Here is a 442,556-nt window from a genome sequence, read left to right on the forward strand (position 1 = left end):
TCCTGGGTGAGGTCGCCCGCGGCGATGGCGTCGGCCAGCGCCACGGCGCGCGCCAGCGGGCGGGTGATGGAGCGCACCAGCAGGGCGGACAGGAGAATGCCGGCGCACAGCAGTGCCAGCGTCGCGCCGCCAGCCGCCAGGTAGGCGCGCTGGCGCTGCTGGCGCGCCTGCGCGGCCATGGCGTCGCGCTGCTGCTCCTGCAGGCCGACCAGTTCGCCCAACATGCCGATGTAGGCACTGGTGGTCGGGCGCAGGCGCTGCTGCACCAGCGCCAGCGCGGCCTGGGTATTGCCGGCCTCGCGCTCGCGGAAGATGCCCATGGCCACCTCGCGGAACTGCTCGCGGTTGGCCGCCAGGCGCTGCACCAGGGCGCGCTCCTGCGGTTCGCTGGCGCTGTCTTCGATCTGCTTTTGCAGGCCGTTGATCTGCTGGCTGTTCTGGCGGCTGAGCAGCGCCATCTCCTCGACCAGGTGGCGCTCAGTCGAAGTGGCGCTGACCAGGAAGCGCTCGGTGCTCAGCTCGGTCAGCGACTTCCACTGCATGGTGGTGCCGATACGCGCATCGGCGGCCTCGATGGCCTGGCGCGAGCGGGCGTCGATGTGCTCGACATACACCAGCACCGCCACGCCCAGCGCCAGCATCATGGCCAGCGCCCCCAGCACCACGCCCCACAGCTTGCGCGCCACCGACAGGTTGTTCCAGATCACTGCAGTCTCCTTGGTTATCGTGCCCGCCAGGCAGGCAGCGGCGGGCGGCTCATTTTTGGAAACAGTTTTTTACCAACCTCCGGCGCAAGCGCGAAATCCGCGGCCAATTCCCGCAGGCAACGCCCGATGGGGGTTGCGCATCAGGCCGAACCGCGACAGTACGGTGGCGGTCCGGCAAGGCACTGTTCGCTGCTGTCAAAGGCGACGCATGGATCGCCATGCCCCCGCCGGGAACATGACGCCCAGTTATGGGCAAAATACCGATGCAACCCTTTATTTGAAAGGACCTTCAGCTATTGAAAAAATAGCATCCGACGGCTGTTTTTCGAGGCCTATCACGGCTGCGACAATCCGTTGATTCGCGGGCAGGCACCCAGCCCCGACAGATTCGGCCCACGACAAGCCCATGCCTGGCACGCGCCCCACCCTGCACACGCACTACGACAACCTGAAGGTGGCCCGCGATGCGCCGCCGGAGATCATCCGTGCAGCCTACAAGGTGCTGGCGCAGCGCTGTCATCCAGACAAGTGGGCCGACGCTGGCGAGGCCACGCAGGCCATGCAGACCCTGGGTGAATCGCAGGCGGTGCTGCTGGACCCGCAGCGGCGTGCCGAGCACGACGCCTGGATCGCGCAGCAGGAGCAGCTGCACCAGGCATGGGCCGCCATCTGGTCCATGCCGACGGTCAAGCCGTCCAGCCCGGCCGGGGACGCCAGCTCACAGACGGCACCGGCCCGACCGGACGCCGGAAGCGCGCCGGCCGCCGCACCCGCGCCGCCCGATCGCACTGCGCCAGCCGCCGCCGAAATTCCGGCGCCGCTGCCCACGGCCAGCGCCACGCTGCCCGGGAATGGGCCAGCGCTGCAGCCACCGCCGGCAGCGGACCTGAAGGGCGACTGCCCTCCGTCCATCGAACCCGCCCGACCCATGGTGCATGCCGGTGGCCCCGCGGCTCCGGTCCCGTCCGCCGTGCTGGCACTTGCCGGTGTGTTTTTGGCACCGGCAGCACCGGATGACGCGGCGCCATGCGACGGCGCCCCGGCCCGCCCGGAAGATGTGCCCGCGCCCGCTTCTGCCCCAGAGATCCTGCCCGAACCCGCAGCCGCGCTTCCAGCCCCCGCAGCGTTGACCGCAACCGCACCGTCAGCTCCGACAGTCGCCCCGGTCAACACTGCAGCACCGACGATGGAGCCTGTCGCCCATTCTCGAATTAGCGCCAGCCCGCCACCGCTGCACGTCTGGCAGCCTGAGGCGCTCATGGCGTCGCGACCGCCACCACCGCCGCCGCAGCCCGCTTGGCGCCGGCGCGGCTTCCGTCCCGAGGCGGTGCTGGCGCTGCTGGTGGGCCTGATCGTCCTGGGCTCGCAGTGGTTGGGCGGCAGGCCCGAAGCCGACGCGCCCGCGGCAACGCCCACGCCGCCCCTCGACGTACACGACCTGACCCGCCCGCTGCCGGCGCCGATCCAGGCGGCCGGCTATCCCCAGGTGGCCGTGGCCCATCCGGATGCGCGCGTCATCGTCGCCAGCCCCGGCTTCGCTGCCTGGCGCCAGCAGCAGGGCCGCACGCGGCAGGCCGAGATCGCGCGCATCCTGCGCCAGGGCTCGCCCGGTGAGGTCATCGCGTTGCTGCACGAATACAAGCGCCAGCTCAGCGATCCCTGAGCGGCCTTTGCCGTACCTGCGTCCCGGTCCCTGTCCGGGTACCGCAAGGCGCGGCCCGCAACCCCTGGTGAACTGGCGAGCCATCGCCACCCGCGATGGCTGCCTGCCGCCATTGGCAGGCAAAACCCATCTGGTCGCGATGGCAAAACCGCCCGCGTGCGGCAAAATCGCGCCACCCATCTTTGATCGCGAATCCTTCAGCCAGCCGCCCCGCATGAAATCCGAACGCAGCTTCGCCCGCCGCATCGACCTCACGTCGCTGCAGCTGTTCGTCGCCGTGTGCGAGACCGGCAGCATCGGCCGCGCGGCGCAGCAGGAGTTCATCGCCGCCTCGGCCGTCAGCAAGCGCCTGGCCGACCTGGAGGGCGCCATGGGCACGCCGCTGGTGTACCGCCACAGCCGCGGCGTGGCGCCGACGCCGGCCGGCGAGAGCCTGTTGCACCACGCGCGCAACGTGCTGCTGGGGCTGGAGCGCATGCACGGCGAGCTGTCCGAGTACGCCGGCGGCGTGCGCGGCCATGTGCGCATGCACGCCAACATCTCGGCCATCGTGCAGTTCCTGCCCGAGGACCTGGGCGCGTTCGCCCGCGCGCACAGCCAGATCAAGATCGACCTGCACGAGCGCCTGTCGCCCGAGGTGCTGGCCGCCGTGCACGAAGGCGCGGCCGACCTGGGGCTGTGCCAGGCGCCCGCCGCGGGTCTGGCCGAAGGCCTGCAGTGCCGGCCCTACCGCAGCGACGAATTGGTGCTGGTCGTGCCACAGGGCCATGTGCTTCAAGGGCGTGCAGCTATCAAATTTGAAGACATCCTGGACTGCGACATCGTCGGCCTGCACGCCGGCAGCTCTATCAGCCTGGCGATGCGCGCCGCCGCGGCGCAGGCCGGGCGGCCGCTGCGCCAGCGCATCCAGGTCACCGGCCTGGACGCCATGTGCCGCATGATCGACAACGGCCTGGGCGTGGGCCTGCTGCCGGCGCGCGCCTTCGCGCTGATGCAAGGGCTGGGCCGGCTGGCCACGGTGGCGCTGGACGAGCCCTGGGCGCGGCGCACGCTGGTGCTGGTGGCGCGCGACTTCGCCGCGCTGCCGGCCAGCGCCCGGCTGCTGGCAGAGCACCTGGCGCCGCAGGCAGGCGCACCGCCGGAACGGGTGGCTGCGCCTTCGCGGGCGGCGCGCCCGCAGCCCGGCGCCGTCGCTGTCTGAAGCAGACTGCCGCCCGATCCGGCCCTTTCCCCTCACCATTCCACCCACGAGACGAGACCACCATGGGACGCACCCTGTACGACAAGATCTTCGACGAGCACGTCGTCCACACCGAGGAGGACGGCACCGCCACCCTCTACATCGACCGCCACCTGGTGCACGAGGTCACCAGCCCACAGGCCTTCGAGGGCCTGCGCGAGGCCGGCCGCAAGGTCTGGCGCACCAGCTCCATCGTCGCCACCGCCGACCACAACACGCCCACCACCGGCTGGGAGCTGGGCTACGACGGCATCGCCGACCCGATCAGCCGCGAGCAGATCGTCACCCTGGACAAGAACATCGCCGAGCACGGCGCCGCCGCGTTCTTCCCCTTCATGAGCCGGCGCCAGGGCATCGTGCACGTCATCGGTCCTGAGAACGGCGCCACGCTGCCCGGCATGACGGTGGTCTGCGGCGACAGCCATACCAGCACGCACGGCGCGTTCGGCGCGCTGGCCCACGGCATCGGCACCTCGGAGGTCGAGCACGTCATGGCCACCCAGACGCTGCTGGCCAAGAAAGCCAAGAACATGCTGGTGCGCGTGGACGGCAGGACTGCGCCGGGCATCACCGCCAAGGACATCGTGCTGGCCATCATCGGCAAGATCGGCACCGCCGGCGGCACCGGCTACACCATCGAGTTCGCCGGCCAGGCGATCCGTCAGCTTTCCATGGAAGGGCGCATGACGGTGTGCAACATGGCCATCGAGGCCGGTGCGCGCGCCGGGCTGGTGGCGGTCGATGACAAGACCATCGACTACCTGCGCGGCCGCCCGATGTCGCCCACCGGCGTCGAGTGGGACCAGGCGGCGGCCTACTGGAAGACGCTGCACTCCGACCCGGACGCCAAATTCGACGCCGTGGTCGAGCTGCGCGCGGAGGACATCGTGCCGCAGGTGACCTGGGGCACCAGCCCCGAGATGGTGCTGGGCGTGGACGCGCGCGTGCCGGACCCCGACAAGGAAAAGGACGCCACGAAGCGCGGCGCCATGGAACGCGCGCTGACCTACATGAACCTGCAACCCGGCAAGCCGATCCAGGACATCTTCGTGGACAAGGTATTCATCGGCAGCTGCACCAACAGCCGCATCGAGGACATGCGCGAGGCCGCCGCGGTGGTGAAAAAACTCGGCCAGAAGGTCGCGAAGAACGTCAAGCAGGCCATGGTCGTGCCCGGCTCGGGCCTGGTCAAGGAGCAGGCGGAGGCCGAGGGGCTGGACCAGGTGTTCAAGGCCGCGGGCTTCGAGTGGCGCGAGCCCGGCTGCTCGATGTGCCTGGCGATGAACGCCGACCGGCTGGAGCCGGGCGAGCGCTGCGCCTCGACCAGCAACCGCAACTTCGAAGGCCGCCAGGGCGCGGGCGGGCGCACGCACCTGGTCAGCCCGGCCATGGCCGCGGCCGCCGCCATCCACGGGCACTTCGTGGACATCCGCCAGTTCGCCTGATGACCTCATTCAACCACCGGAGCAGCACCATGACCAAGCCCCTTCACCTTGCCCTGCTGTGCGCCGCCCTGGGCGCCGGCCTTGCCGGCTGCAGCACCTGGACCGCCTTCAAGCAGGACGCCCGCGACGTCGGCCAGTCGGCCGGGCGCGGCGTCGAGCGCGCCGGCCAAGCCACCGGCCGCGGGCTGGAGAAGGCCGGCGAAGCCACCGGCCGCGGCATCGAAAAGGCCGGCGAGAAGATCCAGGAAATCTCCAAGTAATTCCCGAAGCACAGCGCCATGCAGCAATTCACCCTCCACCGCGGCCTCGTCGCCCCCATGGACCGCGAGAACGTCGACACCGACGCCATCATCCCCAAGCAGTTCCTGAAGTCGATCAAAAAGACCGGCTTCGGCCCGAACCTGTTCGACGAGTGGCGCTACCTGGACCAGCCGGGCCAGCCCGGCGTGCCGGAAGACCAGCGCAAGCCCAACCCGGACTTCGTGCTGAACCAGCCGCGTTATGCCGGCGCCAGCATCCTGCTGGCGCGGCAGAACTTCGGCTGCGGCTCCAGCCGCGAGCACGCCCCCTGGGCGCTGGCGCAGTACGGCTTCCGCGCCATCCTGGCGCCCAGCTTCGCCGACATCTTCTTCAACAACTGCTTCAAGAACGGCCTGCTGCCCATCGTGCTGCCTGAGGCCACCATCGACCGGCTGTTTGGCGAGGTCTTCGCCTTCCCCGGCTACGAGCTGACCATCGACCTGGAGCGCCAGGTGGTCGTGCTGCCGCAGGGCGAGGAGATCGCCTTCGACGTGAACCCGTTCCGCAAGTACTGCCTGCTCGGCGGCTACGACGACATCGGCCTGACGCTGCGCCACAAGGACCGGATCCAGGCCTTCGAGGCCGAGCGCCTGGCTACCAAGCCCTGGCTGGCGCACACCATGGCGCCCTGAGCGCAATTTCAAGCCAAAACAGCCTCTAGCCCTTTGAATCAAAGGGCCTCCAGCTATCAATAAGGGAGTAAATCAAGCATGAAGATCGCAGTCTTGCCGGGTGACGGCATCGGCCCCGAGATCGTCGCCGAGGCCGTCAAGGTGCTGGGCGCGCTGGACCTGCAGTTCGAGATGGAATCCGCCCCGGTGGGCGGCGCCGCCTACGCCGCGGCCGGCCACCCGCTGCCCGAGTCCACGCTGAAGATCGCGCGCGAAGCCGACGCCATCCTGTTCGGCGCCGTGGGCGACTGGAAATACGACACTTTGGCCCGCGCACTGCGCCCCGAGCAGGCGATCCTGGGCCTGCGCAAGGCCCTGGGCCTGTTCGCCAACTTCCGCCCGGCGATCTGCTACGAGCAGCTGGTCGATGCCAGCAGCCTCAAGCCCGAGCTGGTCGCCGGCCTGGACATCCTGATCATCCGCGAGCTGACAGGCGACATCTACTTCGGCCAGCCGCGCGGGCGGCGCACCGCCGAGGACGGGCACTTCCCCGGCGCCGAGGAAGCCTTCGACACCATGCGCTACTCGCGCCCGGAGATCGAGCGCATCGCCCGCGTGGCGTTCGAGGCGGCGCGCAAGCGCTCCAAGCGCGTCACCAGCGTGGACAAGGCCAACGTGCTGGAGACCTTCCAGCTGTGGAAGGACGTGGTCACCCAGGTGCACCAGGAATACCCCGACGTGCAGCTGGACCACATGTACGTGGACAACGCCGCCATGCAACTGGTGAAAGCGCCGAAGTCGTTCGACGTGATCGTCACCGGCAACATGTTCGGCGACATCCTGTCGGACGAGGCGTCGATGCTGACGGGCTCCATCGGCATGCTGCCCTCGGCGTCGCTGAACGACAAGAAGCAGGGCCTGTACGAGCCCAGCCACGGCAGCGCCCCCGACATCGCCGGCAAGGGCGTGGCCAACCCGCTGGCCACCATCCTGTCGGCCGCCATGATGCTGCGCTTCTCGCTGAACCAGCCCGAGGCGGCCGACCGCATCGAGGCCGCCGTCAAGGCCGTGCTGGCGCAGGGCTTGCGCACGCCGGACATCCACAGCGCCGGCACCACCAAGGTCGGCACGGCGCAGATGGGCGACGCGGTGGTCAACGCGCTGCGCTGACGGCACGTTGAGCCCGGGGCCGGGTCTTTGTGCCCGGCCGCTGGCTTTCCTTTCCTTAGAATGTTGCGCATGGCTGCCGCCCGATTCCGCTTCCCTTTCCACCCTGCCCCCGCCGGCCGGGTGCCGGGCGTGCCGTGCCTTCCTCTTCTCTCCGCTTCCACCAAAACCACGACCATTAAGGGCTGATCCAGCTCCGGCATCGTCGTGCGCCCTCCCTGGCCAGACGAGCCGGGGCCGAAGAAAAGCAGCCGCCGGTCGCGTGACCCCTGTTTTTTCACTTCACTTCGAAAAGGGCATTTCCCATGAGCAAGCAACTGGTAGGCCTCGTCGGCTGGCGCGGCATGGTCGGCTCGGTCCTGATGGACCGCATGCAGGCCGAGGGCGACTTCGAGCTGATCGAGCCGGTCTTCTTCTCCACTTCCAACGCTGGCGGCCAGGCCCCGGCCATGGCGCGCACGCACACCCAGCTGAAGGACGCGAACGACGTCGCCGAGCTGGCGAAGTGCGACATCGTCATCACCTGCCAGGGCGGCGACTACACCAAGGAGGTGTTCCCCAAGCTGCGCGCCAGCGGCTGGCAGGGCCACTGGATCGACGCCGCCAGCGCGCTGCGCATGGAAGATGACGCGGTCATCGTGCTCGACCCAGTGAACGACGGGCTGATCCGCAAGAAGCTGGCCGCCGGCGGCAGGAACTGGATCGGCGGCAACTGCACCAACTCCATCCTGCTGATGGGCCTGGCCGGGCTGTTCAAGGCCGACGTGGTCGAGTGGGTCAGCTCCATGACCTACCAGGCGGCATCCGGCGGCGGCGCGAACCACATGCGCGAGCTGCTCAAGGGCATGGGCGTGATCCACGGCGCCGTGCAGGACGCGCTGGCCACGCCGGCGTCGGCCATCCTGGAGATCGACCGCCAGGTCGCCAGCACCATCCGCGAGGACGTGCCGACCGAATTCTTCGGCGCGCCGCTGGCCGGCGGGCTGATCCCGTGGATCGACTCGCAGCTGGACAACGGCCAGTCCAAGGAAGAGTGGAAGGGCCAGGCCGAGGTCAACAAGATCCTGGGCACCGGCGCCACCATCCCCGTGGACGGCCTGTGCGTGCGCATCGGCGCCATGCGCTGCCACTCGCTGGCGCTCACCCTCAAGCTCAAGAGCGACCTGCCGCTGTCCGAGATCGAAGCACTGATCCAGGGCGGCAACCCCTGGGTCAAGTTCGTTGCCAACGAGCGCGCGCTCACCGTGAAGGAATTGACGCCCGCCTCCATCACCGGTGGCCTGCAGGTCGGCGTGGGCCGCGTGCGCAAGCTGAACATGGGGCCGGAGTACGTCTCGGCCTTCGTCATCGGCGACCAGCTGCTGTGGGGCGCGGCCGAGCCGCTGCGCCGCATGCTGCGCATCCTGCTGGCGGCCTGACGCCCCAGCCGCCCGGCGCCACCGCGCCGGGCGCAGGCGTTGCCCCAGGCCAACACGGCAGGGGCTTTTAGGCACCGCAGCGCGGCCCGGGTTAGCCCGGCGCCGCGTCGGCTTGTCAGTGCAAACCGTTACTGCTATGGTGCTTTTGGCACTTTTTTGCGTCTGCCGCCTCTGGCTGGCGTCACTCCTGCCAGCCTCAATTACAAGACCACGCCAATCCTGGCTTTTCCTACTGCTTCAGTCGCACCCATGCATCGCTGGAATCGTCTCGCTCTGGCCTCTGCGGCCGTCCTGTCCGCAAGCCTGTATGCCACGGATGCCAGCGCACTCGCGCTCGGGCGGCTGAACATCCAGTCGGCCCTGGGCGAGCCTCTGCGGGCCGAGATCGACCTGCCCCAGATCACACCGGCCGAGGCCGAGTCGCTGCGCGTGGGGCTGGCCAGCCCCGACGTGTTCCGCTCGCAGGGCGCCGAATATTCCTCCACCGCGCACAGCGTGCAGATGCAGCTGCAGCGGCGCGCCGACGGCAGCATGGTGCTGCGCCTGAGCAGCCCGCGCCCGATCAACGATCCGTTCGTCGACTTGGTGGTCGATGCCAACTGGAATGCCGGCCGCGTGGTGCGCAGCTACACCCTGCTGCTCGATCCGCCGGCGCTGCGCCGCCCACCGGTGGCCGTCGCCGCCGCGCCGCAAACCCAAGCTACACCGGCGCCGCGCAGCGAGCCGCCGGCGGCTGCCCCGGCACGCGCGCCCATTGCGCCGCGTGCCCGGCCAGCGCCGGCCGTGCGCGCAGCCGAAGCCCAGCCCGCCACGCGTGGTGAGGTCACCGTGCGCAGCGGCGACACCGCCGGGCGCATCGCCGCCGCCAACCGCCCCGGCGGCGTGTCGCTGGACCAGATGCTGGTGGCCATGATGCGGGCCAATCCCGAAGCCTTCATCCAGGGCAACGTCAACCGGCTGCGCGCCGGCAGCGTGCTGCAGTTGCCCGACGCCGCCGAAGCCCAGGCCACGCCCGCCGCCGAGGCACGGCGCATCGTCGCCGCGCAAAGCCGCGACTTCAACGAATTTCGCCGCCGCATGGCCGAGTCGGCGCCGGCCACGCAGCAGGCCGCCGCCGACCGCTCGGCCAGCGGCAAGGTGCAGACCCAGGTCGAGGACCGCAAGGCCTCGGCCACGCGCCCCGACCAGCTCACCCTGTCCAAGGGCAGCATCAGCGCCAGCGCCGCCGACGAACAGCTGGCGCGCGGTCGCCAGTCCGGCGAGGACGCGGCGCGCATGGCCGAGCTGTCGCGCAACATTTCCGAGCTGAATCAGCTGGGCGCTGGCGCGGCGGCTCCGACCGGCACGCCGGCAGCAGCGCCGGCTGCCGCTCCTGGCACGCTCGCCGTGCCGGCGCCGGCCGGTGTTCCGGCAACACCCGACGCTGCCGCTCCCACCTCCGGTGATGCGCCTGCAACGTCCGCGCCCGCGGCCCCCACCCCCGCCTCCGCGCAGCCGCCTGCCGCACGTCCCAAGCCCGCCACGCCGCCAGCGCCGATGGACATCGAAGAGCCCAGTTTCTTCGACGCACTGACCGGCGACCCGCTGCTAGCCGGTGGCGCGCTGGCCCTGGTGCTGGCACTGATCGGCTATGGCAGCTGGCGCGTGGTGCAGCGCCGCCGCGAGCAAAACGCCGCCGACAGCTCGTTCATGGAAACCCGCCGCCCACCGGACTCCTTCTTCGGTGTCAGCGGCGGCCAGCGCGTGGACACCGCCGGCAGCGAGCTGACCACGGGCAGCTCGTCCATGCACTACTCGCCCAGCCAGCTGGATGCCGGCGACGTGGACCCAGTGGCCGAGGCCGACGTGTACCTGGCCTACGGTCGCGACCTGCAGGCCGAGGAAATCCTCAAGGAAGCCCAGCGCCACCAACCCGAACGCGTGTCCATCCCGGCCAAGCTGGCCGAGATCTACGCCAAGCGCCAGGACCGCCGGGCGTTGGAGGCCAGCGCCAACGACGTGTTGCGCATGACCGGCGGGCGCGGCCCCGAGTGGGCGCGCGTGGCCGAGCTGGGCCGCACGCTGGACCCCGCCAATCCTTTGTACCAGCCCGGCACCAGCCCTGTCGCCCCGGCCGGCGCCGCCGGACTGGCCGGTGCAGTCGCCGGCGTGGCCGCGGCCGGCGCCGCAACTGCAGCGGACGCTGCCAGCGCCGCAGCGGAGCCGGAACCGTCCAAGCTGCCCGATCTGGACCTGGACCTGGATTTCGACCTGGATCTGCAGGAAGCGCCCCCTGCACCGGCAGCCCCTGGCGCCTTCGCCGCGGCCGCCGCTGCGGCCCAGGGCCAAACGGCGCCAGACAGGGAACCGCTGCCTGCCGCCATACCGCCCGCACCCGCCGCGCCATCCGCGGGCGCAGAGCCCGACACCATGCCCGGCCTGGACTTCGCGCTGGGCGACCTGGACCTACCCGGTGGCGCGTGGGAGGCGTCCCACCTGCCGCAGGCCGCCGTGCCGACCCAGCCGCCGGTGCCGGAGGTGGACCTGCCCACCGAACCTTCGCCCTTCGACCTGGAGGATGCAGGGCTGACCTTCGAGGAGTCGGCGCCCGCCCCGCTTACAGCGGACGAACCGCGCCCCTCGGCACCGGCGCCGCTCGAGTTCGATCTGGGCGACCTGAGCCTGGATCTGGGCGACAGCGGCCGCTCCGGCACGGCCACCTCGGCCACGGTAACTGACGAACTGGCCGACACCGCCCTGGTGCCCGATGACGCCCTGCCCGACGACCCGCTGGCCACAAAGCTGGCGCTGGCCGAGGAATTCGACGCCATCGGCGACAGCGAAGGCGCGCGTGCCCTGGTCGAGGAAGTCATCGCCGAGGCATCGGGCGACGTGCGCTCGCGCGCCCAGCGCCTGCTGGCCAAGCTGGGCTGATGCCAGCCACGACGCGGCGCCGCCCACCCCGGGGGGAGCGGCGATGAGGATGGCCCTGGGCGTGAGTTACAACGGCCAGGCCTACCAAGGCTGGCAGAGCCAGCCGAGCGGCAACACCGTGCAGGACCGGCTGGAGGCGGCGCTGGAACGCTTTGCCACCCAGCCGGTACACACCCTGTGCGCCGGGCGCACCGATGCCGGCGTGCACGGCCTGATGCAGGTAGCGCACTTCGACACGCCGCTGGCACGCACGCCGTTTTCCTGGGTGCGCGGCACCAACACCTTTTTGCCGCCGGACATCGCCGTGCAGTGGGCGCACCCGGTGCCCGATGCCTTCCACGCCCGCGCCTGCGCCACCGGCAGGCGCTATGCCTATGTGCTGCTGCAGTCCAGCGTGCGCCCCAGCGTGGACGCCGGGCGCGTCGGCTGGGTCTTCCGCCCGCTGGACGAGGCCGCCATGCGTGCGGCCGTGCAGCACCTGCTGGGCGAGCATGACTTCAGCTCGTTCCGCGCCGCCGGCTGCCAGGCGCGCACGCCCGTCAAGACGCTGCGGCGCATTGACATCTCGCGCCGCGGCCCGCCCGAAGGCTCCGGCACGGCGCTGCACGGCGTCACGCCCTGCTACTGGCGCTTCGAGTTCGAGGGCGACGCCTTCCTGCACCACATGATCCGCAACATCATGGGCTGCATCGTCGCCATCGGCCAGGGCCTGCAGGCGCCGGACTGGATGCGCCAGGTGCTGGCGGCGCGCTCGCGCGATGCCGCGGCGCCCACGTTCTCGCCCGATGGCCTGTATTTCCTGGGCCCGCAGTACGACCCGCAGTGGGGGCTGCCCGCGCACGCGGCTGCTTATGATTGGCTGCCATGAGCAGCCCGACTCCGCCAGCCCCCGACACCCCTCTTCCCGCCCCCCGCACCCGCATCAAGGTCTGTGGTCTGACGCGCGAGCAGGACGTGGACGCCGCGGTGGCGCTGGGCGCCGATGCCATCGGCTTCGTGCTGTACGCCAAAAGCCCGCGCGCGGTGAGCGCCGCGCGCGCCGCGCAGCTGGCCGCGCGGCTGCCGCCGTTCGTCACACCGGTGCTGTTGTTCGTGAATGCGCCCGCTACCGAAGTGATAGCTGCCTGCGCAAGCGTGGCGGGGGCTATGGCCCAATTTCATGGCGACGAGACACCCGAGGACTGCTGGCGCGCCAGCGACGGCGGCCGCATCCCCTTCGTGCGCGCCGCGCGCATCCCCCTGGGGCCGGCGGGTGCGGCGTTCGACCTCGTAGAATACGCCCGGCAACATTCGCACGCCCGCGCCATCTTGCTCGACGCCCTGGTCGGGGGGTATGGCGGAGGCGGACAGGCATTCCATTGGTCACTCCTTCCTCCCGCCGTCGACTGTCACCTCGTTTTGTCTGGTGGACTCACGCCTGCAAACGTGACCGATGGCATTGCGCAGGTCCGGCCGCGCTGCAAGACGCTCGCGGTTGACGTCAGCTCCGGCGTCGAAGCCACGGGGCCCGATGGGGCACCCCTGAGAGGCATCAAGGACGCCGGCAAGATCCAACGCTTCGTCGCCGCCGTGCGCGCGGCCGATGCGGCACCTGTTCCTTCTTCCTAAATGTCTGCATACACCCAACCCGATGCCTCGGGCCATTTCGGCCCCTATGGCGGCAGCTTCGTCAGCGAGACGCTGACCCACGCCATCGACGAACTGCGCGCCGCCTACGCGCGCTACCAGAACGACCCCGAGTTTCAGGCCGAATTCCGCTACGAGCTGGCGCACTACGTGGGCCGACCCTCGCCCGTGTACCACGCCGCGCGCACCAGCCGTGAGCTGGGCGGCGCGCAGATCTATCTGAAGCGCGAGGACCTGAACCACACCGGCGCGCACAAGATCAACAACGTGATCGGCCAGGCCATGCTGGCCCGGCGCATGGGCAAGCCGCGCATCATCGCCGAGACCGGCGCCGGCCAGCACGGCGTGGCCACCGCCACCATCTGCGCGCGCTACGGCCTGGAGTGCGTGGTCTACATGGGCGCCGAGGACGTGCGCCGCCAGAGCCCCAACGTCTACCGCATGAAGCTGCTCGGCGCCACGGTGGTGCCGGTGGACTCGGGCAGCCGCACCCTGAAGGACGCGCTGAACGAGGCCATGCGCGACTGGGTGGCCAACGTGGACCACACCTTCTACATCATCGGCACCGTGGCCGGCCCGCACCCCTATCCCATGATGGTGCGCGACTTCCAGAGCGTGATCGGCCAGGAATGCCTGGCGCAGATGCCGGCCATGCTCGCCAGCCAAGGCAGCGCCGCCGAACAGCCCGACGTGGTCGTGGCCTGCGTGGGCGGCGGCAGCAACGCCATGGGCATCTTCCACCCCTACATCCCCCATGCCGGCACGCGCCTGATCGGCGTGGAGGCGGCGGGCGAAGGCCTGGACAGCGGCAAGCACTCGGCCAGCCTGCAGCGCGGCTCCTCGGGCGTGCTGCACGGCAACCGCACGTTCATCCTGCAGGACGAGAACGGGCAGATCACCGAGACGCACAGCATCAGCGCCGGGCTGGACTACCCCGGGGTCGGCCCCGAGCACGCCTGGCTGCAGGACATCCGGCGCGCCGAGTACGTCGGCATCACCGACGCCGAGGCGCTGGTCGCCTTCCACCACCTGTGCCGCACCGAAGGCATCATCCCGGCGCTGGAATCCAGCCACGCCTTCGCCTACGCCATGAAGCTGGCGCCGTCCATGAAACCCGAACAGTCGATCCTGGTGAACCTGTCCGGGCGTGGCGACAAGGACATCGGCACCGTAGCCGACCTGTCGGGTGTGGATTTCTATGACCGCCCCAGCATGCGCGGCCTCACCGTGAAGGGAGGCAAGGAATGACGCGCATCGCCACGACCTTCGCCGAACTGCAGGCCGCCGGCCGCACGGCGCTGATCCCCTACGTCACGGCCGGCTTTCCCTTCGCCGACATCACCCCCGCGCTGATGCACGGCATGGTCGAGGCGGGTGTCGACGTGATCGAGCTGGGCGTGCCCTTCTCCGACCCGATGGCCGACGGCCCCGTCATACAAAAGGCAGGTGAGAAGGCCCTGGCCATGGGCATCGGCATGGCGCAGGTGCTGGAGATGGTGCGTACCTTCCGCCAGCGCAACCAGACCACGCCGGTGGTGCTGATGGGCTATGCCAACCCGCTGGAGCGCTACGAGCAGCGCCATGGCAAGGGCAGCTTCGCGCGCGACGCGCAAGCTGCTGGCGTCGATGGCCTGCTGATCGTGGACTACCCGCCCGAGGAGTGCGTGGAGTTCGCCGCCGAGCTGCGCGCGCATGGCATCGACCTGATCTTTCTGCTGGCGCCCACCTCCACGCCCGAGCGCATGCAGCAGGTGGCGCGGGTGGCCAGCGGCTATGTCTACTATGTATCGCTCAAGGGCGTGACCGGCTCGGGCGCGCTCGACACCGACGCGGTGGCAGCCATGCTGCCGCGCATCCGCGAGCACGTCACAATCCCGGTCGGCGTGGGCTTCGGCATCCGCGACGCGGCCACCGCCCAGGCCATCGGCCGGGTGGCGGACGCGGTGGTCATCGGCAGCCGCATCATCCAGCTGCTCGACGGCCAGCCGCACGAGCGCGTGGTCGGCGTCACCGTGGACTTCCTGCGCCAGGTCCGCAAGGCGCTGGATTCGGGGGCAACCCCCTGAGCCGCTGCGCGGCTTCCCCCTTCTCTGGCGCGCACTTCGTGCGCTGGGAAAGGGGACGACGCCGGCGGCCTGGCGAAGCCAGATCCACGGCGTCCGCTGGCACAGGCCGCGCCAGATTTGAGGCTGCGTGCATACGCGCAGCACAGCCTACACAGTAAGAGGAACCGTATGTCCTGGCTCGAAAAACTCCTGCCCTCCAAGATCCAGCAGACCGACCCGGCCGAGCGCCGGCAGATGCCCGAGGGGCTGTGGATCAAGTGCCCCAGCTGCGAGACGGTGCTCTACAAGAACGACTTGGAGGCCAACCAGAACGTCTGCCCGAAGTGCGGCCACCACCACCGCATCGGCGCGCGTGCGCGGCTGAACGCCTTCCTGGACGGAGAAGGCCGCTACGAGATCGGCCAAGAAGTGCTGCCCGTCGATGCACTCAAGTTCAAGGACAGCCGCAAGTATCCCGAGCGCCTGAAGGAGGCGCTGGAGAACACCGGCGAGACCGATGCGCTGGTGGTCATGGGCGGCTCGGTCAAGAGCATCAACTTGGTCGCCGCCTGCTTCGAGTTCGACTTCATGGGCGGCTCGATGGGCAGCGTGGTAGGCGAGCGCTTCGTGCGCGGCGTGGAGACCGCCATCGAGCAAAAAGTGCCCTTCCTGTGCTTCACCGCCACCGGCGGTGCGCGCATGCAGGAAGGCCTGCTGTCGCTGATGCAGATGGCCAAGACCAACGCCGCGCTCACGCGCCTGGCCAAGAAGAGCCTGCCCTACATCAGCGTGCTGACCGACCCGACCATGGGCGGCGTGTCCGCCGGTTTTGCCTTCGTCGGCGACATCGTCATCGCCGAGCCCAAGGCGCTGATCGGTTTCGCCGGCCCGCGCGTCATCGAATCCACCGTGCGCGTCACCCTGCCCGAGGGCTTCCAGCGCGCCGAGTTTTTGCAGACCAAGGGCGCGGTGGACATGATCGTCGACCGGCGCGAGCTGCGCGACACCGTGGCGCGCAGCCTGGCGATGCTGCAGCGCCTGCCGGCAGACGCGGTGGCCTGAGCTTCACATCCATTTAAAATTAATAGCACGAGACCCTTGTTCCACAAGGCCCTCGTGCCTTTTTGGCGTCAAAACGCTGTGCCACGCAGCTAGTGCAGCACACCCGCCTGCAGGTGCCCGACCACGATGCCCAGCACCTGCAGCAGCACCAGCAGCACCAGCGGCGACAGGTCGATGCCGCCCAGCAGCGGCAGCACCCGGCGGATCGGCGCCAGCAGCGGCTCGCACAGCCGGCCGATCACGTCCGCGATCGGCGAGCGCGTCTGCACCCACGACAGCACCGCATACACGATCACCAGCCCCATCAGGCCCGAGACGGCCACGCGCAGCGTGCCGAACAGCGCCATCCATGGCACCCACGCCAGGCTGACCAGCCCGCCCAGCAGCAACGCCAGCAGCAGGTATTGCGCCAGCTTCAGCAGCAGCGCAGCGGCCAGGCTGGCCAGATCCCAGCGGCCGGCGGCTGGCACCGCCTTGCGCAGCGGCAGCACGATCCAGTCGCTCAGGGCGAACACCAGCCGCCCGACCGGGTTGGAGAACGGCACGCGCTGCGCCTGCATGTACAGCCGCAGCAGACAGGCGCCGGCCAGCAGGCCGCTCGCCACGTCAAGAAGAAAGGTCAGGATCTGCAGCAGCATGGTGGTGGGTGTAAAAAGCCAGGGGAACCGGCGTGGGATGATAGCCACGCCGATTGCGAGAGCGCTCCATGTCCCCGCCCCTGACCCTGACCCACCTGCCGCTGTTTCCACTGTCCACCGTGCTGTACCCCGGCGGCCTGCTGGACCTGCGCGTGTTCGAGGTACGCTACCTGGACATGGTGCGCAAGTGCCAAGCCGCCGGCGCGCCGTTCGGCGTGGTGGCACTGGCGCAGGGCCACGAGGTGCGCCGCGCCGGCGCGCCCGAGGAGCAACTGCACGAAGTGGGCACGCTGGCCACCATCGCCCAGCTGCAATCGCCCCAGGCCGGGCTGATCACCCTGCGCTGTCAGGGCATGCAGCGCTTTCGCATCACAGCGCGCCAGCGCCTGCCGCATGGTCTGTGGATGGCGGACGTGCAGGTGCTGGCGGCCGATGCGGCGGTGTCCGTGCCCGCCGATCTGCGGCATACCGCCACGGCGCTGCAGCAGCTGCTGGAGTCACTGCACGCCCAGGCCGAACCCGAGCGCGCGCTGCCGCAGGCCAGCGCGGCGCTGCTAGCCGACTGCGGCTGGGTAGCCAATCGCTGGTGTGAGCTGCTGCCCCTGCCGCTGGAGCTGCGCCAGCGCCTAATGGCGCTGGACAACCCGCTGGTACGTCTGGAGCTGGTGGGCGACGTGCTGGAACGCATGAACATCCTGCGTTGACGCCGCCCTGCCGGCCCTGGTGGCGGCGCGCACCCTAAAATCCCCCGTTTGCGTCCGGCGCGCGGCCAGTCCTCGCTGTCGGCGCGGCCCTTTTTCCTTCCCGCGTTTGCCAGCCCTATGCCTTCCGACCAGCCCAGCCCCGTTGCCCTCCCGCCCGTGGATGAAAACCAGCTCATCGCCGAGCGCCGCGAGAAACTCAAGGAGCTGCGCGAGCGCCAGGCACGCGGGGCCGGCGTGGCCTTCCCCAACGACTTCAAACCGGCACACCGCGCCGCGGCGCTGCAGACCGTGCACGGCGCACTGGACGCCGAGGCGCTGGAGGCTCAGGCCGTCAGCGTGAGCGTGGCCGGCCGCATGATGCTCAAGCGCGTCATGGGCAAGGCCAGCTTTGCCACCATCCAGGACGGATCGCTGGGCGAGACCGGCGGCCGCATCCAGCTCTACGTCACGCGTGACGCGCTGGGCGAGGAGCAGTACGCCGACTTCAAGCGCTGGGACCTGGGCGACATCCTGGGCGCCGAGGGCACGCTGATGAAGACCAAGACCGGCGAGCTGTCGGTCAAGGTCACCCGCCTGCGCCTGCTGACCAAGAACCTGCGGCCCATGCCGGACAAGTTCCACGGCGTGGCCGACCAGGAGGTGAAGTACCGCCAGCGCTACGTCGACCTGATGACCGACGAAGCCGCGCGCCGGCGCTTCGTGGCGCGCAGCCAGGCCATCAGTGGCATCCGCGCGTTTATGGTCGAGCACGACTTCCTGGAAGTCGAGACGCCCATGCTGCACCCGATCCCCGGCGGCGCCAACGCCCGGCCCTTCGTGACGCACCACAACGCGCTGGACCAGGAGATGTTCCTGCGCATCGCGCCCGAGCTGTACCTGAAGCGCCTGGTGGTGGGCGGCTTCGAGCGGGTGTTCGAGATCAACCGCAACTTCCGCAACGAAGGCATCTCGGTGCGCCACAACCCCGAGTTCACGATGATGGAGTTCTACGCGGCCTACTGGAACTACCGTGACCTGATGGACTTCACCGAACAGCTGGTGCGCGACGCCGCCGTAAAGGCCGCCGGCACGCTGCAGCTGTCTTATGGCGGGCGAGCGGTGGACCTGGAGCAGCCTTTTGCGCGCATGACCATCCGCGAGGCCATCCACGCGCACACCGAGGCCGGCGCGCATGTGGACGACGCAGCCTGGCTGATCAGTGCCCTGAAGAAACTCGGCATGACCGAGGAGAAGAACCGCCTGTCCGGCCGCACCCTGGCCGGCCTGCAGGTGCTGTATTTCGAGGAAGCGGTGGAGGACAAGCTGTGGCAGCCGACCTTCATCATGGAGCACCCGACCGAGATCTCGCCGCTGGCGCGCGCCAACGACGCCCGCCCCGAGGTGACCGAGCGCTTCGAGCTCTACATCACCGGCCGCGAGATGGCCAACGGTTTTTCCGAGCTGAACGACGCCGAGGACCAGGTGGCGCGCTTCCAGGCGCAGGTGGATGCCAAGGACAGCGGCGACGACGAGGCGATGTTCTTCGACCACGACTTCGTGCGCGCACTGGAGTACGGCCTGCCGCCCACCGGCGGCTGCGGCATCGGCATCGACCGGCTGATGATGCTGCTCACCGACAGCGCCAGCATCCGCGACGTGATCCTGTTCCCGGCGCTGCGCCGCGAACACTGAAGCCACGGGCCGCAAGCGATCCAGCGCATGACCGAGGGCCTGTTTGGCACCCTGTCCGCCACCACGCTGCATGAGCCTTTCAGCGTGCTGCTGGTCGAGGACGATGCCGCGCTGCGCGGCGTGCTGGCCGCGCAGCTGCAGCACGCCGGCGCGAGCGAGGTGCTGCAGGCTGCCAACGCCGACGCGGCGCTGCAGCTGTTCCGCCTGCGCCGGCCCGACCTGGTGCTGCTGGACATCTGCCTGCCCGGCAGCCAGGACGGCTACTGGGTGGCGCAGCGCCTGCGCGAGGCCGAGCCCGGCGGCTGGACGCCGATCATCTTCCTGTCCGGCTTAGGCGGCGACCTGGACGTGTGGCGTGGCATCGAGGCCGGCGGCGACGACTACCTGACCAAGCCGGTCACCGCGACGGTGCTGGTGGCCAAGCTGCGCGCCATGCGCCGCCTGCGCGACATGCGCCGGCGCCTGGTGCAGCTGACCGAGGAGCTGCACCTGGCGAACCAGAAGCTCAACGAGATGGTCGAGGTGGACCCGCTCACCGGGCTGGTCAACCGGCGCGGCTTCGACCGCATGCTGCACGCCGAGATACTGGCGGCGCGGCGCGACGGCGCGCCGCTGACGTTGATGCTATGCGATCTGGACCACTTCAAGCGCTACAACGACACGCTCGGCCACGTGCAAGGCGACGAATGCCTGCGCACCGTGGGCCGGGTGCTGCACGAGGTCTGCGTGCGTCCGCGCGACGTGGCCGCACGCTACGGCGGCGAGGAGTTCGCGCTGATCCTGCCGAGCACTCCGCGCTCGGGCGCGATGACGTTCGCGCGCGCCCTGGGCCGGCTGCTCAAGGCGCGCACCATCACCCATCCGGACTCGCCACTGGGCCAGGTACTGACGCTCTCGGGCGGCATCACCACCTGCGTGCCCGACGACAGCACCAGCGCCGAGAGCATGCTGATGCGTGCCGACGAGGCGCTGTATGCCGCCAAGGCGCAGGGCCGCGACCGCTTCTTCAGCTTCGAGATGCAGATGGACACCGTCGAGCAGCGCCAGCTGTGACCGACCAACGCTCTGCCCGCGCCGGCGCCAGGCCGGCCCCGTTTTCCGACACCGCATGCAAACCCGCCTGAAAGCCTATCTTCCCCTCTGGACGCACGACTGGCTCGACGTGATCCTGCCGCTGCTGCAGATCGTGTTGATCCTGCTGGTGACCCTGCTGCTGCTGCGCCTGATGCAGCGCGTGATCCGGCGCGCCAGCGACCACTACCAGTTTCCGCACGAGCTGCTGAAACCCATACGCGCCGTGGGGCGCTGGCTGCTGGTGGGCAGCGCCGGCCTGCTGATCCTAGAGCGCCTGGGCGTGTCCGCCAGCGTGCTGTGGACGGCCTTCACGGGCTTTGCCACCGTGGGCGCGGTGGCGTTCTTCGCCGCCTGGAGCGTGCTGTCCAACCTGTTTTGCGCGCTGCTCATCGTCAGCGTCGGGCCGTACCGGCTGGGCGACCACATCGAACTGGTGGACAGCGGCGATAAGCCCGGCGTGCTGGGCCGGGTGGTGGACATCAATTTGCTCTACACCACGCTGGAGGACGCCACCGCGCCCGAGCCCGGCACGCTGCTGCAGATCCCGAATTCGCTGATCTTCCAGCGCGTGCTGCGCCGCTGGCGCGCCGGCACACCGGTGCCGGCCGAGCGGCTGGTGCCACTGGCGCCGCCATTGGCGGAAAATGGCGCACCTGCAAAGGCAATCGCACCTGCTGCCGCCGCCGTAGCAGCGCCACCCCGCCCTGCCGGCGCTTGAAATTTGCGCGATATCAAGTCCATCCGCAGTAACCCTGTTGTCAGCCCCCTGTGGAACATTAAGCTGGCGGCCTGTCCGGCAGGCCCATACTGATGGGCCTGCCCAGTTTCTGCATGTCAAAATTTTTTCTGAACAAGGTTAAGAGAGAGACACCATGACCACAGCCTTCCGCCTGCATTCCGTCGTTGCCGCCCTGGGGCTGGCCGGCGCCGCCCTGCTGCTGCCCGCGCACGCGCAGATCAAGATCGCCATGGTCATCCCGACCACCGGCCCGCTGACGCAGTACGGCGACATGGTCAAGGAAGGCGCGACCACCGCCGTCGAGATGGCCAACGCCGCCGGCGGCATCAACGGCAAGAAGATCGAGCTGGTGCCGGTGGACGACGCCTGCGAACCCAAGCAGGGCCCGGTGGCCGCCAACCGCGTGGTCAACGGCAAGATCGGCTACGTGGTGGGCCCGGTGTGCTCGGGTGCCTCCATCGCCGCCGCGCCGATCTACAACAACGAAGGTGTGGTGGTCGTGACGCCCTCGGCCACCTCGCCCGCGCTGACCGACGGCAAGAACTTCCACTTCATCTTCCGCACCATCGGCCGCGACGACCAGCAGGGCCCCGCCGCCGCCAAGTTCATCGCCGAGAAGATCAAGCCCAAGAAGGTCGCCATCCTGCACGACAAGCAGTCCTATGGCCAGGGCATCGCCGCCTCGGTGCAGGCCGACCTGAAGAAGGCTGGCATCCCGGTGGCGCTGTTCGAGGGCATCAACGCCGGCGACAGCGATTACTCGGCCGTCATCACCAAACTCAAAAGCGCCGGCGTGGACTTTGTCTACTACGGCGGCTACCACCCCGAGATGGGCCTGCTGCTGCGCCAGGCCAACGAGCAGGGCCTCAAAGTCCGCATGATGGGCCCCGAGGGTGTGGGCAACCCCGAGGTGAACGCCATCGCCGGCCCGGCCGTCGAGGGCATGCTGGTGACGCTGCCGGCCGACTTCTCGGCCAACCCGAAGAACGCCGCCGTGGTCAAGGCCTTCACGGACAAGAAGCGCAACGCCTCGGGCGCCTTCCAGCTGACGTCCTTCGCCGCCACCCAGGCCATCCTGGACGGCATCAAGGCCGTGGGCGACAACCCCGCCAAGGTGGCCGATCACCTGCACAAGGCCACCGTGGAGACGGTGCTGGGCCCCATTAGCTGGAACAAGCAGGGTGACCTGAACTCGTTCGACTTCCAGGTCTTCGAGTGGCACAAGGACGGCAGCAAGACACCCGCCGCCAAGTAAGCCCGCTTTCTCCCCTTGCACACCGGTGCGTGCCCCTGGCGGGCGCCCACCGGTGTGCTGCCATCCGGGCTCCGGTAGCGCCACCTTTGCGCCGCCACGGCCCTTTTTTCGATTGTGAGGAGGCGGCGCACCCATGTCCGATCTCTTGCCCCAACTGCTACAGCAGCTCTTCAACGGCCTGTCCCTGGGCGCCATCTACGCCCTGATCGCCATCGGCTACACCATGGTCTACGGCATCATCGGGATGATCAACTTCGCCCACGGCGAGGTGTACATGATCGGCGCCTACATCGGCCTGGTCACGCTCTCGGCCATCGGCGTGCAAAGCGGCCTGCCGGTGTGGGCCATCATTGCCATCATGCTGATCGTCTCGGTGGTCATCACCGGGGTGTACGGCTTCGTGGTCGAGCAGGTGGCGTACAAGCCGCTGCGCGGCAGCCCCCGGCTGGTGGCGCTGATCTCGGCCATCGGCATGTCGATCTTCCTGCAGAACTGGGTGGCGCTGGGCCAAGGCGCGCGCGACATGGCCGTGCCCTCGCTGATCCCCGGCGCCTTCCGCTTCGGCCTGGGCGCCGAGGGCGGCTTCGAGGTCTATGTGCCCTACTCGCGCATCCTGATCATCGTCGTGGCGGTGGCGCTGATGGCGCTGCTCACGGTGTACATCAAGCACTCGCGCATGGGCCGCGCCTCGCGCGCCTGCTCGCAGGACATGCACATGGCCAACCTGCTGGGCATCGACACCAACCGGGTGATCTCCTTCACCTTCATCCTGGGCGCCGTGCTGGCGGCCGTGGGCGGGGTGCTGATCGCGCTGGCGGTGGGCAAGCTCAACCCGTTCATCGGCTTCATCGCCGGCATCAAGGCCTTCACCGCCGCGGTGCTGGGCGGCATCGGCAGCATTCCGGGCGCGATGCTGGGCGGCGTGATCCTGGGCGTGGCCGAAACCTTCGCCGCCGCCTACATCTCGTCGGAATACAAGGACATCGTGGCCTTCGGCCTGCTGGTGCTGATCCTGCTATTCCGCCCCACCGGCCTGCTGGGCAAACCTGAAGTGGAGAAAGTGTGATGAGCGCCGCCGCCACCCTGCCGCGCGGCGCAGCTGCCGCCGCCGTGCCGTTTTCCATCCACCTGCGCCATGCCTTCGTGTCCGCGTTCCTCGCGGCCATCGTGGTGCTGCCGATCTTCACCCTACACCTGGAGCGCGCCGGCGTGCGCACCATCATCGTGCCCGAGTGGCGCACGCTGCTGTGGGGCTGCCTGGCGGTGTTCGTGGTGCAGTTGCTGCGCCCGATGCTGCTGCCGCGCCTGCCGCGCCTGGCCCTGCCGCGCATCCCGCAGGTGGCCCCCAGCCACCACCGGGTGCTGCTGCTGGCCGCGCTGATGATCGCCGTCATCTGGCCGTTTTTCGCCGGCCGCAACGCGGTGGACATTGCCACCCTGGCGATGATCTACGTGATGCTCGGCCTGGGCCTGAACGTCGTGGTCGGCTTCGCCGGCCTGCTCGACCTGGGCTTCGTCGGCTTCTACGCCGTGGGCGCCTACACCTTCGCGTTGCTGCACCACTGGACCGGCTGGAGCTTCTGGCAGGCGCTGCCGCTGGCCGGGGCATGTTCCGCGCTGTTCGGCTTCGTGCTGGGCTTTCCGGTGTTGCGCCTGCGCGGCGACTACCTGGCCATCGTGACCCTGGGCTTCGGCGAGATCATCCGCCTGCTGCTGGTCAACCTCACGGACTGGACGGGCGGGCCGGACGGCATCTCGGGGCTCCCGAAGCCCAGCGTGTTCGGGCTGGAGATGGCGCGCAGCCCCAGCACCGAGGGCGGCACCACCTTCCACCAGTTCTTCGGGCTGGAGTTCAACTCCATGCACATGGTGATCTTCCTGTACCTGATGGCGCTGCTGCTGGCCATGGTGACGCTGTTCATCAGCAACCGGCTGATCCGCATGCCCATCGGCCGTGCCTGGGAGGCGCTGCGCGAGGACGAGATCGCCTGCCGCTCGCTGGGCCTGAACCCGATGAAGATCAAGCTCTCGGCCTTCACGCTGGGCGCCATGTTCGCGGGCTTCGGCGGCGCGTTTTTCGCGGCGCGCCAAGGCATCGTCAACCCTGAGTCGTTCACCTTCATCGAGTCCGCGCTGATCCTGGCCATCGTCGTGCTGGGCGGCATGGGCTCGCAGCTCGGGGTGATCATCGCCGCCATCCTGCTCACGGTGCTGCCCGAGGTGGCACGCGAGTTCTCCGAGTACCGCATGCTGATCTTCGGCCTGGTCATGATCGTCATGATGATCTGGCGCCCACAGGGCCTGCTGCCCATGAAGCGCCACCACGTGGAGGTGCCGGCATGAGCAGCAGCACCCCCATGACCGCAACCCGCATCGCCGCCACGGCGGCCGGCAGCGCCGCGCCCATCCTGCAGGTGGATGGCCTGTGCATGCGCTTCGGCGGCCTGCTGGCGGTGGACCACGTCGGCTTCGACGTGGCGCCGCAGGAGATCTTCGCCATCATCGGCCCGAACGGCGCCGGCAAGACCACGGTGTTCAACTGCATCAGCGGCTTCTACCAGCCCAGCGAGGGCCAGATCCTGCTGGGCGGCGCCAGCATCGCCGGGCACAGCAGCCACCAGGTCGCCAACCAGGGCGTGGTCCGCACCTTCCAGAACGTGCGCCTGTTCAAGGCCATGACGGCGCTGGAGAACCTGCTGGTGGCCCAGCACCGCCAGTCGCGCGCGCCGCTGCTGGCCGGCATCTTCAACACCACCAGCTACCGCAAAAGCGAGGCCGACAAGATCGAGCGCGCCCTGAAGTGGCTGGACATCATGGGCCTGCGCGAGTTCGCCAACCGCGAGGCCGGCAACTTGGCCTACGGGCACCAAAGGCGCCTGGAGATCGCCCGCTGCATGATCACCGGCCCGCGCCTGCTGATGCTGGACGAGCCCGCCGCCGGCCTGAACCCGCAGGAGAAAAAAGACCTGCAGCAGCTCATCGACCAGCTGCGCCGCGAGCACGGCGTGACGGTGCTGCTGATCGAGCACGACATGGGCCTGGTGATGGGCGTGTCCGAGCGCATCCTGGTCATGGAATACGGCAAGCCCATCGCGCTGGGCGTGCCCGAGGCCATCCGCAACGACGAACGGGTCATCAAGGCCTACCTGGGAGAGGCTTGATGACGGCCCCGACGATCCATACGACCGCCACCACGCCCATGCTGCAGGTGCAGGGCCTGTTCACCCACTACGGCGCCATCTGTGCCGTGGACAACGCCAGCCTGCACGTGAACCAGGGGGAAATCGTCTCGCTGATCGGCTCCAACGGCGCGGGCAAGACCTCGCTCTTGATGACCCTATGCGGCACGCCGCGCGCCAGCGGCGGCAGCGTGCTGTTCGAGGGCGAGGACATCACCCTGGCGCCCACGCACTTGATCATGCGCAAGGGCATCGCCGTCTCGCCCGAGGGGCGGCGCGTGTTCCCGCAGCTCACCGTGGTCGAGAACCTGAAGATGGGCGGGTTCTTCCTGGACAAGGACGAGATCGAGGCGGGTATGGAGCACGTCTTCCACCTGTTCCCGCGCCTGAAGGACCGGTCCAGCCAGCGCGCCGGCACCATGAGCGGCGGCGAGCAGCAGATGCTGGCCATCGGCCGCGCCCTGATGAGCCGCCCGCGCCTGCTGCTGCTGGACGAGCCCACGCTGGGTCTGGCGCCGCTGATCATTGCGCAGATCTTCGAGATCATTCAGGCGATCCGCGCCGAGGGCGTCACGGTGTTCCTGGTCGAGCAGAACGCCAACCGGGCGCTGGCCATTGCCGACCGCGGGTATGTTCTGGAGAACGGGCGGGTGGTGCTGCACGACACCGGCACGGCGCTGCTGGCCAATGCGGAAGTGAGAAAAGCCTACCTGGGAGGTTGAGTCCGAACCTGCGGACACCCTTGCCGGAATTGTGTGTGCCGACGGGCATGGCGATCGTCCGCCATGCCCATCGGCACGGTGTGGCCCAGCTGCTGCGGCCCACAGGCGCAGCAGGCCGACGCGGCGAAATGTAAGCGCCGATCGGCAAATGTCGCGCACCGGAGGCAGAAACAGCCCCTGACTAACCCCGATGACCCGGGCACCGCTGTCCGTGCACCGGCACATCATCGCACTTGGCGGATTCGCCGGCCGCCTGTCCCTTGTCGCCTGGAACTCTGCATTTTTCATAAGCCTGGCTGTGTGCCTGTGAAGGCGCCATCAACGGGCTGGGCGGTGACCTGAACAAGTTCGGCGCGGCAGTCAGCCCCGTCGCCCCTGGTTCAGGGCCCCATGACTTCGGCCGGTACTGCGCCGTCGCATGGCCAGACCCCCAGAAAACCCGCGAATGATAAATTTAGATACATTTTTTCTCGCTTGAGCCTTGGCCCTCTGCGCCGGCACTTCTGGATAAGCACCTGTTTCCTTCCAAAAAATTAACTGTGCTGCGACGTATCACTTATTCAGGGGCAGTCATCCGCCTCGTTTGATTTTCCACTGCGCATTGTTTTCGCCCACAGCCACCGTCGCTGGGCAGAAGCGGTGCGCTTGTTGCCGTTCCTCTACAAGGCAACCGCCCGAACTAGTTCAAAAGGACGATGTTCCAGGCCTTCCCGCACTTGAACAATAATTCTTCAGGTCAACCCTGAATTAATCGATTTTGTTGGACAGCGCATGCGGGACTTGACACGAAGCAAAATCCCGATAGCGCTCCACAAAAATGGTGAATTTTCAACAGGAGCTGCAATGGAGACAAAATCAACCACCCACGCATGGGTCGTGCTTGCCACGGCCGCGCTGATGCATGCGGTCGCTTTCGCCAAGGCCACCCCCGAAGAGATCGACAAGCTAGGAAAGTCCCTGACCTGCATGGGCGCTGACAAGGCGGGGACCGCCAGCGGTGTCCCCGAGTACACGGGCAAATGGCTGGGTACGCCGCCTGGCATCCAGTACACCCCCCACGCAGGCCAGCACCCTGTCGATCCCTATGCAGTCGAAACCGCGCTTTTCGCCATCACCGCGGAAAACATGTCCAAATATGCCAAATATCTGACGGAAGGTCAGAAGGCCATGTTTGCCCGATATCCGGCGACTTTCCGTATTCCCCTTTATCCGGGACACCGAGATTTCCGGTACCCCGATTTCGTTTGTGCCTCCGTAAAAACCAACGCCCAAAATGCCGTCGTCGGCGCGGATGGCATGAGCGTTGAAAATGCGGTCAAAGGGGGCATCCCGTTTCCCTTTCCCAAGAGCGGGATCGAGCTGGCATTCAACAACCTCATTCCCTTTCGCGCTTTCACCGAACACACGCTGCGTGACAACGCCTACGTCATGCAAAACGGATCGATCGTTTTCGGCCGCGCAGAAAACCGCGGCATGAGCATGGTGAATGCCCCGGATGTGGCGGGCAAGCCGCTGGAGGGCACCATGGCCCGGGGAATGAACATGGTGAAACTACCGGAACGCGAAAAAGGCGGTGTCACGGTCAGCATGGAACCCCTCAATTTCTCCAAGGACAAACGACTGGGCTGGAGCTATGACCCCGGCACCAGGCGCGTGCGCCAAATTCCGGAATACGGCTTCGACCAACCCATGGGAGGTGGTGTAGGCGCCAAGATGACCATCGATTCCGACCGGCTCTTCAATGGCTCACCCGAGCGCTATAACTGGAAAATCCTAGGCAAGAAGGAATTATTTATTCCAGCCAATGCATACAAGATTCACGAAAATACGGTCAAATATGCCGACCTGCTCAAGCCCGAACACGCCAACCCCGATTACATGCGCTATGAACTGCGTCGCGTGTGGGTGCTAGAGGCAAGCTTGAAGGAAGGTTACCGCCATCTCTACGGCAAGCGTATGCTGTTTATCGACGAAGACACCGGCCATGCCGTGATGTCCGATCTCTATGATACCCGGGGCCAACTGTGGCAGCATGCGCTGGTCAATTATTATTATGCATTTGATACCAATGGGTGGCACTCTGGCACAAGCTTCTACTATGACCTCAATGCCGGAGGGTATGTCGCCTACAACTTGTTCCAAGAGCGCCCCAAAGGACCCGTGCTGAACAAGGGCGACCTCAACCCCTCCATGTTCACGCCCGAGGCCGCGCGCAATACGGGCACCTGACCGACCTGTTTTTCTGATTCAACCATGGCCTGGAAAAAATTCTTTGGGGGATTTTCCATTCAAAACCCTCCCCAAGGCTCCAACGAAATTTATTTGCATGCATAAAATCTCAAAATTGGGAAAGAAAGCCCTCATTGCCGCAGCCGCGCTGGTTTTGACCGCAGGTGCTGCCTCCGCCCAGTCGGCACCCGCCAGCCCCTCGAACGCTCCAGAACTCGACAAGCTGATTCGCGAGGCCATGCTGTATGCCTATCCTTACCAGGAATTCATGAAAATGCGTCATGAAGCCCTGGAGGTGAAGGATTCGGCCACAGCCACCACGCTCAACCACTTCCGCCATGCCCGCCACCTTGCGACTCCGCAGGATCGCTGGGCCAACGCCCCCATCCGGGATACGTTCTATTCAACCGGCTGGCTGGATGTGGGCCATGCCCCGGTGGTGCTCTCCGTTCCCGAGACCCAGGGCCGCTATTACGTGGTGGCCATGATCGGCGCAGACCTGAACACGTTCGCTTATGTGGGCAGCCGCCTTGGGGGAACGTCGGCGCGCAAGATCGCCGTGGTGGGTCCGCAATGGAACGGGGCCGTTCCCCAGGCGGACCAGATCGTGCGCGCTCCAACGCGCGACGTGTACCTCAATCTGCGCGTGCTGGTGCGAGACGAGGCCGACCTGCCAGCGGCGCATGCGGTGCAGGACGGTTTTCAGATCCAGGGCGCTTCGCCCCAGGCCCAGGACGGTCCGCGCATCCTGCCCCGCCCCCAGGACTGGGGCCGGTTTGTGGACGTGGTCAATGAGTCCCTGGTGCGCAATCCGCCGCCGGGATCGGAGCAAACCTTGCTGCAGCGGTTTGCCCAGGTGGGCATTTGCGGCCAAAGCTGTTCCTGGGACCGGCTGCCACCGGCCGTGCAGCAGCGCTGGCTGGCGCTGGCGCCGGAAATTGAGAAAACCGAACTCAAGTCACGGCTGAATGCCGAGCGCAAGTCGGCGGCCTCACAGCGGCGCAACGGCTGGCTGCCCTACCGCCTGCCGGACGGCTTCGGCACCGACTACCTGACGCGCGCGGCATCCGCCGCCATGGCGGGCGGCATTCTGGGCCTGGAAGCTGCGGAAGCCACCTATTTCTTCGGCAGCGTAGACGGCAACAACCAAGCCCTGGGCAATGGCAACCGCTATCGCCTCAGACTGCCCCAAGGCCGGCTGCCTGCCGATGCTTTCTGGTCCATTGCGCTGTACGAGTTTGTGGAAAACGGCCGCCAGTTCCTGTTGGACAACCCCCTACATCGCTACGCCATCACCGATCGCACCCCCGGGCTGACCTTCAATGCAGACGGCAGCCTGGAGATCTGGCTGCAGCCCCAGGATCCAGGGGCCGACAAACGGGCCAACTGGCTGCCTACGCCCGCCAAGAACCGGTTCCTTCTGGTGGCCCGCGCCTACCAGCCCTGGCCGGAAATGTTGGACCCCAGCTGGGTGATGGAGCCGGTCGAGTTGATCCAGCCCGACTGAGGCTGAAGGCCCTCACCGCACCCGGCCTGTCCGTGCAGACAGGCCGGTGTGGAGCGGATACGCCCAAGCCACGCGGACGCGTGTCCTCAAGGCAGCAAATCCAGCGCATGCATGTAGGCCGGCTGCACCATCAAGTCGTCCCATGCCTGCGGGACGGTTTCAGGCAGCAGTGCTAGCCGTCGCTGCTCGCTGGCCTCACTCGGCTGCCAGCGTCCCGCACCGCGCGCCGTGTCCAGCCCCTCGATCAGCCCATCCACCGCCCGGCCCTCGCCCAAGCTCTGGTTGCACAGCAGCACCAGATCGCACCCGGCGTTCAAGGCCGCCACCGCCGCGTCGGTATAGCTGACCACCTGCCCGTTCAGCCGGCGTGCGCCTTCCATGCTCAGGTCGTCGCTGAAGATGGCGCCGTCGAAGCGCAGGCGGCCGCGCAGGATGTCCTGCAGCCACTTGCTCGAAAACCCCGCCGGGCGCTGGTCGACTTTCGGGTAGATGACATGCGCCGGCATGACGCTGGTCAGCACGCTGGACAGCCAGCCGTACGGCGCGGCATCGTCGTGCAGGATGGCCGTCAGGCCGCGCCGGTCCACCGGCACCTCGGTGTGCGAATCGGCCGCCACGTACCCGTGCCCGGGAAAGTGCTTGCCGCAGTTGGCCATGCCGGCTTGCAGCAGGCCGTGCATCAGCGCGCGCGACAGCATGGCCACCACACGCGGGTCGTGGTGGAAGGCGCGGTCGCCGATGACGCTGCTGCGGGACGCCCCGCTTATCCCTTCCTCGTCGCGCCAGTCCAGGTCCAGCACGGGCGTGAAGGAAAAGTCCACGCCGCAGGCGCGCAGCTCGCTGGCCAGCACGTAGCCGGCCGCCGTGGCGGCGTCCATGGCGCGCAGGGCGCCGCTGCCCTGGCGCTGCTTCACTCCCATGCCGTCGTCCATCCATAGCTCGCCGAAGGCCCGCATCGGCGGCAGCTGGGTGAAGCCATCGGTGCGGAAGCGCTGCACGCGCCCGCCTTCGTGGTCCACGCAGATCAGCAGGTCATCGCGCACGGCCTTGATAGCGGCGCACAGCTCCAGCAACTGCACACGGTGCTGCCAGTTGCGCGCGAACAGGATCACGCCGCCGACCAGCGGGTGCGCCAAGCGGCGGTGGTCGTCCTGCGATAGGCTAGTGCCGGCCACGTCAATGATCAGGGGGGCATGTGCGGTCATATTGCTTCTTGCTCTCAATTATGTAGCTCTAGGCCCTTGAAATATATGGGCCGCGGCCGGTTTTGGCATGAAATCCTGCAGGGGCGACGCGCGCCATGTGGCATCCGAGCGTTGTCGGTGCGCTGCCCGGACCTGCGGGATTGTGCAGGCTTTGTAGGTGCCTGCCTGACTTGGATACGCGGCATCGGCCCTGGCAGGTGGCGCGGGCGGCGACGTAACCTGCAGTTGTCGCACAGGCTTCCATCGCAGTGCGCATCCCATCCACTCACAACACCCAAAGGAATTTTTATGAACACCGACCAGATCAAGGGCGCCGCCAAGGAAGTTGCCGGCAAGGTGCAGCAAAAGACCGGCGAGGTCATCAACAGCCCAGAGCAGCAGGCCAAGGGCGCTGCCCGCCAGGTGGAAGGCAACGTGCAGAAGAATTACGGCGATGCCAAGGAAAACATCAAGGACGCGACACGCTGACGCGCCTTGGTGGCCCGGTAGGTGAATGAAGGCTGACGCCCCCATTTCCTGCTGGACCATTGCAGTCTGCAAAGCCCCGCTGCCCACTGGCAGCGGGGCTTTGTCGTTGCTGGCTGCACGTGGAGCAAGTGGGCCGCGGTCAGGTGTGCTCGACCACGCAGAAGGTGGCGGCGTAGTCAGTCTCGTCGCTGACGCTCAGGTGACAGCGCAGGCCGCGTGCGGCGAACCACTCGGCCAGCGCGCCGTGCAGCACGATGGTCGGCTGGCCGCTGTCCAGGTTGGCGACTTCGCAGTCGCGCCAGGTCATGGGCATGTGCAGCCCCAGGCCGATGGCCTTGCTAAAGGCCTCCTTGGCGGAAAAGCGCGTGGCCAGGTAGCGCACGCCGCGCTCGGGCCAGCGGGCACTGCGCGCGCGCCAAGTGGCCAGTTCAGCGTCGGACAACACGCGCTCAGCGAAACGGTCGCCGTGGCGCGACAGGCTGTCGCGGATGCGGCGCACGTCACAGATGTCGTTGCCAATGCCGTAGATCATGGTTTCATAGCCAAATCGGTGCTTGGCCCATATGCATCAATGGCTGCCAGCTATTGAATCAGGAGCGCTGCGCCATGCCGGCGTCGATGCAGTGCTGGTAGGCCAGCACGGCGCCGGCGTAGCCCAGCTCCAGGGCGTCGGCCATGAAGGCGTGGCCGATGGAGACCTCCAGCAGCCCCGGCACGCGGGCGACGAAAGCCGCCAAGTTGTCTTGGTTCAGGTCGTGCCCGGCGTTCACGCCCAAGCCGGCGTCCAGGGCGGCCTGCGCAGCTGCCGTGTAGCGCGCCAGTTGCGCCTCCTGCTCGGGGGTGCCCCAGGCGGCGGCATAGGGCTCGGTATAAAGCTCGACGCGGTCGGCGCCCACGTCGCGCGCGGCCTGCATCTGCTCAGGAATCGGGTCCATGAACAAGCTGACGCGCACGCCCAAGCTATGGCACTCGGCGATGAGCGGCGCCAGGCGCGCGGCGTCCTGCGGGAACGTCCAGCCGTGGTCGCTGGTGAACTGGTCTTCGCTGTCGGGCACGAAGGTGGCCTGGGCCGGGCGCACGGCGCGGATGAAGTCCATCAGGTTCTGCGTCGGGTTGCCCTCGATGTTGTATTCGCGGCCCGGCCAGTCGGCGGCGAGCAACTGCGCCAGCTCGTACACGTCGTGCGCGCGCACGTGCCGGCCGTCGGGGCGCGGGTGCACGGTGATGCCTTGGGCGCCGGCCTGCAGGCACAGCTGCGCGGCGCGGGTCACGCTGGGGATGCCCAGGTGGCGCGTGTTGCGCACCAGGGCGACCTTGTTGACGTTGACGGACAGGGCGGTGCGCGGGTGGGCAGAGGCAGCGGCGGCGGTCATAGGTTTTGCAGGTCCATCATCAGCTGGCGGGTGCGCAGCAGCGGGGCGCCGCAATGGTATTGCAGCAGCGCGCGCAGCTGGCCCTTGAGTTCGGCGGCCACCGGGGCGCTGGCACGCAGCACGGCGGGGTACGGCCCTTCGGGCGTGGCGTCGCCCGCCTCCAGCGCCTGCCGCAACTGCTGCCACTGTGCGCCGGTCAGGGTGCTGCGCTCGGCAGCGCCGGCGGCGCGCAGGCCGCCCTCGGCCACCAGGGTGTAGGGCGCCTGGGGCTGCAGCGGTGCCAGCGTGGCGGTCTCCTGGTCCAGCGCGGGCAGCAGGCCGACGGCACGCAGCAGAAGCAGCTCGAAGGCGCGCAGCACCGGCTCCAGCGCGTCGGCCTGCACGCCGCCGCCCAGCACGCGCACCACGCCGGCGTACAGGTCGAACAACGCGGCGTGCGGGTCCTCCCGCGCCAACAGGCGCATCAGGAGCTCGTTCAGGTACAGCCCGGCCAGCAGCGCGTCACCCGCGGGCATGACATGGCCGCCAGCCCACTCGGCGCCGCGCAGCGGGTGGATGTCGCCCTGCCCCCTCGTGACGCCGTAGGCCACGCGCAGCGGCTGCAGGGGCAGCAGCACCGGGCGGAAGTTCGAGGTCGGCTTCTTCGCGCCGCGCGCGACCAGCGCCACCCGGCCGTGGTGGCGTGTGAACGCCTCCAGGATCAGACTGGACTCGCTCCAGTCGTAGCTGTGCAGGATGTAGGCAGGCTCGTCAGAGATGCGGCGGGTGGCCATGACGCTATGGTATCAATAGCTGGAAGCCTGGGTGGAATATGGGCTTGAGGCCGATTTGGCTGATATTTTTAAGAAGGCAGCCGATGGAGATGTGTGGCGCTGGCGCAGCGCCCTCACCCCTGCCCTCTCCCCACGGGGAGAGGGAGTAAGAGCGGCATTGCCGGCGTCGCCTGGTTGCTCCCTCTCGCGCAGGGAGGAAGAGGGTTGGAGTGAAGGTGCAGGGCCGGCCGCAGCGGGTCACTCGTAGCCAAAGGAGCGCACGCGCGCCTCGTCGTCCGCCCAGCCCGAGCGCACCTTGACCCAGATTTCCAGGAACACCTTGGCGTCCAGCAGCCTCTCCAGCTCTTGGCGCGCCTCGGTGCTGATGCGCTTCAGGCGCTCGCCGCCCTCGCCGATGACCATGGCCTTGTGCCCGTCGCGCTCGACGACGATGGTCGCGGCGATGCGCATGAAGCGCTTGTGGTGCTTGCTCGGCTCCTCGTCGAACTTATCGATGACCACCGTGGAGGTATAGGGCAGCTCGTCACCGGTGAAGCGGAACAGCTTCTCGCGCACCGTCTCGCTGGCCAGGAATTTCTCGCTGCGGTCGGTCAGCTCATCCGGCGCATACCACCAAGGCTGCTCGGGCAGGTACTTCTCGACGATGCCGAACAGGCGCTCGATGTCGCCCTTGTTCTTGGCCGACATGGGCACGAACTCGGCGAACGGGTGGCGCTCCTGCATGCCTTTCAGCCAGGGGGCCAGCTCGGCGCGGCGGTGCACGGTGTCCAGCTTGTTGGCCACCAGCAGGGTCGGGATGCCGGGCTTGAACAGCGACAGCACCTTGGCGTCGGCCAGCGTGAAGTTGCCGGCCTCGACGACGAACAGAATCAGGTCCACGTCACCGATAGCGCCCATCACCGTCTTGTTCAGCGACTTGTTCAGCGCCGTGCTGTGCCGCGTCTGAAAGCCCGGCGTGTCGACGAAGACGAACTGGGTGGCGCCGCGCGTGCGGATGCCGGTAATGCGATGGCGCGTGGTCTGCGCCTTGCGCGAGGTGATGCTGATCTTCTGTCCGACCAGCGCGTTCATCAGCGTGGACTTGCCGACGTTGGGCTTGCCGACGATGGCGATCACGCCGCAGCGCTGCGGGCCCTGTGCACCCGCCTCGGGTGTGGCAGGGGCAACGGCGCTGGCCGGTGTCAGGGCCGCGCCGCCGGGGCGCGCGGCGGCCAGCATGGCTTCCAGGTCGTTTTGCGGCTGGGCCGGCGCGGGTTGCTGGCTTGCAGCTTCTTTTTTGCTAGCAGTCATGCCTTGTGGGTTCCGTGGTTCAGTTGCGCCAGCATGGCGGCGGCGGCGGCCTGCTCGGCGGCGCGACGCGAGGCGCCCTTGCCCTGCGCCTGCAGGCCCTTCTCGGCCACCGCGCATTCGACGTGGAACACCTGGGTGTGCGCGGCGCCGGTGGTCTGCACGACACGGTACAGGGGCAGCTGCATGCGCCGGCCCTGCAACCACTCCTGCAGCGCGGTCTTGGCGTCCTTGGCCTCGGCCTGCAGCCGGGCGCTCAGCTCCACGCCCTCGTACAGCCGGTGCACCAGCGCCTGGGCAACCTCGTAGCCGGCATCCAAGTACACGGCGCCGATCAGCGCTTCCAGCGCGTCGGCAAGGATGGATGGCCGCTCGCGCCCGCCCGAGCGCGCCTCGCCCTCGCCCAGACGCAGCACTGCGGAGAGCTGCAGCCGCACGGCGATGGGGTGCAGCGACTCCTGGCGCACCAGGTGCGCGCGCACGCGCGACAGCTCACCCTCGGGCAGGGTGCGCAGGCGCGTGAACAGCAGGCTGGAAACGGCCAGGTTCAGTACTGAATCGCCGAGGAACTCGAGGCGCTCGTTGTGCTCGGCGCTGTAGCTGCGGTGGGTGACGGCGCGCAGCAGCAGCGCGGGCTGGGCAAAGGGGTGCTGCAGGCGCTGCTGCAGCGCGAGCAAGGCGGGGGACAGGGTCGAGGACAAGGCGGAGGTGGCGAGAAGGAAGAGAAGGGTCAGCGGGCGGCGTCTTCGAAGCGGTACACCAGGTAGGCCGGGCCGGCCAGGTGGATCTCGCGCGAGTAGCTGTAGGCGACGACGATCTTGTCGTTTTCCTTGCCGATATCCAGGTCCTTGCCGGAGATCGAGGTGATGTCGTCGATGGAGGCGGCGCGGTCGAACGAAGCGCGGATCTCGGGCACCGTGCTGCCTTCGCGCGCGGCCTTGATTGCGGCCTTCTTGATGGCGTAGTACTCGATGAAGATGGGCACCGACCTGCCGCCCACGGCGAAGGCGGCCACGGCAAGCACGCCGATGAGGACCACGCCGATGAACGTCAGGCCACGCTGGCGCGCGCGGGCGGTGGTGCGGTTGCGGTGCTGCTGCATCGTCATGCGCTGAAGTCCCCTCTTGGTCTGTTGTCGTGGTGCGTCACGTGCGCCGGCCCGCGCTGCCCGCTGCGGGTCAGTTGAACGAGCCGATGCGCTTGAAGTCGCCGAAGTTCATCCACACGAAAAAGGCGCGGCCGACGATGTTCTCATCGGGCACGAAGCCCCAGTAGCGTGAATCGAGGGAATTATCCCGGTTGTCGCCCATCATGAAGTAGTGCCCTTCAGGCACTTTGCAGGTCACGCCTTCGACGCTGTAGCGGCAGCCGTCGCGGCCCTGAAAGTTGCTTGCGCCCTGCACGAAGGCTGGCACCTGCGGGTTGATGATGGCCCGGTGCGTCTTCTCGCCCAGGCGCTCCTCGATCTGCTGGAAGTAGCGCATCGCGTCGCGGTCGAAGTAGTCCGGCAGGCTGGTGGTGGGCACCGGCTGGCCGTTGATGGTGAGGCGCTTGTTCAGGTAGGCCACCTCGTCGCCCGGCAGGCCGACCACGCGCTTGATGTAGTCCATGCTGGGCTGCGGCGGGTAGCGAAAGACCATCACGTCGCCGCGCTGCACGGGTGTTCCTTCGGTGATCTTCTTGTTGATGACCGGCAGGCGCAGCCCATAGGTGAACTTGTTCACCAGGATCAGGTCGCCGACTAGCAACGTCGGGATCATCGAGCCCGAGGGGATCTTGAACGGCTCGAACAGGAACGAGCGCAGCAGGAACACGATGGCGATCACCGGGAACAGCCCGGCCGTCCAGTCTAGCCACCAGGGCTGCATCAGGATGCGGCCCTTGGCCTCGTGGATGTCACCGTCCACCTTCTGGATGCCCATGCGGTCGAGTTCTGCGCGGCGCTGCACGGCGGCCGCTTCCAGCGCCTGGGCGGCGCGCCGGCGCCGGGGCAGGAACATCAGCCGCTCGGCCAGCCAGTAGCCGCCGGTGACCACCGTGGCCAGGAACAACAGCAGCGCGAAGTTGCCTTCGATGGCGCCGGTGTACCAGGCAGCCACGTAGCCGACGAAGGCCGCCAGGATGGCGGCCGTGATGTATTGCATGGCGTGCATGGGTGTCGCGTTCTTCTTTCTGGCCTGCGGGGCCGCTGGGGCGTGTCGGGGCGCGGGGGTGGCGCGCGTGGCCGGTCAGTCCTCGACCTGCAGGATGGCCAGGAAGGCCTCCTGCGGCACCTCGACCGAGCCGATCTGCTTCATGCGCTTCTTGCCAGCCTTCTGCTTTTCCAGCAGCTTGCGCTTGCGCGTGATGTCGCCGCCATAGCACTTGGCCAGCACGTTCTTGCGCAGCGCCTTGATGGTCTCGCGGGCGATGATGTTGGCGCCGATGGCGGCCTGGATGGCCACGTCGAACTGCTGACGGCTGATGATCTCGCGCATCTTGGCGGCCACCGCGCGGCCGCGGTACTGCGCCTGGGTGCGGTGCACGATGATGGACAGCGCGTCCACTTTCTCGCCGTTGAGCAGGATGTCCACCTTGACCACGTCAGAGGCGCGGTACTCCTTGAACTCGTAGTCCATCGAGGCGTAGCCACGGCTGACGGACTTCAGCTTGTCGAAGAAGTCCAGCACGATCTCGCCCAGCGGCATCTCGTAGGTCAGCATGACCTGGCGGCCGTGGTACTGCATGTTCATCTGCACACCGCGCTTTTGGTTGGCCAGCGTCATCACCGGGCCGACGTAGTCCTGCGGCATGTACAGGTGCACCACCACGATGGGCTCGCGCACTTCCTGGATCTTGCCCTGCTCGGGCATCTTCGACGGGTTCTCGACCTGCAGCACCTCGCCGTCACCGCGCACCACCTCGTACACCACGCTGGGCGCGGTGGTGATCAGGTCCATGTCGAACTCGCGCTCCAGGCGCTCCTGCACGATCTCCATGTGCAGCAGGCCCAGGAAACCGCAGCGAAAGCCGAAGCCCAGCGCCTGGCTGACTTCGGGCTCGTAGTGCAGCGAAGCGTCGTTGAGCTGGAGCTTTTCCAGCGCGTCGCGCAGCGCGTCGTACTGGTTGGCCTCGGTCGGGTAAAGCCCCGCGAAGACCTGCGGCTGGATTTCCTTGAAGCCGGGCAGCGCCTTGTCGGCCGGGCCGGCGTTGTTGGGCAGCTTCTTTTCCAGCGTGATCGTGTCGCCGACCTTGGCGGCTTTGAGCTCCTTGATGCCGGCGATGATGTAGCCCACCTCGCCTGCCCTGAGCGCCTCGCGCGACAGCTGCGACGGGGTGAAGACGCCCAGGTTGTTGGCATCGTAGGCGGCGCCGCTGGCCATCATCTTGAAGCGCTCGCCTTTTTTCAGCTCGCCGTCGACCACGCGCACGAGCATGACCACGCCGACATAGCTGTCGAACCAGCTGTCGATGATCATGGCGCGCAGCGGCGCCTGCGGATTGCCGCGCGGCGCGGGGACCTTGGCGACGATCTGCTCGAGCACATCGTCGATGCCCATGCCGGTCTTGGCGCTGATGGGAATGGCTTCGCTGGCGTCGATGCCGATCACGTCCTCGACCTCGGCCTTGGCGGTCTCCGGGTCGGCCTGCGGCAGATCCATCTTGTTGAGCACCGGCAGCACTTCCACGCCCAGGTCCAGCGCGGTGTAGCAGTTGGCCACGGTCTGCGCCTCCACGCCCTGTGAGGCATCGACCACCAGCAGCGCGCCTTCGCAGGCAGACAGCGAACGGGACACCTCATAGGAAAAATCGACGTGACCGGGGGTGTCGATCAGGTTCAGGTTGTAGACCTGCCCGTCCTTGGCCGTGTACTGCAGCGCAGCGGTCTGCGCCTTGATGGTGATGCCGCGCTCGCGCTCGATGTCCATCGAGTCCAGCACCTGCGCTTCCATGTCGCGCTCGGCCAGGCCGCCGCAGCGCTGGATGATGCGGTCGGCGAGCGTGGACTTGCCGTGGTCAATGTGCGCAATGATCGAGAAGTTTCGGATGTGGTTCATCAACGGCTAACGACAAGAGGGAAATTGTTGGCGCCACGGCGGCCGCGGCCATGAAAAAAGGGCGCATCGGCTATAGCGACGCGCCCTGAACCAACAATCTTGGGCAACTGCGATGGTTGGAGCTTCATTGTAGGCAAAAACACCTGCAACCCAGGCCAGGGTGCGTCGCCCCGCAAGGCCGGCGCGCGCGTCGGGCGCCATGGCCGGCCGGGAGCGCCGCGCCGCGGCATGCAGGCCTGCAGGCCCGTTCACATGCGCCGCGTGGCTGCCAGCCGGGGCCGGGCATTCTAGCAAACCGGCCCCACGCGGGCCCGGGCCGGCACGGGACGGCCGATCAGCGCGCCGGGCGGATCAGTGCGTACTGCGCCCACTCACCGCGGCGCACCAGCACGCTGACGGGCTTGGACTTGTCGGCCTTGGCCACGGCCGATTCGAAGTCCTTCAGGGTACGGATCTCGACATTCGCCAGCGCCACGATCACGTCGTCGGCGCGCAGGCCGGCGCGCGCTGCGGCGTCGTTGGCCGAAACCACGCGCACCCCGCCCTTGATCTTCAGCTCCTTCTCCTGCGCCGGCGTCAGCTCGGCCACCACCAGACCCAGCTGCTGCGCCGAGGAGGTCGGCTGGCTGCCGCTCTTGCCCTGGCCGTCCGGCGCCTTGGCCACAGCCTTCTCGTCGGGCTCGACCTCGGCGATGGTCACCGTCAGGTCGCGCGCTGCGCCGCGGCGGAACACCGTGATGGTGGCCTTGGTGCCCGGCTTGGTGTTGCCCACCAGGCGCGGCAGGTCGGCCACTTTGTCCACCGCCTTGCCGTCGTAGCGGGTGATGATGTCGCCGGCCTCGATGCCGGCCTTCTCGGCCGGCGAACCGGGCTCGACGCCACGCACCAGCGCACCCTGCGCCTTGCCCAGGCCGATGGACTCGGCCACGTCGCGCGACACGCCCTCGATCTGCACGCCGATGCGCCCGCGCGTGACGCGACCGGTGGCACGCAACTGGTCGCTCACGCGGATCGCCTCGTCGATGGGAATGGCGAACGAGATGCCCATGAAGCCGCCCGAGCGCGAGTAGATCTGGCTGTTGATGCCCACCACCTCGCCGCGCATGTTGATCAGCGGGCCGCCCGAGTTGCCGGGGTTGATGGCCACGTCGGTCTGGATGAACGGCAGGTAGTCGCCCGTGTCGCGCTGCTTGGCGCTGACGATGCCGGCGGTGACGGTGTTGTCCAGCCCGAACGGCGAGCCGATGGCCATGACCCACTCGCCGGCCTTCAGGCGGCTGACGTCGCCCACCTTCACGGCCGGCAGGCCAGTGGCGTCGATTTTGACCACGGCCACGTCGGTGCGCTTGTCCGAGCCGATGATCTTGGCCTTGAACTCGCGCTTATCGGTCAGGGTGACGATGACCTCGTCGGCGCCCTCGACCACATGCGCGTTGGTCATGACGAATCCGTCGCTGCTCAGGATGAAGCCCGAGCCGACACCGCGCGGCTGCTCCTGCGGTTGCTGGGGTGCCTGCTGCGGCCCCTGCTGGCGCGGGATGTTGGGCACCGGCAGGCCGAAGCGGCGGAAGAACTCGAGCATGTCCTCGTCCATGCCGCCCATGGACGGGCGGGCGCTGACGCGCTCGGTGGTGCGGATGTTGACCACCGAAGGGCCGACCTGCTCAACCAGCTCGGTGAAATCCGGCAGCCCGCGCACCAGCGGCGCGTTCTGGGCATGGGCGGGCACGGCCAAGGACAGCAGCGCGGCGCCGCCAGACAGGCTCAGGGCAACGGCAACGGCGCTGGCCGACAGGCGGTGGCGCAGGGTGCGAGGGGAATCAGACATGGAAGAGAAAGCCTTTCCGGACTGTATGGGACAGGAGGGATGGCGCTGTGGCCATGCACCGGAATTTTGAAGTCGGCAGGTGCTTTTGGTTCCCACTCCCGTGCAGGCGCAGGCTGCTCTGGCATGTCGGACCGTGCCGCGAGGCACGCCGCGGGGCGTCAGCGTTCGCGCCCGGCGAAGTTGGCGTTGCGCAGGAAGCCGGCCGGCATCTGCAGTGCGTTGGTGCTGTTGCCCAGTTGCCGATGCGCCGCCAGCAGTTCGTCCAGGCGCGGGTCGCGGATCATGACCTGCTGCTGGGGCTGGGCGCCGGGGGCCGTGCCCGTCACGCCGGTGGCCACGAAAACCTGCCCATCGGCCGGCGCCACCACCACCGGGGCATTCGACGCCAGCTGCGCCCCAGCCGCCGCGCTGCCGGACAGGCCGGTGTAGGCGTTCCAGCCCAGCACCGCCACGGCTGCCAGAGAAGCAAAGCCGGCCGCCATCTTCCAGCGCATGACCTCGACGTTAGCCGCAGGGTCGCGCGCCTGCGGCGCCTGCACGTCCACCGGCGGCGCCACCTGTTGCAGGCTGCCGGGCAGCAGGCGCGCCGGCGCACCTTCGCGCTCGATCTGCCCGCGCAGCCGCGCCAGCAGCGCGCCGTCGGCATGGTTGCCCTGCGGCTGGCCGTGGCGCAGTGTCTCGCCGATCACCTGGTAGGCGTGCCAGCAGTCGCGCCCGTCCGCGGACGCGGCAAAGTCCAGCGCGCGCACAAGGTCCTGCCCGCGCAACTCGCCATCGGCCAGCGCCGACAGCTGCTCGCGCCCGTTCATCCACATGTCCTGGTCCGTCATGGCTTCATCCGCCTTCATGTCCAACGCCTGCGACCCATGGCCGCCCTTTTCCCGCTACCAGCGCTTGCCTGAACGCTTGTCGAGCAGCGGCTTGACCCGCGCCGAAATCGCCTCGCGCGCCCGGAAGATACGCGAGCGCACGGTGCCGATGGGACAGTCCATGGCGGTGGCGATCTCGTCATAGCTCAGGCCCTCGATCTCCCGCAGCGTGACGGCTTGGCGCAGCTCTTCGGGCAGTGCCGCCATCGCGTCGTTCACGGCAGCCGCAATTTCCTGGGCGGCCAGCACGGTCTCCGGGGTCTCGTCGCTGCTTAGTTCGCGATCGAGCACGGAAGTTTCATCGTCTTCGTCGCTGCCGGCGCCGCGCAGCGCGCTTTCGGTGATGACCGGGTCGCGCCGCATGTCTACCAGCGCCTTCTTGGCGGTGTTGACGGCGATGCGGTACAGCCAAGTGTAGAACTGCGCGTCGCCGCGAAACTGGTGCAGTGCGCGCCAGGCACGCAAAAACGTTTCCTGGGTAATGTCGGGCACCAGGTCCACGTCGCGCACCATGCGTGCCACCAGCCGCTCGACGCGGCGCTGGTACTTGATGACCAGCAGCTCGTAGGCGCGCAGGTCGCCCGCCACGGCGCGCTCGACCAGCTGCAGATCGGAGTCGGCAGCAGGGCTGGCGGGAGCGGCGGGCGCAGAGGTCATGTCGATGGAGGCGTGGGCGATGGCCCGGGATCTGGCGCCATAAAGGCGCGGGAATATAACGCCCGGCGTAGGGACAGCCAGGCGTCGGGGCTGGTAGCGGCACCCTGGCGCAGCCACAGCCAGCGCGTGCCGCACGGCTGAAGTCGCACGCTCAGCAGCAGGGCCGATTGCAGGTCCAGGGCGACACGCGGCGGCTGGGTCAGTGGCTGGGGCGGGGTGCCGGCCGTGGCCGGCTCCAGGCTCCATGCAGCGCCATCCCAGGCCAGCAGGCCGGCCGGCAGCTCGCGCCACCAGCGCCATGCCAGCAGCGCGCATGCAGTCCAGCCGGACAATCCTGCCGCGACCCAGGCGGTCCGGTGCATCTGCCCGGCGCCCAGAACCAGCCACCAGATGACGGCCGCCAGGCCGCTTCCTGCCAGCACCAGCAGCGCCAGACCCAGCCCGGCCGTGCGGCCGAAGGCATGGCGTGCAGACGGAGGCAGCAGGTGCGCGCGCATGAGGCAGGGCCCGTGGCCGGCGCGGCCGCGGCCTCAGGCCGGGCCCGCAGCGCGCTCGCGCGCGCCGACGTCACACACGCTGGAAGACCAGCGTGCCGTTGGTGCCGCCGAAGCCGAAGTTGTTCTTCAGCGCGACGTCGATCTTCAGGTCGCGTGCCTCATTGGCGCAATAGTCCAGATCGCACTCCGGGTCCTGCTCAAAGATGTTGATGGTCGGCGGGGCCTTCTGGTAGTGCAGCGCCAGCACCGTGAACACGCTCTCGATGCCGCCGGCTCCGCCCAGCAGGTGGCCGGTCATGGATTTCGTCGAGCTGACCACCATGCTCTTCGCATGCTCGCCCAGCGCCGCCTTGATGGCGTTGGTCTCGTTCAGGTCGCCGAGCGGGGTCGAGGTGCCGTGGGCGTTCAGGTACTGCACCTGATCGGCGTTCACGCCGGCGTTCTTGAGCGCCGCCAGCATGGCGCGGCGCGGGCCGTCCATGTTGGGCGCGGTCATGTGGCCAGCGTCGGCGCTCATGCCGTAGCCCGTGATCTCGGCGTAGATTTTCGCGCCGCGCGCCTTGGCGTGCTCGTACTCTTCGAGCACCAGCACGCCGGCGCCCTCGCCCAGCACGAAGCCGTCACGGTCCTTGTCCCAGGGGCGCGAGGCCGTGGCCGGGTCGTCGTTGCGGGTGGACAGCGCGCGCATCGCGGCAAAGCCGCCGACGCCCAGCGGCGAGACAGTGGCCTCGGTGCCGCCGGCGACGATCACGTCGGCGTCGCCGTACTCGATCTTGCGCGCGGCCTCGCCGATGCAGTGCAGGCCGGTGGTGCAGGCCGTGACCACCGACAGGTTCGGTCCCTTGAAACCGAAACGCATCGAGACATGCCCGGCCACCATGTTGATGATGGACGCCGGCACGAAGAACGGCGTGATGCGGCGCGGGCCGCGCGCGGCCAGTTCGGCGTGGGTGTTCTCGATGAGCGGCAGACCGCCGATGCCGGAGCCGATGATGCAGCCGATGCGCGTGGCCAGTTCCTCATCCAGCGCGTCGCCGGTGGGCAGGCCCGCGTCCTGCACGGCCTCCTGCGCGGCGGCGATGCCGTAGTGGATGAAGGTGTCCATCGTGCGCGCATCCTTGGCGCTCAGATAGGCATCCAGGTTGAAGCCCTTGACCTCGCCGGCAATCTTGCAGGCGAAGTTCGACGCGTCGAACCGGGTGATGAGGTCGATGCCGGACTTGCCGGCGAGGATGTTGGCCCAGGCGTCGGCCACCGTGTTGCCCACGGGGGAGACGCAACCCAGGCCGGTCACGACGACGCGACGACGGCTCATGCGTTGAAACCTTGTAGCTGTGCGAATGCGGCAGCCGCCGCTTCATGGTGGCCGGTGCGCCACCGGGCTGCGTGAGCCCCGGTGTGCGGCGGGCCGGGCTGCCCGACAGGCGCGGGCGCTGGGCGTGTCAGCCCTTTTGGTGGTTGACGGCGTAGTCGATGGCGTTTTGCACCGTGGTGATCTTCTCGGCGTCCTCGTCCGGAATCTCGATGCCGAACTCGTCTTCCAGAGCCATCACCAGCTCCACCGTGTCCAGCGAGTCGGCACCCAGATCGGCGACGAACGCCTTCTCGTTGGTGACCTGGGACTCTTCAACGCCGAGTTGTTCGGCAATGATCTTTTTGACACGTGCTTCGATATCGCTCATGGTTTCCCTCTGGGGGTTGTGAAAATGAATCCGCGATTCTAGCCGCTTCGGGTGCAGGCACCCAGGGCGGTTGGCCGCGCGGGAAAACCGGCCAACGCCCTTCAATTACATGTACATGCCGCCATTGACGTGCAACTCCTGGCCCGTCACGTAGCCGGCTCCGTCCGAGGCGAGGTAGGCCACGGCGTGCGCGATGTCCTCCGGGCGGCCCAGGTCGCCCAGTGCGATCTGCGCGCGCAGCGCCTGCTTTTGCTCCTCGGGCAGCACGGCGGTCATGTCGGTGGCGATGAAGCCGGGCGCCACGCAGTTCACAGTGATGCCACGGCTGCCCAGCTCGCGCGCCAGCGCGCGGGTCATGCCGGCGACGCCCGCCTTGGCGGCGGCGTAGTTGGCTTGGCCGGGGTTGCCCGAGGCACCGACCACGCTGGTGATGCTGATGATGCGGCCGAAGCGCTGCTTCATCATCGGCCGGATGGCGGCTCGGCTCATGCGGAACACCGCCTTCAGGTTGGTGTCGACCACCGCGTCCCAGTCTTCGTCCTTAAGGCGCATGGCGAGCATGTCGCGCGTGATGCCGGCGTTGTTGACCAGCACGTGCAGGCCGCCGTCCTGTTTGACGATCTCGTTCACCAGCGCATCGACGGCGGCGCCGTCGGTCACGTCCAGCCGAACGCCGCGCCCGCCGTGCGCCGCCAGCGCAGCGCCGATGCGCGCGGCGCCGTCGTCGGAGGTGGCGGTGCCGATCACGCGCAGCCCGCGCGCGGCCAGCTCGGCGGCGATCGCCGCACCAATGCCGCGCGTGGCGCCGGTGACGAGGGCGACGCGGGGGGAATTCACAGGGCTCTCACTCATGCCAGCAGTTCCTGGGTATCGGCCAGCGTGGCCGGGTCGTACAGCGATGCGCCGACCAGCTCGGGGTCGATGCGCTTGGTCATGCCGGCCAGGGCCTTGCCCGGGCCGCACTCGACGATGTGGGTGACGCCGAAGCGCTCCTTCAGCGCACGCACGCACTCGACCCAGCGCACCGGCTGCCAGGCCTGGCGCACGAGCGCGTCGCGGATGGCGTCTGGCATGTCCTGCACGGCCACGTCGACGTTGTTCAGCACCGGGATCGTGGGCGCGGCCAGGGCCACGCCGGCCAGCGCCGCCTGCAGCTTCTCGGCCGCGGGGCGCATCAGGCTGGAGTGGAACGGCGCCGACACCGGCAGTGGCAGCGCACGCTTGGCGCCCAGGCCCTTGAGCACCTCGCAGGCCTTGTCCACGCCGGCCTTGGTGCCGGCGATGACGGTCTGGCCAGGGTCGTTGAAGTTCACGGCCTCGGCGACCTCTGGGTTACCAGCGCCGAAGCTGGCCTGCGCCTGGGCGCAGCCGGCGACGACCTGGTCGGCGCTCAAGCCGAGGATGGCGGCCATGGCGCCGGCGCCCACCGGCACAGCTTCCTGCATGGCGGCGGCGCGCAGGCGCACCAGCGGCGCGGCCTGGGCCAGCGTCAGCACGCCCGAGGCGACCAGCGCCGAATACTCGCCCAGCGAGTGGCCGGCCAGTGCGGCGGGCAGCGCGCCGCCCTCGGCGCGCCAGGCACGCCAGGCAGCCACGCCGGCCACCAGCATCACCGGCTGGGTGTTGGTGGTCAGCGCCAGCGCCTCCTTGGGGCCGGCGGCAATCAGCGCGCCGACATCCTCATGCAGCGCGTCGCTGGCCTCGGCCAGCGTCTCGCGCACGGCCGGGTGGTCGCCCCAGGCGTCCAGCATGCCCACCGACTGCGAGCCCTGGCCTGGAAATACGAATGCAAAGGTCTTTGCCATGAATCCACTGAGATTTGAAAGAAAAAGGCATTCATCCCTTGTTCTGCAAGGGCATGTAGCTACATTTTCAGGAGCACCGCACCCCAGGTGAAGCCCCCGCCCACGCCTTCCAGCAGCACGTTCTGGCCGCGCTGGACCTGGCCCGCGCGCACCGCGTGGTCCAGCGCCAGCGGGATGGATGCGGCCGAGGTGTTGCCGTGCTGGTCCACGGTGACCACCACCTTGTCCATGGGCAGCTTCAGCTTGCGCGCCGTGCTTTGCATGATGCGGATGTTGGCCTGGTGCGGGATCAGCCAGTCGATGTCAGACTCCTGCATGCCGGCCTTGTCCAGGGTGGCGCGGGCGGCTTTTTCCAGCACGCCCACGGCCAGCTTGAACACCGCCTGTCCGTCCATGGTCAGCAGAGGGCTGCCCAGCACCTCGCCGCCATAGACGTGGCCGGGCACGCACAGGATGCCGACGTGGCTGCCATCGGCGTGCAGGTCGCTGGCCAGGATGCCGGGCTCGTCGGACGCCTGCAGCACCACGGCGCCGGCGCCGTCGCCGAACAGCACGCAGGTCGTGCGGTCCTGGAAGTTCAGGATGCGGCTGAAGACCTCGGCGCCGACCACCAGCGCGCGCGTCGCCGTGCCGGCGCGGATCATCGCGTCGGCCACGGTGAGCGCATAGACAAAGCCGCTGCACACCGCCTGCAAGTCGAACGCCGGGCAGCCGGCCACGCCCAGCTTGTGCTGCAGGATGCAGGCGGTGGAGGGAAACACCATGTCCGGCGTGGACGTGGCGACGATGATCAGGTCGATGTCGGCGGCCTGGCAGCCGGCGGCCTCCAGGGCGCGCTGCGACGCCTCCAGCGCCAGGTCGCTGGCCGACTGCTCGCGCTCGGCGAAGTGGCGCGCGCGGATGCCGGTGCGCTCGACGATCCACTCGTCGGAAGTCTCGATGCCCTGCCCGGCCAGTTGGGCCACCAGGTCATCGTTGCTCACTCGGCGCGCAGGCAGGCAGCTGCCCGTGCCGACAATGCGGGAATAGCGTGTCATCAAAGGGGGGCCGAGGCGGCGCCGGGGGCGGTAAGGGATGCGTCGGCGGTGGCCAGCAGCGGCGCCGCGTGGGCGACCCGTGCGCGCACGCGCTCGAGCAGGTTGTTGCGGGCCGCATCATACGCGCGGGTGAGCGCCTGCTCGAACGCCAGCGCGTCGGCCGAGCCATGGCTCTTGAACACCAGCCCACGCAGGCCCAGCAGCGCCGCGCCGTTGTAGCGGCGGTGGTCCATGCGACGCTTGAGAGCCGAGAGCACGGGATACGCCACCACGGCAGCAGCCTTGGTCAGCAGGTTGCGCGAGAACTCTTCCTTCAGGAAGCCGCCAATCATCGACGCCAGGCCCTCGATGGTCTTGAGCGCGACGTTGCCGACGAAGCCGTCGCAGACCACGATGTCGGCCGTGCCCTTGAAGATGTCGTTGCCCTCGACGTTGCCGACGAAGTTCAGATCGCCCGAGGCCGCGGCGGTGCGCAGCAACTCACCGGCGCGCTTGATCTCTTCGCTGCCCTTGATGGCCTCCTCGCCGATGTTCAGCAGGCCGACGCTGGGCTGCGGGTCGTCGTTCAGCACCGACACCAGCGCCGAGCCCATGACGGCGAACTGCAGCAGGTGCTCGGCCGTGCAGTCCACGTTGGCGCCCAGGTCCAGCACCGTGGTGGCGCCGCCGCGGGCATTGGGGATCTGCGTGGCGATCGCCGGGCGGTCGATGCCGTCCAGCGTCTTGAGCAGGTAGCGCGCGATGGCCATCAGCGCGCCGGTGTTACCGGCCGACACCGCCGCCTGTGCGCGCCCGTCCTTGACCTGGGCGATGGCCACGCGCATGGATGAGTCGCGCTTCTTGCGCAGCGCCACCTCGACGGCGTCGTCCATGGCCACCACCTCGGTGGCCGGCACATGCTGCGCGCGCGGGTGCACCAGCGCCTGCAGCCTTTCGGGCTGGCCGACCAGCAGCAGCTGCGCCTCGGGGTGGGCATCCAGGAACTGGCGGCACGCAACGAGCGTGACGTCGGGGCCGTGGTCGCCCCCCATGCAGTCAACAGCCAGTGTGATCATCGGCAATCAGGCAAAGCCGCTCAGGCGCGGCCGGATGAAAAAGGACCGCCATTGTGGCAGCCAGAAACGACAAAGCCCGCGGCTACGAACGTCGTAGGCGCGGGCCTGCAAGTGGACGCGGGCGGCACGCCCCGCGCCGGGAGCGTCAGGCTTCGGACTTGGCCTTGACCACCTGACGGCCACGGTAGAAACCGTTGGGGCTGATGTGGTGGCGCAGGTGCGTCTCGCCGGTGGTCGGCTCGACGGCGATGCCCGGCACATTCAGGGCGTTGTGCGAACGGTGCATGCCGCGCTTGGAGGGGGACTTCTTGTTTTGCTGAACAGCCATGATCGGCTCCTGGGTCTGAAAGGGGTGGAAAGAAAGAACGCGATCAGCCCATTGAGACACGAGGGTTTCGCGCGAAGCCCGCAATTATAGCCCACCTGCCGCGCCGCGGCAGCGCGCTCACTTCTGCGGCGGCTCCTTGCGCAGCCCGACCAGCGCGGCAAAGGGATTGGGCGCGGCCTCGTTGGCAGCCTCGAAATCGTCGTCGCTGGAGGCCATGGGTATGTCCACCGGGCACTCATCATGGCGCGGCACCAGGGGCAGGGCCAGGATCAGTTCGTCCTCGATCAGCTCGCGCAGATTGAACTCGCGGCTCAGGGCCAGCAAATCCTCATCGCTTTCATCGTCCAGCGCCTCGGCCGTGGCCTCGTCGGCGACGAAGCGGAAGTCGCGCTCGACCTGCACCGGCACGTCCACCGGCTGCAGGCAGCGCTGGCAGGTCAGCGGCAACGTGGCCTCGGCCTTCAGGTGCAGCCAAACCTGGCCGGCCATCCCGTGCGTGGTGCGGATGGCACCATCGGCGCTCCAGTCCACGCGCAGATCCGGATGCAGGCCGCGTGCCTCCTCGGCCAGTCGCTTGTAGCGCAGCAGGGTGTCATGACCGGACAGGTGACCGCCGGCCTGTGCGAAGGCCTTGACGTCCAGCCGGTCGGGAGAGTGTTCCTTGGTCATACCTGGCAGTGTAAGAGAATCGAACCATGCTTCAAGCGCCTTTCCCGACCCCTGCCCTGTCTCGCCAGCTGGTGCTGGCCTCCACCTCGCGCTACCGGCGCGAACTGCTGCAGCGCCTGCAGTTGCCCTTCGATATCGAATCGCCCGACGTGGATGAAACCCCCTTGCCTGGCGAGGCGCCTGCGCCGTTGGCGCAGCGCCTGGCGCTGGCCAAGGCGCACGCGGTGGCGCTGCGCCACCCGAACGCGCTGGTCATCGGCTCTGACCAGGTCGCCGACTTGGCCGGCGAGCCGCTGGGCAAGCCGGGCGGGCACGAGCGCGCGGTGGCGCAGCTGCAGCGCATGCGCGGTCAGTCCGTGGTGTTCCAGACCGCCGTGGCCGTGGTGTGCCTGGAGTCCGGCTTCGCGCAGGCCGAGCTGGCGCAGGTGCGGGTGCGTTTCCGCGACCTGCACGACGACGAGATCGAGCGCTACCTGCGCGCCGAGCAGCCGTATGACTGCGCCGGCAGCGCCAAGAGCGAAGGCTTGGGCATCGCACTGCTGGACGCCATCGACAGCGACGACCCCACGGCGCTGATCGGCCTGCCGCTGATCCGCACCTGCCGCCTGCTGCGCGCTGCCGGCGCGCGCCTGCCATGAGCGGCGCCAAACCCGCACCCGGCACGCTGTACCTGGTGCCGGGGCCGCTGGACTTCGGCTGCGACGCGCAGGTGCCGCTGGACGACGTGCTGCCCGCCGGCACGCTGCGCCGCGCTGCCGCGCTCCGCCACTGGATCTGCGAGAACGCGCGCAGCCTGCGCGCTTACCTGAAGCGCGTCGACGCGCTGCACCCGCTGGCACTGCCGCTGCAGCAACTGCAGGTGGCCGAACTGCCGCGCCAGGCGCACAAGAAGGGCGACCACCCGGGCAGCGGCGGCGCGTTCGACGCTAGCGCGCTGCTGGCGCCGCTGCTGGCCGGGCACGACATGGGCTTGGCGAGCGAGGCCGGCATGCCGGCCATCGCCGATCCCGGCAGTTCGGTGGTGCGCGCCGCGCACGACGCCGGCGCGCGCGTGGTGCCGCTGGTCGGGCCGGTGTCGCTGCTGTTGGCGCTGGCGGCCAGCGGGCTGAATGGGCAGGAGTTCGCTTTCGTCGGCTACTTGCCGCAGGACGCGGCGGTACGGGGGCAGCGCATCCGCGAACTGGAGGCGCTGGCGCTGCGCCAGGGTCAGAGCCAGCTGTTCATCGAAACGCCGTACCGCAACCCGGCGCTGTGGCAGGCGTTGCTGCAGCAGCTCAAGCCCGACACCCGGCTGGTACTGGCGCAAGGCCTGACCCTGGCGGACGGCCAAGTGCGTTCGCTGAACGTGCGGCAGTGGCGCGCGCTGGGCGCCGCGGCGGCACCGGACAACCGCACGCCGGTGGTGTTCGCCCTGGGGCGCTGAAACGCGGCGAGTGGCAGCCGGCATGCACGGCAGCCGTGTCCGGAAAACAAAAAACCGCAGCCAAGGCTGCGGTTTTTTCCTTCCGTGGCCGCACGAGACGCGGTTGCGCCTCGCCGCCAGGCCGACGTCAGATCTTGACGCTGTTCATGTACTGGTTGAACGGGAACTCGGAGAAGCGGTTCCACAGGATCTGGTCGCGCTGGAAGGCGCGCATGTCCTGGTGGATCTTCTTGAACTCGGGCGACTTGGCCTCGTGCTCGGCAAAGACTTCCATGCAGGCCTTGAAGCCGGCATCGTTCACCGCCTTGGGGAACGCCTTGAGCTGGGTGCCGCTGGCCACCAGGCGCTTCAGGGCCTGCGGGTTCAGTGCCATGTACTTGGCCGTGCCGTCAGCGGCAGCCACTGCCGCGGCCGCCTTGACGATGGCCTTGTTCTCGGGCGAGAGTTTGTCGAACGCCTTGTTGTTGATGAAGAACTCCAGGTCGGCGCCGCCTTCCCACCAGCCCGGGTAGTAGTAGTACTTGGCGACCTTGTTGAAGCCCAGCTTCTCGTCGTCGTACGGGCCGACGAACTCGACCGCGTCCAGCGTGCCCTTTTCCAACGCCTGGTACAGGTCACCGGCGGGCAGGTTCTGCGCCACCACGCCCAGCTTGGCCATGCCTTCGCCGAACACGCCGCCGCCCATGCGCATCTTCAGGCCCTTCAGGTCCTCGACGCCCTTGATCTCCTTGCGGTACCAGCCACCCATCTGGGTGGTGGTGTTCAGTGCGCTCAAGGTCTGGAAGTTGTACTTCGAGAAGAAATCGTTGAGCAGCTTGCGGCCGTTGCCGTAGTCCTTCCAGGCCATGTTCTGCAGCGCTGTCAGGCCGAAGGGCACGGCGCAGCTGAAGGCGAAGACAGGATCCTTGCCGGTGAAGTAGTACGCGGCGGACAGGGCCATCTCGATGGTGTCCTTCTCCAGGGCGTCTACCACGCCGAAGGCGGGCATCAGCTCGCCGGCGGCGTGCACCGACACCTCGAACTTGCCGCCCGAGAGTTCCTTGACGGTCTCGGCGAACTTCACGCCCGTGCCGAAGATGGTGTCCAGGGACTTGGGGAAGCTGGCGGCCATGCGCCAGCGCACTGCCGCCTGGGCGTGCACGGCAGGCGCCACGCCAGCGGCCAGCACGCCGGCGATGCCGGCCTGCTTGATGATTGAACGACGATCCATGGACTTGTCTCTCCGGTTGGTTGGTGACGAAAACAGGATGGCAGCCCGCATGGGGGCCTGGTGGGCAATCATGCCGTGCTGCGCAATCGTAAATTCTAGAAACAGCGCCTGCGACAGCAGTTACGTGTTTCCCCTCGAACGTGGGGCCGCCGCATCACCCGGCGTCACGCCGCCGCGCGCCTGGCACCGGCCTGCGCCTGCTCGCCGAAGCGCGCGCGCACCGAGCGTTCGATGCCCGAGGCATCCAGCCCCAGCTGTGCCAGCAGCCGCGCCGGGTCGCCATGCTCGGTGAACACGTCGGGCACGCCCAGCTGCAGCACCGGCAGCACCACGCCGGCGGCGTTCAGCGCCTCGCACACGGCGCTACCGGCGCCGCCCAGGATGGCGCCCTCCTCCACCGTCACGATGGCCTCGTGCGTGGCGGCGATGCGCAGCAGCAGCTCGGTGTCCAGGGGCTTGGCCCAGCGCATGTTGGCCACTGTCGCATCCAGCCGCTCGCCGGCCTCCAGCGCCGGGTACAGCAGCGTGCCGAAGGCCAGGATGGCGATGCGCGCGCCCTCGCGGCGCACCTCGCCGCGGCCGTAGGGCAGGCCCTCCAGGCTGGCCAGCGGCACCGCGCCGACGCCGGCGCCGCGCGGGTAGCGCACGGCCACCGGGTGGTCCTGCTCGAAGGCGGTAGTGAGCAGCTGGCGGCACTCGCGCTCGTCGGCCGGGCAGGCCAGCGCCATGTTCGGGATGCAGCGCACGAACGGGATGTCGTACACCCCGGCGTGCGTCGCGCCATCGGCGCCGACGATGCCGGCGCGGTCCAGCGCGAAGACCACCGGCAGGTTCTGCAGCGCCACGTCGTGGATCAGCTGGTCGTAGGCGCGCTGCAGGAAGGTGGAGTAGATGGCGACCACCGGCTTGACGCCCTCGCAGGCCATGCCGGCGGCGAAGGTTACCGCGTGCTGCTCGGCGATGCCGACATCGTAGTAGCGGCCGGGGAAGCGCCGCTCGAACTCGACCATGCCCGAGCCCTCGCGCATCGCCGGGGTGATGCCTACCAGCCGCTGGTCCTTGGCGGCCATGTCGCACAGCCACTGGCCGAAGACCTGGGTGAAGGTCTGCTTCGGGGGCGTGGCCGGCTTGACCAGGCCGATCTTTGGGTCGAACTTGCCCGGGCCGTGGTAGGCCACCGGGTCAGCCTCGGCCAGCTTGTAGCCCTGGCCCTTCTTGGTCACCACATGCAGGAACTGTGGGCCCTTGAGCTCCTTGATGTTCTCCAGCGTGGGGATGAGCGAATCCAGGTCGTGCCCGTCGATGGGGCCGATGTAGTTGAAGCCGAACTGCTCGAACATGGTGGCCGGCACCACCATGCCCTTGGCCTGCTGCTCCAGGCGCTTGGCCAGTTCCAGCAGCGGCGGCACGTTCTTGAGCACGTTCTTGCCGACGTCGCGGGCGCGGGTGTAGACGTTGCCGCTCATCAGCTGTGCCAGATAGCGGTTCAGTGCGCCCACCGGCGGGCTGATGCTCATGTCGTTGTCGTTCAGGATCACCAGCAGGTTGGCATCCGCCACGCCGGCGTTGTTCAGCGCCTCGAAGGCCATGCCGGCGGTCATCGCGCCGTCGCCGATGATGGCCACGCAGTGGCGCTCCACGCCCTGCTGGCGCGCGGCCAGCGCCATGCCCAGCGCGGCCGAGATGCTGGTGGACGAGTGCGCCGTGCCGAAGGTGTCGTAGTCGCTCTCGCTGCGCTGCGGAAAGCCCGACAGGCCGCCGAGCTGGCGCAGGCTGGCCATGCGGTCCTTGCGGCCGGTGAGGATCTTGTGCGGGTAGGTCTGGTGGCCCACGTCCCAGACCAGCCGGTCCTCGGGCGTGTTGAACACCGCGTGCAGAGCGATGGTCAGCTCCACCGTGCCCAGGTTGGACGACAGGTGCCCGCCGGTCTGGGACACGCTGTGCAGCACGAAGGCGCGCAGCTCGTCGGCCAGGCCTTTCAACTCGGCGCGCGAGAGACGGCGCAGGTCGGCCGGGTCATGGATGCGATCGAGCAGCGGATGGGTCGTGGTGGACATAGCTATGTTTTATATAGCACAAGGCCATTGAAAGACAAGGGCCTGCGTGCGTTTTGGCTCCAGATGCGCGGGCCGGGCGCCTTGGAGGCGGGTTGCAGTGGGTGAGTGTCAGTGCGTGCGCCGCACCACCATGTCGGCCAGCGCCGCCAGCGCGCGCGTGTCGGCCAAGCCGCTGGCGGCCAGATGTGCATGCGCCTGCGCCAGCAGCGCATCGGCATGCGCGCGCGCGCCTTCCAGGCCCAGCAGCGAGACGTAGGTCGGCTTGTCCTGCGCCGCATCCTTGCCGGCGGTCTTGCCCAGCGTGGCCGAGTCCTGGGTCACGTCCAGCACATCGTCGACCACCTGGAAGGCCAGGCCGATGGCCGCGCCGTAGCGCGCCAGCGCCTGCAGGGCGGCGTCGTCGCATGCGCCGCAGGCCGCGCCCATCTCGACACTGGCCTGCAGCAGCGCGCCGGTCTTCAGCGCATGCATGCGGCGCAGCGCCGCCTCGTTCATGGGCTTGCCGACATGCGCCAGGTCGATGGCCTGGCCGCCGGCCATGCCCTGGCTGCCGGCGGCGCGCGCCAGCAGCCGGCACAGCCGGGCCTGGGTGGCGCAGTCCACGCCGTCGTCGGGCGTGAGCAGCTCGAAGGCCAGCGCCTGCAGCGCGTCGCCGGCCAGCAGCGCCTGGGCCTCGCCGAACTGCACGTGCACCGTCGGCTTGCCGCGGCGCAGCACGTCGTTGTCCATGCACGGCATGTCGTCGTGCACCAGCGAGTAGGCATGGATCAGCTCCACCGCGCAGGCTGCGCGCAGCGCAGCGCCTGGCTGTCCGCCCACGGCCTCGCAGGCCGCCAGCACCAGCAGCGGGCGCAGCCGCTTGCCGCCGCCCTGCACGGCATAGCGCATGGCCTCGCCCAGCCCGTCGGGCGCGTCGATGCCCAGGAAGCGCTCCAGCGCCGCCTCGACACGCGCCAGCCGGTCGACCAGCCAGACGCCCAGGTCGAAGTCATGCGCCACAGCCGCGCCGGCCAGCGCACTCATGCCTCGTTCCACGGCTGCAGCGCGCCGTCGTCCAGCACCTTGATCTGCTCCTGCACTGCCTCCAGGCGCGCACGGCAGAACTGCAGCAGTTGCGCGCCGCGCTGGTAGCCGGCCAGCATCTGGTCCAGCGGCATCTGCCCGGACTCGATGCGCGCGACGAGCTGTTCGAGCTCCTGCAGCGCGGCCTCGTAGCTGGCGGGTTCCGGGGGCGGGGTGGAAGCGGCGGGGGCCTTGGGCATGGCGGATCGGAGGGTGGCGCCGGGCGCGCAAGTGGAAACCGGGCATTTTAGGACGCGCCCTGCTCCGGCCGTGCCGCGCATGGCCGGGAGCCGGCCCGATACACGTACCCATCCCACGGAAATAACCCCACCAACTACAATCCCATTCCGTCACAAGACCGGCTATGGAGCGTTGCCCAGGGCCGGTTTCTTTTTTCCCGGGCGCCCGTGCGCGCCTGCCTCTCCCTGTGGGGAGTCTTTAGGTCAGGTCACCCATGTCTGATTTAAGTCTTCAACTGCAGCAGGCCACGAGCCAACTTCCCGTCTCCAGCTATTTCGACCCGGCGCTGCTGCAGCGCGAGCAGGAATTGCTGTTTGGCGCCGGCCCGCGCTACGTCGGCCACCAGCTCGCCGTACCCGAGCCGGGCGACTACCACGCGCTGGCGCAGGAGCAGCAGGGCCGCGCCCTGGTGCGCAACGCGCAGGGCGGTATCGAGCTGATCTCCAACGTCTGCCGGCACCGCCAGGCCATCATGCTCCATGGCCGCGGCAACCTGCGCAGCCAGGGCAAGGGCCACGCCGGCGGCAACATCGTCTGCCCGATCCACCGCTGGACGTATTCGCCCGAGGGCACGCTGCTGGGCGCGCCGCACTTCTCGCACGACCCCTGCCTGAACCTGAAGCAGTACGGCCTGCGCGAGTGGAACGGCTTGCTGTTCGAGGACAACGGCCGCGACATCGCCGCCGACCTGGCCGGCATGGGCCCGGCGCACGACCTGTCGTTCGACGGCTACGCCCTGGACCATGTCGAGCTGCACGAGTGCCGCTACAACTGGAAGACCTTCATCGAGGTCTATCTGGAGGACTACCACGTCGGGCCGTTCCATCCCGGCTTGGGCAACTTCGTGACCTGCGACGACCTGCGCTGGGAATTCGGGCGCGAGTTCTCCGTGCAGACCGTCGGTGTGGCGCCAACGTTTGCCAAGCCCGGCTCGGATGTCTACCGGCAGTGGCACGAGGTGCTGCTGCGCTACCAAGGTGGCGAATACCCGAAGCGCGGCGCAATCTGGCTGACCTACTACCCGCACATCATGGTCGAGTGGTACCCGCACGTGCTCACCGTCTCGACGCTGATACCGCAGGGCGTGGACCGGACGCTGAACATGGTCGAGTTCTACTACCCCGAGGAGATCGTGGCCTTCGAGCGCGAGTTCGTCGAGGCGCAGCGCGCCGCCTACATGGAGACCGCCATCGAGGACGACGAGATCGCCGAGCGCATGGACGCTGGCCGCCGCGCCCTGCTGGCGCGGGGCGACAACGAGGTCGGCCCCTACCAGAGCCCGATGGAGGACGGCATGCAGCACTTCCACGAGTGGTACCGCGCGCGCATGGGCCAGGCGCTGACGCAGGGCTGAACGGCCGTTTTTTGCTCATGAAATAGTAGCTGCAAGCCCTTTGTTCATCAGGGCTTGCGGCTTTTTTCATTCCAAAACCTGAATTTTCACGCCCATGCAAGCGTTGTGGATGGTCCTGGCCGCGTTCCTGTTCGCCAGCATGGGGGTGTGCGTGAAGATCGCCTCGCAGTGGTTTTCCGCCTTCGAGATGGTGTTCTACCGGGGACTGATCGGCATGGCGCTGCTGGCGCTGCTGGCGCGCCACCAGGGCGCGCGCCTGGGCACGCGCTACCCTGGCATGCACGCCTGGCGCAGCCTGGTCGGCGTCATCTCGCTGGGCGCCTGGTTCTATGCCATCGGCTACTTGCCGCTGGCTTCGGCCACCACGCTGAACTACATGAGCAGCGTGTGGATCGCCGCCTTCGTCATGGGCGGTGCGCTGCTGCAGTGGCGGCCCTCGCCCGAGCAGCCGCGCCCGCCGCTGCAGGTGCCGCTGGTGCTGACGGTGCTGGCCGGCTTTGCCGGCGTGCTGCTGATGCTGCGCCCCAGCGTCGGCCAGGGCCAGGGTTTTGCCGGCACGGTGGGGCTGCTGTCGGGCTTTTGCGCGGCCATGGCGTATATGCAGGTCTCGGCGCTGGCGCGCCTGGGCGAGCCCGAGGCGCGCACGGTGTTCTATTTCGCGCTCGGCTCGGCGGCGGCCGGCGGGCTGGCGGCCGTGGTGACGGGCTTCTCACCCTGGCCGGGCTGGCCAGCGCTGTGGCTGCTGCCGCTGGGCCTGCTGGCCGCGGGCGGCCAGCTGTGCATGACGCTGGCGTACTCCCGCGCGCGCACGCCGCGCGCCACGCTGGTGGCGGCCAGCCTGCAGTACTGCGGCATCATCTTCGCCAGCCTGTACGGCGTGCTGGTGTTCGGCGACGAGCTGCCGCTCATCGCTTGGGGCGGCATGGCGCTGATCGTCGCCAGCGGCATCGCCGCCACGCTGCTGCGCGCAAGCCGCGGCGTGACCGCGCACGAATAGAGCCCGCGGCAGATGCGGCGGGCACCGACGCGCAGGCACCGGCGCGGCGGCCACAATCGGCCTTCCTCTGTCCACTCACCGCCGTGCCATGCCCTCCTACACCCTGCTGATTTCCGTGCCCCAACTGCAGCAACTGCTGGACAGCTCCCAGCGGTTGATGGTGTTCGACTGCAGTTTCGATCTGGCCGCACCCTCGCACGGCCTGGCGCTGTACCAGGAGGAGCACATCCCCGGCGCCGTGCACGCCGACCTGGACCTGAACCTGAGCGCGCGCCATGGCGTGCCCGGCCCCGGCGGCATGCTGGTGGCGGGGGCGGCCGATTCGCCGTGCTCCGGCGGGCGCCACCCCCTGCCCAACCGCGAGCGCTTCGCCATGTGGCTGTCGGCCATCGGTTTCGCCAACGACATGCAGGCGGTGGTGTACGACCGCAACCAGAACATGTTCTGCGGCCGCCTGTGGTGGATGCTCAAATGGATGGGCCACGATGCCGTGGCCGTGCTGGACGGCGGCCTGCCCGCCTGGAAGGCAGCCGGCGGCGCGCTGGCGCAGGGCGACGAGCCGGCGCACTTCCAGACCAACTTCGAGATCCGCGAGCCGCTGCGCCAGCTGGTCGATGCCGACCTCGTCTGGCAGCGCCTGCACAGCAGCGGCCAGACCGTCATCGACGCCCGCGCCGCGCCCCGCTACCGGGGCGAGGTCGAGCCACTGGACCCGGTGGCCGGGCACATCCCCGGTGCGCTGAACCGCCCGTTCACGCAGAACCTGGCCGAGGACGGCCGCTTCAAGTCGCCCGAGCAACTGCGCGCCGAGTTCGACCAGCTGCTGGCCGGCCGCGCGCCGGATGGCGTGGTGCACCAGTGCGGCAGCGGTGTCAGCGCCCTGCCCAACCTGCTGGCCATGGAGGTCGCCGGCTATCCGCCCGCCGCGCTGTACGCCGGCAGCTGGAGCGACTGGTGCAGCGACCCGGCGCGGCCGGTCGAGCGCGGCGGCTGAAACGGGTATTGCCCCCTCTCCCGCCCTGCGGGAGAGGGCTGGGGTGAGGGTAAGCGCACTGCACATCGGCGCAGCGCCTGGACTGTCCCCTCACCCCTGCCCTCTCCCCCACGGGGGAGAGGGAGTCAAGACGTGAAACGCGCGAGCGGCTGGCGCAAGCCCCCGCCTCACATCGGCGTGATCGAAATCGCCCGCGTGTTCAGGCACGCCTCGACCGCCTCCGGCCCGCCCTCGGAGCCGTAGCCCGAGTCCTTCAGTCCGCCGAACGGCAGCTCGGCGCTGGGCGTGGCCGGCTGGTTGACCCACAGCATGCCGACCTCGACCTGGTGCGCCAGCGCGTGCGCGTCCTTCAGCGAACGGGTAAAGGCGTACGCCGCCAGGCCGTACGGCAGGCGGTTGGCCTCGGCGATGGCGTCCGCCAGGTCGGTGAAGCCGCGCACCGCCGCCACCGGGCCGAAGGGCTCTTCGTTGAAGATGCGCGCCGACAGCGGCACATCGTCCAGCACCGTGGGCGCGAAGAAGTGGCCGGCGCCGCCGCCCAGCGTCTCGCCGCCGGTGACGACCCGCGCGCCCTGCTGGCGCGCGTCGCCCAGGAAGTCCTGCATCGCCGTCACGCGGCGCGCGTTGGCCAGCGGGCCCATGCGCGTGCCGTCCTGCAGGCCGTCGCCCACCTGCAGCCCTTCGGCGTGGCGCGTGAGCGCGGCGACGAACTCGGCGCGCACGCTCTCGTGCACCAGAAAGCGCGTCGGCGCGATGCACACTTGGCCGGCGTTGCGGAACTTGGCGCCGGCCGTGGCCTTCACGGCCAGCTGCACGTCGGCGTCCTGGCAGACGATGACCGGCGCGTGCCCGCCCAGCTCCATGGTCACGCGCTTCATGTGCGCGCCGGCCAGCGCCGCCAGCTGCTTGCCGACCACCGTCGAGCCGGTGAAGGTCACCTTCTTCACCACCGGGTGCGGGATCAGGTAGCCGGAGATCTCGGCCGGGTCGCCATACACCAGATTGACCACGCCGGCCGGCAGGCCCGCGTCAGCCAGAGCGCGCACCAGCTCGGCCGGGCTGGCCGGCGTTTCCTCCGGCGCCTTGACGATCAGCGCGCAGCCCGCCGCCAGCGCCGCTCCCAACTTGCGCACCACCTGGTTGATGGGGAAGTTCCAGGGCGTGAACGCCGCTACCACGCCCACCGGGTCCTTCAGCACCAGCTGCTGCACCGCCGGGTTGCGCGCCGGCACGATGCGGCCATAGACGCGCTGGCCCTCGTCGGCGAACCATTCCAGGATGTCGGCAGCGGCCGCCGCCTCGCCGCGCGCCTCGACCACCGGCTTGCCCTGCTCCTGCGTCAGGATGGTGCCGATGGCGTCGGCGCGCTCGCGCATCAGGGCGGCGGCGCGGCGCATGATGCGCGCGCGCTCCACCGCGGCCATGGCGCGCCAGGTCTCGAAGCCCTTTTGCGCCGCCGCCAGGGCGCGGTCCAGGTCGGCGGTGCCGGCGCGGGCCACCGTCCCGATTTGCTGTCCGGTGGCCGGGTTGTGCACCGCCAGCGTGCGGCCGCTGGCGGCGTCCTGCCACTGGCCGTCGATGAACAGGCGGGTATCGGGATAGGTCATGCGGAAATCTCCTGGAAATAAAAGAAGAGGCACAGGAAAGGAAATAAGGCAGCCAGGCCACGCCGGAGCCGTTTGCGGCCGGGCCGCTTAGGGCAGCAAGCCCAGTGTGCCGCAGGGCTGGTGCCCCGCGCTGCTTCGGGGGAGACAAGAAAGGTCTCCGCTCGCGCGGGGCAACCCCTCCAGCTCAGTGTCGGTCGTGGTGGCAGCGAGGCCTATCCCCGCTCGCGCGGGGCAACCTTGCCCAGCTCGATCTTGCGGGCGTTGTTCTCGGGCCTATCCCCGCTCGCGCGGGGCAACCCTCGGGCCATGCATCACGCCGGTCCGCTCGTGCGGCCTATCCCCGCTCGCGCGGGGCAACCGGAACTTGGTGTTCATGGGTCAGGTTTCCTCGGGGCCTATCCCCGCTCGCGCGGGGCAACCGCCGGCAGCTGCGGCGCTGACGGGCGCGGCTTGGGCCTATCCCCGCTCGCGCGGGGCAACCGAGGCTGGGCTGGCGCCGGTGGGCGAGGCGTAGGGCCTATCCCCGCTCGCGCGGGGCAACCTGGCCCGCTGCGCATCGGCGCGGGCGCCCTCGGGGCCTATCCCCGCTCGCGCGGGGCAACCGGATAGGCGCGCTGGTTGAAGGTACTGCGGTCGGGCCTATCCCCGCTCGCGCGGGGCAACCTTCCTCGTCGCGCAGGCCGTTGAGCTTTTGCAGGGCCTATCCCCGCTCGCGCGGGGCAACCGCCGCCGCCATCGCGCTGCATGTGCAGGCGTGCGGCCTATCCCCGCTCGCGCGGGGCAACCGGCATGGTGATGCTGGGCAGCCGCACGTCGAAGGGCCTATCCCCGCTCGCGCGGGGCAACCGCGTGCTGCAGCCACTGGCGCAGGCTCAGCGGGGGCCTATCCCCGCTCGCGCGGGGCAACCCTGGAGGGCGAGGGCAAATCCGACGTGGCGAAGGGCCTATCCCCGCTCGCGCGGGGCAACCGGCTTGCCGTCGCGGCTGAACATGGCGATCTGGGGCCTATCCCCGCTCGCGCGGGGCAACCTGCTTGCGCCGCTGCTCGATCCAGGACAGCTGCGGCCTATCCCCGCTCGCGCGGGGCAACCCGGCCTATCCTGCCGGCCATGCCGTCACCATCGGGCCTATCCCCGCTCGCGCGGGGCAACCTGCGCCACGGCGGCCGGACGGCTGCGGTCGCGGGGCCTATCCCCGCTCGCGCGGGGCAACCGAGTGGTCGGACATTGGCAAGGCGGGCATTGCGGGCCTATCCCCGCTCGCGCGGGGCAACCTAGGTGAGGGAGCCGGTGGCTTTGGCCTGGGTGGGCCTATCCCCGCTCGCGCGGGGCAACCCCCACGGTGCTGGCGATGTTGCCCACCATGCCGGGCCTATCCCCGCTCGCGCGGGGCAACCTCCAGCACCAGGGCGCAGGTCTGGGAATGGCGGGGCCTATCCCCGCTCGCGCGGGGCAACCTGCTGATGGCCCCGGCACTGCCGGGGAGGGGGGGGCCTATCCCCGCTCGCGCGGGGCAACCGAAGACTGCAGCCCGCAGCGCGCGCAGATTGACGGCCTATCCCCGCTCGCGCGGGGCAACCAGCTTTCCTCCGGTGTAGGTGCGGGCAGCGAAGGGCCTATCCCCGCTCGCGCGGGGCAACCCAGACCTGCGCGCTCTCTAGCTTCCTTCATTCGGGCCTATCCCCGCTCGCGCGGGGCAACCATAGCAGCATCTCGCCGCGTGGCCTGCGCTGTGGGCCTATCCCCGCTCGCGCGGGGCAACCCATGTCGTCGCCATAGGCGTGCAGGTCGTGCAGGGCCTATCCCCGCTCGCGCGGGGCAACCGGCAAATACCCAAATGGAATGGCGCCAACTGGGGGCCTATCCCCGCTCGCGCGGGGCAACCACGCCTTCGTCGGTCGGCGTGTACGTCGTCTTGGGCCTATCCCCGCTCGCGCGGGGCAACCGGACTGGGGCATGCGGCCCGGGCATTGCGGTAGGGCCTATCCCCGCTCGCGCGGGGCAACCCCTAAGGAGTAGAAGGGGCCGCGGGTGTTTGCGGGCCTATCCCCGCTCGCGCGGGGCAACCTACCTGGCCCGCGTCAAGGGCTCGCACCACCAGGGCCTATCCCCGCTCGCGCGGGGCAACCAGACGGGGCGAGCGGGCGCATCAGTAGTCCACCGGCCTATCCCCGCTCGCGCGGGGCAACCAAGCCCTCGAGCAAATGCAGGTCGTTGAAGTCGGGCCTATCCCCGCTCGCGCGGGGCAACCACCGTGGTCATGGACGTGAAGGCCTGGGCGCTGGGCCTATCCCCGCTCGCGCGGGGCAACCGAGGGCGCAGCGCTGGCCAAGCTGGCCGGCCTGGGCCTATCCCCGCTCGCGCGGGGCAACCGGCCGCTCATTCTCGACCTCGTGCCCTACCGGCGGCCTATCCCCGCTCGCGCGGGGCAACCGTAGCGCAGGCGCTGGTCGATCAGGCTTGCCAGGGCCTATCCCCGCTCGCGCGGGGCAACCCTGATGCGGCGGGGCGCGAGTGGGTGGACCTGGGGCCTATCCCCGCTCGCGCGGGGCAACCCCGTACACGCGCACGCTGGTGGCGCCGGTCAGGGGCCTATCCCCGCTCGCGCGGGGCAACCAAGCCGCGCATGAGGGCGTCGGTCAGCGACTGGGGCCTATCCCCGCTCGCGCGGGGCAACCTGCCAGCCGGACTTCAGCTCATAAAACGCGCCGGGCCTATCCCCGCTCGCGCGGGGCAACCTCTCGCACTTAACTCTTTGCCCTGAAAGAGAAAAGCAGGAAAGTGATGTTGAATTTTAAAGAGCGTCCAACACAATCGTTCAACGGCGCACGATCCACATACCGTCTGCTTCCACCAACTCGCGTGGGGGTTCGCCCAGATGGGCCACGCCTACGCCGCCTGTGGCGTTGACATCGCGCCAGACCATGACCGCACTGCCTTGTCGCTCATGGCCGTACCAGTCGGACAGCACCTGCCAGACGCGCTCGCGCACCCCGGGATTCATGCGGGGCGATACAAAGATGTTGGGTGCCACCTCCAACATGACCGACGACAGAAAGCCGTGGAACCGGCCCGGCATGTCACGAATCACGATCATCGCCAGCGCCATGGCTCTCCTCGTCTACACGCAGCACCTGCTTGATGCGATCGATCATGGCTCCAATCACCTGCTGCTTGCGGAACACGGAGGCGGCTTCGCGTCGTACCAAACGATCGATGGTGTCGTCTGATTGCTGGGCCCGCTTGGCGGCAGTGAATGCAATCTGCAATGTCACCGTGTCACGAAACAGGTCGGCAATGTCCAGTACGAACGATTGCCCTGAGTCTTCATGGATGAAGCCCAGCGGCGGCAGCGCGGCCACGGATTGCACGGCGATGGCGGCCGCTGCCTGCACCGCCGTGGCGGCGTGGTTGATGGCCTGGTTGGCAATGTCTGCGGCGTTGGGATTAGCGCGGTCATAGTGCCGTCCCTCCCATTCGATGCCGTGCTTTTGCGCCATCAGGCGGTAGATGGTCTTGACCCTCGCGCCCTCGATGCCGCGCAAGGTGTCCAGATCGCGGTGGGGCAGGACTTCGCCCAAGCGCAAGGCATACATATGGCGCGCCACGCTGATGCGCCGACGCGGGCTGCCCCACAGCTCGGCCTGACGGCGGGCAACGTCGGAGCGGTCAGGCAGCAAGGGCGGCGCGGTATAGCTGCGCACGCCGTCCTCGCCCACCGCCGCCAGCAGCGTGCCATGGCGCGCCAACAGGCGCAGCGCGTCGTGTGTCACGCTGCTGCCCGGCCCCAGCAAGATCATGGACACCGCCTGATGCGGAATCTGGTCGATGCCCGGCGTCAGGCTGTCCTTGCCCCGCATGAAGTGCAGGCAACCCTCCACCACGCACAGCTCGCCACGCGAAAGCCACAGCAAGCCGTGGCGGTCTGCGTGCGGAATGCGGGCCTTCTCCAGCCCTAGCCGGCCCTTGAGCATGGTGCTGCCCTTCAGCCGGCAGGCTGCAGCAGCAGCATGCCGAAGCCGAAAGATCGGTGGCGCCCCACGCCGCGCGCAAGCAGGTGCGCGAAAGCCGTCGTATCTGCTACGCGCAACCGGCCCGTCAAAACGGCATCCGGCCCCTCGATGGCCTTGCCCTTGCGCTCTTGGCCGGTCTGGGCCTGTGTGCGGCGCAGCACCTTGCTGCGAGCAAAGGCGCTGAGCCGAACGTCCAGCAGCTCCACCGCACCCTGCCAAGGCTGGCGCTCGGCGTCCTGCGGTGCGCTCAGATGCTGTCGCAGCCACCCGGCATAGACGGCCTCCCGCTGCAGCGGCGCTCCTTGCGGTCCACCTGCCTGGGCAACGGCGAGCAAGAACGCATCTTGCTCGCCCTTGGCACCGCGCACCGCGGGCCGCACGCGAACATCGAAGTTCAGCTCATGACCTGGCGCCCACTGGTTGGGAAATGGCCGCAGACGGTAGCCCTGGCGGCCATCGGCCAGACACAGCCCCAGGGCCTGAGCCGCCAGCGGATCGGCACTGGCGACATGGGCTTCGAATGCCTGAGCGTCCAGCCCGGTGTAGGCCAGCAGGCCACGGTGCTCGTCCAGGTATCGAAATGGCTGTGGTGCGTGTGTGCCCAGCGCCGCGCGCAGCAGGCCATGCAGCGCATCGCCCAAGTCTGTGCTTTGGCGCGCGTGGCGTGCCTGGTGCCGCGCCATCCAGGCCGCCAGCAGCCGGGCATCGGGCTGCAGGTGCAGCAGATGCAGTTGCGGTGTTGTGCTCATGCGTTGTGCTCCACTGCGCGCAAGGGCGCCTCACGGACCGGACGCCAGCCCCCATGCACGCCGCTGATCCAGTTGCGCTCGTCGCAGACATCCAGCAGGCGGTCGCCTGCCTGGGAGCCCTCCCCGTCGGGCCATTGGGCGCGCCAGTCCTGGTCAGGCTGCACGCTAGCCTGCAACACCATGGCAGCCCGCAAGGCGCCGTGTATGTCCGCAGCTTCGACCCAACCTGCCACCAGCCGGCCTGAAGGCAGGCAGGGTTTACGGCCAATGAACAGAGGGCGTGCCGGGCGATCTAGCGCTGCGGCAATTTCGTCCAGCGTGGGCGCCTGCTCTGCCGGCTCCAGGCGCAGCACCACCCAGGCGCGCAGGTCTGCGTGGTAGTCGCGGTAGCGCAGGTGTGGGCCGGCATAAGTGCCTGCGCCACCGGCCCGGGCTTCGGGTGTGCCCCAGGTCGTCCATGCCCTGTCGTCCTTGCCGAGCTGTGCCGTCTGAAAATCCTGAATGCGCCGCGCACCCGGCTGCAGGACGCAGCCCATGCGCAGACGCTCCTGCAGGCGGTTGTGACAGGCGCCCTGGCCGCGATCCCAGCCCAGCGCGTTGGCAATCAGGCCCGTCACCATGGACAGCGCCGGAAAGTCCCGGATGACGCCCAGGTTGTCGATGGCCTCGCCGCCGAATGCGATCAGGGGCGAGGCCAGTTGAAGTACCAGATGACGCGCCACATCAGGCCTCCACGCTGGCCTGTACCACGGCGCCTTGTGCCCAGGCGGCCAGCGCCTGCAGGCTCAGGCGCTGCGCGCCTGGGATCTGCACATCGTCCACCGCCAGATAGCGCCGCGCCAGCGGTGCGCCATACGCGGCGTCCAGCTTCGCGATCTCGTCTCCCAGGCGCTGCACGGTGGCCTGCCGCAGGGCTGGCTGGCGCAGCGACAGGGCATTGTGGAAGGCGCCCGCCAGGCTGCGCGGCTGCCAGTCGCCTGCCTCCACCAGCATGAACTTGGCCCACTCGAACGGCGCGGTGGAGCCGCGCTTGGCGCCAGGGCTTACCGTGGCGATCAGGTGCAGCAGGCTTTGCACCACACGGCCGGCCAGCTCGCGCTGGGCCGGCGTGGCGCTGGCCCAGTCCTTGATGTGGACGCCCTCCAGGTTGGCAACCAGCTGGGGCACGTCCACCACCACGTAGCCGTAGTACAGGCCGCTGGCCAGTTCGGTATCGAAGATGCCGGCCGAGCCTGCCTCGCCCGCTTCGCGCAGCAGGTCATCGACCACGGTGAAATAGTCGTTTTCCACCTGCGCCTCGTGCACGGTGAAGGCGTGGGCGACATAGACGGCGGCGTCCCGGCTGGCCAGCACGTCGGAAGTCACCATGCGGCCGAACAGGGCTGACTCCAGGCCACTGCCCAGGCGCAGGGCCTCGATGTTTTTCTTTTCTTCCTTCAAGAAGGCCGCGATGGCCGCCTTCAGCGCCTTTTCTTCCGTGTGCTCGCTGGCCAACGCGGCGCAGCGCTGCACCAAATACTCGATTTCCGCGTAACCGAGCAACACCGCCTGCCCGGTTTCCAGGGCTTCCTGGCCCTTGAGGTCCTTGGCCTTGTCCAGCAGCCCGGCGGCGCGCAACCCCTCCACCGCGATCTGCGCAAGGGACTCATCCACGCCGGCCTTCATCAGCCGATCCTTGATGAGGCGCGGCGTCTCGCGCGAGCGCACGGCCATGGGCACGTCCAGGCGGCTCAAGGCGAATGCGTCATCCGCCACACGCCAATGCCGCTTCAGGCATTGCGACGACACGCGCGTGCGGATGGCATCGCCGTAAGGCAGGCGCTTGGCCAGCCCCGCGTCATCACGGTTGAGCAAGGTGGCGGAGTAGTTGTGCAGGGTATGAATCTGCAGAAAGCGCGGCAGGGTCATGAGGGCTCCTGAAAGACGGTGAAAAAGAAAAAAGGGTGTGCAAGACAAAAATTTGATAGCAGACGGTCCTTTGCCGACAAGGGCTCAGGCGGTTTTTTCCTTGCGGTTCAGCGCAGAGAAGTAGTGGCCCGCCAGACGTAGGCGGATGTCTTCGGCCTGCGCCTGTGCATCGCGCTCGGCACTGCCCTCCTTGAGCACCAAAGCGCCCAGTTCGTGCCAGTTGGGCCGCACGCCCTTGCTGGCCAGCAGACGCAACACACGCGGTAGCAACTGGGTGAAGGCGTCTCCCCGAGCAGTCAGCATCTTGCTGACGCGGGACTCGGCCACACTCGCACGCGCCAGCTGCTCGCCCAGCCGCCCCTGGCCGTCATGCCCGGCCAGGGCAATGCCATGCGCCACCAGCGCCCAGCGTTGCCAAGTGGCAGTGCGCCAGGTTTCAGGCTGCAGCCCGGCCGACAGCAAGGCCCGCGCCAGCGCGGCGATTTCGTGGGGCCGCAGGGGCTCGTCGGGGCTCAAGCGCGCCAGCGCGGCACGCTCCCCTGGGTCGGCCCGCTCCACGTAGCTGGCCAGGGCGTTGAACGGGTTGAGCGTCACAGCAGGGGCAGCTGCTGGCTGGAGGTGGCCGGCGCCGGGTGGGCTTGTGCTGGCGTCTGCGCGGGAAGCGGATGGATCGGACAAGGCAAATCTCCTTCGGGAGCGGATGGACGGGAGTTTTTTTGTGCGGCGTAGTGGCTTGCCAGCTCCGACAAGGCGCCCTTGCCGCTGCGCAATCCACCGTGGAAGCGCGCCAGCGCACTGGCGCGCGCCTTGTAGCGCTGCATGCCGCTGCGCGGGCCGGCGTCAAAGGACTGGAGCAACACCGCTTCGGCGCGCTGTGCCAGTCCCAGCAGCCACTGCACATACACCACGTCCTGCTGCTCGCCCTCGGCTTCGGCGTGCTGGGTCAGATCGCTGAAAAAGCGGCTGTCTTCCTGGGCTTCAAAGGGTTGCGCGAATCGGCTGGCACGGACACTGATGGTGTCATTGCCATTGACGCTCTCACCATTGGCGAACAGTACAGCCAGCGCGCTCCACAGCAGCTTGCGCATGTCGCCGATTGCCTGGATATGTTTTTGCGCCAGTGCAGCCACCAGTGGACGCTGTGCGTTGTCCATCAGCAGTCGGCGCAGCTTGGGCGAGACGGGAACGCGCCGTTCATGGAAGCCTTCCGTCTTGCCCTGTCCACGCACGGCGGCTCTGGCGAGCACCTCCAGGCGCGCGTCGGAAGCCCAGCCGTTGAGGCGCCACGCGGCACCATGGGCAAAACGCTCACCGGCCAGCAGTTCCGTCATGAGCTTGTAGTCGAACCCGGCGGCAGACACTGTGAGCGCCTTCGCCTTGGCCTTTTCAACCGGCGTCCAGGCGTCGCCCGTGACACCGTTGCTGTCCTTGGCAGCAACGCGGGTGGTTTTGCTGCCGGCAGCGTGGGCCTGTATTTTTCCGTGCGGGGCTACAAGACGCACGCGCCGGCAAATTTCGATGTAGAACGGATCGAGCGATGACAGCGCCAACGACTCGGCGCCTGACCACGGCAGCAGCCACAACAAGGCATGGCCATCCTCGTATGCAAAGCTGTGATCACCAGCAATTCGCTCGCGCTGCGTCAGCAGGACATGCACGTCACTGCGCCAGCGCTGCCCCCAGGCGCCCACCTGTGCCACGCCCACGCCAGGGCGGTTGGCAAAGCCGCCATTCATGCGCGAGATGCCATAGTTGCCCGCGCCCAAAAAACCTTCCTGCGTCTGCAAGCTGAGTAAGGCAAACAGCCAGTCTTCAGGCTGGGCCTGGCGCATGCGCGCCGCCTTGAGATCGTGGTTTTTGGATGTCACCAGCATGTCCATCGCATCAGGCGTGGTCAGCAGGTTGCTCCACTTGGCTGGCACCTCATTGGGTACTGGCGGCTGCAGCAAAGCCGGCCGGTCCGCAGGCGCCACCAGGCACCAAGGCGCTCCATCCGCATCGTCGGGCGTCAGCGCCAGCAAGGCGGCACGCCACTGCCCGGCCTCCTGCCATGGCGCTTCCTGCCCCGCCCGGTGCAGCGCCAAGGCGCCCAGCTGCACCAGGAAGGCATGCCAGGGATGGCGCTGGTGCGCCCGCAGCGCAGGAAAGTCGCGCACCTGGTCGGCTGCCATCGCCGCCAGCAGTTCGGGCAGGCTGGTGGTCTGCAGCGCCCCATCACCAGTGCCGCGCCAGCGGATCAACGGCGCATCCAGCACGTTCCACTGCAGTGCATCGCAGACAGGTGTTTCAAGCATTGTGTTGGCCATGGGTGGAACCATCCTTTGCAGGTGCAGTATGTTTTTGATAGCTGGATGCCATTGATTTACAAGGGCTGAAGGCACTTTTCATTGCTTTTCTTGAGCCAGACGTTCGACACCGAAGCGACCATAGCGATAGCACTGGCTCCCCAGCATGAAGGTGAATCCCGGCTGATCCGCCAGTGCCTGCACCTGGCTGGGCTGCACATCGTCTGCCAGACCGTGTGGCAGCAGGTGATGACGCAGTGCCAGCTGCTGCACCGGCTGACCGAACGGCCCGGCAGGCGCATCGTCAAAGACCACCAGCCGATCAGCCGCGCCCAGCCGGGTGCCGATGCCCTGGGCGTTGTCAGGAAAGAACTGCTCGCCAAACTCCTGGTCGAACGCCAGCGCATGCAGCTTGGCCATGGTGGCGCTGGCGTTGCGCAGCCCATCGCACTCCTGGCCAAAGCGCACCCAGTCCTGGCCAAGTTCCTGCGCCACTGCATCCAGGGCCTCGCCGTGCGTGGCCTGCTCCACCAGCGCCCGGTTGTCCGCGGGGATGCAGCGCGTGGGCGCGGCATCGATCAGGCGGCGCGTGGCCTCCAGGCCGCGCAGGTCGAGATAAACACCCGCCAGGGGTTGCCCCCGCATGCGGATGGGCCCCAGTCCGTGGCGCTGGCGCTGCAGCAGGGCGGACAGGTCATGGCCCGGCGGTGTCAGCACCCAGGCGCGCGCCTGCGCGAAACCCTGCGGCCGACTGCCTCGCGTATGCCGGTGCAGACGCCCCAGGCGCTGCAGCAGCACGTCCATCGGGCACAGGTCGGTGATGAGCAGGTCGGCGTCGATATCCAGGCTTTGCTCCAGGGTCTGCGTGCCGATCACCACCAACCCCGCGTTCACTGGGCGATCCGGGCGCTGCTTGCCGATCTGCGCCTGTACCTGAGCGTCCAGCAATGGCCGATCCTGGCGGCTGAAACGGCTGTGGTGCAGCGTGCTGACGCCGGCCACCTTGAACAGACAGTCCAGGCCTTGCGCCGCTGCCAGTGTCTCCACGGCCTGCAGTGTGGCAACCGCCGCCGGCACGGTATTGCGCACCACCAGCACGCAAGCTCCCTGGCTTGCGGCCTCGACCGCCAGGCTGGCGATGCGCTCGGGCTCATCGATGGCGTCAAGCGTTTGCCAGTGCACGGTTTTCTGCTGCGGGTTGCCCTGCACCGCCATCAGCTGCGCACCCTGGGCGCTGCGGTGGCTGATCGCCGGGTAGTCCAGCGCTTGCGCTTGCGCCAGGCTGGGCGGCGTTTCAGGCCTGCGCGCACCGATGGACAGATACCGGGTGCGCGCCACGGCGCCCAGCGTAGCCGACAGCAGCAGCGCCTGCCCGCCACAGGCCACATGGGCCTGCAGCAGATGCTCTGTCAGACGGCCCATGTAGGCGTCGGAAGCATGCACCTCGTCCACTACCAGCAGACTGCGCGCCAGCAGTGCCTGGCGCAGATGCGCATGCTTGAGCTGCAACGAGGCCAGCAGGGCCTGATCCACCGTGCCGACGGCGATAGGTGCAGCCAGGTACCGCTTGGGCGTTTCCGCTGCCCAACGTCTTTCGGCGTCTTCGTCCTGGGGCAAGTCGTGCCACAGCACCTGGAAGCCGGGCAGCGGTTGATATCCCTGGTTATCCGCCGCCGCATACCCCGGCAGGGCGCGCACCGCCACCGGCGGCTGATCCTTCCAGGCACGGCGCACGAATTGCAGCACGCGTTCGTACAGCTGGGTGGCTGCCACACGGGTGGGCAGCGCAAAGTACAGCGCATCCACCTGTCCGGCACGCCACAGATGCAGGAAGCGCCACAGTGCTGCCTCGGTTTTGCCACTGCCGGTTTCCGCCTCCAGCACCACGACCGGGCCCAGATGGTCATCGGCCATGGCCGCCTGCATCGGACGCGGCGCGGGCACGCCGAATACATGGGCAAAACCGTCATGCGTGGCGTGCGTGCGCAGCTGTACATCGCCCTGCCAGACACCGATGGCCTGCAACGCATGCCGGGCGCGGGCTGGCGCTGTGCCGGCTCTTACCTCATCTGGCTGGGAAAAAGGAAAAAAGCCGGGCCGGGTATCCGAGCCCAGCCAGTCCGCCAGCTGTACCAGGCCAGTGAACAGATGTGCGAAAGCGGCTGTTTCCGGCAGCTCGCCGGCGCCGGCAGCGAACGCCCGTGGAAACTGTTGCTGGATGGCCTCGCCCATCGCTGCCACGGCATGCGCCGGGTCGTAGAGCAGCTGTCCGGCATGCTCGACGGGCTTCCAGAGAGAGGCGCCGCCTTCGGGCTGCACGGGACGGCCATGGTGGCTGATGCTGGCGTGCAGCAGAGGCAGCCAGGCCTCGCCCCAGCTATTAAATGCCTCCAGCGGCAGCCCCTCCAGAATGCGCTGGGGCCAATGCATTCCCTGCCGCGCATCCTCGATCAAGCCCCAGCCCTGAGGGCCATGGCCCGTGGCCGGGGCCAGCCACCCCTTGGGCTTTTCCTGAGCATCAGTCCAGAACCGTCCCTGAAACCCGGCATTGGCCTTGCCGATGTCGTGCAAATAGGCCAGCACCGTCAGTCTGGCCTTGTCCACGTCGTGCAAAGGGCGCCCCGCCGAACGGGCAAGAGATCGATCGATGGCTGGAATCCGCAGCAACTCCGCCATGACGGAAGCTACATCCGTCATGTGGTCGAGCAGACTGTGGTGCCGCGTTATCGGGCCGGTACGGTCGAGCTTGCCCCAGGGAAAAACCTGCATGACGTCTTCATAAGTAAATTTACTGACGCAGAGGTTACTCAAAAAACTTTTGTTTACTTAAAAAGACGGAAGCACCGTCAATTTCTGGAATTGGTTTTTCAGGAAACTGGTGCTGCCAGTAGCGCCCTTGCCGTTCACGCTGGCAGGCCGCGCGCCCGCTGCCCGACTCCCACTGTGCCGCGCCGCACTGCGGCGATGCCAACAGCGTGATGCCACGCGCGTGGTAGCGCGCCGTCACCTCGGGCGCCGGGTGGCCGAACGGGTTGCGGTAGCCCGACTGCACCAGCGCCAGTGCCGGCCGCACGGCGTCGAGGAAGGCCTCGCTGGACGAGGTCTTGCTGCCGTGGTGCGGCACCAGCAGCACGTCGGCGGCCAGCGGCGCGCCGGCGTCCACCAGGGCCTGTTCCTGCGGCCGCTCGATGTCGCCCACCAGCAGCGCGGTGCGTCCCTCGGGGCTGGCGATGCGCAGCACGCAGCTGCGCGCGTTGGGCCGCGCCGCCTGGCCGCTGGCGGGCGCGGGGCCGGGCGGCGGGTGCAGCACGCTGAATTCCACGCCGTCCCACTGCCAGTGCTGGCCGGCGGCGCAGGGCTGGACCGGCACGCCCAGCGGCTCGCGCCCGGCGTCGATGGAGCCGAGCACGCGCATCTGCGGGTGTTGTGCCAGCACCGCGGCGGCGCCGCCGGTGTGATCGCTGTCGCCGTGGCTCAGCACCAGCAGGTCCGGCCGCTCGCCCAGGGCGCGCAGCAGCGGCACCAGCACCCGGTCGCCGGCGTCGCTGCCGGGCGCGAAGCGCGGGCCGGCGTCGTACAGCAGGCTGTGGCGCGCGGTGCGCACCAGCACCGCCTGGCCTTGGCCGACATCGGCCGCCAGCAGGTCGAACTGCCCCGGCGCCGGCCGCGCCGGCTGCCACAGCAGCGCCGGCAGCAGCAGCGGCAGGCCCAGCGCCCGCACGCCCCAGGGCAGGCGCAGCACCAGCAGCAACCCGCCCGCCACGGCAACCAGCCCCACCGGCAGCGGCGCCAGCGGCAGTTCGATCTGCGCCAGCGGCCACGCCGCCAGCCACTGCAGCCACGCGCCCAGCAGCTGCACGCACCCGGCCGCCGCCTGCCACAGCGGCGGCCACAGCATGCCGGCCAGCGCCAGCGGGGTGACCAGCAACGTGGTCCACGGGATCGCCACCAGATTGGCCACCAGGCCGACCAGCGACACTTGGCCGAATAGCAGCAGCGTCAGCGGGGCCAGCGCCACCGTCACCACCGCCTGTTCGCGCAATAACAAGAGAAATCGGCCTCCGGCCCTTTTATTCAAAGGGCCTGCAGCTCTCATATCCGTAGCAAACAGGATGCCCACGGCGACGAAGCTGAGCCAAAAACCCGCCTGCAGCAGCGCCCACGGGTCGGCCAGCAGCACCGCCGCGCAGGCCAGCAGCCAGACCTGGGGCCACGGCCAGTGCCGGTCCGACAGGCGCAGGAGCGCCACCGCGGCCAGCATCAGCACCGTGCGCTGCGCCGGCACGCCCCAGCCGCTGAAGGCCGCATAGCCGCCGGCCAGCAGCACTCCGCCGACCAGCGCCGCGCCAGGCGCGGGCCACCACAGGCACAGGCGCGCGCTGCGCCGCCACAGCCAGGCCAGCGCGGCGGCCGCCAGCCAGGCGAACAGGGTGATGTGCAGGCCCGAGATGCTCATCAGGTGCGCCACGCCAGTGGCGCGGAAGATGTCCCAGTCGGCGCGGTCGATGGCGCGCTGGTCGCCGGTGACCAGCGCTGCCACCACACCCGCGGCGCGGCGCTGCGGGGGGCTGGCGTCGGCATCGGCCAGGCGCGCGGTGATGGCATCGCGCACGCGCTGGCGCAGCTGCTGCAGCGGGTAGTGCCAGGTGGCGGCCAGGCGCTCGGGCGGTGTGTCGGCGCGGCCGGCGCGCACGTAGCCGGTGGCCTGCACGCCCTGCTCCCACAGCCACAGCTCGTAGTCGAAGCCATGCGGGTTGCGCGCGCCGTGGGGGGTTTTCAGGCGCAGCGTCAGGCGCCAGCGCTCGCCGGCGCGCAGGGGCGGCGGGGCGGTGGCGGCGTCCGCCTCGCCCCAGCGGCCGGTGGCGTACCACGACAGGTCCAGCAGCGGCGGCAGGCGCACCGGCCGGTCCTGCAGCGTGGCCGATTCCACCGCCAGGCGCAGGCGCACGGCGTCCTCGCGCGGCTGCGGCATGGTGGCGACGATGCCGGTCACGCGCAGGTCACGGCCTTCCAGCGCGGGATCCAGCGCATCGGCCAAAAACGCGCCAGCGCGCAGCCCGCACAACGCGCCGACCAGCAGCGCCGCGCCCAGCGCCACCAGCCCCAGGCGCAGGGCCGCGAACCGGCCGGCGCAGCGCACGACTCCCATGCCCAGCAACAAGCCGCCTGTCAGCGCCAGCGCGGCGTACGCCCAAGCCGGCCACAGCGCGGCCTGCTGCAGCTGCAGCGCCGTGCCCAGCGGCACGCCCAGCAGCGCTGCCGTGCCCGGCCAGCGTGCAGGGGCACTGACACGACGGATGGCCGGGGCAGTGCCAGCAATGGGCGGCGCGGGGGAGGCGTCCATGCGCGCATGCTAGGGCCTGCGCGGCTGTGCAACACTCGTCATCACGCCGGCGCCGCACCGCCCGTGACGCGTTTTGCCGTGATGACGGAACGGCGGCGCCTTGCCAAGCGCCCTTTGCGCTGCAATCGGCCTGCACGCTGGCCGGCCACCTTTTTCCCCCACCTGAAAGTCAGTCCGCCATGAGCATCTACGACAAGCTGTCCGCCCTGGACATCACCCTGCCCCCGGTGGCCACGCCCGCCGCCTCCTATGTGCCCTACGTGCAAAGCGGCAACCTGCTGTTCCTGAGCGGCCACATCGCGCGCCGCGACGGCAAGCCCTGGGCGGCGCAGCTCGGGCGCGACATGACCACCAAGGAAGGCCAGGCGGCGGCCCGCGCCGTGGCCATCGACCTGCTGGGCACGCTGCACGCTGCCACCGGCGACCTGCACCGCGTCAAGCGCATCGTCAAGCTGATGAGCCTGGTGAACTCCACCGCCGACTACACCGAGCAGCACCTGGTGACCAACGGCGCCAGCGAGCTGCTGGGCGAGGTCTTCGGCGACGCCGGCCGGCACGCGCGCAGCGCCTTCGGCGTGGCGCAGATCCCGCTGGGCGCGTGCGTGGAGATCGAACTGATCGCCGAGCTGGCCTGACGGCAGCGCCGCGCACCGCGCAGGAAAAAGGGACGCTTTAGCGTCCCTCGTTGTTTTGAGCGCGCGCGGCCGTCAGAAGGTGATGACCTTGTCGGCCGCGGCGATCCACTCGCCCAGCTCGGGCAGGGTGCCGATGGCCACGCCGTCGATCAGCGGCAGATCGGCCAGGCCGCGCGCCAGCGCGCAGGTGCGGCACAGGCGCAGCGTGGCGCCGGCGGCGACCAGCTCCTCGACCAGCGCCTGCAGGCCGTTGCCGGCGCCGTCCTGCTGGTGCGGCAGCGCGGCCACGGTGGCGTCGGACATCAGGAACACGCGCACGCTGGCCATGTCCTCGCGCGCAGCCAGGGTGTTGGCCACGCGCAGGCCCGACAGGCAACGCTCGCTGCCGTGCGCGGCGGCGTGGATGATGACGACGATGTGTTGTGCTTGTGCGGGCATGGCGGCGTGACTCCGGTTCAGCGGCGGATCAGGTAGCGGATGGTCGGGCCGTCCTGCTCGATCGCCAGCACCTCGTAGCCGTGGTTCTTCGCGTCCAGCGGGATGTTGTTGATCGACTGCGGGCAGTCGGAGATGACCTCCAGGATATCGCCTGGCGCCAGCTGCGGCAGCGCCTCCAGCGTGGCGACGGCGGGGTACGGGCAGGGTTCGCCCATCATGTCCAGGCGGTGCGTGGGCACCCAGGTATCAACGGTAGTCGGCATGGCAGATCCTTGGCAATGGCGGGATGGACATCAGGCTGTGGCGGCCACCGGGGCGGCAGGCGCCTGCCCGCGGCCGCGCTGGCGGCGAAAGAAGTGGCGCTCCCACGCCAGCACCAGTGCCAGCGCCAGCGCCAGCAGCGCATAGGTGACCAGCAGCCCGCCCTGCGGGCCGAACACCTGCAGCAGGTTCACCTTGTCGTAGTTCACGGCAATGGCCGGCGCCAGGTCGTCCCAGACCAGCGCCAGCAGCGTCGAGCCGATGACGTTGCCCAGCCCGACCCACCAGTAGTGCACCTGGCCCTCGACGGCGCGGTACATCCAGCCGGTCTCGCAGCCGCCGGCCAGCACGATGCCGAAACCGAACAGCAGCCCGCCGATCACCGCATTGGGCCCGGCCCAGAAGATCTTCTGCTCCAGCCCCAGCTGCGCGTAGCCGTACACGCCGATGGCGCTCACGGCCATGCCGATGAGGATGGCCTTGGCCATCTGCGTGCGGCCGGTCAGCCACAGGTCGCGGAACGCCGAGGTGAAGCACACCTGCGCACGCTCGATGATCAGGCCAAAGGCCAGGCCGAACAGCGCGGCGAAGCCCAGCTTGGGTCTATCCAGCACCAGCGCCAGCGCCCAGGCCGCGAACGCCCCGAACAGCAGCATGCCGACGCGAAAGCGCCGCTGCGCCTGCTGCTGGCGCTGCTGCAGCGGGCGCGGCGCGCTCACTTTCTCCAACCTGACGGGAATGCGGAACATCGGCCACATGCTGACCTTGGCACCGGCCAGCGATCCGATGGCGGTGGCGATGGCGAAGAACCAGGCATGCAGCGAGAACTGTGGGATGCCGGTGAAGAACGCCGCCAGATTGCAGCCCATGGCCAGGCGCGCGCCGAAGCCGGCGATGATGCCGCCGACCAGTGCCTGCGCGATGCGAATGCGGTGCTGCGGCGTGCGCAGCTTGACGTTGTTGGCCCACAGCGCCGCCGACAGGCAGCCGGCGAACATGCCGAGGATCATCACGCCGTCGACGCGCGTCAGCGGCGTGCCCTGCATGCCGATCAGCTGGAAGTAGCCCCAGCCGGACAGGTCCACGCCCAGGAACTGCAGCACGTGCCCGCCCCAGCGGGTGAATTCGCCGGTCACGGCCCAGAAGGTGCCGGTCAGGCCGAAGTAGTACGCCGAAAGCACGCCGGCCGCGATGACGGCAGGCACGGGCGACCAGAAGCGCACCAGGTACTGGTGGCGGAAGTCTTGCCAGGTTTGCATGGGAGAAAGGGAGGATGGGCCGCAGCACGTGCGAGCGATGGCGGCGCAGCGCGTGGCCGCGTGCCGCAGGGGCGATTGTGCCTGTGCGCCGGCAGCAGCGCCCACGGGCCGCCCCGGCAGTGTCACGTGCCACGGATCGCGGCGCCCAGGGCACGGCGCGCAGGGCACAGCGGCCGGCGCGTGCGCCCCGGCCTGCAAGGTGGGATCAGAAGCTTTCCCAGTCGTCGCCCGCCGCGGGCGGGCGCGCGGCCCGGGCCGGCGCGGCAGCGGGCAGCGCCGGCGGCGTGGAGCGGCCTGGCCGGGCAACGGCCGTGCGCGGCGCAGAGGCGGCCACCGGCATGGGTGATGGGGCCGCCCGACCGGCAGACGCGGCAGCAGCACTGCCGCCCTGCCGGATGGACGCGGACGCGGCTGCCGGACCGGTGGCCGTCAGTGTGGCCGCAAGGGCGCTGACTCCGTCCACCTGGAACGTGCCCACCACCTGCGCCAGCTGCTGCGCCTGCTCACGCAGGCTTTGCGCGGCGGCGGCGCTTTGCTCGACCAGGGCGGCGTTTTGCTGCGTCATCTGGTCCAGCTGGCCCACCGCCTGGTTGACCTGCGATACGCCGGCGCTCTGCTCGGCGGCGGCAGTAGTGATCTCGCCGATCATGTCGGCCACGCGCTGCACCGACTGCACGATCTCGTCCATGGTGCCGCCGGCCTCGCGCACCAGGCGCGCGCCGTCGTCCACGCCCTGCACCGAGGTGTCGATCAGCGCCTTGATCTCGCGTGCCGCCTGGGCGCTGCGTTGCGCCAGGCCGCGCACCTCGCCGGCGACCACCGCGAAGCCCCGGCCGGCGTCGCCGGCGCGCGCTGCCTCCACCGCCGCGTTCAGCGCCAGGATGTTGGTCTGGAAGGCAATGGAGTCGATCACGCCGACGATCTCGGCGATGCGCTGGCTGCTGGACTGGATGCCCTGCATGGTGGCGACCACCTGGCCGACCACCGCGCCGCCGCGTTCGGCCACCGTGCGCGCGCCGCCGGCCAGCTGGCTGGCCTGCGCGGCGCTGCCGGCGCTCTGGGCGATGGTGCCGGTGAACTGCTCCATCGCGGCCGCGGTCTGCTGCAGGTTGCTGGAGGCGCTCTCGGTGCGCGCCGACAGGTCCTGGTTGCCGGCGGCGATCTGGCTGCTGGCGGTGGCGATGCTGTCGGTGCTGCGCCGCACCTGTTGCACCATGCCGGCCAGCGCCGCGCGCATGGCCTCCAGCGACGCCAACAGCGCCCCGAATTCGTCGCCGCGCGCCTCGCCCTGCTGCGTCTGGGCGCGCAGATCACCCTGGGCGATGCGCGCGGCCACCTGGTTGGCCTGCGCCAGCGGGCGCTGAATGCTGCGGATCAGGAAGAACGCCCCGGCGACGATGGCCAGCAGCAGCGCCGCCACCGCCACGCCGGCCAGGCGCACCGTGTCCAGCCGGGTGGCCGACATCGCCTCCTGGCGCTGGCGCGCGGTCTGCTCGAACTGCTGCACCAGCTGCTCCAGCGTGGCCAAGTAGGCGGTCACCGCGGGGGTCAGCGACTGCACCGCCAGCCGCGCCGCGCCTTCATAGTCGCTGTCGTCACGCAGGCGGCGGGCCTGGGCGCGCAGCTCGGTCATGGTCTTGCGGGCGCTGGCCACGCGCGCCATCTGCGCGCGTTCGGCCTCGGTCAGGTCAAGCGCCTCCAGCTCTTTTTGCATCTGGCTGATGCGCGCGCTGGTGGCGGCCAGGTCGTCCTGGAAGGCTCGCTCGACCTCTATCTCACTGCTCAGCACCAGCGCCAGGGTGCGCGCGGCGTTCAGCTCCGTCAGCGACTTCCAGCGCGTGACCAGCTGCTGGCGCTGGGCGCTGCCCTGCAGCACCACATCGGCCTCGGCCTGGGCGCGCGCCGAGCGCAGCGCCGACACCCCCACCACCGCCACCAGGGCTACCACGATGGCGGCCACGGCGAGCCAGAGCTTGTGCGACAGACGCAGGGATTTCATGGAAGAGGCCAGAAGTCGTGAGAAACGGAAATGCTACCAAATGCATTCCTGCGCACTCCTGACGCGGCCACGACGGCTGCGCGGCACCGGCACCGACATCTAAAAAATCCAGGCTTTCAGGCCCTTAACCCATATGGACAAAGGGCATTCAGCTCCTGATTCAGGAGCGACCAGGCATCACTCCACCCGCACCACATCGGCCACCTTGAAGCCGAAGTCGGCGGCCTTGCCCTTCCTGCCACGCGCGGCGCGGGCGTTGTTCAGCGAGCGGATCTCGAGTTGCTCGTCGCGCGCCTTGCCGCCGCGCCCGGTGCCAGTGAAGCGCACGCTGCGCGTGTACGCCGCCGCGCCGGCCAGCTGGTCCTTGTCCTCCAGGTCCAGCAGCAGCAGGCCACGCCCGCCCTTTTCCATGAATTTCAGCTCGGCGATCTCGAACGTCAGCAGCCGCCCAGCCACCGACGCGCAGCAGACGTGCGTGGCGTTGGCCAGCGGCTGGCTGGCGCTGGTGAAGGCGGCGTGCGACGGGCGGCACAGCGTCTCGCCCGCGGCCAGGGCGACGAACGCCTTGCCGCCGCGGTTGCGCCCGGTCATGTGCTCCACGGTGCTGATGAAGCCGTAGCCGCCCGAGCCCGCCAGCACCAGCGCCGCCTGCGACGGCCCGGCGAAGTAATGCACCGGCTGCGTGCCCGCCTCCAGCTCGATCAGCGTGGTGATCGGCTGGCCGTCGCCACGCCCGCCCGGCAGGCTGGCCACGGCCACCGAGTACACCCGGCCATTGCTGCCGAAGACGATCAGCGTGTCCACCGAGCGGCACTCGAACGCGCCGTACAGGCTGTCGCCGGCCTTGACGGTGAAGGTTGTCGCCTCGTGCCCGTGACCCTGGCGCGCACGCACCCAGCCCTTGTTCGACACGATCACGGTGACCGGTTCGTCGGGCACGCGCACCTCGGCCACGGCGCGGCGCTCCTCCTGGATCAGCGTGCGGCGCGCGTCCTGGAACTGCTTCGCGTCCGCCTCGATCTCGCGCACCATCAGCCGGCGCAGCGACGCCGGATTGCCCAGGATGTCCTCGAGCTTGCCCTGCTCGTCGCGCAGGTCTTTCAACTCCTGCTCGATCTTGATGGCTTCCAGCCGCGCCAGTTGGCGCAGGCGGATCTCCAGGATGTCCTCGGCCTGCCGCTCTGCCAGGGCAAAGCGCTCGATCAGCGCCGCCTTCGGCTCGTCGGCGTTGCGGATGATGGCGATGACCTCGTCGATGTTCAGCAGCACGATCTGCCGGCCTTCGAGGATGTGGATGCGCTCCAGCACCTTGGCCAGGCGGTGCTGGCTGCGCCGGGTGATGGTCTGCTGGCGGAAGGCGATCCACTCGTCCAGCATCTGGCGCATCGATTTCTGCACCGGCCGGCCGTCCAGCCCGACCATGGTCAGATTGATGGGCGCCGACGTTTCCAGGCTGGTGTGCGCCAGCAGCGCCGTGGTCAGCTCTCCTTGGGCGATCTTCGACGTCTTGGGCTCGATGACGATGCGCACCGGCGCGTCCTTGCTCGACTCGTCGCGCACGCCGTCCAGCAGCGCCAGCAGCGTGCCCTTGAGCTGCACCTGCTCGGCGCTCAGGGCCTTCTTGCCGGCCTTGACCTTGGGGTTGGTCAGCTCCTCGATCTCCTCCAAGACTTTTTGCGCCGACACGCCGGGCGGCAGCTCGGTTACCACCATCTGCCACTGGCCGCGGGCGAGTTCCTCGATCTTCCAGCGCGCGCGCACCTTCAGGCTGCCGCGGCCGGTGCGGTAGGCCGCCTGGATCTCGGCCGCACTGCTGATGATCTGCCCGCCGCCGGGGTAGTCCGGGCCAGGGATGAGCTGGAACAAAACCTCATCGGCCAGCTTCGGGTTCTTGACCAGCGCCACGCAGGCGTCGGCCACCTCGCGCAGGTTGTGGCTGGGGATCTCGGTGGCCAGGCCCACGGCGATGCCGCTGGCGCCGTTGAGCAGCGCGAACGGCAGCCGCGCCGGCAACTGGCGCGGCTCCAGCGTCGAGCCGTCGTAGTTGGGCACGAAGTCCACCGTGCCCATGTCGATCTCGTCGAGCAGCAGGCTCGTGATGCGCGCCAGCCGCGCCTCGGTGTAGCGCATGGCGGCGGCGCCGTCGCCGTCGCGGCTGCCGAAGTTGCCCTGGCCGTCGATCAGCGGGTAGCGCTGCGAAAAATCCTGCGCCAGTCGCACCAGCGCGTCGTAGGCCGACTGGTCGCCGTGCGGGTGAAAGCGGCCCAGCACGTCGCCCACCACGCGGGCGCTTTTCACCGGCTTGGCGGCGGTGTTGCGGTTCGGGCCGCTCCACCCCAGGCCCATCTCGCCCATGGCGTAGAGGATGCGCCGCTGCACCGGCTTCATGCCGTCGCACACGTCGGGCAGCGCCCGGCCCTTGACGACGGACAGGGCGTATTCGAGGTAGGCGCGCTGGGCGTAGCCGGCGAGCGAATCATCGGCCGGCGCGGAGGCGGCCGGGTCCAGAACGGGTTCTTCGGTCATGCTATTGAAAATATAGCTGAATGCCTGCAAATTTAAAGGGCTGCAGGCCGATACAGCTTGAAAACAGTGGGGCCGCGAGCGAAGGCGGCGTCAGATGTCCACGTCGACGGCGTCGCCGTGCAGCTCCATCAGCTCGCGCCGCGAGCCGGCCTCGCCCTTGCCCATCAGGCGCGTCATCAGGGCGGCTGTGGCCTCGTAGCCGGCCACGCCGAGCTGCACCGGCAGCAGGCGCCGGGTATCGGGGTTCAGCGTGGTTTCCCACAGCTGCTCGGCGTTCATCTCGCCCAGGCCCTTGAAGCGGCTGATCTGGCACTTCTCGCGCGCCACGCCGTCCTTGACAGCCTTGTCCAGGATGGCGGAAAGCTCCGCCTCGTCCAGCGCATAGACCTTGGCCGCGGGCTTCTTGCCGCGCGCGGGGATGTCCACGCGGAACAGGGGCGGACGCGCCACGTAGATGTGCCCGGCCTCGATCAGCCGGGGGAAGTGCCGGAAGAACAGGGTCAGCAGCAGCACCTGGATGTGCGAGCCGTCCACGTCCGCGTCCGACAGGATGCAGATCTTGCCGTAGCGCAGCCCGGACAGGTCGGGCGCGTCCTGCGGACCGTGCGGGTCCACGCCGATGGCGACCGAAATGTCGTGCACCTCGGTGTTGGCGAACAGCCGGTCGCGCTCCACTTCCCAGGTGTTGAGCACCTTGCCGCGCAGCGGCAGGATGGCCTGGGTTTCCTTGTCGCGGCCCATCTTGGCGCTGCCGCCGGCCGAGTCGCCCTCGACCAGGAAGACCTCGTTGTAGGCGATGTCGCGGCTTTCGCAGTCGGTGAGCTTGCCGGGCAGCACGGCCACGCCAGAGCCCTTTTTCTTCTCGACCTTTTGACCGGCGCGCTGGCGCGTCTGCGCTGCCTTGATGGCGAGTTCGGCCAGCTTCTTGCCGTAGTCCACATGTTGGTGCAACCACAGTTCGAGCGCCGGGCGCACGAAGCTGGAGACCAGCCGCACGGCGTCGCGCGAGTTCAGCCGCTCCTTGATCTGGCCCTGGAACTGCGGGTCCAGCACCTTGGCCGACAGCACGTAGCTGGCGCGTGCGAACACGTCCTCGGGCATCAGCTTGACGCCCTTCGGTAAAAGCCCATGCAGTTCGATGAAGCCCTTGACGGCCTGGAACAGCCCGTCGCGCAGGCCGCTGTCGTGCGTGCCGCCGGCACTGGTCGGGATCAGGTTGACGTAGCTCTCGCGCACGCTGGCGCCTTCTTCGGTGAAGGCTACGGCCCAGGCCGCGCCCTCGCCCTCGGCGAAGCTGTCGTGGCCGGCGTCGGCGTAGCCCGCGCCCTCGAACAGCGGGATGACCGGGTCCACCGGCAGCGTCTGCTGCAGATAGTCGCGCAGGCCGCCCTTGTACTGCCAGGTTGTGCTCTCGCGCGTCTTCTCGTTGAACAGCGTGACGGCGACGCCCGGCATCAGCACCGCCTTGCTGCGCAGCAGGTGCGTGAGCTCGTTCATGGGCAGGTGGCTGGACTCGAAGTATTTCGCGTCGGGCCAGGCGCGCACGGTGGTGCCCTGCTTGCGCTCCCCGCCGGCCAGCGGGCGCACCGTCAGCGGCTCGATCACATCGCCGCCGGCGAACACTAGGTGCGCCACCTGGCCTTCGCGGTGCGTGGACACCTCCATGCGCGTGGACAGCGCGTTGGTCACCGACACGCCCACGCCGTGCAGGCCGCCGGAGAAGCTGTAGGCGCCGCCCTTGCCCTTGTCGAACTTGCCGCCGGCGTGCAGCCTGGTGAAGACCAGCTCGACCACCGGCGCCTTTTCCTCGGGATGCAGGCCGAAGGGGATGCCGCGGCCGTCGTCCTCGACGCTGACCGAGCCGTCCAGGTGCAGCGTGACGCGGATCTTCTTGCCGTAGCCCGCCAGCGCCTCGTCGGCGGCGTTGTCCAGCACCTCCTGGATGATGTGCAGCGGGTTGTCGGTGCGGGTGTACATGCCCGGGCGCTGCTTGACGGGCTCCAGGCCCTTGAGGACGCGGATCGAGCGCTCGCCGTAGTCGTTGGCGGGGGGAGTGTTGGGTGCTTTGCTGGCCATGGCGGCGGATTGTAATTACTGGGATTGCGTACAGTATTTTGCGCTTTTTCAGGCGCCGGGCGATGCTTGCGGGTTTTCGCTACATTTGCGCGATGTCCTCCTTACCCACCCCGCCGGCGCGCCTGTCCATGCTGCAGGTGCTGGCCTGCGGCGCCGCTGTCGTCACCCTGTCCATGGGCATCCGCCACGGCTTCGGCCTGTGGCTGCAGCCAATTACGCAGGACATGGGCTGGACGCGGCAGACCTTCGCGCTGGCCATGGCCATCCAGAACCTGTCGTGGGGTCTGTTCGGCATTTTCGGCGGCATGGTGGCGGACCGCTTCGGCGCCTTCCGCGTGCTGGTGGGCGGGGCGATTCTGTACGCTGGCGGGCTGGCCGGCATGGCGCTGTCGCCCACGCCGGGGCTGTTCGCGCTGACCACCGGCGTGGTCATCGGCGCGGCGCAGGCGGGCACCACCTACGCCATCATCTACGGCGTGCTGGGGCGGCAGATCGCGGCCGAGCGGCGCTCGTGGGCCATGGGCGTGGCGGCGGCAGCGGGCTCGTTCGGGCAGTTTCTGATGGTGCCGCTGGAGGGGCAGCTGATCGCGGCCCTTGGCTGGCAGCAGGCGCTGCTGGTGCTAGGGGCCATGGCGCTGCTCATCATCCCGCTGGCATACGGCCTGCGCGAGCCGGGTTTCTCTGCCGGCGCCGTGCCCGCGCCGCGCTCGCAGAGCCTGGGCGAGGCGATGGTGGAGGCGCTGCGCTACAAGAGTTTCGTGCTGCTGACGCTCGGCTACTTCGTTTGCGGCTTCCAAGTGGTGTTCATCGGCGTGCACATGCCCAGCTACCTGAAGGACCACGGCCTGTCGCCGCAGGTGGCCAGCTTCGCGCTGGCGCTGATCGGACTGTTCAACGTCTTCGGCACCTACGCCGCCGGGGTGCTGGGCCAACGCATCCCCAAGCGCACCATCCTGGTGTTCATCTACTGGGCGCGGGCGGTGGTCATCACGGTGTTCCTGCTGGTGCCGCTGTCGCCGGCGTCGGTATATGTCTTCTCTGCCGTGATGGGCGCGCTGTGGCTGTCCACCGTGCCGCCGACCAACGCCACGGTAGCGCAGATCTTCGGCGTGCAGCATCTGTCCATGCTCAGCGGCTTCGTGTTCTTCAGCCACCAGATCGGCAGCTTCCTGGGCGTGTGGCTGGGCGGCTACCTGTACGACCGCACCGGCAGCTACGACATCGTGTGGTGGCTGGCCATCGTCCTGGGCGTGCTGGCCGGACTGGTCAATTTGCCGGTGCGCGAGGCCGCCATCGTGCGCGCGCCTGCCGCGGCGGCAGCGGCATGAGCGCCACGGCTACGCCGCTGCTGCGCTGGGCTTGGCGCGCGCTGGTGCTGGCCGCGCTGCTGGCGGTGTTTGCCTGGTACCTGCAACCCGACTTCATGCTCACGCTGGCCGACCAGCTGTGGAGCTGCTTATAGAAAGACCTGCATTTTCATGACCGCCATCTCTGCCCCTGCCGCGCTGGAAACACCTTCGGACTGGATCGTGCGCTGGGCACACCTGGTGCCTGCCGGCGGCGCGGTGCTGGACGTGGCCTGCGGCGGCGGCCGACACCTGCGCTGGTTTCATGAAAGAAATCACCCGGTAGCCGGCGTGGATAAATCTCCGATAGCTATTGAAGATATAGCAAAGGGCGGCACTTTCATCGAGGCCGATATCGAGGCCGGCCCCTGGCCGCTGGTTGGCCGGCGCTTCGCCGCCGTGGTGGTCACCAAGTACCTGTGGCGCCCGCTGCTGCCGACGCTGGTGGACAGCGTGGCACCCGGCGGCGTGCTGCTGTACGAGACCTTCGCCCAGGGCAACGAGACCGTGGGCTCGCCGCGCAACCCGGACTTCCTGCTGGCGCCGGGCGAGCTGCTGCGTGCGTGCGAAGACCTGCGCGTGGTGGCCTACGAGGACGGCTTCCTGGACGGGCCCGCACGCTTCGTGCAGCGCATCGCGGCGGCGCGTCCGCCGCAGGGCATGGCCGGGCCGCTGCGCCTGCCGCTCGCTAGTTAGAATGCCTTTTTCCCATTCTTCCGGTTCAAGCGCGTCCATGAACTCTTCCAGCGCCCCCCTCACGGGCAGCATCGTCGCCCTCGTCACGCCCATGCAGGACGACGGCAGTGTGGACTACCCTGCCCTGCGCCGCCTGATCGACTGGCACATCCAAGAAGGCACGGACTGCATCGGCGTCGTCGGCACCACGGGCGAGTCGCCCACGGTGAATGTCGAGGAGCACCGCGAGATCATCCGGGTGTCCGTGGAGCAGGCCGCCGGCCGCGTGCCGATCATGGCCGGCTGCGGCGCCAACTCCACGCACGAGGCCATCGCCCTGGCACGCTACGCCAAGCAGGTGGGCGCGGACAGCCAGCTGCAGGTCGTGCCCTACTACAACAAGCCGACGCAGGAAGGCCAGTACCGGCACTTCAAGGCGATCGCGGAAGCCGTCGGCGACCTGCCGATGGTGCTGTACAACGTGCCCGGGCGCTCGGTGGCGGACATGCAGCACGAGACCGTGCTGCGTCTGGCGCAGGTGCCGGGCATCGTCGGCATCAAGGAGGCCACGGGCGACATCGCGCGCGCGCAGTGGCTGATCCGCGACCTGCCCGAGGGCTTTGCCGTGTACTCCGGCGACGACCCCACCGCCGTGGCGCTGATGCTGTGCGGCGGCCACGGCAACATCAGCGTGACGGCCAACGTCGCCCCGCGCCTGATGCACGAACTGTGCGTGGCAGCCATCGCCGGCGACCGCCGCACGGCCATGGACATCCAGTTCCAGCTGATGCCGCTGCACAAGCATCTGTTCGTCGAGGCCAACCCGATCCCCGTGAAGTGGGCGGTGGCCCGCATGGGCCTGTGCGGCGGCGCCATGCGCCTGCCCATGACGCCCCTGACGCAGGCCAACGAGGCCGTCGTGGAAGGCGCGCTGCGCGCCGCCGGCCTGCTGGCCTGACGCTTCGTTGACCGCGTCCCTTCGTTTTCGCGCCCCACTTATCGATCGACGAGGAATCTTCTCGTGAACCCTAGCACCCGCATCGGCCTGATTGGCCTTGCCCTGAGCCTGTCGGCCTGCTCCGTCCTGGAGAACGACAAGATCGACTACAAGAGCGCCACCAAGGGCGCGACGCTGGAAGTGCCACCGGACCTGACGCAGCTGTCGCGCGACACGCGCTACACCGTGCCCGGCGGCGTGGTCTCGGCGGCGGCCTTCGAAGCCGGCCGGGCACAGCAGCCCAGCCACGCCACCGGTGCCGCGCCCAAGGCCATCGGCGACGTGCGCATCGAGCGCGACGGCAACCAGCGCTGGCTGGTGGTGGCACGCCCGGCCGACCAGCTGTGGGAGCCGGTGCGCGACTTCTGGCTGGAAAGCGGCTTCGTGTACACGCTGGAAAACCGTGATCTGGGCCTGCTGGAAACCGACTGGGCGGAAAACCGCGCCAAGCTGCCGCAGGACATCATCCGCTCGACCATCGGCAAGGTCTTCGACTCGCTGTACTCGACCGGCGAGCGCGACAAGTTCCGCACGCGCCTGGAGCGCCGCGCCGACGGCGGCACCGAGATCTACGTCAGCCACCGCGGCATGATCGAGGTCTTCAGCAATTCGCAGAAGGACCAGACTGTCTGGCAGCCGCGCCCGGCCGACCCCGAGCTGGAAACCGAGTTCCTGCGCCGCATGATGGTCAAGCTGGGCGTGTCCGAGGAGCAGTCGCGCGCCGCGGCGGCCGCCCCGGTGCCGGTGACGCCCTCGGCCCGCATCACCCAGGTGGGCGGCGCGCCGGCGGTGCAGATCGCCGAGCCCTTCGACCGCGCCTGGCGCCGCGTCGGCGTGGCGCTGGACCGCACCGGCTTCACCGTGGAAGACCGCGACCGCAGCCAGGGCGTGTACTTCGTGCGCTATGTCGAGCCCAATGCCGACAAGCAGGACAAGAAGGGCTTCTTCGGCAAACTGTTCAGCCGCGGCAAGGACGCGGCGCCGCCGGTCAAGTACCGCATCGTGGTGCGCAGCGAAGGCGAGCTGAGCACCGTCTCGGTGCTGAACGCCGCCGGCGCGCCGGAGTCCTCGGCCACCGCCGAGCGCATCGTGCGCGTGATCGCCGACGACCTGAAGTAACTTGCTGCGCTTTCGCAACCTGGCCAGCGGCAGCGGCGGCAACGCCACGCTGATCGAGGGTGGCGAGGGTGGCAGCACCGCCCGCCGCCTGCTGATGGACTGCGGCCTGAGCCTGCGCCAGATCGACCTGCGCCTGGCGGCGGCGGGCACCAGCGCCGCCGGGCTGCACGCGGTGTTCATCACCCATGAGCATTCCGACCACACCGGTTGCGTGCTGAAGCTGGCGCTGCGCGAGCGCCTGCCGGTGTGGATGAGCGAGGGCACCTGGCAGGCCATGGGCGCGCCCGACCTGGATGGGCTGCTGCGCATCGCCCGCGCCGGCGAGGCCATCGACCTGGGCGGGCTGCAGGCCCTGCCCTTCGCCGTGCCGCACGACGCACGCGAGCCGCTGCACCTGCGCTGCAGCGACGGCGCCAGCCACATCGGCCTGCTGACCGACCTGGGCCATGCGCCCGATGAGGTGCTGGCGCACCTGCAGGGCTGCACCGCGCTGCTGCTGGAGACCAACCACGACAGCGACCTGCTGCATGGCGGCGGCTATCCGGTGTTCCTCAAGCGGCGCATCGCCGGGCCGTTGGGCCATCTGCCCAACGACGCCAGCGCGGCACTGCTGCACAGTGTCTGCCACCCCGGCCTGCGCCACGTGGCGGCGGCACACCTGAGCGCGCGCAACAACCAGCCGCAGCTGGCCCAGGCCGCGCTGGCCGGCGCGCTGGGCTGCGCCGCGCAGGACATCATCGTCGCCGACCAGCGCGCCGGCACGCCCTGGATCGAGGCCAGCCGCGGGCTCTGGCACTGAAACCCGCCCGGAAGGCAAGCGGCGCGCCAGCACATTCCCCAGGCAACAAAAAACCCCGTCCGCCAGGCGGTACGGGGTTGTTCCAGCGAGCCGCGCGGCAGTGGAGCCGCGCAGCCAGCGCAACGGCCTTACTTGTTGGCGTCCTTGTTGGCTTCCGAAGCCGAGCTGGCAGCGGACGCGGCAGCGTCGGCAGCTGCCTTGGCGGCGTCGGCCGAATCGGCAGCGGCGTCGGCAGACGAAGCTGCTGCAGCGGCGTCAGCAGGGGCCGGCGCGGGGGCAGGTGCCGGCTCGGGAGCGGGCACGGGCACCACAACCGGAGCAGGAGCCGGAGCCGGCTCTTCCTTCTTGCCGCAGGCGGCAAGGGCGGCAGCGGCGATCAAGGCAGCCAGGACGACGGAATTCTTCATGTCAGTTTCCTAATGATGACGAAGCTAGTTATGAAACACCGGACCTCAGCGCCTTGCAGCAATCGGCTCGGCATGGGGCGCTCTGGACACCCCTGGTAAATACCAGCCAACGATTATAGGAACGATTCGTCAATACAGAGTTACACGAAGTTTGCTGTTGACATGGCGCTACAGCCCCAGCACCGTCGCCGGGAAAGCCGGGCTGCTTCTGGACTGCAGCCACTCGTCCAGCGCCTCGCGCAGCGCCAGCCGGCGCACCGGCTGAGCGTCGCAGACACCGCTGCTGCGCACCGGATCATGGCGCTGCAGCACCCAGGCCGGAGACCACAGCGCACTGGGCAGCGCCAGTGGATCGCGCGTCGTTGCCCGGCGGCAGGTGATGAGGTGGTCCCACTGCCGGCGCCACTGGACGAAGCGCGGCTGGCGCCGCACCAGATCGTCGAAATCCACCGCCAGCAAGGTGAAGCGCCGCCCGGTACGGGCCCAGTCGTGCAGCGACTGCACCACCTCACGTTCGCCCAGCGGCCAGTCGGCGAAGCTGGCATCGGCCAGCAGCAGTTCGCCCCAGCCCTGCCCGGCCGCCGTGGCCAGTGCGGCGCGCACGCACTGGCGAAAGGCGTCGCGCCCGGTGAAGGGTCCGTCAGGCAATCCAGGCGGTTCAGTGGTCATTGCCGATTTGCTCAATCGCCGGCGCGCGCATGCGCCCAGCCGGCGTCGCACCAGGTGGCCAGCAGTTCCAGCGCGTCGTCGCTGGCGCGTGCCAGTTCGCGCGGGCCCAGGGTGCGCGTGTCCGCCAGTTGGCGCATCAGCGCCGCGTCGCGCCCGCTGGCGCGAAAGCTCTCGCCGTTGATGAAGACATGCTGCTCGTCGTACAGCATGCGCGTGCGCCGGTCCAGCACCACCTGCTCCATCAGCGTGCCGACGGGCGCGGGCTCGAACCAGACGCTGGGCTTGGGCTCGGTCAGCGCCTCGCCCAGCGCGCATTCCAGCGCCCCGCCCTGCGCCAGCGCGCGCTGCACCGCCTGGCGCGCGAAGTCCTGCAGCTGGGCCGGGATGGCACCGGGATTGGGCACCGCAGGCTGCTTCGGGTCGCGGTAGATGGGCGCGCCGTCCTCGTCACCCGCGGCATCGGCCAGGCGCAGCAGGACCTCGTGCGCCAGGCCAGCACGGTCCGGCGAGCGAAAGCCGATGGAATAGGTCATGCACTCGCCCTCGGCGACACCGTCGTGCGCCCAGCGCGGCGGCAGGTACAGCAGGTCGCCCGGCTCCAGCACGTATTCCTCTTCCGGTTCGAAGTTTGCCAGGATCTTCAGCGGCAGCCCGTCCACCAGCGTGGCGTCGCGCTGGCGGCCGATGCGCCAGCGCCGCCGGCCCTGTGCCTGCAGCAGGAACACGTCGTAGCTGTCGAAGTGCGGCCCGACGCCGCCGCCGTCGCTGGCATAGCTGATCATCAGGTCGTCCAGCCGCGCCTGCGGCACGAAGGCGAACTGCTGCATCAGCGCATGCGTGGCGTCGTCGTGCAGGTCCACGCCCTGCACCAGCACCGTCCATTCGCGCGCGCTCAAGGCGGGAATGGCACGGCGCGGCACCGGACCGTGGCGCAGCAGCCAGCGGCCGTCGCGGTGCTGGATCAGGCGCGATTCGACATCCTCGCTGCCGGCCAGCTGCAGCAGCGCGGCGCGTCCGATGGGCGGGCGGAAATCGGCAATCGCCTGGCGCACCAGCAGCGGCTTCTTGTGCCAGTGGCGGCGCATGAACTGCGCGGCGCTCAGGCCGCCCAGCAGGGCAAGGGGTTGTTCTGTATCCATGACAGGCGAAGGCCCGGCAACCGGGCAGTAGGAGGGACGGGATTTGCGACAATTCTCGTATGGAAATCAACGAACACTGCGTGGTGGCGCTGACCTGGGTGCTGCAGGACACCCTGGGCGAGGAATTGGACGTGCTGGACGACCCCGTGGAGTTTCTGGTGGGCGGCGACGACCTGCTGGAACGCATCGAGCAGGCTCTGCAGGGGCATGAAGCGGGCGCCGAGCTGTCGCTCCACCTGGAGCCCGAGGACGCCTTCGGCGACTATGACGGGCAGCTGCTGTTCCTGGAGCCGCGTGCATTGTTTCCGCAGGAACTGGAAGAAGGCATGAGTTTCGAGGGCACCGCCCTGCCCGAGGGCGCCAGCAGCGGAATGCCGCGCGATGCGCTGTACACCGTGGCGCAGATCTACCCGGACCATGTGGTGCTGGATGCCAACCACCCGATGGCCGGCATCGCGTTGCGGCTGCGCCTGAAGGTGCACGCCGTCAGGGAGCCGACCGAAGAGGAGGCCAAGCGTCGCTCGGCCGGCACGGGTTTTTTCCGCATCCAGCCCCAGGCGCCAGGCAGCGGCCTGCTGCACTGACGGCCCCAGGGCCGGGCGCGGCGTGGATCAGATGCGCGAGATCTGGCCGGCGTACAGGCGTACGCGGTCGCCGGTGCGCAGGTCGCCCGGGTTGGGCACCTCGAAGACACGCTGGCCGCCACGGTCCAGCTGGATGGTGATGCGGTAGCCTTCGTAGCTGGTGCGGTCGTTGTTGCGCCCTTCAATGGCATTGCCTGCCACCGCGCCGCCGACAGCACCAATGGCCGTGGCGGCCGTGCGCCCGCCGCCGCTGCCGATCTGGTTGCCCAGCACGCCGCCCACCACGGCGCCCAGCACCGCGCCAGCGCCGCTGGTGCGGTTGCGTGCGTGCATGCCCTCGATATAGGAAACCGTGCCGTACTCGGTCACGCGGTCGTCGTAGGTGGGCGCGGTCTGCACCGGCTGGCCGGAGTAGTAAGGCCGGTCGGAATAGCGCGGCGCCTCGGCACAGGCGGCCAGCGATCCGGCCAGGACGATGGCGCTGCCCAAAGCGGCAAGACGGGAATAGTGGCGCATGACTTCACTCCTTGGGGTGGATGAAAAACGGAATGGAAAAACCAGAGCGCAGGCCTGCCCGCGCTGCCGGTACCGATTGCAGCAGCGCCGGCACGTGGGCCGGGCCGGGCAAGCGCGACGCAGGACGTAGTGAGGGCGTGGCAAAGGGTGTCAGCAAAGGCCGACAGGAAGGCCGGGAGCGAAAAGACCGGTCAATTGCGCCCGGTGGAGCCGTAGCCGCCCGCGCCGCGCGTGCTGCCGGCGCTGAACTCCTGCACCACGCGCAGCCGTGCCTGCACCACCGGCACCACCACCAGCTGCGCCAGGCGCTCCATCGGCTGCAGCGTGTAGGCGGCGGTGCCGCGGTTCCAGGCGCTGACCATCAGCTGGCCCTGGTAGTCGCTGTCGATCAGCCCCACCAGGTTGCCCAGCACCAGGCCGTGTTTGTGCCCCAGGCCGGAGCGCGGCAGGATCATGGCGGCGTAGCCGGGGTCGTCCAGGTGGATGGCCATGCCGGTGGGCACCAGTTCGCAGGCGCCCGGGGCCAGGGTCAGGGGCGCTTCCAGACAGGCGCGCAGGTCCAGGCCGGCGCTGCCGGGGGTGGCGTAGGCGGGCAGCTGCTCGTTCAGCCGCGGATCGAGAATCTTGACGTCGAGGTTCATGCGGCGCGAGTGTGCCGCAGGCGCTGCGCGATTTCGGCAACCAATTGATGCGCCAGCGCCGCCTTGGAGGCGCGCGGCAGCTCCTGGTGGCCTTGCGCGTCGATCAGCAGCAGCGCGTTGTCGTCCTGGCCGAACGTGGCCGGGCCGATGTTGCCCACCAGCAGCGGCACGCCCTTGCGCTGGCGCTTGGCGCTGGCGTGCGCCAGCAGGTCATCGCTCTCGGCGGCGAAGCCCACGCAATACAGCTGGCCGCTGCGCGCCTGCGCCGAGGCGGCCATGCGCGCCAGGATGTCCGGGTTCTCGACGAAGTCCAGCGCCGGCACCTGGCCGCTGCCGTCCTTCTTGATCTTGTGCTGCGCGCTGTGCGCCGGACGCCAGTCGGCGACGGCCGCCGTTGCTATGAAAACAGTAGTTTGAGACGCATATGCCTCCACGGCTTCGAGCATGTTTTGTGCCGAAACCACGTCGATGCGGTGCACGCCACGCGGCGTCGGAAGGTGCACCGGCCCGGCGACCAGCGTGACCTCGGCGCCGGCCGCGCGCGCGGCGCGGGCGATGGCGAAACCCATCTTGCCCGACGACAGGTTGGTGATGCCGCGCACCGGGTCGATGGCCTCGAAGGTCGGGCCGGCGGTGACCAGCACGTGTTCGCCGGCCAGCAACTTGGGGCGGAAGAACGCCGCCAGCTCCTCCAGGATTTCCGCCGCCTCCAGCATGCGGCCGTCGCCGGTCTCGCCACAGGCCTGGTCGCCATGGCCCACGCCCAGCACCGTGGCGCCGTCCGCCTGCACCTGCACCAGGTTGCGCTGCGTCGCCGGGTGCGCCCACATCTCGCGGTTCATGGCCGGGGCCAGCAGCAGCGGCACGCGCCCGATGGGTCGCGCCAGGCACAGCAGGCTCAGCAGCTCGTCGGCCCGGCCCTGCACCAGCCGCGCGATGAAGTCCGCGCTGCAGGGGGCGATCAGCACCGCGTCGCCCCCCCGCGACAGGTTGATGTGCGGCATGTTGTTGGCCTCGCGCGCATCCCACTGCGAGCCGTACACCGGCCGGCCGGACAGTGCCTGCATGGTGACCGGCGTGATGAACTGCTCGGCCGCCTCGGTCATGACCACTTGGACGCTGGCCCCGGCGCGGGCCAGCAACCGCACCAGCTCGGCCGATTTGTAGCAGGCGACGCCGCCCGACAGTCCCAGAACGATGTGTTTGCCGGCAAGGATGTGCATGGCGCGCGATTCTGGCAGACGGGCCGCCCCTGGCTGGCCGGCCGGCGCGGGCGATGCCGATACAATCGCCATTTCCCACCTCCATCACGGCATGACCAAATTCGTCTTCGTCACGGGCGGTGTGGTGTCTTCCCTGGGCAAGGGAATCGCCTCCGCCTCCCTTGCCGCGATCCTCGAATCGCGCGGTCTCAAGGTCACCCTCATCAAGCTCGACCCGTACATCAACGTGGACCCGGGCACCATGTCCCCCTTCCAGCACGGCGAGGTCTTCGTCACCGACGACGGCGCCGAGACCGACCTGGACCTGGGGCACTACGAGCGCTTCATCGAAACCCGGATGAAGCAGGCCAACAACTTCACCACCGGCCGCATCTACCAGAGCGTGCTGGAAAAAGAGCGCCGCGGCGACTACCTCGGCAAGACGGTGCAGGTCATCCCGCACGTCACCAACGAGATCCAGGAATACATCAAGCGCGGCGCCGGCATCGGCACGCCGGACGCGGTGGACGTCGCGATCTGCGAGATCGGCGGCACCGTGGGCGACATCGAGTCGCTGCCCTTTCTGGAGGCCGTGCGCCAGCTGTCACTCAAACTGGGCCCGAACAACTCGGCCTTCGTGCACCTGACCTACCTGCCCTGGATCGAGACCGCCGGCGAGCTGAAGACCAAGCCCACCCAGCACACGGTGCAGGAGCTGCGCAAGATCGGCATCCAGCCCGACGCGCTGCTGTGCCGCGCGCAAAAGGCCGTGCCCAACGAGGAGCGCGCCAAGATCTCGCTGTTCACCAACGTGCCCGAGTGGGGCGTGATCAGCATGTGGGACGTGGACACCATCTACAAGGTGCCGCGCATGCTGCACGAGCAGGGCCTGGACGGCCTGATCTGCGACAAGCTGCGCGTGCACACGCCGCCGGCCAACCTCAAGCGCTGGGACGACCTGGTGCACGAGTGCGAGCACCCGCAGGGCGAGGTGCGCATCGCCATGGTCGGCAAGTACGCCGAGCTGTCGGACGCCTACAAGTCGGTCAACGAGGCGCTCAAGCACGCCGGCATGCAAAGCCACGTGCGCGTGAAGATCGCACACCTGGACTCCGAAGCCATCACCGACGACAACGTGGCCGCGCAGCTGGGCGCGTACGACGCCATCCTGGTGCCGGGCGGCTTCGGCTCGCGCGGCGTCGAGGGCAAGATCAGCACCGCGCGCTATGCCCGCGAGCACAAGGTGCCCTACCTGGGCATCTGCCTGGGCATGCAGGTGGCGACCATCGAGTACGCGCGCCACGTGGCCGATCTGGCCGGCGCCAACTCCACCGAGTTCGACCCGGCCAGCCCGCACCCGGTCATCGCCCTGATCACCGAGTGGAAGAACGAGGACGGCCGCCTGATGACGCGCAGCGAGAACTCGGATTTGGGCGGCACCATGCGCCTGGGCGCGCAGACCTCCAACGTGCAGCCGGGCACACTGGCGCACCGCATCTACGGCGACACCGTGACCGAGCGCCACCGCCACCGCTACGAGGCCAACGTGCAGTACCTGGAGCGGTTGCGCAAGGCCGGCCTGGTGATCTCGGCGCAGACCCAGCGCGAGCAGCTGACCGAGATCGTCGAGCTGCCGCAGGACGTGCACCCTTGGTACATGGGCGTGCAGTTCCACCCCGAGTTCAAGTCCACGCCGTGGAGCGGCCACCCGCTGTTCAACGACTTCATCCAGGCCGCGGTGCAGCACCATCGCCAGGCCAGCGGCTACCAGGGCCAGGCCGCCGCCGCGCCCGCCGCCGGCGCCTGAACGCGCACGTACAAGGAACCCTTGCCATGCAACTGTGCGGCTTTCCCGTCGGCCTGGAGCACCCTTTCTTCCTGATCGCCGGCCCCTGCGTGGTCGAATCCGAGCAGCTGCAGCTGGACGTGGCCGGCCAGCTGCAGGAGATCACGCGGGCGCTCGGCATCCCGTTCATCTTCAAGAGCAGTTTCGACAAGGCCAATCGCAGCTCGGGCAGCAGCTTTCGCGGCCCGGGCATGGAGCGCGGCTTGGAGATCCTGGCGAAGGTGAAACGCGAGTTGGGCGTACCGGTGCTGACCGACGTGCACACCGAGGCTGAGGTGCCGCACGTGGCCGCCGTGGTCGACGTGCTGCAGACCCCGGCCTTCCTATGCCGCCAGACCGACTTCATCCGCGCCGTGGCCCAGTCGGGCAAGCCGGTGAACATCAAGAAGGGCCAGTTCCTGGCGCCGGGCGACATGAAGAACGTCATCGACAAGGCCCGCGCCGCCGCGCGCGAGGCGGGCCTGCCCGAGGACAACTTCATGGCCTGCGAGCGCGGCGCCAGCTTCGGCTACAACAACCTGGTCAGCGACATGCGCAGCTTGGCCATCATGCGGGAGACCGGCGCGCCGGTGGTGTATGACGCCACGCACAGCGTGCAGCTGCCGGGCGGCCAAGGCACCAGCAGCGGCGGCATGCGCGAGATGGTGCCGGTCCTGTCCCGTGCCGCCGTGGCCGTGGGCGTGGCCGGGCTGTTCATGGAAACCCACCCGGACCCGTGCAACGCCCTGTCCGACGGGCCCAACGCCGTGCCCCTGAAGCACATGCGGGCGCTGCTGGAGACGCTGGTGGCGCTGGACCAGGTGACCAAGCGCCACGGCTTCCTGGAAAACGCCTTCGACGCCTAAAGCCTTCCTTTCCCGACCATCCATCACCAGAGAGACAAACGCCATGCCCAGCGGATACCTGATCGTCGATGCCCGCGTCACCAACCCGCAGCAGTACGAGGAATACAAGAAGTGGTCCACCGCCGCGATGCAGGCGCACGGCGCCGAGATCTGCGTGCGCGGCGGCGCCATCGAGCCGGTGGAGGGTGACTGGGCCCCCGAGCGCATCGTCATCGCAAAGTTTCCCAGCCTGGAGGCCGCCAAGGCCTTCTATCACTCGCCCGAGTACGGCCGCGCGCGCGCCGCGCGCGAGGGTGCAGCCATCATGCGCATGGTCTGCGTCGAAGGCCTTTGAGGCCTGCGCGCCACTTCTTTTCTGATAGCAGAATCCCGGTGACTGGCTTGGGCCAGGGCCGTTTTTTTCGCCTGATCCAGACTTCCCCTGGCCTGGGCTTCCACCTTTAGCTTGAGGATCACCATGAGTGCCATCGTTGACATCGTAGGCCGCGAAGTGCTGGACAGCCGCGGCAACCCCACCGTCGAGTGCGACGTGCTGCTGGAGAGTGGCGTGATGGGCCGCGCCGCCGTGCCCAGCGGCGCCTCCACCGGCTCGCGCGAGGCCATCGAACTGCGCGACGGCGACAAGGGCCGCTACCTGGGCAAGGGCGTGCTCAAGGCCGTCGAGCACATCAACACCGAGATCAGCGAGGCCGTGCTGGGCCTGGACGCCTCCGAGCAGGCCTTCCTGGACAAGACCCTGATCGACCTGGACGGCACCGACAACAAATCCCGCCTGGGCGCCAACGCCATGCTGGCGGTGTCGATGGCCGTGGCGCGCGCCGCGGCCGAGGAAGCCGGCCTGCCGCTGTACCGCTACTTCGGCGGCATGGGCGGCTGCCAGCTGCCGGTGCCGATGATGAACGTCATCAACGGCGGCGCGCACGCCAACAACAGCCTGGACCTGCAGGAATTCATGATCGTGCCGGTGGGCGCGCCCAGCTTCCGCGAGGCGCTGCGCTGGGGCGCCGAGGTGTTCCACGCCCTGAAGAAGATCCTGCACGACCGCGGCATCAGCACCGCCGTGGGCGACGAGGGCGGCTTCGCCCCGAGCGTGGAGAACCACGAGGCCGCCATCCAGCTGATCCTGCAGGCCATCGAGGCCGCCGGCTACACGGCCGGCGAGCAGATTGCCCTGGCGCTGGACTGCGCCGCCAGCGAGTTCTACCACGACGGCCAGTACGTGCTGGCTGGCGAAGGCGGCCTGAAGCTGTCGGCCCAGCAGTGGACCGACATGCTGGCCACGTGGTGCGACAAGTACCCGATCATCAGCATCGAGGACGGCATGGCCGAGGGCGACTGGGACGGCTGGAAGGTGCTGACCGAGCGCCTGGGCCAGAACGTGCAGCTGGTGGGCGACGACCTGTTCGTGACCAACACCAAGATCCTGAAGGAAGGCATCGACAAGCACATCGCCAACTCGATCCTGATCAAGATCAACCAGATCGGCACCCTGACCGAGACCTTCGCCGCCATCGAGATGGCCAAGCGCGCCGGATACACCGCCGTGATCTCGCACCGCTCGGGCGAGACCGAGGACAACACCATCGCCGACATCGCCGTCGGCCTGAACGCCGGCCAGATCAAGACCGGCTCGCTGTCGCGCTCGGACCGCATGGCCAAGTACAACCAGCTGCTGCGCATCGAGGAAGACCTGGGCGACGTGGCCGAGTACCCCGGCCGCGCAGCCTTCTACAACCTGCGCTGACCGCGCGGTTGCCGCCCTGCCCGCCCACCTGCTGCTGCCGCTGACCCGCCATGGGCACCCGCACCGTCGCCCTTCTGCTCGTATTGCTGCTGGTGGGCCTGCACGCCCAACTGTGGACCGGGCGCGGCAGCATCGGGCAGGTGCGCGAGATGCGCCAGCAGCTGACCGACCAGCAGGCGGCCAATGCCCGTGCGCGCCTGGCCAACGAGCGTCTGGCGGCCGAGGTGCAGGACCTGCGCGAAGGCCTGGACATGGTCGAGGAGCGCGCCCGCACCGAGCTGGGCATGGTGCGCCAGGGTGAGATCTACGTGCAGGTCACACCCGGGCGGCGCTGACCGCCGCGCCACTCCCAAAAAGATAGCTGCAGACCCTTATGGAATAAGGGCTTGCGGCCTATTTGACCCTTATTGCATGCCGGGCGGTACCGGCGGCTGCTTGTCGGCCTCGGTGAACAGCTGCACCGCGTCCACCGGGTCGAAGTGGTACTGGCGACCGCAGAAGTCGCAGCCCACTTCCACATCGCCGCGCTCTTCCAGGATGGACTGCACCTCGTCGCGGCCCAGGCTGCGCAGCATGGCACCCACGCGCTCGCGCGAACAGGTGCAGGAAAAGCGTGGGCCGTCGGCGCCCTGGCGCGGCTCGAAACGCAGCAGTTTCTCTTCCCAGAACAGGCGATGCAGGATGGTGTGCACATCCAGGGTGAGCAGCTCCTCGCGCGTCAGGCTGGCGGCCAGGGTGGCGATGCGGCGGTAGTCCTCGTCGTGCTGCTCGCGCAGCGCATCGGCGTCGCCGGCGGTGCCGCCGCGCGCCAGGTTGGTCTCGCCCTGCACCGGCATGCGCTGGATCAGCAGGCCGGCGGCCACCTCGCCGTTGGCGGCCAGCACCAGCGTGGCGTCCAGCTGCTCGGACTGGCGCATGTACTGCATCAGCACATCCGACAGCTGCGGCAGCTTCTCGCCATGCACGTCGTTCAACGGCACCACGCCCTGGTAGGGCTGCTGGCCGGGCAGGCGGTCCTGCGGATCGAGCGTAATGGCGCAGCGCCCGCCGCCGGCCACGTTCACCAGCTCGGGCAGGCGCGCGCCTTCAGGCACCTCGCCGTGCAGCGTGGCGGTGGCGCGCAGCCCCAGGCTGGAGCGCACCTCGGCCACGGCCAGCTTGACCGGGCCGTCGCCGAAGACCTGCAGGATGAGCGCGCCGTTGAACTTGATGTGCGACTGCATCAGCACGCCGGCGGCGGCCATCTCGCCCAGCAGCTCGGCCACCGGCAGCGGGTAGGCGCCGGTCTCGCTGTTGCCGGCACGCCGCGCCAGCAACTCGACCCAGGCACCCGTCAGGCGCACGATGGCACCGCGCACGGGCAGGCCGTCAAAGAGGAATTTGTGCAGTTCGGACACGGAAGGGAATCACTTTCAAGGAGGTCGCGGCAGGCGGCGTCGGGCCGTCAGCCGATCTTGCGCAGGCCGCTCTGGAAGCGCCGCGCGTTGTCCACGTAATGCCGCGCACTCGCGCGCACGGCCTCGACCTGTTCGGGCGTCAGGGCGCGCACCACGCGCGCCGGGCTGCCCAGGATCATCGAGCCGTCGGGGAATTCCTTGCCCTCGGTGACCAGCGCGCCCGCGCCCACCAGGCAGTTGCGGCCGATGCGCGCGCCGTTCAAGACCACCGCGCCGATGCCGATGAGCGAGCCGTCGCCGATGCTGCAGCCGTGCAGCATGACCTGGTGGCCGATGGTCACCCCGGCGCCGATGACCAGCGGCTGGCCGTGGTCGGCGTGCAGCACGCTGGCGTCCTGCACGTTGCTGCCGGCGCCGATGGTGATGTGCTCGGTGTCGCCGCGCACCACCGCGCCGAACCAGACGCTGGCGTCCTGCCCCAGCGTCACCGCGCCGATGACCTGCGCGCTGTCGGCCACCCAGGCGCCCTCGCCCACCTGCGGCGCCTTGCCGTCCAGTTCGTAGATGGCCATGCTGTCCTGCCTTTCATCGTGTGTCTGCCGGGAAAAATACAATTGTAGGGATGGAGCTTCGCCACCGCGCCCTGCATGTCCTGCAACTCACCGATCCCGAAGAAAAAGCGGCCCAGGCCCTTGATCTGCATGGGCATGCAGCTACTATTTCTATAGCTGAAAACACGATTCTCGAACCCACCGCGCCGCTGCCCGGCTGCCCCGCGCGGCCCGAGCTGCGCCACCACACCGCCGTGGCCCGGCGCTCGCCGGCAACGGCCGCCGGCCGCGCGGTGCTGATCCACGCCATCGCCCACATCGAGTTCAACGCCATCAACCTGGCGCTGGACGCCCTCTGGCGCTTTCCCGGCATGCCGCGGCGCTTTTATCTGGACTGGCTGCAGGTGGCGGGCGAGGAGGCGCGGCACTTCCAGATGCTGCGCACGCACCTGCGTAGCCAGCTGGGCCACGACTACGGCGACTTTCCCGCGCACCAGGGGCTGTGGAGCATGTGCGAGAAGACCGCGCACGACATCGTCGCGCGCATGGCGCTGGTGCCGCGCACGCTGGAGGCGCGCGGACTGGACGCGACGCCGCTGATCCAGCACAAGCTGCGCAGCGTGGGCGCGCCGGACGCGCTGGCGGCGGTGCGCATCCTGGACGTGATCCTGCGCGAAGAGGTCGGGCACGTGGCCATCGGCAACCACTGGTACCGCTGGCTGTGCGAGCGCGACGGCCTGGAGCCGGTGGCGCACTACGCGCTGCTGGTGCAGCGCCACGAGGCGCCGCGCGCCAAACCGCCGCTGAACACCGCCGCGCGCCGCGCCGCCGGCTTCAGCCAGGCCGAGCTGGACTGGCTAGAGCACGGCTGACGCCGATGGCTGGGCACGCGCCGGCCTCCCTACAATGCCCGCAGCCTGTCCCTGCCGCTCGTTTGCCCCTCACCCATGCAGCCTTCGTCTCCCACCGCCCACGTCGTCGATACCGGCGCCATGATCGCGCGCCAGGCCATCGTGAACGGCCAGCAGGCGGTCGTCGGCTACGAGCTGTTCAACCGCTCGCGCACGCACCACACGGCGGCCAGCGACGTGGTCATGGTCTTCACCGCGCTGTCGCACGCGGGTTCCGACGAGCTGGTGGGCAACCTGCTGCTGTTCGTCAACTGCACGCACGAAAGCCTGGCCGGCGGCCACCTCGACCTGGTCCAACCCGACAAGGTGGTGCTGGAGGTGCCGCCCCTGGGCCACGCCGCCGCCGACGAGGTGCAGGCGCGCCTGCCCATGCTGCAGGCTCTGCGCGCGCGCGGCTTCAACCTGGCCTTCGATCATTCGGTGCTGCAGTCGGCCTACGCGCCCTGGCTGCCGCTGGCGGACTACATCAAGCTGGACCTGTCGGTGCTGGCCCGCGACCAGCTGGCGGTGCTGGTGGGCTATGCCGGGCGCAACAGCCATGCCGAGCTGATCGCCGAGAAGATCGAGTCCGCGCAGCAGTACGACATGGTCTCGTCGCTGGGCGTACAGCTGTTCCAGGGCTACTGGTTCGCGCGCCCGACCCTGGTGCGTGCACGGGTGCTGGCGCCGTCGCAGGCGACCACCATGCAGCTGCTGAACGCCGTGCGCAGCCGCGCCGACGTGGACGCCATCGAGGAGGTCCTGAAGCGCGACGCCAGCCTGTCGTTCAACCTGCTGCGCCTGATCAATGCCGCCGGGCTGGGCATGGCACGCGAGGTGACCTCGCTGCGCCAGGCGGTCATGCTGCTGGGCGCACGCAAGCTGTTCCGCTGGGCGGCGCTGCTGCTGACCGCCGTGCGCAACAGCAGCACCCCGCCGGCGCTGGGCCAGACCGCCGTGGTGCGCGCACGGCTGATGGAATTGCTGGCGCGCCAGCTGCAAGCCCCTGAGGACGGCGACGAGGCTTTCGTCATCGGCCTGTTTTCCATGCTCGACCAGATGCTCGGCCTGCCCCTGGCCGAAGCCGTGGCGCTGCTGAACCTGCCCCTTCCCGTCACCGACGCGCTGCTGCTGCGCCAGGGCCCGCTGGGCCGGCTGCTGGCGCTGGCCGAAGCCTGCGAGCACGGCGACGCCGAGGCCTTCAACCGCCTGGCCGCCAGCCTGGCGCTGGACCAGGCGCGCGTCAACGCCGCCCATCTGCAGGCGCTGGCCTGGGCCGACGCTGTCTCGCCCTGACGCCGCACCTTTTCCCTCTCTTGATTCCCATGACCGACACCCAGCCCGAAACCGCCGCCCCCGCAGGCGCCGACGCCAGCAACCTGGTCGTTCTCGCGCGCCAGGCCATCCTGGACGAGCAGCGCGCGGTGTTCGGCTATGAGCTGTTCGACCGCTCCACCAGCGGCAGTCCGCACACCGCCGCCAGCGATGCGGCGCTGCTGTTCAACGCCCTGTCCTATGCCGGCACCGAGGCGCTGGGGGGCAACAAGACGGTGTTCATCAACTGCACGCACGAAAGCCTGGCCGGCCCGCACCTGGAGTTGATCCACCCCGAGAAGGTGGTGCTGGAAGTGCCCATCCTGGACGCCAGCGCCACGCCCGAGCAGATCGCGCAGCAGCTGCCGGTGCTGCAGCAGCTGCGCACGCTGGGCTTTCGCATCGCCTTCAGCCAGGATGTGCTGCGCCGCGCCTATGCGTCCTGGCTGCCGCTGGCGTCGTTCGTCAAGCTGGACCTGCAGGCCTTCCGCCCCGAACTGACCGAGCCGCTGGTGAAGTTCGCCCAGGCCCACAGCCAAGCCCGGCTGGTGGCCGAGAAGGTCGAGACCGCCGAGCAGCACGAACGCGTGGCGGCGCTGGGCGTGAAGCTGTTCCAGGGCTACTGGTTCGCGCGGCCCGCGCTGGTGCAGGCGCAGACCATCCGCCCGGCGCAGGCGACCATCCTGCAGCTGATCGACATGGTGCGCAAACACGCCGATGTGGCACAGATCGAGCAGTTGCTCAAGCGTGACCCGACGCTGTCGTTCAACCTGCTGCGCTTCATCAACTCGTCGGGCTTCGGGCTGTCGGTGGAGATCACCTCGTTCCGCCACGCGGTGATGATCCTGGGGCTGAAAAAGCTGTTCCGCTGGGCGGCGCTGCTGCTGACCACCTCGCGCGGCAGCGGCTCGCCGCCGGCCGTGGGCCAGACTGCGGTGGTGCGCGGGCGGCTGATGGAGCTGCTGGCGGCCGAGCTGCTGCCGCCCGAGGAGTGCGATAACGCTTTCGTCGTCGGCGTTTTCTCCATGCTCGACAGCATGCTGGGCGTGCCTCTGGCGGCCGCGCTGGAGACGGTGGCACTGCCGCAGACGGTGGTGGACGCCCTGTTGCACGGCCAGGGCGTGTTCGCGCCCTTCCTGGAGCTCACGCGGGCCTGCGAGAGTGGCGACGACGAAGCCTTCGCGCGTGCCGCGCAGGCGCTGCACCTGTCCAACCACCAGGTGAACTGGGCACACCTGCAGGCCCTGGCCTGGGCGGAGACGCTGGAGTCGGGGCAATAGGCCGCTGCGGCCGCTTCGCAGTCAGCCGCGCGGATGGTGCTGCGCGTGCAGCGCCTTCAGGCGCTCGCGCGCCACGTGGGTGTAGATGGTGGTGGTGGAGATGTCGGCGTGGCCCAGCAGCAGCTGCACCACGCGCAGGTCGGCGCCGTGGTTCAGCAAATGCGTGGCGAACGCATGGCGCAGGGTGTGCGGCGACAGCGGCGCGGTGATGCCGGCGCCTTGCGCGTGCTTCTTCACGATCTGCCAGAACATCACCCGGCTCATGCCCGCGCCGCGCCGGGTGACGAACAGGTCGTCGCTGTGGCGCATGCCCAGGATGTCGCGGCGCGCGTCCTGCAGGTAGCGCTCCAGCCACTGCCGCGCCTCGTCGCCGAAGGGCACCAAGCGCTCGCGCGCGCCCTTGCCCATGACGCGCACCACGCCTTCGGCCAGGCTGGCGTGGAGGGTCTTGAGCGCCACCAGCTCGCTCACGCGCAGGCCGCTGGCGTACATCAGCTCCAGCATGGCGCGGTCGCGCAGGCCCAGCGGCGTGCCCGTGTCGGGCGCGCGCAGCAGCGCTTCGACCTGCGCCTGGGTCAGCGTCTGCGGCACGCGCAGCGCCTGGCGCGCGGCCAGCAGGCGCACCGTGGGGTCGTCGTGCACCAGCCGCTCGCGCAGCGCCCAGGCGTAGAAGCGCCGGAAGACCGTCAGGCGCCGGTTGGCGGTGGCCGCGCGCGTGCCGGCATGGCGATGCGCCAGGTAGCCCTGCAGCTCGTCCTCGCCCAGCCGCAGCAGATCGCTGCCTTGCCCCGTCAGCCATTGCGCCAGCGCCGTCATGTCGCCGCGGTAGGCCTGCAGCGTCAGGCGCGCCAGGCCGTCCTGCAGCCACAGGGTGTCGATGAACTGGTCGATGAGGGCCTGGTCGGGCGCGGACAGAGGTGAGGAGTCGGCGGTCATGCAAGAAAATACCCGGCGCGGGCGGCCGGCAGGGGCCGCAACCAGTGAAAACCCTGCTGGGTCTTGGCCACGTGGCGACAACGGTCAGCGTCCGGCCGCGCTATTCTGCCCGGCCACCACAACATCCAGACACACAGGAGAACTTCTACATGCGCTGGTTTCGCAATTTCGGCCTGGGGCTGGGCCTCGGCGCCGCCCTCCTCGCAACCTCGGGCGCCCAGGCGCAGCAGTTCGTCAACGTGTTGACGGGTGGCCAGAGCGGCGTGTACTACCCGCTGGGCGTGGCGCTGTCGCAGGTCTATGCCAAATCCATTCCGAACGTGCGCGCCACGGCGCAGGTCACCAAGGCCTCGGCCGAGAACCTGAACCTGCTGCAGGCCGGCCGCGGCGAGCTGGGTTTCACCCTGGGGGACGCCCTGTCGGATGCCTGGAAGGGCGACGCCGATGCCGGCTTTCCCAAGAAGCTGGACAAGCTGCGCGGCATCGCCGGCATCTACAGCAACTACATCCAGATCGTCGCCAACGCTGATTCGGGCATCAAGACGCTGGCCGACCTGAAGGGCAAGCGCGTGTCGGTGGGCGCCGCGCGCTCGGGCACGGAGCTGAATGCGCGCGCCGTCTTCAAGGCCGCCGGCTTCGACTACAAGGACCTGGGCAAGGTCGAATACCTGCCCTTTGGTGAATCGGTCGAGCTGATCAAGAACCGCCAGCTCGACGCCACGCTGCAGTCCGCCGGCCTGGGCGTGGCGTCCATCCGCGACCTGGCCACGTCGGTCAAGATCATCGTCGTGCCGGTGCCGGCCGAGACCGTGGCCAAGGTCGGCGACGCCGCCTACCAGCCGGCCACCATCCCCGCCAACACCTACGGCGGCCAGACCGCCGACGTGCCTACCGCGGCCATCCCCAACTTCCTGGTCACGCATTCCGGCGTGTCCGACGAGCTGGCCTACCAGATGACCAAGCAGCTGTACGAGCACCTGGACACGCTGCACTCGGCGCACAACGCCGCCAAGGCCATCCAGCGCGACAAGGCGATCCAGGGCATGCCGGTGCCGCTGCACCCGGGCGCCGAGCGCTACTATAAGGAAGTGGGCCTGCTGAAGTAAGCCCTCCTGCACCCGAGGCGGCCCCCACAAGGGGCCGTTTTCGTTGCCGCCACCAGCGAGAAACTCCATGACCGATACCCCTACCGCCAGCCCCACCAGCGGCCTGCGCGGCGCCATCTTCGCGGTGGCCATCGCCTTTTCCTGCTACCAGATCTGGATGGCGGCGTTCCACCCGCTGTCCAGCCAGGTGATCCGCGCCATCCACGTCGGCTTCGTGCTGCTGATGATCTTCATCATCCATCCGCCGCTGCAGCGCGCGGGCGCGGGCGCGGCGCGCTTCGGCCGGGTGCTGGGCTGGGCACTGGGCCTGACCGGCTTCGTCTTCAGCCTGTACCACTGGGTGTTCGAGGCCGACCTGACGGCGCGCGCCGGCGAGCTGGTGCCGCTGGACTGGGTCATCGGCGTGACCCTGGTGGCGCTGGTGTTCGAGGCCGCGCGGCGCGCCATGGGCTGGGGTCTGCCGCTGATCTGCGGCATCTTCCTGCTGTATGGCCTGTTCGGCCAATACCTGCCGGGCATGCTGGCGCACCGCGGCTTCGGGCTGGACCAGATCGTCAGCACGCTGGCCTTCGGCACCGAGGGCATCTACGGCACACCGACCTATGTGTCGGCCACCTACATCTTCCTGTTCATCCTGTTCGGCGCGTTCCTGGAGCAGGCCGGGATGATCAACCTGTTCAACGACTTCGCCCTGGGCACCGTGGGGCACACCCGCGGCGGGCCGGCGAAGGTGTCGGTCATCTCCTCGGCGCTGATGGGCACCATCAACGGCTCGGGCGTGGCCAACGTCGTCACCACCGGCCAGTTCACCATCCCGCTGATGAAACGCTTCGGCTACAGCCCGGCATTCGCCGGCGGCGTCGAGGCCACGGCCAGCATGGGCGGGCAGATCATGCCGCCGGTGATGGGCGCGGTGGCCTTCATCATGGCCGAGACCATCAACGTGCCGTACGTGGACATCGTTCAGGCGGCGTTGATCCCGGCCATCCTGTACTTCTTCACCGCCTTCTGGATGGTGCACCTGGAGGCCGGGCGCAAGGGCCTGCTGGGCCTGCCCAAGGACGAGTGCCCCGACCCCTGGGTAGCGGTGCGCCAACGCTGGTACCTGCTGCTGCCGCTCGCCGGCCTGGTGGCGCTGCTGTTTTCCGGCTACACGCCGATGTTCTCGGGCACCGTGGGCCTGGCGCTCACCGTGGTGCTGATCTTCGGCGCGGCCGTGGCCAGCGGCGTGCAGGGCACGGCCCTGCGCGCGCTGTTCTGGGTGCTGCTGGGCTTCGCCTGCGCCGGCTTCTTCTACTTCGGCGTGGGCACCTTCATCGTGGTCACGCTGCTGCTGGTGGCGCTGACCTACATCCGCCACACCGGCGGCGACGCGCGCCGCCTGGCGCTGGCGGCGCTGGCCGACGGCGCGCGCCACGCGCTGCCGGTGGCGATCGCCTGCGCGCTGGTCGGCGTGATCATCGGCATCATCAACCTGACCGGCGTGGCCGCCGAACTGGGCGGGCGCATCATCCTCGTCGGCGAGAAAAGCTTGTTCCTGGCGCTGGTGCTGACCATGCTGACCTGCCTGGTGCTGGGCATGGGCATTCCGACCATCCCCAACTACATCATCACCAGCTCGCTGGCCGCGCCGGTGCTGCTGCAGCTGGGCGTGCCGCTGATCGTCTCGCACATGTTCGTCTTCTACTTCGGCATCATGGCCGACCTGACGCCGCCGGTGGCCCTGGCCGCCTTCGCCGCGGCGCCCATCGCGCGCGAGAGCGGGCTGAAGATAGGGCTGCAGGCGGTGCGCATCGCCGTCGCCGGCTTCGTCGTGCCCTACATGGCGGTGTACAGCCCGGCGCTGATGCTGCAGGGCGGCGGCTGGTTGGCCACCGCGTGGGTGGTGTTCAAGGCGCTGGTGGCGGTGGCCATGTGGGGCGCCGGCGCCATCGGCTTCCTGCTGGGGCCGCTCAACTGGCTGGAGCGCTGCATCGCCGTGGCCGCCGCCAGCTTGCTGGTAGTGGCGCTGCCGCTGACCGACGAGGTCGGCATCGTCGCCGTAGGGCTGTTCCTGCTGTGGCACGTGCAGCGCACGCGCCGGCGCGCGGTGCCGGCGGGGGCCTGATGCCGCTGGCGGGCATCTGCCTGGCGCTGGCCGCCGCGGCGGCCCCGGCGGCGCCGGTATTCGTCCCGGCCAGCCATTTCACCCTGGCCTGGACGCACTCCATCGAAAAGGTGCGCTGGGAGGAAGACTACGCCGTGCTGCCCGGCCCGCCGCCCATGCTGCAGGCGCTGGCGGCGCGCGTGCGCGGCTCGGCCGCGGGCATGGAGCCGCCGCCGGATGCGCGCCTGGAAGGCGGCTGGTACCACTACCAGCCGGCTGCGGCCCTGCCGGACGCGCTGCGCCTGACCCGCTCGGAGTTCACCGCCGACTTCACGCTGTGCGTACAGGGCGATTGCCGCCCCATGGGGCACTGGCTGCCCTCGGACAATGGCATCACCCTGCTGTCGGCCTGCGCGCCACCGGCAGGCGGCGGCGCCCCGCCCTGAACGTTCCATGACCTACGCGCAACTGCTGGCGCCGGATTTCCTGCTGATCCTGTGCGGCTACCTGGTCTGCCGCTACACCCCCCTGAACCGCAGCGTCTGGCAGCCGGTGGAGGGCCTGGTGTACTACCTGCTCTTTCCGGTGCTGCTGTTCCAGTCCATCGTCAAGAGCCCCATCGACGTGGGCGAGGCCGCCGGCCTGGTCGGCGCCGGCGTGGGCACCACGCTGTGCGGCGTGGCCCTGGCCTACAGCCTGCCGCACCTGCCCTGGCTGGGCCCGCGCATCGACCGGCGCGACCACGCCGCCGCGGCCCAGGTCGCGTTCCGCTTCAACTCCTTCATCGTGCTGGCCCTGGCCGAGCGCCTGGGCGGCGCGCCGGGCCTGCTGATGCTGGCCGTGCTCATCGGCGTGTGCGTGCCGCTGGTCAACGTTGCCGCCGTCTGGCCGATGGCGCGCGGCGGCGAGCTGGGCTTCGCGCGCGAGCTGCTGCGCAACCCGCTGATCATTGCCACCGCCACCGGCCTGGCGGCCAACCTGCTGGGCCTGCGCATCCCGGCGTGGCTGGAGCCGGCGGTGGGCCGCATCGGCGCGGCCTCGCTGGCGCTGGGGCTGATGGCTGCGGGGGCCGGCATGCAGTTCGGGCTGCTGGCGCACGGCAAGCTGCTGTCGGCCTCGGTGCTGTGCATACGGCATGTGGCCATGCCGCTAATCGCCTGGGCCTTCGCCCGGGCGTTGCGGCTCGATGGCGTGCAGACCTCGGTACTGATGGCCTTTTGCGGCGTCTCGACCGCGTCGAGCTGCTATGTGCTGGCCACGCGCATGGGCCACAACGGCGCCTACGTGGCGGGGCTGGTGACGCTGTCCACGGTACTGGGGGTGGCGAGCCTGACCTTCGCCCTGGGCGTACTGCGCTGACGCTACTTTATTGATAGCTTATAGCCCTTACACCCAAAGGGCTGGAGCCTCTTTTCATTCAAATTTCCTGTGCCAGGGCCCAGGCCACGTGCTCGCGCACCAGGGCGCTGGCGTCGCCGGCGCGCGTGGCCAGCGCGGCGCGCAGGGCCTGGACCTCGCCGGCCTCGCGCGCGCCGCGCAGCGCGTTGCCCAGCGCCACGGCGATGTTGCGCAGCCAGCGCTCGTGGCCGATGCGGCGGATCGGCCCGCCCTCGGTCATGCGCAGGAACGTGGCCTCGTCCCAGGCGAACAGCTCGACCAGCTGCGCGCCCACCAGGCCGCGGCGCGGGTCGAAGTCGGGCAGGCTGCTGGCCTGGGCGTACTTGTTCCAGGGGCACACCAGCTGGCAGTCGTCGCAGCCGTAGATGCGGTTGCCCAGCAGCGGGCGCAGCTCCAGCGGAATCGGCCCGCCGTGCTCGATGGTCAGGTAGGAGATGCAGCGGCGCGCGTCGATGCGGTGGGGCGCGATGATGGCCTGCGTCGGGCAGATGTCGATGCAGGCCTGGCAGCTGCCGCAGTGCGCGGTGACGGGCTCGGTGACTTCCAGCGGCATGTCGACGTAGATCTCGCCCAGGAAGAACATCGAGCCGGCCTCGCGCGACAGCACCAGGGTGTGCTTGCCGCGCCAGCCCTGGCCGCTGCGGCTGGCCAGCTCGGCCTCCAGTACCGGCGCCGAGTCGGTGAACACGCGGTGACCGAACGGGCCCACGGCCTCGGCGATGCGCTCGCTCAGCTTCTGCAGGCGCGCGCGCAGCACCTTGTGGTAGTCGCGGCCGCGGGCATAGACCGAGACGATGGCCTCGCCGGGCCGCTGCAGGCGCTGCCACTCGACGGCCTGCCAGCCGGGTGGCGTATCCCGCGGCAGGTAGTCCATGCGCGCGGTGATGACGCTCACCGTGCCGGGCACGAGTTCCGCCGGGCGCGCGCGCTTCGTGCCGTGCGCGGCCATATAGTGCATCTCGCCATGGAACCCTTGGGCCAGCCACTGCATCAGACCGGCCTCGGCGCTGGACAGGTCGACGCCGGCCACGCCGATTTGGGAAAATCCCAGTTCGCGTGCCCACCGCCTGACCTGAGGAACGAGTTGACTGCTGCCGATCACCATCCAGCCGAAATTGTAGGAAGCCCGCAGCAGCCCCCGCTGCTGACGCGGTCGCTGACCTGGAACAGCGAGGACGACACCCAGCGCTTCGCGGCGGCGCTGGCACGCCAGCCGGCGCTGCGCGACTCGTTCTTCATCACGCTGCACGGCGACCTGGGCGCGGGCAAGACCACGCTGGTGCGCCACCTGCTGCGCGCGCTGGGCGTGGCCGGGCGCATCAAGAGCCCGACCTACGCAGTGGTCGAGCCGCACCAGGCGCCCGGCCTGGACATCTGGCATTTCGACTTCTACCGCTTCAGCGATCCGCGCGAGTGGGAGGACGCGGGCTTTCGCGACATCTTCGCCAGCCCGGGACTGAAGCTGGCCGAATGGCCGCAGCAGGCCGGCCGCGCCCTGCCCGCGCCCGACCTTGCCATCTGGCTGCATGCCGACGATGATGCACGCCGGCAGGTGCGGCTCGCCGCCCACACGCCCCGCGGACGCGACACGCTGCAGCACCTGGCGCCCTGCCTGCCCGACACGCCATGAGCCACGCCACTCCCTCTTCCTCTACCTCTTCCCCCCTGCTCCAGCCGGCTGCCAGCCGCCGCGCCGTGCTGCGCGCCGGCAGCATCGTGCTGCTGCTGGGCGCGCAGCAGATCGCGCGCGGCGCCAGCATCGTGGCGGTGCGGGTGTGGCCGGCGCAAGACTATTCGCGCGTGACCATCGAGTCCGACCGCAAGCTGGTCGCGCGCCAGTTCTTCGTCGCCACGCCGCCGCGCCTGGCGGTGGACATCGAGGGCATCGAGCTCGACCCGTCGCTGCGCGAGCTGGTGGCCAAGGTGCAGCCCGACGACCCGAACATCGCCGGCATCCGCGTCGGCCAGAACGCGCCGAACGTGGTGCGGCTGGTGGTGGACCTGAAGCAAGCCGCGCTGCCGCAGGTCTTCTCGCTGGCGCCGGTGGCCGCCTACCGGCACCGGCTGGTGTTCGACCTGTACCCGGAAAAGGCGGTGGACCCGCTGGAGACGCTGATCGCCGACCGCCTGGGCAGCACGCCGCCGGCGGCTACCGCGCCGGGCGTGGCCCCGCCGATGCCGGTGGCGCAGACGCCGCTGGCGACCGACCCGCTGGCCGAACTCATCGCGCGCCAGAGCGCGCGTGGCGAGCCGCCGCCCCAGGGCATGCCGCTGCCCCTGCCGGCGCCGCCGGTGGCGGTCGCCGCCGCCCCTGGGGCGCCTGCCGCGGTCTCGCCGCAGGCGCCTTCCACTATCACTCCCGCCAAACGCCGTCCTGGCGCGGCCGCCGTGGCACGCGCCACCGACCGGATGATCATCGTCGCCCTGGACCCCGGGCACGGCGGCGAGGACCCCGGCGCCATCGGCCCCAGCGGCACACGCGAGAAGGACGTGGTGCTGAAGGTGGCGCACCTGCTGCGCGACCGCATCAACGCCACCACCATCGGCGGCAACCCCATGCGGGCATTCCTGACGCGCGACGACGACTATTTCGTGCCGCTGGCCACGCGCGTGCAGAAAGCGCGGCGCGTGCAGGCCGACCTGTTCGTGTCCATCCATGCCGATGCCTTCACCAACCCGGCGGCGCGCGGCGCCAGCGTGTTCGCGCTGAGCGAGAGCGGCGCCTCCAGCTCGGCCGCGCGCTGGCTAGCGAACAAGGAAAACCAGGCCGACCTGATCGGCGGCGTGAACGTCGCGGCGCAGGACCGGCACGTGCAGCGCGTGCTGCTGGACATGAGCACCACCGCGCAGATCAACGACAGCCTGAAGCTGGGCAGCGTGCTGCTGGGCGAGATCGGCGGCATGGCTAGGCTGCACAAGCCGCGCGTCGAGCAGGCCGGCTTTGCCGTGCTCAAGGCGCCGGACATCCCCAGTGTGCTGGTGGAGACGGCCTTTATCAGCAACCCCGAGGAAGAAGCGCGGCTGCGCTCGGTCGTCTATCAGGAGCAGTTGGCCGACGCGCTGATGCGCGGCATCACCCGATACTTCGCCAAGAATCCGCCGCTGGCACGCAACCGCACCGTGTGACGCGGGCCCTGCCGGCGGCTTCACCAGGAGACGCACCATGGCCCTGCCCCACGCCCACTCCTCCGAGGTCGTCAGCGTCCGCCCGCTGGGCGCGCTGCTGGCGCAGACCCAGTCCCACGCCATCATCAAGGCCCAGCAGCTGGAGGTCATTCGCGTGGTGCTGCGTGCGGGCGAACCCATGCGCCAGCACGATACCCCGGGCGAGATCACCGTGCAGTGCCTAGAGGGCGAGGTCGAGTTCCAGGTCGGCGGCGCCACGCACCGGCTGCGCGATGGGGATTTCCTGCACCTGCGCGCCCGCGCTCCGCATGCACTGCTGGCCGTGAACGATGCCTCGCTGCTGGTGACGATCTGCCTGCAGCCGGGCTGACGACAGGCGCGCCCTGCAACGCTCCTACAGCACCCCACAGGGCGTGCCTACAACATTGGCGTGACACGCGGGCATAGTGAAGACACCTAGCCGGGAGCAGAAATCCCTGCCTCGGCATGCAGGCCGCCAGGCCGTTTCTTCACAAGGAGCCCATCATGAACTATCGCCATCTTCTGTGTGCCGCCGCCAGCGCCGCTGCGCTGGGGCTGGTCGGCTGCTCAAGCAACCCCACCAACGCCCAGGTCGGCACCGGCGTCGGCGCCGTGGCAGGTGGCCTGGTGGGCAGTGCCGTGGGTGGCACTGCCGCAACCGTGATCGGCGCCGGCGCAGGCGCACTGGTCGGCCATGAGGTGGGCGAGGACCGCGACCGCCGCCAGGGCCGGCGTTGACCGCCCAGCACTGATTGCTCAGTGAAAACCGCTGAAGGCCCTTGCAATGCAAGGGCCTTCAGCTATTTAAACAGTAGCAGACGACTGCTTGCGCTCGGCGCGCCAGGCACCAAAGATGGCCAGCAGGCCGGGCACCAGGATCATGGCCCAGATGATCTTGTCCAGGTGCCGCTGCACCCAGGCCAGGTTGCCGAAGAAGTAGCCGGCGGTGCAGATGCCCAGCACCCACAGCACGGCGCCAGCCACGTTGTAGGCGGTGAAGGCGCTGCGGCGCATGTCGGCCACGCCGGCCACGAACGGGGCGAAGGTGCGGATGAAGGGCATGAAGCGCGCCAGCACGATGGTGATGCCGCCATAGCGCTCATAGAACGCATGTGCCTGGTCGAAGGCGCGGCGGTTGAACCAGCGCGAGTTCTCCCACTGGAACACCTTCGGCCCCAGGTGCCGCCCGATCAGGTAGTTGCACTGGTCGCCCAGGATGGCCGCCGCCAGCAGCAACGCGCAGGCCAGCGGAAAGTGCATCAGCCCGGCGCCGCTGAGCGCACCCACGACGAACAGCAGCGAATCCCCCGGCAGGAACGGCATGACCACTATCCCCGTCTCGACGAAGACGATGACGAACAGCAGGGCATAGACCCAGGGGCCGTAGTGCAGCACGAAAGCTTCGAGGTGCTTGTCCACGTGCAGGATGAAATCGATTAGGAACGACAGGGCTTCCACAAATACCTCGGACGGACACGGCGCGGCGCACCGGCGTGGCACGCATCGAAGCGCCGTACTGTAGCGCCGTGAACGCGCAGGGCCGACGGGCAACGCTGCATAGAATGATCCGGGTGCCATCTTCCGCCAACCCGACCCTTCCCGCTGCCGCCCGCCCCATCCGCGAACTGCCTGACGAACTGATCAGCCAGATCGCCGCGGGCGAGGTGGTCGAGCGCCCCGCCTCCGCCGTGCGCGAGCTGCTGGACAACGCCCTGGACGCCGGCGCGCGCCAGATCACCGTGCGCCTGCTGGCTGGCGGCGTGCGGTTGCTGAGCGTCGAGGACGACGGCGCCGGCATCGCCCAGGACCAGCTGGCGCTGGCGCTGCGGCGTCACGCCACCAGCAAGATCGCCAGCCTGGACGAGCTGGAGTCGGTGCTGACCATGGGCTTTCGCGGCGAGGCGCTGGCGGCCATCGCCTCGGTGTCCGAGCTCAGCCTGCTGTCACGCCCCGCCGGCCAAGCCAGCGCCTTCCTGCTGGACGCGCGCAGCGGCGAATTGCGCCCGGCGGCGCGCAGCCCGGGCACCACGGTCGAGATCAAGGAGCTGTTTTTCGCCACCCCGGCGCGGCGCAAGTTCCTGAAAAGCGACGCCACCGAGCTGGCGCATTGCGTGCAAGCCGTGCGCCGCCATGCGCTGGTGCGGCCGGACGTGGGATTCGCCCTCTGGCACGAGGGCCGCCTGGTCGAGCAGTGGCGCCCTACCTGGAGCGGCCCGGCCGCCGGCACGCACGATGCCGCCTGGCGCGAGGCCCTGGGGCAGCGTCTGGCCGACGTGCTGGGCGAGGACTTCGTGCTCCAGGCCGTGCCGGTGCATCGGCGTGTGGGCAGCGTGGTCGTCACCGGCTGGGCGGGCCTGCCCGACGCCGCGCGCAGCCGCGCCGACCAGCAGTACTGCTACGTGAACGGCCGCTTCGTGCGCGACCGGGTGCTGGCGCATGCCACGCGCAGCGCCTACGAGGACCTGCTGCACGGCCAGCGCCAGCCGGTATATGCGCTGTACCTGGAGCTGGACCCGCAACGCGTGGACGTGAACGTGCACCCGACCAAGATCGAGGTGCGCTTTCGCGACAGCCGCGAGGTGCACCAGGCAGTGCGCCATGCGCTGGACGATGCGCTGGCTGCCCCGCGCGCGCAGGCGCTGGCCGAGCCTGACGCGGCCACGCCCCGGCCGGGATCGGCCTCCAGCCTTCCTGTTTTTGAAGAAAAACACGCTCCAGCCCTTTATTTACAAAGGCAGTCAGCTATCAATTTTGCAGCCCCACAGCCAGGCCATCGAGTGGCGGATCTGGCGGCCCTGTGGGGTGCGCCCAGCGCACAGGCAGAGCCCGCACCAGGTCCGGCTCCCACGTCTGGCACGCCGCCCGGGCCCGCGCAGGACGATGCCGCCGTCTGGCCCCTGGGCCGCGCTCTGGCGCAGGTGCATGGCGTGTACATCCTGGCGGAGAACGCCCACGGCCTGGTGCTGGTGGACATGCACGCGGCGCACGAGCGCATCGTCTACGAGCGCCTGAAATCCCAGGCCGACCAGGGCGAGCGCGTGGCCAGCCAGCCGCTGCTGATTCCCGCCACCTTCGCCGCCACGCCGCTGGAGGTGGCCACGGCCGAGGGCTGCACCGACGCGCTGGCCGCCCTGGGGCTGGAGGTCACGCCGTTTTCCGCGCGCACGCTGGCGGTGCGCGCCGTGCCACTGGCGCTGGCGCAGGGCAACGCGGTGGAGCTGGCGCGCAGCGTGCTGGCCGAGCTGGCCGCGCACGACGCCAGCAGCGTGCTGCAGCGCGCCCGCAACGAGATCCTGGCGACCATGGCCTGCCATGGCGCGGTGCGCGCGCACCGCCGCCTGACGCTGGAGGAGATGAACGCGCTGCTGCGGCAGATGGAGGTCACCGAGCGCTCGGACCAGTGCAACCACGGCCGGCCGACCTGGCGCCAGCTGTCCATGAAGGAGCTGGACGCGCTGTTCCTGCGCGGCCGCTGATCCACCGCGTCGCACGCCGGCATCCGAACTATGCCGGGCCCGATGGCAGGCATTGCCATGCGCGGGAGCCGGCATGCAGGTACGGGCGCACCACAATGAGGCAAAAAAGCTGCAGGAAAGTGCGAATTTTGGTGCGCGCCAAGTCAACCATGCATGACACCATGTCGTTTTGGCATAATCATGCGCTGCACCATCCCAGGGTTGCGCTCTTTCCCCTCCTTTCGCAGAAAGTCTCCTAGTCTTATGAAGCACCAGTCCGTGGGCCAGTTTCTCGAGTACGTCGCCCAGCGCAACCCCGGTCAGCCCGAATTCCTGCAAGCCGTCACCGAGGTGATGGAAAGCCTGTGGCCCTTCATCGAGAAGCACCCGCGCTACGCCGATCACGGCCTGCTGGAGCGCCTGGTCGAGCCCGAGCGCGTCATCAGCTTCCGCGTCAGCTGGTTCGACGACCACGGCCAGGTGCACGTCAACCGCGGCTACCGTATCCAGCACAGCATGGCCATCGGCCCGTACAAGGGCGGCCTGCGCTTCCACCCGTCGGTGACGCTGTCGGTGCTGAAATTCCTGGCTTTCGAGCAGACGTTCAAGAACGCGCTGACCACGCTGCCCATGGGCGGCGGCAAGGGTGGCTCGGACTTCGACCCCAAGGGCAAGAGCCCGACGGAAGTCATGCGCTTTTGCCAGGCCTTCGTTACCGAGCTGTTCCGCCATGTCGGCCCCGACACCGACGTGCCGGCCGGTGACATTGGCGTGGGCGGACGCGAGGTCGGCTTCATGGCCGGCATGTACAAGAAGCTGGCCAACACGGCGGCGGGCGTCTTCACCGGCAAGGGCCTGGCGTTCGGCGGCTCGCTGATCCGCCCGGAGGCCACCGGCTACGGCACGGTGTACTTCGCCGAGGAGATGCTCAAGACCCGCGGACGCTCGTTCGACGGCCTGCGCGTGTCGGTGTCCGGCTCGGGCAACGTGGCGCAGTACGCGGTCGAGAAGGCCATGCAGCAGGGTGCCAAGGTCATCACCGTGTCGGATTCCAGCGGCACCATCATCGACGAAGAAGGCTTCACCCCCGAGAAGCTGGCCATCCTGATGGACGTGAAGAACCACCACTATGGCCGCGTGAGCGACTATGCCGAGCGCACCGGTGTGCGCTTCGAGGCTGGCGTGCGCCCGTGGCACGTGCCGGTGGACGTGGCCCTGCCCTGCGCCACGCAGAACGAGCTGGACGAAAGCGATGCCCGCACCCTGATCGCCAACGGCGTGCTGTGCGTGGCCGAGGGCGCCAACATGCCCTCGACCAACGAGGCGGCCAAGGTGTTCGAGCAGGCCGGCGTGCTGTATGCGCCCGGCAAGGCCAGCAATGCCGGCGGCGTGGCCACCTCGGGCCTGGAGATGAGCCAGAACTCGGCCCGCCTGAGCTGGACACGCGACGAGGTCGACGCCCGCCTGCTGGGCATCATGCGCGGCATCCACGGCGCCTGCCTGGAGCATGGCCGGCGCGACGATGGCCGCGTGAGCTACATCGACGGCGCCAACATCGCCGGCTTCGCTAAGGTGGCCGACGCCATGCTGGCGCAGGGCGTGGTCTGATTCTGGCGTGACCGGTGCGGGGCCGGCCAAGGCTGTCTCCGCACCTTTTCACTTCCCTGCTCATGGCCGCCGGCCCGCCCTCGTGGCGTGCTGGCGGCCGTGGTGTTTCCGGTGTGCCGAGATGGTCAACCCGCCAGGGTCAGCATATGGCGCCAGGGCAGGCTGTCGTCCAGCGGGTCGTAGTGCGCGACCAGCACGATGCGCTCGGTCCAGGGCGATGCGTCGGCCAGCCGCTGCAGCGCCGCGCACAGGTAGCGAACGGCGCCGCGGTCCAGCGCCGCCACTGGCTCATCGATGAGCGTCAGCGCGGCGCCACTGGCCAGCGCCGCCGCGAGCAGCACCTTGCGCTGGCTGCCGGTGGACAGCTGGTGCATGTCCTTGTCTAGATGCGGGGCCAACGCGAAACCGTCGACGTGCCGCCGCCATTCGTCCTCGCGCCAACGCGGCTGCTGCCCTGCCAGCGCGGCAGTCCAGGCGCGCGGTGTCAACGCTGCCGGCCAGGGCGCGCGCGGATCGCGCCAGAACACCTGTTGGCCCCAGCCAGCGCTGCCCCAGGCGGCGCCCGCCAGGGACAGCTGTCCGGCATCGGGCGACAACTCACCTGCCAGCAGGCGCAGCAGGCTGGTCTTGCCGGCGCCATCGCCGCCCAGCACCAGGCTCAGGCCCGCGGGAACGGTCAGCGTGCAGCGCTGCACAATCCAGCGCTCACCCACCTGCAGCGCCACGTTGCTCAGGCACAGCATGGGGCCCATGTCTTCTGTCCCTACTACGTCAACAAGAGAATCGTTCATGGCCCTGCATTTTCTGGATTTCGACTACAGCGAGGACGAGGAAGGCCTCGCCACCTGGGACGCCATGGCCAGCGTGACGGCCGAGCGCCTGGCGGATCTGCAATCGGAGATCGACGAGGTGCTGGCCTGGGCCTGCCAGGCTTTTGGCGACCGGATGGGGCCGCAGGAGGAAGGCGGCCTGTGGCAGTACGACCTGCAGTGCGAGCAGGAAGGACAGGCACTGACCGAGCTGCCTGCCGATCCGGCGACGGGCCGCGTGCGCTGGCCGGCCCGCCTGGAGCGTCAGGACCGCATCACGCTGAGTCTGTCGCTGAGCGGCGAACGCGCCTTCGCCGAAGCGTTCGCGGCGCGTTTCGGCGCACCCCATGAATCGTGACCACCCGGACGCGCGGACTGCCGCTGTCGGCGAGCGGCTACTGCAGCGGCTCCTTGACGGCCTCGGGCAGCAGCAGCGGCAACACGGTGATGCCTTCTTCCAGTAGCTGTGCGGCTTCCTGCGGCGTGGCCTGGCCGCGGATGCCGCGCTCCTCGGTCTCGCCATGGTGCATGCGCCGTGCCTCCGCGGCGAAGCGCGTGCCGACATCCTCGGTCTGCGCGACGACACGGCGCGCGAACAGCAACCATGCGGCCTGCAGCGCCCGCGCTGGCGCATCCAGCGGCATGCTCCCCTCCTGCGCATGAGGTGTGGCGGCAGTCGCAGGCTCATCCCCGGGGGCTGCGGGGCTGCGGGACTCGCCGGCAGCTTCTGCGCTTCGCAAATTCAGCCGCGGCGCGCTCAATACCTTGCGCACACCCGCGTCGCCGCACAGCGGGCACTGCACCAAGCCGCGCACGAGTTGATCCTGGAAGTCGGCTTCGCTGGCGAACCAGCCTTCGAATCCATGGTCATGGGTGCAGCGCAGGTCGAGCACCTTCATGCCGTGCCTCGTCCGCCTCAGGCGTCCTCGTCCTCTTCGGCCACCCGCGTGCCCTTGCGGCGCACCAGGTAGCGATAAACGAAGCCGGGAAAGGCCAGGGTGATGAAGAGCGCCGCAGTGACGGCGTAGAACTCCCAGCCTTGGGGGGCGATCTGGCCGGCACGCTTTTCGATCAGCAGTGCCAGCGCTCCCACCAGGAAGTACAGCAGGATCAGCTCCAGCAGCCGCACGCCGAAGGGCTTGGCACTGCGGGCGACCGGGCCCACGACGAGCCAGCGATCGTTAAGAAATGGCAGGTTGGCGGCAGCGAAGGCCGCCAGGATCACCAGCCAGATGGCCGCGTTCTGGGTCATGGGGCTGATTACCGGATGGCGCTGCCCAGGCTCAGGTCGCCAGGGCGCGCACGATGGCGTCGGCGCACAGCGCCATCAGCCCGCCGGGCAGCACGCCCAGCACCAGCACCAGGGCGCCATTGAAGGTCAGCACCACGCGCACCTGCAGCGGCGCGGTGACGCGCGTGGCCGTGAGCGGCTGGTCGAAGTACATCACCTTGACCACGCGCAGGTAGTAGAAGGCGCCGATCAGCGACATCATCACCGCGAACACCGCCAGCGCGATGTGCAGGCCTTCGCCCGAAGCCACCAGGGCCTGCAGCACCGACAGCTTGGCGTAGAACCCCACCAGCGGCGGAATGCCGGCCAGCGAGAACATGCACACCGCCATCACGCCGGCATACAGCGGGCTGCGCTGGTTCAGGCCGGCGAAGTCGGCGATCTCCTCGCTCTCGAAGCCCTCGCGCGCCAGCAGCAGGATCACGCCCATGGTCGCCAGGAAGGTCAGCACGTAGGTCACGATGTAGAACATCGCCGAGCTGTAGGCGTTCTCGACGGCGGCGGCGTCCACGTTGCCGTGCACCACGCCCGACATCAGGCCGAGCATGACGAAACCCATCTGGCCGATGGTCGAGTAGGCCAGCATGCGCTTCAGGTTGGTCTGCACGATACCGGCCAGGTTGCCCACCAGCAGCGAGCCGATGGCCAGCACCGCCAGCATCTGTTGCCAGTCGATGGCCAGGGGCAGCAGGCCGTCCACCAGCAGGCGGATGATGATGGCGAAGGCCGCCAGCTCGGGCGCTGTGCCCAGGAACACCGTGACCACCGACGGCGCGCCCTGGTACACGTCCGGCACCCACATGTGGAACGGCACGGCGCCCAGCTTGAATGCCAGCCCGGCGACGATGAACACCAGGCCGAAGACCAGCACCTGGTGGCGGATCTGCCCGGCGTTGATGGCCTTGAAGACCTGGCCGATGTCCAGCGAGCCGGTGGCGCCGTAGATCATGGACATGCCGTACAGCAGGAAGCCGCTGGCCATGGCGCCGAGCACGAAGTACTTCATGGCCGCCTCGGTCGACTGCGCGTGATCACGACGCAGCGCCACCAGGGCGTAGCTGGACAGGGTCAGCAGCTCCAGGCCCAGGTACAGCACCAGGAAGTTGTTGCCCGAGATCATCACGAACATGCCCAGCAGCGCCAGCATGCTCAGCGTGAACAGCTCGCCGCCGCGCAGCATGTCGCGGTCGGCGGCGTACGGGCGGCCATAGACCAGGGTGACCAGCACGGCCAAGGTGGAGAAGCACTTGAGCCAGTTGCCCATGGCGTCGCTGACCACCATGTTGCCCCAGCCGTAGAAGGTGTTGCCGCTACTGGCGTAGAACGCCTGCAGCACGGCCACCACGGCCAGGGTCAGCAAGGTCAGCACGTAAGTGGCGGTGCGCTGGGGGCTTTTCACGCCCAGGTCCACCAGGGCGATCACGCAGGCCATGACCAGCAGCACGAGCTCGGGGTAGATCGCCAGCCAGCTGATGTTGTCAATCATCGGTAGTCTCTCGGTTCAGTCTGGTCAGGGAAGCTTGGGTTTCGCCACGTGCTGCAGCAACTGGGCGACGGACGGGTCCATCGCGTCGGTGAAGGGCTTGGGATACAGGCCCATGTACAGCACGGCAATGGCCAGCAGCGACAGCACCAGGAATTCGCGGGCATTGATGTCGCGCAGCTGGCGCACGTTGTCGTTGGTCACCGCGCCCAAGTACACGCGCTTGTACATCCACAGCGAGTAGCTGGCGCCCAGGATCAGCGCCACAGCCGCGCCCAGGCCCACCCAGAAGTTGAACTGCACGCCGGCGATGATGACCATCCACTCGCCCACGAAGCCGGCCGTGCCCGGCAGACCGCAGTTGGCCATGAAGAACAGCAACGCGAAGGCAGCGAACTTGGGCATGGTGTTGACGACGCCGCCATAGGCCGCGATCTCGCGCGAATGCACGCGGTCGTACAGCACGCCGATGCACAGGAACATGGCGCCGGAGACAAAGCCGTGGGCGATCATCTGCGCCAGGCCGCCCGATACCCCCATGGGGTTGAAGACGAAGAAGCCCAGCGTCACGAAGCCCATGTGCGCCACGGACGAATAGGCCACCAGCTTCTTCATGTCCTTCTGCACGATGGCCACCAGGCCGACGTAGATCACCGCCACCAGCGACAGGGTGATCATCAGCCAGGCCCATTCATGCGCTGCGTCCGGCGCGATCGGCATGGAGAAGCGCAGGAAGCCGTAAGCACCCAGCTTCAGCATGATGGCCGCCAGCACTGCCGAACCGCCCGTGGGGGCCTCGACGTGCACGTCGGGCAGCCAGGTGTGCACCGGCCACATCGGCACCTTCACCGCGAAGGCCGCGAACAGCGCGAAGAACAGCAGCGTCTGCGCCTGCGCCGTCAGCGGCAGGGTGTGCCAAGTCAGGATGTCGAAGCTGCCGCCGGCCTGGTTGTACAGGTAGATGAAGGCCACCAGCGTGAGCAGGGAACCCATCAGCGTGTACAGGAAGAACTTGAAGGCGGCGTAGATGCGGTTCGGGCCGCCCCAGATGCCGATGATCAGGTACATCGGGATCAGCGTGGCCTCGAAGAACACGTAGAACAGCATGCCGTCCAGCGCGGCGAACACGCCGATCATCAAACCCGACAGGATCAGGAACGCGCCCATGTACTGGTTCACGCGCTCGGTGATCGACTGCCACGACGAGATCACCACGATCACCGTGATGAACGCCGTCAGGGGCACGAACCACAGCGAGATGCCGTCCAGCCCCAGGTGGTAGAAGATGTTGAAGCGCTCGATCCAGACCGCCTTCTCGACGAACTGCATGGCGGCGCTCGTCGTGTCGAACTGGCTCATGAGCGGCAGCGTCACCACCAGCCCGATCAGCGAACCGACCAAGGCAATCCAGCGCACCGCCTGCGCCTGGCTCTCGCGTCCCAGCAGCAACATCAGGGTGCCAAAGGCGATCGGCACCCAGATGGCAAGACTCAACAGTCCCATTTTTCTTCTTCTCCCCGTCTTACTTGTTGAGCCACACGAAGTAGGTCATGAGGGCAAAGATGCCCAGCAGCATGTACAGCGCGTAGTGGTAGAGGTAGCCGGACTGCAGCAGGCGCAGCACACCGCCTAGGCGCGCCATCAGCTTCCACGAGCCGTTGACCACCGCGCCGTCGATCAGCGCCTGGTCGCCGCCCTTCCAGAAGGCGATGCCCAGACCGCGTGCGCCGCGCGCAACGATGTTCTCGTTGATCCAGTCCAGGTAGTACTTGTTGTCCAGCAGGGTGTACACCGGCTGGAAGGCGCGCTTGATGGCCGCCGGTAGCGCCGGGTTGATCATGTACATGTAGTAGGACAGCGCCACGCCAGCCACTGCCAGCCAGAACGGCAGCGTCATCAGGCCATGCACGGCCATGGCCATCGGGCCGTGGAAGGCCTCGGCGATGGCCGCCATGGCCGGGTGACGCGCGGCGTCGACGAAGATCACGTCCTTGAAGAAGTCGCCGAACAGCATCGGCTGAATCGCCATGAAGCCCACGATCACCGAGGGGATGGCCAGCAGGATCAGCGGCAGCGTCACCACCCAGGGCGATTCGTGCGGATGATGCGCATCATGGCCGTGTCCATGACCGTGGTCGTCGTGGTGCGCATCCGGGTTCTGGTCGTAGCGCTCCTTGCCGTGGAACACCAGGAAGTACATGCGGAACGAGTAGAACGCGGTCACGAACACGCCCGCCATGACGGCGAAGTGTGCGAAGCCGGCCGCCGGCAGGTTGCTGTGGTGCACCGCCTCGATGATGTTTTCCTTGGAGTAGAAGCCGGAGAACAGCGGCGTGCCGATCAGGGCCAGCGAGCCCAGCAGCGAGGTGATCCAGGTAATCGGCATGTACTTGCGCACGCCGCCCATCCAGCGGATGTCCTGGTTGTGGTGCATGCCGATGATGACCGAGCCGGCGCCGAGGAACAGCAGCGCCTTGAAGAATGCGTGCGTCATCAGGTGGAACACCGCCACCGAATAGGCCGATGCGCCCAGCGCCACCGTCATGTAGCCCAGCTGCGACAGCGTGGAGTACGCCACCACACGCTTGATGTCGTTCTGGATGATGCCCAGGAAGCCCATGAACAGCGCGGTGATGGCGCCGATCACCAGGATGAAGTTCAGCGCGGTGTCCGACAGCTCGAACAGCGGCGACATGCGCGAGACCATGAAGATGCCGGCCGTCACCATGGTGGCGGCGTGGATCAGCGCGGAGATCGGCGTCGGGCCTTCCATCGAGTCGGGCAGCCAGACGTGCAGCGGGAACTGGGCCGACTTGCCCATGGCGCCGATGAACAGGCAGATGCAGATCACGGTGATCAGCAGCCAGTCGGTGCCGGGGAAGCCGATGCCGGCCAGATCGCCGCGCTTGGCGAAAATCTCGGCGTAGTCGAACGTGCCGGCATAGGCCGCGATCAGTCCGATGCCGAGGATGAAGCCGAAGTCACCCACGCGGTTGACCAGGAAGGCCTTCATGTTGGCGAAGGTGGCCGAGGGCTTGTTGTACCAGAAGCCGATCAGCAGGTACGACACCAGGCCCACCGCCTCCCAGCCGAAGAAGAGCTGCAGCAGGTTGTTGCTCATGACCAGCATGAGCATCGAGAAGGTGAACAGCGAGATGTAGGAGAAGAAACGGTTGTAGCCCGGGTCTTCTTCCATGTAGCCGATGGTGTAGATGTGCACCATCAGCGACACGAAGGTCACCACGCACATCATCATCGCCGTCAGGCTGTCGATGAGGAAACCCACCTCCATCTTCAGGCCGCCGACGACCATCCAGGTGTAGATGGTCTCGTTCAGGCGGGCACCGTCCAGTGCCACGCTCTTGAGGGTGAGCGCCGACAGCACGAAGGCGATGAACACGCCCAGGATGGTCAGGGTGTGCGACACGCCGCGGCCGATGCGGTTGCCGCCGAAGGCCGTGCCGAAGATGCCCGCCAGCAGCGAGCCGGCCAGCGGCGCCAGCGGCACCGCCAGCAGGGTCGAAACGGAAAGGGTTTGACTCATTGTGGAGAACCTTGCAAGTGGCGGGAGCGCCTCAGCCCTTGAGGGTGTTGAGGTCTTCCGCGTCGATGCTCGAGCGGTTGCGGAACAGCAGCACCAGGATGGCCAGACCGATGGCCGCCTCGGCCGCGGCCACCGTCAGGATGAAGAACACGAACACCTGCCCGTGCATGTCGCCCAGGTAGCTGGAGAACGCCACGAAGTTCATGTTCACGGCCAGCAGCATCAGCTCAATGGCCATGAGCAGCACGATGAGGTTCTTGCGGTTCAGAAAGATGCCCACCACGGCCAGCGCGAACAGCAGCGCGCCCAGTGACAGGTAGTGGCCCAGGGTGGGGGTCATTGCTTGTTCTCCTCGACGGCCACTTCGGCCTGCGGCACCGGTCTGCGCGTGGGCGCCATGTTCACCATGACCATGCGGTCGCTGGCACGCACGCGGATCTGGTCGGCCGGGTCCAGCGCCTTGGAATCCTTGCGCTGGCGCAGGGTCAGGGCGATGGCGGCGATCATCGCCACCAGCAGGATCACGGCGGCGATCTCCACGGGCAGCAGGTACTGCGTGTACAGCAGCTGGCCCAAGGCCTGCGTGTTCGAGTACGGCAACGCCTGGCCGGCCGCATCGACCAGCTCGCCGGCGGCGCGCGGCTCGCCCGTGCCGCTGAAGCCGGTCATCAGCACCGCCGCCATCTCCAGCGCGATCAGCGCGCCGATCAGCGCGGCCAGCGGGAAGTGGCGCCAGAAACTGCGTTTCGCGGTCTCGATGCGGATATCCAGCATCATCACCACGAACAGGAACAGCACCATCACCGCGCCCAGGTACACCAGCACCAGCACAATGGCCAAGAACTCGGCCTTGAGCAGCAGCCACAGCCCGGAAGCCTGCGAGAACGCCAGGATCAGGTGCAGGACGGCGTGCACGGGGTTGCGCGCCGTGATCACCCGGACGGCCGCATACAGCAGCACGACCGAGAACAGGTAGAAGAAGCCGGTTTGGACGTCCATGAATCGGGTCTTTTCAAAGGTTCAGGGGCAACGGGAAGGTCGCCCGGGTCACCGGTACTTGGCGTCCGCGGCCTTGGCGGCGGCGATCTGCGGCTCGTAGCGGTCGCCGACGGCCAACAGCATGTCCTTGGTGTAGTACAGGTCGCCGCGCTTTTCGCCGTGGTACTCGAGGATCTGCGTCTCGACGATCGAGTCCACCGGGCAGCTCTCCTCGCAGAAACCGCAGAAGATGCACTTAGTCAGATCGATGTCGTAGCGCGTGGTGCGACGCGAGCCGTCAGCACGGATGTCGGACTCGATGGTGATAGCCAGCGCCGGGCACACCGCTTCGCACAGCTTGCAGGCGATGCAGCGTTCCTCGCCGTTGTCATAGCGGCGCAGCGCGTGCAGGCCACGGAAGCGCGGCGACAGCGGGGTCTTTTCTTCGGGGAACTGGACGGTGACCTTGCGCGCGAACGCATAGCGGCCCGTCAGGGCCATGCCCTTGGCCAGTTCCCAGAGCATGAAGCTCTTGAAGAAGTCCTTGATGGAGAAGGTGGAAGGAGCAGCAACAGCAGCCACGGGTGCCCCCTGTTAATTCCAGATGTTCCAGGGCGACAGCAACCAGCCGCCCACGAGGATCAGCCACACGAGGGTGACCGGGATGAAGATCTTCCAGCCCAGGCGCATGATCTGGTCATAGCGAAAGCGCGGGAAGGTGGCACGGATCCAGATGAAGCAGGACACGACCATGAAGGTCTTGATGCCGAGCCAGATCCAGCCAGGGATGAAGGCCAGGAACGAGAACGGAGGCAGCCAGCCGCCCAGGAACATGAGCACCGCCAGGATGGACACCAGCCACATCGCGGCGTACTCGGCCAGGAAGAAGATGGCGAAACCCATGCCCGAGTACTCGACCATATGGCCGGCGACGATCTCGGCCTCGCCCTCCACCACGTCGAATGGGTGGCGGTTGGTCTCGGCCACACCGGACACCAGGTAGACGATGAAGATGGGCAGCAGCGGCAGCCAGTTCCAGGACAGGAAGTTCAGGCCCATGCCGGCCATCATTCCGCGCTCCTGCACGGCGACGATCTGCGTCAGGTTCATGCTGCCCGAGACCATGATCACCACCAGGAAGCAAAAGCCCATGGCGATCTCGTAGCTGACCATCTGCGCCGAGGCGCGCAACGCGCCCAGGAAGGCGTACTTCGAGTTCGACGCCCAGCCGGCGATGATCACGCCGTAGACCTCGATGGAGGCGATGGCGATGACCAGCAGCAGGCCGGCGTTGATGTTGGCCAGCGCCATGTCCGGCCCGAACGGGATCACCACCCAGGCGGCCAGCGCCGGCATGATGGCCATGACCGGGCCCAGGTAAAACAGTCCCTTGGCCGCGGCCGTGGGCTGAATCAGCTCCTTGGTCAGTAGCTTGAGTGCGTCGGCGATCGGCTGCAGCAGGCCGAACGGGCCCACGCGGTTCGGGCCCATGCGCACCTGCATGAAGCCCAGGAACTTGCGCTCCCACAGCGTCAGGTAGGCCACGGCGCCCAGCAGCGGCAGCAGCACGGCGACGATCTTCAACAGGATCCACAGCACCGGCCAGGCAGCGCCGCTCCACCAGTCGGCTGCGACCAGGTTCTGGCCGCCGTTGTACAGCGTGTCGATCATGCGGTGGCTCCCTCGCCACGCGCAGCGCGCGCATCGGCGGTCAGTTGCAGCGACGGTGCACGGCGCACTAGGCTGTCGAGCTGGTAGATGCTGGCGACCACAGGCTCGTCCACCCCACCGGCTGCCACAGCCGCCGCCGGCACGCCGGTGCGATTGCTCAGGCGCTCCGCCGGCAGTTGCGCCAGCGCTCCGGCCGCCTGGCCGGTGGCGGCCGCGAGCACGTCCTGCGACGTCTCGTAGGCAACGCCCTCGATGCCCATCAGGTTGGCCAGCACGCGCAGCACCTTCCAGCCCGGACGGGTCTCGCCCAACGGACGGGCCGCGGCATGGAAGCTCTGCACCCGGCCTTCGGCGTTGACGAAGGTCCCGGAGGTCTCGGTGAACGGCGCGATCGGCAGCAGCACATCGCTGAATTCCATGTTCGCCTTGAACGGGCTGAGCGTGACCACCATGTCCACGCCCGCCAACGCCTGGGCGGCGGCGGCACCTGACGCAGAGTCGAGCACCGGCTCGGTGTTTAGCAGCAGCGCCGCCTTCAGGCCACCCTGCAGCATCTGGCCGGCATGCAGGCCCTGCTGCTGCGGCTGTGCGCCGACGAACTGCGCCCCCACGGTGTTGGCCGCCTCGGTCAGGTAGCCGACTTGTGCGCCGGTCTGCTCGCCCAGCCACTGGGCCAATGCCAGCAGTTGCGACGCCTGCGCATGGTGCGCCGCGCCATTGCCCAGCAGGATGGCCTTGCGCTCGCCGCCCAGCAGCAGGCTGGCGACGGCGCGGGCATCGTCATTGGCTTCTACACCCGCCACCGGCGCGGCCACGCCACGCTCGGCGGCGACGGCTGCAGCCACGCTGGCCAACTGGTCGGCCCAGCCGGATGCCGGCGCCAGCAGCGTGTGCGCCACCGGCATGGCCCAATCGTACGCTACCGAATTGATAGCTGCAACCGCAGCACCTGTGCGGACGGACTGGCGAATTCGCTGTGCAAACAGCGGATGGTCCTTGCGCAGGTTGGAGCCCACGACCAGCACCGACTGCAGGTTGCTCAGGGCGGCGATGGGCATGCCCAGCCAGCGCACGCCGTCGGCCGGCGTGAAGTCGGCATGGCGCAGGCGGTGGTCGATGTTGTCGCTGCCCAGGCCGCGCACCAGCCGACCGGCCAGGTACAGCTCTTCCAGCGTGCTGTGCGGGCTGACCAGCGCGCCGATGGCGTCGGCGCCGTGGTCTTTCTTGACGCACTGCAGGCCGTTGGCCACGTATTCCAGCGCGGTCTGCCAGTCCACTTCCTGCCACTGGCCGCCCTGCTTGAGCATGGGGCGTGTCAGGCGTTCCTCGCCGTTCAGCGCCTCGTACGAGAAGCGGTCACGGTCGGCCAGCCAGCACTCGTTGACCTCTTCGTTCTCGAAGGGCACGACACGCATCACGCGGTGGTTCTTCACCTGCACGATCAGGTTGGCGCCCGTGGAGTCGTGCGGGCTGACGGACTTGCGACGCGACAGCTCCCAGGTGCGGGCGCTGTAGCGGAACGGCTTGCTGGTCAGCGCGCCCACCGGGCACAGGTCGATGACGTTGCCCGACAGCTCGGAGTCAACGGTGTCGCCGACCACGGTGGTGATCTCCGCGTGCTCGCCGCGGTTGACCATGCCGAGCTCCATGATGCCGGCGATCTCCTGGCCGAAGCGCACGCAGCGGGTGCAATGGATGCAGCGCGTCATCTCCTCCATGGAAATCAGCGGGCCCACGTCCTTGTGCGGCACCACGCGCTTTTCCTCGCCGTAGCGCGAGCTGCTGGCGCCGTAGCCCACCGCCAAGTCCTGCAACTGGCACTCGCCGCCCTGGTCGCAGATCGGGCAATCCAGCGGGTGGTTGATGAGCAGGAACTCCATCACCGACTGCTGCGCCTTGATGGCCTTGTCGCTCTTGGTGCGCACGACCATGCCCTGCGTCACCGGGGTGGCGCAGGCCGGCAGCGCCTTGGGCGCCTTTTCCACTTCCACCAGGCACATGCGGCAGTTGGCGGCGATGGAGAGCTTCTTGTGGTAGCAAAAATGCGGAATGTAGGTGCCGGCCTTGTCGGCGGCATGCATGACCATGCTGCCCTCGGCGACCTCGACCTTCTTGCCGTCCAGTTCAATTTCAACCATATGCGTGTGGCCCCCTGTCAGGCGGCTGCGGCCTGCCGGGTGGCGGCCTCGATCTTGGCGACGAACTCGTGCCGGAAATGCTGGAGCATGGCGCGCACCGGCATGGCGGCGGCATCACCCAAGGCGCAGATGGTGCGGCCCATGATGTTGAAAGCCACCGAGTCGAGCAGCTCGATGTCCTCGGTGCGGCCCTGGCCGTGCTGGATGCGGTCGACCACGCGCCACAGCCAGCCGGTGCCCTCGCGGCACGGTGTGCACTGCCCGCAGGACTCGTGCATGTAGAAGTACGACAGGCGCAGCAGCGACTCGACCATGTCGCGCGAGTCGTCCATGACGATGACCGCGCCCGAGCCCAGCATCGAGCCGGCCTTGGCGATCGAGTCGTAGTCCAGCGTGCAGGCCATCATGATGTCGGCCGGCAGCACCGGCGACGACGAGCCGCCCGGAATCACCGCCTTGAGCTGGCGCCCCTTGCGCACCCCGCCCGCCAGTTCCAGCAGCTTGGGGAACGGAGTGCCCATGGGCACCTCGTAGTTGCCGGGCCGCTCGACGTCGCCCGAGACCGAGAAGATCTTGGTGCCGCCGTTGTTCGGCTTGCCGCACTCGAGATACGCCTGCCCGCCGTGGCGGATGATCCACGGCACCGCGGCGAAGGTCTCGGTGTTGTTGATGGTCGTCGGCTTGCCGTACAGGCCGAAGCTGGCCGGGAACGGCGGCTTGAAGCGCGGCTGGCCCTTCTTGCCCTCCAGCGACTCGAGCAGCGCGGTTTCCTCGCCGCAGATGTAGGCGCCGAAGCCGTGGTGCGCGTGCAGCTGGAAGCTGAAGGAGCTGCCCAGGATGTTGTCGCCCAGGTAACCGGCGGCGCGGGCTTCCTCCAGCGCGGCCTCGAAGCGCTCGTAGACCTGGAAGATCTCGCCGTGGATGTAGTTGTAGCCCAGGCTGATGCCCATGGCGTACGCCGCGATCGCCATCCCTTCGATGACGATGTGCGGGTTGTACATGAGGATGTCGCGGTCCTTGCAGGTGCCCGGCTCGCCCTCGTCCGAGTTGCACACCAGGTGCTTCTGGCCCGGGAACTGGCGCGGCATGAAGCTCCACTTCAGCCCGGTCGGAAAGCCCGCACCGCCGCGGCCGCGCAGGCCGGATTCCTTGACGGTGGCGATCACCTGGTCCTGCGTCAGGCCTTCTCCGCCATCCACGCCCAGGATCTTGCGCAGCGCGGCATAGCCGCCGCGCGCCTCGTAGTCCTTCAGGCCCCAGTTGCGGCCGTCCAGGCCGGCGTAGATCTGCGGCTCGATGTGGCGATCATGGAAGCAGGTCTCCACGCCCGTGGCCTGGAACTGCGCCAGGATGCTGTTGGCTGCGGCGTTGTTCATGCCCGACCCTCCGCGGCGCGCAGGCCGTCCACCAGCTGGTCCAGCTTGTCGTCTTCCATGAAGCTGCACATGTTGCGGTCGTTGACCAGCATCACCGGCGCGTCGGCGCAGGCGCCCAGACACTCGCATTGCTGCAGCGTGAACAGGCCATCGGGCGTGGTCTCGCCCATCTTGATGCCGAGCTTGGCCTCGAGATGATGCAGCGCGTCCTGGCCGCGGCGCAGCTGGCATGGCAGGTTGGTGCACACCGCCAGCTTGTACTTGCCCACCGGCTGCTGGTTGTACATGTTGTAGAACGTCGTGACCTCGCGCACGGCGATCTCGGGCATCTCCAGGTACTCGGCGATCTCCGCCTCGGCCGCCTGGGTGATGTGGCCCTGCTCCTGCTGCACGATGGCCAGGCAGGCCATGACGGCCGACTGCTTCTGCTCGGCCGGGTACTTCGCCACCTCGCGGGCGAAACGCTCTCGGGTTGCTTCGGTGATCATCGGTCGATCTCTCCAAACACGATATCCAGCGTGCCGATGATGGCCACGGCATCGGCCAGCATATGCCCGCGCGCCAGCTCGTCGAGCGTGGCCAGGTGCGCGAAGCCGGGGGCGCGGATCTTCAGGCGGTAGGGCTTGTTGGCACCGTCGCTGATCATGTAGATGCCGAACTCCCCCTTGGGATGCTCGACGGCGGCATAGGCCTCGCCCTCGGGCACGCGGAAGCCCTCGGTGAAAAGCTTGAAGTGGTGGATCAGGTCCTCCATGCCGCTCTTCATGTTCTCGCGCGGCGGCGGGGCGATCTTGTGGTTGTCCACGATCACCGGGCCGGGGTTGGCGCGCAGCCACTGCACGCACTGCTGGATGATGCGGTTGGACTGGCGCATCTCGGCCACGCGCACCAGGTAGCGGTCGTAGCTGTCGCCCGTCACGCCCACCGGGATGTCGAAGTCCATGCGGTCATAGACCTCGTAGGGCTGCGTCTTGCGCAGGTCCCAGGCGATGCCCGAGCCGCGCAGCATCGGGCCGGTCATGCCCAGGTTCAGGGCGCGCTCGGGCGCGACCACGCCGATGCCCACGGTGCGCTGCTTCCAGATGCGGTTGTCGGTCAGCAGCGTCTCGTACTCGTCCACGCACTTCGGGAAGCGCTGCGTGAAGTCCTCGATGAAGTCCAGCAGCGAGCCCTGGCGGTTGCGGTTGCGCTCGGCGATGGCGCGCGCGTTGCGCACCTTGCTGGCTTGGTACTGCGGCATGCTGTCGGGCAGGTCGCGGTACACGCCGCCCGGACGGAAGTAGGCTGCGTGCATGCGAGCGCCCGAGACCGCCTCGTACATGTCGAACAGGTCCTCGCGCTCGCGGAACGTGTAGACCAGGATGGTCGAGCTGCCGCAGTCGTTGCCGTGCGAGCCCAGCCACATCAGGTGGTTCATGATGCGCGTGATCTCGGAGAACATCACGCGGATGTACTGCGCGCGCAGCGGCACCTCGATGCCCAGCATCTTCTCGATGGCCAGGCAGTAGGCATGCTCGTTGCACATCATCGACACGTAGTCCAGCCGGTCCATGTAGGGCAGCGACTGGATGTAGGTCTTGTGCTCGGCGAGCTTTTCGGTGGCGCGGTGCAGCAGGCCGATATGCGGGTCTGCGCGCTGCACGACCTCGCCGTCGAGCTCCAGCACCAGGCGCAGCACGCCGTGCGCGGCCGGGTGCTGCGGACCGAAGTTCAGGGAGTAGTTCTTGATTTCAGCCATGGGTGGGTCACCTGGGCGCGGCGGCGCTTTTAGTGCAGGCCTCCGTAGTTGTCCTCGCGGATGATGCGCGGGGTGACTTCGCGTGGCTCGATGGTCACGGGCTCGTAGACCACGCGGCGCAGCTCGGTGTCGTAGCGCATCTCGACGTGGCCCGACAGCGGGAAGTCCTTGCGGAACGGGTGACCGATGAAGCCGTAGTCGGTCAGAATGCGGCGCAGGTCGTCGTGGCCTTCGAAGACGATGCCGAACAGGTCGAACGCCTCGCGCTCGAACCAGTTGGCCGCGTTCCACAGGCCGTTGACCGAGGCGATGACGGGAAAGTCGTCGTCCAGGCAGAACACCTTGACGCGCACGCGCTGGTTCAGCGATACCGACAGCAGGTGTGTGACCACGGCGTAGCGCGCGCCTTCCACCCCCACGTTGCCGTAGGCGGAATAGTCCACGCCGCACAGGTCGATCAGTTGCTCGAAGCGGCAGCCCGGCGCATCGCGCAGGGTCTGCATGGCGGCCAGGTACTCGGCGGCGGACACCACGGCCGTCACCTCGCCCAGAGCCACGGTGACGGAGCGCGCACGCTCGCCCAGCGCCGCGGCGACGGTGTCGCGCAGCTGCTCGGGCGTGGCGGGAATGGCCGGCAGCGCGGCGGAAGAAGGAGGAATGCTCATCGTGGGGCCTCGCTCACGCACGCGCGATGGTGTTGGTGCGGCGGATCTTCTGCTGCAGCTGGATGATCCCGTAGATCAGCGCCTCGGCCGTGGGCGGGCAGCCCGGCACGTAGACGTCCACCGGCACGATGCGGTCGCAGCCGCGCACCACCGAATAGCTGTAGTGGTAGTAGCCGCCGCCGTTGGCGCACGAACCCATGGAGATGACCCAGCGCGGCTCGGCCATCTGGTCGTACACCTTGCGCAGCGCCGGCGCCATCTTGTTGCACAGCGTGCCGGCGACGATCATCAGGTCGGACTGGCGCGGGCTGGCGCGGAACACCTCGGCGCCGAAACGGCCGATGTCGTAGCGCGCCGCGGCAGCGTGCATCATCTCGACCGCGCAGCAAGCCAGGCCGAAGGTCATCGGCCACAGCGATCCGGTCTTGGCCCAGTTCACCACCGAGTCGTAGCTCGTGGTGATGAAGCCTTCCTTCATCACACCTTCAATCATCGTGGTATTCCTTGTGCGGCGGCGTGGCCGCTCATTCCCAGTTCAGCGCGCCCTTTTTCCACTCGTAGGCAAAGCCCACGACCAGGATGGCCAGGAAGATCAGCACGGCAACGAACCCGGTCATGCCGACTTCCTGCAGGCTCACGGCCCACGGAAACAGGAAGGCGATCTCCAGGTCGAACAGGATGAACAGGATGGCCACGAGGTAGTAGCGCACGTCGAACTTCATGCGCGCATCCTCGAAAGCCTCGAATCCGCATTCATACGGGGAATTCTTGGCGGCGTCCGGACGATTCGGACCCAGGACATAGCCCAGCAGCAGGGGCACGACGCCAATGGCGGCTCCCACCAGAATGAACAGGAGGACCGGGAGATACTGATCGAGATTCATGTGGGACCTGCTCAGCGTTGAAAAGCCGCCCTGCCCTGGTCGCTTCGCGACACCGGACGGGCGGCCTTTACGTGATTGGTGCCGTCGGCGAGACTCGAACTCGCACAGCTTTCGCCACTACCCCCTCAAGATAGCGTGTCTACCAATTTCACCACGACGGCTGTCTTGTTATTGCGTCTGTCTAAGCCATTCGGCGTACGCCGGACGGATATCCAGACAGACCGCGATTCTAACCCGGAAAAACCCTGTCACAGGTCGGGCACTGGTTATTTACCCGAGCCTTGCGCCAAGTCATTTCGTCGGGATTTGCGCGGCGCCCTGCGCCGGCTCGGCAGCCGGTGCAGGCACGTCGGCCGGCGCCTCGGACTGCGGCGCAGTCAGCGCTGGCGCGGCAGGCACGGCCGCTGCCGGGGCCTCCAGCACGCTGCCGACGCTGGGCGCACGCTGGTTGCCCAGGTAGGCCAGCGCCAGCGTCGCCAGGAAGAACACCGTGGCCAGCACCGCCGTGGTGCGCGACAGGAAGTTGGCGCTGCCACTGGCGCCGAACAGGCTGCCCGAGCTGCCGCCGCCGAAGGCCGCGCCCATGTCGGCGCCCTTGCCATGCTGGATGAGGATCAGGCCGATCATGGCCAGGGCGGCGAGCATCTGCACCGCCAGAATCACGTTCACCAATGCACTCATGTGTCTTCAACTCCTGAATTAGTAGCAGCAGGCCGTTATTCGGCGGTCGCTGCCGCGATGATTTGCAGAAAATCCTGGGCCTTGAGCGCGGCCCCGCCGACCAGGCCGCCGTCGATGTCCGGCTGCGCCAGCAGCTCGGCGGCATTGGCCGCGTTCATGCTGCCGCCGTACAGCAGCAGCATGCGCTGGGCCTGCGGCGTGGCCGCAGCCAGCTGCGCGCGCAGCACGGCATGCACTTCCTGCGCCTGCGCCGGGCTGGCCGTGCGGCCCGTACCAATGGCCCAAACAGGCTCGTAGGCGACGACGATCTCGCTGATGCAGTGGCCGTTGGCCTGCACCACGGCTGCCAGCTGGCGGCGCACCACGTCCATGGTCTGGCCGGACTCGCGTTCGGCCAGGCTCTCGCCCACGCAGACGATGGGCGTGATGCCCGCGGCCAGCGCCTTGCGCGCCTTCTCGGCCACCGCGGCGTCGCTTTCGCCGTGGTACTGGCGGCGCTCGGAATGCCCCACCAGCACATAGCGCGCGCCAAAGTCGCGCAGCATGGCCGCCGAGACCTCGCCGGTATAGGCGCCGACGTCGTGCTGCGACACGTCCTGCGCCGCCAGGGCGATGGACGTGCCGCTGGTCAGCGCCTGCACCTGCGCCAGATACGGCGCCGGCACGGCGACCGCCACGCCGCAGCCGGGCGCCTGCTCCTGCAGGCCCGCGCGCAGCGCCTGCAGCAGCGCCTCGTTCACCGCCAAGCCGCCATTCATCTTCCAGTTGCCTGCAATCAGCTTGCCTCGCGTCATCACCCCTCCCAGGTCAGAACGATCTTGCCCACGTGCCGACCGGACTCCATCAGCGCATGGGCCTGCGCCGCCTCGGCGGCGGCAAAGGTCTTGTGTATCACCGGACGGATGCGGCCGTCCTCAAGCAGCGGCCAGACCTCGCGGTGCAGCGCCTGGGCGATGGCGGCCTTGAATGCCACCGGGCGCGGGCGCAGTGTCGAGCCGGTCACCGTCAGGCGCTTTCTCAGCACCGCGCTAGCGTCGATGGCGGCGCGGGTGCCGCCCTGCACGGCGATGATGACGATGCGCCCGTCCTCGGCCAGGCAAGCGATCTCGCGCGCCACATAGTCGCCGGCGACCATGTCCAGCACCACGTCGGCACCCCGGCCGTCCGTCAGGCGCAGCACCTCGGCACTGAAATCCTGCTCGCGGTAGTTGATGGCGTGATGCGCGCCCAGCTCCAGGCATGCGGCGCACTTGTCGTCAGAACCTGCCGTGGCGATCACGGTGGCGCCACGCGCGCGTGCCAGCTGGATCGCCGTCACGCCGATGCCGCTGCTGCCGCCCTGCACCAGCAGCACCTCGCCGGCCTGCAGCCGGCCGCGGTCGAAGACGTTGCTCCAGACGGTGAAGAAGGTCTCGGGCAGCGACGCCGCCTCGATGTCGGACAGGCCGGCCGGCACCGGCAGGCACTGCGCCACCGGCGCCACGCACCAAGGCGCATAACCGCCGCCAGCGACCAGCGCACACACTCGGTCGCCGACACGCAGACCGGCCTGCGCCAGCGCCGCGGCGTCGCCGCCCTCGATCACGCCCGCCACTTCCAGCCCCGGCAGGTCCGACACACCCGGCGGGGGCGCGTAGTGGCCCTTGCGCTGCAGCACGTCGGGGCGGTTCACCCCGCTGGCCGACACGCGGATCAACAGCTCGCCCGCACCGGGCTGGGGGCGCGGCCGCGTCCCCAGGCGCAGGCCCTCGGGCGCGCCGAAGGCCATGATTTCCACGGCCTGCATGGTGGTATCGCTCATTGCAAAATCAGCATCAAAACGGCCGCCAGCCCTTTATTTCAAAGGGCCAGCAGCTCTGCTTTCGATAGCAATCAGGCGTCGTGGCCGCCGGGCAGGTCACCACCCTGGCCACGGCCGGCGTCACCGACTTGACCATTGCCATTGCCACCGCGGTAGCCGCCTTCGCGACGCTCGCCGTAGCCACCCTCGCGGCGGCCACCGTCACGGCGCTCGCCACGGTCGCCGCGCTCGGAGCGCTCGCCACGCTCAGAGCGTTCCATGCCGGCCGGACGCTCGGTCAGCGCCTTGAGGGACAGCTTGACGCGGCCCTTCTCGTCGGTCTCCAGCACCTTCACGCGCACCACCTGGCCTTCTTGCAGGTAGTCGCCCACGTTCTCCACGCGCTCGTGGGCGATCTGGCTGATGTGCAGCAGGCCGTCCTTGCCGGGCAGCAGGTTGATCAGCGCGCCGAAGTCCAACACCTTGGTGACCGGGCCTTCATAGATCTTGCCCACCTCGACCTCGGCCGTGATCTCCTCGATGCGGCGCTTGGCCTCGTCGGCCTTGGCCGAATCGTTGGAGGCGATGGTGATGGTGCCGTCTTCCTCGATGTTGATCTGGCAGCCGGTCTCGTCGGTCAACGCGCGGATGGTGGCGCCGCCCTTGCCGATCACGTCGCGGATCTTCTCGGGGTTGATCTTCATCGTGAAGAGCTTGGGCGCGAAGCTGGAGATCTCGGTGCGCGCCTCGCCCATGGACTCCTGCATCTTGCCCAGGATGTGCATGCGCGCTTCCTTGGCCTGGGCCAAGGCGACTTCCATGATCTCGCGCGTGATGCCCTGGATCTTGATGTCCATCTGCAGCGCGGTGATGCCGGCGGTGGTGCCGGCGACCTTGAAGTCCATGTCGCCCAGGTGGTCCTCGTCGCCCAGGATGTCGGTCAGCACGGCGAAGCGGTTGCCATCCTTGATCAGGCCCATGGCGATGCCGGCCACGTGCGCCTTCATGGGCACGCCGGCGTCCATCAGCGACAGGCAGCCGCCGCAGACCGAAGCCATCGACGACGAGCCGTTGGATTCGGTGATCTCCGAGACCACGCGGATGGTGTAGGGGAACTCGTCCTTCGCGGGCAGCGCGGCGATCAGCGCGCGCTTGGCCAGGCGGCCGTGGCCGACCTCGCGGCGCTTGGTCGAGCCCATGCGACCGACTTCGCCGGTGGCGAAGGGAGGCATGTTGTAGTGGAACAGGAAGCGGTCCTCGAACTCGCCGGCCAGCGCGTCGATGCGCTGCGCGTCGCGCTCGGTGCCCAAGGTCGTCACCACCAGCGCCTGCGTCTCGCCGCGCGTGAACAGCGCCGAGCCGTGTGTACGCGGCAAGAGCGACGTGCGGATCTCGATCGGGCGCACGGTGCGCGTGTCGCGCCCGTCGATGCGCGGCTCGCCGGCGAGGATCTGGCCGCGCACGATCTGCGCCTCCAGGTCGAACAGCATGGATTCGACGCGCGTGGAATCGAACTCGGCGCCCTCGTCCTTCAGGCTTTGCAGCACCGCTGCCGATGCCTCGCGCAGCGCCTGGGTGCGGCCCTGCTTGCTGCGGATCTGGTAGGCGGCGCGCAGCTTGTCCTCGGCCAGACCCTTCACCTTGGCCAGGAAAGCCTCGTCCTGCGCCGGCGCCTTCCAGTCCCACACCGGCTTGCCGGCCTCGCGCACCAGCTCGTGGATGGCGTTGATGGCGACGCGGCCCTGCTCGTGGCCGAAGACCACGGCGCCCAGCATCACATCCTCGGGCAGTTGCTCGGCTTCGGACTCGACCATCAGCACGGCAGCTTCGGTGCCGGCCACGACCAGGTCCAGCTGCGAGTTCTTGCGCGCGGTCTGGCCCGGGTTGAGCACGTACTGGCCGTTCACGTAGCCCACGCGGGCGGCGCCGATCGGGCCGCTGAACGGGATGCCGGAGATCGACAGCGCGGCGCTGACGGCGATCATGGCTGCGATGTCGGCGTCCACTTCGGGGTTCAGCGAGATGGTGTGGATGACCACGTGCACCTCGTTGTAGAAGCCCTCGGGGAACAGCGGGCGGATCGGGCGGTCGATCAGGCGGCTGGTGAGCGTCTCCAGCTCGGAGGACTTGGCCTCGCGCTTGAAGAAGCTGCCCGGGATCTTGCCGGCGGCGTAGGTCTTCTCGATGTAGTCCACCGTCAGCGGGAAGAAGTCCTGGCCGGGTTTGGCATTCTTGCTGGCGACCACGGTGGCCAGCACCACGGTGTCGTCGATGTTGACGAGGACGGCGCCAGAGGCCTGGCGCGCGATCTCACCGGTTTCCATGGTGACGGTGTGCTCACCCCATTGGAAGGTCTTGGTGACTTTGTTGAAGATGCTCATGGCGATGGCTCCTTGCTCATTCGTTGATAGCTGGACACGCTTGTCCAGCAAGGGCTTGCGCGCTGTTCCATGCAGAAACACGATGCCATTCCAGTGGCGTTGGCGGCGCCTGCCAGCGCCCCTGGAATGACACAGCTTCGCTTCTGCCGAAAGCCGCGCATGGAAAAAACAAAAGCGCCTGACCAGGCAAAGCCCACCCAGGCGCTCTCGTTGCGGTGCGGCTGCGCGAATTACTTGCGCAGGCCCAGCTTGGCGATCAGGGCCGTGTAGCGGTCGGCGTCCTTGGCCTTGAGGTAGTCCAGCAGCTTGCGGCGGCGGCTGACCATGCGCAGCAGGCCGCGGCGACCGTGGTGGTCCTTGGCATGCTGCTTGAAGTGGGGGGTCAGCTCATTGATGCGCGCCGTGAGCAGGGCGACCTGCACTTCGGGGCTGCCGGTATCGTTGGCAGCGCGCTGGTTGGCCTTGACGACTTCGGCCTTGACGGAGGATGCGATCATGAAAATTTCCTGGTGCGGCCCGGGCGGGACATGGCAGTGGAAGCGGACTCCGACAACCTGACCCTGGGCCTGATGGTGACTTGCGCCGGCCACTGGAAAGGCCGCCGGCGTGCGTCTTGCAGGATGCAAAACCATTCGATTATATCGCCAGGGCATTTCCCACGATATCGGCGTGCTCCCTGTTGCGGCGCTGCAGGCAGACCGCCCATCATCGCGAACAATTCAAGCATCGATCCCACCATGTCCCTGTCACCTCGCTCCTGCCTGCGCTTGCTGGCCTTCGCTGCCACGCTTGGCCTAGGCGCCAGCCTCACCACGCCAGCCCTGGCCGCCAAGGCATCCGCAGTGAAGAAAACCAAGATGGTCAAGGTCAAGCATCAGCAGAACAATTCGCAGGAAAGCAGCGCAGAGCGCGACCGCCGCCTGTACCGCGAGTGCCGAGGCCGGCCGAATGCCGGCGCCTGCCTGGGCTACACACAGCGTTGAGAAATCGGCCCGGCTTCATCGGAAGCACTAAAAAACTGCGCTAGAATTCGCCTCGTTGTCGCAGAGCACGCCGCCCAGCAAGGACGTAACAGCAAAACGACAATTTTTGAAAAGAGCATGAAAATATCGTGCTACAATTCAAAGCTTAGCGGCTGTAGCTCAGCTGGATAGAGTACTTGGCTACGAACCAAGGGGTCGTGGGTTCGATTCCTGCCAGCCGCACCAAACGTCAAGCCCTGAGTCCGAAAGGATTCAGGGCTTTTTCGTTTCCTGCCTGATTGGCCATCCAGCACACAACACGGCACCATGTGGGCATGAGCAAAGCCTTCACCCGCGAAAACGACGCCCCCGAGGACGAGGACGACAGCCCTACCCCGGCAGCCGCCCTGCCTGCCGGCGGCAAGAACTACATCACACCGCAAGGCTACGCGCGCCTGCGCGCCGAACTGCTGCAACTCATCGATGAGGAGCGGCCCAAGGTCGTGGACATCGTGCACTGGGCCGCCAGCAATGGCGACCGCTCGGAAAACGGCGACTACCTGTATGGCAAGAAGCGCCTGCGCGAGATCGACCGGCGCATCCGCTTCCTGACACGGCGCCTGGAAATCGCCGAGGTGGTGGACGCATCGGCGCACGCCGGCAGCGACCAGGTCTTCTTCGGCGCCACCGTCACCTATGCCGAGGACACGGGCGATGAGCGCACCGTGACCATCATGGGCATCGACGAAGCGGACAACGCACAGCAGCAGATCAGTTGGATCTCGCCGGTGGCACGCGCCTTGCTGAAAAGCCGCGAGGGCGACGAAGTGTCGCTGATGACGCCTGCCGGCCTGCGCACGCTGGAGGTGCTGCACGTATGCTACCCCGAGCCCCCGAATCAGGATTGACTGGCGTCCCGTCAGGCGGCGTGCGGCAGCACGCGCCACACGCGCACTACCGACGGCGCGCGGCGCAGGTTGCGCAGCACCGCCTCGACGTGCGACAGGTCGCGCACGGCGACCACGAAGCGCAGCTCCGTCGTCGCCATGGCGTCGTCCATGTCCATGCGCACGATGTCGGCCTCGGAATTGCTCAGCTCCGATGCGATGCGCGCCAGCACACCCTTGCCGTTGTTCACCGTCACCGTGATGCCGGCGTCGAATAGCCGCGCCGGCTCGTCCGCCCAGTCCACGGCAATGAAGCGCTCGGCGTCCTTGCGCTGCAGGCGCTGGGCCACGCCGCATTGCGCGTGGTGCACCACCAGGCCCTCGCCACGCCCCAGGTAGCCGACCACCGGATCGCCCGGCACCGGGCGGCAGCAGGTAGCGTACTGCACCGGCGCCGACTCGCTGCCGTCCACCGTGATGGCGCCCTGCGACAGGTTTTCGTGCCCCGCATAGCGCTCGCGGCTGAGCAGCACCGCGTCCGGACGCTGACCGCCCTCGGCGAGCAGGCCCGCCAGCCGCTTGGCGACGATGCCGGCGATGCGCCGGCCCAGGCCGATGTCGGTCAGCAGCTCGGTCTGCGAACGGCTGCCTGTGGCATGCAGCAGCCGGTCCCACAGCGCCGACTGCTCCTGCGCGTCTGGCAGCTGCTGAATGCCCTCGGCGCGCAGCGCCTGGGCCAGCAGCTTCTCGCCCAGGCCGGCCGATTCGGCCTGCACCAGACTCTTGAGGTAATGCCGGATCTTGGAGCGTGCGCGCGCCGTGCGCACGAAGCCCAGCCACGCCGGATTGGGCCTGGCGCCCTGCGCGGTCATCACTTCCACCACATCGCCGTTGCGCAGCTCGGTGCGCAGCGGCACCTGCTCGTTGTTGATGCGCGCGCCCACGGTGCGGTCGCCCACGTCGCTGTGGATGGCGTAGGCGAAGTCCACCACCGTCGCGCCGCGTGGCAGCGCCAGGATCTGGCTGCGCGGCGTGAAGACATAGACCGCATCCGGGAACAGGTCGACCTTGACATGGTCCCAGAACTCGGCCGCGTCGCGCGTCTCGTTCTGGATGTCCAGCAGCGACTGCAGCCACTGCGTGTCCATGGGTTCGGCCGATTCCCCGACCTCGCCGGATGCCGCACGCGCCCTGTACAACCAGTGCGCCGCCACCCCGGCCTCGGCGACGATGTGCATCTCCTCGGTGCGGATCTGGAACTCGACGTTCAGGCCGGCCGGGCCCACCAGCGTCGTGTGCAGCGACTGGTAGCCGTTGAGCTTGGCGATGGCGATGTGGTCCTTGAACCGGCCTGGCACCGGCTTGAACGCCTGGTGCAGCACGCCCAAGGCGGTGTAGCAGTCCAGCACCGATGCCACCACCACGCGAAAGCCGTACAGGTCGATGACCTGGGCGAAGCTCAGGTGCTGCTCGGTCATCTTCTGGTAAATCGCGTACAGCGTCTTCTCACGCCCGGACACGCGCGCCGGCAGGCCCATGCGCACGAAGGCCGCATCCACATCGGACTGCATCTTCTGCACGCTGTCGCGACTGCGATTGCGGCTGCGCGCCACGGCCTTGGACAGCGTCTCGTAGCGCCACGGATGCAGGTGGCGGAACGACAGGTCCTGCAACTCGCGGTAGGTCTGGTTCAGACCCAGGCGGTGGGCGATCGGCGCATAGACTTCCAGCGTCTCCGACGAAATGCGGCGCCACTTGGAGCGCGGCATGTCCGACAGCGTGCGCATGTTGTGCGTGCGGTCGGCCAGCTTGATGAGGATGACGCGCACGTCGCGCGCCATCGCCAGCAGCATCTTGCGAAACGACTCGGCCTGGTTTTCCTCGCGCGTGTTGAACTGCAGCTTGTCCAGCTTGGTCAGTCCGTCCACCAGCTCCGCCACCGGCGTGCCGAAGCGCTCGACCAGGTCGGACTTGGTGATGCCGCAGTCCTCCATCGCATCGTGCAGCAGCGCCGCGCACAGCGCCTGCGCATCCAGCTTCCAGCTAGCGCACAGCGCAGCGACGGCGATGGGATGGGTAATGTAGGGCTCGCCGCTGCTGCGCAACTGGCCCAGGTGCGCCTGGTCGGCGTAGCGATAGGCCAGCCGGACCTGTTCGGCCTCGGCCTCGGTCAGATAGTCGAGCTTTTCCAGCAGTGCGGCAAAGCTGGCAGCGGCCGCATTGCTGGCGGCAACGGCCGCATCCACGGGCTTTGCCGCGGTGACTGCCTGAGCATTGGAGGAAGGAAAAGCCATAGCCCGTCAACTATAGCGCCGTAAAAAATCGTGCGCAGCGCCATGGTCACGGGCACGCAAAAAACGAAAGCACCGGCCAGCGGTGCTTTGGTGGGAAACGGGACAGAGCCGGGCAGTGTTCAGCCCGGCACCTTCTTCAGCATTTCCAGGCCGACCTTGCCGGCGGCAATTTCACGCAGCGCGGTCACAGCCGGCTTGTTGCGGCTGTCGATGCGCGGCGTGTGGCCCTGGCTGAGCATGCGGGCACGGTAGGTGGCGGCCAGCACGAGCTGAAAACGGTTGGGGACCTGCTCCAGGCAGTCTTCCACGGTGATGCGGGCCATGGTGTTTCTCCAGGGAAATGGGCGCGAAGGCGATCAGGGGATGTTGAGCGAGGCGAAGGTGTCGGCCCGGGCACGGCGTTGGGCGATGTACTTGAGCCGCTGGGCGTGGACGATGGTTTTTAGGTCGAAAAGCGCCCGCTCGAAAACTTCGTTGATTATAACGAAGTCGAATTTATCGGCCTGCGCCATCTCCTGCGCGGCATTGGCCAGGCGCATCTCGATCACGTCGCTGGCGTCCTCGCCGCGGCGCTCCAGGCGCGAGCGCAGCTCGTCCCAGCTCGGCGGCAGGATGAACACCAACACCGCCTCGGCGAAGGCCTGCTTGATCTGCAGCGCGCCCTGGTAGTCGATCTCCAGCACCACATCGCCGCCCTGGGCGATGCGCTCCTCGATGGCACGGCGCGAGGTGCCGTAGCGGCGCCCGTGCACGTTGGCCCACTCGACGAAGCCGTTGGCCGCGACCAGCGCATCGAATTCCTGCTCGGAGGCGAAGAAGTACTCGCGGCCGTGGCGCTCCTGGCCACGCGGCGCGCGCGTGGTGTGCGAAACCGACGGCTGGACATGCGAGTCGACTTCCATCAGTGCCTTGACCAGGCTGGATTTGCCGGCCCCGCTGGGCGCCGAGACTACAAAAAGATTTCCGGGATAGTCCATATATGGTGCCGGGTTCTAGCTATCAAAACAGGATCATTCGAGGTTTTGCACCTGCTCGCGCATTTGCTCGATCAGCACCTTCATGTCCACGCCGATGCGCGTGAGCTCCATGGTCGCCGACTTCGAGCCGAGGGTATTGGCCTCGCGGTGCAGCTCCTGGATCAGGAAGTCCAGGCGCTTGCCGACCTCGCCGCCCTGGTCCAGCAGCCGCGCGATTTCTTCCACGTGTGCCGCCAGTCGCGTCAGCTCCTCGGCCACGTCGATGCGGATGGCGAACGCCGTGGCCTCGCTCAGGGCGCGCTCCTGCGCGGCCTCGGGCACGGCCGCGCCCTCGGCCAGCTGCATCGCCTCGCGCCAGCGTTCCATGAAGCGCTGGCGCTGCTGCTCGACCAGCGCCGGGATCAGCGGCGCGGCCTGCTGCGCCAGGGTGCGTAGGCCCTGCAGCCGCTCGTGCAGCGTGGCCACCAGGCGCGCGCCCTCGCGCTCGCGCGCGGCGCGCAGCTCCTGCAGCGCCTGGCGCGCCAGCTCCAGCAGCTGCGGGCCCAGGTCCTGCTGCTGCGCGCTGCCACTGGCGGCCAGGCGCAGCGCATCGGCCACCGACAGCGGCGCCGCCTGCGGCAGATGGACACGCACCGCGTCCTGCACCTGCGCCAGGCGCTGCAGCAGCGCCTCGGGCGGCTGCGCCAGGCCGGCGCCATCGGCCTGATCGACATAGGCGCGCAGCTCGACCTTGCCGCGCTTCAAGCCGGCGGTGAGCAGGGCGCGCAGCGCCGGCTCATGCGCGCGCAGCTCGTCGGACAGGCGCAGGGTGAGGTCCAGGAAACGGCTGTTGACCGAGCGCAGTTCCAGGCCCAGCCGGCGCGCGCCGGTGGGGGCCGCGGCCATGGCGCCAGGCACCTCGCACTGGGCGCTGGCGTAGCCGGTCATGCTGTAGACTGCCATGGGACTTTTTATTGGGTGGTGGCTGGTGAACCGGCGATTATCCGGCGTTTGCGCCGCCGCCTCGTGTTCATCGCTCCAGCCCCATGTCAAAAGCCAAACCCGCTCCCCTGCCCCCCGGCACCCTCATCGGTGGCTACCGCGTGGCGCGCAGGCTGGCCGCCGGCGGTTTCGGCGTCGTCTATCTGGCGCTGGACAGCGAAGGCCAGCAGGTGGCCATCAAGGAATACATCCCGGCCTCGCTGGCCACGCGCGAAGCCGGCGAGCTGCTGCCCAGGGTGCCGCCCGAAAAGCTCTCGCTGTACCGTCTGGGCCTCAAGAGCTTCTTCGAGGAAGGCCGCTCGCTGGCGCAGATCTCGCACGCCTCGGTGGTCAGCGTGCTGAACTTCTTCCGCGAGAACGAGACCGTGTACATGGTGATGAACTACCTGGAGGGCGCCACCCTGCAGGACTTCATCGTCACCGCGCGCGACCAGAAGGCGCAGAAGGTGTTCCGCGAGTCCACCATCCGCTCGCTGTTCGACGAGGTGCTGCGCGGTCTGCGCATCGTGCACCAGCACAAGATGCTGCACCTGGACATCAAGCCGGCCAACGTCTTCATCACCGACGACGACAAGGCCGTGCTCATCGACTTCGGCGCCGCGCGCGAGGTGCTGTCCAAGGAGGGCAACTTCATCCGCCCGATGTACACCCCCGGCTTCGCCGCGCCCGAGATGTACCGCCGCGACGGGCAGCTTGGCCCGTGGACCGATATCTACGCCATCGGCGCCTGCATCTACGCCTGCATGCAGGGCTTTCCGCCACCCGAGGCGCCGCAGCGCCAGGAAAAGGACCGCCTGACCGGCGCCCTGGCCAAGCTGCGCGGCATCTACTCGGACAACCTGATCGAGATCGTCGAGTGGTGCATGGCGCTGGACCCGCTGACGCGCCCGCAGTCGGTGTTCGCGCTGCAAAAGGAGCTCTCGCGCGAGGGCGAGCGCCGCTACACCCAGCTGAGCCTGGCCGAGAAGATGCGCCTACAGCTCGACACCCTGGTGTCCGACACGAGGAAAAGCCTGCACAAGGCCAGCGAGGCCACGGGCGTCGTCGGACGGCCCAAATGAAGTTCTCCGTCTTCCAGATCAGCCGCCGCGGCGGGCGCGAGAAGAATGAGGACCGCATGGGCTATTGCTACACGCGCCAGGCCTGCCTGTTTGTGCTGGCCGACGGCATGGGCGGGCATCCGCAGGGCGAGGTGGCCGCGCAGATCGCCATCCAGGGCGTATCCAGCCTGTTCCAGGCCCAGGCCCGGCCGGCGCTGGCCAGCGTCGAGGATTTCCTGCCCGCCGCGCTGCAGGCGGCGCACGAGCAGATCCTGCGCTACAGCGCCCAGCACGCCCTGCTGGACGCGCCGCGCACCACCCTGGTCATCGCCGTGGTGCAGGACGGCTGCGCGCGCTGGGTGCACTGCGGCGATTCGCGCCTGTACCTGGTGCGTGGCGGCGAGGTGCTGCAGCGCACGCGCGACCATTCCTACCTGGAGCTGCGCAACGCCGCCATTCCCGGCATCGAGCACGTAAACCGCAACGTGCTGTTCACCTGCCTGGGCTCTCCCGCCAAGCCGCTGTTCGACATCTCGGCGCCCGTGCCGCTGCAGCAGGGCGACCGGCTGCTGCTGTGCTCGGACGGACTGTGGAGCGCGCTGGACGAGGCCACCATCGCCCGCCAGCTGTCGCACCTGCCGGTATCGCAGGCAGTGCCCGAGCTGGTCGAGGACGCGCTGCGCCGCGCCGGCGCCGCCAGCGACAACGTCACCGCCGTGGCCATGGAATGGGAGACGCCCGACGCCTTCCAGTCGACCCAGGGCATCTCCACCGAGGATTTCGGTGTCGAACATTTCGCCTCCACCATCCAGCACGAGCCGCTGGACGGCTGGGCCGACGACCTGGACGACGCCGCCATCGAGCGCTCGATCGCCGAGATCAATGCGGCCATCCGGCGGTCCGCGAAGAAATGATGGACCTCCCCCTGAGGCGCCGTGCGCCCGAGGCGGAACGCTGCCATGTCCCCGAAGCGCTGCGCCGCATGGCGGCTGCAGGCGCAGCGGCGGCTGATTGAAGGCGCACCTGGATGAGCACGATGTCGCCACGTCTGCGGCTTGAAAGGATTTCTGGAATGACATGGGAACGCAGCGGCCAGCGCGCCGCCCACCAGTTGCGCCCGGTGCGCCTGACGCGCGGCTACACCCTGCACGCCGAGGGCTCGGTGCTGGTCGAGTTCGGCCAGACGCGGGTGCTGTGCACGGCCTCGGTCGAGGAAAAAGTGCCGCCGCACCGGCGCGGCAGCGGCGGCGGCTGGGTGACGGCCGAATACGGCATGCTGCCGCGCGCCACGCACCGGCGCAGCGACCGCGAGGCCGCGCGCGGCAAGCAAAGCGGGCGCACGCAGGAAATCCAGCGCCTGATCGGGCGCAGCCTGCGCGCGGTGTTCGACCTGCAGGCGCTGGGGGAGCGCACCATCCACCTGGACTGCGACGTGCTGCAGGCCGACGGCGGCACGCGCACCGCGGCCATCACCGGCGCCTGGGTGGCGGCGCACGACGCCGTCACCCACCTGCAGACGACAGGCAAGCTGACCGTCTCGCCGTTGACCGGCGCGGTGGCGGCGGTGTCGGTGGGCATGGTGCAGGGCACGCCGCTGCTGGACCTGGACTACGCCGAGGACGTGCAATGCGACACCGACATGAATGTGGTGATGACCGGCGCCGGACACTACGTCGAGGTGCAGGGCACAGCCGAAGGGGCGGCGTTCTCGCGCCGCGAGCTGGACGCGCTGCTGGCGCTGGCCGAGGGCGGCATCGCCGAGCTGATCGCGCTGCAGCGCCTCGCGCTATCAACAACATAGCTGAAGGCCCTTTCTTTATAAGGGCTCGAGGTATTTTTTATTCAAAAAATCAGTTTTTCTCCCATGCAACTGGTCTTGGCCTCCAACAACCGCGGCAAGCTCGCCGAACTGCAGCAGATGTTCGCCCCGCTGGGTGTGCAGCTCATCGCCCAGGGTGAGCTGGGCGTGGGCGAGGCCGAGGAGCCGTTCGACACCTTCGTCGAGAACGCGCTGGCCAAAGCGCGCTTCGCCGCCGCCCACACCGGCCTGCCGGCGCTGGCCGACGACGCCGGCCTGTGCGTGCATGCCTTCGGCGGCCAGCCCGGTGTGCAGACTGCCCACTACGCCACGCGCTTCGGCTACGACAAGGGCGACGCCAACAACGTGCGTGCGCTGCTCGAGCAGATGCAGGGCGTCGATGACCGGCGTGCCGCCATGGTCAGCACTCTGGTGGCGGTGCGCAGCCCGGGCGACCCCGAGCCGCTGATCGCTGTGGGCCGCGTGGCCGGCGAGATCGCGCGCGCGCCACGCGGCGACGGCGGCTTCGGCTTTGACCCGGTGATGCTGCTGCCCGAGCTCGGCCGCACTTTTGCCGAGCTGCCCGCCGAGGAGAAGAACGCCCTGAGCCATCGCGGCCGCGCCTCGCGCCAGATGCTGGAGCTGATGCGCGAGCGCTGGCTCTGACCATCAAAAAAGTGAGCTGCAAGCCCATATGAAACATGGGCTGGAGCCCGAAAACACCCCCAATCTCCCAACGGCCGCATGCCTGCCCTGCCCCCGATCCATCCCGCGCCCGAGGCCGCCGCACCGGCGCGCGACGCGCTGCACTACCTGCGCCCCGGCCTGCTGCAGCTGACCAGCCTGCCGCCGCTGTCGCTGTACGTGCACATCCCGTGGTGCCTGCGCAAGTGCCCGTACTGCGACTTCAATTCGCACGAGGCGCGCGGCGGTGTCGAGCAGCTGCCGCACGCGCGCTACCTGGACGCGCTGGTGGCCGACCTGGAGGCGGCGCTGCCCCTGATCTGGGGCCGCACCGTGCACAGCGTCTTCATCGGCGGCGGCACGCCCAGCCTGCTGCCGCCCGAGGACGTCGACCGGCTGCTGGCCGCCCTGCGCGCGCGCCTGCCGCTGGAGCCGGGCTGCGAGATCACGCTGGAGGCCAACCCCGGCACTTTCGAGCGCGAGCGCTTTGCCGCCTACCGCAGCGCCGGCGTCACCCGCCTGTCTATCGGCGTGCAGAGCTTCAACGACACGCACCTGGCCGCGCTGGGCCGCGTGCACGACCGCGCCCAGGCGCTGGCCGCGGTGCAGGAGGCGGCCGGCGCCTTCGACACCTTCAACCTGGACCTGATGTACGCCCTGCCCGGCCAGACGCTGGCGCAGCTGCGCCAGGACGTGGCCACGGCGCTGGCGTTCGCACCGCCGCACCTGTCGGTGTACCACCTGACGATCGAGCCCAACACCTTCTTCGCCAAGCACCCGCCCGCCGGGCTGCCCGAGGACGACGACGCCTACGCCATGCTGGACGCGATCACCGAGGCCACCGCCGGCGCCGGCATGCAGCGCTACGAAGTCTCGGCCTACGCCCGTCCCGGCCACGCCTGCGTGCACAACCGCAACTACTGGCAGTTCGGCGACTATCTGGGCATCGGCGCCGGCGCGCACAGCAAGCTCAGCTTCGCGCACCGCATCGTGCGCCAGGTGCGCTTTCGCGACCCGCAGCGCTACATGGCGCAGGCCCTGGCCGGCCAGGCCATCGCCCAGGACGAGGATGTGCGTCGCGCCGACCTGCCGTTCGAGTTCATGCTGAACGCGCTGCGCCTGAAGGAAGGCTTCGCGCTGGCCGACTTCAGCGCGCGCACCGGCCTGGCCGTCACCGCCATCGCGCGCGGCTTGCAGCAGGCCGAGGCGCAGGGGTTGATCGAGCGCGACATGGAACAGGTGCGCCCGACGGAGCGCGGCTTCGACTTCCTGAGCGACCTGCAGGCGCTGTTCCTGCCCGACTGATCCGGGCGGCGCCGCGCCAGGCCATGGCCGTCTGCACGCCCTGGCCGGCGCCCGCGCGGCGCATCAGCCGCAGCGCGCAGCGGTCACCTTGCCGCCGGCATCCAGCTGCAGGTTCAGACGCTCGGCGTTGAATTCCAGCGTTGCCGGCTGGTCCGGCCGCAGCGTGCGCGCCATGCGCGCGCCGGCACGCACGCGCGCCTGCTCGACCACCTTGGCGGTGGCGCTCTGGCCCACCGCCCACTGGGCCGCCTGGGCATTGCAGGTGCCGCCCTTGGGCGCCGTGCTGGCGCCGATCGGTGGCGGCGCGGCCGGCGCTGTGCTGCCACCCCCCGGCAGGCCGATCGACGAGCACCCGGCCAGCGCCACCAGCGCCGCGCCACCCATCAGCTGCATCCAACGCATACCCATGTCTGACATCCTTTGCCTGGTTTGAATCGAGAGGAAGAAAGAAAGAAGGCCAGCACCATAAGCGCGCAGCCGCGCCTGCGCAGTGACCAGCGGTAACCGGGCCAGGCTCCAGCGCCGCCGGTCAGTCGGCCTGCCGTGCGGCGGCCGCGGCGTCCAGCCCCAGCGCGCGCACCCGGGCCGCCGCGGCGTTGGCCTCGGCCGCCGAGGCGAAGGGGCCGACGCGCACACGCTGCAGCCGGCGGCCATCGGCGGCCGTCACGGTGCGCAGCGTCGAGGGCAGGCTCTGCGCCAGCAGCCGCGCGTGCGCGCGGCGGGCGTTGGCGTCCTCGGCGAACAGGCCAACGTTGACGTACAGCCGGCGCGAATCGGACAGCGGCGCTTCCGGCGCAGCGGCCGGCGGCGCGCTGCGCCGGACCTTGGCGACCGGTCTGGCAGGCGCACTGGGCACAGGTGGGGTGCTTGCGACGCTGGCCGGCGGCGTGGATGGCGATCTGGTGGGCGCCGGCACGGCTGCCTCCGGTTCGCCAGTGGTGCTGGCGAGCGTGGAAACCACCGCCGGCGGCGTGGCCGGATCTTGTGCCACCGATGCTGGCGCGGTGCCAGGCTGCGCGGGCGCTGCGGCCGGCGACTCGGGCGGCTGCGGTTCACTGGCTGCGGCGGCCGGCACCGGTGCGGACTGCGGTATCCGTGCGCTCTCGCCGCCAGAGGGGTCGGGCGCCTGCGCGCCGGGCGCCGCTTCGGGCGGCTGGGCGTCCGGCGCTGGCACGGAAATGTGAGCTGCCTGCTCCGCCACGGTCGGTTGCCGTGCCATGGCCTGCCCGGGCAGCGCCTGCCCTGCCGCCAGCCACCACAGCGCCATGGCCGACAACAGCGCGGCTGCGGCCAGCGCCAGCGCCACCGACGCCAGCCAGGGCAGCGACGGCGCGCGCCGCTCCAGCTGCATTAATGCCCCGCGGATGGTGGGCGCCGCAGCCACTGCAGCGCTGATGCGCTGGCGCAGCTGGCCGTGCAGCAGCGCATCGCCATACAGCCCGGGCAGCGCGTACACCAGCAGCGCGCAGGCCAAGGCCAAGCCGGCCAGCACGGCGGTCGGCAGCGCACTGCCCAGCCGCACCAGCGCCGCCAGCCCCAGCCCCAGCGCCGTCACCCCGGCCAGGTACACCGCCAGCGGCACCCACAGGCGCCGAAACACCATCCAGCCCAGCGTGCACAGTGCGGCTGCCCAGTTCCAGCCCGGCAGCATGCGCTCGGTGGCATCGAAACGCTCGAAAGCCGCCAGATAGTGACCCGTGTTGATGCGCCCCAAAGCAGCGCGATACAGTGCCTCGCCCAGGTGCGCCGGCGCCGCCGGCGTGAGGGCGGCGTCGGGCACGGGGAGCAGGGGAACGGTGCTCATGCGGGGCATTCTGGCATGCAGTTTCCGGGGCGCGCCGGCGCTGTGGCGTGTCCGCCGCACACCGGCCGAGCGCCATGGGAAACGCCGCCCAGAGCCGCCACGCTGGCGAAAAACAAAAAGGCCAGTCCCGAAGAACTGGCCTGAGTGCTTGGTCGACCTGGTAGGGCGTGCTGGGCTCGAACCAGCGACCAAGGGATTATGAGTCCCCTGCTCTGACCAACTGAGCTAACGCCCCCGAGGTACCGCGCGAGCGGCGGGCGCCATTGTAGGGGCTCAGCGGCGGTGGCTCAGGGCGTTGGAGACCAGCTTGGAGGTGATGTCCACGATCTGGATCATGCGGTCGTAGGCCATGCGCGTCGGCCCGATCACGCCCAGCGTGCCGACCACCTGGCCGTCCACCTCGTAGGGCGCGCTGACCACCGACAGCTCCTCGAACGGCACCACCTGGCTCTCGCCGCCGATGAAGATGCGTACGCCCTCGGCGCGGCTGGAGATGTCCAGCAGCCGCAGGATCTGCGTCTTCTGCTCGAACAGCTCGAAGGCGCGGCGCAGGTGGTCCATGTCGCTGGAAAAGTCGCTCACCGACAGCAGGTTGCGCTCGCCGGAGAACACCACCTCCTCCTGCGACTGACTCAGGGCCTCGGTGCCGGCGTTTACCGCCGCCTGCATCAAGGTGGCCACCTCGCCGCGCAGCTGCTCGACCTCGCCCTTCAGGCGTTCGCGCACTTGGTCCATGGCCAGGCCGGCGTAGTGCGTGTTCAGGAAGTTGGCTGCCTCGACCAGCTGCGACTGATCGTGGTCCACGTCGGTGAAGATGACGCGGTTCTGCACGTCGCCGTCGGGCGAGACGATGATGACCAGCAGGCGCCGCTCGGACAGGCGCAGGAACTCGATGTGCCGGAACACCGAGGCCCGGCGCGGCGCCATGACCACGCCGACGAACTGCGAGAGGCTGGACAGCAGGTGCGCGGCGTTGGCGATCACCTTCTGCGGCTGCTCGGGTACCAGCTGCAGCGTCGGCAGCTCGCCCTTTTGTACGGTGAGCATGGTGTCCACGAACAGCCGGTAGCCCTTGGCCGTGGGAATGCGCCCAGCCGAAGTGTGCGGGCTGGCGATCAGTCCCAGCTCCTCCAAGTCGGCCATGACGTTGCGGATGGTCGCCGGCGACAGGTCCAGCCCCGAGGCGCGCGACAGCGTGCGCGAGCCGATCGGCTGACCATCGGCGATGTAGCGCTCCACCAGCGCTTTGAGCAACACCTTGGCACGGTCATCCAGCATCACATCATTTTAGTGATGTAATTTCCGACCAAATGAAGCCTATCTTTCGCCGCGTCGCAGTCATCGGCAAGTACCAGCGCCCCGCCGCGCCACCGGCCGTCGAGGGCTCACGCGAGGTCATCGACTGCATCGCGCGCTTCGTCATCGAGCAGGGCTGCGAGCTGGCGCTGGAAGCCGAGACCGCGGCCCATCTGGAACTCAGCGATTACCCGGTGCTGGACCTGGACGACGTCGGCCGGCAGTGCGACCTGTGCCTGGTGGTGGGTGGCGACGGCACCATGCTGGGCGTGGGCCGGCGCCTGGCGGCCTACGGCACGCCGCTGGTCGGCATCAACCAGGGCCGGCTGGGCTTCATCACCGACGTGCCGCTGGACAGCTACCAGGATGCGTTGCTGCCCATCCTGCACGGCGAGTACGAGGAGGACGTGCGCCCGCTGATGCACGGCTGCGTGCTGCGCGGTGGCGAGTGCGTGTTTGAGGCGCTGGCGCTGAACGACGTGGTGGTCAATCGCGGCTCGACCTCCGGCATGGTCGAGCTGCGCATCGAGGTCGATGGCGTGTTCGTGGCCAACCAGCGCGCCGACGGTCTGATCGTCGCCTCGCCCACCGGCTCCACCGCCTATGCGCTGTCGGCCGGCGGGCCGATGCTGCACCCGTCGATCCCCGGCTGGGTGCTGGTGCCGATCGCACCGCACACTTTGTCCAACCGGCCCATCGTGCTGTCCGACGAATCCGAGGTGGCCATCGAGGTGGTGGCCGGGCGCGACATCAGCGCCAATTTCGACATGCAGTCGCTGGCTTCGCTGCAGCACGGCGACCGCATCCTGGTGCGCCGCTCGGCGCACCGCGTGTGTTTTCTGCATCCGCGCGGCTGGAGCTACTTTGCGACCTTGCGCAAGAAGCTGCGCTGGAACGAGGGAGGTTCCTGACCATGGCCTTGAGGCGTATCGCGCTCTCGGACTTCGTCATCGTGCGCGCGCTCGAGCTCGACCTGCACGACGGCTTCACCGTGCTGACCGGCGAGACCGGCGCCGGCAAATCCATTCTGATCGACGCGCTGCAGCTGCTGCTGGGGGCGCGCGCCGACAGCGGCGTGGTGCGCGAGGGCGCGCAGCGCACCGACATCAGCGCCGAGTTCGACCCGGACAGCGCCGGCAGCGCCCAGGTCGTGGCCGACTGGCTGGAAGAAGCCGGCATCGAGCCGCAGGAAACCCTGCTGCTGCGCCGCACCGTCGACCTGCAGGGCAGGAGCCGCGCCTGGATCAACGGCACGCCCGCCACCGCCGCGCAGATGCGCGCCCTGGGCGTGTACCTGCTGGACATCCACGGCCAGCACGCCTGGCAGAGCCTGACCCGGCCCGACGCCGTGCGCGCCCTGCTCGATGCCTACGCCGGCACCCAGCCGCAGACACTCGTGCCGCTGTGGCACGCCTGGCGCGACGCGCAGAAGGCCCTGGCGCACGCGCGCGAGGCGCAGAGCACCCTGGCGCAGGAGCGCGAGCGCCTGCAGTGGCAGATCGGCGAGCTGGACAAGCTGGCGCCGCGCGAGGGCGAATGGGACGAGCTGAATGCCCGGCACGCGCGCCTGGCCAACGCCCAGGCCCTGATCGACAGCGCCCACGGCGCGGCCCTGCAGCTGGAGGGCGGCGACGAGGGCGGCGGCGCCGTGAGCGCGCTGACGCAGGCCCAGGAGCTGCTGCAGGAATACGCGCACATCCAGGACGATTTCCGCGACATGCACGACGAGCTGGCCTCGTGCATCGCCCAGGCCGGCGACGTGCTGCGTTCGCTGCAGGCCTACCTGCGCCATGCCGAGCCCGACCCCGAGCAGCTGGCCGAACTGGACGCGCGCGTGGCGCTGTGGCTGCAGCTGGCGCGCCGCTACCGGCGCACGCCCGAGGAGCTGCCGCAGCTGCTGGCCGGCTGGAAGGACGAGCTGCGCCGCCTGGACGACGCCGCCGACCTGCAGGCGCTGGAAGCCGCCGAGCAGCGCCACGCCGGCGCCTACCAGCAGGCCGCGCGCGCGCTGAGCCGCCAGCGCGCCCAGGCCGCGCCGAAGCTGGCCGGCGCCATCACCCAGGCCATGCAGGGCCTGGGCATGACCGGCGGGCGCTTCGAGGTGGCGCTGGACGCGGCCGAGCCCGGCCCGCACGGCACCGACCAGGTAGCCTTCCTGGTCAGCAGCCACCCCGGCATGACGGCCCGGCCCATCGGCCGCGTGGCCTCGGGCGGCGAGCTGTCGCGCATCGCGCTGGCGATCTCGGTGACCACCAGCGAGCTGGGCGAGGCGCCGACGCTGATCTTCGACGAGGTGGATTCGGGCGTCGGCGGCGCCGTGGCCGAGACCGTCGGCCGTCTGATGCAGCAGCTGGGCCGCGCGCGCCAGGTGCTGGCCGTCACCCACCTGCCGCAGGTCGCCGCCTGCGCCGACCACCATCTGGTGGTGGCCAAGCGCAAGGGCACGCGCGAGACCACCAGCAGCGTACAGCCGGCCGACGGCGACGAGCGCGTGGCCGAGCTGGCGCGCATGCTGGGCGGCCAGCAGCAGTCGGCCGCCACGCTGGCGCACGCGCGCGAGATGCTGCACCAGGGCGCGGCCGGCACCCGGAGCGCACCGTGACAGAGCGGCGCATGCAGCTGGAGGTCATGGTCATCACCGGCATGTCGGGATCGGGCAAGTCGGTGGCGCTGCACGCGCTGGAGGATGCCGGCTATTACTGTGTGGACAACCTGCCGCCCGAACTGCTGGGCGCCTTCCTGGCGCTGGAGCACGCGCACCACGGCCGGCGCGTGGCCGTGGCCATGGACGTGCGCAGCGCCACCGCGCTGCCGCTGGTGCCGCAGCAGCTGCAGCAGCTGCAGCGCGACGGCGTGCTGGTGCGGCTGCTGTTCCTGGATGCGTCCGACGACACGCTGGTGCGGCGCTTTTCCGAAACGCGCCGGCGCCACCCGCTGTCCAGCAAGGCGCTGCTGGACGGCCAGCGCGCGCTGGCGCAGACCATCGCGCTGGAGCGCGAGCTGCTGGCCCAACTGCGCGAGCGCTCGCACGTCATCGACACCAGCACGCTGCGCCCGGCGCAGCTCTTGAGCTACGTGAAAAGCCTGCTCCCGGTGCCACCCGACCGGCTGAACCTGGTGTTCCAGTCGTTCGCCTTCAAGCGCGGCGTGCCGCTGGATGCGGACTATGTCTTCGACGTGCGCATGCTGCCCAACCCGCATTACGAGCCCCTCTTGCGCCCGCTGACCGGCCGCGACGCACCGGTGGCCGAGTACCTGCGCCAGCAGCCCGAGGCAACGCAGATGCTGGAGGACATCGCCCGCTTCCTGGACCACTGGCTGCCGGCCATGGCGTGCAACCACCGGAGTTACGTCACGGTGGCCATTGGCTGCACCGGTGGGCAGCACCGTTCGGTGTACCTGGTCGAGCAGCTGGCACAGCGCTTCGCCGAGCAATGGAACACGCTGCTGCGCCACCGTGAGCTGGACACGGGCTGACGCCCAGCGTGGCCTCGACCGGCCGCAATTTGCTACTTTTTATATAGCTGCATGCCCTTTATTCATAAGGGCTAGAGGCCTAAAAACCTTGAAACCCAGGCCTGAAACAGATGTCCGGGCCCTATCCGGGCGTGCGAGTACCCGGGCTTGCGTGCAGCTGCTCCAGCAGCTTTCTGATCGGCGCGGGCAGGCCCAGCGCGCGCCACTGCTGCGGCGTGAACCACGCGCCGCCCTCCCCCTCCGCCACCTGCGGCGCCGCCGGCGTGGCGCCATCCAGCAGCAGCGGATGCAGATGCAGGTCGCGGTGCGTCAGCACATGCACGAAGGGCGGCAGTTCCTGCAGCGCGACGGCACCGCCCAACCCCGCCTCCAGCGCCGCGCGGCTGTCGTGGATCGGCGGCGCATACAGCCCGGCCCAGATGCCGGCGCCCGGGCGGCGCTGCAGCCACACCCGGCCAGCGCCGTCACGCTGTAGCAGCAGCCACCAGTCCTGGACGCTGCGCCGCAGGTTGCGCGTGCGCACCGGGTAGCGCTCGGGCTCGCCCTCGCGCCGGGCCACGCAGGGATCGTGCAGCGGGCACAGCAGGCAGGCCGGGCGGCGCGGCAGGCAGATGCCGGCGCCCAGATCCATCATTCCCTGCGTGTAGCGCGGCATGGTCTCGTGCAGATCGTCCTGTGGCAGCAGCGCCTCGGCCTGCTGCCACAGCAGGCGCTCCTGCGCCGGGCGCGCCAGGTCACCGTCAAAGCCGAGCACGCGCGTCAGCACGCGGCGCACGTTGGCGTCCAGGATGGGCGCGCGCACGCCGAAGCAGAAGGCGGCGATGGCGCCGGCGGTGGAGCGGCCGATGCCGGGCAGTGCTGCCAACTGCTCCACGCTCTGCGGAAAGGCACCGCCGTATTCACCCACCACCACCTGCGCGCAGCGGTGCAGGTTGCGCGCACGGCTGTAGTAGCCCAGGCCGCTCCACAGCCCCAGCACATCGTCCAGCGGCGCGGCGGCCAGCGCCTGTACGTCGGGAAAGCGCTGCAGGAAGCGTTCGTAGTAGCCCAGCACCGTCGCCACCTGGGTCTGCTGCAGCATGATTTCGGACAGCCAGACGCGGTACGGGTCGCGCGTGTTCTGCCACGGCAGGTGGTGGCGCCCGTGCGCCTGCTGCCAGCGCACCACGCGCGTGGCAATGTCTGGCGGCGGTGCGCTCATGGGGTGGTGTGCGGCAGCGGCTCGGTCAGGTCGATGTCCAGCACCTGCGCCGGCACCGGGGCGCCGCCGGGCATCTGCATCAGCTTGTCGATCATCTGCGCCAGCCGCGCCTGCAGGTCGTCCAAGTGGCGTGCGGACTCCTCGATCTCGGCAATACGCTGCACCAGGCTGTCGGCAGCCGTCTGGATGCGCTGCACCGCCTCGGTGCGCCGCGCGAAGCTTTGCTTGCGCTCGCGCAGCTGCATGTCCAGCTGCGCCGTGGCGGCCTTGCTCCACTGTTCCAGCTCGTTGGCCGCATCTTCGAACACCGTGCGCAGGCGCAGCCCCAGGGCGCGCAGCAGGCGCTGGCAGAACTCGGCCTGGGTCAGGCGCAGGGTGTTGCCCAGGCCGATGTACTGCAGGTGGCGCTGCTCGATGTCCTGCAGTTCCTGCATCAGGCCCTGCAGTCCGGGCTCGGGCGGCACCTGCAGCGAAAAGCCGTATTCCGCGTTCAGCTGACGGAAGGTGCCGGCCAGCATGGACTGCATCTCCGCGCCCTTGGCCTGCGCCGCCTGCAGCACCGCGCCGACGCGCGCAAACGTCTCGGCATAGACCTTGCGCAGCCCGGTCTTCAGCCCGGTCCCGCCCAGCACGCGCTCCAGCGGCGCCAGCTCGTCCTTGAGTGCGCGCGCCCCCAGCTGGCGAAACAGCTCGCGCAGCATGCGCAGGTGCACGCTGCGCACGGCCTGGATGCGCGCGGCGCTGGCATCGAACTCCTGTTGCTCGTGCCCGATGCGCTGGCGCATGGCCTCGATCACCGAGGCGTTCTTGCCGCGCAGGCTGCGCAGCTCCAGCATCTGCTCGTCCAGATCGCGGCGGCGCACGTTCAGCGTGCGCTGCACCTGTTCCTGCAGCGCGCGCATGTTGGCCGAGACGGTGGCGCGCAGGATCGCCTGGCGCCGGGCGACGATGCCCTCGGCCAGCGCTTCCTCCAGCGCCGGCAGGCCGCTGGCCTCCAGCAGCACGTCGTCGCACTGGATCTTGGCCACCAGGCCCTTGTGCGCCGACACCGGCACCACCCGCGACAGCGGCAGGCCCAGCATCTGCGCCGAGGTCTGGCACTGGCGCTCCAGCTGCGCCTGCACCTGCGTGGGCGAGCTCAGCGAATCCCACAGCGTGTCGATCTTGTTCAGCACCACCAAACGCGTGTCCTGCGCATCGGCGGCGTCGCCCAGGTGATCGCGCCAGATCGCCAAGTCCGAGCGGGTCACGCCGGTGTCGGCGCCCAGGATGAACAGCACCGCGTGCGCCTGCGGGATCAGGTTGATGGTCAGCTCGGGCTCGGCGCCCACGGCGTTCAGGCCCGGGGTGTCCAGGATCACCAGCCCCTGGGCCAGCAGCGGGTGCGGGATGTTGATGAGCGCGTGGCGCCACATCGGCACCTCGACCAGGCCGTCGGCGCCGGCCACCGGGTTGTCTTCCGGCGTCTCGTCGTTCCAGAAACCCAGTGCGCGTGCCTCCTCCACCGGCACGCGGCGCACCTGCGCGACCTTCTCCAGCGCGCCGGCCATCTGCGTGGCGTCGTCCATGTCCAGTGGCACCTGGGTCCAGCGCTCGGGCCGCAGCCGCCACTCGGCCAAGCCGGGCGACTGCAGGCGCGTCTCGATGGGCAGCAGGCGCAGGCCGGGCGCCGTTCCCGTGTCGTAGCCCAACTCGGTCGGGCACATGGTGGTGCGCCCGGCGCTGGCCGGCATGATGCGCCGGCCGTAGCCGGCGAAGAAGATGGCGTTGATCAGCTCGGACTTGCCGCGCGAGAACTCGGCGACGAAGGCCACCATCACCTTGTCGCGCCGCACCTGCTCCTCCAGGTGCTGCAGCCGGTCCTGCAGCGCCGCGCTGGTCAGCTCGTGTGCCGACATCCACTGGCCCAGCTGTCGCAGCTGCTGCGCGAACGCGCGCCGCCAGGCGCCGTGCTGGTCGAACTGCTCGTTGAAGGAAGGGATCACGGCGCTGCGGAAAAAGGGGCGGTTGCGGGGGCCGGGCCAATATAGCACCCGCCCCTGGCGGCCCTCACGCGCGCTGGCAGCGCGGGCAGTAGAAGGTGCTGCGCTGGCCCTGGCGCAGCTGGCGGATGGGCGTGCCGCAGTCGCCGCAGGGCTGGCCCTCGCGGCCATAGACGCGCGTCTCGGTCTGGAAGTGCCCGGCGCTGCCGTCGGCGCTGGAAAAATCGCGCAGCGTGGTGCCGCCGCGGTCCACCGAGCGCTGCAGCACCTGGCGGATGGCCGCGTGCAGCCGGCGCGCGCGCACCGGCCCGATGGCCGCCGCCGGCGTGGTCGGGCGGATGCCTGCCAGAAACAGCGCCTCGCTGGCGTAGATGTTGCCCACACCCACCACCAGGCGGCCAGCCAGCAGCAGCTGCTTGACCGGCATGCGGCTGGCGCGCAGCCCGGCCAGGAAGACGCCCAGGTCGAACGCCGCCTCGTCCAGCGGCTCCATGCCCAGATTGCCCAGCAGCTTCGCGGCGCGCGCGTCGTCCTCGCCCGCCGCCCAGACCACGGCGCCGAAGCGGCGCGGGTCGTGCAGGCGCAGCGTGCCGAGGTTGGTCACCAGGTCGAAATGGTCGTGCGTGCCGGCAGGCGGCAGGGTGCGCGCAAAGCGCAGGCTGCCGGACATGCCCAGGTGCATCAGCAGCAGGCCCCGGTCCAGGTGCAGCAGCAGATATTTGCCGCGCCGGCGTACGCCCTGCACGCGCCGGCCGACGAGCTCCTCGGGGGCGATGCCCAGCGGCCAGCGCAGCGGCTTGCCGGGGATGGCGGCCAGCACCGTGGCGCCTTGGATGTCCGCCGCGAAGCTGCGGCGCGTGACCTCGACTTCGGGCAGTTCGGGCATGTGGGGAAACGGGGGAAATGTCGGGAAATCGGCTGGCCGGAAGGCCGTGTACCTTGGATTATTATGGGTCGATGGTCTTTCTCCTTCGCCCGCCGCGAACTGTGGCCGCCATCAGCCTGCTGGCCGGCTGCGTCCTGTCCACCGCCTTCGCGCAGCCGGTGCCGCCGCCGGACGGCACGCCGGCGACACTGCCGGAGGTCGAAGAGTCCGAGCCCGTCGGCAGCGACCGTGACGCGGCGCTGTCGGCCGAGATGTTCTATGAGCTGCTGATGAGCGAACTGACCAGCAGCAATGGCGACCCGGCCACCGGCTACGCGCTGATGCTGGACGCCGCGCGGCGCAGCAACGACCCGCGTCTGTACCGCCGCGCCAGCGAACTGGCGCTGCAGTCCCGCTCGGCCGAGTCGGCGCTGATCGCCATCCGCGCCTGGAACGCGGCCTACCCGCAGTCGCGCGACGCCAACCGCTACCTGCTGTACGTATTGGTCACGCTCAACCGGGTGAACGAGAGCGCCGGGCCGCTGAAGCGGGAAATATCCGGCGGCTCGACGCGCAACAAGATTTCCGCGATCCGCGCCCTGCCCCAGCTGTACGCGCGCGTCAGCAACAAAGCCAGCGCGGCGCGTGTGGTCGAGCAGGCGCTGCAGGAGGAACTCAGGCACCCGGCGGTGGGCTCGGTGGCCTGGACCACCATCGGGCGCATGCGCCTGGCGGCGCAGGACGCGCCGGGTGCGCTGGCCGCGGCGCGCGCGGCCCTGGAGCTGGACCATACCGACGACGGCGCCGCCGCGCTGGCGCTGCAGTTGATGGAAGACGGCACGCCCGAGGCGCAAGCGCTGCTCGAGCCTTACTTCGCTGCCACGCCGCTGCCCGAGCTGCGCCTGGCCTACGCGCGTGTGCTGCTGGAGGCGCAGCGCCTGGACGAAGCGCAGGCGCAGGTCGAGGCGCTGACGCGCGAGCAACCGCAGGCGCCCGAGCCCTGGCTGCTGCAGGCGTCGCTGAAGCTGCAGGCGGGCGAACTGGACGCCGCGCAGCAGGCCGCCGAGCGTTTCGTCGAGCTGCTGCAGGGCGCGCCCGAGAGCGAGGCGCGCGAACGCGCGCTGGCGCAGGCCTGGCTGGTACTGGCGCAGATCGCCGAGAAGCGCGGCGACCTGGCGCAGGCCGAAAGCTGGCTGGCGCGCATCGGCGCCGGCGCCGACCTGCTGGGCGTGCAGCTGCGGCGCGCATCGCTGCTGGCGCGCCAGGGCAAGCTCAGCCAGGCGCGCGGCCTGATCCGCGCCACCCCGGCCAAGACCCCCGAGGAGGAACGCCTGCGCTGGCAGGCCGAGGCCCAGCTGCTGCGCGACGCGGGCGACTACCGGCAGGCCCTCGAAATCCACGGCAAGGCTCTGGCCATGGCGCCGCAGGACGACGACTTGGCCTACGACCAGGCGATGCTGGCCGAAAAGGCCGGACAGCTGTCCGAGGCCGAACGGCTGCTGCGCGGCATCATCGCGCGCTCGCCGCAGCACCACCACGCCCTGAATGCCCTGGGCTACCTGCTGGCCGACCGCGGCGAGCGGCTGGAGGAAGCGCGCCAGCTCATCACGCGCGCGCTGGAGCTGTCGCCGGACGACCCCTTCATCACCGATAGCCTGGGCTGGGTCGAATTCCGCATGGGCCGGCGCCAGCAGGCGCTGGAGCTGCTGCAGCGAGCCTTCAAGATCCAGCCCGATGCGGAAATCGCCGCGCACCTGGGCGAGGTGCTGTGGACACTCGGCCGGCGCTCTCAGGCCCTGGAGGTCTGGCGCAAGGCTTTGGATCTGAGCCCGGACAATGAGGCCCTCCGCGCCACTCTCAAACGCCTGGGAGCCAGGCCGTGACGCTACCCGCGCAACGCGGCCGGCTGGCGCTGCTGGCAATGGCCGGCATCTGGCTGGCTGGCTGTGCCCAGCCCCCGCGCCAGGCGCGCGAGGCGGCAGCCGCGCAGCACTGGAGCGGCCGGCTGGCGCTGCAGGTGGACCAGGAGGGGGCGCAGTCGTTCAGCGCGGCCTTCATCTTGTCCGGGACACCCGAAACCGGTCGCCTGCAGCTGTTCAGCCCGCTGGGCAGCACCCTTGCCGAGCTGCAGTGGCAGGCCGGGCTGGCGCGCCTGACCACGGGCAGCGAGCAGCGCGAATCAGGTTCGCTGGCGCAACTGGCGCAGGAGCTCACCGGCGCCAAGCTGCCCATTGAGGCCCTGTTCGCCTGGCTGCGCGGCGAGGCCGTGCAATCCGCCGGCTGGCAGGCCGACCTGTCGCGCCTGGCCGATGGCCGGCTGGTGGCTACGCGTCAGCAGCCCGCGCCGCAGGCCACGCTACGCATCGTGCTCGAGCGCTGACCCTTTTTCCACAGCTTGTTTCTTCGCACCATGCGCGCCCTGCACGACGTGCCGGCTCCGGCCAAGCTCAACCGTTTCCTGCACATCACCGGACGCCGGGCCGACGGCTACCACCTGCTGCAGTCGGTGTTCATGCTGATCGACTGGTGCGACACGCTGCACTTCGAGCTGCGCGCGGACGCGGCGTTGTCGCGCGAGGACCTGGGCCCTGCTCTTCCAGCGGATGACCTGTGCCTGCGCGCGGCGCGTGCGCTGCAGGCCGCCACCGGCTGCGCCCAGGGCGCGCACATCGCCGTGGACAAGCATGTGCCGGCACAAGCCGGCATGGGCGGCGGCTCGTCGGATGCGGCCACCACCCTGCTGGCGCTGAACCGGCTCTGGGGCTTGGGCCTGACGCGCGCGCAGTTGCAGGCCATCGGCGTGACGCTGGGCGCCGACGTGCCGTTTTTTTTGTGCCCAGGTTCGGCGTGGGTGGAGGGAATTGGTGACATAATCCGGCCTCTCGAGTTGCAGCACGCACTGGAGGCCGAGCATTTCGTGGTGGTCAAGCCCGAAGCCGGACTGGATACGAAAGCGATTTTTTCCAGCCCTTCGCTCAAGCGTGATTCAGAGCGTGCTACAATCTCGGACTTTGCTGCAGCACCAAACAGTTTCGGAAGAAACGATCTGCAGCCAGTCGCCCAGGCCCTGTGCCCCGAAGTCGACCAAGCCCTGCAGTGGCTGGCGTCTAAGGGATTGCGGCCCAGGATGACCGGCTCCGGAAGTGCGGTGTTTGCGCAGATTGCACAGACGGTTGATTTGCTCGATGCGCCCGCAGCATGGCAAGTCAGGATGTGCAGGAGTCTCGCAGTTCATCCGCTTGCCGGCTGGGTTCGGGATTGAAAGATACAAGGTTGGCTGGCCACGCCGGTCGACCTGTGTAGGGGAGTCGCCAAGTTGGTTAAGGCACCGGATTTTGATTCCGGCATGCGAGGGTTCGAGTCCTTCCTCCCCTGCCAAATTTCTCCAGTCCCGCACGGGACGTGACATCAGCCAGCCGACAGCCGAGTTGCTCATGCAAGCCAATCACCCTGATTTCATGGTTTTCACGGGCAATGCCAATCCGGCAATGGCCACCGAGATCGCGGGTCATCTGGGCATCGGGTTAGGGGCCATCGACGTGGGGCGCTTCTCCGACGGCGAAGTCACCGTCGAGATCAAGCAGAACGTGCGCGCCCGCGAGGTTTTCGTGGTGCAGTCCACCTGCCAGCCGACCAACGAGAACCTGATGGAGTTGCTGATCATGGTCGACGCGCTCAAGCGCGCCTCGGCCGAGCGCATCAGTGCCGTCATCCCCTACTTCGGCTACGCCCGCCAGGACCGCCGCCCGCGCTCCACGCGCGTGCCGATCACGGCCAAGGTCGTGGCCAACATGCTGCAGGCCGTGGGCGTCAACCGCGTGCTGACGATGGACCTGCACGCCGACCAGATCCAGGGCTTCTTCGACATCCCGGTGGACAACATCTACGCCTCGCCGGTGCTGCTGCGCGACTTGGTGCAAAAGCAGTACGAGGACCTGATCGTCGTCAGCCCCGACGTGGGCGGCGTGGTGCGTGCGCGCGCACTGGCCAAGCAGCTGGGCTGCGACCTGGCCATCATCGACAAGCGCCGCCCGAAGGCCAACGTCTCCGAGGTCATGCACGTGATCGGCGAGATCGAGGGCCGCAACTGCGTGATCATGGACGACATGATCGACACCGCCGGCACGCTGGTCAAAGCCGCCGAGGTGCTCAAGGAGCGCGGCGCCAAGAACGTCTACGCCTACTGCACGCACCCCATCTTCTCGGGACCGGCCATCGAGCGCATCGCCAGCGGCTCGGCCCTGGACGAGGTGGTGGTCACCAACACCATTCCCTTGAGCGCCGCCGCCAAGGGCTGCCCCAAGATTCGCCAGCTGACCGTAGCGCCGCTGATCGCCGAGACGATCCAGCGCATCGCCACCGGTGAGTCGGTCATGAGCCTGTTCGCGGAGCAGGAGCAGGGCTGATACCCGGCCCCGGCAACTGCTTCCCGAGCAACCTGCAGGCCTCGTCCCATGTTTCGGGCCGAGGCCTTTATCAACAGTGGACCGCGCTGGTCGCGGCCGGTCCCCCATCGGAGTGAACATCATGCAATTCGTCGCTTTTGAGCGCGCCAAGCAAGGTACGGGTGCGAGCCGCCGCCTGCGCATCACCGGTCGCGCCCCGGGCATCGTCTACGGCGCAGGCGCCGAGCCCCAGCTGATCGAGCTGGACCACAACGCCCTGTGGCACGCCCTGAAGAAGGAAGCCTTCCACTCCAGCATCCTGGACATGGAACTGAATGGCCAAACCGCCAAGGTGCTGCTGCGCGACGTGCAGTACCACCCCTTCAAGCAGCAGGTGCTGCACGTGGACTTCCAGCGCGTGGACGAGCGCACCCGCGTGCATCTGAAGGTGCCGCTGCACTTCGAAGGCGTGGAAGAGTCGCCCGCCGTCAAGCAGGAAGGCTGCACCGTGACCCCGGTGCTGCACGAGCTGGACGTGGTGTGCATGCCCTCGCAGCTGCCCGAGTTCATCAAGGTCGACCTGAGCGACCTGACGGCCAAGTCCACTGTGGGCGTGCAGTCGCTGAAGCTGCCGCACGGCGTGAAGGCCGTGGTGCGTGGCTCGAACAAGAACCCGGCGCTGATCTCCATCAAGCTGCCCGAGGTGGTGGTGGACGCATCCGCTGCCGCACCGGCACCCGCTCCTGCCAAGAAGGGCAAGAAGTAATTCCTGCCTTCATCACGGCGCTGCGCCCTGCGTGCAGCGCCGTGTGCCCATGGCCCGCCTTGTGCGGGCCATTGTTTTTTTCGGCCCGCGTTTGCACGGGCCGTTGGTGTTTCTGGCCGGCGAAGCGTCAAGCCGTGCCGCTGTCCGGATAATCGCCCCATGATCAGACTGCTAGTGGGCCTGGGCAATCCCGGGCCGGAATACGACGGCACCCGGCACAACGCGGGCTTCCAGTGGATCGACGAGGTGGCGCGCGAGCTGAAGGTGCAGCTGGTGCCCGAACGCAGCTACTGGGGCCTGGCGGCGCGCGCCAGCGTACAGGGCCAGAGCGTCTGGCTGCTGCAGCCGCAGACCTACATGAACCTGTCGGGCAAGTCGGTGGCGGCGCTGGCGCGCTTTTTCAAGATCGCGCCGCAGGAGGTGCTGGTGGCGCACGACGAGCTGGACTTCGAACCCGGCACGGTCAAACTCAAGCAGGGCGGCAGCCACGGCGGGCACAACGGCCTGCGCGACATCCACGCCCAGCTGGGCGGCACCGACTACTGGCGGCTGCGCATCGGCATCGGGCACCCGGGCGTCAAGTCCGAGGTGGTGAACTGGGTGCTCAAGCGCCCCGCCCCGGCCGAGCGCGAGCGCATCGAGGACAGCATCCGGCATGTGCTCAAAGCGCTGCCCACGATCCTGTCCGGCGACATGGACAAGGCCGTGCAGCAGGTCAACACGCTGAAGCCGCCCCGGCCCAAGCCACCGCGCCCGGCGGCTGCTCCGGGCCCTGCCTGAGCTCCTGTTTCAATAGCTGGAGGCCCTGACGAACAAAGGGCTTCAGGCCGTTTCGGCCTTGGACTTTTGCGTCAGGCGGTTGAACTTCTGCAGCAACGTTTCACGGCTCTCGGCATGCGCCGGGTGCTGCGGGATGCAGGCCACCGGGCAGATCGCCACGCACTGCGGCTCGTCGAAGTGGCCGACGCATTCGGTGCAGCGCGACGGGTCGATGTCGTAGTGCTCGGCGCCCATGGAGATCGCCTCGTTCGGGCACTGCGGCTCGCACACGTCGCAGTTGATGCACTCCTCGGTGATCATCAGCGCCATGGGAGGCTCCAGCGGCCGCGCCGGCTGGGCGCGCGGCGGTCGATACGGGGAATGACGGCGGACATGGGCCGGGATTATCCGCCCCGCCCTGGCGGCGGCGCCGGCGCCAACCCGTACGCCCCCACGGCTTTTGCCGCTATGCTGCCCGTCCGGCGCCGGTTGTGGCGCCGCTTCGTTTCCATGGCCCTGTTCCTGCTCCAACGTCTTGCCTCGCTGGCGGCCACGCTGCTGGCCGCCTCGGCCGTGGTGTTCTTGGTACTGGAAGTTTTGCCGGGCGACGCCGCCCAGGTGCTGCTGGGTCCGGATGCCGCGCCCGAGGCGGTGGCGGAACTCACGCGCCAGCTCGGCCTGCATCTACCCGCGTGGCAGCGCTACGGCCAGTGGCTGGGCGGCCTGTTCACCGGCGACCTGGGCACCAGCCACGCCTATGGCACGCCGGTGGCCGGGCTGATCGGCGAGCGTCTGGCGCTCACCGTGCCGCTGGCGCTGCTGGCCATGCTGCTGGCGTCCGTCCTGGCACTGGTCGCCGGGGTGTACGCCGCCGCGCGGCACAACCGGCTGGGCGACGTGGGCGTGATGGCGCTGGCGCAGCTGGGCATTGCCATTCCCAACTTCTGGTTCGCCATCCTGCTGATCCTGCTGTTTTCGGTGAAGCTGCAGTGGTTCTCCGCCGGCGGCTTTCCGGGCTGGAGCCAGGACGCCGGGGGCGGCTTCTGGCCGGCGCTGCAGGCGCTGCTGCTGCCGGCCGTGGCGCTGGCCGTGGTGCAGGGGGCGATCCTGGCGCGCGTCACCCGCTCGGCGGTGCTGGACGTGCTGCGCGAGGACTTCGTGCGCACCGCCCGCGCCAAGGGCCTCACGCGCCGCGCCACGCTGTGGAAGCACGTGCTGAGGAACGCGCTGATCCCGGTCGTCACCGTCATGGGCCTGCAGTTCGCCAACCTGCTGGCCGGCACCATCGTGGTGGAAAACGTCTTTTACCTGCCCGGTCTGGGCCGGCTGATCTTCCAGTCGATCGCCAACCGCGACCTGGTGGTGGTGCGCAACTGCGTGATGCTGCTGGCGGCGCTGGTGGTGCTGGTGAACTTCGCCGTGGACCTACTGAACGCCACCATCGACCCGCGCATCCAGCGCCGCACGGCGCGCTGACCGATGGACGCCACCCTGCACGACCGCCCCGCCCTGCTGCGCGCGCTGCGCCACCCCAGCCTGGCGCTGGGCGCGCTGCTGACGCTGGTACTGGTCGGCGCGGCGCTGCTGTCCTTCGTCTGGACGCCCTGGCCGGCCTACGAGATGGACCTGGGCGCGACGCTGGCGCCCCCCAGTGCGGCGCACTGGCTGGGCACCGACGCCTATGGCCGCGACGTGGCGTCGCAGCTGCTGGTGGGCGCGCGCGCCACCATCGCCGTCGGGCTGATCGCCGTCGGCATCGGGCTGTCGCTGGGCGTGCTGCTGGGCCTTCTGGCGGCCGCGCGCGGCGGCTGGGTGGACGAGCTGCTGATGCGCGTGGCGGACTTCACCTTCGCCTTTCCGGCGCTGCTGCTGGCCATCATGCTGACCGCCGTGTACGGGCCGGGCATGGTGAATGCCATCGCTGCCATCGGCATCTTCTACGTGCCGACGTTCGCGCGGCTGACGCGCGCCTCGGCGCAGGCGGTGTGGGCGCGCGAATACGTGCTGGCCGCGCGCGCCAGCGGCAAGGGCGCGGCGCGCATCACGCTGGAGCACGTGCTGCCCAACATCGCCTCGGTGCTGATCGTGCAGGCCACGATCCAGTTCGCCCTGGCGGTGCTGGCCGAGGCCGCGCTGTCCTACCTGGGCCTGGGCACGCAGCCGCCGCAGCCGTCCTGGGGCCGCATGCTGGCCGAGGCGCAGACGCTGATGTTCCAGGCGCCGCTGCTGGCGGTGTGGCCGGGGGTGGCGATCGCGCTGGCGGTGCTGGGGCTGAACCTGCTGGGCGACGGGCTGCGCGACGTGCTGGATCCGAGGTTATGAGGAATACCCCCCTGCGCGGCTGCGCCGCTTCCCCCCTCTCTCGCCGCGCTGCGCGCGGCGGGAGGGGGGACGACGCTGGTGGACCGGCAAAGCCGGATCCACGGCGTCTGCTGGTATGGAGGGGCGCGGCGTGCGGGTGGCACGTGCGTGGTGCGGTCGAGTGCGGAGCGTGCAGGTGGCGTGGGCCTGGGGCTTTCAGCGCGCGACGCATGGCATGCGGAACATGACAATGGGACATGGACAAGGTGCAGCCTCCCTTGCTTGAAGTGCGCGATCTGCGCGTCGGGCTGGACACGCGGCGCGGCCGCGTGCAGGCCGTGCGCGGGGTGGGCTTCACGCTGGCGCGCGGCGATACGCTGGGCCTGATCGGCGAATCGGGCAGCGGTAAGTCGCTCACCGCGCTGGCGCTGATGGGCCTGCTGCCCGACGGCGCTCAGGTGCACGGCAGCATCCGGCTGGACGGGCAGGAGCTGGTCGGGCTGCCGGAGGCGCAGTGGTGCGGCCTGCGCGGCAACCGCATGGCCATGGTGTTCCAGGAGCCGATGACGGCCCTGAACCCAGTGCACACCATCGGCCGCCAGGTGGCCGAGCCGCTGCGCCTGCACCAGGGCCTGTCGGCGCGCCAGGCGCGCACTGAAGGCGTGGCGCTGCTCGAGCGCGTGGGCATCGCCGGCGCCGCGGCGCGGCTGGACGCCTACCCGCACCAGTTCTCGGGCGGGCAGTGCCAGCGCATCACCATCGCCATGGCCCTGGCCTGCGGGCCGCAGCTGCTGATCGCCGACGAGCCGACCACGGCCCTGGACGTGACGCTGCAGCAGCAGGTGCTGCAGCTGATCCAGGAACTGGTGGCCGAGCGCGGCATGGCGCTGCTCTTGATCTCGCACGACCTGGCGGTGATCGCCCGCAGCGTGCAGCGCACGCTGGTGATGTACGGCGGCACGGTGGTCGAGCAGGGGCCGACCGGGGCGCTGTTCGCGCAGCTGGCGCACCCGTACACGCGCGGGCTGTTCGCCGCGCGCCCGCAACTGGGCGCGGCGCGCGTGCCGGGGCAGCGCCTGCCGACCATCGCCGGCACCGTGCCCGAGCTGGCCGACCTGCCGCCAGGCTGCCCGTTCGCCGGGCGCTGCCCGCTGACGATCGACGCCTGCCACGACGCCCTGCCCGCGCCGGTGGTGCTGGGGGCGGGTCATACGGTGCGCTGCATCCGGCTGGAAGGGGCATGATTGCTATGTTTTATATAGCTGCACAGCCATTTTTTTTCGGGACATACCGGGGTTTTGGCTTGAAATCCGGCGGCTGGGGCCGCGCGCGGGGCTGCGGGCGTATGGCCTTGGGGCGGGCAGGCGGATGTTCGAGCCAGTGGCGGGGGGCGGTGCGCGGTGCGGAGGCCCTCACCCCAGCCCTCTCCCAGAGGGAGAGGGAGCAAGAAGGCGGCCCTTGCCTGCCAAAGTCGGGGTTTGAGCTTGCTGCAAAACACCCGGGCACGACCTGTTCCGCACCCATTGCGGCATTGCCCCCTCCCCATCTGAGAGAGAGCCGAGGTGATGACCCGTGTCCATGTCCTCCCGCATTGCCCCCTCTCCCCCTGGGAGAGGGCTGGGGTGAGGGCCAGCCACGGTGACCATGCCACCTCCCCTGCTCGAAGTGCGCAACCTGCAGCACCACTACCCCCTGCCCCGCACCCGCCTGCTCGGCCCGCGCCCGGTGCTGCCGGTGCTGCACGGCGTCGACCTGGACATCACCGCCGGCCGCAGCCTGGGCGTGGTGGGCGAATCGGGCTCGGGCAAGTCCACTCTGGCGCGCATCGCCATGGCGCTGGAGACGCCCGTCGCCGGCAGCGTGCGTCTGCTCGGGCGCGACCTGCACGCGCTGCCGACGCGCGAGCTGCGTGCCGCGCGGCGCGACTTCCAGATGGTCTTCCAGGACCCCTACGGCTCGCTGGACCCGCGCCAGCGCGTCGAGCGCATTGTCACCGAGCCGCTGCGCGCGCTGCACCGGCCGACGCGCCGCGAGGCGGCCGAGCGCGCCGCCGAGGTGCTGGCCCAGGTGGGGCTGCGCCCGGGCGACGCGCGCAAGTTCCCGCACGAGTTCTCGGGCGGCCAGCGCCAGCGTATCGCCATCGCCCGCGCCCTCATCACCCGGCCGCGGCTGATCGTGGCCGACGAGCCGGTCAGCGCGCTGGACGTGTCGGTGCAGGCGCAGGTCCTGAACCTGCTGGCCGAGCTGCAGGAACGCCACGGCGTGACCTACCTGCTCATCAGCCACGACCTGGCCGTGGTCAGCCACCTGTGCGACGAGGTGCTGGTGCTGCAGGCCGGGCGCGTGGTCGAGCGCGGCACGCCGCAGCAGCTGTTCACGCAGCCGCAGCACCCCTACACCCAGGCCCTGGTGGCAGCGGTGCCGCGCATGCCGGTGGTGTAAAAACACGCCAGGCCGCCGCGCCCCGAGGGGCCGCGCAGCACCGTTTTTCCCCTTTCCACGCTTCGAGGAGACGCCCGCCATGTTCACCCGCCGCACCGCCCTGGCCACCAGCGCCCTGGCCGCCAGCGTGCTGTCCACGCCCCTGCAGTCGCTGGCGCAGGCCGGCAAGAAGGACAGCCTGACCCTGGGCATGACGCTGGAGCCGCCGGGACTGGACCCCACCGCCGGCGCCGCCAGCTCGATCGCCGAGGTCACGCTCTACAACATCTACGAGACGCTGACCAAGATCAACGCCGACGGCAGTGTCTCGCCGCTGCTGGCCGAGGGCTGGGAGGTCTCGCCGGACCTCAAAACCTACACGTTCCGCCTGCGCCGCGGCGTGAAGTTCCACAACGGCGCGCCGTTCAACGCCGAGGCGGTGAAGTTCTCCTTCGACCGCGCCGGCGGCGAAAAGAGCACCAACAAGGACAAGCGCACTTTTGCCAACCTGACCACGCAGGTGGTGGACGAGTACACCGTGGTGCTGCTCAACCGCGAGGTGGACCCGGACCTGCTGTTCCTGCTCGGCCAGGCCACGGCCATCATCGTCGAGCCGGGCAGCGCCGAGACCAACGCCGCCAAACCGGTGGGCACCGGCCCGTACAGGCTGGGCGCCTGGAGCCGCGGCGCGTCGGTGTCGCTTCTCGCCTGGCCGGACTGGCGCGAGGCCTCGCAGGTGCGCATCCGCCGCGCCATGTTCCGCTTCATCCCCGACCCCGCGGCGCAGGTCGCGGCGTTGCTGGCCGGCGACGTGGACGTGTTTCCGCGCGTGTCGCCGCGCAGCATGGCGCAGTTCAAGGGCAGCCCGCGCTTTCAGGTCATCGTCAGCGGCTCGCGCGCCAAGACCATCCTGGCCATCAACAACGCCAGGAAGCCGCTGGATGACGTGCGCGTGCGCCGGGCGATCGCCGCCGCCATCGACCGCAAGGCGGTCATCCAGGGCGCGGCCGACGGGCTGGGTGTGCCGATCGGCAGCCACTACGTGCCGGGCGCGCCGGGCTACGTGGACACTACCGGCCTGAACCCCTACGACCCGGAAAAAGCCAAAAGGCTGCTGGCCGAGGCCGGCGTGAAGACGCCGCTGGAGCTGACCATGACGCTGCCGCCCGCGCCCTATGCGCGCCAGGGCGGCGAGGTCATCGCCGCGCAACTGGCCAAGGTGGGCATCCAGGCCAAGCTGCAGAACGTGGAGTGGGCGCAGTGGCTGTCGGGCACCTACGGCAACAAGAACTACGACCTGACCATCATTTCGCACGTCGAGCCGTTCGACTTGGGCAACTTCGCCAAGCCGGACTACTACTGGGGCTACCACTCGCGCAAGTTCGACGAGCTGTACGAGCAGATCCAGAACGCCACCCGCCCCGCCGACCGCAACCGGCTGCTGGGCGAGGCGCAGCGCCTGCTGGCCGAGGACTGCGTGCACGCCTTCCTGTACCAGCCACAGTGGGTCACGGTGGCGGTCAAGGGGGTGAAGGGGCTGTGGAAGGACATGCCGGTGTTCGTCAACGACCTCTCCACAATGTCTTGGGCAACCCCCTGAGCGGCTGCGCCGCTTTCCCCCTTCCCTGGCGCTTCGCTTGGGAGGGGGACGACGCTGGTGGACCGGCGAAGCCGGATCCACGACGTCTGCTGGCCTGGGGCGCGCCGGTGCCATGGGGCGGAGGCCAAATCGAGCCAATAAATTGGGGTCAGATTCCAATTTTCCCGATATCTTCCGGAGTCATCACCCAGGCCCGATTGGGGTCAGATTCCAATTAAAACTTTGCGCTTTGCCCTCTTGAGGGCCGGCGACCCAGGGCGCGCTGCGGCGCAGCCAGACTTTCGGAGACAACACGCATGACCGAGTTGCACGAGCTGTCCGCGCACGAGATGCTGGCGGGCTACCGCGCGCGGCGTTTCTCGCCGGTGGAGGTGGTGCAGTCGGTGCTGGCGCAGGTCGCGCGCTGGGAGCCGCAGCTGCATGCCACCTACCTGCTGCGACCCGAGGCCGCGCTGGCGCAGGCGCGCGAGAGCGAGGCGCGCTGGCTGCGCGGCGTGCCCTGCGGGCCGCTGGACGGCGTGCCGGCGACGCTCAAGGACAACATCGCCACTGCGGGCGACCCGACGCCGCTGGGCACCGCCGCCACCGACCTGACGCCCGCCGCCCACGACGCCCCGCCCGCCGCGCGGCTGCGCGAGGCCGGTGCAGTGCTGTTCGCCAAGACCACCATGCCGGATTTCGGCATGCTGTCCTCGGGTCTGTCGTCGTTCCATGCGCTGGCGCGCAATCCGTGGGATCTGTCCAAGGGGCCGGGCGGCTCCAGCAGCGGCGCGGGCGCGGCGGCCGCGGCCGGCTACGGGCCGCTGCACGTGGGCACCGACATCGGCGGCTCGCTGCGCCTGCCGGCCAGCTGGTGCGGCATCTTCACCCTCAAGCCCAGCCTGGGCCGCGTGCCGATCGACCCGCCCTACACCGGCCGCGCCGCCGGGCCGATGACGCGCAGCGTGCGCGACGCGGCGCTGATGCTGCAGGTGCTGTCGCGCCCGGACGCGCGCGACAGCATGTCGCTGCCGCCGCAGCACATTGCCTGGGACGCGTGCGCCGCCACGCCCGAGGCGCTGCGCGGCCTGCGCTTCGGCCTGTTGCTGGACGCCGGCTGCGGCCTGCCGGTGCAGCCCGCCGTGCGCGCCGCCGTCGAGCATGCCGCGCGTCTGCTGGAACAGGCGGGCGCGCACGTCGTGCCGCTGCGACCGTTCCTCACGCGCACCATGCTCGACGGCATGGACCATTTTTGGCGCATGCGCTCGTACATGGACCTGCGCGCTCTGCCCGCGCCGCGCCAGACGCGCGTGCTGCCCTTCATCCGTGACTGGGCCATGAGCGCCGCTCACATGAGCGGACCGCAGGTGTTCGAGGCCAGCCAGCAGTTCCATGCCACACGCGTGGCCACGGTGCGCGCCTGCGCGCAGGTGGACTACGTGCTGTCGCCGGTCGCGCCCATCACGGCCTTCGCCGCCGAGCTGCCGTCGCCGACCAATGACCCGCTGCGCCCGCTGGAGCACATCGCCTTCACGGTGCCGTTCAACATGTCCGAGCAGCCCGCCGCGTCCGTCAACTGCGGCTGGGACGGCGCGGGCCTGCCCATCGGCCTGCAGATCGCCGGCCAGCGCTTCGACGACCTGGGCGTGCTGCGCGTGGCGCAGGCCTTCGAGCAGTTGCGCGGCCCACAACGGCCCTGGCCGCAGCCGCCGGGCTGAGCGGCACACTTCAGGTCAAATCGGCCTCCAGCCCATATAAATCAATGGCTATCAGCTATCGTTTTTAACATTCACCGCTGCGCCGTCGCCAGCCGCAGCGCCAGCCCCAGGAACACCAGCCCGGCCGTGCGGTTGAGCAGCCGCTGCGCCCGCGCCGAGCGCTGCAGCAGCGTGCCGAAGGCGCCGGAAAAGCAGGCGATGGCGCCGAACACCAGCAGCGTCGCCAGCATGAAGACCAGCCCCAGCAGCATGATCTGCGGCGCCAGCGCGCCGCGTGCCGGGTCGGCAAACTGCGGCAGAAAGGCCAGGAAGAAGATCAGCACCTTCGGGTTGGTCAGGTTCATGACCACGCCCCGCGCCACCATGCGCAGCGCGCCGGGAGCACGCGCGGCAGGTTCGGCGCTGGCGGCGGGCGGCGTGTCCGGGCTGTCCGCCTGCGCCCGCAGCGCGCCCCAGGCCAGCCACGCCAGGTAGGCCGCGCCGCACAGTTTCAGCGCCGTGAACGCACCGCTGGACGCGGCGAACACGGCGGCCAGCCCCAGTGCCACCGCCGCCGTGTGCCCCACCAGCCCCAGGCACAGCCCCAGCACCACGCACATGCCGGCGCGCCAGCCGCGCTGCGCCGACTGCACCAGAACGAACATGTTGTCCGGCCCGGGGGTCAGGGCCAGGAGCACGGCGACGCCGAAAAACGCGATCAGGGTCTGCAGGGACGGCATGGCGGGGGTCGAGTCGGGCAGAAAGGTCGGCCATTGTCACGCGCGCGCCGCGCCGCCCTGGCCAGCCACGCCGGCGCCTGCACAATGGCGTCCTTCCCCTGGCGCCCCGGCGCTGCCCCTGCCCCTTCAATTTCGTCCCATGGATCCCTTCGTCGCGGTCGCCTTTGCCGCCACCGGTGCCTGGCTGGTCAACGGCCAGCAGCAGCGCCGCCGCATCGCCCTGCTGTCGCAGCACCTGGCGCCGCTGCAGATCGAGCAGCTGATGCAGACCCTGACGCAGGGCTACCTGCGCGCCATGGGCGAGCCGGACGGCGCGCGCCGCCAGCAGATCCTGGACTTGCTGGCACCGCAGGAAGCGCAGCTGAGCCAGCAGTTCGAGCGCCTGGTGGCCAGCTTCGCGCGCGTGCCGGACCAGGAAGCCCGCGTCAGCCGCTTGGCCGTGGGGCTGCCGTTTGCCACCCAGCTGCTGCCCGGCCAGACCTTCGACATGCGCCAGCTGCTGGCGCTGCACGCCCGCGGCATCGCCCGTGCGGTGCGCAACGAGGACGGCCTGGCGCCGCGCGATCGCGCCTACGCCATGACTGCCGAGCTGCTGCTGATGCAGCACAGCTGCCACTGGTTTTGCAAGTCGCGCGCCGTGGCCAGCGCACGCATGGTGGCGCGGCACCAGACTCCCCATGCGCAGCTGCTGGCCTCGGTTTCGCCCGGCACGCGCGTGGCCTATCGGCAGCTCACCGGCGTGCATTGACCACGTCCGCAGCGCCGCGGCCCGCCGCGGTAACGCGCCGCCACCGGCAGCACAGGTTTGCGTACACCTGCTTACATGCGACGCCGTCCTACCCGGCGCCGGCAAGGAGGCTGCTTCAATCGGGAGCTATCCATGACAGCTCCTGACACTTCCCCTCCCTCCCCCTCGCCCTGGATCGCGCTGGGCGTGCAGCACGCCATCCTGGCGCGCGCCATGCCGGTGGTACGCCACGACATCGCCGGCATGCTGACCATCATGCGCATGGCCACCGTGGTGCTGCGCCGGCGCGCGCATGATGCCGCTGGCGGCGAGGCGCTGACGGCACAGCTGGAACACCAGGAAGAGCACCTGGCCAGCCTCTCCGACAGCGCACGCCGCCTGCGCCACTGGGACCTGCAGGGCCCGCATGCGCCCGAGCCGCTGGCCGCGACGGCGCAGCTGGCCCATGCGCTGGCGGCGCCGCTGTTGTCCATGCGCGGCCTGCAGCTGGAACTGCCCGCCCCGCAAGCCCCGCTGGCGCAGACCAAGGCGCCCCAGCAGCCGCTGCTGTGCCTGCTGCTGGGCGCCATCCACCTGCTGGCCGAAGACCCGCAAGGCGCGCCCGGGCGCATCTGCATCCTGCCCGGCGCGGGCGCCGCCAGCCTGCGCGTGCAGGCCGAGGGCTGCGCCGTCGACGCACCCCCGCCCGCGCCCACGCCCGGCATGCCGGCGCTGGACAGCGCAGCGCTGCAGCATCTGGCGCAGCACCTGCAGGCCGGCCTGCGCCACGGCCCGGGCTGGGTGGAAATCGATGCCCCGGGCGCGCAGGCCGTGCAGGCCGCAGCGCCAACGCCCTAGCACGGCACGCGGACATCGGGACGGCTGGCGGGCCACCCCCTAGAATGCCCCGTCGGCCCTGCCGCGCACCGCGCGGCCCGCACCCCTCCCCGCACACTGTGCTCCTTGCCCCCCCCCATTCCCCTGCGCCCGCCACAGCGCAGATTGCGCCCCTCGACGCCCTGGCCCGGCTGCGCGCGGCCACCCGCGCCGTGCACGAGCAGCTCGACCGGCAACTGCCCATCGCGCAGCCCGGCGCCGGGCTGGAGGCATACCGGATCCACGCCAGCGCCCTGCTGCCATGGCTGACGGCGCTGGCGCCTGAGCTGCAGGGGCTGGCGGCGCGCGTGCCCGGGCTGGTGCTGGAGCCGCAGCTGCAATTGCAGCGCCTGCACGCCGACCTGCACGACCTGGGACTGGCGCCGCACGACCTTGCGGCTGCCGCCGCCGTGGCTGCCGTGCAGCAACTGTTGCAGGCGCACGCCGGCGCGCACCAGGACGCGGTGCGCTGGGGCCTGGCCTATGTCGTCGAAGGCTCGCAGTTGGGTGGCCAGGTTCTGCACCGCCAGTTGGCGCCACGCGCCGGCACGCATCCGCTGCGCTACCTGCAGGGCAGCGGCGCCGGCACCGGGGCGCGCTGGCGCGCCTTCGTGGCGCTGTTGCAGCAGCATGTGCAGACCCCCGCCGACGTGGCCGCGGCCTGCGCCGGCGCGCTGGCCGCATTCGCCGCGCTACAGGCATGCTTCGACGCGCAGGGCAGCCCGGCATGAGCGCCGAGCCCATGGCCCAGCCCGCTGCGGCGCTGCCGGTCACGCTGGACAACTGCGACCGGGAGCCCATCCACATTCCCGGCTCGATCCAGCCGCATGGCGTGCTGCTGGCGTTGGACGCGCAGGGCCGTGTGCGCCATGTCAGCGCCAACAGCGCGCTGCTGGCGGACGGCGACATCGCCCCCGGCACACTGCTGCAGGACACGCCCCTGCACGCGCACGACGCGCTGTGGCAGCTGGTGCAGGACGGCCTGCGGGCGCTGGCCAGCCAGGACGAGCTGCCGATGCCGCTGGAATGCCAGTTGCAGGGCCGTACCTGGGACGTGGTGCCGCACCTGTCCCAAGGCCTGCTGGTGCTGGAGTTCGAGGAGCGCGCGGCGGATACCGGCGAGCTGTCCGACTTCGCCACCCGGGCGCACCGCGCCATGGAGCGGCTGCGCCGCACGCGTCCCATCGACGAGCTGCTGCAACTGGCCGCCGACGAGCTGCGCCAGCTCACCGGCTTCGACCGCGTCATGGCCTACCGCTTCCGCCACGACCACAGCGGCGACGTGGTGGCCGAGGCGCGCGCGCCGCAGCTCGATGAATACAAGGGCCGGCGCTACCCGGCCAGCGACATCCCGGCGCAGGCGCGCCGGCTGTACGTGGCCAACACGCTGCGCCTGATCGCCGACGTACGCGCCGCGCCGGTGCCGCTGCACAGCGACGGCGACGCGCCGCTGGACCTGAGCGCCAGCGTGCTGCGCAGCGTCTCGCCGATCCACATCGAATATCTGTCCAACATGGGCGTGGGTGCGTCGATGAGCATCTCGCTCATCGTGCATGGCCAGCTGTGGGGCATGCTGGCGTGCCACCACATGGCACCGCGCCAAGTACCCTACAGCGTGCGCATGGCCTGCGACGTGCTGGCGCAGCTGCTGGGCGCCAACATCCAGGGCATGCTGGCACGCAGCCAGACGCTGCGCGTGGGCGAGATGGGCGCACTGCGCGCGCGGCTGATCGAAAGCACGCTGCACGCCGAGGACGAGTTCGCTGCGCTGGTGCCGTTCGCTGCACCGCTGGCCCAGGCGCTGCGCGCCGAGGCCGCGGTGGTGGCCGAGCATGGCCGGCTGCACTGTAGCGGCGCCTTGCCCGAAGGCCCGGCGCGCGCACTGCTGGGCTGGGTCGAGCAGACCTGGGGCAGCCCCGGGCACCACCAGGCGCCCTGCCACAGCGACGCCCTGCCGACACTGGCGCCGCAGCTGTACCCGGCGCTGCTGCCGTGGTGCGGCGTGCTAGCGCTGCCACTGGACCGCGCCGGCGGCAGCTGGCTACTGTACCTGCGCCGCGAACAGGTCGAGACCATCCACTGGGGCGGCCGGCCCGAAAAGGAAATCCGCCCCGGCCCGAACGGCCCGCGCCTGACGCCGCGCGGCTCGTTCGAGCTGTGGAAGGAAACCGTGCGTGGCACCGCCGAGCACTGGAGCGCCGACGACCTGGAACTGGCCCAGCAGCTGCTGGACGAACTGGTGCGCGCGCAGCACGCACGCCACGCCGAGCTGCACCGCGCGCGCACCCAGCTGATGGCCATCCTGGGGCACGATCTGCGCGACCCGCTGCACTCCATCAGCATGGCCGCGCGGGTGCTGGAAAAGGCCGGCGACGGCAGCGGCCGCGCCGGCCAGATCGGCCAGCGCATCCAGTCGTCCAGCAGCCGCATGCAGCGCCTGGTCAGCCAGGTCATGGACATGTCGCGCCTGCAGGCGCGCCTGGGGCTGGATCTGCAGCGCGCCGAGGTCGACCTGGTGCCGCTGCTGCACGACCTGATGGACGAGGCGCGCACCGCCCACCCCGGCATCGCCATCGAGGCGCAGCTGCCGCAAGCCTTGGTGGCGCATGCCGACGTCGACCGCGTGGCGCAGGTGTTCACCAACCTGCTGAGCAACGCGCGCCACCACGGCCAGGCCGGCCAGCCACTGCAGGTGCGCGCCTTCCAGGACGCCGCCGGGCGGCATATCCAGGTGCGCAACGTCGCCGACGCCATTCCCGAGGCGGTGGTGGACAGCCTGTTCAAGCCGTTCAAGCCCACCTCCACCGGCAACGCACGCAACCGTTCGGGTCTGGGACTGGGGCTGTACATCGCACAGCAGATCGCCCAGGGCCATGGCGGCGCGCTCAGCTACCGGCACGAAGCGCCGCAGGTGGTCTTCACCCTGACCCTGCCCTGACACCGGCGCCCCTGCACGACCAGCGGCGCTCCCGCCTACATCCGCCGGCGCGGCGGCCCCACAGGCCGGCGCTGCGCGCTGGCGGCGCAGGATTGCAGGGCCATCGGCATACTTGCGCGCCATGACTCCTGACGTTCTTCTGGTCGACGACAACCCCGATGCCTGCGCCCTACTGGCCGAGCTGCTGCAGATGCAGAACTATGACGTGCGCAGCGCCAGCACCGGCGCCCAGGCCCTGGCGCTGATGCGCGAGCGCCCGGCGCAGCTGCTGCTGCTCGATCAGAATCTGCCGGACATGGACGGCTCGGCCCTGGCGCAGCAGCTGCGCGCGCTGGCCGAGGCGCAGGGCCGGCGCTGCGTGGCGATCGCCATCACCGGCATGGCCAGCGGCCGCGCCGGCGCCGTGCTGCCGGGCTTCGACCATGTGCTGGGCAAGCCGCTGGACTTCGACGCCTTCGACGCCGTGCTGGAGCAAAGCCGCGCCGCGCTGGGCTGAGGCCGCGCGGCCGCCTCAGCCGTGCGCCAGCGCCGCCACGCCAGCGGCGATCAGTACGGCACCGGTCACGCGCGCGGCGCGGCCGTCCTCGCCCAGCAGCCGCCCGCCGATCAGCGCGGCGAACAGCATCGAGACCTCGCGCGCTGGCGCCACCAGGGCCAGCGGCGCGCTCTGCAGGGCGTACAGCACCAGCACGTAGGCCACCGGGCTGACCGTGCCCACCAGCAGCGCGAAGTGCCATTGCGTGGACCACAGCCCTTTCAGTTCGCGTGGCCGGCGCAGCGCCACCGGCGCCAGCAACACCACGCGCAACAGGTTGCCCATGTAGTCCAGCAGGATCGGCGACAGCAGCAGCGCCTTCACTGCATAGCCATCCACCACCGTATAGCTGGCGATGAACACGCCAGTGAGCACGCCGTACAGAAGCCCCTTGCGCAGGCGCCGCTGCGCATCGCCCGTGCCTTGGCGCACGCGCAGCAGGGCCGGACCGCCCGCCACCAGGAATACCCCGCCTACCACGCCCGCCAGGCCCAGCACGCCCCAGGCCGAGAGACGCTCGCCCAGCAGCAGCAGCGCCGCCAGCGAGGACAGCAGCGGGCCCGTGCCACGTGCCAGCGGGTAGACCACCGTCAGGTCCGCCTTGCGGTAGCCGCGCAGCAGCGTCACGTAGTACACGACATGCAGCACGCCGCTCACGGCGACGATGCCCCACTCGCGCGCGCCCCACAGCGGCACGGCGTCGCGGCCCAGCCACCAGCCCAGCGGGGCCCAGACCAGCATCATCAGCACCGAGGTGAAAAAGGCGAAGCGCGCGTCGCCGCCGGCCTTCTTGGCGGCGATGTTCCACAGCGCGTGGATCAGGCCGGCCAGCAGGATCAGCCCGAAGGCGTGCGGCGTCATGGCGCCCGCCGCGCCGGGCGGTGAGGGAAAACCGGCGCCGTCAGGCGCGGCCGATGATGGACGCCGTCGCCATCAGCTCTTCCAGCAGCGCGAACGACACCCGTCCGGACGCCGCGTAGGGGTCGAACTCGGGCCGTTCGGAATACTTCAGCACGATGGAATGGTTCAGCTTGGCCAGGTTGACCTGGCCCATGGTCCAGCCGCCGAAGCGCCGCTCGGCGATCTCCTCGAACGACAGCAGCTCGACGTCGCGGTGGCGCGCATCGCGCTGGATGTGGCCGAACAGCTCGCTCACCGCCGAGCGCCCGCCCTCGATGGCCTGCAGGAAGACACCGCCGCCATAGCACAGCACGCCTGTGATGCCGCTGGGCGGGTTGTGCTGGCGCGCTTGCGCCAGGATGGCTTCGATGGCGGCGGGCGACGGATCGACCGCGCGGCTGACGTAGAGCAGGCGCACCAGCATGGCTCGGTTCCTTCACTTCAAGACTGCGGCAGGGTCTGCCACTGTGGCTCAGCCCCGACCCGGGATGAGCGAGAGAAATTCGCGCCTGAGCGTAGGGTCGGTGAGAAACACCCCGCGCATGACCGAGTTGAGCATCTTGCTGTCCATCTCGCGCACGCCGCGCCAGGACATGCAGAAGTGGCTGGCTTCCATGACGATGGCCAGGCCGTCGGGCTGGGTTTTCTCCATGATCAGGTCGGCCAGCTGGATCACCGCCTCTTCCTGGATCTGCGGGCGGCCCATCACCCAGTCCACCAGCCGCGCGTACTTCGAGAGGCCGATGACGTTGGTGTGCTCGTTGGGCATGACGCCGATCCAGATCTTGCCGATCACCGGGCAGAAGTGGTGGCTGCAGGCGCTGCGCACGGTGATCGGGCCGACGATCATCAGCTCGTTCAGGCGCTCGGCGTTGGGAAACTCGGTGATCGGCGGCGGCGCGGCGTAGCGGCCCTTGAACACCTCGTTGATGTACATCTTGGCCACGCGGCGGGCGGTGCTGCGCGTGTTGTGGTCGCCGGCGGTGTCGATGACCAGGCTGTCGAGCACGCCCTGCATCTTGGATTCGACCTCGTCGAGCAACTGCTCCAGCTCACCCGGCTCGATGAACTCGGCGATGTTGTCGTTGGCATGGCAGCGCTGGCGCGCCGCCGCCAGGCGCTCGCGGATCTTGACGGAAACGGGCGTGCCCTCGTCGTCGGCGCCAGAAGCGCCAGGGGCGTCGGTGGGATTCGGCATGGTGCGGCATGGTACCAGCGAAGCAGCACCAGCGTTTTATGGGTGTTTTTGGCCTTTGGCCTTTGTATTTGAAAGGCCTGTAGCTATCAAATATATAGCAAAAGCCACGGTTTTTCTGCTGCCGGACGGCGTGGCTGCAGGCTCCCCGGCGGGTCAGTAGCGGTGGCCGGTGACCCACAGCGCCATGCGCATCAGCGCCAGCGCCAGCCGATCCAGCAGGCGCTGGCGCCACGGCCGGCCGGCGCAGGCCGCCGGGTGCAAGGGTCGGCCGGCATGCTGCATGGCGTCGACCAGGCGCGCGCGCAGTTCGCGCGCGAACGCGCCATCCTGCACCACCACGTTGGCCTCGCGCGCCAGCAGCAGCGACAGCGGGTCCAGGTTGGAAGAACCCACCGTGGCCCAGGGGTGCGCGCCCTCGGCGTCGATCACCGCCACCTTGGCGTGCAGGAAGCTGGGCGCGTATTCGTGGATCTCCACCCCGGCGGCGAGCAGCGCCGCCAGCACCGGACGCGCCGCGTGATATTGCATGAAGTATTCGTAGCGCCCCTGCAGCAGCAGCCGCACGCGCACGCCCCGGCGTGCGGCCAGCTTCAGCGCGCGGCGCAGCTTGATGCCGGGGATGAAGTAGGCGTTGGCGATGATGACCTCGTGGCGCGCGCGGGCGATGGCACGGCGGTAGGCGCGTTCGATGCCGGCGCGCTGGCCGACGTTGTCGCGCAGCAGCAGCCGCGCGCGCATGCCGTGATCGCTGCGTTCGACGCGCTCGGCGCGGCGGCGCTTGAGCCCGGCGGCGCGCGCCGCGCGCCAGTCGGCCAGCGCCAGCCCGAGGCGACGCTGGCGCGCGTCCTGGCCGGCCTTGAGGCTCCACCACAGCTGCTCCATGGCATCGCTGGCCTGCGCCACCAGGCTGCCCTGCACGCGCACCGCGAAGTCCAGCCGCGGCGCCTGCAGCCGGCCGTGGTTCGGATCGTGGAAATCGTCCAGCACGTTGATGCCGCCGCAAAACAGCACCTGGCCATCGACGACGCACAGCTTGCGGTGCAACCGGCGCCAGTGCGTGGGCCACAGCAGTTGCAACTGGCGCAGCGGCGCATACGCCTGCAGCTGCACCCCGGCCTCGGCGAACACGCGCGGCCAGGGGTCTGGCAACCGGCCGGTGCCAAAGCCATCCACCACCACCTGCACGCGCAGGCCGCGCGCGGCCGCACGCACCAGCGCCTGCGCCACCTCCACGCTGCTGTCGGTGCAGTCGAAGATGTAGGTCTCGAACTGGATGTCCGACACCGCCGCATCCATGGCGGCGATGAGCGACGGGAAATACTCGGCCGTGCCCTGCAGCAGCTCGACCTGGTGGCCCGGCCGCAGCCCGGCGGGCGGCGCGGCCGAGGTGCGGTGACCCATGGGCGGCACGTGCGCTACAGCTGGAATTCCGCGATCAGCGGCAGGTGGTCAGACATGCGCCACCAGATGCGCCCGCGCGGCACGTGCAGCGACAGCGGGCGCAGCCCGCGCACGTACACGTGGTCGAGCTGCACCATCGGCAGCCGCGCCGGGTAGGTATAGGCCTGCGGCGCCTCGTCGTATTCGAACAGGCCGAAGCCAGCCAGCATGTTCTTGATCTGCAGGCCCCAGTCATTGAAGTCGCCGGCCACCACCAGCGGCGCATCGCCCGGCACCTCGCGCTCGATGAAGCGCTGGATCTGCGCCACCTGGCGCAGGCGGCTGCCCGCGATCAGCCCCAGGTGCACGACGATGGCGTGCACGCGCCGGCCCTGCACCTCGACCTCGACGTGCAGCAGGCCGCGCTGCTCGAAGCGGTGGTCGGAGATGTCCTCGTGTCGGTGCCCCACCACCGGCCAGCGCGTCAGCAGCGCATTGCCGTGCTCGCCGTGGCGCGTGTAGGCGTTGGTGCGGTAGATGGCCGCATAGCCCTCGGGCGCCAGGTACTCGGCCTGCGATACCTCGGGCCAGCGGTCGAAGTACAGCGCCTCGCGCCGGTTCATGGCGCGCACCTCCTGCAGGCAGACGATATCGGCGTCCAGCTGCTCCACGGCCAGGCCCAGGTTGTGGATTTCCAGGCGACGCGCCGGCCCCAGGCCCTGCACGCCCTTGTGGATGTTGTAGGTGGCCACGCGCAGGATGCCGGGGTGCTCGGTGGTGATGGGTTCAGCGGTGTGGTTCTGGGCGGTCATGGCACGGCAGCATCGGCGAATCGGGGCAGCATCAGGATGGCCTCGGCGTTGGACGGCGAGTAGCAGCGCCGCGCCGCCTCGCGCCAGTCCCACCAGGCGTATGCCGTGTGCTCGCGCGGGCTCAGGGCGACCGGGGTGCCCGCCGGCACGCACAGCCCCAGCACCCGTTCGGTGTTGTGCCAGACGCCCGGGGCGTAGCGGTGCTGCCACTCCGGGTAGATGGTATAGACGTTCTCCAGCCCCCAGTCCGTCAGACGGCAGCCCGGCGCGCTGGCGTCGATGCCGGTTTCCTCGCCCACCTCGCGCGCGGCGGTCTGCAGCCAGGTCTCGTCCTCGTGGTCCTTGCTGCCGGTGACGGATTGCCAGAACTCCTGCGCGGTGTCGGCGCGGCGCAGCAGCAGCACCTGCAGGCCGGGCGTGTGGATCACGACCAGTACCGACCGGGGAATCTTGTAATGGACGATGGCGGTCATGCGGCTGGCGCTTTGGTTCACCGGCCTGCGGCAGCGGCACGCGCCGGCACCGCGGGCGGCAGCGGCCGCGCCTGCAGTGCGCGCGCCTGCAGCACCAGCTGGTTGTGCGCGTCCAGGAAGGCAGCAGCGATCACCTTGCCTTCATTGGTGTTGCTCCAGCCGGCACCGGCACCACCACCCAGCCGGCCGAGCACCAGCCCGGCCACGCCCAGATCAGTGGTGCGCGCGGCGCCGGTGGCGGCGGCGACCTGCTCGGTGGTCTCGTTGTCCGACAGCAGCAGCGCGGTCTGCGCCTCCTTGAACTTGACCTGCTCGACCAGCCCGGCCAGCACGGGAAAGTCGCGCAGCACCGGGACCATGGCCACGATGCCGCCCAGGCCGCGCCCGGCGTCCTGCTCGCTGAACGTCAGGCTCGGCATGAGGGTGTACTGCGCCTCGTAGCCGCGCCCGCGCTGCACCGTGGAGCCGTCCCGGCGCAGCACGCCGGCATTCTTCAGGTCCTGCTCCTGCACCGTGCCACGCAGGCCGGCGCCGCGGTCCACCACGCGAAAGCAGCCGCTTTGCTGCGCCAGCAGCTTGACCAGCGGTACAGGCGATGGCGGCAACTGGTATTGGCTGGACATGACGTAGCCGTGCGGGTTCTCGGCCAGCGCCACCGTGGCCACCGGCGCGTCGCAGTGCAGCAGTTCATGCGCCGCGTTCTGCGCGCCCGCCGGCCCGGCCGAGCCGGACACGACCGAGCCGCCCTGGCCGAGTTCGGTCTTCTTTTCGCCGCAGCCGGTGAGCAGTGCGGCGACGAGGAGCAGCATTCCCACGGCATGCGGGCGAGCATGGTTGCACAGAAGGGCCATGGCGTCAGTGTCCAGCGTGAGACCAAGAAAAGGGCGCCCATGGGCGCCCTGACTATCGTGCAAATCCTGCCGGGCTCAACCCGCCGCCACCGGATTGCGCAGCCGGATGTGCAGCTCGCGCAGTTGCTTCTCGTCCACCGGCGACGGCGCCTGGGTCAGCAGGTCCTGCGCGCGTTGGGTCTTGGGGAAGGCGATCACGTCCCGGATCGACTCGGCTCCGGTCATCAGCGTGATCAGGCGGTCCAGGCCGAACGCCAGGCCGCCGTGCGGCGGCGCGCCGTACTGCAGCGCGTCCAGCAGGTAGCCGAATTTGGCGCGCTGCTCCTCGGGCGTGATGTTCAGCGCGGCAAAGACCTTGGCTTGCACGTCGGCGCGGTGGATACGCACCGAGCCGCCTCCCAGCTCCCAGCCGTTCAGCACCATGTCGTAGGCCTTGGCGATGCAGGCGCCGGGGTCCGTGTCCATCAGGTCCTCGTGGCCGTCCTTCGGGCTGGTGAAGGGGTGGTGCACGGCAACCCAGCGGTTGTCTTCCTCGTCGTGCTCGAACATCGGAAAGTCCACCACCCACAGCGGCGCCCAGCGGTCCTCGAACAGGCCGGCCTTCTTCGCGAACTCGCTGTGGCCGACTTTCAAGCGCAGCGCGCCGATGGCGTCGTTCACCACCTTGGCCTTGTCGGCACCGAAGAACAGCAGATCGCCGTCCTGCGCGCCGGTGCGCTGCAGGATCTCGGCGATGGCCGCATCGTGCAGGTTCTTCACGATGGGCGACTGCAGCCCCTCGCGGCCCTTGCCGGCTTCGTTGACCTTGATCCACGCCAGGCCCTTGGCACCGTAGATCTTGACGAACTCGGTGTACTGGTCGATCTCGCCGCGGGAAATCTGGCCGCCGCCCGGCACGCGCAGCGCCACCACGCGCCCGCCCGGGGTCGTCGCCGGGGTGGAGAACACCTTGAAGTCCACATCCCGCATCACGTCGGTCAGCTCGGTGAACTCGAGCTTGACGCGCAGGTCCGGCTTGTCCGAGCCGAAGCGGTGCATGGCCTCCCCATACGCCATGGTCGGGAAGTCGCCGAGCTGCACGCCCAGCTGCTTGTCGAAGACCTCGCGGATCATGCGCTCGAAGATGGCGCGGATCTCGTCCTCGCCCAGGAACGAGGTCTCGCAGTCGATCTGCGTGAACTCGGGCTGGCGGTCGGCGCGCAGGTCCTCGTCGCGGAAGCACTTGGTGATCTGGTAGTAGCGGTCGTAGCCGGCCACCATCAGCATCTGCTTGTACAGCTGGGGCGACTGCGGCAGCGCGAAGAACTGGCCGTCGTGCACCCGGCTGGGCACCAAGTAGTCGCGCGCGCCCTCGGGCGTGCTCTTGCCCAGCATGGGCGTCTCGATGTCGATGAAGCCCTCGGCGTCGAGGAAGTTGCGCACCTGGATCGCCGTCTTGTAGCGCAGGATCAGGTTCTTTTGCATCGCCGGGCGGCGCAGGTCCATGACGCGGTGCGTCAGGCGCGTGGTCTCCGACAGGTTGTCGTCGTCCATCTGGAACGGCGGCGTGACCGAAGCGTTGAGCACCTGCAGTTCGTGGCACAGCACCTCGATCTGGCCGCTGGGGATCTTGTCGTTGGTCGTGCCTTCCGGGCGCGCGCGCACCACGCCCACGACCCGCACGCAGAACTCGTTGCGGATGTCCTCGGCGATCTTGAACATCTCTGGGCGGTCCGGGTCGCACACCACCTGCACGTAGCCCTCACGGTCGCGCAGGTCGATGAAGATGACGCCGCCGTGGTCGCGGCGGCGGTTCACCCAGCCGCACAGGGTGACGGTTTGGCCCATCAGGGCTTCGGTCACGAGACCGCAGTAGTGGGAGCGCATGGCCATGGTTCGGTTTTTCTTCCTGCGCCCTGCCATGCAGGGCGCTTCAGGTGGATGGTGAATTGCGGTGAAAGGTGGCGCCGCCGGTCACCGGGCCGGCCGCGCGCGGATGGTGCGTGGGCGCCTTCGCTAGCGCGCCGCCTCGGCGGCGGCCAGTGGGTCGGGCGGCGCCACGACGCCCATGGAGACGATGTATTTCAAGGCGGCGTCGATGCTCATGTCCAGCTCCACGCAGTCGCTCCTGCGCATCAGCACAAAGTAGCCGCCGGTGGGGTTGGGCGTGGTGGGCACGTAGACGCTGACGTATTCATCGCGCAGGTAGGCTGCCACCTCGCCGGACGGCTGGCCGGTGATGAACGCCACCGTCCACACCCCCTCGCGCGGCCACTGCACCAGCACGGCCGTGCGAAAGGCGTTGCCGCTTTCGGAAAACAGCGTGTCCGAGACCTGCTTGACGCTGGAATAGATGGAGCGCACCACCGGGATGCGGCTGACCAGCGCGTCGCCCAGCGCGACCAGCTTGCGCCCGGCGAAGTTGCTCGCCAGCGCGCCGACGGCCAGCAGGATGCTCAGGGTGAGCAGCACGCCGAAGCCGGGGATGTGAAAGCCCAGCAGCCGGTCCGGCTGCCAGGCGCCGGGCAGGATGGCCAGCGTCTGGTCCAGCGTGCCGACGATCCAGGTCAGCACCCAAGCCGTGATCACCCCGGGCACGACGACCAGCAGGCCCGTGAACAGCCACTTGCGCAGCGCGACCGTGGGGGCGATCTTTTGCATTTTTATGCGTCGGAAGTGCTTGCAGCCGGCGCAGGACTTGGGGCTGCAGCTTCCTTCTTAGGAGCATCGGGGGCTGCCGAGGGCTTCTTGCCGCTGAAGTCGGTGGCATACCAGCCAGTGCCCTTGAGCTGAAAGCCCGGGGCCGTGAGCTGCTTGGAGAACGCAGCGGCGCCACAGGCCGGGCAGGTGCTCAAAGGAGCATCGGACATCTTCTGCAGCACGTCCCTGGCGTGGCCGCATTGGGCGCACTGGTAGGCGTAGATAGGCATGGCGAAAGGCGCGCGAGAGGGTTGGGCAAAAACCCGCAATTATAGGCAGGCACCCCTGCAGCGGCCCGGCGCCGGCCGGGCTCATTCCAGGCCGGCCACGGGCTGCGCCGGCAGGTGCGCGTTGCGCACCAGCTGCGGCGCCAGCGAGCCGGCCACCATGCCTGCCACCGCCGCCAGCACTCCCGCCAGCTGCTGCGGAAACGCCTCGCCCAGCGCCGGCACGGCCATGAACAGCACCCAGGTGCCGATGCCCAGCAGCACCGCGCTCATCGCGCCCTGGGTGTTGGCGCGCTTCCAGTACAGGCCGAACACCAGCGGCACGAAGGCGCCCACCAGCGGCACCTGGTAGGCGCCGGAGACCAGCTCGAAAATCGGCGTGCCTTCCATCTTGATGGAGTAAATCAGCACGCAAACGGCGAACACGAAAACGCTGATGCGCATGATGCGCAGGTTCTCGTCGTCGCTGATATAGGTGGGGCGGAACTGGCGCCAGATGTTTTCGGTGAAGGTGACGGCCGGCGCCAGCAGCGTGGCCGAGGCGCAGGACTTGATGGCCGACAGCAGCGCGCCGAAGAACAGCACCTGCATGACCACCGGCATGCGCTCCATGACCAGCGTCGGCAGCACCTTCTGCGGGTCGTCGCCCAGCAGTGCCTCGGTCTGCTCGGGCATGATGATCAGGGCGCTGGCCACCAGAAACATGGGCACAAAGGCGAACAGGATGTAGGCGCTGCCGCCGATCACCGTGCCGTGGGTGGCGGCCTTTTCCGACTTGGCCGACATCACGCGCTGGAACACGTCCTGCTGCGGGATCGAGCCCAGCATCATGGTGATGGCGGCGCCGAAGAAGAAGACCATCTCATGCCAGGTCGGCTCGGGCCAGAAGCGGAACATGTCGCGGCTCACCGCCAGGTCGATCACGCGGCCGGCGCCGCCCGCCATGTCGGCGGCGAAAAACGCCAGCACCAGCAGGCCCACCACCAGGATGATCATCTGGATGAAGTCGGTCACCGCCACCGACCACATGCCACCCCACAGCGTGTACACCAAGATGGAGCCCACGCCGATGGCCATGCCCCACGGGATGCTGATGAGTCCGCCCGACAGCAGGTTGAACACCAGGCCCAGCGCTGTGACCTGCGCCGACACCCAGCCTAGGTAGCTGAGCATGATGATCAGCGAGCAGACGATCTCGATGGTGCGGCCGTAGCGCTCGCGGTAGTAGTCGCTGATGGTGAGCAGCGACATGCGGTAGAGCTTGGCCGCAAAGAACACGCCCACCAGGATCAGGCACATGCCGGCGCCGAACGGGTCTTCCACCACCGCATTCAGCCCCCCCTTGATGAACTTGGCCGGCACGCCCAACACGATCTCCGAGCCGAACCACGTGGCGAACGTAGTGGTGATGATCATGTACATCGGCAGGTGCCGCCCGGCGATGGCGAAGTCGGCGGTGTTCTGCACGCGCCGCGCGGCCCACAGGCCGATGCCGATGGTGACAAACAGATAGGCAATCACCATGAAGAGCAACACGGGGCAACTCCTGGGCAAGTGAGAGAAAAGAGAAAGGTGGCGGAGAAGGCTGACGCCGCTCAGAGCACGTGCACACGCACGAACAGCTGCATGACCAGCAGACCGAGCACGAAGCCCAGGCCGCCGTAGATCAGCGTCTGCAGCAGCCGGTTGGTGCGCCGCTGCTCGGCCAACAGCGCCAGCAGCTGCTGCTCGCGCGCGCGGTCCGGACGGTGCCGCAGGTAGTCATGCAGTAGGCGCGGCAGTTCGGGCACCAGCTTGGCGTAGTGCGGCGCCTCGGCCTTGAGCTCGCGCCAGAAGCGCTGCGGCCCCATCTGCTCGAGCATCCATTTTTCGAGGAACGGCTTGGCTGTGCTCCACAGGTCCAGGTCCGGGTCCAGCTGGCGCCCCAGGCCCTCGATGTTCAGCAGCGTCTTTTGCAGCAGCACCAGCTGTGGCTGGATCTCGACCTGGAAGCGCCGCGAGGTCTGGAACAGCCGCAGCAGCACCATGCCCAGCGAGATCTCCTTGAGCGGCCGGTCGAAGTACGGCTCGCACACCGCGCGGATGGCGGATTCGAGCTCGTTCACGCGCGTGGACGGCGGCACCCAGCCACTTTCGATGTGCAGCTCGGCCACGCGCTTGTAGTCGCGGCGGAAGAAAGCCACGAAGTTCTGCGCCAGGTATTCCTTGTCGGACTCGGTCAGCGTGCCGACGATGCCGAAGTCCAGCGAGATGTAGCGCCCGAAGGTCGCCGGGTCGAGGCTGACCTGGATGTTGCCCGGGTGCATGTCGGCGTGGAAGAAGCCGTCGCGGAACACCTGTGTGAAGAAGATGGTCACGCCGTCGCGTGCCAGCTTCGGGATGTCCACGCCGGCCTCGCGCAGCCGCCCCACCTGGCTGATGGGCACACCGTACATGCGCTCCATCACCAGCACGTCGGGGTGGCAGAAATCCCAGAAGATCTCCGGGATCAGCACCAGGTCCAGCCCGGCCATGTTGCGCCGCAGCTGCGCAGCGTTGGACGCCTCGCGGATCAGGTCCAACTCGTCGTGCAGGTAGTTGTCGAACTCGGCGACCACCTGGCGGGGTTTCAGGCGCTTGCCGTCGGCCGACAGGCGCTCGACCCAGCCGGCCATCATGCCCATCAGCTCCAGGTCCTGATCGATCACCGGCAGCATGCCAGGGCGCAACACCTTCACGGCCACCTCGCGCTCTACGCCGTCGCGGTCGCGGATGACGGCGAAGTGCACCTGCGCGATGGAGGCGCTGGCAACCGGCGTGCGCTCGAACGAAACAAAGACCTCGTTCAGCGGCCGGCGGAAGGCGCGCTCGATGGTGGCGATCGAAATTGCCGGGTCGAACGGTGGCACCCGGTCCTGCAGCATCGCCAGCTCGTCGGCGATGTCCGGCGGCATCAGGTCGCGCCGGGTGGACAGCACCTGGCCGAACTTCACGAAGATCGGCCCCAGGCTCTCCAGCGCCAGGCGCAGGCGCACGCCGCGCGGGGCGTCCAGCCGGCGCCCGAAAGTCAGGACGCGCGTCAGCGAATGCAGCCACGGGTGGCGGAAATTCGACAGCACGACCTCATCGAGGCCATGGCGCAGCACCACCCGCACGATGGTGAAGCCGCGAACGAAGCGCTTCATGGGGGCGAGCGGTCGGTGTGCGTGTCCACGCTGCTGCGCGCACCCATGCGCGCGCCAACGAAGCGGCGCAGTGCCGCCGCCACGCGCTCGGCCACCGAGGCCACGGCACGCGCCGGCGTGTCGCCGATCAGGCGCGACAGGTCTTCCTCGACATCCCAGCGCACGTTGTCCACCACCCAGTTGATGTCGGCTGCCAGCTGCACGTCACCCTCGATGCGGATGGTCGGGCGCTCACCCGCCAGCGCGCCGCGCGCCAGGCTCAGGGGCGAGGTCTCGGAAACTTCCAGCCGCAGGTCGGGCACGGCACCTTCGGGCGCCAGGTCCAGCAGTCCGGCCGGGGTGATGGCCAGCGTCATGGAGTAACCGCGCCACTGTACGTGCGCGGTGCGCCCGCTCTGGCGTGCCAGGCGGTCCATGGCTTCGCGCTCCTGCATCAGCACGTGGTTCAGGAACAGCACGGCGCGGTGCTGTACCTCATGCACCAGCCACGCGGGCGGCTGCGGCCCGGACACGACGCGCTCCATGAGGCCGTCCAGAAACGAAAAAGGGGACTGCTTAGGCATAGTCCCCGATTATTCCCCGAAGTGGCACGGGCGCTGTCGGCTTTTTGGCCGCGCGCGCCGCGCCCTTGGCTGACTGCTCTTACTGCAGCGCCTGCACACCGGCCACCAGCCAGCCACTAGCGCCACTCTTGGGCTTGGTCATGTTCCAGACCTCGCGGAACGGGCTCGGGCCAGCCGAGGGCTCCTCGCGGATCATGCCGGAGAACTCGACGCTGGCCATGTAGCCGTCGCCCAGGTCCTCGATGCCCAGCAGCTGCGCTTCCAGCATGACCACGTCGGTGTGGTTGGGCTCGGCGCCACCGCGGTGCTGCTCGCGCTCGGCCAGCTGGGTGCGGATCTCGCCCAACATGGCGTCGGTCATCATGGAGCGCAGCGTGGTGATGTCCGAGCTGTCCCAGGCGGCCTGCAGCGTGGTGAAGTTGCGTTTGGCGGCCTGCAGGAAGCCGGCGGTATCGAAGCCCTCGGGAACGCCCCAGTTCTGCGAACCGGCCAGCGCCGAGCCGATCATCGAGCCTGCGCCCGCGGCAGCAGGTTGTGCCTGAAAGGCGCTGCCGTGGCTTTCCCAGGGACGCGCGGAGGCGTCGTTGCCGACCTTCTCGGGGTTGTACTGGCGCGGCATCTGCACGTCGGCTGGCGGCGCGGCGGCTCCGGCGCCCTGGAAAGCGAACGGCGACGGCGCGGCGCGCGACGCGGCAGCGCCATTGCGGCGCGAGCGCATCACCATGCCGACCACCGCCATGATGGCCAGCGCCAGCAACGCGAACATCAGGAACTGGGCAAAACCCGCGCCCATGCCGAGCGAGTTGGCCAGCCAGGCCAGGCCCAAGCCGGCAGCCAGGCCGCCGAGCATGGCGCCCCAGGGCTTCTTGGTCGCGGCGGCAGCGGCACCGGTGGCGCCAGCCGCGGCCGGCGCGGCGGCGCTGGACTGGGCGGCGTTTTGCTGCGCCGGGGCGCCAGGCGCGCGCGGCGGCGTGGCCTCGCGCTGCGTCACGTTGCTGGACTGGCGCCCGAAGGATTTGCCCCCGCCCATGCGGCGGGCGTCGGCGTCCAGGGACACCAGCGCCAGCACGGCGACCAGGGCTACGGACCACAGTTTGCTGTTCATGTCATCTCCCAAAAAGTGATTGAGCGGTGAGCGTGAGGTGAAATTCGCGCGTTCGTTTTGTCTGGCCGCTGTGAGATACGGCTGTTCAGCACTTGATTCCAACATGCAAGGCGACCACGCCGCCGGTCATGTTGTGATAGTCCACATGCCCGAAGCCAGTTTGCTGCATGAGGGCTTTGAGCTCGTCCTGGCCCGGGTGCATGCGGATGGACTCGGCCAGGTACTGGTAGCTGGCGGCGTCGCCCGCCACCATCGAGCCCAGGCGCGGCAGCACCTTGAACGAGTACCAGTCGTAGACCTTCTCCAGCGGCTTGGCGACCTTGGAAAACTCCAGCACCAGCAAGCGCCCGCGGGGTTTGAGCACCCGCGCCATCTCGCGCAGCGCGGCGTCCTTGTGCGTCATGTTGCGCAGGCCGAAGGCCACGCTGACCAGATCGAAGTGGTGGTCGGGGAACGGCAGGTGCTCGGCGTCGCACACGGCCGTGGGCAGCACCACGCCGGCGTTGATCAGGCGGTCGCGGCCGGTGCGCAGCATGGCCTCGTTGATGTCGGTGTGCACCACTTGGCCGGTGCTGCCGACCTTCTTGGCGAAAGCCAGCGCCAGGTCGCCAGTGCCGCCGGCGATGTCCAGCACCCGGTCGCCCTCGCGCAGGTTGGCCACCATCACCGTGTAGGCCTTCCAGGCACGGTGCAGGCCGCCCGACATCAGGTCGTTCATCAGGTCGTACTTGGGCGCGACCGAGTCGAACACACCGCGCACGCGGCGCGCCTTGTCGCCTTCGTCGACCGACTGGAAACCGAAATGGGTGGTGTTCATGGGGGAATGCTAGGTCAGGGGTTGCACGGACACAGGGACAACCCCGCGCCCGCGTGGGGCATGTGTGGCGTATGGGCCCACAAAGATGGCGTGGGTCGGCAGGGTTTTCAATGCTCCGCCGCCGTGGCGGCCGGCCCGGTCAGTGGCTGGAGCAGCCACCGCTGGCGCGCACCGGCATGGGCGCGTCGCGGTCCTTGCCGGCCGCGGCCAGCCGGCGCTCGTATTCCTGCATCAGCTGCTCCTGGTCGCGGCCCAGCTCGTACAGATAGGCCCAGGTGAACAGGCCGCTGTCGTGGCCGTCGGAGAAGGCCGGGCGCAGCGCGTAGTGGCCGACCGGCTCCAGCCCGACCAGCGTCACGTCGCGCTTGCCCGTCTGCAGCACTTCCTGGCCGGGGCCGTGGCCCTGCACCTCGGCCGAGGGCGAATACACCCGCAGCAGCTCGAACGGAATGCGGAACGTGGCGCCGTCGGAAAACGAGACTTCCAGCACGCGCGACTGTTCATGCACGGTGATGGCCTGGGGCGTGGGATCGGTGGAAGGTGCAGTCATGGGATGCGGGGGCCTGGGTTGCCAGTGTCGATCGGGACGGCGTGGGCCGCCCGGGAAACGGCCATTTTCGGCTGCCCGGCGCGCGGCACCCCGCACAAACCCCCATGGGCGACCCGGCCGAAAGCACGGCAGACGGCGCCAGGCCTGCCACGCGGGACCCGGGCGGGTGCCGCACGGCCCGCGCACGGCGGCGCGGCGCCACCTGCGGGAGCGGGCATCGCCCAACCCCAGCGCCACACGAAAAACAATGAAATCAGCCACTGACCCTTTGCTTGTCACGACATCCAGCTATCATTTTTGATAACAATGCCTGCCGCCAAGGGACGGGCGCGTGCGTGCGGTGCGCGCCTTCAGCCGTGGACATGGGCCGGCGCTTCGGCCGCCCACTGCGCCAGCCGTGCGTGCAGCGCCGCGTGCAGCGCCGGCAGGCACGCGGCCAGCTCGGCCTCCTGCTGCAGCGCGCGCGGGCGCTGCGGCGCGGCCCAGATCGGCGCGGGCCAATGGCTGTCCCAGGTGTGGCGGGCCACGACGTGCCAGTGCAGGTGCGGCACCATGTTGCCCAGGCTGGCCAGATTCACCTTGGTCGGCCGGACGTGCTCGCGTAGCGTCTGTTCGACCAGCGCCACGGCCTGCAGGCAGCGCAGGCGTTCGTGCTCGGCCAGGTCGGTGAACTCGGCCACGTGGGCGTTCCAGACCACGCGATAGAACGCCGGGAAGCCCTGCTCGTCCGCGTGGATGACGCGCAGCCGCGCGCCGCGCCAGACCAGCGTGCCGCCATCGGCGGCGCACAGTGGGCAATTGGAACTCCAGGACGCATCAGTGTCGGGCGTGGGCGCCACCGAGCCAGCGCCGGGCCGCCCCAAGCTGGCGAGCGCCCCCTCGGGGGGCAGCGAGGACACGTCAGTGCCGAGCGTGGGGGCCACGTTCACACCAGCACCCGCTCGATGCCGCCCGCGTTGGCGCGCTGCACGAACTGCGGCATCCAGTCCTCGCCCAGGATCTGCCGCGCCATCTCGACCACGATGTAGTCGGCCTCCAGCAGCCCATTGGACAGGTCGTCCTGGTAGCGCGACACGCCCTGCAGGCAGCTCGGGCAGCTGGTCAGGATCTTGATGTTGCCCTGCTGCGGCACGGCGCCGCTGGCACGCAGCTGCGCCTCGCCCTTGCGGATTTCCTCGGTCTTGCGAAAGCGCACTTGGGTGGAGATGTCAGGGCGCGTCACGCCCAGCGTGCCGGACTCGCCACAGCAGCGGTCGCTTTTCAGCACCTGGTCGCCGACCAGCGCGCGCACGGTCTGCATCGAGTCGCCCTGCTTCATCGGGTTGTGGCAGGGCTCGTGGTACAGGTAGCCGCCCTGGCCCGCGGGCAGCGCGATGCCCTTTTCCAGCAGGAACTCGTGGATGTCGATCATCCGGCTGCCCGGGAAGATCTTGTCGAACTGGTAGCCCTGCAGCTGGTCGTAGCAGGTGCCGCACGAGACCACCACGGTCTTGATGTCCAGGTAGTTCAGCGTGGTCGCCACGCGGTGGAACAGCACCCGGTTGTCGGTGATCATCTTCTCGGCCTTGTCGAACTGGCCGCTGCCGCGCTGCGGATAGCCGCAGCACAGATACCCGGGCGGCAGCACGGTCTGCACGCCGGCATGCCACAGCATGGCTTGCGTCGCCAGGCCGACTTGGGAAAAAAGCCGCTCCGAGCCGCAGCCGGGGAAGTAGAACACCGCCTCGCTGTCCGCCGCCGTCTGCGGGTTGCGGATGATGGGCACGTAGTCCTTGTCCTGGATGTCCAGGAGCGCCCGCGCGGTCTTGGTCGGCAGCCCGCCGGGCAGCTTCTTGTTGACGAAGTGGATCACCTGCTCCTTGACCGGCGCCGTGCCCACGGTGGCGGGCGGGTGCGCCGTCTGGCGCCGGCCGACGGCGCGCAGCGCATCGACGGCCACGCGCTGGGCCTTGAAGCCGACGTTGACCATGCCCGCGCGCAGCGTGTTGATGGTGCGCGGTTCGGTGGCGTTGAGCATCGCCATGGCCAGCTTGTTGCCGGGGCGGAAGCTCTTCTTGTCCATCTTGCGCAGCAGGTTGCGCATGTTCATGCTGACGTCGCCGAAGTCGATCTTCACAGGGCACGGTACGTAGCACTTGTGGCAGACGGTGCAGTGGTCGGCCACGTCCTCGAACTCCTGCCAGTGGTGGCTGGAGATGCCGCGGCGCGTCTGCTCCTCGTACAGGAAGGCCTCGGCCAGCAGCGAGGTCGCCAGGATCTTGTTGCGCGGCGAATAGAGCAAATTGGCGCGTGGCACGTGCGTCGAGCACACCGGCTTGCACTTGCCGCAGCGCAGGCAGTCCTTGACGCTGGCGACGATGGCGCCCAGGTCGCTTTGCTGCATGATCAGCGACTCGTGCCCCATCAGCCCGAAGCTGGGCGTGTAGGCGTTGGTCAGGTCGGCATAGCGCAGCGAGCGGCGCGTGCCGTTGCCGCTGGCATCGCCCGCATCGCCGGCGTGCCCCGGCTGGCTGGCGGCCAGCAGCGCGGGATCGCGCAGCAGCTTGCCCCAGTTGAAGTGCCCGCGCGGGTCCACGCGCTGCTTGTAAGCGGCAAAGGGCGCCAGTTCCTCGTCAGTCAGAAATTCCAGCTTGGTGATGCCGATGCCGTGCTCGCCCGAGATCACGCCGTCCAGCGAGCGCGCCAGCTGCATGATGCGCTCGACCGCTTCGTGCGCGGTCTGCAGCATGGCGTAGTCGTCGCTGTTGACGGGGATGTTGGTGTGCACGTTGCCGTCGCCGGCGTGCATGTGCAGCGCCACCCACACCCGGCCCTTGAGCACGCGCTGGTGGATGGCCTGCACGGCCTCCAGGATCGGCTGGTAGGGCGCGCCGGCGAAGATCGCCTCCAGCGGCTTTCGGATCTGCGCCTTCCAGCTGGCGCGCAGCGTGTGGTCCTGTAGCTGGGCAAAGAGCATGTCCACCTGCTGCAGCCACTCGGCCCAGGTCTGGCGCACCTCGGACAACAGTGCCTGCGCCTGCGCCACGCGGTCGCCCAGCAGCACCGCCGCGGGGATGCCCTGCGCATCGTCCTGCTGCCCCAGGGGCAGCTGCTCCTGCGCGAAGAAGTCCTGCAGCGCATCGCACAGCGCCAGCTTGTTGCGCAAGCTGAGCTCGATGTTGATGCGCTCGATGCCGTCGGTGTACTCGGCCATGCGCGGCAGCGGGATGACCACGTCCTCGTTGATCTTGAAGGCGTTGGTGTGGCGCGAGATCGCCGCCGTGCGCTTCCTGTCCAGCCAGAACTTCTTGCGCGCCTCGGGGCTCACCGCCGTGAAGCCCTCCCCGGCGCGCGAGTTGGCGATGCGCACCACCTCGGCGGCGGCGCGCGCCACGGCGTCCGGGTCGTCGCCGACCAGGTCGCCGATCAGCACCATCTTTGGCAGCTTGCCGCCGCCCTTCTTGCTCTTGGTGGCGTAGCCGACGGCCTTCAGGTAGCGGTCGTCCAGGTGCTCCAGGCCGGCCAGCAGCACGCCGGAGCGCTGCGCCTCGGCGAACATGAAGTCCTTGATCTCGACGATGCTCGGCACGGCGTCGCGGGCGTGGCCGAAGAATTCCAGGCAGACGGTGCGCGTGTGCGCCGGCATGCGGTGCACGATCCAGCGCGCGCTGGTGATCAATCCGTCCGTGCCTTCCTTTTGCACGCCGGGCAGGCCCGACAAGAACTTGTCGGTCACGTCTTTGCCCAGGCCTTCCTTGCGGAAGGTGCGGCCGGGGATGTCCAGCCGCTCGGTGCGGATCGGCGTTTTGCCATCGGCCTGGAAGTACTGCAGTTCGAAACTGGCCACCTCGGCATCATGGATCTTGCCCAGGTTGTGCCCGATGCGCGTCACCTCCAGCCACTCGCCGTCGGGCGTGACCATGCGCCAGCTGGCCAGGTTGTCCAGCGCAGTGCCCCACAGCACGGCCTTCTTGCCGCCGGCGTTCATGGCGATGTTGCCGCCGATGCAGCTGGCCTCGATCGAGGTCGGATCTACGGCGAAGACGTAGCCGGCGCGCTCGGCCGCGTCGGCCACGCGCTGTGTCACCACGCCGGCCTCGCTCCACACCGTCGGCACGTCGTGCGCCAGGCCGGCCAAGCGCACCTGCTCGACCTCGGTCATGGCCTCGAGCTTTTCGGTGTTGATAACGACGCTGCGCCAAGTCAGCGGAATCGCCCCACCGGTGTAGCCGGTGCCGCCGCCGCGCGGGATGATGGTCAGCTCCAGCGCGATGCACTCGCGCACCAGCGGGGCCATCTCGGCTTCGGTGTCGGGCGTGAGCACGACGAACGGGTATTCCACGCGCCAGTCGGTCGCGTCCGTCACGTGCGATACGCGCGACAACCCGTCGAACTTGATGTTGTCCTTGTGCGTGTGCGGCGCCAGGCGGCGCTGCACCTCGCGGCGTAGCGCGGCGGCCTGCACCAGGGTGGTGTCGAACTCGGCGATCGCCCGGTTGGCGGCCTCCACCAGCTGGCCGACCAGGCGGTCGCGCCCGCTATCCTCGTGCGGCAGGCGACGCTTGTCGATCTCGGCCATGCGGTGGCGCATGGCATCCACCAGCAGTCGGCGCCGGCTGTCGTTGTGCAGCAGGTCGTCCTGCAGATAGGGGTTGCGCTGCACCGCCCAGATGTCGCCCAGAACTTCATAGAGCATGCGCGCCGAGCGGCCGGTGCGGCGCTCGCGGCGCAGCTGGTCGAGCACGCCCCAGGCGGCCTCGCCCAGCAGGCGGATCACGATCTCGCGGTCGGAAAACGAGGTGTAGTTGTACGGAATCTCGCGCAGCCGGGCCGGCTCGGCGCCCTGCGCAGCCTGCACGGCCGCCAGCGCTATCGGAACGTTCATGGGGGTCAACCTGAATCGGGCGCTGGCCGCGCCCGCGTGTCGCTCGTGGGGGGCCGGCGATTTTACGGCAGGGGTAAAGAGGCCGCGCCCCGCCCCCCGTGGCGTGGCGGCGTGGTGCAGAGCATTGACAGGAATGCTGGCGCTCGATGCTGCACCGTGCGGCTGCCACTCCCTCTCCCGCGCGCGGGAGAGGGCCGGGGTGAGGGTCTGCGCTACAGCACGAAGCTTCAGGCGCGCAGCACGTCCAGCCCGCCCAGGTAGGGCCGCAGCACCTCGGGCACGGTCACGCTGCCGTCCGAGTTCTGGTAGTTCTCCAGCACCGCCACCAGCGTGCGGCCCACCGCCAGGCCCGAGCCGTTCAGCGTGTGCACGAATTCGTTCTTGCCCTGTGCGTTCTTGAAGCGCGCCTGCATGCGCCGCGCCTGGAAGGCCTCGCAGTTGCTGACCGAACTGATCTCGCGGTAGGTGCCCTGCGCCGGCAGCCAGACCTCCAGGTCGTAGGTCTTGGCGGCACCGAAGCCCATGTCGCCGGTGCACAGGTTGACCACGCGGTAGGGCAGCTCCAGGCGCTGCAGGATGGCCTCGGCGTGGCCGGTCATCTCCTCCAGCGCCGCGTAGCTCTTGTCGGGGTGCACGATCTGCACCATCTCGACCTTGTCGAACTGGTGCTGGCGGATCATGCCGCGCGTGTCGCGCCCGTAGCTGCCGGCCTCGGAGCGAAAGCACGGCGTGTGCGCCGTCAGGCGCAGGGGCAACTGCGCCTCCTGCAGCACCTCGCCGCGCACGATGTTGGTCAGCGGCACCTCGCTGGTCGGGATCAGGTACAGCTGCGCATCGTCGGGCACCGGCTCGCCCTCCTGGCCGCCCTTCTTCGCGGCGAACAGGTCGCCCTCGAACTTCGGCAGCTGGCCCGTGCCCTTGAGCGAGTCGGCGTTGACGATGTAGGGCACGTAGCACTCGGTATAGCCGTGCTCGGCCGTCTGCACGTCCAGCATGAACGCGGCCAGCGCCCGGTGCAGCCGCGCCACCGGGCCGCGCATGACGGTGAAGCGCGAGCCGGTCAGCTTGGTGCCCAGATCGAAGTCCAGGCCCAGCGGCGCGCCCAGGTCGACATGGTCGCGCACGGCGAAGTCGAATGCGCGCGGCTGGCCCCAGCGGCGCACCTCGACGTTGCCCGCTTCATCCTGGCCCAGCGGCACGCTCTCGTGCGGCAGGTTGGGCACGGCCACCAGCATGGCCTGCAGCGCGTCCTGGATCTGCTCCAGCCGCGCGGCCGAGCCATCCAGCTCGCCCTTGAGCGCGGCGACCTGCGCCTTGGCGGCCTCGGCGCCTGCCCGGTCGCCCTGGCCCATGAGCTGGCCGATCTGCTTGGACAGCTGGTTGCGCTGCGCCTGCAGCTCCTCGGTGCGCGTCTGCAGCTGTTTGCGCTCGGACTCCAGCGCCTGGAAGGCCTGAACGTCCAGGAAAGGTTGGGGGTTCTTGCGGGTCTGCAGCCGGGCGATGGCCGAGGACAGGTCTTTGCGAAGCAGGAGGATGTCGAGCATAGCCGGCGATTTTAAGAGGCCGCGCACGGCCCTCATGCGCACCGCCGCGGCGCCGATACCATGGACATATCCGCAGCGCGTCCAGGCAAAAGGAATCAGGCCATGTTCTTCGTGTTCGGCCCCTCGGGGCAGATGTTTCGCGGCGGACCGGGGCAGCTGGGCCAGGTGGCGCCGGTGCACCGCGTGCAGCGCCCGCAGGCCCTGCGCGTGGCCACCGACGAGGTCACGCGCGAGGCGCCCGCGCCCCTGCCCCCGCCGCCCGCACCCAGCGTGCCGCTGCGCGTGCTGGAGGCCGTATCCGCCTACGTGCAGACCGAGCAGGGCCCGGCCGAGCCGCGTCAGCAGCTGACGCAGGTGCGCGACGTGATGACGGAGGGCGGCATCGACGTGCCGGCGCAGATGCCCGCGCACGAGGCCTGGGCCTGGATGATCGAGCGCGGCATCGCCCAGGCGCCGGTGCTGAACGCCCAGGGGCTGGTGGTGGGGCTGCTGCTGCGCGCCGACCTGGCACCGACCGAGCTGCTGCCCGGGCGCGATGCCGTGCGCGCCGCCATCGCGCGTGCGCAGCGCACGGTGGAGCAGGCCATGGTCACCCCAGTGCCCACGGTGGCGCCCGACACCGAGCTGCGCCGCCTGGCCAGCGTGCTGCTGGAGACCGGCCTGCCGGGCCTGCCCGTGACCGACGAGCGCGGCGGGCTGCTGGGGTTCGTCTCGCGCACCGACATCCTGCGCGCGGTGGCCAACGACCCGCCGCTGGACCTGTGGAGCTGACGCGGAACGCTCGACCGCTATTTATTCAGGAGCTACAGGCCCTTGCGACTCAAGGGCTACAGGCCATTTTGGCCTGAAACACTCACATCTCCACGCCGGGATCGGTATCCACCACCACCGGCGCCAGCCGCGTGGCCAGCACCTTGTCGATGGTCTTGCCGTCCATGTCCACGACCTCGAACTGCCAGTCCTCCCACTGCACCGTGTCGGTGACGCCCGGCAGCTTGCCGGTCAGCAGCATGACCATGCCGCTGAGGGTGTGGTAGCGCCCGCGCTCTTCCTCGGGGACGCTGGCCAGCTGCAGCCGGTCTTTCAGCTCGGGCACCGGGATGTGCCCGTCCAGCAGCCAGCTGCCGTCCTCGCGCTGCACCGCCCAGGCGTCGGCCGGGTCGAGCGTGGTGAATTCGCCGGTGATGGCCTCGATCAGGTCCTGCAGCGTGACGATGCCCTGGACCTCGCCGTACTCGTCAATGACGAAGGCCATCTGCACGCCCGACTGGCGGAAGTTGTCCAGCAACTCCATGCCGTTGATGGTCTCGGGCACGTACAGCGCGGTCTGCAGCGGCAGGTTGGTCAGCTCGCGCGCGGCCGGCTCGCGCAGCGCGCGCGACAGCCACTGGCGCGCGTTCAGCACGCCCAGGATGTCCTCCATGCCGCCGCGCACCACCGGAAAGCGCGCGTGGTCGGACTCTTCGATGCGCGCCAGGTTGTCCTCGAAGGAATCGAGCACGTCCAGCACCACCACGTCGGCGCGCGGCACCATCAGCGAGCCGATCTGCCGGTCGTCCAGGCGAAAGACGTTGCGCACCATCAGATGCTCGTTGGATTCGATCACCCCGGCGCTGGTGCCCTCGGCCAGCACGGCATGGATCTCGGCCTCGGTGACGGTGGCCGAGGTTTCCTTCACGCCCAGCAGGCGCAGCAGGCCCTGGGTGGATACCGACAGCAGCCGCACGAAGGGCTTGGTGGCAATCGCCAGCCAGTTGATCGGCCGCGCCACCAGGCGCGCCAGCGTCTCGGGGTAGCTCTGGCCCAGCCGCTTGGGCACCAGCTCGCCGACGACGATGGAGAAGTAGGTGATGACCAGCACCACCAGGCCGGTGGCGACCCAGCCGGCAGTCTGCGCGTCCATGCCCAGGCGGATCAGCCACTCGCCCAACGGCTTGGCCATGGCCGACTCGCCGACGATGCCGTTGAGCACGCCGATGGAGGTGATGCCGATCTGGATGGTGGACAGGAAGCGCGTGGGGTCCTCACCCAGCTTGGCGGCGGCTATGGCGCCGCTGTCGCCCTCGTCGATCAGCTTCTGCAGCCGCGCGCGGCGCGCGGACACCAGCGCCAGCTCGGACATGGCAAACAGTCCGTTGAGCACGATGAGGGCGAAAAGTAAGGCGATTTCCATATGCGGGGAGCCCGTGATGCTCCCTGGGTGTGGCGGGACGGGAATTGTAGGAAGGCCTGCATTGTGCAGGGGCTTGCGCCGCGCGCCATGCGGGCGCATGCCGCGTGCCATTGCCGGCTCAGGGGCCAAATCGGGCCTCAGCCCTTGTATTCAAAGGGCCTGCAGCTATTTTTTTGAAAGCAGCCGAGTGCTCAGCCCGCGCTGCAGTGGCGTACCTTGAACTCCACCCGCCGGTCCAGCGAATCGCGCGTGTCGTCGGTGCCGCTGCCGATGATGTTCTCGCGCCAGCCGCGCCCGTCCACCTCGATGCGCCCGGCCAGCGCGCGCTCGTGCGCCAGCAGCAGCTCGCGCACGGCACGGGCGCGGGCCTGCGACAGACGCTCGTTCACCGTCTCGCTGCCGGTGCGGCTGGTGTGCCCGACCACCGTCAGGCAGTAGGCGCCCGCCACCGTCTCGCGCGCAATCTGGCGCAGCCATGCCGGATACACGGCGCTCACCGCGCGCTCGCGCCAAAACTCGGTTGTGCCGGGGTTGAACAACAGGCGCACCGCCAAGTTGTCGGTGGCCAGGCCGAGGGCGACGATCTGCGCGAAAGCGGCCTCGGCCTGCTGCGTCTGGCCCAGCTTGCCGTGGCAGTTGTACAGGCCGTTGAACACCCGTAACTGCTGGCCATCAGGCCGCTGGGCGGCAGCCTGGTAGCGCGCCAGCGCGTCGGCATGGCGGCCGGCGTCGTAGGCCTGGGTGGCCTCGTTGATGAGCGCGGCGGTGTCCAGGGAGGCGAGATACGGGCCGTCGGCGGCGCTGCCCTGCGGCGCGCGCGCGGTCTGGATGTAGCCCTGCGTCAGCCGGTCGGACACCAGCGACGGGCTGTCGGCGAAGTAGGCGGTGGGCGCGGCGTCGATCTCGGCGGCCGCCACCCGCGCGGTGGAGCTGGCGATCACCAGCGCCGTGCGCCGCTCGGTGACGGTGGCGCTGAGCACGTAGTCGGCGCCGCCGCCATCCGGGCGCGCCAGGGTGCCGGCGATGACGTAGTCGGCGTGCTGCACACCCTGGGCGTCGAACGGCTCGATCTTCAGGCCCCCGTCCTGCATCGCCAGGCGCTGCGTCAGCAGCTGGGCGGCATGCGCAGCGCTGGCGGTCTGTTGGCCGCTATGCGCGTCGATGAACGGGTCCAGCACCACACGGCGGCTGCGCATGCGCTGCAGGATGCTGGTGTTGAGCTGCCCCGCCAGGTCGTCGCCCAGGCGCGCGACGGCCACCGGCAGGCTGCCGGCGGCGGCGGCCGGCGGCGCGGGCGGGTTACTGATGCAGGCGGCCAGGACGCCCAGCAGGCAGCCGCCCAGCACATGGCGCGCACGGCGCAGGACAGAGGCGGTCGTCAGTGGCATGTGGTCCCCAGGTAATGGCGATCGGATGGCTGCAGAGTCTCGCCCAGGCTGAAGCGCGACAGCAGCTCAGTGCAGCGCGCGCGCTGCTGGGCCGTCAGCGCCGAGCCAGCAGGGGCCGGCGCGCTGCTGGCGGCAGGCGCGGCATCGGCGCGCGGTGGCTGCGCGGCCTGTCGCCTTGGCGGGGCGACAGATGCCTGGGCAAGCGGCACGCCCACAGCCACAGCCGCTTGGGTCTGGGCCGGCGCCGCTACCGGCGCAGGGCCGGGCTCGGGCCTGGGCGCCGCCCGCACCATCGCTGCGGCGGAAGCGGAAGTCGGGCCGGCCTGTGCCGCTTCGGCCGCAGGCTGCGCTGCATTGGGCCGTGACAGCGCAGCCGTTCGGGCTGTGACATCCGCCAGCGACTGCACCTGGATGGCACCCGCTGCCTCATCGGCCTCGGCCGGGGCGGCGGCTCCGGTGGCGCGAGCGGGCGCCGAGCGCTGGTGCGCCATGAACGCCTCGGAAATCACGATGCCGCACAGAAAGAACAGCGTGATCGCCAGCAGCACGCCGTGCGGGCTGACGGAGCCATTCTCGTCCGTGCCTTGCATTTCTGGCTGTACCAGCGGCGGTGCCGGCTGGCGCCAGTGCAGATGGAAGTGGCGCGCCCAGGCCAGCAACGTCACCGTCAGCAGCGCCGCGCCTACGCCGCGTACCAGCCACCCGCTGGGGTCCAGCAGCGTGAGCATGGCGATGCCAAACGCCACCGCACCGCCCAGCATGTAATACGGCCCCAGCCAGTCGCGCAAGGCAAAACCGGTGTTGCGGATGTCCTGGGCAATCGAACGGTTTTCCATGGGCAGGGCCAAGCGGAGCAAAGGGGCGGAGGCGTCTGGACGCAGAGGGCCGGAGACGCCCTGGGGCTCTGCCGGCATGGCGGGGAAATTGTAAGGGGATGATTCGCCCACCCCCGATGCATGCTCAGGCCATGCCTGTGGCGGGGGGCGCCTCCAGCCTGAGCCCCTTGGGCAGCGGAAATTTCACCGTTTCTTCGATCCCTTCCATCTTGCGCACGGCCACGGCGCCCAGCGCCTTGATGCGCTCGATCACGGCCTGCACCAGCACCTCGGGCGCCGAGGCGCCTGCGGTCAGGCCCACGCGCGAGACGCCTTGGAACCATTCGGCGCGCAGTTCGTCGGCACTGTCCACCATATAGGCGGGCCGGCCCAGGCGCGCGGCCAGCTCGCGCAGGCGGTTGCTGTTGGAGCTGGTCGGGCTGCCGACCACGATCACCAGGTCCACCTGGGGCGACAGCAGCTTGACCGCGTCCTGGCGGTTCTGCGTGGCATAGCAGATGTCCTGCTGCTTGGGCTCGCGGATGGAGGGAAAGCGCGCACGCACGGCGGCGCTGATCTCGGCGGCGTCGTCCACCGACAGCGTGGTCTGGGTGACCACGGCGAGTTTTTCGGTCTGCGCCGGCTGCACGCGCGCCACGTCGGCCACGTCCTCGACCAAGTGGATGCCGCTGTCGAGCTGGCCCATCGTGCCCTCGACCTCGGGGTGGCCCTTGTGGCCGATCATGATGAACTCGTAGCCTTCCTTGGCCAGCTTGGCGACCTCGACGTGCACCTTGGTCACCAGCGGGCAGGTGGCGTCGAAGATGGAAAAGCCGCGTGCGCGCGCTTCTTCCTGCACCGCGCGGCTCACGCCGTGGGCCGAGAACACCAGCGTCGCGCCGGGCGGCACGTCGGCCAGGTCCTCGATGAAGATCGCGCCCTTGGCCTTCAGGTCGTTGACCACGTAGGTGTTGTGCACGATCTCGTGGCGCACGTAGATCGGCGCGCCGAACTTGGCCAGGGCGCGCTCGACGATCTCGATGGCCCGGTCCACGCCGGCGCAGAAGCCGCGCGGCTCGGCCAGCAGGATTTCATGTGGTGCGTTCATGGCCTACAGCACGCCGATGATCTGCACTTCGAACGTCACCGCCACGCCAGCCAGCGGGTGGCTGAAGTCGAAGCGCACCGCGCCGTCGCTCTCGCGCACCTCCAGCGCCAGGCCGGCGTACTGGCCGGCGCCGCCGGGCATGGGGAACTGCACCACGTCGCCCACACGGTACTGCTCCTGCGGGTCGCCCAGCTCGTCGAGCAGCTTGCGCGCCACCCACTGCCGCATGTCGGCGTTGCGCTCGCCGAAGGCCTCGCCGGCGGCCAGCTGGAAAGTCTGGCGCGTGCCTTCGGGCAGGCCGATCAGATACGCCTCCAGCGCCGGCGACAGCTCGCCGGTGCCCACGGTGAGCGTCGCCGGCTTGTCGGAAAAGGTGTTGATCACGTCGCCCGCCGGGCCCGCCAAACGGTAATGCAGCGTGAGGAAAGAGCCGGCCTGCACGAGCGGCGTGCCGGCGGCGGTAGCGTTTGCAGTCATGGAATGGGAGCGGCGCCAGGGCCGGAGAAAGGGAAACGACAGGGCGCCCGCAGGCGCTGGATACACTGCCCGCCATTGTAGGAAACCGGCCCCGACCCCATGCCGCTCAAGGACCTGCCGCCCGACGCCCAACCGCGCGAGAAACTGCTCGCGCGCGGCCCCGCCGCCTTGGCCGACGCAGAGCTGCTGGCCATCCTGCTGCGCACCGGCATCGTCGGCAAGGGCGTGCTGCAGCTGGCCGATGAGTTGCTGGCGCCGCCCGCGCAAGGGGGCTTTGGCGGCATCGCCGGGCTGCTGAACGCCAACATGGCGCAGCTCTCGCGCATCAAGGGCCTGGGGCCGGCCAAGCGCGCCGAGCTGGTCGCCGTGCTGGAGCTGGCGCGCCGCGCGCTGGCCGAGCAGCTGGCCGAGCGCGCGGTGTTCGACTCGCCCGCGGCCGTGCGCCAGTACCTGCAGCTGCACCTGGCGGCGCGCGGGCACGAGGTCTTCGCCGTGCTGTTCCTGGACAGCCAGCACCGGCTGATCGCGCTGGAGGAGCTGTTTCGCGGCACGCTGACGCAGACCAGCGTCTACCCACGCGAGGTGGTGCTGCGCGCGCTGCACCACCACAGCGCCGCCGTCATCCTGGCGCACAACCACCCCAGCGGCAGCGTGCAGCCCAGCCGCGCCGACGAGGCGCTGACGCAGACCCTGAAAAGCGCCCTGGCGCTGGTGGACGTACGCGTGCTGGACCACGTCATCGTCGCGCCGGGGGCGTCGCTGTCGATGGCCGAGCAGGGCCTGGTGTGAACCTTCGGGCGCCGCGCGGGGCGGCAGCGCGCGTCGGCAGGGGCGCAGGCACCTGCGCAGCCACGGGCACCGCCGGGTCAGCACCAGCCCTGTCGGCGAATGCGGCAAGGCCACCGCTCGACCCCGCACCGCCCCGGCCGACGTTGCACGCAGGACATGCATCCAGACCGGCTGCGCCGAGCCCATCGGCGCCGCTGCCGGCAATGGCGCGAAGCCTGACGCGCCTCCTGGCCCTGCCGGCAGCGCTGGCCTGCGCCCTGGCGCTGGGGGGCTGCGCGCCGCTGCCGCGCCCGGCGCCGGGCGACAGCGACGGCGTGCAGCGCGCCGGCGCCACGCCTTCCTGGCTGCGCATCCTGGGCACGGCCGCCATCGCGCCCGGCACCGAGTGGGGCGGCAGCGTCTTTGGCGGCATCTCCGGCATCGACCGCGACCCGGCCACGGACGAGTACCTGCTGATCAGCGACGACCGCTCGGCGCGCGGCCCGGCGCGCGTCTACACCGCGCGCCTGCGCTACGGCGTGCAGGGCCTGGCGCCGCCCGAGATCACCGGCGTGCACTTGCTGCGCGCGCCCGATGGCCGGCCGTTCGCCGCACGTAGTGCGGCGCGCGTCCGCGTGGACGTGCCCGACGCCGAAAGCGTGCGCTGGCTGCCCGGCGCCGCGCAGTTCCTGTGGACCAGCGAGGGCGACTTCGGCCGCGGCTTCGGCCCGCAGATGCGCGCCGCGCACGCCGACGGCAGTCACGCGCGCAGCTGGACGCTGCCGCCTGCCTTCCAGCCCGGCCCAGGGCATGGCCCACGCGGCAACGGCACGCTGGAGGGCCTGGCGCTGGCGCCGGACGGCCGCAGCGCCTGGCTAGCGATGGAACTGCCCTGGCGCCAGGACGGCCCCACCGCGCGCCACGGCCGGCCGGGCGCGCCGGTGCGCATCACCCAGCTGGACCTGGACAGCGGCCGGCCGCTGCGCCAGATCGCCTACCAGCCCGACGCGCCGCCGCAACCGCGCGCCCTGCCCTTCGGGCCCGAGCTGAACGGCGTGAGCGAGATCCTGGCCGACGGCCCGCACCACCTGCTGGTGCTGGAGCGCGCCTACAGCACCGGCCGCGGCTTTGCCGCGCGGCTGTACCGCATCGACACGCGCAGCGGCAGCGACACCCTGGCGCTGCCCGCGCTGGCGCCGGGCAGCCACCGTCCGGCGGCGAAGACGCTGGTCGCCGACTTCGCCGCGCTCGGCCTGCCCGTGGACAACCTGGAGGGCATGGCCTGGGGCGCGCCGCTAGCGGATGGCAGCTGCGTGCTGGTGCTGGTCAGCGACGACAACTTCAACCCGGCGCAGGCCACGCAGTTCATCGCCGCCGAGTACCGCCCGCCCGGCGGCGGGAATGCCGCCTGCGGTACAACCGGCGGGCCATGAATGCCGCCGTCCGTCCCAGCCTGTCCGTCCACTCGTTCGCCGACCTGAAGCCGGTGCGGCGCGCGCTGGCCGAGGCCGCGGCGCAGCAGGCCGAGCGCGAGCGCCTGCAGCGCGAGGCGGCACGGCGCGCGCAGATCGAGCGCCAGCTGTTCGCGCACAGCGTCGGCCCGGTGCAGCCTTTGCGGGGCCAGGACGAGCGCCACTGGCACCAGCACCAGCTCCCTGAGCCGGTGCCGGTGCAACGCCAGCTGGACGAGGCGCGCGTGCTGCTGGAGTCGCTCAGCGACGAATTCGACGTGACCACGCTGCTGGACGTGGACGACCAGCTCAGCTACCGCCGCCCCGGCATGGGGCTGGACGTGACGCGCAAGCTGCGCTCGGGCGCCTGGAGCATCCAGCGCCACCTGGACCTGCACGGCCTGCGCACCGACGAGGCGCGCGAGGCGCTGGCCGAGTTCATCCGCCTGGCGCACCGCACCGGCCTGCGCTGCGTGCGCGTGGTGCACGGCAAGGGCCTGGGCTCGCCCGGCCGGGTGCCGGTGCTCAAGAGCCGGGTGCAGCGCTGGCTGGTGCAGAAGAAGGAAGTGCTGGCCTTCGTGCAGGCGCGGCCACTGGATGGCGGCGCCGGGGCGCTGGTGGTGCTGTTGGTGCCGGGAAGGCGTTAGCCCCTTTTTTCGGCGCCACGCGCCGGAGGCGTCCTGGCGTAAACCCCAGCAAACCACCTGGTCCGGTTGCAGCAGGCAGTCTAGGTGCCGACCATGGCGCTCCAGCACCTGCCTACTAACACCAAGGAGATCGGTATGCACCATAAAAGAGCTTGGCTAGTCGCCAGCGCCGCCCTGGCCCTGGGCGCCTGGGCCCTGCCTGCCGCGGCGCAAGCCGACCGCCCCATCACCATCGTCGTGGGCGCATCGCCTGGCGGTTCCACCGACACGCTGGCGCGCGTCATCGCGCAGAGCATGGGCGCCACGCTCAAGCGCACCGTGCTGGTGGAGAACAAGCCCGGCGCGGGTGGCAACATTGCTGCGCAGTACGTGGCCAAGAGCGCACCGGACGGCTCGACGCTGCTCATGAGCTTCACCAGCCACACCATCAACGCCACGCTGTTCAAGAAGCTGCCGTTCGACCCGGTGGCCGACTTCACGCCCATCACCATGGTCGCCCAGGTGCCCAGCGTGCTGGTGGCGCGCAAGAACGCACCCTTCGACGACGTGCGCGGCCTGATCGACTACGCCCGCAAGCACCCGCAAAAGCTCAGCTTCGCCATCGGCGGCCAGGGCTCGTCGCTGCACCTGGCCAGCGAACAGTTCAAGTTCGCCACCCAGACCGACATCGTCAACATCCCCTACAAAGGCACCGGCCCGGCCCTGACCGACCTGCTGGGCGCCGACACGGTGGACCTGATGTTCGCCAGCACCATCAACGTGCTGCCGCACTACAAGCAGGGCACGCTGAAGTTCCTTGGGGTGAGCAGCCTGAAGCCGCTGCCGCAGTTCCCTGGCCTGCCACCCATCGCCGACGTGGTGCCGGGCTACCGCTCCGAGGCCTGGTTCGGCCTGTTCGGCCCGGCCAAACTGCCGGCCGAGGTGACGCAGCAGCTCTACGGCGCAGTGCGCAAGGCACTGGAATCGCCCGAATACCGCCAACGCATGGAGAGCGAGGCCGCCACTGTGCCCACGATGACCCCGGCGCAGTTTTCGGAGTTCGTCAAGAAGGACGTGCAGTTCTGGGGCGACATCGTGAAGAAGTCCGGGGCCACGGTGGAATGACACCGCGCACCCTGGCACAGAAGCTGGTCGGCCGGGCCTGCGGCCATCCGCAGGTGCAGCCCGGCGACATCGTCACCTGCCGCGTGGACCTGGCGATGATGCACGACTCCGGCGGACCACGGCGCCTGAAACCCCACCTGGACGCACTGGGCGTGGGCGTGTGGGACCCCGAGCGCATCGTGGTCGTCACCGACCACTATGTGCCCGCCACCGACGCGGGCAGCGCGCAGATCGTGCGCCTGGCGCGCGACTGGGTGCGCGAGCAGGGCATCCGCCACTTCTACGACGAGCAGGGCATCTGCCACGTGGTCACGCCGCGCCACGGGCACCTGCACCCGGGCATGTTCGCCGTAGGCGGTGACAGCCACTCGTGCACCGGCGGCGCTTTCGGCGCCTACATGTTCGGCATCGGCGCCACCGAGATGCTGGGCGTGGCGGTGACGGGCGAGATCTGGCTGCGTGTGCCCCACACCATCGCCATGGAGTGGACCGGGCGGCTGCCGGACGGCGTGTGCGCCAAGGACATGATGCTGCACCTGTGCACCCGCTTCGGCATGGAGGGTGGCCAGTACGAGGCCGTGGAGTACTGCGGCGAGGCCGTGCAGGCGCTGTCGATGAACGAGCGCATGACGCTCGCCAACATGACCGCCGAGCTGGGTGGGCAGGTGGGCCTGATCGCCCCCGACGCCACCACGGCGCAGTGGCTGCAGGACGCGGGCGTGCCGCCGCAGGCGCTGCAGGACCTGGCGCACTGGCGCACGGATGACGGCGCGCCCCTGCTGCAGCACCATCGCCTGGCCGCCGGCGCGCTGGCGCCGCAGGTGTCCGCGCCCGGTTCGCCCGCCCAGGCCCAGGACGCCGCGGCCTTCGCGCACGAGCGGCTGGACATCGCCTACATCGGCGCCTGCACCGGCGCCAAACTGGACGATCTGCGCATGGCCGCGCAGGTGCTGCGGGGCCGGGGGCGCGCCGCGCCGGGCGTGCGGCTCATGGTGGCGCCCGCCAGCGCCCAGGACCAGCGCCAGGCCGCGGAGGAAGGCGTGCTGCAGGTGCTGCTGGACGCCGGCGCCGAACTGCTGCCTACCGCCTGCGGCGCCTGCGCCGGCTACGGCGCCAATACCTTCGGTCCTGATACCACCGCCATCAGCACCACGGCGCGCAACTTCACCGGCCGCATGGGCGCGGCGTCCTCGCGCGTGTTCCTGGGCTCGCCCTATACGGTGGCGGCCTCCGCCCTGGCCGGGCGCATCACCGACCCGCGGGAGGTCCTGGCATGAGCGCAACGACCATGGCTGGCGAGGCCGGCCGCTGCTGGGTCTTCGGCGACGACATCAACACCGACTACCTGGCGCCGGGCAAGTACATGAAGTTCGCCATCGACGTGATCGCCCGCCACTGCCTGGAGGACGTCGAGCCCCGCTTCGCGGCCGAGGTGCAGCCGGGCGACATCGTGCTGGCCGGGCGCAATTTCGGCGCGGGCTCCTCGCGCGAGCAGGCCGTGGAGGTGCTGCGCCACCTGGGCGTGCGCTGCGTCGTCGCCCGCTCCTTTGCCGGGCTGTTCTACCGCAACGGCTTCAACCTGGGCCTGCCGCTGCTGCTGGGCCCGCAGGCGCCGGAACTGCCCGCCTGGGGCATCGCGCCGGGCACGCCGGCGTGGCTGGACCTGCCGTGCGCGCAGCTGCACGTGCAGGGCCAGGATGAGGCCCTGCGATGCCAGCCCATTCCGCAGCACCTGCTGACCTTGGTGGCCGACGGCGGCTTGGTCGCGCACCTGCGCAAGCGCATCGAACGCGAGCGCCAGCGCCCCCCTTCCCTGGATTGAGTGAACGCATGAGTCTGCAACAACGCATTCGCGAACCCGGCATCGTGGTCGCCCCGGGCGTGTACGACGCCCTCTCCGCCCTGCTGGTCGAGCGGGCCGGCCTGCAGGCCGCCTACCTGTCGGGCGCCAGCGTGGCCTACACGCGCTTCGGCCGCTCTGACATCGGCCTGCTGAGCCTGGACGACGTGGCCAACGTCACCACCAACATCCGCGAGCGCGTGGAACTGCCGCTGATCGTCGATGCCGACACGGGCTTTGGCAACGCGCTGAATGTCATGCGCACCGTGCGCCTGTTGGAGCGCGCCGGCGCCTCGGCCATCCAGCTGGAGGACCAGACCGCGCCCAAGCGCTGCGGCCACCTGCAGGGCAAGTCGGTCATCGGCGTACAGGAGATGTGCGGCAAGATCCGCGCCGCGGTGGATGCCCGCCGCCAGGCCGACACCGTCATCATCGCGCGCACCGACGCCGTGGCCGTGGAAGGCCTGGACGCGGCGCTGGAGCGCGCTGCGCGCTACGCCGAGGCCGGCGCCGACATGCTGTTCGTGGAGGCGGTGCGCAGCCGCGAGCAGATGCAGCGGGTCAACCGCGAGCTGGGCGCGCTGTGCCCGCTGATGGCCAACATGGTCGAGGGCGGCCTGACGCCGGTGTCCGGCGCACAGGACCTGGCAGAGCTCGGCTACCGCCTGGTGATCTTTCCTGGCGGCACGGTGCGCGCGCTGACGCACGCGCTGCAGGGCTATCTCGCCAGCCTGCAGGCGCACGGCAGCACCGCCCCGTGGCAGGGGCGTATGCTGGACTTCGACGGTCTGAATGCCGTCATCGGCACACCCGAACTGCTGGCCCTGGGACAGCGCTACGGTTGAGCGCGCCCACGGCAGGCGAGGCAGCCGCGCCGATAATTCTCCGCACGCGCCTGCCACGGGCGCGGCGAGGAGACGAGCGCCGATGGCTTTGCCTGCTTCACCCCCGTTGTTCCAGCAGGTGGCGCAGGTGCTGCGCCAACGCCTGCAGGACGGCACCTATCCGCCAGGCATCCCTCTGCCGGGCGAGCGCGAGTTGACACGCGAGTTCGGCGTGGCGCGCACCACCATCCGTTCGGCCCTGGCGCGGCTGCAAGAGGAAGGCTGCGTCACGCGCCTGCGCGGCCAGGGAACACTGCCGGTGCCCCAGCCCAGTACCCAGGAGCATTCCAAGATCCGCAACGGCCTGCTGGAAAACATCCTGCGCTTTGGCCAGCGCACGCGCATCGCACTGGTGTCCGTGCAGTTCGTAGCGGCCGTGCCTGCCGTGGCACGGGCGCTGCAGGTGTCGCCAGGCAGTCGCGTCATGCAGGTGGTGCGGGTGCGCAAGTCGCGCCAGACACCACTGCTGTGCACCGAGGCGTACCTGCCGCCGCACGTGGCCGCGGCCATCGACCTCTGCGCGCTGCAGGACATGCCACTGCTGGAGGCGATCGAGCGCGCGGGCCATTCCTTCGCGCAGGGTGAGCAGGAACTGATCGCCGTGCAGGCCACACCCGAGGTGGCGGCGCTGCTACAGATCGAGCCAGGAGCACCGCTGCTGCGCGTCAGTCGAGTGGTTTCGAATGCGCAGGGCGTGCCGCTGCAATACCTTCTCGGTCACTATGCGCCCGAGCGTTACCAATACCGCATGCGCCTGTCGCGCACGGGGGGTGCTACGCAGGTGTGGATCACCGATTGAACGGTAAGTGCTGCCGTGTCCGCGTGGGGCTCAGCGATTGCGCATCCAGTCCGCAGTGCCCATGAAACTCTCGTTCAGGCGCTCGCGCAGCGCTGCTGGCACGCCCTGCTCGCCCATCGCTTGGTCCATGCAGGCGACCCACTGGTCGCGCTCCAAGATGCCGATGGAAAACGGCAGGTGCCGCGCGCGCAGGCGCGGGTGGCCGAAGCGGCTCTGGTAGTGATCCGGCCCGCCCAGCCAGCCACAGAGAAACCAGAACAGCTTGTCGCGCGCGTCCTGCAGCGTGCTGCCATGCGCGGCGCGCAGCTCGGCATAGCCAAGCTCCAGGTCCATCAGATCGTAGAAGCGATCGACCAGCGCGCGCACGCCGGCCTCGCCGCCCAGCTGCTCAAAGGGGGACTGCGCGGGCGGTGGCGAGGTGTCAGGCGGCATGGGCCAGAAATCTCCAGGAAAACCAGCACAGGCCAGCGTGGAACAAGGAAAGCGTGCTGCTATTTTAGTAGTGCCTGGCAGACTGGGTAGGGCCAAAAATTGGAATCTGACCCCGATTAACGCGCCGATTAACGGTGGAAATTGGAATCTGACCCCAATAAAGATCAGTAGTCCTTGTACGGCAGGAACTTGCCCGACAGCACCACCCGCACCCGGTCGCCCTTGGGGTCGGCTTCGCGCTGTATGTCCATGGAAAAGTCGATGGCGCTCATGATGCCGTCGCCGAATTCCTCGTGGATCAGCTCCTTGAGCGTCGAGCCGTAGACGTTGACCACCTCGTACCAGCGGTAGACCAGCGGATCGGTGGGCACGGCAGTGGCCAGCGAGCCCTTGGACGGCACGACCTGCAGCCAGCGCTGCTCCTCGTCATTCAAGCCAAAAATGCCGCCCAGCGCCTCGGCCTGCTCGGCCGTGGCGGTCATCTGGCCCAGGCACAGCGCGGTGGTCCATTCCTTGGACCGCCCCAGCTGCGCCGCCACGTCGGCCCAGCGCAGGCCCTTGGCCACCTTGGTGCTGATGATCTTCTCGGTCACGTCCATGCGGTTCATGCGGTCCTCCTCAAGGGGTTTGCGGGTTGTCCACGCCCGGTCGGGCGCCCGGCCATTGTGGGCAGCGTCTGTCAGACGGGCGATGACCTGCATCAAGCCCGGCATCCGGGCTGCACCTCAGACCGCAGGGCGCGTGCGCAAGCTGTCCGCCCAATCGTCCCGCGGCATGCCCTGGCCGGCCGGCTGCTGGTCGCGCGAGTTCGAGCGCCACAACCCGCCCGCCCAGAACAGCTGCGGCGCGGTGCGGTACCAGAACCAGCGGCCGTCGGCGTCCTGCGCCAGCCAGTTCCAGCCATCGGGGGCTTGCGACCAGTCGGGGGCGTTTTCGGGGGCAGTGGTGGAGTCAGGCATGGCGCAACGGAGATTTCAGATAAAAACGGCTGTGGCCCATATTCCACGACGGCCTATAGCTACATTTTCGATAGCATCAGGCGGAGGCTTCGCGCAGCGTCTGCACCACCGGGCGGCGCAGCACCTCGCGCAGCGCCCACCAGCCCGCCGCCAGCGCCAGCGCCGCGCCGGCCAGCGCGCCGGCCAGGGGCACCCACAGCGGCGCGTTCCACTCGAAGTCGAACACCTGGCGCGCCAGCAGCCAGCCCACGGCCAGCGCGACGCTGCTGGCCAGCAGCCCGGCCAGCAGGCCGACCCCGGCGAGCTCCGCGCGCTGCACCTGGCGCAGCAGCTGGCCGCTGGCGCCCAGCGCGCGCATCACTGCCAGCTCGCGCGCCCGCGCCTCGCGCGAGCCAGCTATCGCCGCGAACAGCACGGCCAGCCCGGCCGCCAGGGTGAAGACGAACAGGAACTCGACCGCGCGGATGACCTGCGACAGCACGCCCTGTACCTGCGCCAGCGTGGCGCTCAGGTCGACGTTGGTGATGTTCGGAAAGTCGTGCACCAGCGCGTTGTCGAACGCGGCGCTGCCGCCGCCGGGCGCCCCCCCTTGCCCGGCGGCGCCCGCGCGCGGCGGCGTGCCGGGCGCGGGCGCCGGCTGCGGCGGCCAGCGCTCGGGCGCGCGGTAGGCGGCCAGATAGGTCAGCGGCATGTCGGGCATCTCGGCCAGCGGATACAGCACGAAGAAGTTGGCGCGCATCGAGCCCCAGTCCACGTGGCGCAGGCTGGTGATGCGCGCCTCGCTCAGGATGCCGCCGATGTCGAAGCGCAGCGTGTCGCCCAGCCGCAGGCCCAGCGTCTTGGCGATGCCGTCCTCGACGCTCACCGCCCCGGCCTCGCCCGCGCGCCAGGCGCCGGCGCTGATGCGGTTGTGCACCGGCGGCTGAGCGGTGTGCGACAGGTTGAATTCGCGGTCGACCAGGCGGCGCGCGCGCCCGTCGGCATAGTCTTCCAGCCGCACCTCGCGCCCGTTGATGGCCACCAGCCGGCCGCGGAACATCGGGTACCAGTCGTACTCGGCCACACCGGCTGCCGCCAGGCGCGCGCGAAAGTCCACGGCCTGCTCGGGCAGGATGTTGATGACGAAGCGGTTCGGCGCACTGGCCGGCGTGGCGCGCTGCCAGCTGGCGATCAGGTCGGTGCGCAGCAGCACCAGCAGTACCAGCGCCAGCAGGCCCAGCGCCAGGCTGGTGACCTGCACCACCGCCTGCACCGGGCGTGCCGCCAGCTGGCGCGTGGCCAGCAGCAGCCAGCGCGGCGCGCGTGTCTCGGGCACCAGCCGCGCCAGCGCGCGCACCGCCAGCCAGGCCAGCGCCGCGAACAGCAGCGCCGCGCCGGCAAAGCCGCCCACCGCGATGGCGCCCAGCTTGGCGTCACCCGCCAGCAGCAAGAGCAGCGCGCCGAAGCCTGCCAGCCCCGCCGCCAGCACCAGCAGCGACGCCGGGCGCGGTCCGGCCAGGTCGCGGCGCAGCACGCGCAGCGCCGGCACGCGCGCCAGCTGCAGCACCGGCGGCAGGCCGAAGGCGGCCAGCAGCGCCAGCCCCACGCCTACACCCAGCGCCGCCGGCGCCAGCGTGGCCGCGGGCAGGTCGGACGCCACCAGCCCGGCCAGCAGCAGCACGAAGGCATGGTGCACCGCCCAGCCCAGCAGCACGCCTAGCAGGCTGCCGATCAGCCCCACGGCGAAGAACTCCAGCGCGTAGGCGCGCGCGATGGTGCGCTGCGGCGCGCCCAGCACGCGCAGCAGCGCCGCGCCGTCCAGGTGCCGGGCGGCGAAGCTGCGCGCGGCCAGCGCCACCGCCACCGCGGCCAGCAGCGCCGCCAGCAGCGCCACCAGGTTGAGGAATTTCTGCGCCCGGTCCAGTGTCTGGCGCATCTCGGGCTGGCCGCTGTCGAGCGACTCGACGCGCACGCCGCGCACCTCGGGACGCGCGGCCTCGGCCTGCGCCCAGTCGGCGAAGCGCCGCGCCGCGTTGGGCTCGCCCGCCACGGCGAAGCGCCAGGTGATGCGGCTGGCCGGCTGCACCAGGCCGGTGGAGGGCAGGTCCTGCGCGTTCACCAGCACGCGCGGGGCGAAGTTGGCGAAGCCCGCGCCGCGGTCCGGCTCCAGCGTGACGATGCGCGCGATGGTCAAGCGCGCGTCGCCCAGCAGCAGCGCGTCGCCCGGCGCCAGGCCCAGCGCCGCCACCAGCGCGGCGTCCACCCACACCTCGCCGGGCGCGGGGATGGCGTCGGTCGGCCGGCCCGGCTGCCCCGGCGCATCGGCCACCTGCAGCCGGCCGCGCAGCGGGTAGCCGGGCTCGACGCCCTTCAGCGCCACCAGGCGCGCCGCCCCGCCGTGCGCGTCGTCCGCGCGCGCCATGGTCGGAAATCCCAGCGTGCTGGCGTGGCGCAGGCCCAGGTCTTCGGCCTGGCGCACGAAGGCGGCGGGCGTGGCGTTGTCGCTGGCCACGACCACGTCGCCGCCCAGCAGCTGCAGCGCATCGCGCGCCAGCGCGCCCTGCAGGCGGTCGGCGAAAAAGCCCACCGAGGTCAGCGCCGCCACGGCCAGCAGCACCGCCACCAGCAGCAGGCGCAGTTCGCCGGCGCGCAGGTCGCGGCGCAGCGCGCGCCAAGCCAGGGGCAGCGCGCGCGGGCGGGCGGCTTCAGTCATGTAGATCAGACATAGCGCAGCGCCGTGGGTGGGCGGCACAGCCCCCACAGCTGCATGCCGGCTTCGCGCGCCAGCTGCAGCGCCAGCGTGGTCGGCGCGGAAATGGTGGCCAGCGCCGGCACCTGCAGGCGCGCGCATTTCCTCACCAGCTCGTAGCTGGTGCGGCTGGTCATGACGACGAAGCCTGGCTCGCCCAGCCGACCCGCCAGCGCCAGGCGGCCCAGCAGCTTGTCCAGGGCGTTGTGCCGGCCCACGTCCTCCAGCACGTCGGTCAGCTCGCCCTCGGGCGTGGCCCAGCCGGCGGCATGCAGCGAGCCGGCACGTACGTTCAACACCTGGCACTGGCCCAGCGTGGCGAACGGGCGCAGCACGCGCGCCGCGTCCAGCCGTGCGCACCAGTCGGGCGTGGCCATCGGGGCCGGATGCAGATCCAGCGCCTGCAGGCTGTCGATGCCGCACACGCCGCAGCCGGTGCGCCCGACCAGGGCGCGCCGGCGCTCCTTCAGCCGCATGAACTGGCGCGGCGGGATCTCGACATGCACCGCGCAGCTCTCGTCGGGCGTGCCGCTGCCCTGCTGCAGCACCTGCACGTCGCGGCACTCGTGCGCCTGCTCGACCACACCTTCACTCAGGGCGAAGCCCACGGCAAACTCGGCCAGGTCCTGCGGCGTGACCATCATGACGGCGTGCGAAATGCCGTTGAACACCAGCGCCACCGGCACCTCGGCAGCCAGGTCCAGCGCCTGCGGGACACAGACGCCCGTGCCGGCATGGTGTTGCTGCGCCGTGCCCGGCCGCAGCGGCACCGATGTTTCGGGCAGCAAGTGGCAATTGGTGGCGAACTCGATGGCAGACATGCAGCGACGATACCAGCGCTGCAGCAGTGCGCGCATTCCCCCAGGGCGCATCGCGGGGACTTTTTGCTCCCGCCCGCCGGCCAGGCAGGGGTCGCCTGCGGGACGGGCCTGCGGGCAGGCTCTACGTGCAAACCCGTAACCCCTTTGTAAGTTTTAACCGGAAGATGGACGGGTCTCGTTGTCTCGATACCGATACCTATATTTCCCACGACAGGAGGTTCCATCATGGACATGAACCGCCGGCACTTCTTCCGCGTGAGCGGGGCAGGCCTGGTGGGCTCCAGCCTGGTTGCCATGGGCTTTTCGCCCGCGACCGCGCTGGCCGAAGTGCGCCAGTACAAACTGGCCGCTGCCACCGTAACCCGCCAGACCTGCACCTACTGCTCGGTCGGCTGCGGCCTGCTGATGTATTCCCTGGGCGACGGCGGCAAGAACGCCGTCAGCTCGGTGTTCCACGTCGAAGGCGACCCGGACCACCCGGTCAACCGCGGCACGCTGTGCCCCAAGGGCGCAGGCCTGCTGGACTTCATCAACAGCCCCAACCGGCTGCTGTACCCCGAGTACCGCGCGCCCGGCAGCAACGCGTGGCAGCGCCTGTCCTGGGACGACGCGCTGACGCGCATCGCCAAGCTGCTCAAGGACGACCGCGACGCCAACTTCCAGGCCAAGACGGATGACGGCCTGCTCGTCAACCGCTGGCTGACCACCGGCATGCTGGCCGCCTCGGCGTCGAGCAACGAGGCCGGCTACATCACCTACAAGGTCGCCCGCTCCTGGGGCATCCTGGCGTTCGACAACCAAGCCCGTGTTTGACACGGCCCGACGGTGGCAGGTCTTGCCCCGACGTTTGGCCGTGGAGCGATGACGAACCATTGGGTCGACATCAAGAATGCGGACGTCATTTTGATCATGGGCGGCAATGCCGCCGAAGCACACCCGTGCGGTTTCAAGTGGGTGACCGAAGCGAAGGCGCACAACAAGGCGCACTTCATGGTGGTCGACCCGCGCTTCAACCGCTCGGCCTCGGTCGCCGATTTCTACGCCCCCATCCGGTCGGGCTCGGACATCGCGTTCCTGGGCGGGATGATCAATTACCTGCTCAGCCACGACAAGATCCAGCACGAGTACGTGCGCAACTACACGGACTTCAGCTTCATCGTGCGCGATGACTTCCAGTTCGTGGACGGCATCTTCTCGGGCTACAACGAGGAAAAGCGCACCTACGACAAGAAGAGCTGGGACTACGAGCTGGGCGAGGACGGGTATGTGAAGACCGACCCCACGCTGCAGCACCCGCGCTGCGTGTACCAGCTGATGAAGCAGCACTACGCGAGCTACACGCCGGAGAAGGTGGAAAGCGTCTGCGGCACGCCGAAGGAGAAATTCCTGCACGTGTGCGAGAAGTTCGCATCCACCGCCGTGCCGGGCCGCGCCGCGACCATCATGTACGCGTTGGGCTGGACGCAGCACTCCATCGGTTCGCAGATCCTGCGCTGCGCCGCCATGGTGCAGCTGCTGTGCGGCAACATCGGCGTGGCCGGCGGCGGCATGAACGCGCTGCGCGGGCACTCCAACATCCAGGGCCTGACGGACCTGGGCCTGCTGTCGTCCAGCATGCCGGGCTACCTGTCGCTGCCCAACGAGAAGGAGCAGGACTACCAAGAGTACATGGCCGCGCGCACGCCCAAGACGCTGCGACCGGGGCAGATGAACTACTGGCAGAACTACCCGAAGTTCCACGTCAGCCTGATGAAGTCGCTGTTCGGCGCGGCGGCCACGGCCGAGAACAACTGGGCCTTCGAGTACCTGCCCAAGCTGGACAAGCAGTACGACATGCTGCAGTACTCGCAACTGATGAACGAGGGCAAGGTCAACGGCTACATCGCGCAGGGTTTCAACCCGCTGGCGTCGCTGTCCAACAGCACCCGCGTGCGCGACGGCCTGGCCAAGCTGAAGTTCCTGGTCATCATGGACCCGCTGGCGACCGAGACGTCGGAGTTCTGGAAGAACCACGGCGAGTTCAACGACATCGACACCGCGTCGGTGAAGACCGAGGTCTTCCGCCTGCCCACGACCTGCTTCGCGGAGGAAGAAGGCACCGTGGTCAGCTCCTCGCGCGTGCTGCAGTGGCACTGGAAGGCGGCCGAGCCGCCGGGCGAGGCGCGCACCGACGTGGCCATCATGTCGGCGCTGCACCTGCGCCTGAAGGACCTGTACCAGAAGGAAGGCGGGGCCTTTCCCGACCCGATCGTCAACCTCGACTGGAAGTATTCCCAGCCGGCGCACCCCTCGTCCGAGGAGATCGCCAAGGAATACAACGGCCGCGCGCTGGTCGATCTGGCGGACCCGAAGGACCCGACGAAGATCGTGCGCGCCGCCGGCCAGCAGGTGGCGGGCTTCGCCGAGCTTCGCGACGACGGCACCACAGCCAGCGGCTGCTGGATCTATGCCGGCTGCTGGACGCAGGCCGGCAACCAGATGGCGCGGCGCGACAACTCCGACCCGACGGGCATCGGCAACACGCTGAACTGGGCCTGGGCCTGGCCGGCGAACCGCCGCGTGCTCTACAACCGGGCGTCGGCCGACGTGCAGGGCAAGCCGTTCGACCCCAAGCGCAAGCTGGTGGAATGGAACGGCAAGGCCTGGGTGGGCGCGGACGTGCCCGACACCGGCGTGGGCATCGCGCCCGAGACCGGCAACGGCCCGTTCCTGATGAACCCCGAGGGCGTGGCGCGCTTCTTCGCGCGCAAAGGCCTGGCCGAAGGGCCGTTCCCCACGCACTACGAGCCGTTCGACACGCCGCTGGGCTTCAACCCGATGTACCCGGACAACCCCAAGGCCACGTCCTCGCCGGCCGCGCGGGTGTTCGACAACATCTGGGAAACCTTCGGCAAGGCCGCGGACTATCCGCACGTGGGCACGACCTACCGCCTGACCGAGCATTTCCACTACTGGACCAAGCACTCGCTGGTCAACGCCATCACCCAGCCCGAGCAATTCGTCGAGATCGGCGAGGCGCTGGCCAAGGAGATCGGCATTGTCGCGGGCGACCGGGTCAAGGTCAGCTCCAAGCGCGGCCACATCAAGGCCGTGGCGGTGGTGACCAAGCGCATCAAGCCGATGCAGATCGAGGGCAAGACCGTGCACCACGTGGGCATTCCCATCCACTGGGGCTTCAAGGGCCTGACCAAGCCGGGCTACCTGGCCAACACCCTGACCCCCTTCGTGGGCGACGGCAACACCAACACGCCCGAGTTCAAGACCTTCCTCGTGAAGGTCGAGAAGGCTTAAAGGAGTCACGAGATGGCATTGCAATCCCTTGACATCCAACGTGTGTCGGCCACGACGTCGCCGCCGCCGCAGGCGCGCAACCCGCACGCCGGCGACGTGGCCAAGCTGATCGACGTCTCCAAGTGCATCGGCTGCAAGGCCTGCCAGACGGCGTGCATGGAGTGGAACGACCTGCGCCAGGAGCCTGGCCAGACCTACGGCACCTACGACAACCCCACGGACCTGACGCCCAATGCGTGGACGGTGATGCGCTTCACCGAATACGACAACGAGCAGACCGGCAACCTGGAGTGGCTGATCCGCAAGGACGGCTGCATGCACTGCGAGGACCCGGGCTGCCTGAAGGCCTGCCCGTCGCCCGGCGCCATCGTGCAGTACACCAACGGCATCGTGGACTTCCACGAGGAGCACTGCATCGGCTGCGGCTACTGCGTGACCGGTTGCCCGTTCAACGTGCCGCGCATCTCGCAGAAGGACAACAAGGCGTACAAGTGCACCCTGTGCTCGGACCGCGTGGCGGTGGGTCAGGAGCCGGCGTGCGTCAAGACCTGTCCCACGGGCGCCATCGTCTTCGGCACCAAGCAGGCGATGAAGGACCACGCGGCCGAGCGCATCGTGGACCTGAAGGAGCGCGGCTACCAGAACGCTGGCCTGTACGACCCGGCCGGTGTGGGCGGCACGCACGTCATGTACGTGCTGCACCACGCCGATAAGCCGTCGCTGTACCAAGGCCTGCCGGACGCGCCGCGCATCAGCCCGATGGTCAGCCTGTGGAAGGGCGCGTCCAAGCCGCTGGCCATGCTCGCCCTGGGCGCGGCCGCGCTGGGCAGCCTGTTCCACTTCGTCGCCAAGGGCCCCAACGAGGTCTCCAAGGAACTGGAGGACGAGATGGAGCGCCAGGACCGTGAGGCGGAAGCCGCCGCGAAGGAGACCCTGCCATGAGACGAAACCCGCGCGACCTGCCGCGCTACACCGCCGGCGAGCGGCTGAACCACTGGATCACCGGCATCTGCTTCATCCTGCTGGCGCTGTCGGGCCTGGCGTTCTTCCACCCAGCGTTCTACCCGCTGGTGCAGTTCTTCGGCGGCGGCCCCTGGGCGCGCATCCTGCACCCCTACATCGGGGTGGTGATGTTCGTGTTCTTCCTGGGCATGGTCATCCGCTTCGCCGGGCTGAACCTGATCGAGCGGCGTGACGTGGAGTGGCTGAAGAACGTCGGGCAGATGATCGACGGCGACGACCACAACATGCCCGAGCAGGGCAAGTACAACGGCGGCCAGAAGCTGGTCTTCTGGGGCTTCCTGCTGTGCATGCTGCTGCTGCTGGTCAGCGGCGTGGCCATGTGGCGCGCCTGGTGGACGCTGCCGGTGAACACCGTGCGGCTGGCCTCGGTGGTGCATGCGCTGATGGCCGTCATCATGCTGCTGATCTTCGTGCTGCACGTGTATGCCGCCATCTGGACGCGCGGCACCATCCGCGCCATGCTGTACGGCACCGTGACCCGCGCCTGGGCCAAGCAGCACCACCGCGGCTGGTACCGCAAGATGACCGGAGACAATCGTTGACCACCCCCGAGGCGCCTCGCGGCGCCTCCCCCTCGAGGGGGCGACGCCAGTGGACAGGCAGAGCCTGATCCACGGCGTCTGCTGGCCCGGCCAGCGCCCTGAATTGGGGGCGGCGCCCAGTTGCCGCAATACCGGGGCGTAAGCCCGGCATAGGGTCCAGCCCTTATCCTCGCCGCCGCCGGCTGCTACAGCCGACCGGCGGCGGTTTCATTTCTGGAGTTGTCCATCACCATGCAACGCATCCTTCAACCCGGCGACATCGAGGCCCTGGACCGCACCAGCCCGACGCGCGTGCGCCTGCCGCAACCGGCCAGCCTGTTCGCCGACCGCGCCGCGCGCCTGGCGCAGAAAGCCGTGGACAACCCCATCGGCGAATACCTGCAGTTCCTGTCGAACCTGGCGCGCGCGCAGCACAAGGCCGCGGCCAGTGTGCAGACCGCCGCGCCCGACGCCGCCGCCATGGCCCAGGCGCAGCAGCACTCCATGCCGCTGCTGCCCGCCGCCGGCCACGTCGATCCGGCCTGGCACGGCGTGCTGGACCAGCTGCTGGACGCCGCGCAGGCCGCGCCCGGCCTGCCCGAGGCGCTGGCGCCAGTCATCGCCCGGCTGCGCGCGTTGCCGCAGGACGAGCGTGACACCCTGGCGCGGCGCGTGCTGGTCGGCCTGCTGTCCGAGCCCGAGGACCTGGCCGCCGCGCCGCTGGTGATGGCCGCGCTGCAGGTGGTCTTCGCGGACCGGGCCAGCCGGCTGAAAGCTTCCGACATCCCCTACACCGACCCGGCCACCGTCTGCCCGGTGTGCGGCACGGCGCCGGTGGCCAGCGTGCTGCGCATCGGCGGCCAGTCGGCCGGACTGCGCTACCTGCACTGCGGCACCTGCGCCACCGAGTGGCACATGGTGCGCGTCAAGTGCAGCCACTGTGAGTCGACGCGTGGCATCCACTACCAGGGCATGGAGCAGCAGCAACCCGCGGCGCAGGCGCAGGCGGCGCCCACCAGCGGCGCGCAGGCCGACCAGGTGGTGCTGGCCGAGACCTGCGACACCTGCCACACCTACCGCAAACTGGTGAACCAGGAAAAGGACCCGCTGGCCGAACCCCTGGCCGACGACCTGGCCACGCTGCTGCTGGACCTGCTGATGGGCGAAACCGACTTCGCCCGCGCCAGCCTGAACCCGCTGCTGCCGATGGCCGACGCCGACCCCGGCGTGCCGGCATGACGGCTGCGCCGGCCGCCGCGCCCCGCCCGCCCGCCGCGCGCCTGCCCGGCGTGGACCGGGTGCTGTCCACCGATGCAGCCCGCGCCCTGGCGGCCGAGCACGGCGCCAGCGCCACCACCGCCGCCGTGCGCGCGGCGATCGACACGCTGCGCCCGGCGGCACTGGCCGGCGAACTGCCGCGCGAGGCGCTGGCGCCCGAAGCCGTGGCCGAGCGCGCGCGCACGCAGTTGGCCGCACGCCTGGCGCCGCGCCTGGTGGGCGTGTTCAACCTGACCGGCACGGTGCTGCACACCAACCTGGGCCGCGCGCTGCTGCCCGATGCCGCCGTGCAGTCGGTGCTGCGCGCGCTGACCCAGCCGGCGAACCTGGAATACGACCTGGCCAGCGGCGGGCGCGGCGACCGCGACGATCTGGTCGAGGGCCTGCTGTGCGAGCTGACCGGCGCCGAAGCCGCCACGGTGGTGAACAACAACGCCGCCGCCGTGCTGCTGACGCTGAACGCCCTGGCCGCGCGCCGCGAGGTCATCGTCTCGCGCGGCGAGCTGGTGGAGATCGGCGGATCGTTCCGCATCCCGGACGTGATGACGCGCGCCGGCGCCAAGCTGGTCGAGGTCGGCACCACCAACCGCACGCACGCGCACGACTACCAAGGCGCCATCGGCGCGCGCACCGCCCTGCTGATGAAGGTGCACTGCAGCAACTACGCCGTCACCGGCTTCACCAAGAGCGTGCCCGAGGCCGAAGTGGCACAGGTGGCCCACGCCGCCGGCCTGCCGCTGGTGGTGGACTTAGGGTCCGGCACGCTGGTCGACCTGGGCCAGTGGGGCCTGCCGCACGAGCCCACGGTGCGCGACGTGGTCACCGCCGGCGCCGACCTGGTGACGTTCAGCGGCGACAAGCTGCTCGGCGGCCCGCAGGCCGGCCTGATCGTTGGCCGCAAGGACCTGATCGCCCGGATCAAGAAAAACCCGCTCAAGCGCGCGCTGCGCGTCGGCAAGCTGACCCTGGCGGCGCTGGAGCCCGTGCTGCGCCTGTACCTGGCGCCCGAGCATCTGCCCGAGCGCCTGACCACGCTGCGCCTGCTGACCCGCGCGCAGCCCGAGATGCAGGCGCTGGCGGCGCGGCTGCAGGCGCCGCTGCAGGCCGCGGTGGGCATCGGCTGGGGTGTGCGCGCCGCGCCCTGCTTCAGCCAGATCGGCAGCGGCGCACTGCCGGGCGGCACGCTGCCCAGCTGGGCGCTGGCGCTGCAGCCTGTCTCGCCCAAGGGCGCCGGCCGCGCTCTGGGCCGGCTGGAAGCGGCCCTGCGCGCCCTGCCCCGCCCGGTCATCGGCCGCATCGAGGCCGGTGCACTGTGGCTCGACCTGCGCTGCCTGCAGGAGCACGAGGTGGCTGGGTTCGAAGCCCAGCTCCCGCGGCTGACCGAGGCGCTGGCACAGGCCTGAATTTCAAGAAAAACGGCCTCCAGCCCATATTCCATATAGACCTCCAGCTATCAAAACGAAAGCATTGACGGCACCATGATCATCGGCACCGCCGGCCACATCGACCACGGCAAGACCACGCTGGTGCGCGCCCTTACCGGCGTCGAGACCGACCGCCTGCCCGAGGAAAAGCGCCGCGGCATCTCCATCGAGCTGGGCTACGCCTACCTGCACGCGGACGGCGCCTCGGTCGGCTTCGTCGACGTGCCCGGGCACGAGCGCCTGCTGCACACCATGCTGGCCGGCAGCACCGGCGTGCGCCACGCGCTGCTGGTCGTCGCCGCCGACGACGGCGTCATGCCGCAGACGCGCGAGCACCTGGCGGTGCTGGCGCTGCTGGGCGTGGCGCAGGCCAGCGTGGCCATCACCAAGATCGACCGGCTGGAGCCCGCCGCCCGCGCCGCGCGCCTGGCCCAGGTGCATGCCGAGGTGCGCGCGCTGCTGGCGCCCACGCCGCTGGCCGGCGCGCCGCTGTTCGACGTATCCGCCGCCAGCGGCGACGGCATCGATGCCCTGCGCGCGCACCTGCTGGCGGCAGCGCGGATGCAGGACGGCAGCCCCGATGCCAGCGCTGTTGCCCACGCAGGCCTGGACGCTGCCGACAGCAGCGCCGGCCAGGCCCTGCGCCTGCCCATCGACCGCGCCTTCACCCTGGCTGGCGTCGGCACCGTCGTCACCGGCACCATCGCCAGCGGCCGGGTGCGGGTCGGCGACGAGCTGGCACTCGCCCCCGGCAGCGGCGGCGCGGCGCGGCGCGTGCGCGTGCGCGGCATCCATGCCCAGGGCCAGCCGGCGCAGGCCGGGCACGCCGGCCAGCGCTGCGCCCTGGCCCTGGCCGGCGTGGCCCGGGACGAGGTGCAGCGCGGCGACTGGGCCTGCGCGCCGGCGCTGGCGCTGGCCACCACCCGTATCGACGTGCAGTGCAGCCTGTGGCCGGACGAGGAGCGCGCGCTGCGCTCGGGCACGCCCGTGCACGTGCACCTGGGCACGGCCGACGTGGTCGGCTCCATCGTGCTGCTCGACCGCGACCTGCTGGAGCCCGGCGCCAGCGCCCTGGCGCAGCTGGTGCTGCACGCGCCGATCTCCGCCTGGCACGGCGACCGCGGCGTGCTGCGCGACGCCTCGGCCACGCGCACCACTGCCGGCGTGCGCGTGCTCGACCCGTTCGCGCCGCAGCGCTGGAGGAAGACGCCCGAGCGCCTGGCACAGCTGGCGGCCCAGGCGCTGCCGCATCGCGCCGGGCGCCTGGCGCAGCTGCTGCAGCATGCCCCCATGGGCCTGGACTGCGTGCAGGCGGCGCGCGCCGAGGGCCTGGACGGCCCGGCGCATCTGCCCTTGCCGCCCGACGCCATCCTGCTGGACGGCGGCGCCCTGGCGCTGGCGCCCGCCGCGCTGCAGGGCCTGGCCACCCTGGCGCTGGGCGCGCTGCAGGCTTTCCACACCGCCAGCCCCGACGAGATCGGCCCCGACGCACGGCGCCTGAAGCGCCTGGCCGCGCCGCGCGCCGGCGACGTGCTGTGGCAGCACTTGGTGCAGCACCTGCTGGACAGCGGCGCCATCGCACGCACCGGGCACTGGCTGCACCTGCCCGGCCACGCCGCGCGCCTGAGCGCCGCCGAGGAGCAGCTGGCCCAGCGCCTGCGCCCGCCGCTGCTGGCGGGCAACTTTGACCCGCCCTGGGTGCGCACCCTGGCCGCCGACCTGGCCGTGCCCGAAGCCCTGGTGCGTCAGACCCTGGCCAGCCTGGCGCGGCGCGGCGAGGCATTCCAGGTGGTCAAGGATCTGTACTACCCAACGGCTACACTCGAGCGCCTGGCGGCCATCGCCCGCGGCTGCGAGGCGCAAGGCGACGGGCTGAATGCCGCGGCCTTCCGCGACGCCACCGGCCTGGGCCGCAAGCGCGCCATCCAGCTGCTGGAATTTTTCAACCGCGTGGGCTTCACGCGCCGCGTGAAGGACGCGCACCTGCTGCGGCCCGGCACCGCGCTGTTCGCCGGGGTAGGCGGCTGACGCTTTTTTTGCCGACGAGGAAGGGAAACGCCCCTGGTGGGGCGCCCGGGCTTCAAACCCGGTGGGTTGCGCCACGCGCGGCCGGAAGGTTCGACTCCTTCTCCTTTCCGCCAAATATCAGTGTTTTACGGCTCTAGCCCTTGTAGATAAAGGGCTGTCAGCTACTTTTTCTATAGCAAAACCGCGCCGTGCTCAGGCTGTCGGCGCGTACCAGGCCACGCCGGCCTGGTCCACGCGGCGGCGCACCTGGCCCTGCACTTGCAGGTAGTACAGGCAGGCCAGCGCCTCGCCGGTCGCCAGGCCGAATTGGCTGGAATCCTCCGGCCCGATGGCACGGCCGAACAGCGCCTCGAAACTGTCCACCACGCGCAGCGGCGCCTCCGCCAGCCGCTCCTGCAGCCGCTGCAGCGCGCGCGTTTGGCTGTCCCGCAGCTGCGCCAGGCGCGCATGCAAGCCGTAGAAGGGCTCGTTGTGCGCCGGCAGCACCAGCGCGCTGTCCGGCACCTCGCGCGCCATCGCCTCCAGCGCGTCGAACCAGTCCTGCAGCGGGTTCGCGTCGGGCTCGGTCGGATACACCGAGACGTTGGACGAAATGCGCGGCAGCACCTGGTCGCCGGCGATCAGCACGCCCAGGTCGGCGCAGTACAGGCTGGCGTGCTCGGGCGAATGCCCGGCGGTGGCGATGACGCGCCAGTCATGCGCGCCCCAGCGCAGCACCTGCCCGCCCGCCAGGCGCCGGTAGCTGTCGGGCAGCGCATGGATGAAACGGCCGAAGCCGCCGAAGCGGCTGCGGTAGGTCTCCAGCGCCGCCGCGGGCCAGCCGGCCTGGTGGTAGAAGCGCACCGCCTCGGGCGGCGCCTCGCGGCTGGTGTCGGCGTGCAGTACGCGGCAGGTCAGGTACTCGACGCGGCTCATCCACAGCGGCACGCCCGCGCGGCGCGCGAACCAGCCGGCCAGGCCGACATGGTCCGGGTGCATGTGCGTGGCCACCACGCCGTGCAGCGGCCGCGCCAGCGGCCCGCTGGCCAGCAACGCCTGCCATTCGGCCACGGTCTGCGGGCTGTTCAGCCCGGTGTCCACCAGCACCCAGCCGTCGCCATCGTCGATGGCCCAGACGTTGATGTGGTCGAGCTTGAAGGGCAGCGGCAGGCGGATCCAGCGCACGCCGGGGGCGACCTCGATGCTGCTGCGGGGTTCGGGGGGCTGGAAGGGGTAGCGCAAGGCGGTGTCGTGGGAAGGCATGGGGACAGGACTGGCGTGACCGCCGGGCAAAGACACTGATTGTGAAACGCCGCGGCTGACTGCGCTGGCGCCAGGGCGACGGGCTGGAGTTCGCCACCCAAAGGCGCCCCAACTCGGCAGCGCGGATCAGTCGGCTGGTGTGCCGCCCGTCAGCGCCAGCATCCAGCGCCCCTGCGCCTCGTCCTGCCATACCCGCACCCCGGCCACGCCATGCGCGGCGCGCAGCAGCACGCTGGCACTCACCCCCAGCTGCTTGACCAGGCGCGGCAGCGGCGCGCCGGCGGGGTCGGCGGCGGCCAGCGCCTGCAGCAGCGCGCGCGCCAGCGCCTCGGCTGCCGGCGTTGCGCCGGGGGGCGTCATGCCGCCGGCGCGTCCGGCCGGTGCGGCACCAGCACCACCGGGATGGACTTGGAGGTCGGCGTGCCCGCGCCCTCGGCCACCGACCACAGCGGCACCAGCGGATTCACCTCGGGGTAGTAGGCCGCCAGGCTGCCGCGCGCGATGTCGAAGGCCACCAACGTGAAGCCGCGCACGCAGCGTTCGTGGCCGGCGTCCTGCTCCTGCGGCCAGACGGCGTGGAGGTCCACCCGCTCGCCCGCGCGCAGGCCCAGCGCGCGCAGGTCTTCGGGGTGGATGAACACCACGTCGCGCTGCCCGCGCACGCCGCGGTAGCGGTCGTTCAGGCCGTAGATGGTGGTGTTGTACTGGTCGTGCGAGCGCGTGGACAGCAGCGTGAAGACCTGCTGCGCCGCTTCCCGGGCGCGCGCCGCGTGGATGGCCGTGGGCAGCGGCAGCGCGTGCGACGCGAACCGCGCCCGGCCCGACGGCGTGGCCCAGACGCGCTCGCTGGCCGTGTTGCGCAGCCGAAAGCCCCCCGGCACGGCCACGCGGGCGTTGAAGTCGTGGAAATCCGGGAAGACCTTTTCGATCTCGTCGCGGATGCGCGCGTAGTCCTCGACCAGCCAGGCCCAGGGCACGGCCGAGCGCGCGCCCAGCGTGGCTGCGGCAAGCCGCGCGACGATGGCCGGTTCGGACAGCAGGTGCGCCGACGCCGGCGGGTTCATGCCGGTGCTGATGTGCACCATGCTCATCGAGTCCTCCACCGTCACGCCCTGCGGGCCGCCGGCCTGGCGGTCCACCTCGGTGCGGCCCAGGCAGGGCAGGATCAGCGCCTCGCGCCCATGCACCAGGTGGCTGCGGTTGAGCTTGGTGGTGACATGCACCGTTAGGCCGCACTGGCGCAGGCCGTGCCAGGTCTCGTGCGTGTCCGGCGTGGCGGCGGCGAAGTTGCCGCCCAGCGCGAAAAACACCTGGCAGCGCCCCTCGGCCATCTGCCGGATGGCGCCCACCGTGTCCACGCCATGCGCGCGCGGCGGCGCGAAGCCGTAGACCTGCTGCAGCCGGTCGAGCAGCGCCGGCGGCGGCGCCTCCCAGATGCCCATGGTGCGGTCGCCCTGCACGTTGCTGTGCCCGCGCACCGGGCACGGCCCGGCGCCCTCGCGGCCGATGTGGCCGCGCAGCAGCAGCAGGTTGAGAATGGCCTCGATGGTCGCCACCGCGTGCTGGTGCTGGGTGATGCCCATGCCCCAGCAGGCAATCACCCGCTCGGCGCCCAGGTACACGTCGCCGGCGGCGCGCAGCTGCGCCTCGGTCAGGCCCGACTCTTCCTTCAGCAGCGCCCAGGGCGTGTCGGCCAGCTGCTGGCGCAGCGCGTCCAGCCCCAGCGTGTGCTGGGTGATGAACGCCTCGTCCAGCACGCCGCCGCGCGCATCGTGCGCCTCCAGCACGTGCTTGGTCATGGCCGTCACCGCCGCCAGGTCGCCGCCCACGCGCGGCTGGAAGTAGTGCGTGCTGATGGGCGTGGAGCCCAGCGTGGCCATCTCCCGCTTGTCCTGCGGGTCGGCGAAGCGCTCCAGCCCGCGCTCGCGCAGCGGGTTGAAGCTGACGATGCGCGCGCCGCGCCGGTGCGCCGCGCGCAGCTCGCCCAGCATGCGCGGGTGGTTGGTACCGGGGTTCTGCCCGAAGATGAAGATGGCGTCGGCGCGTTCGAAATCCTGCAGGGTCACGGTGCCCTTGCCCACACCGATCTGCCCGCGCATGGCGGTGCCGCTGGGCTCGTGGCACATGTTCGAGCAGTCGGGGAAATTGTTGGTGCCGAACTGGCGCACGAACAGCTGGTACAGGAAAGCCGCCTCGTTGCTGGTGCGCCCCGAGGTGTAGAAGATCGCCTGGTTCGGGTCCGGCAGCGCGTTCAGGTGCTGGACGACAAGAGCGAAGGCCGCGTCCCATTCGATGGGCACATAACGGTCGCTGGCGGCGTCGTAGCGCATGGGGTGCGTCAGGCGGCCCTGCTCTTCCAGCCAATGGTCGCTGCGCGCCGCCAGCTGGGCTACCGTGTGGCGCGCGAAGAATTCCGGCGTGGCGCGCCGCGCCGTGGCCTCGGCGGCCACGGCCTTGGCGCCGTTCTCGCAGAACTCGAAGGTCGAATGGTGGTTGCGGTCCGGCCAGGCGCAGCCGGGGCAGTCGAAGCCGTCCGGCTGGTTGGCGTGCAACAGAGTTTTCGCACCCTTGAGCGGGATCTGGTGGTGCAGCAGCGCGTCCTTGACGCTGTTCAAGGCGCCCCAGCCGCCGGCCGGGCCGTCGTACAGGGTGATCCTGGCTTCTTCTTCACGTGACATGGCGCGATCTTGCGCGCGTGGCGCGTGGTGTCAATGCCGGGGCGGCAGTCCGAATGCGCCCCGGCAGCCGGCCGGGCGCGGCGCCGTCCGACTGCAACTGCTGCCTGCGGTGCCTACAACCGGGGTTGGCACATACAGGCGGGACTGCCCCGCCCACACCGCTTGGAGGACACCGACCATGGCCCACATTCCTGACACCCCGATCAAGCCCGACGACCCGGCCACCATCCAGCCGCGCAAGGTACCCGCGGTGGTGGACATGCGCCGCGCCATCTGGATCATCATCGTGGCCATCGCCGTGTCGCTGGTAGTTGCCGGCCTGGTGCGGCTGCTGGCGCCGACGCAAGACCCGTACCTGCCCGAAAGCCGCAGCGCGACGGGTGCCGAGGCGCCGGCAATTACGGTGCCGCCGGCGCGCTGATTGACCTTCAGGTCTTCTTGCTGATGGTGATGGTCGGGAACTTCGCGGAGAAGTCCTTGGACTGCTGCGCCACTTTCACCGCCACCTTGCGCGCGATGTCGCGGTACAGGGCGGCGATGTCGCCCTCGGGCTCGGCCGCCACCGTCGGCTGGCCGCTGTCGGCGTGCTCGCGGATCGACAGGGTCAGCGGCAGAGCGCCCAAGTAGTCCATGCCCAGCTCGGCCGCCATGCGCTTGCCGCCCTCGGCGCCGAAGATGTGTTCGGCGTGGCCGCAATTGCTGCACACGTGCACGGCCATGTTCTCCACCAGACCCAGGATGGGCACGCTCACCTTCTGGAACATGGTGATGCCCTTCCTGGCATCGATCAGCGCAATGTCCTGCGGCGTGGTGACGATGACCGCGCCGGTCAGTGGCACCTTCTGCGCCATGGTCAGCTGGATGTCGCCGGTGCCGGGCGGCATGTCCACCACCAGATAGTCCAGATCGTCCCAGCGGGTCTGCATGATGAGCTGCTCCAGCGCCTGGCTGGCCATGGGCCCGCGCCAGATCATGGCCTGGGCGTCGTCGACCAGGAAGCCAATGGAGTTGATCTGCAGCCCCATGGCGTGCTTGGGCTCCATCAGCTTGCCGTCCAGGCTCTCGGGCTTGCCTGACGTGCGCGTCATGGTCGGCATGCTGGGGCCGTAGATGTCGGCGTCCAGCAGGCCGACGCGCGCGCCCTCGGCGCTCAGGGCCAGCGCCAGGTTCACGGCGGTGGTGCTCTTGCCGACGCCGCCCTTGCCCGAGGCGACGGCGATGATGTTCTTCACGCCCGGCAGCAGCTGGATGCCGCGCTGCACGGCGTGGGCAATGACGCGGGTAGTGACGTTGACCGAGACGTTGTCCACGCCCGGCAGCGCGCGCGCGGCGGCGATGAATTCGCTGCGCAGCTGGGGGATCAGGCTCTTGGCCGGGTAGCCCAGCTCGACGTCGAAGGCGACGTCGCCGCCTTCGACTTGCACGTTGCGCACGGCGCGGGTGCTGACGAAATCCTGGCCGGTGTGGGGGTCGCGGACGCTGGCGAGGGCTGCCAGCAAGGCCTGTTCGGTGATGGGCATGTCGATGGGAATGCGTGGGTCGCGTGACGGGTTGGGAAGTGCGGCGAGTCTAGCCAAGGGGGCTTGCCACTCCCGGCGCTGGGCCTATGTGCCAGGCCCGCGGCGCAGCTGCCGGACCACGCTGCGCAGCATGCCGGCGAACGCCGCGCCCCAGGCGAGCAGCGCCACCACAAAAAACAGCCGCGGCAGCGCATGCAGGAAGCCAAAGGCCATGGCCCGGTCCATCTGCCAAGTGGCGGCGGCGTACATGCCAAGCGGAAACACCGCGCCCCAGTACAGCGGGTCGTAGGCCAGCGGAAAGCGCCGCACCACGTGCCGCCACAGCCCGAGCAGTACCAGCATCGGAATCCACCAGGTGCCGGCGGCCCAGTAGAACACGGTGAAGCCCTTGAGGAACGGCAGCAGCGAGACCAGGAACGGTGCGTGCGGCGCGTTCTGGATCAGCAGCGAGCCGGCCAGGGTGGAGATCGCCATGGCGCCCATGTTGATCCAGTACGGCGGCGACAGGTCGCCCGGCGAAAACGGGAAGAACAGGTAGCGGTAGAAGATCAGCGCCATCATCCAGATGTAGAGCATGCCGCCCCACAGCCACATCGACAGCGCCAGCAGGTTCAGCTCCAGACGCAGCGGCTGGCCGATGCGCGCCGCCAGCAGCGCGCTGGACACCGCCAGCGCCTGCGTGGAGACCACCGCCAGCAGCCAGGCGCCGCTGATGCCCCGGTCCAGCGCCGGCTTGGCGCGGCGGATGGTGAAGGCGGTGAAGAGGGTGTAGGTCAGCACCAGCCATAGCAGTGCAGTCAGCGCCCACAGTGCGCCGCCCAGCGTCACGCTGCCCAGCAGCACCAGGCACTGGCTGGCCAGCACGCCGGTGCCCGCCACCACGGTGAAGTAGCCCATGCCCCGGCCGTGGTCCACCAGATCGCCGAAGAACTGCTTTGGGTGGCGCCAGGCGCGCAGCAGGTACAGCACCCACAGCAGGCCGTACTGCAGCGCGTTCAGCGCCAGCAGCGCGCGCGCCAGGACTGGCCAGCCCTGCATGTCGGCGCAGAGCGAGACGATGCCGGTGGCCATGACCAAGCCAAAGTAGGCGGGCGAGAGCTGTTCCAGCCAGACGCCGCTGCCGCGCACCCGTGTGTCGTCGGGTTGGTCGCCACTATGGTGAATAGTCATTCAATTTACAGAAAAACCTACCAAGAGCTATATTTTATCCAATTGCCAATTATTTAATTTCGGGCGCCTGCTTCTAATTTAATAAAGTAAACAGCAAAAAACAGCACCAGCAAAAACCTCTACTCTACTACACGGAAAATCTAATCCAACTGCACACTTTCAAAAGGAATTTTTCTTGACAATACCATCACCACGGCAGCATCAACATCATTTAAAGAGGACTTTTTATTTCTATCACCTCTCAGAGAGATATTTTCAGACCACAAATAATCCCTGAGCGCCTCGACCTTAATTGCAAAATTAACATTTTGAGGAAAACTCCCAGTCTCGCGAACGTATTTCTCAATATCCGCCGATGCAACAATCACTCCAACTACAATTCCCGCCTCATTTACCAGCGGACCTCCGGAATTTCCACCCTGTACGGGTGCAGAAATTTGCATCCAATGATCTCCGCTCTCTGGGCCAGATAAACTATTTATAATCCCATCCGTTATTTTTGATTCTAAGCCGTGAACCGCAGCAGCAGGATACCCAATCGCATAAACTCTCTGGCCCTTTTCCACAATTTTCGGGACACCTACGGTTAAATACGGGAAAATCCCTTTAATTTTAAGTAATGCAAGATCATATTTTTCTGAAGCCCCTATAACTTCTGCTTGGTGAATTTTCCCAGATCTCTCTCTGATCATAAAATATGATTTATTGAGAACTACATGTGCGTTAGTTATTATATGGCCCGACTTAGATACAAAAAAGCCACTTCCTGATGAAATAGCTTTTTGCTCCTTCTCTTGTGCAGCAAGTCTTTCCAGTTCTTTAGTAATTCTTGCCTTTTCCTCCATAGCTTTCTTTTTCTCTATTTCTAACAACTGCATTTGTCGCCGTTGTTGCTCTTCAAGACGCCTTTGTTGCTCATACTGCCGCCTTTGCATCTCAAATTGCTTTTCTCGTAACTCCATTTCTCTTCTGCGCGTTTCTTCTTCCTGAGCACGCTGATACATTTCAGCACCCATTCGGTAAGCATCCATGTTGACTTGGAAGGCAAAAGAAGAAAGAGAGACGGAAAAAAGGATAAATGATATAACTTTCTTTCTCATCTCTATCCTCATTAAATATATGTTACAAGGAAAAAATATACCAATCAAATGATAGTTAGATTTTATTTAAATAAGACTATGCATACAACGATAAACTTGGATAACCATCGTAGAGTCTCCCCACCACCTTCGCATACTCAAACCCTTCGCGCGCGAACACCGCCAACACCTCGCCTGCCGCCTCGGGAGCGCAGGCCACCAGTAGGCCGCCCGAGGTCTGCGGGTCGCAGGCCAGCGCCTGCGCGGTGGCGGGCAGGCCCGGCGCCAGGCGCACCTGCGCGCCGTAGCCGGCCCAGTTGCGCGCGCTAGCGCCGGTGACCAAGCCCTCGCCCGCCATCTTCGCCACGCCCGGCAGCAGCGGCACGCTGGCCCAGTCGATGTGCGCAGCCAGCTGCGCGCCGCGCGCCATCTCCAGCGCATGGCCGGCCAAGCCAAAACCCGTCACGTCGGTGATGGCGTGCACGCCGGGCAGTTCGGCCAGCAGCGGGCCGGGGGTGTTCAGGCGCGTGGTGGTGGCGATCATTTCGCGGTAGTGCGCGTCCTGCAGCTGCTCTTTCTTCAGCGCCGCGGAGTACACGCCCACGCCCAGCGGCTTGCCTAGGATCAGCACGTCGCCCGGCCGGGCGCCGGCATTGCGGCGCACGCGATCCGGGTGCACCAGGCCCATCGCCACCAGGCCGTAGATCGGCTCGACCGAGTCGATGGTGTGCCCGCCCGCCACCGGAATGCCGGCGGAGCGGCACACGTCCTGACCGCCGCGCAGGATGGCGCCGATGACCTCCAGCGGCAGTTGGGCCACCGGCATGGCCACCAGCGCCAGGGCCATGATGGGTTTGCCGCCCATGGCGTACACGTCGGAGAGCGCGTTGGTCGCGGCGATGCGGCCGAACTCGTACGGGTCGTCCACGATGGGCATGAAGAAGTCGGTTGTGGCCACCAGCGCCTGCTCGTCGTTCAGCCGGTAGACGGCGGCGTCGTCGGCCGTCTCCAGGCCGACCAGCAGGTCGGGCGGCACCACGCCGGCAGCGCCCGACTGCGCCAGGATCTGCGACAACACACCCGGGGCGATCTTGCAGCCGCAGCCGCCGCCGTGCGACAGCGAGGTGAGGCGAGGAGAAACGGCGGCGGCAGGGGCAACGGACGGGGCGGGCTGGGTCGTCATGGCGGGCAAAAGGCGGGAAGCGACAGGGGGCGGCGCCGCCGCGGATGGGCGGACGGCCGGGCGGTGGAGGACAATTCCGGGCCCCGGCCGTGCCTGGCACGTCGGGGCCTCAGCGCCTGAATGTACCGCCCCGCTGCACCGCGCCCGCCCTGCGCCGGCGCGCTTTTTGCCCCACCGCCTGTCACCTGCCTCCTGCCCGTGTCCTCTCGCCACTCCCCCATCCGCCCCGACGACCGCGACGGCTTCGACGCCATCATCGACGCGCGGTCACCCGCCGAATTCGCCGAGGACCATATCCCCGGCGCCATCAATCTGCCGGTACTGCAGGATGACGAACGCGCGCGGGTCGGCACCATCTACGTGCAGCACAGCGCCTTCGAGGCGCGGCGCGTGGGCGGCGGCCTGGTGGCGGCCAACCTGGCACGGCACCTGGCCGGGCCACTGGCGGACAAGCCAGCCGGCTGGCGCCCGCTGGTGTACTGCTGGCGCGGCGGCATGCGCAGCGGCTCGATGGTGCAGTGGCTGCGCCTGGTAGGGTGGGACGCGCAGCAGCTGTCGGGCGGCTACAAGGCCTTCCGGCGCCACGTCATCGCGCAGATCGAGGCGCTGGTGCCGCAGCTGGACCTGCGCGTACTGGTCGGCGCCACCGGCAGTGCCAAGACGCGCGTGCTGCAGGCACTGCAGGATCAGGGCGCGCAGGTGCTCGACCTGGAGGGGCTGGCGCGGCACAAGGGCTCACTGCTGGGCGCGCTCCCCGGCGTGGCGCAGCCCTCGCAGAAGCACTTCGAGACCCAGTTGGCCACCGCTTTGGAGGCGTTCGATCTGCAGCAACCGGTGTACGTCGAGGGCGAGAGCGCGCGTATCGGCCGCGTCAGCCTGCCGGTGGTGCTGGTGCAGCGCCTGCGCGCCGCGCGCTGCATCGAGCTCGACGCCACGCCCGAGGAGCGCCTGGCCTTTTTGCTGCGCGACTACGCCTACCTGGGCGACGACCCCGAGGCGCTGGCCCAGCGCCTGAGCCAGCTGACCGAGCTGCACGGCCGCCAGGTCATCGCCCGCTGGCAGGACTGGGCGCGCGCCGGCCAGCTGCCCGAGCTGTTCGACGAGCTGATGCGGCTGCACTACGACCCGCACTACGGCCGTTCGCAGGCACGCAACTTTGTGCACTGGGACGGGCGCCCGCGCGTGGCCGCGCCGGATCTGTCCCTGGCTGGCGTGCAGGCGCTGGCACGGACGGTGCGCGCGCTGGAGTAAGCCCCTGGGGCAGTCGATACTCCTTTTTTGATAGCTACAGGCCCATTCTCCATATGGGCCAGAGCCACTTTTGGCTTGATTTTCGCTGGGAAAAGCCGTTCAGGCACCGTCCGGCGGCGCGGCCAGGGCCGCATGCCAGTCGGCGTACGGCGTGTTGCGTACCAGCCGGCGGTTGAAGTCCGGCGCGCCGTCGTCCCACCACACCGGGCCGCGCTCGCCCAGGGCGCGCTTGGCCGCGTCCACCTGCCGGCGGGCGGCGGCGCGCGTCTCTGGCGGGGCGCTGCCGCGCAGGGCGCGGCGCGCGTCCATCAGCTGCGCCACCAGCGCCGCGCGCTCCTCGGGCGCGAGGGCCGGATTGCTGGCGCGCCACAGGCGGCCGCGCACCACCAAGTAGCGCCCGTCGGGCGTGCGCAGCGGCGCCGCCTCGTGCGTCAACGGCCCGTCCCGCCCTGCGCCGGCGCGCGCAGCCACCACAGCGCGGCGAAGGCCGCCAGCCCCACGCCGCCGGACAGCGCCAGCGCGCCACGCCCCCAATGCTGCAGCGCCAGCCCGAACAGCCAGGGCGCCAGCGCCTGGGCGATGCGCGCCGGCACCATCAGCAGGCCCTGGCGCTGGCCGTAGCCCTGCGGCCCGAACAGCACCAGCGGCAGCGTGCCCTTGGCGATGGTCAGGATGCCGTTGCCCGCGCCATGCAGCACGCCGAACAGCGCCGCCGCCGGCGCGCCCGCCAGGGCCAGCGCCAGCGCGCCCAGCGGGTGCAGCGCCGCCGCCAGCCGCGCCGACAGCAGCGGGTGCACGCGGCGCAGCACGCCGAACTCCAGCAGCCGCGCGCCCACCTGGGCGGGGCCGATCAGCGCACCGATGGCCACCGCCCCCGCCAGCGACATGCCCAGCGCCTGCAGCAGCGCCGGCAGGTGCGCCGCCATGGCGGTGCTGATGAACCAGGTGGCGGCGAAGACGAAGGACAGCAGCGCGGTGGTGCGCAGGCCCGGCGGCGCGGCTGGCGCCGCCCCGGGCGCGCCCGGGGCATCGGCCGCCGGCGCCAGGCGCGCCACGCGCGGCAGCGCCGCGTTCAGCGGCAGGCCCAGCAGCAGGTGCAACGCGGCCCAGGCCAAGCAGGCGCCGCGCCAGCCCCAGCGCGCCTCCAGCCACGCCGACAGCGGCCAGCCGACGGTACTGGCAAAGCCCGCGATCAGCGTGATGCCGGTGATGCCGCCGCGCGACTGCGTGCCGTGCAGGCGCACCAGCGCGGCGAACGCTGCCTCGTACAGTCCGCTGCCCATGCCCACGCCCAGCAGCATCCAGGCGGCGAACAGCGCCGGCACGCCGGGCGCCAGCGCCAGCCCCGCCAGGCCGGCGGCGAAGACCAGGCTGCTGGCCATCAGCACCGGGCGCCCGCCATGGCGGTCGATGGCTGCGCCCGCGTGCGGGCCCAGCAGCGCCGCCACCACCAGCGCCACCGAGAACGCCGCGAACACCGTCGCCGGCGCCACGCCCAGCGCGCGCGCCATGGGCGCGGCCAGCACCGCCGGCAGGTAGTAGGTGGACGCCCAGGCCAGCGTCTGCGCCGTGCCCAGGGTGACGACGGTGCGGATGCGCGGCGGATGGTTCATGGAAGAAAAACGGCGTGGCCATGGTGCCCGGCGGCCCGGCCGGGCGCGCGCGCCGCTACAGTGCGGGCGGCGCCGGCCCGCGGCCGGCGGCACCATGGGCGGCATTCTTGCCGCATTTCCCGCCGGGCGCATGGGCGCGTCTGGCCTTTCCACACTCCAAGGTTGACGCTTTCGTGAAATTCAAGATGGCCCCGAATTCGGGCTTCGCCGTGCTGCTGCGCTCGCCGTGGTGGATCAGCTTCGCCTTGGCCGGCGCGATCGTGGCGGCCTGCGCGGCGCTGCTGCCGCGCCACCTGGTGCCGTTCGCCGCCGCCGGCGCGCTGCCGCTCTGCGTCATCGGCTGCATCGCGGCCTGGCGCCAGGCGCGCGCACCCAGCCGCGCCCGCGTCGAGGCGGCGCGCGCGGCCGCGCTGGCGCTGCCCTGGCGCGATTTGCGCGCCCTGTTCGAACGCGCCTGGCAGGCCGAGGGCCATACCGTGCAGGCGCTGCCGGACGGCGGCGCGGCCGACCTGCTGGTGCAGCGCGGCGACGCCCATGCCGCCAGCGTGCAGACCGTGCTGGTGGCGGCACGCCGCGCCAAGGCGGCGCGCCACGGCACCGAGCCGCTGCGCGCGCTGCACGCCGAGGTGCAGCGCCGCGGCGCGCAGGCCGGCAGCTACGTGGTGCTGCAGGGCGAGGTGAGCGAGGCCGCGCGCGCCTTCGCGCGCGAGCACGGCATCGCGCTGCTGGAAGGCGCGGCGCTGGACACGCTGCTGCTGCAGGGCCAGCGCTGAACGCTGCGCGCCGGCCCGGCCGCCACCCCGGGCTTGCACCTGCTGGCGGCGCACCGAGCGCGGCACCACAATGCGGCGGTCGCCACTGCCCGCCCCTGCACCGTGCCCCCTGATGCCTGCGCCGCTTCCGCCCCCCGCCCGCTTGTAGGCTTGGTGCTGACCGGCGGCGGTGCCCGCGCGGCCTACCAGGTCGGCGTGCTGCAGACCCTGGCGCAGCTGCACCGGCGCAGCGGCGCGGCGCGCCATTCCAATCCGTTTCCCATCCTGGCCGGCACCTCGGCCGGGGCCATCACCGCCGCCGCCCTGGCCTGCCAGGCCGACGACTTCGACCATGCCGTGCGGCGCATCGCCCGCGTCTGGCAATCGCTGCACGCGCGCCACGTGTACCGGGCCGACGCCATCAGCGCGCTGCGCAGCGGGGCGCGCTGGCTGACGCTGCTGTCGCTGGGCTGGGCCATGGCCCGCTGGCACCGCACGCGGCCGCGCTCGCTGCTCGACCACGCGCCGCTGGCCGCGCTGCTGCGGCGCACGGTCCCGCTGCAGCGGCTGCCGCAGCTGTTCGAGCAGGGGCACCTGCAGGGCCTGGCGGTCACCGCCTCCAGCTACACCACCGGCGAGCACGTTACCTTCTTCGACAGCGGCGCCCCGGTGCCGGCGTGGCGCCGCTCGCAGCGGCGTGCCGAGCGCGAGCGCATCACGCACCAGCACCTGCTGGCGTCGTCGGCGATTCCGTTCGTGTTCCCGGCGACGCTGCTGGAGCACGGCGAGCGGCGCGAGTACTTCGGCGATGGCGCCATGCGCCAGACGGCGCCGCTGTCGCCGGCCATCCACCTGGGTGCCGAGCGGCTGCTGGTGGTCGGCGCGCACCACATGCCGCCGCCGCGCCAGGGCCCGCCGGCGGCCGGCGCAGCGCACTACCCCAGCCTGGCGCAGATGGCCGGGCACGCGCTGTCCAGCATCTTCCTGGACGCGCTGCCGGGCGACGTGGAGCGGCTGGAGCGCATCAACACCACGCTGGCGCTGCTGCCGCAGCCGGCGCTGGCGCGCTATGGCCTGCGGCCGCTGCGCTGCGTGCTCATCACTCCCAGCCAGCCGCTGGACGCGTTGGCGCTGCGCCACCTGCGCGTGCTGCCGCCGGCGGTGCGCGCGTTGCTGGGCGCGCTGGGCCTGCATGCGGGCAGCGCCGACCCGCGCAATGCCGAGCTGGCTAGCTACCTGCTGTTCGAGCCGGAATACACCCGCGCGCTGATGGCCCTGGGCCGCGCCGACGCGCTGGCGCGCGCGGACGAGCTGTGCGCGCTGCTGGACTGGCCGGCGCCCGGCGCCGCGCCGGGGAATGCCGCGCCGCCGCCCTGAACGGCAGGCCGCGTCCCTAGAATGGCGGGTTGTCTTGTTGCTCCCGCCTGTTGCCCATGTCCGCCCCCCGCAAGCTCTTCGTCACCACCGCCCTGCCGTATGCCAACGGCAACTTCCACATCGGCCACATCATGGAATACATCCAGGCCGACACCTGGGTGCGGTACCAAAAAATGCAGGGCGCCGAGGTGAACTTCGTCGGCGCCGACGACGCGCACGGCGCGCCGATCATGATCGCCGCCGAAAAGGCGGGCAAGACGCCGCAGCAGTTCGTCGCCGACATCGCCGCCGGCCGCGCCCAGTACCTGCAGGGCTTTCACATCGCCTTCGACCACTGGAGCAACACCGACAGCCCGGCCAACCACGCGCTATCCCAGCAGATCTACCGTGACCTGAAGGCCGCCGGCCTGATCGAGACGCGCACCATCGAGCAGTTCTTCGACCCCGAGAAGAACATGTTCCTGCCCGACCGCTTCATCAAGGGCGAGTGCCCGCGCTGCCACGCCAAGGACCAGTACGGCGACAACTGCGAGGTCTGCAGCTCGGTCTATGCGCCGACCGACCTCATCGCCCCCTACTCGGCGCTATCGGGCGCCAAGCCGGTGTTGAAATCGTCCGAGCACTTTTTCTTCAAGCTGTCCGACCCGCGCTGCGTCGCATTCCTGCAGGAATGGACCCAGAACGGCGAGCACGTGCAGCCCGAGGTGGCCGCCAAGATCCGCGAATGGTTCGGCACGCGCACGAATCCCGACGGCAGCACCAGCACCGGACTGGACGACTGGGACATCTCGCGTGACGCGCCCTACTTCGGCATCGAGATCCCGGACGCGCCCGGCAAGTACTTCTACGTCTGGCTGGACGCGCCGGTCGGCTACCTGGCGTCGCTCAAGGAGCTGCTCACGCAGCGCGGCCAGGACTACGACGCCTACATGGCCGACCCGGCGGTGGAGCAGGTGCACTTCATCGGCAAGGACATCATCACCTTCCACACGCTGTTCTGGCCGGCGATGCTGAAGTTCAGCGGCCGCAAGACGCCAGCGAAGATCTGCGTGCACGGCTTCATGACGGTGAACAACGGCGAGAAGATGAGCAAGAGCCGCGGCACCGGCCTGGACCCGCTGAAATACCTGGCGCTGAAGATGAACCCGGAATGGCTGCGCTACTACCTGGGCGCCAAGCTGAACGGCAGGAACGAGGACATCGACTTCAACGCCGAGGACTTCATGGCGCGCGTGAATGCCGACCTGATCGGCAAGTACGTGAACATCGCCTCGCGCGCCGCCGGCTTCATCGCCAAGCGCTTCGGCGGCCAGCTGGGCGCGGTGAGCGCCGATGGCCAGCCGCTGCTGGCCGCGCTGCGCGGCCAGAGCGAGACGATCGCCGCCGCCTACGAGGCGCGCGACACCGCCCGCGCCGCGCGCGAGGTGATGCTGCTGTGCGACCGCGTGAACGCCTACGTGGACGCCAACAAGCCCTGGGAGCTGGCCAAACAGCAGGGCATGGACGCGCGCCTGCACGACGTGTGCAGCACCTGCATCGAGGCCTTCCGCCTGCTGACCATCTACCTCAAACCCATGCTGCCGGCCGTGGCGCAGCAGGTCGAGGCCTTCCTGAAGGTGGGCGCGCTGACCTTCGCCGATGCGCAGCAACTGCTGGGCGCGGGCCACGCCATCGGCCCCTACCAGCACCTGATGCAGCGCGTGGTGGTCGAGCAGCTGGACGCGCTGTTCGCCGTGCCCGAGCCGGTGGTGGAAAAGGCACTCCCCGGTGGTGAGGAGATCGCCCCCACCATCACCATCGACGATTTCGCCAAGGTGGACCTGCGCATCGCGAAGATCGTCGAGTGCCAGGCCGTGGCCGGCTCGACCAAGCTGCTGCAGCTGACCCTGGACGCCGGCGAGGGCCGCACGCGCAATGTGTTCTCCGGCATCGCCAGCATGTATGCGCCCGAGCAGCTGGTCGGCAAGCTCACCGTCCTGGTCGCCAACCTGGCGCCGCGCAAGATGAAGTTCGGCGTCAGCGAAGGCATGGTGCTGGCCGCCAGCCATGCCGACGAGAAGGCGCAGCCAGGCATCTACGTGCTGGAGCCCTTCCCCGGCGCGCAGCCGGGCATGCGCATCCGTTGATGCAAATTTGATAGCAAACGCCGCTTGATCCACAAGGACAAGCGGCGTTTTTCATTGAAAACTCCGCGTGGCGGGCGTATCAGCGCCCGTTCATGGCCTCGGCGCGGAGCGCGGCAGGCTGCGCGCCCGCACAGGAGTCTTTCAGGCGCCCGGGGCCGGCAGCCGGCGCAGGTCGCCCGCGTCGGACTCGCCCAGCTTGAATGCGGCGACCTCGCCCAGCAGCCGCCCGGCCTGCTCGCGCAGGCTGGCGGCGGCGGCGGCCGACTCCTCGACCAGCGCCGAGTTCTGCTGCGTGGCCGAGTCCAGCCCGGCCACGGCCTGGTTGATCTCGGCGATGCCGCGGCCCTGCTCCTGCGAGGCGCTGCCGATCTCCTCGATCAGCTGCGCCACGCGCGCCACGGCATCCAGCAACTCCTGCATGGTGGCGCCGGCGTGCTGCACCTGCTGCGCGCCCTGGCCGACCTGCATGACCGAGGCGGTGATCAGCTGGCGCACCTCCTTGGCGGCCTCGGCGCTGCGCTGCGCCAGGCTGCGCACTTCGCCGGCCACCACCGCGAAACCCCGGCCCTGCTCGCCAGCGCGCGCCGCCTCGACGGCGGCGTTCAGCGCCAGGATGTTGGTCTGGAAGGCGATGCCGTCGATCACACCGATGATGTCGGCGATCTTGCGCGACGAGCCGTTGATGTCCTCCATGGTGGCCACCACCTGCTGCACCGCGTCGCCGCCGCGGCCGGCCACGCTGCGCGCCGTGCGCGCCAGCTCGTCGGCGCTGCGCGTGGCCTGGGTGTTGGCGTGCACGCTGTCGGTGAGCAGCGCCAGCGACGCGGCCGTCTGCTGCAGCGCGCTGGCGGCGCTTTCGGTGCGCTGGCTCAGGTCCTGGTTGCCCTGTGCCACCTCGGAGCTGGCCACCGAGATAGAGTCCGCCGCCTGGCGCACCGCCCTGACCATGCGCTCCAGCGAAGAAACGAAACGGTTGAAGGCGTCGGCCAGCGCGCCCACCTCATCGCCGGTCTCGACATGCATGCGCCGGCTCAGGTCGCCGTCGCCGTCGGCGATCTCCTGCAGCATGCGCGCCGCGCGGCCCACCGGCGCGGCGATGGCACCGCTGACCCACCAGATGACCAGCAAGCTGACGCCGCCGCCCACCAAGCAGGCCGCCAGCGCGGTCAGGCCCACCGTGCGCCGCACGCCGCCCAGCACCTGTTCCTCGGGCAGTTCGGCGACCACGTACATGTCCAGCTCGGGCACATACGACGAGGCGATGATCTCGCGCCCGGCAGGTGACTGGTAGGCAGCGTGCGCGAAGTTCTCGCGGTTCAGCAGCCGGCCGGCCAGCTCGGCCCCCAGGCCTGGCCGGTCCTTCAGCCAGTGCTTGCCATCGGCCAGCGCCGGGTCGCGGTGCACCAGGATGCTGCCATTGCCGCGCACCAGCGAGACCGAGCCGCTCTCACCCACCCGGTAGTTGCGCACGGTCTGCGCCAGCCCGTCCACCGCCAGCCCCAGCCCGGCCACGCCCTGGCGGCCTTGGCCGGCGTCGAAGCGCACGTTGATGAACAGCATGTAGGCGGACGAGCTGGCGTCCTTGTCGATCTCCAGGCGCTGGGCGCGCGTGCCGCCGGCGATGTCGTAAAACCACTGGTCGCCCTGGCCCTTCGGGGCGATCTGGCGCACCAGTTCATGGTCGTTGAAGTACTGCCGGGTGGCCTCGGAGACCCAGAAAACGGTCGAGGCGTTGACCCGCTGCTTGATGGCCTGGGCGAAGCGGAACCAGCCGGCGTTGCCCTCCTCGGGCTGGCCGGCGGCTTCCCAGTCCAGCGCATAGGTGTTGTGCGCTATAGAGTCGGCCAGCGCCACCGGCGCACCGATCTGGCGCAGGATGTCATTGCGGATCTCGCCGACAACGGCCGGCAGCTCCTGCCCCACCACCCGCTCGCGCATGCTGTTGCCGGTCAGCACGAACCCCAGGCCGGTGGAAATCGCCGCGAACAGCAGCAGGCACGCCCCCATGCTGAGCATGAGCTTGGAGCGGATGGAAAGATTGCGGAATGCCTGCATGCGAGCGGACCCCAGGAAAGAAAACAGTAGCCAAACGTCAGAACATTTTTGCACCGGACAGGCATTTCTCATCCTCGCGCAACACCTGGGAATGGCACCTATGCCGTCCAGGCATCGCGCGAGCCGGGCAGTGCAGCCACGCCCTGTGGCCAGCTGCCGCCCCCTGCGCCGGTGCAACCTGATTCTTTCCGGCTTTCCCGCGCTGCGCGCCGTGCCGGGATGGCACCGGTCATATGCCATTCGTTATGGCGCGTCCCGGCAGGCCCGGGCGGGTGCCGGCTCCAGGCGGAGCCGCCACGGCTCAGGAAGGGACTGCGGCTCAGCGCTGGAACTTGCCGCTGGCGCCGATGATGGTCAGCTCGGCGAACTCCAGCCCGGAATGGCTGCCGCCGTGGTAGTGGAGCGTCAGGCCGCCCAGGTCATAGCGGCCCAGGTTGTCCAGCGCCTGCTGCACGCTGGCGCGCGTCGGCCGTGGGCCGGCACGGCGCAGTGCCTCCACCAGCACCTTGGCGCCGGCGAAACCCTCCAGCAGCGCCGGGCTCACGTCGTCCATGCCCTGCGCGCGTGCCAGCGCCGTGGCCTGGGTGACCAGGGGATAGGCCGGGCTGGTGGGCATGACCTGGCCGACGATGATGCCCCGGGCGTCGGCGCCCAACAACTGGATGAAGCCGTTGGACGCGTTGTTGGACAGCGTCAGATACTGCGCGCCCACGCCGGCCTGGCGCAGCGCCCGCAGGCCCTGGACCACGGCCGTGCCCGAGCCGATCACCAGCACCGCCTGCGGACCGGCCGCCTTCAGACCAGGCAGCAGCGCCGTGAACTCCGGCTTGGCACGGTCGAAGCGCGCTACCGCAACCGGCTCCAGCCCGGCCTTCTTGAGCCCGTTGCGCGCACCCTGCAGGCCGTCGGCGCCGAAGCTGTCGTCGACATGCAGCACGGCGATGCGCTGCAGCCCCAGGCCCGTCAGATGCGCCATGGCACGCTCGGCCTCGCGCTGGTAGGTGGCGCGCACGTGGAACAGATACGGCCGCACCGGCTGGTGCAGCACCATGGCGCCGGTCGAGGGCGCGACCAGCGCCACGCGGTGCTTGTCCAGCAGCGGATAGATGGCCTCGGTGTGCGGCGTGCCACGGCTCATGAACAGCGCCAGCACGCCCTGCTCCTCGATCAGCATGCGCGCATTGGCCTCGGCCTTGCCCACGTCGAAGGCGTCATCCAGGGTGATCAGCTGCACCTTCTCGCCATGCACGCCGCCCCTGGCATTGACTTCGTCCAAGTACAGCCGCGCCCCGGCCATCGACTCCTTCACCGTCGCCGCCACCGCGCCCGTCACTCCCACGGTCTGGCCAATGCGGATGTCCGCCCGCGCGGCCAGCACCATGCCGCCCACCAGCACGGCGGCGAACGCCGCCTTCCACTGCACCCTCGTCATCTTCAAGCAACCCTATTGGCAAAGCCCATGCAGGACGGGCGCAGCCGGCGTGCGCCGCCCCGCGCATGGCAGATATGTCCGGCGGCGCAATGTAAGGAAAAGCACTGGCGTCGCGTAACTGTGGCCTTCCACAGGCGAGCGCCGCCGCCCTATGGCTGCAGCAGCAGCTTGGGCGCACCGGCAGGCGCCGCAGGCGTGGCCGGGAGTGGCAAGGCCGGCGCTTCGTCCACGCGGAACACCGCCACCGAGTGCACCAGCTCCTGTGCCTGCTGGCCCAGGCTGGCAGCGGACGCCGCCACCTGCTCGACCAGCGCGGCGTTCTGCTGCGTGACCCGGTCCATCTGCGCGATGGCCTCGCCGATCTGCCCCACACCCATGCGCTGCTCGGCGCTGGCGCGGCTGATCTCGCCCATAAGGGTGGTGGCGCGGGCAATCGCCGCCACCACCTCCTGCATGGTGGCGCCGGCCCGGTCCACCAGCTGCGTGCCCTGTGCCACCTGCGCGCTGCTGGCGGCGATCAGCGCCTTGATCTCGCGCGCGGCCTCCGCGCTGCGCTGGGCCAGCTGGCGCACCTCGCCAGCCACCACGGCGAAGCCACGCCCGGCGTCACCTGCGCGTGCCGCCTCGACGGCGGCGTTCAGCGCCAGGATGTTGGTCTGGAAGGCAATGCCGTCGATGACGCCGATGATGTCGGCGATGCGCCGGCTGGCGCCGTCGATGCCGCGCATGGTCTGCACCACCTCGCCCACCACGACGCCGCCGCGCTCGGCCACGGCGCTGGCCTCGCGCGCCAGCGCGTCGGCCTGCTGCGCGCTGTCGGCGTTCAGGTCCACCGCCTGGCGCAGTTCCTGCATCGACGCCGAGGTCTGTTGCAGTGCCGCGGCCTGGGATTCGGTGCGGTTGGACAGGTCGATGTTGCCCTGCGTGATCTCGCTGCTGGCGCCCAGCACGCCGTGCGCGCCCTGGCGCACATGCATCACCACCCCGGCTAGCGCGCCCTGCATGTCGCGCAGCGCCAGCAGCAGCTGCGCCACCTCGTTGCGGCCGCTGGCCTGGATGGGCTCGCTCAGGCGCCCGGCAGCCACCGCGCGCGCCACACGCACCGCCTGGCGCAGAGGCACGCTGATGGAGCGGATGACCCACCAGGCCAGCGCCGCGCCCAGCGCCAGCAGCACCAGCGGCACGCCCAGCAGCACGCCGCGCACGCGCGTGGCGGCGCTTCCCGTGGCCGCTGTGGCCTGCTTCAGCTGCTCCTGCTGCTGCGCCAGCAGCGCGTCGATGGTGCCCAGGTAGGCCTGCTGCGCCGGGTGCATCTTCTCGATCAGCAGTTCCTTGGCGTCGAACACCTGGCCCGACGCCGAGAGCTCGCGCGTCTCCTCCTGCAGCGGCTCGTAAGCCTGGCGCGCGGCCTGCACCCGGGCCAGCGCGGCCTCGGCGGCCGCGTCGCCGGCCAGCAGCTGTTGCAGCCCGGCGAAGCGTTGTGCGATGCGCTGCTGCGTGCGCTGGATGCGCTCGTCCTCGGCGCGGATCGCGGCGCCGTCGCTCATCAGGATCATGTTGCGCACGCTGGTGCCGATGACCTGCACGTCCTCCTTGATGGCGTTGGCCGCCACCATGCGCGGCAGGCGCGCGTCGGCCACCTCGTCGAACAGACCGTTCATGGTCGCCAGTTGCAGCCACACCGCGGCCACCATGGCCAGCACCATCAGCCCCAGCAGGGCGAAGCCCAGCACCAAGCGGGAGGAAATTCGCAGGTTGTCGATTCGCATGGCGTGCCGGCCGCCAGTGCCCTGCACGGGCACGGGCGGCAAGGGAGTTGCAGGTGAATGAAAGGCAAAGCGCCGGCACGGGCCGGCGCTTGCTGCCCCTTTCCTCGAAGGGATTCAGGCAGGTGTCAGAGCATGCCCAGCATGCGCGGGAACCACAGGCTCAGTTCGGGGATGTAGGTCACCGCCACCAGGAAGCCCAGCATCGCCAGCAGCCACGGCCAGACGGCCACGGTGAGCTCGGTAATGCCCATCTTGGTGATGCCCGAGGCCACGTACAGGTTCAGGCCCACGGGCGGGTGGCACATGCCGACCTCCATGTTCACCACCATGATGATGCCGAAGTGGATCGGATCAATGCCCAGCTTCATCGCCACCGGGAACAGGATGGGCGCGAAGATCAGCATGATCGACGACGGCTCCATGAAGTTGCCGGCCAGCAGCAGGATCACGTTCACCGCCAGCAGAAAGGCGATCACGCCCAGGCCATTGCCCAGCATCCAGTCGGCCAGCGCCTGCGGAATGTTCTCGTTGGTCATGATGAAGCTGAACAGCACCGCGTTGGTGATGATGTACAGCAGCATCGCGCTCATGTTGGCCGAGGACAGCAGCACGCGCGGCACATCCTTGAGCGTCAGGTCCTTGTAGATGAACACGGCGACGACGAAGGCATATACCGCGCTCATGGCCGCCGCTTCCGTGGGCGTGAAGATGCCGGCATAGATGCCGCCCATGACCACGATGATCAAAAACAGCCCCCAGGCCGACTTGCGGAACGCCAGCCAGCGTTCGCCCCAGCTGGCCTTGGGCAGGCGCGGGTAGTTGTACTTGCGCGCGCGCCAGTAGGTCACGCCGCCCAGCACCAGCGCCAGTATCAGCCCCGGCACCACGCCGGCCATGAACAGCGCGCCCACCGAGGTGTTGGTCGCCACCGCGTACATCACCATGACAATGGACGGCGGGATCAGGATGCCCAGGGCGCCCGAGGTGGTGATGACGCCTGCGCCGAAACGGTTCGGGAAGCCCGCCTTGACCATCGCCGGCAACAGGATCGAGCCAATCGCCACCACGGTGGCCGGGCTGGAGCCCGACACCGCCGCGAACAGCGCGCAGGCCAGCACGCCGCCCAGGCCCAGGCCGCCGTACCAGTGCCCGACCATGGCGGTGGCGAAGTTGATCATGCGCCGCGCCACGCCGCCGTGGGTGAGGAAGTTGCCGGCCAAAATGAAGAACGGGATCGCCATGATCTCGAACTTCTCGATGCCGGTGAACAGCTTGAGCGCCACCGACTCCAGCGGCACGTCGGTAAAGCCGAACAGGAAGGTGAGGACCGTGAGGCCGAGCGAGATGGACACCGGCATGCCGGTGAGCATCAGCGTCGCCAGGATGATGAAGATGATGGCGGCGTTCATGTGCGGTCACCCGTGTCGTTCTTGCGACCGGCGTTGCCGGGGCGGTCCTCGTCGGGGTGCAGGTTGTCCTGCAGGTTGTAGAACTCGGTGTTCTGCGCCGCTTCCTCGGCGGGGGTTTCCTCCAGCCCGTCGACGTGGCCATGGTCGTGGTGCGGCAGCTCGCCGGTGCGGACGAAGCCCACCAGCACCTGCAGGAAGCGGAAGCACATCAGGCTGCTGCCCAGGGGAATGGCGCTGTAGACGATCCAGGTCGGCCACTCCAGGTCCGGCGTGGTCGGGCCCTCGATCAGTTCCTCGACGTTCATGCCGATGGCCTTGAAGATGGCGTAGTGCGCACCGTTGTCCCAGACGAAGGTCGCGCCCATGATGGCCACGATGCCGGTGAACAGCGCGCCGGCGCCCATGCCGATGATGATGAACTTGCCGCGCGCCGACTTGCCCAGGCGGTTGATGAACACGTCCACGCCTACGTGGATGCCGGTGCGCACGCCGTAGGCGGCGCCGAACTTGGCCATCCACACGAACATGATGATGGTCAGCTCCTGCGCCCAGGTCATGTTGATGGACAGCAGCCAGTCCTGCAGGCCGGGGATGGCGTAGCCGGCGCTGTAGCGGTGCAGCACCGCGATAAAGACGATGAGCGTGGCGGCGCCCATCAGGAAGGTGATCAGCCACTCTTCCAGGTGATCGAGGATTTTCATGGGAAGGTTCTCCGCACAGGAGTTCGGGGCGCGGCGCGGGATGCGCGGCGGCAGCGCCCGTCAGGGCGCCGCCTTGCGGCCGGGACGCTGCGCCGCGTCCCGGCCGGGAAGTTGCAGGCTCAGAGCTTCTTCGGGTCGAAGCCTGTGGCCTTGTACACGTCCTGGATGATTTCCTTGCCGATGCGGCCGGACATCTTGTCGTGCACCGGCACCAGCGCCTTCTTCAGCGCCGTGCGCTCTTCCGGCGTGGGCGTGTAGATGGTGGTCTTGCCGCTGGCCTTCACCGCCTCCATGGCGCGGTCGTTCTCGTCCTGGGCGATCTGGTTGGCGTAGGCCGTGGCCTGGCGCATGGCGTCTTCCAGCTGGCCGCGCACGGTGGCGTCCAGGCCGTCCCAGAACTTCTTGTTGACGATGACCGCGTAGCCCAAGTAGCCGTGCTTGGTCAGGCTGACGTGCTTTTGCACCTCGTGCATCTTCTGGGTGTAGAAGTTGGACGGCGGGTTCTCGGTGGCGTCCACCACGCCGGTCTGCAGCGCCTGGTAGGTCTCGCCGAAGGCGATGACCTGCGGGATGCCGCCGAGCGCGCGGATTTCTTCCTCCAGCACCTTGGACGACTGGATGCGGTACTTCAGGCCCTTGTAGTCGGCCACGCTGTGCAGCGGCTTGTTGGCCGAGAAGTCCTTGAAGCCGTTGTCCCAGAAGGCCAGGCCGGTGATGCCGCGCGACTGCAGCTTCTTCATCAGCTTGGCGCCCACCTCGCCGGTGGTGATCTTGTGCAGCTCGTCGCGGTTGTCGAAGATGAAGGGCAGGTCGAAAACCTCGAATTCCTTCACGCCGAGCGGGCCGAACTTGGCCAGCGACGGCGCCAGCATCTGCACCGAGCCCAGCTGCAGGGCCTCCATCTCTTCCTTGTCCTTGTAGAGGGCGCTGTTGGCGTACACCTCGACCTTGACCTTGCCCTGGGTCAGCTCGGCAGCCTTCTTGGCGAAAAACTCGGCGGCCTTGCCCTTGGGCGTGTCCTGTGCCACGACGTGGCTGAACTTGATCACGGTCTGGGCGTAGGACGCGCTGGCGCCCACGGCCAGCAGGGCGCAGGCCAGGACATGTTTCACGGGAAAGCGCATGGCAGTCTCCTAGTCGTAGAAAGGGTTCAACACGCCGCGCAATGTAGGCAAGCCGTTAACGCCCTGTAACTGTGGCGTTCCACAGCTAGGGTCAGCACCTAGGGGTTAACCCGAATGCGACATCACAGGCTGCTGGTGGCGCCATGCATGCGGCGCAGCCACTGCGGCCCGATACGCAGTGCCAGCGCCTCGTGCACTCCGCGCGTGGCATGGCGCAGTCGCTGGCGCTGCACGGCATCCAGCAAATGGATGCGCGTGGCACCGCTGGCGCGCAGCGCCGCCAGCGCGGCGTCGTTCTCACGCTGGGCGATGGTGTTGCCCCAGGCCAGGGCCTCGGCCAGCGCCTGCTCGATGAGCGCGCGGTCGCCCGGCTGCAGGTAGTCCCAGAAGCGCTGGTGCGCGACGATGCAGTACCCCAGATAGCCGTGGCTGGTCAGGCTCAGGTCGGTCTGCGCCTGGTGCATGCCTTGGGTCCAGAAGTTGGAGACCGGGTTTTCCGTGCCGTCCACCACCCGCGCCACCAGCGCCCGGCTGGTCTCGCCGAAGGACAGCACCACTGGGCGCGCGCCCAGCGCTCGCATCTGGTGCGCGATCACGCGCGAGGACTGGATGCGCACGCGCAGGCCGACGAAATCCTCGGGCGCGCGCAGCGGGCGGTTGGCGCTCATGTGCTTGAAGCCGTTGTCCAGGTAGCCCAGGCCCACCAGGCTCTGGCGCGCCAGCAGCGCCAGCAGCTCCTGCCCGACCGCACCCTGCTGCGTGCGGCGCACCTGCTCGCTGGAGTCGAACAGGAACGGCAGGTCGAACAGCTCGAACTCGGGAAAGCCCACCGCGCCGAACTTCGACAGCGACGGCGCCAGCATGTCCACAGCGCCCAGTTGCAGCGCCAGCATCTCGTCCTCGTCGCCGTACAGCTGCGAGTTGGGATACAGCAGCACTTGGATCGCGCCCTGGCTGAGCGCCTGCACGCGCGCACGAAAATGCTCCAGCGCCAGGCCCTTGGGCGTGCGCTGGGCGACGACGTGCGACAGCCGGATGGTCACGCGCGCGCCGGCGCGGGCGCCGGCCGCGCACGCCAGCGGCGCCAGGCCCAGGGCCTGCAGGACATGGCGGCGGCCACGGGAACGCATGGCGCCGTATTATCCGGGCCCGCCGTGCCGCCCACCGCCCCGCCCCTTCCGCCCCACGACGACTTCGCCCTGCTGCACGCCGGCGCGCGCAGCCTGCCCGACCGCGGCCGCTGGACGGTGCTGTGGATGATGGGCCTGGCCGGGCTGATCGTGGCCGCCGTGCTGGCGCTGGTCTGGTACCTGAACCGCTTCGAGAGCGACGAGGAGGCGCGCCGGCGCAGCGCCGATGCGCAGTGGCTGGAGCAGAGCGTGCAGTTCCACTTCCGCCGCCTGGAGGGTGATGTCGAGCAACTGGCACGCCAGGCCGCGCTGGACGGCCCGGCGGCCTGGGCCGAGGCCACACGCGAGCTGCCGGCCGGCCTGCTGTGGCGCGCCGCGGGCGTGGTGGATGCGCGCGCCTGGCTGGCCGAGCAGGACGGCGCCAGCGCCGGCGACATCGCCGCCTGGCAGGAGGACCAGGTGCGCAGCCCCGACAACCACCAGGCGCTGCAGACGCTGGAGGACATCGTGCGTGGCCTGCGCCGCGCCAGCTACGCCGGGCCGATGCGCGCCGCGGACGGCTCCGGCGGCGACCACGTCTGGCTGGCCATGCCCTACTTCGACGGCGCGCGGCTGCTGGGCCTGTACGTGGTGCGCCTGTCCATGCGCCGGGCGGTGGCGGCGATGCTGCCGCCCTGGTTCCTGCAGCACCAGAGCGTGCGCCTGGTGGACGACAGCGACCCACCCAGCCCGGCCCTGCCGCAGGCGCCGCAACCCTACCGCACGGTGCTCAACCTGCCCGGCACCGACCTGCTGCTGGAGGTGGTGCCGCAGGGCGCGCGCACCTCGTGGGTGCCGCGCGTGTTCTTCCTGGTGGCGCTGGTCTTCCTGCTGGGCATGCTGGCCAGCCTGGCCGCGCTGCGGCGCGACTTCATCAAGCGCCAGCAGGTGCAGCAGCGCCTGCAGGCCGAGGTGGCGCTGCGCACCGCCATGGAGCGCTCGGTATCGATCGGCATGCGCGCCTGGGACATGCAGGGCCAGATCCTGTACGTGAACCAGGCGTTCTGCAGCATGCTGGGCTTTTCCGGCGACGAGCTGCGCGGCTCGCGCGCGCCGCTGCCGTACTGGCCGGCGGAGCAACTGGAGCAGCTGCACGCCCTGCACCAGGACATGATGCGCGCCGGCACGCGGCCGCAGGGCGTGGAGGCGCAGTTCCGCCACAAGGACGGGCACCTGGTGGACGTGCTGATCCACGAGGCGCCGCTGCACGCCGCCGACGGCACGCAGCTGGGCTGGATGAGCTCCATCCTGGATATCAGCGAACGCAAGCGCGCCCAGCAGCTGGCCGCGTCGCAACAGGAAAAGCTGGAGGCCTCGGCACGGCTGGTGGCCGTGGGTGAGGTCGCCTCGACCCTGGCGCATGAGCTGAACCAGCCCCTGGGGGCGTTGTCGAGTTTCGCCAACGGCCTGCTCAACCGCCTGGCGCGCGGCCCGGTGGCGCCCGATGAGCTGCAGGCCGTGGTGCGGCGCATGGCGGCGCTGGCCGAGCGCGCCGGCGGCGTGACGCAGCGTGTGAACGCCTTCGCGCGCCGGCGCGAATTGAAACTGCAGCGCCTGGACCTGGTGCCCCTGGTGCGCCGCGCCGCCGCCGCCGCGCAGGAGGCGCACGGCGCCGCCGCGCTGCAGCTTGCGCTGCCCGAGGCGCCGGTATGGGTCCAGGGCGACGCGCTGCTGCTGGAGCACCTGGTGCACAACCTGTGCGGCAACGCGCTGGACTGGGCGCGGCACGGCGGCGGCGCGCCCCGGGTGCAGCTGCGCCTGACGCTGTGCGATGGCGCCACGCGGCACGCCTGCCTGGCCGTGGCCGACAGCGGCCCGGGTGTGCCGGAAGAGGCGCGCGGACGCATCTTCGACGCCTTCTACAGCACCAAGGAGGGCGGCATGGGCATGGGCCTGGCCATCTGCCGCTCGATCGCCGAGGCGCACCACGGGCGTATCCTCGTGGGCGCTGACGCGCAGCTGGGCGGCGCGCTGTTCACCGCCGAGCTGCCACTGGCCGACGCCGCCCCGCCACCCCCTGCCCCGACCCTGCCCCATGACTGAACCGACCCCGCACGACGTGGACATCCACATCGTCGACGACGACGCCGACGTGCGCGACGGCCTGGCCTGGCTGTTCGACTCGCGCGGCTGGCCGGCGCGCACCTGGGCCGGCGGAGAGGAGCTGCTGGCCGCGGCGCGCCAGCGCGCGCCCGACTGGGGCCTGGCGGTGGTGCTGCTGGACGTGCGCATGCAGCCGCTATCCGGGCCGGTCACATTCGAGCAGCTGAAAGCTCTGGGCTGCCCCTGGCCAGTGCTGTTCCTGACCGGCCACGGCGATGTCGGCACGGCGGTGGAGGCGGTGAAGAACGGCGCCTGGGACTTCCTGGAAAAGCCCTTCCAGGACAACGTGCTGGTGGACCGGGTCGAGCAGGCCATCGCCGCCACGCGCCAACAAACCGACGCCGAGCGTGAGGCGCAGCGCCTGCGCCAGGCGCTGGCTTCCTTAAGCCCACGCGAGCACGAGGTGCTGGGCGAGCTGCTGCGCGGGCACTACAACAAGAACATCGCCGAGCACTTGGGCATCACCGCGCGCACGGTGGAATTCCACCGCGCCAACATCTTCGAGAAGATGGGTGTGGAGTCGGCCATCGAACTGGCGCACAAGCTCGGTCAACTGGGCCACGGCGCCGAGCGCCGCTGACGACCCCCTCGCCTGCGGGACAGCCCCGGGTTGTGCCGGCCCCGGCGGCTGGGCATCATGGCCCGCGCGCCGGCTCGCGGCGCGCCTCCAAAGGTCTGTCGCGCATGGTCGCTTCCCCGCCTCCCGTTGTCTCGGACGTACTGGTCGTCGGCGCCGGCCTGGCCGGCATCGTCACCGCGCTGCAGTGCCTGCGCGCCGGGCTGCGCGTGACCCTGGCCGAGCGCGACACGCCCGAGCGCCTGGGCGGCTTGGCGCTGTGGGCCTTCGGCGGCATGGCGCTGGTGGGCACGCCGCAGCAGGCGCGCATGAAGATCCCCGACACGCCCGAGCGCGCGCTGGCCGACTGGGTGCGCTTCGGCGAGCTGGACGCGCACGACCACCTGGCGCTGGACTGGGCGCGGCACTACGTCGAGCAGTCGCGCCCGCGCGTGCACGACTGGCTGCGCGCGCATGGCCTGTCGTTCCTGCCGGCGGTGAACTGGGTCGAGCGCGGGCGCTTCGGCGAGGGCAACCGCCTGCCGCGCTACCACGTGCTGTGGGGCACCGGCCGCGCGCTGGCGCTGCGCATGGCGGCCGCGCTGCGCGAGGCCGGCGCGGACGGCCGGCTGGCGCTGCTGCACGGCCAGCGTGTCACGCACCTGGAGCACGCTGCCGGTCAGCTGTGCGGCGCCGTGGCCACCGACGAGGTGAGTGGCGCCGAACAATTGCTGCGCGCGCCGGTGGTGGTGCTGGCCACCGGCGGGCTGAACGGCAGCGCAGCGCAGGTGCGCGCGCACTGGCCGGCCGGGCGGCCACGACCCGCCACCTGGCTGAACGGCGCGCACCCGTTCGCCGACGGCGCGCTGCACCAAGCGGCCGCGGCGCTGGGCGCGCAGCTGCGCAACACCGGCGAGATGTGGAACTACGCCGCCGGCTTTCCGCACCCGCAACCGCACTTCAAGGGCCACGGCCTGTCGGCCATTCCCGCCAAGTCGGCGCTGTGGCTGAACCACCGGGGCGAGCGCATCGGCCCGGAGCCGCTGGTCACCGGCTTCGACACCCACTGGCTGTGCCGGCGCGTGGCCGAACAGGAGCGCCCCTGGACCTGGCACCTGATGAACTGGCGCAGCGCCGCGCGCGAGTTCGCCATCTCCGGCGCCGAGCACAACCCGCGCATCCGCGACCACCAGAGGCTGCGCTTCGTGCGCGACACGCTGCTGGGCAGCCCGCGCCTGCTGCGCCAGCTGCAGCAGGACAGCCGCCACTTCTTGGTGGAGGAAACGCTGGCCGGCCTGGCCGGGCGCATGAACGCGCTGACCGGCACCGAGGACGTGCGCCCCGAGGTGCTGCAGGCCACGGCCGATGCGTTCGACGCCAACTTCGACGCGCGCGGCTCGCTGCGGCTGCACGACGACGACCAGATCCGGCGCATCCTGCACGCGCGCCAGTGGGCCCCGGACCGGCTGCGCACCTGCGCGCCGGCGCCGCTGCAGCAGCGCGGCGCCGGGCCGTTCATCGCCGTGCAGATGCAGCTGATCACGCGCAAGAGCCTGGGCGGGCTGGCCACCGACCTGCACAGCCGGGTGCTGGATGGCGCTGGCCAGCCGCTGGCCGGCCTGTACGCGGTGGGCGAGGCGGCGGGCTTCGGCGGCGGCGGCGCCTGCGGACGGCGCTCGCTGGAGGGCACCTTCCTGCCCGGCTGCATCCTGACGGCGCGCGCCGCGGCCGATGCCATCGCCGGGCGCGCCGTGGCATGACAGGTGCGTTGCGGCGCCCGAAGGGTCGATTCATGAAGAAATCGGCCTCCAGCCCATATGAATCAATGGCCTCCAGCTATACAAAAGAGAGCAAACCCATGGTTGTTTCGCAGGACCTCCCGGCATGAACGGCGCCCAAGCCTTGATCCGCACCCTGGCCGACGCCGGCGTCGCGCTGTGCTTCACCAACCCCGGCACGTCGGAGATGCACTTCGTCGCCGCGCTGGACACCGAGCCGCGCCTGCGCGCCGTGCTGACGCTGTTCGAGGGCGTGGCCACGGGCGCCGCCGACGGCTACGCGCGCATGGCCGGCAAGCCCGCCGCGACGCTGTTGCACCTGGGCTGTGGCTTAGGGAATGGCCTGGCCAACCTGCACAACGCGCGCAAGGGCCGGGTGCCGGTGCTGAACATCGTCGGCGACCACGCCACGCAGCATGTGCCGCTGGACGCCCAGCTGCAGTCCGATATCGAGACCGTGGCGCGCAACGTCTCGCCCGGCTTCGTGCGCACCAGCGCCAGCACCGCCGCGCTGTGCCGCGACGCCACCGACGCCCTGGCCGCCTGCATCGGCCCGCCCGGCGGCGTGGCTACGCTGGTCCTGCCGGCCGATGTGTCCTGGGGCCGGGGCGGCGCGCCACAGGCTTTCGCGCCCCCGGCGCCGCCGGCCGCCGCCGACCCGCAGCGCGTGCAGTCCATCGCCCGGCTGCTTGCCGGCGCCGGCCCGCGCACCGCCTTCCTGCTGGGGGCGCGCGCGCTGCAGGACGAGGGCGTGCTGCAGGACCTGGCGCGCATCGCCCGCCGCACCGGCGCGCGGCTGCTGGCCGAGGTGTTCCCGGCGCGGCTGCGGCGCGGCGCGGGCCTGCCGCCGGTGCCGCGCCTGGCCTACCTGGCCGAACTGGCGGCGGTGCAGCTGGCGGGGCTGCAGCACCTGGTGCTGGTCGACGCCAAGTCGCCGGTGTCGTTCTTCGCCTACCCCGGCAAGCCGGGCGATCTGCTGCCGCGCGGCTGCGCGCTGCACACCCTGGCCGCGCCGCACGAGGACGTGCCCGCCAGCGTGCGCTGGCTGATGCAGGCCGCCAGCGCCGGCGCCGCCGAGCCGCTGCTGCAGCCGGCGCGCCGCCCGCCGCGCCCGCACGGCCCGTTCACCGCCGACCGCGCCTGCCAGGCCATCGGCCACCTGCTGCCCGAAAGTGCCATCGTGGTCGACGAGGCCCAGACCTCGGGCATCCGCCTGCCCAGCATGACCGCCGGCTGCCCGCCGCACGACGTGCTGACCCTCACCGGCGGCGCCATCGGCCAGGCCCTGCCCTGCGCCGTCGGCGCGGCCATCGCCTGCCCGCAGCGCAAGGTACTGGCGCTGACCGGCGACGGCTCGGCCATGTACACCCTGCAGGCGCTGTGGACCATGGCGCGCGAGCGCCTGGACGTGGTCTGCGTGGTGTTCAACAACGGCGCCTACGCCATCCTGAACCTGGAGCTGCAGCGCGTGGGCGCCACGGGCAGCGGCGCCAAGGCGCGCGCGCAGCTGGACATCGGCAACCCAGCACTCGACTTCGTGCGCCTGGCCGAGGGCATGGGCGTGCCGGCGCGGCGCGCGCTGACCACCGAGGACTTCACCCAGGCGCTGGAGCACGCGCTGGCCACGCCCGGCCCGCACCTGATCGACGCGGTGCTGCCGCCGGCCCTGACCGGCCTGCGCCTGCGCGCGCTGCCGCGCCTGCTCGACATGCTGGCGCACCTGCCGCGCCCGCTGGCGCGCGCCGTCAAGCGCGGCATCGCCCCCTGACGCGGCGCCCGTCAGGGCCCTTCGTGCAACCGCTCGCTGCTGCCGCTGCGCAGCACGCGCCCGGCGGCGTCGAAGACCACGGTGAAGACCATCTCGCGGCCGGCGTCCTCGCTCCAGTACCAGTCCCACTCGCCCTGCTGCTTGAGCGCGTAGAACGCGCGCTTGGCCGGGCGGCCCAGCAGGCGGCGCACCTGGTCCTGGCGCATGCCCGGCTGCACCTTGGCGAAGTGATGCGGCGCCAGCACCTGCTGCAGCGCGCTCATGCGCCCGTCCGGGCCGATGGTGATCATGTAGTTTCGCCGCCCGGCCGGCTGGCGGTCGTACTCCAGCGTGCGCGAGCCGCCGCCGTCGTCCCAGATGCGGTCGGGCTCGCCGAAGCGCTCGCGCACCTGCACCTCGGTGGAGACGCCTTCTTCCAGTTCGCGGATGCGCTGCTCGTCGCAGCCGACCAGCGCCAGCAGCGCCAGCGCCGCTCCGCCGGCGCGTCGAATCCAGTGGGCTGCCATGGTGGGTTGTCCTCCAGCTTGTGGTGGCGGGCGCCGGCGCGCCGGGGCGCGCTGGCTAGAATGCCCGGTTGCCGGAAAACGCCGGCGTGAATGCCCTTCGATTCTCCTTCGATCCGCCATGTCCATTTTCCGCCGCCCCGACTACCAGTCCGACACCACGCAGTTCATCAACCAGCTCAAGGCTCAGCGCCCCGAGCTCGATGCGCAGCAGCAGGTAGGCCGCTCGCTGCTGTGGGACAAGCGAGTGGACCGCGAGCTGTGGGACGAGTACAAGGCCGCGCGCGTGGCGCAGCAGCCCTACGTTTACCAGAACCGCGGCTGATGCCCGGCCGCCGGCCGCCTGCGCGGCAGCGGCTGAAAATATCAAAGAAAATGGCCCGCAGCCCTTGATCCATTTGGGCCTGCAGCTATTGATTTCATAGCTATACCGTGGCCGAGACCGCCGACGCCCTGCCCGAGGTGGTGGACCAGGTGGCGCTGGCACGCCTGTACGGCGAGCCGCTGTTCGCGCTGCCCCAGGACCTGTACATCCCGCCGGACGCGCTGGAGGTGTTCCTGGAGGCCTTCGAGGGCCCGCTGGACCTGCTGCTGTACCTGATCCGCAAGCAGAACTTCAACATCCTCGACATCCCGATGGTGGATGTCACGCGTCAGTACCTGGGCTACGTGGACGAGATTCGCAGCCGCAACCTGGAGCTGGCCGCCGAGTACCTGTTGATGGCGGCCATGCTGATCGAGATCAAGTCGCGCATGCTGCTGCCCGCCCGCAAGCAGGAAGGCGCGGCCGAGCCCGAGGACCCGCGCGCCGAGCTGGTGCGCCGGCTGCTGGAGTACGAGCGCATCAAGCAGGGCGCGCAGCAGCTGAACGCCCTGCCGCAGTTCGGCCGCGACGTGCTGCGCGCGCAGGTGCACATCGAGCAGAGCCTGCAGGTGCGCTTTCCCGACGTGCAGGTGGAAGAGCTGCAGCAGGCCTGGGCCGACATCCTGCGCCGCGCCCGGCTGGTGCAGCACCACCGCATCACGCGCGAGGAGCTGTCGGTGCGCGAATACATGAGCCACGTGCTCAAGACCCTGCAGGGCCGGCGCTTCGTGCCGTTCGAGGACCTGTTCGAGCCAGCCAGGGGCTCCACCGTGCTGGTGGTGACCTTCATCGCCCTGCTGGAGCTGGCCAAGGAAACCCTGGTGCAGATCACCCAGGCCGAGGCCTTCGCGCCGATCTACGTGCGCCTGGCGTACACGCCGGTGTAGCCGCGCGCCCCTTTTTCTTCCACCCCCACTCCTGCTCCCATGACGCAGCAGCACCACGATTTCGACGTCCTCATCGTCGGCAGCGGCCTGGCCGGCCTCACCGCCGCGCTGCAGCTGTCGCGCACGCAGCGCGTGGCGCTGCTGACCAAGCGCGCGTTGGAGGACGGCGCCAGCGCCTGGGCCCAGGGCGGCATCGCCGCGGTGCTGGCCGAGGGCGACAGCTTCGACGCGCATGTGCACGACACCCTGGTGGCCGGCGCCGGCCTGTGCGACTTGGCGGCCACGCAGGCGGTGGTGCAGGGAGCACCTGACGCCATTGCCTGGCTGGAGGGCCTGGGCGTGCCGTTCACGCGCGACTCGGACGGCGCCCTGCACCTGACGCGCGAGGGCGGGCACGGCGCGCGGCGCATCGTGCACGCGCAGGACGCCACCGGCGCGGCGGTGCAGCGCACGCTGATCGCGGCCGTGCGCAGCGCGCCCGCCATCACTGTGTTCGAGCAGCACACGCTGGTGGACCTGATCACCGCGCGCAAGCTGGGGCTGGACGGCCCGCAGCGCTGCCTGGGCCTGTACGCGCTGGACGGCGCGCGCGACGAGGTCGACACCTTCCGCGCGCCGCACACCCTCCTGGCCACCGGCGGCGCCGGCAAGGTCTACCTCTACACCACCAACCCCGACACGGCCACCGGCGACGGCATCGCCTGCGCCTGGCGCGCCGGCTGCCGCGTGGCCAACCTGGAATTCATCCAGTTCCACCCGACCTGCCTGTACCACCCGCAGGCCAAGTCGTTTCTGATCACCGAGGCGGTGCGCGGCGAGGGCGGGCGGCTTCTCCTGCCCGACGGCACGCGCTTCATGCCGGCGCACGACGCGCGCGCGGAGCTCGCCCCGCGCGACGTGGTGGCGCGCGCCATTGACTTCGAGATGAAAAAGCGCGGCCTGGACTGCGTGTACCTGGACATCTCGCACCAGGGCGCGGACTTTGTGTGCGAACACTTCCCCAACATCGCCGCCCGCTGCCTCGAACTGGGGCTGGACATCACGCGCCAGCCGATCCCCGTGGTGCCGGCGGCGCACTACACCTGCGGCGGCGTGCTCACCGATCTGGCCGGGCGCACCGACGTGCCAGGCCTGATGGCCGTGGGCGAGACCGCCTGCACAGGCCTGCACGGCGCCAACCGTCTGGCCAGCAACTCGCTGCTGGAATGCATGGTGCTGGCGCGTGCCGCCGCCGACGCCATCGCGCAGGCCGCGCCCGCGCCCCTGCCCGCCCTGCCCGCCTGGGACGACAGCCAGGTCACGGACGCCGACGAGTGCGTCGTCATCTCGCACAACTGGGAGGAGCTGCGCCGCTTCATGTGGGACTACGTGGGCATCGTGCGCACCGACAAGCGGCTGGAGCGTGCGGCGCACCGCATCGCGCTCCTGCAGGGCGAGATCGACGAGTTTTACGCCAATTTTCACGTCTCGCGCGACCTGCTGGAGCTGCGCAACCTGGTGCAGGTGGCCGAGCTGATCGTCCGAAGCGCCCAGGCGCGGCGCGAAAGCCGCGGCCTGCACTTCAGCCGCGACTGGCCGCTGCTGGCCGCGCCCGCGGCGCCGACCATCCTGGTGCCGCCGGTGCGCTGACAGCGCCGCCGCCGCACACCGCCCGACTTTTCATTTCCAAGGAGACCCATCCCCATGTTCCGCACCCTGCTGAAATCCAAGCTGCACCGCGTGCGCACGACCCACTGCGAGCTGCACTACGAGGGCTCGTGCGCCATCGACGAGGACCTGCTGGACGCTGCCGGCATCGTCGAGAACGAGCAGGTGCACATCTGGAACGTGGACAACGGCGAGCGCTTTATCACCTACGCCATCCGCGGCCAGCGCGGCAGCGGCATGATCTCGGTGAACGGCTCGGCCGCGCGCCGCGCCTGCGTGGGCGACCTGCTCATCATCGCCGCCTTCGCGCAGGTGCACGAAAAGGACGTGCCCACGCACCAGCCGCAGCTGGTGTTCGTGGACGAGCACAACCGCCAGGCCGCGCTGCGCCACCAGGTGCCGACCCAGCCGCTGTAATTTCCCCGTCTTGCTTTTTCTGAAGCTTTTCCCCCATGCCGCACCTGACCGTCGAGTATTCCGACAACCTGCCCGACTACCCCGAACGCGAGGCCCTGCGCGCCTTGAACGCCGCCGTCTGCGCCAGCCCCGAGGTGCTGGACGAGGCGGACGTGAAGACCCGCTTCGTGCGCCACGCCAGCTTCGAGATCGGCACCGCGCCGGCGCAGCGTGCCTTCGTGCACGCGCAGCTGCGGCTGCTGGCCGGGCGCAGCCCCGAGGCCAAGCAGGACCTGGCCGGCCGCATCGCCGAGGTGCTGCGCCAGCACACACCGCGCCCGGCCGGCGTGCTGGTGCAGCTGAGCGTGGAGATCGTGGACATGGACCGGCCGTCGTACGTCAAGGAGCGGCTGGCCTGAGGCAGGTGCGAGGGCGCGCGATCAGTGCATTGGCGGCCGCCAGCGCACTCTTTTTTCAATAGCAGCTCGGCCTTTGTTCGTGAGGACAAAGGTCGGTTTTGGCTCTTTCATTTCCGCGTGGGTCAGCACTTCTGACCAGTCGCTTCTTCGCTCCCCCTCCCCCAAGGCGGGAGAGGGCTGGGGTGAGAGTGGAAGGGCTGGAACAGGCGCCGCGCCCGAACCACAGCTCCTCACCCCGGCCCTCTCCCCCTTGAAGGGGGCGAGGGAGTCAAAGCCGCGTCACGCGTTGGCGCGCGATGCCAGGGGCGCGGGGCTCACTTTCCCGCAACACAGGCCGTCATCCTCACGCCGCCACCAGCCGCCGCAGCCATTCCAGCAGCACCTGCGGCAGCTGCTCCGGCCGGGGCAGCAGCGCGTAGTGATGCGCGCCGAACACCGCCGGCAGGTAGCTGGCGGCCTGGCGGTCGATGGTCAGGCAAAACGGCGACAGGCCCTGCAGCCGCGCTTCGGTCACCGCCTGGCGCATGTCCTCCAGGCCGTAGCGGCCCTCGTACTGGTCCACGTCGTTGGGCTTGCCGTCCGACAGCAGCAACAGCAGGCGGTGCGCCGCGGGTTCGCGCATCAGCGTGGCCGTGGCGTGGCGCAGCGCGGCGCCGGCGCGGGTGTAGTGCTCGGGCTCCAGCCCGGCGATGCGCAGCGCCACCGGCGGACCGTAGGGCTCGGCGAAGGTCTTGACGCCGCGCAGCACCACGCCGTGCGGCCCCTCGCCCGAGAAGGCCTGCACGGCGAACGGCGCGCCCATGCCGTCCAGCGCCAGCGAGACCATCAAGAGCGCCTCGCGCGCCACGTCGATCACGCGCCGGCCGGGGGCGATCCAGGCATCCGTCGAGCCGCTGACGTCGATCAGCACCAGCACCGCCAGGTCGCGCCGCTGGCGGCGCTCGCTGCGGTACAGGCGTTGCGCCAGCGGCAGGCCGGCGGCGAAGTCGGCACGCGCCTCGATGCAGGCTTCCAGGTCGATGTCGTCGCCGTCGAGCTGGCGGCGCACCGGCACGCGCCGGCTGCGCAGCAGCTCGAAGCGGCGGCGCACCTCGTGCAGCCGGCCGCGGTGCGCCTGCAGGGTCTGCTCCAGCCACTCGGGCGCGCCGGGCACGGCCGCGCGCAGGTGCACGGTGGCGCCGTGCGACACGTAGGTGGCGCTGCGCCAGTCCCATTCCGGGTAGGGCAGCGCCTCGGCGGCGCCGGCCGCTTCAGTGGCGGCCGCGGCGGCGCGGCGCGCCAGCGCCTCGGGCGGGTCGTCGGACAGCAGCACCTCCTTGGGCCGGCTGGCGGTGGCGACCAGGCGCGCCTCGGGCAGCTCGGACAGCGCGTCGGCGAATTCCTCGGCCGCGGTGTCGCTGTCGCGGTCGGTGGGGCGCTGCAGGCCCATGGGGTCGGCGGCCTGCTCGTGCGGCTGGGCGGTCTGTACCATCCAGGCGCCGGGCTGGCCGTCGTCGTCGTCCTCGTCGTCCAGCACGTCGCGCACCTGCGGGCGGCGGGCCAGGCGAGCGGCGCGGGGGGCTGCGTCAGGGTCATCCGCACCGTCCTGCGCGTCGGTGCCGTGCACGCTCGGTGCGCTGGCGGCGGGGCGCAGTTCGCCCAGCCAGGCGTCGGGCACCAGCCAGCGCTCCTGGCGCGGCGGGGCGCCGGGCGGGCGCAGCCGGGACGCCAGCGCCAGCGCGCGCGCATGCACCTGGGCGACGTCGGCCGGCAGGGCCAGCAGCAGTTCGTCGGCTGCCACTGCACGGATGGCCAGATCAACGGTGGCCAGGTGCAACGGCTGGTCGACAGGTGTGCGCAGCAGCGCCTGCGCCAGCGCCTCCAGCGGGCGCAGGTGCGCCGGTAGTTTGGCGATGCTCGGGCGCTGCGCCAGCGCCTGGGCACGCAGGCGGGCCAACGCGGCACCCGTGCCGGGCAGCTGCTGCAGCAGTGCGTGGTCGGCGGCGTGCGCCTCCAGCAGGGTCAGCAGCGCGCGTTCCAGCGGATCGCGCACCTCGCGCAGCCGGGCGGCCGCGCCACGCCGGGCGCGCAGGCCGTGCGCCAGCGCCAGGGTGCGGTAGTCGCCGGCGGCGGCCTCGGGGCCGACGTCGGCCGGCAACTGCGGCGGCAGCCACAGGCTGGTGCCGTCGGTCGCCGGCAGCGGGCGGGTGGCGGGCGGCGGCTCGCCGCGCTGCAGCCAGCGCGACAGAAAGGTGGGCGGCGCGGGTGGCTGGGCCGGGCGCAGGCGCAGGCCGGGCCCGAAGGCCGCGGCCAGCAGCAGATCGAGCCGCGGCGCGACGTCGGCCAGCAGCAGCACCGGCGGGCCGGGCGGCGGCGGGCGGTGGCGGCGCCACAGCCGCTGAGCGTAGACGGTGGCATGGCGGGCGACGTCGGTGATGACGTCTTCGGCTTCAGCCATGGCGCCTCAGGGGCAAGAACGGCCTCTCGTCCTGACATTCAAAGGGCCTGCAGCTATCATTTTTGACAGACGTGCAGAGTACGCGAATCGCCTGCCCCGGCCTGCCCTGGTGTTCCATGGCACTCGCCGAGCCCATCCCACTCTGCCCCTGCCGGCGCATGCCGGACGCAGTCAGGAAAAAAGCGCGGCGCCCTGCCTGGCCCGCAGGCGCTGCGCGCCGGCGCCGGCAACGCGGCCGCAGAGCGGCGCACCGCTCACACGAACGTCGCATCCACCAGATCGCGCATGGCGGCGGCCAGCGCGGCGTCGTCGGACAGCGGCGCGACGATGGCGTGCACGCAGGCGCGGCGCAGCTCCACACCGCGTACCGCCAGCTGCGCCGCGGCGACCAGCAGCCGGGTGCTGGGCACTTCGGCCAGGCCCCGGTCGTGCAGCGCGCGCAGGCGCTGCGCCAACTGCACCAGCGCGCGCGCGTCGGGCTCGGCGATGCCGCTCTCGCGCGCCACGATGCGCGCCTCGGCCTCGGGCGCGGGAAAGTCGAAGTCCAGCGCCACGAAGCGCTGGCGCGTGCTGGGCTTCAAATCCTTCAGCATGCGTTGGTAGCCGGGGTTGTACGACACCACCAGGCCGAAGCCGGGCGCGGCCTGCAGCATCTCGCCGGTCTTGTCGATGGGCAGCTGGCGGCGGTGGTCGGTCAGCGGGTGCAGCACGACCACCGTGTCCTGGCGCGCCTCCACCACCTCGTCCAGGTAGCACAGGGCGCCCTCGCGCACGGCGCGGGTCAGCGGCCCGTCCTGCCACACGGTGCCGTCGTGGGTGATGAGAAAGCGCCCGATCAGGTCGCTGGCGCTCAGGTCGTCGTGGCAGGAGATGGTGATGAGCGGGCGCTGCAGGCGCCACGCCATGTGCTCGACGAAGCGCGTCTTGCCGCAACCCGTGGGCCCTTTGAGCATCACGGCCAGCCCCTGCGCGTGGCACTGGGTGAAGACCTCGACCTCGTCGGCGCCGGGCAGATAGTAGGGCTCCGGGGCGGCGTCCGGCTGGACGCCGCCCGCGGGTTGTTGCTGCGAGATGGTGGCCGCGTCCACCACGCGTCAGGCCACCGCCGCCGCGGGCCGGGCCGGCACGGGACGCGGCGCCGGGTCGTCGGTGCGCACTTCCATGCGCAACGGGTAGCGGAAGAAGTCGATGATGAACAGCGCCACGCCCACGGCGAAGATGGAGGCGGTGATGATCAGCATGACGAAGTGCACCTGGATCTTCAGCTGCGCGTCCAGGTAGCCCATGCCCATGATGCGCTCCAGGTAGACCTGCCCGATGCCGGCGGTGGCGAACGACAGCGTCATGCCGAACATGCCGGCCAGTTGCATCCAGAACGCCATGTAGCCCATGGAGGTGCCCTCTTCCGGGCGGCGCGTGAACGACGGCAGCGCGTAGCTGATCATGGCCATGACGATCATGGCGTAGGCGCCGTAGAAGGCGGCGTGGCCGTGCATGGCGGTGATGAGGGTGCCGTGCGTCCACTTGTTCACGCTCGGGAAGGTGTGGGCCAGGCCCAGCAGGCCGGCGCCGAACATGGTGTAGACGGCGCTGCCCACCGTCCAGTGCAGCGCCAGCTTGTTCGGGTGCGCCAGCCCCGAGCGGCGCATGGCGTAGTAGGCGTACATGGCCATGCCGACCAGGGCGACGGGCTCCAGCGCGCTAAACACGCCGCCGATCGGCAGCCAGTACGCCGGCACGCCGACCCAGTAGTAGTGGTGCGCCGTGCCCAGGATGCCGGCGATGAAGACCAGCCCAACGATGACGTACAGCCACTTTTCCATGACCTCGCGGTCGGCGCCGGACAGGCGGATCAGCAGGTAGGCCAGGAAGCCGCCCTGGATCATCTCCCACACGCCCTCGACCCACAGGTGGATGGTCCACCAGCGGTAGAAGATGGACACGGTGTAGTTGTGGTACTCCAAGAGCGCCGGCACATACAGCACCGCCGCCAGGCCCAGGCCGCCCAGCAGCACGCCCTCGGGCGTGGTGAAGCGACCGGACTTCTTGATCGTCATGCCGATGTTGTAGAGAAAGATCAGCATCGCCACGACGATGGCCAGCTTGGACGGCAGCGGCTGCTCCAGCAGCTTGTTGCCGGTGCCGTAGCGGAACAGGTAGCCGACCACCGTACCCACGCCCATGACCACCCAGATCACCAGCTGGATGTAGGCGAGTTTCACGCTGTGCAGCTCGGTGCGCGACTCGTCGGGCACCATCCAGTAGGTGGCGCCCATGAAGCCGCAGATCACCCAGACGATCAGCACGTTGGTGTGGATCATCTTGGTGACGTCGAACGGCAGGATGTACAGCAGCGGGTCCGGCCCCAGGTACTTGGTGGCCGACAGCAGGCCGAAGACGATCTGCAGGCCGAACAGCGCGACGGCGACGGCGAAATACCAGTAGGCGACGGATTGGGATTTGTATCTCATGGCTTCAGCTCCGGCGTCGTTCGTTCACTTCAGGGACATCAGGTAGGCCACGAGCTGGTCGATCTGCTCGGGCGTGAGGTCCTTGGCGTAGGTGGTCGGCATGAAGGACGTGCCATCGGCCGAGTACATGGGCCCGGGCACCAGGTGCGCGCTGGGCTCGACGATGGACTCGTGCAGGTAGGCCTCGACGTCCTTGGCCTTGCCCTTGTAGTCGGCGGAAGCCAGCAGCGCCTCGGTACGGCCCTTCACGCCCGCCAGCGACGGGCCTGCCATGTTCACGCCCGGCGCGGTGGAGTGGCAGGCGGTGCAGGCCGGCGTGGCGGTGCGGAACACGCGCTCGCCCAGAGCAATGGGGTTCTCGTCGCCGGTGAGCGGCCGCGCGCCCGGGGGCGCCACCATGCCGCCGCGCTCGACCTTGGCGCCGCTGGTCTGCTGCTCGACGCTGCGGTCGGCGCCGGGCAGCGCCGCGCCGGTCACCAGGATGGGCCGCGGCGGCCAGCCCTGGTTGTCCACGTTGCTGACCCAGTCGAAGAAGGCGATCAGGCCGGCAATGTCCTCGTCGCTCAGGTCCTGCTTGGGCATCAGGCGGCGGTGGCGCTGCTCGTCGTAGAACTTGGACGGGTCTTTCATGTAGGCCTTCAGGTAGGCCTCGCCGCGCAGCTTGGTGATCTTGGTCAGGTCGGGCGCGTAGTAGGCGCCCTCGCCGAACAACGTATGGCAGTTGATGCAGTTGTTCTTGTGCCAGACGTTCTTGCCGTGCGTCACCGCCGGGGTGATCGATTCGGCGTTGGTCAGGCGGTCGAACTGGCGATGGCTGTCCAGCGTCAGGCCGATGAAGGCCGCCGCCGACAGGGCGGTGGCGACGATGGCGAAAAGCCGGGTCTGGCGTTTGTTCATGGGGGGCCCTCCTGCGCTCAGACGCTGATGCCGGTCCAGTAGGTGATGGCCATGGTGGCCGCATACAGCATGGCCACCGCCATGAGCAGCACCACGACGAACGCGAAGATCTTCAGGGGGGCGTACCAAGCCTGCATCGGGGTCCTCCGGTTGTTCTTATCGGATCCGGTGCGTTGCACACCGGGCAGTGCGGACGATTGTTGGACCAGGGGCCTGCACCACTTTGTAGGACAAACGCCCCTGGCCCGTCAGAATGGACTGACAGGCGCCATGCGCGACAATCGCCCGGTGCCTTCCTCCGACACCATCCAGACCGTCCTGATCTACGCCCTGCCCGTGCTGTTTTCCATCACGGTGCACGAGGCCGCGCACGGCTACGTGGCGCGCTACTTCGGCGACAACACTGCCTACATGCTCGGGCGCATGACGCTCAACCCGGTCAAGCACATCGACCCCATCGGCACGGTCCTGATGCCGCTGCTGCTGTACTTCTCCACCTCGGGCGCGTTCGTCTTCGGCTATGCCAAGCCGGTGCCGGTGAACTTCGGCAACCTGCGGCATCCGAAGCGCGACATGGTCTGGGTGGCGCTGGCCGGGCCGGCATCCAACTTCATCCAGGCCGTTCTGTGGGCGTTGCTGCTGTTCGGCCTGCTGGCGGCCGGCGTGGACGAGCCGTTCTTCACCAAGATGGCGCGCGCCGGCATCCTGGTGAACCTGGTGATGTGGGCCTTCAACCTGTTTCCGCTGCCGCCGCTGGATGGCGGGCGCGTGCTGGCCGGGCTGCTGCCCATGCGCGCCTCGCTGTGGCTGGCGCGCATCGAGCCCTTCGGCTTCTTCATCGTGCTGGCGCTGGTGCTGGCCGGCGTGGTCGGCACGCTGTGGCTGCGCCCGCTGATGGCGCTGGGCTACGGCGCGCTGAACCTGCTGCTGTCACCCCTGGCGGCGCTGCTGCGCTGAGCCGCGACGCCTTCTTTTTCTCCGTCTGCCTTATCCATGCAAGAACCCACGCGCTTTCTCACCGGCATCACACCTTCGGGCACTCCGCACCTGGGCAACTTTGTCGGCTCCATCCGCCCGTCCGTCGCCGCCAGCCGCGACACAGGCGTCGAGAGCTACTACTTCCTGGCCGACTACCACGCGCTCATCAAGTGCCATGACCCCGAGCGCGTGAACCGCTCGACGCTGGAGATTGCCGCCAGTTGGCTGGCCGCCGGGCTGGACCCGGAGCGCGTCAGCTTCTACCGCCAGTCCGACATCCCCGAGATTCCCGAGCTGCACTGGCTGCTGACCTGCGTGACCGGCAAGGGCCTGCTCAACCGCGCCCACGCCTACAAGGCGGCGCAGGACAAGAACCACGAGGCCGGGCGCGACGGCGATGACGGCGTCTCGGCCGGGCTGTTTATGTATCCGGTGCTGATGGCCGCCGACATCCTGATGTTCAACGCCCACCGCGTGCCGGTGGGCCGCGACCAGGTGCAGCACATCGAGATGGCGCGCGACATGGCCGCCAGCTTCAACCACCTGTACGGTGCGCACTTCACGCTGCCCGAGGCGGCCATCGAGGACAACGTAGCGCTGCTCGCCGGCCTGGACGGGCGCAAGATGAGCAAGAGCTACGACAACACCATCCCGTTGTTCACCCCGCGCGAGCAGTTGAAAAAACTCATCGGCGCCATCGTCACCGACTCGCGTGCGCCGGGCGAGCCCAAGGAGACCTCCGGCTCGGCGCTGTTCCAGATCTATCAGGCGTTTGCTACACCCGAGGAGACCGAGGCCATGCGCCGCGCGTATGCCGAGGGCATCGCCTGGGGCGAGGCCAAGCAGTGGCTGTTCGAGCGCATCGACGAGGAAATAGCCCCGCTGCGCGCGCGCTACGACGACCTGATGGCGCACCCGGAAAAAGTCGAGGCGATGCTGGCGCGCGGCGCCGAGCGCGCACGCGCGCAGGCCGCTCCGTTCCTGCGCCAGCTGCGCGCCGCCGTCGGCCTGCGCCCCCTGAGCGCCGCCATCGGCACGCCGCGTGCGCAGGACAAGCCCGCCGCGCCCGCCGCCCTGGCCAGCTTCAAGCAGTACCGCGAGGCGGACGGCCTGTTCTACTTCAAGCTGGTGGCCGCCGACGGCCGTGTGCTGCTGCACAGCACCGGCTTCGCCGCGCCGCGCGAGGCTGGCCAGGCGATCGCCCGGCTGCAGCGCGAGCCCGATGCCCTGGCGCAGTTGGCGGACCGGCTGCAGCCGCTCGACGCCGCTGCCGCCCAGGATGCCAGCACCGCGCTGCACGCCCTGGCGGCAGCGCGCGAGGCGTGATATTGCTACTTAAACGATAGCTGTAAGCGCTTGTAGAGCATGGGCTTGCGGCACTTTTCATTGATTAACCGCATAGCCTTTACCCCAGGCCGTGCCTTCAACGAAAGGCTCTCCGCATGCGCATTGCGGTCGTGGACGATGATCCGCTGCAGCTCGAGTTCTTCCAACAGGCGCTGCCCGCACTGGGCCATGCCTGCCACCCCTTCGACCATGGCGCGGCGCTGCTCAAGGCGCTGCGCCGTGACACCTTCGACCTGCTGATCGTCGACTGGGAGCTGCCCGACACCAGCGGCCCGGAGATCATCCGCTGGGTGCGCGGGCAGCTGGGCCCGCAGCTGCCCATCCTGTTCGTGACGCATCGCCAGGACGAGAGCGACCTGGTGGCGGGCCTGGCCTGCGGCGCCGACGACTTCATGGGCAAGCCGGTGCGCGTGGCCGAGCTGGGCGCGCGCCTGGGCGCGCTGCTGCGCCGCGCCTACGGCGAGGCGCGCGACGCCGGCGCCGGCGCCGGCGCCGACAAGCTGAACTTTGGCCGCTACTGCTTTCGCCAGCGCAGCCGCGAGCTGCTGGTGGACGGCGAGCCGGTGGCACTGAAGGCGCGCGAGTACGACCTGGCGCTGCTGCTGTTCCAGAACGCCGACCGGCTGCTGTCGCGCGATCACCTGCGCGAGCGGCTGTGGGGCCAGGGCCCGCAGGTACAGTCGCGCTCGCTGGACACGCACATCTCGCGCCTGCGCACGCTGCTGGACCTGCGCCCGGCGAACGGCTACGCCATCCGGCCGGTGTATGGCCTGGGCTACCGGCTGGAATGCACCCACGCAGAGGCAGGCACGCCGGCATGAGGGCGCCCGCCCTGCCCGGCGCGGCGTGCGTGCTGGCGCTGTGCCTGGCGGCCGCGCCATCGGCCCAGGCACAGGCCCATGCCGACCTGGATCTGGTCCACCCAGTGCGCTCGGGCGACACGCTGTACGGCCTGGCGCGGCACTACCTGGGCGACGCCCGGCTGTGGCCGCAGCTGCAGCATGCCAATGCCGTGCGCGAGCCGCGCCACCTGCAGCCGGCCACGCAGCTGCGCATCCCGATGCGGCTGCTGCCCGCCGGATCGGCGCAGGTGGTGTTCGCCAGCGGCGCCACACGCGTGGCCCCGGGCGCGGTGGCGCAGCCGCTGCACGCCGGCCAGGCGTTGGCCGAGGGCGAGGCGATACGCGCCGCGCCGGACGGTTTCATCAGCGTGCGTCTGGCCGACGGCACGCTGGTGCGGGTGCAGGCCGATTCGCAGTTGCGGATCGAGCAGTTGCGCCGCACCGGCCGCGCCGGCGACGCGCAGTCCATCCTGCAGCTGCAGCGCGGCAGCGTGGACAGCAGCGTGCCGCCGCGACCGGGCAGCGCCCGCCGCTTCGAGGTGCGCACCCCCGGCGCCAGCACGGCCGTGCGCGGCACGCGCTTCACGGTCGAGCTGGACGCGCAGGGCCGCACCCTGGCAGCCGTCACCGAGGGCCGCCTGGCGGTGGCGCCGCACAGCGCCGGCAGCGCCGCCGTGGACACCGGCCAGGGCCTGGTCGTCGGCGATGACGGCCGCCCCGGCCAGCGCCAGGCGCTGCTCCCCGCCCCCGGCCTGCAGGCCGTGGCGGATACGCTGGAAGACGCCGACCTGCTGTATCTGCCGCTGCAATCCGTAGGCGGCGCCACGGCCTATCAGGTGCAATTGGCGCGCGATGCGCAATTCACCCAGGTACTGCGCGGCGGCCGCTTCGATTCGGCCGAGCTGCGCCTGCCGGCGGTGGCCGATGGCAGCTATTACCTGCAGGCGCGCGCCATCGACGCCCACGGCCTGCCCGGCTGGCCGGCGCAGCGCAGCATCACCGTCAAGGCGCATCCGATCGCCCCTCTGCTGCAGCAGCCGGCGGCTGGCGCCAGCCTGGAGCGTGGCGCCGGCGCGCTGTCGTGCACGCCGGTGGCCGGCGTGACGCGCTACCGCATCCAGGTGGCAGCGGCGGCGGGCTTCGCCGCGCCGGTGCTGGACACGCTGCAGGACGGCTGCGCGCTGGCCCTGGCGGCGCTGCCCCCGGGCCGCTATGAATGGCGCGCGGCCAGCGTGCGCCAGCGGCCGGACGGCGTGCCCGACCAGGGGCCGTTCAGCGCGCCCCGCGCCTTCGCCGTGGCCGAGCGGCCGCCGCCGCCGGAGGTGGTGGCCGAGCAGTCGGGCGATCGGCTGCAGCTGCGCTGGCAGGGGCATGCCGGGCAGCGCTTCCAGCTGCAACTGGCCACCTCCGCCGGCTTCGAAGAGGGCAGCGTGGTGCTGGACGAGCAGCTCGACGCCGCAGCCTGGGCGGCGCCGAGCAGCGCGCTGGCCGGCGCCTATCACCTGCGCCTGCGCACGCTGGATCCGTCCGGGCTGCGCAGCGGCTTCTCCACGCCACGCCTGATCATCCTGGCGGCGCCGGTGGTCAGCGGCGACGGCCTGCCGGTGCGCAGCGCCGACGGCCAGCCGGTGGCGCGGCCGTGATGAACCCGCGGCCGGCCGGCGCGCCATGCCCTGGCCCATGGCGTCGGCCTGTCGCGTGAACCGTCCCTCCGGCGCGCTGTGGCGTGACTGGCTGGTGCTGTGCCTGGCGCTGCTGGCGCTGGCCGCCTGGCTGACCAGCAGCGGCGCGCTGCGCCGCCTGGATCATGTGCTGCAGGACGCCGCCGCACCCCTGCGCGCACTGCCGGCACACCAGGACATCGTGCTCGTCACCATCGACGATGCCAGCGTCCAGGCCATCGGTCGCTGGCCCTGGCGCCGCGCCCTGCACGCGCATGCCATCGACCAGTTGCATGCCCAGGGTGCCCGCGCCATTGCCCTGGATGTGCTGCTGGCCGAAGCCGATGCCGACTATCCCGCCGATGACCTGCTCCTGGCGCATGCCATCGAGCGTGCGGGCAATGTCGTGTTGCCGGTCGCGCAGCGGCCCTTGCCTGGCCTGGGCAGCGTGCCCGACCTGCCGCTCGAGCCGCTGCGCCGGGCGGCGGCGCAGTTGGGCCATGTGCAGGTGCAGGTGGACGAGGACGGCGTGACGCGCCGGCTGTTCGCCTTCGAAGGCCCGGCCGGCGGCCCCTGGCCGCACCTGAGCCGTGCCGTGCTGTGCGCCGCCGGCATGGCGCGCCCCGGCTGCCGCGGCCATGCCGGCGCGGCGCCCGGTGCCTGGGTGCGCCAGGACGCGCAGGCCATCGCCTTCGCTGACGCGCCGCGGCCCTTCCCGCAGTATTCGTATGTGGATGTGCTCAAGGGCCGGCTGCCGCCGCAGGCACTGCGCGGCAAGCTGGTGCTGGTGGGTGCCACCGCCGTCGGACTGGGCGACATGTTCGCCACGCCGCTGGCGGCGCGGGCCGGGCGCATCGCCGGTGTGCAGTTGCTGGCGCACAGCCTGAATGCCGAGTTGGCGCGGGGACACGTGCAGCCGGCCGGGCCGGCGCTGCAATGGCTATTCAGCCTGTTGCCGGTGGCTGCGGCACTGCTGGCGCTGCTGCTGCTGGGCCCGCTGGCCGGGCTGCTGGCCTGCGCCCTGCTTGCCACCGGCGTGGCGCTGGTGGCCACGCTGCTGGCGCCCGCCGGGCAGCTGGAGCTGGCTGCCGCCCCGGCACTGGCCGCCATCGCCCTGGCCTACCCGCTGTGGAGCTGGCGCCGGCTGGAGGCGGCGGCACGCTTCCTGCAGCGGCAAATGCACGAGTTGCGCCAGGACACGCCGCTGGCGCCACTGGTCCCCGCAGTCCCACGCGGCGTGCCGGGCGACCTGCTGGAGCAGCGCATCGCCGCGGTGCGCGAGGCATCGGGCCAGCTGCGCCAGCTGCATCGTTTCATCAGCGACAGCCTGCAGCACCTGCCGCTGCCCACCCTGGTGTGCAACGCCACCGGCCAGGTACTGCTGGCCAACGCGGCCGCCGGGCAGCACCTGGGGCAGCCGACGGGGCAGCTGGCCGGCCTGCCGGTGGCCCGGCTGCTGGCCGACCTGCACGACCCCGCCAGTGGCCAGCCGCTGCTGGCGCCCGACCTGGCGTGCGGAGCCCTGCCGCCACCGGAACAGGAAGGCCGCGACGGCCAGGGACGTGACCTGCTGCTGCTGTGCCAGCCACACCATGTCGCCGGCAGCGAACGCCTGCTGATCCTGACGCTGGTGGACCTGACCGCCATCCGCGCCGCGCAGCACCAGCGCGACCAGGCGCTGCATTTCATCTCCCATGACATCCGCGCACCCGCGGCGTCCATCCTGACGCTGCTGGAAATGCGGCGTTCGTTCCCCGGCAGTGTGGATGAGTCCCAGCTGCTGCAGCGCATCGAGCGCCATGCCCGCTCGTGCCTGGACCTGGCGCAGGGCTTTGTCCAGCTGGCCAGCGCACAGTTGCAGCAGCTGCAAGTCGAATCCTTCGACCTGCTGGACTGCGTGCAGGCAGCCTGCGACGACGCCTGGGAGACGGTGCAGGAACGCGGATTGCAGCTGCGGCTGGAATGCGCCCTGCCGTCCGCCCCGGTGCAGGGCGACCGGGCGCTGGTGCTGCGTGCACTGGGCAACGTGCTCGGCAATGCGCTGAAGTTCAGCCCGCCTGGTGGCCATGTGTGCTGCAGCATCCTGGCCGGCCCGGTTTGCTGGTATGTGCGCATCAGCGATGAGGGCCCCGGCGTGGCACCGCAGCGTCGCCAGCAACTGTTTCAGGCCTTCGGCCCGCATGTGCAGGCGGCGCCGGGGCTGGCCGGCACCGGCGTGGCGGGCGCAGGCCTGGGGCTGGCCTTCGTCGACGCCGTGATGCGCCGCCATGGCGGCAGCGTGCGGCTGCTGGACCAGCCAGGGACGGGGGCGTGTTTCGAGCTGTGCCTGCCAGCACTGCCTCGACCCGCGGCCGGCTGAAGGCAGGCTCCAAAAAAGCGCGCCGGCCTGACAGGTCATCAGGCCGGCGCGCGCCAGGGTGCGCATGGGCCCCGAAGGGCCTGGCATTCCGCTTACTTGGACTGGTCCTTGGTGCCACCCGTGCTGGTGCTGGTGCCCTTGGACGAAGTACTGCCGGTGCTGTTGTGCGTGTTGCTGTCCGAGTGGCTGCCTTGCGTGGTGCTGCTCTGACCGCTGGACGTCACGTTGCCGGTGTTGTTGTCGCTGCGCGAGCGGGTGCTGCGCCAGTTGGAGAAGTCGTCCGAGAACTTGCGATAACGCTCACCGCGCCAGCTCTCATAGTCGTTGTCCAGGTTGCGCATCTGCTCGTCGCGCCACTGCTGGTAGTCCGGGTCGTCATGGTGGCGCGAACGCTGCAAGCCGTAGCTACCCTGGCCCTGGCGACCGGAATCGCCGCTGCCCCAGGTATCGCGCTGGTACTGGCCCTGGCCAGTGTAGCCGCCATGCTGGCCATAGCCGCCCTGGTTGTAGTGGTCAGGGTTGTATTGGTTGCCCATGTGCGCGCCCTGGCCGGAATAGTGGCTCTGCTGCTGGCCCATGCCACCTTGGTTGCCGTAGCCGCCTTGGTTGCCATAGCCACTCTGGTTGCCGTAGCCACCCTGGCTGCCGTAGCCACCTTGGTTGCCGTAGCCGCTGTAGCCGCCCTGTCCACCATAGTGGCCCTGGTTGCCATACTGGCCCTGCTGCCCCATGCCGCCTTGCTGGTGGCCCCAGCCGCCCTGGTTGCCATAGCCGCCATATTGGCCGCCGTACTGCCCGCTGCCGGACTGCTGCTGGTTCCAGCTGCCCTGATGACGCCCGCCTTGGTTGTAGTCGCGGTCTTGGTTGCGGCCACCGCCATAGGAGTAGCTGTCGGTGTTCTGGTACTGCTGCTGGCGGCCACGATCAGAGGAAGAGGCCTGGTTGCGCGAGTCGTCGTAGTCACGCATCGATCCATCGCGCGAGGAGCCGTAGCGGTTCTCGTCGCGGTCCTGGCGCTGCTGGTTGTGCTGTTGGTTGTGGTCGTCGTCACGATATGCCATTGCGATCTCCATGAGAGGTTTCTGAACAATTGGCGCGTGGAGCGAATTCCCCATGCGTGGGACACATAGTCAAATGGGCATTGGGGAAACCCTGTAGGCATGGACCGACATGGCCGTCATCTCTAGCCCTTGATGGTCGGCCAGCCAAAAACCTGCGCCACATCTGCCATGCACCAATCCACAAGCCAATGAAGGTCCACTCCTACGACTGGACGGGATGAGGGTTTTCCATCGGCAAAAGCCATTTCGCCACAATGAAATAGCACTCCCGGCCATGTGCATCAAATTCTGCAAAAAATCAAGCACAAGGCAATATTTGTATCCATTTTCTTTATTGCCCACCCATTCGCCACTTCCTGGCGCCATTTCATGGATGGGCCACCCGTGCAACAGGAATAGGCCATGACCTTCCCCCAATCGACCAATCTGCCCCAGCAACCGCAGCTTCCTCCCGGAGAGGGCACACCGCCGGCTGCACCCGTTCCACCCGCGCGCGCGCCCACGCATCCAGATGAGATCCAGCCGTCTTACCCGGCCATCACCGAGGGCGTTCCAGCCGCCCCGCAGCCCAACACCAACCGCCTTGATTGACGATCGGAGCCACGCATGATTGCCGTTCAAAATTCCCGCCCCTGGGCGAAAACCGTGATGAAAGCCCAGGACTTCACGCATGACTGGGACCAGTATGTGACCATCAAGGTCAAGAGCATGCGCGCCATGGCCCTGTCCGGCCTGCACACCTTCGAGGATGAGCACTACAGCGTGGCCCAGGCCACCGGCTTTATCGAGTTGCTGGGTACGCGCGCCGGTACACTGCACACGGCGTTGAAGATCGGCTTTTCGCTGGCGCGCGAGCTACCCCCGCCCACCTTTGCGCTGTACGACACCCTGGCACTGGGCACGTTGACCCTGCCCGCCGACTGCTTCAGCGCGATGCTGCAGTTCGCCAATTGCCCGACGGCGCACTTCCGCATCGGTGGCGACGGCAGCGCCAACGCCCTGGCGACCGAGGCGCCCCTGCTGCAGCACGGCCTGCCACACAAGGAGCAGCACTGACGCCGTGCCTGGCCAGATACGTGACAACGCCCGCGCGATGCGGGCGTTTTTTTGCTCAGGCGGCGCCGCTGGACTGGCTTTTATCGTCCACCGCCGCCAGCACCTCAGCGGTGGGTACCAGCACCAGATGGTCGTTGCTGATGGTGGGAATGAAGCCCAACTGGCCGCGGATCTTGTAGAACGGGGTGGAAAATTTCTCCAGGATCGCGGCCGTGACCTTGTCAAAGAATGCATGCGGCACCTTGTCCGAAATGCTTCCGCTTTCCAGCTGGTTCCAGCGCACACGCCACTTGCCCTGCACTCGCTGCACGCCGATGCGGGCGTGTTCCTCCAGGCAGTGCGCGTGCTCCTTGATGAACAGCGTCAGGCCGAAATAGATGAAGCCGTCGTCGCCCACCTGCAGCCTGGGCGACAGCGTGGTGCCCTCGTCGGCCAGCCGCTCCAGCCGCTCGTCAATCTTGTGGAATTCGACATCGGTGGATTTGGCCCCTAGGTAGGAAATGAATTCGACGCGCAGCCGCTCGGCAAATACCCGGCAATCCTCCTTGTAATCCTCGAAGCTGCGGCACCAGTCGAGTGCCTTGCTGCGGATGTTTTCAAAGGGCGTCATGAACTTCTTTTCCGAAAAGGGCATTGTTCTTCTCCTGCAAAACCATATTCCAATGCAATACCGCCAACCACAGTGCGATGCTCAAAAGGCCTGAACATTTCTATTGCAATTCATACATCCGATAACAGTCAAAGCTTGCAAAGCATGAATTTTTCGGCGATGGAAAAGCCATAGCTGGCGAACCTGTCCCACGGCATTTCAATATCTGCGGGAAGGATTTCAAGGGGCCGGCGCCGCCCGGTCCAGTAGTGCATGTCCGACAGCCCGGCCATGGGGTCGATGCTCGAATGCCGGCATGACCCACGCTGGAGTTTGACCATGATGGACACCTACCAACGCAGCAACGACAAGCCGCTCAAGCCCCGGGCACTGAAGCGCATGCGCCAGCAGGAAGCCATGCTCGACAGCGCCAAGCGTCCGCGCTACTTCCCGCAGCCCGAGCCGCCACTGTGGAAGCCCCTGGGCTGATGGTGTCCTGATTCTCCGCGCTCCAGCGGCGCCCTGCAGGGGCGCCGTTTCTTTCATTCGACACTTGTGAGGAAGTTATGCCGCAGCAGAAATCCAGTTCCGACACCCGCGCAGCTGAGGCTGCCGCCCGGGAGCAACAGGGCATCCAGCAACAGCAGGACGCCCACGATGCCGCCAGCAGCAAGAAAGCCGCCGGCAAGCAGAAAAAAAAGGAGCAAGAGAGCAAGCCGGCACCAGGGCCGGGTCGTGATGAACCCTCGAATCCACTGCCCAGCCAGCACCTCGACAAGCCTGGCGTGCAACAGGACATGGAGCTGCAGCCGCGCTTCCAGGCCCCGCACTACCAGGGCAGCGGCAAGCTCAAGGGCATGAAGGCGCTGATCACCGGTGGTGATTCGGGCATCGGCCGCGCAGTGGCCGTGCTGTTCGCACGCGAGGGTGCGGACGTGGCGATCGTCTATCTCAACGAACACGAGGATGCCAAGGAAACCTGCCGCCTGATCGAGGCCGAAGGCGGGCGCAGCCTGGCAATTGCCGGCGATGTGAAGGACGCGAAGTTCTGTGCCCGCGCCGTCAAGGACACGGTAGGGAAATTCGGCGGCCTCAACCTGCTGGTGAACAACGCCGCCTTCCAGGAGCATGCCAAGGCGCTGGAGGATCTCACGGAAGAGCGCCTGGACGAAACCTTCCGCACCAACATCTTTGGCTACTTCCATATGGCGCAGGCCGCTCTGCCGCACCTGCAGCGCGGCGATGCCATCGTCAACACCGGCTCGGTTACCGGCCTGCGCGGCAGCAAGCACCTGCTGGACTATTCCGCCACCAAGGGCGCCATCCATGCCTTTACCAAGGCACTGGCGGAAAACCTGGTCGACAAGGGAATCCGCGTGAACGCCGTGGCGCCCGGGCCAGTGTGGACCCCGCTGAACCCGGCCGACAAGCCCGCCGATGAAATCCCGCAATTCGGCGCCGATACACAGATGGGCCGACCGGCACAGCCCGAGGAAATCGCCCCGGCCTATGTCTTCCTGGCCGCACCCAGTTGCTCGAGCTATATCACCGGCATCGTCCTGCCCATCACCGGCAATGCCGGCGATGGTGCCTGACAGCGCTTGCAGGTTTTCTGGCTGCCCCTGCTGCGCCCATGAAAAAACCGAAGGCTGTCACCAGCCTTCGGTTTTGACGCTCAAGACTCAATCGCTTCAGCGATCGTTCTTGTGGCTCTGTGCACCGGCCCGCGCGTGCTGCTCGCTGGAGCCGCCACGGTTATTGCCGGAATTGGAGTTGTTGGAATTGCTGCCGCTGTTGCTCGTATTGTTGCCAGACGAGCCACGGTTGTTGTTGGACGTGCTGGAGCTGGAGCTCTGGTTGGACGAGGAAGATCCTTGGCCGCCATGGCTCTTGGAGCCGGCTTCGCGGGCTTCCTGCGAGTTGAACTCGTGGGCATTGCCCGATGCATGGGCTGCACGCCCGCCTTCGGCAGCGATTTCGCGCTGGCGATCCGGGTCCATGGACGCGAAACCGCGTCCGCCGCCCGATTGATTGCCGTTGCTGTCGTGGCTGCCTTGCTTGCCATGGCTCTGGTCGCCACCTTGGTTGCCTTGGTGGTTACCGCCTTGATTGCTCTGGTTGTTGCTGCTTTGGCCGCGCTGGTTGTTGCTGCCCTGGCTGCGCTGGTCATCGTTGTTATTGGTGTACTGATTATGGCCCTGAGGGTTGTTGTTCGGCATTGCGATTCTCCTGTTGATATCCAAACAAAGATTCAAGCAAGCTGGCGAATTCCAACGTGCGGACTTGAATTTGCGCCGCAGGTCCGGGCCACCTCGTCAGCGCGTTCCGACATGGCGGTAGGCATCACCCCCATGCAGGTAACAGGATGGCGCAATGGGTTGCCAAGCCTGTCAAGCACCCTGCGCGTCATCCCGCCTCGCGCCGCGGGATCAGCAGAGAAAATGAACCGAAATGGCCACCAGCCCTTGTTGCGCATGGGCCGCAAGCTATCTTTTGAATAGCAAAAAAGAAAGGCAAAGACAAAGAAAAACGCCCGACAGCCTTTGCGGGCTGCCGGGCGTGATCCGTTGGCGGAGAGGGTGTCCGCTAAATTCGATTCCAAGGACGTGCGAAAAAGTCCCGTAACGTCTTGATTTCCATTGCATAATCCGACCGCCACCTGTCCAACATCATCCAAGGACAGCCGACCGCATCCCACATCCTTTGTGGGACTTTTGTGGGCCGGGTAGCGCGTGGCGGAGTATGGATTTATGCCCAAAATTGCCAAGCAACTTTCCGAACGAGCAGTGGCCGCCATCCGCACCGATGGCCGCCATGCAGTCGGAGGCGTGCCCGGCCTTCACCTTCGCGTCAAGGGCGCGGCGCGCGGCTGGGTGCTGCGCATCAAGGTGGGCGAAGCGCGGCGCGATATGGGCCTGGGCAGCTATCCCGCCGTGGGCCTGGCTGAAGCCCGCGACAAGGCCCGCGCCGTTCACGATTCCCTGCGCCGTGGCGAAGTACCTGCTACTCCAGCAGCAACCCACCAAGCCACCATCGCAGTGGCTGCCATGTCGTTTGAGCAGTGCGCCCGCGCCTTCATGCGCGACAAGGCCAGCGAGTGGAAGAACTTCAAGCATCGCCAGCAGTGGGAGAACACGCTGGCGCAGTACGCCTTCCCCCTGATCGGCGCCATGCCGGTGGCTGCAATCGACCTGCCGCACGTCCTTGCCTGCCTGGAACCTATCTGGCGCGACAAGACCGAGACCGCCTCACGCCTGCGCGGCAGGATCGAGACCGTGCTGGACTGGGCAACCGTGCGCAAGTACCGCCAGGGTGAGAACCCGGCGCGCTGGAAAGGCCACCTGGACAAGCTGCTGCCCGCGCCCACGAAGGTGGCCAAGACCGTTCATCACCGCGCCCTGCCCATTGACGCCATGCCGACGTTCATGCGGGCGCTGCACAAGCGACACGGCATATCCGCCCGCGCGCTGGAGTTCGTGATCTACACCGCCGCCCGCTCAGGCGAGGTGCGCGGCGCGAGCTGGAATGAAATCGACCTGAAGGCGGGACTGTGGACTGTGCCGGCTGATCGCATGAAGGCAGGCAAGGAACACCGTGTTCCCCTGTCCGCCGCCGCCATGAAGCTGCTCAAGAAAGCGCCGCGTCTGGAAGGGTGCGAGCTGATCTTCCCTGGCACCAAGGGCCAGCCGCTATCCGATATGAGCCTGGCCGCTGTCCTGCGGCGCATGGACGTGGACGCGGTGCCCCATGGTTTCCGAAGCACGTTCCGGGACTGGGCAGGCGACCGCAGCCACTACCCGCGCGAGCTGATCGAGGCCGCGCTGGCGCATACGCTCGAAAGCAAAGTGGAGGCCGCCTATCGGCGCGGCGATGCGCTGGAGAAGCGGCGCGAGCTTATGGAAGCGTGGGCGCAGTTTTGCGCAAGGGGCGAAGGAGCATGAAGCAGAAAAACTACCTGCTGGGCGGCTGGGTTGATGAGAGCGTGCCCCGCGAGGAAATCCGGATCTTGGTGCAGCCGCTGAACATCGATGCCGACGAGTTCTGCGAGTGGTTGGCAGTGCAGGTTGGCCGCTACCGCTCCTGGACGGAAATGCGCGAGCAAACACCGACGCGCAACGAGCAAATTGCAGTCTTGCGCGACTACCAAAAGACGCTGGCGAAGACCATCAGCTTCCTAACACCCGGCGGTTTACCTCCTCATGCTGAGGCTGAGATGGTCGGCGAGTGGTGGAACTTTACGAAATCGAGCCTGCACGACCTTGAGCACACGGCAGCCGACACCCTGCGCAAGCTGATGGTTACGGCTGAAATTGTGGAGCGGAAACTGGGCGCTCAGAAGCAACAGCGAGGGCAGAAAGCAGACCCGCGCAAAGCCGAACTGCTAGCCAACGTGAGCAACTGGCTTTCACAAAAAGGCGTGGCACCAGCCAGAGCCCGCGCAACGACAGCACGGGTTATGACCTTGTGCGGCGTTGAAGGGGTGCCCGACACCAAGACCACACTACGCCGCGCCGCCCGACGTGGCACCCAATTGCAAGGAAATTGATATGCAATGCGATGCCGAGATTGTCCAAGCACGCGATGACATGGTCGTTATAGTTCCATCACCTTTTTGGATGTAGAGAAGTCCAATAAGGCGAACCCCCCAAGGCAGGTGAGAGCGCCAAGGGGGGTTCTAGTGCATCGGAGACCGATGCGGATGCTTAGATTTCAGGCCAAGCGTCCCATCGTACCGCAAGCGGTATAGACCATGTGACTGGGTTTACTTCCAGGGTGGCCGATCCGTTTGCTGGCTCCGGTGCTTTCCTCGACCCTTGAAGAAAGTCACCGATGACCCCTACATCCTCACCAACCGACGAAACCCTCCTGCGCCTGCCGCAAGTGCTGGCGCGCTTTCCTGTGAGCCGTAGCGGCTGGTACCAAGGCATCAAGGCCGGCAAGTACCCGCAGCCCGTCCGCATCGGAGAGCGTGCTGTCGCCTGGAAGGCCAGCGACATCCGCCGCCTCGTTCAAACCACGAACGCCTAAGGGGGCCGCCATGACCAAGAAGAATGCCGTCAAGGCAGGCGGAGCTGTACCCGCCCTGTTCGGTATCGACGCCGCCAAAGTGCTGGCCATGCAGTCCCTGCACCTGGTCAGGCACTCGCTGGCTGGCCTGGACAACACGCTCCAAAACGCTGCCTGTAACGGGCTTCCCTGGAACGACGAAGAAGTCGAACTCGATTCCATAAGCGAGCTGGCGCAGGAGGAAGTGGATCGGCTGCTGCTGGCCGGCGCCGACAACCTGGACGCCCTCGAAGCACGCTGGTGGCGTCTGGCCGCCGTGCTGAACCAAGCAGTGCGCAGCTACCCCCACAAAGACACCACGCACTTTCGTTTTCTGCGCGGCGCGGCGGATGAGTTCAACAGCCTGCCGAACGTCTGGAATTTCGTGGCCGAGAAGGGCAGCTATGGCGCACCGACGACCCATCAGCAGGAAGGAGGTGCAGCATGAGCGCCACCACCAAGCGCAAGGGACGCGGCAAGTCCCAAGCCAGTCTCGACTTAATCGAGGCCAGCCACCAAATACTCGCTGAAATCCAGCCGGCGAGCATCCGAGCTATCTGCTATCGCTTGTTCGTCAAGGGCCTGCTGGTCAGCATGGCAAAGACAGAAACCAACAAGGTCAGCAGGCAACTGGTGTACGCCCGCGAGCAAGGGATCATTCCGTGGGAATGGATCGTTGACGAAACCCGCGAGCTGGAACGCGCCGGCACCTGGAACAACCCCGAGCAGATCATCAGCGCCGCCGTTCGCTCCTACCGGCGCGACTACTGGCAAGACCAGTCGGCGCATGTCGAGGTCTGGTCGGAGAAAGGCACGGTGCGCGGCACGGTGGCACCCGTGCTGCAGGAGTACGGCGTCAACTTTCGAGCCATGCACGGCTTCAGCAGCGCGACCGTGGTCAACGCCATTGCCGAGGAATCGGCAGCCAGCGCCAAGCCCTGGATCATTTTCTACATCGGCGACTTCGACCCATCGGGCATGTATATGTCCGACATTGACTTGCCCCGGCGCCTGACGCGCTACGGCGGCAAGGTCACCATGCGCCGCATCGCGCTGCTGCGAAGCGATACCGGATCGCTCCCCAGCTTCGACGCGGAGACCAAGGTCAAGGACAAGCGCCATGCCTGGTACTGCGAGCGCTTCGGGCAACGCTGCTGGGAACTGGACGCCATGCCGCCGCCGCTGCTGCGCCAGCGCGTGGAGGAAGAAATCCGCCGCTGCATCGATATGGAGCGCTGGGAGCGCGCTGTCGAAGTAGAGCGTGCCGAGACCGATTCCATGCGCTCGTTCATGGCGACGTGGCAGAGCAATTTGAGGCTGGCCACGAATAGCGCGGGAGGTGCAGCATGATTGTCTGGAATCACTTTCCTCAAGGCGAGCACCGCACCCAGTGCCCCATCTGCCAGCGCCGTGACAAGTCCCTGGGCGTGTCGGTTTTCTCGCATGAAAGCGCCGTGGCACATTGCTTTCGCTGCGGCTACGTCGAAACCCGGCGCCCGCAGCGCGAGCTGACACCCGCAGAGCGCGAAGCCTACAAGCGCCGCATGGACGCCATGCGCCAGCAGCACGATGCCGAGCAGCGCGAGCGCCAGGCCGCAGCCGCCAGCATTGCCGCCGTTCGCTGGGCTGCAGCAAAACCCGTGCAGGCGCACCCCTACCTTGAGCGCAAGGCCGTCATGGCCCATGGGCTGCGCCTTGAGGGCGACATGCTGCTGATCCCGCTGCGCGACAGCGCCGGCACGCTGATGAGCCTGCAGACCATCGCCGCAGACGGCACCAAGCGCTTTGTACCCGGTGGCCGCACAAGGGGTTGCTATCACGCGATTGGCCGGCCTGCAGGCCGCCTCGTTGTGGCTGAGGGCTACGCAACCGGCGCCACCATCCATGAAGACACCGGCCAGGCCGTGGCCGTCGCCTTCAACGCCGGCAACTTGTTGCCGGTGGCTCAGGCGCTGCGCGGCAAGTACCCCGGCATGGAGCTGGTGATCGCTGCTGATGACGATTGGCAGACCGATGGCAACCCCGGCCTGACTGCCGCGCGCAAAGCCGCTCAGGAAGTGGGCGCGCTGCTGGCCGTCCCCGACTTCGCCGGCCTGGATCGCGGCCCGAAGGACTCTGACTTCAACGACCTGCGCCGCCTGGCTCAGAAGGAGGCCGCAGTATGAGCCGCGTAGCACAAGCGTTCGAGCAGGCCGAGCCTGTAGAGCGTACCGCCCTGCGCCACATCGTGCTGGCCAGCGGCGCTGACTTGCAGCCGACACCTGTTTGCTGGCTGTGGCCGGGCTGGCTGGCGCTGGGCAAGCTGCACATCCTGGCCGGCGCACCCGGCCAGGGCAAGACCACCATCGCGCTGGGCATGGCGGCAACGGTCACCATCGGCGGGCGCTGGCCGGACGGCAACCGCTGCGACAAGGGCAGTATCCTGGTCTGGTCAGGCGAGGACGACCCTGCCGACACCCTGCTGCCGCGCCTGCTGGCCGCTGGTGCTGACCGCACGCGCTGCCACTTCATCGAGGGCACGCGCGGCGAGGATGGCGCGCTGCTGCCGTTCGACCCGGCCACCGACCTACATCTGTTGCGCCAGGCCATCGAGCGCATCGGCGATGTGCGCCTACTCGTTGTTGACCCCGTGGTCAGTGCTGTGACTGGAGACAGCCACAAGAACACCGAAGTGCGCCGCGCCATGCAACCGCTCGTTGACCTGGCCAGCGCCTGCCAGTGCGCCGTGCTGGGCATCACGCACTTTGCCAAGGGAGGTCAAGGCAGCGACCCGGCGCAGCGCGTGGTCGGCAGCGTGGCTTTCACCGCCGTGGCGCGCGTGGTGCTGGTGGCCGCCAAGGTCAAAGGCGAGGAAGGCGAAGACACGCGCATCCTGGCGCGCAGCAAGTCCAACATCGGCCCGGACGGAGGCGGGTTTGAGTACCACTTGGAGCAGTGCGAGCCGCTGCCCGAAATTCAGGCATCGCGCATCGCCTGGGGCAAGTCGGTGGAGGGCACGGCGCGCGAGCTGCTGACCGATCCAGAAGACGAAGGTGACGACCTGGGCAAGGACGCCGCATCGTTTCTGCGCTCGTTGTTGGAGGTTGGCCCAATGTCGGCCAAGGACGTTTTCAAAGACGCCGATGGCGCTGGATATTCCCGCGACCAGATCAAGCGCGCGTCCCAAAAAATCGGCGTGGACAAGCGCAAGGACGGCATGGGAGGCGGCTGGATGTGGGCGCTCCAATCGCCAGAAGGGAGCACGAAGGGAGCGAAGAGCGCACGTTTTGAAAACACGCTCCCTTCGCTCCCTTCGGCGCTCCCTTCGGCGTTTGGGCAGCAGTCGGACGCTGAAGATTCCGCCGAAGGTTCCCAAGATTCCTATTTTGGAAACGGGGAATCTTCGGAATCTTCGGGCGTTTTGGAATCTTCGGCGCAGGAGGTTCTATGACCCCGGACGCCCTGCTGCGCGACCTGCTGCAAGCCGGAATCGAACCTGGCCTAACCCCCGACGGGGAGAACATCACCGTGCCCGCCGGGCGCCTGACCGACACCCAGCGCGCCGCCATCCGGCAGTTCAAGCGCGAGCTGATCGAGCGTCTGCAGGAATCGGCCCGCCTCACCACCGAGCTGCTGGCCGCTTCAATGCGCGCCTGCGACCACTGGGGAGACAGCGCCGAGGCACGCGAGCAAATGCGCCAGGACGTGCTGGCCACACCCCACCACCTGCGCGCCGACCTGCTGGAACACCTGCAGCGCGAGTATGGGAGGCCGCGCCATGCAGATTGAGCTGTCCCGAGCCGAGCGTGTGCAACTACTGCGCGAGCTGTCCGGCCACCTGCAGGCCGATCGGCACCCCGGCGCGGCATGGCTGGGCGCTGCCATCGGCAGGTGGCTGCACCATGGCGGCAACCTGCCCGAGCTGCTGGGTGTTCGCGCCCCGCGCGGATCGAAAAACACGGCCCAAGCCATTACCCGGCGCGCGGAGGTGGACGCGCTGCTGCGCCGCCTGGCGCTGGCGTGCGGCGCTGAGCAGGCATCGCGCGTGCTGCGCGGCATCGCACCGTGTCCTGTCGAGCTGCAGGCCGCTGTCGAGCGCCTGCGCGAACTGGGAGCGCCGTCATCACCTGCCGCGTTCTGGCGCGCATCAAGGCGGGTTGCACGTCATATGCGCTGAGCCGCAAGAAGCGTTGCGATTGACGGCACCGGCAAGAAAGTAGCCGCATCGCAACTCTTTTTGTTCTCTCGTCATGAACCAACTTTCAACACGCGGCAGCACCCTGGCTGGCCGGTATTTGCAGGCCATCGGTGTAGCCAATGGCGACCCCATCGCGGCCCTGGGCTACGTCGAGCAGCAGCAGCACCGCTGGACGGACTACGCGCAAGTCAAAGCCGCCGTTGACGCGCTGAGCCTGGGCCAGACCGGCACGCATCTGACGGCAGCGCCTGGCGACAGCTTTCTCGAACTGGTGCGCCCGCGTGCCTTGCTGTGGCGCCTTCCCCATCTTAGCGTGGTGCCGTTTGAAACCGACGCCATCCTGCAGACGGCTGGTGCCAGCAGCTACTGGGTCGGTGAAGGTGGCCTCAAGCCCATGAGCGCGCCCGCCTTCCAGCGACTGGGCAAGATGCCCCGGCGTAAGGTGGTCGGCCTTGCTGTGGTATCGAACGAGCTTTTGCGAAGCAGCCGCGCCGACGCCATCGTCGCCAACGACCTGGCCGCAGCCTGTGCAGCCGGCATAGACGCTGCGCTGTTCGACGGCCTGGCCGGAGATGACGATCGCCCGGCCAGCGTCACGCATGGTGCCCTCACTGTCCCGGCTACCGCTGCCCCGCTGGCTGATGCGCTGACCGCACTGGCGCTGTTCAAAGGCAACCTGACCACAGCCGCGTGGATTGCTCACCCTGAGACTGCTGCACGCATCGGCGCCAAGAACCCCGGCGCCGGCCAGGCCTGCGACGTGGGCGCCACTGGTGGCCGGCTGCTGGGCATTGAGGTGTTCACCAGCGAAGCCGTGCCCAAGACCGCCGTCAGCCTGGTGGACTTGAGCCGCATCGAGGTTGCAGGCGGGCGCGATGCCGAGCTGCGAACCAGCGCCAACGCCACCTTGCTGATGACAGATCCCGACACTGGCACGGCAAAGCCGACGAGCATGTTCCAAACCAACTGCATCGGCCTGCTGGGCGAGATCATCGTCAACTGGCGCGTAGGCGGCCCGGCAGGCAGCGCAGTTTCCATTACCGGCGCGAGCTACTGATCGGAGGGTAACCATGAACACGAGCACAGATTCCCGCGTCCTGTTGAACTATATCCAGCAAGAGCTGCAGCCGCTGCGCGAACGCATCGCGCAACTGGAGGCCCAAGTCGCCAAGCTGCAGCCGGCTGAACCCAAACGCCTGCCCTGGGCTGGGCTGCTGGAGCGAAAGGCCGCGCAATGAAGACCGCCGCCAATCTCACCATCAAGAGCGTGCAGGCCGAAGCAGGGCACTACGTAGTGCAAGGGCTGGCAACCACACGCGACCGCGACATGGCGCTCGACATCGTGGAGCCGCTGGGTGCCGAAGTCACGCTACCCCTGCCGCTGCTGTTGGAGCACGACCGCGCCCGGCCTGTGGGTCAAGTGGTGCAGGCGCAAGCCGCGGCAAACGGGATCAGCTTCACCGCCCATATTCCGAAGGTGCAAGAGGCCGGGATCGTGCGCGAGCGCATCATGGAAGTGGTGCATAGCCTCATGCACGGCCTGCTGCGCGGCACAAGCATTGGCTTTCAGCCGCTGGAGGATGAGCCACTGCCCGGTGGAGGCCGCCGCTTCAAGCGCTGGCGCTGGTTCGAGCTGAGCATCGTTAGCGTGCCGTGCAATCCGTTTGCAGCCGTGGCGAGCGTCAAGTCGTTGGAGCATGGGCACCCGGCGTCACGCACGGCGCCGGCCCGGCACAGCGTGCCCCTGCTGCAAAGGCAGGGCGACTGAGGGCATGGGGGGCGGCGATTTTGTTCAAGGGCAACGCCGCCCGGACACCCCGCCGTTTCTCACGCGGACAAAATGCTTCCCCTCACGAATCAATCAAGCTGATGCCAAGGCAAGCGCACCACAGCCCGAACTGGGGCGGACGTCGGGCAGGAGCTGGCCGCAAGCCTGCACAACCCCTGCGGGTCGAGCTGCCGCACGCTGACTGTCCGGCGCGCTGGCTGCAATCGGCCATGAACTGCACCGAGCTGCCCATGCGGCTGCGCCTGGACTGCGCCCGCACGCTGGTGCGCTTCGACTGGGAGCCGGGCTTTTTTCTGGACACATAGCAAAGCAAGGCGAGCCGTCCGGTCAGCAAGCCGAGCACCCTATTTTTGACAAGGCCCCCCCCCGCTGGCACCGTCAGCATGGGCAACCAGACGCTGATCAGTCGGCCAGTGCCGCGCGTTCACAAAACCCCGACAGCCGGCAGCCCTCACCCTCAGGGCGTGGCCGGCGCCCCGTCAGAGGCGCAAGGGATCGCAATCTGACCGCCTGCGCGGGTTTGACGCGCCCGGTGGCAGGCACCTATATATAGAGCGCACCAGACCCGCCGCGCGAGAAATCGCCAGCGGGTTTGAGCTGCAGACCGACTTGTTCCCCTCACACAATCGCAAACTGCAAAAAATTGTCGAGCAAGGCACAGCCGGCCTGCCAGCGGAAGGGAGCATCCAAAGTCTGCGCGTTTTGCCTGCAGGCCGGTCGGCACTCGCTGCACACAGGGCCGCGCAATGAAAGTCTTTTCTACAGGCCAGGACGCGCGCAAGACCACAGCAAGGCCTATCCTCTGCCCGCCTTGCTGAGAGCGCACACAAAGCCGCTGGTGAGGCCGGCGCTATGTAAGTCGTAGCAATAAGACATGGTCCGCAGTTTTGGGGCATCTACAAGGGTTGGATTTGAAATCTGACCCTGCGGCTTTCCGTACGGAATGGCAGAGTTTCCGCGCGCGCGCGTGGAGCGCTGAAGGGGGCGAGCTGGAAGCGACTGGCGCGGCTGCGATGTATCCAGTTTTGGACGAACGGGAACTGCGCTTGCGAGTAAATCCTGACCCACATAAGCGAAGAAAAAGCCCCCCTGATCGCTCAGAGGGGCTTGTCTTTTGTGGGCTTTTATGTGGGACTTCTCCCAAAATCAACGCTAAGTTGTTGATTTATAAAGGCCACTGGCGGAGAGGGTGGGATTCGAACCCACGGTACGCTTGCACGTACGCCTGATTTCGAGTCAGGTACATTCGACCACTCTGCCACCTCTCCTGTGTGTCGAAGCGCGAGATTGTAGCAGCAATCGCGGCGCCTTCAGCCGCTGTCAGAACAGCACGCGGGTGCGCAGCGTGCCGGGCACCTGGCCCAGTTTTTCCAGGGCCACGTCCGACGAACGTGCGTCCAGGTCGATCACCACATAGCCCACATCCTCGCGCGTCTGCAGGTACTGCGCGGCGATGTTGATGTCGTTTTCCGACAGGATGCGGTTGATCTGCGACAGCACGCCGGGCACGTTCTGGTGCACGTGCAGCAGGCGGTGCTTGCCCTCGTGTGCCGGCAGGGCCACCTCGGGAAAGTTCACCGCCGTGGTACTGGTGCCGTTGTCGCTGTAGCGGATCAGCTTGGCGGCCACCTCGATGCCAATGTTGGCCTGCGCCTCCATGGTCGAGCCGCCGATGTGCGGCGTCAGGATGACGTTGTCCAGCCCGCGCAGGGGCGAGACGAACTCATCCTTGTTGCTCTTCGGCTCCTTCGGGAACACATCCACCGCGGCGCCGGCCAGGTGCTTGCTGCGGATGGCCTCGGCCAGCGGGTCGATCTCGACCACCGTGCCGCGCGAGGCGTTGATCAGGATCGCGCCGGGCTTCATGGCGGCGATCTCGGCGGCGCCGATCATCCACTGCGTCGAGGGCAACTCGGGCACGTGCAGGCTGACCACATCGGCACGTGCCAGCAGGTCCTGCAGCGAGGCCGCCTGGCGCGCGTTGCCCAGCGGCAGCTTGGCCACCACGTCGTGGAAGAGCACCTGCATGCCCAGACTCTCGGCCAGCACCGACAGCTGCGAGCCGATGGCGCCGTAGCCGACGATGCCCAGCGTCTTGCCGCGGGTCTCGAACGCCCCCTCGGCGCTCTTGAGCCAGCCGCCGCGGTGCGCCACGGCGTTCTTCTCGGGAATGCCGCGCAGCAACAAGATGCTTTGCGCCAGCACCAGTTCGGCCACCGAGCGGGTGTTGGAATACGGCGCGTTGAACACCGCGATGCCGCGTGCACGCGCCGCCGCCAGATCGATCTGGTTGGTGCCGATGCAGAAAGCGCCGATGGCCACCAGCTTGGGCGCATGCGCCAGCACCTCGGCTGTCAGCTGGGTGCGCGAGCGGATGCCGACGAAGTGCGCGTCGGCCAGCCTGGCACGCAATTCCTGCCCCTCCAGCGCGCCGGGCAGCAGCTCGACCTGCGTGTAGCCGGCCGCATGCAGGGCATCGACGGCACTGGAGTGGATGCCCTCCAGCAACAGAAACTTGATCTTGCTCTTGTCCAGTGAGGTCTTGGCCATGGCGATACAGCGTTGAATGAAGAGAAGTGAGACGGAAAAAAGAGGCAAACGGCAGGCGGCCCGGGTGCCGATCATTGTGCAGCGCACAAATCCTTGCGGCTTGGCGGGCGATTGGCCGGATGCAGTTTTCTGTCGGTACGGTCGCCTGCTTGTCAGCTTGCCGTCAAGGAAGTGCCACAATTTGCTACTGTCCCGCGCTTGACGCGCTGGGCCCGTGGCGGGGGGTTATCCCGGTTGTTGCCGGTTTTTCGCTGTGCGACAACGACATACTGCCGTCATGTCCGGGCGCCACCATGCGCGTTCCGGCGTTTCCGTCATTCATCCTTCAGGAGAATTTCTTCCATGCAAATCAAACACCTGGCTCTGGCCGCTTCGCTGCTTGCCGCCTCCCTGGGCGCCCAGGCACAGACCGAGATCCAGTGGTGGCACTCGATGACGGCCGTCAACAACGAGTGGGTCAACGACCTGGCCAAGCAGTTCAACGAGGGCCAGAAGGATTACAAGATCGTGCCCACCTACAAGGGCAGCTATGACGAGAGCATGACAGCGGCCATCGCCGCCTTCCGCTCGGGCAACGCGCCGCACGTGCTGCAGGTGTTCGAGGTGGGCACCGCCACCATGATGGCCAGCAAGGGCGCCACCGTGCCGGTGGCCAAGGTCATGAAGGACGCTGGCGCCGACTTCAACCCGGGCGGCTACATCCCGGCTGTCGCCGCCTACTACACCGCGCCGAACGGCGAGATGCTGAGCATGCCGTTCAACAGCTCGACCACGGTCTTCTACATCAACAAGGACGCGTTCAAGAAGGCCGGCCTGAACGCCGACAAGGCCCCCGCCACTTGGCCCGAGGTGTTCGAAGCAGCCAAGAAGCTCAAGGCCAGCGGCCACAGCTGCCCGATGACGCTGGCCTGGATGGGCTGGACGCAGCTCGAATCCTTCTCGGCCTGGCACAACGTGGAGTTCGCCACCGAGAAGAACGGCCTGTCGCCGAACGGCTACAAGGCACGCCTGAAAGTCAACTCGCCGCTGCACGTCAAGCACATCGACAACCTGGCGCAGGCCGCCAAGAACGGCGAATTCGTCTACAAGGGCCGCGGCTCGACCGCGCAGGCGTCTTTCACCGCAGGTGAGTGCGCCATGATCCAGACCTCATCGGGCTTCTACGGCGACGTGGCCAAGAACGCTAAATTCAACTACGCCATCGCTCCCCTGCCCTACTACCCCGATGTGAAGGGCGCGCCGCAGAACACCGTGATCGGCGGCGCCTCGCTGTGGGTCATGTCCGGCAAGAAGCCCGAGGAGTACAAGGGCGTGGCCAAGTTCTTCGAATTCCTGTCGCAGACCAAGGTGCAGGCCGCCAGCCACCAGCGCACCGGCTACCTGCCGATCACCATGGCTGCGTACGAGCTGACCGACAAGTCCGGCTTCTACGCCAAGCACCCCGGCACCGACGTGGCCGTGAACCAGATGGTGCGCAAGGTGACCGACAACTCGCGCGGCATCCGCCTGGGCAACTACGTGCAGATCCGCACCATCGAGGACGAGGAACTCGAGCAGGTCTGGGCCGGCAAGAAGACGGCCAAGGAAGCCCTGGACGCCATCGTCAGCCGCGGCAACGAGCTGCTGGCGCGCTTCGAGAAGTCGTACAAGAAGTGATGTGAAACCTGCCCGGCACGGCGCCCTTGCGGGGGCGCGCGGTGCCGGGTCGCGGCCCGCCGAATTGGCGGGCTGCTTTGATCCCCGGCGGCTGCACGCGTTGCACCGGCGGTTTTTTGTTTTTGGACCGTCATGGAAAAACGCGTACTTTTCCGCTCGGCATGGCTGCCCTGGGTGCTGATCGCACCGCAGCTGGCCATCATCATCGTGTTCTTCTTCTGGCCGGCGTGGCAGGCAGTGCTGCAGTCGTTCCAGATGGAGGACGCCTTCGGCCTGAGCACCGAATGGGTCGGGCTGCAGAACTTCCGCCAGCTGATCGACGACCCGTCGTACCTGAACTCCTTCCAGCGCACGGCCTTCTTCTCGGTGCTGGTGGCGGGCATCGGCATCGTGCTGGCGCTGGTGCTGGCCATCTTCGCCGACCGCATCGTGCGCGCGGCCATGGTCTACAAGACGCTCTTGATCGTGCCCTACGCCGTGGCGCCGGTGATCGCCGGCGTGCTGTGGGTGTTCCTGTTCTCGCCGTCCATCGGCGTCATCACCTACTACCTGGGCGAGCTGGGCGTCAACTGGAACCACATGATGAACGACAGCCAGGCCATGGCGCTGATCGTCATCGCCTCGGTGTGGAAGCAGATCTCCTACAACTTCCTGTTCTTCCTGGCCGGGCTGCAGTCGATTCCGAAGGCGCTGATCGAGGCCGCCGCCATCGACGGCGCGGGCGCCTGGCGGCGCTTCTGGAACATCCAGCTGCCGCTGCTGTCGCCGACCACCTTCTTCCTGCTGGTCATCAACATCGTCTACGCCTTCTTCGACACCTTCGGCATCATCGATGCGGCCACGCAGGGCGGGCCGGGCCAGTCCACGTCCATCCTGGTCTACAAGGTGTACCAGGACGGATTCAAGGCGCTGGACCTGGGCGGCTCGGCCGCGCAGTCGGTGATCCTAATGCTGATCGTCGTGGCGCTCACGGTGGTGCAGTTCCGCTATGTCGAGAAGAAAGTCCAGTATTAGGACACCCCCCTGCGTCGCTTCGCTCCTTCCCTCCGCTCTCGCAACGCTGCGCGCTGCGGGCAGGGGGACGCCGCCGGTGCTGCGGGGCGGCCCTTGCACGGCGGCCCTGGCCTGGGTTGCGCCAGTACTTGAGGCCGTGAGCGGTGGAAACCTCCTGACGAAGAATTGAAATGATTGATCGCAATCCCTGGCTGACCTTTTTCTCGCACGCCGTGCTGATCCTCGGCGTGGCCATCGTCGCCTTTCCGCTGTACCTGGCGCTCATCGCCTCGACCCACACGGCCGATGCCATCGTGCAGTCGCCCATGCCGCTGCTGCCCGGCACGCAGATGTGGGAGAACTACCGTGCCGCGCTGTTCGGCTCGGGCAAGCTGGGCTCGAATACCAACGTGGTGCACATGATGTGGGTCAGCTTCGTGGTGGCCATGGTCATCACGGTGGGCAAGATCGCGATTTCGCTGCTGTCGGCGTTCGCTATTGTCTACTTCCGCTTCCCGTTCAAGATGCTGTGCTTCTGGGCCATCTTCCTGACGCTGATGCTGCCCGTCGAGGTGCGCATCCTGCCGACCTACAAGGTGGTGGCCGACCTGGGCCTGCTCAACAGCTACGGCGGGCTGACGCTGCCGCTGATCGCCTCGGCCACGGCCACCTTCCTGTTCCGCCAGTTCTTCCTGACGGTGCCGGACGAGCTGGTGGAGGCCGCGCGCATCGACGGCGCCGGGCCGATGCGCTTTTTCATCGACGTGCTGGTGCCGCTGTCGCGCACCTCGATCGCGGCGCTGTTCGTGATCCAGTTCATCTACGGCTGGAACCAGTACCTGTGGCCGCTGCTCATGACCACCAGCGAGGACATGTACCCGGTGGTCATCGGCATCAAGCGCATGCTGGCCGGCGGCGAGGCCGCGGTGGACTGGAACATCGTCATGGCCACCGCCATCATCGCCATGCTGCCGCCCACGCTGGTCGTCATGTTGATGCAGAAATGGTTCGTCAAGGGCCTGGTGGACACCGAAAAATAAGCATTCAGCATCAAATCCTGCCCTGGCCCTTGTACATCAAGGGCCTCCAGCTCCTGATTTCATAGTACCCATGGCTGCCATCTCCCTCAAGAACATCACCAAGACCTACGGCACCGGCAAGGCCGCCGTGCCCGTCATCCACGGCGTGAACGCCGAAATCCAGGACGGCGAGTTCATCGTCATCGTCGGCCCGTCGGGCTGCGGCAAGTCCACGCTGCTGCGCATGGTCGCCGGGCTGGAGGAGATCACCGGCGGCGAGCTGCGCATCGGCGAGCGCGTGGTGAACAACCTGGAGCCGGCCAAGCGCGACATCGCCATGGTGTTCCAGAACTACGCGCTGTACCCGCACATGAGCGTGTTCGACAACATGGCCTACGGCCTGAAGATCGCCAAGGTGGCCAAGGACGAGATCCGCGCGCGCGTGGACAAGGCCGCCAAGATCCTGGAGCTGTCGCACCTGCTGGACCGCAAGCCGCGCCAGCTCTCGGGCGGCCAGCGCCAGCGCGTGGCCATGGGCCGCGCCATCGTGCGCCAGCCGCAGGTGTTCCTGTTCGACGAGCCGCTGTCCAACCTGGACGCCAAGCTGCGCGTGCAGACGCGCCTGGAGATCCAGAAGCTGCACCGCGAGCTGGGCATCACCAGCCTGTTCGTGACGCACGACCAGGTCGAGGCCATGACGCTGGCGCAGCGCATCATCGTCATGAACGCCGGCAACATGGAGCAGTTCGGCACGCCCGAGGAGGTCTACCACACGCCGGCGACCACCTTCGTCGCCAGCTTCATCGGCTCGCCGCCCATGAACCTGCTGCAGAACGCCCCCGGCGCGCAGCCGGGCCAGCTGCTGGGCATCCGCCCCGAGCACCTGGACGTGGGCGCGGCGGGCGGCTGGGAGGTGCTGGTGGAAACCGTCGAGATGCTGGGCGCCGAGCGCCTGATCTACGGCCGCCTGAACGGCGAGCAGATCGTGGTGCGCATCGACGAGGGCGCGCCCGCCCCGGCGCCGGGCGACAGCCTGCGCGTGGCGCCGCGTGCCGGCCGCGTGCACGCCTTCGACGCCAAGACAGGCAAGCGCATTGCTGCCTGAAAACCGTGCCATGGCCGGGGCCGTCCAGTCCACCATCCCGGTGCTGGCCTCGCTGGACCTGGAGCAGTCGCGCCGGTTCTACGCCGAGCGCCTGGGCTTCGCCTGCCTGCTGCACGCGCCGGACTACCTGATCCTGGGGCGCGACGGCTGCGAGCTGCACTTCTGGCTGGCCGGTGACCGGCACATCGCGGAAAACACCTCCTGCTACGTGCGCGGCGACACCGCTGCACTGCACGCGGAATTCACCCGGCGCGGCCTGGAGCTGCCGCCGCCCGCCCAGCGCCCCTGGGGCATGCGCGAGCTGTACGTGACCGACCCCCATGGCAACCTGTTGAAATTCGGAGAACCGGCGTGAACCCCACTGCCCCCACCGCCGCCCTGCCCGCCTGGCCTTACCCGCGCTGGATCGCCCACCGCGGCGCCGGCCGGCTGGCCCCGGAAAACACCCTGGCCGCCTTCCGCTTGGGCGCCGAGCACGGCTGGCGCATGTTCGAGTGCGACGCCAAGCTGAGCAGCGACGGCGTGCCGTTCCTGCTGCACGACGCCACGCTGCAACGCACCACCAGCGGCCACGGCATCGCCGGCGAGCTGCCCTGGAGCGACCTGGCGCAGCTGGACGCGGGCAGCTGGCACTCGCGCCGCTACGCTGGCGAACCCATCCCGACGCTGCAGAACCTGGCGCGCTGGTGCATCGCCAACCGGTACCACCTGAACATCGAGATCAAGCCCACGCCCGGCACCGAAGAGGCCACCGGCCGCGCCGTGGCCGCGCTGGCCACGCGCCTGTGGCACGGGCAGGAGGTGCCGCCGCTGCTGACCTCGTTCGCCCCTCTGGCGCTGCAGGGCGCGCGCGAGGCCGCGCCGCAGCTGCCGCGCGGCCTGCTGCTGGACCGGCTGGCGGATGGCTGGCTGGACACCGCGCGGCAGCTGGGCTGCGTGGCCATCGTCTGCAACCACGCGCTGTGGAATGCCCAGGTGGTCGCGCAGGTGCACGCCGCGGGGCTGCGCGCGCTCAGCTACACGGTGAACGACGAGTGGGCCGCCGAGCGCCTGCTGCAGCTGGGCACCGACGGCATCATCAGCGACCGCGTGGACCTGTTCAGCCCGGCAGGCTGACGCCCCAACCCGCCACGGCCCGGCGGGCAAGCCGGCAGGGCGCCCAACACCCACGTGGGCGCGGCACACGCCTTTCAGGGCGCGTTGCCGGCCTTCACAAAGCACTACAGCCGGCTACAGCGGTGCGCCCGGAATGCCACCGGCAGGGCCGCACAATCGCCGCCATGCTGCGCCGCCGACCCTCCAGCCCTGCTGCCGCCCTCCTGTCCATCACGCCCGGTGCCTGGCGCATGCACGCGCTGCGCTGGCTGCTGCCCCTGGGCGTGGCCGCCGCGTTGCTGGCCGTTGTGGCCACGCTGGTGATGGTGGGCTGGGCCGGCAGCGCGCCGGCCTGGGCCGCGCCCGCCCCGCAGGCCGCGCGCACGGCGGCGGCCAGCGCCGCCGGTAACGGCACGGACGCCCCTCCGCCGTCGGTGGACGAGCTGCGCCAGCGCCTGGACGCCATCCCGCAGAAGCTGAGCGAGGAGGACGACGGCCGCAAGCTGCTGGCCGAGATCAACGCCATCGGCACCGCCGCGCAACGCGTGGCCGAGCAGCGCACCGCCGAGCTGGCCGACCTGGACCTGCGCCTGCAGGGTCTGGGCCCGGCGCCCGAGAAAGGCGCCGCGCCCGATGCACCCGATGTGGCGCAGCAGCGCGCCGCGCTGACCAAGCAACGCGCGGCCATCGATGGCGAGCTGAAACTGGCGCGCCTGATCGGCGTGGACGCCGAGCAGCGCGGCACCGAGCTGATCCGCCAGCGCCATGCGCAGTTCCAGGCCGCGCTGACCTCGCGCACGGATTCGCCGCTGAGCGCCGGCTTCTGGCGCAACCTGCGCAACGCCGCGCCCAGCGACCGGGCGCGGCTGCAGTCGCTGTGGCTGGACCTGCGCGGCGCGGTCGAGGACGCCATGCAGCGCGAGCGGCGCGGCGCCTTCATCGGCACGCTGCTGGCGGCGCTGCTGCTGGTGGTGGCCGGCACCTGGACGGCCGAGCGCATCCTGGTGCGCCTGCTGCCCACGCACCTGCCGGCGACGCGGCTGCGCCGCAGCCTGCTGGCAGCCTGTGCCATCGCCGCCAACGTGCTGCTGGTGGCCAGCGCCATGCATCTGGTGTGGGACGCGCTGCTGCCGCAGGCCGACCCAGTGGAGTCGCTCAAGCTGCTGCAGCGCGCCAGCGTGCGCGCCGCCGCCTACGCCGCCTTCGTCATCACGCTGGGTCATGCGTTGCTGGCGCGGCGCCGCCCCAGCTGGCGGCTGCTGGCGCTGTCGGACGCCCAGGCAGCACGCCTGGCGCCCTATCCCTGGTGGATCGCGCTGCTGTCGGCGGCGGGCACGCTGGCCATGGATGTCAACGCCATCGTCGGCGCCAGCCTGGCGGCCGAGGTGGCGTCGCACGCGCTGTTCGCGCTGCTGATTCCGGCCACCGTGGCCCTGTTGCTGGTGCATGCGCGCCAGCCATCGGCGGCCACGCCGCCCGATGCACACGCCAGCGCCGAGGTACCGCTGATGAAGGTGCGCCCGCTATGGCTGGGCGGCCTGCTGGCCGCGGCCGCGCTGGCGGTGCTGGCGGCGGTGGTGGCGCTGCTGCTGGGCTATGTGGCGCTGGCCGGCATGCTGGCACGCCAGACGGTGTGGTTCGGCGTGGTGTTCGCCACCGTCTACCTGCTGGCGGCGCTGGTCGAGGACCTGAGCGCCGCGCTGCTGTCGTCCAAGGGCGTGGTCGGGCGCCACCTGCACACCGGCCTGGGGCTGGAGCCGCGGCTGCTGGACCAGCTGGCGGTGCTGACCTCGGGCGTGCTGCGCGTGCTGCTGCTGTTTTACATGGTGATCGCGCTGATGGCACCCTTCGGCACCGGGCCGGACGAGCTGTTCCGCCGCGGCAGCCGGGTCGAGGGCGCGCTGAAGATCGGCGACTTCACCCTGGCGCCGCAGTCGATGGCGACGGCGGTGCTGATCCTGGTGGCGGGCTTCATCGCCATCCGCATTTTCAAGCGCTGGCTGGGCGAGCGCTACTTTCCCAGCACCGCGCTGGAGCCGGGCATGAGCAGCTCCATCACCACGCTGCTGGGCTACGTCGGCGGGGTGGTGGTCATCGCCATCGCGCTGGCGGGCCTGGGGATCAGCGTGGAGCGCATCGCCTGGGTGGCCAGCGCCCTGTCGGTGGGCATCGGCTTCGGGCTGCAGGCCATCGTGCAGAACTTCATCTCCGGCCTGATCCTGCTGGCCGAGCGGCCGGTGCGCGTGGGCGACTGGGTCAAGCTGGGCGAGACCGAGGGCGACGTGCGCCGGGTGAACGTGCGCGCCACCGAGATCCAGCTGGGCGACCGCTCCACCGTCATCGTGCCGAACTCGGAATTCATCACCAAGAGCGTGCGCAACATGACGCTGACCGGCGCGCAGGGCCGGGTGCAGCTGAGCCTGCCGGCGCCGCTGTCGACCGACGCGCGGCGCATGCGCGAGCTGATCCTGCAGGCCTTCCAGGCGCACGACGCCATCCTGGAGGACCCGGCGCCCGCCGTCACGCTGGACGGCGTGCAGGGCGGCACGCTGATCTTCGTGGCCACCGGCTGGGTGGCCAACCCGCGCGGCGCGGGTGGCGCGCGCAGCGACATCCTGTTCGCCATCCTGGACGCGCTGCGCGCGGAAGGCCTGCAGCTGTCGCCGCCGGCGACTACGCTGGTGGCGCAGGACTCCCCTTTGTCGGCGGGACCGCCCGAATCTGCCGCCCCTGTCAGTAGGCCGGCCTGAGCACACGCAACAGACGCACGCATCTAGCGCGCGCGGCGCGCCTTACCCGGGCATGCGCAGCTGCGCCGGCAGCCAGCCGCGCAGGCTGTTGACGAAGGCCCAGCCCTGCACGCGCGGCAGGTCCTGCAGGCGCAGCAGGCCTTCCTGCACCTGGCTGCCCCGCAGCGCCAGCGCGCGGCCCACGCCCGGCAACAGGCCGCAGGACAGGGACGGCGTGATCCAGCGGCCATCCAGCAGCGCCGCGACGTTGCCAAAGGTGCCCTCGGTGATCTCGCCGGCGGCGTTGTACAGCAGCGTGTCGAACACCCCGCTGCCCGGCTGCGGGGCGAACGCGGCGTAGTGCGCACGGCGCGTGGTCTTGTGGCGCACGAACTCGCTGTGCGCCTGCGCGAACGGCCGGTCGGCCAGCGCCAGCAGCACCGGCGTGGCCGTGGGCGCCAGGGCGTGCGCCTCGGCCTGCAGCGCGCCGCGCGCGTCCAGCAGCAGGCGCGCGCGCCAGGCACCCTGCGGATGGGCGCGCTCCAGCGCGTCCAGTCGCTGGTGCACCGCATCGGCGTCGAACGGATAGCCGAAGTGCGCCGCCGCCTGCGCCAGGCGCGCCAGGTGCTCGGCCCGGTGGCGCAGCCGGCCGCCCTCCAGAGCCAGGGTCTCCAGCAGGTCGAACGGCGCGCTGGCGCGCTCGGCGAAGGCGCGCTTGGCCTGCCATTCGCGCCACTCGGCGTCCGCATCGGCGCCCCAGACGATGCCGCTGCCGATGCCGCAGCGCACCCGATCGGCGTGCAGCTCCAGCGTGCGGATCGGCACGTTGAAGGTGGCGGCGATGGCCCCTGGCCCGCCGATCGGGTCCGGGCGCAGCACGCCCAGCGCGCCGCAGTAGATGCCGCGCGGGCCGCCCTCCAGCGCACGGATGGCGCGCATGGCCTGCACCTTGGGCGCGCCCGTGACCGAGCCGCACGGGAACAGCGCGGCGAACACGTCCGCCAGCCGCGTGCCGGCGCGCGTGTCGGCCTGCACGTCCGAGGTCATCTGCCACACGGCCGGCAGCGCCTGGGTGCGCAGCAGCTGCGGCACGCGCACGCTGCCCACCTGCGCGATGCGCGACAGGTCGTTGCGCAGCAGGTCGACGATCATCACGTTCTCGGCCCGCTCCTTGGGCGACGCGCGCAGCGCCTGCTCGCGTGCCGCGTCGTCGGCCGGCGTGGCGCCGCGCGCGGCCGTGCCCTTCATGGGCCGCGTCAGGATGGCGCCGCGGCCGTCGGGGCCGGCGCGCCAGTCGAAGAACAGCTCGGGCGAGACCGACAGCGCCTGCGTCTCGCCCATGTCCAGCCACAGCGCGTAGCCGCCCGGCTGGGCGCGGCGCAGCGCGCCGAACAGCGCGCGCGGCATGCCGCGCCAGCGGCCGGTGAAGGCCGCCGTGTGGTTAACCTGGTAGTACTCGCCCGCGGCAATGCCGCGTTGCAGCCGCGCCAGCGCGGCTTCAAATGCGGCCCGCGCGGGCGGCGCGTCCCAGTCGAGGTAAGCGGGCGCGAAGTCTTCGCCCTGCTGCTGCGGCCAGGGCAACGGCGCATCGTGCACCGCGAACCAGGCCAAGGGCGGCGCATCCGGCGGCGCGTCGTGCACTGCCAGCGCCGCGTCGAAGGCCGGCGCCGCCTCGTAGCGCAGGCCACCCAGGCACCAGTGACCCGCGCGGGCCGCGGCCTCGGCGGCGCCCAGCACGCCGGCTACCTCCTCCACCCGCCTGGCCACCAGCAGCCGACGCGGCGCATCAAAGGCATGGCGCAGGCGCGGGCCGGCCGCATTGCAGGGGTCGGTGAAGTCGATCAGCGCCGTGATGCCGCACGCGCGTCCCGTGGCAAGATTCACAGGCAAATCGGCCTCCAGCCCTTGTTTTTCAACGGCTAACAGCTATATTTTCAATAGCAAACAGGCTCACGCCGCACCCAGGTGTGGCACCAGCGCGCCGGCCGGCTGGCCGTTTTTCAGCGCGGCGGTGAAGGCCAGCATGCGGTCGATGGGCTGGCGCGCGCGCGGGATCAGCGCCGGCTCGACGTGCACCGCGCCCGCGCCCGTCTCCAGCGCCTGTGCCACGCCGGCCAGGCCGTTCATCGCCATCCACGGGCAGCTGGCGCAGCTCTTGCACGTGGCGCTGTTGCCGGCGGTGGGCGCCTCGATGAAGGTCTTGCCCGGGTTCAGCGTGCGCAGCTGGTGCAGCATGCCGCTGTCGGTGGCGACGATGAAGGTGTTCGCGTCCAGCTCGCGCGCGGCGCGCAGGATGGCGCTGGTCGAGCCGACGGCGTCGGCCAGGGCCACCACCGAGGCCGGGCTTTCCGGATGTACCAGCACGCGCGCGCCGGGGTGCTCGCGTTTTAGGGCCGCCAGTTCGTCGGCCTTGAACTCGTCGTGCACGATGCACGCGCCGTTCCACATCAGCATGTCGGCGCCGGTCCGCTGCTGGATGTAGCCGCCCAAGTGCCGGTCGGGGGCCCACAGGATCCTGTGGCCGGCGGCGTGCAGCGCGCCCACGATCTCCAAAGCGCAGCTGGAGGTGACCAGCCAGTCGGCGCGTGCCTTCACCGCCGCGCTGGTGTTGGCATAGACCACCACGGTGCGGTCCGGGTGCGCGTTGCAGAATGCCGAGAACTCGTCGGCCGGGCACCCCAGGTCGAGCGAGCAGGTCGCGTCCAGGTCGGGCATCAGGACGGTTTTTTCGGGCGACAGGATCTTGGCGGTCTCGCCCATGAAGCGCACGCCCGAGACGACCAGCGTGGTGGCCGGATGGTCGCGGCCGAAGCGCGCCATCTCCAGCGAGTCGCTGACGATGCCGCCGGTCTCCTCGGCCAGGTCCTGCAGGTCCGGGTGCACGTAGTAGTGCGAGACCATGACGGCGTTCTTCTCGCGCAGCAGGTGGCGGATGCGCTCTTTCAGTACCAGGCGCTGCGCCGGCGCGGGCTCGGCCGGCACGCGCGCCCAAGCGTGGCGGGTGGAGCAGACGGCGCCTTCGACGGGCTGCTCGTACTCCACTTCCTTGATGGCGATCGTGGGGGTGTTCATGGGGCTTCAGAGCTCCTGCAGGCGCAGGGAATAGTCGGTGGCGCGCACGTCCTTGGTCAGCGCGCCGATGGAGATGCGGTCCACGCCGGTCTCGGCCAGCGCGCGCAGGCCAGCAAGCGTCACGCCGCCGGAGATCTCCAGCACCGCGCGCCCGGCGTTCAGCCGCACCGCCTCGTGCAGCGTTGCCAGCGGCATGTTGTCCAGCAGCACCATGGTGGCGCCGGCCTGCAAGGCTTCTTCCAGCTGGGCCAGCGTCTCGACCTCGATCTCGATGAAGCTGGCCTGCGCCGCCACGGCCTGCGCGGCGCGCAGCACGGCGGTGATGCCGCCGGCGGCGGCGATGTGGTTTTCCTTGATCAGCACCGCGTCGTGCAGGCCGATGCGGTGGTTCAGCCCGCCGCCGGTGCGCACCGCGTACTTCTGCGCCAGGCGCAGCCCGGGCAGGGTCTTGCGCGTGTCGACGACGCGCGCGCGCGTGCCAGCCACGGCCTGCACGTACTCGGCCGTCTTGCTCGCCACGCCCGAGAGCAGCTGCAGGAAGTTCAACGCGGTGCGCTCGGCCGACAGCAGCGCGCGGGCGTTGCCCTCGATCTCCAGCACCACCTGGTCGGGGGCGCAGCGCTGGCCTTCCGCCACGTGCCACGCCAGACGCATCTGCGGATCGAGCGCGCGCAGCGCGGCCTCGGCCCAGGGTGCGCCACAGACCACGGCGGCCTCGCGCGCCAGCACGCGGGCGCGGGCGCGGCGCGCAGGGTCGATCAGGCCGGCCGTCAGGTCGCCGGCGCCCACGTCTTCCTGCAGCGCGCGCTGCACGTCGGCGCGCGCCAGCACCTGCAGCGTCTCGGGGGCGAAAAGCGTATCGGGAGATGTCTTCATGGGGCGCGAAGCATAGCCGCATCGCCTGCGCCGACCGGGGCCGCAGGACTCATGCTGCACTGCACATAAACTTGCGGGCGCCATTTTTGCTCTTCCCCGCCGGGAGTCCCGACATGACCACGACCAGCACCGCCACGCCCTACGGCACCCTGCCACCGGCCTCGCCCCTGCCCCAGCGCCGCCCCATCAGCCTGCCGCGCCTGGCGCAGATGCGCGCCGCCGGCGAGAAGATTGCCATGCTCACCGCCTACGACGCCACCTTCGCTGCCGTGGCCGACGCGGCCGGCGTGGAATGCATCCTGGTGGGCGACTCGCTGGGCATGGTCTGCCAGGGCCTGCCCAGCACTGTGGGCGTGTCGCTGGACGACATGGCGTATCACACCGCCAGCGTGGCGCGCGGCCTGCACCGGGTGCAGGGCACGGCCTGGCTGGTGGCCGACCTGCCCTATGGCAGCTACGGCGAGAGCCGCGAGCAGGCCCTGCGCAGTGCCTGCCAGCTGATGCAGGCCGGCGCGCACATGGTCAAGCTGGAGGGCGGCGGCTGGACGGCGCCCACCGTGCAGTTCCTGGTCGAGCGTGGCGTGCCGGTGTGCGCCCACCTGGGCCTGACGCCGCAGACCGTGCATGCCCTGGGCGGCTACCGCGTGCAGGGGCGCGAGGGCGTGGCCGCGCAGCAGTTGCGCCGCCAGGCGCGCGAGCTGCAGGACGCTGGCGCCGCCATGCTGGTGCTGGAGATGGTGCCGGCGGCGCTGGCCGCCGAGCTGACCGCCGAGCTCGCCCACTGCCACACCATCGGCATCGGCGCCGGCCGCGGCACCGCCGGCCAGGTGCTGGTGCTGCACGACATGCTGGGCATGAACCTGGGCCGCATGCCGCGCTTCGTGCGCGACTTCATGCAGGGCGCGGGCAGTGTGCGCGGCGCCATCGAGGCCTATGTGCGCGCCGTCAAAGACGGCAGCTTCCCCGACGACCAGCTGCACGCCTGGTGACCGCCCCGCCCTTTTCCCGAACGCCTTCCATGCAGACCGTCCACTCCATCGCCGACCTGCGCGCCGCCCTAGCCGGGCGCGGGCGCCCCGCCTTCGTGCCCACCATGGGCAACCTGCACGCCGGCCACCTGTCGCTGGTGCGCCAGGCCACCGGCCTGGGCGACGTCACCGTCGCCAGCATCTTCGTCAACCGCCTGCAGTTCCTGCCGCACGAGGATTTCGACAGCTATCCGCGCACCCTGCAGCGCGACGCCGAGCTGCTGCAGGCGGCCGGCTGCGACGTGCTGTTCGCCCCGCGCGAGGCCGACCTGTACCCCGAGCCGCAGACCTTCAAGGTGCAGCCCGACCCGCGCCTGGCCGACCTGCTGGAAGGGCACTTCCGCCCCGGCTTCTTCACCGGCGTGTGCACGGTGGTGCTGAAGCTGCTGCACTGCGTCTTCGCCGGCAGCCCCGGCGCGGCCGTGTTCGGCGCCAAGGACTACCAGCAGCTGATGGTGGTGCGCGCCATGGTGCGCCAGTTCGCGCTGCCCGTGGACATCGTTGCCGGTGCCACCTGCCGCGCGGACGACGGCCTGGCGCTGAGCTCGCGCAACGGCTACCTGGGCGCTGGCGAGCGCGCGCAGGCGGTGCAGCTGCACGCCGCGCTGCAGGCGCTGGCGCAGGCGGCGCTGGCGCCAGGCGCGGACTTGGCCACGCTGGAGGCTCAGGCGCTGGACGCCCTGCGCGCGCAGGGCTGGCAGCCCGACTACCTCACGGTGCGCCGGCGCGCCGACCTGCAGCCGCCCGCCTCGCTGCAGGCCGGCACACTGGTGGCGCTGGGCGCGGCGCGCCTGGGCGGCACGCGGCTGATCGACAACCTGGAGTTCTGACGCCGGGCGGACGGCGCGCCCCCCTCTTGTCCGACAGCGAGTAGGAGAGCGCCGACCGACAGGCGGGGTGCGGGCGGGTGTCGCAGGCCTCCCCGGTTGCCCAGTATGGGCGGCATTCACAGCCCCTGGCGCCCTGGCGCCTGCCTGAAAAATGTCCGTTGCCTCCGCCATCCTTCCCGAACTCGCCGCCCAGCGTGCCGAACCGGCGCGGCGCAGCGCTCCACGTGCCCTGTACCACGCGCTGCTGCAGCCCGAGCCCGATGCCGATACGCGTACCCGCGCTGCGCACCACCTGCGCCGCTGCCTGCTGCAGACCGCCGGGCAGCCGAGCGATCTGCCGGAACGCCCGCAAGACTTGCACGCCTGGCGCGAGCGCAATGCACAGCAGGTCGCCGCGCAGTACGAGGCCTACCTGGCCGAGCGCCGTGCCGGCGGCGCGCGGCGCTACTTCGGCAACCGCGCCCATGCGCTGCACTTCCTGCGCGCGGTTGCGCCGACCAAGCTGGTCGATGGCGCCTGGCTGTACGGCCTGACGGCGCACGCCGAGAACGTGCGCCTGGCGCCGCTGGTCCATACCTACCTGGAAGAACTGGGCGACGGCGCCCCATCCAAGAACCATGTGCTGCTGTACCGCCGCCTGCTGGCGCGCCACGGCATCGCCGTGGACGATGATGGCAGCCTGCCGGATGCGCTGTACCAGCAGGGCTTGATCCAGCTGGCGCTGGGCTGGAATGCCGAGGAATTCCTGCCCGAAGTCATCGGCTTCAACCTGGCCTACGAACAGCTGCCGCTGCACCTGCTGATCACCAGCTACGAGCTGAACGAACTGGGGCTGGACCCGTACTACTTCACCCTGCACGTCACGGTGGACAACGGCCACAGCGGCCATGCGCGCCAGGCCTGCGACGCGGTGCTGGGCCTGCTGCCGCGTCATGGCGACACGCAGGTGTTCTGGCAGCGTGTGCGCGCCGGCGCGCGCCTGGCCGACGCCGGCGTGGGCACCACGCAGGTCATCCGCGACTTCGACATTGGTGCCGAGGTGCTGCGCATCCTGGCGGCCAAGGCACCGGCCGGCCATGGCGCACATTCCAACTACTGCCGTGTCGCGGGCCGCAGCGTGAACGACTGGCTGGCCGACGCCGCGCAGATGCCCCAGTTCTTGCAAGCGCTGGTCGACAGCGGCTGGGTGGTACCCGACGCGCCGCCGCACCAGAGCCGCTTCTGGCGCCTGCTGCAGGGCGAGCGCGCGGAGATGTTCGGCGTGTTCAGCGCCTATGAGCTGCAGGTCATCCACGACTGGCTGCGCGGCGAGGGCAGCAGCGACGGCCAGGCCTGGGACGAGCGCGGCGCGGCCAACCAGTCGCCGCGGCGCCGGCCGAGCTTTCGGGCTATGCAGCGCGCCGCGCGTGTGGATGACGGCAATACCGCCGTGGCGCAGCCCTTGCCGCTGGACCCGGACATCCCGGCATTCGAGGAGCGGCTGCGCCCCCTGCAGGGCGCCGCACGCCGCGCCGCGCTGGTGGCGGCCATGGCGCCGGGCGAGCACTGGACGCCCACCGGACTGCATGCCACGCGGCTGTTCCGGGCCGAAGGCCTGTGCTGACCATGCCGCGCTCCGTCCCACAGGCTGTGCGCGCTGGCGTCCCCGTCGCAGGGGCGCAGACCTACGCGGCGCGGTTGCATCGGCGCACAGGCCGCGGCGAGGGCATTGCGTAACTTCAGGCCATCGCAACCCACCACCCATCAGGAGGAACTCACCATGCCCGTCATCTTGTGGCTTCTAGGCGTCCCGCTGTCGATCGTGCTGCTGTTGATGCTGTTCGGCGTCCTGTGACGCGCGCGGCGCATGCCGCATCGATTTCTACCGGCCCGCAGATGGCGACGTCTGCGGGCTTTCTCGTGGGCGCGCGGCGCCCCTACTCTTCGCGCGGGTCGCGTGCCATCAGGCGCTGCACGGCGGCGCCGGCGTGCAGCTGGCCATCCAGCAGCGCCACCACGGTCTCGGACAAGGGCATCTCCACGCCCACATGGAGCGCGCGCGCCAGTACCGTGCGCGCGCAGTACACGCCCTCGGCCACATGGCCCAGCGACTGCACCGCCTGCTGCGCATCCAGCCCCTGCGCCAGCAGCAGGCCAACCCTGCGGTTGCGCGACAGGTCGCCGGTGGCCGTCAGCACCAGGTCGCCCAGGCCCGACAGGCCCATGAAGGTCTCGACGCGCGCGCCCAGGGCCACGCCCAGGCGCGTCATCTCCGCCAGCCCGCGGGTGATGAGCGCGGCGCGGGCGTTCAGGCCCAGTTGCAGGCCATCACACAGGCCGGTGGCAATCGCCAGCACGTTCTTCACCGCGCCGCCGACCTCAACGCCACGCACATCATCGTTGGCATACACGCGCAGCTGCGGGCTGTGCAGCGCCTCCACCAGCGCCTGGCGCACGGCGGGATGCGCGCTGGAGGCGACCAGCGCGGTGGGCTGGCCGCGCGCCACTTCCAGCGCGAAGCTGGGGCCGCTCAGGGCGCCGGCCGGCACCGCGGGCGCCACCTGCGCATGGACCTCGTGCGCCATCAGGCCAAAGGCGGCGCCGGGCTGGACGGTCTCGAAGCCCTTGCACAGCCAGGCCAGCGGCATGCGGCAGTCCTGCAGCCGCTGCAGCAGGCCGCGAAGCGCCGCCATGGGCGTTCCCAGGATGACCAGGTCGGCGCCGGGCAGCAGTGCCGCCGGGTCGCCCGCGGCCAGCTGCAGCGCCGCCGGCAGCGGCACGCCCGCCAGGTAGCGCGCGTTCTCGCGTGCCGCCTGCATGGCAGCCATCTGCGCGGCGTCGCGCGCCCACAGGGTGACGGCGTGGCCATGCGGGTGCAGGGCCGCGCTGATGGCGATCGCCGTGCCCCAGGCACCCGCGCCAAAGACTACTATTTTCATAGCTGGAAGCCCTTGTATTACAAGGGCTGGCAGGCAAAAAGACTCAAAACCGGCCGGCAGGAAGAGGGCCGGCCGGCAAGTGCGCTTACTGCGCCGTGCTGTTGGCGGCCTCGGCGGCAGCGGCCTGCTGCTGCTCGTACATCGCCTGGAAGTTGATCTCGGCCAGGTGTACCGGCGGGAAGCCGGCGCGGGTGATCACGTCGGCGATGTTGCCGCGCAGGTAGGGGTAGACGATCTGCGGGCAGGCCACGCCGACCACCATGCCCATCTGCTCCTCGGGCACGTTGCGGATCTCGAAGATGCCAGCCTGCTTGGCCTCGACCAGGAACACCGTCTTGTCCTGGATCTTGGTCTGCACGGTAGCGGTGACGGCGACCTCGAAGATGCCCTCGACCACCGGCGTGGCCTCCACGCCCAGCTGAATGTCCACGCTCGGCTGCTCCTGCTCCATCAGGATGGTGGGCGAATTGGGCTGCTCCAGCGACAGGTCCTTCAGGTACACGCGCTGGATCTGGAACACGGGGGTTGCTTCGGTGGCCATGGTCTTACCGGTCTTTCAGTCAAAACAAAGCCCGCCGGGACGTAAAGCCTTCCGCAGCGGGCGCAGGAGCACCATTATGCAATGGTGCATGTGCGGGGCTGGTGCGGCGCGCTCAGAACGCGTGAATGAATCCGGCGTGGCCGAGCAGGCCGCGAAAACGCAGCCGATCCAGGCACAAAGCGCAGCCATAGCGCGGGCTATGGCGAGCATTTGCAACGACGAGCGGGTGTGTTTTGGCGGGATGAGCGGGCATAGCGGGTTCTTTCACACGTTCTCAGCCTTGCAGCAGGGGCATCAGGCCGCCGCGGCCGTCCAGCGCCACCAGGTCGTCGTGGCCGCCGACGTGCGTGTCGCCGATGAAGATCTGCGGCACGGTGCGCCGGCCGGTGATCTCCATCATGTGCTGGCGCGCGGCAGTGTCGGAATCGATGCGGATCTCCTCGATCTGCTCGACGCCCTTGGACTTCAGCAGTTGCTTGGCGCGGATGCAGTAGGGGCAGACGGCGGTGGTGTACATCTTGACGGCTTGCATGGCGTGATTCCTTGTCGTGTGGCTGTGGAAACCGGCAGGTGCAGGCGGCTTCAGCCTTTTTCAACCGGCATGCCGGCTTCGCGCCACGCCGCCAGGCCGCCAGCCAGGGGCTGGACGCGCTCGTAGCCCAGGCCCTTGGCAACGGCAGCGGCGCGGCTGGCGCGCGCGCCCTTGGCGCACACCAGGATGACCGGCACGGCCTTGTTCTTCACCACCTGCGGCAGGCGCTCCTGCAGCTGCGCCAGCGGCACGTTCTTCGCCCCGCCGGCGTGGCCGGCCGCGAACTCCGCTGGCTCGCACACGTCGATGACCACCGCCTTTTCGCGGTTGATGAGCTGCACCGCCTGCGCAGCGGTCACGCCGCCGGCCATGCCGCCGCGCAGCGTGGGCACCAGCAGCATGGCGCCCGAGGCCAGGGCCAGAAAGATCAGATACCAGTTGTCGAGAATGAACGTCACGGGGGTTCCCTGGGCTTGAAAGAATCCCGGATTCTATGAATGCCGCGCACCTGCCCGGCACCGCCGCCATGCGCCCACGGCATAGGGGTCATGCCGGTTGCCTAAAATACGAGGTTTTTTGGCCTGCCACAGCCAGCCTCGAAACTGGGAGCCCCATGCACAAACTCGTCCTGATCCGCCACGGCGAATCCACCTGGAACCTGGAAAACCGCTTCACCGGCTGGACCGATGTGGACCTGACCCCGAAGGGCGTGCAGCAGGCCCTGACGGCCGGACGGCTGCTGGCGGCCGAGGGCTACGAGTTCGACGAATGCCACACCAGCGTGCTCAAGCGCGCCACGCACACCCTGTGGCACTGCCTGGACGCCATGAACCGCACCTGGCTGCCGGTGCACCACAGCTGGCGCCTGAACGAGCGTCACTACGGCGCGCTGCAAGGCCTGAACAAGGCCGAGACCGCGCGCCAGTACGGCGACGAGCAGGTACTGATCTGGCGCCGCAGCTATGGCACGCCACCCCCGGCACTGGAGGCGGGCGACCCGCGCGGTGCGCAGGGCGACATCCGCTACCGCCACCTGAACCCGGGCCAGGTGCCGCTGACCGAATGCCTGAAGGACACCGTCGAGCGTGTGCTGCCGTACTGGAACGAATCCCTCGCCCCGGCGCTGCGCAGCGGCCGGCGCCTGCTGGTGGTGGCGCACGGCAACTCCATGCGGGCGCTGGTCAAGCACCTGGACAGCATCTCCGACCAGGACATCGTCGGGCTGAACATCCCCAACGGGACTCCGCTGGTGTACGAACTGGATGAGCACCTCAAGCCCCTGCGCCACTACTATCTGGGCGACGCCGAGGTGGCGGCGCGTGCCGCCGAGGCCATGGTGTCGCAGGGCCGGGGCTGAAGTTTCGGACGGCCCGTGCGGCGCCTGAAGAAACGGCCCGCATGGGGAACCAGCCCCAGGGGGCATGCTCCAAGCGTTATAAACACGCTTTCCAAAGGTGTTCAATGGGCCAGAAACTCAAGATCGCGGGATGGATTTCGGTCGGCGCCCTGGCCGGGATGCTGACCACCGTCTCCCTGCAGACCGTGGCGCGCGGCGCCATGACGCCGCTGCCGCTGGAGGAAATCCAGCAGCTGTCGGCCGTGTTCGGTCTGATCAAGACCGACTACGTCGAGCCGGTCGATGACAAGAAGCTGATCACCGATGCCATCTCGGGCATGGTCTCCAGCCTTGATCCGCACTCGCAGTATTTCGACAAGAAGTCCTTCAAGGAATTCCGCGAAGGCACGTCCGGGCGCTTCGTCGGCGTGGGCATCGAGATCACGCAGGAAGACGGCCTGATCAAGGTCGTCTCGCCCATCGAGGGCTCGCCCGCGTTCCGCGCCGGCCTCAAGACCAACGACCTGATCACCAAGATCGACGACACCGCCGTCAAGGGCCTGTCGCTGAACGATGCCGTCAAGCGCATGCGCGGCGAGCCCAACACCAAGGTGACGCTGACCATCTTCCGCAAGGACGAGAGCCGCACCTTTCCGGTGACCATCACGCGCGAGGAGATCAAGACCCAGTCCGTCAAGGGCAAGGTGGTCGAACCCGGCTATGCCTGGATCCGCCTGTCGCAGTTCCAGGAGCGCACGGTGGACGATTTCGTGCGCAAGGTCGAGGAGGTCTACAAGCAGGATCCGAACCTCAATGGCATGGTGCTGGATCTGCGCAACGATCCGGGCGGGCTGCTGGATGCGGCCGTGGCCATCTCCGCGGCCTTCCTGCCAGAGGATGTTACGGTGGTTTCCACCAACGGCCAGCTGCCCGAGAGCAAGGCGACCTTCAAGTCGATTCCGCAGGACTATCTGCGCCGCGGCCAGGGCGATCCGCTCAAGCGCCTGCCGGCGGCCATCAAGCGCGTGCCGCTGGTGGTGTTGGTCAACGAGGGCTCGGCGTCTGCCAGCGAGATCGTCGCCGGCGCGCTGCAGGACCACCAGCGCGCCACCATCATGGGCAGCCAGACTTTTGGCAAGGGCTCGGTGCAGACGGTGCGCCCGCTGGGGCCCGACACCGGCATCAAGCTGACCACGGCGCGCTACTACACGCCCAGCGGCAAGTCCATCCAGGCCAAGGGCATCGTGCCCGACGTGATGCTGGACGAGACTGCTGAAGGTGACCTGTTCGCGTCGCTGCGCATGCGCGAGGCCGATCTGGAAAAGCACCTGACCAGCGGCCAGGGCGACGAGGAAAAGGACCCGGCGCGCGAGAAGGCGCGTGAGGAAGCCCGCAAGCGCCTGGAGGAAGAGGCCAAGAAGCCCATCGCCGAGCGCCGCCTGCCCGAGTTTGGCACTGACAAGGACTTCCAGCTGTCCCAGGCGCTGAACCAGCTCAAGGGCAAGACCGTGCTGGCCAGCAAGACGCTCACCGAGCGCAAGGAAGAGCCCAAGGAAAATTGAGCGCAGCGCCCAGGCGCCAGCCTCCCACCCAGGCCGGGCCGCGCTGCCCGGCCTTTTTCATGCCCCGCAACCCCTGCATTGCCCCGACGCCATGACCGATGACCAGCTCCTACGCTACTCGCGCCACATCCTGCTCGACGAGATCGGCATCGAGGGGCAGGAGCGCATCCTGGCGGCGCATGTGCTGATCGTCGGCGCCGGCGGGCTGGGCTCACCGGCGGCGCTGTTCCTGGGATCGGCCGGTGTTGGCACGCTGACCCTGGCGGATGACGACGCGGTCGACCTGACCAACCTGCAGCGCCAGATCGCCCATACCACCGAGCGCGTCGGCCAACCCAAGGTGGAGTCCGCCGCCCTGGCTGTGCGCGCCATCAACCCGGGCGTGCAAGTGCGCGCGCTGCGCCAGCGCCTGGACGCACAGGCGCTGGCCAGCCTGGCGGTGCAGGCCGACGTGGTGCTGGACTGCACCGACAACTACCGCACGCGCCAGGCCATCAACGCCGCCTGCGTGCAGACCGGAACGCCGCTGGTCGCCGGGGCGGCCATCCGCTTCGACGGGCAGATCTCAGTGTTCGACCCGCGCGGCGCCGACACGCCGTGCTATGCCTGCCTGTTCCCGCCAGACGCGCAGTTCGAGGAGGTGCAGTGCTCGACCATGGGCGTGTTCGCCCCCATGGTCGGCATCATCGGCACCATGCAGGCGGCCGAGGCGCTGAAGCTGATCGCCGGCATCGGCTCATCCCTGGCCGGGCGGCTGCTGATGCTGGACGGCCGCGACATGCAGTGGACCCAGATGCGCGCCGCGCGCGACCCCGAGTGCCCCGTGTGTCACACGCGCCACACGGCGGCGTGGTAGCCCCTCTCCTACGAAAGCGGCCTCGGGCCGCTGGCAGAATCCGCCCAGGTCCAGAACAACATTCGGACCAGTCCTGTCGACACCACGACCGGGCAAGGGGAATGCTTGTGAAACTGCGCACCTATATCGTCGAAGACAACGCCACCATCCGCGAGAACCTGATCGGTGCCCTGCAGGAACTGGCCCAGATCGAGGCCGTGGGCACCGCCGAAACCGAGGACGACGGCAAGGCCTGGCTGTCCGAGCACGCATCGCAATGGGATCTGGCCATCGTGGACCTGTTCCTGCGTCAGGGCAGCGGCCTGGGTGTGCTGGCGGCATGCCGCAACCGCTTGGCGAACCAGAAGATGGTAGTGCTGAGCAACTACGCCACCCCGGACGTGCGCATGCGCTGCGCCCAGCTCGGCGTGGATGCCGTGTTCGACAAATCCAACGAAATCGAGGCCCTGGTCGACTACTGCATCGCGCACAGCCACACCCGGGTCGGCGCCGCGCGGGCCGGCTCGCTGGCCAACTGAGGCGCCCCGCCAATCCGACCAGCAAAAAGAAAGGCCAGCGCAAGCGCTGGCCTTTCTTTTTGCTGCGGACAGGAGCGGCACGCCGCCCTACCCAGCATACGACCGATCAATCGATCAACTTGTTCTTCAGGGCGTAGTAGGTCAGGTCGCTGTTGGACGACAGCCCCATCTTTTCCATCAGGCGCGTGCGGTAGGTGCTCACCGTCTTGACGCTGAGCGACAGCGACTTGGCGATCTCGCCGGCCGTCTCGCCCTTGGCCAGTTTCAGAAACACCTGGAACTCGCGCTCCGACAGCTGCTCGTGCGGCGGTGCGTCGTCCTTGCGGTTGAGCTGCTGGGCCAGCAGGTCGGCCACGGCCGGCGTCAGGTAGCGCCGGCCCAGCGAGATGGTGCGGATGGCCTCGACGATCTCCTTGGGTTCGCACTCCTTGTTCAGGTAGCCGCTGGCACCCTGGCGGATCAGGCTGATGGCATAGTGCTCCTCAGGGTAACCGGAGAGGATCAGGATGCCCATGTCCGGCGCCTTGGCGCGCAACATGGCCAGGGCGTCCAGGCCGCTCTGGCCAGGCATGGACAGGTCCATCACCAGTACGTCGATCTCGTGCGTGCGCACCAAGTCGATGGCCTCGCGGCCATTGGAAGCTTCGCCCACCACGCGCAGGTCTACGTGTTCGGAGAGAAACTGCTTCAATCCCGACCGCACGATGGCGTGGTCGTCCACAATGCCGATATTGATCATTGAGCCTTCTTTCATCAGCCGCGCCGGCCGATCGGGCCGCGTGGCATATGGTTTCGGATGCGCTCACCACTGCATGGCGCTGCCAGTGAATGATATGCACTTTCCGGGCCCCGCCGCACAGGAATCTGGAGATGGTCTGACATGAACGCAACGCGTTTGCGCAAGCTGGCCCCGCGCGTGCTGCTGGCGCTGCTGGCGCTGGCGGTGATGGGCGTGCTGCTCGGCATCAACGAGGCGGGCTTCACGCGCTCGCAGCGGGCCGTCGAGGCGCTGGCGCGCACGCATGCCACGCGCGCGGCGCTGGACCAGTTGCTGCAGTCCATGCTGAATGCCGAGACCGGCCAGCGCGGCTACCTGCTGACCGGCGACGAGCGCTACCTGCGCCCCTATGAGTCGGCCGTGGCGTCCATCAACACCCACCTGCAGACCTTGCGCGATGCCTACGCCAGGCAATCCGACGAGCCGGACGCATTCGGCCAGCTGTCGCAGCTGGTGGCGCGCAAGCTCAGCGAGATGCAGCTCACCATCCGCCTGCGCCGCGAGGACAAGGACGATGTCTGGCGCTTCGTGCTGTCCACCGATGTCGGCGAGCAGGACATGAACGCCATCCGCGCCGTGGCCACCCAGCTGCTCGAGCGCAACGCCGAGCACGCCCAGCACAGCGCCGAGCGCATCCACCGCTCGCTGAACCTGTCGCGCGCCGGCATCGCCATCGCCGCCGCACTGGGCCTGCTGGTGCTGTTCCTGTACCTGCGCAACGCGCGCGCCCTGCAGGCCGCGCACCTGCGCGAGCAGCAGGTGCTGGAGCGCGAGCGCGACCGACTGGAGCAACTGGTGCGCGAGCGCACGGCAACCCTGTCGGAGCTGGCGCACCACCTGCAGCAGGTGCGCGAGGACGAGCGTGCCCACCTCGCGCGCGAGCTGCACGACGAACTGGGCGCACTGCTCACCGCCGCCAAGCTGGATGTGGCGCGCCTGAAGTCGCGCATCGACATGGACAATCCGGACAACGTCGAGCGCCTGCAGCACCTGAACGATTCGCTCAATAGCGGCATCGCGCTGAAGCGCCGCATCATCGAGGACCTGCGCCCGTCCTCGCTGTCCAACCTGGGCCTGACGACGACGCTGGAGATCCTGACCAGCGAGTTCGCGCGCCGCAGCGGCATCCAGGTGCAGACCCAGCTGGAGCCGGTATCGCTGAGCGAATCGGCCCAGCTGACCACCTACCGGCTGGTGCAGGAAGCACTCACCAACATCCACAAGCATGCCGGCGCCGACCAGGTGCTGGTGTCGCTGCACGCCCATGCCGGCCAGGTGTCGGTACAGGTGCGCGACAACGGTCAGGGTTTCGACGCCGCGCGCCCCTCCTCGGCGTCGCATGGCCTGACCGGCATGCGCCACCGGGTGGAAGCCGAGGGTGGCCGGCTGAACGTGCGCTCGGTCCCTGGCGAGGGCACGCTGGTGAGCGCCACATTGCCGCGCGTCGAGCCCGCAAGCGCCGCCTGAACGCCATACCAAGGCCCTGCGCGCGCCTGGTGCGCAGCGCGGCGGCAGCGTCCTACACCCCTGCGCGCCGGACACCGGCAGTTCGCGACAGGGCCTCCCTCGTACAGTGAATTCACTCGCTGCGGTGCATGTCACCGGGGCGAATTCCCAGATACAAGGAGGTTTCCATGTTGCATTACGCAGTTGTCTTTCTGGTCATCGCCCTGATCGCTGCCCTGTTCGGCTTCGGCGGTATCGCCGCCGGCGCGGTCGGCATCGCCAAGGTGCTGTTCTTCGTCTTCGTGATCATGGCCGCGGTGACCTTCGTGCTCAGCCTGCTGCGCAAGGGCTGACGCCGCCCCGCTCCGTCTTTTTCCCATCCAACCACCCATCGACGCCAAGAGAGGAACCGACATGGACGCCCAGAACACCACCCAGAAAGCCACCGACGCTGCCCGCAGTGCGGCCGACAGCGTGAGCAACAGCGCACAGGAGGCCGTGCAATCGACCCGGCGCCTGGCCAACGAGGCGCTGGACAAGGCGGAAAGCGGTGTCAAGCGCGTGAAGGAGGAAGTCGATCCGGTGATCGACGACCTGGCCGCCAAGGCCCAGGAATTCGCCAGCCGCAGCATTAACTACTGCGCCGAGACCAGCGAACGCGCACGCCGCCAGTTCAACGACGCGGCCGATGCCACCTGCCGCTACGTGTCGGACCAGCCCGGCAAGTCGATGCTGCTGGCGGCCGCCGCAGGCGCCGCGCTGGCCACGGCCTTGATGATGACGCGCCGCAGCGACCGCTGAAACAGCGCCGGGGCGTACGTCGCCCCGCGCCATAACAAGGAGCACCCACGATATGAATACCTTCAAGGAAGTGCATGGCAACCGCGGAGGGGTGGACCATGAACAGAAGACGCTGAAGCTGGACGAGGAAGCGATCCGCAAGGCAGCTTCGGCCGATCTGGACGACGGCGCCGTCACGCCGGGCTATGGCCCGTACCGCGACTCCATCGTCAAGCTGCTGAACGATGCGTTGGCCACCGAACTGGTGTGCGTGCTGCGCTACAAGCGCCACTACTTCACCGCCGATGGACTGGAGTCCCCGGCCATCGCCGAGGAATTCCTGCAGCACGCCAACGAAGAGTCGGCCCACGCCGACAAGATTGCCGAGCGCATCGTGCAGCTGGGCGGATCACCCAACTTCAATCCCGACTCGCTCAGCGAGCGCAGCCACGCAGACTACGACGAGAGCACCGACCTCAAGGCCATGGTGCGTGCCAACCTGGTCGCCGAGCGCATCGCAGTCGAAACCTACCGCCAGATGATCGAGCTGATCGGCGACAAGGACCCGACCACGCGCCGGCTGCTGGAAGGCGTACTGGCCGAGGAAGAAGAGCATGCCGACGAGCTGAGCGACTGGCTGCGCCGCTGATCTGAGCAGCTATTGCTATCCGGTTTCCATGACCGCGCGGCCGGCGGAGGGTGCAACAGGCCGCAGCGGATGTGCAAGGCACCCAAGAAAACCATCATTTTTTCTACTCACAACTCGATAAGGAAAACACCATGAAGTACGCACGCGCCCTTGCTTTTGCCCTGGTGGCTGGCGCCACCATCGTCTCTACCGGCTGCTCCGTGGCACGCCACCAGCAGACCGTCGGTTCGTATGTGGACGACGCAGGCATCACCACTGCCGTCAAGGCCAAGATGGCCGAGGACAAGTCCGTGTCCGCCACGTCGATCAGCGTGGAAACGCTCAACGGCACGGTGCAGCTGTCGGGCTTCGCCAAGACGCAGACCGAAAAGGATCGTGCCGAAGCCATTGCGCGCAACACCAAGCATGTGCGTGACGTGCGCAACAGCATCGTGGTGCGTCCCTGATGCAGGGGGCCTTTCAGGCCCCCGCCATGAAAAACGCCGCCCTTCCAGGCGGCGTTTTTCTTTGTGCGCTTCCCGAGGCGGTGCCGTTTCGTTTCAGCTCTGGCCCAGCAGCTTGTCGTGCAGGCGCTGCTGCACTTCGGACGAAACGAACTTGTCCACCTCGCCGCCCAGCGAGGCAATCTCGCGCACAAAGGTGCTGCTGATGAACTGGAACTTGTCGCTGGGCGTCAGAAAGACTGTCTCTACCTCGGGCATCAGGTGCCGGTTCATGCCGGCAAGCTGGAACTCGTAGTCGAAATCGGTCACCGCGCGCAGGCCGCGCACCATGGCCTTGGCACCGCGCTGCACGATGAAGTCGCGCATCAGCCCGTCGAAGCTCTCCACCTGCACCTGGGGATAGGGGCGCACCGCCTCGCGCACCATCTCCATGCGCTCATCCAGGCTGAACAGCGTCTTCTTATGGTGTCCGGCCGCCACTGCCACGATCAGCCCGTCGAACAGCTGGGCAGCACGCTTGACCACGTCCTCGTGTCCAAGGGTGATCGGATCGAAGGTGCCGGGGTAGACGGCAAGCACGCGGGACATGGCAGAAGCTCTCCAGAAATGCGGTGGCGCGCATTATGCGGGCGCATGGCGCCCTGCGCCGCACAGAATTCAGGTGTTTCAGGACCCCAGCCCTTGTATTGCATGGGCCTTCAGCTATTTATTCGATAGCAAACAGATCAGCTGCCGGCCAGCGGGCGTAGCAGATGCGCATGCACGGCGCCGGCCTGCAGGTACCGGTGCGGCGCCAGCCCGGCGGGCACCAGGGCGGACGCGTCCCACGGCGCGGCGGCTTCCAGGTAAACCAGGCCGCTGGGTGCCACGGCGCGTGCCGCCGCCTGCAGCGCCGGCAGGAACAGCCCGGTCTGTGCATAGGGTGGGTCGATCAGCACCAGGTCCAGGCTGGCGGGCGCGGCCGCGGCCAGCGCCAGCAGGCCATCGCCGCGCCGTACCTGCACGCGCTCGGCTGCCTGCAGGCGCTGGACGTGGCGCTGCAATTGCGCCACCAAGGCCGGCTCCTGCTCGACCAGCAGCACGCTGGCCGCGCCGCGCGAGGCGGCTTCCAGCCCCAGCGCACCGGTGCCGGCGAAGGCGTCCAGGCAGTGCCAGCCGGCCAGGTCCTGGCCGAGCCAGTTGAACAGCGTCTCGCGTACCCGGTCGGGCGTCGGACGCAGGCCGGGCCGGTCGGCCACCGGCAGCTTGGTGCGCTTCCATTGGCCGCCGATGATGCGCACCTCGCCTGGTGCCTGCGGTGCCGCCCGGCGGGCCTGGCCGGCGGGCCGGGACGCCACGAGCTTGGGACTGCGGGTCATGGCTTGGCCGCCGCCTGTGCGCCGACGATCACCGTCACCATGCGCTCGGGCTGCAGCTTGCGCTGCAGCGCGGCGCGGATGTCGGCCACGGTCAGCGCCTGCACGCGGTCGGTCCAGTGCTCCAGGTAGTCCAGCGGCAGGTCGTTCCAGGCGATATTGACGACGTTGGCCAGCAGCTTGCGGTTGCTGTCGATGCGCAGCGCGAAGCCGCCGATCAGGTTGTCCTTGGCGGCGCGCAGCTCGGCCTCGGTCGGGCCCTCGGCGACATAGCGCTGCAGCACCTGGCGCGTGATCTGCAGCGCCTGCGCCGCCTGGTCGGGCCGCGTCTGCAGGCCGATCACGAAGGCGCCAGCGTTCAGGCCGGGCGAGAAGCCGCTGTACACGCCGTAGGTCAGCCCGCGCGTCTCGCGCACCTCGTGCGTCAGGCGCGAGGTGAAGCCGCCGCCGCCCAGGATATGGTTGCCCACCAGCAGCGCCAGGAAGTCGGGGTCGCGCCGCTCGAAGCCTGGCTGGCCCAGCAATACGTGCGCCTGCGCCGAGGCGAATGGGATGTCTTTCTCGACGGCCTGCGTCAGCGCCGGCACCGGCGGCACGGCGGGCAGCGGCGCGCAGTGCGCGGGATCGCCCGCCGGCAGGCGTGCCAGCAGCGTCTGCACCAGTGCCTGCGCCTGCGGCCGGGTCACCGCGCCGACGATGGACACGCGCGCGCGGCAGGCCTGCACGTAGCGCGTGTGGAACGCCTGCAAATCCGGCACGCCGATGCGCGCCAGCGTCTCGGCGGTGGCGACATAGCCGTACGGGTGGCCGCCATAGACCGCCTTGGCAAAGGCCTTGGACGCGACCGTGCCAGGGCGGGTGTCGGCCTCGCGGATGCTGGCCTGCCAGCGGGCGCGCTCGCGCTCCCAGACGTGGGCCGGGAAGCTGGGCTCGGCCAGCTGGCGCGCCGCCAGGCGCGCGGCGCGCTGCAGCAGGTCGGGCTCGGTCAGCGAGCGCAGGCCGAACACCAGGCCGTCGCGCTCGGCGCCGGCGTCGAAGCTCGCGCCCAGGTCGGCCCAGGCCTCGCCCAGGTCGTTCTCGTCCAGCGCTGGCTCCTGCGGCCCACCGGCGCGCACGCCCTTGGAAGTCATCAGCGCCGCGGCGCTGGCCAGCCCGGCCTGCGCGGCCGGGTCACGGCGCGAACCGGCGTCGAAGTCGATCTGTACGTCGACCATCGGAATCGCCGGGCTCTGCACCAGCCAGACGCGCGCGCCGCTGGCTTCGGTCCAGTGCTCGATGGGCAGCAGCGCCCAGGCCGACTGCGCACAAAAAAGCAGGCCAGCCAGCGTCAGAAAACGGCCTGCAGCTATGTTTTTAATGGTATTGAAGGGATTCATCTGCGGCTTTCCTCAATGCATGCGGCCGGAGGGCACGGCGCTTTCGGCGCGCGCCGGCTGGTTTGCCGGGCGCGGCTGCGGCACCAGCGTGGCGACGGTGAGCTGGTCGTCGCCGAACCAGCGCGCCGCCACCGACTGCACCTCGGCCGGCGTCACACCGCGCAGCAGCTGCAAAAGCCGGTCGTCGGCATCCAGCGGCAGGCCCTGCACCCAGTTGCTGCCCAGGTCGCTGGCCTGCGACTGCAGCGAGTCGCGCGCGTAGATGGTCGAGGCCGCCCACTGCGTGGTCACGCGCGCCAGCTCGTCCGCGCCGATGCCCTCGCGCGCCACGCGCGCCACTTCGGCGCGCAGCGCGCGCTCCACGTCCTGCGCGTTCTTGCCCGCCGCCGGCACGCCGGTCAGCAGGAACAGCGCCGGGCCGCGCCCGACCACCGAGGCGCCGCTGTCGGCACTGTCGGCCACGCGGTCGGCGCCTTGCGTCAGCGCGCGCTGCAGCCGCGCGCCGTCGTAGCCACTGAGCACCGCCGACAGCGCCAGCAGCGCCAGCGCGTCACGGTCGCTGGCCGTCAGCTCCTGCACGCGCTCCAGGCGCGGCGCGCGGAAGGCCAGCGCTACGTAGGCCTGGTCGGCCGGGGCCTTGAAGTCGATGCGGCGGATGCCCTTTTGCTCGGGCTCCTCGCGCGGCTTGCGCACCGGCACCGGGCCGGGCGGAATGCGGCCGTAGGTCTGCTGCGCCAGCGCCAGCACCCGCTGCGGCTCCACGTCGCCGGCGACCACGATCACAGCGTTGGCCGGCACATACCAGCGCGCATGGAAGTCGCGCACGTCCTGCGGCGTCATGGCGTCCAGGTCGCTCATCCAGCCAACCACCGGGCGACGGTACGGCGAGGCGATGAAGGTGCTGGCGTATAGCTGCTCGATCATCGCGGCGCGCGGCTGGTCGTCGGTGCGCATGCGCCGCTCTTCCTTGACGACCTCGATCTCGCGCGTGAACTCCTCGTCGGGCCACTGGTTGTGCGCGAAGCGGTCGGCCTCCAGCTGCATCACGTCGGCCAGGCGCTCGGCCGGGATCTGCTGGTAGTAGCCGGTGTAGTCGCGGCTGGTGAAGGCGTTCTCCTGGCCACCCAGGGCGGCCACGCGGCGCGAGAACTCGCCCGGCGGCACGTCCTTCGTGCCCTTGAACATCATGTGCTCCAGCGCGTGCGCCACGCCCGAGGTGCCGTCCACCTCGTCCATCGAACCGACGCGCAGCCAGACCATGTGCACCGCCGTGGGCGCGCGCCGGTCGGGCTGCACGATCAGCTGCATGCCGTTGGCCAGCTGGAACTGCTGCGCGCCGCTGGGCGTCCCCGCCAGCGCGGCCGCAGCGGGCGCCGGCGCCGGCGCGAGGGCAAGGGTGGAGGGCTGCTGGGCCAGCGCGTGCACGCCCGCCAGCAGGGCGATGAGGGTAAGAGCGCGTTTCATAGAATGGCTGCGATTCTAAGAACCCGCCGATGTTCAGCTTTTTCAAGAAAAAAACCACTCCCACGCCGGACGCAGCCGTCACGCCGGCGCCTGGCGCCGATACCGCCACGGCGCTGCCGGCCAGCGGCCACACGGCGGCGCCAGCGCCCGCCGGACCCACCGACCGCGCCGCCGACCCGGTGCCTGCCGCGCCCGTCCACGGCGTCCCGCCGGGGCCGGCGCAGACCGCCCCAGCGCCCGCAGGCACCGCCCCTGCGGCACAGCCCGCCAGCGCCATGGCCTGGCTGCGCAAATCCTTCGGTGGCGCTGCGGGGCCCGCGCCCGAGGCACCGCCCGCCGTGCCCGAACCCATTGACAAGCCCCTGCCCGAGGGCCTGGCGCGCCAGCACTGGGTCGAGCGCCTCAAGGGCGGGCTGAAGAAGACCGGCACCAGCATCACCACCGTTTTCACCGGCACCAAGATCGACGAGGCGCTGTACGAGGAGCTGGAGGACGCGCTGCTGATGGCCGACACCGGCGTGCGGGCCACGCAGCACCTGCTCGATGACCTCAAGCGCCGCGTCAAGGACACCAAGACCACCCAGCCCGCCGCCGTCAAGGCGCTGCTGGCCGATGCGCTGACCGACCTGCTGCGCCCGCTGGAAAAGCCGCTGGTCATCGGCGAGCACACGCCCACGGTGGTCATGGTCGCCGGCGTGAACGGCGCCGGCAAGACCACCTCCATCGGCAAGCTGACGAAACACCTGGCCGAGCATGGCCAGAGCGTGCTGCTGGCCGCCGCCGACACCTTCCGCGCCGCCGCGCGCGAGCAGCTGGGCGTCTGGGCCACGCGCAACACGGTGGAGATCATCAGCCAGGAAGGCGGCGACCCGGCCGCGGTCAGTTTCGACGCCGTCAGCGCCGGGCGCGCCCGGGGGCGCGACGTGGTGCTGGTGGACACCGCCGGCAGACTGCCGACGCAGCTGCACCTGATGCAGGAGCTGCAAAAGATCCGCCGCGTGATCACCAAGGCGGATGCGAGTGCGCCGCACGAGGTGCTGCTGGTCATCGACGGCAACACCGGCCAGAACGCGCTGGCGCAGGTGCGCGCCTTCGACGACGCGCTGCAGCTGACGGGCCTGATCGTCACCAAGCTGGACGGCACGGCCAAGGGCGGCGTGTTGGCGGCCATCGCCCAGGAGCGGCCGGTGCCGGTGTACTTCATCGGCGTGGGCGAGCGCGTGGAAGACTTGGAAACCTTCAACGCGCGCGAGTTTGCCCAGGCACTGCTGGCCTGACAGGGCAGGCTGCAGAAGCTACACATTCGATAGCTGCAGGCCCTTTACGGACAAGGGCTACAGGGATTTTTGGCTTGAAACCGCAGTGGCCGGGCCGCGGCATCAGGCCGGGCGCGCCTGCGCCAGCTGCCAGACCTGCTCGGCCACCTGCGCCATCTCGGCGCCCTGACGGTACAGGCGCACCTCGATCTCGATGTTCCAGGCCTGCGGGCCGGCCGGCACCAGGCGCCCGTCTTGCAACTCCTGCGCGACCAGTGACTGCGGCAGCCAGGCGATGCCGCGCCCTTCCAGCGCCATGGTCTTGAGCAGCGCACCGTGGTGGGCGGTGAACACCTCGCTCCAGCCCGCCGGGGCGCCGGCCTGGCCGGCCAGCGCCTGCAGCCGGGCGCGCACGATGCGCCCCAGGCCCGAGGCCTCGCTGTAGGCCAGCAGCGGCACGTTGTCCGCCTGCCCGATGGCGTGCAGCGCCCGCCCGTCCGCCCCCCACGGCTGCGGCGCACTGACCGGGCACAGCAGATCCCGGCCCAGGCAGTGCGCCGGGTGGCCGGCCTCGTCGAGCCGCCCGGGCACGCCCGGCCGGGCATGGCACAGCACGAACTGCACGCGCCGCTGCAGCAGCAGCTCCTCGCAGGCGCGCGCGCTGTCCGACAGGGTCTGGATCGGCCCCAGCCGCAGCTGTCCTTCCAGGTGTGCCAGCCAGTGCGCGAAGAAGGTCATCGACAGCAGGTGCGTCACCGCGAAGCGCAGGCTCACGGCCGCCTGGTCGCGCGCCTCCAGCGCCCGGGTACGCGCATCCTCCAGGCGGGTCAGCACCTCCTGCAGCAGCGGCAGGAAGCGCTGCCCAGCGGCGGTCAACGTGGCCGGGTGTGCGCTGCGGTCGAACAGCTCAGCGCCGACCCAGTCCTCCAGCGCCCGGATGTGGCGACTGAAGGCCGGCTGGGCGATGGCGCGCGCCTGCGCGGCGCGCGAGAAGTTGCCGCTGTCCGCCAGTGCCAGGAAATCCTCCAGCCATTGCAGATCCAGGGGGCGGTTGCCAGGTCCCATGCGCTTGCCTGCCTCACGATAGTTGTATGCGTTTCGAGTATTGGACGGCCGGCGGCCTGGCGGCGGATCATGCCGTCCGGCCCATCCGCCCTGCCCGCACGGCCGGCGCGCACTGTAGCGCCGCGCCGGCCCGACTCCCGCATCACTCCACCCGTACACCATGAAGATCGTCAACATCCTCGAATCCACCCGCCCCATTCAATCCGACATCCGCAACGCCTACATCGATTTTTCCAAGATGACGCTGAGCCTGGTGGCGGTGGTCACCGACGTGGTCCGCGACGGCCGGCCGGTGATCGGCTACGGCTTCAACTCCAACGGCCGCTACGGCCAGGGCGCGCTGATGCGCGAGCGCTTCATCCCGCGCGTGCTCGAGGCCGACCCGGCCAGCCTGCTGCAGGATTCCGGCGAGAACCTGGACCCGCACAAGGTCTGGGCGCGCATGATGACCAACGAGAAGCCCGGCGGCCACGGCGAGCGCTCGGTGGCCGTGGGCACCATCGACATGGCGGTCTGGGACGCGGTGGCCAAGATCGCCGGCCAGCCGCTGTACCAGCTGCTGGCCGAGCGCTACGGCAGCGGCACGCCCGACCCGCGCGTCTTCGTCTATGCGGCCGGCGGCTACTACCACCCGGGCAAGGGCCTGGACGGCCTGCGCCAGGAAATGGAGAGCTACCTGGCGCGTGGCTACTCGGTGGTAAAGATGAAGATCGGCGGCGCCAGCCTGGCCGAAGACTGCAAGCGCATCGAGTCGGTGCTGAAGCTGCTGGGCCCGGGCCAGCAGCTGGCGGTGGATGCCAATGGCCGCTTCGACCTGCAGACCGCCCTGGACTACGGCAAGGCCATGTCACAGTACCCGCTGTTCTGGTACGAGGAGGCCGGCGACCCGCTGGACTACGAGCTGCAGGCGCGCCTGGCCGAGGCCTACGCCGGCCCGCTGGCCACGGGCGAGAACCTGTTTTCCATGCAGGACGCGCGCAACCTGATCCGCCACGGCGGCATGCGGCCCGACCGCGACTGGCTGCAGTTCGACTGCGCGCTCAGCTACGGCCTGGTGGAATACCTGCGCACGCTGGACATGCTGCGCGCGCACAGCTGGTCGCCCAGCCGCTGCATCCCGCACGGCGGGCACCAGATGTCGCTGGCGATCGCCGCCGGCCTGGGGCTGGGCGGCAACGAGAGCTACCCCGACCTGTTCCAGCCCTATGGCGGTTTTCCCGACGGGGTACGGGTGCAGAATGGCTACGTCACGCTGCCACCGCTGCCGGGCATCGGCTTCGAAGGCAAGGCGGACCTGATCGCCGAGATGCGCGCCCTGGCCTGCTGAGGCGCCGGGCCGGGTCAGGCGCGAACCTGCCCGGCCAGCCATTCGGCATAGTCGGGCTGCGCCTGCGCCTCCTGGGCCAGCAGCTGTGGCACATCGTAGGGGTGCTGGTCCCGCAGCCAGCGCAGCAGCGCCGGCAGCGCGGTCGGCAGGGTCTTGCACACCAGGCGCCACTCCGCGTCCTCGCATTCGCTGCCCTGCCAGACGTAATGCGAGGTGATAGCCTCGACCTGCACGCAGGCCGCCAGCCGGGCGCGCACCGCGCCCTGCGCCAGCCGGCGCGCGTCCTCGGAGGTGGCAACGGTGGTGGTGACCAGAGTGATTGCGCAGGGTGTGGGCGGCATCGGCATGGGAATGGCAGATAGACGGCGAATCGGCACGCTGCGGCGGCCAGCTCCTACGTTTTTGCGGGAACTTGTGACCTTAGCACTCTATCCAACCGAGTGCTAATATGAGTTACAAGTTACACGAAAGGACATCTGCCATGGCACATCAGACTGCCCCTTCCGCGACCACCGCGCTGGCGCCCGCCGGCGCCTGGGCCGTCGTGCCCCCGCTGGGCAATCTGGACGCCTACATCACGGCCGTGAACCGCCTGCCCCTGCTGACGCAGGAGGAGGAGCAGCGCTATGCGCGCCAGTTGCGCGAGGACGGCAACGTCGAGGCGGCCGGGCGCCTGGTGCTGTCGCACCTGCGGCTGGTGGTCTCCATCTCGCGTCAGTACCTGGGCTACGGCCTGCCGCATGGCGACCTGATCCAGGAGGGCAACGTCGGCCTGATGAAGGCCGTCAAGCGCTTCGATCCGGACCAGGGCGTGCGCCTGGTCAGCTACGCCATGCACTGGATCAAGGCCGAAATCCACGAGTACATCCTGAAGAACTGGCGCATGGTCAAGGTGGCCACCACCAAGGCGCAGCGCAAGCTGTTTTTCAACCTGCGCTCGATGAAGCAAGGCTTCAAGGCCGACGCACTGGACGCCGACACGCACCGCGAGACCCTGTCCGAGCGCGAGATCGACATCGTCGCCGAGCAGCTGAACGTCAAGCGCGAAGAGGTGATGGAGATGGAGACCCGCCTGTCCGGCGGCGACGTGCTGCTGGACCCGTCGCCCAGCGACGACGGCGAGCAGGCCTTCGGCCCCATTGCCTACCTGGCGGACAACGGCCACGAGCCCACCGCCATGCTCGAGTCGCGCCAGCGCGATCAGCTGGCCACCACCGGCATCGCCACCGCGCTGGACAGTTTGGACCCGCGCAGCCGCCGCATCGTCGAGCAGCGCTGGCTGAACGTGAACGACGACGGCTCGGGCGGCATGACGCTGCATGAGCTGGCGGCCGAATACGGCGTCAGTGCCGAACGCATCCGCCAGATCGAGGTGGCGGCGATGAAAAAGATGAAGAAGGCACTGGCCGAATACGCCTGAGCCGGCGCTGCCCTGCGCCTGATAATCGCCAACGCGCAACCCTGCACCGGGTTGCGCGCATTTTTTCGTCTGCACGCCGCTTGGCACCACGCACTGCGCGCCTGCCCGATCCTCCAGGAGAGCATCCATGTCCCGCCTTTTCCCCGCCCGCCGCGGCCTGCTGGCCCTGGCCGCCTTGACCATGGCCGGTGCCTGCGGCATCGCTGCCGCCCAGGGCCCGGCCGCCGCGCCGGCCAAGCCCGGCTGGCCGGCCAAGCCGCTGCGCATCGTCGTCGGCTTCCCGCCGGGCTCGTCGCCCGACCTGACGGCGCGCACCTTCTCCGAGCCGCTGTCGCAGGCGCTGGGCCAGCCGGTAGTGGTGGACAACAAGGTCGGCGCGGGCGGCAACATCGGCGCCGACGCGGTGGCCAAGGCGCGCGACGGCCACACCATCGGCCTGTTCATCAACGGCAACCTGACCATTGCCCGCCTGCTGAACGCGCAGGTGCCCTACGACCCGGCGCGCGACCTGGCGCCGCTGTCGCTGATCGGCGTGTCGCCGCTGGTGCTCACCGCCCCGGTCGGCCAGGAGGGCGTGCCCAGCAGCGACGCGCGCGCCTTCCTGCAGGCGGCGCGCGCCGCCGGCGACCGCTGGAGCTACGGCACGCCGGGCGTCGGCACGGTGGGCCACCTGGGCACCGAGCTGCTCAAGGCGCGCACCGGCATCAACCCGCTGCACATCCCCTACCCCGGCTATCCCCAAGTGGCCACCGCCATGGGCGGCGGGCAGCTGCAGATGGCGCTGTTGCCGCCGGCGCTGGCGCTGTCGCAGGAACGCGCGGGCAAGTTGAAGCGCATCGGCGTGACCTCGGCCGGGCGCAGCACGCTGGCGCCCGAGGTGCCCAGTTTGGCCGAAGCCGGTGTGCAGGACTTCCAGCTGGAGATCTGGAACGCCTTCGCCGCCCCGGCCGACATGCCGGCGCCGGTGCAGGCGCGACTGGCGGCGCTGATTGGCCAGATCGCGCGCAGCCCGGAGGTGCGCGACAAGCTGTTCCAGCAGGGCTGGCAGGCCGTGGGCTCGTCGCCCGAAGGGCTGGCACGGCGCATGCGCGACGACACCGCGGCCATGGGCCGGGTGATTCGCGAGCAGAAGATCAGCGCCCAGTAAGGGAGCGCTCCGCGCGCTGGGCAGGCGCGGCGCGCTCGCGCCGCTGTCAGCCGGCCTGGCCGAGCAGCGCGCGCACGTCGGCCGCCAGCGCCTGGACGCCGCTGCCGTAGCGGTGGTACACCCGCAGCCGGCCCTGGGTGTCGTAGACGTAGCTGCCCGCCGAGTGGTCCATGGTGTAGCTGGTGGGCGTGCTGCCCTCGACGCGCTTGAAGTAGATCTTGAAGTCCTTGGCCACGGCGGCCAGCTGCTCGGGCGTGCCACGCAGCGCGATGAAGCTGGGGTCGAAGTTGGCCAAGTAGGCCTTGAGGACCTCGGGCGTGTCGCGCTCCGGGTCGACGGTGACGAACACGCCCTGCACCCGGTCGCCGTCGGCGCCCAGCGAGCGCTTGACCTCGGCCAGCTCGCCCAGCGTGGTCGGGCACACGTCCGGGCATTGGGTGTACCCGAAGAACACCACCACCACCTTGCCGGCGAAGTCCTTCAGGCTGCGCGGGCGGCCGTTCTGGTCGGTCAGGGGCAGGTCGCGCGCGTAGTCGGCGCCGGTCACGTCCACGCCCTGGAATTTCGGGGCCCTGGGCGAACATCCGGCAACAAAAAGGCCTGCAGCCCCGATGAGCAAAGCGTTGTTAGCTATTTTTTTAAGAGCAAATCGACGGTACATGGGAAACAGGGATCAAAGCAGGTAGTGGTCCAGCAGCAGCGCGGCGAACAGCGCGCTCAGGTGGATCAGCGAAAAACGGAAGGTCTTGCGCGCCAGCTGGTCGGAATACTGGCGCCACAGCCGCCAGCCGTAGGCGCAAAACCCCAGGCCCAGCAGCACCGCGGCCGCCAGGTACAGCCACGAGCTCATGCCATAGACGAAGGGCATCAGGCAGCCAGCGAACAGGATCAGCGTGTACAGAAACACCTGCAGCCGGGTGAACTCGTTGCCGTGCGTCACCGGCAGCATTGGCAGGCCGGACTTGCGGTAGTCCTCCACCCGGTACAGCGCCAGCGCCCAGAAGTGCGGCGGCGTCCACAGGAAGATGATCAAAAACAGGATCAGCGCCTCGGGCGAGACCGCGCCGGTCATCGCCGCCCAGCCCAGCACCGGCGGCATGGCGCCGGATGCCCCGCCGATGACGATGTTCTGGGGCGTCAGGGGCTTCAGGATCACGGTGTAGATGACCGCGTAGCCGACGAAGGTGGCAAAGGTGAGCCACATCGTCAGCGGGTTGACCCAGAGATACAGCAGCGCCGAGCCGGCCGCGCACAGCAGCGCCGAGAACGCCAGCGCCTGCGTGCCCGACAGCTCGCCCCGCGCCGTGGGGCGCCAGGAGGTGCGCTTCATGCGCGCGTCGATGCCGCGCTCGACCAGGCAGTTGAACGCCGCCGCCGCGCCGGCCACCAGCCAGATGCCGGCGCTGGCCACGGCCATGCGGCCCCACTCGGCGGCGGTCGGCAGACCCGGCACCGCCAGCACCATGCCGATGAAGGCACAGAACACGATCAGCTGCACCACGCGCGGCTTGGTCAGGGCGTAGAACTGGGCGACGCGCGACGGCATGCCTGGGGATTGCACGGCGCGCGCGGGTGCCGGGGAAGGAGCCGGTGCGGCACTCATGGACAAATCTCCGTTGCAGTGGGTCGGCGGGTGCCGGCCGCGGTCGCCTGCACAGCGCCCTCTCCGGCCGGTTGCGCGCGGCTGGCCGCCAGCGCCCAGGTCAGCACGACGATCAGCGCCGCGGCGCCGCCGGTGTGCAGCACCGCCGCCGCCAGCGGCCAGTCCAGCACCACGTTGGACAGCCCGGTGGCCAGCTGCGCCGCACCCAGCAGCGCCAGCCAGCGCGCCTGCTGCGGCAGCGCGCCGTGCCGCGCCAGGGCCCAGGCCAGCAGCGCCAGGGCCGCCAACACGGCATACGCGGCCAGCCGGTGCGCGTAGTGGATGGCAGTGAGCGCGGCGAAACTCAAGGGCGCGCCCTCGGCGTTCACACCCAGCGGCCGCCACAGCGCGAAGCCCTCGGAAAACGCCATGTCCGGCCACCACGCGCCCTGGCATTGCGGAAAGGTGTTGCACACCAGCACCGCGTAGTTGGTGCTGACCCAGCCGCCCAGCAGCACCTGCACGGTGACCAGCGCCAGTGTCGCCGCCAGTGCCCGGCGCAGCCACGGTGCCAGGGCCACGCGCGGCGTGCCCTGCGCCAAATGCCCCATGCGCACTGCCTGCGCGCACAGCAGCGCCAGCAGCACCACGCCGCCCAGCAGGTGCAGGGTGACGATGGCCGGGAACAGCTTCATGGTCACGGTGAGCGCGCCGAAGGCGCCCTGCAGGCAGATCCACACCAGGGTGAGCGTGAGCCACCAGGGGTTCGGGCCGGGTGGCGCGGCAGCGCCGGCGCGGCGCGCACGCCGCCGTTCGCGCCAGACCAGCAGCGTCAGCACGATGATCAGCACGCCGACGCTAGAGGCCAGGTAGCGGTGCACCATCTCCACCCAGGCCTTGCCGTGCGTGACCGGGCCGGTCGGCATGGCCGACTGCGCCGCGGCGATCTGCGCCTGCGCGCCGACCGGGCTGGCGCTGCCGTAGCAGCCGGGCCAGTCCGGGCAGCCCAGGCCGGAATCGGTCAGCCGCGTGAAGGCGCCGAACAGCACCAGGTCGAAGGTCAGGAACAGCGTCAGCACCAGCAGCGCCTGCAGCCGCGCGGCCGGCGTGCGCCCGCGGCTCTTGCGCCAGACCCAGGCCAGCGGCACCAGCGCGATCGCCAGGCCCAGCGCCATCAGTTCCAGGGCGGGGGCCAGGTCGTACAGGGGTTGCGCGTCGCCGCTCATCGGCGGGCCTCCGTCTCACGGCCCGGCTGGTCCCACGACGCCGAGGCGCGCAGCAGCCGGTCCAGGTCGCGCTTGGCCTGTGCCGCGCCGGCGCGGTCCAGGTGCGCGGGAAAGCGCATCATCCAGTGGCCCATCGGGTCCACCACATACAGATGGTCGCCCAGCGCCTGGCCGGGCGCGGGCGCCAGCCAGTCCTGCAGCTGCGCCTGCGGCACGTGCAGCACGCGCGCCTGGGCCAGCGCCGGGACGATGTCGGCGGGCGGCGCGGCGGCGTCGGTCACCAGCCAGACCCAGTCCAGCCGCTCCTTCTCGCGGCCCAGCGACTCGCGCAGCTGGCGCTGCAGGTACAGGTTGCTGCGGCAGGTCTCGCCACAGGCGCCGCCGGAGGCGCTGACCAGCAGCCACTGGCCGCGCAGCGCGTCCAGCGGCTGGGCCGTGCCGTCCGGCGCGGTCGCCATCAGGCCGGCGGGAATGGCGCGCTGCGGCTCGATCAGCTGGCCGAAATTGCGCCGGCCCTCGGGGCGGATGACGTAGTAGGTGAAATACGAGGCGATGACCGGGGCCGCGCACACCAGCAGCAGGCCCAGCATCTGCCAGCGCCCGCGGCGCGAGCGCTGCAGCGCGGCCAGTGCGTCGCCCGCCGGCGGCAGGCTGTGCACCGTGAGGCCGAGCGGCTCGTCGGGCAGGGCCGCGGCGGGCGCGGCGCCCCGGTCAAGGCCGGGGGCGAGCGAAGCGTCGGACGAGTTGGAACCAGACATACAGGATTGCCACCAGGGCGCACAGCCCGAACCATTGGAAGGCGTAGCCATAGTGCTTGTCCACGCCGTGGTCCACGGCGGGCCAGTCGCGGGCCAGGCCATCGGCCGGCGCATCCAGCTGCACCACGGACAGGGGCAGCAGCGGCAGGCCGGTCTCGGCGGCAAATGCCGCCAGCCCGAGATTTTGCCGGATGCGCGAAGCCCCCGGTGCCGCAGCCGTCTGGGCGAATTCGTACAGCCGCGCCGGATCGGCCGCCACGCGGCCCTCCAGCAGCACCTCGCCGCCGGGCATCGGCACGTCGGGCAGCTGCGTGCGCTCCAGGAAGTTGCGCGGTACCCAGCCGCGCTGCACCAGCACTACTGCCGGCTCGGCGCCGGCCAGGCGCAGCGGCGTGAGCACGAAAAAGCCCGGGCGGCCGTACATCTGCCGGTTGTCCAGGAACACGGTGTGCTGCGCCAGCCAGTGGCCGCGCAGCCGCACCCGGCGGTGCAGCAGCGAGGCCACATCAGCCGGCTGTGCCTGCAGCAGCGCCGCGGCGGCCAGCGGCGCCTGCCGGTCGCGCTCGTCGATAGCGGCCTGGAGCGCGGCCTTTTGCGCCGCGCGCGACAGCTGCCAGCGCCCGAGCGAGGCGGTCAGCGCCATCGCCGCCAGCGCGGCCAGGGTGACGAGCCAGAAGCGCCAGCCCAGGCGCGCCCGCGCGGGTCTGGCCGGATAATCGGCCGGCATCACCCGCGGGTCCCCACTGGCGCCGGCCCGCTTTGCCCCACCGCGCGGCCAGCCGGCCGCCCACGCCCGGCGACGGGCAGGACCTGCAGCATGACCCTCCTCGTGGCCCTGGCCTTTCTCGCCATCCTTGCCAGCCTGGGCGCGGCGCTGTTCTTCATGCTGCGCGGCAGCCGCCCCGGCGAGGACGACCGCCAGCGCAGCGCGCGCATGGCCTGGGCGCTGGCGCTGCGCGTGGCGCTGTCGGTGGCGCTGTTCCTGTGCCTGCTGCTGGCTTGGAAGCTGGGCTACATCCAGCCCACCGGCCTTCCGGCAAGCAACCGCTGACACCCGCACGCGGCAACGTCAGCGTATCGTGGTTTTTGGATGTTTCAGGCCCGAAGCCTATATAAACCAACGGCCTGCAGCTATGCATTGAATAGCAACAGCAAGTGAAAAAGCGCCTTGCGGCGCTTTTTCCCGGAGCACGCCAAGGCGTTTTCACATCCAGTACACCAGGATGTACAGGCCCAGCCAGACCACGTCCACAAAGTGCCAGTACCAGGCGGCGCCCTCGAAGCCGAAGTGGCGCTCGGGCGTGAAGTGCCCGCTTTGCAGGCGCAGCGTGATGAACAGCAGCATCAGCATGCCCACGAACACGTGGAAGCCGTGGAAGCCCGTGAGCATGAAGAAGGTCGAGCCGAACACGCCCGAGTTCAGCTTCAGGTTCAGCTCGGTGTAGAGGTGGTAGTACTCGTAGCCCTGCACGCACAGGAAGGTGATGCCCAGCAGCACCGTCACCCACATGAAGGCGATGGTGCGCGCGCGCTGGCCCAGGCGCAGCGCGTGGTGGGCGATGGTCAGCGTCACGCCCGAGGTCAGCAGCAGCGCGGTGTTGATGGTCGGCAGCCAGAACGGGCCGACGGTCTGGAACGGCTCCACCGTGCCGGCCGGGGCTGCCGTGGCGCCGGCGGCGATGCTGGGCCAGACCCCCTTGAAGCCGGGCCACAGCAGGCCGTTGTCCAGGCTGCCCAGCGCTGGCACCGAGTGCGCGCGTGCCCACCACAGCGCGGTGAAGAAGGCGCCGAAGAACATCACCTCCGAGAAGATGAACCAGCTCATGCTCCAGCGGTAGGACAGGTCGATCTTGCGCCCGTACAGGCCGCGCTCGCTCTCGTGAGCGGCCTCGCGGAACCACTGGAACAGCACCATCAGCCACCAGGCGATGCCGAACCAAAAGGAATACTGGCCCCACTGCACGCCGTTGATCCACTGGCTGGCGCCCAAGATCACGAAGAACAGCCCGGCCGCGGCCATGATGGGGTGGCGCGACTCCGCGGGGACGAAGTAGTAGGGCGCGGCGCCCGGCGTGGTGGTACTCATCTCGGCTCTCCTCGTTCTTGGTGTGTCTCAACTCGAATCGAATCGCCCTCGCGGGCACGGTCCTGGGGCATCTGCATCGCTACACCACCCACCGGACCAGCAGCATCAGGCCCAGCACCAGGGCAAACAGCGCGATCAATCCGACCAGCACCACGTGCAGCGGCTGGATGTTCTGCAGGTCGCGGCGGTACTCCTCACCCGCGCGCAGGCCGATCAGCGACCAGGCGACGGCGCGCATCGAGCGCAGGAAGGAGGTCTTGCGCGGCGCGCCCGCTGGCGGAGTCTGCTTCATGCCCCACCCCCTGTGCCGGCGTGCTCGGCGGCGGCCGCCGTGGGCGGCGCCGCCGGCGTGCGGCCGCCGACCTCAAAGAAGGTGTAGGACAGGGTGATGGTGGTGACGTCCCGGGACAGCTTGGGGTCTATGACGAAGGCCACCGGCCATTCCTTTTTCTCGCCCGGCTCCAGCGTGTACTGGCTGAAGCAAAAGCACTCCAGTTTCGTGAAGTGCGCCGCAGCCTGGCGCGGCGCGTAGCTGGGGATAGCCTGGGCGGACATGCGGCGATCCTGCACGTTCTGGAACTCATACATGACCGTGGCCAGCTCGCCCGGGTGCACCTGGATGGAGCGCTGCGCCGGCTTGAATTCCCACGGCCCGCGCGCGTTGGCGTCGAACTCGACGGTGATGGTGCGGCTCTTGTCGACCTGGGTGTTGGCGGGCAGGCGGGCATTCGGGCCGGCGCTGCCGTTGCCCGGCACCAGGCGCTCGGACAGCGTCAGGATGTTGATGCCCGTGGCCTCGCAAATGCGCTGGTAGATTGGAATGAGCACGTAGCCGAAGGCGAACATGCCCAGCGCGACGATGGCCAGCTTGCTGACCATCTTCAGGTTTTCCTGCCGTACGCCCATAAGCCTGTGTCCGTCTCTTGCCGCTGGCACGCCGCGCCTTCAGCGCAGCCAGGCCATGCGCACGAAGAAGCCCAGCAGGAACACCAGCGCCATGGACGCCAGGATCAGCGCCAGCCGCAGGTTGGCCTTTCTCTTGTCCTCGGGCAATGGCATGGCAGGGGTCCTTCGCTTTCCAGGGCTGCGCGATCAGCCGATCACGCGCGTGGCGGTGGGGTCGAGCTTGGGCGGCTCGACATAGGTGTGGAACGGCGCTGGCGACGGCACTTCCCACTCCAGCCCCTCGGCGCCGTCCCAGGGGCGCTGCGGCGCCGGCTCGCCATGGCCGCGCATGGCCGGCAGTACGACGAACAGGAAGAAGTACACCTGCATCAGCCCGAAGCCGAAGCCGCCGATGGAGGCGATCATGTTGAAGTCGGCGAACTGCATGGGGTAGTCAGCGTAGCGGCGCGGCATGCCGGCCAGCCCCAGGAAGTGCATCGGGAAGAAAGTCAGGTTGAAGGTGATCATCGAGCCCCAGAAGTGGATGCGCCCGCGTGTCTCGCTGTACATGCGGCCGGTCCACTTCGGGCTCCAGTAGTAATAGCCGGAGAACATCGCGAACAGCGAGCCGGCCACCAGCACGTAGTGGAAGTGCGCGACCACGTAGTAGGTGTCCTGCAGCTGCACGTCCAGCGGCGCCATCGCCAGGAACAGGCCGGTGAAGCCGCCGATGGTAAACACGAAGATGAAGCCCACGGCCCACAGCATGGGCGTCTCGAAGGTCATCGAGCCGCGCCACATGGTGGCCGTCCAGTTGAAGATCTTCACCGCCGTCGGCACCGAGATCAGCATGGTGGCGTACATGAAGAACAGCTGGCCCGTCACCGGCATGCCGGTGGTGAACATGTGGTGCGCCCAGACGATGAACGACAGGATGGCGATGGCCGCCACCGCATACACCATGGAGGCGTAGCCGAACAGGCGCTTGCGGCTGAACGCCGGCACCACCTGGCTGACGATGCCGAAAGCCGGCAGGATCATGATGTAGACCTCGGGGTGGCCGAAGAACCAGAAGATATGCTGGTACATCACCGGGTCACCGCCGCCCGCGGCGTTGAAAAAGCTGGTGCCGAAATGGCGATCCGTCAGCGTCATGGTGATGGCGCCGGCCAACACCGGCATCACAGCGATCAGCAGGTAGGCGGTGATCAGCCAGGTCCAGCAGAACATCGGCATCTTCATCAGCGTCATGCCCGGGGCGCGCATGTTCAGGATGGTGACGATGATGTTGATCGCGCCCATGATGGAGCTGGCGCCCATGATGTGCAGCGAGAAGATGGCGACGTCCATGGACGGGCCCATCTGCAGGGTGAGCGGCGCATACATCGTCCAGCCGGCGGCCGGCGCGCCGCCGGGCATGAAGAACGAGCTCACCAGCATCACGGCGGCCGGGATCAGCAGCCAGAAGCTGAAGTTGTTCATGCGCGCGAACGCCATGTCGGAGGCGCCGATCTGCAGCGGCAGCATCCAGTTCGCGAAGCCCACGAAGGCCGGCATGATGGCGCCGAACACCATGATGATGCCGTGCATGGTGGTCAGCTGGTTGAACAGCTCGGGGTTGACCAGCTGCAGGCCGGGCTGGAACAGCTCGGCGCGGATCAGCATCGCCAGGATGCCGCCGACCATCAGCATGGTGAAGGAAAACAGCAGGTACAGCGTGCCGATGTCCTTGTGGTTGGTGGCGAACAGCCAGCGCTGCAGCCCGGTGGGCGTGGCGTGGTGGTGGTCGTCGTGGCCGTGGCCCGCGCCGCCGTGTCCGTGGTTGTCCAGAACTGCGCTCATGACTTGAATCCTCTTGGAGTCCGTGCGTTGGCTGCTGCCGCGGCGTTACTTGCCGCGCTGCGCCAGGATTTCGGCGGGCTGCACCAGCTGGCCGGTCTTGTTGGACCAGGCGTTCTTGGTGTAGGTGGCAACGGCTGCCAGGTCAGTGTCGCTCAGCTGCGCCCAGGACGGCATGGCGCCGCCACCGGCGCCGTGCAGCAGGACCTGGATCTGCTTGGCGTGGTCCGCGTCCAGCACGATGGACGAGCCGTCCAGCGGCTTGATCGGGCCGGCGCCCTTGCCGTTGGGCTGGTGGCAGGCGGCGCAGTTGGCGGCGTAGACCTTCTCGCCGCGCGGCAGCATGGCCTCCAGGGTCCAGACCTTGTTCGGGTCGTCCTGCTTGGCCGCGGCCTTTTTCTTCTCGGTGTTCACCCAGGCGGTGTACTCGGGCGCCGACACCACCTTCACGTGGATCGGCATGTAGGCGTGCTCCTTGCCGCACAGCTCGGCGCACTGGCCGTAGTAGTCGCCGACCTTGTCGGCCCGGAACCAGGTGTCGCGCACGAAGCCGGGGATGGCGTCCTGCTTGATACCGAAGGCCGGCACCATGAAGGCGTGGATCACATCGTTGGCGGTGGTGATGACGCGCACCTTCTTGCCCACCGGCACGACCAGCGGGTTGTCCACCTTCAGCAGGTAGTTGGCCGGCGCCTGCGACACGTCGCCGCTGTCGGACATGCGCCGATGGCTGCTGTCCAGCGTGGAGATGTAGGCCAGGCCCTCGCCCTCGCCGGCGATGTAGTCGTAGCCCCACTTCCACTGGTAACCGGTGGCCTTGATGGTCAGGTCGGCATTGGTGGTGTCCTTCTGCGCCACCAGCACCTTGGTGGCGGGCAGCGCCATCAGGATGACGATGATGAAGGGGATGACGGTCCAGGCGACCTCGATGGTCACCGACTCGTGGAAGTTGGCCGCCTGGGCACCGCGCGACTTGCGGTGGTTCCAGATGGAATAGAACATCACCGCGAACACGCCCAGGAAGATCACGGTGCAGACGACGAGCATCATCCAGTGCAGGAAGTGCTGCTCCTCGGCGATCTTCGTGACCGGCGGATGCAGGTTGAGCTGGTTGACCGCGGGCCCCCCGGGCAGGTCCTGCACCGCATGGGCTGCCGTGGCCATCCAGGCCATGCCTCCCAGCAGCCATGTGTCCAGCTTCTTGGAAATGCGCTTCATCGTTTTCACTCTTTTCCTCAGCTCCAGTTGACCCATCGCCCGCGGGCCGCGAACACCCCGCAGGGCGGCCGCCGCCCGCCGGCCAGTCCGGACCGCGGCAGGCCGGTCCTTTGTCTCCGCCCGGATCCGAGCGCTGCCGCCGCGCGACTGGCAGCCAGCATGCCGGGCGCCGCCGGGAGCGGCAATCCGCGTTATTCCCGAGCACCAGACACGGACCGGGACATAAAAAAGAACCGGCCGCACTGCCGGTCCTGTTTCCACGTCCTGCCAGCGCGTCCCGGGCAATCCCGGCGACGGCGAGGGGCAACACTCTATCCGCAAGCAAAATTATTGTAGCTTGCATTGATTTACGTCATTGACAAGCTGCTGCACGCAGCGGCGCGGACCGTCAGCGCGGCGGGCGGTTGCGCAGCATGGCGCGCAGGTCCTGCAGCGGCACGCTGCTCTCGCCCGCCACGCGCACCCGGGGGGCCGGCTTGAAGGCGTGGCCGTAGACGATCTCGAAGGTCAGCGCCAGCTGGCCACCGTGCTGCTCGCTGGCCAGACGCTGACCCAGTTGCTGGTGCAGCTGCTCACGCCAGCGCCGCCCGCGCAAGGCGGCGAAGCGCTGCGGATGCAGGTTGCGGCCCAGGCCGCGCAGCTCCTGCAGCAGCCGCTCGGGACTGGCGAAGGTCAGCGTGATGCGCTCCATGTCCATGACCGGCTCGGAGAAGCCGGCATGCACCAGCATGTCGCCCCAGTCGTGCATGTCGGTGAAGGCATGGCCGGGTGCCGGCCAGCCCAGCGCGGCATACAGCGCGCGCAGCTCGCGCAGCGTATCCGGGCCCAGGCAGGAGAACATCAGGTAGCCGTCCACCGCCAGCGCGCGGTGCCACTGCGCGATCAGCGCCTGTGGATCCGCCGCCATGTGCAGCGCCATGTTGGACCACAGCATCTGCACCGCCCCATCCTCGGGCAGCCCGAAGCGCGGCGCGGCGCTGCTCCAGCGCGCCGGGCTCCACCACGGCCTGGCGAAGCGCTCCTGCAGGCGTGCCTGCGCCTGCGGCGAGGAGGTCTCGGCGATGACGCTGGCCGCCTGCGGGAACTGCCCGGCCACCAGCGCATGACCCTGCAGGCCGCCGCGCAGCGGGTCCCAGTCGCACCAGGCGGCCGGCGGCTGCACGATCCACTGCAGCCGCTCGTGCATGCGCCGCGCCACCTCCTCGTGCAGCCAGGGCGCATCCTGCGGTGCGCTGGCATGCCAGCGCGCGGCGGCAACGGGGTCGATGGTCGGGGGCAGGTGTTCGGACATGGGCAAGGCAGGGGGGCGCGATGGCGCAGCGCACAAGCGCGCCAGTATATTGAGCCGATGCCCGCACCCGCCCTGGCCCGCCACCTGGCCGCGCTGCTGCCCAGCCAGTGCGCGCTGTGCCATGCCTGGCCGGCGCAGCGCCTGTGCGCCGGCTGCCGCGCCCGCTTCGCCCGGCCGCAGGCGCGCTGCGCCACCTGTGCCTGCGCCGTGCCGGAAGGCGTCGCCCGGTGCGGCGCCTGCCTGCGCCAGCCGCCGCCGCTGGACGGCTGCCTGGCCGCGGTGGACTACGCCTACCCCTGGGCCGGCCTGCTGGCGCAGTTCAAGTTCCAGGGCGATCCCTCGTGGGCCGCTCCGCTGGCGCGGCTGATGCGCGAGGCGCCGGGCGCCGCCCAGGCCATCGCGCAGGCCGACCTGGTGCTGCCCGTGCCGCTGGCGGCGCAGCGCCTGCGCCAGCGCGGCTACAACCAGAGCCTGCAGCTGGCGCGCGCTCTGGGCGCCGGCCCGCGCCTGCAGGCCGGGCTGCTGCTGCGCCTGCACGACACGCCGGCGCAAAGCGGGCTGGCACGCACCCAGCGCCTGCGCAACCTGCGCGCCGCCTTCGCGCCCGAGCCGCTGGCCGCGCCCCGCTTCGCCGGCCGGCGCGTGCTGCTGGTGGACGATGTGATGACCACCGGCGCCACGCTGCACGCCGCGGCGCTGGCGCTGCGCGCTGCCGGCGCGGGGTCGGTCGGCGCGCTGGTGCTGGCGCGCACACCGCCCCGGCACGACTGACGCCAGGTGTATACAAATCGCAGCAAATCCCTGCCGCGCAGGGGGCGCTTCACGCCACAATGGCGCGCATGTTCCACATCGTCCTTGTCGAGCCGGAAATCCCGCCCAACACCGGCAACGTCATCCGGCTGGCGGCCAACACCGGCTGCACGCTGCACCTGGTCGAGCCGCTGGGCTTTTCCATGGACGACGCGCTGCTACGCCGTGCCGGGCTGGACTACCACGAATGGGCCGACGTGCGCCGCCACGCCGGCTGGACGGCGCTGCTGCGCGAGCAGGAGCCCGACCTGTCGCGCATGTTCGGCCTGACCACGCACGGCGAGCAGTCGGTGCACGACACTGCCTTCCACCCGGGTGACTGGTTGGTTTTCGGCGCCGAGTCGCGCGGCCTGCCGCCGGTGCTGCGCGAGACCTTCCCGCCGGGCCAGCGCCTGCGCCTGCCGATGATGCCCGGCCAGCGCAGCTTGAACCTGTCCAACGCCGTGGCCGTCACGGTCTACGAGGCCTGGCGGCAAAACAGCTTCCTGATGGGCGAGCGCGCACCCGTCGTGGCGCCTGCCGTCGCGGTCGATCTGTCCTGATCCCGGGCAGCAGACGCTGCTGCCCTGCCGCGCCGGGCCGCTTTCAGGCGCCCTGCCCGCCCCGGCGCACGAAGAACAGCCCCGCGCCCACCGCCATCAGCAGCGAGCCGAAGACGCGGTTCTGCGCGCGCATGGCGCCGGCGCTCTGCATCCAGCGGCGCAGCGCGCCGGCCGCGGCGGCATAGCCGTTCATGACCACCAGGTCGACCGCCACCAGCGTCGCCGCCATCACCGCCAGTTGCTGCCACAGTGGCCGGCCGTCGCGCATGAACTGCGGCAGCACCGCCACCATGAACAGGATGCCCTTGGGGTTGGTGGCGTTGGTCAGCGCGCCGGTGAACAGGCGCCGGCGCCGGCTCATGGGCGCGGCGGCCAGGTCGCCCGCGAGCTGGCCGGCCGCGCCCGCGCGCCACTGGCTCCAGCCGATCCAGATGAGGTAGCACGCGCCCAGCACCTTGACCACGTTGAAGGCCAGCTCCGAGGCGATCAGCAGCGAGCCCACGCCCGCGCCCGCCACTACCAGGATGAACAGCAGGCCCAGCTCCAGCCCCAGGATGGTCACGCCCGCGCCGCGCACGCCGTACGACAGGCCATGGCTCATGGACAGCACCGCCCCCGAGCCGGGCGAAAGGGCGATGATCCACGACGCCGCGAAGAATGCCAGCCAGGTATGCCAGTCCATGAAAGATCTCTGAGGGAAGGGAAAGCAGGGAGGAAAGGGGGCACCGCAAGCAGCGCCGTGCGTGCGTTGCGCACGCCGGCGCGCATTATCGGCGCGCTGCCTGCCGGGCCCGATACGGCCGCCATCGGATTTTTAAGCCAAAACAGGCTTCAGCCCTTTGAATACACCGGCATGCAGCTACTTTTTTCATAGCGAAGGCCACCGCGCGCCAACTGGGGTGCCACAATTTCCGCACCTTCCCCGCACCCCACTCCCGCATGGCCCCGAACGCCCCCGTCTGGCTCACCTACGGCTTCACCTACCTCAGCGCGGCGGTGATCGCCGTGCCCATCGCCCGTGCCCTGGGGCTGGGCGCCATCATCGGCTACCTGGCGGCGGGCATCGCCATCGGCCCCTGGGGGCTGGGGCTGGTGAGCAACGTGCAGGACATCCTGCACTTTGCCGAATTCGGCGTGGTGCTGATGCTGTTCCTGGTCGGGCTGGAGCTGCAGCCGGCGCGGCTGTGGAGCCTGCGCCGCCCGATCCTGGGCCTGGGCAGTGCGCAGCTGCTGGGCTGCGCACTGGCCCTGTGGGCGGCGGCGTGGGCGCTGGGCCTGCCCTGGCGGGTGGCGCTGGTGGGCGCCCTGGGCCTGGCGCTGTCGTCCACGGCGATCGCGCTGCAGGTGCTGGCCGAGCGCAACCTGACGCGCACCGAGGGCGGGCAGCGCACCTTCGCCGTGCTGCTGCTGCAGGACATGGCCGCCATTCCCATCCTGGCGCTGCTGCCGCTGCTGGGCGCGGCCGGGCAGCCGCACCTGCACGGCCTGGGCGAGACCCTGGCCGAGGCTGGGCGCACCGCGGCCTTCATCGCCGCCATCGTGCTCGGCGGGCGCCTGGCGCTGCGCCCGGTGCTGCGCTGGATCGCGCGCAGCAAGCAGCCGGAGATCTTCACTGCCGCATCGCTGTTCCTGGTGGTGGGCATCGCCATGCTGATGCTGTGGATCGGCCTGTCGATGGCGCTGGGCGCCTTCCTGGCCGGCGTGCTGCTGGCCGACAGCGAGTACCGGCGCGAGCTGGAAACCGACATCGAGCCCTTCAAGGGCCTGCTGCTGGGCCTGTTCTTCATCGCCGTGGGCATGAGCATCGACTTCGGCGTGCTGGCCGCCGCGCCCTGGACCATGCTCGGCCTGCTGACGGGTTTCCTGGGCCTCAAGGCCGGCGTGCTGTGGCTGCTGGCGCGCGGCACCGGCATGCCGGCGCAGGAGCGGCCGATCTTCACGCTGCTGCTGGCGCAGGGCGGCGAGTTCGCCTTCGTGGTGTTCCAGAGCGCCGCCAGCTTCGGCATCATCCGCGGCGAGGCGGCGTCGCTGCTGATCGGCGCGGTGGCGCTGTCCATGCTGCTGTCGCCGCTGCTGCTGGTGCTGCTGGACCGCGCGCTGCTGCGCCGCCACGCACGGCTGGCGCCGGTGGATGGCGAAGACGCGCCGGACGCGGACCCGCGCGCGCTGCACGAGCCGCAAAGCGCGCCGGTGATCATCGCCGGCTTCGGCCGCTACGGGCAGATCGTGGCGCGCATGGTGCTGGCGCAGGGCCTGCCGGCCACCGTGCTGGACCACAGCGTGGAGATGCTGGAGGTGGCGCACACCTTCGGCTACCGGGTGTTCTACGGCGACGCCACGCGCGTGCCGCTGCTGCGCCTGGCCGGCGCCGCCGAGGCGCGCGTGCTGGTGGTGGCGGTGGACGCGCCCGAACAGTCACTGAAGATCGTGCAGGCCGCGCGCAAGCACTTCCCGCACCTGGCCATCGTCGCCCGCGCGCGCGACGTGACGCACTGGCATGCGCTGCGCGAGCTGGGCGTGCAGCACATCGAGCGCGAGGTGTTCCGCGCCAGCGTGGCCAGCGCCCGCACGGTGCTGGAGCTGCTGGGCGAGAGCCCGCAAGAAGCTGCCGCCTTTGCTGAGCGTTTCAGCGCGCACAACACCGCCCTGATCGAGCGCACGCACGCCTACCACCACGACCGCGAGGCGATGATCGCCGTGGCGCGCCAAGGGCGCCAGCAACTGGTCGAGCAGTTGGCGCGCGAGCGCCAGGAGCGCGCGGCGGCGGCTGCCGCACAGGCCCGGAAAGATGACGCCGAAAAGTCCTGAAAGCCATACTCGACGCTCGCTTCAAGCTATACATACGATAGCGCCCGGGAAGCCCCTGGACGCTGCCGGGGCGCCACCTGCATGCTAGTCTGGCGCGCATGTTCAACCCCACCCAAGCCGATGTGCGGCGCTTCTTCTGCGCCACGCACGCCAAGCAGCAGGCCAGCCAGCCGATGGAGGCCATCGAGACCCTGGCCGGGCTGTGGATCGCCGAGCATCCCGAATACCACGCCGACCTGGCCGACACCGAGGCGGCGCTGGCGCGCGTCTATGCCGACGGCGCCGACCAGGCCAACCCGTTCCTGCACCTGTCGATGCACCTGTCGATCAGCGAGCAGTGCAGCATCGACCAGCCGCGCGGCATCCGCCAGGCGGTGGAACTGCTGGCGCGCCGCCTGGGCTCGCTGCACGACGCGCACCACGCCGCCATTGAATGCCTGGGCAGCATGCTGTGGGAGGCGCAGCGCGCCGGCCGCCCGCCCGACGGGCAGGCCTATGTGGCCTGCGTCCAGCGCCGCGCCACCGCCGACTGACGCGCGGGCGCATCGCCCGCCGCCTCCGGCCGGGCGGTGACCGGGCCACGCTGCGGCATCAGCAGCACATCGCAGCCCACGGGCTCGGGGCCGGCCAGCAGGCGCCAGGCCTTGCCGGCCTGCAGCAGATCGCGCAGCACCCCGCGCGGCGCGTGCGCCAGCACCAGCAGGTCGGCGCGCGTGCCCTGCTGTTGCACCAGCAACTGGCGCGCCGGGTCCAGGCCGCGCGTGGCCAGGCCGACGCGGTTGCGCCGCGTCTCGAAGGCATCCGACACCCGCAGCCGCGTGTGCGGCACGGACTGTAGCGGCTGCGCCAACTGCTGCACGCGCTGGCGGCGGCTGCGCAGGGCGCGCGCAAAGGCCTCGCCGCAGGCCAGGCCCAGACCGCGGCGCGGGCGCGCGACATGAAACAGCTCCACCGTCGCGCCGGCGTGCATGGCCGCGGCGCCGTGCAGCAGCCGCCCGCCGCTGTCCTCGTCGCCCGCGGCGTGCACCAGCACGTGCACGTAGGGCGCGCGCGCCGCGCCCTGCACCACCAGCACCGGGCAGGGGCTGGTGCGCAGCATCCGCGCCAGCAGGCCCAGCGCCCGCGTCGGCCAGCGCCAGCGGCCGTGCAGGCGGTTGTCCATCACCAGCAGATCGGCCTGCGCCGCGGCCGCATGCAGCGCCGCCAGCGCGTCCCCGGCTGCGGGCAGCGCCTGCACCGTCAGCTGGTGCCGGCGCGAGAGCTGGCGCGCGCGCTGCTCCAGGCGCGCCTGCGGATCGCAGAACTTGGCCTCCTGCCGCTCGGCGATGTACAGCAGTTGCAGCCGCGCCTGGTGGTGCGCGGCCAGCAGCGCGGCACGCTCGAGCGCTTGCTCGGCGGGACTGGAGAAATCGGTGAGGGCCAGAATCGTCTGGATGCGCATGGCGGTGCTCCTGGGCGGTGGAACCTTCGGGGTGCCGCGGGCCCGGGCGAGCTGCGGTGGCGACTGTCATCGCGGCCAGCACGGCAGGAAGCGGATGTCCCTGCGGTGGTGGCAAGAGCCCGGCGGTGCTGGATGACGCTGCCCCGCTCAACGCGGCAAGGGGCAGGAAGGACTACCGCCGGGCGCCAGGGTGCGCGGCGGTCTGGGCCGCCCGGCGCGCACCGCTCAGGCGCAGCACGCGCGCCCGCGCCGCGGCCGAGATGGCCAGCCGCGTGGTGCGAACGCAGAAGGTGGAAGCAGGAAAGCGCATGTAGGCCGCAATTGTAGGATTTTGACCACAAAAAGCCAGCAATGCCGCACTGAAACGTGCCGGTATGCAGCCAGCGAACGGACAGCAAAAAACCCGCGCGAAGGCGGGCTTGCAGACTGGGGAGCGTTGCCCCTGTATCAGCGAAAGCGCGACTGCGGCACCACGCGCAGTTCGCCATCGAGCGAGCCGATGTATTTCGCCAGTTCCTTCAGTTCGGCATTGCTGAACTGCTTGGCGATGCCGCCCATCACGCCGTTGCTGCGTCCCACGTACTCGCCGGGGCTGGCCTTGTAGGCCTTGAGCGCGGCGAACAGATAGTCGGCATGCTGGCCGGCGATCTTCGGGTAGGACGGGTCGATGGGTTTGGAAAAGTTGTCGCCGTGGCAGGACACGCAGGCGCCCTTTTGCAGCAGCGGTGCGACCTTCTCGCCCGGCTCGCGGGCCTTGGGCGCCTGGTCGCCCTGCGGGCCCTGCGCGGCATAGAACGCCGCCACGTCGGCGATGTCCTGGTCGGACAGGGAATCGGCAATGCCGCGCATGGTGGGGTGCAGGCGCTCCCCCTTCTGGTAGGCGTGCAGCGCGGCGGCGATGTAGGGCGCACCCTGGCCCGAGATCATCGGGACCTTGTACACCTCGGGAAAGCTGGCCTGGTAGCCCGGAATGCTATGGCAGCCAATGCACATGGCCACCTTGCCGGAGCCCGCCTGGGCGTCTCCCTTGAGGTCCTGGGCAGAAGCCAGGGAGGTCACCGCGAAGGCGGCGAGGCCGAAAAGCGTGGTCCATGTTTTCTTCATTTTGCGCGCACAATCACCTGATTGGTTGTCTCTGCAAGTATCTTCAAACGATTATAGCGAGCGCCTGTCAAGCCTTTTCCTCAACGATTTCCCTGGTTTTCCAGCTCTTCCCATGAAATTCCAAGGTTCCGAGAACTACGTGGCCACGCAAGACCTGATGCTGGCCGTGAATGCCGCCATCACGCTGCAGCGCCCGCTGCTGGTCAAGGGCGAGCCCGGCACCGGCAAGACGCTGCTGGCCGAAGAGGTCGCCACGGCACTGGGCATGCCGCTGCTGCAGTGGCACATCAAGTCCACCACCAAGGCGCAGCAGGGCCTGTACGAATACGACGCGGTCAGCCGCCTGCGCGACTCGCAGCTCGGCGACGAGCGCGTCAAGGACATCCACAACTACATCGTCCGGGGCGTGCTGTGGCAGGCCTTCACCGCCGAGCAGCCGGTGGCGCTGCTGATCGACGAGATCGACAAGGCCGACATCGAGTTTCCGAACGACCTGCTGCGCGAGCTCGACCGGATGGAGTTCTACTGCTACGAGACGCGCGAGATGATCCGTGCCAAGCACCGGCCGCTGGTGTTCATCACCTCGAACAACGAAAAAGAGCTGCCCGACGCCTTCCTGCGCCGCTGCTTCTTCCACTACATCAAGTTCCCCGAACCCGAGACGATGAAGCAGATCGTCGACGTGCACTTCCCGACGCTCAAAAGCGAGCTGCTGGGCGCGGCGATGAAGACCTTCTACGACGTGCGCAACCTGCCGGGGCTGAAGAAGAAGCCCTCGACCAGCGAGTTCATCGACTGGCTGAAGCTGCTGCTGGCCGAGGAGATCCCGCTGTCCGCGCTGCAGTCGGCCGATCAGAAGGTGGCCGTGCCGCCGCTGGTGGGCGCGCTCTTGAAGAACGAGCAGGACGTGAGCCTGTTCGAGAAGCTGGTCTTCATGAACCAGCGCAACCGCTGAAGGCGACCATGAGCGCCACTAGAAAGCTGTTGGCCGAGGGCCTGGGCGACGCCGTCGGCTTCGTGGTCGGCGCGCTGTCCGGCTTCGGCACGGCGCTGCTGCTGGGAATGGACCTGTTCGCCCCTGGCTACGGCACGGGCAGCCTGGCCGGCATCGCGCTGGTCGGTCTGGGCGGTGGTGTCGGGGTCACCGTGGCGCGGCGCTGGCGCACGCGGCGCGCGGCCGCCGTCCTCGTGGAATAGACATGGCTTTCGTCGAACCCGTCACCCTGCACGGTCGCGGCGTGCGCCTGGAGCCGCTGGCGCTGCAGCACGAGGCCGGGTTGGCCGCCGCCGCCGCCGATGGCGAGTTGTGGCGCATCCGCGTGACCAGCGTGCCCGAGCCGCAGGACACGCGCGCCTATATCGAGAACGCACTGGCGATGCGCGCGGACGGCCAGCGCTTTCCCTTCGCCGTGCTCGACGACGCCATGGGCCGGGTGCTGGGCAGCACCAGCTACCACGACATCCTGCCGGCCGTGCGGCGCCTGGAGATCGGCTGGACCTGGTATGCGCAAAGCAGCCAGCGCACGCACGTGAACACCGCCGCCAAGCTGCTGCTGCTGACCCACGCCTTCGACACGCTGGGCTGCCATGTCGTCGGCTGGCGCACCGATAACTACAACTTCGCCAGCCAGCGCGCCATCGAGCGGCTGGGGGCGAAGAAGGACGGCGTCATCCGCGGCCATGCGCTGCGCCGCGACGGCACCATCCGCGACACCGTCATGTACAGCATGCGCAGTGGCGAGTGGCCCGAAGCGCGGGCACAATTGCTATATCTTTTGCAGCAACATGCCGATATTTCATAAGGGCCAGCGCAGGTTTTCGTCTGAAACCTGGGGCCGGCCAGCCACGACTGCCCGACCGCGGGCGCGAGGGGAGCAGCCATGCTGATCGACTTCTTCTACGCCCTGCGCGCCGCCAAGCTGCCGGTGTCGGTGCGCGAGTTCCTGACCCTGCTCGAAGCCCTGGCCGCCGGCGTGGCCGGGCCGCGCTCCGAAGACGCCTGGAGCATGGAGGATTTCTACCACCTGGCGCGCACTGCCCTGGTCAAGGACGAGAAGCACTTCGACAAGTTCGACCGCGCCTTCGCCGCCTATTTCAAGGGCGTCGAGCTGCTGACCGACCTGACCCAGGAACTGCCGGCCGACTGGCTGCGCAAGATGCTCGAGCGCGAGCTGACGCCCGAGCAGAAGGCCGTCATCGAGAAGATGGGCTGGGACGAGCTGATGGAGACACTGAAAAAGCGTCTGGAGGAGCAAAAGGGCCGGCATGAGGGCGGCAACAAGTGGATCGGCACCGGCGGCACCAGCCCCTTCGGCCACGGCGGCTACAACCCGCAGGGCATCCGCATCGGCGGGCCCGGGCGCAACAAGAGTGCCGTGAAAGTGTGGGAACAGCGCGCCTACCGCGATTACGACGACACCCAGGAGCTGGGCACGCGCAACATCAAGGTCGCCCTGCGCCGGCTGCGCAAGTTCGCCCGCGCCGGCAGCGAACTGGAACTGGACCTGCCGGACACCATCCGCTCCACGGCCGCCAACGCCGGCTGGCTCGACATCAAGATGGTCCCGGAGCGGCACAACAACGTGAAGTTGCTGCTGCTGATGGACGTGGGCGGCACCATGGACGAGCATGTGCAGCGCGTCGAGGAGCTGTTCTCTGCCGTCAAGGCCGAGTTCAAGCACCTGGAGTTCTATTACTTCCACAACTGTGTGTACGACTTCATGTGGAAGAACAACCGGCGCCGCTTCGCCGAGAAGTTCGCCACCTGGGACATCCTGCGCAAGTACAACAAGGACTACAAGCTGGTCTTCGTCGGCGACGCGACCATGAGCCCCTATGAGATCCTGCAGCCCGGCGGCAGCGTCGAGTACAACAACGAGGAGCCCGGCGCCGAGTGGCTGCAGCGCCTGACGCACGCCTTCCCGCACTTCGCCTGGATCAACCCCGAGCCGCAGGGCGTCTGGCAGTACCGCCAGAGCATTGGCCTGGTGCAGCAGCTCATGGGCGGGCGCATGTTCCCACTGTCCCTCAAGGGATTGGAGGACGCGATGCGGCTGCTGTCCAAATGAATAATGCCCGCGTGACCTCCACCGCCCAGCCCACCTCCGCCCTCGTCCGCCGCGCCCGCTGGCCGGCCCTGCTGATCCCCCTGCTGCTGGCCGCTGCCCTGCCCGGCTGCGGCGTCCTGAAGGACGCCTTCCAGAGCGAACGCCGCACCGACGAGCGGCGCGATGCCATCGAGTCCGACACACCCGCCGAAAGCGGCCCGGACGCCTTTGCCTTCAATGTCGAGGCCGAAGACCAGGACGTGCGCGAATACCTGGCGCGCCACATGCAGCTGCAGCGCTTCGCCCACCTGCCCGACTTGCAGGATGCCGAGCTGCGCCGCCTGCTGGGCGCGGCCGAGGCCGACGCGCGCGAACTGCTGGCCACGCTGGGCTACTTCAGCCCGACACTGACCATCGCGCTGCACGACAACCCGGCGCCCGGCGCCGGCCAGCGGCGCGACACGCCGGCGCGCACCATCACCGTGAACGTGCAGCCGGGCGAGCGCACGCAGATCGCCAAGGCCGCAGTGCAGGTGCTGGGCAGCGACGCACCCGCGCAGCGCCCCGATGCCGCCGAGCTGCAGGCGCGCCAGGACCGGCTGCAGCGCGGCTTCGGCCTGCAGCCGGGCGCGCCCTTCACCCAGCGCGACTGGGACGACGCCAAGTCGCAGGGCCTGCGCCAGCTGCAGGCGCAGCGCTACGCGCTGGCGCGCATCGACAAGAGCCGTGCCGAGGTCGACGCCGACCGCGCCCGCGCCGAGCTGCAGGTGCAATACGCGCCGGGGCCGGACCTGCGCTTCGGCGCGCTGCAGATCCAGGGCAGCGAGCGCTACGACAGCGAGGGCCTGCGCAACCTGGCGCGCCTGCCGGTGGGCGCCCCGTACGACCAGCAAAAGCTGCTCGACACCCAGCAGCGCCTGGCCAGCAGCGGCTACTACGACGCCGTGTTCCTGGCGCTGGACACCGAAGGCGTGGACAAGGATGCCGCCCAGGCCACCGTGCCCGTGACCGCGCAGGTGCGCGAGGCGCCGCTGCAAAAGGCGGTGTTCGGCGTCGGCCTGTCGACCGACACCGGCCCGCGCATGTCGCTGGACCACACGCACAACCGGCTGCCGCTCATCGGCTGGCGCGCGCTGTCCAAGGTGGAGCTCAGCCGCAAGCACAAGCTGCTGTCCACCGACTGGACCGCCCTGCCCGGCCCGGACGGCTGGCGCTGGTTCACCGGCCTGCAGCTGCAGCGCGAGACCACCGGCAGCTACGAGGTCAACAGCAGCCGGGTGCGCGCCGGGCGCACCAAGGGCTCGGACCACATCGACCGCAGCTACTTCCTGCAGTTCGACGCCGCCAGCAACCAGGGCCCGGACGCGCCGCCGTCCAGCAGCGCCATCACCGCCAACTACGGTTGGACCGGGCGCTACTTCAACGACAACCAGAATCCCACCAGCGGTTACGGCCTAGCGGCCGAGCTGGGCGTGGGCACCACGCTGGTGCCCGAGCGCGACCTGTTCACCCGCACCCTGGTGCGCTGGCAGTCGTTCATCGACACCGGCCGCGTGCAGGTGGCCGAGGGCATCAGCCGCGCCAGCCGCCTGTCGCTGCGCCTGGAGGGCGGCGCGGTGCTGGCGCGCGAGGGGGCGACCATTCCCGTCACGCAGCTGTTCCTGACCGGCGGCGACACCACCGTGCGCGGCTACGGCTGGAAGAAGATCGGCGCGCGCACCGTGAACGACACTCTGTTCGGCGGGCGCTACCTGGCGGTGGGCAGCGTGGAGTGGCAGCGCCCGATCACCATCCGCGGCAACCACGTGGATTTCGAGAGCGCCACCTTCGTCGACGTGGGCGCGGTGGCCGACAAGCTGGGCGACCTGAAGCCGCACGTCGGTGTGGGCGCCGGCCTGCGCTGGCGCAGCCCCGTGGGGCCGCTGCAGGCGGACGTCGCCTACGGCGTGCAGGATCGCCAGCTGCGCCTGCACCTGCGGCTGGGCTACACCTTCTGATTGCTAGTCTTTCTGTAGCTGCAGGCCATTGAAACATATGGGCTGGCAGCACCTTTCATCAAGATTCCGGGCCATGGTTCAAATGCCAGGCCCACCCGCTGCTCCTACAGCCGCTGCGCGCCTGCTCCTACACGGCAGGGTGCTGCGCCGTCCCGACCAGCGTCTCCCCGGCAGGTAAGCTGGCCGCTGTTTTACCTCCCGTTGCATGGCTTCGTCCCCCACCCCTGACCCCTACGCCGCTGCGGTGGCCCCCTCCCCCGCGCCCCTGCGCAAGAGCCGCTGGCGCTGGCTGTGGCGCGCGCTGGCGCTACTGGCCGTGCTGCTGGTGGCGCTGCTGGCCGGCCTGTGGTGGTGGAGCGGCAGCAGCAGCTCGCTGAACACCGTGGTCGAGCGCGCCGCGCGCTACCTGCCCGAGGGCCAGCAGCTGCAGGCCGAGGGCGTTACCGGCTCGCTGCGCACCGGCGGGCACATCGACCGGCTGCGCTGGAGCAACGCCACCCTGGCCGTGGAGGCGCGCGACATCGACATCGGCTGGAGCTTGGCGCCGCTGCTCGAGCGCCAGCTGAAACTCGGCGAGGTGCACGCCGCCAGCGTCACCCTCACCGCCCAGGGCGACGCGCCCGAGGACGACGGCCCGCCCGAGCCGCTGCAGGAGTTGGTGCTGCCCATCCACATCGACCTGCCGTTTCGCATCGACCACCTGCTGTGGACCGGCCGCGACCCGGATGCCAAACCCATCGCCATCGACGACCTGGCCGGCCGCTACCGCTACGACGGCGAGCAGCACCAACTGACGGTGGACCATGTCGAGCTGGCCCAGGGCCGCTACGGCCTGGAGGCCACGCTGGGCGCGCGCGCGCCGATGGAGCTGCAGGCTAGCTTGAACGGCGCCGTGCGCTCGGCCGTGCCGGGCAGCGAGGCCACGCTACAGGCCCTGGCCAGCGCCCAGGTGACCGGCACCCTGGCCGGGCGCGAGGCACGCCTGGACGTGACCGGGCAACTGCGCGGCAGCGCAGCCCCGGCCAGCAGCGCAGCCCCGGCCAGCAGCGCGGACGAGGCGCAGGATGCGAAGGCTGACGAAGCCGCTTCCGGCGCCCAAGCCAGCGCCGCGCCCGATGCCAACGCCCCGCTGCGCGCCGACGTGCAGGGGCGCATCGCCCCCTGGCTGGCGCAGCCCCTGGAAAAGGCCCAGGCCGACGTGCAGGGCCTGAACCTGGCGCTGCTGTGGCCACAGGCGCCGGCCACGCTGCTGGACGGCCACGCCGCCGTGCTGCCCGAGGGCGAGGGCGGCTGGCGCATCGACGCCGACCTGACCAACGCCGAGTCCGGCCCCTGGGACAGGCAGCACCTGCCAGTGCAGGCCCTGCAGGCCGAGGCCACTTACGACGGCGAGACCTGGGACGTGCCGCGCGCGCACCTGCAGGCCGGCGGCGGCAGCATCGACGCGCACGGCCGCTACACGCCCGCAACGCAATCACTGGAAGCCGAAGCACGCCTGGCTGGCGTCAACCCCGCGCAGCTGTACTCCCGCCTGGCGCCCGCGCCCCTGTCGGGCACGGCCAGCGCCAGCGGCAGCGCCTCGGGCGACAGTGCGGTGCGCTTCGCCGCCGACCTGCGCGCCGCCCCGGCGCCGCGCCGCGCACGCGCCGGCAAGGCCGGCGACCTGGCGGCGATCGCGCTGCAGCGCCTGGCGACCGAGGGCCGCTGGCACGAGGCGCGCGTCGACATCCCCCGCCTGCTGCTGCAGGCCGAGGGCGCGCAGGTGCAGGCGCAGCAGCTGCAGATCAACACCCGCACCCTGGCGGTGCGCGGCCGCATGCAGGCGCAGGTGCCCGGCGCCACGCTGCAGACGGACGGCCGCATGGCGCCCGACGACGGCGCCGGCACGCTGGCGCTCAAACTGGCCGACGCGCAGCGCCTGCAGGGCTGGCTGGCGCAGGTCGGCGCGCCGCCGCTGGGCCTGGCGCTGGACGGCCGCGCCGACCTGGACGCCCAGTGGCGCGGCGGCTGGCAGTCGACGCAGCGCCAGCTGCAGGGCGCCGGGTTGCTGGCGGCCGATGCAAGCCCGGCCACCGGCCCCGCTGGCGCCTTCACCCTGCAGGCCACATTGCGCGCCCCGCAGCTGCGCCTCACGCGCGCCGCCCAGGGCGACGCCGGCGCGCTGAACCTGGAGTTCGCGCGCACCAGTGCATCGCTGCGCGGCGGCCTGTCCGACCTGTCCATCGACTACGACGGCGTGCTGCGCCAGGGCGGCGACCAGCAGCAGGCCGACGTGCACCTGCGCGCCACCGCCGCCAGCCAGGGCTCGGGCCGCTGGCGCGCCCGCGTGGGCGAGTTGCGCGTGCAGGCGCGCATGAAGGACCAGCCCGGCCCATGGACGCTGCGCCTGGCCGAACCCGTCACCGTGGATCTGCAGCAGCAGCCGCGCCTGACCGTCGAGACCTCGGCCGCCAGCGCCCGCCTGACCGGCCCCGAGCCTGGCGAGGTGCAGCTGCGCTGGCAGCCGCTGCGCTACGCCCAGGGCGCGCAGGGCGGCATGGAGCTGACCAGCCAGGGCACGCTGCAGGGCCTGCCGCTGGCCTGGGCCAATGCCTTCCAGACCGACGGCCAGGGGGCACTGGCCAAGCTGAACGTCTCGGGTGACCTGGTGTTGTCCGGCAACTGGGACGTGGCCGCCACGCCCGGCGGCCTGCGTGCGCGCGCCGGCCTGCGCCGCACCTCGGGCGACATCCGCATGCTGACCAGCGAGGCGCTGGACGCGCCGGGCGTCACCGTGGTGCGCAGCAGCGGCGAGGGCCAAGGCGCGGGCGCGCCGAAGGCCGACACCAGCGCCACCACCTCCGCCGGGCTGCGCGAGCTGGCGCTGGAGGTCGCCGCCGACGGCAACGACGTGCGCGCCAACCTGTCCTGGGACAGCGCCCGCGCCGGCCGCGTACAGGCCGACGGCAGCACGCGCCTGGTGCAGTCCGCCGATGGCGGCTGGCAGTGGCCGGCCGACGCGCCGCTGGCCGCGCAGGTGCGCGCCGAGCTGCCCGAGGTGGGCGTGTGGTCGGTGCTGGCGCCGCCCGGCTGGCGCGTGCAGGGCACGCTGAGCGCCGATATGCGCCTGTCGGGCAGCCGCAGCGCGCCGCAATGGAACGGCCAGTTGGCCGCCGATCGCTTCGCCATCCGCTCGCTGCTGGACGGCGTGGACCTGCAGGACGGGCGCCTGCGCGCCACGCTGCAGGGCGAGCAGCTCACCATCACCGAGCTGCACCTGAAGGGCGGGCGCGGCAGCCGCGCGCGCATCGCCGGCTACAGCGGCAACCGCACCGCCGCGCCGCTGGACGGCGGCACGCTGGACGGCGGCGGCACGCTGTCGTGGGCCGGCGCCGCGGGGGGCGAAGGCGGCCTTTCGGGCATCCGCATGGACCTGCGCGCGCGCGCCAAGGCGCTGCAGGTGCTGGTGCGCGCCGACCGGCAGGTCAGCGTCTCGGGCGATCTGAACGCCCGGCTGCAGGGCGGCCAGGTGGTGCTGCGCGGCGACCTGACGGTGGACCGCGCCACCATCATCCTGCCCGAGGCCGGCGCGCCGTCGCTGGGCGACGACGTGGTGGTGCGCTCGGCCGCGCTGGACAAGGCGGCCGCCGAGAAGGCGCAGAAAGCGGCCAAGCGCGCGCAGGGCAGCGAGCAGCCCGGCAGCGTGCAGGCCGCGCGCACGCCGGACGTGGCCGTCAAGCTCGACCTGGGTCAGGACTTCGCCCTGCAGGGCCGGGGCGTGACCACGCGCCTGACCGGGCAGCTGGCCATCACCAGCAGCGCCGCCACCGCCGGCCAGCCGCGCGTGACCGGCGAGGTGCGCACCGAGCAAGGTCGCTACCGCGCCTGGGGCCAGTCGCTGGACATCGAGACCGGCCTGCTGCGCTTCAACGGCCCCTACGACAACCCGGCGCTGGACGTGCTGGCGCTGCGCCCGAACATCCCCGTGCGCGCCGGCGTGCAGGTCACTGGCAGCGCCCAGGCGCCGCGCGTGCGCCTGTACTCGGAGCCCGAGATGCCCGATGCGGAAAAGCTCTCCTGGGTGGTGCTGGGCCGCAGTGCCGCGGGCGGCGGCGCCGAGGCGGCGCTGTTGCAGCAGGCAGCGCTGGCCTTCCTGAGCGGCGACGGCAGCAAGAGCAGCAGCGGCGGCATCGCCCAGCGCCTGGGCCTGGACGAGATCGGCTTCAAGGGCCCGGGCCAGGGCGAGGATGCCAGCAGCGCCGCGCTGACCCTGGGCAAGCGCCTGTCGCGCGACCTGTACGTGACCTACGAGCGCAGCCTGTCGGGCGCCATGGGCACGCTGTTCATCTTCTACGACCTGTCCAAGCGGCTGACGCTGCGCGGCCAGACGGGCGAGAAGAGCGCCGTCGACCTGATCTACACGGTGCGCTACGACTGAACGCAGGGTTTGGGGGTGTTTCAGGCTCCATGTCCTGACCGACAAAGGGCCTGCAGCTATCGAAAAAGTAGCACCACCCCGGGCCTGCAGGCCTGCCGGGGCGGCGGCGGGCGCTTACAATCGCGGGCTTTTCCGCTCCCCGTAGTTCAATGGATAGAACGGGCGCCTCCTAAGCGCCAGATACAGGTTCGATTCCTGTCGGGGGGACCACTCTCTTGCCCACGCGCTGGCGGGCCGCACCGCCCGCCCTGCCGCACGGCCACGGCCCTGCCCCACGCCGCATGCCCCTGCCGGACACGCCCGACGCCCCGCCGTCGCCCCGCTCATCTGGCAGCGCCTGGGCGGTGTTCTGGATCTTCCTGCGCCTGGGGCTGACCTCGTTCGGCGGGCCCACCGCCCACCTGGGCTACTTCCACCACGAATTCGTGCTGCGCCGGCGCTGGCTGTCCGACACCGCCTATGCCGACCTGGTAGCCCTGTGCCAGGTGCTGCCGGGCCCGGCCAGCAGCCAGGTGGGCATGGCGCTCGGCCTGCAGCGCGCCGGCCACGCCGGCCTGCTGGCGGCCTGGGCCGGCTTTACCCTGCCCTCGGCCCTGGCCCTGGCGGCTTTTGCCCTGGGCCTGCAGCGCCACGGCGCGGCGCTGCCGCCCGGCGTGCTGCAGGGCCTGAAGGTGGTGGCAGTGGCCGTGGTGGCGCAGGCGGTGTGGCAGCTGGCGCGCCGGCTGTGCCCGGACGCGCCGCGGCGCCTGCTGATGGCCGCCTGCGCCGCCCTGGTCCTGCTGGTGCCCGGGCCGTGGGGCCAGGCCGGCGTGCTGCTGCTGGCCGCCGCCGTGGGCCGCGCCCTGCTGCGCCCCTTGGGCGGGCCGCTGCCCATGGCGCCCGATGCCCCCATGCCGGGCGGCGCTGCCTGGTTCTGGCTCGGGTCATTTGTCGCGCTGCTGCTGGGCCTGCCGGCCCTGGCGGCGCTGTGGCCGGCGCCGGCGCTGCAGGTGGCGGATGCCTTCTACCGCGCCGGCGCGCTGGTGTTTGGCGGCGGTCACGTCGTGCTGCCGCTGCTGCAGGCCGAGGTGGTGGCCAGCGGCTGGATCGACCGCGATACCTTCCTGGCCGGCTACGGCGCGGCGCAGGCCGTGCCCGGCCCGCTCTTCACCTTCGCCGCCTTCCTGGGCGCGGTGATGCGCCATGGCCCGTCTGGCTGGGCGGGCGCGGCACTGGCGCTGCTGGCGGTGTTTCTGCCCGGCGCCCTGCTGCTGCGGGGCGCCCTGCCGCTGTGGCAGCGCCTGCGCACGCGCGCCGGCTGGCAGGGCGTGCTGGCCGGCGTCAACGCCGGGGTGGTGGGGCTGCTGCTGGCGGCACTTTGCCATCCGGTCTGGACCGGCACCGTGCACAGCCCGGCCGACGCGCTGCTGGTGCTGCTGGCCCTGGCCGCGCTCATGCTGGGGCGCTGGCCGCCGTGGCTGGTGGTGCTGGCCAGCGGAGCGGGCTGCTGGCTGCTGGCGGCGCTGGCTTGAAGCTGCGCTGGCCCCGGCGGGCATAGGCACAGGCCTGGTGCCCACCTGATACGGAACGCTCCTACACCGCCGGCGCATGCGGCTGTTTACCTTGGCGCATCCGCTGCCGTTGCAGCGTCCATGACCGAGAGCCCCTGCCCATGCCCCACGACCGCCTCCAGGCCCTGCGCAGCGCCCCGCTGCCCCGCAGCGAACAGGTGCTGCTGCTGGTGGATGTCATCAACCCGATGGATTTCCCCGCCGCGGACGACCTGCTGCCCCACGCCTGGGAGGCCGCGCAGCGCGTGGCGCGTCTGAAGAAGAAGCTGGCGGCGCAGGGCACGGTGGTGGTCTACGCCAACGACAACTACGGCACTTGGCACAGCGAGTTCCGCGACATTCTGGCCGCCTGCCAGACGCAGCCCGGCGAGCGCGGCGCCATCGCCCGGCTGCTGACGCCCACGCCGGACGACCTGGTGATCCTCAAGCCCCAGCACTCGGCCTTCCATTCCACGCCGCTGCGCCACCTGCTGACGCAGATGCACACGCGTCGGCTGGTCATCGCCGGCTGGGCGGCCGACATGTGCGTGATGCTGTCGGCGACCGACGCGCGCATGCTGGGCTACGACGTGTGGGTGCCGCGCGACTGCATCGCCGCGGAAACGCCCGAGCGCTACGACCTGGCAGTGCGCCAGCTGGGCGGGCCGTTCGACTGCTCGGTACGCGCGGCGTTTCGCGCCCGCGCCAGCCGCTGACGCGGCGCCTGGGGTGCCACGCTCGGCCCGCGCGTCAGCGTGCGTCCTGCCCCGTGGGCAGGGCGCCGCCGGCCGGTGCGCCGACGGCGGCGCGGTCCTGCGGCGTGGGGGTATCGCCGCGCTCGGGCGCACTGCGCTGCACGCTGCCGTCGCCCGGCGCGGTGGTGGCCGGCTGCTGCTGCGCCGTGGCTGCCGGAGCAGCGCCCTCGTCGGGTGCGCGCAGCCGGTCCTTGGGCGCCATCAGGTTGAAGGCGATCACCGCCAGCACCACCACCGCCAGCAGGACGGCGATGATGCGCATGGCGCGCTTTTCGTCGCGCACGGTGGGCGAGCGCGTGGCCGGGTCGGGCCTAGTCGGATGGGTCGGGTTCATGGCACGGGCCTTTCACGGTCCTGGAGGAAGGCATGGATGGTGCAAAAACGCCTTGCGCGCCCCTGTAGGCCACCGCACCGGGCTTGAGCCAGCCTACAGCTGGAAGCCCAGCGCCCGCACCACGCCTTCGACCAGATCGCGCGCCAGCGACGGGGCATGCCCGTCGTGCGGCCGGGCCTGGGTGACGAGCGCCGCGCACCATTCGGACAGCCAGCGCACCTCGTCCGGGCCGTAGAAGGCGGTCATGGCCTCGTAGTTCAGGAACAGGCTGCGCGCGTCCAAGTTGACCGAGCCGGCCAGCGCCAGGTCGTCGTCAATCAGCACCGCCTTGGCGTGCAGCATCGCCGGCGAGAGCCACACGCGCGCGCCGGCGGCCACCAGCTGGCGCAGCGCGCGTTCGCGCGCGATGTCGGCCAGGCGGTGGTTGGAGCGCGCCGGCACCAGCACGCTGACCTGCACACCGCGCCGGCAGGCCAGGCACCAGGCATCCAGCAACGCATCGTCGGGCACGAAGTACGGTGTCACGGCGACGATGCGCGTGCGGGCATGGAAGGCGCCGGCCATCAGCAGCGCGTGCACCGTGTCGTCGGCATGGTCCGGCCCGCTGGCGATCCACTGCGCCAGCGCGCCGTGCGGCGGGCCGGCCAGCAGCGGCATGTGCGGCGCGCGGCGCATGCGCCGCAGCGTGCGACCCTGCGAGATGCGCCAATCGGTGCCGAACTGGATGTGCGCGTGCTGCGCCAGCGGGCCGTGGATCTCGAAGCTCAGGTCCACCCAGGCCGGGCGCCCGGGCCGGTCCAGGAAGTATTCGCACGCCAGGTTGCGCCCGCCGCTCCACAGCCGCGCGCCGTCGGCCACCACCAGCTTGCGGTGGTTGCGCAGGTTGCTGTGTCCGCGCAGCGGGTTGTGCAGCAGCGGCATGAAGCGGCGCACCTGCACGCCTTCGCGCGCCAGGCCGCGCAGCAGGCCCCAGGGCGTGGTCAGGCTGCCCACCGCGTCCACCAGCAGGCGCACGGCCACGCCGCGCCGCACCGCCTGCAGCAGCGCGCGCGCCACCTGGCGGCCGACATCGTCGTGCGCGAAGACGTAGGTGCCGACGTCCAGCTGGTGCTGCGCCGCGTCGATGGTGGCCAGCAGGCCGGCCAGCGCCTCGGCGCCGCCTTGGTGCAGCACGATGCGCCGGTTGCGCACGGCGGGCGCCACCTCCATGCCGGCCAGCAGCTGCGCTGCCCAGGGCGGGCCGGGCAGCTGCGGCGGCGGCGCCTGCCAGTGGTGGCGCCGGCCCGGCCGGGCGAACTTGCGCACGCCGAACAGCAGGAACAGCGGCAGCGTCAGGTAGGGCAGCGTGACCATGCCCAACACCCAGCCCAGCGCCGCCGACGGGTGGCGCCGCTGGTGGTTGATGCGCGTGCCCAGCACGTAGATCAGCAGCCCCAGCACCACCACGATGGTGTGGCCCAGGCCGGACAGCAGCGCGATGCGGATCATGCGGCCGCCCCGCCGTCCCCGGGCAGGCACGCCAGCGCCAGGCGCACGCGCAGCCCGCCCAGGGTGGGCGCGTCCTGCAGCTGCAGCGCCGTGCCGTGCAGGCGCGCGATGGCCTCGGCGATCGCCAGTCCCAGGCCGCTACCGGTGGCCGCCTGCTCGGATGTGCCGCGGTGAAAGCGCCGCAGCACGCGCGCGCGCTCGGGCGGGACGATGCCGGGGCCGCTATCGTCCACGGTTAGCACCAGTTGGTCGCTACCCAGCTGCAGCGCCACGTCCACGCGGCCGCCCGCGGGCGTGTAATTGATGGCGTTGTCCAGCAGGTTGCGTAGCAGGATGGCCAGCGCCTCGCCTTGGCCGCGCACGCGTGCCTGCAGCGCCTGTGGATCGGGCGGCAGCAGGCCCAAGTCGATGCCGCGCGCATGCGCGGCGGGTGCGGCATCGGCCAGCGCCTGCCGCACCAGGTCAGCCAGCACCAGCGTCTGCCAAGCACCGCCGGCCGCCTGCGCCTCCTGGCGTGCCAGCGCCAGCAGCTGCTCGACTAGGCGCGTGGCACGGTCGATGCCGGCGCCCAGGCGCTCGGCGGCACGCGCGCGCGCGGTGGCGTCCGGCGCGCGCGCCAGGGCCTGCGCCTGCAGTTTCAGCGCCGCCAGGGGCGAGCGCAGCTCGTGCGCGGCGTCGGCCACGAAGTGCTGCTGCGCGTCGAACGCCTGCTGCAGGCGCGCCAGCAACAGGTTCAGCTCGTCCAGCAGCGGGCGCACCTCGGCCGGCAGGCCGGGCGCGTCCACCGGCGCCAGGTCGTCGGCGCGCCGCTGCGCCACCTGGCGGCGCACGCGCTCCAGCGGCGCCAGCGCGCCACCCACCGCCCACCAGGCGGCCAGCGCCAGCAGCGGCGCCAGCAGCACGATGGGCCAGGCGGTGCGCAGCGCCAGCTGGCGTGCCAGCGCGCGGCGCACGGCCAGGTCCTGCGCCACCTGGATGACCTGCAGCGGCGTCTGCACCGACAGCACGCGGTAGGTGGTGCCGCCGGCCTCGACATTGGCGAAACCCAGCACCGCGCGCTGCGGCAGGCCCAGGCCGATGTTGGACTCGAACACGCGCACGCCGTCGGCGCTCCAGATCTGCAGCACGAACTCGTGGCTTTCCTGGCCCGGCACCAGCGGGCCGGGGTAATCGCCCGCGCCCCAGCCGGGCAGCCCCGGGCGCAGTGCCTGCGCGGTCTGCTGCATCTGGCGGTCGAACAGCGCATCGGCCTCGGCCAGCGCGGCGCGCCAGGCCAGCGTGGCCTGCAGCAGCACGCCTAGGGCGATGGCCACCAGCAGCGACAGCAGCAGCCGCGCGCGCAGCGAGCGCGGGCGCCAGCGCGCCAGCCCCAAAGCGGTGCGGCGCTTCACGCGGCCTGCGGGCGCGGCAGCATGTAGCCGACGCCTCGCACGGTGACGATGCAGCCCGCGCCCAGCTTCTTGCGCAGGCCATGGATGTAGACCTCGACGGCGTTGCTGCTGATCTCCTCGCCCCAGCCGTAGAGCTTGTCCTCGAGCTGCGCGCGCGACAGCACCGCGCCAGGGCGCGCCAGCAGCGGCTCCAGCACCGCCCATTCGCGCGCCGACAGCAGCACCGGCTGGCCGCGCACGCTGGCTTCGCGCGTGGCCGGGTGGATCTGCACGTCGCCATGCACGTACGCCGCGTCGGCCTGGGCGCCGGCGCGGCGCGCCAGGGCGCGGATGCGCGCCTGCAATTCGTCCAGGTCGTAGGGCTTGAGAAGGTAGTCATCGGCGCCGGCGTCCAGGCCCTGCACGCGCTGGGCGACGGCGTCGCGCGCGGTGGCGATCAGCACCGGCGTGCGGTCGCGCCGCGCGCGCAGGGCGCGCAGCACGTCCAGGCCGTCGCGCCCGGGCAGGCCCAGGTCGAGCAGTACCAAGTCGTAGCCCTGGGCGCGCAGCGCGGCATCGGCCTGCAGGCCGTCGCGCACCCAGTCCACCGCGTGGTGCTCCAGGCGCAGCAGCTCCTGGACGGCTTCGCCGATCATGGCGTCGTCTTCGACCAGCAGCAGCCGCATCACGGCCTCGTCAATGGGCAGGTAGGGGAGAACATGCGGCCTGAGCATAGCCGCAGCGCCTCGGGCGCGGCAGTCAGCCCAGGCGCACCGGCACGAAGATGCGGTGGCTACCCCGCAGCACCAGCAGCGCCACCGACTTGCCGGCGTGCGCCAGCTGCTCGCGCAGCTGCGCGATGCCCTGCGCCGGCGTGCCGTTCAGGGCCAGCAGCACGTCGCCCGGCTGCACGCCGGCACGCGCCGCGGCACCCCCGGCCTGCTCGACCAGCAACCCGCCCTCGACGCCGGCCTGGCGCTGCTCGTCCGGCGCCAGCGGGCGCAGCGCCAGGCCCAGCCGGCCCTGCGCGGGCGCGCTGGCGCCCCCGGCATCGGCCTTGGCGGCGTGGCGTGCGTCGGCGGCGTCGCCCAGCGTGGCGACCAGCTCCTGGCTGCGGCCCTTGCGCCAGACCTGCAGGCGCACCTGCGCACCGGGCGACGACTCGGTGATGCGCGCCGGCAGATCGCCCGAGCCGACGATGGCGTGCCCATCGACACTGCGGATCACGTCGCCGCTCTTGAGACCCGCGCGCGCCGCCGGGCTGCCCGGCTGCACTTCGGCCACCAGCGCGCCCTGCGGGCGGTCCAGCCCGAAGGAATCGGCCAGCGCCTGGTTCACCTCCTGCACCGTCACGCCCAGGCGCGCATGGCTGGCATGGCCGGTGGCCTGGATCTGCTGGCGCACGCGCTGCGCCACCTCGATGGGGATGGCGAACGACACGCCTTGGTAGCCGCCCGAGCGGCTGTAGATCTGCGAGTTGATGCCGACCACCTCGCCGCGCGCGTTGAACAGCGGCCCGCCCGAGTTGCCGGGGTTCACGGCCACGTCGGTCTGGATGAAAGGCACGGCGCTGTCGTCGGGCAGCGCCCGGCCCTTGGCGCTGACCACGCCGGCGGTGACGCTGTTCTCGAAGCCGAAGGGCGAGCCGATGGCCAGCACCCAGTCGCCCACGGCCAGCGCCTGGGTGCTGCCCAGGCGCACGGTGGGCAGGTCGTGGGCGTCGATCTTCAGCACCGCGATGTCGGTCGCCCGGTCGCTGCCCAGCACCTTGGCGCGGAACTCGCGCCGGTCGGTCAGCTTGACGGTAACCTCGTCGGCGCCCTGCACCACGTGGGCGTTGGTCAGCACCACGCCATCGGGGCTGACGATGAAGCCCGAGCCCTGGCCGCGCACCGGCATGTCGCGCGGCGCGGCAGACAGGCCCGGGGGCACCATGCCGAACTGGCGCAGGAAGTCCTGCATCGGGTTGTCGCTGGCGCCGCTGTCGTCGTCGCCCTCATCGGCCAGCGCCGTACGGCGCGTGCCGCTGACGCTGATGTTGACCACGGCCGGTCCGTTCTCGGCAGTGATCTGGGCAAAGCTGGGCAGCGCGGCGGGGGTGACGGCTGCCGGCGCGGCGATGGCCGGTGCGCCTAGGGCGTGCGCTTGGCGCTGGGTGACCAGCCCGGCGCCGGTAGCGCCCAGGGCGCCGGCGGCCACCAGGGCCAGGATGAGCCTGCGGGGGGTGGAAAGTAAGGTGTGCATGGCCTGCCTCGTGTGAAGGAAGAGCTGCTCCAGGGCAGCGGTGCAGGCAGTGTGCGCGCGCAGGCTTAAGCCAGTCTTAGGACACCATTACTATGATTTCTATAGCTGCAGGCCCATGATGCATATGGGCTACGGGGCTTTTTTCCTTGAAACTGCTACAGCATGTGGTTCAGGAACGCCTGGGCACGGGCGTTGCCCGGGTCGGCGAAGAACTCGCGCGCCGGGCGGGCGGCGATCAGCTCGCCCTGGTCCATGAAGGCCACCGTGTGGGCGACCTCGCGCGCGAAGCCCATCTCGTGCGTGACCACCAGCATGGTCATGCGCCCGTCGGCCAGCTCGCGCATGGTACGCAGCACCTCGCCGGTCAGCTCGGGGTCGAGCGCGCTGGTGGGCTCGTCGAACAGCATCACGTCGGGCTGCATCGCCAGCGCGCGGGCGATGGCCACGCGCTGCTTCTGCCCACCGGACAGGCGCGCGGGGTAGTTGTCGCGCTTCTGTGTCAGGCCGACCTTGGCCAGCAACTCGTCGGCGCGGGCGATGGCCGCATCGCGGGGCAGCCCCTGCACCACCATCGGCGCCTCGATCAGGTTCTGCAGCACCGTGAGGTGCGGGAACAGGTTGAAGTGCTGGAACACCATGCCGGTGCGCGCGCAGATGCGGCGCAGCTGCGGGTCGGGCACGTAGACGCAGCGGCCGGACTCGTCGGTGCGCGCCATGGGTTCCCCAGCGATCGACACGCTGCCGCCGTCGATGGTCTCCAGGTGGTTCAGGCAGCGCAGGAAGGTGCTCTTGCCCGAGCCCGACGGCCCGATCAGCGCCACCACTTCGCCGCGCGCCACCGACAGCGAGATGCCGCGCAGCACCTCGTGACTGCCGAAGCGCTTTTTCACGCCCAGCGCCTCGATCATCGGCACGGCGCCGCCCTCACTGGTCGAACTTGGCATGGCGTTGCTCCAAGCGCTGGAAGAGCCAGGTCAGCAGCAGCGTCATCAGGAGATAGAACGCGGCGGCGACGATGAACGGGGTGGTGGTGAAGTCGCGCTGCACGATGCCGCGTGCGGCGCGCAGCAGGTCGTTGAGCGCCAGCACGTAGATCAGCGAGGTGTCCTTGACCAGGGTGATGGTCTCGTTGCTCATCGGCGGCAAGATGGTGCGCACCATCTGCGGCAGCACGATGCGGCGCATGGTCTGCGGGTAACCCATGCCCAGCACCTTGGCGGCCTCGTACTGGCCGCGGTCCACCGACTGGATCCCCGCGCGGAAGATCTCGGCGAAGTACGCCGCGTAGTTCAGCGCGAACGCCGCCACGGCGGCCGGAAAGTCCGGCAGCCGCACGCCGATCACCGGCACGAACGGCAGCGCGAAGTAGATGAACAGCATCTGCAGCATCAGCGGCGTACCGCGCATCAGCCAGATGTAGCCGTTCACCGCCGCCGACAGCGGTTTGAACGCCGACAGCCGCGCCAGCGCCAGCACCAGCCCCAGCGGCACCGCCAGCACCAGGGTGATGGCGAACAGCTTGAGCGTGACAGCCGCGCCCTGCGCCAGCGGCGGGAGAAGGGAGAGAACGTAGTCCATGCGGAAGGCGGGGTGGAAGGGGCGCGGCGGGGAGGCAGGTGTTGCCGGCCCTCACCCCTGCCCTCTCCCAGAGGGAGAGGGAGCCAAAGCCAGCTCGCCCTGTCGGGCGGTTATTTGATGATGTTCTTGCCGAACCACTGCTCGGCGATATTCGCGGCGGCGCCGTCCTGCTTCATCTCGCCCAGGGCCTTGTCCAGCTTGGCGTGCAGCTCGGTGTCGTCCTTGCGCAGGCCCACGCCGTACTCCTCGGTGCCGAAGTTCTCCTCCAATACGGCGTACTGGTCGGGCTTCTTGGCGACGTAGTAGCGGCCCACCACCTCGTCAACCACCACCGCCTCCAGGCGGCCGGTGGACAGGTCCATCAGCGCGGTCACGTTGTCGCCGAAAGTCTTGAGTTCCTTGAAGGACTGGAACACGGCGTCTTCCTTCTTGATGGCGTCCACGGCGCTGGAGCCTTCCTGGGCGCCGACCACCTTGCCGGCCAGGTCGGCCTTGGTCTTGATGGCCGAGCCCGCCGGCACCACGATGATCTGGTGGTTTTCCATGTAGGGCGCGGTGAAAGCGATGTTCTGCTTGCGCTCCTCGGTGATGGTCAGGCCGTTCCACAGCGCGTCCACGCGCTTGCCGGACAGCTCGGCCTCCTTGGCGCTCCAGTCGATGGGCTTGAACTCGACCTCCAGACCCAGGCGCTTGGCGGCTTCCTTGGCCATGTCGATGTCGAAGCCGACCAGCTGGTTCTTGTCGTCACGGAAACCCATGGGCGGGAAGTTGTCGTCCAGGCCGACGACGATTTTGGTCACGGCGGCGGGCGTGGGCTCGGGTGCGGCGGCGGGCGTGGCGCTCTCCTGCTTGGAGCAACCAGCGAGCACGGCTCCGAGGGTCAGCAGGGCGACGGCGGCAAACTTCTTCATGGGATGCAAGAGATGGGTTGGGGTGAAGGAAAGGCGCTGGCAGCAAAGCGGCAGCGCCTGGGAAAACCCGCAATTGTCCCATCTTTGCCCCGGCGCCGGGCAAGCCGCCCGGCCGGACGGACAGCCGCTCAATCCACCCGCGCCCCTGAGGCCTTGACCACCGGCGCCCAGTTCTTCACCTCGGAGTCGATGAAGCGCGCGAAGTCCTGCGGGCTGTTCTTTTCCGCCATCGCGCCCAGCTTGGCATAGGCCTGCTGGATGTGGGGCTTGTCGAAGGCGGCGTTCATGACCTTGTTCAGCCGGGCCACCACCTCCGGCGGAGTGCCCTTGGGCGCCAGCATGCCGAACCACGACGTCACGTCGAACGGCGCGATCCCGCTTTCCTCCATCGTCGGCACGTCGGGTGCCGAGGGCGAACGCTTGCGCGTGGTCACCGCCAGCGCGCGCAGCTTGCCGGCCTGCACGTGCGGCCAGGCCGAGGGCATGTTGTCGAACATGAACTGCACCTGTCCGCCGATCAGGTCGGTCATGGCGGGGGCACTGCCCTTGTAAGGGATGTGCTGGGTCTTCAGGCCGGTGCGCACCTTGAACAGCTCGCCCGCCATGTGGATCGAGGTGCCGCTGCCCGACGAGGCGTAAGCCGCCGAGTCGTTGTGCGTGCGCGCCCACTCCACCAGTTCGGGCACGGTCTTGACCGGCACGCTGGGATGCACGACCAGGATGTTGGGCACCTTGGCGCCCAGCGCCACGGCCTCGAAGTCGCGCGTCAGGTCGAACTTGACGTTGGGGTACAGCGTCTGATTGATGGCGCTGGTCACCGCCACGAACAGCAGCGTGTAGCCGTCCGGCGCGGCCTGGCGCACCAGGTCGGTGGCGATGTTGCTGCCGCCGCCGGGCCGGTTGTCCACGACGAAGGCCTGGCCCAGCGCCTCGGTCAGCTCCTGCGCCATCAGGCGCGCGACCACGTCGGTGGTGCCGCCGGCGGAGAACCCCACCACTACCCGCACCGGCTTGGCGGGATAGGCCTCCTGCGCGTGCGCGCCCAGGGTGCACAAGGCCAAGCTACCGGCCGCCGCCTGCACCAGCAGGCGACGCGAGAAAGAGAAAAGGCGAGCGGACATCGACGGGTCTCCTGCAACGGCCGACCGCCGCGCGTCCAGGACGCCCGGCGGTCGGCGGTGGTGAAAAAACCCACTGTAGGCCGCTGCTTCGGCGGCGCGGCCGGGGATTTCCCGCAGCGCCTGTCCCGCCAGGGACCCTTTCAGCGCGGCAGGTCCGAGCGGCCCATCAGGAAGGCGTCGATGGCGTGCGCCGCCTGGCGCCCCTCGCGGATGGCCCAGACCACCAGCGACTGGCCGCGGCGCATGTCGCCCGCGGCGAACACCTTGGGCACGCTGGTCGCGTAGCCGCCCGCGGCATCCGTGCCGGCGCGGGCGTTGCTGCGTGTGTCGGGCTCGACGCCAAAGGCCTGCAGCACCGCCGGCACCGGGCCGGTGAAGCCCATGGCCAGCAGCACCAGGTCAGCGCGCAGCGTCTGCTCGCTGCCGGGCACTTCCTGCATGCGCCCGTCCTGCCATTGCACACGCACCGTCTGCACGCCGGTGACGCGGCCGCGCTCGCCGGTAAAGGCCTTGGTGGCGATGGCGAACTCGCGCTCGCAGCCTTCTTCGTGGCTGGAGCTGGTGCGCAGCTTGAGCGGCCAGTAGGGCCACACCAGCGGCTTGTCCTCGACCTCGGGCGGGCGCGCCAGCAGCTCGAACTGGGTGACGCTGGCAGCGCCCTGGCGCCGGCTTGTGCCGACGCAGTCGCTGCCGGTGTCGCCGCCGCCGATCACGATGACGTGCTTGTCGGTGGCCAGAATCTGGCCCTTGGGCTTGCGCCCGGCGTTGGCGTGGTTCTGCTGCGGCAGGAATTCCATTGCGAAGTGCACGCCCTTCAACTCGCGCCCCGGCACCGGCAGGTCGCGCGAGACCTCGGCGCCGCCGGCCAGCAGCACGGCGTCGAAGTCGGCGGCCAGCTGCGCAGGCGCCAGCGTCTCGCGCGCGCCGTTGGTGACGCGGCTGTCCGCGCCCAGGCCGGCCTGGGCGTCGGCCACCAGCACGCCGGTGCGCAACACCACGCCCTCTGCCTGCAGCTGCGCCACGCGCCGGTCGATGTGGCCCTTGTCCAGCTTGAAGTCAGGGATGCCGTAGCGCAGCAGGCCGCCGACCTGCTCGTTCTTCTCGAACACCGTCACCGCGTGCCCGGCGCGCGCCAGCTGCTGCGCCGCCGCCAGCCCCGCCGGCCCCGAGCCGACCACCGCTACGCGCTTGCCGCTTTTGCGTGCGGCCGGCTGCGGCTGCACCCAGCCTTCGTCCCAGGCACGGTCGATGATGGCGTGCTCGATGCTCTTGATGCCGACCGGCGCGTCCTGCAGGTTCAGCGTGCAGGCGGCCTCGCACGGCGCCGGGCAGATGCGCCCGGTGAACTCGGGGAAGTTGTTGGTGCTGTGCAGCACTGCAATGGCGCTGGCCCAGTCCTGGCGGTACACCAGGTCATTGAAGTCCGGGATGATGTTGTTCACCGGACAGCCGCTGTTGCAAAACGGCGTGCCGCAGTCCATGCAGCGCGCCGCCTGCACCTGCGCCTGGCCGTCGTCCAGCGCGATGACGAACTCGCGGTAGTGCCTGACGCGCTCGGCGACCGGGGCGTGGCCCTCCTCGATGCGCGCGTATTCCAGAAAGCCGGTGGTCTTTCCCATGGTGTGTGTCCTGGCGGTGTGGGGCTTGGGTAGGAGGGACGGCGCGGTGCCTCAGGCTGCGACCGCCGCGGTCGCCGCTGCCGGCGCTTGCATTTCAGGCACTGCCGCCGCAGGGGTGGCGCCGTCTTCGAGCAGTTGTCGCTCGTGCATCTCGGCCAGGGCGCGCTTGTACTCGTTGGGCAGCACCTTGACGAAGCGGCTGCGCGCGGCGGCCCAGTGGTCCAGCAGCGCGCGCGCGCGGCGGCTGCCGGTCCAGCGGCTGTGCTGCTCCAGCAGATCCTTGAGCTGCTCTTCGTCGGTGCGGCCGCGGTGCCAGTGGCCTTGCGGCGCGCCGGCGCGCTGCTCGTCGGCGGGCTGGATGCGCTCGAGCTGCACCATGGCGCGGTTGCAGCGCGTCTCGAACTGCCCGTCCTCGTCGTAGACATAGGCCACGCCGCCGCTCATGCCGGCGGCGAAGTTGCGCCCGGTGCGCCCCAGCACCACCACGGTGCCGCCGGTCATGTACTCGCAGCCGTGGTCGCCCACGCCCTCGACCACGGCGACAGCGCCCGACAGACGTACCGCGAAGCGCTCGCCGGCGACGCCGGCGAAGAACGCCTCGCCGCTGGTGGCACCGAACATCACCGTGTTGCCGACGATGGTGTTGGCCGCCGCCTCGCCGCGGAACTCGTGGCTGGGCCGTACGATGACGCGCCCGCCCGACAGGCCCTTGCCGGTGTAGTCGTTGGCCTCGCCGGTCAGGTTCAGCGTGATGCCGGCGCACAGGAAGGCGCCGAAGGACTGCCCGCCCGTGCCCTCGAAGTGGATGCGAATGGTGTCGTCGGGCAGGCCCTGCGGGTGCGCGCGCGTCACCGCGCCCGAGAGCATGGCGCCGACCGAGCGGTTGACGTTGCGCACCGTCTCCATGATGCGCACGCCCTCGGCCTGCTGGATCGCCGGCTGGCAGCGCTCGATCAGCTTGACGTCCAGTGTGCGGCCCAGGCCGTGGTCTTGGTGTTCGACGTGGCGCCGCGCCACCTCGGGCGCCGCCGGCACCTGGGCGAACAGGCGCGAGAAGTCCAGACCGCGCGCCTTCCAGTGCGACACGCCGCGGCGCGTGTCCAGCAGCTCGGTGCGGCCGATGAGCTCGTCAAACGTGCGCACGCCCAGCTGGGCCATGATCTGGCGCACCTCCTCGGCGACGAAGAAGAAGTAGTTCACCACGTGCTCGGGCTTGCCCGTGAACTTGGCGCGCAGCACCGGATCCTGCGTGGCCACGCCCACCGGGCAGGTGTTCAGGTGGCACTTGCGCATCATGATGCAGCCCTCGGCGACCAGCGGCGCGGTGGCGAAGCCGAACTCGTCGGCGCCCAGCAGCGCGCCGATGACCACGTCGCGCCCGGTCTTCATCTGCCCGTCGGCCTGCACGCGGATGCGCCCGCGCAGGCGGTTCAGCACCAGCGTCTGCTGCGTCTCGGCCAGGCCGATCTCCCAGGGGCTGCCGGCGTGCTTGATGGACGACCAGGGCGAGGCGCCGGTGCCGCCGTCGTGCCCGGCGATGACCACGTGGTCGCTCTTGCACTTGGCCACGCCCGCGGCGATGGTGCCCACGCCGACCTCGGAGACCAGCTTGACCGAGATGTCGGCGTGCGGCGCGACGTTCTTCAGGTCGTGGATCAGCTGGGCCAGGTCCTCGATGGAGTAGATGTCGTGGTGCGGCGGCGGGCTGATCAGGCCCACGCCGGGCACGCTGTGGCGCAGCTGGCCGATGTACTCGGTCACCTTGCCGCCGGGCAGCTGGCCGCCCTCGCCGGGCTTGGCGCCTTGCGCCATCTTGATCTGGATCTGGTCGGACGAGGCCAGGTACTCGGCCGTGACGCCGAAGCGCCCCGAGGCCACCTGCTTGATCTTCGAGCGCAGCGAGTCGCCGGCCTGCAGCGGGATGTCGGCCGCGACCCGGTCGGCGCCGATGACCGAGGCCAGCGTCTCGCCAGCGGCGATCGGGATGCCCTTCAGTTCGTTGCGGTAGCGGCGCGGATCCTCGCCGCCCTCGCCGGTGTTGCTCTTGCCGCCGATGCGGTTCATGGCCACGGCCAGCGTGGCGTGCGCCTCGGTGCTGATCGAGCCCAGCGACATGGCGCCGGTGGCGAAGCGCTTGACGATGTCCTTGGCCGGCTCGACCTGGTCGAGCGGGATGGCCCGGGCGGGGTCGAACCTGAACTCGAACAGCCCGCGCAGCGTCATGTGCCGGCGGCTCTGGTCGTTGATCAGCTGGGCGTATTCCTTGTAGGTGGAGAAGTTGCCCGAGCGCGCCGCGTGCTGCAGCTTGGCGATGGCGTCGGGCGTCCACATGTGCTCCTCGCCGCGCGCGCGCCAGGCGTACTCGCCGCCCGCCTCCAGCATCTGCGCCAGCAGCGGGTCGTCGCCGAAGGCGGCCAGGTGGTTGCGGATGGCCTCCTCGGCGATCTGGAACACGCCGATGCCCTCGACGCGGCTGGCCGTGCCGGTGAAGTACTTGTCGACGGTGGCGCTGTCCAGCCCCACGCACTCGAACAGCTGCGCGCCGCAATAGCTCATGTAGGTGGACACGCCCATCTTGGACATGATCTTGGCCAGGCCCTTGCCCACCGCCTTGATGTAGTTGTGGCTGGCCTTCTCGAAGGACAGCGCGCCCGGCAGCTCGCGGTGCATGTCGGCCAGCGTCTCCAGCGCCAGATACGGGTGCACCGCCTCGGCGCCGTAGCCGGCCAGCACCGCGAAGTGGTGCACCTCGCGCACGCTGCCGGTCTCCACCACCAGGCCGGTGGTGGTGCGCAGGCCGGCGCGCACCAGGTGCTGGTGGATGCTGGACAGCGCCAGCAGCGCGGGGATCGCCACCTGCGTGGCCGACAGGTTGCGGTCGCTGATGATCAGGATGTTGGCGCCACCGCGCAGCTCGTCCACGGCCTGTGCGCACAGCGAGGCCAGTTTCGCCTCCACGCCCTCGCGGCCCCAGTCCAGCGGGTAGGTGATGTCGATGGTGGCGCTCTTGAACTTGCCGTGCGTGAAGCGCTCGATCTGGCGCAGGCGCTGCATGTCGGCGCCATCCAGCACCGGCTGCTGCAGCTCCAGGCGCATCGGCGGGTTGACCTGGTTGATGTCCAGCAGGTTCGGCTTGGGGCCGACGAAGGACACCAGGCTCATCACGATGGCCTCGCGGATCGGGTCGATGGGCGGGTTGGTGACCTGCGCGAACATCTGCCGGAAGTAGTTGTACAAGGGCTTGTTCTTGTCCGACAGCACGGCTAGCGGGCTGTCGTTGCCCATCGAGCCCACGCCCTCCTCGCCGTTCTGCGCCATCGGGGCGAGCAGGAACTTGATGTCCTCCTGCGTGAAGCCGAAGGCCTGCTGGCGCTCCAGCAGCGGCAGCGCCTCCCGCGGCGCGGCATCGGCAGCGGCATCGACATCAGCCAGCGGCAGCGCGATGCTGTCGAGCTTGATGCGCAGGTTCTCGATCCACTGCTTGTAGGGCTTGGTGTTGACGATGTTCGCCTTCAGCTCGTCGTCCTCGATCAGACGGCCCTGCTCCAGGTCGATCAGCAGCATCTTGCCGGGCTGCAGGCGCCACTTGGTGCGCACGCGGCTGTCGGGCACGGGCAGCACGCCGGCTTCGGAGGCCAGGATGACCAGGTCGTCGTCGGTCACCACGTAGCGCGAGGGGCGCAGGCCGTTGCGGTCCAGCGTGGCGCCGATCTGGCGGCCATCGGTGAAGACGATGGACGCCGGGCCGTCCCAGGGCTCGAGCATGGCCGCGTGGTATTCGTAGAACGCGCGGCGGCGCTCGTCCATGGCCTCATGCTGCTCCCACGGCTCGGGGATCATCATCATCACCGCCTGCGCCAGCGGGTAACCGGCCATGGTCAGCAGCTCCAGGCAGTTGTCGAAGGTGGCGGTGTCGCTCTGGCCGGCGAAGCTGATGGGGTACAGCTTGGCCAGGTCCGGGCCCAGCACCGGCGAGGCCATCACGCCCTCGCGCGCCACCATCCAGTGGTAGTTGCCGCGCACGGTGTTGATCTCGCCGTTGTGCGCCACGTAGCGGTAGGGGTGCGCCAGCGGCCACTCGGGGAAGGTGTTGGTGGAAAAGCGCTGGTGCACCAGGCCGATGGCCGAGACGCAGCGCGCATCCTGCAGGTCGAGGAAGTACACGCCGACCTGCTCGGCCAGCAGCAGGCCCTTGTAGACCACGGTGCGGCTGCTCATGCTGGGGACGTAGTACTCCTTGCTGTGCTTGAGCCCCAGCGCCTGGATGGCGGCGCTGGCGGTCTTGCGGATGACGTACAGCTTGCGTTCCAGCGCGTCCTGCACGATCACGTCGCTGCCGCGGCCAATGAACACCTGACGCAGGATGGGCTCCTTGTCGCGCACGGCAGGCGACATCGGCATCTCGCGGTTGACCGGCACGTCGCGCCAGCCCAGCAAGCGCTGCCCTTCGGCGCGGATGGCGCGCTCCAGCTCCTGCTGGCAGGCCAGGCGCGAAGCGTGCTCCTTGGGCAGGAACACCATGCCCACGCCGTATTCGCCGGCCGGAGGCAGTTCGACGCCCACCGACCCGTCTGGCGCCACCCCGGCGCGGGCCATCTCCTCGCGGTACAGCCGGTCCGGGATCTGGATCAGGATGCCGGCGCCGTCGCCCATCAGCTTGTCCGCGCCCACGGCACCGCGGTGGTCGAGGTTTTCCAGGATCTTCAGCGCGCCGGTAACGATGTCGTGGCGCTTGTCGCCCTTGATGTGGGCGACGAAGCCCAGCCCGCAGGCGTCGTGCTCGTTGCCGGGGGCGTACAGGCCGTGTCGTTGCAGATGCGCGATCTCGTCAGCCGTGGTCATGGCGCTTTCCTTGCCAAACAATACTTGTGGGAAGCGCAGAGTAATGCATGACTTGATGCCGTTCAAGCATATTAATTGGGGTCAGATTCCAATTAAATCTGCAGGCTGCCTATAGGGGCTTTATCGGGGACACATCAAATAAGGAGCAATAGACCCATACAGGATGAGGACTAGGTCCCGATTTCACTGGTGATGCGACATGTCCACGGCGGGTCTGCCGGCCCGGCCCTGGCTGATCCGGCGTCGTGTTTTTTGTTGCAATGCAGCAATAAACTCCGGCTGGCCCAGCGCCCACCCGGCATGCACTGAGCGTCCCAGGTCCTGCCGGTCCTGCTGCGACAGGCCGGTGTGCACCAGCTCGGCATAGGCCGCCTCGCGCGCGAAGGGCGTATTGCCCAGCGCCCAGTACAGCGCGTGCGGGGTGACCAGCGGGTCGGCGCGCAGCCCCACCAGATGCGCGTGGCTGGACCAGGGATGGTCAGCCGGCCGCACCACCAGCCCGGCGCGCACCGGGTTCAGGTCGATGTAGGCCATGCAGGCCAGCAGGTAGCGCTCGGTCTGCACGATGGTCGAGCGGTAGCGCCCTTCCCACAGCGTGCCGGTGCGGTGGTGGCGCCGGTTGAACTGCCGCACGTAACTGCGCCCTACGGCCTGCATCATCAGTGGGATGCCCTCGGCGGTCTCGGGCGTGGCCAGCAGGTGCAGGTGGTTGCTCATCAGCACATAGGCATGCACGGCCACCTTGCATTGGCGCGCCTGTTCGGCCAGCAGCTGCAGCATGCATTCGCGGTCGGCCGTGTCCAGGAAGATGGCCTGCCGGTTATTGCCGCGCTGGATGATGTGGTGCGGGAAACCGGGGACGGTAAGACGCGGCAGACGGGCCATGGCAGGGCTCCCCAACAGTGCTGGAAAGCCGCCATGGTAGGCAGAAAATTGGAATCGAAATTGGAATCTGACCCCAATAAAAGGTCAGTTTCCCATGTCAGTCAGCTGCAGTCAGGCCGTCTGTTTTAACCACGCCGAAGCGCGCCCCCAGCACCTGGCGCAGCCCGAACTCGTCGAGGATCGCCGCCAGCCGCTCGGCGGCGCTGCGCTTCTTCTGCCCGGTCCAGCGCGCCAGGATCAGTTCGTTCTTCAGGCTGTGCTCCCAGCCGACCAGTTCGGTCACGGTGACTTGGTAGCCGCTGGCCTCCAGATGCAGGCAGCGCAGCACGTTGGTCAGCTGGCTGCCCAGCTCGCGCGTGTGGATGGGGTGGCGCCACAGCTCGGCCAGCGGGGTGCGCGACAGCTGCAGCGCCTTGGTCTGGCGCAGGCAGGCCGCGACCTCGGCCTGGCAGCACGGCACCAGCACCATGGCCCGGGCGCGCTTGTGCAGGCCGAAGGCGATGGCGTCGTCGGTGGCGGTGTCGCAGGCGTGCAGCGCGGTGACGATGTCGAAGCGCTCGGGCAGGCCCGCCTCGACACTGGCGGCATCGGCGGCGGCCAAGTTCAGGAACTGCATGCGCCCAAAGCCCAGTTGATTGGCCAGCGCGCGCGAGCGCTCGACCAGGTCGGCACGCCACTCGATGCCATAGATCTCACCACGCCCCAGCGTCTTGAAAAACAGGTCGTACAGGATGAAGCCCAGGTAGGATTTGCCCGCGCCGTGGTCGGCCAACAGCGGCGCGTGGCCGTCCTGCGCGGCGCCCTGCAGCAGCGGCTCGATGAACTGGTACAGGTGGTAAACCTGCTTGAGCTTGCGGCGCGAGTCCTGGTTCAGCCGGCCCTCGCGCGTGAGGATGTGCAGCTCTTTCAGCAGCTCGACGGACTGGCCCGGGCGCAGTTCGGCCAGCACGGCGGCATCGGCTGACGCGCTGGCGCTGCCTGCGGCGGCGCGGCGCGGCGCGGCGCGGCCCTGCCGGCGGTCCGGGGTCGGGGTGCCTGCGGCATCCGGACGGGTGCCGTGTTGCGGCGCCGGGGCGGCGGAACCGGGTCGGGCGGCGCGGCTCATGGCTGCCGGCCCTGTGGCGGGACGGATGCATCGCCCTCGGCCCTGCCGCCCAGGGCGGCCACGCCTTTGGCGCCAGGTTCGGCATCGGCACCCTGCGCGCATCCAGCGTCCTGCCCGGTCGGCGCATCCGCAGGGGGATGGAACGGGCAGCGCGCGCCCACATCCAGCGCCTTCCAGCCCTCGGGTCCCAGCTGCTCCAGCACTTCGATGTTGCGCTCGAAGATCTCTTCCGCCTCGGGGAACGCCTCGACCGCGCGGTCGATGCTGTCCTCGCGCAGCAGGTGCAGCGTGGGGTACGGCGCACGGTTGGTGCAGTTGCCCACGTCCTCCACGTCGGTGCCGGCGAACTGGAACCGGGGATGGAAGGACGCGACCTGCAGGATGCCGGCCAGGTCCATGGCCTCGACCAGCTCGTCGGCCAACTCCAGGAAGTCGTTGAAGTCCAGGAAGTCGGGAAAGCACCGCGGCGCCATCAACAGCGTGGTGTCGCGCCGCTCGGACGACGCTTCGGCCAGCGCCTCCAGCTCGCGGCGCAGGTCCTCCAGCAGGCCGCGCGCATCGTCGGCGTGGCTGACGGCGTAGTGGATCTGCCCCTTGGTGTGCACGCCCTTGGCGAACGGGCACAGGTTCAGGTCGATCACGGCGCGCTCCAGCCAGCGCACCATGTCCTGCACGACGAGGGCGTCGTCATCAGGACGGTTGCTGCCGGATGCGGCGTCTGCGGGCATGGTGTGGGGCATGGCTCTGGAGGGTGCGGGCGAAGGGCGCGATTGTAGGAAACGGCGGTTGCCCCCATGCAGCCGCTGCCACCTGTGCGGGACAGCCTGCCCGGTGCACCGCAGCGTCTGCCAGCAACCGAACGCAGGCCTGTCCACGCCGCATGCGATGGCGCATGGCTGGTCTGCCGCCCGGCCTGCAGATTTCAAACGAAAACAGCCTTCAGCCTATATGGAGCAATGGCGGTCAGCTATCGAAAAAGAAGCGCCATCAGAACGGCAGGCCGGGCATGCCCTTCATGCCCTTGAGGCCCTTCATGCCGCCCATCTTCTTCATCATCTTCATCAGGCCGCCGCCCTTCATCTTCTTCATCATCTCCTGCATCTGCTCGAACTCCTTGAGCAGCCGGTTCACTTCCTGCACCTGCACGCCGGCACCGGCAGCGATGCGTTTCTTGCGCGTGGCCTTGATGAGCTCGGGCTTCCTGCGTTCCAGCGCGGTCATGCTGCAGATGATCCCTTCCTTCCTGCGCACGTCGCGCTCGGCGCGGTCCAGGTCCACCTGACCGGCCTTGGCGGAGAGCTCGCTCGGCAGCTTGTCCATAAAGCTGGACAGCCCGCCCATCTGCTTCATCTGCTGCAGCTGCCCCAGGAAGTCGTTCAAATCGAACCCATCGCCGCTCTTGACCTTGGCAGCGAGCTTTTGCGCCGCCTCCATGTCCACCCCGGCGCTGACCTGCTCGACCAGCGCCACGATGTCGCCCATGCCCAGGATGCGCCCGGCGTGGCGCTCGGCGTCGAACACCTCCAGCCCGTCGATCTTCTCGGACACGCCGGCGAACTTGATCGGCGCGCCGGTGATCTGTCGCACCGACAGCGCCGCGCCACCGCGCGAGTCGCCGTCCAGCTTGGTCAGCACGATGCCGGTGAGCGGCAGCGCCTCCTTGAAGGCGCGTGCGGTGTTGACCGCGTCCTGGCCCTGCATGGCATCGACGACGAACAGGGTCTCCACGGGCTTGATGGCGGCATGCAGGTCGCGGATCTCCTGCATCAGCACCTCGTCGACGGCCAGGCGGCCGGCGGTGTCGACCAGCAGCACGTCGAAATAGTGGCGCCGGGCGTGATCCAGCGCCGCCAGGGCGATGTCGCGGGGCTTCTGGTCGGGCGTGCTGGGGAACCACTCGGCGCCGGCCTGCTTCGTCACCGTCTTGAGCTGCTCGATGGCCGCCGGACGGTACACGTCACCGGAGACCGTGAGCACCTTCTTCTTGCGCTTTTCGATCAGGTGCTTGGCGAGTTTCGCCGTGGTGGTGGTCTTGCCCGCGCCCTGCAGGCCGGCCATCAGGATCACGGCCGGCGGCTGCGCGGCCAGGTTGATGTCGGCCACGCCCTCGCCCATGGTGGCGGCGAGCTCCTTGTTGACGATGCCCACCAGGGTCTGGCCGGGCTTCAGGCTGCCCATGACCTCCTGGCCAAGCGCCTTGTCCTTGACGCGGGCGACGAAGTCGCGCACCACCGGCAGAGCCACGTCGGCCTCGAGCAGCGCCATGCGCACTTCGCGCAGCATGTCCTGCACGTTGGCTTCGGTGATGCGGGCCTGGCCGCGCATTTCCTTGACGAGACGGGTGAGTTTTTCGGTGAGGGCGGAGGCCATGGCTGCGTGCTCCAGATGCGTCGTGTGGCGCGCGGCGCGCGCCTCGGGCCGCCCCTTGCGGACGGCTAAACTGCGAACCCATGAGTTTACCCGGCGCCCCCCTGGCCGGCTGGCTACTGGCCGCCGCTGCCGCACTGGCCTATGCCTTGGGCGCGGCCGCGGCCGCGCGCCCCGGCGCCCGGCGGCACCTGTGGGCCATGGCCCCGGCCTGGGTGCTGCACGCCGCCGCGCTGGCGTGGGGGCTGGTCGGCCATGCGCCGCACTTCGGCTTCGCGCCGGCGCTGTCAATGACCGCCTGGCTGGTGCTCACGGCCTACGCGGTCGAGCACCAGCTGTTTCCCCAGATGCGCGCGCGCGCTGTGCTGGGCGCGCTGGGCGCGCTGGCGGTGCTGCTGGCGGCGGTGTTTCCCGGCCGAGCGCTGCATGTGTCGGCCTCGCCCTGGCTGGCGCTGCACCTGACGCTGGGCATCGCCTGCTACGGCCTGTTTGCCGCGGCCGTCATCCACGCCTGGCTGATGGGTCGCGCCGAGCGCCAGATCCGCTTGGCGGCGGACCTGTCCACCACGCTGCCGCTGCTCACGCTGGAGCGCCTGACTTTCCGCTTCGTCGGCGCCGGCTTCCTGCTGCTGTCGGCGACGCTGGTGGCGGGCTGGCTGTTCGGCGAGGTGCTGTACGGCCGCGCCTGGCGCTGGGACCACAAGGCGGTGTTCTCGCTGCTGGCCTGGATCACCTTCGCCGTGCTGCTGCTGGGGCGTGCGCGCTTCGGCTGGCGCGGACGGAGGGCGGTGCGGGTGCTGTATGCCGGCGCGGTGCTGCTGCTGCTGGCCTATGCCGGCTCGCGCTTCGTCATGGAAGTGGTGCTGGAGCGCCTGGGTTGATGCAATGAAGTACCTGGTGCTGCTGGCGGTGCTGGCCGTCGTCTATGCCATCTGGCGCAGCCAGCGACCGCTGCCGCCACGCCCGCCGGCGCCGCCGCACATCCAGCCGCCAGAACCCATGGTGCGCTGCGCGCACTGCGGCGTGCACCTGCCGCAGTCGCAGGCGCTGCAGCACGATGGGCGCAGCTACTGCTGCGAGGCGCACCGGCGCGCGGGCTGAGGCGCCATGCCGCGCGCGGCTCCGCTTTCCTCCGGCCGTCCGGTCGCCCCTGCCTTCCTGCGCCTGTGGCAGGGTTTTCTGACGGCCCGCGTGCTGGTCGCCCTGGCGCTGCTAGCGCTGCTGCTGCTGGGCGCGGCCATGGGGCAGGCCGGTCATGCGCTGCTGCCCTCCTGCGCGCTGGCCTATGTGGTGGCCACCGTGCTGCTGCGCGTGCTGGCCGGGCGCGCACCGCCGGCGCCGCAGCCTGGCCTGCACTGGCTGCCCTCCATCGGCGTGGATGTGCTGCTGATCGCCACGCTGCAGGCGCTGCAGCCGGCGGGGGCGATCAACTTCACGCCGCTCTTCGGCCTGCCGCTGCTGCTGGCCTCGGTGCTGGGCACGCTGACCCTGGCGCTGGGCACGGCGGCCGGAGTCACGCTGCTGCTGCTGGCGTGGACGGTGTGGCAGGGCGGCAGCGACAGCACCATGCAGTACCTGCAGGCAGCGCTGACCGGCAGCGGCTATTTCGTCGTCGCCTACCTCACGCATCAGCTGGCCGCGCGCCTGATCAGCGAGCAGAAGGTAGCGCAGCTGAGCCAGGTCGATGCACGCACCCAGCGCGCCATCAGCGCGCTGGTGATGCAGCACGTCGCCGATGGCGTGCTGGTGCTGGACGTGGCAGGCGTGGTGCGCCTGGCCAACCCGGCGGCACTGCTGCTGTTCGGCCCGCACGCCAGCCCGGGCGTGCCGTTCGCGCTGGCACCGGACGGGCCCTGGGCGGCACTGCTGACCATGGCGCGCGAGACCTTCGCGCTGCAGCTGCCGCAGACGGTAGACGTGAGCGTGGAGCAGCATGGCCAGCCGCCCATGGCGCTGCGCCTGCGCAGCTGGCCCACGCACACGCGGGCCGCGCGTGCCGAGGACGACGAGGAGGCCCTGTGCGTGGTATTCCTGCACGACCTGCGCGAGATGCAGGCCCGCCTGCGCACCGAGAAGCTGGCCGCCATGGGCCGCATGTCCGCCGCCGTAGCGCACGAGATCCGCAACCCGCTGGCGGCGATCTCCCAGGCCAGCCAGCTACTGGAAGAAGACCTGCATGACCCGGTGCACCTGCGCCTGAACCGCATGGTGCGCACCAACACCGAGCGCCTGGTGCGCATCACCGAGGATGTGCTGGACGTGGCGCGCGTGCACCAGTCCGATAACGCCCCGACGGCACCGCGGATGGAACTGGACGCCACGGTGCGCCAGGTCTGGGCCGACTGGCAGGCACACGACCCGGCCACGCGCCAGGGTCTGCTGGCGCTTGAAGCCCCGGGCGCGTGGGCGGCCTTCGACCCCGAGCACCTGCGGCGCGTGCTGGTCAACCTGCTGGACAATGCCCAGCGCTACCGCGGCCCGCACGCCGATGCGCTGTGCCTGTCCACCCGCATCACGCCCAGCGGGCGCGCCGGAGTGCAGGTCTGGAGCGACGGCGCACCGCTGGACGCCAGCGTCGAGCGCCACCTGTTCGAGCCGTTCTTCTCGTCGGAGAGCCGCTCCAGCGGCCTGGGCCTGTACATCTGCCGCGAGCTGTGCCGGCGCTGGCGCGCCAGCATCCACTACCAGCGCGCCAGCCGGCAGCTGGCGCGCGGCGAGGTAGCCGGCAACGCCTTCACGGTGCTGTTCGCCCGGGACAGGGCCAGCGCCACGGACACGGCGCCGCCATCCGGGTTTGACACAATCGGCGCATGAGGACCGCCCCGCCCGCATGACCGACAAAGCCGCATCCATCCTGGTCGTCGACGACGAACCCGACCTGCGCACGCTGTACGAGCTGACCCTGCTGCGCGAGGGCTACCGCGTGGAGACCGCCGCCAGCGTGGCCGAGGGCCGCGCCCAGCTGCAGGCCCGGCGCTTCGACGCAGTGATCACCGACATGCGCCTGCCCGACGGATTCGGCATGGAGCTGCTGCACGAGTTGCGCGAGCAGCAGCGGCGCGAGCGCTGCGTGGTCATGACCGCCTATGGATCGGCCGAGAACGCGGTCGAGGCGCTGCGCGCCGGCGCCTTCGACTACCTGACCAAGCCGGTGGACCTGAAGCAGTTCCGCGCGGTGGTGGCCTCGGCGGTGCAGGGCATCGGCGGCGCCGCGCCCGCGCCGCGCCGCCCCGCCGCCGTGGGCGAGCGGTCTGCAGCGCCGGAACAGGACCAGGCGCTGCAGCGGCTGGTGGGCGAATCCGGCGTCATGCGCGCGCTCAAGCAGCGCATCGCCAAGGTGGCGGGCAGCATGGCGCCGGTGCTGATCCGGGGCGAATCGGGCACCGGCAAGGAGCTGGTGGCGCGTGCGCTGCACACGAGCAGCCAGCGCGCCGGCGGGCCGCTGGTGGCGGTGAACTGCGGCGCCATCCCCGAGAACCTGCTGGAGGCCGAGTTCTTCGGCGCGCGCAAGGGCTCCTATACCGGCGCCAGCCACGACCGCGAGGGCTATTTCCAGGCGGCGCGCGGCGGCACGCTGTTCCTGGACGAGATTGGCGACCTGCCGCTCTCGATGCAATCCAAGCTGCTGCGCGCCATCCAGGAGCGCAGCGTGCGCTCGCTGGGCTCGACGCAGGAGGAGACGGTGGACGTGCGCATCGTCAGCGCCACGCACCGCGACCTGGCCGCCGACGTGCAGGCCGGGCGCTTCCGCCAGGACCTGTATTACCGGCTGAACGTGATCGAGCTGCTGATCCCCCCGCTGCGCGAGCGCCGCGACGATCTGCCGGCGCTCAGCGCCGCACTGCTCGCGCGCATCGCCCACGACAGCGGCCTGCCGGTGCCGGCACTGTCGGCGCACGCCCTGGAGCAACTGGCGCGCCACCCCTTGAGCGGCAACGTACGCGAGCTGGAAAACCTGCTGCACCGCGCGGTGGCGCTGAACGATGGCGATGAACTGCAGCTGGACCAGGACACCGCCACCGGCGGGCTGGAACCTGCAGGCGCGCCTGACGCTGTGGCGGGCAAGGCGCCCCTGCCCAGCGACCTGCAGAGCTGGCTGGACCAGCGCGAGCGCGAAATTCTGACCCGTGCGCTGCACGACACCGGCTTCAACCGCACCGCCGCCGCCGCGCGTCTGGGCATCAGCCTGCGCCAGATCCGCTACCGCATCGCGCGCCTGGGCATCGCCGTGCCGAGCGACGGCGATATGCCCGAGGCATGAAGGCCGCTGCTCGCGCCGCCTGGAACGGGGGCTGGCTGCACGCGGCGCGCGCCCTGCTCTCGCCCAACCACGGCCCCCGGCCACCGGGAGCCGAGGTGGACCTGCTGGTGCTGCACTCCATCAGCCTGCCACCGGGCGAGTATGGCGGCGGCCAGGTACAGCAGCTGTTCACCAACCGGCTCGACTGGGACGCGCATCCCTATTTCCGCACGATCCGTGGCCTGCAGGTCTCCAGCCACTTCTTCATCGAACGCACTGGACAGCTGTGGCAGTTCGTGGACGTGCAGCGGCGCGCCTGGCACGCCGGCCGGTCGCACTACCGCGGACGCGGCAGCTGCAACGACGATTCCATCGGCATCGAGCTCGAAGGCCTGGAGGGCCTGGCCTTCGAGGAGCCGCAGTATGCGGCGCTGCTGGAGCTGTGCACGGCGCTGCTGGCGCGCCACCCGGTGCGCTTCATCGCCGGGCACGAGCACATCGCCCCGGCGCGCAAGCATGACCCCGGCGCCGGCTTCAACTGGCCGCGCCTGACGCGGCCAATGGCAGGCCGCGGCGTGCTGTTTCCGCCGGGCATCTGACCGGCTCACGGTCCGGCGCTCGCGCCTGACCGAAGGCGTCCATACCACACCCCGCTGTAAGCGCATGCCGCGTCGCGCTGTCCCGCAGCTTTTCGCCGCTTGATTCGCCAGGGCACTACCTATAGTGTTCTAAACTATCGCAACACACCAGATATAGCGTCCTGGCACAGGCAGTGCCTGGAGCTTTTCGCAGCCCGACGCCGTCGTGCGGCACCTGCCCGCCGTGCCGCGCGCCCGTCCCGAACACCCAAAGGAAGCCACCATGCAAGTCGCATCTCCCCTGTCTCCGTCCGCACGTCCGCATTTGGGCGCCGAGGCCGGGCATGAGCCTGCACTCAGCCATTACCAGCTCATCCGACGCAACGGCGCGGTGGTGCCGTTCGAGCCGCAGAAGATCGCCGTGGCGATGATGAAGGCCTTCCTGGCGGTGCGCGGCGCGCAGGGCGCGGCCTCGGCCAGCGTGCGCGAGATCGTGGACGACCTGACGCAGGCCGTGGTGCGCGCGCTGCAGCGCTCGCGCCCGGCGGGCGGCACCTTCCACATCGAGGACGTACAGGACCAGGTCGAGCTAGGTCTGATGCGCGGCGGCCACCACGAGGTGGCGCGCGCCTATGTGCTGTATCGCGAGCGCCGGGCGCAGGAGCGCGCGCAGCGCAAGGAAGAACTGATGCCGCAGATGCCGGCGCTGTTCGTGCAGGAAGGCGGCCAGCGCGTGGAACTGGACGTGCTGCGCCTGCAGGCGTTGATCGAGTCCGCCTGCACGGACCTGGGGCAGGAAGTGCAGGCCGCGCCGATCGCCACTGAGACACTGCGCAACCTGTATGACGGCGTGCCGATGGAGGAGGTCTACAAGGCCGCCATCCTGGCGGCACGCACGCTGATCGAGAAAGACCCCGGCTACACCCATGCCACCGCACGCCTGCTGCTGCACACCATCGTGCGCGAGGTGCTGGGCCGCGACGTGGCGCCGGCCGACATGCAGACCGCCTACGCCGCGCACTTCCCGCTGTTCGTGAGCCAGGGCGTGGAGCACGAGCTGATGAATCCGGCGCTGCTGGAGTTCGACCTGGAGCGCCTGGCCGCGGCGCTGCAGCCGCAGCGCGACCAGCAGTTCGACTATCTCGGCCTGCAGACGCTGTACGACCGCTATTTCCTGCACATCGACAAGACCCGCATCGAGTTGCCGCAGTCGTTCTTCATGCGCGTGGCCATGGGCCTGGCGCTGAAGGAGGGAGACCCGAAGACCACGGGCACGGCCCGCGCCATCGAGTTCTACGAGCTGCTGTCGTCGTTCGACTTCATGAGCAGCACCCCGACGCTGTTCAACAGCGGCACGCTGCGCTCACAGCTGTCGTCGTGCTACCTGACCACCGTGCCCGACCACCTGGAGGGCATCTACGAGTCCATCAAGGAAAACGCCCTGCTGTCCAAGTTCGCCGGCGGCCTGGGCAACGACTGGACGCGCGTGCGCGCCCTGGGCGCGCGCATCAAGGGCACGAACGGTGAATCGCAGGGCGTGGTGCCGTTCCTGAAGGTGGTGAACGACACCGCTGTAGCAGTGAACCAGGGCGGCAAGCGCAAGGGCGCCGTCTGCACCTACCTGGAGACTTGGCACCTCGACATCGAGGAGTTCCTGGAGCTGCGCAAGAACACCGGCGACGACCGCCGGCGCACGCACGACATGAACACCGCCAACTGGATCCCGGACCTGTTCATGAAGCGCGTGCTGGACAAGGGCCAGTGGACGCTATTCTCGCCCTCCGACGTGCCCGACCTACACGACCTGGTCGGCCAGGCCTTCGAGCGCGCCTACACCGCCTATGAGGCGAAGGCCGACAGCGGCGAGCTGAAGCTCTTCAAGCGCGTGCCGGCGGTGGACCTGTGGCGCAAGATGCTGTCGATGCTGTTCGAGACCGGCCATCCCTGGATCACCTTCAAGGACCCGTGCAACATCCGCAGCCCGCAACAGCACGCGGGCGTGGTGCACTCGTCCAACCTGTGCACCGAGATCACGCTCAACACCAGCGACAGCGAAACCGCCGTGTGCAACCTGGGTTCAGTGAACCTGGCGCGCCACCTGAAGGACGGCGCGCTGGATCACGACAAGCTGCGCCGTACCATCGGCACTGCCATGCGCATGCTGGACAACGTCATCGACATCAATTACTACGCCGTGGACAAGGCGCGCGAGTCGAATCTCCGCCACCGCCCGGTGGGCCTCGGGCTGATGGGCTTTCAGGACGCGCTGTATGAGCTGCGCGTACCCTACGCCAGCGATGCCGCGGTGCGGTTCGCCGATGAGTCGATGGAAGCCATCTGCTACTACGCCTACCAGGCCTCGACCGAGCTGGCGCGCGAGCGCGGCACGTATTCCAGCTATGAAGGGTCACTGTGGTCGCAGGGCATCCTGCCGCTGGATTCGCTGGAGCTGCTGGCGCGCGAGCGCGGCGGCCACGTCGAGGTGGACCGCAGCACGCGTCTGGACTGGGACGCGCTGCGCGCACAGATCAAGCAGCACGGCATGCGCAACAGCAACTGCGTGGCCATCGCCCCCACCGCCACCATCTCCAACATCGTCGGCGTCGATGCCTCCATCGAACCCTCGTTCGGCAACCTGTCGGTCAAGTCCAACCTGTCGGGCGAGTTCACCGTCGTCAACCAGTACTTGGTGCGCGACCTGAAGCGTCTGGGCCTGTGGGACGATGTGATGGTCATGGACCTGAAGCACTTCAAGGGCTCGCTGGCACCCATCGACCGCGTGCCGCAGGGGTTGAAGGCGCTGTACGCCACCGCCTTCGAAGTCGAGCCCACATGGCTGGTCGAGGCCGCGGCGCGGCGCCAGAAGTGGATCGACCAGGCGCAGAGCCTGAACATCTACATGGCCGGCGCCTCGGGCAAGAAGCTGCACGACACGTACACACTGGCCTGGCTGCGCGGCCTGAAGACCACCTATTACCTGCGCACACAGAGCGCCACGCATGTGGAAATGAGTACTGTGAACAAGCGCCAGCTCAACGCTGTGCCCACCGACGCCGAGCCGGCCACCGACGTGAAGTTCTGCGCCATCGACGACCCAGGCTGCGAGGCCTGCCAGTAAACCCTGCGCACATCCGTCGCGTCGAGGCCGCGCCAGCCAGTGCACATGCAACAAAAGCACCACTGCGCAACGCTTCGATGCTTTTCTTTTTGAAGCACTGCTCCCATAATCGGAGCACTGGAAAAGCCATGCTTACCTGGGACGACGAAGTCAAGACCCCATCGCAAAATTTCTCGCAGGGCGGCCAGCAACAGGGCAGCCCGCAGGAGCTGCGCGCGCCCGCCGCCGAGGCGCCGCAGAGCCGGCGCGTGTCGGCCGTCGACAAGCGCATCATCAACGGCAAGACCGACGTCAACCAGCTGGTACCGTTCAAGTACAAGTGGGCCTGGGAAAAGTACCTGGCCACTTGCGCCAACCACTGGATGCCGCAGGAAATCAACATGACGCGCGACATCGCGTTGTGGAAGGACCCGAACGGCCTGACCGAAGACGAACGGCGCATTGTCAAGCGCAACCTGGGCTTCTTCGTCACCGCCGACTCGCTGGCGGCGAACAACATCGTGCTGGGCACCTACCGCCACATCACTGCGCCCGAGTGCCGCCAGTTCCTGCTGCGCCAGGCGTTCGAGGAAGCCATCCACACGCACGCCTACCAGTACATCGTCGAGTCGCTGGGCCTGGACGAGGGCGAGATTTTCAACGCCTACAACGAGATCGCCTCGATCCGCGACAAGGATCAGTTCCTGATCCCGTTCATCGACGCCATCATGGACCCGGCCTTCGTCACCGGCACGCCCGAGGCCGACCAGACGCTGCTCAAAAGCCTGATCGTCTTTGCCTGCCTGATGGAAGGCCTGTTCTTCTACGTCGGCTTCACGCAGATCCTGGCGCTGGGCCGGCAGAACAAGATGGTCGGCGCGGCCGAGCAGTACCAGTACATCCTGCGCGACGAGTCGATGCACTGCAACTTCGGTATTGACCTGATCAACCAGCTGAAGCTGGAGAACCCGCACCTGTGGACGACCGCGTTCAAGGCCGAGATCACCGCGCTGTTCCACCAGGCCGTGGACCTGGAATACCGCTACGCCGAGGACACCATGCCGCGCGGTGTGCTGGGCATGAACGCGTCCATGTTCAAGGGCTACCTGCGCTACATCGCCAACCGCCGCGCCACCCAGATCGGCCTGGAGGCGCTGTTTCCCAACGAAGAAAACCCCTTCCCCTGGATGAGCGAGATGATCGACCTGAAGAAGGAACGCAACTTCTTCGAGACGCGCGTCATCGAGTACCAGACCGGCGGGGCACTGTCCTGGGATTGACGCTTGAGCGCGCAGGCTGCCATGGTCTCTTTCACCCACGCCTTCCCTGCCCCGGCCGGCCCCGCGCCCTGGCAGGGGGGCGTTTTGTCGCATTCGTGGTGGCGGACGCAAGCATCGTTGCCATGGATCACTCCCGGCCCGATGCAGGCCGCGGATGCTCTCTGCCAACCGACCCGAAGGAGAAGATGATGGCAACTGCGAAGAAGACCGCTGCCGCCAAGGCAGCCGCACCGGCCAAGAAGGCCGCCGCTGCGCCCGCCAAGGCACCTGCAGCCAAGAAGACCACGGCCAGCGCCGCTGCCACCGGCACCGCCGCCAGTGCCAAGAGAGCCGCGCCGGTGAAGAAGGCAGCTGCCGGCAAGACCGCCGCCGCCACCTCCGCCAAGGCCGCTGCACCGGCCAAGAAGGCGGCCGCTCCGGCCAAGGCCGCGGCACCTGCCAAAAAGGCTGCCGCGCCAGCGAAGAAGGCTGCTGCGCCGGCCAAGAAGACAGCCGTCAGCGCCAAGACCACCGGTACCACGGCAGCCAAGAAGGCCGCCGCTCCGGCAAAGAAGGCCGCCTCCACGGCCACCGCCAAGAAGGCCCCGGCAGCCCAAAAGGCGGCCGCTCCGGCCAAGGCCGCGGCATCTGCCAAGAAGGCTGCCACGCCGGCCAAGAAGGCCGCCGCCAGCGCCAAGACCACCGGCACCACGGCAGCCAAGAAGGCCGCCGCTCCGGCAAAGAAGGCCGCCTCCACGGCCACCGCCAAGAAGGCCCCGGCAGCCCAAAAGGCGGCCGCTCCGGCCAAGGCTGCAGCGCCGGCCAAGAAGGCCACCGCCAGCGCCAAAACCGGCAGCGCCACGACAGCCAAGCAAGCTGCGGCGGCACCGGCACCGGCCGCCAAAAAGGCTGCAGCGACCAAGAAGAGCGCCGCGGGCAACGGCAAGGCCACCAGGAGCACTGCCCCGGCGACCGCTCCGGCCGCCGCCCCGGCAGCGCAGACCACACTCAACCCGCAGGCAGCCTGGCCTTTTCCGTCCGGCAACAAGCCCTGAGAATCGGGGTGGCGCAAGCCGCCCCTGTCACCACCCGGTGCCAGCGCACCGGGTTTTTTTACGCCCGCAGCAGGCGCGCCAGACTGCGGCAGAAAGCCGTCTGCGCTGCTGCCTTTTCAAGCAAAAAACACCTCTAGCCCCTGCTCATGAAGGGCCTTCAGCTATATTTTCAATAGCAATCAGATCTCGTCCGGATGGAAATCAAGGGTGTAGTTCTGCGGGCCGCGCTGGGCGATCTTCAGTGCGCCCAGGCGGTTGCCGAGCTGAGCGCAGCGCGCCAGCGGCCAGCCGCGCTCCAGGCCGTAGAGCAGGCCGCCGCGCCAGGCGTCGCCGCAGCCCGTTGGGTCCACCACCTCGACCGGAGGCACCGGGGCCACGCGCGTGCTCTGCCCCTGCTCCCAGACATCGCAACCCTCGGCGCCCAGGGTGACCACCAGGCCGCGTACACGCTCCGATATCTCGGCCAGGCTCCAGCCGGTGCGGTCGCACAGCATGCGGCCCTCGTAGTCGTTCACGGTGACCCAGTCGCTTTGTTCGATGAAGCCGCGCAGCTCCTCGCCGCCGAACATCGGCAGGCCCTGGCCCGGGTCGAAGACGAAGGCAATGCCGGCGGCGGCGAACTGCGCGGCATGCTCCAGCATCGCCGTGCGCCCGTCCGGCGCGATGATGCCGATGCGCGCCGCGCCGCCGGCTTCAATACGGGTGCGGTGCGCGTGCATCATGGCGCCGGGATGGAAGGCGGTGATCTGGTTATTGTCGCGGTCGGTCATGATCATCGCCTGCGCGGTGTAGGTGTCGCCCGCCTGGCCCACGTGGCGCGTGTCGATGCCCAGCTGGCGCAGCCGCTCCAAGTAGTCGGCGCCGTCGCTGCCCAGCATGGCCACCGGCAGCGGCTCGCCGCCCAGCAGCTTCAGGCTGTAGGCGATGTTGCCGGCGCAGCCGCCGAAGTCGCGCCGCAGCGTGGGCACCAGGAAGGACACGTTCAGGATGTGCAGCTGCTCGGGCAGGATCTGCTCGGCGAAGCGCCCCTCGAAGGTCATGATGGTGTCAAAGGCCAGGGAACCGCAGATGAGAGCTGCCATGTCGAAGCGTCCGAAAAGGTCAGGTTGAAAGAAGACGGGAAGGAGACGGCGCACCGCGAGCGCCAGGCGCGCAGGCCATGCCGCTGGCGGCCGGGATCACGGATAGAAGGCCAGCAGGTGGTAGCCGGCGATCTCCGGGGCATCCTGCGCCAGCTGCATGCCGGCGGCACCGCTCCAGACGGCGCCGGCGGCCAGCTCGTGCGGCGCGCCCAGTTCGGCCTGCGGCTGCAGCACGCGGCGCAGCACCGGCTGGTCCTGGCTGTCGGTGAGCGTCAGCTCGACCAGCGGCATGGCCACGCCATGGCCGGCATTGTTCTTGAGCGCGAAGCGCAGCGTGAAGCCATCCGCCGGCGCCGCCGCACGCGTGAATGACGAGCTGTCGATGACCACCGACCCCGGCTCGCGCGGCGGCGCCAGCGTGCATCCCGGCAGTGCGCACAGCAACTGCAGCAGCGGGCGCAGCGCCGGCTGCCGCGCGGCCAGCGCGTCGCGCTGCTGCAGCGCCAGCTGCAGCACCAGCAGCAGGGCCAGGGCCGCGCTGCTCAGCGCCAGCAGGCCGCGCACCGCCGGCTGCTGCCAGAACTCGCTGCGCCGCGCCAGGCGCACGAAATGCGGCTCGGGCGATTCAGGCGGCTCGGCCGACGCCTGTGCGATATCGGCCGTGGTCACGACATCGGCGGGTAGTCGGTCGTCGGGTGCGGCGGCGCGCGCTTCAGGCCAGGCGACCTGGTTGCGTGCCGGGCGCAGAAAGGGCGATGCCATGGGCGTATCCGGTAGCGGCTGGCCAGGTTCCTGGTCTTGCGCGTCCTGCGCCAGATGCTCCAGCCCGGCAAAAGCCTCCACGGCGTCCGGCGCGGGCGGAATATCGATGCGGCCCGGCAGCTCCAGTTCGGGTACGGCCGGCGTACCGGCTTCGATATCCGCCTCGTCTTCGGCGTCGAAATCCACGGGCACACCAGCATCCGGCGGCTGGCCCGGCACTGGCGGCAATTCCAGATCCAGTTCCAGATCCGGCACGGTGGGCTGCGGGTCTGCAGCGGCAGGCTGAAACTCCCCGGTCGGCTGGGTGTCGGCGTAGGCCTCGGCGGCGGTCACCGGAGCCGGTGCTGCCTCCTGGGCAATTTCATGGTCTGCCTGGCTGCTGTCGCGCCCGTCCTGCTGCGCGTCGATGGGGTCGCCGGGCTCGTGGTGCTCCGGCATTTCCCGGGGCCGGTCGGGCGCATCACCGTCCAGCGCGGCCAGCAGGCCAGCTGCCCGCTGCCGCTCCTGCGGCACATCGGCGGCCGCCTCGTGCGCCAGCAGGAACCACGGCAGCGCCGGTGCCGCCGCGCGCATCGGCCGCCCGGCGGGCGTGCCGCGCGCGCTGCGCCAGACATCGGCCTGCGGCGGCGTGGCGCGCACCGGCGCCGGCGGGAGGTGCGGCACAGGCAGGCCAGCGGGCGGCATTGGCGCCTGCTCGGCGGTTGCCTGCGCCTGTGGATCGTGCAGCGACTGGCAGGCGTCGAACACCTCCTTGCACTGCCCGCAGCGCACCCAGCCGTCCGCAATGCGCAGCTGGTCCGGCACCACGCGGAAGGTGGTGTCGCAGTGCGGGCAGCGGGTGATCTGGCTCATCGGCCGGGGATTCTAGGCGGCGGAATGGGCCGCTCCGAGCGCGGCTTCAGCCGCGTGCGGCAGTCATCAGGATCCAGCCGTCCTCGCTGTCGGCCACCTCCAGCGGCAGCCAGGGCGCGTAGGCCTGCTTCAGCTCGTCGGCCTGGCGCTCCAGGATGCCGGCCAGCACCAGATGCCCGCCCTGGGCGACGTGCGCGCACAGCAGCGGCGCCAGCACCTTGAGCGGCGTGGCCAGGATGTTGGCCAACACGGTCTGGTAGACGCCGTGCGCGCGCTCGGGCAGCCCGGCGGCCAGCTGCACGTCGTTGACCAGGGCGTTGTCCAACGTGGCCTGCACGGCGGCCGGATCGATGTCCACGGCATCGATCGGCGCGGCGCCGAACTTGGCCGCGCCGATGGCCAGGATGCCCGAGCCGCAGCCGTAGTCCAGCACCCGGCCCAGCGTTGCGGCACCCTGGCGGGCGATCCAGCGCAGGCACATGCGCGTGGTCGGGTGCGTGCCGGTGCCGAAGGCCATGCCGGGGTCCAGTCGGAGGGTCTGCACGGCGCCGGCTGGCGGCTCGTGCCAGGTGGGCACGATCCAGAACTCGGGGGTGATCTGCACCGGCTCGAACTGCGACTGCGTCAGGCGCACCCAGTCCTGCTCGGGCACCTCGGCCACGCCCAGCACCTCGCAGCCGGCGAAGAAGTCCTGCGCCGCCAGCAGCGCGCCGGCCTCGTCGGCCGCGGCGCGGGTGGCGAACAGCGCGGTGATGCGGCTGCGCGTCCAGGCCTCGCGCGGCGCGGGCATGCCCGGCTCGCCGAACAGCGCGCGCTCGGCATCGGTCTGCGCGTCGGCGTCCTCGACCGAGACGCTCAGCGCGTCCAGCGCGTCGAAGGCCTCGCTCAGGGTGTCCACGCGCTCCTCGGGGCACAGCAGGGTCAGCTCGAACATGGCGCTTCCTTCGGTTTTGGGTTCAGACGATCGGGCAACAAAAAAGCTGGCGCCCGCGATGCGGGCACCAGCGTGCGGCAGGGGTGCGAAGCGCGCAGTATTAGCGCTTGCGCTGCGCCAGCCACTCTTCCAGATAGTGGATGTTGGTGCCACCGGCGACGAAGTTGGCGTCCACCATCAGTTCGCTGTGCAGCGGCACGTTGGTGCTGATGCCCTCGATCACAGTCTCCAGCAGGGCCGTGCGCATGCGCGCCAGCGCCTGCTCGCGCGTGTCGCCGTGCACGATGATCTTGCCGATCATCGAGTCGTAGTTCGGCGGCACGTAGTAGTTGGTGTAGGCGTGCGAGTCCACGCGCACGCCCGGCCCGCCCGGCGCGTGCCACTTGGTGATGCGGCCCGGCGAGGGGGTGAACTTGTACGGGTCCTCGGCGTTGATGCGGCACTCGATGGCGTGGCCACGGATCTGGATCTGGCGCTGGGTGAAGGGCAGCTTCTCGCCGGCCGCCACCATGATCTGCGTGCGCACCACGTCCACGCCGGTGATCCACTCGGTCACCGGGTGCTCGACCTGCACGCGGGTGTTCATCTCGATGAAGTAGAACTCGCCGTTCTCGTACAGGAACTCGAACGTGCCCGCGCCGCGGTAGCCGATCTTCTTGCACGCCGTCACGCAGCGCTCGCCGATCCTCTCGATCAGCTTGCGCGGGATGCCGGGCGCCGGCGCCTCCTCGATCACCTTCTGGTGGCGCCGCTGCATCGAGCAGTCGCGCTCGCCCAGATACACGACGTTCTTGAACTTGTCGGCCAGGATCTGGATCTCGATATGGCGCGGGTTCTGCAGGAACTTTTCCATGTAGACGGCCGGGTTGCCAAAGGCCGCGGTGGCCTCGGCCTTGGTCATCTGCACCGCGTTGACCAGCGCCGCCTCGGTGTGCACCACGCGCATGCCGCGCCCGCCGCCGCCGCCAGCGGCCTTGATGATGACGGGATAGCCGATGCCGCGCGCGATGCGCCGGATCTGCACCGGGTCGTCGGGCAGCTCACCCTCCGAGCCCGGCACGCAGGGCACGCCGGCACGGATCATGGCCTGCTTGGCCGAGACCTTGTCGCCCATGATGCGGATGGACTCCGGCGTCGGGCCGATGAACTGAAAGCCGCTCTTTTCCACGCGCTCGGCGAAGTCGGCGTTCTCGGCCAGGAAGCCATAGCCTGGGTGGATGGCCTCGGCGTCGGTCACCTCGGCGGCCGAGATGATGGCCGGCATGTTCAGGTAGGACAGCGGCGAGGGCGCCGGGCCGATGCACACCGCCTCGTCGGCCAGCTTGACGTACTTGGCGTCGCGGTCGGCTTCGGAATAGACCATCACGGCCTTGATGCCCAGCTCGCGACAGGCGCGCTGGATGCGCAGGGCGATTTCGCCGCGGTTGGCGACCAGAATCTTCTTAAACATGGGCTCTCCCGCGGCTCATCGCCCACGCGCTGGCGCGCGCCAGTGCGATTTGCTCCGCCCTGCCTGCGGCAGGAACGCCGCGATGGGCAACCAGAATCTTCTTAAACATATGGATTTTCCATGGCGCCCAGCGCCGCGCAACCTAAGAACTGGCGCACCGTAGGCCAGCAGACGCTGGGGACCTGGTTAAGGCCAGGTCATCTGCGTCGTTCCCCTTTTGCGCAACGTGTGGCATTGCGAGAGAAGGGGAAAGCCGCACAGGCGGCTCAGGGGGTTGTCACTCAATCACGAACAGCGGCTGCCCGTATTCGACCGCTTGGCCGTTCTCGCCCAGGATGCGCGTGACCGTGCCGGCCTTGTCGGATTCGATCTCGTTGAGAATCTTCATGGCCTCGACGATGCACAAGGTTTCGCCTTCCTTGACCTGGCTGCCGATCTCGACGAAGGGCTTGGCACCGGGGCTGGAAGCGCGGTAGAAGGTGCCGACCATGGGTGACTTGACCATGTGGCCGGCGGGTACGGCCGGGGCAGCGGGCGCTTCGGCCGGTGTAGCGGCCGTGACGGGCGCCGCAGCGGCCGCGACCGGTGCGGCCATTGCCTGCATGGGCGCTGCCATGACCTGCTGCACCACGGTGGCACCGGCCTTGACGATGCGCACCTTGCCCTCGGCCTCGGTGATCTCGAGTTCGGAAACATTCGACTCGGAGACCAGGTCGATCAGGGTCTTGAGTTTTCGCAAATCCATGGAAGCTCCATCGGCTGAAACGGAAAGTGCGCGAATTTAACCCAATTTCACGCATCGGCGCCGTTCTGCGCCGATTCCGTCGTAATTTGCCGGAAGTTTTTTGATGCAGACCCAGTTGTTAGGCCAATGCCGACCAGTCAGCTAGGTTCTGCTCGGTCAGCTCGCCCATTTTACGCTCCAAGATGCGGCCATCCGCGGCGAACAGCACGCTAAACGGCAGCCCGCCGCGCTCGTTGCCCAGGGCCCGGCTCAGGTCGGAGCCGGCCAGGCCGGCCAGCGCCACCGGGAACTGCAGCGGCATGCGCTGCAGGAATTTCTCCACATTGCCCTGCTGGTCCACGGCCAAGGCCAGCAGATTCCAGCCGCGCGCCTGCTGCCGGGCATGGAAGCGGTTCAGCAGCGGTAACTCCTGCACGCACGGCGGGCACCAGGTGGCCCAGAAATTCAGCAGCAGCGGTCGGCCGCGCAGATCCGCCATGCGCAACGGCCGACCGTCCAGTCCGTCGAAGCTGGCGGACCACAGCTGCGCACTGGCATCCGGCGCGGCCGGGGCCGGCGCCAGGCGCCAGGCCGCCAGGCCGGCACCTGCCAGACCGGCGGCGGCGCCGGTCAGCAGCAGCCAGCGGCGGCGCCTGGCGTCGGCCGGCAAGGTGGAGGGGGAAGCGGTGTCGTTCATGGACAGTCGTGGCCTTGTTCCGGTTCGACCGGCGAGTTCAGCAGCCGGCGCACCGCCGCCGCGTCGCCGCGTGGCGCGCGGCCGCGCGCATCGGGGCGCAGCGCGCCGCGCAGGTCGTCCAGATCGTAGATCAGCAGATGCACGCCGATTTCCTCGCCCAGCTCGGGCGAGCGGCTGCCCAGGCTGAGCACCTCCACCGGCTCGCCGCGAAAGCCGGTCACCGTGCGCGGCTCATAGGCCACGCCGTGGTTGATGAGGGCAATCTCGGCCGACTTGCAGTCGTCGCAGAACAGGCTGAGGTGGATGTCGGACAGGCGCGTGGCCGTGCCATGCCAGACGGCGCCGCCCAGATACGGGCGGAACGCCTGCAGCCGCTCCATCCAGGTCAGCGCCAGCTGGCGCAGCGCGCGCAACTCGGCGGGCTGGGTGTCGGCGCAGAACAGGCCGATGTAGGCGCGCACGGCATCCTCGACCAGGTCGTTGTCGGGCAGCGCGGTGCGCGCCGGCAGGCCGAGCTCCTTGACGGCGCGGCGCTTGGCGGCGCCCCACTCCAGCCCCTCCTCGACGGACAGTCGGGCGGCGGTGTTGGCGATTTCGAGGGCGATGGGCGCGCTGGACATGCGAAGGGTCTGGGCAAGTGACGCGGCAGGCGCAAAGCCGCCATTGTGGCGCCGCGCCGCGGCGCGCCACGGCGGCAACGCGCATGGCCCACAGGGGCATTGGCCGCCTCCATGCTATCGAAAAAATAGCTGAAAGCCATTGTATGTAAACGGCTTACGGCCGATATCGTCTACAACATCGGCGCTGGTCGAGGCCTTCATAGAATGCACGCCATCATGCACATCCACATCCTGGGCATCTGCGGCACTTTCATGGGCGGGCTGGCGGCGCTGGCGCGCGAGGCGGGCCACCGCGTCACCGGCTGCGATGCCGGCGTCTATCCGCCGATGAGCGAGCAGCTGCGCGCGCTCGGCATCGAGCTGATCGAGGGCTACGGCGCCGACCAGCTGGCCTTGAAACCCGACGTGTTCGTCGTCGGCAACGTGGTCAGCCGCGCGCGTCTGGCCGATGGCCGGCCGAAATTCCCGCTGATGGAGGCCATCCTGGACGCCGGCGCGCGCTACACCAGCGGCCCGCAGTGGCTGGCCGAGCAGGTGCTGGCCGGCCGGCACGTGCTGGCCGTGGCCGGCACGCACGGCAAGACCACTACCACCTCGATGCTGGCCTGGATCCTGGACAGCGCCGGGCTGCAGCCGGGCTTCCTGGTGGGCGGTGTGCCGCTGAACTTCGGCGTCTCGGCGCGCCTGGGCGCGCAGGCGGCGAGCCAGACGCGGCCGCTGTTCGTGATCGAGGCCGACGAGTACGACACGGCGTTCTTCGACAAGCGCAGCAAGTTCGTGCACTACCGCCCGCGCACGGCCGTATTGAACAACCTGGAGTTCGACCACGCCGACATCTTCGACGACCTGGCGGCCATCGAGCGCCAGTTCCAGCACCTGCTGCGCACCGTGCCGCCGTCTGGCCGCGTGGTCGCCAACGGGCTGGAGGAAAGCCTGGCGCGCGTGCTGCACGCCGGCTGCTGGAGCGAGGTGGCCACCTTCGGCGCCGCCAGCAGCGACTTCGTCGCTGACGGCCCGGCGCACGACTTCGCCGTGCTGCGCCGCGGCGCCCCCGGAGGCGGAGGCGCGCCGCGCGTGCAGTGGGCGCTCGGCGGCGTGCACAACCAGCTCAACGCCCTGGCGGCGATCGCTGCGGCCGAGCACGTCGGCGTGCCGCCGGCGCAGGCCTGCGAGGCGCTGGCCCATTTTCAGAACGTGCGCCGGCGCATGGAACTGCGCGGCACGGCCGGCGGCGTGGCGGTGTATGACGACTTCGCGCACCACCCCAGCGCCATCCGCACCACACTGGACGGCCTGCGCCAGCGCCTGGCACCGGGCGCGCGCATCCTGGCGGTATTCGAGCCGCGCAGCAACACCATGAAGCTGGGCACCATGGCCGCACAGCTGCCCTGGGCGCTGCAGGGCGCCGACCTGAGCTTTTGCCACACCGCCGGGCTGGACTGGGACGCCGCCGCCGCGCTGGCGCCGCTGGGCGGGCGCGCGCGCACCGCCGCCGACGTGGACACGCTGGTGACGCAGGTGGCCGCCGCCGCGCGAGCAGGCGACCAGGTGGTGTGCATGAGCAATGGCAGCTTCGGCGGCATCCACGGCCGGCTGCTGCAGGCGCTGGGCGGGCGCTGAACGCGCGGCCCGCGCGCCCTCGCAGCGCTGGACCCCGCTCAGCCCGAACCAGCTTAGACCGCCCAGCCGCTCGCCTGCGCAGCCCGGACCCTGTCAGCCGCCCTGCTCCATCCTGCCCTGCCCTGCCCTTCCATGCCCCACGCCACCTCGACGCTCGCGCCCGACGTTCCGTTCCAGGACCATTGGATCGGCACCGGCCTGGGCCGCGTGCTGGCGCGCCGCTGGCAGCCAGCCGGCACGGACGCGGCGACGCGCGCGCCCGCCCCGATCGTGCTGCTGCACGACTCGCTGGGCTGCATCGCGCTGTGGCGCGACTTTCCCGCGCTGCTGGCGCGCCGCACGGGCCGCGCCGTGATCGCCTACGACCGCCCCGGCTTCGGCCAGTCCATGCCACGCAGCGGCGCGCTGCCGCTGGATTTCGTCGAGCGCGAGGCGTGGGAAGTCTTCACGCCGCTGCGTACGCAACTGGGCCTGGAGCGCTTCGCCGTCTTCGGCCACAGCGTGGGCGGCGGCATGGCAGTGCACTGCGCGGCGCGGCATGCCGCGCATTGCGAGGCGCTGATCACCGAGGCGGCGCAGGCCTTCGTCGAGGAGCGCACGCTGGCCGGCATCCGCCAGGCACAGGCCGCGTTCGCCGACCCGGCCGAGCGCGCGCGGCTGGCGCGCTACCACGGCGAGCGTACCGACTGGGTGCTGAATGCCTGGATCAGTACCTGGCTGTCGCCCGCCTTCGCCGATTTTTCGCTGCAGCCGGCGCTGGCGCAGGTGCGCTGCCCGGCGCTGGTGCTGCACGGCAGCGAGGACGAGTACGGCTCCCAGGCACATCCGCTCAGGATCGCCGCGCAGGTGGCCGGGCCGGCGCAGCTGTGCCTGATGCCCGGCGTGCGCCACGTGCCGCACCGCGAGCGCGCCGAGGAGGTGGCCCGGCGCGTGGTGGACTTCCTGCAGGCGTGCCCGCCTGCCGCTCAGTAGCTGCGCCCGCCCTTGTACAGCGCGTGCTGGCGGCGCTGCAGCTGCGCCACCTCGCCCACACGCGCCATGGCCGCCCCAGCGTGGGCGTGGGTGATGGCCAAGCCCAGCGCGTCGGCCGCGTCGGTGCCCGGCAGGCCGGGCAACTGCAGCAGGCGGCGCACCATTTCTTGCACCTGCGACTTGGCCGCGCGGCCGTGGCCGACCACGGCCTTTTTCATCTGCAGCGCGGTGTATTCGGCCACCGGCAGGTCGGCGTTGACCAGCGCCGTGAGCGCCGCGCCGCGCGCCTGCCCCAGCAGCAGCGTGGACTGCGGGTTGACGTTGACGAAGACGATCTCCACCGCCGCGCTGTCGGGCGTGTAGCGCGCCGCCACCTCGCTGATGCCGTCGAACAGCACCTTCAGCCGTCCGGGCAGGTCACCCAGCGCCACGCTGGCGGTGCGGATGGTGCCGCTGGCGACATAGGCCAGGCGCTGACCGTCCACGTCGACCACGCCAAAGCCGGTGGTCTGCAGGCCGGGGTCGATGCCGAGGATTCTCATTGCTATGAAATTAATAGCTGCAAGCCCATGCCAATCATGGACGAGAGGCAGATTTTATAGCAATAAAAAGGCTCTCAGGCAGATCGCAGCCATTTACCCAAATCCACATCCAAAAAAGAAGGCCATTGTTTCATCGAGAGGTTCGAGAACAGGCGATAAATATTTATGAATGATAATTTTTCTCATTTACTCCCTTCCGGGAAAGCCCCTAGTCCAGGTGAACGATGAATCGTTGAAAACCCTGAAAAATAATTTCCTCACAGCCTGGCCGGCATCATTTTGCGAATTAACATTGATACATTGATTAATATTACCTGAAAATTTCACGGAAAGTGAATTTCAGGAAAATAAATCAGGAAATTTTATAATCATTCATTCCCTACGATTCATAAAAAGGAGATAAATTTCATGAATAACTTATCGATGGAATCTGCCATTGATATGGATAAATTACTTTCCAGCAACGCCAGCCGCATGAGTCGGCGCATATATTCAGACGAAGCCGTTTATAGGCTAGAACAGGATCGGATATTCAAGCATAACTGGCTGTATTTGGCGCATGAAAGCCAGCTCAAAAATTCTGGCGACTTCATGCTGGCATACATGGGTGAAGTACCAGTCATAGTGGCTCGTGGAGAAGACGGAAAAATCCACGCAAGCGTCAACAGCTGCTCGCACCGTGGTGTGCCTGTCTGCAGCGCCGATAAGGGCAATGCACGCAGCTTCGTATGTCCATATCACGGCTGGACCTACGCCTCCGATGGCCGGTTGCTCCTCGTCCCCCAGGACCGCAAGAAAAACTGCATCAACAAGGAGTCGCTGGGCCTGAAGCAGGTTCCACGCATAGAAAGTGTCTTTGGCCTGATCTTCGGCTGCTTCGACCCCGAGGTGGAGTCACTGGAATCGCATCTAGGAGACATGCGCTATTACCTAGAAGCCATGTTTGATCGCTTTCCTTCCGGCATAGAGGTCGTGGGTGCAGCCCAGAAATGGCGCTTGTCATCGAACTGGAAGTTGCCCGTGGAAACGTTGCTGGGCGATGTGGCGCACGGACAATTTCTGCATGGCTCTTTTCTCAGCGCCAAGGACATGAAGAACGCGGAAGACACCGGACTGAATGTCGTGCCCAAGGCGGGGCACGGATCGATCATGCGCCTCCTGCCACCTGATACTCCTATTGAGCATATGACATGGGGAATGGAGGCAGTGCTTTCGGATTCTGTTCCAGAGGAGTTGAAGGAATATCTTCTCAACACGCAACGTGAATCGATGAAGCGTCTGGACGCTGTCCAGGGACGCATCAAGGCTTCGACATTGGGCGTCTACCCCAACTTCTCGGCCTTTGGCTACCACAGCTCGATTCGGGTCAGCCATCCACGCGGGCCTGGTGAAACCGAATACTGGACATGGTGGTTCGTTCCCGCCGATGCTTCCGATGCAGTTCGGGAGATGCTGCGGCCCAACTACAACTTCTATTTCGGTCCTGGTGGCGCCCTTGAACAGGAGGACGTGTACTCCTGGCAACAACAATTCATCGGTGCCAGCATCCCTGGCATGGAAGATACACCCCTGGTTTGCGAACTCGGGCTAGGTGAGGAAACGAGTCACCCCGAAATGCCTGGACAGGTTGGAGACTGCTATAACGAACATTATGTACGGCAGTTTTACCTCAGATGGAAGGAAGACATGAAAAAGGGAGGCGAATGATGGCCATGACACATCATGATTTCACGCCAACCCAGGATGCCAATCTGATTTTTCGCGTTAGCCAGTTCTATTATCTTGAGGCTCGACTCCTGGATGAACGGCATTTTCGCGGATGGCTTGAACTGTTGGATCCAAAAATTGAGTACGCCGTTGCGTCCCGCCACGTGCCACAACCTGATCCAAAAGTGAATGGCACGCATGAGCTTATTTCCGTAGAAAAGGAAATTGAACTTCGTGGACCACATGCCTCACCGCTGCGGCTGGAGGGTTTTGCCCAACTCCAGATTCGGGCCAATCGACATTACAAGATCAGCGCACGATCGGAATGCCCGGCAGAAAGAACTTGCCGTGTGATCGCAAATATCGAGGTGCAAAAACTGAATGAAGAAGAATGCTTGACGCATTCGAATTTCGTTCTGTATTACAGCCACCATCGAGATAATAATCACATTTATACCGGCAGTCGACGCGATCGCTTGTTGATCATCGGCGATACCTTCAAAATTGTCGCGCGCGAAGTCATTCCCAGCTGGGATGTGGTCACCGCACCTACCATGGCGCTGATTTTCTGAACATGAACTGACAGGCATACAGTCGTTCTTGACGAAAAACTCTTTAGGCAGCCTTGACCTCCGTCCAGACTTCTGGATTCCGGCACCAGGCTGCTTTTTTTATTCGGCCAAATTCAATATTTGGCCATCATGTACTGATGAAACCATGATCGATGTTCCAGGTTTATTTTCGTTAAAAGGCAAGGTTGCGATCGTTACCGGCGCCGGCAAGGGAATTGGTCGGGCCTGTGCCATTGCCTTTGCTCAGGCCGGCGCAGATGTGGCGCTGGCCGCCCGCACTCGGTCCGACTTGGAAGCCGTCGCTGCCGAGATTCAGAAACTGGGGCAACGGGCGATCAGTGTGGTATGCGATGTGAATGATGAAGCCATGCTCGACAACCTGGTCGCTCGTACCCAGGCTGAACTGGGCGGTATCCATGTGCTAGTCAACAATGCCGGCGGCACGGGGCCGAACGATCCTGGCACGACCAGCGCCGAGGATTTCAACCATGCCCTGAGTTGGAATGTGACGCCGGCCTTTCTCCTGATCCAGAAAGTGGCTGACCCGATGCGGGCGAGCGGAGGAGGTTCCGTCATCAACATTTCATCGGTGGCAGCGCGTTTTGCCCAAAAGAATTTCAGCGCCTATGCGGCCGCGAAGGCAGCCTTGAACCATCTGTCTCGCAATCTGGCAAACGATTATGCACCCGACATACGCATCAACGTCATTGAACCAGGCCCAATACTGACAGATTCGTTGGCGGATTATTTGAAAACCGCTCCTGAGCACGAAAAAGCAATGCTTGGCATGATTCCCATGGGCGCATTCGGGAAACCCGAAGACATTGCCGCAGCAGCGTTGTACTTCGCGTCGGATGCGTCCCGTTGGGTCACAAGCAAAGTTCTTGGCGTGGAAGGCGGAGCTGAGCGGGTTTCCTGAAACAGGCCTCAGCAGCAGGGAAGCAAAGAATCCCATATTGGTCATATCAGTCGCAACACTGCAAAAACAGGTTGACAACACCACCACCTTGCCCCGCAGTGGTGACATCCAGGCATGCAGTGATTTGGCGCGCAAAACAAGGCTCACAGGAATGAAACATCATGCATGTTATCGTTAATCAGATCAGCCGCATCGCACAGGATATCAATGCGCTTGAACTGGTCCATCCCGCAGGCATCGATTTGCCGGCCTTTCAAGCAGGCGCGCATATAGATATCCACCTGCCGGATGGCTATATTCGACAGTATTCACTCTGCAACAACCCTGATGAACGTCATCGCTATCAGATAGCGGTCTTGCATGAACGCACCGGACGTGGTGGCTCAACCAGGATTCATGAAAAGATCCAGGAAGGTGATACGGTCGAAATTTCCGAGCCGCGCAATCATTTCATCCTCGACGAGGGCGCCGATCGTTATCTGCTAATAGCTGGAGGCATTGGAATAACACCGATCAAGGCCATGGCCGAGCGACTGCATTCCATAGGCGCGAACTACACGATGTATTATTGCGCCCAACGACCCGAGCGGGCCGCTTTTAGGGAAAAATTGAGCAGCGGCCATTTCCGCGATCGCGTTGTCTTTCACTATGATGAAGGCAGCCGTGAAAACCAGCTCGATCTGCAATCCATTCTGAAACAACACCAACCCGGCACCCAGCTTTATTTTTGTGGCCCTCATGGATTGATCAAGGCCATCAATGAAAATGCCCAGCACTGGCCAAAAGGGACTGTTCACTACGAGTTGTTTGGCGCACCGACGGTCTCGCAGGGCATGACGGGTGCTGCATCCGTTGCAGCGGGCAGTTTCAGCGTGCAAATCAGCAGCACGGGACAGATAGTGGAAATACCTGCCCACCAATCGATCGTCGAGTCGCTGCGCTCTGCCGGCGTGGAGTGTGAAACGTCATGCGAGGCGGGCGTATGCGGCACCTGCCAGACTCGTTACCTGTCTGGTGAGGTCGATCATCAGGACCTGATTCTCAGCGAGGCCGACAGACAAGACCAAATCTTGATCTGCTGCTCCCGAGCCAAACCCGGCAGCATGCTCGTGCTTGACATTTGATTGCTTGCCTGCGCGGATCTAGTCAGGGTGCGGAACGAGTCAGCGTCGTGGCGCACTTCCGCCTTGGTCCGCCTCCCAGTTTCAAAAAAGCACAGCCGTCCATGCGGGTGTACCCAGCGATTGAAGGTCGTCGCCAAATAACGCAGTCGCTCGAGAGGCGCGCGTTACTGGTGGATCACGGCAGCTGCGCGCTGCGCATGCGGCCCAGGATGAGGCGCGTGCGCCCGGTGAGGTAGGCCGACCCCGGCTGCTGCTCGAAGCGCTTGGGCGCCGGCAGCATCACCGCCAAGCGCGCCGCCTCAGCAGGGCCGAGCTGGCGCGCGCTCTTGCGGTGGTAGTGCCGCGCGGCGGCCTCGGCGCCGAAGATGCCGCTGCCCCACTCGACGTTGTTCAGGTAGATCTCCAGGATGCGCTGCTTGGTCAGCAGCCGCTCGAGCAGGAAGGTCAGCAGCATTTCCTGGCCCTTGCGCACCAGCGTGCGCTCGCCCGACAGCAGCAGGTTCTTGGCCAGCTGCTGGGTGATGGTCGAGCCGCCGCGGATGCGCGGCGCGCGGGCGTTCAGGCGCTCGGGCTGCGCGGCCAGACGGGCGTTGCGCTGCCAGGCACGCTCCATGGCCTGCCAGTCCACGCCGGCGTGCAGGGCGAAGCCGTCGTCCTCGGCGGCGATCACCGCGCGCTTCAGATGTTCGGAGATCTGGTCGTACGGCACCCACTGCTGGCGCCAGGCGAAGGGCGTCTCGCCGGTGGCCAGCGCCCAGGCCTCGGAGCGCTGGAAGGTGGTGGATTGTGGATCGAGCACCGCCATGGCGGCGATGCGCAGCACGAAGAACAGCTGCAGCGCCAGCAGCGCACACAGCACCAGCGCCAGCCAGCGCAGCAGGGCCCGCATGCTGCCTGTCCCCCTCTGGCTCGCCCGCGCGTCAGGCCGCGCCCGCGGCCATGGCCGCGCGCAGTTCCTGCAGCACCTGCGCCGCCGGCGGATGCACGCCGCGCCACAGCGCGAACGCCGCCGCCGCCTGCTGCACCAGCATGCCCAGACCGTCGCGGCCCTGCGCGCCCTGGGTGCGCGCCCAGGCCAGGAAACCCTCGGCGGCCGGGCCGTACATCATGTCGTAGCCCAGGCCGCCGGCACGCAGCACGCCGGTCGGCACCGGCACGCCGGCGCTGTCCAGGCTGCTGGCGGTGGCATTGATGACCATATCGAAATCGCCCTCCAGCCCTTGCAGATCAACGGCCTCCAGCTCTACTTTGTGTAGCGCCGCCAGCGCCACGTGGCTGTGCGCCAGGGCCTGCGCGCGCGCCGGCGTGCGGTTGGCCAGCACCAGGCGGCGCGGGCGCTGCTCGATCAAGGGGCCCAGCACCCCGGCCGCCGCGCCGCCCGCGCCCAGCAGCAGCAAGTCGTCCCCGGCCAGGGGCGTGCCGGCGCCGTGCACGATGTCGGCCACCAAGCCCAGGCCGTCGGTGTTGTCGGCGTGGATGCGCCCGTCCGGCTGCAGCACCAGCGTGTTGGCGGCGCCGGCGAGCTGCACGCGCGCGCTGGCGCCGTGCGCGCACCGGGCGGCATCCAGCTTGAACGGCACGGTGACGTTGCAGCCGCGCCCGCCGCGCGCGGCGAAACCCGCCAGCGCCGCGGCGAAGCCGCCCTCGGGCGCCAGCAGGCGCTCATAGGTCAGCGCCTGGCCGGTCAGCTGGGCGAAGCGCGCGTGGATCCAGGGCGAGCGGCTGTGCGCCACGGGGTTGCCGATCACGCAGTACAGATCTGGAACAGTCATGGAAAAAAAGGGGTCGGCAGGCTACGGGTGGAACCAGGCAGGGCGGCGCGGCATCAGCGCACGTCGGTCTCCAGCGTCTGCTCGCGCGTGAAGCGAAAGCGCGAGACCACGGCGATCTGGTCGGCGCGCGCGCGCATCGCCGGGCCGAAGGCGCCGAACGGCGCCGCCGCGCGCACGATGGCCTCGGCGCGGCGGTCCAGCAGCGCGTTGCCCGAGCCCTGGGCGACCTCGGTCTCCAGCACCCGGCCGTCGTGGTTCACGGTGATGACCATGACCAGCTCGCCGTAGAGCTTCCTGCCGGCCTGTTCGGGGAAGTTCTGCGTGCCCTTGTCCTCGATGCGCCGGCGCAGCGCGTCGTAGTAGATGGCATACACCGCCTCGCGCGTGGCCGGGCTGATATAGCGCTTGCGCGGGCGGGCGTTTTCCTCGTTGATGCGCTTCTCGATCTCGGCCAGCAGCTTTTGCAGGTGCAGGCGCTTGTGCTCCTGCGTCAGCACTTCGCCCGCGTCACTGGGCAGGACCGGCGCAGGCACGGGCGCGGCCAGTTGCTGGCGCATCTGCTGCAGCAGCTGGGTCTGGCGCTCCTGCAGTTGGTCCATCTGGCGCTGCGACTCCTCCAGCTCGTCGCCGATGCGCGTGAGCGCCGCCGATGGCAGCGGGCTGGTGGCCCGCCCCGCCTCGGCGTCGCCGCCGCCGGCGAGCGACGCCTGGGCGATGGCCTGCGCCTGGTCAGGCTTTTCCTGGCTGCGCGCATTGACCAGAATGACCTCCAGCGGCGTGTCCTGGAACACCCGGTTGAAGCGCTCGGGGTCGACGAAGCGCACCGCCACCAGCGCGGCGTGCAGCGCGACGGAAACGCCCAGGGCGAGCTGCAGCGTGGACGGGCGTGGAAGGGCCATGGCGGCTCGGGCGCGTGCTCAGGCGGCGGCGGCCGGGCCCGGCTCGCCCGCGCCTGCTCCGGCAGCGGCGTCCGCGCTGCCCTCCTGCAGGTCGACGGCGATGGCCAGCGGGCCTGCGGCGGCGCCGTCGTCCTCGCCGTCGTCGTCCACTGGGCCGTCGTCACGCGCGTCCTGCGGGTCGTCCAGGCGCTCGAGCACGGTGCCGTGCACGTCCAGGCCGATCTCGTCGATCTCGCCCAGGCGCACCCGCACGCGCGCGCCGCGCGTCAGGGTCGCGGGCCCGAGCGCCGGCAGCACCAGCGGCAGCGTATCGGCGCGCAGCAGCAGCCCGCCCGAGGCGGCGTCGCGGATGACCGTCGCGTCCAGCTCGGTGATGGCGTTCTGCTGCAGGTACTTCAGCGTCCACAGCCGCTCCATGCCGCTCTGGTAGGCGTTGTAGGCGCCGTAGGTGGTGTCGAAATTGCTGATGACACCGAACAGCTCGGCGTCCTTAGGCTTGAACGGCGCGGCCAGCGCGGCAGTCTTGCCGTGGCGCGCGCAGGCGATCACCTGCCACTGGTTCACCAGGTCGACATAGCGGCGCAGCGGCGAGGTTGCCCAGGCATAGCTCTTCACCCCGATGCCGGCGTGCGGCAGCGCCTTGGTCGACATGCGCACCTTCACCCCCGGCGCCAGGCTGGCCTGGCTGCGGTAGATGCCGGGCACGCCGTGCTCGGCCAGCAGCTGGCCCCAGGTGCTGTTGGCGACGATGGCCGCCTCGGCCACGATCAGGTCCAGCGGCGCGCCGCGCTTGCGCGTGCCGATCTCCACCGTCTCGCTGCCGTCGGGCTCCTTGCCGCTCTGGCCGCTCAGGCGGAACGTGTAGTCGGGCCGGTTGAAGGCCTCGGGCTTGCCGCGCACCACCTCGCGCGCGGCTTTCAGCTGGCGCGCCAGGCGATACAAAAAGGAGAGCTGTCCGCGCAGGTCCAGCAAGGGCTGGGGCGTATTTTCGACCTGAATGGACGGGTCGGCCAGCCAGGCCTCGGTGACGATGTGGTCGAGCTGGTCGTGGCGCAGGTTGACGCTGACCGGCACGCGCTCGAGCAGCGTCTCGTGCCCGGTGATGGAAAGCGTCGCCTCGTCGATGGTCACGTACAGCGACACCGCCGGGTTGGCGCGGCCCTCGTCCAGCGTGTAGCGCTGTACCACCTCCTGCGGCAGCATGGTGATCTTGTGCCCCGGCATGTAGACGGTGGACAGGCGCTGGCGCGCCACCCGGTCCAGCGCGTCGCCCGGCACCAGCCCCAGGCCGGGCGCGGCGATGTGGATGCCCAGGCGCACCGTGCCGCTGCCCAGGCCGGTGAGCGACAGCGCGTCGTCGATCTCGGTGGTGGCCGAGTCGTCGATGGAAAACGCCTGCACCTCGGCCAGCGGCAGGTCCTGCGGCGGCTCGGGCGTGGCCAGCTCCGGGAAGCCCGTGCCGCGCGGGAAGTGCTCGAACAGGAAGCGCTGCCAGTGGAACTGGTAGCTGGAGGTGATGGCACCCGCGCGCTCCAGGAGCGCCAGCGGCGCCAGCTGCGCGCTGCGGCTGGCCTCGACCACGGCCTTGTATTCGGGCGCGTTCTTGTCCGGCTTGAACAGGATCTTGTACAGCTGCTCGCCGATCGGCGCCGGGCAGGTCCCCGCGACCAGCTGCGCGGCCCAGGCGTCGATCTGCGCCTGCAGCTGCTTTTTCTTCTCGATGGCAGCCAGCGCCTGTTGCACCACCTCGGCCGAGGCCTTCTTGAAGCGGCCCTTGCCGGCGCGGCGGAAGTAGTGCGGCGCGTCCTGCAGCGCCATCAGCATGCCGGCCAGCTCGGCCGGCGGGGCGGTGTCGGAGAAATAGTCGCGCGCCAGGTCGGCGAATCCGAACTCGTCTTCCGGGGCGAACTCCCAGGCCAGCGCCGGCTCGACCGCGGCGGCCACGTCGCGCGCGGCGGCCAGCAGCTCGGCGGGCTGGGGTTTGTCGAATTTCAGGAGGATGTTGGCGGTCTTGGCCTTGACCCGCTTGCCCGAGTCGAGCTCGATCTGCGCCGAGGTGTCGGACTCCGAGAGGATGCGGCCGGCGAGGAATTTGCCGGCGTCGTCGAACAGTGCATGCATAGGAGGGGGATTTTCCCATGGCGGGTGTGGGGGCTGGTTGGGGGCTTGGAATGTGGAGGTTCGAGGTGCTGTCCGGCTTTTAGGGTAGTGGTTTCTTTTTGATAGCTGTCGGGTGTTTGTTTATCACGGCTGGGGGCAGTTTTTGTGTTGGTTTTGTTGGTGACTGCGGGGGCCGGGACTCGCCCCGGCGGGCGACCTCCTTTTCTTGCTCGCACAAGAAAAGTGAGCAAAAGAAGTGCGCCCCCGCAGGCTGCGTCCCCCACGCTCTCGCGTGGGGGCAACCTGTCTCGGGGCACTGGCGGGGTGCGCTGCGGAACTCACTTCGCGCCTTGCAGGCGCTTCGTTCAGACAACCGCAGCGAGTCAGAGTACGAAGCATGGGCGCTGCGACGCCCATGCCACCCCGCCAGCGCCCCGAGACAGGCGCGGCCTTTGAAGGGGGTGGTGGGGAGAGGGAACAGCCAAACAGCCGGGACAGCCGGGACAGCCGCACCGCGTGGTCTTCACTCCCTCTCCCGCAGGGCGGGAGAGGGCTGGGGTGAGGGTGGAAGGGCTGGTACAGGCGCAGCGCCCGAACCATCACCCCCTCACCCCCGCCCTCTCCCCCTGGCGGGGGCGAGGGAGCAAGAGGGCCGCTGTCTGTCATCAGGCCGCGCGCAGCGCCGGCCTCTCTCCGCTCCCGCCTTCGCCCCTTTAAGGCTGCGCCTGGGGCGGGGCGCTGGCGGGGTGGTATGGGCGCAGGTGCGCCCATGCTTCGTGAACTGACTGGCCGCAGTTGTCTGAACGAAGCTGCGCAGCAGCGCAGTGAGTTCTGCGGCCCACCCCGCAAGCGTCCCGCCCCAGGTCTGCCCCTTCGCGCCAGCGAAGGGGTCGCAGCCGTGGGGCCGTGTTCTTTGCTTCCTTTCTTGCACGAGCAAGAAAGGAAGTCGCCCGCCGGGGCGAGTCCCGGCCCCCGAACCAAACCAAGAAACCAACACTCAAAACAGCCTCAAGCCCATGTAAGCAAAGGTCTTCCAGCTATCAAAAGAAGACTACGCCAACTGACAAAACTCCAGCACCGCATCCACCCACTCTGGATACACACTCAACGCATGGTCCCCTCCCGGCAACACCACCTGCCGCGCCTGCGGATACCTCTCCACCATCTCCCGCCAGTCCAGCACCTCATCCCCCTGCATTGCCAGCAGCAACTCCGCCCCGCCCGGCGCCTGCCCGCGCACGTCCCACGCCCGCAGCTCGTCGATGTACTCGGCGCGAAAGAAGAACCGGGCCTCGGGGTCGTGCCACGCCGTCTGCTCACCGATGTAGCGCGCCAGGTCGCGTGCCGGATCGACCGCCGGGTTCAGCAGCACGCTGGGGCAGTGCTTGGCATGCGCCACCCAGCTGGCATAAAAGCCCCCCAACGACGAGCCGATCACCGCCATGCGCCCGGCCGGCCAGTCGGCGATGCCGCGCTGCACCAGCGCCAGCGCCTCGCGCGGCGACGGCGGCAGCTGCGGGCACCACCAGGTGACGCCGGGATGGCGCGCCGCCACGCGGGCGGCCGTGAGCTGTGCCTTGGCGGACAGCGGAGAGGAGCGGAAACCGTGCAGGTACAGCAGATGGGTATTGGCCATGCGCGCCATTGTCGGACGGGCGCGGCCCGGATAATCGCCGCCCCATGGCGACCACCTCCGGCAGCAGCGCATCCCCTTTTCAGTCCCCGACCCTCGCCCAGCGCATCCTGCCGCTGCTGCGCGGCTTCGACTGGCCGCTGATCGCCATCCTGCTGGTGCTGGCCGGCATCGGCCTGGTGGCGATGTACTCGGCCGGCTTCGACCACGGCACGCGCTTCGCTGACCACGGGCGCAACATGTTGCTGGCCGCCGGCATCCTGTTCGTGGTGGCGCAGGTGCCGCCGCAGCGGCTGATGAGCCTGGCGCTGCCGCTCTACACCCTGGGCGTGGCGCTCTTGGTGGCGGTGGCGCTGTTCGGCATCACCAAGAAGGGCGCGCAGCGCTGGATCAACGTCGGCGTGGTGGTCCAGCCCAGCGAGCTGATGAAGATCGCCATGCCGCTACTGCTGGCCTGGTGGTTTCAAAAACGCGAGGGCCAGCTGCGCGCCGTGGACTTCGTCATCGCCGCGGCGATGCTGGCGCTGCCCGTCGGGCTGATCATGAAGCAGCCCGACCTGGGCACGGCGCTGCTGGTGCTGGCCGCCGGGCTGTCGGTGATCTTCTTCGCCGGCCTACCCTGGAAGCTGGTGGTGCCGCCGGTGCTGCTGGCCGCCGTGGGCATCGGCATGGTGGTGTGGTTCGAGCCGCAGATCTGCGCCGACGGCGTGCGCTGGCCGGTGCTGCACAACTACCAGCAGCAGCGCATCTGCACGCTGCTGGACCCCACGCGCGACCCGCTGGGCAAAGGCTTTCACATCATCCAAGGGATGATCGCCATCGGCTCGGGCGGGCTGTGGGGCAAGGGCTTCATGGCCGGCACGCAGACGCACCTGGAGTTCATCCCCGAGCGCACCACCGACTTCATCTTCGCTGCCTATTCCGAAGAATTCGGCCTGGTGGGCAACCTGACCCTCATCACCTGCTACCTGCTGCTGGTCTGGCGCGGGCTGGCCATCGCGGCGCAGGCGGGCACGCTGTTCGGGCGGCTGATGGCGGCCGGGGTGTCGATGATCTTCTTCGCCTACGCGTTCGTGAACATGGGCATGGTCAGCGGCCTGCTGCCGGTGGTGGGGGTGCCGCTGCCCTTCATCAGCTACGGCGGCACGGCCATGGCCACGCTGGGGCTGGCGCTGGGCGTGCTGATGTCGGTGGCGCGCGCGCAGCATGCGCCGGACGAGCAGCACTGGAGGCCCGAACGTCCCTGAAACCGTGCGTTTCGCGCTGCCCCTGGCGCTGCAGGGGACGCAGGGCGCTGCCTACAATCCGCGCATGATTTCCCGCGAACCGACCATCGAGCGCCTGGCTGTGGCGCGCGAGCTGCTGCTCACCCCCTTCGGCCTGGACGAGACGCACCTGGCGCGCGCGCTGGCGCACATCCGCGCGCACCAGGTCGACGACGCCGACCTGTACTTCCAGTACACGCGCCACGAGGGCTGGAGCCTGGAGGAAGGGATCGTCAAGACTGGCTCGTTCTCCATCGACCAGGGCGTGGGCGTGCGCGCGGTGAGCGGCGAGAAGACGGCGTTCGCCTATTCCGACGACATCTCCGAGGCCTCGCTGCTGGACGCGGCCGGCACGGTGCGCGCCATCGCCGCCGCCGGCCAGGGCGGGCGCCGGCGCGTGCCGGGGCAGAAAATCGCCCAGAGCCGCTCGCTGTACCCGCACCTGGACCCGATCGCCTCGATGGACAGCACCGCCAAGGTGCAGCTGCTGGAGCGCGCCGAGCAGCGCGCCCGCGCCAAGGACCCACGCGTGGCGCAGGTCATGGCGGGCCTGGCCAGCGAGTACGACGTGGTGCTGGTGGCGCGCGCCGACGGCACCCTGGCGGCCGACGTGCGCCCGCTGGTGCGCCTGTCGATCACCGTGATCGCCGAACACAACGGCCGGCGCGAGGTCGGCTCCTCGGGCGGCGGCGGGCGCTTCGGCCTGGCGTACTTCACCGACGCGCAGATCGGCCAGTACGTGGACGAGGCGGTGAACGCGGCGCTGACGAATCTGGACTCGCGCCCGGCGCCGGCCGGCGAGATGACCGTGGTACTCGGCCCGGGCTGGCCCGGCGTGCTGCTGCACGAGGCCGTCGGCCACGGCCTGGAGGGCGACTTCAACCGCAAGGGCTCGTCGGCCTTCAGCGGCCTGATCGGCGAGCGTGTGGCGGCCAAGGGCGTCACCGTGCTGGACGACGGCACCATGGCGGACCGGCGCGGCTCGCTGAACGTGGACGACGAGGGCCACGCCACGCAAAAGAACGTGCTGATCGAGGACGGCATCCTCAAGGGCTATATCCAGGACAGCCTGAACGCGCGCCTGATGGGCGTGGCGCCCACGGGCAACGGCCGGCGCGAGAGCTACGCGCACATCCCCATGCCGCGCATGACCAACACCTACATGCTGGGCGGTGACCGCGACCCGCAGGAGATCGTCGCCAGCATCAAGAAGGGCCTGTACGCCACCAATTTCGGCGGCGGGCAGGTGGACATCACCAGCGGCAAGTTCGTGTTTTCGGCCAGCGAGGCCTTCTGGGTGGAAAACGGCCGCATCCAGTACCCGGTCAAGGGCGCGACCATCATCGGCAGCGGCCCGCAGTCGCTGAAGAAGGTGACCATGATCGGCAACGACCTGAAGCTGGACAGCGGCGTGGGCACCTGCGGCAAGGAAGGCCAGAGCGTGCCGGTGGGCGTGGGCCAGCCGACCATGCGCATCGAAGGCCTGACGGTGGGCGGCACCGCCTGAGGCCGCCGGCGGGCACCGCGCCTGGAGCCAGTCCCGCTGTCTCATGCCGCCGCGCAGCCCTGCTTCATCCTCCTTGCTCGGCGGCCTGCACACCGGCTCGCTCTACGGGCTGGAACAGCGCATCACGCGCTTTCTGTGGCAGGACGCGCACAACCCCGACACCCGCGCCCTGCGCGCCGGCTTGCTGGCGCTGTCGGCGCAGCTAGAGCGCACCACCCAGGTGCGGCGCGAGCCAGGCGCGGTCGGCGCCATCACGCGACAGGCGATGCAACTGGCGCAGCAACTGCGCCAGCACCAGCTGCTGCTCACCGGCATGGCCTCGGCCTGGCATGACCTGTATGAATTTGGCGCCTACCAGCAGGCGGTGACGGCCCTGCGCGCCGCGCTGCAGCGCTGGCGCGACGCCCTGGACCGGCTGGAGGAAGCCGAGCAGCAATGCTTTGCCGACTTCGAGCGCCTGGCCTGGCGCACCCTGGGCGAGGCCCTGCTGCTGCTCGATCTGTACCAGCAGCACGGTGCCGGCGCCCCGCGCTCGCTGCCGCTTTCGGCGCCGATGCGGCCGGCGCGCGTGCCGTTGCTGGCACGCCTGCGTGCCTGGCTGGTCCGCGGCCGGCTGTAGCGGCATGGCAACGCCGCCCCATGTTGCACTGCGGCAAAGCGTGCTACATTGGCCCGCATGACCCGCCGCGTTGCGCCCTTTTTCTTTTACTTTTGGTTCTCTTCCCCAGGCGGATAGAGAGGCACACGCGCACCCGCACCCCCACAGACCTCCCGAAAACCGCCGAAGCTGACGCAGCCCGGCGGTTTTTTTTGGCCCGTTTTTCTTCCCTCCGCCCTTCCTTCTTCTTCCTTCACGAGAGCCCCGCCATGAACGCCCGCATTCCCACGCCCGACACCTGGTATCCGTCCGTCGAGAAAACCAGCCAGACCGACGACCAACGCATCCAGGACATCACCGTGCTCCCGCCTCCCGACCATCTGATCCGTTTCTTCCCCATCCGGGGCTCCGAAGTCGAGACACTCATCGCCAGCACGCGCCGCAACATCCAGCGCATCATGGCCGGCCAGGACGACCGGCTGCTGGTGGTCATCGGACCGTGCTCGATCCACAACCCGCAGGCGGCGCTGGACTATGCCCGGCGCCTGCAGGCGGTGCGCGCGCAGTACGCCGGCGACCTGGAGGTCGTGATGCGCGTGTACTTCGAGAAGCCGCGCACCACCGTGGGCTGGAAGGGCCTGATCAACGACCCCTACCTGGACGGCAGCTACCGCATCGACGAGGGCCTGCGCATCGCGCGCCAGTTGCTGATCGACATCAACCGCCTGGGCGTGCCGGCCGGCAGCGAGTTCCTGGACGTGATCAGCCCGCAGTACATCGGCGACCTGATCAGCTGGGGCGCCATCGGCGCGCGCACCACCGAAAGCCAGGTGCACCGCGAGCTGGCCTCGGGCATCTCCGCGCCCATCGGCTTCAAGAACGGCACCGACGGCAACATCCGCATCGCCACTGACGCCATCCAGTCGGCCAGCCGCGGGCACCATTTCCTGTCGGTGCACAAGAACGGCCAGGTGGCCATCGTGCACACCGCCGGCAACCGCGACTGCCACGTCATCCTGCGCGGCGGCAAGGCGCCCAACTACGACGCGGACAGCGTGCAGGCGGCCTGCGCCGATCTGCACAAGGCCGGCCTGCACCCGTCGCTGATGGTCGACTGCAGCCACGCCAACAGCAGCAAGCAGCACGAGAAGCAGCGCGACGTGGCACGCGACATCGCCGGGCAGATTGCCGGCGGCTCGATGAGCGTCTTCGGCGTGATGGTCGAGAGCCACCTGGTGGGCGGCGCGCAGAAGTTCACCCCCGGCCAGGACGACGCGCGCACGCTGGAATACGGCAAGAGCATCACCGACGCCTGCCTGGGCTGGGACGACTCGGTGGCGCTGCTGGACGAGCTGGCCGCCGCCGTGCGCACGCGCCGCGCGGCGGTGCAATAAGCTCGGCCCTTTCATTCCCTGCAGCGCAGGAGAAAGGCCGACCGCCATGCACAGCGAAGTCTTCGTCACCCTCACCCCCGGCGCCGAGCTGCGCCTGGACCTGCAAGGCGCCGCGCCGCTGGAGCACGAGCAGGCACGCCGCTGGCTGGACAACGAGTTCCTGCGCCTGGAGTGCGAGCCGCTGCGCGCCAGCGGCAAGGTGCTGCTGGCCGACAAGGTGCTGGTGGTCGCGCAGGCGGCCGGCGCGCGGCAGTTCGCCGACGCCGCCTGGGCGCAGCAGTTCGCACGCGCCACGGTCGCGGCGCTGTCGCGCCCGGTGGTGCGCGTGGACGTGCCGGCGATGGCCGTGAGCTTCTGAGCACACGCCGCCGCGGGGCCGCGCGTGCCCTGCGCGGGTGCCGCCTGCGCCGCGGCGCTTCAGGCCACGCGCGCCGCCACCTGCCCCGCGCTCAGCAACTGGCCGGGTTCGGCCAGGCACTGCAGCGTGCCGGCCACCGGGGCGTGCAGCGTGGTCTCCATCTTCATCGCCTCCATCACGCCAATGGCCTCGCCGGCCTGCACCGCGTCGCCGCTGTGGCGCTGCCAGGCGACCAGGGTGCCGGTCAGCGGCGCGGCCACATCGCCGGGCGCGGCCGTGGGCGCGGCGGGCGTCGGGGCGGCGGCTGATGCCGGCGCGCCGCCCAGCTGCGCCAGCGCCAGGCCGGCGGGTAGCCCCAGGCGCACGCGCCGGCCGTCGATCTCGATGAAGGTGCGCAGCAGCGCGCCGCCCTCCTGCCCGTCCGGGCGCGGCGCGGGCTCGAAGCTGGCCTGCATCTCGGTTTCGATCCAGCGCGTGTGCACGCCGAAAACCTCCTCGCCGGCGAAGGCCGGATCCTCGACCACCGCGCGGTGGAACGGCAGCACGCTGGCCACGCCCTCGATCCCGAACTCGGCCAGCGCGCGGCGCGCCCGCGCCAGCGCCTGCGCGCGCGTGGCGCCGGTGACGACCAGCTTGGCCAGCAGCGAGTCGAAGCTGCCCGGCACGCTGCTGCCCGCAGCCACGCCGCTGTCCACGCGCACGCCCGGGCCGGACGGCGCGTCGAAGCGGGTGATGCGCCCCGGGCTCGGCAGGTAGCCGCGCCCCGGGTCCTCGGCGTTGATGCGGAATTCCAGGCTGTGCCCGCGCGGCGCCGGCGTCTCGGTGAACGACAGCGGCAGGCCGTCGGCGATGCGCAGCTGCTCCAGCACCAGGTCCACGCCGGCGGTCTCCTCGGTCACCGGGTGCTCGACCTGCAGCCGGGTGTTGACCTCCAGGAACGAGATCTGCCCGCCCCGGCCCAGCAAGAACTCCACCGTGCCGGCGCTGATGTAGCCGGCGGCGGCGCAGATGTCGCGGGCGGCGCGGTGGATGTGGTCGCGCTGCGCATCGGTGAGAAACGGCGCCGGGGCTTCCTCCACCAGCTTCTGGTTGCGCCGCTGCAGCGAGCAGTCGCGCGTGCCGACCACGACCACCCGGCCGTGCTGGTCGGCGATGACCTGGGCCTCGATGTGGCGCGGCCGGTCCAGGAACTGCTCCAGGAAACATTCGCCGCGCCCGAAGGCCGCCGTCGCCTCGCGCACCGCGGATTCGTACAGCTCGGCCACCTCGTCCATCTGCCAGGCCACTTTCAGGCCGCGCCCGCCGCCGCCGTGCGCGGCCTTGATGGCCACCGGCAGGCCGTGTTGCTCGGCAAAGGCCAGCACCTCGGCGGCGCTCTCCACCGGCCCTTCGGTGCCGGCCACCAGCGGCGCGCCCACCTGCGCGGCGATGCGACGCGCGGCCACCTTGTCGCCCAGCGCCTCGATGGTCTCGGGGCGCGGGCCGATCCAGACCAGGCCCGCGGCCAGCACCGCGCCCGCGAACTCGGCGCGCTCGGACAGGAAGCCGTAGCCGGGATGCACCGCATCGGCGCCGCTGGCGCGCGCGGCGGCGATCAGCTGGGCGATGTCCAGGTAGGTCTCGGCCGGGCGCGTGCCGGGCAGCGCATGCGCCTCGTCGGCCGCCTGCACGTGCAGGGCGTCGGCATCGGGGTCGGCATAGACGGCGACGCTGCGCACGCCGTAATCGCGGCAGGCGCGGGCGATGCGGATGGCGATCTCGCCCCGGTTGGCGATCAACACCTTGCGGATCATGCGGACCTCCTGCCTGTTGCCTGCGTCGGGGTGGGGGCGAGATCGCCATTGCCTGCTGCGCAGGCCCGTCGATGTACCGAAACCGGCGCTGCGCGCCGGTTTTCGCCCCGGTTGGCAATCAGAACTTTGGAAATCATGGAACGACCTGTTCAAAAAAGGGAGTAATGACGTTGAAGCGCACGCGGCAGCCCACCGGGATCTGCGCGGCCAAGGGCAGGTGGTGGCGGGCGACGGCGGCGATCACCGGGTAGCCGCCGGTGAGCGGGTGATCGGCCAGAAACAGCACCGGCTGGCCGCCGGCGGGCACCTGGATGGCGCCGGTGACGGTGCCCTCGCTCGGCAGCTCGCCGCCGCGCGCGCGCGCCAGGGGCTGCGCGCCCTCCAGCCGCATGCCCACGCGGCTGGACTGGGGCGTGACCTGCCACGCCTGCGTCTGGAAGGTGTGCAGCGCTTCGGGCGTGAACCAGTCGGTGCGCGGGCCCAGCAGCGCGTCCAGCACCACCTCATCGCCAGGCCGGGGCAGCGGCGGCGCGGCGGCCACGTTCGGCGCCTGGGCGGCGTGCACCGGCACGGCGCCGCCCACGGCCAGGCGCTGGCCGGGCTGCAGTGCGGGTGGGCCGACCTGGGCCAGCGTGTCGGTGGCGCAGCTGCCCAGCACCGGCTCGACCTGCCAGCCGCCGCGCACGGCGACATAGGCGCGCACGCCGGCCGCGGGGGCCGCCAGAGACAGCTCGTCGCCGTCGTCCAGCGCCACGGCCTGGTCGCCGGGCAGGGTCCGCCGGCTGCCGTCCGCGCCATGCAGCGTCAGCGCCATCGGCGCGCCGGCGACGGCCAGCGTGGCGCGGCCGTGGCAGCGCAGGCGCAGGCCGCCCAGCAGGTGCTCCAGCACCGGCGCGCTGGCCGGGTTGCCGACCAGCCGGTTGGCCTGGCGCATGGCGGGCAGGTCCAGCGCGCCGGAGGGCGAGATGCCCAGGCTGGCCATGCCGGCACGGCCGCAGTCCTGCACCAGGGTCTGCAGGCCGATAGCTATGATTTCAATAGCTGGAGGTCCATGCATTTCCTGGGCCTGAGGCACTTTTTGCTTCATTTCCTGCTCGGGCGGCAGGCTGATGTGCACGGCGGCGCGCCCGGCATCGACGAACTGCACCTGAAAGCCCGGCTGGATATAGGCCGGCTCGGGCCGGCGCAAGTCCCACATGGGCACGCCGGTCACGCCGATCAGCTGCCAGCCGCCCGGGCTGGAGCTGGGATAGACGGCGCTGAAGTCGCCACCCAGCGCCACCGAGCCGGCCGGGACCCGGGTGCGCGGCGCACTGCGGCGCGGCACCTGAAAGCTGGGGTGCCCGCCCGCGAGATACACGAAGCCCGGCGCGAAGCCGGCAAACGCCGCCTGCCAGGGCTGGCCGGTATGGCGCGCGATGACCTCGCGCACGCTGGTGCCCAGCAGTTCGGCCACCGCGGGCAGATCCTCGCCGGCGTAGTGCACCGGGATTTCCACCACCCGGCCCGGCGGCGCGTCGTCCTGTGCCAGGTCGACGGCGGCGGCGCGCACGGCCAGCGTCCGCATCAGCGCTGCTGATGTGATCGCCTCGGGCCGGTAGTGCACCAACAGCGTGCGCGCGGCCGGCACCAGTTCCTGTACGCCGGCCACGGGTTGCGCCAGCAGCGCGCGGTGCAGCGCCATGGCGGGGGCCAGGCCGTCCAGTTCGACCAGCAGCGCGCCGTCGCTGGCCGGCAGGAAACGCAGGGGCAGCGGCATGCGGCTCAGCCCTGCAGCGTGTCGACGAACGGGCGCAGCGCCACGCCGGCGTCCTGCAGCCGCGCGCGCACGCGCCGCGCCATGTCCACTGCGCCGGGGCTGTCGCCATGCACGCAGATGGAGTCGGCCTGCAGCCGCACGCGGGTGCCGGTGATGCTGGTGACCTCGCCGGTGCGCACCAGCTGCAGCATGCGCTCGGCCACCGCGTCGGCGTCGTGCAGGACGGCGCCAGGCAGGCGGCGCGAGACCAGCGTGCCGTCGTCGTTGTAGGCGCGGTCGGCAAACGCCTCGGCCACCACGCGCAGGCCGCGCGCGCGGGCGCGCTCGATCAGCGGCGAGCCGGCCAGCGCCAGCAGGGTCAGCTGCGGGTCCAGCGCCAGCAGCGCGCTGATCACGTCGTCGCCCTGGCGCGCATCGTGGGCGATGGTGTTGTACAGCGCGCCGTGCGGCTTGACGTAGCGAACGCGCGTGCCGGCGGCCTGCGCCAGGCCTTGCAGCGCGCCGATCTGGTAGATCACGTCGGCCACCAGTTCGGCGCTGCTCGGGTCCATGTTGCGCCGGCCGAAACCCACCAGGTCGGGGTAGGCCACATGCGCGCCCACGGCCACGCCGCGCTCGGCGGCCGCGCGCAGCGTGTGCAGGATGCCGGCCGGGTCGCCGGCATGGAAGCCGCAGGCCACGTTGGCGCTGGTGACCACGTCCAGCAGCGCGGCGTCGTCGCCCATGCGCCAGACGCCGTAGCTCTCGCCCAGGTCGCTGTTGATGTCCATCTTGTATCCTCGTGATTCAATGAAACGCCGGCGGTTGTTCAACAACTGCCGGCACCTGCCCCATCCCGCTTCGACCGATGCCCCTCACACAGCCCCGGCGCACCCTTCCGCGCGGCGAGTCCGCCAGCCTGACCGACAGCGTCGCCGACACCATCCGCCAGCAGCTCATCCAGGGCCAGCTGCGCGCCGGCCAGCGGCTGTCCGAGGCGGCGCTGGCGCAGCAGCTGGACATCTCGCGCAACACGCTGCGCGAGGTCTTTCGCACCCTCATCAAGGAGGGGCTGCTGGTCCACGAGCCGAACCGCGGCGTGTCCGTGGCGGTGCCCTCGATCGCCGACATCATCGACATCTACCGCGTGCGCCGGCTGATCGAGTGCCAGTCGCTGGAAAAGGCCTGGCCGCTGCACCCGGCGCACAAGCACATGCGCCAGGCCGTCGAGGATGCCGCCGTCGCCCGCGAGGCGCGCGACTGGCAGCGCGTCGGCTCGGCCAACATGGCCTTCCATGCCGCCATCGTCGCCCTGAGCGACAGCGAGCGGCTGTGCGCCATGTTCGCCGACCTGGCGGCCGAGCTGCGCCTGGCCTTCGGCATGCTCGACGACCCGGAGTACCTGCACGCGCCTTACGTGGACCACAACGCCCGGCTTCTGCAGCTGTTCATGGACGGCCAGACGCTGGAGGCCGCGCGCGAGCTGGAGAACTACCTGGTGCAGTCCGAGCGCATGGTGCTGGCGGTGTACGCGCGCCAGCGGCCGTGAGCGGCGCGCGCAGGCCTGCGCCAGGCGATTCGCGCTCTGGTCAAGCTGTTTATTGTTGAACAATCTGCCGATTTCGTTCATGCAGCAATACCGTACAGCATGAACGAAAGCATCGTATTGTTGAAATCCCTGATGGTGGCGCAGCGCCGCGGGTGGTAATTTCCGCAGCCTCTGCCACCGGCAGGTCTGTCCGGGGCCGCACGCTGCGGCCCTCTTGCCCCCGTCCCAAGGAGACACCATGAAGCGTCGCATTCTCTGCGCCACCGCCGTGCTGGCGGCCACTGTCGGCTTTGCCGGCACCGCCCTCGCCCAGACCAAGTGGGACTTCGCCACCGCCTACCCGGCGGTCAACTTCCACTCCAAGAACAACGAGCAGTTCGTCAAGGACGTGGATGCGGCCACCCAGGGCAAGCTGAAGGTCACGCCGCACTTCGGCGCCTCGCTGTTCAAGATGCCCGAGATCAAGCGCGCAGTGCAGACCGGCAACGCGCAGATGGGCGAGTTCTTCCTGGTCAGCTTCCAGAACGAATCGCAGATCTTCGGCGTGGACGGCCTGCCTTTCCTGGTCAGCAGCTACGACGAAGCGTACAAGCTGTACCAGGCGCAAAAGCCCGCGCTGCAAAAGCTCCTGGACAAGCAGGGCCAGGTGCTGCTGTATTCGGTGGCCTGGCCGCCCCAGGGCATCTACACCAAGAAGCCGGTCAACTCCGCCGCCGACCTGAAGGGCATGAAGTGGCGCGTGTACTCACCGACCACCGCGCGCATCGGCGAGCTGGTGGGCGCGCAGCCCGTGACCATCCAGGAAGCCGAACTGTCGCAGGCGCTGGCCACCGGCGTGATCGAGGGCCTGATCACCTCCAGCGCCACCGGCGCCGACAACAAGCTCTACGAGAACCTCAAGCACTACTACAACGTGCAGGCGTGGATCCCGAAGAACGCCGTGGTGGTCAACAAGAAGGCTTTCAATGCGCTGCCCAAGGCCGAGCAAGACGCCGTGCTGAAGGCCGCCGCCGCCGCCGAGGAGCGCGGCTGGAAGGAGTCGCGCGAGGTGGATGCGCGCTCGCTGGCGGCCCTCAAGGCCGGCGGCATGAGCGTCGAGCAGCCCTCGGCCCAACTCAAGGCCGACCTGGCCAAGGTGGGCGAGACCGTGCTGCAAGAGTGGACCGAGAAGGCCGGCGCCGACGGCAAGGCCGTGCTGGACGCCTACCGGGCCGCCAAGTAACCGCCTAACGCTTCAGCCCAAGGAGACCCGATGCGCAAAGCGCTCGACGGCCTGTACGCGGCCAGCGCCTGGCTGGCGGCGCTGGCCATGGTGGGGGTGCTGGCGATGGTGCTGCTGACCATCCTCAGCCGCCTGTTCGGCTTCGCCGCCCCGGGCAGCGACGCCTACGCCGGCTACGCCATGGCCGGCGCCGGCTTCATGGCGCTGGCCAGCACGCTCAAGGCCGGCGAGCATATCCGCGTGACGCTGCTGCTGGGCGCTTTGAAGGGGCGCGCGCACAAGGCACTGGAGGTGGCGGCGCTGGCGATCGCCACGCTGCTGTCCGGCTTTCTGGCGTTCTACGCCGCGCGCCTGGTCTGGCAGTCCTGGGAGATCGACGACATCTCGGTCGGCATCGACGCCACGCCGCTGTGGATCCCGCAGCTGTTCATGGCCGCGGGCACGCTGGTGTTCTTCATCGCCTTCTGCGACGAGCTGGTGCTGGAGCTGCTGGGGCGGCGCCAGCCGCGCAGCGTGGAGGACGCACACCATGAATGAAGTGATCGCCAGCGTGCTGCTGGTGGTGGTGCTGCTGGCCCTGCTGGGCGGCGGCGTGTGGGTCGGGCTGGCGCTGGCCGGCGTGGCCTGGTTCGGCATGGAGTTCTTCACGCCGCGCGCCGCGGGCGACGCCATGGCTCTGACCATCTGGGGCTCGGCCAGCTCCTGGACGCTGACGGCGCTGCCGCTGTTCGTCTGGATGGGCGAGATCCTGTACCGCACCAACCTCTCAGAGAGCATGTTCCGCGGCCTGGCGCCGTGGGTCAACGCGCTGCCGGGGCGGCTGCTGCACACCAACGTGATCGGCTGCACCATCTTCGCGGCGGTCTCCGGCTCGTCGGCGGCGACCTGCGCCACGGTGGGCAAGATGAACCTGCCGGAGCTGAAGAAACGCGGCTATCCCGACGCGCAGATCATTGGCTCGCTGGGCGGGCCGGCGACGCTGGGCCTCTTGATCCCGCCGTCGATCATCCTGATCGTCTACGGCGTGTCGGCCGAGCTGTCGATCTCCAAGCTGTTCATGGCCGGCGTGCTGCCGGGGCTGCTGCTGGCGCTGCTCTTCAGCGGGTGGCTGATGGGCTGGGCGCTGCTGCACCCGGACCAGGTGCCGCGCTCGGACGAGCGCCTGACGCTGCGCCAGAAAGTCCATGAGGCACGCCACCTGATCCCGGTGGTGCTGCTTATCGGCAGCGTCATCGCCAGCATCTACACCGGCATCGCCACCGCCACCGAGGCGGCGGCCATCGGCGTGACCGGCGCGCTGGTGCTGTCGGCTGTGCAGGGCTCGCTGACCTGGGCCAATTTCCGCGCGGCGCTGTTCGGCGCCACCCGGCTGTACTGCATGATCGCGCTGATCCTGGCGGGCGCGGCGTTCATGACGCTGTCCATGGGCTACATCGGCCTGCCGCGCCAGCTGGCCACGTTCGTCGGCAGCCTGGGCCTGTCGCCGGGCATGCTGATCATCGTGCTGGGCCTGTTCTACGTGCTGATCGGCTGCTTCCTGGACGGCATCTCGACCATCGTGCTGACCATGAGCGTGGTGCTGCCCATCATCCAGGCCGCCGGCATCGACCCGCTGTGGTTCGGCATCTTCCTGGTGATCACCGTGGAGACGGCGCAGATCACGCCCCCGGTGGGTTTCAACCTGTTCGTGCTGCAGGGCATGACGGGCCGGCAGGTGACCTACATCGCCCGGGTGTGCGCGCCGTACTTCCTGCTGATGGTGCTGGCGCTGGTGCTGCTGTGGCACTTCCCGGCCATCGTCACTGCGCTGCCCAGCCACATGTGACGCGGCGAATTCAAGGTCTTTTGGGCCGCAAGTCCTTATAAACAAAGGGCCTGCAGCTATGATTTTTGAAAAGCGCCGGGGTCACCCCCGGCGCTTTTTTCGTGTCAGGACACCGGATGGATCGGCACGTAGAACTCGCCGCCCGCGCGGTTGAATTCCTCGGCCTTGGCCTGCATGCCGGCGGCCAGGCCGTCGCTCTCGGCCATGCCGCGCGCGGCGGCGTATTCGCGCACCTCCTGGGTGATCTTCATCGAGCAGAACTTCGGCCCGCACATCGAGCAGAAATGCGCCACCTTGGCCGCGTCCTTGGGCAGCGTCTCGTCGTGGTACTCCTGCGCCGTCTCCGGGTCCAGGCCCAGGTTGAACTGGTCCTGCCAGCGGAACTCGAAGCGCGCCTGCGAGAGCGCGTCGTCGCGCGCGCGTGCGCCGGGGTGCCCCTTGGCCACGTCGGCGGCGTGCGCGGCGATCTTGTAGGCCATGATGCCCTGCTTCACGTCCTCGCGGTCCGGCAGGCCCAGATGCTCTTTCGGGGTCACGTAGCACAGCATGGAGGTGCCCATCCAGCCGATCATGGCCGCGCCGATGGCCGAGGCGATGTGGTCGTAACCGGGGGCGATGTCGATGGTCAGCGGCCCCAGGGTGTAGAACGGCGCCTCGTGGCAGGTCTTCAGCTGCTCGGTCATGTTGGCCTGGATCAGGTGCATGGGCACGTGGCCGGGGCCCTCGATCATGGTCTGCACGTCGTGCTTCCAGGCGGTCTTTGTGAGCTCGCCCAGGGTGTGCAGCTCGGCGAACTGCGCCTCGTCGTTGGCGTCGCTGGCGCAGCCCGGGCGCAGGCCGTCGCCCAGGCTGAAAGAGACGTCGTACGCCTTCATGATGTCGCAGATGTCCTCGAAGTGCTCGTACAGGAAGCTCTCCCGGTGGTGCGCCATGCACCACTTGGCCATGATCGAGCCGCCGCGCGAGACGATGCCGGTGCGCCGATTCGCGGTGAGGTGGATGAAGGCGAGGCGCACGCCGGCGTGGATGGTGAAGTAGTCCACGCCCTGCTCGGCCTGCTCGATCAGCGTGTCGCGGAAGATCTCCCAGGTCAGGTCCTCGGCGATGCCGCCCACTTTCTCCAGCGCCTGGTAGATCGGCACCGTGCCGATCGGCACGGGCGAGTTGCGGATGATCCAGTCGCGCGTGGTGTGGATGTTCTTGCCGGTGGACAGGTCCATGACGTTGTCCGCGCCCCAACGGATCGCCCAGACCAGCTTTTCCACCTCCTCCTCGATGCTGGAGGTGACGGCCGAGTTGCCGATGTTGGCGTTGATCTTGACCTTGAAGTTGCGCCCGATGGCCATCGGCTCGACTTCCGGGTGGTTGATGTTGGACGGGATGATGGCGCGCCCGCGCGCCACTTCGTCGCGCACGAACTCGGGTGTGATGATGCGCGGGATGCTGGCGCCCAGCGGGTTGCCGGCCAGGCGCTGTTCACGTGCGGCGTCCTGCATGTACTGCGCCATCCACTCGCGCTTGCCGTTCTCGCGCAGCGCGACGTATTCCATCTCGGGGGTGACGATGCCGCGCTTGGCGTAGTGCATCTGCGTGACGTTGGCGCCCGCCTTCGCGCGGCGCGGCGTGCGCTGCAGCGCCGAGGCCTGCTCGCGCAGCACCGCCAGCCGCGCGGCGTCCTCGCCGCGCTGGCCGTCGTCCAGCGCCTGGCGCTGGCGGCCGTCGTAGCTTTCGGTGTCGCCGCGCGCCGCGATCCAGCCGCCGCGCACGTCGGCCAGGCCACGGCGCACGTCGATCTCGGCGGCCGGGTCGGTGTAGGGGCCGGAGGTGTCGTAGACGCTGACCAGCTCGCCGTTGGTCAGCCGGATGTCGCGCACCGGCACGCGCAGGTCGGCGCAGCTGCCGTTGATCCAGGACTTGGTCGAGGCGGGAAACGGCTCGCGGGCGCGGGCCAGCAGGTGGGAAAAATCAGCGGGGGCGTTCATGGCGGATGGCACTCCTGTCGGCAATGGAAGGAATGCTCCGCCTCGGCGCGCCAGGGCCCTCGGCGGGACCCTGGGCACATGGGATGGCACCGCGCCGGCCTTGTGGTTTCTTCAGGGCATCGGCGCGCGCACCCATGGCGCTGCAGCTCTTCTTACGCTGGTACTAACCAGATCAAGTTCGCGGTTTTGGCGGTCGGGTCCGCCATCTCAGCACGCCTGTTGCGTTCGTGCACCCCGGAGCAGCGGGCAGTATAGGGGGCTGGCCAGGCACAGCCTGTCGGCACACCCCAGGGTTTCCCCCTGGTCACAACAGCCATGCGTCAAACGGTCGGTATGAAGACCATAGCGCCTGTCGCTTGCTGCACAAGGGCCAACGCGATTTTCCGCTCAGAAACTCAATCCAGGCTCAGGCCAGCCGCTCCAGGACCAGCACGGCGAAGAACACCAAGCCGGCGATCACCGTCCACTTGACGATGACCAGGCCAAAGCGCTTGTAGCGCGCCTGTCCGGTGGCCGCGAAGAAGGCGAACGACACCGCCGCCGCCAGCAGCAGCAGCAGCAAGACCAGCCAGCGAAACAGCAGCATGTGCGCGCTCTGCCCTGCCGTCACCAAGCGCGCAGCGGCTGCGCGAAGCCGCGCGGCGCCAGACGCTCGCTGTCGAAGCTGACCAGTTCCCAGGCATCCTGCTGCGCCAGCAGCGCGCGCAGCAACTGGTTGTTCATGGCGTGGCCCGAGCGGTGCGCGCTGTAGGCGGCCAGCAGCGGTCGGCCGACCAGATACAGGTCGCCCATGGCGTCCAGGATCTTGTGCCGGGCGAACTCGGCGTCGTAGCGCAGGCCGTCGGCGTTCAGCACCTTGTAGTCGTCCATGACGATGGCGTTGTCCAGCCCGCCGCCGAGCGCCCGGCCGCTGGCGCGCAGCATCTCCACATCGCGCGTGAAGCCGAAGGTGCGTGCGCGGGCGATGTCGCGCGCGTAGTTGCCCTCGCCCAGATCGAACTCGACGCTCTGGCCGGTGGAGTCCACCGCCGGGTGCGCGAAATCGATCTCGAAGCGCAGCCTGAAGCCGTGGTAGGGCTCCAGCCGCGCCCATTTCAGCTGCGAGCCCTCGCCCTCGCGCACCTCGACCGGCCGCAGCACGCGGATGAAGCGCTTGGGCGCCTTCTGCAGCTCGATGCCAGCGCTTTGCAGCAGGAACACGAAGGACGCCGACGAGCCGTCCAGGATCGGCACCTCTTCGGCGGTGATGTCGATGTACAGGTTGTCGATGCCAAGGCCCGCGCAGGCCGACATCAGATGCTCCACCGTGTGCACCTTGGCGCCGCCGGCGCCGATGGTCGAGGCCATGCGCGTGTCCACCACCGCCTCGGCGTTGATCGGGATGTCCACCGGCTCGGGCAGGTCGGTGCGGCGAAAGACGATGCCGGTGTCGGCCGCAGCGGGACGCAGCGTCAGCTCGACGCGCTGGCCGCTGTGCAGGCCTACACCCACGGCGCGCGTCAGGGTCTTCAGGGTGCGTTGCTGGAGCATCCCCGGATTTTAGGCGTCCCGTGCTGCCGCAGGGCTTCAGAAGCTGGCCATGGTGCCGATAGAACCGGGGCGCAGGCGCCGGATCGTCACCCGTCCGACTGCCCCGGCGCGTGTGCCACAGCCCCCGTCGCCATCCTTTTCCGCTTTGACTTCCCACCCATGAACAAGCTGACCTTCAAGGCCAAGATCTGGCTGATGCTGGCTACCGCGCTGGCGGCGCTGGTGCTGCTGGCCACCCTGGCGCTGGTGCAGCAGCGCCAGCTGATCGTGCAGGCGCGCCAGGACACCCTCGCGACCGCCGTGCAATCGGCGTACAGCATCGTCATGGCCTACAAGGCACGTGCCGACAGCGGCGCCATGCCGTTGGCCGAGGCACAGGCCGCCGCGCGCGAGGCCGTGCGTCTGTCGCGCTACGGCGGCGCCGACGGGCGCAGCGAATACTTCTACATCTGGACCCTGGACAGCCGCGGCGTGATGCACCCGATCAAGCCCGAGTGGGAGGGGCAGGACATGGCCGGCAAGCTCAAGGATGGCACCGGCCAGGACCTGCTGCGCCAGATCTCCGACGCGCTGGCCGCCAGCCGCGACGGCCGTGCCTTCGTCTCGGCGATGTTCCCGCGCCCGGGGCAGCAGGCGCTGGTGCCCAAGCTGCAGTACGCGGCGCGCGTGGACGGCTGGAACTGGTTCGTCGGCTCGGGCCTGTACATGGACGACGTGGACGCCGCCGTGCGCCAGGCGCTGCTCAAGGATCTGGCGCTGGTGGCCGTGCTGGTGCTGCTGGTGGCGGCCGTGGGCTGGGCGGTGCTGCGCTCGGTGCTGCGCCAGATCGGCGGCGACCCGGCGCAGGCGCTGACCGTCATGGCCGAGGTGGCGCAGGGCCGGCTGCACGCCAGCATCCCGCCGGCGCCGGCCGGTTCGGTGCTGGACGGGCTGGCGCAGATGGTGGCGGCGCTGCGCCGCCTGGTGGCCGAGGTGCGCTCGGCCTCGGACAGCATCGCCACCGCAGCCTCCGAGATCGCCCAGGGCAACAACGACTTGGCGCACCGCACCGAGGACACCGCCAGCAACCTGCAGGCCACGGCCAGCAGCATGGCGCAACTCAGCGGTACCGTGCGCCAGACCTCGGACTCGGCGCAGACCGCCAACCAGCTGACCGGATCGGCCGCACAGGTGGCTGCGCGCGGCGGCGAAGTGGTGCAGCAGGTGGTGCAGACCATGCACGAGATCAACGCCGGCAGCACCCGCATCAGCGACATCACCGGCGTGATCGACTCCATCGCCTTCCAGACCAATATCCTGGCGCTGAACGCGGCCGTCGAGGCGGCGCGCGCCGGCGACTCCGGCCGCGGCTTCGCGGTGGTGGCCGGCGAGGTGCGGCAGCTGGCGCAGCGCTCGGCCGCGGCGGCCAAGGAGATCAAGACGCTGATCCAGGAATCGGTGGCCCGGGTCGAGGACGGCACGCGCTTGGTGGGCAGCGCCGGCAGCACCATGGGCGAGATCGTCGGCAGCGTGCAGCGCGTCTCGGACATCATCGGCGAGATCGGCGCCGCCACGGCCGAGCAGAGCCAGGGCATCGTGCAGGTCAGCACGGCGATGAACCAGTTGGACCAGATGACGCAGCAGAACTCGGCGCTGGTGGAGGAGTCCACCGCCGCCGCCGAGAGCCTGCGCGAGCAGGCCCTCAAACTGACCGAGGTGGTGGCGCTGTTCCGTCTGCATGAAGGCGCAGGCACCGTCCCTGCGCCGCGCGTGCAGCCGGCGGCGCCCCAGACCCGCCCCGCCGCGCCGGCACCCGCTACCCGGCCCACGCCGGCACGCATGGCGGCCCCCGCCAGCGGCGCCAAACCCGCACCGGCACGGGCGCCAGCCCTGGCGGCCACCGCTCCGAAAGCCATGGCCAGCACGGCCGAGGATGACTGGGAGTCGTTCTGACGCGGCTGCGGCGCGCCGCGTGGCGCACCCATGACAAAACCCCGCCGGCTTGCGCCGGCGGGGTTTTTTCTTGCGGCCGGTGTGGTGCCCGGCGCGCCCTTTCAGTCCGCCTGCTTGCGCAGGAAGGCCGGGATGTCCAGTTCGTCCATGCCGCCCGAGGACAGCGCGTCCACCCGCGCCGTGGCCTGCGAGCGGTTGTTGCGCCAGACGCTGGGCACGGCCATGTTGCCGTAGTCGGTGCCGGGCACGCCGCCGGCCACCGCCGTGCCGGCGCCGGGCATGGTGTAGGCGACGTTGTCGGTGCCGGTGCGCAGGCTGCCCTGCACCACCTGCATGGATTGGCGCCGGGCGGCGGCGCGCGTCAGGCCGGTGGCGATCACGGTGACGCGGATCGCGTCGTCCAGCGACTCGTCGTAGGCAGCACCGAAGATGACGTGCGCGTCCTGCGAGGCGTAGGCGTTGATGGTGGTCATGGCCAAGCGCGACTCGGCCAGCTTCAGGCTGCCCTTGGCGGCCGTCACCAGCACCAGCACGCCCTTGGCGCCCGACAGGTCGATGCCCTCCAGCAGCGGGCAGGCAATCGCCTGCTCGGCGGCGATGCGCGCGCGGTCCGGTCCGGTGGCGGTGGCTGTGCCCATCATGGCGCGGCCGGGCTCGCCCATCACCGTGCGCACGTCCTCGAAGTCGACGTTGACCTGGCCGTACTCGTTGATGATCTCGGCGATGCCGCCCACGGCGTTCTTCAGCACGTCGTTGGCGTGGGAGAAGGCTTCCTCCTGGCCGATGTCGTCGCCCAGCACCTCCAGCAGCTTCTCGTTGAGCACCACGATCAGCGAATCGACGTTGGCCTCCAGCTCGGCCAGCCCCTCTTCGGCGTTCTTCATCTTGCGCGGGCCTTCCCAGTCGAACGGCTTGGTGACCACGCCGACGGTCAGGATGCCCATCTCCTTGGCCACGCGCGCGATCACCGGTGCGGCGCCGGTGCCCGTGCCGCCGCCCATGCCAGCGGTGATGAACAGCATGTTGGCGCCGGCGATCGCCTGGCGGATGTCCTCCTCGGCCTGGCCGGCGGCTTCGCGGGCGCGCTCGGGCTTGTTGCCCGCGCCCAGGCCGTTGTGGCCCAGCTGGATGGTGCGGTGCGCCGAACTGCGCAGCAGCTGCTGCGCGTCGGTATTAGCGCTGATGAACTCCACGCCTTGCACGCTGCGGGCGATCATGTGCTCGACGGCATTGCCCCCGCCGCCGCCAACGCCGATCACCTTGATGTGCGTACCCTGGTGGAACTCTTCGGACTCGATCATTTCGATGGGCATGTGCTGGGCTCCTGTAACTGTCGTGAACTATGGACTGGCCGTAAAAAGACTGTCAATGGCTGATGAGGGTGAACGATGCTGCGTGGCCCCGCCGGGTGCGGGCCAGCAGGGCGCCAGCGGCCGCGTTTTCGGTGTCGCAGGAAGTGCATGTCAGAAGTTCCCCACGATGAAATCCTTGAAGCGGCCGAAGGCGGTCTTGACCGAGCCGCTCTTGGCCGCGACCTTGAAGCCGCGCAGACGCGCCAGGCGCGCCTCTTCCAGCAGCCCCATGACGGTGGCCGCGCGCGGCTGGGCGATCATGTCGGCCAGCGCGCCGGAATACTTGGGCATGCCGCGGCGCACCGGCTTGAGGAAGATGTCCTCGCCCAGCTCGACCATGCCGGGCATCACCGCGCTGCCGCCGGTGAGCACGATGCCCGAGGACAGCACCTCCTCGTAGCCGGATTCGCGGATGACCTGCTGTACCAGCGAGAAGATTTCCTCCACGCGCGGCTCGATCACGCCGGCCAGCGCCTGGCGCGAGAGCATGCGCGGGCTGCGGTCGCCCAGGCCGGGCACCTCGACCTGCGCCTCGGGGTCGGCCAGCAGCTGCTTGGCGTAGCCGTTTTCGACCTTGATGTCCTCGGCGTCCTTGGTCGGGGTGCGCAGCGCCATGGCGATGTCGCTGGTGATCAGGTCGCCAGCGATCGGGATCACCGCGGTGTGCCGGATCGCGCCGCCGGTGAACACCGCCACGTCGGTGGTGCCGGCGCCGATGTCCACCAGCGCCACGCCCAGTTCACGCTCGTCATCGGTCAGCACCGCATGGCTGGAGGCCAGCGGGTTGAGCATCAGCTGCTCGACCTCCAGGCCGCAGCGGCGCACGCACTTGATGATGTTCTCGGCCGCGCTTTGCGCCCCCGTCACGATGTGGATGTTGGCTTCCAGCCGGATGCCGCTCATGCCGATCGGCTCGCGCACGTCCTGCCCGTCGATCACGAACTCCTGCGGCTCGACCAGCAAGAGCCGCTGGTCGCTGGAGATGTTGATCGCCTTGGCGGTCTCGACCACCCGCGCCACGTCGGTGGCGGTGACCTCGCGGTCCTTGATGGCCACCATGCCGCGTGAGTTGCGCCCGCGGATGTGGCTGCCGGTGATGCCGGTGTACACGCGCTGGATCTTGCAGTCGGCCATCAGCTCGGCCTCCTTCAATGCCTGCTGGATGCTCTGCACCGTGGCGTCGATGTTGACCACCACGCCGCGCTTGAGGCCGTTGCCCGGTGCCACACCCAAGCCGGCCAGCTTCAGCTCGCCGTTGCCCATGACCTCGGCCACCACCGCCATGACCTTGGCCGTGCCGATGTCCAGCCCCACCACGACGTCCTTGTATTCCCTTGCCATCGCTTGTTTCCGCCCTCAATGGTTCTGTGTGGCGCGGCGCGCCGCCGCGCTCGCCGGTGCCGTGCGCGGCGCGGCGCGCCCGGCCTTGTTGTTGTGTCTGGCCGCTTCCTCGGCGCTCACCGTGGTCACGCCGCGCAGGCGCAGCGCGTAGCCGCCGGAATGGCGCAGGTCGGCGTATTCCAGCGCCGCGGCGCTGCGCCCGCCCTGCTGCTGCGCGACCTGCGGCAAGGTGGTGACCAGGCGGCGAACGCGCCGCAGCACCTCGTCCTGCGCGCCGCCGCCCAGCTCCAGCAGCGCGCCGCTGTCCAGCAGCACGCGCCAGCCGCCGTGCGGGGTGAGCGTCAGGGTATCCAGCGGTGTGCCCAGCGGGGCCAGCAGCGGCACCAGCAGCTGCGCCATGCGCAGCATCTCCGGGGCGCGCTCGGGCGTGCCGATCAGGCGCGGCAGGCCGTTGTCGTCCAGCTCGTCGGACTCGGCCTCGAAGACCTCGCCGAAACGGTCCACCAGCATGCCGCTGCCCTCGGCGCCCCAGTGCGCCGCGGCCTGGTGTTCCTGCAGCAGCACGCGCAGGCCGCTGGGGAACTCACGCCGCACCTGCGCGCTGCGCACCCAGGGCACCTGCTCGAACGCGCGGCGCGCGGCCTGCAGGTCCAGCGTCAGGAAGTTGCCGGCCAGCTGCGGCGCCACGTTGGCACGCAGGCTCAACGGGCTGGTGTGCGCCAGGTCGCCCTCGACCACGATGCGCGCCACGGCAAAGGCCGGCAGGCGCAGCAGCCAGTGGCCACCCGCCCACAGCACGGCCAGCGCCACGCCGATGAACAGCACCGTGGCGGTACCGTTCATCAGGCGCACGTCCAGCGGTGCGGGCAGCGTGGCGGCGGCGTTCATGGCGTGACGCGCTCCTGCGCAGCGCCGCTGCGGCCCTGCAGCGCGTCCAGCGACGCGCCGGCCAGGATGCGCAGGCACAGGTCCTCGTAGCCGATACCCGCCGCACGCGCGGCCATGGGCACCAGCGAGTGGCCGGTCATGCCGGGCGAGGTGTTGATCTCCAGCAGGAAGGGCTGGCGGTCGCCTTTGCGCACCATGATGTCGGCGCGCGCCCAGCCGCGGCAGCCCAGCGTGCGGAAGGATTGCACCGCCAGCGCGCGGAGGCGCGCCTCCTCGGCCTCGGGCAGGCCGCTCGGGCAGTGGTACTGGGTGGCGTCGGTGAAGTACTTGTTCTGGTAGTCGTAGTTGCCGTCCGGCGCCTCGATGCGGATCAGCGGCAGTGCCTCGGCACCCGCGCCCTGGCCGAGCACCGGGCAGGTGGTCTCGTCGCCGTCGATGAACTGCTCGCACAGCACCTCGGGGTCCAGGCGCGCGGCCAGCAGGTAGGCCTGCTCGCACTGGCCGATGGAGGTCACCTTGGTCAGGCCCAGTGTCGAGCCCTCGCGCGAGGGCTTGACGATCATCGGCGCGCCCAGCTCCCGGAAGGCGCGCGCGGTCTCGTCGGCGCTGGCCACCAGGCGCCAGTCGGGCGTGGGCAGCCCTTCGAAGCGCCAGATGCGCTTGGTCATGATTTTGTCCATGGCGATGCTGGAGGCCATCACCCCGGGGCCGGTGTAGGGAATGCCCAGCAGCTCCAGCGCGCCCTGCACCGTGCCGTCCTCGCCGTGGCGCCCGTGCAGCGCGATGAAGCAGCGCGCGTAGCCATGCTTTTTCAGCTCGCCCAGGTCGGCCTGCGCCGGGTCGAAGGCGTGCGCGTCCACGCCGCGCGAGCGCAGCGCATTCAGCACCCCGCCGCCGGACATCAGCGACACCTCGCGCTCGTTGGAGGTGCCGCCCATCAGCACCGCCACCTTGCCCAGGCCGGCGCTGTCGATTTTTGGATCAAAAGAGCTCATCGCCCATCTCCCATCACGGCTTCGCGCTCCTTTTGTTGTAGCAATTGTGCCAGCTGGCCGGCCACCGCGCCGATCGAGCCGGCGCCCATGCACAGCACCACGTCGCCATCCCGGGCCAGCTGTGCCAGGCGCGCCGGCAGCTGCCGCACGTCGGGCACCAGCAGCGGCTGCAGCCGCCCCGCCCGGTCCACCGCCTGCGCCAGTGCCGCGCCGTCGGCGCCGGCCAGCGGCGCCTCGCCGGCGGCGTAGACCTCGGTCAGCACCAGCGCGTCGGCCTGGCCCAGCACCTGCACGAAGTCGTCGAAGCAGTCGCGCGTGCGGCTGTAGCGGTGCGGCTGGAAGGCCAGCACGATGCGCCGTCCGGGCCAGGCGCCGCGCGCGGCGGCCAGCGTGGCGGCCAGCTCGACCGGGTGGTGGCCGTAGTCCTCGATCAGCGTGAACTGCCCGCCGCCGGCCGCCGGCAGCTCGCCATGGCCCTGGAAGCGCCGGCCCACGCCGCTGAAGCCGGCCAGCGCGCGCAGCAGCGCCGCGTCGGGCACCTCCAGCTCGGCGGCGATGGCAATCGCCGCCAAGGCGTTGCGCACGTTGTGCACGCCGGGCAGGTTCAGCACCACGGACAGCGTCGGCAGGGTTTCGCCGGCGACTTCGCGCTGCACGGAAAAGTGCATCTGCGTGCCGACGGCGCGCACGTCCAGCGCGCGCACCTGCGCGTCCTCGGCCAGGCCGTAGCGCGTTACCGGCCGCTGCAGGCGCGGCAGGATGGCGCGCGCCGCCGGGTCATCGACGCAGACGATGGCACGGCCATAGAAGGGCATGCGGTGCAGGAACTCGACGAAGGCCTGCTCCAGCCGGGCGAAGTCGTGGCCGTAGGTCTCCATGTGGTCGGCGTCGATGTTGGTCACCACTGCCATCACCGGCAGCAGGTTCAGGAACGACGCATCGGACTCGTCGGCCTCGACCACGATGAACTCGCCGCTGCCCAGCCGGGCGTTGCTGCCGGCGCTGTTCAGGCGCCCGCCGATGACGTAGGTCGGGTCCAGCCCGCCCTCGGCCAGGATGCTGGCCACCAGGCTGGTGGTGGTGGTCTTGCCGTGCGCGCCGGCGATGGCGATACCGCGCTTGATGCGCATCAGTTCGGCCAGCATCAGCGCGCGCGGCACCACCGGGATGCCGGCGGCGCGTGCGGCCCGCACCTCGGGGTTGTCCGGCTGCACGGCGGTCGAGGTGACCACCGCGTCGGCGCCATCGATGTGCGCCGCCGCGTGGCCGACATGCGTGGCGATGCCCAGCGCGGCCAGGCGCTGCAGCGCCGCGCTGTCCGCCAGGTCGGAGCCGGAGACGCGGTAGCCCAGGTTGTGCAGCACCTCGGCGATGCCGCACATGCCCGAGCCGCCGATGCCGACGAAGTGGATGTGACGGATGGCGTGTTTCATTGCGCGGCTAATTCCTCGCAGGCCATGGCCACCTCACGGGCGGCCTGGGTCTTTTGCATGTTCTTGGCCTTCAGCCCATGTTCCACCAGGGCCTCTCGCTTCACATTCAATAGCAGACCGGCCAGCCAGGCGGGCGTCAGCTGGTCCTGCGGCACCAGCCAGCCGGCGCCGGCGTCGGTCAGGAAGCGGGCGTTGTGCGTCTGGTGGTCGTCCACCGCGAACGGGAACGGCACGAACACCGCCGCCGCGCCCACGGCGGCGATCTCGGTCACGGTGCTGGCGCCGGCGCGGCAGACGATCAGGTCAGCATCGGCATAGGCGGCGGCGGTGTCGTCGATGAAGGGTGTCAGCTCGGCCTGCACGCCAGCGGCCTGGTAGTTGGCGCGCAAGGCGTCGATCTGCGCGGCGCCGCTCTGGTGCAGCACCTGCGGGCGCTGGCTTTCAGGCAGCAGCGCCAGCGCCTGCGGCACGATCTCGTTGAGCGCGCGCGCGCCCAGGCTGCCGCCGACGACCAGCAGCCGCAGAGGCCCGCTGCGCCCGGCGAAGCGCTCGGCTGGCCCGGGCTGCTGCAAGAAGGCGGCGCGCAGCGGGTTGCCGACCCACTGCGTCCGGCGCCCGGCCAGCACGCCGGGAAACGCCGTGAAAACGCGCGAGGCGACCAGCGACAGCAGGCGGTTGGCCATCCCCGGCACCGAGTTCTGCTCGTGCAGCACCAGCGGGCGGCCGCTGGCGGCGGCGACCAGCCCGCCGGGGAAGGTGACGTAGCCGCCCAGCCCGACCACTACGTCCGGACGCACGCGGCGCAGCACGCTCCACGCCTGGGCGAAGGCGCGCAGCAGCCGCACCGGCAGCAGCGCCAGCGTCAGCAGCCCCTTGCCGCGCACGCCGGAGAAATCGATGGCCTCGAAGATGAAGCCGTGCGGCGGCACGATGCGCGATTCCATGCTGCCGGGCGTGCCCAGCCAGTGCACGCGCCAGCCGCGCGCGCGCAGCTCCTCGGCCACGGCCAGGCCGGGGAAGATATGGCCGCCGGTGCCGCCGGCCATGATGAGCGCGGTCTTACCGGTCACGGGCGGCCTCCCCTCATCAACAACTTATTCTCGTAGTCGACGCGCAGCACCACCGCGAGGGCCACCAGGTTCATCAGGATGGCCGAGCCGCCGAAGCTCATCAGCGGCAGCGTCAGGCCCTTGGTCGGCAGCGCGCCCAGGTTCACGCCCATGTTGATGAACGCCTGGAAGCCGATCCACATAGCCACGCCCTGCGCCACCAGGCCAGAGAACACCCGGTCCAGCGCGATCGCCTGGCGGCCGATCTGCATGATGCGGCGCGTCAGCCACAGGAAGGCCAGGATCAGCACCAGCACGCCGACCAGGCCGAATTCCTCGCCGATCACGGCCAGCAGGAAGTCGGTGTGCGCCTCGGGCAGCCAGTGCAGCTTTTCCACGCTGCCCCCGAGGCCGACGCCGAAAATCTCGCCGCGCCCGATGGCGATCAGCGCGTGCGACAGCTGGTAGCCCTTGCCCAGCGCGTGCGCCTCGGAAAACGGGTCGAGGTAGGCAAAGATGCGTTCGCGCCGCCAGGGCGAGAGCCAGACCATGGCGGCGAAGGCCAGCACCAGCACGGCGGCGATGACAAAGAACATGCGCGCGTTCACCCCGCCCAGGAACAGGATGCCCATGGCGATCACGGCGATCACCATGAACGCGCCCATGTCGGGCTCGGCCAGCAGCAGCCCGCCGACGATGGCCACCGCCAGCCCCATGGGCAACACGGCGCGGAAGAACCGCTCCTTGACCTCCATCTTGCGCACCATGTAGTCGGCCGCGTAGATCAGCACCGCGAACTTGGCCAGCTCGGACGGCTGGAAGTTCATGATCCCCAGGCTCAGCCAGCGGCGCGCGCCGTTGACCACCGTGCCGACGTGCGGGATCAACACCGCCACCAAGAGCGCCAGCGACAGCAGGAACAGCCAGCGCGCGCGCCGCTCCCAGATCTTCATCGGCACCTGGAACGCCAGCAGCGCGGCGACGAAGCCGATGCCGATGGCCAGCAGGTGGCGCACCACGAAGTGCGTCGGCTTGATGGCGCCGAAGCGCGGGTTGTCGGGCATGGCGATCGACGCCGAATAGACCATGACCACGCTGAAGGCCAGCAGCAACGCCACCATCCAGATCAGCGCCTGGTCGAAGCCCAGCACGTGCGCCGGCGTGGCAGCGGTGCGGCGGTATTCGGTGCCGCCGACGCGCACCGGCAGCGCGTCCACGCTGTCCGGCTCGCGGCGCGCGGCGAGCTGGCGCAGACGCGCAAGCAGGCCGGGGCGGGCAGCGGCGGCAGTCATGCCAGACCTCCGGCGGTGAAGGGCTGGCCGGCGTCCTCGGCCAGTGCCTGCACCGCATCGCGGAATACCTGGGCGCGGTGGGCATAGCCGTTGAACATATCCCAGCTGGCGCAGGCGGGCGACAGCAGCACGGCGTCGCCGGCGTGGGCGCGCGCGGCGGCCTGGCGCACGGCGCCCTCCAGCGTGGCGGCGTCCATCAGCGGCACGCCGCAATCCTGCAGCGCAGCGCGGATGCGCGGCGCGTCGCGCCCGATCAGCAGCGCCGCGCGTGCGTGGCGCGCCAGCGGCGCGGCCAGCGGCGCAAAGTCCTGGCCCTTGCCGTCGCCGCCCAGGATGACGATCAGCCGGTGCTCGGCGCCCAGGCCGTTCAGGGCGGCCACGGTGGCACCGACGTTGGTGCCCTTGCTGTCGTCGAAATACTCCACGTCCTGCACGATGGCCACGGGCTCGACGCGGTGCGGCTCGCCGCGGTACTCGCGCAGGCCGTACAGCAAAGCGGACAGCGGGCAGCCGGCCGCCTGCGCCAGCGCCAGCGCGGCCAGGGCATTGGTGGCGTTGTGCCGGCCGCGAATGCGCAAAGCGCCCTCGGGCATCAGGCGCTGCAGGTGCAGTTCCTCCTGGGTGCCAGCGCGCGCGGCGCGGCCGCGCTGCGCGGTCTCGTCGGCCTCGTGCGCGCGTACCAGCCAGGCCATGCCGCCGGCGACCTCGATGCCGAAGTCGCCCGGGCGGCGCGGCAGGTCGGCGCCGAAGGTGACGTGCGCGCGTCGCACCAGCGTGGCCGGCCGGCCGCGTGCACCGGCCACGCGCTCGGGTGCGGGCAGCATGGCCATCACCGCCGGGTCGTCGCGGTTGAGCACCATCAGCGCCTGCTGGCCGAAGATGCGCGCCTTGACGGCGCCATAGGCCTGCATGTCGCCGTGCCAGTCCAGGTGGTCCTGCGTCAGGTTCAGCACCGTGGCGGCGCCGGGCTCGAAGCCGTGCGCGGCGTCGAGCTGGAAGCTGGACAGCTCCAGCACCCAGGCGTCTGGCAAGTCGCCCGCATCCAGACGTTCGGACAGCGTGTCCAGCAGCGACGGGCCGATGTTGCCGGCCACGGCCGCGTTGCGCCCGGCGTGCTGCAGCAGGTGGTGCGTGAGCGCGGTGACGGTGGTCTTGCCGTTGGTGCCGGTCACCGCCAGCACGGCCGGGGCGTAGGCGCAGGCGGCGCGTAGCCGGGTCAGCGCCTCGGAAAACAGGTCCAATTCGCCTCCAGCCCTTATTCCACGTTGGCCTGCAGCTTCCAAAACAGGAGCAACCTCGACCGGCGTCAGGCCGGGCGAGCGGTACACCGCCGTCAGTCCCTCGGCCTCGCCCAGGGCTGCGCAGAACGGCCCGGCGACGAAGCGCGCCTGTGGCAGCTCGGCCTGCAGCGCGGCCAGTTGCGGCGGCGCGGCGCGCGTGTCGGCCACGGTGACGGCGGCGCCGCAGCGCGCGCACCAGCGCGCCATCGCCAGGCCCGAGTCGCCCAGGCCGAGCACCAGCACCTGCTGGCCCTGCAGCAGGCCGTCGAGGGCCTGCCGGGGCGCCACCACGCTCGCGGCCGGAGCCGCATCCACGCCCGGTGCAGCAGCTGGTGCAGCACCGTCCAGCGCTGCGGGCGTGCCGGCATCCGGCTGTGGCGCTTCTTCCGCACGCACCTCGGCGAAGAGGCGCGCGACGAACTGCGCCGCCTCGGCGGCGGCGTTCAGTGCGGGCGCGGCCATCGGGGCGGTGTCCGGCGGGGTCGGGGGCGTGCGCTCGTCGTTCATCTCAGTTTTCTGCGGCGCTGTGTGCTGCCCACAGCCCACGGAACCGGCGCGACCCATGCGCGGACAGCCACGCAAGGGCCGCCCCGCCGCGTGGGCTGCGTCCCCCTGCCCGCATGGCGCAGTAATGCGAGAGCGGGAGAAAGGCCCGAAGGGACTCAGGGGGGTGTCGTTTCATCGCAGCTTCAGGGTGGACAGGCCGACCAGGCACAGCAGCATGGTGATGATCCAGAAGCGCACCACCACCTGGGTCTCCTGCCAGCCGCTTTTCTCGAAGTGGTGGTGCAGCGGCGCCATCTTCAGCAGGCGCCGGCCCTCGCCATAGCGCCGCTTGGTGTACTTGAACCAGACCACCTGCAGCATCACCGAGATCGCCTCGACCACGAAGATGCCGCCCATCACCGCCAGCACGATCTCCTGGCGCACGATGACGGCGATGGTGCCCAGGGCGGCGCCCAGCGCCAGCGCGCCGACGTCGCCCATGAAGACCTGCGCCGGGTGCGTGTTGAACCACAGGAAGGCCAGCCCGGCGCCGGCCATGGCGGCGCAGAAGATCAGCAATTCGCCGGCGCCGGCGATGTAGGGGAACAGCAGATACTTGGAATAGCTGGCGCTGCCCGTCACGTAGGCGAAGATGCCCAGCGCCGAGCCGACCATGATCACCGGCATGATGGCCAGGCCGTCCAGCCCGTCGGTCAGGTTCACGGCGTTGCTCGAGCCGACGATGACCAGGTAGGTCAGGATGACGAAGCCCAGCACGCCCAGCGGGTAGCTGACCTCCTTGAAGAACGGCAGTAGCAGCCCGGCTTTGGGCGGCAGGTCCAGCGCGAAGCCCGACTGCACCCAGGTGACGAACAGCTCGAACACGCGGGCGTTGGAATTCTCGGAGATCGAGAACACCAGGTACAGCGCCGCCAGCAGGCCGATGACCGACTGCCAGAAGTATTTCTCGCGCGAGCGCATGCCCTCGGGGTCCTTGTTGACCACCTTGCGCCAGTCGTCCACCCAGCCGATGGCGCCAAAGCCCAGCGTCACCGCCAGCACGATCCAGACGAAGCGGTTGGACAGGTCGAACCACAGCAGCGTGGAAATCGCGATCGACAGCAGGATCAGCACGCCGCCCATGGTCGGCGTGCCGCTCTTGGCCAGGTGCGTCTGCATGGCGTAGCCGCGGATCGGCTGGCCGATCTTCAGCGCGCTCAGCATGCGGATCACGCGCGGGCCGGCGATCAGGCCAATCAGCAGCGCCGTGGACGCCGCCATGACGGCGCGCAGCGTCAGGTACTGGAACACGCGCAGAAAGCCCAGCTCGGGCGACAGGCCCTGGAGCCACTGGGTCAGCATCAGCAGCATGCCGCTTCCCCCGCCTGCTCGATAGCTTGCACCACCTGCTCCATGCGCATGAAGCGCGAGCCCT

409 protein-coding genes, 7 tRNA genes, 1 pseudogene, 1 CRISPR repeat array and 1 riboswitch (1 of these 419 running past the window's edge) are annotated in these 442,556 nt (G+C 69.3%); of the genes and pseudogenes, 198 read left to right on the forward strand and 219 right to left on the reverse strand.

The features are described 5' to 3' along the window. The coding region (locus tag BLQ61_RS05500; RefSeq protein ID WP_139182715.1) for an MCP four helix bundle domain-containing protein at window positions 1-707 on the reverse strand (707 nt) is incomplete at its 3' end. Window positions 708-1,113: 406 nt separating this feature from the next. On the opposite strand from BLQ61_RS05500, the gene BLQ61_RS17550 reads away from it, so the two are divergent. The 13 genes from BLQ61_RS17550 (at window position 1,114) to accD (ending at window position 16,197) form a co-directional block, all read left to right on the forward strand. After that, window positions 1,114-2,370, forward strand: coding sequence for a J domain-containing protein (locus BLQ61_RS17550; protein WP_245703864.1), 1,257 nt, complete (start codon window positions 1,114-1,116; stop codon window positions 2,368-2,370). Between the two features lie 214 nt (window positions 2,371-2,584). After that, window positions 2,585-3,571 (forward strand): LysR family transcriptional regulator, encoded by a 987-nt coding sequence (locus tag BLQ61_RS05510; RefSeq protein ID WP_091568581.1) that lies wholly within the window; start codon window positions 2,585-2,587, stop codon window positions 3,569-3,571. 62 nt (window positions 3,572-3,633) lie between these two features. Next, on the forward strand, window positions 3,634-5,055 hold the full coding sequence (gene leuC, locus BLQ61_RS05515) for a 3-isopropylmalate dehydratase large subunit (RefSeq protein WP_091567582.1): 1,422 nt from the start codon (window positions 3,634-3,636) through the stop codon (window positions 5,053-5,055). Between the two features lie 29 nt (window positions 5,056-5,084). After that, the gene (locus tag BLQ61_RS05520) at window positions 5,085-5,315 is read left to right on the forward strand and encodes a hypothetical protein (protein WP_091568583.1); all 231 of its coding nucleotides are present in this window, start codon (window positions 5,085-5,087) and stop codon (window positions 5,313-5,315) included. A gap of 18 nt (window positions 5,316-5,333) precedes the next feature. Then, complete coding sequence (leuD, locus tag BLQ61_RS05525) at window positions 5,334-5,987, forward strand: 3-isopropylmalate dehydratase small subunit (RefSeq protein WP_091567585.1); 654 nt, start codon at window positions 5,334-5,336, stop codon at window positions 5,985-5,987. Between the two features lie 78 nt (window positions 5,988-6,065). Further along, entirely contained in the window at window positions 6,066-7,136 is a 1,071-nt protein-coding gene (gene leuB / locus BLQ61_RS05530) for a 3-isopropylmalate dehydrogenase (RefSeq protein ID WP_091567589.1), read from the forward strand. A gap of 302 nt (window positions 7,137-7,438) precedes the next feature. Further along, window positions 7,439-8,551, forward strand: coding sequence for an aspartate-semialdehyde dehydrogenase (gene asd / locus BLQ61_RS05535; RefSeq protein WP_091567592.1), 1,113 nt, complete (start codon window positions 7,439-7,441; stop codon window positions 8,549-8,551). 249 nt (window positions 8,552-8,800) lie between these two features. Next, the gene (locus BLQ61_RS05540) at window positions 8,801-11,464 is read left to right on the forward strand and encodes a motility hub landmark protein FimV (protein WP_091567594.1); all 2,664 of its coding nucleotides are present in this window, start codon (window positions 8,801-8,803) and stop codon (window positions 11,462-11,464) included. Window positions 11,465-11,507: 43 nt separating this feature from the next. Then, window positions 11,508-12,332, forward strand: coding sequence for a tRNA pseudouridine(38-40) synthase TruA (gene truA, locus BLQ61_RS05545; protein ID WP_091567597.1), 825 nt, complete (start codon window positions 11,508-11,510; stop codon window positions 12,330-12,332). After that, window positions 12,329-13,072: a phosphoribosylanthranilate isomerase gene (locus BLQ61_RS05550; protein ID WP_091567599.1), complete on the forward strand. Its 744-nt coding sequence runs from the start codon at window positions 12,329-12,331 to the stop codon at window positions 13,070-13,072. Before truA ends, BLQ61_RS05550 begins: the two co-directional genes overlap by 4 nt. Further along, window positions 13,073-14,338, forward strand: a complete 1,266-nt coding sequence (trpB, locus tag BLQ61_RS05555) for a tryptophan synthase subunit beta (RefSeq protein WP_091567602.1) — start codon at window positions 13,073-13,075, stop codon at window positions 14,336-14,338. Continuing rightward, entirely contained in the window at window positions 14,335-15,156 is an 822-nt protein-coding gene (gene trpA, locus BLQ61_RS05560) for a tryptophan synthase subunit alpha (RefSeq protein ID WP_091567605.1), read from the forward strand. The genes trpB and trpA overlap by 4 nt, the downstream gene beginning before the upstream one ends. A gap of 168 nt (window positions 15,157-15,324) precedes the next feature. Next, window positions 15,325-16,197, forward strand: a complete 873-nt coding sequence (gene accD / locus BLQ61_RS05565; protein WP_091567608.1) for an acetyl-CoA carboxylase, carboxyltransferase subunit beta — start codon at window positions 15,325-15,327, stop codon at window positions 16,195-16,197. 89 nt (window positions 16,198-16,286) lie between these two features. Here accD and BLQ61_RS05570 read toward each other — a convergent pair whose 3' ends face one another. Further along, complete coding sequence (locus BLQ61_RS05570) at window positions 16,287-16,835, reverse strand: YggT family protein (RefSeq protein WP_091567610.1); 549 nt, start codon at window positions 16,833-16,835, stop codon at window positions 16,287-16,289. A 68-nt stretch (window positions 16,836-16,903) separates the two neighbouring features. Between BLQ61_RS05570 and BLQ61_RS05575 the strand changes: the two genes are divergently transcribed. From BLQ61_RS05575 to BLQ61_RS05625, 11 genes are all read left to right on the forward strand, one after another. Next, window positions 16,904-17,539: an LON peptidase substrate-binding domain-containing protein gene (locus tag BLQ61_RS05575; protein WP_091567613.1), complete on the forward strand. Its 636-nt coding sequence runs from the start codon at window positions 16,904-16,906 to the stop codon at window positions 17,537-17,539. 117 nt (window positions 17,540-17,656) lie between these two features. After that, window positions 17,657-19,210: a lysine--tRNA ligase gene (gene lysS, locus BLQ61_RS05580; RefSeq protein WP_091567616.1), complete on the forward strand. Its 1,554-nt coding sequence runs from the start codon at window positions 17,657-17,659 to the stop codon at window positions 19,208-19,210. 27 nt (window positions 19,211-19,237) lie between these two features. Next, window positions 19,238-20,263 carry a GGDEF domain-containing response regulator gene (locus tag BLQ61_RS05585; RefSeq protein ID WP_091567618.1) on the forward strand — a complete coding sequence of 342 codons (1,026 nt, stop codon included), beginning with the start codon at window positions 19,238-19,240 and terminating at the stop codon, window positions 20,261-20,263. Between the two features lie 55 nt (window positions 20,264-20,318). Beyond that, window positions 20,319-21,002 (forward strand): mechanosensitive ion channel family protein, encoded by a 684-nt coding sequence (locus BLQ61_RS05590; RefSeq protein ID WP_091567621.1) that lies wholly within the window; start codon window positions 20,319-20,321, stop codon window positions 21,000-21,002. Between the two features lie 154 nt (window positions 21,003-21,156). Then, a complete protein-coding gene (locus tag BLQ61_RS05595; RefSeq protein WP_091567623.1) occupies window positions 21,157-22,278 on the forward strand; it encodes a branched-chain amino acid ABC transporter substrate-binding protein in 1,122 nt (373 codons plus the stop codon). Between the two features lie 133 nt (window positions 22,279-22,411). Further along, entirely contained in the window at window positions 22,412-23,344 is a 933-nt protein-coding gene (gene livH / locus BLQ61_RS05600) for a high-affinity branched-chain amino acid ABC transporter permease LivH (protein ID WP_091567626.1), read from the forward strand. Beyond that, window positions 23,344-24,621 (forward strand): high-affinity branched-chain amino acid ABC transporter permease LivM, encoded by a 1,278-nt coding sequence (locus tag BLQ61_RS05605; protein ID WP_091567629.1) that lies wholly within the window; start codon window positions 23,344-23,346, stop codon window positions 24,619-24,621. Before livH ends, BLQ61_RS05605 begins: the two co-directional genes overlap by 1 nt. Before the next feature lie 14 nt (window positions 24,622-24,635). After that, the gene (livG, locus tag BLQ61_RS05610) at window positions 24,636-25,439 is read left to right on the forward strand and encodes a high-affinity branched-chain amino acid ABC transporter ATP-binding protein LivG (protein WP_091568584.1); all 804 of its coding nucleotides are present in this window, start codon (window positions 24,636-24,638) and stop codon (window positions 25,437-25,439) included. A gap of 38 nt (window positions 25,440-25,477) precedes the next feature. After that, window positions 25,478-26,179: an ABC transporter ATP-binding protein gene (locus tag BLQ61_RS05615; protein ID WP_091568586.1), complete on the forward strand. Its 702-nt coding sequence runs from the start codon at window positions 25,478-25,480 to the stop codon at window positions 26,177-26,179. Between the two features lie 897 nt (window positions 26,180-27,076). Next, window positions 27,077-28,408, forward strand: a complete 1,332-nt coding sequence (locus BLQ61_RS05620) for a DUF1329 domain-containing protein (RefSeq protein WP_245703898.1) — start codon at window positions 27,077-27,079, stop codon at window positions 28,406-28,408. Window positions 28,409-28,505: 97 nt separating this feature from the next. After that, window positions 28,506-29,915, forward strand: a complete 1,410-nt coding sequence (locus BLQ61_RS05625) for a DUF1254 domain-containing protein (RefSeq protein ID WP_091567635.1) — start codon at window positions 28,506-28,508, stop codon at window positions 29,913-29,915. A gap of 86 nt (window positions 29,916-30,001) precedes the next feature. On the opposite strand, the gene nagZ is transcribed toward BLQ61_RS05625, so the two are convergent. Next, complete coding sequence (gene nagZ / locus BLQ61_RS05630) at window positions 30,002-31,120, reverse strand: beta-N-acetylhexosaminidase (protein WP_091567637.1); 1,119 nt, start codon at window positions 31,118-31,120, stop codon at window positions 30,002-30,004. A gap of 288 nt (window positions 31,121-31,408) precedes the next feature. Here nagZ and BLQ61_RS05635 point away from each other — a divergent pair, with 288 nt between their 5' ends. Continuing rightward, the gene (locus tag BLQ61_RS05635) at window positions 31,409-31,588 is read left to right on the forward strand and encodes a CsbD family protein (RefSeq protein ID WP_091567640.1); all 180 of its coding nucleotides are present in this window, start codon (window positions 31,409-31,411) and stop codon (window positions 31,586-31,588) included. A 139-nt stretch (window positions 31,589-31,727) separates the two neighbouring features. Here BLQ61_RS05635 and acpS read toward each other — a convergent pair whose 3' ends face one another. The 20 genes from acpS to BLQ61_RS05735 all read right to left on the reverse strand — a co-directional run bounded on the left by acpS (window position 31,728) and on the right by BLQ61_RS05735 (window position 49,485). Continuing rightward, window positions 31,728-32,120: a holo-ACP synthase gene (gene acpS, locus BLQ61_RS05640; protein ID WP_091567642.1), complete on the reverse strand. Its 393-nt coding sequence runs from the start codon at window positions 32,118-32,120 to the stop codon at window positions 31,728-31,730. 58 nt (window positions 32,121-32,178) lie between these two features. Then, window positions 32,179-32,961, reverse strand: a complete 783-nt coding sequence (locus BLQ61_RS05645) for a pyridoxine 5'-phosphate synthase (RefSeq protein ID WP_091567645.1) — start codon at window positions 32,959-32,961, stop codon at window positions 32,179-32,181. After that, window positions 32,958-33,734 carry a DNA repair protein RecO gene (recO, locus tag BLQ61_RS05650; protein ID WP_091567647.1) on the reverse strand — a complete coding sequence of 259 codons (777 nt, stop codon included), beginning with the start codon at window positions 33,732-33,734 and terminating at the stop codon, window positions 32,958-32,960. Before recO ends, BLQ61_RS05645 begins: the two co-directional genes overlap by 4 nt. A gap of 237 nt (window positions 33,735-33,971) precedes the next feature. Further along, window positions 33,972-35,024: a GTPase Era gene (gene era, locus BLQ61_RS05655; protein WP_091567649.1), complete on the reverse strand. Its 1,053-nt coding sequence runs from the start codon at window positions 35,022-35,024 to the stop codon at window positions 33,972-33,974. Then, a complete protein-coding gene (rnc, locus tag BLQ61_RS05660) occupies window positions 35,021-35,710 on the reverse strand; it encodes a ribonuclease III (RefSeq protein ID WP_091568587.1) in 690 nt (229 codons plus the stop codon). Before rnc ends, era begins: the two co-directional genes overlap by 4 nt. 41 nt (window positions 35,711-35,751) lie before the next feature. Further along, entirely contained in the window at window positions 35,752-36,129 is a 378-nt protein-coding gene (locus BLQ61_RS05665; RefSeq protein WP_425415609.1) for a DUF4845 domain-containing protein, read from the reverse strand. Window positions 36,130-36,199: 70 nt separating this feature from the next. Then, a complete protein-coding gene (gene lepB / locus BLQ61_RS05670) occupies window positions 36,200-37,174 on the reverse strand; it encodes a signal peptidase I (protein WP_091567652.1) in 975 nt (324 codons plus the stop codon). A gap of 75 nt (window positions 37,175-37,249) precedes the next feature. Next, window positions 37,250-39,058 carry a translation elongation factor 4 gene (lepA, locus tag BLQ61_RS05675; RefSeq protein WP_091567654.1) on the reverse strand — a complete coding sequence of 603 codons (1,809 nt, stop codon included), beginning with the start codon at window positions 39,056-39,058 and terminating at the stop codon, window positions 37,250-37,252. Window positions 39,059-39,392: 334 nt separating this feature from the next. After that, entirely contained in the window at window positions 39,393-40,886 is a 1,494-nt protein-coding gene (locus tag BLQ61_RS05680) for a DegQ family serine endoprotease (protein WP_091567655.1), read from the reverse strand. A gap of 158 nt (window positions 40,887-41,044) precedes the next feature. After that, window positions 41,045-41,716: a sigma-E factor negative regulatory protein gene (locus BLQ61_RS05685; RefSeq protein ID WP_245703866.1), complete on the reverse strand. Its 672-nt coding sequence runs from the start codon at window positions 41,714-41,716 to the stop codon at window positions 41,045-41,047. Between the two features lie 54 nt (window positions 41,717-41,770). Then, on the reverse strand, window positions 41,771-42,412 hold the full coding sequence (gene rpoE / locus BLQ61_RS05690) for an RNA polymerase sigma factor RpoE (RefSeq protein ID WP_091567659.1): 642 nt from the start codon (window positions 42,410-42,412) through the stop codon (window positions 41,771-41,773). Continuing rightward, window positions 42,409-42,909, reverse strand: a complete 501-nt coding sequence (locus BLQ61_RS05695) for a hypothetical protein (protein ID WP_091567662.1) — start codon at window positions 42,907-42,909, stop codon at window positions 42,409-42,411. The genes rpoE and BLQ61_RS05695 overlap by 4 nt, the downstream gene beginning before the upstream one ends. A 70-nt stretch (window positions 42,910-42,979) precedes the next feature. Beyond that, window positions 42,980-44,224, reverse strand: a complete 1,245-nt coding sequence (fabF, locus tag BLQ61_RS05700) for a beta-ketoacyl-ACP synthase II (RefSeq protein ID WP_091567664.1) — start codon at window positions 44,222-44,224, stop codon at window positions 42,980-42,982. Window positions 44,225-44,351: 127 nt separating this feature from the next. Then, window positions 44,352-44,591, reverse strand: a complete 240-nt coding sequence (gene acpP / locus BLQ61_RS05705; protein ID WP_091567667.1) for an acyl carrier protein — start codon at window positions 44,589-44,591, stop codon at window positions 44,352-44,354. A 105-nt stretch (window positions 44,592-44,696) separates the two neighbouring features. Continuing rightward, entirely contained in the window at window positions 44,697-45,443 is a 747-nt protein-coding gene (fabG, locus tag BLQ61_RS05710) for a 3-oxoacyl-ACP reductase FabG (protein WP_091567670.1), read from the reverse strand. Beyond that, window positions 45,440-46,396, reverse strand: a complete 957-nt coding sequence (fabD, locus tag BLQ61_RS05715) for an ACP S-malonyltransferase (protein ID WP_091567672.1) — start codon at window positions 46,394-46,396, stop codon at window positions 45,440-45,442. The genes fabG and fabD overlap by 4 nt, the downstream gene beginning before the upstream one ends. Before the next feature lie 59 nt (window positions 46,397-46,455). Then, window positions 46,456-47,433, reverse strand: a complete 978-nt coding sequence (locus BLQ61_RS05720) for a beta-ketoacyl-ACP synthase III (RefSeq protein ID WP_091567675.1) — start codon at window positions 47,431-47,433, stop codon at window positions 46,456-46,458. Next, window positions 47,433-48,488 (reverse strand): phosphate acyltransferase PlsX, encoded by a 1,056-nt coding sequence (plsX, locus tag BLQ61_RS05725; RefSeq protein ID WP_091567678.1) that lies wholly within the window; start codon window positions 48,486-48,488, stop codon window positions 47,433-47,435. The genes BLQ61_RS05720 and plsX overlap by 1 nt, the downstream gene beginning before the upstream one ends. A 145-nt stretch (window positions 48,489-48,633) precedes the next feature. Further along, window positions 48,634-48,816: a 50S ribosomal protein L32 gene (gene rpmF, locus BLQ61_RS05730; protein ID WP_091567680.1), complete on the reverse strand. Its 183-nt coding sequence runs from the start codon at window positions 48,814-48,816 to the stop codon at window positions 48,634-48,636. Window positions 48,817-48,933: 117 nt separating this feature from the next. Continuing rightward, window positions 48,934-49,485 (reverse strand): YceD family protein, encoded by a 552-nt coding sequence (locus BLQ61_RS05735; protein ID WP_091567683.1) that lies wholly within the window; start codon window positions 49,483-49,485, stop codon window positions 48,934-48,936. A 26-nt stretch (window positions 49,486-49,511) separates the two neighbouring features. Here BLQ61_RS05735 and BLQ61_RS05740 point away from each other — a divergent pair, with 26 nt between their 5' ends. Together BLQ61_RS05740 and BLQ61_RS05745 are read left to right on the forward strand one after the other, a co-directional pair. Further along, window positions 49,512-50,123, forward strand: a complete 612-nt coding sequence (locus BLQ61_RS05740) for a Maf family nucleotide pyrophosphatase (protein ID WP_091567685.1) — start codon at window positions 49,512-49,514, stop codon at window positions 50,121-50,123. Beyond that, window positions 50,120-50,908, forward strand: a complete 789-nt coding sequence (locus BLQ61_RS05745) for an SAM-dependent methyltransferase (protein WP_091567688.1) — start codon at window positions 50,120-50,122, stop codon at window positions 50,906-50,908. The genes BLQ61_RS05740 and BLQ61_RS05745 overlap by 4 nt, the downstream gene beginning before the upstream one ends. 127 nt (window positions 50,909-51,035) lie before the next feature. On the opposite strand, the gene BLQ61_RS05750 is transcribed toward BLQ61_RS05745, so the two are convergent. From BLQ61_RS05750 to BLQ61_RS05765, 4 genes are all read right to left on the reverse strand, one after another. Beyond that, window positions 51,036-52,118 (reverse strand): TRAP transporter substrate-binding protein, encoded by a 1,083-nt coding sequence (locus BLQ61_RS05750; RefSeq protein ID WP_091567691.1) that lies wholly within the window; start codon window positions 52,116-52,118, stop codon window positions 51,036-51,038. 164 nt (window positions 52,119-52,282) lie between these two features. After that, window positions 52,283-54,175, reverse strand: coding sequence for a 1-deoxy-D-xylulose-5-phosphate synthase (gene dxs / locus BLQ61_RS05755; RefSeq protein ID WP_091567693.1), 1,893 nt, complete (start codon window positions 54,173-54,175; stop codon window positions 52,283-52,285). A 108-nt stretch (window positions 54,176-54,283) separates the two neighbouring features. Beyond that, entirely contained in the window at window positions 54,284-55,198 is a 915-nt protein-coding gene (locus BLQ61_RS05760; protein ID WP_091567697.1) for a polyprenyl synthetase family protein, read from the reverse strand. Further along, entirely contained in the window at window positions 55,195-55,437 is a 243-nt protein-coding gene (locus tag BLQ61_RS05765; RefSeq protein ID WP_091567700.1) for an exodeoxyribonuclease VII small subunit, read from the reverse strand. Before BLQ61_RS05765 ends, BLQ61_RS05760 begins: the two co-directional genes overlap by 4 nt. 254 nt (window positions 55,438-55,691) lie before the next feature. Here BLQ61_RS05765 and BLQ61_RS05770 point away from each other — a divergent pair, with 254 nt between their 5' ends. From BLQ61_RS05770 to BLQ61_RS05780, 3 genes are all read left to right on the forward strand, one after another. Then, window positions 55,692-56,831: an aromatic ring-hydroxylating oxygenase subunit alpha gene (locus BLQ61_RS05770; RefSeq protein ID WP_091567703.1), complete on the forward strand. Its 1,140-nt coding sequence runs from the start codon at window positions 55,692-55,694 to the stop codon at window positions 56,829-56,831. A 94-nt stretch (window positions 56,832-56,925) separates the two neighbouring features. Continuing rightward, window positions 56,926-57,828: a DMT family transporter gene (locus BLQ61_RS05775; protein ID WP_091567704.1), complete on the forward strand. Its 903-nt coding sequence runs from the start codon at window positions 56,926-56,928 to the stop codon at window positions 57,826-57,828. Between the two features lie 88 nt (window positions 57,829-57,916). Continuing rightward, window positions 57,917-58,822 carry a sulfurtransferase gene (locus tag BLQ61_RS05780; protein ID WP_091567708.1) on the forward strand — a complete coding sequence of 302 codons (906 nt, stop codon included), beginning with the start codon at window positions 57,917-57,919 and terminating at the stop codon, window positions 58,820-58,822. Between the two features lie 167 nt (window positions 58,823-58,989). Here the strand turns inward: BLQ61_RS05780 and BLQ61_RS05785 are convergent, their stop codons facing one another. From BLQ61_RS05785 to BLQ61_RS05830, 10 genes are all read right to left on the reverse strand, one after another. After that, window positions 58,990-60,429, reverse strand: a complete 1,440-nt coding sequence (locus tag BLQ61_RS05785) for an NAD-dependent succinate-semialdehyde dehydrogenase (protein WP_091567711.1) — start codon at window positions 60,427-60,429, stop codon at window positions 58,990-58,992. Between the two features lie 208 nt (window positions 60,430-60,637). Further along, window positions 60,638-63,167: a CRISPR direct-repeat array (repeat unit 29 nt; unit sequence GGGCCTATCCCCGCTCGCGCGGGGCAACC). 79 nt (window positions 63,168-63,246) lie between these two features. Next, window positions 63,247-63,537, reverse strand: a complete 291-nt coding sequence (cas2e, locus tag BLQ61_RS05790; protein ID WP_091567713.1) for a type I-E CRISPR-associated endoribonuclease Cas2e — start codon at window positions 63,535-63,537, stop codon at window positions 63,247-63,249. Then, complete coding sequence (gene cas1e / locus BLQ61_RS05795; RefSeq protein ID WP_091567716.1) at window positions 63,509-64,402, reverse strand: type I-E CRISPR-associated endonuclease Cas1e; 894 nt, start codon at window positions 64,400-64,402, stop codon at window positions 63,509-63,511. Before cas1e ends, cas2e begins: the two co-directional genes overlap by 29 nt. An 11-nt stretch (window positions 64,403-64,413) precedes the next feature. Continuing rightward, window positions 64,414-65,190, reverse strand: a complete 777-nt coding sequence (gene cas6e, locus BLQ61_RS05800) for a type I-E CRISPR-associated protein Cas6/Cse3/CasE (protein WP_091567718.1) — start codon at window positions 65,188-65,190, stop codon at window positions 64,414-64,416. Further along, the gene (cas5e, locus tag BLQ61_RS05805; RefSeq protein WP_091567721.1) at window positions 65,187-65,912 is read right to left on the reverse strand and encodes a type I-E CRISPR-associated protein Cas5/CasD; all 726 of its coding nucleotides are present in this window, start codon (window positions 65,910-65,912) and stop codon (window positions 65,187-65,189) included. The genes cas6e and cas5e overlap by 4 nt, the downstream gene beginning before the upstream one ends. A 1-nt stretch (window position 65,913) precedes the next feature. After that, window positions 65,914-67,098: a type I-E CRISPR-associated protein Cas7/Cse4/CasC gene (cas7e, locus tag BLQ61_RS05810; protein ID WP_091567723.1), complete on the reverse strand. Its 1,185-nt coding sequence runs from the start codon at window positions 67,096-67,098 to the stop codon at window positions 65,914-65,916. Window positions 67,099-67,182: 84 nt separating this feature from the next. Continuing rightward, on the reverse strand, window positions 67,183-67,692 hold the full coding sequence (gene casB / locus BLQ61_RS05815) for a type I-E CRISPR-associated protein Cse2/CasB (RefSeq protein WP_217629380.1): 510 nt from the start codon (window positions 67,690-67,692) through the stop codon (window positions 67,183-67,185). After that, window positions 67,689-69,479 (reverse strand): type I-E CRISPR-associated protein Cse1/CasA, encoded by a 1,791-nt coding sequence (gene casA / locus BLQ61_RS05820; RefSeq protein WP_217629381.1) that lies wholly within the window; start codon window positions 69,477-69,479, stop codon window positions 67,689-67,691. The genes casB and casA overlap by 4 nt, the downstream gene beginning before the upstream one ends. 3 nt (window positions 69,480-69,482) lie before the next feature. Further along, window positions 69,483-72,152, reverse strand: coding sequence for a CRISPR-associated helicase/endonuclease Cas3 (locus BLQ61_RS05825; protein ID WP_091567730.1), 2,670 nt, complete (start codon window positions 72,150-72,152; stop codon window positions 69,483-69,485). A 34-nt stretch (window positions 72,153-72,186) separates the two neighbouring features. After that, complete coding sequence (locus BLQ61_RS05830) at window positions 72,187-74,727, reverse strand: DNA internalization-related competence protein ComEC/Rec2 (RefSeq protein ID WP_091567733.1); 2,541 nt, start codon at window positions 74,725-74,727, stop codon at window positions 72,187-72,189. Window positions 74,728-74,906: 179 nt separating this feature from the next. Between BLQ61_RS05830 and BLQ61_RS05835 the strand changes: the two genes are divergently transcribed. Beyond that, window positions 74,907-75,362 carry a RidA family protein gene (locus BLQ61_RS05835; protein ID WP_091567736.1) on the forward strand — a complete coding sequence of 152 codons (456 nt, stop codon included), beginning with the start codon at window positions 74,907-74,909 and terminating at the stop codon, window positions 75,360-75,362. 72 nt (window positions 75,363-75,434) lie between these two features. Here the strand turns inward: BLQ61_RS05835 and BLQ61_RS05840 are convergent, their stop codons facing one another. The 6 genes from BLQ61_RS05840 to BLQ61_RS05865 all read right to left on the reverse strand — a co-directional run bounded on the left by BLQ61_RS05840 (window position 75,435) and on the right by BLQ61_RS05865 (window position 83,921). Then, the gene (locus tag BLQ61_RS05840; RefSeq protein ID WP_091567738.1) at window positions 75,435-75,800 is read right to left on the reverse strand and encodes a DsrE/DsrF/TusD sulfur relay family protein; all 366 of its coding nucleotides are present in this window, start codon (window positions 75,798-75,800) and stop codon (window positions 75,435-75,437) included. A 17-nt stretch (window positions 75,801-75,817) separates the two neighbouring features. Beyond that, window positions 75,818-76,063, reverse strand: a complete 246-nt coding sequence (gene yedF / locus BLQ61_RS05845) for a sulfurtransferase-like selenium metabolism protein YedF (RefSeq protein ID WP_091567741.1) — start codon at window positions 76,061-76,063, stop codon at window positions 75,818-75,820. Window positions 76,064-76,093: 30 nt separating this feature from the next. Further along, window positions 76,094-77,320 carry a selenium metabolism membrane protein YedE/FdhT gene (gene yedE, locus BLQ61_RS05850; protein ID WP_091567742.1) on the reverse strand — a complete coding sequence of 409 codons (1,227 nt, stop codon included), beginning with the start codon at window positions 77,318-77,320 and terminating at the stop codon, window positions 76,094-76,096. Between the two features lie 205 nt (window positions 77,321-77,525). Then, the gene (locus BLQ61_RS05855; RefSeq protein WP_091567746.1) at window positions 77,526-79,319 is read right to left on the reverse strand and encodes a methyl-accepting chemotaxis protein; all 1,794 of its coding nucleotides are present in this window, start codon (window positions 79,317-79,319) and stop codon (window positions 77,526-77,528) included. Window positions 79,320-79,496: 177 nt separating this feature from the next. Next, window positions 79,497-81,845 carry a DNA topoisomerase IV subunit A gene (parC, locus tag BLQ61_RS05860; protein ID WP_091567749.1) on the reverse strand — a complete coding sequence of 783 codons (2,349 nt, stop codon included), beginning with the start codon at window positions 81,843-81,845 and terminating at the stop codon, window positions 79,497-79,499. A gap of 90 nt (window positions 81,846-81,935) precedes the next feature. Continuing rightward, complete coding sequence (locus BLQ61_RS05865) at window positions 81,936-83,921, reverse strand: DNA topoisomerase IV subunit B (protein WP_091567751.1); 1,986 nt, start codon at window positions 83,919-83,921, stop codon at window positions 81,936-81,938. 92 nt (window positions 83,922-84,013) lie between these two features. Here BLQ61_RS05865 and BLQ61_RS05870 point away from each other — a divergent pair, with 92 nt between their 5' ends. The 6 genes from BLQ61_RS05870 to BLQ61_RS05890 all read left to right on the forward strand — a co-directional run bounded on the left by BLQ61_RS05870 (window position 84,014) and on the right by BLQ61_RS05890 (window position 88,857). Then, entirely contained in the window at window positions 84,014-85,249 is a 1,236-nt protein-coding gene (locus BLQ61_RS05870) for an MFS transporter (protein WP_091567754.1), read from the forward strand. Next, window positions 85,246-85,383, forward strand: a complete 138-nt coding sequence (locus tag BLQ61_RS17330; protein ID WP_175488227.1) for a hypothetical protein — start codon at window positions 85,246-85,248, stop codon at window positions 85,381-85,383. Before BLQ61_RS05870 ends, BLQ61_RS17330 begins: the two co-directional genes overlap by 4 nt. Before the next feature lie 16 nt (window positions 85,384-85,399). Further along, on the forward strand, window positions 85,400-85,963 hold the full coding sequence (locus BLQ61_RS05875) for a class I SAM-dependent methyltransferase (protein WP_091567757.1): 564 nt from the start codon (window positions 85,400-85,402) through the stop codon (window positions 85,961-85,963). A gap of 37 nt (window positions 85,964-86,000) precedes the next feature. Further along, window positions 86,001-86,900, forward strand: a complete 900-nt coding sequence (gene dapA, locus BLQ61_RS05880) for a 4-hydroxy-tetrahydrodipicolinate synthase (RefSeq protein ID WP_091567759.1) — start codon at window positions 86,001-86,003, stop codon at window positions 86,898-86,900. 63 nt (window positions 86,901-86,963) lie between these two features. Continuing rightward, complete coding sequence (gene bamC, locus BLQ61_RS05885; RefSeq protein WP_091567762.1) at window positions 86,964-88,058, forward strand: outer membrane protein assembly factor BamC; 1,095 nt, start codon at window positions 86,964-86,966, stop codon at window positions 88,056-88,058. Window position 88,059: 1 nt separating this feature from the next. After that, complete coding sequence (locus BLQ61_RS05890; RefSeq protein ID WP_091567765.1) at window positions 88,060-88,857, forward strand: MBL fold metallo-hydrolase; 798 nt, start codon at window positions 88,060-88,062, stop codon at window positions 88,855-88,857. Between the two features lie 128 nt (window positions 88,858-88,985). Here the strand turns inward: BLQ61_RS05890 and BLQ61_RS05895 are convergent, their stop codons facing one another. From BLQ61_RS05895 to BLQ61_RS05905, 3 genes are all read right to left on the reverse strand, one after another. Then, window positions 88,986-89,264, reverse strand: coding sequence for a hypothetical protein (locus tag BLQ61_RS05895; RefSeq protein ID WP_091567768.1), 279 nt, complete (start codon window positions 89,262-89,264; stop codon window positions 88,986-88,988). A 168-nt stretch (window positions 89,265-89,432) separates the two neighbouring features. Beyond that, window positions 89,433-89,933: a hypothetical protein gene (locus BLQ61_RS05900; RefSeq protein WP_091567771.1), complete on the reverse strand. Its 501-nt coding sequence runs from the start codon at window positions 89,931-89,933 to the stop codon at window positions 89,433-89,435. An 11-nt stretch (window positions 89,934-89,944) separates the two neighbouring features. Then, on the reverse strand, window positions 89,945-91,072 hold the full coding sequence (locus BLQ61_RS05905) for a JmjC domain-containing protein (RefSeq protein WP_091567773.1): 1,128 nt from the start codon (window positions 91,070-91,072) through the stop codon (window positions 89,945-89,947). A gap of 59 nt (window positions 91,073-91,131) precedes the next feature. Here BLQ61_RS05905 and BLQ61_RS05910 point away from each other — a divergent pair, with 59 nt between their 5' ends. Next, window positions 91,132-91,656 carry an FKBP-type peptidyl-prolyl cis-trans isomerase gene (locus BLQ61_RS05910; protein ID WP_091567775.1) on the forward strand — a complete coding sequence of 175 codons (525 nt, stop codon included), beginning with the start codon at window positions 91,132-91,134 and terminating at the stop codon, window positions 91,654-91,656. A 27-nt stretch (window positions 91,657-91,683) separates the two neighbouring features. Here the strand turns inward: BLQ61_RS05910 and BLQ61_RS05915 are convergent, their stop codons facing one another. The 3 genes from BLQ61_RS05915 to coaBC all read right to left on the reverse strand — a co-directional run bounded on the left by BLQ61_RS05915 (window position 91,684) and on the right by coaBC (window position 94,036). After that, a complete protein-coding gene (locus tag BLQ61_RS05915; RefSeq protein WP_091567777.1) occupies window positions 91,684-92,172 on the reverse strand; it encodes an outer membrane lipoprotein in 489 nt (162 codons plus the stop codon). 191 nt (window positions 92,173-92,363) lie between these two features. Then, window positions 92,364-92,813 (reverse strand): dUTP diphosphatase, encoded by a 450-nt coding sequence (dut, locus tag BLQ61_RS05920; protein ID WP_091567779.1) that lies wholly within the window; start codon window positions 92,811-92,813, stop codon window positions 92,364-92,366. Next, window positions 92,810-94,036 carry a bifunctional phosphopantothenoylcysteine decarboxylase/phosphopantothenate--cysteine ligase CoaBC gene (coaBC, locus tag BLQ61_RS05925; RefSeq protein ID WP_091567782.1) on the reverse strand — a complete coding sequence of 409 codons (1,227 nt, stop codon included), beginning with the start codon at window positions 94,034-94,036 and terminating at the stop codon, window positions 92,810-92,812. Before coaBC ends, dut begins: the two co-directional genes overlap by 4 nt. Before the next feature lie 91 nt (window positions 94,037-94,127). Here coaBC and BLQ61_RS05930 point away from each other — a divergent pair, with 91 nt between their 5' ends. From BLQ61_RS05930 to BLQ61_RS05950, 5 genes are all read left to right on the forward strand, one after another. After that, window positions 94,128-95,822 carry a CTP synthase gene (locus BLQ61_RS05930; protein ID WP_091567784.1) on the forward strand — a complete coding sequence of 565 codons (1,695 nt, stop codon included), beginning with the start codon at window positions 94,128-94,130 and terminating at the stop codon, window positions 95,820-95,822. A 26-nt stretch (window positions 95,823-95,848) separates the two neighbouring features. After that, entirely contained in the window at window positions 95,849-96,706 is an 858-nt protein-coding gene (kdsA, locus tag BLQ61_RS05935; protein ID WP_091567787.1) for a 3-deoxy-8-phosphooctulonate synthase, read from the forward strand. A gap of 43 nt (window positions 96,707-96,749) precedes the next feature. Then, the gene (locus BLQ61_RS05940) at window positions 96,750-97,040 is read left to right on the forward strand and encodes a DUF1330 domain-containing protein (RefSeq protein WP_091567791.1); all 291 of its coding nucleotides are present in this window, start codon (window positions 96,750-96,752) and stop codon (window positions 97,038-97,040) included. 123 nt (window positions 97,041-97,163) lie between these two features. Further along, window positions 97,164-98,450 (forward strand): phosphopyruvate hydratase, encoded by a 1,287-nt coding sequence (gene eno, locus BLQ61_RS05945; RefSeq protein ID WP_091567793.1) that lies wholly within the window; start codon window positions 97,164-97,166, stop codon window positions 98,448-98,450. A 50-nt stretch (window positions 98,451-98,500) separates the two neighbouring features. Continuing rightward, a complete protein-coding gene (locus BLQ61_RS05950; protein ID WP_091567795.1) occupies window positions 98,501-98,785 on the forward strand; it encodes a septum formation initiator family protein in 285 nt (94 codons plus the stop codon). A 69-nt stretch (window positions 98,786-98,854) separates the two neighbouring features. Here BLQ61_RS05950 and hslO read toward each other — a convergent pair whose 3' ends face one another. Together hslO and BLQ61_RS05960 are read right to left on the reverse strand one after the other, a co-directional pair. Continuing rightward, complete coding sequence (hslO, locus tag BLQ61_RS05955; protein WP_091567797.1) at window positions 98,855-99,847, reverse strand: Hsp33 family molecular chaperone HslO; 993 nt, start codon at window positions 99,845-99,847, stop codon at window positions 98,855-98,857. A 47-nt stretch (window positions 99,848-99,894) separates the two neighbouring features. Continuing rightward, window positions 99,895-100,419 carry a gamma carbonic anhydrase family protein gene (locus BLQ61_RS05960; protein WP_091567799.1) on the reverse strand — a complete coding sequence of 175 codons (525 nt, stop codon included), beginning with the start codon at window positions 100,417-100,419 and terminating at the stop codon, window positions 99,895-99,897. A 50-nt stretch (window positions 100,420-100,469) separates the two neighbouring features. On the opposite strand from BLQ61_RS05960, the gene BLQ61_RS05965 reads away from it, so the two are divergent. The 3 genes from BLQ61_RS05965 to BLQ61_RS05975 all read left to right on the forward strand — a co-directional run bounded on the left by BLQ61_RS05965 (window position 100,470) and on the right by BLQ61_RS05975 (window position 103,882). Continuing rightward, on the forward strand, window positions 100,470-101,270 hold the full coding sequence (locus BLQ61_RS05965; protein ID WP_091567801.1) for a ferritin-like domain-containing protein: 801 nt from the start codon (window positions 100,470-100,472) through the stop codon (window positions 101,268-101,270). A gap of 75 nt (window positions 101,271-101,345) precedes the next feature. Then, entirely contained in the window at window positions 101,346-102,584 is a 1,239-nt protein-coding gene (locus BLQ61_RS05970; RefSeq protein ID WP_245703869.1) for an EAL and HDOD domain-containing protein, read from the forward strand. Window positions 102,585-102,613: 29 nt separating this feature from the next. Beyond that, window positions 102,614-103,882, forward strand: coding sequence for an EAL and HDOD domain-containing protein (locus BLQ61_RS05975; protein WP_091567807.1), 1,269 nt, complete (start codon window positions 102,614-102,616; stop codon window positions 103,880-103,882). 21 nt (window positions 103,883-103,903) lie between these two features. Here BLQ61_RS05975 and xerD read toward each other — a convergent pair whose 3' ends face one another. Next, entirely contained in the window at window positions 103,904-104,818 is a 915-nt protein-coding gene (gene xerD / locus BLQ61_RS05980; RefSeq protein WP_091567812.1) for a site-specific tyrosine recombinase XerD, read from the reverse strand. Between the two features lie 149 nt (window positions 104,819-104,967). On the opposite strand from xerD, the gene BLQ61_RS05985 reads away from it, so the two are divergent. From BLQ61_RS05985 to BLQ61_RS06000, 4 genes are all read left to right on the forward strand, one after another. After that, window positions 104,968-105,924, forward strand: coding sequence for a TAXI family TRAP transporter solute-binding subunit (locus BLQ61_RS05985; protein ID WP_091567815.1), 957 nt, complete (start codon window positions 104,968-104,970; stop codon window positions 105,922-105,924). Window positions 105,925-105,991: 67 nt separating this feature from the next. Beyond that, window positions 105,992-108,031 (forward strand): TRAP transporter permease, encoded by a 2,040-nt coding sequence (locus BLQ61_RS05990; RefSeq protein ID WP_091567818.1) that lies wholly within the window; start codon window positions 105,992-105,994, stop codon window positions 108,029-108,031. Beyond that, the gene (locus BLQ61_RS05995; RefSeq protein ID WP_091568592.1) at window positions 108,031-108,456 is read left to right on the forward strand and encodes a DUF1850 domain-containing protein; all 426 of its coding nucleotides are present in this window, start codon (window positions 108,031-108,033) and stop codon (window positions 108,454-108,456) included. Before BLQ61_RS05990 ends, BLQ61_RS05995 begins: the two co-directional genes overlap by 1 nt. A 7-nt stretch (window positions 108,457-108,463) precedes the next feature. After that, a complete protein-coding gene (locus tag BLQ61_RS06000) occupies window positions 108,464-109,369 on the forward strand; it encodes an AEC family transporter (RefSeq protein ID WP_091567820.1) in 906 nt (301 codons plus the stop codon). 58 nt (window positions 109,370-109,427) lie between these two features. On the opposite strand, the gene queG is transcribed toward BLQ61_RS06000, so the two are convergent. Further along, on the reverse strand, window positions 109,428-110,510 hold the full coding sequence (gene queG, locus BLQ61_RS06005) for a tRNA epoxyqueuosine(34) reductase QueG (protein WP_091567824.1): 1,083 nt from the start codon (window positions 110,508-110,510) through the stop codon (window positions 109,428-109,430). Between queG and tsaE the strand changes: the two genes are divergently transcribed. From tsaE to BLQ61_RS06025, 4 genes are all read left to right on the forward strand, one after another. Beyond that, window positions 110,493-111,038, forward strand: coding sequence for a tRNA (adenosine(37)-N6)-threonylcarbamoyltransferase complex ATPase subunit type 1 TsaE (tsaE, locus tag BLQ61_RS06010; RefSeq protein WP_091567827.1), 546 nt, complete (start codon window positions 110,493-110,495; stop codon window positions 111,036-111,038). The two genes, queG and tsaE, sit on opposite strands and share 18 nt — an antisense overlap. Continuing rightward, on the forward strand, window positions 111,035-112,534 hold the full coding sequence (locus tag BLQ61_RS06015) for an N-acetylmuramoyl-L-alanine amidase (RefSeq protein ID WP_091567830.1): 1,500 nt from the start codon (window positions 111,035-111,037) through the stop codon (window positions 112,532-112,534). Before tsaE ends, BLQ61_RS06015 begins: the two co-directional genes overlap by 4 nt. 37 nt (window positions 112,535-112,571) lie before the next feature. Continuing rightward, window positions 112,572-112,904: a cupin domain-containing protein gene (locus BLQ61_RS06020; protein WP_091567833.1), complete on the forward strand. Its 333-nt coding sequence runs from the start codon at window positions 112,572-112,574 to the stop codon at window positions 112,902-112,904. Window positions 112,905-113,059: 155 nt separating this feature from the next. Beyond that, window positions 113,060-113,293 (forward strand): glycine zipper domain-containing protein, encoded by a 234-nt coding sequence (locus tag BLQ61_RS06025; protein WP_091568594.1) that lies wholly within the window; start codon window positions 113,060-113,062, stop codon window positions 113,291-113,293. A gap of 66 nt (window positions 113,294-113,359) precedes the next feature. Here the strand turns inward: BLQ61_RS06025 and BLQ61_RS06030 are convergent, their stop codons facing one another. Continuing rightward, window positions 113,360-114,013: a DedA family protein gene (locus BLQ61_RS06030; protein ID WP_091567836.1), complete on the reverse strand. Its 654-nt coding sequence runs from the start codon at window positions 114,011-114,013 to the stop codon at window positions 113,360-113,362. A gap of 104 nt (window positions 114,014-114,117) precedes the next feature. On the opposite strand from BLQ61_RS06030, the gene mutL reads away from it, so the two are divergent. Beyond that, window positions 114,118-116,031, forward strand: coding sequence for a DNA mismatch repair endonuclease MutL (mutL, locus tag BLQ61_RS06035; RefSeq protein WP_091567839.1), 1,914 nt, complete (start codon window positions 114,118-114,120; stop codon window positions 116,029-116,031). A gap of 243 nt (window positions 116,032-116,274) precedes the next feature. After that, window positions 116,275-117,618, forward strand: a complete 1,344-nt coding sequence (gene gdhA, locus BLQ61_RS06040) for an NADP-specific glutamate dehydrogenase (protein WP_091567842.1) — start codon at window positions 116,275-116,277, stop codon at window positions 117,616-117,618. Between the two features lie 125 nt (window positions 117,619-117,743). On the opposite strand, the gene BLQ61_RS06045 is transcribed toward gdhA, so the two are convergent. Next, window positions 117,744-118,409 carry an ABC transporter ATP-binding protein gene (locus BLQ61_RS06045; RefSeq protein WP_091567844.1) on the reverse strand — a complete coding sequence of 222 codons (666 nt, stop codon included), beginning with the start codon at window positions 118,407-118,409 and terminating at the stop codon, window positions 117,744-117,746. On the opposite strand from BLQ61_RS06045, the gene BLQ61_RS06050 reads away from it, so the two are divergent. Continuing rightward, entirely contained in the window at window positions 118,408-118,785 is a 378-nt protein-coding gene (locus BLQ61_RS06050) for a hypothetical protein (protein ID WP_091567847.1), read from the forward strand. The two genes, BLQ61_RS06045 and BLQ61_RS06050, sit on opposite strands and share 2 nt — an antisense overlap. A 37-nt stretch (window positions 118,786-118,822) precedes the next feature. Here the strand turns inward: BLQ61_RS06050 and BLQ61_RS06055 are convergent, their stop codons facing one another. The 22 genes from BLQ61_RS06055 to rpsO all read right to left on the reverse strand — a co-directional run bounded on the left by BLQ61_RS06055 (window position 118,823) and on the right by rpsO (window position 139,534). After that, entirely contained in the window at window positions 118,823-119,326 is a 504-nt protein-coding gene (locus BLQ61_RS06055; protein ID WP_091567850.1) for a DUF1178 family protein, read from the reverse strand. Window positions 119,327-119,343: 17 nt separating this feature from the next. Then, a complete protein-coding gene (locus BLQ61_RS06060; protein WP_091567852.1) occupies window positions 119,344-119,679 on the reverse strand; it encodes a DUF2818 family protein in 336 nt (111 codons plus the stop codon). A gap of 31 nt (window positions 119,680-119,710) precedes the next feature. Further along, the gene (gene nuoN, locus BLQ61_RS06065) at window positions 119,711-121,204 is read right to left on the reverse strand and encodes an NADH-quinone oxidoreductase subunit NuoN (RefSeq protein ID WP_091567855.1); all 1,494 of its coding nucleotides are present in this window, start codon (window positions 121,202-121,204) and stop codon (window positions 119,711-119,713) included. A gap of 24 nt (window positions 121,205-121,228) precedes the next feature. Beyond that, complete coding sequence (locus BLQ61_RS06070; RefSeq protein WP_091567856.1) at window positions 121,229-122,704, reverse strand: NADH-quinone oxidoreductase subunit M; 1,476 nt, start codon at window positions 122,702-122,704, stop codon at window positions 121,229-121,231. A gap of 19 nt (window positions 122,705-122,723) precedes the next feature. Then, a complete protein-coding gene (gene nuoL, locus BLQ61_RS06075; RefSeq protein WP_091567859.1) occupies window positions 122,724-124,745 on the reverse strand; it encodes an NADH-quinone oxidoreductase subunit L in 2,022 nt (673 codons plus the stop codon). Window positions 124,746-124,776: 31 nt separating this feature from the next. After that, entirely contained in the window at window positions 124,777-125,085 is a 309-nt protein-coding gene (gene nuoK, locus BLQ61_RS06080) for an NADH-quinone oxidoreductase subunit NuoK (RefSeq protein ID WP_091567862.1), read from the reverse strand. Beyond that, window positions 125,082-125,744, reverse strand: coding sequence for an NADH-quinone oxidoreductase subunit J (locus BLQ61_RS06085; RefSeq protein WP_091567864.1), 663 nt, complete (start codon window positions 125,742-125,744; stop codon window positions 125,082-125,084). The genes nuoK and BLQ61_RS06085 overlap by 4 nt, the downstream gene beginning before the upstream one ends. A gap of 48 nt (window positions 125,745-125,792) precedes the next feature. After that, window positions 125,793-126,305 carry an NADH-quinone oxidoreductase subunit NuoI gene (nuoI, locus tag BLQ61_RS06090; protein ID WP_091567867.1) on the reverse strand — a complete coding sequence of 171 codons (513 nt, stop codon included), beginning with the start codon at window positions 126,303-126,305 and terminating at the stop codon, window positions 125,793-125,795. Window positions 126,306-126,317: 12 nt separating this feature from the next. Beyond that, complete coding sequence (gene nuoH, locus BLQ61_RS06095; protein WP_091567870.1) at window positions 126,318-127,394, reverse strand: NADH-quinone oxidoreductase subunit NuoH; 1,077 nt, start codon at window positions 127,392-127,394, stop codon at window positions 126,318-126,320. Then, window positions 127,391-129,532: an NADH-quinone oxidoreductase subunit NuoG gene (gene nuoG / locus BLQ61_RS06100; protein ID WP_091567872.1), complete on the reverse strand. Its 2,142-nt coding sequence runs from the start codon at window positions 129,530-129,532 to the stop codon at window positions 127,391-127,393. Before nuoG ends, nuoH begins: the two co-directional genes overlap by 4 nt. Window positions 129,533-129,549: 17 nt before the next feature. Further along, window positions 129,550-130,908 carry an NADH-quinone oxidoreductase subunit NuoF gene (gene nuoF / locus BLQ61_RS06105; RefSeq protein WP_091567875.1) on the reverse strand — a complete coding sequence of 453 codons (1,359 nt, stop codon included), beginning with the start codon at window positions 130,906-130,908 and terminating at the stop codon, window positions 129,550-129,552. Continuing rightward, the gene (gene nuoE, locus BLQ61_RS06110; protein ID WP_091567877.1) at window positions 130,905-131,396 is read right to left on the reverse strand and encodes an NADH-quinone oxidoreductase subunit NuoE; all 492 of its coding nucleotides are present in this window, start codon (window positions 131,394-131,396) and stop codon (window positions 130,905-130,907) included. Before nuoE ends, nuoF begins: the two co-directional genes overlap by 4 nt. Beyond that, window positions 131,393-132,646, reverse strand: coding sequence for an NADH-quinone oxidoreductase subunit D (locus BLQ61_RS06115; RefSeq protein ID WP_091567879.1), 1,254 nt, complete (start codon window positions 132,644-132,646; stop codon window positions 131,393-131,395). The genes nuoE and BLQ61_RS06115 overlap by 4 nt, the downstream gene beginning before the upstream one ends. Window positions 132,647-132,675: 29 nt before the next feature. After that, the gene (locus BLQ61_RS06120; protein WP_091567882.1) at window positions 132,676-133,311 is read right to left on the reverse strand and encodes an NADH-quinone oxidoreductase subunit C; all 636 of its coding nucleotides are present in this window, start codon (window positions 133,309-133,311) and stop codon (window positions 132,676-132,678) included. A gap of 13 nt (window positions 133,312-133,324) precedes the next feature. Further along, window positions 133,325-133,804 carry a NuoB/complex I 20 kDa subunit family protein gene (locus tag BLQ61_RS06125; RefSeq protein ID WP_091567884.1) on the reverse strand — a complete coding sequence of 160 codons (480 nt, stop codon included), beginning with the start codon at window positions 133,802-133,804 and terminating at the stop codon, window positions 133,325-133,327. 31 nt (window positions 133,805-133,835) lie between these two features. Beyond that, window positions 133,836-134,195: an NADH-quinone oxidoreductase subunit A gene (locus BLQ61_RS06130; protein WP_091567887.1), complete on the reverse strand. Its 360-nt coding sequence runs from the start codon at window positions 134,193-134,195 to the stop codon at window positions 133,836-133,838. Window positions 134,196-134,271: 76 nt separating this feature from the next. Continuing rightward, window positions 134,272-134,356, reverse strand: a tRNA-Leu gene (locus BLQ61_RS06135). Window positions 134,357-134,486: 130 nt separating this feature from the next. Then, window positions 134,487-134,876 carry a preprotein translocase subunit SecG gene (gene secG / locus BLQ61_RS06140; RefSeq protein ID WP_091567890.1) on the reverse strand — a complete coding sequence of 130 codons (390 nt, stop codon included), beginning with the start codon at window positions 134,874-134,876 and terminating at the stop codon, window positions 134,487-134,489. Window positions 134,877-134,911: 35 nt separating this feature from the next. After that, a complete protein-coding gene (tpiA, locus tag BLQ61_RS06145; protein WP_091567894.1) occupies window positions 134,912-135,670 on the reverse strand; it encodes a triose-phosphate isomerase in 759 nt (252 codons plus the stop codon). Then, a complete protein-coding gene (locus tag BLQ61_RS06150) occupies window positions 135,670-136,662 on the reverse strand; it encodes an NAD(P)H-quinone oxidoreductase (protein WP_091568596.1) in 993 nt (330 codons plus the stop codon). Before BLQ61_RS06150 ends, tpiA begins: the two co-directional genes overlap by 1 nt. A gap of 86 nt (window positions 136,663-136,748) precedes the next feature. Beyond that, window positions 136,749-139,037 carry a polyribonucleotide nucleotidyltransferase gene (pnp, locus tag BLQ61_RS06155; protein WP_091567897.1) on the reverse strand — a complete coding sequence of 763 codons (2,289 nt, stop codon included), beginning with the start codon at window positions 139,035-139,037 and terminating at the stop codon, window positions 136,749-136,751. Between the two features lie 230 nt (window positions 139,038-139,267). Next, window positions 139,268-139,534 carry a 30S ribosomal protein S15 gene (gene rpsO / locus BLQ61_RS06160; RefSeq protein ID WP_091567899.1) on the reverse strand — a complete coding sequence of 89 codons (267 nt, stop codon included), beginning with the start codon at window positions 139,532-139,534 and terminating at the stop codon, window positions 139,268-139,270. A 240-nt stretch (window positions 139,535-139,774) separates the two neighbouring features. Between rpsO and BLQ61_RS06165 the strand changes: the two genes are divergently transcribed. The 3 genes from BLQ61_RS06165 (at window position 139,775) to greB (ending at window position 140,907) form a co-directional block, all read left to right on the forward strand. Beyond that, on the forward strand, window positions 139,775-140,020 hold the full coding sequence (locus BLQ61_RS06165; protein ID WP_139182716.1) for a hypothetical protein: 246 nt from the start codon (window positions 139,775-139,777) through the stop codon (window positions 140,018-140,020). A gap of 148 nt (window positions 140,021-140,168) precedes the next feature. Continuing rightward, window positions 140,169-140,245: transfer RNA gene (locus tag BLQ61_RS06170), tRNA-Arg, on the forward strand. A gap of 89 nt (window positions 140,246-140,334) precedes the next feature. Next, window positions 140,335-140,907 (forward strand): transcription elongation factor GreB, encoded by a 573-nt coding sequence (greB, locus tag BLQ61_RS06175; RefSeq protein ID WP_091567904.1) that lies wholly within the window; start codon window positions 140,335-140,337, stop codon window positions 140,905-140,907. A gap of 11 nt (window positions 140,908-140,918) precedes the next feature. On the opposite strand, the gene BLQ61_RS06180 is transcribed toward greB, so the two are convergent. The 4 genes from BLQ61_RS06180 to BLQ61_RS06195 form a co-directional block, all read right to left on the reverse strand. Continuing rightward, the gene (locus tag BLQ61_RS06180; protein WP_091567907.1) at window positions 140,919-143,180 is read right to left on the reverse strand and encodes a RelA/SpoT family protein; all 2,262 of its coding nucleotides are present in this window, start codon (window positions 143,178-143,180) and stop codon (window positions 140,919-140,921) included. A gap of 119 nt (window positions 143,181-143,299) precedes the next feature. Next, complete coding sequence (gene rpoZ, locus BLQ61_RS06185) at window positions 143,300-143,503, reverse strand: DNA-directed RNA polymerase subunit omega (RefSeq protein WP_091567910.1); 204 nt, start codon at window positions 143,501-143,503, stop codon at window positions 143,300-143,302. Between the two features lie 33 nt (window positions 143,504-143,536). Beyond that, window positions 143,537-144,157 carry a guanylate kinase gene (gene gmk / locus BLQ61_RS06190; RefSeq protein ID WP_091567912.1) on the reverse strand — a complete coding sequence of 207 codons (621 nt, stop codon included), beginning with the start codon at window positions 144,155-144,157 and terminating at the stop codon, window positions 143,537-143,539. Window positions 144,158-144,190: 33 nt separating this feature from the next. Further along, window positions 144,191-145,099, reverse strand: a complete 909-nt coding sequence (locus tag BLQ61_RS06195; protein ID WP_091567915.1) for a YicC/YloC family endoribonuclease — start codon at window positions 145,097-145,099, stop codon at window positions 144,191-144,193. Window positions 145,100-145,182: 83 nt separating this feature from the next. On the opposite strand from BLQ61_RS06195, the gene BLQ61_RS06200 reads away from it, so the two are divergent. The 5 genes from BLQ61_RS06200 (at window position 145,183) to hemW (ending at window position 149,965) form a co-directional block, all read left to right on the forward strand. Then, window positions 145,183-146,199 (forward strand): serine/threonine protein kinase, encoded by a 1,017-nt coding sequence (locus BLQ61_RS06200; protein WP_091567917.1) that lies wholly within the window; start codon window positions 145,183-145,185, stop codon window positions 146,197-146,199. Beyond that, window positions 146,196-147,092, forward strand: coding sequence for a PP2C family protein-serine/threonine phosphatase (locus BLQ61_RS06205; RefSeq protein WP_091567920.1), 897 nt, complete (start codon window positions 146,196-146,198; stop codon window positions 147,090-147,092). Before BLQ61_RS06200 ends, BLQ61_RS06205 begins: the two co-directional genes overlap by 4 nt. Before the next feature lie 158 nt (window positions 147,093-147,250). After that, on the forward strand, window positions 147,251-147,979 hold the full coding sequence (rph, locus tag BLQ61_RS06210; RefSeq protein WP_091567923.1) for a ribonuclease PH: 729 nt from the start codon (window positions 147,251-147,253) through the stop codon (window positions 147,977-147,979). A 63-nt stretch (window positions 147,980-148,042) separates the two neighbouring features. Beyond that, entirely contained in the window at window positions 148,043-148,642 is a 600-nt protein-coding gene (rdgB, locus tag BLQ61_RS06215; protein ID WP_091567926.1) for an RdgB/HAM1 family non-canonical purine NTP pyrophosphatase, read from the forward strand. Window positions 148,643-148,720: 78 nt separating this feature from the next. Further along, the gene (hemW, locus tag BLQ61_RS06220) at window positions 148,721-149,965 is read left to right on the forward strand and encodes a radical SAM family heme chaperone HemW (protein ID WP_091567929.1); all 1,245 of its coding nucleotides are present in this window, start codon (window positions 148,721-148,723) and stop codon (window positions 149,963-149,965) included. 63 nt (window positions 149,966-150,028) lie between these two features. On the opposite strand, the gene BLQ61_RS06225 is transcribed toward hemW, so the two are convergent. From BLQ61_RS06225 to hrcA, 4 genes are all read right to left on the reverse strand, one after another. Further along, window positions 150,029-150,367: an I78 family peptidase inhibitor gene (locus BLQ61_RS06225; protein WP_091567931.1), complete on the reverse strand. Its 339-nt coding sequence runs from the start codon at window positions 150,365-150,367 to the stop codon at window positions 150,029-150,031. Between the two features lie 127 nt (window positions 150,368-150,494). Continuing rightward, a complete protein-coding gene (locus BLQ61_RS06230; RefSeq protein WP_175488228.1) occupies window positions 150,495-151,769 on the reverse strand; it encodes an SPOR domain-containing protein in 1,275 nt (424 codons plus the stop codon). A gap of 158 nt (window positions 151,770-151,927) precedes the next feature. Beyond that, window positions 151,928-152,004, reverse strand: a tRNA-Ile gene (locus BLQ61_RS06235). 38 nt (window positions 152,005-152,042) lie between these two features. Next, complete coding sequence (gene hrcA, locus BLQ61_RS06240; protein ID WP_091567935.1) at window positions 152,043-153,047, reverse strand: heat-inducible transcriptional repressor HrcA; 1,005 nt, start codon at window positions 153,045-153,047, stop codon at window positions 152,043-152,045. A gap of 32 nt (window positions 153,048-153,079) precedes the next feature. Here hrcA and BLQ61_RS06245 point away from each other — a divergent pair, with 32 nt between their 5' ends. From BLQ61_RS06245 to rapZ, 3 genes are read left to right on the forward strand one after another with little or no spacing between them, the layout of a single operon-like run. Beyond that, window positions 153,080-153,976, forward strand: coding sequence for an NAD kinase (locus BLQ61_RS06245; protein ID WP_091567938.1), 897 nt, complete (start codon window positions 153,080-153,082; stop codon window positions 153,974-153,976). A gap of 2 nt (window positions 153,977-153,978) precedes the next feature. Further along, window positions 153,979-155,667 (forward strand): DNA repair protein RecN, encoded by a 1,689-nt coding sequence (gene recN, locus BLQ61_RS06250; protein ID WP_091567940.1) that lies wholly within the window; start codon window positions 153,979-153,981, stop codon window positions 155,665-155,667. An 11-nt stretch (window positions 155,668-155,678) separates the two neighbouring features. Then, window positions 155,679-156,542: an RNase adapter RapZ gene (rapZ, locus tag BLQ61_RS06255; protein ID WP_091568597.1), complete on the forward strand. Its 864-nt coding sequence runs from the start codon at window positions 155,679-155,681 to the stop codon at window positions 156,540-156,542. A gap of 121 nt (window positions 156,543-156,663) precedes the next feature. On the opposite strand, the gene mutY is transcribed toward rapZ, so the two are convergent. The 3 genes from mutY to mutM all read right to left on the reverse strand — a co-directional run bounded on the left by mutY (window position 156,664) and on the right by mutM (window position 160,611). Then, complete coding sequence (mutY, locus tag BLQ61_RS06260; RefSeq protein ID WP_091567943.1) at window positions 156,664-157,743, reverse strand: A/G-specific adenine glycosylase; 1,080 nt, start codon at window positions 157,741-157,743, stop codon at window positions 156,664-156,666. After that, entirely contained in the window at window positions 157,740-159,728 is a 1,989-nt protein-coding gene (locus tag BLQ61_RS06265; protein ID WP_091567946.1) for a dynamin family protein, read from the reverse strand. The genes mutY and BLQ61_RS06265 overlap by 4 nt, the downstream gene beginning before the upstream one ends. Window positions 159,729-159,792: 64 nt before the next feature. Continuing rightward, window positions 159,793-160,611, reverse strand: coding sequence for a bifunctional DNA-formamidopyrimidine glycosylase/DNA-(apurinic or apyrimidinic site) lyase (gene mutM / locus BLQ61_RS06270; protein ID WP_091567949.1), 819 nt, complete (start codon window positions 160,609-160,611; stop codon window positions 159,793-159,795). 71 nt (window positions 160,612-160,682) lie between these two features. Between mutM and BLQ61_RS06275 the strand changes: the two genes are divergently transcribed. The 7 genes from BLQ61_RS06275 to pth all read left to right on the forward strand — a co-directional run bounded on the left by BLQ61_RS06275 (window position 160,683) and on the right by pth (window position 166,521). Further along, window positions 160,683-162,473, forward strand: a complete 1,791-nt coding sequence (locus BLQ61_RS06275) for a tetratricopeptide repeat protein (protein ID WP_091567953.1) — start codon at window positions 160,683-160,685, stop codon at window positions 162,471-162,473. Next, entirely contained in the window at window positions 162,470-162,970 is a 501-nt protein-coding gene (locus BLQ61_RS06280) for an outer membrane lipoprotein LolB (protein WP_342672229.1), read from the forward strand. Before BLQ61_RS06275 ends, BLQ61_RS06280 begins: the two co-directional genes overlap by 4 nt. Window positions 162,971-163,000: 30 nt before the next feature. Then, entirely contained in the window at window positions 163,001-163,852 is an 852-nt protein-coding gene (ispE, locus tag BLQ61_RS06285) for a 4-(cytidine 5'-diphospho)-2-C-methyl-D-erythritol kinase (RefSeq protein WP_091567958.1), read from the forward strand. Window positions 163,853-163,891: 39 nt separating this feature from the next. Further along, window positions 163,892-163,968 (forward strand) — tRNA-Gln (locus BLQ61_RS06290). A 56-nt stretch (window positions 163,969-164,024) separates the two neighbouring features. Continuing rightward, window positions 164,025-164,996, forward strand: coding sequence for a ribose-phosphate pyrophosphokinase (locus BLQ61_RS06295; protein ID WP_091567961.1), 972 nt, complete (start codon window positions 164,025-164,027; stop codon window positions 164,994-164,996). 121 nt (window positions 164,997-165,117) lie between these two features. Beyond that, complete coding sequence (locus BLQ61_RS06300) at window positions 165,118-165,741, forward strand: 50S ribosomal protein L25/general stress protein Ctc (protein WP_091568599.1); 624 nt, start codon at window positions 165,118-165,120, stop codon at window positions 165,739-165,741. A 159-nt stretch (window positions 165,742-165,900) separates the two neighbouring features. Beyond that, window positions 165,901-166,521 carry an aminoacyl-tRNA hydrolase gene (pth, locus tag BLQ61_RS06305; protein ID WP_091567963.1) on the forward strand — a complete coding sequence of 207 codons (621 nt, stop codon included), beginning with the start codon at window positions 165,901-165,903 and terminating at the stop codon, window positions 166,519-166,521. Window positions 166,522-166,563: 42 nt separating this feature from the next. Here the strand turns inward: pth and BLQ61_RS06310 are convergent, their stop codons facing one another. Beyond that, window positions 166,564-166,830 carry a YfhL family 4Fe-4S dicluster ferredoxin gene (locus tag BLQ61_RS06310; RefSeq protein ID WP_091567967.1) on the reverse strand — a complete coding sequence of 89 codons (267 nt, stop codon included), beginning with the start codon at window positions 166,828-166,830 and terminating at the stop codon, window positions 166,564-166,566. 180 nt (window positions 166,831-167,010) lie between these two features. Here BLQ61_RS06310 and BLQ61_RS06315 point away from each other — a divergent pair, with 180 nt between their 5' ends. The 6 genes from BLQ61_RS06315 to BLQ61_RS06340 all read left to right on the forward strand — a co-directional run bounded on the left by BLQ61_RS06315 (window position 167,011) and on the right by BLQ61_RS06340 (window position 174,519). Continuing rightward, window positions 167,011-167,976, forward strand: coding sequence for an ABC transporter permease (locus BLQ61_RS06315; RefSeq protein ID WP_091568600.1), 966 nt, complete (start codon window positions 167,011-167,013; stop codon window positions 167,974-167,976). Between the two features lie 3 nt (window positions 167,977-167,979). Next, window positions 167,980-168,822 (forward strand): ABC transporter permease, encoded by an 843-nt coding sequence (locus tag BLQ61_RS06320; RefSeq protein WP_091567970.1) that lies wholly within the window; start codon window positions 167,980-167,982, stop codon window positions 168,820-168,822. A 236-nt stretch (window positions 168,823-169,058) separates the two neighbouring features. Beyond that, window positions 169,059-170,045, forward strand: a complete 987-nt coding sequence (locus BLQ61_RS06325) for an ABC transporter ATP-binding protein (protein ID WP_091567972.1) — start codon at window positions 169,059-169,061, stop codon at window positions 170,043-170,045. 400 nt (window positions 170,046-170,445) lie between these two features. Further along, window positions 170,446-171,243, forward strand: a complete 798-nt coding sequence (locus tag BLQ61_RS06330; RefSeq protein WP_091567975.1) for an ATP-binding cassette domain-containing protein — start codon at window positions 170,446-170,448, stop codon at window positions 171,241-171,243. Between the two features lie 79 nt (window positions 171,244-171,322). Continuing rightward, window positions 171,323-172,822 (forward strand): ABC transporter substrate-binding protein, encoded by a 1,500-nt coding sequence (locus BLQ61_RS06335; RefSeq protein WP_091567978.1) that lies wholly within the window; start codon window positions 171,323-171,325, stop codon window positions 172,820-172,822. Between the two features lie 296 nt (window positions 172,823-173,118). Further along, window positions 173,119-174,519: an amidase gene (locus BLQ61_RS06340; RefSeq protein WP_091567980.1), complete on the forward strand. Its 1,401-nt coding sequence runs from the start codon at window positions 173,119-173,121 to the stop codon at window positions 174,517-174,519. A 71-nt stretch (window positions 174,520-174,590) separates the two neighbouring features. Here the strand turns inward: BLQ61_RS06340 and BLQ61_RS06345 are convergent, their stop codons facing one another. Next, window positions 174,591-175,238 (reverse strand): LysE family translocator, encoded by a 648-nt coding sequence (locus tag BLQ61_RS06345; protein WP_091567983.1) that lies wholly within the window; start codon window positions 175,236-175,238, stop codon window positions 174,591-174,593. A gap of 139 nt (window positions 175,239-175,377) precedes the next feature. Here BLQ61_RS06345 and BLQ61_RS06350 point away from each other — a divergent pair, with 139 nt between their 5' ends. The 5 genes from BLQ61_RS06350 (at window position 175,378) to BLQ61_RS06370 (ending at window position 180,275) form a co-directional block, all read left to right on the forward strand. Beyond that, window positions 175,378-175,986 carry a hypothetical protein gene (locus BLQ61_RS06350; RefSeq protein WP_091567985.1) on the forward strand — a complete coding sequence of 203 codons (609 nt, stop codon included), beginning with the start codon at window positions 175,378-175,380 and terminating at the stop codon, window positions 175,984-175,986. Between the two features lie 132 nt (window positions 175,987-176,118). Then, window positions 176,119-176,823 carry a hypothetical protein gene (locus BLQ61_RS06355; RefSeq protein ID WP_091567988.1) on the forward strand — a complete coding sequence of 235 codons (705 nt, stop codon included), beginning with the start codon at window positions 176,119-176,121 and terminating at the stop codon, window positions 176,821-176,823. Between the two features lie 98 nt (window positions 176,824-176,921). Continuing rightward, window positions 176,922-177,572, forward strand: a complete 651-nt coding sequence (locus BLQ61_RS06360; RefSeq protein WP_245703872.1) for a biliverdin-producing heme oxygenase — start codon at window positions 176,922-176,924, stop codon at window positions 177,570-177,572. Further along, a complete protein-coding gene (locus BLQ61_RS06365; protein WP_245703875.1) occupies window positions 177,569-179,779 on the forward strand; it encodes a GAF domain-containing protein in 2,211 nt (736 codons plus the stop codon). The genes BLQ61_RS06360 and BLQ61_RS06365 overlap by 4 nt, the downstream gene beginning before the upstream one ends. 121 nt (window positions 179,780-179,900) lie before the next feature. Then, the gene (locus tag BLQ61_RS06370; RefSeq protein WP_091567993.1) at window positions 179,901-180,275 is read left to right on the forward strand and encodes a response regulator; all 375 of its coding nucleotides are present in this window, start codon (window positions 179,901-179,903) and stop codon (window positions 180,273-180,275) included. Window positions 180,276-180,290: 15 nt separating this feature from the next. Here BLQ61_RS06370 and BLQ61_RS06375 read toward each other — a convergent pair whose 3' ends face one another. The 19 genes from BLQ61_RS06375 to serS form a co-directional block, all read right to left on the reverse strand. Beyond that, window positions 180,291-181,175 carry a DMT family transporter gene (locus BLQ61_RS06375; RefSeq protein WP_091567996.1) on the reverse strand — a complete coding sequence of 295 codons (885 nt, stop codon included), beginning with the start codon at window positions 181,173-181,175 and terminating at the stop codon, window positions 180,291-180,293. Window positions 181,176-181,215: 40 nt separating this feature from the next. Then, window positions 181,216-181,638 (reverse strand): BLUF domain-containing protein, encoded by a 423-nt coding sequence (locus BLQ61_RS06380; RefSeq protein WP_091567999.1) that lies wholly within the window; start codon window positions 181,636-181,638, stop codon window positions 181,216-181,218. Between the two features lie 48 nt (window positions 181,639-181,686). Further along, window positions 181,687-182,412: a GTP cyclohydrolase I gene (gene folE, locus BLQ61_RS06385; RefSeq protein ID WP_091568002.1), complete on the reverse strand. Its 726-nt coding sequence runs from the start codon at window positions 182,410-182,412 to the stop codon at window positions 181,687-181,689. 153 nt (window positions 182,413-182,565) lie between these two features. Beyond that, a complete protein-coding gene (gene clsB / locus BLQ61_RS06390) occupies window positions 182,566-183,813 on the reverse strand; it encodes a cardiolipin synthase ClsB (RefSeq protein ID WP_091568004.1) in 1,248 nt (415 codons plus the stop codon). A gap of 14 nt (window positions 183,814-183,827) precedes the next feature. Further along, the gene (locus tag BLQ61_RS06395) at window positions 183,828-184,604 is read right to left on the reverse strand and encodes an endonuclease/exonuclease/phosphatase family protein (RefSeq protein ID WP_091568007.1); all 777 of its coding nucleotides are present in this window, start codon (window positions 184,602-184,604) and stop codon (window positions 183,828-183,830) included. Continuing rightward, complete coding sequence (gene nudB / locus BLQ61_RS06400) at window positions 184,601-185,077, reverse strand: dihydroneopterin triphosphate diphosphatase (protein ID WP_091568603.1); 477 nt, start codon at window positions 185,075-185,077, stop codon at window positions 184,601-184,603. The genes BLQ61_RS06395 and nudB overlap by 4 nt, the downstream gene beginning before the upstream one ends. A gap of 17 nt (window positions 185,078-185,094) precedes the next feature. After that, entirely contained in the window at window positions 185,095-185,886 is a 792-nt protein-coding gene (locus tag BLQ61_RS06405; protein ID WP_091568010.1) for a curli production assembly/transport component CsgG, read from the reverse strand. Window positions 185,887-186,003: 117 nt separating this feature from the next. Then, on the reverse strand, window positions 186,004-187,800 hold the full coding sequence (aspS, locus tag BLQ61_RS06410) for an aspartate--tRNA ligase (protein WP_091568013.1): 1,797 nt from the start codon (window positions 187,798-187,800) through the stop codon (window positions 186,004-186,006). A gap of 123 nt (window positions 187,801-187,923) precedes the next feature. Continuing rightward, on the reverse strand, window positions 187,924-188,568 hold the full coding sequence (locus BLQ61_RS06415) for a DUF502 domain-containing protein (RefSeq protein WP_091568016.1): 645 nt from the start codon (window positions 188,566-188,568) through the stop codon (window positions 187,924-187,926). Between the two features lie 2 nt (window positions 188,569-188,570). Beyond that, complete coding sequence (locus BLQ61_RS06420) at window positions 188,571-188,837, reverse strand: FmdB family zinc ribbon protein (protein ID WP_091568018.1); 267 nt, start codon at window positions 188,835-188,837, stop codon at window positions 188,571-188,573. A gap of 81 nt (window positions 188,838-188,918) precedes the next feature. Further along, window positions 188,919-190,370 (reverse strand): high affinity choline transporter 1, encoded by a 1,452-nt coding sequence (locus tag BLQ61_RS06425; protein ID WP_091568021.1) that lies wholly within the window; start codon window positions 190,368-190,370, stop codon window positions 188,919-188,921. A gap of 59 nt (window positions 190,371-190,429) precedes the next feature. Continuing rightward, window positions 190,430-191,998: a ubiquinone biosynthesis regulatory protein kinase UbiB gene (ubiB, locus tag BLQ61_RS06430; RefSeq protein WP_091568024.1), complete on the reverse strand. Its 1,569-nt coding sequence runs from the start codon at window positions 191,996-191,998 to the stop codon at window positions 190,430-190,432. Beyond that, entirely contained in the window at window positions 191,995-192,561 is a 567-nt protein-coding gene (locus BLQ61_RS06435; RefSeq protein ID WP_091568026.1) for a hypothetical protein, read from the reverse strand. Before BLQ61_RS06435 ends, ubiB begins: the two co-directional genes overlap by 4 nt. A 79-nt stretch (window positions 192,562-192,640) precedes the next feature. Then, on the reverse strand, window positions 192,641-193,666 hold the full coding sequence (locus BLQ61_RS06440) for a Tim44 domain-containing protein (RefSeq protein ID WP_091568029.1): 1,026 nt from the start codon (window positions 193,664-193,666) through the stop codon (window positions 192,641-192,643). 85 nt (window positions 193,667-193,751) lie between these two features. Continuing rightward, complete coding sequence (gene ubiE, locus BLQ61_RS06445) at window positions 193,752-194,483, reverse strand: bifunctional demethylmenaquinone methyltransferase/2-methoxy-6-polyprenyl-1,4-benzoquinol methylase UbiE (protein WP_091568032.1); 732 nt, start codon at window positions 194,481-194,483, stop codon at window positions 193,752-193,754. A 139-nt stretch (window positions 194,484-194,622) separates the two neighbouring features. Next, window positions 194,623-195,033 carry a gamma-butyrobetaine hydroxylase family protein gene (locus BLQ61_RS06450; RefSeq protein ID WP_091568034.1) on the reverse strand — a complete coding sequence of 137 codons (411 nt, stop codon included), beginning with the start codon at window positions 195,031-195,033 and terminating at the stop codon, window positions 194,623-194,625. A gap of 350 nt (window positions 195,034-195,383) precedes the next feature. Further along, window positions 195,384-195,872: an HIT family protein gene (locus BLQ61_RS06455; protein WP_091568605.1), complete on the reverse strand. Its 489-nt coding sequence runs from the start codon at window positions 195,870-195,872 to the stop codon at window positions 195,384-195,386. An 86-nt stretch (window positions 195,873-195,958) separates the two neighbouring features. Then, window positions 195,959-199,897, reverse strand: coding sequence for a DUF3683 domain-containing protein (locus BLQ61_RS06460; RefSeq protein WP_091568037.1), 3,939 nt, complete (start codon window positions 199,895-199,897; stop codon window positions 195,959-195,961). 227 nt (window positions 199,898-200,124) lie between these two features. Beyond that, on the reverse strand, window positions 200,125-201,441 hold the full coding sequence (serS, locus tag BLQ61_RS06465; RefSeq protein ID WP_091568040.1) for a serine--tRNA ligase: 1,317 nt from the start codon (window positions 201,439-201,441) through the stop codon (window positions 200,125-200,127). Window positions 201,442-201,543: 102 nt separating this feature from the next. Here serS and BLQ61_RS06470 point away from each other — a divergent pair, with 102 nt between their 5' ends. Continuing rightward, window positions 201,544-202,212: a CBS domain-containing protein gene (locus BLQ61_RS06470; RefSeq protein WP_091568042.1), complete on the forward strand. Its 669-nt coding sequence runs from the start codon at window positions 201,544-201,546 to the stop codon at window positions 202,210-202,212. 82 nt (window positions 202,213-202,294) lie between these two features. Here BLQ61_RS06470 and BLQ61_RS06475 read toward each other — a convergent pair whose 3' ends face one another. From BLQ61_RS06475 to BLQ61_RS06495, 5 genes are all read right to left on the reverse strand, one after another. Beyond that, a complete protein-coding gene (locus tag BLQ61_RS06475) occupies window positions 202,295-203,614 on the reverse strand; it encodes a hemolysin family protein (protein ID WP_091568045.1) in 1,320 nt (439 codons plus the stop codon). A gap of 191 nt (window positions 203,615-203,805) precedes the next feature. Then, window positions 203,806-205,002, reverse strand: a complete 1,197-nt coding sequence (locus tag BLQ61_RS06480) for an OmpA family protein (protein ID WP_091568047.1) — start codon at window positions 205,000-205,002, stop codon at window positions 203,806-203,808. After that, the gene (locus tag BLQ61_RS06485; protein WP_091568053.1) at window positions 204,993-205,838 is read right to left on the reverse strand and encodes a hypothetical protein; all 846 of its coding nucleotides are present in this window, start codon (window positions 205,836-205,838) and stop codon (window positions 204,993-204,995) included. The genes BLQ61_RS06480 and BLQ61_RS06485 overlap by 10 nt, the downstream gene beginning before the upstream one ends. Window positions 205,839-205,962: 124 nt before the next feature. After that, window positions 205,963-206,925, reverse strand: coding sequence for a 4-hydroxy-3-methylbut-2-enyl diphosphate reductase (gene ispH / locus BLQ61_RS06490; RefSeq protein ID WP_091568056.1), 963 nt, complete (start codon window positions 206,923-206,925; stop codon window positions 205,963-205,965). A 3-nt stretch (window positions 206,926-206,928) separates the two neighbouring features. Beyond that, window positions 206,929-207,402, reverse strand: a complete 474-nt coding sequence (locus BLQ61_RS06495; RefSeq protein WP_091568059.1) for an FKBP-type peptidyl-prolyl cis-trans isomerase — start codon at window positions 207,400-207,402, stop codon at window positions 206,929-206,931. A 99-nt stretch (window positions 207,403-207,501) separates the two neighbouring features. Here BLQ61_RS06495 and radC point away from each other — a divergent pair, with 99 nt between their 5' ends. From radC to BLQ61_RS06535, 8 genes are all read left to right on the forward strand, one after another. Then, window positions 207,502-208,191, forward strand: coding sequence for a RadC family protein (gene radC / locus BLQ61_RS06500; protein ID WP_091568062.1), 690 nt, complete (start codon window positions 207,502-207,504; stop codon window positions 208,189-208,191). Window positions 208,192-208,394: 203 nt separating this feature from the next. Then, a complete protein-coding gene (locus BLQ61_RS06505; RefSeq protein ID WP_091568065.1) occupies window positions 208,395-209,603 on the forward strand; it encodes an esterase-like activity of phytase family protein in 1,209 nt (402 codons plus the stop codon). Beyond that, window positions 209,600-210,268, forward strand: a complete 669-nt coding sequence (locus BLQ61_RS06510) for a Smr/MutS family protein (protein WP_091568067.1) — start codon at window positions 209,600-209,602, stop codon at window positions 210,266-210,268. The genes BLQ61_RS06505 and BLQ61_RS06510 overlap by 4 nt, the downstream gene beginning before the upstream one ends. A 135-nt stretch (window positions 210,269-210,403) precedes the next feature. Continuing rightward, complete coding sequence (locus BLQ61_RS06515; RefSeq protein WP_091568606.1) at window positions 210,404-211,372, forward strand: Bug family tripartite tricarboxylate transporter substrate binding protein; 969 nt, start codon at window positions 210,404-210,406, stop codon at window positions 211,370-211,372. Beyond that, window positions 211,369-212,649: a 3-isopropylmalate dehydratase large subunit gene (locus tag BLQ61_RS06520; RefSeq protein ID WP_091568070.1), complete on the forward strand. Its 1,281-nt coding sequence runs from the start codon at window positions 211,369-211,371 to the stop codon at window positions 212,647-212,649. Before BLQ61_RS06515 ends, BLQ61_RS06520 begins: the two co-directional genes overlap by 4 nt. Beyond that, window positions 212,646-213,194 (forward strand): LeuD/DmdB family oxidoreductase small subunit, encoded by a 549-nt coding sequence (locus BLQ61_RS06525; protein ID WP_091568071.1) that lies wholly within the window; start codon window positions 212,646-212,648, stop codon window positions 213,192-213,194. The genes BLQ61_RS06520 and BLQ61_RS06525 overlap by 4 nt, the downstream gene beginning before the upstream one ends. A gap of 8 nt (window positions 213,195-213,202) precedes the next feature. Then, entirely contained in the window at window positions 213,203-214,057 is an 855-nt protein-coding gene (locus tag BLQ61_RS06530) for an isocitrate lyase/PEP mutase family protein (RefSeq protein ID WP_091568074.1), read from the forward strand. Between the two features lie 82 nt (window positions 214,058-214,139). Continuing rightward, entirely contained in the window at window positions 214,140-214,895 is a 756-nt protein-coding gene (locus tag BLQ61_RS06535; protein WP_091568077.1) for a GntR family transcriptional regulator, read from the forward strand. A 30-nt stretch (window positions 214,896-214,925) separates the two neighbouring features. Here the strand turns inward: BLQ61_RS06535 and BLQ61_RS06540 are convergent, their stop codons facing one another. The 5 genes from BLQ61_RS06540 to fdhD form a co-directional block, all read right to left on the reverse strand. Continuing rightward, entirely contained in the window at window positions 214,926-215,327 is a 402-nt protein-coding gene (locus BLQ61_RS06540; RefSeq protein WP_091568080.1) for a group II truncated hemoglobin, read from the reverse strand. A 164-nt stretch (window positions 215,328-215,491) separates the two neighbouring features. Continuing rightward, complete coding sequence (gene cynS, locus BLQ61_RS06545; RefSeq protein WP_091568083.1) at window positions 215,492-215,935, reverse strand: cyanase; 444 nt, start codon at window positions 215,933-215,935, stop codon at window positions 215,492-215,494. 117 nt (window positions 215,936-216,052) lie between these two features. After that, complete coding sequence (locus tag BLQ61_RS06550; RefSeq protein WP_091568085.1) at window positions 216,053-216,286, reverse strand: hypothetical protein; 234 nt, start codon at window positions 216,284-216,286, stop codon at window positions 216,053-216,055. 76 nt (window positions 216,287-216,362) lie between these two features. After that, window positions 216,363-218,978 carry an ABC transporter permease gene (locus tag BLQ61_RS06555; protein ID WP_091568609.1) on the reverse strand — a complete coding sequence of 872 codons (2,616 nt, stop codon included), beginning with the start codon at window positions 218,976-218,978 and terminating at the stop codon, window positions 216,363-216,365. A gap of 5 nt (window positions 218,979-218,983) precedes the next feature. Next, the gene (gene fdhD, locus BLQ61_RS06560) at window positions 218,984-219,871 is read right to left on the reverse strand and encodes a formate dehydrogenase accessory sulfurtransferase FdhD (protein WP_245703878.1); all 888 of its coding nucleotides are present in this window, start codon (window positions 219,869-219,871) and stop codon (window positions 218,984-218,986) included. A 186-nt stretch (window positions 219,872-220,057) separates the two neighbouring features. Between fdhD and fdnG the strand changes: the two genes are divergently transcribed. The 7 genes from fdnG (at window position 220,058) to BLQ61_RS06600 (ending at window position 229,513) form a co-directional block, all read left to right on the forward strand. Continuing rightward, complete coding sequence (gene fdnG / locus BLQ61_RS06570) at window positions 220,058-223,126, forward strand: formate dehydrogenase-N subunit alpha (RefSeq protein ID WP_217629385.1); 3,069 nt, start codon at window positions 220,058-220,060, stop codon at window positions 223,124-223,126. A gap of 12 nt (window positions 223,127-223,138) precedes the next feature. Then, the gene (gene fdxH / locus BLQ61_RS06575) at window positions 223,139-224,068 is read left to right on the forward strand and encodes a formate dehydrogenase subunit beta (protein WP_091568094.1); all 930 of its coding nucleotides are present in this window, start codon (window positions 223,139-223,141) and stop codon (window positions 224,066-224,068) included. Beyond that, window positions 224,065-224,691, forward strand: coding sequence for a formate dehydrogenase subunit gamma (locus BLQ61_RS06580; RefSeq protein WP_091568097.1), 627 nt, complete (start codon window positions 224,065-224,067; stop codon window positions 224,689-224,691). The genes fdxH and BLQ61_RS06580 overlap by 4 nt, the downstream gene beginning before the upstream one ends. A gap of 231 nt (window positions 224,692-224,922) precedes the next feature. Then, on the forward strand, window positions 224,923-225,909 hold the full coding sequence (fdhE, locus tag BLQ61_RS06585) for a formate dehydrogenase accessory protein FdhE (protein WP_091568611.1): 987 nt from the start codon (window positions 224,923-224,925) through the stop codon (window positions 225,907-225,909). Continuing rightward, window positions 225,906-227,351 (forward strand): L-seryl-tRNA(Sec) selenium transferase, encoded by a 1,446-nt coding sequence (gene selA, locus BLQ61_RS06590; RefSeq protein WP_091568099.1) that lies wholly within the window; start codon window positions 225,906-225,908, stop codon window positions 227,349-227,351. Before fdhE ends, selA begins: the two co-directional genes overlap by 4 nt. Window positions 227,352-227,426: 75 nt before the next feature. After that, on the forward strand, window positions 227,427-229,400 hold the full coding sequence (gene selB, locus BLQ61_RS06595) for a selenocysteine-specific translation elongation factor (protein ID WP_091568102.1): 1,974 nt from the start codon (window positions 227,427-227,429) through the stop codon (window positions 229,398-229,400). Window positions 229,401-229,418: 18 nt separating this feature from the next. After that, window positions 229,419-229,513, forward strand: a tRNA-Sec gene (locus BLQ61_RS06600). Window positions 229,514-229,592: 79 nt separating this feature from the next. On the opposite strand, the gene BLQ61_RS06605 is transcribed toward BLQ61_RS06600, so the two are convergent. The 3 genes from BLQ61_RS06605 to BLQ61_RS06615 all read right to left on the reverse strand — a co-directional run bounded on the left by BLQ61_RS06605 (window position 229,593) and on the right by BLQ61_RS06615 (window position 233,320). Next, window positions 229,593-230,642 (reverse strand): MBL fold metallo-hydrolase, encoded by a 1,050-nt coding sequence (locus tag BLQ61_RS06605; RefSeq protein ID WP_091568105.1) that lies wholly within the window; start codon window positions 230,640-230,642, stop codon window positions 229,593-229,595. A 126-nt stretch (window positions 230,643-230,768) separates the two neighbouring features. Beyond that, window positions 230,769-231,002, reverse strand: a complete 234-nt coding sequence (locus BLQ61_RS06610; protein ID WP_091568108.1) for a hypothetical protein — start codon at window positions 231,000-231,002, stop codon at window positions 230,769-230,771. Next, window positions 230,999-233,320: an FdhF/YdeP family oxidoreductase gene (locus BLQ61_RS06615; RefSeq protein ID WP_091568110.1), complete on the reverse strand. Its 2,322-nt coding sequence runs from the start codon at window positions 233,318-233,320 to the stop codon at window positions 230,999-231,001. Before BLQ61_RS06615 ends, BLQ61_RS06610 begins: the two co-directional genes overlap by 4 nt. Window positions 233,321-233,498: 178 nt before the next feature. On the opposite strand from BLQ61_RS06615, the gene BLQ61_RS06620 reads away from it, so the two are divergent. Further along, window positions 233,499-233,741 (forward strand): hypothetical protein, encoded by a 243-nt coding sequence (locus tag BLQ61_RS06620; protein ID WP_091568113.1) that lies wholly within the window; start codon window positions 233,499-233,501, stop codon window positions 233,739-233,741. 7 nt (window positions 233,742-233,748) lie between these two features. Here BLQ61_RS06620 and apbC read toward each other — a convergent pair whose 3' ends face one another. From apbC to selD, 4 genes are all read right to left on the reverse strand, one after another. Beyond that, a complete protein-coding gene (gene apbC / locus BLQ61_RS06625) occupies window positions 233,749-234,840 on the reverse strand; it encodes an iron-sulfur cluster carrier protein ApbC (protein WP_091568115.1) in 1,092 nt (363 codons plus the stop codon). 84 nt (window positions 234,841-234,924) lie between these two features. After that, window positions 234,925-236,010, reverse strand: a complete 1,086-nt coding sequence (locus tag BLQ61_RS06630; RefSeq protein ID WP_091568118.1) for a tellurite resistance/C4-dicarboxylate transporter family protein — start codon at window positions 236,008-236,010, stop codon at window positions 234,925-234,927. A gap of 140 nt (window positions 236,011-236,150) precedes the next feature. Further along, a complete protein-coding gene (locus tag BLQ61_RS06635; protein ID WP_175488230.1) occupies window positions 236,151-237,110 on the reverse strand; it encodes a S1C family serine protease in 960 nt (319 codons plus the stop codon). Between the two features lie 76 nt (window positions 237,111-237,186). Then, complete coding sequence (gene selD, locus BLQ61_RS06640; protein ID WP_091568124.1) at window positions 237,187-238,272, reverse strand: selenide, water dikinase SelD; 1,086 nt, start codon at window positions 238,270-238,272, stop codon at window positions 237,187-237,189. Window positions 238,273-238,464: 192 nt separating this feature from the next. Here selD and mnmH point away from each other — a divergent pair, with 192 nt between their 5' ends. After that, window positions 238,465-239,523, forward strand: coding sequence for a tRNA 2-selenouridine(34) synthase MnmH (gene mnmH, locus BLQ61_RS06645; protein WP_245703899.1), 1,059 nt, complete (start codon window positions 238,465-238,467; stop codon window positions 239,521-239,523). A 99-nt stretch (window positions 239,524-239,622) separates the two neighbouring features. Here mnmH and BLQ61_RS17555 read toward each other — a convergent pair whose 3' ends face one another. Both BLQ61_RS17555 and BLQ61_RS06655 read right to left on the reverse strand, forming a co-directional pair. Beyond that, window positions 239,623-239,958 carry a hypothetical protein gene (locus BLQ61_RS17555; protein ID WP_091568613.1) on the reverse strand — a complete coding sequence of 112 codons (336 nt, stop codon included), beginning with the start codon at window positions 239,956-239,958 and terminating at the stop codon, window positions 239,623-239,625. Further along, window positions 239,955-241,136 (reverse strand): MFS transporter, encoded by a 1,182-nt coding sequence (locus tag BLQ61_RS06655; RefSeq protein ID WP_091568129.1) that lies wholly within the window; start codon window positions 241,134-241,136, stop codon window positions 239,955-239,957. The genes BLQ61_RS17555 and BLQ61_RS06655 overlap by 4 nt, the downstream gene beginning before the upstream one ends. A gap of 185 nt (window positions 241,137-241,321) precedes the next feature. Between BLQ61_RS06655 and BLQ61_RS06660 the strand changes: the two genes are divergently transcribed. The 3 genes from BLQ61_RS06660 to metG all read left to right on the forward strand — a co-directional run bounded on the left by BLQ61_RS06660 (window position 241,322) and on the right by metG (window position 245,391). Further along, window positions 241,322-241,909 carry a restriction endonuclease gene (locus BLQ61_RS06660; RefSeq protein WP_091568614.1) on the forward strand — a complete coding sequence of 196 codons (588 nt, stop codon included), beginning with the start codon at window positions 241,322-241,324 and terminating at the stop codon, window positions 241,907-241,909. A gap of 102 nt (window positions 241,910-242,011) precedes the next feature. Further along, entirely contained in the window at window positions 242,012-243,265 is a 1,254-nt protein-coding gene (locus BLQ61_RS06665; RefSeq protein ID WP_091568616.1) for a patatin-like phospholipase family protein, read from the forward strand. A gap of 56 nt (window positions 243,266-243,321) precedes the next feature. Continuing rightward, window positions 243,322-245,391 (forward strand): methionine--tRNA ligase, encoded by a 2,070-nt coding sequence (metG, locus tag BLQ61_RS06670; protein WP_091568132.1) that lies wholly within the window; start codon window positions 243,322-243,324, stop codon window positions 245,389-245,391. Window positions 245,392-245,532: 141 nt separating this feature from the next. Here metG and BLQ61_RS06675 read toward each other — a convergent pair whose 3' ends face one another. The 7 genes from BLQ61_RS06675 to BLQ61_RS17185 all read right to left on the reverse strand — a co-directional run bounded on the left by BLQ61_RS06675 (window position 245,533) and on the right by BLQ61_RS17185 (window position 255,011). Next, a complete protein-coding gene (locus BLQ61_RS06675; protein WP_091568135.1) occupies window positions 245,533-247,446 on the reverse strand; it encodes a methyl-accepting chemotaxis protein in 1,914 nt (637 codons plus the stop codon). A 319-nt stretch (window positions 247,447-247,765) separates the two neighbouring features. Further along, complete coding sequence (locus BLQ61_RS06680; RefSeq protein ID WP_091568137.1) at window positions 247,766-248,878, reverse strand: ABC transporter substrate-binding protein; 1,113 nt, start codon at window positions 248,876-248,878, stop codon at window positions 247,766-247,768. 149 nt (window positions 248,879-249,027) lie between these two features. Beyond that, the gene (locus BLQ61_RS06685; RefSeq protein ID WP_245703881.1) at window positions 249,028-250,647 is read right to left on the reverse strand and encodes a methyl-accepting chemotaxis protein; all 1,620 of its coding nucleotides are present in this window, start codon (window positions 250,645-250,647) and stop codon (window positions 249,028-249,030) included. A 125-nt stretch (window positions 250,648-250,772) separates the two neighbouring features. Next, entirely contained in the window at window positions 250,773-252,056 is a 1,284-nt protein-coding gene (locus tag BLQ61_RS06690; RefSeq protein WP_091568140.1) for a TRAP transporter large permease, read from the reverse strand. Then, window positions 252,053-252,757 (reverse strand): TRAP transporter small permease, encoded by a 705-nt coding sequence (locus tag BLQ61_RS06695; protein WP_091568143.1) that lies wholly within the window; start codon window positions 252,755-252,757, stop codon window positions 252,053-252,055. The genes BLQ61_RS06690 and BLQ61_RS06695 overlap by 4 nt, the downstream gene beginning before the upstream one ends. Before the next feature lie 119 nt (window positions 252,758-252,876). Then, window positions 252,877-253,881, reverse strand: a complete 1,005-nt coding sequence (locus tag BLQ61_RS06700) for a DctP family TRAP transporter solute-binding subunit (RefSeq protein WP_091568145.1) — start codon at window positions 253,879-253,881, stop codon at window positions 252,877-252,879. 122 nt (window positions 253,882-254,003) lie between these two features. Further along, on the reverse strand, window positions 254,004-255,011 hold the full coding sequence (locus BLQ61_RS17185) for a DctP family TRAP transporter solute-binding subunit (RefSeq protein WP_139182718.1): 1,008 nt from the start codon (window positions 255,009-255,011) through the stop codon (window positions 254,004-254,006). A gap of 24 nt (window positions 255,012-255,035) precedes the next feature. Here BLQ61_RS17185 and BLQ61_RS06705 point away from each other — a divergent pair, with 24 nt between their 5' ends. From BLQ61_RS06705 to BLQ61_RS06720, 4 genes are all read left to right on the forward strand, one after another. Continuing rightward, the gene (locus BLQ61_RS06705) at window positions 255,036-257,093 is read left to right on the forward strand and encodes a sensor histidine kinase (protein ID WP_175488231.1); all 2,058 of its coding nucleotides are present in this window, start codon (window positions 255,036-255,038) and stop codon (window positions 257,091-257,093) included. Then, a complete protein-coding gene (locus BLQ61_RS06710; RefSeq protein ID WP_091568150.1) occupies window positions 257,086-257,733 on the forward strand; it encodes a response regulator transcription factor in 648 nt (215 codons plus the stop codon). The genes BLQ61_RS06705 and BLQ61_RS06710 overlap by 8 nt, the downstream gene beginning before the upstream one ends. Before the next feature lie 104 nt (window positions 257,734-257,837). Then, window positions 257,838-259,469 carry an FAD-dependent oxidoreductase gene (locus BLQ61_RS06715; protein ID WP_091568153.1) on the forward strand — a complete coding sequence of 544 codons (1,632 nt, stop codon included), beginning with the start codon at window positions 257,838-257,840 and terminating at the stop codon, window positions 259,467-259,469. A gap of 124 nt (window positions 259,470-259,593) precedes the next feature. Beyond that, complete coding sequence (locus tag BLQ61_RS06720; RefSeq protein ID WP_091568156.1) at window positions 259,594-261,255, forward strand: acetolactate synthase large subunit; 1,662 nt, start codon at window positions 259,594-259,596, stop codon at window positions 261,253-261,255. Window positions 261,256-261,266: 11 nt separating this feature from the next. Here the strand turns inward: BLQ61_RS06720 and bamE are convergent, their stop codons facing one another. Further along, on the reverse strand, window positions 261,267-261,761 hold the full coding sequence (gene bamE, locus BLQ61_RS06725) for an outer membrane protein assembly factor BamE domain-containing protein (protein ID WP_091568158.1): 495 nt from the start codon (window positions 261,759-261,761) through the stop codon (window positions 261,267-261,269). 118 nt (window positions 261,762-261,879) lie between these two features. Between bamE and BLQ61_RS06730 the strand changes: the two genes are divergently transcribed. The 5 genes from BLQ61_RS06730 (at window position 261,880) to BLQ61_RS06750 (ending at window position 265,471) form a co-directional block, all read left to right on the forward strand. Further along, a complete protein-coding gene (locus BLQ61_RS06730) occupies window positions 261,880-262,083 on the forward strand; it encodes a DUF3460 family protein (protein WP_091568161.1) in 204 nt (67 codons plus the stop codon). A 107-nt stretch (window positions 262,084-262,190) separates the two neighbouring features. Beyond that, entirely contained in the window at window positions 262,191-263,009 is an 819-nt protein-coding gene (locus BLQ61_RS06735) for a segregation and condensation protein A (RefSeq protein ID WP_091568164.1), read from the forward strand. 39 nt (window positions 263,010-263,048) lie between these two features. Beyond that, window positions 263,049-264,638 (forward strand): L-aspartate oxidase, encoded by a 1,590-nt coding sequence (gene nadB, locus BLQ61_RS06740; protein WP_091568166.1) that lies wholly within the window; start codon window positions 263,049-263,051, stop codon window positions 264,636-264,638. A 54-nt stretch (window positions 264,639-264,692) separates the two neighbouring features. Then, window positions 264,693-265,073 carry an aspartate 1-decarboxylase gene (gene panD, locus BLQ61_RS06745; protein WP_091568169.1) on the forward strand — a complete coding sequence of 127 codons (381 nt, stop codon included), beginning with the start codon at window positions 264,693-264,695 and terminating at the stop codon, window positions 265,071-265,073. 35 nt (window positions 265,074-265,108) lie between these two features. Continuing rightward, complete coding sequence (locus tag BLQ61_RS06750; RefSeq protein ID WP_091568171.1) at window positions 265,109-265,471, forward strand: 5-carboxymethyl-2-hydroxymuconate Delta-isomerase; 363 nt, start codon at window positions 265,109-265,111, stop codon at window positions 265,469-265,471. A gap of 343 nt (window positions 265,472-265,814) precedes the next feature. On the opposite strand, the gene BLQ61_RS06755 is transcribed toward BLQ61_RS06750, so the two are convergent. The 4 genes from BLQ61_RS06755 to BLQ61_RS06770 form a co-directional block, all read right to left on the reverse strand. Then, on the reverse strand, window positions 265,815-267,908 hold the full coding sequence (locus BLQ61_RS06755; protein WP_091568174.1) for a hypothetical protein: 2,094 nt from the start codon (window positions 267,906-267,908) through the stop codon (window positions 265,815-265,817). A gap of 254 nt (window positions 267,909-268,162) precedes the next feature. After that, a complete protein-coding gene (locus tag BLQ61_RS06760) occupies window positions 268,163-268,996 on the reverse strand; it encodes a CbbQ/NirQ/NorQ/GpvN family protein (RefSeq protein ID WP_425415610.1) in 834 nt (277 codons plus the stop codon). A gap of 6 nt (window positions 268,997-269,002) precedes the next feature. After that, window positions 269,003-270,379: a cbb3-type cytochrome c oxidase subunit I gene (locus BLQ61_RS06765; RefSeq protein ID WP_091568176.1), complete on the reverse strand. Its 1,377-nt coding sequence runs from the start codon at window positions 270,377-270,379 to the stop codon at window positions 269,003-269,005. A gap of 24 nt (window positions 270,380-270,403) precedes the next feature. Next, on the reverse strand, window positions 270,404-271,276 hold the full coding sequence (locus BLQ61_RS06770; protein ID WP_091568179.1) for a c-type cytochrome: 873 nt from the start codon (window positions 271,274-271,276) through the stop codon (window positions 270,404-270,406). Window positions 271,277-271,546: 270 nt separating this feature from the next. Between BLQ61_RS06770 and BLQ61_RS06775 the strand changes: the two genes are divergently transcribed. The 5 genes from BLQ61_RS06775 (at window position 271,547) to BLQ61_RS06795 (ending at window position 278,463) form a co-directional block, all read left to right on the forward strand. Continuing rightward, on the forward strand, window positions 271,547-272,233 hold the full coding sequence (locus BLQ61_RS06775) for a site-2 protease family protein (RefSeq protein WP_425415611.1): 687 nt from the start codon (window positions 271,547-271,549) through the stop codon (window positions 272,231-272,233). Window positions 272,234-272,269: 36 nt separating this feature from the next. Further along, window positions 272,270-273,580, forward strand: coding sequence for a tryptophan--tRNA ligase (locus BLQ61_RS06780; RefSeq protein ID WP_091568181.1), 1,311 nt, complete (start codon window positions 272,270-272,272; stop codon window positions 273,578-273,580). A 116-nt stretch (window positions 273,581-273,696) separates the two neighbouring features. Further along, the gene (locus BLQ61_RS06785; RefSeq protein ID WP_091568184.1) at window positions 273,697-274,422 is read left to right on the forward strand and encodes a response regulator transcription factor; all 726 of its coding nucleotides are present in this window, start codon (window positions 273,697-273,699) and stop codon (window positions 274,420-274,422) included. Beyond that, entirely contained in the window at window positions 274,419-276,086 is a 1,668-nt protein-coding gene (locus BLQ61_RS06790; protein ID WP_245703883.1) for a FecR family protein, read from the forward strand. Before BLQ61_RS06785 ends, BLQ61_RS06790 begins: the two co-directional genes overlap by 4 nt. A 55-nt stretch (window positions 276,087-276,141) precedes the next feature. After that, a complete protein-coding gene (locus tag BLQ61_RS06795; RefSeq protein WP_245703884.1) occupies window positions 276,142-278,463 on the forward strand; it encodes a CHASE2 domain-containing protein in 2,322 nt (773 codons plus the stop codon). Window positions 278,464-278,555: 92 nt separating this feature from the next. Here the strand turns inward: BLQ61_RS06795 and BLQ61_RS17335 are convergent, their stop codons facing one another. Beyond that, window positions 278,556-279,524 carry a hypothetical protein gene (locus BLQ61_RS17335; protein WP_175488232.1) on the reverse strand — a complete coding sequence of 323 codons (969 nt, stop codon included), beginning with the start codon at window positions 279,522-279,524 and terminating at the stop codon, window positions 278,556-278,558. Between the two features lie 402 nt (window positions 279,525-279,926). Here BLQ61_RS17335 and BLQ61_RS17190 point away from each other — a divergent pair, with 402 nt between their 5' ends. Next, on the forward strand, window positions 279,927-280,115 hold the full coding sequence (locus BLQ61_RS17190; RefSeq protein WP_139182720.1) for a hypothetical protein: 189 nt from the start codon (window positions 279,927-279,929) through the stop codon (window positions 280,113-280,115). Between the two features lie 57 nt (window positions 280,116-280,172). After that, window positions 280,173-280,580: a hypothetical protein gene (locus BLQ61_RS06805; RefSeq protein WP_245703885.1), complete on the forward strand. Its 408-nt coding sequence runs from the start codon at window positions 280,173-280,175 to the stop codon at window positions 280,578-280,580. A 55-nt stretch (window positions 280,581-280,635) separates the two neighbouring features. Here the strand turns inward: BLQ61_RS06805 and BLQ61_RS06810 are convergent, their stop codons facing one another. After that, entirely contained in the window at window positions 280,636-281,190 is a 555-nt protein-coding gene (locus tag BLQ61_RS06810; protein ID WP_139182721.1) for a hypothetical protein, read from the reverse strand. 128 nt (window positions 281,191-281,318) lie between these two features. Beyond that, complete coding sequence (locus BLQ61_RS17340) at window positions 281,319-281,462, reverse strand: hypothetical protein (RefSeq protein ID WP_175488233.1); 144 nt, start codon at window positions 281,460-281,462, stop codon at window positions 281,319-281,321. A gap of 46 nt (window positions 281,463-281,508) precedes the next feature. On the opposite strand from BLQ61_RS17340, the gene BLQ61_RS17345 reads away from it, so the two are divergent. Beyond that, window positions 281,509-281,658, forward strand: a complete 150-nt coding sequence (locus BLQ61_RS17345; RefSeq protein ID WP_175488234.1) for a hypothetical protein — start codon at window positions 281,509-281,511, stop codon at window positions 281,656-281,658. A 77-nt stretch (window positions 281,659-281,735) separates the two neighbouring features. Then, on the forward strand, window positions 281,736-282,764 hold the full coding sequence (locus BLQ61_RS06820; protein WP_091568197.1) for an SDR family oxidoreductase: 1,029 nt from the start codon (window positions 281,736-281,738) through the stop codon (window positions 282,762-282,764). A gap of 96 nt (window positions 282,765-282,860) precedes the next feature. Here BLQ61_RS06820 and BLQ61_RS06825 read toward each other — a convergent pair whose 3' ends face one another. Beyond that, window positions 282,861-283,388, reverse strand: a complete 528-nt coding sequence (locus BLQ61_RS06825; protein ID WP_091568200.1) for a KGG domain-containing protein — start codon at window positions 283,386-283,388, stop codon at window positions 282,861-282,863. Window positions 283,389-283,919: 531 nt separating this feature from the next. On the opposite strand from BLQ61_RS06825, the gene BLQ61_RS06830 reads away from it, so the two are divergent. From BLQ61_RS06830 to BLQ61_RS06880, 12 genes are all read left to right on the forward strand, one after another. Then, window positions 283,920-285,110 (forward strand): tyrosine-type recombinase/integrase, encoded by a 1,191-nt coding sequence (locus BLQ61_RS06830; protein ID WP_091568202.1) that lies wholly within the window; start codon window positions 283,920-283,922, stop codon window positions 285,108-285,110. Continuing rightward, window positions 285,107-285,715 carry a hypothetical protein gene (locus BLQ61_RS06835; protein ID WP_091568205.1) on the forward strand — a complete coding sequence of 203 codons (609 nt, stop codon included), beginning with the start codon at window positions 285,107-285,109 and terminating at the stop codon, window positions 285,713-285,715. The genes BLQ61_RS06830 and BLQ61_RS06835 overlap by 4 nt, the downstream gene beginning before the upstream one ends. 284 nt (window positions 285,716-285,999) lie before the next feature. Continuing rightward, complete coding sequence (locus BLQ61_RS06840) at window positions 286,000-286,197, forward strand: helix-turn-helix transcriptional regulator (protein WP_091568208.1); 198 nt, start codon at window positions 286,000-286,002, stop codon at window positions 286,195-286,197. A gap of 10 nt (window positions 286,198-286,207) precedes the next feature. After that, entirely contained in the window at window positions 286,208-286,663 is a 456-nt protein-coding gene (locus tag BLQ61_RS06845; RefSeq protein WP_091568211.1) for a hypothetical protein, read from the forward strand. Further along, window positions 286,660-287,565 carry a hypothetical protein gene (locus tag BLQ61_RS06850; RefSeq protein WP_091568214.1) on the forward strand — a complete coding sequence of 302 codons (906 nt, stop codon included), beginning with the start codon at window positions 286,660-286,662 and terminating at the stop codon, window positions 287,563-287,565. Before BLQ61_RS06845 ends, BLQ61_RS06850 begins: the two co-directional genes overlap by 4 nt. Then, window positions 287,562-288,380: a toprim domain-containing protein gene (locus BLQ61_RS06855; protein ID WP_091568216.1), complete on the forward strand. Its 819-nt coding sequence runs from the start codon at window positions 287,562-287,564 to the stop codon at window positions 288,378-288,380. Before BLQ61_RS06850 ends, BLQ61_RS06855 begins: the two co-directional genes overlap by 4 nt. Beyond that, window positions 288,377-289,645 carry an AAA family ATPase gene (locus BLQ61_RS06860; protein WP_091568219.1) on the forward strand — a complete coding sequence of 423 codons (1,269 nt, stop codon included), beginning with the start codon at window positions 288,377-288,379 and terminating at the stop codon, window positions 289,643-289,645. The genes BLQ61_RS06855 and BLQ61_RS06860 overlap by 4 nt, the downstream gene beginning before the upstream one ends. Next, the gene (locus tag BLQ61_RS06865; RefSeq protein ID WP_091568220.1) at window positions 289,642-289,983 is read left to right on the forward strand and encodes a hypothetical protein; all 342 of its coding nucleotides are present in this window, start codon (window positions 289,642-289,644) and stop codon (window positions 289,981-289,983) included. The genes BLQ61_RS06860 and BLQ61_RS06865 overlap by 4 nt, the downstream gene beginning before the upstream one ends. Further along, window positions 289,973-290,371: a hypothetical protein gene (locus BLQ61_RS06870; RefSeq protein ID WP_139182722.1), complete on the forward strand. Its 399-nt coding sequence runs from the start codon at window positions 289,973-289,975 to the stop codon at window positions 290,369-290,371. The genes BLQ61_RS06865 and BLQ61_RS06870 overlap by 11 nt, the downstream gene beginning before the upstream one ends. Before the next feature lie 73 nt (window positions 290,372-290,444). Beyond that, complete coding sequence (locus BLQ61_RS06875) at window positions 290,445-291,449, forward strand: phage major capsid protein (protein WP_091568225.1); 1,005 nt, start codon at window positions 290,445-290,447, stop codon at window positions 291,447-291,449. Between the two features lie 13 nt (window positions 291,450-291,462). Continuing rightward, on the forward strand, window positions 291,463-291,630 hold the full coding sequence (locus tag BLQ61_RS17350; protein WP_175488235.1) for a hypothetical protein: 168 nt from the start codon (window positions 291,463-291,465) through the stop codon (window positions 291,628-291,630). Continuing rightward, window positions 291,627-292,160 carry an HK97 family phage prohead protease gene (locus tag BLQ61_RS06880; protein WP_091568228.1) on the forward strand — a complete coding sequence of 178 codons (534 nt, stop codon included), beginning with the start codon at window positions 291,627-291,629 and terminating at the stop codon, window positions 292,158-292,160. Before BLQ61_RS17350 ends, BLQ61_RS06880 begins: the two co-directional genes overlap by 4 nt. A 1,199-nt stretch (window positions 292,161-293,359) precedes the next feature. On the opposite strand, the gene BLQ61_RS06885 is transcribed toward BLQ61_RS06880, so the two are convergent. Both BLQ61_RS06885 and serA read right to left on the reverse strand, forming a co-directional pair. Next, window positions 293,360-293,449: transfer RNA gene (locus BLQ61_RS06885), tRNA-Ser, on the reverse strand. Between the two features lie 52 nt (window positions 293,450-293,501). Then, window positions 293,502-294,731, reverse strand: a complete 1,230-nt coding sequence (serA, locus tag BLQ61_RS06890; protein ID WP_091568230.1) for a phosphoglycerate dehydrogenase — start codon at window positions 294,729-294,731, stop codon at window positions 293,502-293,504. Window positions 294,732-295,073: 342 nt separating this feature from the next. On the opposite strand from serA, the gene ugpB reads away from it, so the two are divergent. The 7 genes from ugpB to BLQ61_RS06925 all read left to right on the forward strand — a co-directional run bounded on the left by ugpB (window position 295,074) and on the right by BLQ61_RS06925 (window position 303,349). Next, complete coding sequence (gene ugpB / locus BLQ61_RS06895; protein ID WP_091568233.1) at window positions 295,074-296,387, forward strand: sn-glycerol-3-phosphate ABC transporter substrate-binding protein UgpB; 1,314 nt, start codon at window positions 295,074-295,076, stop codon at window positions 296,385-296,387. A 132-nt stretch (window positions 296,388-296,519) separates the two neighbouring features. After that, window positions 296,520-297,401, forward strand: coding sequence for a sn-glycerol-3-phosphate ABC transporter permease UgpA (gene ugpA, locus BLQ61_RS06900; protein ID WP_091568235.1), 882 nt, complete (start codon window positions 296,520-296,522; stop codon window positions 297,399-297,401). Between the two features lie 170 nt (window positions 297,402-297,571). Further along, on the forward strand, window positions 297,572-298,420 hold the full coding sequence (gene ugpE / locus BLQ61_RS06905; RefSeq protein ID WP_091568238.1) for a sn-glycerol-3-phosphate ABC transporter permease UgpE: 849 nt from the start codon (window positions 297,572-297,574) through the stop codon (window positions 298,418-298,420). Between the two features lie 70 nt (window positions 298,421-298,490). Continuing rightward, entirely contained in the window at window positions 298,491-299,504 is a 1,014-nt protein-coding gene (locus tag BLQ61_RS06910; RefSeq protein WP_091568240.1) for a sn-glycerol-3-phosphate import ATP-binding protein UgpC, read from the forward strand. Window positions 299,505-299,514: 10 nt separating this feature from the next. After that, window positions 299,515-299,859 (forward strand): bleomycin resistance protein, encoded by a 345-nt coding sequence (locus BLQ61_RS06915; RefSeq protein WP_091568627.1) that lies wholly within the window; start codon window positions 299,515-299,517, stop codon window positions 299,857-299,859. Next, window positions 299,856-300,620: a glycerophosphodiester phosphodiesterase gene (gene ugpQ, locus BLQ61_RS06920; protein ID WP_245703886.1), complete on the forward strand. Its 765-nt coding sequence runs from the start codon at window positions 299,856-299,858 to the stop codon at window positions 300,618-300,620. The genes BLQ61_RS06915 and ugpQ overlap by 4 nt, the downstream gene beginning before the upstream one ends. Window positions 300,621-300,784: 164 nt before the next feature. Then, complete coding sequence (locus tag BLQ61_RS06925; RefSeq protein WP_425415612.1) at window positions 300,785-303,349, forward strand: DUF3772 domain-containing protein; 2,565 nt, start codon at window positions 300,785-300,787, stop codon at window positions 303,347-303,349. A 42-nt stretch (window positions 303,350-303,391) separates the two neighbouring features. On the opposite strand, the gene BLQ61_RS06930 is transcribed toward BLQ61_RS06925, so the two are convergent. From BLQ61_RS06930 to nadC, 3 genes are all read right to left on the reverse strand, one after another. After that, window positions 303,392-305,212, reverse strand: a complete 1,821-nt coding sequence (locus tag BLQ61_RS06930) for a chorismate-binding protein (RefSeq protein ID WP_245703901.1) — start codon at window positions 305,210-305,212, stop codon at window positions 303,392-303,394. 66 nt (window positions 305,213-305,278) lie between these two features. Then, complete coding sequence (gene nadA / locus BLQ61_RS06935; RefSeq protein WP_091568243.1) at window positions 305,279-306,400, reverse strand: quinolinate synthase NadA; 1,122 nt, start codon at window positions 306,398-306,400, stop codon at window positions 305,279-305,281. Between the two features lie 6 nt (window positions 306,401-306,406). Continuing rightward, window positions 306,407-307,276 (reverse strand): carboxylating nicotinate-nucleotide diphosphorylase, encoded by an 870-nt coding sequence (gene nadC, locus BLQ61_RS06940; RefSeq protein ID WP_091568246.1) that lies wholly within the window; start codon window positions 307,274-307,276, stop codon window positions 306,407-306,409. A 113-nt stretch (window positions 307,277-307,389) separates the two neighbouring features. Here nadC and panB point away from each other — a divergent pair, with 113 nt between their 5' ends. From panB to BLQ61_RS06955, 3 genes are all read left to right on the forward strand, one after another. Continuing rightward, entirely contained in the window at window positions 307,390-308,265 is an 876-nt protein-coding gene (gene panB, locus BLQ61_RS06945) for a 3-methyl-2-oxobutanoate hydroxymethyltransferase (protein ID WP_091568249.1), read from the forward strand. Between the two features lie 29 nt (window positions 308,266-308,294). Further along, on the forward strand, window positions 308,295-309,134 hold the full coding sequence (gene panC, locus BLQ61_RS06950; RefSeq protein ID WP_091568251.1) for a pantoate--beta-alanine ligase: 840 nt from the start codon (window positions 308,295-308,297) through the stop codon (window positions 309,132-309,134). A 151-nt stretch (window positions 309,135-309,285) separates the two neighbouring features. Continuing rightward, the gene (locus BLQ61_RS06955) at window positions 309,286-310,737 is read left to right on the forward strand and encodes an iron-containing redox enzyme family protein (RefSeq protein ID WP_091568254.1); all 1,452 of its coding nucleotides are present in this window, start codon (window positions 309,286-309,288) and stop codon (window positions 310,735-310,737) included. A 313-nt stretch (window positions 310,738-311,050) separates the two neighbouring features. On the opposite strand, the gene BLQ61_RS06960 is transcribed toward BLQ61_RS06955, so the two are convergent. From BLQ61_RS06960 to BLQ61_RS06975, 4 genes are all read right to left on the reverse strand, one after another. Next, on the reverse strand, window positions 311,051-312,052 hold the full coding sequence (locus BLQ61_RS06960; RefSeq protein ID WP_091568257.1) for an NAD(P)H-dependent glycerol-3-phosphate dehydrogenase: 1,002 nt from the start codon (window positions 312,050-312,052) through the stop codon (window positions 311,051-311,053). Between the two features lie 85 nt (window positions 312,053-312,137). Beyond that, the gene (gene secB, locus BLQ61_RS06965; RefSeq protein ID WP_091568259.1) at window positions 312,138-312,593 is read right to left on the reverse strand and encodes a protein-export chaperone SecB; all 456 of its coding nucleotides are present in this window, start codon (window positions 312,591-312,593) and stop codon (window positions 312,138-312,140) included. Between the two features lie 274 nt (window positions 312,594-312,867). Next, window positions 312,868-313,125, reverse strand: coding sequence for a glutaredoxin 3 (grxC, locus tag BLQ61_RS06970; protein ID WP_091568262.1), 258 nt, complete (start codon window positions 313,123-313,125; stop codon window positions 312,868-312,870). Between the two features lie 50 nt (window positions 313,126-313,175). Continuing rightward, on the reverse strand, window positions 313,176-313,583 hold the full coding sequence (locus BLQ61_RS06975; protein WP_091568264.1) for a rhodanese-like domain-containing protein: 408 nt from the start codon (window positions 313,581-313,583) through the stop codon (window positions 313,176-313,178). Between the two features lie 155 nt (window positions 313,584-313,738). Between BLQ61_RS06975 and gpmA the strand changes: the two genes are divergently transcribed. From gpmA to BLQ61_RS06995, 4 genes are all read left to right on the forward strand, one after another. Further along, window positions 313,739-314,482: a 2,3-diphosphoglycerate-dependent phosphoglycerate mutase gene (gpmA, locus tag BLQ61_RS06980; protein WP_091568267.1), complete on the forward strand. Its 744-nt coding sequence runs from the start codon at window positions 313,739-313,741 to the stop codon at window positions 314,480-314,482. Between the two features lie 104 nt (window positions 314,483-314,586). Beyond that, the gene (locus BLQ61_RS06985) at window positions 314,587-316,023 is read left to right on the forward strand and encodes a S41 family peptidase (protein ID WP_091568269.1); all 1,437 of its coding nucleotides are present in this window, start codon (window positions 314,587-314,589) and stop codon (window positions 316,021-316,023) included. Window positions 316,024-316,114: 91 nt separating this feature from the next. Then, on the forward strand, window positions 316,115-316,879 hold the full coding sequence (locus BLQ61_RS06990) for a HesA/MoeB/ThiF family protein (RefSeq protein WP_091568272.1): 765 nt from the start codon (window positions 316,115-316,117) through the stop codon (window positions 316,877-316,879). Window positions 316,880-316,986: 107 nt separating this feature from the next. Continuing rightward, window positions 316,987-317,397: a response regulator gene (locus BLQ61_RS06995; protein ID WP_091568636.1), complete on the forward strand. Its 411-nt coding sequence runs from the start codon at window positions 316,987-316,989 to the stop codon at window positions 317,395-317,397. Between the two features lie 106 nt (window positions 317,398-317,503). Here BLQ61_RS06995 and BLQ61_RS07000 read toward each other — a convergent pair whose 3' ends face one another. After that, window positions 317,504-318,136 (reverse strand): response regulator, encoded by a 633-nt coding sequence (locus BLQ61_RS07000; protein WP_091568274.1) that lies wholly within the window; start codon window positions 318,134-318,136, stop codon window positions 317,504-317,506. A gap of 141 nt (window positions 318,137-318,277) precedes the next feature. Between BLQ61_RS07000 and BLQ61_RS07005 the strand changes: the two genes are divergently transcribed. From BLQ61_RS07005 to BLQ61_RS07025, 5 genes are all read left to right on the forward strand, one after another. Next, window positions 318,278-319,642 (forward strand): CHASE3 domain-containing protein, encoded by a 1,365-nt coding sequence (locus tag BLQ61_RS07005; protein ID WP_091568277.1) that lies wholly within the window; start codon window positions 318,278-318,280, stop codon window positions 319,640-319,642. 167 nt (window positions 319,643-319,809) lie between these two features. Further along, on the forward strand, window positions 319,810-319,974 hold the full coding sequence (locus tag BLQ61_RS07010; RefSeq protein WP_091568279.1) for a DUF1328 domain-containing protein: 165 nt from the start codon (window positions 319,810-319,812) through the stop codon (window positions 319,972-319,974). A gap of 61 nt (window positions 319,975-320,035) precedes the next feature. Beyond that, window positions 320,036-320,422 carry a hypothetical protein gene (locus BLQ61_RS07015; protein WP_091568282.1) on the forward strand — a complete coding sequence of 129 codons (387 nt, stop codon included), beginning with the start codon at window positions 320,036-320,038 and terminating at the stop codon, window positions 320,420-320,422. 52 nt (window positions 320,423-320,474) lie between these two features. Beyond that, window positions 320,475-321,050 carry a ferritin-like domain-containing protein gene (locus BLQ61_RS07020; protein ID WP_091568285.1) on the forward strand — a complete coding sequence of 192 codons (576 nt, stop codon included), beginning with the start codon at window positions 320,475-320,477 and terminating at the stop codon, window positions 321,048-321,050. A 131-nt stretch (window positions 321,051-321,181) separates the two neighbouring features. Continuing rightward, a complete protein-coding gene (locus tag BLQ61_RS07025) occupies window positions 321,182-321,496 on the forward strand; it encodes a BON domain-containing protein (protein WP_091568287.1) in 315 nt (104 codons plus the stop codon). A 93-nt stretch (window positions 321,497-321,589) separates the two neighbouring features. Here BLQ61_RS07025 and coaD read toward each other — a convergent pair whose 3' ends face one another. The 4 genes from coaD to BLQ61_RS07045 form a co-directional block, all read right to left on the reverse strand. Then, window positions 321,590-322,081, reverse strand: a complete 492-nt coding sequence (coaD, locus tag BLQ61_RS07030) for a pantetheine-phosphate adenylyltransferase (RefSeq protein ID WP_091568290.1) — start codon at window positions 322,079-322,081, stop codon at window positions 321,590-321,592. 137 nt (window positions 322,082-322,218) lie between these two features. Further along, a complete protein-coding gene (gene rsmD, locus BLQ61_RS07035) occupies window positions 322,219-322,851 on the reverse strand; it encodes a 16S rRNA (guanine(966)-N(2))-methyltransferase RsmD (protein ID WP_091568292.1) in 633 nt (210 codons plus the stop codon). Next, on the reverse strand, window positions 322,848-324,224 hold the full coding sequence (locus BLQ61_RS07040) for a M16 family metallopeptidase (protein WP_091568294.1): 1,377 nt from the start codon (window positions 324,222-324,224) through the stop codon (window positions 322,848-322,850). The genes rsmD and BLQ61_RS07040 overlap by 4 nt, the downstream gene beginning before the upstream one ends. 12 nt (window positions 324,225-324,236) lie before the next feature. Next, window positions 324,237-325,688, reverse strand: coding sequence for a M16 family metallopeptidase (locus tag BLQ61_RS07045; protein WP_091568295.1), 1,452 nt, complete (start codon window positions 325,686-325,688; stop codon window positions 324,237-324,239). 29 nt (window positions 325,689-325,717) lie between these two features. Here BLQ61_RS07045 and ftsY point away from each other — a divergent pair, with 29 nt between their 5' ends. Then, the gene (ftsY, locus tag BLQ61_RS07050) at window positions 325,718-326,965 is read left to right on the forward strand and encodes a signal recognition particle-docking protein FtsY (protein ID WP_091568299.1); all 1,248 of its coding nucleotides are present in this window, start codon (window positions 325,718-325,720) and stop codon (window positions 326,963-326,965) included. 102 nt (window positions 326,966-327,067) lie between these two features. Here the strand turns inward: ftsY and BLQ61_RS07055 are convergent, their stop codons facing one another. After that, window positions 327,068-328,009 (reverse strand): LysR family transcriptional regulator, encoded by a 942-nt coding sequence (locus BLQ61_RS07055; RefSeq protein WP_091568302.1) that lies wholly within the window; start codon window positions 328,007-328,009, stop codon window positions 327,068-327,070. 160 nt (window positions 328,010-328,169) lie between these two features. Between BLQ61_RS07055 and BLQ61_RS07060 the strand changes: the two genes are divergently transcribed. After that, on the forward strand, window positions 328,170-329,336 hold the full coding sequence (locus BLQ61_RS07060; RefSeq protein WP_091568304.1) for a mandelate racemase/muconate lactonizing enzyme family protein: 1,167 nt from the start codon (window positions 328,170-328,172) through the stop codon (window positions 329,334-329,336). Between the two features lie 14 nt (window positions 329,337-329,350). Here BLQ61_RS07060 and cutA read toward each other — a convergent pair whose 3' ends face one another. After that, window positions 329,351-329,683 (reverse strand): divalent-cation tolerance protein CutA, encoded by a 333-nt coding sequence (gene cutA, locus BLQ61_RS07065; RefSeq protein ID WP_425415613.1) that lies wholly within the window; start codon window positions 329,681-329,683, stop codon window positions 329,351-329,353. A 134-nt stretch (window positions 329,684-329,817) separates the two neighbouring features. On the opposite strand from cutA, the gene rpoH reads away from it, so the two are divergent. Both rpoH and BLQ61_RS07075 read left to right on the forward strand, forming a co-directional pair. After that, window positions 329,818-330,756 carry an RNA polymerase sigma factor RpoH gene (rpoH, locus tag BLQ61_RS07070; protein ID WP_091568307.1) on the forward strand — a complete coding sequence of 313 codons (939 nt, stop codon included), beginning with the start codon at window positions 329,818-329,820 and terminating at the stop codon, window positions 330,754-330,756. A gap of 127 nt (window positions 330,757-330,883) precedes the next feature. Continuing rightward, on the forward strand, window positions 330,884-331,903 hold the full coding sequence (locus BLQ61_RS07075) for a Bug family tripartite tricarboxylate transporter substrate binding protein (RefSeq protein WP_091568310.1): 1,020 nt from the start codon (window positions 330,884-330,886) through the stop codon (window positions 331,901-331,903). A 46-nt stretch (window positions 331,904-331,949) separates the two neighbouring features. Here BLQ61_RS07075 and BLQ61_RS07080 read toward each other — a convergent pair whose 3' ends face one another. Genes BLQ61_RS07080 through BLQ61_RS07100 form a run of 5 tightly spaced genes read right to left on the reverse strand, consistent with a single transcriptional unit; the run spans window position 331,950 to window position 336,196 of the window. Next, entirely contained in the window at window positions 331,950-332,564 is a 615-nt protein-coding gene (locus BLQ61_RS07080) for an SCO family protein (RefSeq protein ID WP_175488236.1), read from the reverse strand. A gap of 12 nt (window positions 332,565-332,576) precedes the next feature. Further along, complete coding sequence (gene cyoE / locus BLQ61_RS07085; protein ID WP_091568312.1) at window positions 332,577-333,506, reverse strand: heme o synthase; 930 nt, start codon at window positions 333,504-333,506, stop codon at window positions 332,577-332,579. Further along, window positions 333,503-334,711 (reverse strand): COX15/CtaA family protein, encoded by a 1,209-nt coding sequence (locus BLQ61_RS07090; protein ID WP_091568315.1) that lies wholly within the window; start codon window positions 334,709-334,711, stop codon window positions 333,503-333,505. The genes cyoE and BLQ61_RS07090 overlap by 4 nt, the downstream gene beginning before the upstream one ends. Then, on the reverse strand, window positions 334,708-335,469 hold the full coding sequence (locus BLQ61_RS07095; RefSeq protein WP_091568317.1) for a hypothetical protein: 762 nt from the start codon (window positions 335,467-335,469) through the stop codon (window positions 334,708-334,710). Before BLQ61_RS07095 ends, BLQ61_RS07090 begins: the two co-directional genes overlap by 4 nt. After that, window positions 335,423-336,196, reverse strand: coding sequence for an SURF1 family protein (locus BLQ61_RS07100; RefSeq protein WP_091568319.1), 774 nt, complete (start codon window positions 336,194-336,196; stop codon window positions 335,423-335,425). The genes BLQ61_RS07095 and BLQ61_RS07100 overlap by 47 nt, the downstream gene beginning before the upstream one ends. Before the next feature lie 90 nt (window positions 336,197-336,286). Between BLQ61_RS07100 and BLQ61_RS07105 the strand changes: the two genes are divergently transcribed. Next, complete coding sequence (locus tag BLQ61_RS07105) at window positions 336,287-336,520, forward strand: twin transmembrane helix small protein (protein ID WP_091568322.1); 234 nt, start codon at window positions 336,287-336,289, stop codon at window positions 336,518-336,520. 153 nt (window positions 336,521-336,673) lie between these two features. Here the strand turns inward: BLQ61_RS07105 and BLQ61_RS07110 are convergent, their stop codons facing one another. The 7 genes from BLQ61_RS07110 to BLQ61_RS07135 form a co-directional block, all read right to left on the reverse strand. After that, on the reverse strand, window positions 336,674-337,555 hold the full coding sequence (locus BLQ61_RS07110; RefSeq protein ID WP_091568325.1) for a cytochrome c oxidase subunit 3: 882 nt from the start codon (window positions 337,553-337,555) through the stop codon (window positions 336,674-336,676). 79 nt (window positions 337,556-337,634) lie between these two features. Then, window positions 337,635-337,847, reverse strand: coding sequence for a DUF2970 domain-containing protein (locus tag BLQ61_RS07115; RefSeq protein WP_091568327.1), 213 nt, complete (start codon window positions 337,845-337,847; stop codon window positions 337,635-337,637). After that, window positions 337,844-338,461 (reverse strand): cytochrome c oxidase assembly protein, encoded by a 618-nt coding sequence (locus BLQ61_RS07120; RefSeq protein WP_091568330.1) that lies wholly within the window; start codon window positions 338,459-338,461, stop codon window positions 337,844-337,846. Before BLQ61_RS07120 ends, BLQ61_RS07115 begins: the two co-directional genes overlap by 4 nt. A 39-nt stretch (window positions 338,462-338,500) precedes the next feature. After that, complete coding sequence (locus tag BLQ61_RS17445) at window positions 338,501-338,614, reverse strand: cytochrome oxidase small assembly protein (protein WP_217629382.1); 114 nt, start codon at window positions 338,612-338,614, stop codon at window positions 338,501-338,503. Window positions 338,615-338,647: 33 nt separating this feature from the next. After that, on the reverse strand, window positions 338,648-340,282 hold the full coding sequence (gene ctaD / locus BLQ61_RS07125) for a cytochrome c oxidase subunit I (protein ID WP_091568332.1): 1,635 nt from the start codon (window positions 340,280-340,282) through the stop codon (window positions 338,648-338,650). A 45-nt stretch (window positions 340,283-340,327) separates the two neighbouring features. Beyond that, window positions 340,328-341,497: a cytochrome c oxidase subunit II gene (gene coxB / locus BLQ61_RS07130; RefSeq protein WP_091568335.1), complete on the reverse strand. Its 1,170-nt coding sequence runs from the start codon at window positions 341,495-341,497 to the stop codon at window positions 340,328-340,330. Window positions 341,498-341,885: 388 nt separating this feature from the next. After that, window positions 341,886-342,788 (reverse strand): biotin synthase, encoded by a 903-nt coding sequence (locus BLQ61_RS07135; RefSeq protein WP_091568337.1) that lies wholly within the window; start codon window positions 342,786-342,788, stop codon window positions 341,886-341,888. A 57-nt stretch (window positions 342,789-342,845) separates the two neighbouring features. Here BLQ61_RS07135 and BLQ61_RS07140 point away from each other — a divergent pair, with 57 nt between their 5' ends. Together BLQ61_RS07140 and BLQ61_RS07145 are read left to right on the forward strand one after the other, a co-directional pair. Beyond that, a complete protein-coding gene (locus BLQ61_RS07140) occupies window positions 342,846-343,559 on the forward strand; it encodes a ComF family protein (protein ID WP_091568340.1) in 714 nt (237 codons plus the stop codon). Between the two features lie 68 nt (window positions 343,560-343,627). Then, entirely contained in the window at window positions 343,628-344,140 is a 513-nt protein-coding gene (locus BLQ61_RS07145; protein WP_091568644.1) for a tRNA (cytidine(34)-2'-O)-methyltransferase, read from the forward strand. Between the two features lie 43 nt (window positions 344,141-344,183). On the opposite strand, the gene BLQ61_RS07150 is transcribed toward BLQ61_RS07145, so the two are convergent. Beyond that, window positions 344,184-344,822 carry a LysE family transporter gene (locus BLQ61_RS07150; RefSeq protein ID WP_091568342.1) on the reverse strand — a complete coding sequence of 213 codons (639 nt, stop codon included), beginning with the start codon at window positions 344,820-344,822 and terminating at the stop codon, window positions 344,184-344,186. Window positions 344,823-345,079: 257 nt separating this feature from the next. Between BLQ61_RS07150 and kefC the strand changes: the two genes are divergently transcribed. Continuing rightward, window positions 345,080-346,948: a glutathione-regulated potassium-efflux system protein KefC gene (gene kefC, locus BLQ61_RS07155; RefSeq protein WP_091568345.1), complete on the forward strand. Its 1,869-nt coding sequence runs from the start codon at window positions 345,080-345,082 to the stop codon at window positions 346,946-346,948. Between the two features lie 98 nt (window positions 346,949-347,046). Next, on the forward strand, window positions 347,047-347,481 hold the full coding sequence (locus tag BLQ61_RS07160) for a DUF1841 family protein (RefSeq protein ID WP_091568646.1): 435 nt from the start codon (window positions 347,047-347,049) through the stop codon (window positions 347,479-347,481). Here BLQ61_RS07160 and BLQ61_RS07165 read toward each other — a convergent pair. After that, window positions 347,442-348,389: a universal stress protein gene (locus BLQ61_RS07165; RefSeq protein ID WP_245703887.1), complete on the reverse strand. Its 948-nt coding sequence runs from the start codon at window positions 348,387-348,389 to the stop codon at window positions 347,442-347,444. The genes BLQ61_RS07160 and BLQ61_RS07165 overlap by 40 nt on opposite strands. A gap of 447 nt (window positions 348,390-348,836) precedes the next feature. Continuing rightward, the gene (locus BLQ61_RS07170) at window positions 348,837-349,493 is read right to left on the reverse strand and encodes a c-type cytochrome (protein ID WP_091568348.1); all 657 of its coding nucleotides are present in this window, start codon (window positions 349,491-349,493) and stop codon (window positions 348,837-348,839) included. A gap of 112 nt (window positions 349,494-349,605) precedes the next feature. Here BLQ61_RS07170 and BLQ61_RS07175 point away from each other — a divergent pair, with 112 nt between their 5' ends. The 9 genes from BLQ61_RS07175 (at window position 349,606) to BLQ61_RS07215 (ending at window position 361,199) form a co-directional block, all read left to right on the forward strand. Further along, window positions 349,606-350,448 (forward strand): AAA family ATPase, encoded by an 843-nt coding sequence (locus tag BLQ61_RS07175; protein WP_091568351.1) that lies wholly within the window; start codon window positions 349,606-349,608, stop codon window positions 350,446-350,448. 8 nt (window positions 350,449-350,456) lie between these two features. Continuing rightward, a complete protein-coding gene (locus tag BLQ61_RS07180; RefSeq protein ID WP_091568354.1) occupies window positions 350,457-350,690 on the forward strand; it encodes a hypothetical protein in 234 nt (77 codons plus the stop codon). A 2-nt stretch (window positions 350,691-350,692) separates the two neighbouring features. Beyond that, entirely contained in the window at window positions 350,693-351,295 is a 603-nt protein-coding gene (locus BLQ61_RS07185) for a GNAT family N-acetyltransferase (RefSeq protein ID WP_091568356.1), read from the forward strand. Between the two features lie 78 nt (window positions 351,296-351,373). Further along, window positions 351,374-352,561 (forward strand): vWA domain-containing protein, encoded by a 1,188-nt coding sequence (locus tag BLQ61_RS07190; protein ID WP_091568359.1) that lies wholly within the window; start codon window positions 351,374-351,376, stop codon window positions 352,559-352,561. Continuing rightward, window positions 352,558-354,537, forward strand: coding sequence for an autotransporter assembly complex protein TamA (locus tag BLQ61_RS07195; RefSeq protein WP_091568361.1), 1,980 nt, complete (start codon window positions 352,558-352,560; stop codon window positions 354,535-354,537). The genes BLQ61_RS07190 and BLQ61_RS07195 overlap by 4 nt, the downstream gene beginning before the upstream one ends. Before the next feature lie 205 nt (window positions 354,538-354,742). Continuing rightward, window positions 354,743-358,954, forward strand: a complete 4,212-nt coding sequence (locus tag BLQ61_RS07200; RefSeq protein ID WP_091568364.1) for a translocation/assembly module TamB domain-containing protein — start codon at window positions 354,743-354,745, stop codon at window positions 358,952-358,954. Between the two features lie 135 nt (window positions 358,955-359,089). Then, a tRNA-Arg gene (locus BLQ61_RS07205) sits at window positions 359,090-359,164 on the forward strand. A gap of 71 nt (window positions 359,165-359,235) precedes the next feature. Next, the gene (gene chrA / locus BLQ61_RS07210) at window positions 359,236-360,465 is read left to right on the forward strand and encodes a chromate efflux transporter (protein WP_091568367.1); all 1,230 of its coding nucleotides are present in this window, start codon (window positions 359,236-359,238) and stop codon (window positions 360,463-360,465) included. Window positions 360,466-360,605: 140 nt separating this feature from the next. Continuing rightward, window positions 360,606-361,199, forward strand: coding sequence for a cysteine hydrolase family protein (locus BLQ61_RS07215; protein ID WP_091568369.1), 594 nt, complete (start codon window positions 360,606-360,608; stop codon window positions 361,197-361,199). Between the two features lie 34 nt (window positions 361,200-361,233). On the opposite strand, the gene BLQ61_RS07220 is transcribed toward BLQ61_RS07215, so the two are convergent. From BLQ61_RS07220 to ffh, 15 genes and pseudogenes are all read right to left on the reverse strand, one after another. After that, window positions 361,234-361,572 (reverse strand): hypothetical protein, encoded by a 339-nt coding sequence (locus BLQ61_RS07220; protein ID WP_091568372.1) that lies wholly within the window; start codon window positions 361,570-361,572, stop codon window positions 361,234-361,236. Window positions 361,573-361,665: 93 nt separating this feature from the next. Beyond that, entirely contained in the window at window positions 361,666-363,060 is a 1,395-nt protein-coding gene (locus BLQ61_RS07225; RefSeq protein WP_091568375.1) for a phospholipase D-like domain-containing protein, read from the reverse strand. After that, window positions 363,057-364,451 (reverse strand): ATP-binding protein, encoded by a 1,395-nt coding sequence (locus tag BLQ61_RS07230; RefSeq protein ID WP_245703889.1) that lies wholly within the window; start codon window positions 364,449-364,451, stop codon window positions 363,057-363,059. Before BLQ61_RS07230 ends, BLQ61_RS07225 begins: the two co-directional genes overlap by 4 nt. Continuing rightward, window positions 364,448-365,116 (reverse strand): response regulator transcription factor, encoded by a 669-nt coding sequence (locus BLQ61_RS07235; RefSeq protein WP_091568377.1) that lies wholly within the window; start codon window positions 365,114-365,116, stop codon window positions 364,448-364,450. Before BLQ61_RS07235 ends, BLQ61_RS07230 begins: the two co-directional genes overlap by 4 nt. 73 nt (window positions 365,117-365,189) lie before the next feature. Next, a complete protein-coding gene (locus BLQ61_RS07240; RefSeq protein ID WP_091568380.1) occupies window positions 365,190-366,674 on the reverse strand; it encodes a Do family serine endopeptidase in 1,485 nt (494 codons plus the stop codon). A 155-nt stretch (window positions 366,675-366,829) separates the two neighbouring features. Then, window positions 366,830-367,618 (reverse strand): amino acid ABC transporter ATP-binding protein, encoded by a 789-nt coding sequence (locus BLQ61_RS07245; RefSeq protein WP_091568383.1) that lies wholly within the window; start codon window positions 367,616-367,618, stop codon window positions 366,830-366,832. Beyond that, a complete protein-coding gene (locus tag BLQ61_RS07250; RefSeq protein WP_091568386.1) occupies window positions 367,599-368,252 on the reverse strand; it encodes an amino acid ABC transporter permease in 654 nt (217 codons plus the stop codon). Before BLQ61_RS07250 ends, BLQ61_RS07245 begins: the two co-directional genes overlap by 20 nt. A 110-nt stretch (window positions 368,253-368,362) precedes the next feature. Further along, a complete protein-coding gene (locus BLQ61_RS07255) occupies window positions 368,363-369,163 on the reverse strand; it encodes an amino acid ABC transporter substrate-binding protein (RefSeq protein WP_091568389.1) in 801 nt (266 codons plus the stop codon). A 128-nt stretch (window positions 369,164-369,291) separates the two neighbouring features. After that, window positions 369,292-370,284, reverse strand: coding sequence for a Bug family tripartite tricarboxylate transporter substrate binding protein (locus BLQ61_RS07260; RefSeq protein ID WP_091568391.1), 993 nt, complete (start codon window positions 370,282-370,284; stop codon window positions 369,292-369,294). A gap of 140 nt (window positions 370,285-370,424) precedes the next feature. Continuing rightward, on the reverse strand, window positions 370,425-371,903 hold the full coding sequence (locus BLQ61_RS07265; protein ID WP_091568394.1) for a glutamate synthase subunit beta: 1,479 nt from the start codon (window positions 371,901-371,903) through the stop codon (window positions 370,425-370,427). 51 nt (window positions 371,904-371,954) lie between these two features. Further along, complete coding sequence (locus tag BLQ61_RS07270) at window positions 371,955-376,745, reverse strand: glutamate synthase-related protein (protein WP_091568651.1); 4,791 nt, start codon at window positions 376,743-376,745, stop codon at window positions 371,955-371,957. A 183-nt stretch (window positions 376,746-376,928) separates the two neighbouring features. Beyond that, complete coding sequence (locus tag BLQ61_RS07275; protein ID WP_091568397.1) at window positions 376,929-377,630, reverse strand: REP-associated tyrosine transposase; 702 nt, start codon at window positions 377,628-377,630, stop codon at window positions 376,929-376,931. 97 nt (window positions 377,631-377,727) lie between these two features. Continuing rightward, window positions 377,728-378,735, reverse strand: coding sequence for a class I SAM-dependent methyltransferase (locus tag BLQ61_RS07280; protein WP_245703890.1), 1,008 nt, complete (start codon window positions 378,733-378,735; stop codon window positions 377,728-377,730). Window positions 378,736-378,878: 143 nt separating this feature from the next. After that, window positions 378,879-379,463 (reverse strand): annotated as a pseudogene (locus BLQ61_RS07285) (DUF1415 domain-containing protein); the annotation flags it as partial. 259 nt (window positions 379,464-379,722) lie between these two features. Beyond that, complete coding sequence (gene ffh, locus BLQ61_RS07290) at window positions 379,723-381,105, reverse strand: signal recognition particle protein (RefSeq protein WP_091568399.1); 1,383 nt, start codon at window positions 381,103-381,105, stop codon at window positions 379,723-379,725. 80 nt (window positions 381,106-381,185) lie between these two features. Between ffh and BLQ61_RS07295 the strand changes: the two genes are divergently transcribed. The 8 genes from BLQ61_RS07295 to BLQ61_RS07330 all read left to right on the forward strand — a co-directional run bounded on the left by BLQ61_RS07295 (window position 381,186) and on the right by BLQ61_RS07330 (window position 391,331). Next, window positions 381,186-381,983, forward strand: coding sequence for a cytochrome C assembly family protein (locus BLQ61_RS07295; protein WP_091568402.1), 798 nt, complete (start codon window positions 381,186-381,188; stop codon window positions 381,981-381,983). 4 nt (window positions 381,984-381,987) lie between these two features. After that, window positions 381,988-382,203 carry a PP0621 family protein gene (locus BLQ61_RS07300; protein WP_091568404.1) on the forward strand — a complete coding sequence of 72 codons (216 nt, stop codon included), beginning with the start codon at window positions 381,988-381,990 and terminating at the stop codon, window positions 382,201-382,203. Between the two features lie 6 nt (window positions 382,204-382,209). Further along, complete coding sequence (locus tag BLQ61_RS07305; RefSeq protein WP_091568407.1) at window positions 382,210-383,916, forward strand: sensor histidine kinase; 1,707 nt, start codon at window positions 382,210-382,212, stop codon at window positions 383,914-383,916. Window positions 383,917-383,932: 16 nt separating this feature from the next. After that, window positions 383,933-385,363: a sigma-54-dependent transcriptional regulator gene (locus BLQ61_RS07310; protein ID WP_091568409.1), complete on the forward strand. Its 1,431-nt coding sequence runs from the start codon at window positions 383,933-383,935 to the stop codon at window positions 385,361-385,363. Continuing rightward, window positions 385,360-385,941, forward strand: a complete 582-nt coding sequence (ampD, locus tag BLQ61_RS07315) for a 1,6-anhydro-N-acetylmuramyl-L-alanine amidase AmpD (protein ID WP_091568412.1) — start codon at window positions 385,360-385,362, stop codon at window positions 385,939-385,941. Before BLQ61_RS07310 ends, ampD begins: the two co-directional genes overlap by 4 nt. A gap of 262 nt (window positions 385,942-386,203) precedes the next feature. After that, window positions 386,204-389,038, forward strand: a complete 2,835-nt coding sequence (locus tag BLQ61_RS07320; RefSeq protein WP_091568656.1) for a ribonucleoside-diphosphate reductase subunit alpha — start codon at window positions 386,204-386,206, stop codon at window positions 389,036-389,038. A 128-nt stretch (window positions 389,039-389,166) separates the two neighbouring features. Further along, window positions 389,167-390,297, forward strand: a complete 1,131-nt coding sequence (locus tag BLQ61_RS07325) for a ribonucleotide-diphosphate reductase subunit beta (RefSeq protein ID WP_091568415.1) — start codon at window positions 389,167-389,169, stop codon at window positions 390,295-390,297. A 188-nt stretch (window positions 390,298-390,485) separates the two neighbouring features. After that, entirely contained in the window at window positions 390,486-391,331 is an 846-nt protein-coding gene (locus tag BLQ61_RS07330; RefSeq protein ID WP_091568658.1) for a hypothetical protein, read from the forward strand. A 179-nt stretch (window positions 391,332-391,510) separates the two neighbouring features. Here BLQ61_RS07330 and BLQ61_RS07335 read toward each other — a convergent pair whose 3' ends face one another. From BLQ61_RS07335 to BLQ61_RS07365, 7 genes are all read right to left on the reverse strand, one after another. Next, window positions 391,511-392,413, reverse strand: coding sequence for a carbohydrate kinase family protein (locus tag BLQ61_RS07335; protein WP_091568417.1), 903 nt, complete (start codon window positions 392,411-392,413; stop codon window positions 391,511-391,513). A 96-nt stretch (window positions 392,414-392,509) separates the two neighbouring features. Further along, window positions 392,510-394,027, reverse strand: a complete 1,518-nt coding sequence (locus BLQ61_RS07340; protein WP_091568420.1) for a zinc-ribbon and DUF3426 domain-containing protein — start codon at window positions 394,025-394,027, stop codon at window positions 392,510-392,512. Window positions 394,028-394,073: 46 nt separating this feature from the next. Continuing rightward, window positions 394,074-394,961, reverse strand: coding sequence for a 50S ribosomal protein L11 methyltransferase (gene prmA / locus BLQ61_RS07345; protein ID WP_091568423.1), 888 nt, complete (start codon window positions 394,959-394,961; stop codon window positions 394,074-394,076). Window positions 394,962-395,061: 100 nt separating this feature from the next. Then, entirely contained in the window at window positions 395,062-396,411 is a 1,350-nt protein-coding gene (gene accC, locus BLQ61_RS07350) for an acetyl-CoA carboxylase biotin carboxylase subunit (protein WP_091568425.1), read from the reverse strand. Between the two features lie 277 nt (window positions 396,412-396,688). Next, window positions 396,689-397,156, reverse strand: a complete 468-nt coding sequence (gene accB / locus BLQ61_RS07355; protein WP_091568428.1) for an acetyl-CoA carboxylase biotin carboxyl carrier protein — start codon at window positions 397,154-397,156, stop codon at window positions 396,689-396,691. 118 nt (window positions 397,157-397,274) lie between these two features. Continuing rightward, entirely contained in the window at window positions 397,275-397,832 is a 558-nt protein-coding gene (locus BLQ61_RS07360) for a TlpA disulfide reductase family protein (protein WP_091568432.1), read from the reverse strand. Further along, window positions 397,829-398,452 carry a hypothetical protein gene (locus BLQ61_RS07365; RefSeq protein WP_091568435.1) on the reverse strand — a complete coding sequence of 208 codons (624 nt, stop codon included), beginning with the start codon at window positions 398,450-398,452 and terminating at the stop codon, window positions 397,829-397,831. Before BLQ61_RS07365 ends, BLQ61_RS07360 begins: the two co-directional genes overlap by 4 nt. Window positions 398,453-398,668: 216 nt before the next feature. Here BLQ61_RS07365 and mpl point away from each other — a divergent pair, with 216 nt between their 5' ends. Both mpl and BLQ61_RS07375 read left to right on the forward strand, forming a co-directional pair. Then, the gene (gene mpl / locus BLQ61_RS07370) at window positions 398,669-400,072 is read left to right on the forward strand and encodes a UDP-N-acetylmuramate:L-alanyl-gamma-D-glutamyl-meso-diaminopimelate ligase (RefSeq protein WP_091568660.1); all 1,404 of its coding nucleotides are present in this window, start codon (window positions 398,669-398,671) and stop codon (window positions 400,070-400,072) included. Between the two features lie 132 nt (window positions 400,073-400,204). Continuing rightward, complete coding sequence (locus tag BLQ61_RS07375; protein ID WP_091568438.1) at window positions 400,205-401,044, forward strand: alpha/beta fold hydrolase; 840 nt, start codon at window positions 400,205-400,207, stop codon at window positions 401,042-401,044. Here BLQ61_RS07375 and ruvC read toward each other — a convergent pair. Further along, complete coding sequence (ruvC, locus tag BLQ61_RS07380) at window positions 401,038-401,586, reverse strand: crossover junction endodeoxyribonuclease RuvC (RefSeq protein WP_091568440.1); 549 nt, start codon at window positions 401,584-401,586, stop codon at window positions 401,038-401,040. The genes BLQ61_RS07375 and ruvC overlap by 7 nt on opposite strands. Window positions 401,587-401,994: 408 nt before the next feature. On the opposite strand from ruvC, the gene BLQ61_RS07385 reads away from it, so the two are divergent. From BLQ61_RS07385 to BLQ61_RS07400, 4 genes are all read left to right on the forward strand, one after another. Next, window positions 401,995-403,293: an aromatic ring-hydroxylating oxygenase subunit alpha gene (locus BLQ61_RS07385; protein ID WP_091568443.1), complete on the forward strand. Its 1,299-nt coding sequence runs from the start codon at window positions 401,995-401,997 to the stop codon at window positions 403,291-403,293. Next, complete coding sequence (locus tag BLQ61_RS07390) at window positions 403,293-403,865, forward strand: aromatic-ring-hydroxylating dioxygenase subunit beta (RefSeq protein WP_175488237.1); 573 nt, start codon at window positions 403,293-403,295, stop codon at window positions 403,863-403,865. The genes BLQ61_RS07385 and BLQ61_RS07390 overlap by 1 nt, the downstream gene beginning before the upstream one ends. Before the next feature lie 28 nt (window positions 403,866-403,893). Continuing rightward, entirely contained in the window at window positions 403,894-404,784 is an 891-nt protein-coding gene (locus tag BLQ61_RS07395) for an SDR family NAD(P)-dependent oxidoreductase (RefSeq protein ID WP_245703893.1), read from the forward strand. 161 nt (window positions 404,785-404,945) lie between these two features. Further along, a complete protein-coding gene (locus BLQ61_RS07400) occupies window positions 404,946-405,908 on the forward strand; it encodes a PDR/VanB family oxidoreductase (RefSeq protein ID WP_091568448.1) in 963 nt (320 codons plus the stop codon). A gap of 175 nt (window positions 405,909-406,083) precedes the next feature. Here BLQ61_RS07400 and mtgA read toward each other — a convergent pair whose 3' ends face one another. The 5 genes from mtgA to BLQ61_RS07425 form a co-directional block, all read right to left on the reverse strand. Beyond that, window positions 406,084-406,797 (reverse strand): monofunctional biosynthetic peptidoglycan transglycosylase, encoded by a 714-nt coding sequence (mtgA, locus tag BLQ61_RS07405; protein WP_091568450.1) that lies wholly within the window; start codon window positions 406,795-406,797, stop codon window positions 406,084-406,086. 31 nt (window positions 406,798-406,828) lie between these two features. Further along, window positions 406,829-407,680 carry a shikimate dehydrogenase gene (gene aroE / locus BLQ61_RS07410; protein ID WP_091568452.1) on the reverse strand — a complete coding sequence of 284 codons (852 nt, stop codon included), beginning with the start codon at window positions 407,678-407,680 and terminating at the stop codon, window positions 406,829-406,831. A 53-nt stretch (window positions 407,681-407,733) separates the two neighbouring features. After that, on the reverse strand, window positions 407,734-408,579 hold the full coding sequence (locus BLQ61_RS07415) for an energy transducer TonB (protein WP_091568455.1): 846 nt from the start codon (window positions 408,577-408,579) through the stop codon (window positions 407,734-407,736). A gap of 18 nt (window positions 408,580-408,597) precedes the next feature. Further along, window positions 408,598-410,700 carry an RNB domain-containing ribonuclease gene (locus BLQ61_RS07420; RefSeq protein ID WP_091568457.1) on the reverse strand — a complete coding sequence of 701 codons (2,103 nt, stop codon included), beginning with the start codon at window positions 410,698-410,700 and terminating at the stop codon, window positions 408,598-408,600. A 1,030-nt stretch (window positions 410,701-411,730) separates the two neighbouring features. Then, complete coding sequence (locus BLQ61_RS07425; RefSeq protein ID WP_091568663.1) at window positions 411,731-412,315, reverse strand: YqiA/YcfP family alpha/beta fold hydrolase; 585 nt, start codon at window positions 412,313-412,315, stop codon at window positions 411,731-411,733. A gap of 44 nt (window positions 412,316-412,359) precedes the next feature. On the opposite strand from BLQ61_RS07425, the gene rodA reads away from it, so the two are divergent. The 5 genes from rodA (at window position 412,360) to BLQ61_RS07450 (ending at window position 417,434) form a co-directional block, all read left to right on the forward strand. Next, entirely contained in the window at window positions 412,360-413,559 is a 1,200-nt protein-coding gene (gene rodA / locus BLQ61_RS07430) for a rod shape-determining protein RodA (RefSeq protein ID WP_091568459.1), read from the forward strand. A 64-nt stretch (window positions 413,560-413,623) separates the two neighbouring features. After that, window positions 413,624-415,084, forward strand: a complete 1,461-nt coding sequence (tldD, locus tag BLQ61_RS07435) for a metalloprotease TldD (RefSeq protein ID WP_091568665.1) — start codon at window positions 413,624-413,626, stop codon at window positions 415,082-415,084. Between the two features lie 73 nt (window positions 415,085-415,157). Continuing rightward, window positions 415,158-415,703, forward strand: a complete 546-nt coding sequence (locus BLQ61_RS07440) for a hypothetical protein (protein WP_091568462.1) — start codon at window positions 415,158-415,160, stop codon at window positions 415,701-415,703. A gap of 248 nt (window positions 415,704-415,951) precedes the next feature. Then, a complete protein-coding gene (locus tag BLQ61_RS07445) occupies window positions 415,952-417,076 on the forward strand; it encodes a 3-deoxy-7-phosphoheptulonate synthase (protein ID WP_091568464.1) in 1,125 nt (374 codons plus the stop codon). Window positions 417,077-417,122: 46 nt separating this feature from the next. Further along, complete coding sequence (locus BLQ61_RS07450; protein WP_091568467.1) at window positions 417,123-417,434, forward strand: hypothetical protein; 312 nt, start codon at window positions 417,123-417,125, stop codon at window positions 417,432-417,434. Between the two features lie 59 nt (window positions 417,435-417,493). Here BLQ61_RS07450 and BLQ61_RS07455 read toward each other — a convergent pair whose 3' ends face one another. The 3 genes from BLQ61_RS07455 to BLQ61_RS07465 form a co-directional block, all read right to left on the reverse strand. Beyond that, complete coding sequence (locus tag BLQ61_RS07455) at window positions 417,494-419,224, reverse strand: acetyl/propionyl/methylcrotonyl-CoA carboxylase subunit alpha (RefSeq protein ID WP_091568666.1); 1,731 nt, start codon at window positions 419,222-419,224, stop codon at window positions 417,494-417,496. A 136-nt stretch (window positions 419,225-419,360) separates the two neighbouring features. Next, complete coding sequence (locus BLQ61_RS07460) at window positions 419,361-420,986, reverse strand: 5-oxoprolinase subunit B/C family protein (RefSeq protein ID WP_175488238.1); 1,626 nt, start codon at window positions 420,984-420,986, stop codon at window positions 419,361-419,363. Window positions 420,987-420,991: 5 nt separating this feature from the next. After that, the gene (locus tag BLQ61_RS07465) at window positions 420,992-421,756 is read right to left on the reverse strand and encodes a LamB/YcsF family protein (protein ID WP_091568470.1); all 765 of its coding nucleotides are present in this window, start codon (window positions 421,754-421,756) and stop codon (window positions 420,992-420,994) included. Between the two features lie 77 nt (window positions 421,757-421,833). Here BLQ61_RS07465 and BLQ61_RS07470 point away from each other — a divergent pair, with 77 nt between their 5' ends. The 4 genes from BLQ61_RS07470 to BLQ61_RS07485 all read left to right on the forward strand — a co-directional run bounded on the left by BLQ61_RS07470 (window position 421,834) and on the right by BLQ61_RS07485 (window position 425,561). Continuing rightward, entirely contained in the window at window positions 421,834-422,514 is a 681-nt protein-coding gene (locus tag BLQ61_RS07470; RefSeq protein ID WP_091568472.1) for a GntR family transcriptional regulator, read from the forward strand. A gap of 238 nt (window positions 422,515-422,752) precedes the next feature. Then, entirely contained in the window at window positions 422,753-423,736 is a 984-nt protein-coding gene (locus BLQ61_RS07475; protein WP_091568475.1) for a TRAP transporter substrate-binding protein, read from the forward strand. A gap of 30 nt (window positions 423,737-423,766) precedes the next feature. Then, the gene (locus BLQ61_RS07480) at window positions 423,767-424,273 is read left to right on the forward strand and encodes a TRAP transporter small permease (RefSeq protein ID WP_091568478.1); all 507 of its coding nucleotides are present in this window, start codon (window positions 423,767-423,769) and stop codon (window positions 424,271-424,273) included. Beyond that, window positions 424,266-425,561 carry a TRAP transporter large permease gene (locus BLQ61_RS07485; RefSeq protein ID WP_091568481.1) on the forward strand — a complete coding sequence of 432 codons (1,296 nt, stop codon included), beginning with the start codon at window positions 424,266-424,268 and terminating at the stop codon, window positions 425,559-425,561. The genes BLQ61_RS07480 and BLQ61_RS07485 overlap by 8 nt, the downstream gene beginning before the upstream one ends. A gap of 104 nt (window positions 425,562-425,665) precedes the next feature. On the opposite strand, the gene thiC is transcribed toward BLQ61_RS07485, so the two are convergent. The 3 genes from thiC to lpxC all read right to left on the reverse strand — a co-directional run bounded on the left by thiC (window position 425,666) and on the right by lpxC (window position 429,073). Continuing rightward, window positions 425,666-427,543 (reverse strand): phosphomethylpyrimidine synthase ThiC, encoded by a 1,878-nt coding sequence (gene thiC, locus BLQ61_RS07490; protein WP_091568484.1) that lies wholly within the window; start codon window positions 427,541-427,543, stop codon window positions 425,666-425,668. Between the two features lie 132 nt (window positions 427,544-427,675). Beyond that, a riboswitch (TPP riboswitch) is annotated at window positions 427,676-427,790 on the reverse strand. A gap of 159 nt (window positions 427,791-427,949) precedes the next feature. After that, window positions 427,950-428,129, reverse strand: coding sequence for a hypothetical protein (locus BLQ61_RS07495; protein ID WP_091568670.1), 180 nt, complete (start codon window positions 428,127-428,129; stop codon window positions 427,950-427,952). 20 nt (window positions 428,130-428,149) lie between these two features. Next, entirely contained in the window at window positions 428,150-429,073 is a 924-nt protein-coding gene (gene lpxC / locus BLQ61_RS07500; RefSeq protein WP_091568487.1) for a UDP-3-O-acyl-N-acetylglucosamine deacetylase, read from the reverse strand. Between the two features lie 159 nt (window positions 429,074-429,232). Between lpxC and BLQ61_RS07505 the strand changes: the two genes are divergently transcribed. Then, the gene (locus BLQ61_RS07505) at window positions 429,233-431,005 is read left to right on the forward strand and encodes a methyl-accepting chemotaxis protein (protein WP_091568489.1); all 1,773 of its coding nucleotides are present in this window, start codon (window positions 429,233-429,235) and stop codon (window positions 431,003-431,005) included. Window positions 431,006-431,106: 101 nt separating this feature from the next. Here the strand turns inward: BLQ61_RS07505 and ftsZ are convergent, their stop codons facing one another. From ftsZ to BLQ61_RS07555, 10 genes are all read right to left on the reverse strand, one after another. Further along, window positions 431,107-432,318, reverse strand: coding sequence for a cell division protein FtsZ (gene ftsZ, locus BLQ61_RS07510; RefSeq protein ID WP_091568492.1), 1,212 nt, complete (start codon window positions 432,316-432,318; stop codon window positions 431,107-431,109). Between the two features lie 150 nt (window positions 432,319-432,468). Further along, on the reverse strand, window positions 432,469-433,698 hold the full coding sequence (gene ftsA / locus BLQ61_RS07515) for a cell division protein FtsA (protein ID WP_091568495.1): 1,230 nt from the start codon (window positions 433,696-433,698) through the stop codon (window positions 432,469-432,471). Between the two features lie 15 nt (window positions 433,699-433,713). Further along, window positions 433,714-434,586 (reverse strand): cell division protein FtsQ/DivIB, encoded by an 873-nt coding sequence (locus tag BLQ61_RS07520; protein ID WP_091568498.1) that lies wholly within the window; start codon window positions 434,584-434,586, stop codon window positions 433,714-433,716. Further along, on the reverse strand, window positions 434,583-435,581 hold the full coding sequence (locus BLQ61_RS07525) for a D-alanine--D-alanine ligase (RefSeq protein WP_091568501.1): 999 nt from the start codon (window positions 435,579-435,581) through the stop codon (window positions 434,583-434,585). The genes BLQ61_RS07520 and BLQ61_RS07525 overlap by 4 nt, the downstream gene beginning before the upstream one ends. Continuing rightward, window positions 435,578-437,014: a UDP-N-acetylmuramate--L-alanine ligase gene (murC, locus tag BLQ61_RS07530; RefSeq protein ID WP_091568504.1), complete on the reverse strand. Its 1,437-nt coding sequence runs from the start codon at window positions 437,012-437,014 to the stop codon at window positions 435,578-435,580. Before murC ends, BLQ61_RS07525 begins: the two co-directional genes overlap by 4 nt. Further along, window positions 437,011-438,060, reverse strand: coding sequence for an undecaprenyldiphospho-muramoylpentapeptide beta-N-acetylglucosaminyltransferase (murG, locus tag BLQ61_RS07535; RefSeq protein WP_175488242.1), 1,050 nt, complete (start codon window positions 438,058-438,060; stop codon window positions 437,011-437,013). The genes murC and murG overlap by 4 nt, the downstream gene beginning before the upstream one ends. Before the next feature lie 20 nt (window positions 438,061-438,080). Then, entirely contained in the window at window positions 438,081-439,355 is a 1,275-nt protein-coding gene (ftsW, locus tag BLQ61_RS07540) for a putative lipid II flippase FtsW (protein ID WP_091568508.1), read from the reverse strand. After that, on the reverse strand, window positions 439,352-441,142 hold the full coding sequence (murD, locus tag BLQ61_RS07545) for a UDP-N-acetylmuramoyl-L-alanine--D-glutamate ligase (RefSeq protein WP_091568511.1): 1,791 nt from the start codon (window positions 441,140-441,142) through the stop codon (window positions 439,352-439,354). Before murD ends, ftsW begins: the two co-directional genes overlap by 4 nt. Window positions 441,143-441,313: 171 nt before the next feature. Next, window positions 441,314-442,492 (reverse strand): phospho-N-acetylmuramoyl-pentapeptide-transferase, encoded by a 1,179-nt coding sequence (gene mraY, locus BLQ61_RS07550; protein ID WP_091568514.1) that lies wholly within the window; start codon window positions 442,490-442,492, stop codon window positions 441,314-441,316. Continuing rightward, on the reverse strand, window positions 442,483-442,556 hold the 3' portion of the coding sequence (locus BLQ61_RS07555; protein ID WP_091568516.1) for a UDP-N-acetylmuramoyl-tripeptide--D-alanyl-D-alanine ligase. Its footprint extends 1,339 nt past the window's final position; only the last 74 of its 1,413 coding nucleotides appear in the window; its start codon lies off the right edge, out of view; its stop codon occupies window positions 442,483-442,485. The genes mraY and BLQ61_RS07555 overlap by 10 nt, the downstream gene beginning before the upstream one ends.

Source organism: Oryzisolibacter propanilivorax (assembly GCF_900103645.1).
GTDB classification, from domain to species: Bacteria; Pseudomonadota; Gammaproteobacteria; order Burkholderiales; family Burkholderiaceae_C; genus Melaminivora; species Melaminivora propanilivorax.

What these genes read in the sequence shown, in the direction of transcription:
- BLQ61_RS17550 (WP_245703864.1), top strand. Translation starts at nt 1,114, where the DNA reads ATGCCTGGCACGCGCCCCACCCTGCACACGCACTACGACAACCTGAAG.
- BLQ61_RS05510 (WP_091568581.1), top strand. Translation starts at nt 2,585, where the DNA reads ATGAAATCCGAACGCAGCTTCGCCCGCCGCATCGACCTCACGTCGCTG.
- leuC (WP_091567582.1), top strand. Translation starts at nt 3,634, where the DNA reads ATGGGACGCACCCTGTACGACAAGATCTTCGACGAGCACGTCGTCCAC.
- BLQ61_RS05520 (WP_091568583.1), top strand. Translation starts at nt 5,085, where the DNA reads ATGACCAAGCCCCTTCACCTTGCCCTGCTGTGCGCCGCCCTGGGCGCC.
- leuD (WP_091567585.1), top strand. Translation starts at nt 5,334, where the DNA reads ATGCAGCAATTCACCCTCCACCGCGGCCTCGTCGCCCCCATGGACCGC.
- leuB (WP_091567589.1), top strand. Translation starts at nt 6,066, where the DNA reads ATGAAGATCGCAGTCTTGCCGGGTGACGGCATCGGCCCCGAGATCGTC.
- asd (WP_091567592.1), top strand. Translation starts at nt 7,439, where the DNA reads ATGAGCAAGCAACTGGTAGGCCTCGTCGGCTGGCGCGGCATGGTCGGC.
- BLQ61_RS05540 (WP_091567594.1), top strand. Translation starts at nt 8,801, where the DNA reads ATGCATCGCTGGAATCGTCTCGCTCTGGCCTCTGCGGCCGTCCTGTCC.
- truA (WP_091567597.1), top strand. Translation starts at nt 11,508, where the DNA reads ATGAGGATGGCCCTGGGCGTGAGTTACAACGGCCAGGCCTACCAAGGC.
- BLQ61_RS05550 (WP_091567599.1), top strand. Translation starts at nt 12,329, where the DNA reads ATGAGCAGCCCGACTCCGCCAGCCCCCGACACCCCTCTTCCCGCCCCC.
- trpB (WP_091567602.1), top strand. Translation starts at nt 13,073, where the DNA reads ATGTCTGCATACACCCAACCCGATGCCTCGGGCCATTTCGGCCCCTAT.
- trpA (WP_091567605.1), top strand. Translation starts at nt 14,335, where the DNA reads ATGACGCGCATCGCCACGACCTTCGCCGAACTGCAGGCCGCCGGCCGC.
- accD (WP_091567608.1), top strand. Translation starts at nt 15,325, where the DNA reads ATGTCCTGGCTCGAAAAACTCCTGCCCTCCAAGATCCAGCAGACCGAC.
- BLQ61_RS05570 (WP_091567610.1), bottom strand. Translation starts at nt 16,835, where the DNA reads ATGCTGCTGCAGATCCTGACCTTTCTTCTTGACGTGGCGAGCGGCCTG.
- BLQ61_RS05575 (WP_091567613.1), top strand. Translation starts at nt 16,904, where the DNA reads ATGTCCCCGCCCCTGACCCTGACCCACCTGCCGCTGTTTCCACTGTCC.
- lysS (WP_091567616.1), top strand. Translation starts at nt 17,657, where the DNA reads ATGCCTTCCGACCAGCCCAGCCCCGTTGCCCTCCCGCCCGTGGATGAA.
- BLQ61_RS05585 (WP_091567618.1), top strand. Translation starts at nt 19,238, where the DNA reads ATGACCGAGGGCCTGTTTGGCACCCTGTCCGCCACCACGCTGCATGAG.
- BLQ61_RS05590 (WP_091567621.1), top strand. Translation starts at nt 20,319, where the DNA reads ATGCAAACCCGCCTGAAAGCCTATCTTCCCCTCTGGACGCACGACTGG.
- BLQ61_RS05595 (WP_091567623.1), top strand. Translation starts at nt 21,157, where the DNA reads ATGACCACAGCCTTCCGCCTGCATTCCGTCGTTGCCGCCCTGGGGCTG.
- livH (WP_091567626.1), top strand. Translation starts at nt 22,412, where the DNA reads ATGTCCGATCTCTTGCCCCAACTGCTACAGCAGCTCTTCAACGGCCTG.
- BLQ61_RS05605 (WP_091567629.1), top strand. Translation starts at nt 23,344, where the DNA reads ATGAGCGCCGCCGCCACCCTGCCGCGCGGCGCAGCTGCCGCCGCCGTG.
- livG (WP_091568584.1), top strand. Translation starts at nt 24,636, where the DNA reads ATGACCGCAACCCGCATCGCCGCCACGGCGGCCGGCAGCGCCGCGCCC.
- BLQ61_RS05615 (WP_091568586.1), top strand. Translation starts at nt 25,478, where the DNA reads ATGCTGCAGGTGCAGGGCCTGTTCACCCACTACGGCGCCATCTGTGCC.
- BLQ61_RS05620 (WP_245703898.1), top strand. Translation starts at nt 27,077, where the DNA reads ATGCATGCGGTCGCTTTCGCCAAGGCCACCCCCGAAGAGATCGACAAG.
- BLQ61_RS05625 (WP_091567635.1), top strand. Translation starts at nt 28,506, where the DNA reads ATGCATAAAATCTCAAAATTGGGAAAGAAAGCCCTCATTGCCGCAGCC.
- nagZ (WP_091567637.1), bottom strand. Translation starts at nt 31,120, where the DNA reads ATGACCGCACATGCCCCCCTGATCATTGACGTGGCCGGCACTAGCCTA.
- BLQ61_RS05635 (WP_091567640.1), top strand. Translation starts at nt 31,409, where the DNA reads ATGAACACCGACCAGATCAAGGGCGCCGCCAAGGAAGTTGCCGGCAAG.
- acpS (WP_091567642.1), bottom strand. Translation starts at nt 32,120, where the DNA reads ATGATCTACGGCATTGGCAACGACATCTGTGACGTGCGCCGCATCCGC.
- BLQ61_RS05645 (WP_091567645.1), bottom strand. Translation starts at nt 32,961, where the DNA reads ATGACCGCCGCCGCTGCCTCTGCCCACCCGCGCACCGCCCTGTCCGTC.
- recO (WP_091567647.1), bottom strand. Translation starts at nt 33,734, where the DNA reads ATGGCCACCCGCCGCATCTCTGACGAGCCTGCCTACATCCTGCACAGC.
- era (WP_091567649.1), bottom strand. Translation starts at nt 35,024, where the DNA reads ATGACTGCTAGCAAAAAAGAAGCTGCAAGCCAGCAACCCGCGCCGGCC.
- BLQ61_RS05665 (WP_425415609.1), bottom strand. Translation starts at nt 36,129, where the DNA reads ATGACGATGCAGCAGCACCGCAACCGCACCACCGCCCGCGCGCGCCAG.
- lepB (WP_091567652.1), bottom strand. Translation starts at nt 37,174, where the DNA reads ATGCACGCCATGCAATACATCACGGCCGCCATCCTGGCGGCCTTCGTC.
- lepA (WP_091567654.1), bottom strand. Translation starts at nt 39,058, where the DNA reads ATGAACCACATCCGAAACTTCTCGATCATTGCGCACATTGACCACGGC.
- BLQ61_RS05680 (WP_091567655.1), bottom strand. Translation starts at nt 40,886, where the DNA reads ATGTCTGATTCCCCTCGCACCCTGCGCCACCGCCTGTCGGCCAGCGCC.
- BLQ61_RS05685 (WP_245703866.1), bottom strand. Translation starts at nt 41,716, where the DNA reads ATGACGGACCAGGACATGTGGATGAACGGGCGCGAGCAGCTGTCGGCG.
- rpoE (WP_091567659.1), bottom strand. Translation starts at nt 42,412, where the DNA reads ATGACCTCTGCGCCCGCCGCTCCCGCCAGCCCTGCTGCCGACTCCGAT.
- BLQ61_RS05695 (WP_091567662.1), bottom strand. Translation starts at nt 42,909, where the DNA reads ATGCGCGCGCACCTGCTGCCTCCGTCTGCACGCCATGCCTTCGGCCGC.
- fabF (WP_091567664.1), bottom strand. Translation starts at nt 44,224, where the DNA reads ATGAGCCGTCGTCGCGTCGTCGTGACCGGCCTGGGTTGCGTCTCCCCC.
- acpP (WP_091567667.1), bottom strand. Translation starts at nt 44,591, where the DNA reads ATGAGCGATATCGAAGCACGTGTCAAAAAGATCATTGCCGAACAACTC.
- fabG (WP_091567670.1), bottom strand. Translation starts at nt 45,443, where the DNA reads ATGAGTGAGAGCCCTGTGAATTCCCCCCGCGTCGCCCTCGTCACCGGC.
- fabD (WP_091567672.1), bottom strand. Translation starts at nt 46,396, where the DNA reads ATGGCAAAGACCTTTGCATTCGTATTTCCAGGCCAGGGCTCGCAGTCG.
- BLQ61_RS05720 (WP_091567675.1), bottom strand. Translation starts at nt 47,433, where the DNA reads ATGACACGCTATTCCCGCATTGTCGGCACGGGCAGCTGCCTGCCTGCG.
- plsX (WP_091567678.1), bottom strand. Translation starts at nt 48,488, where the DNA reads ATGATCACACTGGCTGTTGACTGCATGGGGGGCGACCACGGCCCCGAC.
- rpmF (WP_091567680.1), bottom strand. Translation starts at nt 48,816, where the DNA reads ATGGCTGTTCAGCAAAACAAGAAGTCCCCCTCCAAGCGCGGCATGCAC.
- BLQ61_RS05735 (WP_091567683.1), bottom strand. Translation starts at nt 49,485, where the DNA reads ATGACCAAGGAACACTCTCCCGACCGGCTGGACGTCAAGGCCTTCGCA.
- BLQ61_RS05740 (WP_091567685.1), top strand. Translation starts at nt 49,512, where the DNA reads ATGCTTCAAGCGCCTTTCCCGACCCCTGCCCTGTCTCGCCAGCTGGTG.
- BLQ61_RS05745 (WP_091567688.1), top strand. Translation starts at nt 50,120, where the DNA reads ATGAGCGGCGCCAAACCCGCACCCGGCACGCTGTACCTGGTGCCGGGG.
- BLQ61_RS05750 (WP_091567691.1), bottom strand. Translation starts at nt 52,118, where the DNA reads ATGGATCGTCGTTCAATCATCAAGCAGGCCGGCATCGCCGGCGTGCTG.
- dxs (WP_091567693.1), bottom strand. Translation starts at nt 54,175, where the DNA reads ATGTCCACCACGACCCATCCGCTGCTCGATCGCATCCATGACCCGGCC.
- BLQ61_RS05760 (WP_091567697.1), bottom strand. Translation starts at nt 55,198, where the DNA reads ATGAGTGCGCTGGCCGGCGCGGCTGTGGCGCATGACTTCGACCTGGGC.
- BLQ61_RS05765 (WP_091567700.1), bottom strand. Translation starts at nt 55,437, where the DNA reads ATGCCCAAGGCCCCCGCCGCTTCCACCCCGCCCCCGGAACCCGCCAGC.
- BLQ61_RS05770 (WP_091567703.1), top strand. Translation starts at nt 55,692, where the DNA reads ATGTCTGATTTAAGTCTTCAACTGCAGCAGGCCACGAGCCAACTTCCC.
- BLQ61_RS05775 (WP_091567704.1), top strand. Translation starts at nt 56,926, where the DNA reads ATGCAAGCGTTGTGGATGGTCCTGGCCGCGTTCCTGTTCGCCAGCATG.
- BLQ61_RS05780 (WP_091567708.1), top strand. Translation starts at nt 57,917, where the DNA reads ATGCCCTCCTACACCCTGCTGATTTCCGTGCCCCAACTGCAGCAACTG.
- BLQ61_RS05785 (WP_091567711.1), bottom strand. Translation starts at nt 60,429, where the DNA reads ATGACCTATCCCGATACCCGCCTGTTCATCGACGGCCAGTGGCAGGAC.
- cas2e (WP_091567713.1), bottom strand. Translation starts at nt 63,537, where the DNA reads ATGGCGCTGGCGATGATCGTGATTCGTGACATGCCGGGCCGGTTCCAC.
- cas1e (WP_091567716.1), bottom strand. Translation starts at nt 64,402, where the DNA reads ATGCTCAAGGGCCGGCTAGGGCTGGAGAAGGCCCGCATTCCGCACGCA.
- cas6e (WP_091567718.1), bottom strand. Translation starts at nt 65,190, where the DNA reads ATGAGCACAACACCGCAACTGCATCTGCTGCACCTGCAGCCCGATGCC.
- cas7e (WP_091567723.1), bottom strand. Translation starts at nt 67,098, where the DNA reads ATGACCCTGCCGCGCTTTCTGCAGATTCATACCCTGCACAACTACTCC.
- BLQ61_RS05825 (WP_091567730.1), bottom strand. Translation starts at nt 72,152, where the DNA reads ATGCAGGTTTTTCCCTGGGGCAAGCTCGACCGTACCGGCCCGATAACG.
- BLQ61_RS05830 (WP_091567733.1), bottom strand. Translation starts at nt 74,727, where the DNA reads ATGGACGCCTCCCCCGCGCCGCCCATTGCTGGCACTGCCCCGGCCATC.
- BLQ61_RS05835 (WP_091567736.1), top strand. Translation starts at nt 74,907, where the DNA reads ATGAGCATCTACGACAAGCTGTCCGCCCTGGACATCACCCTGCCCCCG.
- BLQ61_RS05840 (WP_091567738.1), bottom strand. Translation starts at nt 75,800, where the DNA reads ATGCCCGCACAAGCACAACACATCGTCGTCATCATCCACGCCGCCGCG.
- yedF (WP_091567741.1), bottom strand. Translation starts at nt 76,063, where the DNA reads ATGCCGACTACCGTTGATACCTGGGTGCCCACGCACCGCCTGGACATG.
- yedE (WP_091567742.1), bottom strand. Translation starts at nt 77,320, where the DNA reads ATGCAAACCTGGCAAGACTTCCGCCACCAGTACCTGGTGCGCTTCTGG.
- BLQ61_RS05855 (WP_091567746.1), bottom strand. Translation starts at nt 79,319, where the DNA reads ATGAAATCCCTGCGTCTGTCGCACAAGCTCTGGCTCGCCGTGGCCGCC.
- parC (WP_091567749.1), bottom strand. Translation starts at nt 81,845, where the DNA reads ATGACCGAAGAACCCGTTCTGGACCCGGCCGCCTCCGCGCCGGCCGAT.
- BLQ61_RS05865 (WP_091567751.1), bottom strand. Translation starts at nt 83,921, where the DNA reads ATGGCCAGCAAAGCACCCAACACTCCCCCCGCCAACGACTACGGCGAG.
- BLQ61_RS05870 (WP_091567754.1), top strand. Translation starts at nt 84,014, where the DNA reads ATGTCCTCCTTACCCACCCCGCCGGCGCGCCTGTCCATGCTGCAGGTG.
- BLQ61_RS17330 (WP_175488227.1), top strand. Translation starts at nt 85,246, where the DNA reads ATGAGCGCCACGGCTACGCCGCTGCTGCGCTGGGCTTGGCGCGCGCTG.
- BLQ61_RS05875 (WP_091567757.1), top strand. Translation starts at nt 85,400, where the DNA reads ATGACCGCCATCTCTGCCCCTGCCGCGCTGGAAACACCTTCGGACTGG.
- dapA (WP_091567759.1), top strand. Translation starts at nt 86,001, where the DNA reads ATGAACTCTTCCAGCGCCCCCCTCACGGGCAGCATCGTCGCCCTCGTC.
- BLQ61_RS05895 (WP_091567768.1), bottom strand. Translation starts at nt 89,264, where the DNA reads ATGAAGAATTCCGTCGTCCTGGCTGCCTTGATCGCCGCTGCCGCCCTT.
- BLQ61_RS05900 (WP_091567771.1), bottom strand. Translation starts at nt 89,933, where the DNA reads ATGACCACTGAACCGCCTGGATTGCCTGACGGACCCTTCACCGGGCGC.
- BLQ61_RS05905 (WP_091567773.1), bottom strand. Translation starts at nt 91,072, where the DNA reads ATGGATACAGAACAACCCCTTGCCCTGCTGGGCGGCCTGAGCGCCGCG.
- BLQ61_RS05910 (WP_091567775.1), top strand. Translation starts at nt 91,132, where the DNA reads ATGGAAATCAACGAACACTGCGTGGTGGCGCTGACCTGGGTGCTGCAG.
- BLQ61_RS05915 (WP_091567777.1), bottom strand. Translation starts at nt 92,172, where the DNA reads ATGCGCCACTATTCCCGTCTTGCCGCTTTGGGCAGCGCCATCGTCCTG.
- dut (WP_091567779.1), bottom strand. Translation starts at nt 92,813, where the DNA reads ATGAACCTCGACGTCAAGATTCTCGATCCGCGGCTGAACGAGCAGCTG.
- coaBC (WP_091567782.1), bottom strand. Translation starts at nt 94,036, where the DNA reads ATGCACATCCTTGCCGGCAAACACATCGTTCTGGGACTGTCGGGCGGC.
- BLQ61_RS05930 (WP_091567784.1), top strand. Translation starts at nt 94,128, where the DNA reads ATGACCAAATTCGTCTTCGTCACGGGCGGTGTGGTGTCTTCCCTGGGC.
- kdsA (WP_091567787.1), top strand. Translation starts at nt 95,849, where the DNA reads ATGCAACTGTGCGGCTTTCCCGTCGGCCTGGAGCACCCTTTCTTCCTG.
- BLQ61_RS05940 (WP_091567791.1), top strand. Translation starts at nt 96,750, where the DNA reads ATGCCCAGCGGATACCTGATCGTCGATGCCCGCGTCACCAACCCGCAG.
- eno (WP_091567793.1), top strand. Translation starts at nt 97,164, where the DNA reads ATGAGTGCCATCGTTGACATCGTAGGCCGCGAAGTGCTGGACAGCCGC.
- BLQ61_RS05950 (WP_091567795.1), top strand. Translation starts at nt 98,501, where the DNA reads ATGGGCACCCGCACCGTCGCCCTTCTGCTCGTATTGCTGCTGGTGGGC.
- BLQ61_RS05960 (WP_091567799.1), bottom strand. Translation starts at nt 100,419, where the DNA reads ATGGCCATCTACGAACTGGACGGCAAGGCGCCGCAGGTGGGCGAGGGC.
- BLQ61_RS05965 (WP_091567801.1), top strand. Translation starts at nt 100,470, where the DNA reads ATGGAGCTTCGCCACCGCGCCCTGCATGTCCTGCAACTCACCGATCCC.
- BLQ61_RS05970 (WP_245703869.1), top strand. Translation starts at nt 101,346, where the DNA reads ATGCAGCCTTCGTCTCCCACCGCCCACGTCGTCGATACCGGCGCCATG.
- BLQ61_RS05975 (WP_091567807.1), top strand. Translation starts at nt 102,614, where the DNA reads ATGACCGACACCCAGCCCGAAACCGCCGCCCCCGCAGGCGCCGACGCC.
- xerD (WP_091567812.1), bottom strand. Translation starts at nt 104,818, where the DNA reads ATGACCGCCGACTCCTCACCTCTGTCCGCGCCCGACCAGGCCCTCATC.
- BLQ61_RS05985 (WP_091567815.1), top strand. Translation starts at nt 104,968, where the DNA reads ATGCGCTGGTTTCGCAATTTCGGCCTGGGGCTGGGCCTCGGCGCCGCC.
- BLQ61_RS05990 (WP_091567818.1), top strand. Translation starts at nt 105,992, where the DNA reads ATGACCGATACCCCTACCGCCAGCCCCACCAGCGGCCTGCGCGGCGCC.
- BLQ61_RS05995 (WP_091568592.1), top strand. Translation starts at nt 108,031, where the DNA reads ATGCCGCTGGCGGGCATCTGCCTGGCGCTGGCCGCCGCGGCGGCCCCG.
- BLQ61_RS06000 (WP_091567820.1), top strand. Translation starts at nt 108,464, where the DNA reads ATGACCTACGCGCAACTGCTGGCGCCGGATTTCCTGCTGATCCTGTGC.
- BLQ61_RS06015 (WP_091567830.1), top strand. Translation starts at nt 111,035, where the DNA reads ATGAGCCACGCCACTCCCTCTTCCTCTACCTCTTCCCCCCTGCTCCAG.
- BLQ61_RS06020 (WP_091567833.1), top strand. Translation starts at nt 112,572, where the DNA reads ATGGCCCTGCCCCACGCCCACTCCTCCGAGGTCGTCAGCGTCCGCCCG.
- BLQ61_RS06025 (WP_091568594.1), top strand. Translation starts at nt 113,060, where the DNA reads ATGAACTATCGCCATCTTCTGTGTGCCGCCGCCAGCGCCGCTGCGCTG.
- mutL (WP_091567839.1), top strand. Translation starts at nt 114,118, where the DNA reads ATGATCCGGGTGCCATCTTCCGCCAACCCGACCCTTCCCGCTGCCGCC.
- gdhA (WP_091567842.1), top strand. Translation starts at nt 116,275, where the DNA reads ATGAAGCACCAGTCCGTGGGCCAGTTTCTCGAGTACGTCGCCCAGCGC.
- BLQ61_RS06050 (WP_091567847.1), top strand. Translation starts at nt 118,408, where the DNA reads ATGGCCCTGCATTTTCTGGATTTCGACTACAGCGAGGACGAGGAAGGC.
- BLQ61_RS06045 (WP_091567844.1), bottom strand. Translation starts at nt 118,409, where the DNA reads ATGAACGATTCTCTTGTTGACGTAGTAGGGACAGAAGACATGGGCCCC.
- BLQ61_RS06055 (WP_091567850.1), bottom strand. Translation starts at nt 119,326, where the DNA reads ATGAAGGTGCTCGACCTGCGCTGCACCCATGACCATGGATTCGAAGGC.
- BLQ61_RS06060 (WP_091567852.1), bottom strand. Translation starts at nt 119,679, where the DNA reads ATGACCCAGAACGCGGCCATCTGGCTGGTGATCCTGGCGGCCTTCGCT.
- nuoN (WP_091567855.1), bottom strand. Translation starts at nt 121,204, where the DNA reads ATGATTGACAACATCAGCTGGCTGGCGATCTACCCCGAGCTCGTGCTG.
- BLQ61_RS06070 (WP_091567856.1), bottom strand. Translation starts at nt 122,704, where the DNA reads ATGGGACTGTTGAGTCTTGCCATCTGGGTGCCGATCGCCTTTGGCACC.
- nuoL (WP_091567859.1), bottom strand. Translation starts at nt 124,745, where the DNA reads ATGAGTCAAACCCTTTCCGTTTCGACCCTGCTGGCGGTGCCGCTGGCG.
- nuoK (WP_091567862.1), bottom strand. Translation starts at nt 125,085, where the DNA reads ATGACCCCCACCCTGGGCCACTACCTGTCACTGGGCGCGCTGCTGTTC.
- BLQ61_RS06085 (WP_091567864.1), bottom strand. Translation starts at nt 125,744, where the DNA reads ATGGACGTCCAAACCGGCTTCTTCTACCTGTTCTCGGTCGTGCTGCTG.
- nuoH (WP_091567870.1), bottom strand. Translation starts at nt 127,394, where the DNA reads ATGATCGACACGCTGTACAACGGCGGCCAGAACCTGGTCGCAGCCGAC.
- nuoG (WP_091567872.1), bottom strand. Translation starts at nt 129,532, where the DNA reads ATGGTTGAAATTGAACTGGACGGCAAGAAGGTCGAGGTCGCCGAGGGC.
- nuoF (WP_091567875.1), bottom strand. Translation starts at nt 130,908, where the DNA reads ATGAACAACGCCGCAGCCAACAGCATCCTGGCGCAGTTCCAGGCCACG.
- nuoE (WP_091567877.1), bottom strand. Translation starts at nt 131,396, where the DNA reads ATGATCACCGAAGCAACCCGAGAGCGTTTCGCCCGCGAGGTGGCGAAG.
- BLQ61_RS06115 (WP_091567879.1), bottom strand. Translation starts at nt 132,646, where the DNA reads ATGGCTGAAATCAAGAACTACTCCCTGAACTTCGGTCCGCAGCACCCG.
- BLQ61_RS06120 (WP_091567882.1), bottom strand. Translation starts at nt 133,311, where the DNA reads ATGAGCATTCCTCCTTCTTCCGCCGCGCTGCCGGCCATTCCCGCCACG.
- BLQ61_RS06125 (WP_091567884.1), bottom strand. Translation starts at nt 133,804, where the DNA reads ATGATTGAAGGTGTGATGAAGGAAGGCTTCATCACCACGAGCTACGAC.
- BLQ61_RS06130 (WP_091567887.1), bottom strand. Translation starts at nt 134,195, where the DNA reads ATGAATCTCGATCAGTATCTCCCGGTCCTCCTGTTCATTCTGGTGGGA.
- secG (WP_091567890.1), bottom strand. Translation starts at nt 134,876, where the DNA reads ATGAGTGCATTGGTGAACGTGATTCTGGCGGTGCAGATGCTCGCCGCC.
- tpiA (WP_091567894.1), bottom strand. Translation starts at nt 135,670, where the DNA reads ATGACGCGAGGCAAGCTGATTGCAGGCAACTGGAAGATGAATGGCGGC.
- BLQ61_RS06150 (WP_091568596.1), bottom strand. Translation starts at nt 136,662, where the DNA reads ATGCAGGCCGTGGAAATCATGGCCTTCGGCGCGCCCGAGGGCCTGCGC.
- pnp (WP_091567897.1), bottom strand. Translation starts at nt 139,037, where the DNA reads ATGAGCATCTTCAACAAAGTCACCAAGACCTTCCAATGGGGTGAGCAC.
- rpsO (WP_091567899.1), bottom strand. Translation starts at nt 139,534, where the DNA reads ATGATCGCATCCTCCGTCAAGGCCGAAGTCGTCAAGGCCAACCAGCGC.
- BLQ61_RS06165 (WP_139182716.1), top strand. Translation starts at nt 139,775, where the DNA reads ATGTCCCTGTCACCTCGCTCCTGCCTGCGCTTGCTGGCCTTCGCTGCC.
- greB (WP_091567904.1), top strand. Translation starts at nt 140,335, where the DNA reads ATGAGCAAAGCCTTCACCCGCGAAAACGACGCCCCCGAGGACGAGGAC.
- BLQ61_RS06180 (WP_091567907.1), bottom strand. Translation starts at nt 143,180, where the DNA reads ATGGCTTTTCCTTCCTCCAATGCTCAGGCAGTCACCGCGGCAAAGCCC.
- rpoZ (WP_091567910.1), bottom strand. Translation starts at nt 143,503, where the DNA reads ATGGCCCGCATCACCGTGGAAGACTGCCTGGAGCAGGTCCCCAACCGT.
- gmk (WP_091567912.1), bottom strand. Translation starts at nt 144,157, where the DNA reads ATGGACTATCCCGGAAATCTTTTTGTAGTCTCGGCGCCCAGCGGGGCC.
- BLQ61_RS06195 (WP_091567915.1), bottom strand. Translation starts at nt 145,099, where the DNA reads ATGGCAGTCTACAGCATGACCGGCTACGCCAGCGCCCAGTGCGAGGTG.
- BLQ61_RS06200 (WP_091567917.1), top strand. Translation starts at nt 145,183, where the DNA reads ATGTCAAAAGCCAAACCCGCTCCCCTGCCCCCCGGCACCCTCATCGGT.
- BLQ61_RS06205 (WP_091567920.1), top strand. Translation starts at nt 146,196, where the DNA reads ATGAAGTTCTCCGTCTTCCAGATCAGCCGCCGCGGCGGGCGCGAGAAG.
- rph (WP_091567923.1), top strand. Translation starts at nt 147,251, where the DNA reads ATGACATGGGAACGCAGCGGCCAGCGCGCCGCCCACCAGTTGCGCCCG.
- rdgB (WP_091567926.1), top strand. Translation starts at nt 148,043, where the DNA reads ATGCAACTGGTCTTGGCCTCCAACAACCGCGGCAAGCTCGCCGAACTG.
- hemW (WP_091567929.1), top strand. Translation starts at nt 148,721, where the DNA reads ATGCCTGCCCTGCCCCCGATCCATCCCGCGCCCGAGGCCGCCGCACCG.
- BLQ61_RS06225 (WP_091567931.1), bottom strand. Translation starts at nt 150,367, where the DNA reads ATGCGTTGGATGCAGCTGATGGGTGGCGCGGCGCTGGTGGCGCTGGCC.
- BLQ61_RS06230 (WP_175488228.1), bottom strand. Translation starts at nt 151,769, where the DNA reads ATGAGCACCGTTCCCCTGCTCCCCGTGCCCGACGCCGCCCTCACGCCG.
- hrcA (WP_091567935.1), bottom strand. Translation starts at nt 153,047, where the DNA reads ATGCTGGATGACCGTGCCAAGGTGTTGCTCAAAGCGCTGGTGGAGCGC.
- BLQ61_RS06245 (WP_091567938.1), top strand. Translation starts at nt 153,080, where the DNA reads ATGAAGCCTATCTTTCGCCGCGTCGCAGTCATCGGCAAGTACCAGCGC.
- recN (WP_091567940.1), top strand. Translation starts at nt 153,979, where the DNA reads ATGGCCTTGAGGCGTATCGCGCTCTCGGACTTCGTCATCGTGCGCGCG.
- rapZ (WP_091568597.1), top strand. Translation starts at nt 155,679, where the DNA reads ATGCAGCTGGAGGTCATGGTCATCACCGGCATGTCGGGATCGGGCAAG.
- mutY (WP_091567943.1), bottom strand. Translation starts at nt 157,743, where the DNA reads ATGAGCGCACCGCCGCCAGACATTGCCACGCGCGTGGTGCGCTGGCAG.
- mutM (WP_091567949.1), bottom strand. Translation starts at nt 160,611, where the DNA reads ATGCCCGAACTGCCCGAAGTCGAGGTCACGCGCCGCAGCTTCGCGGCG.
- BLQ61_RS06275 (WP_091567953.1), top strand. Translation starts at nt 160,683, where the DNA reads ATGGTCTTTCTCCTTCGCCCGCCGCGAACTGTGGCCGCCATCAGCCTG.
- ispE (WP_091567958.1), top strand. Translation starts at nt 163,001, where the DNA reads ATGCGCGCCCTGCACGACGTGCCGGCTCCGGCCAAGCTCAACCGTTTC.
- BLQ61_RS06295 (WP_091567961.1), top strand. Translation starts at nt 164,025, where the DNA reads ATGCAAGCCAATCACCCTGATTTCATGGTTTTCACGGGCAATGCCAAT.
- BLQ61_RS06300 (WP_091568599.1), top strand. Translation starts at nt 165,118, where the DNA reads ATGCAATTCGTCGCTTTTGAGCGCGCCAAGCAAGGTACGGGTGCGAGC.
- pth (WP_091567963.1), top strand. Translation starts at nt 165,901, where the DNA reads ATGATCAGACTGCTAGTGGGCCTGGGCAATCCCGGGCCGGAATACGAC.
- BLQ61_RS06310 (WP_091567967.1), bottom strand. Translation starts at nt 166,830, where the DNA reads ATGGCGCTGATGATCACCGAGGAGTGCATCAACTGCGACGTGTGCGAG.
- BLQ61_RS06315 (WP_091568600.1), top strand. Translation starts at nt 167,011, where the DNA reads ATGGCCCTGTTCCTGCTCCAACGTCTTGCCTCGCTGGCGGCCACGCTG.
- BLQ61_RS06320 (WP_091567970.1), top strand. Translation starts at nt 167,980, where the DNA reads ATGGACGCCACCCTGCACGACCGCCCCGCCCTGCTGCGCGCGCTGCGC.
- BLQ61_RS06325 (WP_091567972.1), top strand. Translation starts at nt 169,059, where the DNA reads ATGGACAAGGTGCAGCCTCCCTTGCTTGAAGTGCGCGATCTGCGCGTC.
- BLQ61_RS06330 (WP_091567975.1), top strand. Translation starts at nt 170,446, where the DNA reads ATGCCACCTCCCCTGCTCGAAGTGCGCAACCTGCAGCACCACTACCCC.
- BLQ61_RS06335 (WP_091567978.1), top strand. Translation starts at nt 171,323, where the DNA reads ATGTTCACCCGCCGCACCGCCCTGGCCACCAGCGCCCTGGCCGCCAGC.
- BLQ61_RS06340 (WP_091567980.1), top strand. Translation starts at nt 173,119, where the DNA reads ATGACCGAGTTGCACGAGCTGTCCGCGCACGAGATGCTGGCGGGCTAC.
- BLQ61_RS06345 (WP_091567983.1), bottom strand. Translation starts at nt 175,238, where the DNA reads ATGCCGTCCCTGCAGACCCTGATCGCGTTTTTCGGCGTCGCCGTGCTC.
- BLQ61_RS06350 (WP_091567985.1), top strand. Translation starts at nt 175,378, where the DNA reads ATGGATCCCTTCGTCGCGGTCGCCTTTGCCGCCACCGGTGCCTGGCTG.
- BLQ61_RS06355 (WP_091567988.1), top strand. Translation starts at nt 176,119, where the DNA reads ATGACAGCTCCTGACACTTCCCCTCCCTCCCCCTCGCCCTGGATCGCG.
- BLQ61_RS06365 (WP_245703875.1), top strand. Translation starts at nt 177,569, where the DNA reads ATGAGCGCCGAGCCCATGGCCCAGCCCGCTGCGGCGCTGCCGGTCACG.
- BLQ61_RS06370 (WP_091567993.1), top strand. Translation starts at nt 179,901, where the DNA reads ATGACTCCTGACGTTCTTCTGGTCGACGACAACCCCGATGCCTGCGCC.
- BLQ61_RS06375 (WP_091567996.1), bottom strand. Translation starts at nt 181,175, where the DNA reads ATGACGCCGCACGCCTTCGGGCTGATCCTGCTGGCCGGCCTGATCCAC.
- BLQ61_RS06380 (WP_091567999.1), bottom strand. Translation starts at nt 181,638, where the DNA reads ATGCTGGTGCGCCTGCTCTACGTCAGCCGCGCGGTCGATCCGTCGCCC.
- folE (WP_091568002.1), bottom strand. Translation starts at nt 182,412, where the DNA reads ATGCCGAATCCCACCGACGCCCCTGGCGCTTCTGGCGCCGACGACGAG.
- clsB (WP_091568004.1), bottom strand. Translation starts at nt 183,813, where the DNA reads ATGGGTCACCGCACCTCGGCCGCGCCGCCCGCCGGGCTGCGGCCGGGC.
- BLQ61_RS06395 (WP_091568007.1), bottom strand. Translation starts at nt 184,604, where the DNA reads ATGACCGCCCAGAACCACACCGCTGAACCCATCACCACCGAGCACCCC.
- nudB (WP_091568603.1), bottom strand. Translation starts at nt 185,077, where the DNA reads ATGACCGCCATCGTCCATTACAAGATTCCCCGGTCGGTACTGGTCGTG.
- BLQ61_RS06405 (WP_091568010.1), bottom strand. Translation starts at nt 185,886, where the DNA reads ATGCTGCTCCTCGTCGCCGCACTGCTCACCGGCTGCGGCGAAAAGAAG.
- aspS (WP_091568013.1), bottom strand. Translation starts at nt 187,800, where the DNA reads ATGGCCATGCGCTCCCACTACTGCGGTCTCGTGACCGAAGCCCTGATG.
- BLQ61_RS06415 (WP_091568016.1), bottom strand. Translation starts at nt 188,568, where the DNA reads ATGCAAAAGATCGCCCCCACGGTCGCGCTGCGCAAGTGGCTGTTCACG.
- BLQ61_RS06420 (WP_091568018.1), bottom strand. Translation starts at nt 188,837, where the DNA reads ATGCCTATCTACGCCTACCAGTGCGCCCAATGCGGCCACGCCAGGGAC.
- ubiB (WP_091568024.1), bottom strand. Translation starts at nt 191,998, where the DNA reads ATGAAGCGCTTCGTTCGCGGCTTCACCATCGTGCGGGTGGTGCTGCGC.
- BLQ61_RS06435 (WP_091568026.1), bottom strand. Translation starts at nt 192,561, where the DNA reads ATGCCTAAGCAGTCCCCTTTTTCGTTTCTGGACGGCCTCATGGAGCGC.
- BLQ61_RS06440 (WP_091568029.1), bottom strand. Translation starts at nt 193,666, where the DNA reads ATGAACAGCAAACTGTGGTCCGTAGCCCTGGTCGCCGTGCTGGCGCTG.
- ubiE (WP_091568032.1), bottom strand. Translation starts at nt 194,483, where the DNA reads ATGAACACCACCCATTTCGGTTTCCAGTCGGTCGACGAAGGCGACAAG.
- BLQ61_RS06450 (WP_091568034.1), bottom strand. Translation starts at nt 195,033, where the DNA reads ATGACTGCACCTTCCACCGATCCCACGCCCCAGGCCATCACCGTGCAT.
- BLQ61_RS06460 (WP_091568037.1), bottom strand. Translation starts at nt 199,897, where the DNA reads ATGAACGTTCCGATAGCGCTGGCGGCCGTGCAGGCTGCGCAGGGCGCC.
- serS (WP_091568040.1), bottom strand. Translation starts at nt 201,441, where the DNA reads ATGCTCGACATCCTCCTGCTTCGCAAAGACCTGTCCTCGGCCATCGCC.
- BLQ61_RS06470 (WP_091568042.1), top strand. Translation starts at nt 201,544, where the DNA reads ATGTTCTTCGTGTTCGGCCCCTCGGGGCAGATGTTTCGCGGCGGACCG.
- BLQ61_RS06475 (WP_091568045.1), bottom strand. Translation starts at nt 203,614, where the DNA reads ATGGAAATCGCCTTACTTTTCGCCCTCATCGTGCTCAACGGACTGTTT.
- BLQ61_RS06480 (WP_091568047.1), bottom strand. Translation starts at nt 205,002, where the DNA reads ATGCCACTGACGACCGCCTCTGTCCTGCGCCGTGCGCGCCATGTGCTG.
- BLQ61_RS06485 (WP_091568053.1), bottom strand. Translation starts at nt 205,838, where the DNA reads ATGGAAAACCGTTCGATTGCCCAGGACATCCGCAACACCGGTTTTGCC.
- ispH (WP_091568056.1), bottom strand. Translation starts at nt 206,925, where the DNA reads ATGAACGCACCACATGAAATCCTGCTGGCCGAGCCGCGCGGCTTCTGC.
- BLQ61_RS06495 (WP_091568059.1), bottom strand. Translation starts at nt 207,402, where the DNA reads ATGACTGCAAACGCTACCGCCGCCGGCACGCCGCTCGTGCAGGCCGGC.
- radC (WP_091568062.1), top strand. Translation starts at nt 207,502, where the DNA reads ATGCCGCTCAAGGACCTGCCGCCCGACGCCCAACCGCGCGAGAAACTG.
- BLQ61_RS06505 (WP_091568065.1), top strand. Translation starts at nt 208,395, where the DNA reads ATGGCGCGAAGCCTGACGCGCCTCCTGGCCCTGCCGGCAGCGCTGGCC.
- BLQ61_RS06510 (WP_091568067.1), top strand. Translation starts at nt 209,600, where the DNA reads ATGAATGCCGCCGTCCGTCCCAGCCTGTCCGTCCACTCGTTCGCCGAC.
- BLQ61_RS06515 (WP_091568606.1), top strand. Translation starts at nt 210,404, where the DNA reads ATGCACCATAAAAGAGCTTGGCTAGTCGCCAGCGCCGCCCTGGCCCTG.
- BLQ61_RS06520 (WP_091568070.1), top strand. Translation starts at nt 211,369, where the DNA reads ATGACACCGCGCACCCTGGCACAGAAGCTGGTCGGCCGGGCCTGCGGC.
- BLQ61_RS06525 (WP_091568071.1), top strand. Translation starts at nt 212,646, where the DNA reads ATGAGCGCAACGACCATGGCTGGCGAGGCCGGCCGCTGCTGGGTCTTC.
- BLQ61_RS06530 (WP_091568074.1), top strand. Translation starts at nt 213,203, where the DNA reads ATGAGTCTGCAACAACGCATTCGCGAACCCGGCATCGTGGTCGCCCCG.
- BLQ61_RS06535 (WP_091568077.1), top strand. Translation starts at nt 214,140, where the DNA reads ATGGCTTTGCCTGCTTCACCCCCGTTGTTCCAGCAGGTGGCGCAGGTG.
- BLQ61_RS06540 (WP_091568080.1), bottom strand. Translation starts at nt 215,327, where the DNA reads ATGCCGCCTGACACCTCGCCACCGCCCGCGCAGTCCCCCTTTGAGCAG.
- cynS (WP_091568083.1), bottom strand. Translation starts at nt 215,935, where the DNA reads ATGAACCGCATGGACGTGACCGAGAAGATCATCAGCACCAAGGTGGCC.
- BLQ61_RS06550 (WP_091568085.1), bottom strand. Translation starts at nt 216,286, where the DNA reads ATGCCTGACTCCACCACTGCCCCCGAAAACGCCCCCGACTGGTCGCAA.
- BLQ61_RS06555 (WP_091568609.1), bottom strand. Translation starts at nt 218,978, where the DNA reads ATGACTGAAGCCGCCCGCCCGCGCGCGCTGCCCCTGGCTTGGCGCGCG.
- fdhD (WP_245703878.1), bottom strand. Translation starts at nt 219,871, where the DNA reads ATGCGCGCACTGCTGCAGCGCTGGTATCGTCGCTGCATGTCTGCCATC.
- fdxH (WP_091568094.1), top strand. Translation starts at nt 223,139, where the DNA reads ATGGCATTGCAATCCCTTGACATCCAACGTGTGTCGGCCACGACGTCG.
- BLQ61_RS06580 (WP_091568097.1), top strand. Translation starts at nt 224,065, where the DNA reads ATGAGACGAAACCCGCGCGACCTGCCGCGCTACACCGCCGGCGAGCGG.
- fdhE (WP_091568611.1), top strand. Translation starts at nt 224,923, where the DNA reads ATGCAACGCATCCTTCAACCCGGCGACATCGAGGCCCTGGACCGCACC.
- selA (WP_091568099.1), top strand. Translation starts at nt 225,906, where the DNA reads ATGACGGCTGCGCCGGCCGCCGCGCCCCGCCCGCCCGCCGCGCGCCTG.
- selB (WP_091568102.1), top strand. Translation starts at nt 227,427, where the DNA reads ATGATCATCGGCACCGCCGGCCACATCGACCACGGCAAGACCACGCTG.
- BLQ61_RS06605 (WP_091568105.1), bottom strand. Translation starts at nt 230,642, where the DNA reads ATGCCTTCCCACGACACCGCCTTGCGCTACCCCTTCCAGCCCCCCGAA.
- BLQ61_RS06610 (WP_091568108.1), bottom strand. Translation starts at nt 231,002, where the DNA reads ATGACGCCCCCCGGCGCAACGCCGGCAGCCGAGGCGCTGGCGCGCGCG.
- BLQ61_RS06615 (WP_091568110.1), bottom strand. Translation starts at nt 233,320, where the DNA reads ATGTCACGTGAAGAAGAAGCCAGGATCACCCTGTACGACGGCCCGGCC.
- BLQ61_RS06620 (WP_091568113.1), top strand. Translation starts at nt 233,499, where the DNA reads ATGGCCCACATTCCTGACACCCCGATCAAGCCCGACGACCCGGCCACC.
- apbC (WP_091568115.1), bottom strand. Translation starts at nt 234,840, where the DNA reads ATGCCCATCACCGAACAGGCCTTGCTGGCAGCCCTCGCCAGCGTCCGC.
- BLQ61_RS06630 (WP_091568118.1), bottom strand. Translation starts at nt 236,010, where the DNA reads ATGACTATTCACCATAGTGGCGACCAACCCGACGACACACGGGTGCGC.
- BLQ61_RS06635 (WP_175488230.1), bottom strand. Translation starts at nt 237,110, where the DNA reads ATGAGAAAGAAAGTTATATCATTTATCCTTTTTTCCGTCTCTCTTTCT.
- selD (WP_091568124.1), bottom strand. Translation starts at nt 238,272, where the DNA reads ATGACGACCCAGCCCGCCCCGTCCGTTGCCCCTGCCGCCGCCGTTTCT.
- BLQ61_RS06655 (WP_091568129.1), bottom strand. Translation starts at nt 241,136, where the DNA reads ATGAACCATCCGCCGCGCATCCGCACCGTCGTCACCCTGGGCACGGCG.
- BLQ61_RS06660 (WP_091568614.1), top strand. Translation starts at nt 241,322, where the DNA reads ATGGCCCCGAATTCGGGCTTCGCCGTGCTGCTGCGCTCGCCGTGGTGG.
- metG (WP_091568132.1), top strand. Translation starts at nt 243,322, where the DNA reads ATGTCCGCCCCCCGCAAGCTCTTCGTCACCACCGCCCTGCCGTATGCC.
- BLQ61_RS06675 (WP_091568135.1), bottom strand. Translation starts at nt 247,446, where the DNA reads ATGCAGGCATTCCGCAATCTTTCCATCCGCTCCAAGCTCATGCTCAGC.
- BLQ61_RS06680 (WP_091568137.1), bottom strand. Translation starts at nt 248,878, where the DNA reads ATGACGAGGGTGCAGTGGAAGGCGGCGTTCGCCGCCGTGCTGGTGGGC.
- BLQ61_RS06685 (WP_245703881.1), bottom strand. Translation starts at nt 250,647, where the DNA reads ATGCGAATCGACAACCTGCGAATTTCCTCCCGCTTGGTGCTGGGCTTC.
- BLQ61_RS06690 (WP_091568140.1), bottom strand. Translation starts at nt 252,056, where the DNA reads ATGAACGCCGCCATCATCTTCATCATCCTGGCGACGCTGATGCTCACC.
- BLQ61_RS06695 (WP_091568143.1), bottom strand. Translation starts at nt 252,757, where the DNA reads ATGAAAATCCTCGATCACCTGGAAGAGTGGCTGATCACCTTCCTGATG.
- BLQ61_RS06700 (WP_091568145.1), bottom strand. Translation starts at nt 253,881, where the DNA reads ATGCGCTTTCCCGTGAAACATGTCCTGGCCTGCGCCCTGCTGGCCGTG.
- BLQ61_RS17185 (WP_139182718.1), bottom strand. Translation starts at nt 255,011, where the DNA reads ATGCGTTCCCGTGGCCGCCGCCATGTCCTGCAGGCCCTGGGCCTGGCG.
- BLQ61_RS06710 (WP_091568150.1), top strand. Translation starts at nt 257,086, where the DNA reads ATGACTGAACCGACCCCGCACGACGTGGACATCCACATCGTCGACGAC.
- BLQ61_RS06715 (WP_091568153.1), top strand. Translation starts at nt 257,838, where the DNA reads ATGGTCGCTTCCCCGCCTCCCGTTGTCTCGGACGTACTGGTCGTCGGC.
- BLQ61_RS06720 (WP_091568156.1), top strand. Translation starts at nt 259,594, where the DNA reads ATGAACGGCGCCCAAGCCTTGATCCGCACCCTGGCCGACGCCGGCGTC.
- bamE (WP_091568158.1), bottom strand. Translation starts at nt 261,761, where the DNA reads ATGGCAGCCCACTGGATTCGACGCGCCGGCGGAGCGGCGCTGGCGCTG.
- BLQ61_RS06730 (WP_091568161.1), top strand. Translation starts at nt 261,880, where the DNA reads ATGTCCATTTTCCGCCGCCCCGACTACCAGTCCGACACCACGCAGTTC.
- nadB (WP_091568166.1), top strand. Translation starts at nt 263,049, where the DNA reads ATGACGCAGCAGCACCACGATTTCGACGTCCTCATCGTCGGCAGCGGC.
- panD (WP_091568169.1), top strand. Translation starts at nt 264,693, where the DNA reads ATGTTCCGCACCCTGCTGAAATCCAAGCTGCACCGCGTGCGCACGACC.
- BLQ61_RS06750 (WP_091568171.1), top strand. Translation starts at nt 265,109, where the DNA reads ATGCCGCACCTGACCGTCGAGTATTCCGACAACCTGCCCGACTACCCC.
- BLQ61_RS06755 (WP_091568174.1), bottom strand. Translation starts at nt 267,908, where the DNA reads ATGGCTGAAGCCGAAGACGTCATCACCGACGTCGCCCGCCATGCCACC.
- BLQ61_RS06765 (WP_091568176.1), bottom strand. Translation starts at nt 270,379, where the DNA reads ATGAGATACAAATCCCAATCCGTCGCCTACTGGTATTTCGCCGTCGCC.
- BLQ61_RS06770 (WP_091568179.1), bottom strand. Translation starts at nt 271,276, where the DNA reads ATGAACAAACGCCAGACCCGGCTTTTCGCCATCGTCGCCACCGCCCTG.
- BLQ61_RS06775 (WP_425415611.1), top strand. Translation starts at nt 271,547, where the DNA reads ATGCGCGACAATCGCCCGGTGCCTTCCTCCGACACCATCCAGACCGTC.
- BLQ61_RS06780 (WP_091568181.1), top strand. Translation starts at nt 272,270, where the DNA reads ATGCAAGAACCCACGCGCTTTCTCACCGGCATCACACCTTCGGGCACT.
- BLQ61_RS06785 (WP_091568184.1), top strand. Translation starts at nt 273,697, where the DNA reads ATGCGCATTGCGGTCGTGGACGATGATCCGCTGCAGCTCGAGTTCTTC.
- BLQ61_RS06790 (WP_245703883.1), top strand. Translation starts at nt 274,419, where the DNA reads ATGAGGGCGCCCGCCCTGCCCGGCGCGGCGTGCGTGCTGGCGCTGTGC.
- BLQ61_RS17335 (WP_175488232.1), bottom strand. Translation starts at nt 279,524, where the DNA reads ATGGCATATCGTGACGACGACCACAACCAACAGCACAACCAGCAGCGC.
- BLQ61_RS17190 (WP_139182720.1), top strand. Translation starts at nt 279,927, where the DNA reads ATGACCTTCCCCCAATCGACCAATCTGCCCCAGCAACCGCAGCTTCCT.
- BLQ61_RS06805 (WP_245703885.1), top strand. Translation starts at nt 280,173, where the DNA reads ATGAAAGCCCAGGACTTCACGCATGACTGGGACCAGTATGTGACCATC.
- BLQ61_RS06810 (WP_139182721.1), bottom strand. Translation starts at nt 281,190, where the DNA reads ATGACGCCCTTTGAAAACATCCGCAGCAAGGCACTCGACTGGTGCCGC.
- BLQ61_RS17340 (WP_175488233.1), bottom strand. Translation starts at nt 281,462, where the DNA reads ATGGCCGGGCTGTCGGACATGCACTACTGGACCGGGCGGCGCCGGCCC.
- BLQ61_RS17345 (WP_175488234.1), top strand. Translation starts at nt 281,509, where the DNA reads ATGATGGACACCTACCAACGCAGCAACGACAAGCCGCTCAAGCCCCGG.
- BLQ61_RS06820 (WP_091568197.1), top strand. Translation starts at nt 281,736, where the DNA reads ATGCCGCAGCAGAAATCCAGTTCCGACACCCGCGCAGCTGAGGCTGCC.
- BLQ61_RS06825 (WP_091568200.1), bottom strand. Translation starts at nt 283,388, where the DNA reads ATGCCGAACAACAACCCTCAGGGCCATAATCAGTACACCAATAACAAC.
- BLQ61_RS06830 (WP_091568202.1), top strand. Translation starts at nt 283,920, where the DNA reads ATGCCCAAAATTGCCAAGCAACTTTCCGAACGAGCAGTGGCCGCCATC.
- BLQ61_RS06835 (WP_091568205.1), top strand. Translation starts at nt 285,107, where the DNA reads ATGAAGCAGAAAAACTACCTGCTGGGCGGCTGGGTTGATGAGAGCGTG.
- BLQ61_RS06840 (WP_091568208.1), top strand. Translation starts at nt 286,000, where the DNA reads ATGACCCCTACATCCTCACCAACCGACGAAACCCTCCTGCGCCTGCCG.
- BLQ61_RS06845 (WP_091568211.1), top strand. Translation starts at nt 286,208, where the DNA reads ATGACCAAGAAGAATGCCGTCAAGGCAGGCGGAGCTGTACCCGCCCTG.
- BLQ61_RS06850 (WP_091568214.1), top strand. Translation starts at nt 286,660, where the DNA reads ATGAGCGCCACCACCAAGCGCAAGGGACGCGGCAAGTCCCAAGCCAGT.
- BLQ61_RS06855 (WP_091568216.1), top strand. Translation starts at nt 287,562, where the DNA reads ATGATTGTCTGGAATCACTTTCCTCAAGGCGAGCACCGCACCCAGTGC.
- BLQ61_RS06860 (WP_091568219.1), top strand. Translation starts at nt 288,377, where the DNA reads ATGAGCCGCGTAGCACAAGCGTTCGAGCAGGCCGAGCCTGTAGAGCGT.
- BLQ61_RS06865 (WP_091568220.1), top strand. Translation starts at nt 289,642, where the DNA reads ATGACCCCGGACGCCCTGCTGCGCGACCTGCTGCAAGCCGGAATCGAA.
- BLQ61_RS06870 (WP_139182722.1), top strand. Translation starts at nt 289,973, where the DNA reads ATGCAGATTGAGCTGTCCCGAGCCGAGCGTGTGCAACTACTGCGCGAG.
- BLQ61_RS06875 (WP_091568225.1), top strand. Translation starts at nt 290,445, where the DNA reads ATGAACCAACTTTCAACACGCGGCAGCACCCTGGCTGGCCGGTATTTG.
- BLQ61_RS17350 (WP_175488235.1), top strand. Translation starts at nt 291,463, where the DNA reads ATGAACACGAGCACAGATTCCCGCGTCCTGTTGAACTATATCCAGCAA.
- BLQ61_RS06880 (WP_091568228.1), top strand. Translation starts at nt 291,627, where the DNA reads ATGAAGACCGCCGCCAATCTCACCATCAAGAGCGTGCAGGCCGAAGCA.
- serA (WP_091568230.1), bottom strand. Translation starts at nt 294,731, where the DNA reads ATGGCCAAGACCTCACTGGACAAGAGCAAGATCAAGTTTCTGTTGCTG.
- ugpB (WP_091568233.1), top strand. Translation starts at nt 295,074, where the DNA reads ATGCAAATCAAACACCTGGCTCTGGCCGCTTCGCTGCTTGCCGCCTCC.
- ugpA (WP_091568235.1), top strand. Translation starts at nt 296,520, where the DNA reads ATGGAAAAACGCGTACTTTTCCGCTCGGCATGGCTGCCCTGGGTGCTG.
- ugpE (WP_091568238.1), top strand. Translation starts at nt 297,572, where the DNA reads ATGATTGATCGCAATCCCTGGCTGACCTTTTTCTCGCACGCCGTGCTG.
- BLQ61_RS06910 (WP_091568240.1), top strand. Translation starts at nt 298,491, where the DNA reads ATGGCTGCCATCTCCCTCAAGAACATCACCAAGACCTACGGCACCGGC.
- BLQ61_RS06915 (WP_091568627.1), top strand. Translation starts at nt 299,515, where the DNA reads ATGGCCGGGGCCGTCCAGTCCACCATCCCGGTGCTGGCCTCGCTGGAC.
- BLQ61_RS06925 (WP_425415612.1), top strand. Translation starts at nt 300,785, where the DNA reads ATGCTGCGCCGCCGACCCTCCAGCCCTGCTGCCGCCCTCCTGTCCATC.
- nadA (WP_091568243.1), bottom strand. Translation starts at nt 306,400, where the DNA reads ATGAACACCCCCACGATCGCCATCAAGGAAGTGGAGTACGAGCAGCCC.
- nadC (WP_091568246.1), bottom strand. Translation starts at nt 307,276, where the DNA reads ATGAAGACATCTCCCGATACGCTTTTCGCCCCCGAGACGCTGCAGGTG.
- panB (WP_091568249.1), top strand. Translation starts at nt 307,390, where the DNA reads ATGACCACGACCAGCACCGCCACGCCCTACGGCACCCTGCCACCGGCC.
- panC (WP_091568251.1), top strand. Translation starts at nt 308,295, where the DNA reads ATGCAGACCGTCCACTCCATCGCCGACCTGCGCGCCGCCCTAGCCGGG.
- BLQ61_RS06955 (WP_091568254.1), top strand. Translation starts at nt 309,286, where the DNA reads ATGTCCGTTGCCTCCGCCATCCTTCCCGAACTCGCCGCCCAGCGTGCC.
- BLQ61_RS06960 (WP_091568257.1), bottom strand. Translation starts at nt 312,052, where the DNA reads ATGAAAATAGTAGTCTTTGGCGCGGGTGCCTGGGGCACGGCGATCGCC.
- secB (WP_091568259.1), bottom strand. Translation starts at nt 312,593, where the DNA reads ATGGCCACCGAAGCAACCCCCGTGTTCCAGATCCAGCGCGTGTACCTG.
- grxC (WP_091568262.1), bottom strand. Translation starts at nt 313,125, where the DNA reads ATGCAAGCCGTCAAGATGTACACCACCGCCGTCTGCCCCTACTGCATC.
- gpmA (WP_091568267.1), top strand. Translation starts at nt 313,739, where the DNA reads ATGCACAAACTCGTCCTGATCCGCCACGGCGAATCCACCTGGAACCTG.
- BLQ61_RS06985 (WP_091568269.1), top strand. Translation starts at nt 314,587, where the DNA reads ATGGGCCAGAAACTCAAGATCGCGGGATGGATTTCGGTCGGCGCCCTG.
- BLQ61_RS06990 (WP_091568272.1), top strand. Translation starts at nt 316,115, where the DNA reads ATGACCGATGACCAGCTCCTACGCTACTCGCGCCACATCCTGCTCGAC.
- BLQ61_RS07000 (WP_091568274.1), bottom strand. Translation starts at nt 318,136, where the DNA reads ATGATCAATATCGGCATTGTGGACGACCACGCCATCGTGCGGTCGGGA.
- BLQ61_RS07005 (WP_091568277.1), top strand. Translation starts at nt 318,278, where the DNA reads ATGAACGCAACGCGTTTGCGCAAGCTGGCCCCGCGCGTGCTGCTGGCG.
- BLQ61_RS07010 (WP_091568279.1), top strand. Translation starts at nt 319,810, where the DNA reads ATGTTGCATTACGCAGTTGTCTTTCTGGTCATCGCCCTGATCGCTGCC.
- BLQ61_RS07015 (WP_091568282.1), top strand. Translation starts at nt 320,036, where the DNA reads ATGGACGCCCAGAACACCACCCAGAAAGCCACCGACGCTGCCCGCAGT.
- BLQ61_RS07020 (WP_091568285.1), top strand. Translation starts at nt 320,475, where the DNA reads ATGAATACCTTCAAGGAAGTGCATGGCAACCGCGGAGGGGTGGACCAT.
- BLQ61_RS07025 (WP_091568287.1), top strand. Translation starts at nt 321,182, where the DNA reads ATGAAGTACGCACGCGCCCTTGCTTTTGCCCTGGTGGCTGGCGCCACC.
- coaD (WP_091568290.1), bottom strand. Translation starts at nt 322,081, where the DNA reads ATGTCCCGCGTGCTTGCCGTCTACCCCGGCACCTTCGATCCGATCACC.
- rsmD (WP_091568292.1), bottom strand. Translation starts at nt 322,851, where the DNA reads ATGACCCGCAGTCCCAAGCTCGTGGCGTCCCGGCCCGCCGGCCAGGCC.
- BLQ61_RS07040 (WP_091568294.1), bottom strand. Translation starts at nt 324,224, where the DNA reads ATGAATCCCTTCAATACCATTAAAAACATAGCTGCAGGCCGTTTTCTG.
- BLQ61_RS07045 (WP_091568295.1), bottom strand. Translation starts at nt 325,688, where the DNA reads ATGAAACGCGCTCTTACCCTCATCGCCCTGCTGGCGGGCGTGCACGCG.
- ftsY (WP_091568299.1), top strand. Translation starts at nt 325,718, where the DNA reads ATGTTCAGCTTTTTCAAGAAAAAAACCACTCCCACGCCGGACGCAGCC.
- BLQ61_RS07055 (WP_091568302.1), bottom strand. Translation starts at nt 328,009, where the DNA reads ATGGGACCTGGCAACCGCCCCCTGGATCTGCAATGGCTGGAGGATTTC.
- BLQ61_RS07060 (WP_091568304.1), top strand. Translation starts at nt 328,170, where the DNA reads ATGAAGATCGTCAACATCCTCGAATCCACCCGCCCCATTCAATCCGAC.
- cutA (WP_425415613.1), bottom strand. Translation starts at nt 329,683, where the DNA reads ATGCCGATGCCGCCCACACCCTGCGCAATCACTCTGGTCACCACCACC.
- rpoH (WP_091568307.1), top strand. Translation starts at nt 329,818, where the DNA reads ATGGCACATCAGACTGCCCCTTCCGCGACCACCGCGCTGGCGCCCGCC.
- BLQ61_RS07075 (WP_091568310.1), top strand. Translation starts at nt 330,884, where the DNA reads ATGTCCCGCCTTTTCCCCGCCCGCCGCGGCCTGCTGGCCCTGGCCGCC.
- BLQ61_RS07080 (WP_175488236.1), bottom strand. Translation starts at nt 332,564, where the DNA reads ATGTACCGTCGATTTGCTCTTAAAAAAATAGCTAACAACGCTTTGCTC.
- cyoE (WP_091568312.1), bottom strand. Translation starts at nt 333,506, where the DNA reads ATGAGTGCCGCACCGGCTCCTTCCCCGGCACCCGCGCGCGCCGTGCAA.
- BLQ61_RS07090 (WP_091568315.1), bottom strand. Translation starts at nt 334,711, where the DNA reads ATGAGCGGCGACGCGCAACCCCTGTACGACCTGGCCCCCGCCCTGGAA.
- BLQ61_RS07095 (WP_091568317.1), bottom strand. Translation starts at nt 335,469, where the DNA reads ATGTCTGGTTCCAACTCGTCCGACGCTTCGCTCGCCCCCGGCCTTGAC.
- BLQ61_RS07100 (WP_091568319.1), bottom strand. Translation starts at nt 336,196, where the DNA reads ATGCCGGCCGATTATCCGGCCAGACCCGCGCGGGCGCGCCTGGGCTGG.
- BLQ61_RS07105 (WP_091568322.1), top strand. Translation starts at nt 336,287, where the DNA reads ATGACCCTCCTCGTGGCCCTGGCCTTTCTCGCCATCCTTGCCAGCCTG.
- BLQ61_RS07110 (WP_091568325.1), bottom strand. Translation starts at nt 337,555, where the DNA reads ATGAGTACCACCACGCCGGGCGCCGCGCCCTACTACTTCGTCCCCGCG.
- BLQ61_RS07115 (WP_091568327.1), bottom strand. Translation starts at nt 337,847, where the DNA reads ATGAAGCAGACTCCGCCAGCGGGCGCGCCGCGCAAGACCTCCTTCCTG.
- BLQ61_RS07120 (WP_091568330.1), bottom strand. Translation starts at nt 338,461, where the DNA reads ATGGGCGTACGGCAGGAAAACCTGAAGATGGTCAGCAAGCTGGCCATC.
- BLQ61_RS17445 (WP_217629382.1), bottom strand. Translation starts at nt 338,614, where the DNA reads ATGCCATTGCCCGAGGACAAGAGAAAGGCCAACCTGCGGCTGGCGCTG.
- ctaD (WP_091568332.1), bottom strand. Translation starts at nt 340,282, where the DNA reads ATGAGCGCAGTTCTGGACAACCACGGACACGGCGGCGCGGGCCACGGC.
- coxB (WP_091568335.1), bottom strand. Translation starts at nt 341,497, where the DNA reads ATGAAGCGCATTTCCAAGAAGCTGGACACATGGCTGCTGGGAGGCATG.
- BLQ61_RS07135 (WP_091568337.1), bottom strand. Translation starts at nt 342,788, where the DNA reads ATGTCCGAACACCTGCCCCCGACCATCGACCCCGTTGCCGCCGCGCGC.
- BLQ61_RS07140 (WP_091568340.1), top strand. Translation starts at nt 342,846, where the DNA reads ATGCCCGCACCCGCCCTGGCCCGCCACCTGGCCGCGCTGCTGCCCAGC.
- BLQ61_RS07145 (WP_091568644.1), top strand. Translation starts at nt 343,628, where the DNA reads ATGTTCCACATCGTCCTTGTCGAGCCGGAAATCCCGCCCAACACCGGC.
- BLQ61_RS07150 (WP_091568342.1), bottom strand. Translation starts at nt 344,822, where the DNA reads ATGGACTGGCATACCTGGCTGGCATTCTTCGCGGCGTCGTGGATCATC.
- kefC (WP_091568345.1), top strand. Translation starts at nt 345,080, where the DNA reads ATGGCCCCGAACGCCCCCGTCTGGCTCACCTACGGCTTCACCTACCTC.
- BLQ61_RS07160 (WP_091568646.1), top strand. Translation starts at nt 347,047, where the DNA reads ATGTTCAACCCCACCCAAGCCGATGTGCGGCGCTTCTTCTGCGCCACG.
- BLQ61_RS07165 (WP_245703887.1), bottom strand. Translation starts at nt 348,389, where the DNA reads ATGCGCATCCAGACGATTCTGGCCCTCACCGATTTCTCCAGTCCCGCC.
- BLQ61_RS07170 (WP_091568348.1), bottom strand. Translation starts at nt 349,493, where the DNA reads ATGAAGAAAACATGGACCACGCTTTTCGGCCTCGCCGCCTTCGCGGTG.
- BLQ61_RS07175 (WP_091568351.1), top strand. Translation starts at nt 349,606, where the DNA reads ATGAAATTCCAAGGTTCCGAGAACTACGTGGCCACGCAAGACCTGATG.
- BLQ61_RS07180 (WP_091568354.1), top strand. Translation starts at nt 350,457, where the DNA reads ATGAGCGCCACTAGAAAGCTGTTGGCCGAGGGCCTGGGCGACGCCGTC.
- BLQ61_RS07185 (WP_091568356.1), top strand. Translation starts at nt 350,693, where the DNA reads ATGGCTTTCGTCGAACCCGTCACCCTGCACGGTCGCGGCGTGCGCCTG.
- BLQ61_RS07190 (WP_091568359.1), top strand. Translation starts at nt 351,374, where the DNA reads ATGCTGATCGACTTCTTCTACGCCCTGCGCGCCGCCAAGCTGCCGGTG.
- BLQ61_RS07195 (WP_091568361.1), top strand. Translation starts at nt 352,558, where the DNA reads ATGAATAATGCCCGCGTGACCTCCACCGCCCAGCCCACCTCCGCCCTC.
- BLQ61_RS07200 (WP_091568364.1), top strand. Translation starts at nt 354,743, where the DNA reads ATGGCTTCGTCCCCCACCCCTGACCCCTACGCCGCTGCGGTGGCCCCC.
- chrA (WP_091568367.1), top strand. Translation starts at nt 359,236, where the DNA reads ATGCCCCTGCCGGACACGCCCGACGCCCCGCCGTCGCCCCGCTCATCT.
- BLQ61_RS07215 (WP_091568369.1), top strand. Translation starts at nt 360,606, where the DNA reads ATGCCCCACGACCGCCTCCAGGCCCTGCGCAGCGCCCCGCTGCCCCGC.
- BLQ61_RS07220 (WP_091568372.1), bottom strand. Translation starts at nt 361,572, where the DNA reads ATGAACCCGACCCATCCGACTAGGCCCGACCCGGCCACGCGCTCGCCC.
- BLQ61_RS07225 (WP_091568375.1), bottom strand. Translation starts at nt 363,060, where the DNA reads ATGATCCGCATCGCGCTGCTGTCCGGCCTGGGCCACACCATCGTGGTG.
- BLQ61_RS07235 (WP_091568377.1), bottom strand. Translation starts at nt 365,116, where the DNA reads ATGCGGCTGCTGCTGGTCGAAGACGACGCCATGATCGGCGAAGCCGTC.
- BLQ61_RS07240 (WP_091568380.1), bottom strand. Translation starts at nt 366,674, where the DNA reads ATGCACACCTTACTTTCCACCCCCCGCAGGCTCATCCTGGCCCTGGTG.
- BLQ61_RS07245 (WP_091568383.1), bottom strand. Translation starts at nt 367,618, where the DNA reads ATGCCAAGTTCGACCAGTGAGGGCGGCGCCGTGCCGATGATCGAGGCG.
- BLQ61_RS07250 (WP_091568386.1), bottom strand. Translation starts at nt 368,252, where the DNA reads ATGGACTACGTTCTCTCCCTTCTCCCGCCGCTGGCGCAGGGCGCGGCT.
- BLQ61_RS07255 (WP_091568389.1), bottom strand. Translation starts at nt 369,163, where the DNA reads ATGAAGAAGTTTGCCGCCGTCGCCCTGCTGACCCTCGGAGCCGTGCTC.
- BLQ61_RS07260 (WP_091568391.1), bottom strand. Translation starts at nt 370,284, where the DNA reads ATGTCCGCTCGCCTTTTCTCTTTCTCGCGTCGCCTGCTGGTGCAGGCG.
- BLQ61_RS07265 (WP_091568394.1), bottom strand. Translation starts at nt 371,903, where the DNA reads ATGGGAAAGACCACCGGCTTTCTGGAATACGCGCGCATCGAGGAGGGC.
- BLQ61_RS07270 (WP_091568651.1), bottom strand. Translation starts at nt 376,745, where the DNA reads ATGACCACGGCTGACGAGATCGCGCATCTGCAACGACACGGCCTGTAC.
- BLQ61_RS07275 (WP_091568397.1), bottom strand. Translation starts at nt 377,630, where the DNA reads ATGGCCCGTCTGCCGCGTCTTACCGTCCCCGGTTTCCCGCACCACATC.
- BLQ61_RS07280 (WP_245703890.1), bottom strand. Translation starts at nt 378,735, where the DNA reads ATGAGCCGCGCCGCCCGACCCGGTTCCGCCGCCCCGGCGCCGCAACAC.
- ffh (WP_091568399.1), bottom strand. Translation starts at nt 381,105, where the DNA reads ATGGCCTCCGCCCTCACCGAAAAACTCACCCGTCTCGTCAAGGAAATG.
- BLQ61_RS07295 (WP_091568402.1), top strand. Translation starts at nt 381,186, where the DNA reads ATGAGTTTACCCGGCGCCCCCCTGGCCGGCTGGCTACTGGCCGCCGCT.
- BLQ61_RS07300 (WP_091568404.1), top strand. Translation starts at nt 381,988, where the DNA reads ATGAAGTACCTGGTGCTGCTGGCGGTGCTGGCCGTCGTCTATGCCATC.
- BLQ61_RS07305 (WP_091568407.1), top strand. Translation starts at nt 382,210, where the DNA reads ATGCCGCGCGCGGCTCCGCTTTCCTCCGGCCGTCCGGTCGCCCCTGCC.
- BLQ61_RS07310 (WP_091568409.1), top strand. Translation starts at nt 383,933, where the DNA reads ATGACCGACAAAGCCGCATCCATCCTGGTCGTCGACGACGAACCCGAC.
- ampD (WP_091568412.1), top strand. Translation starts at nt 385,360, where the DNA reads ATGAAGGCCGCTGCTCGCGCCGCCTGGAACGGGGGCTGGCTGCACGCG.
- BLQ61_RS07320 (WP_091568656.1), top strand. Translation starts at nt 386,204, where the DNA reads ATGCAAGTCGCATCTCCCCTGTCTCCGTCCGCACGTCCGCATTTGGGC.
- BLQ61_RS07325 (WP_091568415.1), top strand. Translation starts at nt 389,167, where the DNA reads ATGCTTACCTGGGACGACGAAGTCAAGACCCCATCGCAAAATTTCTCG.
- BLQ61_RS07330 (WP_091568658.1), top strand. Translation starts at nt 390,486, where the DNA reads ATGGCAACTGCGAAGAAGACCGCTGCCGCCAAGGCAGCCGCACCGGCC.
- BLQ61_RS07335 (WP_091568417.1), bottom strand. Translation starts at nt 392,413, where the DNA reads ATGGCAGCTCTCATCTGCGGTTCCCTGGCCTTTGACACCATCATGACC.
- BLQ61_RS07340 (WP_091568420.1), bottom strand. Translation starts at nt 394,027, where the DNA reads ATGAGCCAGATCACCCGCTGCCCGCACTGCGACACCACCTTCCGCGTG.
- prmA (WP_091568423.1), bottom strand. Translation starts at nt 394,961, where the DNA reads ATGTTCGAGCTGACCCTGCTGTGCCCCGAGGAGCGCGTGGACACCCTG.
- accC (WP_091568425.1), bottom strand. Translation starts at nt 396,411, where the DNA reads ATGTTTAAGAAGATTCTGGTCGCCAACCGCGGCGAAATCGCCCTGCGC.
- accB (WP_091568428.1), bottom strand. Translation starts at nt 397,156, where the DNA reads ATGGATTTGCGAAAACTCAAGACCCTGATCGACCTGGTCTCCGAGTCG.
- BLQ61_RS07360 (WP_091568432.1), bottom strand. Translation starts at nt 397,832, where the DNA reads ATGAACGACACCGCTTCCCCCTCCACCTTGCCGGCCGACGCCAGGCGC.
- BLQ61_RS07365 (WP_091568435.1), bottom strand. Translation starts at nt 398,452, where the DNA reads ATGTCCAGCGCGCCCATCGCCCTCGAAATCGCCAACACCGCCGCCCGA.
- mpl (WP_091568660.1), top strand. Translation starts at nt 398,669, where the DNA reads ATGCACATCCACATCCTGGGCATCTGCGGCACTTTCATGGGCGGGCTG.
- BLQ61_RS07375 (WP_091568438.1), top strand. Translation starts at nt 400,205, where the DNA reads ATGCCCCACGCCACCTCGACGCTCGCGCCCGACGTTCCGTTCCAGGAC.
- ruvC (WP_091568440.1), bottom strand. Translation starts at nt 401,586, where the DNA reads ATGAGAATCCTCGGCATCGACCCCGGCCTGCAGACCACCGGCTTTGGC.
- BLQ61_RS07385 (WP_091568443.1), top strand. Translation starts at nt 401,995, where the DNA reads ATGAATAACTTATCGATGGAATCTGCCATTGATATGGATAAATTACTT.
- BLQ61_RS07390 (WP_175488237.1), top strand. Translation starts at nt 403,293, where the DNA reads ATGGCCATGACACATCATGATTTCACGCCAACCCAGGATGCCAATCTG.
- BLQ61_RS07400 (WP_091568448.1), top strand. Translation starts at nt 404,946, where the DNA reads ATGCATGTTATCGTTAATCAGATCAGCCGCATCGCACAGGATATCAAT.
- mtgA (WP_091568450.1), bottom strand. Translation starts at nt 406,797, where the DNA reads ATGCGGGCCCTGCTGCGCTGGCTGGCGCTGGTGCTGTGTGCGCTGCTG.
- aroE (WP_091568452.1), bottom strand. Translation starts at nt 407,680, where the DNA reads ATGACTGTTCCAGATCTGTACTGCGTGATCGGCAACCCCGTGGCGCAC.
- BLQ61_RS07415 (WP_091568455.1), bottom strand. Translation starts at nt 408,579, where the DNA reads ATGGCCCTTCCACGCCCGTCCACGCTGCAGCTCGCCCTGGGCGTTTCC.
- BLQ61_RS07420 (WP_091568457.1), bottom strand. Translation starts at nt 410,700, where the DNA reads ATGCATGCACTGTTCGACGACGCCGGCAAATTCCTCGCCGGCCGCATC.
- BLQ61_RS07425 (WP_091568663.1), bottom strand. Translation starts at nt 412,315, where the DNA reads ATGGCCAATACCCATCTGCTGTACCTGCACGGTTTCCGCTCCTCTCCG.
- rodA (WP_091568459.1), top strand. Translation starts at nt 412,360, where the DNA reads ATGGCGACCACCTCCGGCAGCAGCGCATCCCCTTTTCAGTCCCCGACC.
- tldD (WP_091568665.1), top strand. Translation starts at nt 413,624, where the DNA reads ATGATTTCCCGCGAACCGACCATCGAGCGCCTGGCTGTGGCGCGCGAG.
- BLQ61_RS07445 (WP_091568464.1), top strand. Translation starts at nt 415,952, where the DNA reads ATGAACGCCCGCATTCCCACGCCCGACACCTGGTATCCGTCCGTCGAG.
- BLQ61_RS07450 (WP_091568467.1), top strand. Translation starts at nt 417,123, where the DNA reads ATGCACAGCGAAGTCTTCGTCACCCTCACCCCCGGCGCCGAGCTGCGC.
- BLQ61_RS07460 (WP_175488238.1), bottom strand. Translation starts at nt 420,986, where the DNA reads ATGCCGCTGCCCCTGCGTTTCCTGCCGGCCAGCGACGGCGCGCTGCTG.
- BLQ61_RS07465 (WP_091568470.1), bottom strand. Translation starts at nt 421,756, where the DNA reads ATGGACATCAACAGCGACCTGGGCGAGAGCTACGGCGTCTGGCGCATG.
- BLQ61_RS07470 (WP_091568472.1), top strand. Translation starts at nt 421,834, where the DNA reads ATGCCCCTCACACAGCCCCGGCGCACCCTTCCGCGCGGCGAGTCCGCC.
- BLQ61_RS07475 (WP_091568475.1), top strand. Translation starts at nt 422,753, where the DNA reads ATGAAGCGTCGCATTCTCTGCGCCACCGCCGTGCTGGCGGCCACTGTC.
- BLQ61_RS07480 (WP_091568478.1), top strand. Translation starts at nt 423,767, where the DNA reads ATGCGCAAAGCGCTCGACGGCCTGTACGCGGCCAGCGCCTGGCTGGCG.
- BLQ61_RS07485 (WP_091568481.1), top strand. Translation starts at nt 424,266, where the DNA reads ATGAATGAAGTGATCGCCAGCGTGCTGCTGGTGGTGGTGCTGCTGGCC.
- thiC (WP_091568484.1), bottom strand. Translation starts at nt 427,543, where the DNA reads ATGAACGCCCCCGCTGATTTTTCCCACCTGCTGGCCCGCGCCCGCGAG.
- BLQ61_RS07495 (WP_091568670.1), bottom strand. Translation starts at nt 428,129, where the DNA reads ATGCTGCTGTTTCGCTGGCTGGTCTTGCTGCTGCTGCTGCTGGCGGCG.
- lpxC (WP_091568487.1), bottom strand. Translation starts at nt 429,073, where the DNA reads ATGCTCCAGCAACGCACCCTGAAGACCCTGACGCGCGCCGTGGGTGTA.
- BLQ61_RS07505 (WP_091568489.1), top strand. Translation starts at nt 429,233, where the DNA reads ATGAACAAGCTGACCTTCAAGGCCAAGATCTGGCTGATGCTGGCTACC.
- ftsZ (WP_091568492.1), bottom strand. Translation starts at nt 432,318, where the DNA reads ATGCCCATCGAAATGATCGAGTCCGAAGAGTTCCACCAGGGTACGCAC.
- ftsA (WP_091568495.1), bottom strand. Translation starts at nt 433,698, where the DNA reads ATGGCAAGGGAATACAAGGACGTCGTGGTGGGGCTGGACATCGGCACG.
- BLQ61_RS07520 (WP_091568498.1), bottom strand. Translation starts at nt 434,586, where the DNA reads ATGAACGCCGCCGCCACGCTGCCCGCACCGCTGGACGTGCGCCTGATG.
- BLQ61_RS07525 (WP_091568501.1), bottom strand. Translation starts at nt 435,581, where the DNA reads ATGAGCTCTTTTGATCCAAAAATCGACAGCGCCGGCCTGGGCAAGGTG.
- murC (WP_091568504.1), bottom strand. Translation starts at nt 437,014, where the DNA reads ATGAAACACGCCATCCGTCACATCCACTTCGTCGGCATCGGCGGCTCG.
- murG (WP_175488242.1), bottom strand. Translation starts at nt 438,060, where the DNA reads ATGGCCGGCGGCACCGGCGGCCATATCTTCCCCGGCCTGGCCGTGGCC.
- ftsW (WP_091568508.1), bottom strand. Translation starts at nt 439,355, where the DNA reads ATGACTGCCGCCGCTGCCCGCCCCGGCCTGCTTGCGCGTCTGCGCCAG.
- murD (WP_091568511.1), bottom strand. Translation starts at nt 441,142, where the DNA reads ATGAACGACGAGCGCACGCCCCCGACCCCGCCGGACACCGCCCCGATG.
- mraY (WP_091568514.1), bottom strand. Translation starts at nt 442,492, where the DNA reads ATGCTGCTGATGCTGACCCAGTGGCTCCAGGGCCTGTCGCCCGAGCTG.